At 40.2% G+C, this 461,373-nt stretch carries 396 protein-coding genes, 5 tRNA genes and 3 pseudogenes; 183 read left to right on the forward strand and 221 right to left on the reverse strand.

What is annotated here, in order from left to right; translation table 11 throughout:
• The first annotated feature begins 177 nt into the window (after positions 1-177).
• The 4 genes from AC3KZC_RS08020 (at position 178) to AC3KZC_RS08035 (ending at position 3,947) form a co-directional block, all read left to right on the forward strand.
• The gene (locus AC3KZC_RS08020; RefSeq protein ID WP_490579228.1) at positions 178-1,392 is read left to right on the forward strand and encodes a lipoprotein-releasing ABC transporter permease subunit; all 1,215 of its coding nucleotides are present in this window, start codon (positions 178-180) and stop codon (positions 1,390-1,392) included.
• A complete protein-coding gene (gene lolD, locus AC3KZC_RS08025) occupies positions 1,385-2,083 on the forward strand; it encodes a lipoprotein-releasing ABC transporter ATP-binding protein LolD (RefSeq protein ID WP_490579227.1) in 699 nt (232 codons plus the stop codon). Before AC3KZC_RS08020 ends, lolD begins: the two co-directional genes overlap by 8 nt.
• A complete protein-coding gene (locus AC3KZC_RS08030) occupies positions 2,080-3,312 on the forward strand; it encodes a lipoprotein-releasing ABC transporter permease subunit (RefSeq protein ID WP_490579226.1) in 1,233 nt (410 codons plus the stop codon). Before lolD ends, AC3KZC_RS08030 begins: the two co-directional genes overlap by 4 nt.
• 206 nt (positions 3,313-3,518) lie before the next feature.
• The gene (locus AC3KZC_RS08035; RefSeq protein WP_490579225.1) at positions 3,519-3,947 is read left to right on the forward strand and encodes a DUF4826 family protein; all 429 of its coding nucleotides are present in this window, start codon (positions 3,519-3,521) and stop codon (positions 3,945-3,947) included.
• Here AC3KZC_RS08035 and AC3KZC_RS08040 read toward each other — a convergent pair.
• From AC3KZC_RS08040 to cspD, 9 genes are all read right to left on the reverse strand, one after another.
• A complete protein-coding gene (locus AC3KZC_RS08040) occupies positions 3,931-4,389 on the reverse strand; it encodes a GNAT family N-acetyltransferase (RefSeq protein ID WP_490579224.1) in 459 nt (152 codons plus the stop codon). The two genes, AC3KZC_RS08035 and AC3KZC_RS08040, sit on opposite strands and share 17 nt — an antisense overlap.
• Before the next feature lie 12 nt (positions 4,390-4,401).
• The gene (locus tag AC3KZC_RS08045) at positions 4,402-5,550 is read right to left on the reverse strand and encodes a ribosomal protein uL16 3-hydroxylase (protein ID WP_490579223.1); all 1,149 of its coding nucleotides are present in this window, start codon (positions 5,548-5,550) and stop codon (positions 4,402-4,404) included.
• Positions 5,551-5,619: 69 nt separating this feature from the next.
• Entirely contained in the window at positions 5,620-6,987 is a 1,368-nt protein-coding gene (purB, locus tag AC3KZC_RS08050) for an adenylosuccinate lyase (protein WP_490579222.1), read from the reverse strand.
• Between the two features lie 32 nt (positions 6,988-7,019).
• On the reverse strand, positions 7,020-7,625 hold the full coding sequence (hflD, locus tag AC3KZC_RS08055; RefSeq protein WP_490579221.1) for a high frequency lysogenization protein HflD: 606 nt from the start codon (positions 7,623-7,625) through the stop codon (positions 7,020-7,022).
• Positions 7,622-8,722 (reverse strand): tRNA 2-thiouridine(34) synthase MnmA, encoded by a 1,101-nt coding sequence (mnmA, locus tag AC3KZC_RS08060; RefSeq protein WP_490579220.1) that lies wholly within the window; start codon positions 8,720-8,722, stop codon positions 7,622-7,624. The genes hflD and mnmA overlap by 4 nt, the downstream gene beginning before the upstream one ends.
• A 79-nt stretch (positions 8,723-8,801) precedes the next feature.
• A complete protein-coding gene (locus AC3KZC_RS08065) occupies positions 8,802-9,236 on the reverse strand; it encodes an NUDIX domain-containing protein (RefSeq protein WP_490579219.1) in 435 nt (144 codons plus the stop codon).
• 11 nt (positions 9,237-9,247) lie between these two features.
• Positions 9,248-9,859 (reverse strand): pseudouridine synthase, encoded by a 612-nt coding sequence (locus AC3KZC_RS08070; protein ID WP_490579218.1) that lies wholly within the window; start codon positions 9,857-9,859, stop codon positions 9,248-9,250.
• 94 nt (positions 9,860-9,953) lie between these two features.
• Positions 9,954-12,182: an NADP-dependent isocitrate dehydrogenase gene (locus AC3KZC_RS08075; protein WP_490579217.1), complete on the reverse strand. Its 2,229-nt coding sequence runs from the start codon at positions 12,180-12,182 to the stop codon at positions 9,954-9,956.
• A gap of 352 nt (positions 12,183-12,534) precedes the next feature.
• Complete coding sequence (gene cspD / locus AC3KZC_RS08080; protein ID WP_009839768.1) at positions 12,535-12,753, reverse strand: cold shock domain-containing protein CspD; 219 nt, start codon at positions 12,751-12,753, stop codon at positions 12,535-12,537.
• Positions 12,754-12,968: 215 nt separating this feature from the next.
• Between cspD and clpS the strand changes: the two genes are divergently transcribed.
• Positions 12,969-13,286 carry an ATP-dependent Clp protease adapter ClpS gene (gene clpS / locus AC3KZC_RS08085; protein WP_490579216.1) on the forward strand — a complete coding sequence of 106 codons (318 nt, stop codon included), beginning with the start codon at positions 12,969-12,971 and terminating at the stop codon, positions 13,284-13,286.
• A 33-nt stretch (positions 13,287-13,319) separates the two neighbouring features.
• Positions 13,320-15,584, forward strand: a complete 2,265-nt coding sequence (gene clpA, locus AC3KZC_RS08090; RefSeq protein WP_490579215.1) for an ATP-dependent Clp protease ATP-binding subunit ClpA — start codon at positions 13,320-13,322, stop codon at positions 15,582-15,584.
• Between the two features lie 508 nt (positions 15,585-16,092).
• Here the strand turns inward: clpA and AC3KZC_RS08095 are convergent.
• Positions 16,093-17,397 (reverse strand): NAD(P)/FAD-dependent oxidoreductase, encoded by a 1,305-nt coding sequence (locus AC3KZC_RS08095; protein WP_490579214.1) that lies wholly within the window; start codon positions 17,395-17,397, stop codon positions 16,093-16,095.
• A gap of 1,148 nt (positions 17,398-18,545) precedes the next feature.
• On the opposite strand from AC3KZC_RS08095, the gene AC3KZC_RS08100 reads away from it, so the two are divergent.
• The 3 genes from AC3KZC_RS08100 (at position 18,546) to AC3KZC_RS08110 (ending at position 22,753) form a co-directional block, all read left to right on the forward strand.
• A complete protein-coding gene (locus tag AC3KZC_RS08100) occupies positions 18,546-19,340 on the forward strand; it encodes a hypothetical protein (protein ID WP_490579213.1) in 795 nt (264 codons plus the stop codon).
• A 123-nt stretch (positions 19,341-19,463) separates the two neighbouring features.
• On the forward strand, positions 19,464-20,285 hold the full coding sequence (locus AC3KZC_RS08105) for a fumarylacetoacetate hydrolase family protein (RefSeq protein ID WP_490579212.1): 822 nt from the start codon (positions 19,464-19,466) through the stop codon (positions 20,283-20,285).
• Between the two features lie 356 nt (positions 20,286-20,641).
• The gene (locus AC3KZC_RS08110) at positions 20,642-22,753 is read left to right on the forward strand and encodes a UvrD-helicase domain-containing protein (RefSeq protein ID WP_490579211.1); all 2,112 of its coding nucleotides are present in this window, start codon (positions 20,642-20,644) and stop codon (positions 22,751-22,753) included.
• Between the two features lie 46 nt (positions 22,754-22,799).
• Here the strand turns inward: AC3KZC_RS08110 and AC3KZC_RS08115 are convergent, their stop codons facing one another.
• The gene (locus AC3KZC_RS08115) at positions 22,800-25,499 is read right to left on the reverse strand and encodes a CHASE domain-containing protein (RefSeq protein WP_490579210.1); all 2,700 of its coding nucleotides are present in this window, start codon (positions 25,497-25,499) and stop codon (positions 22,800-22,802) included.
• A 103-nt stretch (positions 25,500-25,602) separates the two neighbouring features.
• On the opposite strand from AC3KZC_RS08115, the gene AC3KZC_RS08120 reads away from it, so the two are divergent.
• The 3 genes from AC3KZC_RS08120 to AC3KZC_RS08130 all read left to right on the forward strand — a co-directional run bounded on the left by AC3KZC_RS08120 (position 25,603) and on the right by AC3KZC_RS08130 (position 27,886).
• Positions 25,603-25,785 carry a hypothetical protein gene (locus AC3KZC_RS08120; RefSeq protein WP_490579209.1) on the forward strand — a complete coding sequence of 61 codons (183 nt, stop codon included), beginning with the start codon at positions 25,603-25,605 and terminating at the stop codon, positions 25,783-25,785.
• A gap of 323 nt (positions 25,786-26,108) precedes the next feature.
• Complete coding sequence (locus tag AC3KZC_RS08125; RefSeq protein WP_490579208.1) at positions 26,109-26,921, forward strand: DUF6671 family protein; 813 nt, start codon at positions 26,109-26,111, stop codon at positions 26,919-26,921.
• Positions 26,918-27,886: an L-threonylcarbamoyladenylate synthase gene (locus AC3KZC_RS08130; protein WP_490579207.1), complete on the forward strand. Its 969-nt coding sequence runs from the start codon at positions 26,918-26,920 to the stop codon at positions 27,884-27,886. Before AC3KZC_RS08125 ends, AC3KZC_RS08130 begins: the two co-directional genes overlap by 4 nt.
• A 193-nt stretch (positions 27,887-28,079) precedes the next feature.
• Here AC3KZC_RS08130 and cobO read toward each other — a convergent pair whose 3' ends face one another.
• The 3 genes from cobO to cobT are packed head-to-tail and all read right to left on the reverse strand — an operon-like array spanning position 28,080 to position 30,443.
• Complete coding sequence (gene cobO, locus AC3KZC_RS08135; protein WP_490579206.1) at positions 28,080-28,676, reverse strand: cob(I)yrinic acid a,c-diamide adenosyltransferase; 597 nt, start codon at positions 28,674-28,676, stop codon at positions 28,080-28,082.
• Positions 28,666-29,451: an adenosylcobinamide-GDP ribazoletransferase gene (locus AC3KZC_RS08140; protein ID WP_490579205.1), complete on the reverse strand. Its 786-nt coding sequence runs from the start codon at positions 29,449-29,451 to the stop codon at positions 28,666-28,668. Before AC3KZC_RS08140 ends, cobO begins: the two co-directional genes overlap by 11 nt.
• The gene (gene cobT, locus AC3KZC_RS08145) at positions 29,448-30,443 is read right to left on the reverse strand and encodes a nicotinate-nucleotide--dimethylbenzimidazole phosphoribosyltransferase (protein ID WP_490579204.1); all 996 of its coding nucleotides are present in this window, start codon (positions 30,441-30,443) and stop codon (positions 29,448-29,450) included. Before cobT ends, AC3KZC_RS08140 begins: the two co-directional genes overlap by 4 nt.
• 147 nt (positions 30,444-30,590) lie before the next feature.
• On the opposite strand from cobT, the gene cobU reads away from it, so the two are divergent.
• The 4 genes from cobU (at position 30,591) to AC3KZC_RS08165 (ending at position 34,513) form a co-directional block, all read left to right on the forward strand.
• On the forward strand, positions 30,591-31,163 hold the full coding sequence (cobU, locus tag AC3KZC_RS08150) for a bifunctional adenosylcobinamide kinase/adenosylcobinamide-phosphate guanylyltransferase (RefSeq protein ID WP_490579203.1): 573 nt from the start codon (positions 30,591-30,593) through the stop codon (positions 31,161-31,163).
• Positions 31,156-31,749 carry a histidine phosphatase family protein gene (locus tag AC3KZC_RS08155; RefSeq protein ID WP_490579202.1) on the forward strand — a complete coding sequence of 198 codons (594 nt, stop codon included), beginning with the start codon at positions 31,156-31,158 and terminating at the stop codon, positions 31,747-31,749. The genes cobU and AC3KZC_RS08155 overlap by 8 nt, the downstream gene beginning before the upstream one ends.
• Positions 31,750-31,867: 118 nt before the next feature.
• A complete protein-coding gene (locus tag AC3KZC_RS08160) occupies positions 31,868-33,250 on the forward strand; it encodes an amidohydrolase (protein ID WP_490579201.1) in 1,383 nt (460 codons plus the stop codon).
• Positions 33,251-33,262: 12 nt separating this feature from the next.
• Entirely contained in the window at positions 33,263-34,513 is a 1,251-nt protein-coding gene (locus AC3KZC_RS08165) for an amidohydrolase family protein (protein ID WP_490579264.1), read from the forward strand.
• A 170-nt stretch (positions 34,514-34,683) separates the two neighbouring features.
• Here AC3KZC_RS08165 and AC3KZC_RS08170 read toward each other — a convergent pair whose 3' ends face one another.
• Both AC3KZC_RS08170 and AC3KZC_RS08175 read right to left on the reverse strand, forming a co-directional pair.
• Complete coding sequence (locus AC3KZC_RS08170) at positions 34,684-35,136, reverse strand: DUF3010 family protein (protein ID WP_490579200.1); 453 nt, start codon at positions 35,134-35,136, stop codon at positions 34,684-34,686.
• Between the two features lie 67 nt (positions 35,137-35,203).
• A complete protein-coding gene (locus AC3KZC_RS08175; RefSeq protein WP_490579199.1) occupies positions 35,204-36,196 on the reverse strand; it encodes an endonuclease/exonuclease/phosphatase family protein in 993 nt (330 codons plus the stop codon).
• A 257-nt stretch (positions 36,197-36,453) separates the two neighbouring features.
• On the opposite strand from AC3KZC_RS08175, the gene thrS reads away from it, so the two are divergent.
• The 4 genes from thrS (at position 36,454) to rplT (ending at position 39,752) form a co-directional block, all read left to right on the forward strand.
• Positions 36,454-38,364 carry a threonine--tRNA ligase gene (thrS, locus tag AC3KZC_RS08180; RefSeq protein ID WP_490579198.1) on the forward strand — a complete coding sequence of 637 codons (1,911 nt, stop codon included), beginning with the start codon at positions 36,454-36,456 and terminating at the stop codon, positions 38,362-38,364.
• A gap of 57 nt (positions 38,365-38,421) precedes the next feature.
• Entirely contained in the window at positions 38,422-38,988 is a 567-nt protein-coding gene (infC, locus tag AC3KZC_RS08185) for a translation initiation factor IF-3 (RefSeq protein WP_490579197.1), read from the forward strand.
• Between the two features lie 188 nt (positions 38,989-39,176).
• On the forward strand, positions 39,177-39,377 hold the full coding sequence (rpmI, locus tag AC3KZC_RS08190; protein ID WP_009839972.1) for a 50S ribosomal protein L35: 201 nt from the start codon (positions 39,177-39,179) through the stop codon (positions 39,375-39,377).
• Between the two features lie 15 nt (positions 39,378-39,392).
• On the forward strand, positions 39,393-39,752 hold the full coding sequence (gene rplT, locus AC3KZC_RS08195) for a 50S ribosomal protein L20 (protein WP_009839971.1): 360 nt from the start codon (positions 39,393-39,395) through the stop codon (positions 39,750-39,752).
• 377 nt (positions 39,753-40,129) lie between these two features.
• Here rplT and AC3KZC_RS08200 read toward each other — a convergent pair whose 3' ends face one another.
• Positions 40,130-40,957 carry an SDR family oxidoreductase gene (locus tag AC3KZC_RS08200; protein WP_490579196.1) on the reverse strand — a complete coding sequence of 276 codons (828 nt, stop codon included), beginning with the start codon at positions 40,955-40,957 and terminating at the stop codon, positions 40,130-40,132.
• A 115-nt stretch (positions 40,958-41,072) separates the two neighbouring features.
• On the opposite strand from AC3KZC_RS08200, the gene AC3KZC_RS08205 reads away from it, so the two are divergent.
• The 7 genes from AC3KZC_RS08205 to AC3KZC_RS08235 all read left to right on the forward strand — a co-directional run bounded on the left by AC3KZC_RS08205 (position 41,073) and on the right by AC3KZC_RS08235 (position 48,491).
• Complete coding sequence (locus AC3KZC_RS08205) at positions 41,073-41,795, forward strand: substrate-binding periplasmic protein (RefSeq protein WP_490579195.1); 723 nt, start codon at positions 41,073-41,075, stop codon at positions 41,793-41,795.
• Positions 41,796-41,813: 18 nt separating this feature from the next.
• Positions 41,814-43,574, forward strand: a complete 1,761-nt coding sequence (locus AC3KZC_RS08210) for a M14 family metallopeptidase (RefSeq protein WP_490579194.1) — start codon at positions 41,814-41,816, stop codon at positions 43,572-43,574.
• Positions 43,575-43,577: 3 nt separating this feature from the next.
• Positions 43,578-44,219, forward strand: a complete 642-nt coding sequence (locus AC3KZC_RS08215) for an MBL fold metallo-hydrolase (protein ID WP_490579193.1) — start codon at positions 43,578-43,580, stop codon at positions 44,217-44,219.
• Between the two features lie 79 nt (positions 44,220-44,298).
• On the forward strand, positions 44,299-44,757 hold the full coding sequence (locus AC3KZC_RS08220) for an Lrp/AsnC family transcriptional regulator (protein ID WP_490579192.1): 459 nt from the start codon (positions 44,299-44,301) through the stop codon (positions 44,755-44,757).
• A 149-nt stretch (positions 44,758-44,906) separates the two neighbouring features.
• Complete coding sequence (locus tag AC3KZC_RS08225) at positions 44,907-46,463, forward strand: SulP family inorganic anion transporter (RefSeq protein WP_490579191.1); 1,557 nt, start codon at positions 44,907-44,909, stop codon at positions 46,461-46,463.
• 134 nt (positions 46,464-46,597) lie between these two features.
• Positions 46,598-47,674 (forward strand): sensor histidine kinase, encoded by a 1,077-nt coding sequence (locus AC3KZC_RS08230; RefSeq protein WP_490579190.1) that lies wholly within the window; start codon positions 46,598-46,600, stop codon positions 47,672-47,674.
• The gene (locus AC3KZC_RS08235) at positions 47,667-48,491 is read left to right on the forward strand and encodes a LytR/AlgR family response regulator transcription factor (protein WP_490579189.1); all 825 of its coding nucleotides are present in this window, start codon (positions 47,667-47,669) and stop codon (positions 48,489-48,491) included. Before AC3KZC_RS08230 ends, AC3KZC_RS08235 begins: the two co-directional genes overlap by 8 nt.
• Here the strand turns inward: AC3KZC_RS08235 and AC3KZC_RS08240 are convergent.
• A complete protein-coding gene (locus tag AC3KZC_RS08240; RefSeq protein WP_490579188.1) occupies positions 48,488-49,495 on the reverse strand; it encodes an ATP-dependent 6-phosphofructokinase in 1,008 nt (335 codons plus the stop codon). The genes AC3KZC_RS08235 and AC3KZC_RS08240 overlap by 4 nt on opposite strands.
• A 118-nt stretch (positions 49,496-49,613) precedes the next feature.
• Entirely contained in the window at positions 49,614-51,047 is a 1,434-nt protein-coding gene (pyk, locus tag AC3KZC_RS08245) for a pyruvate kinase (RefSeq protein ID WP_490579187.1), read from the reverse strand.
• 387 nt (positions 51,048-51,434) lie between these two features.
• Here pyk and gnd point away from each other — a divergent pair, with 387 nt between their 5' ends.
• Entirely contained in the window at positions 51,435-52,808 is a 1,374-nt protein-coding gene (gnd, locus tag AC3KZC_RS08250; protein WP_490579186.1) for an NADP-dependent phosphogluconate dehydrogenase, read from the forward strand.
• Positions 52,809-52,876: 68 nt separating this feature from the next.
• On the opposite strand, the gene ansA is transcribed toward gnd, so the two are convergent.
• Positions 52,877-53,887 carry an asparaginase gene (ansA, locus tag AC3KZC_RS08255; protein ID WP_490579185.1) on the reverse strand — a complete coding sequence of 337 codons (1,011 nt, stop codon included), beginning with the start codon at positions 53,885-53,887 and terminating at the stop codon, positions 52,877-52,879.
• Positions 53,888-53,926: 39 nt separating this feature from the next.
• Complete coding sequence (gene sppA, locus AC3KZC_RS08260; protein ID WP_490579184.1) at positions 53,927-55,795, reverse strand: signal peptide peptidase SppA; 1,869 nt, start codon at positions 55,793-55,795, stop codon at positions 53,927-53,929.
• A 168-nt stretch (positions 55,796-55,963) separates the two neighbouring features.
• Between sppA and AC3KZC_RS08265 the strand changes: the two genes are divergently transcribed.
• The 10 genes from AC3KZC_RS08265 to AC3KZC_RS08310 all read left to right on the forward strand — a co-directional run bounded on the left by AC3KZC_RS08265 (position 55,964) and on the right by AC3KZC_RS08310 (position 64,875).
• Positions 55,964-57,925, forward strand: a complete 1,962-nt coding sequence (locus tag AC3KZC_RS08265) for an FAD-dependent oxidoreductase (RefSeq protein WP_490579183.1) — start codon at positions 55,964-55,966, stop codon at positions 57,923-57,925.
• A 72-nt stretch (positions 57,926-57,997) separates the two neighbouring features.
• Positions 57,998-58,678, forward strand: coding sequence for an HvfX family Cu-binding RiPP maturation protein (locus tag AC3KZC_RS08270; protein WP_490579182.1), 681 nt, complete (start codon positions 57,998-58,000; stop codon positions 58,676-58,678).
• A gap of 63 nt (positions 58,679-58,741) precedes the next feature.
• Positions 58,742-59,290, forward strand: a complete 549-nt coding sequence (locus AC3KZC_RS08275) for an NAD(P)H nitroreductase (protein WP_490579181.1) — start codon at positions 58,742-58,744, stop codon at positions 59,288-59,290.
• 11 nt (positions 59,291-59,301) lie between these two features.
• Positions 59,302-60,318, forward strand: a complete 1,017-nt coding sequence (nagZ, locus tag AC3KZC_RS08280) for a beta-N-acetylhexosaminidase (RefSeq protein ID WP_490579180.1) — start codon at positions 59,302-59,304, stop codon at positions 60,316-60,318.
• Complete coding sequence (locus tag AC3KZC_RS08285; protein ID WP_490579179.1) at positions 60,302-61,678, forward strand: SLC13 family permease; 1,377 nt, start codon at positions 60,302-60,304, stop codon at positions 61,676-61,678. The genes nagZ and AC3KZC_RS08285 overlap by 17 nt, the downstream gene beginning before the upstream one ends.
• 94 nt (positions 61,679-61,772) lie before the next feature.
• Positions 61,773-62,150, forward strand: coding sequence for a hypothetical protein (locus tag AC3KZC_RS08290; protein ID WP_490579178.1), 378 nt, complete (start codon positions 61,773-61,775; stop codon positions 62,148-62,150).
• 59 nt (positions 62,151-62,209) lie between these two features.
• A tRNA-Ser gene (locus AC3KZC_RS08295) sits at positions 62,210-62,300 on the forward strand.
• Between the two features lie 52 nt (positions 62,301-62,352).
• Positions 62,353-62,742, forward strand: coding sequence for a hypothetical protein (locus tag AC3KZC_RS08300; protein WP_490579177.1), 390 nt, complete (start codon positions 62,353-62,355; stop codon positions 62,740-62,742).
• A 58-nt stretch (positions 62,743-62,800) separates the two neighbouring features.
• Complete coding sequence (locus AC3KZC_RS08305) at positions 62,801-63,418, forward strand: FKBP-type peptidyl-prolyl cis-trans isomerase (RefSeq protein WP_490579176.1); 618 nt, start codon at positions 62,801-62,803, stop codon at positions 63,416-63,418.
• A 131-nt stretch (positions 63,419-63,549) separates the two neighbouring features.
• Positions 63,550-64,875 (forward strand): IS4 family transposase, encoded by a 1,326-nt coding sequence (locus AC3KZC_RS08310; protein WP_518525921.1) that lies wholly within the window; start codon positions 63,550-63,552, stop codon positions 64,873-64,875.
• A gap of 89 nt (positions 64,876-64,964) precedes the next feature.
• Here the strand turns inward: AC3KZC_RS08310 and AC3KZC_RS08315 are convergent, their stop codons facing one another.
• Positions 64,965-67,397 (reverse strand): TonB-dependent receptor, encoded by a 2,433-nt coding sequence (locus AC3KZC_RS08315; protein ID WP_490577326.1) that lies wholly within the window; start codon positions 67,395-67,397, stop codon positions 64,965-64,967.
• A gap of 170 nt (positions 67,398-67,567) precedes the next feature.
• Here AC3KZC_RS08315 and AC3KZC_RS08320 point away from each other — a divergent pair, with 170 nt between their 5' ends.
• On the forward strand, positions 67,568-68,122 hold the full coding sequence (locus AC3KZC_RS08320; protein ID WP_490577327.1) for a YaeQ family protein: 555 nt from the start codon (positions 67,568-67,570) through the stop codon (positions 68,120-68,122).
• Positions 68,123-68,206: 84 nt separating this feature from the next.
• On the opposite strand, the gene yfaE is transcribed toward AC3KZC_RS08320, so the two are convergent.
• The 5 genes from yfaE to ubiG form a co-directional block, all read right to left on the reverse strand.
• Positions 68,207-68,470, reverse strand: a complete 264-nt coding sequence (gene yfaE / locus AC3KZC_RS08325) for a class I ribonucleotide reductase maintenance protein YfaE (protein WP_490577328.1) — start codon at positions 68,468-68,470, stop codon at positions 68,207-68,209.
• On the reverse strand, positions 68,470-69,600 hold the full coding sequence (nrdB, locus tag AC3KZC_RS08330; protein ID WP_490577329.1) for a class Ia ribonucleoside-diphosphate reductase subunit beta: 1,131 nt from the start codon (positions 69,598-69,600) through the stop codon (positions 68,470-68,472). Before nrdB ends, yfaE begins: the two co-directional genes overlap by 1 nt.
• 54 nt (positions 69,601-69,654) lie before the next feature.
• Entirely contained in the window at positions 69,655-71,937 is a 2,283-nt protein-coding gene (nrdA, locus tag AC3KZC_RS08335) for a class 1a ribonucleoside-diphosphate reductase subunit alpha (protein WP_490577330.1), read from the reverse strand.
• A gap of 400 nt (positions 71,938-72,337) precedes the next feature.
• On the reverse strand, positions 72,338-72,991 hold the full coding sequence (locus AC3KZC_RS08340; RefSeq protein ID WP_490577331.1) for an HAD family hydrolase: 654 nt from the start codon (positions 72,989-72,991) through the stop codon (positions 72,338-72,340).
• A gap of 6 nt (positions 72,992-72,997) precedes the next feature.
• Positions 72,998-73,705, reverse strand: coding sequence for a bifunctional 2-polyprenyl-6-hydroxyphenol methylase/3-demethylubiquinol 3-O-methyltransferase UbiG (gene ubiG, locus AC3KZC_RS08345; protein WP_490577332.1), 708 nt, complete (start codon positions 73,703-73,705; stop codon positions 72,998-73,000).
• Between the two features lie 154 nt (positions 73,706-73,859).
• Here ubiG and gyrA point away from each other — a divergent pair, with 154 nt between their 5' ends.
• The 10 genes from gyrA (at position 73,860) to AC3KZC_RS08395 (ending at position 84,566) form a co-directional block, all read left to right on the forward strand.
• Positions 73,860-76,559 carry a DNA topoisomerase (ATP-hydrolyzing) subunit A gene (gene gyrA, locus AC3KZC_RS08350; RefSeq protein WP_490577333.1) on the forward strand — a complete coding sequence of 900 codons (2,700 nt, stop codon included), beginning with the start codon at positions 73,860-73,862 and terminating at the stop codon, positions 76,557-76,559.
• A gap of 153 nt (positions 76,560-76,712) precedes the next feature.
• Positions 76,713-77,795, forward strand: a complete 1,083-nt coding sequence (gene serC, locus AC3KZC_RS08355) for a 3-phosphoserine/phosphohydroxythreonine transaminase (protein ID WP_490577334.1) — start codon at positions 76,713-76,715, stop codon at positions 77,793-77,795.
• On the forward strand, positions 77,795-79,072 hold the full coding sequence (gene aroA, locus AC3KZC_RS08360; RefSeq protein ID WP_490577335.1) for a 3-phosphoshikimate 1-carboxyvinyltransferase: 1,278 nt from the start codon (positions 77,795-77,797) through the stop codon (positions 79,070-79,072). Before serC ends, aroA begins: the two co-directional genes overlap by 1 nt.
• Before the next feature lie 94 nt (positions 79,073-79,166).
• The gene (gene cmk, locus AC3KZC_RS08365) at positions 79,167-79,847 is read left to right on the forward strand and encodes a (d)CMP kinase (protein ID WP_490577336.1); all 681 of its coding nucleotides are present in this window, start codon (positions 79,167-79,169) and stop codon (positions 79,845-79,847) included.
• 99 nt (positions 79,848-79,946) lie between these two features.
• Positions 79,947-81,614 (forward strand): 30S ribosomal protein S1, encoded by a 1,668-nt coding sequence (rpsA, locus tag AC3KZC_RS08370; RefSeq protein WP_490577337.1) that lies wholly within the window; start codon positions 79,947-79,949, stop codon positions 81,612-81,614.
• Positions 81,615-81,673: 59 nt separating this feature from the next.
• Entirely contained in the window at positions 81,674-81,964 is a 291-nt protein-coding gene (gene ihfB, locus AC3KZC_RS08375) for an integration host factor subunit beta (RefSeq protein ID WP_009839936.1), read from the forward strand.
• 12 nt (positions 81,965-81,976) lie between these two features.
• Positions 81,977-82,240: a lipopolysaccharide assembly protein LapA domain-containing protein gene (locus AC3KZC_RS08380; RefSeq protein WP_490577338.1), complete on the forward strand. Its 264-nt coding sequence runs from the start codon at positions 81,977-81,979 to the stop codon at positions 82,238-82,240.
• Positions 82,241-82,243: 3 nt separating this feature from the next.
• Positions 82,244-83,380, forward strand: a complete 1,137-nt coding sequence (lapB, locus tag AC3KZC_RS08385) for a lipopolysaccharide assembly protein LapB (protein WP_490577339.1) — start codon at positions 82,244-82,246, stop codon at positions 83,378-83,380.
• Between the two features lie 10 nt (positions 83,381-83,390).
• Entirely contained in the window at positions 83,391-84,092 is a 702-nt protein-coding gene (gene pyrF / locus AC3KZC_RS08390; protein ID WP_490577340.1) for an orotidine-5'-phosphate decarboxylase, read from the forward strand.
• 84 nt (positions 84,093-84,176) lie between these two features.
• Positions 84,177-84,566, forward strand: coding sequence for a hypothetical protein (locus AC3KZC_RS08395; RefSeq protein WP_490577341.1), 390 nt, complete (start codon positions 84,177-84,179; stop codon positions 84,564-84,566).
• 68 nt (positions 84,567-84,634) lie between these two features.
• On the opposite strand, the gene AC3KZC_RS08400 is transcribed toward AC3KZC_RS08395, so the two are convergent.
• Entirely contained in the window at positions 84,635-85,465 is an 831-nt protein-coding gene (locus tag AC3KZC_RS08400; protein ID WP_490577342.1) for a CvfB family protein, read from the reverse strand.
• Positions 85,465-86,787 carry a DEAD/DEAH box helicase gene (locus AC3KZC_RS08405; RefSeq protein ID WP_490577500.1) on the reverse strand — a complete coding sequence of 441 codons (1,323 nt, stop codon included), beginning with the start codon at positions 86,785-86,787 and terminating at the stop codon, positions 85,465-85,467. Before AC3KZC_RS08405 ends, AC3KZC_RS08400 begins: the two co-directional genes overlap by 1 nt.
• 183 nt (positions 86,788-86,970) lie before the next feature.
• Here AC3KZC_RS08405 and trhO point away from each other — a divergent pair, with 183 nt between their 5' ends.
• Positions 86,971-87,957: an oxygen-dependent tRNA uridine(34) hydroxylase TrhO gene (gene trhO / locus AC3KZC_RS08410; protein WP_490577343.1), complete on the forward strand. Its 987-nt coding sequence runs from the start codon at positions 86,971-86,973 to the stop codon at positions 87,955-87,957.
• Between the two features lie 91 nt (positions 87,958-88,048).
• Here trhO and asnB read toward each other — a convergent pair whose 3' ends face one another.
• From asnB to AC3KZC_RS08425, 3 genes are all read right to left on the reverse strand, one after another.
• Positions 88,049-89,728: an asparagine synthase B gene (gene asnB / locus AC3KZC_RS08415; RefSeq protein WP_490577344.1), complete on the reverse strand. Its 1,680-nt coding sequence runs from the start codon at positions 89,726-89,728 to the stop codon at positions 88,049-88,051.
• Between the two features lie 133 nt (positions 89,729-89,861).
• Positions 89,862-92,519 (reverse strand): ATP-binding protein, encoded by a 2,658-nt coding sequence (locus AC3KZC_RS08420; protein ID WP_490577345.1) that lies wholly within the window; start codon positions 92,517-92,519, stop codon positions 89,862-89,864.
• An 8-nt stretch (positions 92,520-92,527) separates the two neighbouring features.
• Positions 92,528-93,790, reverse strand: coding sequence for an ABC transporter substrate-binding protein (locus AC3KZC_RS08425; protein WP_490577346.1), 1,263 nt, complete (start codon positions 93,788-93,790; stop codon positions 92,528-92,530).
• Between the two features lie 135 nt (positions 93,791-93,925).
• Here AC3KZC_RS08425 and AC3KZC_RS08430 point away from each other — a divergent pair, with 135 nt between their 5' ends.
• Positions 93,926-94,663: a dienelactone hydrolase family protein gene (locus AC3KZC_RS08430; RefSeq protein ID WP_490577347.1), complete on the forward strand. Its 738-nt coding sequence runs from the start codon at positions 93,926-93,928 to the stop codon at positions 94,661-94,663.
• Positions 94,664-94,797: 134 nt separating this feature from the next.
• Here the strand turns inward: AC3KZC_RS08430 and AC3KZC_RS08435 are convergent, their stop codons facing one another.
• Genes AC3KZC_RS08435 through AC3KZC_RS08470 form a run of 8 tightly spaced genes read right to left on the reverse strand, consistent with a single transcriptional unit; the run spans position 94,798 to position 103,075 of the window.
• Complete coding sequence (locus AC3KZC_RS08435; protein WP_490577348.1) at positions 94,798-95,460, reverse strand: 3-oxoacid CoA-transferase subunit B; 663 nt, start codon at positions 95,458-95,460, stop codon at positions 94,798-94,800.
• Positions 95,461-95,474: 14 nt separating this feature from the next.
• Positions 95,475-96,173 carry a CoA transferase subunit A gene (locus AC3KZC_RS08440; protein WP_490577349.1) on the reverse strand — a complete coding sequence of 233 codons (699 nt, stop codon included), beginning with the start codon at positions 96,171-96,173 and terminating at the stop codon, positions 95,475-95,477.
• A 21-nt stretch (positions 96,174-96,194) separates the two neighbouring features.
• Entirely contained in the window at positions 96,195-97,103 is a 909-nt protein-coding gene (locus tag AC3KZC_RS08445) for a hydroxymethylglutaryl-CoA lyase (protein ID WP_490577350.1), read from the reverse strand.
• The gene (locus tag AC3KZC_RS08450) at positions 97,096-99,066 is read right to left on the reverse strand and encodes an acetyl/propionyl/methylcrotonyl-CoA carboxylase subunit alpha (protein ID WP_490577351.1); all 1,971 of its coding nucleotides are present in this window, start codon (positions 99,064-99,066) and stop codon (positions 97,096-97,098) included. The genes AC3KZC_RS08445 and AC3KZC_RS08450 overlap by 8 nt, the downstream gene beginning before the upstream one ends.
• Positions 99,067-99,089: 23 nt before the next feature.
• A complete protein-coding gene (locus AC3KZC_RS08455) occupies positions 99,090-99,860 on the reverse strand; it encodes an enoyl-CoA hydratase-related protein (protein WP_490577352.1) in 771 nt (256 codons plus the stop codon).
• A gap of 9 nt (positions 99,861-99,869) precedes the next feature.
• Entirely contained in the window at positions 99,870-101,477 is a 1,608-nt protein-coding gene (locus AC3KZC_RS08460; protein ID WP_490577353.1) for a carboxyl transferase domain-containing protein, read from the reverse strand.
• Between the two features lie 8 nt (positions 101,478-101,485).
• A complete protein-coding gene (locus AC3KZC_RS08465) occupies positions 101,486-102,661 on the reverse strand; it encodes an isovaleryl-CoA dehydrogenase (protein WP_490577354.1) in 1,176 nt (391 codons plus the stop codon).
• An 18-nt stretch (positions 102,662-102,679) separates the two neighbouring features.
• Positions 102,680-103,075 carry a MerR family transcriptional regulator gene (locus AC3KZC_RS08470; RefSeq protein ID WP_490577355.1) on the reverse strand — a complete coding sequence of 132 codons (396 nt, stop codon included), beginning with the start codon at positions 103,073-103,075 and terminating at the stop codon, positions 102,680-102,682.
• Positions 103,076-103,367: 292 nt separating this feature from the next.
• On the opposite strand from AC3KZC_RS08470, the gene AC3KZC_RS08475 reads away from it, so the two are divergent.
• The 9 genes from AC3KZC_RS08475 to rmf all read left to right on the forward strand — a co-directional run bounded on the left by AC3KZC_RS08475 (position 103,368) and on the right by rmf (position 113,341).
• On the forward strand, positions 103,368-104,552 hold the full coding sequence (locus tag AC3KZC_RS08475; RefSeq protein ID WP_490577356.1) for an acetyl-CoA C-acyltransferase: 1,185 nt from the start codon (positions 103,368-103,370) through the stop codon (positions 104,550-104,552).
• A gap of 62 nt (positions 104,553-104,614) precedes the next feature.
• Entirely contained in the window at positions 104,615-106,105 is a 1,491-nt protein-coding gene (locus tag AC3KZC_RS08480) for a CoA-acylating methylmalonate-semialdehyde dehydrogenase (RefSeq protein WP_490577357.1), read from the forward strand.
• A 51-nt stretch (positions 106,106-106,156) separates the two neighbouring features.
• Entirely contained in the window at positions 106,157-107,314 is a 1,158-nt protein-coding gene (locus AC3KZC_RS08485; RefSeq protein ID WP_490577358.1) for an acyl-CoA dehydrogenase family protein, read from the forward strand.
• A gap of 11 nt (positions 107,315-107,325) precedes the next feature.
• A complete protein-coding gene (locus AC3KZC_RS08490; RefSeq protein WP_490577359.1) occupies positions 107,326-108,102 on the forward strand; it encodes an enoyl-CoA hydratase in 777 nt (258 codons plus the stop codon).
• Positions 108,102-109,220, forward strand: coding sequence for an enoyl-CoA hydratase/isomerase family protein (locus AC3KZC_RS08495; protein WP_490577360.1), 1,119 nt, complete (start codon positions 108,102-108,104; stop codon positions 109,218-109,220). Before AC3KZC_RS08490 ends, AC3KZC_RS08495 begins: the two co-directional genes overlap by 1 nt.
• Complete coding sequence (gene mmsB / locus AC3KZC_RS08500) at positions 109,213-110,112, forward strand: 3-hydroxyisobutyrate dehydrogenase (RefSeq protein ID WP_490577361.1); 900 nt, start codon at positions 109,213-109,215, stop codon at positions 110,110-110,112. Before AC3KZC_RS08495 ends, mmsB begins: the two co-directional genes overlap by 8 nt.
• A gap of 6 nt (positions 110,113-110,118) precedes the next feature.
• A complete protein-coding gene (locus AC3KZC_RS08505) occupies positions 110,119-110,880 on the forward strand; it encodes an SDR family oxidoreductase (RefSeq protein ID WP_490577362.1) in 762 nt (253 codons plus the stop codon).
• Between the two features lie 83 nt (positions 110,881-110,963).
• The gene (locus tag AC3KZC_RS08510; RefSeq protein WP_490577363.1) at positions 110,964-112,793 is read left to right on the forward strand and encodes a protein kinase domain-containing protein; all 1,830 of its coding nucleotides are present in this window, start codon (positions 110,964-110,966) and stop codon (positions 112,791-112,793) included.
• A gap of 377 nt (positions 112,794-113,170) precedes the next feature.
• A complete protein-coding gene (gene rmf / locus AC3KZC_RS08515; protein WP_009839908.1) occupies positions 113,171-113,341 on the forward strand; it encodes a ribosome modulation factor in 171 nt (56 codons plus the stop codon).
• Between the two features lie 43 nt (positions 113,342-113,384).
• Here rmf and fabA read toward each other — a convergent pair whose 3' ends face one another.
• Positions 113,385-113,900 (reverse strand): 3-hydroxyacyl-[acyl-carrier-protein] dehydratase FabA, encoded by a 516-nt coding sequence (gene fabA, locus AC3KZC_RS08520; RefSeq protein WP_490577364.1) that lies wholly within the window; start codon positions 113,898-113,900, stop codon positions 113,385-113,387.
• 194 nt (positions 113,901-114,094) lie between these two features.
• On the opposite strand from fabA, the gene AC3KZC_RS08525 reads away from it, so the two are divergent.
• Genes AC3KZC_RS08525 through AC3KZC_RS08535 form a run of 3 tightly spaced genes read left to right on the forward strand, consistent with a single transcriptional unit; the run spans position 114,095 to position 116,198 of the window.
• On the forward strand, positions 114,095-114,949 hold the full coding sequence (locus tag AC3KZC_RS08525; protein WP_490577365.1) for a 6-carboxytetrahydropterin synthase: 855 nt from the start codon (positions 114,095-114,097) through the stop codon (positions 114,947-114,949).
• Entirely contained in the window at positions 114,942-115,751 is an 810-nt protein-coding gene (locus tag AC3KZC_RS08530) for a M23 family metallopeptidase (RefSeq protein ID WP_490577366.1), read from the forward strand. Before AC3KZC_RS08525 ends, AC3KZC_RS08530 begins: the two co-directional genes overlap by 8 nt.
• 15 nt (positions 115,752-115,766) lie before the next feature.
• Positions 115,767-116,198, forward strand: a complete 432-nt coding sequence (locus tag AC3KZC_RS08535) for an acyl-CoA thioesterase (protein WP_490577367.1) — start codon at positions 115,767-115,769, stop codon at positions 116,196-116,198.
• A 76-nt stretch (positions 116,199-116,274) separates the two neighbouring features.
• Here the strand turns inward: AC3KZC_RS08535 and AC3KZC_RS08540 are convergent, their stop codons facing one another.
• From AC3KZC_RS08540 to ggt, 7 genes are all read right to left on the reverse strand, one after another.
• Positions 116,275-117,597 (reverse strand): Na+/H+ antiporter family protein, encoded by a 1,323-nt coding sequence (locus AC3KZC_RS08540; protein ID WP_490577368.1) that lies wholly within the window; start codon positions 117,595-117,597, stop codon positions 116,275-116,277.
• 1 nt (position 117,598) lies between these two features.
• Positions 117,599-119,578: a transglutaminaseTgpA domain-containing protein gene (locus AC3KZC_RS08545; RefSeq protein WP_518525919.1), complete on the reverse strand. Its 1,980-nt coding sequence runs from the start codon at positions 119,576-119,578 to the stop codon at positions 117,599-117,601.
• A 3-nt stretch (positions 119,579-119,581) separates the two neighbouring features.
• Positions 119,582-120,523: a DUF58 domain-containing protein gene (locus AC3KZC_RS08550; RefSeq protein WP_490577370.1), complete on the reverse strand. Its 942-nt coding sequence runs from the start codon at positions 120,521-120,523 to the stop codon at positions 119,582-119,584.
• Between the two features lie 9 nt (positions 120,524-120,532).
• Positions 120,533-121,438: an AAA family ATPase gene (locus tag AC3KZC_RS08555; RefSeq protein ID WP_490577371.1), complete on the reverse strand. Its 906-nt coding sequence runs from the start codon at positions 121,436-121,438 to the stop codon at positions 120,533-120,535.
• Positions 121,439-122,572: 1,134 nt separating this feature from the next.
• Positions 122,573-123,352: a DUF2189 domain-containing protein gene (locus AC3KZC_RS08560; protein ID WP_490577372.1), complete on the reverse strand. Its 780-nt coding sequence runs from the start codon at positions 123,350-123,352 to the stop codon at positions 122,573-122,575.
• Between the two features lie 346 nt (positions 123,353-123,698).
• The gene (locus AC3KZC_RS08565; RefSeq protein ID WP_490577373.1) at positions 123,699-125,393 is read right to left on the reverse strand and encodes an NAD-dependent malic enzyme; all 1,695 of its coding nucleotides are present in this window, start codon (positions 125,391-125,393) and stop codon (positions 123,699-123,701) included.
• A gap of 201 nt (positions 125,394-125,594) precedes the next feature.
• Positions 125,595-127,349 (reverse strand): gamma-glutamyltransferase, encoded by a 1,755-nt coding sequence (gene ggt, locus AC3KZC_RS08570; RefSeq protein ID WP_490577501.1) that lies wholly within the window; start codon positions 127,347-127,349, stop codon positions 125,595-125,597.
• Positions 127,350-127,430: 81 nt separating this feature from the next.
• On the opposite strand from ggt, the gene rrtA reads away from it, so the two are divergent.
• Complete coding sequence (rrtA, locus tag AC3KZC_RS08575) at positions 127,431-128,018, forward strand: rhombosortase (RefSeq protein ID WP_490577374.1); 588 nt, start codon at positions 127,431-127,433, stop codon at positions 128,016-128,018.
• Positions 128,019-128,047: 29 nt separating this feature from the next.
• Here the strand turns inward: rrtA and AC3KZC_RS08580 are convergent, their stop codons facing one another.
• The 6 genes from AC3KZC_RS08580 to AC3KZC_RS08605 form a co-directional block, all read right to left on the reverse strand.
• Positions 128,048-130,519 (reverse strand): S9 family peptidase, encoded by a 2,472-nt coding sequence (locus AC3KZC_RS08580; RefSeq protein WP_490577375.1) that lies wholly within the window; start codon positions 130,517-130,519, stop codon positions 128,048-128,050.
• A gap of 230 nt (positions 130,520-130,749) precedes the next feature.
• A complete protein-coding gene (locus tag AC3KZC_RS08585) occupies positions 130,750-131,253 on the reverse strand; it encodes a hypothetical protein (protein ID WP_490577502.1) in 504 nt (167 codons plus the stop codon).
• An 18-nt stretch (positions 131,254-131,271) separates the two neighbouring features.
• The gene (locus AC3KZC_RS08590; protein ID WP_490577376.1) at positions 131,272-132,207 is read right to left on the reverse strand and encodes a YeiH family protein; all 936 of its coding nucleotides are present in this window, start codon (positions 132,205-132,207) and stop codon (positions 131,272-131,274) included.
• A 42-nt stretch (positions 132,208-132,249) separates the two neighbouring features.
• Entirely contained in the window at positions 132,250-133,398 is a 1,149-nt protein-coding gene (locus tag AC3KZC_RS08595) for a 5-(carboxyamino)imidazole ribonucleotide synthase (protein ID WP_490577377.1), read from the reverse strand.
• Position 133,399: 1 nt separating this feature from the next.
• Entirely contained in the window at positions 133,400-133,882 is a 483-nt protein-coding gene (gene purE, locus AC3KZC_RS08600) for a 5-(carboxyamino)imidazole ribonucleotide mutase (RefSeq protein ID WP_490577378.1), read from the reverse strand.
• 139 nt (positions 133,883-134,021) lie between these two features.
• The gene (locus AC3KZC_RS08605; RefSeq protein WP_490577503.1) at positions 134,022-135,608 is read right to left on the reverse strand and encodes an ABC-F family ATPase; all 1,587 of its coding nucleotides are present in this window, start codon (positions 135,606-135,608) and stop codon (positions 134,022-134,024) included.
• 280 nt (positions 135,609-135,888) lie between these two features.
• Here AC3KZC_RS08605 and AC3KZC_RS08610 point away from each other — a divergent pair, with 280 nt between their 5' ends.
• Entirely contained in the window at positions 135,889-136,980 is a 1,092-nt protein-coding gene (locus tag AC3KZC_RS08610; RefSeq protein ID WP_490577379.1) for a branched-chain amino acid aminotransferase, read from the forward strand.
• A 122-nt stretch (positions 136,981-137,102) separates the two neighbouring features.
• Here the strand turns inward: AC3KZC_RS08610 and AC3KZC_RS08615 are convergent, their stop codons facing one another.
• Positions 137,103-137,642, reverse strand: coding sequence for a GNAT family N-acetyltransferase (locus AC3KZC_RS08615; RefSeq protein ID WP_490577504.1), 540 nt, complete (start codon positions 137,640-137,642; stop codon positions 137,103-137,105).
• Positions 137,643-137,713: 71 nt separating this feature from the next.
• On the opposite strand from AC3KZC_RS08615, the gene AC3KZC_RS08620 reads away from it, so the two are divergent.
• Complete coding sequence (locus tag AC3KZC_RS08620; RefSeq protein WP_490577380.1) at positions 137,714-137,920, forward strand: hypothetical protein; 207 nt, start codon at positions 137,714-137,716, stop codon at positions 137,918-137,920.
• Positions 137,921-138,071: 151 nt separating this feature from the next.
• Here AC3KZC_RS08620 and htpX read toward each other — a convergent pair whose 3' ends face one another.
• From htpX to bioB, 5 genes are all read right to left on the reverse strand, one after another.
• Complete coding sequence (gene htpX / locus AC3KZC_RS08625; protein WP_490577381.1) at positions 138,072-138,938, reverse strand: protease HtpX; 867 nt, start codon at positions 138,936-138,938, stop codon at positions 138,072-138,074.
• Between the two features lie 270 nt (positions 138,939-139,208).
• The gene (gene bioD / locus AC3KZC_RS08630) at positions 139,209-139,895 is read right to left on the reverse strand and encodes a dethiobiotin synthase (protein WP_490577382.1); all 687 of its coding nucleotides are present in this window, start codon (positions 139,893-139,895) and stop codon (positions 139,209-139,211) included.
• Complete coding sequence (locus AC3KZC_RS08635; protein WP_490577383.1) at positions 139,892-140,668, reverse strand: methyltransferase domain-containing protein; 777 nt, start codon at positions 140,666-140,668, stop codon at positions 139,892-139,894. Before AC3KZC_RS08635 ends, bioD begins: the two co-directional genes overlap by 4 nt.
• Positions 140,665-141,801 carry an aminotransferase class I/II-fold pyridoxal phosphate-dependent enzyme gene (locus tag AC3KZC_RS08640; RefSeq protein WP_490577384.1) on the reverse strand — a complete coding sequence of 379 codons (1,137 nt, stop codon included), beginning with the start codon at positions 141,799-141,801 and terminating at the stop codon, positions 140,665-140,667. Before AC3KZC_RS08640 ends, AC3KZC_RS08635 begins: the two co-directional genes overlap by 4 nt.
• Complete coding sequence (bioB, locus tag AC3KZC_RS08645; protein WP_490577385.1) at positions 141,801-142,844, reverse strand: biotin synthase BioB; 1,044 nt, start codon at positions 142,842-142,844, stop codon at positions 141,801-141,803. The genes AC3KZC_RS08640 and bioB overlap by 1 nt, the downstream gene beginning before the upstream one ends.
• Before the next feature lie 95 nt (positions 142,845-142,939).
• Between bioB and bioA the strand changes: the two genes are divergently transcribed.
• Entirely contained in the window at positions 142,940-144,247 is a 1,308-nt protein-coding gene (bioA, locus tag AC3KZC_RS08650) for an adenosylmethionine--8-amino-7-oxononanoate transaminase (protein ID WP_490577386.1), read from the forward strand.
• Between the two features lie 70 nt (positions 144,248-144,317).
• Here bioA and AC3KZC_RS08655 read toward each other — a convergent pair whose 3' ends face one another.
• Positions 144,318-144,749, reverse strand: a complete 432-nt coding sequence (locus AC3KZC_RS08655) for an AAA family ATPase (RefSeq protein WP_490577387.1) — start codon at positions 144,747-144,749, stop codon at positions 144,318-144,320.
• Positions 144,750-145,313: 564 nt separating this feature from the next.
• On the opposite strand from AC3KZC_RS08655, the gene asnS reads away from it, so the two are divergent.
• A complete protein-coding gene (gene asnS, locus AC3KZC_RS08660; RefSeq protein WP_490577389.1) occupies positions 145,314-146,711 on the forward strand; it encodes an asparagine--tRNA ligase in 1,398 nt (465 codons plus the stop codon).
• Positions 146,712-146,851: 140 nt separating this feature from the next.
• The gene (locus AC3KZC_RS08665; RefSeq protein ID WP_490577390.1) at positions 146,852-147,232 is read left to right on the forward strand and encodes a SpoIIAA family protein; all 381 of its coding nucleotides are present in this window, start codon (positions 146,852-146,854) and stop codon (positions 147,230-147,232) included.
• Between the two features lie 37 nt (positions 147,233-147,269).
• Here AC3KZC_RS08665 and AC3KZC_RS08670 read toward each other — a convergent pair whose 3' ends face one another.
• The 4 genes from AC3KZC_RS08670 to AC3KZC_RS08685 all read right to left on the reverse strand — a co-directional run bounded on the left by AC3KZC_RS08670 (position 147,270) and on the right by AC3KZC_RS08685 (position 149,342).
• The gene (locus AC3KZC_RS08670; protein WP_490577391.1) at positions 147,270-147,743 is read right to left on the reverse strand and encodes a GNAT family N-acetyltransferase; all 474 of its coding nucleotides are present in this window, start codon (positions 147,741-147,743) and stop codon (positions 147,270-147,272) included.
• 98 nt (positions 147,744-147,841) lie between these two features.
• Positions 147,842-148,297 (reverse strand): hypothetical protein, encoded by a 456-nt coding sequence (locus AC3KZC_RS08675; RefSeq protein WP_490577392.1) that lies wholly within the window; start codon positions 148,295-148,297, stop codon positions 147,842-147,844.
• Between the two features lie 213 nt (positions 148,298-148,510).
• Complete coding sequence (locus AC3KZC_RS08680) at positions 148,511-148,927, reverse strand: VF530 family protein (protein ID WP_490577393.1); 417 nt, start codon at positions 148,925-148,927, stop codon at positions 148,511-148,513.
• A 118-nt stretch (positions 148,928-149,045) separates the two neighbouring features.
• Positions 149,046-149,342 (reverse strand): DUF6482 family protein, encoded by a 297-nt coding sequence (locus AC3KZC_RS08685; RefSeq protein ID WP_490577394.1) that lies wholly within the window; start codon positions 149,340-149,342, stop codon positions 149,046-149,048.
• A 220-nt stretch (positions 149,343-149,562) separates the two neighbouring features.
• Here AC3KZC_RS08685 and AC3KZC_RS08690 point away from each other — a divergent pair, with 220 nt between their 5' ends.
• Complete coding sequence (locus tag AC3KZC_RS08690; RefSeq protein ID WP_490577395.1) at positions 149,563-151,635, forward strand: M13 family metallopeptidase; 2,073 nt, start codon at positions 149,563-149,565, stop codon at positions 151,633-151,635.
• 198 nt (positions 151,636-151,833) lie between these two features.
• On the forward strand, positions 151,834-151,980 hold the full coding sequence (locus AC3KZC_RS08695) for a hypothetical protein (RefSeq protein ID WP_490577396.1): 147 nt from the start codon (positions 151,834-151,836) through the stop codon (positions 151,978-151,980).
• Between the two features lie 133 nt (positions 151,981-152,113).
• Here the strand turns inward: AC3KZC_RS08695 and AC3KZC_RS08700 are convergent, their stop codons facing one another.
• The 5 genes from AC3KZC_RS08700 to AC3KZC_RS08720 all read right to left on the reverse strand — a co-directional run bounded on the left by AC3KZC_RS08700 (position 152,114) and on the right by AC3KZC_RS08720 (position 158,557).
• On the reverse strand, positions 152,114-152,425 hold the full coding sequence (locus AC3KZC_RS08700) for a hypothetical protein (protein WP_490577397.1): 312 nt from the start codon (positions 152,423-152,425) through the stop codon (positions 152,114-152,116).
• Between the two features lie 389 nt (positions 152,426-152,814).
• Positions 152,815-153,147, reverse strand: coding sequence for a hypothetical protein (locus AC3KZC_RS08705; RefSeq protein ID WP_490577398.1), 333 nt, complete (start codon positions 153,145-153,147; stop codon positions 152,815-152,817).
• Between the two features lie 313 nt (positions 153,148-153,460).
• The gene (locus tag AC3KZC_RS08710) at positions 153,461-156,544 is read right to left on the reverse strand and encodes an efflux RND transporter permease subunit (RefSeq protein ID WP_490577399.1); all 3,084 of its coding nucleotides are present in this window, start codon (positions 156,542-156,544) and stop codon (positions 153,461-153,463) included.
• Between the two features lie 3 nt (positions 156,545-156,547).
• On the reverse strand, positions 156,548-157,564 hold the full coding sequence (locus AC3KZC_RS08715) for an efflux RND transporter periplasmic adaptor subunit (RefSeq protein WP_490577400.1): 1,017 nt from the start codon (positions 157,562-157,564) through the stop codon (positions 156,548-156,550).
• 414 nt (positions 157,565-157,978) lie between these two features.
• A complete protein-coding gene (locus AC3KZC_RS08720) occupies positions 157,979-158,557 on the reverse strand; it encodes a hypothetical protein (protein ID WP_490577401.1) in 579 nt (192 codons plus the stop codon).
• Positions 158,558-158,955: 398 nt separating this feature from the next.
• Between AC3KZC_RS08720 and AC3KZC_RS08725 the strand changes: the two genes are divergently transcribed.
• The 4 genes from AC3KZC_RS08725 (at position 158,956) to secF (ending at position 163,506) form a co-directional block, all read left to right on the forward strand.
• Positions 158,956-159,882 carry a M14 family metallopeptidase gene (locus tag AC3KZC_RS08725; protein ID WP_490577402.1) on the forward strand — a complete coding sequence of 309 codons (927 nt, stop codon included), beginning with the start codon at positions 158,956-158,958 and terminating at the stop codon, positions 159,880-159,882.
• Positions 159,883-160,066: 184 nt separating this feature from the next.
• The gene (locus AC3KZC_RS08730; protein ID WP_490577403.1) at positions 160,067-160,540 is read left to right on the forward strand and encodes a hypothetical protein; all 474 of its coding nucleotides are present in this window, start codon (positions 160,067-160,069) and stop codon (positions 160,538-160,540) included.
• A 222-nt stretch (positions 160,541-160,762) separates the two neighbouring features.
• Entirely contained in the window at positions 160,763-162,550 is a 1,788-nt protein-coding gene (gene secD, locus AC3KZC_RS08735) for a protein translocase subunit SecD (RefSeq protein WP_490577505.1), read from the forward strand.
• A gap of 2 nt (positions 162,551-162,552) precedes the next feature.
• On the forward strand, positions 162,553-163,506 hold the full coding sequence (gene secF / locus AC3KZC_RS08740; protein WP_490577404.1) for a protein translocase subunit SecF: 954 nt from the start codon (positions 162,553-162,555) through the stop codon (positions 163,504-163,506).
• A gap of 68 nt (positions 163,507-163,574) precedes the next feature.
• Here secF and AC3KZC_RS08745 read toward each other — a convergent pair whose 3' ends face one another.
• The 4 genes and pseudogenes from AC3KZC_RS08745 to AC3KZC_RS08760 form a co-directional block, all read right to left on the reverse strand.
• Entirely contained in the window at positions 163,575-164,396 is an 822-nt protein-coding gene (locus AC3KZC_RS08745; RefSeq protein WP_490577405.1) for a class I SAM-dependent methyltransferase, read from the reverse strand.
• A 405-nt stretch (positions 164,397-164,801) separates the two neighbouring features.
• Entirely contained in the window at positions 164,802-165,287 is a 486-nt protein-coding gene (locus AC3KZC_RS08750; RefSeq protein ID WP_490577406.1) for a hypothetical protein, read from the reverse strand.
• Positions 165,288-165,377: 90 nt separating this feature from the next.
• Entirely contained in the window at positions 165,378-166,391 is a 1,014-nt protein-coding gene (locus AC3KZC_RS08755) for a hypothetical protein (RefSeq protein ID WP_490577407.1), read from the reverse strand.
• Positions 166,392-166,491: 100 nt separating this feature from the next.
• Positions 166,492-166,811, reverse strand: a pseudogene (locus AC3KZC_RS08760) (winged helix-turn-helix transcriptional regulator).
• A gap of 179 nt (positions 166,812-166,990) precedes the next feature.
• Here AC3KZC_RS08760 and AC3KZC_RS08765 point away from each other — a divergent pair.
• Positions 166,991-167,179 carry a Rossmann-fold NAD(P)-binding domain-containing protein gene (locus AC3KZC_RS08765; protein WP_490577408.1) on the forward strand — a complete coding sequence of 63 codons (189 nt, stop codon included), beginning with the start codon at positions 166,991-166,993 and terminating at the stop codon, positions 167,177-167,179.
• A gap of 112 nt (positions 167,180-167,291) precedes the next feature.
• The gene (locus AC3KZC_RS08770; RefSeq protein ID WP_490577409.1) at positions 167,292-167,951 is read left to right on the forward strand and encodes a cupin domain-containing protein; all 660 of its coding nucleotides are present in this window, start codon (positions 167,292-167,294) and stop codon (positions 167,949-167,951) included.
• Between the two features lie 673 nt (positions 167,952-168,624).
• On the opposite strand, the gene AC3KZC_RS08775 is transcribed toward AC3KZC_RS08770, so the two are convergent.
• From AC3KZC_RS08775 to AC3KZC_RS08785, 3 genes are all read right to left on the reverse strand, one after another.
• On the reverse strand, positions 168,625-170,025 hold the full coding sequence (locus tag AC3KZC_RS08775; protein ID WP_490577410.1) for a class II fumarate hydratase: 1,401 nt from the start codon (positions 170,023-170,025) through the stop codon (positions 168,625-168,627).
• A gap of 8 nt (positions 170,026-170,033) precedes the next feature.
• Complete coding sequence (locus AC3KZC_RS08780; RefSeq protein ID WP_490577411.1) at positions 170,034-170,399, reverse strand: hypothetical protein; 366 nt, start codon at positions 170,397-170,399, stop codon at positions 170,034-170,036.
• A gap of 205 nt (positions 170,400-170,604) precedes the next feature.
• The gene (locus AC3KZC_RS08785; protein WP_490577412.1) at positions 170,605-171,306 is read right to left on the reverse strand and encodes a DUF445 domain-containing protein; all 702 of its coding nucleotides are present in this window, start codon (positions 171,304-171,306) and stop codon (positions 170,605-170,607) included.
• A gap of 229 nt (positions 171,307-171,535) precedes the next feature.
• On the opposite strand from AC3KZC_RS08785, the gene AC3KZC_RS08790 reads away from it, so the two are divergent.
• Together AC3KZC_RS08790 and AC3KZC_RS08795 are read left to right on the forward strand one after the other, a co-directional pair.
• Complete coding sequence (locus AC3KZC_RS08790; protein WP_490577413.1) at positions 171,536-172,408, forward strand: fructosamine kinase family protein; 873 nt, start codon at positions 171,536-171,538, stop codon at positions 172,406-172,408.
• A gap of 68 nt (positions 172,409-172,476) precedes the next feature.
• Entirely contained in the window at positions 172,477-172,671 is a 195-nt protein-coding gene (locus AC3KZC_RS08795) for a CPXCG motif-containing cysteine-rich protein (RefSeq protein WP_490577414.1), read from the forward strand.
• A gap of 166 nt (positions 172,672-172,837) precedes the next feature.
• Here the strand turns inward: AC3KZC_RS08795 and AC3KZC_RS08800 are convergent, their stop codons facing one another.
• Positions 172,838-173,467 carry a riboflavin synthase subunit alpha gene (locus tag AC3KZC_RS08800; RefSeq protein WP_490577415.1) on the reverse strand — a complete coding sequence of 210 codons (630 nt, stop codon included), beginning with the start codon at positions 173,465-173,467 and terminating at the stop codon, positions 172,838-172,840.
• Positions 173,468-173,537: 70 nt separating this feature from the next.
• Here AC3KZC_RS08800 and AC3KZC_RS08805 point away from each other — a divergent pair, with 70 nt between their 5' ends.
• From AC3KZC_RS08805 to AC3KZC_RS08825, 5 genes are all read left to right on the forward strand, one after another.
• Complete coding sequence (locus AC3KZC_RS08805; protein ID WP_490577416.1) at positions 173,538-174,887, forward strand: MATE family efflux transporter; 1,350 nt, start codon at positions 173,538-173,540, stop codon at positions 174,885-174,887.
• Complete coding sequence (locus AC3KZC_RS08810; RefSeq protein WP_490577417.1) at positions 174,871-175,890, forward strand: DUF3080 family protein; 1,020 nt, start codon at positions 174,871-174,873, stop codon at positions 175,888-175,890. The genes AC3KZC_RS08805 and AC3KZC_RS08810 overlap by 17 nt, the downstream gene beginning before the upstream one ends.
• A gap of 101 nt (positions 175,891-175,991) precedes the next feature.
• Positions 175,992-176,068, forward strand: a tRNA-Val gene (locus AC3KZC_RS08815).
• Positions 176,069-176,094: 26 nt separating this feature from the next.
• Positions 176,095-176,171, forward strand: a tRNA-Val gene (locus AC3KZC_RS08820).
• Between the two features lie 612 nt (positions 176,172-176,783).
• Positions 176,784-177,401, forward strand: coding sequence for a 4'-phosphopantetheinyl transferase family protein (locus AC3KZC_RS08825; protein ID WP_490577418.1), 618 nt, complete (start codon positions 176,784-176,786; stop codon positions 177,399-177,401).
• Between the two features lie 86 nt (positions 177,402-177,487).
• Here the strand turns inward: AC3KZC_RS08825 and AC3KZC_RS08830 are convergent, their stop codons facing one another.
• Positions 177,488-179,197, reverse strand: coding sequence for an ABC transporter ATP-binding protein (locus AC3KZC_RS08830; protein ID WP_490577419.1), 1,710 nt, complete (start codon positions 179,195-179,197; stop codon positions 177,488-177,490).
• A gap of 36 nt (positions 179,198-179,233) precedes the next feature.
• Positions 179,234-180,982, reverse strand: a complete 1,749-nt coding sequence (locus AC3KZC_RS08835; RefSeq protein ID WP_490577420.1) for an ABC transporter ATP-binding protein — start codon at positions 180,980-180,982, stop codon at positions 179,234-179,236.
• Positions 180,983-181,357: 375 nt separating this feature from the next.
• On the opposite strand from AC3KZC_RS08835, the gene AC3KZC_RS08840 reads away from it, so the two are divergent.
• From AC3KZC_RS08840 to AC3KZC_RS08855, 4 genes are all read left to right on the forward strand, one after another.
• Entirely contained in the window at positions 181,358-181,645 is a 288-nt protein-coding gene (locus AC3KZC_RS08840; protein ID WP_490577421.1) for a hypothetical protein, read from the forward strand.
• A gap of 17 nt (positions 181,646-181,662) precedes the next feature.
• Complete coding sequence (locus tag AC3KZC_RS08845) at positions 181,663-182,535, forward strand: ABC transporter ATP-binding protein (RefSeq protein WP_490577422.1); 873 nt, start codon at positions 181,663-181,665, stop codon at positions 182,533-182,535.
• An 11-nt stretch (positions 182,536-182,546) separates the two neighbouring features.
• Positions 182,547-186,110, forward strand: coding sequence for an ABC transporter permease (locus tag AC3KZC_RS08850; protein ID WP_490577423.1), 3,564 nt, complete (start codon positions 182,547-182,549; stop codon positions 186,108-186,110).
• Positions 186,111-186,529: 419 nt separating this feature from the next.
• The gene (locus AC3KZC_RS08855) at positions 186,530-188,686 is read left to right on the forward strand and encodes a TonB-dependent receptor (protein ID WP_490577424.1); all 2,157 of its coding nucleotides are present in this window, start codon (positions 186,530-186,532) and stop codon (positions 188,684-188,686) included.
• A gap of 447 nt (positions 188,687-189,133) precedes the next feature.
• On the opposite strand, the gene AC3KZC_RS08860 is transcribed toward AC3KZC_RS08855, so the two are convergent.
• On the reverse strand, positions 189,134-190,048 hold the full coding sequence (locus AC3KZC_RS08860; RefSeq protein ID WP_490577425.1) for a helix-turn-helix transcriptional regulator: 915 nt from the start codon (positions 190,046-190,048) through the stop codon (positions 189,134-189,136).
• A gap of 591 nt (positions 190,049-190,639) precedes the next feature.
• Between AC3KZC_RS08860 and AC3KZC_RS08865 the strand changes: the two genes are divergently transcribed.
• Positions 190,640-192,232: an L-lactate permease gene (locus AC3KZC_RS08865; RefSeq protein WP_490577426.1), complete on the forward strand. Its 1,593-nt coding sequence runs from the start codon at positions 190,640-190,642 to the stop codon at positions 192,230-192,232.
• A 165-nt stretch (positions 192,233-192,397) separates the two neighbouring features.
• Positions 192,398-192,666 (forward strand): annotated as a pseudogene (locus AC3KZC_RS08870) (transposase); the annotation flags it as partial.
• Between the two features lie 88 nt (positions 192,667-192,754).
• Here the strand turns inward: AC3KZC_RS08870 and AC3KZC_RS08875 are convergent.
• The gene (locus AC3KZC_RS08875; RefSeq protein ID WP_490577427.1) at positions 192,755-194,755 is read right to left on the reverse strand and encodes a Calx-beta domain-containing protein; all 2,001 of its coding nucleotides are present in this window, start codon (positions 194,753-194,755) and stop codon (positions 192,755-192,757) included.
• Between the two features lie 562 nt (positions 194,756-195,317).
• Between AC3KZC_RS08875 and AC3KZC_RS08880 the strand changes: the two genes are divergently transcribed.
• Positions 195,318-196,259, forward strand: a complete 942-nt coding sequence (locus tag AC3KZC_RS08880; RefSeq protein ID WP_490577428.1) for a hypothetical protein — start codon at positions 195,318-195,320, stop codon at positions 196,257-196,259.
• Between the two features lie 311 nt (positions 196,260-196,570).
• On the opposite strand, the pseudogene AC3KZC_RS08885 reads toward AC3KZC_RS08880, so the two are convergent.
• A pseudogene (locus AC3KZC_RS08885) lies at positions 196,571-197,236 on the reverse strand (sigma 54-interacting transcriptional regulator); the annotation flags it as partial.
• 725 nt (positions 197,237-197,961) lie between these two features.
• On the opposite strand from AC3KZC_RS08885, the gene AC3KZC_RS08890 reads away from it, so the two are divergent.
• Positions 197,962-199,410: an SLC13 family permease gene (locus tag AC3KZC_RS08890; protein ID WP_490577429.1), complete on the forward strand. Its 1,449-nt coding sequence runs from the start codon at positions 197,962-197,964 to the stop codon at positions 199,408-199,410.
• A gap of 174 nt (positions 199,411-199,584) precedes the next feature.
• Here the strand turns inward: AC3KZC_RS08890 and AC3KZC_RS08895 are convergent, their stop codons facing one another.
• The 4 genes from AC3KZC_RS08895 to AC3KZC_RS08910 all read right to left on the reverse strand — a co-directional run bounded on the left by AC3KZC_RS08895 (position 199,585) and on the right by AC3KZC_RS08910 (position 207,219).
• Positions 199,585-200,829 carry a DEAD/DEAH box helicase gene (locus tag AC3KZC_RS08895; RefSeq protein WP_490577430.1) on the reverse strand — a complete coding sequence of 415 codons (1,245 nt, stop codon included), beginning with the start codon at positions 200,827-200,829 and terminating at the stop codon, positions 199,585-199,587.
• A 438-nt stretch (positions 200,830-201,267) separates the two neighbouring features.
• A complete protein-coding gene (locus AC3KZC_RS08900) occupies positions 201,268-204,306 on the reverse strand; it encodes a methyl-accepting chemotaxis protein (protein WP_490577431.1) in 3,039 nt (1,012 codons plus the stop codon).
• Positions 204,307-204,622: 316 nt separating this feature from the next.
• A complete protein-coding gene (locus tag AC3KZC_RS08905) occupies positions 204,623-205,822 on the reverse strand; it encodes a hypothetical protein (protein ID WP_490577432.1) in 1,200 nt (399 codons plus the stop codon).
• Positions 205,823-206,001: 179 nt separating this feature from the next.
• Complete coding sequence (locus AC3KZC_RS08910; protein ID WP_490577433.1) at positions 206,002-207,219, reverse strand: erythromycin esterase family protein; 1,218 nt, start codon at positions 207,217-207,219, stop codon at positions 206,002-206,004.
• A 243-nt stretch (positions 207,220-207,462) separates the two neighbouring features.
• On the opposite strand from AC3KZC_RS08910, the gene AC3KZC_RS08915 reads away from it, so the two are divergent.
• Both AC3KZC_RS08915 and AC3KZC_RS08920 read left to right on the forward strand, forming a co-directional pair.
• A complete protein-coding gene (locus AC3KZC_RS08915) occupies positions 207,463-207,618 on the forward strand; it encodes a hypothetical protein (RefSeq protein WP_490577434.1) in 156 nt (51 codons plus the stop codon).
• Positions 207,619-207,629: 11 nt separating this feature from the next.
• Positions 207,630-207,809 carry a hypothetical protein gene (locus AC3KZC_RS08920; RefSeq protein ID WP_490577435.1) on the forward strand — a complete coding sequence of 60 codons (180 nt, stop codon included), beginning with the start codon at positions 207,630-207,632 and terminating at the stop codon, positions 207,807-207,809.
• A gap of 108 nt (positions 207,810-207,917) precedes the next feature.
• Here AC3KZC_RS08920 and AC3KZC_RS08925 read toward each other — a convergent pair whose 3' ends face one another.
• Entirely contained in the window at positions 207,918-208,280 is a 363-nt protein-coding gene (locus AC3KZC_RS08925) for a hypothetical protein (RefSeq protein WP_490577436.1), read from the reverse strand.
• A 107-nt stretch (positions 208,281-208,387) separates the two neighbouring features.
• On the opposite strand from AC3KZC_RS08925, the gene AC3KZC_RS08930 reads away from it, so the two are divergent.
• Entirely contained in the window at positions 208,388-208,600 is a 213-nt protein-coding gene (locus tag AC3KZC_RS08930) for a hypothetical protein (protein WP_490577437.1), read from the forward strand.
• 34 nt (positions 208,601-208,634) lie between these two features.
• Here AC3KZC_RS08930 and AC3KZC_RS08935 read toward each other — a convergent pair whose 3' ends face one another.
• The gene (locus AC3KZC_RS08935; RefSeq protein ID WP_490577438.1) at positions 208,635-209,087 is read right to left on the reverse strand and encodes a hypothetical protein; all 453 of its coding nucleotides are present in this window, start codon (positions 209,085-209,087) and stop codon (positions 208,635-208,637) included.
• 89 nt (positions 209,088-209,176) lie between these two features.
• On the opposite strand from AC3KZC_RS08935, the gene AC3KZC_RS08940 reads away from it, so the two are divergent.
• Positions 209,177-209,353 carry a hypothetical protein gene (locus AC3KZC_RS08940; protein ID WP_490577439.1) on the forward strand — a complete coding sequence of 59 codons (177 nt, stop codon included), beginning with the start codon at positions 209,177-209,179 and terminating at the stop codon, positions 209,351-209,353.
• Between the two features lie 40 nt (positions 209,354-209,393).
• Positions 209,394-211,385: a DNA phosphorothioation-associated putative methyltransferase gene (locus AC3KZC_RS08945; protein WP_490577440.1), complete on the forward strand. Its 1,992-nt coding sequence runs from the start codon at positions 209,394-209,396 to the stop codon at positions 211,383-211,385.
• Here the strand turns inward: AC3KZC_RS08945 and AC3KZC_RS08950 are convergent.
• Positions 211,378-212,166, reverse strand: coding sequence for a restriction endonuclease (locus tag AC3KZC_RS08950; protein ID WP_490577441.1), 789 nt, complete (start codon positions 212,164-212,166; stop codon positions 211,378-211,380). The genes AC3KZC_RS08945 and AC3KZC_RS08950 overlap by 8 nt on opposite strands.
• The gene (dndA, locus tag AC3KZC_RS08955; protein WP_490577442.1) at positions 212,166-213,290 is read right to left on the reverse strand and encodes a cysteine desulfurase DndA; all 1,125 of its coding nucleotides are present in this window, start codon (positions 213,288-213,290) and stop codon (positions 212,166-212,168) included. The genes AC3KZC_RS08950 and dndA overlap by 1 nt, the downstream gene beginning before the upstream one ends.
• A 135-nt stretch (positions 213,291-213,425) precedes the next feature.
• Between dndA and dndB the strand changes: the two genes are divergently transcribed.
• From dndB to dndE, 4 genes are read left to right on the forward strand one after another with little or no spacing between them, the layout of a single operon-like run.
• Positions 213,426-214,517 carry a DNA sulfur modification protein DndB gene (dndB, locus tag AC3KZC_RS08960; protein WP_490577443.1) on the forward strand — a complete coding sequence of 364 codons (1,092 nt, stop codon included), beginning with the start codon at positions 213,426-213,428 and terminating at the stop codon, positions 214,515-214,517.
• A complete protein-coding gene (gene dndC, locus AC3KZC_RS08965; protein ID WP_490577444.1) occupies positions 214,507-216,174 on the forward strand; it encodes a DNA phosphorothioation system sulfurtransferase DndC in 1,668 nt (555 codons plus the stop codon). Before dndB ends, dndC begins: the two co-directional genes overlap by 11 nt.
• A complete protein-coding gene (gene dndD / locus AC3KZC_RS08970) occupies positions 216,164-218,122 on the forward strand; it encodes a DNA sulfur modification protein DndD (RefSeq protein ID WP_490577445.1) in 1,959 nt (652 codons plus the stop codon). The genes dndC and dndD overlap by 11 nt, the downstream gene beginning before the upstream one ends.
• Positions 218,122-218,472, forward strand: coding sequence for a DNA sulfur modification protein DndE (gene dndE / locus AC3KZC_RS08975; protein WP_490577446.1), 351 nt, complete (start codon positions 218,122-218,124; stop codon positions 218,470-218,472). Before dndD ends, dndE begins: the two co-directional genes overlap by 1 nt.
• On the opposite strand, the gene AC3KZC_RS08980 is transcribed toward dndE, so the two are convergent.
• The 7 genes from AC3KZC_RS08980 to AC3KZC_RS09010 all read right to left on the reverse strand — a co-directional run bounded on the left by AC3KZC_RS08980 (position 218,473) and on the right by AC3KZC_RS09010 (position 232,539).
• A complete protein-coding gene (locus AC3KZC_RS08980) occupies positions 218,473-218,952 on the reverse strand; it encodes a hypothetical protein (RefSeq protein WP_490577447.1) in 480 nt (159 codons plus the stop codon).
• Positions 218,953-218,954: 2 nt separating this feature from the next.
• Positions 218,955-220,601: an ATP-binding protein gene (locus tag AC3KZC_RS08985; RefSeq protein WP_490577448.1), complete on the reverse strand. Its 1,647-nt coding sequence runs from the start codon at positions 220,599-220,601 to the stop codon at positions 218,955-218,957.
• 12 nt (positions 220,602-220,613) lie between these two features.
• Complete coding sequence (gene dptH, locus AC3KZC_RS08990; RefSeq protein ID WP_490577449.1) at positions 220,614-225,692, reverse strand: DNA phosphorothioation-dependent restriction protein DptH; 5,079 nt, start codon at positions 225,690-225,692, stop codon at positions 220,614-220,616.
• Positions 225,673-227,007, reverse strand: a complete 1,335-nt coding sequence (dptG, locus tag AC3KZC_RS08995; RefSeq protein WP_490577450.1) for a DNA phosphorothioation-dependent restriction protein DptG — start codon at positions 227,005-227,007, stop codon at positions 225,673-225,675. Before dptG ends, dptH begins: the two co-directional genes overlap by 20 nt.
• 1 nt (position 227,008) lies before the next feature.
• Positions 227,009-228,601, reverse strand: a complete 1,593-nt coding sequence (dptF, locus tag AC3KZC_RS09000; RefSeq protein ID WP_490577451.1) for a DNA phosphorothioation-dependent restriction protein DptF — start codon at positions 228,599-228,601, stop codon at positions 227,009-227,011.
• Between the two features lie 535 nt (positions 228,602-229,136).
• Complete coding sequence (locus AC3KZC_RS09005) at positions 229,137-231,080, reverse strand: M6 family metalloprotease domain-containing protein (protein ID WP_490577452.1); 1,944 nt, start codon at positions 231,078-231,080, stop codon at positions 229,137-229,139.
• 355 nt (positions 231,081-231,435) lie between these two features.
• On the reverse strand, positions 231,436-232,539 hold the full coding sequence (locus AC3KZC_RS09010; protein WP_490577453.1) for a phosphoribosylaminoimidazolesuccinocarboxamide synthase: 1,104 nt from the start codon (positions 232,537-232,539) through the stop codon (positions 231,436-231,438).
• A 278-nt stretch (positions 232,540-232,817) separates the two neighbouring features.
• Here AC3KZC_RS09010 and AC3KZC_RS09015 point away from each other — a divergent pair, with 278 nt between their 5' ends.
• From AC3KZC_RS09015 to AC3KZC_RS09025, 3 genes are read left to right on the forward strand one after another with little or no spacing between them, the layout of a single operon-like run.
• Complete coding sequence (locus tag AC3KZC_RS09015; protein ID WP_490577506.1) at positions 232,818-233,507, forward strand: ABC transporter ATP-binding protein; 690 nt, start codon at positions 232,818-232,820, stop codon at positions 233,505-233,507.
• Positions 233,504-234,877, forward strand: coding sequence for an ABC transporter permease (locus AC3KZC_RS09020; RefSeq protein ID WP_490577454.1), 1,374 nt, complete (start codon positions 233,504-233,506; stop codon positions 234,875-234,877). Before AC3KZC_RS09015 ends, AC3KZC_RS09020 begins: the two co-directional genes overlap by 4 nt.
• A gap of 53 nt (positions 234,878-234,930) precedes the next feature.
• Positions 234,931-235,383: a DUF3299 domain-containing protein gene (locus AC3KZC_RS09025; RefSeq protein ID WP_490577507.1), complete on the forward strand. Its 453-nt coding sequence runs from the start codon at positions 234,931-234,933 to the stop codon at positions 235,381-235,383.
• 281 nt (positions 235,384-235,664) lie between these two features.
• On the opposite strand, the gene AC3KZC_RS09030 is transcribed toward AC3KZC_RS09025, so the two are convergent.
• The 4 genes from AC3KZC_RS09030 to AC3KZC_RS09045 form a co-directional block, all read right to left on the reverse strand.
• On the reverse strand, positions 235,665-236,213 hold the full coding sequence (locus tag AC3KZC_RS09030) for a hypothetical protein (protein ID WP_490577455.1): 549 nt from the start codon (positions 236,211-236,213) through the stop codon (positions 235,665-235,667).
• Positions 236,214-236,481: 268 nt separating this feature from the next.
• On the reverse strand, positions 236,482-236,823 hold the full coding sequence (locus tag AC3KZC_RS09035; protein ID WP_490577456.1) for a hypothetical protein: 342 nt from the start codon (positions 236,821-236,823) through the stop codon (positions 236,482-236,484).
• A 134-nt stretch (positions 236,824-236,957) separates the two neighbouring features.
• Positions 236,958-237,773 (reverse strand): bifunctional DNA-formamidopyrimidine glycosylase/DNA-(apurinic or apyrimidinic site) lyase, encoded by an 816-nt coding sequence (gene mutM / locus AC3KZC_RS09040; protein ID WP_490577457.1) that lies wholly within the window; start codon positions 237,771-237,773, stop codon positions 236,958-236,960.
• 3 nt (positions 237,774-237,776) lie between these two features.
• Positions 237,777-238,283: a hypothetical protein gene (locus tag AC3KZC_RS09045; protein WP_490577458.1), complete on the reverse strand. Its 507-nt coding sequence runs from the start codon at positions 238,281-238,283 to the stop codon at positions 237,777-237,779.
• Between the two features lie 158 nt (positions 238,284-238,441).
• Here AC3KZC_RS09045 and AC3KZC_RS09050 point away from each other — a divergent pair, with 158 nt between their 5' ends.
• Positions 238,442-239,362: a manganese-dependent inorganic pyrophosphatase gene (locus AC3KZC_RS09050; protein WP_490577459.1), complete on the forward strand. Its 921-nt coding sequence runs from the start codon at positions 238,442-238,444 to the stop codon at positions 239,360-239,362.
• A 120-nt stretch (positions 239,363-239,482) separates the two neighbouring features.
• On the opposite strand, the gene AC3KZC_RS09055 is transcribed toward AC3KZC_RS09050, so the two are convergent.
• Positions 239,483-240,364, reverse strand: coding sequence for a GGDEF domain-containing protein (locus AC3KZC_RS09055; protein ID WP_490577460.1), 882 nt, complete (start codon positions 240,362-240,364; stop codon positions 239,483-239,485).
• A 173-nt stretch (positions 240,365-240,537) separates the two neighbouring features.
• On the opposite strand from AC3KZC_RS09055, the gene AC3KZC_RS09060 reads away from it, so the two are divergent.
• On the forward strand, positions 240,538-241,131 hold the full coding sequence (locus tag AC3KZC_RS09060) for a hypothetical protein (protein WP_490577461.1): 594 nt from the start codon (positions 240,538-240,540) through the stop codon (positions 241,129-241,131).
• 52 nt (positions 241,132-241,183) lie between these two features.
• Here AC3KZC_RS09060 and AC3KZC_RS09065 read toward each other — a convergent pair whose 3' ends face one another.
• Together AC3KZC_RS09065 and def are read right to left on the reverse strand one after the other, a co-directional pair.
• On the reverse strand, positions 241,184-242,857 hold the full coding sequence (locus AC3KZC_RS09065; RefSeq protein WP_490577462.1) for an RluA family pseudouridine synthase: 1,674 nt from the start codon (positions 242,855-242,857) through the stop codon (positions 241,184-241,186).
• A 165-nt stretch (positions 242,858-243,022) separates the two neighbouring features.
• Entirely contained in the window at positions 243,023-243,526 is a 504-nt protein-coding gene (gene def, locus AC3KZC_RS09070; protein WP_490577463.1) for a peptide deformylase, read from the reverse strand.
• Positions 243,527-243,765: 239 nt separating this feature from the next.
• On the opposite strand from def, the gene AC3KZC_RS09075 reads away from it, so the two are divergent.
• Positions 243,766-245,247 (forward strand): hypothetical protein, encoded by a 1,482-nt coding sequence (locus AC3KZC_RS09075; RefSeq protein WP_490577464.1) that lies wholly within the window; start codon positions 243,766-243,768, stop codon positions 245,245-245,247.
• Between the two features lie 157 nt (positions 245,248-245,404).
• On the opposite strand, the gene AC3KZC_RS09080 is transcribed toward AC3KZC_RS09075, so the two are convergent.
• The 5 genes from AC3KZC_RS09080 to AC3KZC_RS09100 form a co-directional block, all read right to left on the reverse strand.
• Positions 245,405-246,034: an SGNH/GDSL hydrolase family protein gene (locus tag AC3KZC_RS09080; RefSeq protein WP_490577465.1), complete on the reverse strand. Its 630-nt coding sequence runs from the start codon at positions 246,032-246,034 to the stop codon at positions 245,405-245,407.
• A gap of 46 nt (positions 246,035-246,080) precedes the next feature.
• On the reverse strand, positions 246,081-246,782 hold the full coding sequence (locus tag AC3KZC_RS09085; RefSeq protein ID WP_490577466.1) for an outer membrane beta-barrel protein: 702 nt from the start codon (positions 246,780-246,782) through the stop codon (positions 246,081-246,083).
• Positions 246,783-246,950: 168 nt separating this feature from the next.
• Positions 246,951-247,859 (reverse strand): histone deacetylase family protein, encoded by a 909-nt coding sequence (locus tag AC3KZC_RS09090; RefSeq protein ID WP_490577467.1) that lies wholly within the window; start codon positions 247,857-247,859, stop codon positions 246,951-246,953.
• 122 nt (positions 247,860-247,981) lie between these two features.
• Complete coding sequence (locus tag AC3KZC_RS09095) at positions 247,982-248,908, reverse strand: electron transfer flavoprotein subunit alpha/FixB family protein (RefSeq protein ID WP_490577468.1); 927 nt, start codon at positions 248,906-248,908, stop codon at positions 247,982-247,984.
• On the reverse strand, positions 248,905-249,657 hold the full coding sequence (locus AC3KZC_RS09100) for an electron transfer flavoprotein subunit beta/FixA family protein (RefSeq protein ID WP_490577469.1): 753 nt from the start codon (positions 249,655-249,657) through the stop codon (positions 248,905-248,907). The genes AC3KZC_RS09095 and AC3KZC_RS09100 overlap by 4 nt, the downstream gene beginning before the upstream one ends.
• 189 nt (positions 249,658-249,846) lie before the next feature.
• Here AC3KZC_RS09100 and AC3KZC_RS09105 point away from each other — a divergent pair, with 189 nt between their 5' ends.
• The 4 genes from AC3KZC_RS09105 to AC3KZC_RS09120 all read left to right on the forward strand — a co-directional run bounded on the left by AC3KZC_RS09105 (position 249,847) and on the right by AC3KZC_RS09120 (position 254,705).
• Positions 249,847-251,493, forward strand: coding sequence for an electron transfer flavoprotein-ubiquinone oxidoreductase (locus AC3KZC_RS09105; RefSeq protein WP_490577470.1), 1,647 nt, complete (start codon positions 249,847-249,849; stop codon positions 251,491-251,493).
• A 154-nt stretch (positions 251,494-251,647) separates the two neighbouring features.
• Positions 251,648-252,115 (forward strand): acyl-CoA thioesterase, encoded by a 468-nt coding sequence (locus AC3KZC_RS09110; RefSeq protein ID WP_490577471.1) that lies wholly within the window; start codon positions 251,648-251,650, stop codon positions 252,113-252,115.
• A gap of 69 nt (positions 252,116-252,184) precedes the next feature.
• Positions 252,185-252,898: a tRNA (N6-threonylcarbamoyladenosine(37)-N6)-methyltransferase TrmO gene (gene tsaA / locus AC3KZC_RS09115; protein ID WP_490577472.1), complete on the forward strand. Its 714-nt coding sequence runs from the start codon at positions 252,185-252,187 to the stop codon at positions 252,896-252,898.
• A gap of 85 nt (positions 252,899-252,983) precedes the next feature.
• Complete coding sequence (locus AC3KZC_RS09120; protein ID WP_490577473.1) at positions 252,984-254,705, forward strand: proline--tRNA ligase; 1,722 nt, start codon at positions 252,984-252,986, stop codon at positions 254,703-254,705.
• 102 nt (positions 254,706-254,807) lie between these two features.
• Here AC3KZC_RS09120 and AC3KZC_RS09125 read toward each other — a convergent pair whose 3' ends face one another.
• The 4 genes from AC3KZC_RS09125 to AC3KZC_RS09140 all read right to left on the reverse strand — a co-directional run bounded on the left by AC3KZC_RS09125 (position 254,808) and on the right by AC3KZC_RS09140 (position 258,008).
• Positions 254,808-255,095 (reverse strand): hypothetical protein, encoded by a 288-nt coding sequence (locus AC3KZC_RS09125; protein ID WP_490577474.1) that lies wholly within the window; start codon positions 255,093-255,095, stop codon positions 254,808-254,810.
• A gap of 78 nt (positions 255,096-255,173) precedes the next feature.
• Positions 255,174-256,376 carry an ABC transporter permease gene (locus tag AC3KZC_RS09130; RefSeq protein ID WP_490577475.1) on the reverse strand — a complete coding sequence of 401 codons (1,203 nt, stop codon included), beginning with the start codon at positions 256,374-256,376 and terminating at the stop codon, positions 255,174-255,176.
• Entirely contained in the window at positions 256,369-257,157 is a 789-nt protein-coding gene (locus AC3KZC_RS09135; protein WP_490577476.1) for an ABC transporter ATP-binding protein, read from the reverse strand. The genes AC3KZC_RS09130 and AC3KZC_RS09135 overlap by 8 nt, the downstream gene beginning before the upstream one ends.
• Complete coding sequence (locus AC3KZC_RS09140) at positions 257,157-258,008, reverse strand: DUF3025 domain-containing protein (protein ID WP_490577477.1); 852 nt, start codon at positions 258,006-258,008, stop codon at positions 257,157-257,159. Before AC3KZC_RS09140 ends, AC3KZC_RS09135 begins: the two co-directional genes overlap by 1 nt.
• A gap of 118 nt (positions 258,009-258,126) precedes the next feature.
• Between AC3KZC_RS09140 and AC3KZC_RS09145 the strand changes: the two genes are divergently transcribed.
• The 3 genes from AC3KZC_RS09145 to AC3KZC_RS09155 all read left to right on the forward strand — a co-directional run bounded on the left by AC3KZC_RS09145 (position 258,127) and on the right by AC3KZC_RS09155 (position 261,335).
• The gene (locus AC3KZC_RS09145; protein WP_490577478.1) at positions 258,127-259,755 is read left to right on the forward strand and encodes a M28 family metallopeptidase; all 1,629 of its coding nucleotides are present in this window, start codon (positions 258,127-258,129) and stop codon (positions 259,753-259,755) included.
• A gap of 62 nt (positions 259,756-259,817) precedes the next feature.
• Positions 259,818-260,975 carry a putative manganese transporter gene (locus tag AC3KZC_RS09150; protein ID WP_490577479.1) on the forward strand — a complete coding sequence of 386 codons (1,158 nt, stop codon included), beginning with the start codon at positions 259,818-259,820 and terminating at the stop codon, positions 260,973-260,975.
• Between the two features lie 168 nt (positions 260,976-261,143).
• The gene (locus AC3KZC_RS09155) at positions 261,144-261,335 is read left to right on the forward strand and encodes a hypothetical protein (protein ID WP_490577480.1); all 192 of its coding nucleotides are present in this window, start codon (positions 261,144-261,146) and stop codon (positions 261,333-261,335) included.
• A 58-nt stretch (positions 261,336-261,393) separates the two neighbouring features.
• Here AC3KZC_RS09155 and AC3KZC_RS09160 read toward each other — a convergent pair whose 3' ends face one another.
• The 6 genes from AC3KZC_RS09160 to seqA form a co-directional block, all read right to left on the reverse strand.
• Positions 261,394-262,932, reverse strand: a complete 1,539-nt coding sequence (locus tag AC3KZC_RS09160) for a dihydrolipoyllysine-residue acetyltransferase (RefSeq protein WP_490577481.1) — start codon at positions 262,930-262,932, stop codon at positions 261,394-261,396.
• Between the two features lie 9 nt (positions 262,933-262,941).
• Complete coding sequence (locus AC3KZC_RS09165) at positions 262,942-263,919, reverse strand: alpha-ketoacid dehydrogenase subunit beta (RefSeq protein ID WP_490577482.1); 978 nt, start codon at positions 263,917-263,919, stop codon at positions 262,942-262,944.
• Positions 263,919-265,136 carry a thiamine pyrophosphate-dependent dehydrogenase E1 component subunit alpha gene (locus tag AC3KZC_RS09170; protein WP_490577483.1) on the reverse strand — a complete coding sequence of 406 codons (1,218 nt, stop codon included), beginning with the start codon at positions 265,134-265,136 and terminating at the stop codon, positions 263,919-263,921. Before AC3KZC_RS09170 ends, AC3KZC_RS09165 begins: the two co-directional genes overlap by 1 nt.
• A gap of 249 nt (positions 265,137-265,385) precedes the next feature.
• Positions 265,386-266,417: a succinylglutamate desuccinylase gene (gene astE / locus AC3KZC_RS09175; protein WP_490577484.1), complete on the reverse strand. Its 1,032-nt coding sequence runs from the start codon at positions 266,415-266,417 to the stop codon at positions 265,386-265,388.
• Between the two features lie 70 nt (positions 266,418-266,487).
• The gene (pgm, locus tag AC3KZC_RS09180; RefSeq protein ID WP_490577485.1) at positions 266,488-268,128 is read right to left on the reverse strand and encodes a phosphoglucomutase (alpha-D-glucose-1,6-bisphosphate-dependent); all 1,641 of its coding nucleotides are present in this window, start codon (positions 268,126-268,128) and stop codon (positions 266,488-266,490) included.
• Between the two features lie 9 nt (positions 268,129-268,137).
• Positions 268,138-268,680, reverse strand: a complete 543-nt coding sequence (gene seqA, locus AC3KZC_RS09185; protein ID WP_490577486.1) for a replication initiation negative regulator SeqA — start codon at positions 268,678-268,680, stop codon at positions 268,138-268,140.
• Between the two features lie 137 nt (positions 268,681-268,817).
• Between seqA and AC3KZC_RS09190 the strand changes: the two genes are divergently transcribed.
• The 5 genes from AC3KZC_RS09190 (at position 268,818) to fur (ending at position 271,248) form a co-directional block, all read left to right on the forward strand.
• Positions 268,818-269,591: an alpha/beta fold hydrolase gene (locus AC3KZC_RS09190; RefSeq protein ID WP_490577487.1), complete on the forward strand. Its 774-nt coding sequence runs from the start codon at positions 268,818-268,820 to the stop codon at positions 269,589-269,591.
• Between the two features lie 52 nt (positions 269,592-269,643).
• Positions 269,644-269,865 (forward strand): DUF2788 domain-containing protein, encoded by a 222-nt coding sequence (locus AC3KZC_RS09195; RefSeq protein WP_490577488.1) that lies wholly within the window; start codon positions 269,644-269,646, stop codon positions 269,863-269,865.
• A gap of 2 nt (positions 269,866-269,867) precedes the next feature.
• The gene (gene ybfE, locus AC3KZC_RS09200) at positions 269,868-270,146 is read left to right on the forward strand and encodes a LexA regulated protein (protein ID WP_009839838.1); all 279 of its coding nucleotides are present in this window, start codon (positions 269,868-269,870) and stop codon (positions 270,144-270,146) included.
• A 13-nt stretch (positions 270,147-270,159) separates the two neighbouring features.
• Positions 270,160-270,687 (forward strand): flavodoxin FldA, encoded by a 528-nt coding sequence (gene fldA / locus AC3KZC_RS09205; RefSeq protein ID WP_490577489.1) that lies wholly within the window; start codon positions 270,160-270,162, stop codon positions 270,685-270,687.
• Positions 270,688-270,804: 117 nt separating this feature from the next.
• Positions 270,805-271,248 (forward strand): ferric iron uptake transcriptional regulator, encoded by a 444-nt coding sequence (gene fur / locus AC3KZC_RS09210; RefSeq protein WP_490577490.1) that lies wholly within the window; start codon positions 270,805-270,807, stop codon positions 271,246-271,248.
• Between the two features lie 84 nt (positions 271,249-271,332).
• Here the strand turns inward: fur and glnS are convergent, their stop codons facing one another.
• From glnS to sdhC, 9 genes are all read right to left on the reverse strand, one after another.
• The gene (gene glnS / locus AC3KZC_RS09215; RefSeq protein ID WP_490577491.1) at positions 271,333-272,988 is read right to left on the reverse strand and encodes a glutamine--tRNA ligase; all 1,656 of its coding nucleotides are present in this window, start codon (positions 272,986-272,988) and stop codon (positions 271,333-271,335) included.
• Between the two features lie 165 nt (positions 272,989-273,153).
• Positions 273,154-274,026 (reverse strand): succinate--CoA ligase subunit alpha, encoded by an 873-nt coding sequence (gene sucD, locus AC3KZC_RS09220; protein ID WP_009839834.1) that lies wholly within the window; start codon positions 274,024-274,026, stop codon positions 273,154-273,156.
• Positions 274,026-275,192: an ADP-forming succinate--CoA ligase subunit beta gene (gene sucC / locus AC3KZC_RS09225; RefSeq protein ID WP_490577492.1), complete on the reverse strand. Its 1,167-nt coding sequence runs from the start codon at positions 275,190-275,192 to the stop codon at positions 274,026-274,028. The genes sucD and sucC overlap by 1 nt, the downstream gene beginning before the upstream one ends.
• 175 nt (positions 275,193-275,367) lie before the next feature.
• Positions 275,368-276,858 (reverse strand): 2-oxoglutarate dehydrogenase complex dihydrolipoyllysine-residue succinyltransferase, encoded by a 1,491-nt coding sequence (gene odhB, locus AC3KZC_RS09230; RefSeq protein ID WP_490577493.1) that lies wholly within the window; start codon positions 276,856-276,858, stop codon positions 275,368-275,370.
• A gap of 2 nt (positions 276,859-276,860) precedes the next feature.
• The gene (locus AC3KZC_RS09235; protein WP_490577494.1) at positions 276,861-279,677 is read right to left on the reverse strand and encodes a 2-oxoglutarate dehydrogenase E1 component; all 2,817 of its coding nucleotides are present in this window, start codon (positions 279,675-279,677) and stop codon (positions 276,861-276,863) included.
• A 100-nt stretch (positions 279,678-279,777) separates the two neighbouring features.
• Positions 279,778-280,494, reverse strand: a complete 717-nt coding sequence (locus tag AC3KZC_RS09240) for a succinate dehydrogenase iron-sulfur subunit (protein WP_490577495.1) — start codon at positions 280,492-280,494, stop codon at positions 279,778-279,780.
• Between the two features lie 10 nt (positions 280,495-280,504).
• Positions 280,505-282,277: a succinate dehydrogenase flavoprotein subunit gene (sdhA, locus tag AC3KZC_RS09245; protein WP_490577496.1), complete on the reverse strand. Its 1,773-nt coding sequence runs from the start codon at positions 282,275-282,277 to the stop codon at positions 280,505-280,507.
• Entirely contained in the window at positions 282,278-282,625 is a 348-nt protein-coding gene (gene sdhD / locus AC3KZC_RS09250) for a succinate dehydrogenase, hydrophobic membrane anchor protein (protein ID WP_490577497.1), read from the reverse strand.
• Positions 282,616-282,993, reverse strand: coding sequence for a succinate dehydrogenase, cytochrome b556 subunit (gene sdhC / locus AC3KZC_RS09255; RefSeq protein ID WP_490577498.1), 378 nt, complete (start codon positions 282,991-282,993; stop codon positions 282,616-282,618). Before sdhC ends, sdhD begins: the two co-directional genes overlap by 10 nt.
• 380 nt (positions 282,994-283,373) lie before the next feature.
• Here sdhC and AC3KZC_RS09260 point away from each other — a divergent pair, with 380 nt between their 5' ends.
• Positions 283,374-284,660 (forward strand): citrate synthase, encoded by a 1,287-nt coding sequence (locus AC3KZC_RS09260; RefSeq protein WP_490577499.1) that lies wholly within the window; start codon positions 283,374-283,376, stop codon positions 284,658-284,660.
• Between the two features lie 38 nt (positions 284,661-284,698).
• On the opposite strand, the gene AC3KZC_RS09265 is transcribed toward AC3KZC_RS09260, so the two are convergent.
• Positions 284,699-286,024: an IS4 family transposase gene (locus tag AC3KZC_RS09265; RefSeq protein ID WP_518525886.1), complete on the reverse strand. Its 1,326-nt coding sequence runs from the start codon at positions 286,022-286,024 to the stop codon at positions 284,699-284,701.
• Positions 286,025-286,206: 182 nt separating this feature from the next.
• Between AC3KZC_RS09265 and AC3KZC_RS09270 the strand changes: the two genes are divergently transcribed.
• Positions 286,207-287,421 (forward strand): aminotransferase class V-fold PLP-dependent enzyme, encoded by a 1,215-nt coding sequence (locus AC3KZC_RS09270; protein WP_490580075.1) that lies wholly within the window; start codon positions 286,207-286,209, stop codon positions 287,419-287,421.
• A gap of 2 nt (positions 287,422-287,423) precedes the next feature.
• On the forward strand, positions 287,424-287,834 hold the full coding sequence (locus AC3KZC_RS09275; RefSeq protein ID WP_490580076.1) for a SufE family protein: 411 nt from the start codon (positions 287,424-287,426) through the stop codon (positions 287,832-287,834).
• Positions 287,835-287,867: 33 nt separating this feature from the next.
• Here the strand turns inward: AC3KZC_RS09275 and tcdA are convergent, their stop codons facing one another.
• The 7 genes from tcdA to AC3KZC_RS09310 all read right to left on the reverse strand — a co-directional run bounded on the left by tcdA (position 287,868) and on the right by AC3KZC_RS09310 (position 295,324).
• The gene (gene tcdA / locus AC3KZC_RS09280; RefSeq protein WP_490580077.1) at positions 287,868-288,659 is read right to left on the reverse strand and encodes a tRNA cyclic N6-threonylcarbamoyladenosine(37) synthase TcdA; all 792 of its coding nucleotides are present in this window, start codon (positions 288,657-288,659) and stop codon (positions 287,868-287,870) included.
• Positions 288,660-288,681: 22 nt separating this feature from the next.
• Positions 288,682-289,341: a TIGR01621 family pseudouridine synthase gene (locus AC3KZC_RS09285; protein ID WP_490580078.1), complete on the reverse strand. Its 660-nt coding sequence runs from the start codon at positions 289,339-289,341 to the stop codon at positions 288,682-288,684.
• A complete protein-coding gene (gene kdsB, locus AC3KZC_RS09290; protein WP_490580079.1) occupies positions 289,334-290,095 on the reverse strand; it encodes a 3-deoxy-manno-octulosonate cytidylyltransferase in 762 nt (253 codons plus the stop codon). The genes AC3KZC_RS09285 and kdsB overlap by 8 nt, the downstream gene beginning before the upstream one ends.
• Entirely contained in the window at positions 290,083-290,280 is a 198-nt protein-coding gene (locus AC3KZC_RS09295) for a Trm112 family protein (protein ID WP_490580080.1), read from the reverse strand. The genes kdsB and AC3KZC_RS09295 overlap by 13 nt, the downstream gene beginning before the upstream one ends.
• A complete protein-coding gene (lpxK, locus tag AC3KZC_RS09300) occupies positions 290,270-291,247 on the reverse strand; it encodes a tetraacyldisaccharide 4'-kinase (RefSeq protein ID WP_490580081.1) in 978 nt (325 codons plus the stop codon). Before lpxK ends, AC3KZC_RS09295 begins: the two co-directional genes overlap by 11 nt.
• Positions 291,244-292,989, reverse strand: coding sequence for a lipid A export permease/ATP-binding protein MsbA (gene msbA, locus AC3KZC_RS09305; RefSeq protein ID WP_490580082.1), 1,746 nt, complete (start codon positions 292,987-292,989; stop codon positions 291,244-291,246). Before msbA ends, lpxK begins: the two co-directional genes overlap by 4 nt.
• Before the next feature lie 61 nt (positions 292,990-293,050).
• Positions 293,051-295,324, reverse strand: a complete 2,274-nt coding sequence (locus tag AC3KZC_RS09310) for a DNA internalization-related competence protein ComEC/Rec2 (RefSeq protein ID WP_490580083.1) — start codon at positions 295,322-295,324, stop codon at positions 293,051-293,053.
• Here AC3KZC_RS09310 and AC3KZC_RS09315 point away from each other — a divergent pair.
• On the forward strand, positions 295,304-295,813 hold the full coding sequence (locus AC3KZC_RS09315; protein WP_490580084.1) for a DUF2062 domain-containing protein: 510 nt from the start codon (positions 295,304-295,306) through the stop codon (positions 295,811-295,813). The two genes, AC3KZC_RS09310 and AC3KZC_RS09315, sit on opposite strands and share 21 nt — an antisense overlap.
• Before the next feature lie 133 nt (positions 295,814-295,946).
• Here AC3KZC_RS09315 and AC3KZC_RS09320 read toward each other — a convergent pair whose 3' ends face one another.
• The 21 genes from AC3KZC_RS09320 to AC3KZC_RS09420 form a co-directional block, all read right to left on the reverse strand.
• Positions 295,947-297,665, reverse strand: coding sequence for a DUF3466 family protein (locus AC3KZC_RS09320; protein ID WP_490580085.1), 1,719 nt, complete (start codon positions 297,663-297,665; stop codon positions 295,947-295,949).
• A gap of 12 nt (positions 297,666-297,677) precedes the next feature.
• Positions 297,678-299,588, reverse strand: a complete 1,911-nt coding sequence (uup, locus tag AC3KZC_RS09325) for an ATP-binding cassette ATPase Uup (RefSeq protein WP_490580086.1) — start codon at positions 299,586-299,588, stop codon at positions 297,678-297,680.
• A gap of 1 nt (position 299,589) precedes the next feature.
• Positions 299,590-299,820: a glutaredoxin family protein gene (locus tag AC3KZC_RS09330; RefSeq protein ID WP_490580087.1), complete on the reverse strand. Its 231-nt coding sequence runs from the start codon at positions 299,818-299,820 to the stop codon at positions 299,590-299,592.
• Entirely contained in the window at positions 299,813-301,927 is a 2,115-nt protein-coding gene (gene rlmKL, locus AC3KZC_RS09335) for a bifunctional 23S rRNA (guanine(2069)-N(7))-methyltransferase RlmK/23S rRNA (guanine(2445)-N(2))-methyltransferase RlmL (RefSeq protein WP_490580107.1), read from the reverse strand. Before rlmKL ends, AC3KZC_RS09330 begins: the two co-directional genes overlap by 8 nt.
• Positions 301,928-301,992: 65 nt before the next feature.
• On the reverse strand, positions 301,993-302,523 hold the full coding sequence (locus AC3KZC_RS09340) for a cell division protein ZapC domain-containing protein (protein WP_490580088.1): 531 nt from the start codon (positions 302,521-302,523) through the stop codon (positions 301,993-301,995).
• 110 nt (positions 302,524-302,633) lie between these two features.
• Entirely contained in the window at positions 302,634-303,644 is a 1,011-nt protein-coding gene (gene pyrD / locus AC3KZC_RS09345; RefSeq protein WP_490580089.1) for a quinone-dependent dihydroorotate dehydrogenase, read from the reverse strand.
• 64 nt (positions 303,645-303,708) lie between these two features.
• Positions 303,709-308,544: an NAD-glutamate dehydrogenase gene (locus AC3KZC_RS09350; RefSeq protein WP_490580090.1), complete on the reverse strand. Its 4,836-nt coding sequence runs from the start codon at positions 308,542-308,544 to the stop codon at positions 303,709-303,711.
• 201 nt (positions 308,545-308,745) lie between these two features.
• Positions 308,746-311,064: an efflux RND transporter permease subunit gene (locus tag AC3KZC_RS09355; protein ID WP_490580091.1), complete on the reverse strand. Its 2,319-nt coding sequence runs from the start codon at positions 311,062-311,064 to the stop codon at positions 308,746-308,748.
• Between the two features lie 2 nt (positions 311,065-311,066).
• The gene (locus AC3KZC_RS09360) at positions 311,067-312,062 is read right to left on the reverse strand and encodes a WD40/YVTN/BNR-like repeat-containing protein (protein WP_490580092.1); all 996 of its coding nucleotides are present in this window, start codon (positions 312,060-312,062) and stop codon (positions 311,067-311,069) included.
• Between the two features lie 43 nt (positions 312,063-312,105).
• Positions 312,106-313,473 (reverse strand): DUF1329 domain-containing protein, encoded by a 1,368-nt coding sequence (locus AC3KZC_RS09365; protein ID WP_490580093.1) that lies wholly within the window; start codon positions 313,471-313,473, stop codon positions 312,106-312,108.
• 10 nt (positions 313,474-313,483) lie between these two features.
• The gene (locus tag AC3KZC_RS09370) at positions 313,484-315,562 is read right to left on the reverse strand and encodes a DUF1302 domain-containing protein (protein ID WP_490580094.1); all 2,079 of its coding nucleotides are present in this window, start codon (positions 315,560-315,562) and stop codon (positions 313,484-313,486) included.
• 250 nt (positions 315,563-315,812) lie between these two features.
• The gene (locus AC3KZC_RS09375) at positions 315,813-316,034 is read right to left on the reverse strand and encodes a DUF2835 domain-containing protein (protein ID WP_490580095.1); all 222 of its coding nucleotides are present in this window, start codon (positions 316,032-316,034) and stop codon (positions 315,813-315,815) included.
• A gap of 5 nt (positions 316,035-316,039) precedes the next feature.
• Complete coding sequence (gene pepN / locus AC3KZC_RS09380) at positions 316,040-318,640, reverse strand: aminopeptidase N (protein ID WP_490580096.1); 2,601 nt, start codon at positions 318,638-318,640, stop codon at positions 316,040-316,042.
• A gap of 37 nt (positions 318,641-318,677) precedes the next feature.
• Positions 318,678-320,129, reverse strand: a complete 1,452-nt coding sequence (nhaC, locus tag AC3KZC_RS09385) for a Na+/H+ antiporter NhaC (RefSeq protein ID WP_490580097.1) — start codon at positions 320,127-320,129, stop codon at positions 318,678-318,680.
• Positions 320,130-320,319: 190 nt separating this feature from the next.
• A complete protein-coding gene (gene prc, locus AC3KZC_RS09390) occupies positions 320,320-322,344 on the reverse strand; it encodes a carboxy terminal-processing peptidase (protein ID WP_490580098.1) in 2,025 nt (674 codons plus the stop codon).
• Positions 322,345-322,355: 11 nt separating this feature from the next.
• Entirely contained in the window at positions 322,356-323,009 is a 654-nt protein-coding gene (proQ, locus tag AC3KZC_RS09395) for an RNA chaperone ProQ (RefSeq protein WP_490580108.1), read from the reverse strand.
• 14 nt (positions 323,010-323,023) lie between these two features.
• On the reverse strand, positions 323,024-323,302 hold the full coding sequence (locus AC3KZC_RS09400; RefSeq protein ID WP_490580099.1) for a hypothetical protein: 279 nt from the start codon (positions 323,300-323,302) through the stop codon (positions 323,024-323,026).
• Complete coding sequence (gene msrC / locus AC3KZC_RS09405) at positions 323,302-323,760, reverse strand: free L-methionine (R)-S-oxide reductase MsrC (RefSeq protein ID WP_490580100.1); 459 nt, start codon at positions 323,758-323,760, stop codon at positions 323,302-323,304. Before msrC ends, AC3KZC_RS09400 begins: the two co-directional genes overlap by 1 nt.
• Before the next feature lie 166 nt (positions 323,761-323,926).
• Positions 323,927-324,310, reverse strand: coding sequence for a hypothetical protein (locus AC3KZC_RS09410; RefSeq protein WP_490580101.1), 384 nt, complete (start codon positions 324,308-324,310; stop codon positions 323,927-323,929).
• A gap of 140 nt (positions 324,311-324,450) precedes the next feature.
• A tRNA-Ser gene (locus AC3KZC_RS09415) sits at positions 324,451-324,541 on the reverse strand.
• Positions 324,542-324,605: 64 nt separating this feature from the next.
• Positions 324,606-324,696 (reverse strand) — tRNA-Ser (locus tag AC3KZC_RS09420).
• Between the two features lie 264 nt (positions 324,697-324,960).
• On the opposite strand from AC3KZC_RS09420, the gene AC3KZC_RS09425 reads away from it, so the two are divergent.
• Genes AC3KZC_RS09425 through AC3KZC_RS09445 form a run of 5 tightly spaced genes read left to right on the forward strand, consistent with a single transcriptional unit; the run spans position 324,961 to position 326,990 of the window.
• Positions 324,961-325,629, forward strand: coding sequence for a Bax inhibitor-1/YccA family protein (locus AC3KZC_RS09425; RefSeq protein WP_490580102.1), 669 nt, complete (start codon positions 324,961-324,963; stop codon positions 325,627-325,629).
• Between the two features lie 56 nt (positions 325,630-325,685).
• The gene (gene tusD / locus AC3KZC_RS09430) at positions 325,686-326,039 is read left to right on the forward strand and encodes a sulfurtransferase complex subunit TusD (protein ID WP_490580103.1); all 354 of its coding nucleotides are present in this window, start codon (positions 325,686-325,688) and stop codon (positions 326,037-326,039) included.
• Complete coding sequence (gene tusC, locus AC3KZC_RS09435; protein WP_490580104.1) at positions 326,036-326,392, forward strand: sulfurtransferase complex subunit TusC; 357 nt, start codon at positions 326,036-326,038, stop codon at positions 326,390-326,392. The genes tusD and tusC overlap by 4 nt, the downstream gene beginning before the upstream one ends.
• Complete coding sequence (locus AC3KZC_RS09440; protein WP_490580105.1) at positions 326,389-326,658, forward strand: DsrH/TusB family sulfur metabolism protein; 270 nt, start codon at positions 326,389-326,391, stop codon at positions 326,656-326,658. Before tusC ends, AC3KZC_RS09440 begins: the two co-directional genes overlap by 4 nt.
• A 2-nt stretch (positions 326,659-326,660) precedes the next feature.
• Positions 326,661-326,990, forward strand: a complete 330-nt coding sequence (locus AC3KZC_RS09445) for a TusE/DsrC/DsvC family sulfur relay protein (RefSeq protein ID WP_490580106.1) — start codon at positions 326,661-326,663, stop codon at positions 326,988-326,990.
• Between the two features lie 54 nt (positions 326,991-327,044).
• Here the strand turns inward: AC3KZC_RS09445 and AC3KZC_RS09450 are convergent, their stop codons facing one another.
• The 7 genes from AC3KZC_RS09450 to lrp form a co-directional block, all read right to left on the reverse strand.
• Positions 327,045-328,370: an IS4 family transposase gene (locus AC3KZC_RS09450; protein ID WP_518525921.1), complete on the reverse strand. Its 1,326-nt coding sequence runs from the start codon at positions 328,368-328,370 to the stop codon at positions 327,045-327,047.
• A 130-nt stretch (positions 328,371-328,500) separates the two neighbouring features.
• The gene (gene serS, locus AC3KZC_RS09455; RefSeq protein WP_490580440.1) at positions 328,501-329,805 is read right to left on the reverse strand and encodes a serine--tRNA ligase; all 1,305 of its coding nucleotides are present in this window, start codon (positions 329,803-329,805) and stop codon (positions 328,501-328,503) included.
• Between the two features lie 9 nt (positions 329,806-329,814).
• A complete protein-coding gene (crcB, locus tag AC3KZC_RS09460; protein WP_490580441.1) occupies positions 329,815-330,201 on the reverse strand; it encodes a fluoride efflux transporter CrcB in 387 nt (128 codons plus the stop codon).
• On the reverse strand, positions 330,188-331,528 hold the full coding sequence (locus AC3KZC_RS09465) for a replication-associated recombination protein A (RefSeq protein WP_490580442.1): 1,341 nt from the start codon (positions 331,526-331,528) through the stop codon (positions 330,188-330,190). The genes crcB and AC3KZC_RS09465 overlap by 14 nt, the downstream gene beginning before the upstream one ends.
• Positions 331,521-332,132 carry an outer membrane lipoprotein periplasmic chaperone LolA gene (gene lolA / locus AC3KZC_RS09470; RefSeq protein WP_490580443.1) on the reverse strand — a complete coding sequence of 204 codons (612 nt, stop codon included), beginning with the start codon at positions 332,130-332,132 and terminating at the stop codon, positions 331,521-331,523. The genes AC3KZC_RS09465 and lolA overlap by 8 nt, the downstream gene beginning before the upstream one ends.
• Positions 332,133-332,144: 12 nt before the next feature.
• A complete protein-coding gene (locus AC3KZC_RS09475) occupies positions 332,145-334,646 on the reverse strand; it encodes a DNA translocase FtsK (RefSeq protein WP_490580446.1) in 2,502 nt (833 codons plus the stop codon).
• A 65-nt stretch (positions 334,647-334,711) separates the two neighbouring features.
• On the reverse strand, positions 334,712-335,206 hold the full coding sequence (lrp, locus tag AC3KZC_RS09480) for a leucine-responsive transcriptional regulator Lrp (RefSeq protein WP_490580444.1): 495 nt from the start codon (positions 335,204-335,206) through the stop codon (positions 334,712-334,714).
• A 129-nt stretch (positions 335,207-335,335) separates the two neighbouring features.
• Here lrp and ald point away from each other — a divergent pair, with 129 nt between their 5' ends.
• Positions 335,336-336,454: an alanine dehydrogenase gene (ald, locus tag AC3KZC_RS09485; RefSeq protein WP_490580445.1), complete on the forward strand. Its 1,119-nt coding sequence runs from the start codon at positions 335,336-335,338 to the stop codon at positions 336,452-336,454.
• Positions 336,455-336,497: 43 nt separating this feature from the next.
• Here the strand turns inward: ald and AC3KZC_RS09490 are convergent, their stop codons facing one another.
• Positions 336,498-337,823, reverse strand: a complete 1,326-nt coding sequence (locus tag AC3KZC_RS09490) for an IS4 family transposase (RefSeq protein ID WP_518525921.1) — start codon at positions 337,821-337,823, stop codon at positions 336,498-336,500.
• A 185-nt stretch (positions 337,824-338,008) separates the two neighbouring features.
• Complete coding sequence (gene pssA, locus AC3KZC_RS09495) at positions 338,009-339,340, reverse strand: CDP-diacylglycerol--serine O-phosphatidyltransferase (protein ID WP_490578778.1); 1,332 nt, start codon at positions 339,338-339,340, stop codon at positions 338,009-338,011.
• Between the two features lie 275 nt (positions 339,341-339,615).
• Between pssA and trxB the strand changes: the two genes are divergently transcribed.
• The 4 genes from trxB to infA all read left to right on the forward strand — a co-directional run bounded on the left by trxB (position 339,616) and on the right by infA (position 342,418).
• On the forward strand, positions 339,616-340,572 hold the full coding sequence (gene trxB, locus AC3KZC_RS09500) for a thioredoxin-disulfide reductase (protein ID WP_490578777.1): 957 nt from the start codon (positions 339,616-339,618) through the stop codon (positions 340,570-340,572).
• A gap of 123 nt (positions 340,573-340,695) precedes the next feature.
• Complete coding sequence (gene aat, locus AC3KZC_RS09505) at positions 340,696-341,415, forward strand: leucyl/phenylalanyl-tRNA--protein transferase (RefSeq protein ID WP_490578776.1); 720 nt, start codon at positions 340,696-340,698, stop codon at positions 341,413-341,415.
• Positions 341,405-342,109 (forward strand): arginyltransferase, encoded by a 705-nt coding sequence (locus tag AC3KZC_RS09510; RefSeq protein WP_490578775.1) that lies wholly within the window; start codon positions 341,405-341,407, stop codon positions 342,107-342,109. Before aat ends, AC3KZC_RS09510 begins: the two co-directional genes overlap by 11 nt.
• Positions 342,110-342,199: 90 nt before the next feature.
• Complete coding sequence (infA, locus tag AC3KZC_RS09515; protein WP_009839780.1) at positions 342,200-342,418, forward strand: translation initiation factor IF-1; 219 nt, start codon at positions 342,200-342,202, stop codon at positions 342,416-342,418.
• A 224-nt stretch (positions 342,419-342,642) separates the two neighbouring features.
• On the opposite strand, the gene AC3KZC_RS09520 is transcribed toward infA, so the two are convergent.
• Complete coding sequence (locus AC3KZC_RS09520; protein ID WP_490578774.1) at positions 342,643-343,245, reverse strand: TetR/AcrR family transcriptional regulator; 603 nt, start codon at positions 343,243-343,245, stop codon at positions 342,643-342,645.
• 155 nt (positions 343,246-343,400) lie between these two features.
• Here AC3KZC_RS09520 and AC3KZC_RS09525 point away from each other — a divergent pair, with 155 nt between their 5' ends.
• The 4 genes from AC3KZC_RS09525 (at position 343,401) to fghA (ending at position 349,990) form a co-directional block, all read left to right on the forward strand.
• Positions 343,401-344,591: an efflux RND transporter periplasmic adaptor subunit gene (locus AC3KZC_RS09525; RefSeq protein WP_490578773.1), complete on the forward strand. Its 1,191-nt coding sequence runs from the start codon at positions 343,401-343,403 to the stop codon at positions 344,589-344,591.
• Positions 344,592-344,593: 2 nt separating this feature from the next.
• Positions 344,594-347,755 carry an efflux RND transporter permease subunit gene (locus AC3KZC_RS09530; protein ID WP_490578772.1) on the forward strand — a complete coding sequence of 1,054 codons (3,162 nt, stop codon included), beginning with the start codon at positions 344,594-344,596 and terminating at the stop codon, positions 347,753-347,755.
• Positions 347,756-347,993: 238 nt separating this feature from the next.
• Positions 347,994-349,127, forward strand: a complete 1,134-nt coding sequence (locus AC3KZC_RS09535) for an S-(hydroxymethyl)glutathione dehydrogenase/class III alcohol dehydrogenase (RefSeq protein WP_490578771.1) — start codon at positions 347,994-347,996, stop codon at positions 349,125-349,127.
• A gap of 11 nt (positions 349,128-349,138) precedes the next feature.
• Positions 349,139-349,990, forward strand: a complete 852-nt coding sequence (gene fghA / locus AC3KZC_RS09540) for an S-formylglutathione hydrolase (RefSeq protein ID WP_490578770.1) — start codon at positions 349,139-349,141, stop codon at positions 349,988-349,990.
• 285 nt (positions 349,991-350,275) lie between these two features.
• Here fghA and AC3KZC_RS09545 read toward each other — a convergent pair whose 3' ends face one another.
• From AC3KZC_RS09545 to AC3KZC_RS09565, 5 genes are all read right to left on the reverse strand, one after another.
• Positions 350,276-351,361 carry a methyl-accepting chemotaxis protein gene (locus AC3KZC_RS09545; protein WP_490578769.1) on the reverse strand — a complete coding sequence of 362 codons (1,086 nt, stop codon included), beginning with the start codon at positions 351,359-351,361 and terminating at the stop codon, positions 350,276-350,278.
• Positions 351,362-351,513: 152 nt separating this feature from the next.
• On the reverse strand, positions 351,514-353,190 hold the full coding sequence (locus AC3KZC_RS09550; RefSeq protein ID WP_490578768.1) for a carbon starvation CstA family protein: 1,677 nt from the start codon (positions 353,188-353,190) through the stop codon (positions 351,514-351,516).
• A gap of 159 nt (positions 353,191-353,349) precedes the next feature.
• Positions 353,350-355,311: a methyl-accepting chemotaxis protein gene (locus AC3KZC_RS09555; protein WP_490578767.1), complete on the reverse strand. Its 1,962-nt coding sequence runs from the start codon at positions 355,309-355,311 to the stop codon at positions 353,350-353,352.
• A 90-nt stretch (positions 355,312-355,401) separates the two neighbouring features.
• Positions 355,402-356,625: a peptide-methionine (S)-S-oxide reductase MsrA gene (gene msrA, locus AC3KZC_RS09560; RefSeq protein ID WP_490578782.1), complete on the reverse strand. Its 1,224-nt coding sequence runs from the start codon at positions 356,623-356,625 to the stop codon at positions 355,402-355,404.
• A gap of 243 nt (positions 356,626-356,868) precedes the next feature.
• Positions 356,869-357,303 (reverse strand): GNAT family N-acetyltransferase, encoded by a 435-nt coding sequence (locus AC3KZC_RS09565; protein ID WP_490578766.1) that lies wholly within the window; start codon positions 357,301-357,303, stop codon positions 356,869-356,871.
• Between the two features lie 145 nt (positions 357,304-357,448).
• Here AC3KZC_RS09565 and AC3KZC_RS09570 point away from each other — a divergent pair, with 145 nt between their 5' ends.
• The 8 genes from AC3KZC_RS09570 (at position 357,449) to AC3KZC_RS09605 (ending at position 368,277) form a co-directional block, all read left to right on the forward strand.
• The gene (locus AC3KZC_RS09570) at positions 357,449-358,030 is read left to right on the forward strand and encodes a PilZ domain-containing protein (RefSeq protein WP_490578765.1); all 582 of its coding nucleotides are present in this window, start codon (positions 357,449-357,451) and stop codon (positions 358,028-358,030) included.
• Between the two features lie 99 nt (positions 358,031-358,129).
• Complete coding sequence (locus AC3KZC_RS09575; RefSeq protein WP_490578764.1) at positions 358,130-359,167, forward strand: agmatine deiminase family protein; 1,038 nt, start codon at positions 358,130-358,132, stop codon at positions 359,165-359,167.
• Between the two features lie 4 nt (positions 359,168-359,171).
• Positions 359,172-360,059 carry a carbon-nitrogen hydrolase gene (locus AC3KZC_RS09580; protein ID WP_490578763.1) on the forward strand — a complete coding sequence of 296 codons (888 nt, stop codon included), beginning with the start codon at positions 359,172-359,174 and terminating at the stop codon, positions 360,057-360,059.
• Positions 360,060-360,138: 79 nt separating this feature from the next.
• A complete protein-coding gene (gene mfd / locus AC3KZC_RS09585; RefSeq protein ID WP_490578762.1) occupies positions 360,139-363,612 on the forward strand; it encodes a transcription-repair coupling factor in 3,474 nt (1,157 codons plus the stop codon).
• Positions 363,613-364,509 (forward strand): CsiV family protein, encoded by an 897-nt coding sequence (locus tag AC3KZC_RS09590; RefSeq protein ID WP_490578761.1) that lies wholly within the window; start codon positions 363,613-363,615, stop codon positions 364,507-364,509.
• 19 nt (positions 364,510-364,528) lie between these two features.
• On the forward strand, positions 364,529-364,777 hold the full coding sequence (locus AC3KZC_RS09595) for a DUF3862 domain-containing protein (RefSeq protein ID WP_490578760.1): 249 nt from the start codon (positions 364,529-364,531) through the stop codon (positions 364,775-364,777).
• A 165-nt stretch (positions 364,778-364,942) separates the two neighbouring features.
• A complete protein-coding gene (locus tag AC3KZC_RS09600; protein WP_490578759.1) occupies positions 364,943-366,505 on the forward strand; it encodes an amidase in 1,563 nt (520 codons plus the stop codon).
• Positions 366,506-366,864: 359 nt separating this feature from the next.
• Complete coding sequence (locus tag AC3KZC_RS09605) at positions 366,865-368,277, forward strand: YfcC family protein (RefSeq protein ID WP_490578758.1); 1,413 nt, start codon at positions 366,865-366,867, stop codon at positions 368,275-368,277.
• A 328-nt stretch (positions 368,278-368,605) separates the two neighbouring features.
• Here the strand turns inward: AC3KZC_RS09605 and AC3KZC_RS09610 are convergent, their stop codons facing one another.
• The 7 genes from AC3KZC_RS09610 to AC3KZC_RS09640 all read right to left on the reverse strand — a co-directional run bounded on the left by AC3KZC_RS09610 (position 368,606) and on the right by AC3KZC_RS09640 (position 378,685).
• Complete coding sequence (locus tag AC3KZC_RS09610; protein ID WP_490578757.1) at positions 368,606-369,175, reverse strand: GNAT family N-acetyltransferase; 570 nt, start codon at positions 369,173-369,175, stop codon at positions 368,606-368,608.
• 51 nt (positions 369,176-369,226) lie between these two features.
• Positions 369,227-369,418, reverse strand: a complete 192-nt coding sequence (gene arfA, locus AC3KZC_RS09615) for an alternative ribosome rescue factor ArfA (protein WP_490578756.1) — start codon at positions 369,416-369,418, stop codon at positions 369,227-369,229.
• 415 nt (positions 369,419-369,833) lie between these two features.
• Entirely contained in the window at positions 369,834-371,447 is a 1,614-nt protein-coding gene (locus AC3KZC_RS09620) for an ABC-F family ATPase (RefSeq protein ID WP_490578755.1), read from the reverse strand.
• A gap of 245 nt (positions 371,448-371,692) precedes the next feature.
• Positions 371,693-374,122, reverse strand: a complete 2,430-nt coding sequence (locus AC3KZC_RS09625) for an ABC transporter permease (RefSeq protein ID WP_490578754.1) — start codon at positions 374,120-374,122, stop codon at positions 371,693-371,695.
• Positions 374,122-376,542, reverse strand: a complete 2,421-nt coding sequence (locus tag AC3KZC_RS09630; protein ID WP_490578753.1) for an ABC transporter permease — start codon at positions 376,540-376,542, stop codon at positions 374,122-374,124. The genes AC3KZC_RS09625 and AC3KZC_RS09630 overlap by 1 nt, the downstream gene beginning before the upstream one ends.
• A gap of 38 nt (positions 376,543-376,580) precedes the next feature.
• Positions 376,581-377,342 (reverse strand): ABC transporter ATP-binding protein, encoded by a 762-nt coding sequence (locus tag AC3KZC_RS09635; protein ID WP_490578752.1) that lies wholly within the window; start codon positions 377,340-377,342, stop codon positions 376,581-376,583.
• 92 nt (positions 377,343-377,434) lie between these two features.
• Positions 377,435-378,685, reverse strand: coding sequence for an efflux RND transporter periplasmic adaptor subunit (locus AC3KZC_RS09640; protein ID WP_490578781.1), 1,251 nt, complete (start codon positions 378,683-378,685; stop codon positions 377,435-377,437).
• A 426-nt stretch (positions 378,686-379,111) separates the two neighbouring features.
• On the opposite strand from AC3KZC_RS09640, the gene AC3KZC_RS09645 reads away from it, so the two are divergent.
• The 5 genes from AC3KZC_RS09645 (at position 379,112) to AC3KZC_RS09665 (ending at position 383,452) form a co-directional block, all read left to right on the forward strand.
• Positions 379,112-380,473: a sigma-54-dependent transcriptional regulator gene (locus AC3KZC_RS09645; protein ID WP_490578751.1), complete on the forward strand. Its 1,362-nt coding sequence runs from the start codon at positions 379,112-379,114 to the stop codon at positions 380,471-380,473.
• The gene (locus tag AC3KZC_RS09650) at positions 380,473-381,807 is read left to right on the forward strand and encodes a sensor histidine kinase (RefSeq protein WP_490578750.1); all 1,335 of its coding nucleotides are present in this window, start codon (positions 380,473-380,475) and stop codon (positions 381,805-381,807) included. Before AC3KZC_RS09645 ends, AC3KZC_RS09650 begins: the two co-directional genes overlap by 1 nt.
• 240 nt (positions 381,808-382,047) lie before the next feature.
• Positions 382,048-382,332 carry a DUF3081 domain-containing protein gene (locus AC3KZC_RS09655; protein ID WP_490578749.1) on the forward strand — a complete coding sequence of 95 codons (285 nt, stop codon included), beginning with the start codon at positions 382,048-382,050 and terminating at the stop codon, positions 382,330-382,332.
• Positions 382,329-382,646, forward strand: a complete 318-nt coding sequence (locus AC3KZC_RS09660) for a hypothetical protein (protein WP_490578748.1) — start codon at positions 382,329-382,331, stop codon at positions 382,644-382,646. The genes AC3KZC_RS09655 and AC3KZC_RS09660 overlap by 4 nt, the downstream gene beginning before the upstream one ends.
• A gap of 344 nt (positions 382,647-382,990) precedes the next feature.
• Positions 382,991-383,452 carry an RDD family protein gene (locus AC3KZC_RS09665; protein ID WP_490578747.1) on the forward strand — a complete coding sequence of 154 codons (462 nt, stop codon included), beginning with the start codon at positions 382,991-382,993 and terminating at the stop codon, positions 383,450-383,452.
• A gap of 164 nt (positions 383,453-383,616) precedes the next feature.
• On the opposite strand, the gene AC3KZC_RS09670 is transcribed toward AC3KZC_RS09665, so the two are convergent.
• The gene (locus AC3KZC_RS09670) at positions 383,617-384,057 is read right to left on the reverse strand and encodes a SirB2 family protein (RefSeq protein ID WP_490578746.1); all 441 of its coding nucleotides are present in this window, start codon (positions 384,055-384,057) and stop codon (positions 383,617-383,619) included.
• Positions 384,058-384,718: 661 nt separating this feature from the next.
• Between AC3KZC_RS09670 and AC3KZC_RS09675 the strand changes: the two genes are divergently transcribed.
• The 7 genes from AC3KZC_RS09675 to AC3KZC_RS09705 all read left to right on the forward strand — a co-directional run bounded on the left by AC3KZC_RS09675 (position 384,719) and on the right by AC3KZC_RS09705 (position 392,990).
• Positions 384,719-386,797 carry a S41 family peptidase gene (locus tag AC3KZC_RS09675; protein WP_490578745.1) on the forward strand — a complete coding sequence of 693 codons (2,079 nt, stop codon included), beginning with the start codon at positions 384,719-384,721 and terminating at the stop codon, positions 386,795-386,797.
• 270 nt (positions 386,798-387,067) lie between these two features.
• Positions 387,068-388,147, forward strand: coding sequence for a zinc-binding metallopeptidase family protein (locus tag AC3KZC_RS09680; RefSeq protein ID WP_490578744.1), 1,080 nt, complete (start codon positions 387,068-387,070; stop codon positions 388,145-388,147).
• Between the two features lie 92 nt (positions 388,148-388,239).
• Positions 388,240-389,694 (forward strand): circularly permuted type 2 ATP-grasp protein, encoded by a 1,455-nt coding sequence (locus tag AC3KZC_RS09685; protein WP_490578743.1) that lies wholly within the window; start codon positions 388,240-388,242, stop codon positions 389,692-389,694.
• A complete protein-coding gene (locus AC3KZC_RS09690) occupies positions 389,691-390,617 on the forward strand; it encodes an alpha-E domain-containing protein (protein ID WP_490578742.1) in 927 nt (308 codons plus the stop codon). Before AC3KZC_RS09685 ends, AC3KZC_RS09690 begins: the two co-directional genes overlap by 4 nt.
• Positions 390,618-391,021: 404 nt before the next feature.
• Positions 391,022-391,561, forward strand: coding sequence for a GNAT family N-acetyltransferase (locus tag AC3KZC_RS09695; RefSeq protein ID WP_490578741.1), 540 nt, complete (start codon positions 391,022-391,024; stop codon positions 391,559-391,561).
• A gap of 50 nt (positions 391,562-391,611) precedes the next feature.
• Entirely contained in the window at positions 391,612-391,914 is a 303-nt protein-coding gene (locus AC3KZC_RS09700) for a hypothetical protein (RefSeq protein WP_490578740.1), read from the forward strand.
• Positions 391,915-392,246: 332 nt separating this feature from the next.
• Complete coding sequence (locus tag AC3KZC_RS09705) at positions 392,247-392,990, forward strand: class I SAM-dependent DNA methyltransferase (protein ID WP_490578739.1); 744 nt, start codon at positions 392,247-392,249, stop codon at positions 392,988-392,990.
• 9 nt (positions 392,991-392,999) lie between these two features.
• Here the strand turns inward: AC3KZC_RS09705 and AC3KZC_RS09710 are convergent, their stop codons facing one another.
• Positions 393,000-393,899 carry a LysR family transcriptional regulator gene (locus tag AC3KZC_RS09710; RefSeq protein WP_490578738.1) on the reverse strand — a complete coding sequence of 300 codons (900 nt, stop codon included), beginning with the start codon at positions 393,897-393,899 and terminating at the stop codon, positions 393,000-393,002.
• Between the two features lie 159 nt (positions 393,900-394,058).
• On the opposite strand from AC3KZC_RS09710, the gene AC3KZC_RS09715 reads away from it, so the two are divergent.
• Positions 394,059-394,583 carry an NADPH-dependent FMN reductase gene (locus tag AC3KZC_RS09715; protein ID WP_490578737.1) on the forward strand — a complete coding sequence of 175 codons (525 nt, stop codon included), beginning with the start codon at positions 394,059-394,061 and terminating at the stop codon, positions 394,581-394,583.
• A gap of 145 nt (positions 394,584-394,728) precedes the next feature.
• On the opposite strand, the gene katG is transcribed toward AC3KZC_RS09715, so the two are convergent.
• From katG to AC3KZC_RS09730, 3 genes are all read right to left on the reverse strand, one after another.
• Complete coding sequence (gene katG / locus AC3KZC_RS09720) at positions 394,729-396,912, reverse strand: catalase/peroxidase HPI (RefSeq protein ID WP_490578736.1); 2,184 nt, start codon at positions 396,910-396,912, stop codon at positions 394,729-394,731.
• A 161-nt stretch (positions 396,913-397,073) separates the two neighbouring features.
• A complete protein-coding gene (locus AC3KZC_RS09725) occupies positions 397,074-397,493 on the reverse strand; it encodes a GNAT family N-acetyltransferase (RefSeq protein WP_490578735.1) in 420 nt (139 codons plus the stop codon).
• 55 nt (positions 397,494-397,548) lie between these two features.
• Entirely contained in the window at positions 397,549-398,727 is a 1,179-nt protein-coding gene (locus tag AC3KZC_RS09730) for an esterase (RefSeq protein ID WP_490578734.1), read from the reverse strand.
• A gap of 186 nt (positions 398,728-398,913) precedes the next feature.
• On the opposite strand from AC3KZC_RS09730, the gene AC3KZC_RS09735 reads away from it, so the two are divergent.
• Positions 398,914-400,227, forward strand: a complete 1,314-nt coding sequence (locus AC3KZC_RS09735) for a DASH family cryptochrome (protein WP_490578733.1) — start codon at positions 398,914-398,916, stop codon at positions 400,225-400,227.
• Positions 400,224-401,777 (forward strand): cryptochrome/photolyase family protein, encoded by a 1,554-nt coding sequence (locus AC3KZC_RS09740; RefSeq protein WP_490578732.1) that lies wholly within the window; start codon positions 400,224-400,226, stop codon positions 401,775-401,777. Before AC3KZC_RS09735 ends, AC3KZC_RS09740 begins: the two co-directional genes overlap by 4 nt.
• On the opposite strand, the gene AC3KZC_RS09745 is transcribed toward AC3KZC_RS09740, so the two are convergent.
• The 3 genes from AC3KZC_RS09745 to AC3KZC_RS09755 all read right to left on the reverse strand — a co-directional run bounded on the left by AC3KZC_RS09745 (position 401,774) and on the right by AC3KZC_RS09755 (position 403,640).
• A complete protein-coding gene (locus tag AC3KZC_RS09745) occupies positions 401,774-402,070 on the reverse strand; it encodes a YciI family protein (RefSeq protein WP_490578731.1) in 297 nt (98 codons plus the stop codon). The two genes, AC3KZC_RS09740 and AC3KZC_RS09745, sit on opposite strands and share 4 nt — an antisense overlap.
• 26 nt (positions 402,071-402,096) lie before the next feature.
• Positions 402,097-402,342: a DUF6868 family protein gene (locus tag AC3KZC_RS09750; protein WP_490578730.1), complete on the reverse strand. Its 246-nt coding sequence runs from the start codon at positions 402,340-402,342 to the stop codon at positions 402,097-402,099.
• A gap of 71 nt (positions 402,343-402,413) precedes the next feature.
• Complete coding sequence (locus AC3KZC_RS09755; RefSeq protein ID WP_490578729.1) at positions 402,414-403,640, reverse strand: spore maturation protein; 1,227 nt, start codon at positions 403,638-403,640, stop codon at positions 402,414-402,416.
• Between the two features lie 144 nt (positions 403,641-403,784).
• On the opposite strand from AC3KZC_RS09755, the gene rsmF reads away from it, so the two are divergent.
• Positions 403,785-405,224 (forward strand): 16S rRNA (cytosine(1407)-C(5))-methyltransferase RsmF, encoded by a 1,440-nt coding sequence (gene rsmF / locus AC3KZC_RS09760; protein WP_490578728.1) that lies wholly within the window; start codon positions 403,785-403,787, stop codon positions 405,222-405,224.
• Between the two features lie 653 nt (positions 405,225-405,877).
• Here rsmF and AC3KZC_RS09765 read toward each other — a convergent pair.
• From AC3KZC_RS09765 to yceD, 14 genes are all read right to left on the reverse strand, one after another.
• Positions 405,878-407,731, reverse strand: a complete 1,854-nt coding sequence (locus AC3KZC_RS09765) for an alkaline phosphatase D family protein (RefSeq protein WP_490578727.1) — start codon at positions 407,729-407,731, stop codon at positions 405,878-405,880.
• Between the two features lie 9 nt (positions 407,732-407,740).
• Positions 407,741-408,520, reverse strand: coding sequence for a TatD family hydrolase (locus AC3KZC_RS09770; RefSeq protein ID WP_490578726.1), 780 nt, complete (start codon positions 408,518-408,520; stop codon positions 407,741-407,743).
• Positions 408,521-408,532: 12 nt separating this feature from the next.
• Positions 408,533-408,859, reverse strand: a complete 327-nt coding sequence (locus AC3KZC_RS09775) for a PilZ domain-containing protein (protein WP_490578725.1) — start codon at positions 408,857-408,859, stop codon at positions 408,533-408,535.
• A gap of 8 nt (positions 408,860-408,867) precedes the next feature.
• Positions 408,868-409,776, reverse strand: a complete 909-nt coding sequence (holB, locus tag AC3KZC_RS09780) for a DNA polymerase III subunit delta' (protein ID WP_490578724.1) — start codon at positions 409,774-409,776, stop codon at positions 408,868-408,870.
• Positions 409,773-410,402 carry a dTMP kinase gene (tmk, locus tag AC3KZC_RS09785; RefSeq protein ID WP_490578723.1) on the reverse strand — a complete coding sequence of 210 codons (630 nt, stop codon included), beginning with the start codon at positions 410,400-410,402 and terminating at the stop codon, positions 409,773-409,775. Before tmk ends, holB begins: the two co-directional genes overlap by 4 nt.
• A 1-nt stretch (position 410,403) precedes the next feature.
• Complete coding sequence (gene mltG / locus AC3KZC_RS09790) at positions 410,404-411,441, reverse strand: endolytic transglycosylase MltG (protein ID WP_490578722.1); 1,038 nt, start codon at positions 411,439-411,441, stop codon at positions 410,404-410,406.
• Positions 411,386-412,186: an aminodeoxychorismate lyase gene (pabC, locus tag AC3KZC_RS09795; protein ID WP_490578721.1), complete on the reverse strand. Its 801-nt coding sequence runs from the start codon at positions 412,184-412,186 to the stop codon at positions 411,386-411,388. Before pabC ends, mltG begins: the two co-directional genes overlap by 56 nt.
• Positions 412,187-412,267: 81 nt before the next feature.
• Complete coding sequence (gene fabF / locus AC3KZC_RS09800) at positions 412,268-413,506, reverse strand: beta-ketoacyl-ACP synthase II (protein WP_490578720.1); 1,239 nt, start codon at positions 413,504-413,506, stop codon at positions 412,268-412,270.
• Between the two features lie 93 nt (positions 413,507-413,599).
• The gene (gene acpP, locus AC3KZC_RS09805; protein WP_009840252.1) at positions 413,600-413,836 is read right to left on the reverse strand and encodes an acyl carrier protein; all 237 of its coding nucleotides are present in this window, start codon (positions 413,834-413,836) and stop codon (positions 413,600-413,602) included.
• A 228-nt stretch (positions 413,837-414,064) separates the two neighbouring features.
• A complete protein-coding gene (gene fabG / locus AC3KZC_RS09810; RefSeq protein ID WP_490578719.1) occupies positions 414,065-414,811 on the reverse strand; it encodes a 3-oxoacyl-ACP reductase FabG in 747 nt (248 codons plus the stop codon).
• Positions 414,812-414,825: 14 nt separating this feature from the next.
• Positions 414,826-415,761: an ACP S-malonyltransferase gene (fabD, locus tag AC3KZC_RS09815; RefSeq protein ID WP_490578718.1), complete on the reverse strand. Its 936-nt coding sequence runs from the start codon at positions 415,759-415,761 to the stop codon at positions 414,826-414,828.
• Between the two features lie 168 nt (positions 415,762-415,929).
• Positions 415,930-416,970, reverse strand: a complete 1,041-nt coding sequence (gene plsX / locus AC3KZC_RS09820) for a phosphate acyltransferase PlsX (protein ID WP_490578717.1) — start codon at positions 416,968-416,970, stop codon at positions 415,930-415,932.
• A gap of 22 nt (positions 416,971-416,992) precedes the next feature.
• The gene (rpmF, locus tag AC3KZC_RS09825; RefSeq protein ID WP_490578716.1) at positions 416,993-417,157 is read right to left on the reverse strand and encodes a 50S ribosomal protein L32; all 165 of its coding nucleotides are present in this window, start codon (positions 417,155-417,157) and stop codon (positions 416,993-416,995) included.
• A 10-nt stretch (positions 417,158-417,167) separates the two neighbouring features.
• Positions 417,168-417,692: a 23S rRNA accumulation protein YceD gene (gene yceD / locus AC3KZC_RS09830; protein WP_490578780.1), complete on the reverse strand. Its 525-nt coding sequence runs from the start codon at positions 417,690-417,692 to the stop codon at positions 417,168-417,170.
• Positions 417,693-417,809: 117 nt separating this feature from the next.
• Here yceD and AC3KZC_RS09835 point away from each other — a divergent pair, with 117 nt between their 5' ends.
• Positions 417,810-418,412, forward strand: a complete 603-nt coding sequence (locus tag AC3KZC_RS09835) for a Maf family protein (protein ID WP_490578715.1) — start codon at positions 417,810-417,812, stop codon at positions 418,410-418,412.
• 9 nt (positions 418,413-418,421) lie between these two features.
• Here the strand turns inward: AC3KZC_RS09835 and AC3KZC_RS09840 are convergent, their stop codons facing one another.
• Both AC3KZC_RS09840 and rluC read right to left on the reverse strand, forming a co-directional pair.
• Positions 418,422-419,063, reverse strand: a complete 642-nt coding sequence (locus AC3KZC_RS09840) for an HAD family hydrolase (RefSeq protein WP_490578714.1) — start codon at positions 419,061-419,063, stop codon at positions 418,422-418,424.
• Entirely contained in the window at positions 419,053-420,015 is a 963-nt protein-coding gene (gene rluC / locus AC3KZC_RS09845; protein WP_490578713.1) for a 23S rRNA pseudouridine(955/2504/2580) synthase RluC, read from the reverse strand. Before rluC ends, AC3KZC_RS09840 begins: the two co-directional genes overlap by 11 nt.
• 449 nt (positions 420,016-420,464) lie before the next feature.
• Here rluC and rne point away from each other — a divergent pair, with 449 nt between their 5' ends.
• Positions 420,465-423,584 (forward strand): ribonuclease E, encoded by a 3,120-nt coding sequence (gene rne, locus AC3KZC_RS09850; RefSeq protein ID WP_490578712.1) that lies wholly within the window; start codon positions 420,465-420,467, stop codon positions 423,582-423,584.
• 181 nt (positions 423,585-423,765) lie between these two features.
• Here rne and yejK read toward each other — a convergent pair whose 3' ends face one another.
• Positions 423,766-424,779, reverse strand: coding sequence for a nucleoid-associated protein YejK (yejK, locus tag AC3KZC_RS09855; RefSeq protein ID WP_490578711.1), 1,014 nt, complete (start codon positions 424,777-424,779; stop codon positions 423,766-423,768).
• Positions 424,780-424,842: 63 nt separating this feature from the next.
• Here yejK and AC3KZC_RS09860 point away from each other — a divergent pair, with 63 nt between their 5' ends.
• From AC3KZC_RS09860 to AC3KZC_RS09890, 7 genes are all read left to right on the forward strand, one after another.
• Positions 424,843-425,055, forward strand: a complete 213-nt coding sequence (locus tag AC3KZC_RS09860) for a YejL family protein (protein WP_490578710.1) — start codon at positions 424,843-424,845, stop codon at positions 425,053-425,055.
• A gap of 4 nt (positions 425,056-425,059) precedes the next feature.
• Positions 425,060-426,571 (forward strand): DUF3413 domain-containing protein, encoded by a 1,512-nt coding sequence (locus AC3KZC_RS09865; protein ID WP_490578709.1) that lies wholly within the window; start codon positions 425,060-425,062, stop codon positions 426,569-426,571.
• A gap of 73 nt (positions 426,572-426,644) precedes the next feature.
• The gene (locus AC3KZC_RS09870; protein WP_490578708.1) at positions 426,645-427,151 is read left to right on the forward strand and encodes a hypothetical protein; all 507 of its coding nucleotides are present in this window, start codon (positions 426,645-426,647) and stop codon (positions 427,149-427,151) included.
• 94 nt (positions 427,152-427,245) lie between these two features.
• Positions 427,246-428,352 carry a hypothetical protein gene (locus tag AC3KZC_RS09875; protein WP_490578707.1) on the forward strand — a complete coding sequence of 369 codons (1,107 nt, stop codon included), beginning with the start codon at positions 427,246-427,248 and terminating at the stop codon, positions 428,350-428,352.
• A 1-nt stretch (position 428,353) separates the two neighbouring features.
• Entirely contained in the window at positions 428,354-428,998 is a 645-nt protein-coding gene (locus AC3KZC_RS09880; protein WP_490578706.1) for an LOG family protein, read from the forward strand.
• Between the two features lie 24 nt (positions 428,999-429,022).
• On the forward strand, positions 429,023-430,753 hold the full coding sequence (aceK, locus tag AC3KZC_RS09885; RefSeq protein ID WP_490578705.1) for a bifunctional isocitrate dehydrogenase kinase/phosphatase: 1,731 nt from the start codon (positions 429,023-429,025) through the stop codon (positions 430,751-430,753).
• Positions 430,754-430,823: 70 nt separating this feature from the next.
• The gene (locus AC3KZC_RS09890) at positions 430,824-431,762 is read left to right on the forward strand and encodes a LysR family transcriptional regulator (RefSeq protein WP_490578704.1); all 939 of its coding nucleotides are present in this window, start codon (positions 430,824-430,826) and stop codon (positions 431,760-431,762) included.
• Positions 431,763-431,992: 230 nt separating this feature from the next.
• Here the strand turns inward: AC3KZC_RS09890 and AC3KZC_RS09895 are convergent, their stop codons facing one another.
• The 3 genes from AC3KZC_RS09895 to AC3KZC_RS09905 are packed head-to-tail and all read right to left on the reverse strand — an operon-like array spanning position 431,993 to position 436,696.
• Positions 431,993-434,542, reverse strand: coding sequence for a family 20 glycosylhydrolase (locus tag AC3KZC_RS09895; RefSeq protein ID WP_490578703.1), 2,550 nt, complete (start codon positions 434,540-434,542; stop codon positions 431,993-431,995).
• Positions 434,539-435,402, reverse strand: coding sequence for an ROK family protein (locus AC3KZC_RS09900; RefSeq protein WP_490578702.1), 864 nt, complete (start codon positions 435,400-435,402; stop codon positions 434,539-434,541). Before AC3KZC_RS09900 ends, AC3KZC_RS09895 begins: the two co-directional genes overlap by 4 nt.
• Positions 435,403-435,430: 28 nt before the next feature.
• A complete protein-coding gene (locus tag AC3KZC_RS09905; RefSeq protein WP_490578701.1) occupies positions 435,431-436,696 on the reverse strand; it encodes an MFS transporter in 1,266 nt (421 codons plus the stop codon).
• Between the two features lie 397 nt (positions 436,697-437,093).
• On the opposite strand from AC3KZC_RS09905, the gene AC3KZC_RS09910 reads away from it, so the two are divergent.
• Entirely contained in the window at positions 437,094-437,966 is an 873-nt protein-coding gene (locus tag AC3KZC_RS09910) for an AraC family transcriptional regulator (protein WP_490578700.1), read from the forward strand.
• 26 nt (positions 437,967-437,992) lie between these two features.
• Here the strand turns inward: AC3KZC_RS09910 and AC3KZC_RS09915 are convergent, their stop codons facing one another.
• Positions 437,993-438,124 (reverse strand): hypothetical protein, encoded by a 132-nt coding sequence (locus AC3KZC_RS09915; RefSeq protein WP_490578699.1) that lies wholly within the window; start codon positions 438,122-438,124, stop codon positions 437,993-437,995.
• On the opposite strand from AC3KZC_RS09915, the gene AC3KZC_RS09920 reads away from it, so the two are divergent.
• Positions 438,117-438,776: a substrate-binding periplasmic protein gene (locus AC3KZC_RS09920; protein WP_490578698.1), complete on the forward strand. Its 660-nt coding sequence runs from the start codon at positions 438,117-438,119 to the stop codon at positions 438,774-438,776. The two genes, AC3KZC_RS09915 and AC3KZC_RS09920, sit on opposite strands and share 8 nt — an antisense overlap.
• On the opposite strand, the gene AC3KZC_RS09925 is transcribed toward AC3KZC_RS09920, so the two are convergent.
• The gene (locus tag AC3KZC_RS09925) at positions 438,770-439,675 is read right to left on the reverse strand and encodes an N-acetylmuramoyl-L-alanine amidase (RefSeq protein WP_490578697.1); all 906 of its coding nucleotides are present in this window, start codon (positions 439,673-439,675) and stop codon (positions 438,770-438,772) included. The genes AC3KZC_RS09920 and AC3KZC_RS09925 overlap by 7 nt on opposite strands.
• A gap of 116 nt (positions 439,676-439,791) precedes the next feature.
• Between AC3KZC_RS09925 and AC3KZC_RS09930 the strand changes: the two genes are divergently transcribed.
• Genes AC3KZC_RS09930 through AC3KZC_RS09945 form a run of 4 tightly spaced genes read left to right on the forward strand, consistent with a single transcriptional unit; the run spans position 439,792 to position 443,301 of the window.
• Positions 439,792-440,943 (forward strand): anhydro-N-acetylmuramic acid kinase, encoded by a 1,152-nt coding sequence (locus AC3KZC_RS09930; RefSeq protein ID WP_490578696.1) that lies wholly within the window; start codon positions 439,792-439,794, stop codon positions 440,941-440,943.
• The gene (locus tag AC3KZC_RS09935; RefSeq protein ID WP_490578695.1) at positions 440,940-441,686 is read left to right on the forward strand and encodes a 5-oxoprolinase subunit PxpA; all 747 of its coding nucleotides are present in this window, start codon (positions 440,940-440,942) and stop codon (positions 441,684-441,686) included. Before AC3KZC_RS09930 ends, AC3KZC_RS09935 begins: the two co-directional genes overlap by 4 nt.
• Positions 441,683-442,366: a 5-oxoprolinase subunit PxpB gene (gene pxpB / locus AC3KZC_RS09940; RefSeq protein ID WP_490578694.1), complete on the forward strand. Its 684-nt coding sequence runs from the start codon at positions 441,683-441,685 to the stop codon at positions 442,364-442,366. Before AC3KZC_RS09935 ends, pxpB begins: the two co-directional genes overlap by 4 nt.
• Entirely contained in the window at positions 442,363-443,301 is a 939-nt protein-coding gene (locus AC3KZC_RS09945) for a 5-oxoprolinase subunit C family protein (protein WP_490578693.1), read from the forward strand. Before pxpB ends, AC3KZC_RS09945 begins: the two co-directional genes overlap by 4 nt.
• Positions 443,302-443,577: 276 nt before the next feature.
• Here AC3KZC_RS09945 and AC3KZC_RS09950 read toward each other — a convergent pair whose 3' ends face one another.
• The gene (locus tag AC3KZC_RS09950; RefSeq protein WP_490578692.1) at positions 443,578-444,945 is read right to left on the reverse strand and encodes a DEAD/DEAH box helicase; all 1,368 of its coding nucleotides are present in this window, start codon (positions 444,943-444,945) and stop codon (positions 443,578-443,580) included.
• Between the two features lie 239 nt (positions 444,946-445,184).
• On the opposite strand from AC3KZC_RS09950, the gene AC3KZC_RS09955 reads away from it, so the two are divergent.
• On the forward strand, positions 445,185-445,364 hold the full coding sequence (locus tag AC3KZC_RS09955; RefSeq protein WP_490578691.1) for a DUF2986 domain-containing protein: 180 nt from the start codon (positions 445,185-445,187) through the stop codon (positions 445,362-445,364).
• Here the strand turns inward: AC3KZC_RS09955 and AC3KZC_RS09960 are convergent.
• The 3 genes from AC3KZC_RS09960 to aceK (AC3KZC_RS09970) are packed head-to-tail and all read right to left on the reverse strand — an operon-like array spanning position 445,345 to position 448,628.
• On the reverse strand, positions 445,345-446,274 hold the full coding sequence (locus tag AC3KZC_RS09960; protein ID WP_490578690.1) for a tetratricopeptide repeat protein: 930 nt from the start codon (positions 446,272-446,274) through the stop codon (positions 445,345-445,347). The two genes, AC3KZC_RS09955 and AC3KZC_RS09960, sit on opposite strands and share 20 nt — an antisense overlap.
• Before the next feature lie 4 nt (positions 446,275-446,278).
• The gene (locus AC3KZC_RS09965) at positions 446,279-446,797 is read right to left on the reverse strand and encodes a DUF4240 domain-containing protein (protein ID WP_490578689.1); all 519 of its coding nucleotides are present in this window, start codon (positions 446,795-446,797) and stop codon (positions 446,279-446,281) included.
• 37 nt (positions 446,798-446,834) lie between these two features.
• Positions 446,835-448,628: a bifunctional isocitrate dehydrogenase kinase/phosphatase gene (gene aceK / locus AC3KZC_RS09970; protein ID WP_490578688.1), complete on the reverse strand. Its 1,794-nt coding sequence runs from the start codon at positions 448,626-448,628 to the stop codon at positions 446,835-446,837.
• Positions 448,629-448,741: 113 nt separating this feature from the next.
• On the opposite strand from aceK (AC3KZC_RS09970), the gene AC3KZC_RS09975 reads away from it, so the two are divergent.
• Complete coding sequence (locus AC3KZC_RS09975; RefSeq protein ID WP_490578687.1) at positions 448,742-449,689, forward strand: LysR family transcriptional regulator; 948 nt, start codon at positions 448,742-448,744, stop codon at positions 449,687-449,689.
• 124 nt (positions 449,690-449,813) lie between these two features.
• Positions 449,814-450,329 (forward strand): hypothetical protein, encoded by a 516-nt coding sequence (locus AC3KZC_RS09980; RefSeq protein WP_490578686.1) that lies wholly within the window; start codon positions 449,814-449,816, stop codon positions 450,327-450,329.
• A gap of 3 nt (positions 450,330-450,332) precedes the next feature.
• Here the strand turns inward: AC3KZC_RS09980 and icd are convergent, their stop codons facing one another.
• Together icd and AC3KZC_RS09990 are read right to left on the reverse strand one after the other, a co-directional pair.
• Positions 450,333-451,580: an NADP-dependent isocitrate dehydrogenase gene (gene icd, locus AC3KZC_RS09985; protein ID WP_490578779.1), complete on the reverse strand. Its 1,248-nt coding sequence runs from the start codon at positions 451,578-451,580 to the stop codon at positions 450,333-450,335.
• 10 nt (positions 451,581-451,590) lie between these two features.
• Complete coding sequence (locus tag AC3KZC_RS09990) at positions 451,591-454,788, reverse strand: HD domain-containing phosphohydrolase (protein ID WP_490578685.1); 3,198 nt, start codon at positions 454,786-454,788, stop codon at positions 451,591-451,593.
• Positions 454,789-455,001: 213 nt separating this feature from the next.
• Between AC3KZC_RS09990 and AC3KZC_RS09995 the strand changes: the two genes are divergently transcribed.
• The 4 genes from AC3KZC_RS09995 to AC3KZC_RS10010 all read left to right on the forward strand — a co-directional run bounded on the left by AC3KZC_RS09995 (position 455,002) and on the right by AC3KZC_RS10010 (position 457,043).
• Positions 455,002-455,298 (forward strand): YkgJ family cysteine cluster protein, encoded by a 297-nt coding sequence (locus AC3KZC_RS09995; protein WP_490578684.1) that lies wholly within the window; start codon positions 455,002-455,004, stop codon positions 455,296-455,298.
• 297 nt (positions 455,299-455,595) lie between these two features.
• The gene (locus AC3KZC_RS10000) at positions 455,596-456,315 is read left to right on the forward strand and encodes a YebC/PmpR family DNA-binding transcriptional regulator (protein WP_490578683.1); all 720 of its coding nucleotides are present in this window, start codon (positions 455,596-455,598) and stop codon (positions 456,313-456,315) included.
• Positions 456,316-456,335: 20 nt separating this feature from the next.
• Positions 456,336-456,692 (forward strand): HopJ type III effector protein, encoded by a 357-nt coding sequence (locus tag AC3KZC_RS10005; protein WP_490578682.1) that lies wholly within the window; start codon positions 456,336-456,338, stop codon positions 456,690-456,692.
• Positions 456,693-456,755: 63 nt separating this feature from the next.
• On the forward strand, positions 456,756-457,043 hold the full coding sequence (locus AC3KZC_RS10010) for an Lpp/OprI family alanine-zipper lipoprotein (protein ID WP_490578681.1): 288 nt from the start codon (positions 456,756-456,758) through the stop codon (positions 457,041-457,043).
• Between the two features lie 247 nt (positions 457,044-457,290).
• On the opposite strand, the gene AC3KZC_RS10015 is transcribed toward AC3KZC_RS10010, so the two are convergent.
• From AC3KZC_RS10015 to AC3KZC_RS10035, 5 genes are all read right to left on the reverse strand, one after another.
• On the reverse strand, positions 457,291-458,196 hold the full coding sequence (locus AC3KZC_RS10015) for a L,D-transpeptidase family protein (RefSeq protein WP_490578680.1): 906 nt from the start codon (positions 458,194-458,196) through the stop codon (positions 457,291-457,293).
• 20 nt (positions 458,197-458,216) lie between these two features.
• Positions 458,217-458,750 carry a DsrE family protein gene (locus AC3KZC_RS10020; protein ID WP_490578679.1) on the reverse strand — a complete coding sequence of 178 codons (534 nt, stop codon included), beginning with the start codon at positions 458,748-458,750 and terminating at the stop codon, positions 458,217-458,219.
• A 165-nt stretch (positions 458,751-458,915) separates the two neighbouring features.
• Complete coding sequence (gene ppnP, locus AC3KZC_RS10025; RefSeq protein WP_490578678.1) at positions 458,916-459,230, reverse strand: pyrimidine/purine nucleoside phosphorylase; 315 nt, start codon at positions 459,228-459,230, stop codon at positions 458,916-458,918.
• A gap of 86 nt (positions 459,231-459,316) precedes the next feature.
• On the reverse strand, positions 459,317-460,450 hold the full coding sequence (locus AC3KZC_RS10030; RefSeq protein WP_490578677.1) for a DUF3083 family protein: 1,134 nt from the start codon (positions 460,448-460,450) through the stop codon (positions 459,317-459,319).
• 272 nt (positions 460,451-460,722) lie between these two features.
• A complete protein-coding gene (locus AC3KZC_RS10035; RefSeq protein ID WP_490578676.1) occupies positions 460,723-461,160 on the reverse strand; it encodes a hypothetical protein in 438 nt (145 codons plus the stop codon).
• Between the last annotated feature and the right edge of the window lie 213 nt (positions 461,161-461,373).

Below are 461,373 nucleotides of genomic sequence, written 5' to 3' on the forward strand. Positions count from 1 at the left end.
TGCGACTGTAAAATTTATAATTGAAAGCGCAATACTGACTTTACAGGGTGATATTTCGCCACCCGTGTTACACAATTTTACACGATCGTTTCTTTTATCTAGTGAGCTTAGAATTATTTTAATGGTAGAATCAAGTACTCTTGCCTTGTACTTGTTTATACACAGGATTTTTTACGCATGTTTCAACCTGTCAGTTTTTTTATTGGCCTGCGATATAGCCGCGCAGCCAAAGGCAACGCCTTTATTTCATTTATCTCCTTTTTCTCTATCACTGGGATCAGTTTGGGTTTAATGGCGCTTATCACGGTTGTATCGGTGATGAATGGATTTGAAGATAAACTTAAGCAAACCATGCTTGGTTATATTCCTCATTTAACGTTATCTAAAAATGCTCAAACTTTGGATGAAGTAAATACATTTATTGATAAGTGGCAGACAACATCACCGATAAAATCGGTTGCGCCATATATAAAAGCAGAAGCATTATTACAAAGTACCGCTGATATTCGGCCCATTTTGTTACAAGGTTTATATCAATCGACTCAATTTGAAGCCATAAGTAATACGGTGACACAAGGGCGCTGGCAAGATTTATTTGAGCAGCGCTACAGTATTGTGATGAGCCAATACTTAGCCAGCAAGCTGCAATTACGAGTCGGTGAGCAAATACGCGTGATTGTCCCTAGTGCATCCAATTATACACCTGCTGGGCGTGTGCCTAGCCAACGATTATTTACCTTGGTAGCCACGTTCTCAACAGGTTCAGAAGTCGATACTGCCCTTGCATTTACTGGGGGTGAATACGTCGCTCGTTTGCTTAAAAACGATCCCAACACCATTTCGGATATCGCTATTCAACTCAGTGATGCTTTTTTAGTCGATGAATTGTTAGCACATTACCCGCAACTGACTGATGGGTTTAATGTCACCGATTGGCGCAGCACTCAAGGGGCTTTATTTAGTGCTGTTGCGATGGAAAAACGCATTATGTCTTTGTTACTTGCATTGATTGTTTTAGTTGCCGTATTCAATATTGTATCGGCATTAATTATGATGGTGGGTGAAAAACAATCTGAGGTAGCAATTTTGCAAACCATAGGGTTAACGCCTAGCCAAGTTCAAAAAGTGTTCATCATACAAGGTCTTTACAATGGTGTATTAGGTACCGTCATTGGAGGTATTCTCGGTTTATTGTTAGCCGATAATATCAATCTAATATTGTCAGCAGTTGGGATCCATTTTTTAGGTGGGGTTGCGTTACCGGTGTTATTTGAACCCAGCCAACTTGCAATCATTTTTGTGTCCAGTTTAGCGATGAGTTTTGTGGCCACGTTGTATCCAGCAGCAAAAGCCGCAGGGGTGCGCCCAGCAGAGGTACTAAGATATGAGTAAATGTGTCGTACAATGTGTCAACATTGATAAAATTTATCAAGATGGTAATCAACGCACGCATGTATTGAAAGGCGTCGACCTTACATTACAACAAGGTGAAACGTTGGCGATTGTTGGTAGCTCTGGCTCGGGTAAAAGCACATTGTTGCATATTTTAGGTACGCTCGATAACGCATCCAGTGGCACCATGACGATAATGGGGCAAAACATTAGCCAGCTAAGTCGCACTGAACAAGCTAAATTTCGCAACCAACACTTAGGCTTTATTTACCAATTCCATCATTTGTTAATGGAGTTTACAGCCCTTGAAAATACGGCAATGCCGTTATTAATAGGTGGAATGAAAGCTGACGAGGCTAAAGCAAAAGCGACAGCAATGCTTAAGCGTGTTGGCTTGTCTCATCGTATTAATCACAAACCTTCTGAGCTATCAGGAGGAGAAAGGCAACGGGTGGCGATTGCTCGCGCGTTAGTGAGTGAACCGGATTTAGTCTTGGCGGATGAACCAACAGGTAATTTAGATAAACAAAATGCCCTCAATATTTATAACTTAATTCAAGAGCTTAATGTTTCATTAAAAACCAGCTTTATTGTCGTCACACATGATTTAGAGTTGGCTGCCAAGCTTAACAAGACCGCATTTTTAGACGATGGGGTCCTTAAAATTCAGCATAAAGAGGCATTATCTTGAATTTAAGTCTCTATTTAAGCCGGCGTTTTCGAAAAGCTAAGCGTGATAATGGTTTTATCGGCTTTATTGGTAAAGCATCCAGTGCGGGTATTGGGCTTGGTATTACTGTATTGATTGTGGCACTTTCTGTTTTTAATGGTTTTGAGCAGCAGTTGGTTGAACGTTTGCTTTCAGTTGTGCCTCATGTTGAATATGAAGCCCCTAATCGTCCAATCAATGATTGGCACAGTAAAGTGAAGCAGCTTGAAAATCATACTGACGTTGTTGGTGCATCGCCTTTTATAAAGCTTAACGGCATGGCTCAGTTTAAGAATGAATTAAAAGCTGTGGAAGTCAGCGCAATCGATCCTTCCTATGAAAAAAACGTCTCTGATATTGGCCAATTTATTACACCAAACCCATTGGATAAATTAGAAAAAGGCCAAATTATTTTAGGAAAAAAAATTTTTGAGGCGTTAGGTGTACAAGTGGGTGACAGTATTACCGTATTATTGCCGAATTTGAGTAGCAAAACAGATAATTTGGCTGCGGCTAAAAAATTACGTTTGGTGGTCGTGGGCAAAATTGCGATGGGTGGGCCCGTTGATCAGTCTACTGGCTTAATTCATCTGTCAGAGGCTCAAGCATTACTCGATTTAAGTGCAGATCAAACAATGGGCTTGCGCTTAAAATTATATGATGTATTTAATGCTCATAGCACTGCAATGTCTATAGGCAGCCAATTGAATGATTATGTCTACGTCAATACTTGGTTTCGTAGCCAAGGTAATCTCTATCAAGATATTCAGATGGTGCGAACGATTATTTACTTAGTGGTTTTTTTAATTATAGCCGTGGCAAGTTTTAATATCGTCTCGACATTAGTGATGGAAGTAAAAGAAAAGCAAAGTAATATCGCTATTTTAAAGACTATGGGGGCAACAGATCGAATGATTATTCTCACATTTATGTTCCATGGTATGTCGCAAGCCTTTATCGGAATGTTAGGTGGTACTTTAATCGGCGTTGCTTTATCACTCACATTGCCTGATCTCTTTATTTGGTGGAATCAACTATCCGGAAGTAATGTACTAGCAGGGGTCTATTTTGTAGAGTTCTTGCCCTCAAAACTACTTGTTTCGGATATCGTGCTAACGTTATCGGTCACTTTTATTATGACAAGTGTTGCAACTATTTACCCAGCTTGGCAAGCAAGCCGAATTGATCCTGCTAAGGTGCTGGGGCAATAATTGCCACCATGCTTGTAAGCGATAGGTGTTGTTGCGCCTTTACTTATGCTTGTACTTTATAGTGAATTCTTTCAGTCTGGTTAAAATATTGAGTTATTTGATTAGATACTGAGCAAACACACGCCATTGTTGAGCGCAATGGCCGCAATTACTTGATAACAGCTTGATAACATCTTAGAGTAGTGAAAACTCTAAAGGGGAAAGTCATGAGTGAACATACACAAGAACAACAATTAACTGAACAACAAATTGCCAATTGGCAACGCGACACTTTAGCGAGTTCACAAAAACATTTAGCTGAGCGTGGTATTGTGCCACAGTCTATTTTTGATAAAGAAAGCCGTTACTTAGCCCCATTCTTTGCGGTATGGAAAATCAAAGCACAAAACGGTAGAACCTATTGGGTTATTGCAGGACGTTTACCTACTGATCATGCAGAAATAACTGCAGCAGCAACAGCGCGTGAAGCAATTCGTTATTTCTCTTTGCAGTGGCAGCTTAAAGCTGACGAGATTGTACACGCAGGTGTGCGAGATAAAACCCAACTTGATTTCGCAAACTTACTCATAAACCGCGCTCATGGTTTATATGAGTTTTACGAAAAAGATGAACTTTGGACTAATGAACCAAAGTAAAAGGTTCAGGATTAAAATTTGAAACAGGGCAACTCAAGCGCAATCTTGGGATCCCTGCTTCCATAAAAACATGGCCTTGTGCTGTAAAACCCGCATTTAAAAACCGTTCGGTTTCTTGCAAAATGCAATTGAACGATACTTGTTTTATCCCTTGCTTCTTCGCTATTTCAACTAAATAACTAAACACTAAATGGTAAACTTGCTGATTACGGTGACTGGCAAGGACAGCAACACGGCTCATTAGGCCATCATCACTTAAACGTCCTGTTGCAATCACCGCATCATTTTCATTAGTCAAAATAATGTGTTTTGCTAGGCTGTCAAGCGTATCAAATTCAACATTTTGCGGAATATGGTATTCACAAACAAACACTTTTTCACGTAACGCTCTGAGTACTTTGTTGCTATTATGCCAATTAACTTGATGAACATGATACGACATGAAACCCCCGAATTATTCGATAAACCAGTAACCCTCGTTCATAAGTGTAGTCAATGTATCGATAAAAATTGGGCTTTTTATTGAACCTTTTAACTGGTCAGAGGTGATAGTGGTGTGATCGGTTAACAATTTTGTATCATCTAATTGATCTATTGGGAGAATATAATTTTGGCCATTGATGCTTAAAATTATTTCTTCCTCTTGAATTTGATAAATAGCTCGCAGACCACCGATCCGGTAAAAGGTAGTGTCTTCATCTTTAATTATTCCGACTAATTCGTCAGGAGTGAAAGCATCCTCAGGAGCAATTAAATCCATTTCATGTTTTGCAGTTGACATAAATTGGCCTAACCACAGTTTTAAACTCGTCTCATCATTAATTTGTTTGAGTAACAGTTGCTTAATTTGCTCATATTCATTCGCTCTTAACTCACCAATAGAATCAGGAGTTTGTAACGTTGGATCGCTGTAGCGTTGCTTGCCTAACTCTTGATCAATTAAATAATCAGTGAAAGAAGAAAGCATGTCGATTTGATTTGGCGCACGAAAACCCACAGAGTAATTAAGCGCATTTTCGACTGCGTAACCTTCATGCGGGCATCCTGGTGGAATATATAAAATATCACCGGGCTCGAGTACGGCATCAATCACGGCCTCAAAAGCGGTGATTTGCAGTAAATCTTTACAAGGGATCACTTCTTCAAGAGATTGTTCTGCGAGGCCAACACGCCAATGACGCTTTCCTTCACCTTGAATGATAAATACATCATATTGATCAAGGTGTGGGCCTACACCGCCACCTGGTGTTGAAAATGAAATCATTAAATCATCAATGCGCCAATTGGGAATAAATCTAAATGGTTCAAGTAATTGGGCTGAATCAGGATGCCAATGATCAACGGCTTGTACTAATAATGTTGAATGAGTTTCTGTGAGTAAATCAAACTCTTCAAATGGACCGTGATGGGCTTTCCATTTGTCATTTGCATTGGTGATGATCCGAGACTCAATGCATTCTTCTTGAGCAAGACCAGCTAATTCATCAGGTGAAATAGGATCTTCGAAATTACGAAATCCTTGTTTTATTAATAAAGGTTTTTTTTGCCAATATTGGCTTAAAAATTCGGCTTGGCTTAGGTCATTAATCGACAATTGAAACATGAATATTTCCCGCTTTAGAGCAAAAAAAAGCGAAAGGTAACCTTTCGCTTTTAGAAGGTGAGGTGTTGATTATAATGAATTGGTTAACTCAATCGCACAACCAATATAATTGGCAGGTGTTAGTTTTTTCATTTCAACTTTAACGTCGGCTGGTAAATCAAGACCATCAATAAAATCGGCCATAATTTGTTGATTTACACGTTTACCGCGCGTTAATTCCTTTAACTTTTCATATGGTTTTTCGATACCATATTTACGCATTACTGTTTGAATTGGCTCTGCCAATAATTCCCAGTTTTGGTCTAGTTCTTCAAGTAATTTAGTTTCATTTACTTCAAGTTTACTAATACCTTTAAGTGTTGATTGATACGCGATAATCGCATAACCCATGCCAACCCCTAAGTTACGTAAAACAGTAGAATCTGTTAAATCACGTTGCCAACGAGAAATAGGTAGCTTTTGTGCTAAATGATTAAAAATAGCATTTGCTAGGCCTAAGTTACCTTCTGAGTTTTCGAAATCAATTGGATTAACTTTATGTGGCATTGTTGATGAGCCAATTTCGCCAGCAATGGTTTTTTGCTTAAAGTGACCTAATGCAATATAGCCCCAAACATCACGGTCAAAATCGATTAAGATTGTATTGAAACGTGCAACCGCATCGAATAACTCAGCAATATAATCGTGTGGTTCGATCTGTGTTGTAAATGGGTTAAATGTGATACCTAAACCAGTAATGAAGGTTTCAGCATGTTTATGCCAATCATAATCTGGGTATGCGCTTAGGTGAGCATTGTAGTTACCAACAGCACCATTAGCTTTACCAAGCATCTCGATGTTGGCAATTTGATCACGTTGGCGTTTTAAACGTGCATACACGTTAGCCATTTCTTTACCCATAGTTGAAGGTGAAGCTGGCTGACCGTGCGTACGAGTCATCATAGGAATTGCTTGGTATTCGTTAGCAAGGCCCTTAATTGCATCTAGTAACTGATCACAGTATGGCAGTAAAACCTCAGATCGTGCTTCACTTAACATCAATGCATGAGATAAATTATTAATGTCTTCAGAAGTACATGCAAAATGAATGAATTCATTCACGGCATTAAGTTCTGCGTTGTTAGCTACTTTTTCTTTTAGAAGATATTCAACCGCTTTCACGTCGTGGTTGGTCGTGCGCTCAATTTCCTTAACGCGCGCGGCATCAGCTTCTGAGAAGTTAGTTACAATTGCATCTAAAAGTGCATTTGCTTCATCACTGAACGCAGGAACTTCAGCAATGGCCTCAGCACGAGAAAGTGCTTGTAGCCAACGAACTTCGACCGTTACACGGTATTTGATTAAACCAAATTCGCTGAAAATGCTGCGAAGTTCTGATGTTTTGCTGCCGTAACGACCGTCAACAGGGGAGATAGCGGTTAACGCTGAAAGCTCCATAATAGCTCCTAATAATAATGTAAGATCTTTAGTTAATACATTGATTTTGCAGTTGTAACAATTTTACCTTTTGCCAAAAAGAAGTGGCGACGTTTGCCACCCATTTGACGCCAAAGAACCGCAGCGCGGATCCCAGCAAGTAATAGGGCACGAATTTTATTTTGGATAGGCTTGTTTTCAAGTAAGTTTGGCTTACCAAATACTTGAATACGTTGACCTAAGGGGCTGACAATTTCAGCATAGATATCGGCAAAACTAGCAATGATGGTTTCATCGTTGATTTCAAAATGATTTAAACGGCGCTTAATATCATCTAAACGACTGCCAAGTAATGCTAGTTGTTGTGGTTTTGCGTTGAGTGCGCGCTCAAGTTGAATTAGGCCACCGACGTATTTAACCATTTCAACGTCTTTTTCTTGGCCACTTTCAAGTTGTTGCACAACTAGGCGAAAACCTTCGCGTAAGTTTCCAAATGAGCCATAAATCTCTTCAGGGCTTTGTGGATCGGTTTGAATTAAACTCAGAAGCAATAAATTAAAATCATGATCATTTACTTGCCCATATTGTGCGACCTTTTGCACATTTTTAGCCACTTGGCACATGGCAGCAAGAGCCATTACTTGATATGTCATGCTCATTTGATCACCGAATCAATAATACCACCACCTAAACACACTTCGTTTAGGTAAAAAACAGCCGATTGACCTGGAGTCACTGCTTTTTCTGGTTGGTCAAATAATACTCGGGCATAGCCATCATCACCCACTAACAGGGTGCAAGGTAAATCGGTTTGGCGGTAACGTGTTTTAACTGTACAACGCAGCGTCGTTTTAGGGCCCACTCGGTCAACCCAATGTAGTTGATTTGCCATTAAACCATTCGAATAAAGGCGAGGGTGATTTTTACCTTGCCCTACAACCAAAACGTTACGGGTTAAATCTTTGTCTACAACATACCAAGGCTGACCAGAACCTTCTTTCATACCACCAATTAACAAGCCTTTACGTTGGCCTAGAGTGTGGTACATCAAGCCCTCGTGATCGCCCACAACATTGCCGTCAGTATCTTCAATTTTGCCAGGCTGTGCAGGTAAGAATTTTTGTAGGAAGTCTTTAAACTTACGCTCGCCAATAAAACAAATACCTGTACTGTCTTTTTTATCGTGGGTAATAAGGTTTTGCTCTTCAGCAATACGGCGAACTTCTGGCTTTTCAATTTCGCCCACAGGGAATAGCGTTTGAGCTAAATGCTCATGGCTGAGGGTATAAAGAAAATAACTTTGGTCTTTATTGTCATCATCGCCACGGATCATGACATATTTATCATCGCGCAGTTCACGACGCACGTAATGACCTGTTGCAATAAAATCGGCATTCAGTGCTTCGGCAGCAAACTGCAAAAATGCTTTAAATTTAATCTCTTTATTGCACATGATATCGGGGTTTGGCGTGCGACCCGCTTTGTATTCTTCTAAAAAGTATTGAAAAACATTGTCCCAATACTCTGATGCAAAATTAACAGTATGTAGGGGGATCCCTAATTTTTCACATACAGCTTGCGCATCTTTTAAATCATCGGCAGCGGCACAGTATTCATCAGTGTCATCTTCTTCCCAATTTTTCATGAAAAGACCTTCAACCTGATAACCTTGCTGCATTAATAAATAGGCTGAAACGGAAGAGTCTACACCGCCAGACATGCCGACAATGACTTTGATGTTACTGTTATCACTCATACTGATACTAACTAATGATTTTTAAAGGCGCACATTATAGCACGCAATTGAGGTTGGCTAAATGGTAAGTTATAGCAATTTAGCCACAAATATATTCTAAAGCCATAAGCGGGCGAGATTGAGAATCTAAAATACAACGCAAAACCAAAGGGCTACGAAATACAGAATGCTCGATTTGATCCAAAGTCGCCCAAAAAGCGTAAACAATGTCAGCATCGTTTGGTTTTAATGGAGTACATTCATCGACTTTAAAATAAAAGCAAAATCGAAGGTAATCAACACCATTATCTCCAACATGGCGATATGTACCAATAAACCCAGACGGGTTGAGTTGCAAGCCGGTTTCTTCAAATAATTCACGTTTGCAGGCTTCAATTAATGTTTCGTGCTGTTCTAGATGGCCTGCTGGTTGGTTGATAACTAACTTACCTGAGTATTTATCGTGTTCTTCAACAAATAAAAATTGATTTTGGTACTGAACAACCGCAGCAACAGTCACATTGGGCTTGTGCATCAATACACCTTTTAGATAAGTTTAAATTGGCCGTTTTCAATACCATCAAGTGTCCAGTTACCTATTCGGTAGCGAATTAAACGAAGTGTTGGATGGCCAATATGAGCAGTCATTCTTCTTACTTGACGATTACGACCCTCAGTCAGTGTGATAGATAACCATGAGGTTGGGATATTTTTTCGTTCGCGAATAGGTGGATTACGAGTCCAAATATCAGGAGCATCCATCAATTCAACTTGCGCAGGCAAGGTTAGGCCATCTTTTAATTCAACGCCTTTACAAAGTGATTTAATTGCGTCTGTACTAGGTATGCCCTCAACTTGCACCCAATAGGTTTTGCTGGTTTTATGTTTCGGTGATGCGAGTTTGTTTTGCAGTTGCCCATCGTTTGTTAATACTAAGAGGCCTTCACTGTCTCTATCGAGTCGACCTGCGGCATAAACATCTTTCACGCTGATAAAATTGGCTAAAGTTTGGCGACCTGCCTCATCGGTGAATTGGCATAACACATCAAAAGGTTTGTTAAATAAAACAATTTTTTGTTCATCTTTTGGTAAAGCTACTGGTTTTTTAAATGGCTTGATGCGTTTTTGTGATGAAGATTTATTAACAGGTGAGGGCATAGTTTGCTCAATAGAGTATTCAATAAATAGATTATACCTTGGCAAAATAAGAAAGGGCACCGAAGTGCCCTGAAAAATCGAATAAGTAACTTATTTAGATTTTATTAATTATAGCGTTAAGCGTTGCGCTTGGACGCATCGCTTTGCTTGCAAGATCATCATTTGGAAAGAAATAACCATCTACATCAACGCTTACACCTTGAGCTGAATTTAGCTCAGATACGATTTTCGCTTCGTTTTTAGCAAGCTCTGCCGCAGGAATTGCAAAAATCGCAGCAAGTTGCGTATCAGCAGTTTGCGCTGCTAATTCTTGTGCCCAATACATTGCAAGGTAGAAATGGCTACCACGGTTATCAAGTTCGTTAACACGGCGTGAAGGTGATTTGTTTTCTTGCAAGAACTTAGCAGTTGCTAAATCAAGTGTATCGGCAAGTACTTTCGCTTTAGCATTGCCCGCAGTAACACTTAAATGCTCAAGTGATGCTGCAAGTGCTAAGAATTCACCTAAAGAATCCCAACGTAAATGGTTTTCTTTTTCGAATTGTTGAACGTGCTTAGGTGCTGAACCACCTGCACCCGTTTCAAACAAACCACCACCATTCATTAATGGTACGATTGAAAGCATTTTAGCACTGGTGCCAAGCTCTAGAATTGGGAATAAATCTGTTAAGTAGTCACGTAATACGTTACCTGTCACAGAAATTGTATCTAAGCCTTGTTTGATACGCTCAAGTGAAAACTTAGTTGCTTCAACAGGTGCTAAGATATGAATTTCTAATCCAACAGTATTATGTTGTGGTAAGTAAGCTTGAACTTTTTTAATTAATTCAGCGTCATGGGCGCGGTTCGCATCTAACCAAAATACAGCTGGTGTATTTGATAAACGCGCACGATTAACAGCAAGTTTTACCCAATCTTGAATTGGTGCGTCTTTCACTTGGCACATGCGCCAAATATCGCCAGCTTCTACAGTGTGTTTTAATAGCACAGTGCCAGCTGCATCAACCACACGTACTTCACCTGCTGATGAAATTTCAAAAGTTTTGTCATGCGAACCGTATTCTTCAGCTTTTTGAGCCATTAAGCCTACGTTTGGCACACTGCCCATGGTGGTTGGATCAAATGCACCATGTTCTTTACAAAAATCAATTGTTGCTTGGTAAACACCGGCATAACAACGATCTGGAATAATTGCTTTAGTATCTTTTAGCTGACCATCTGGGCCCCACATTTGACCTGATGAACGAATACATGCAGGCATAGATGCATCGATGATCACATCACTTGGTACGTGTAAGTTCGTGATGCCTTTGTCAGAATCAACCATAGCAAGTGCCGGGCGAGCAGCATAAACAGCAGCGATATCTGCTTCAACTTCAGCGCGTTGCTCCGCAGAAAGAGTTTGAATTTTGCTGTAAACATCACCAAGGCCGTTATTAACATCAACGCCTAATTGTTTAAATAGGTCAGCATGTTTAGCAAATACATCTTTAAAGAAAACAGTAACAGCATGACCGAAGATAATTGGGTCAGACACTTTCATCATCGTCGCTTTTAAATGCACAGATAATAAAACGTCTTCTTTTTTTGCATTGTTGATTTCAGTTTCTAAGAACTCACGTAAAGCATTGGCGCTTAACGTAGAGGCATCAATCACTTCACCAGCAAGTAATGGTGTATTAGCTTTGAGGACAGTTACTTCACCATTTGTCGCAACATGTTCAATGCGTACAGTTGTTGGTGTATTTACAGTAACTGACTTTTCAGAATCAAAGAAATCGCCATGGCTCATGCTTGCAACATGTGATTGCGAAGTCTTAGACCATGCGCCCATAGAATGAGGATTTGTTTTGGCATATTGCTTAACAGAACCTGGCGCACGGCGATCTGAGTTACCTTCACGAAGTACAGGGTTAACAGCACTGCCTTTGATTTTGTCGTAAGTTGCTTTAACTGATTTTTCTTCGTCTGTTTTAGCTTCTTCAGGATAATTAGGTAGTGCATAACCTTTTTGCTGAAGTTCTTTGATTACCGCTTGTAATTGTGGCACTGAAGCACTGATATTAGGAAGTTTGATAATATTTGCTTCAGGCGTGTTTGCTAATTCACCTAACTCTGTAAGTGCGTCGCCGATGCGTTGCTCTTCAGTTAAATATTGAGAAAAATTGGCGATTACACGGCCAGCAAGAGAAATGTCACGGGTTTCAACTTCTACACCAGAAACAGCTGTAAATGCTTGAACGATTGGTAATAGCGAGTACGTTGCTAAAGCTGGTGCTTCATCAGTCTTGGTATATATGATTTTTGATGTTTTTGTAGTCATCATTCTTCCTAAAATTGGGGCGTGTCCGCCTTTATCAACAATGCAATTGGTTTATTGAAACTAAATTTACTCGTTACACAATGGGGGCATTAAGTCATTATTTAAAGTGTTAACACGCTCATAATTAGTTTTTACAGGTAAATAAATCAATAAACGGACTATTTTCTTACTATAAAATTCGCGTAGAAGTATATCAGCGCAATATTAAATAAAACAGGTTTGGCTTATTATCGAATGGTATAACTATAAGGTAAGTGTCATAACAAACGGGAGGGGATAATTAGTTTGAATAACTAGGGGTAAGAAATGCAAAAAGCGGGTTAACCCGCTTTTAAGTGTTCAGAGTCACCTGCTATTGCAGCAGATCTCCATTAGGTTCTATATTGGTTGCGTGCAGTCCTTTTGGACCTGCTTGCAATTCAAATGTCACATCTTGACCCGCTTTGAGTGTTTTGTATCCGTCCATTACAATTGTTGAAAAGTGAGCAAAGATATCTTCTTCACGACCATCAGCAACAATGAACCCAAAACCTTTGGCGTTATTGAACCATTTGACTTTTCCGCAAGCCATACTTCTACATCCTTCTATAAGTTGACTAATTTAGTTATTCTAAACAACTATAAATTGGTAAACTGGTTAGCGAGTAACCATGTTCATTAACGACTGTAGTTTAATTGAACAATCAGTCAAGTGTTTTTTGGTGGTTTTTTTAATCAAAAAAATATTTAATTATTTTTTCTTTCTCGAGTTTGCTTGAGAACCTATGAGATGACTATATTAATATTATGAGTGGTTTAAAAGAGTCTGATGTAATCGATACCGTTCGCGAAAATGAGAAGCAAAAGCTTCGACCTCCGAGACAGTATCATGTAATTTTGAACAATGATGATTACACCCCAATGGATTTTGTCATTGAAGTCATTATGAAGTTTTTTAATAAAACGAGTGAACAAGCAGCAGAAATTATGCTCAAAGTTCATTATGAGGGTAAAGCAGTGTGTGGTGTTTATTCTGCAGAAATTGCTGAAACAAAAGTCGCTCAAGTCAATCAATACGCACGTGATAATGAGCATCCACTGCTTTGTAGTTATGAGCAGGTATAACCAGAGACAAATCTGAGCTGTTAGGAGTTGCCTATGCTAAACAAAGATCTTGAAATTACCCTAAATTCCGCTTTTCGCGAAGCGAGATCACGTCGTCATGAATTTATGACGGTAGAGCATTTATTATTAGCCTTACTCGATAACCCAGCTGCTATTGAAGCCTTAACTGGTTGTGGTACTGACTTGAGTAATTTAAAAGCGTCTTTATCTGATTTTATTAATGAAACTACCCCGTTAATTCCTGAGTTAGAGCAAGAACGAGAAACGCAACCAACCCTTGGCTTTCAACGCGTGCTTCAACGCGCTGTATTTCATGTTCAGTCTTCAGGCAAAAATGAAGTAACAGGTGCCAATGTATTGGTTGCTATTTTTAGTGAACAAGAAAGCCAAGCGGTCTATTTACTAAAGAAAAATGATGTAACACGGTTAGATATTGTTAACTTTATTTCTCACGGGATATCAAAACTTGATTCTCATCATGACGATGAAGATCATGAAGAAATGTCTGATGAAGCTTTAGAGTCACCACAAGATGAAAATAATCAGTTAGCTAACTTTACAACGAACTTAAATAAAGAAGCCAAAGCAGGTCATATTGATCCCTTGATCGGCCGTGACTTAGAAGTTGAGCGCGCAGTGCAAGTCCTTTGTCGTCGTAAAAAGAATAATCCATTGTTAGTCGGTGAGGCTGGAGTTGGTAAAACGGCCATTGCAGAAGGTCTTGCGTATCGCATAATCAATAAAGATGTACCAGAAGTCATTCAAAACGCGGTGGTTTACTCGCTTGATATGGGGGCATTACTTGCTGGCACTAAATACCGTGGTGATTTTGAAAAACGTTTTAAATTGTTATTAAAACAGCTGCAAAAAGAGCCTGATGCGATTTTATTTATTGATGAAATTCATACCATTATTGGCGCTGGAGCTGCGTCTGGTGGTGTAATGGATGCATCAAATTTAATTAAGCCATTATTGTCGAGCGGTAAATTACGCTGTATGGGTTCAACAACTTATGGTGAGTTTAAAAATATCTTTGAAAAGGACAGAGCGCTTGTTCGTCGCTTTCAAAAAATTGATGTTGCTGAGCCTTCAATAGAAGATACAACTAAAATTTTAAACGGCTTAAAAGAACGTTACGAACAACATCATGGTATTCGTTACACTCAAAAAGCCTTACGTGCAGCAGCAGAGCTAAGTGCAAAATACATCAATGAACGTCATTTACCTGATAAAGCAATAGACGTTATTGACGAGGCAGGTGCAAGCCAACGTTTATTAGCGGCTTCAAAACGTAAGAAAACAATTGGTGTGGCTGACATTGAGCAAATTATTGCAAAAATGGCACGTATTCCACAGCAAAGTGTTTCGTCATCTGATAAAGAAACACTTAAAAATATTGACCGAAACTTAAAAATGGTTGTGTTTGGCCAAGACGAATCGATAGATGCATTAACAGCTGCAATTAGATTGTCACGTTCAGGTTTATCGAGTGAAGACAAACCTATAGGTTCATTTTTGTTTGCAGGCCCAACCGGGGTAGGTAAAACGGAGGTGACAAAACAATTGGCAAAATGTATGGGTGTAGAGCTTATTCGTTTTGATATGTCAGAATATTTAGAGCGTCACGCTATTAGCCGTTTAATTGGTGCACCTCCTGGTTATGTTGGGTTTGAACAAGGTGGTTTATTGACTGAAGCTGTTATTAAACAACCTCATGCAGTAGTTTTACTTGATGAGATTGAAAAAGCGCATCCAGATATTTTTAATATCTTATTGCAAGTCATGGATCATGGAACTTTAACTGATAATAATGGCCGGAAGGCTGATTTTAGAAATATTATCTTAGTAATGACCACGAATGCGGGTGTGCAAGAAACAATTCGCAAATCAATTGGTTTTAAACAACAGGATCATTCACATGATGCAATGTCTGAAATCAATAAAACCTTTACACCGGAGTTTAGAAATCGTCTTGATAACATCATTTGGTTTAATCATCTAAACGAAGAGGTGATTTTACAAGTTGTAGATAAGTTTATTGTTGAATTACAAGCTCAGCTGGATAAAAAATCAGTCTGTTTAGAGCTTACCAACGAAGCGCGTCAATGGCTTGCCAATGCAGGCTACGACCAAGCAATGGGTGCACGTCCCATGGCAAGGGTTATTCAAGAGCGCTTGAAAAAACCATTAGCGAATGAAATTTTATTTGGTGAATTGTCTGAAGGTGGTACGGTAAGAATCACCCTTAAAGATGACAAGCTTGAGTTTTCATTTGAAGGTAATCTTGCAACTGTATAATGGTTGTCCCATCCTGAAATAGGTTGACGGTTTTAAAAGCCCAATTTTATTGGGCTTTTTTTACAAATATATGCCATGATTCGAATGCTAACTTACTTATATGAAATTCGTTTTAGTGAAATATCTATATAACCTCCGCTCTGGATAAGAGATTTAGCTATGCATTGAATTAAATCTAAATCTTAAAGTTATCTATCTCTAGCCAAATATTTTAAAGGCTAAGAACGAAGGCTGGCACGTCAATAGCAGGCCTATTGCAAGTTAATCTAAAACATAATTTGCGTTGGAAATTGCTTCCTTAGATTGATTATCCAGCAGTGATGTTATATAAACACAAATGTAACTAACCTGAGCTTTGGTTAACTATTCACCATCTTGTTTTATGCCTTTTTTAAATTCCTCACGCCCTATTTTTAAGCTAAAAGAAACTAAATCATAAAGCAGTTAAACAAATAAAAACAAAAATCCAGCTCATCGGCTGGATTTTTGCGCCTAAACTACAGTTATCTTAATGCAGCTTCATTTTTGGTCGCACTATGCGCAGCATTTTTTCACTTAGCCACAAAGCCATTGTGCGCCATACGCCATGTATTGCACGTTGATGCATGCGATAAAGCGAAATGTACATCATTCGTGCAATTTTACCTTCAATAAAAAAGCTATTTTTTGTTAGATTACCCATTAAACTGCCCACGGTGCTAAAACGAGACAAGTTAACTAAAGATCCATGATCTTGATAGCTAAATTCAGTCAGTGGGCGCTGATCAAACTCGGCAATTAAGTTTCGTTTTACGCATTGCGCCATTTGATGCGCTGATTGTGCTCGTGGTGGCACTTGGCTACCATCTGCTTGAGTAAAGGCGCAGCAGTCACCAATAACATAAATACTCGCGTCGACCGTTGATTGTAAAAATGAATTTACCTTAATTTGATTATTACGAGTCAGTTCAAAAAAGTTTAGCTCTTTAATGAAGTCAGGGGCTTTAACGCCTGCTGCCCAAACCATAATATCAGCTTCGATAGGATCAGGATGTTGGGTTACAAATCCTGTTTCATTCGCTGCTTTTACTTGTGTATTTTCAAGAATATGAACACCAATTTTATTAAGTTCTCGGCGCGCTGAGCTTGCAATTCGCTCTGATAATGCGGGTAAAATCCTTGGTCCAGCTTCAATTAAACTAATATGGAGTTTATTAGCCGTCATGTTGGTTAAACCGTACACTTTGAGTAATTCGGTTACATGATATAGTTCCGCTGAAAGTTCAACGCCTGTGGCGCCAGCACCTACAATTGCAATTTTTAATGCTTTGTTGGTTTCTTCGGTATGATGAATGCGGGTAAAATTATCAAGCAAGGCATGTTGAAAGCGCTCAGCTTGCTGATTTGAATCGAGAAAGTAACAATGCTGTTTGACACCGGGCGTATTAAAGTCGTTACTAACACTGCCAACGGCCAATACTAAATGGTCATAATTGAGCGTACGTTCGGGTAAAATTAGGTGGTTGTCGTCATCATATAAAGCAGCAAGAGAAACCGTTTTGGTGCAATTGTTAATTGAAAATAAAGTACCCAGCACAAAACGGTAATGGTGTTTTGCTGCGTGAGCGCTGTATACAACGCCATCTAAATCAGCGTCAAGGGAGCCTGTAGCAACCTCATGCAGTAGAGGTTTCCAAATATGGCTGCGGTTTTTATCGATTAGTAGTATATCGGCGTGACGTTTTTTCCCTAATTTGTGGCCTAATTGAGTTGCAAGTGCAAGCCCACCGGCTCCACCACCAACAATGATTATTGTAGGGCGTTTGTTTAACATGAGAGTTCCTAAAAAAGTAGTAAAGGGCTAACCTATTACTCACGTTGTCAGGCCTTTAATACCTCAAGTACTCTTCCTTGATTTTGCCAAACTATAAGTCTGATTGATAGCTCAATCTAAAGTTAACTGTAATTATTTTTAATATTAACTTAAATTGCTCAAGTCCAATTTATGGGTTGGGTTTGTTAATAAGACATGTTCTGCTTTCTTTAATTGCTGCTCATATGATTTAAAAGTGATTTTTACTTTAATAGGGATGTTATTACTGTTTTTTGCTGCCATGTTAGAACTGAGCTTAATTGTTAGTAGTATTGTTGAACTATTATAAAAAACGTTTAATTAACGTCATCCAACCTAGGGATGAGGGTATTTAGTTTACATGTTTCTCGCTATTTGACCGAGTGTTGTAAAATACCTGTGAAATTTTGCAGTGGAACGGTGCTGCATGATCCTCAAACAAGATGCCTCACGTTGCTTGAGCCTTTAATAAGAGGCTATCGATTTAATAGGTTTAATTATGCCCCCAAAGTAAGCTTGGATAAACTACGCTAGGTTACGGTGAGTTTATCTAAAACAAAGCGCAGAGTTAACCAATCTGACTGAACGCGAGTGAAAAGGGATCTTAACCTTATTTTTAGCGGTTAGAAATCGAAATGAAAGCGCGCTATCGTCGCTAAACGCATAGTAGTGCGCTTGTTTTCCCTTACTGTTGCATGTTCATTACAACTTAATGCATTTACGCAGTTAGAGATGAGATTTAAACAAAAATTTGAAATGAATAACCCTAAGTAAAAAATACAATGCATCTAAATTACTTACAAAAGTTGAAATACTGTGTTTTGCAGAGTATTTATTATACTTAGGGGTACTAAAATTACCCTTATTTCCTTATGGCAGCCAATGTTATTATCCAATCGTCAAGAATAAGGTACAATGGCGGTTACTTTTTTCACGTATAGCTGGCATGTATCATGCTTATTTCTTTAGGGGCTTCTTTTTTGGTTCGAAAGATTAAAAAGCATTGACAGCTTACACACTAAATTTAAGTAACAAATATGGTATTGATGAAGTGTTATATAAAAATGTACATGATTAAAACATTTTTATTGTTACTATTTTTGAGTATCTTCAACCCTAAAGCATTGGCAATGACGACAATCGAAACTCAAAAAAATCAGCTTGAACAGCTTTATTTTGTTTCTCGCACAGGCACGGATGATGAGTTTAGTTTTTCGGAGATAGAAGGCCAAATATTTATGAAGTTAAATGCTATTTTGGCTCCAAAAATAAATTTTAACAGTTATAAATCTAACTTTTCACGTGCACTTAAACTCATTGCAACCGAAACGGATCATTGTTCTTATAATGTATTAAAAAATGATGAACGAGAACAAAAAATGATTTTTTCGGCTTATCCGTCGAGTATTTACCCTCAACGACAAGCACTGTTTATTGATGAAAAATTCAAAACGTTACCTCAGACAGTAGCAATTAAAGCATTAATTAAAGAGTATAAAGTTGGGCTTATTCCATCGTATTATGGTGAGAGTTTGACCGAGGTTGAAAAGCGAAATCCAAATTTAATCTTTATATCAGGGATTGAAAATCACAATCAACTGGTAAATATGCTCGTTAAAAAGCGCCTTGATTTTATTATTGACTATCATACAACGGCGACGCATGAGTTAAGTGACCCTAACGTATTCTTATATTCACGCAATATCCACGATATGGGTGCCTATCAAGCTGGCTTTTTTGCATGTAGTCGATCTGATTTGGGCCGACGAGTTATTGCACTGATCAATGAGACTTTTGCTACTGAATCATTTAAAGGTCTTATTAGAACAATGCATTTGGAGTTGTTAAATCCACAGCAAATAGAGGAAGTATTCTTTATTTATAAACGGGATTTTAATTTGAACATGACAGCAATAAAACCATAATGATAAAAGATGAAAACGTTAGAAGCGATTTATCTAGTTGCATTTCCATTTAATATTTCGCTGTTTTACCACCGTTGTTACTATGGTTGTATTATAGCTTCCTAGACTAGGCCTTTTTCTCTTATGGAATCAAATGTAATGAATGTTACCGCACCGGTCACAGCTGACTCAATTATTGCAACCTTGGTTGAACGTCGAGCACTTGGGCTCAAGGGGCAAACACTGTCGTTTCCTACGCTATTGTGTGATTTAGACGCTGCATTTACACTGCAACAAGGCATGAGTGCAGCATGGTGCCAACGTCAAAATGATACAGTTACAGGGTGGAAATGTTCATTACCGAGCGCGGATAAACGTGTCGTGGCCCCCATATTTAAAAGTGAGACGCATCATTTTGTCACGGATAATGCAGCCAACTATCCAGTTGCTGTTTGGGCGCCGCAGCAGGTTGCACGCATTGAACCTGAATTAGTCTTTGTTTTTTCATCGTCATTATTGGCAGGCCAAGCGACACTGACTCATGCTGAAATTGACGCTGCCATTGGCTCAGTCCATTTAGGACTAGAGCTGATAGGCGGGCGTTTTGATCAACCCAATGAATGCAGTTTTTATGAGTTATTTGCGGATGGTTTATTTAACCAAGGTTTAGTGATTGGCCCACAAATCGACTTTGCTAGGCTAGGTTTGGCCAGTGAGTTGACCATAGGTTTGAAGTGCGGCACCGAGCCTGAACGAATAATTATGGGCCAACATCAAAATAACGATGCTAAAGCACCACTTTATTGGCTCGTTAATTTTTTACACAGTCAAGGTATCAGCATTCATGCCGGTGATAGCATTATTACTGGTTCTTATGCCGGGGTGTTAGATGTGCCACTGCAAGAGAAAATTACTGTTACTTATCAAGGCTTAACGACGTTATCTCTCACATTTTGTAAAAAATAGCATGAACGATTAAAGCCAATTGAGTTGTTGAGTATAAAAACCCGGTCGTTGGCTTTAATAAATCTGAGTTATGGCTATAAACGAAAATCACTATATTCATACAAGGTCGATCTCTTATGACCACCTCTAACCAAATATTTTAAACGATAATAAGCTTAATTCCTTAATAGTTGGCTATACACGTCAATACAACGCAATTGGCACTTAAAACTGCTACCTGTGAACGATTTAATATTTAGTAATGAGGTTAGTAAGTTCACTAAGCAATATTTTTAACAGTAAAATCAAAAGGGAAGGAGGCGAAAAAAGGTATTTGCTGGGCGACAAACTCGCTCAGTTGGGTATAATCCTCTGTTTTGACGACGCTAGTTATTATGCTTGAAATGAATTCCCGCCCTCATATTCGCAGCCATTGGTTGGCTCGTTTGGTAAACAAACGCGTATTTATTACTTATGATGACAACGGCATCACGATTACGCAGTTTAATAAGCAAAAAACCTTTCCATGGCTGGATATAGCCAAACCTATTTTATTTGATGCTAGTTGGTTTGGTGGCCGTTTGACTCTTTTTACGCAATCAGAAACGTTGACCTTTAAATTACTCTCTTACAATTTAAAACGAACACATCATACTTTTATGTTGGACTACTGGATTAAACATCATGCACCCGAGTTAAACAAAGCGCTTTATTCATTTGAGCAAAGACTGACCCACCAGTATTTTCGTAGTTCTGAACAATACGCTTTGCAAGCTGAGATAAATCTCTTGGCGAAGCGCTGGCAGGCTTTGCCTGATGGATCGACAATCAGTGCTGATTTGTCAAAAAATATTAAAAAACTAGCCTCGCTTAATCCAATCAGTAGCCAACACTTACATCGTTGTCGGTCGTATTTCATCCAGAACGAACTTGCAAATTTAAACTTATTTTTTGAACATTTAAGTACGCGCCCTTTAACGGCAAAGCAAAGACAAGCGTGCGTGATTAATGACGATAATAATTTGGTATTAGCGGGTGCGGGTAGTGGTAAAACTAGTGTGATGGTAGGGCGCGTCGCCTATCTATTACAACGAGGCTTGGCAAACCCCGCTCAAATTCTGTTACTTGCTTATGGTAAAGATGCAGCGCAAGAAATGGATATCCGACTTAAAAATACCCTGAAGCGACAAGACATAAAGTGTGCAACATTTCATAGTCTCGCGCTGGCTATTATTAGCCAAGCACAGGGCTTTGCGCCAAAAATATCTGCATTTGCAACAAACAGTGATCAAAAAAAAATTTGGCTGCTTGAACAGTTTCATGAGCGGATTAAAACACAATTACACTATAAAAATGATGTAGTTAATTTAATTAATGGATTATGTGTCGACGAAAAAAATCGGTTTAATACGCAAAGTAGTTTTGAAATGCTGATTACTTCTACCGAGTTTAAGACACTGCAAAATCAGGTTCTGCGTTTTTTTGATGTTGTTAGGGCTGCCTCGCAATCACCTACCTTAGCACCACACTTTTTTACGGATGCTACAACCGAACGTACTTTTGAATGCTACTTTAATCTTCTAAGCCCTTTATTGGATGCCTATAAAAAACACCTTGCTGCTCATCAAGAGCTTGATTTTGATGATATGATTTTTAATGCCACTAAAATGCTACACACAGGTAAGTTTAAAGCCACATGGCAGCATATTTTGGTTGATGAATTTCAGGATATCTCCGAACCCCGCGCACAATTGCTCAAGGCTTTAACTGACAATGTGGCTGACTCTCGGTTATTTGCAGTAGGGGATGATTGGCAGTCGATTTATCGATTTAGTGGTTCTAATCACTATTTCATTACGCATTTTCATGCATATTTTGGAGCAGGATGCACGGTAAATTTAGATCGCACGTTTCGTTTTAATAATAAAATTGCCGAAGTGGCCAATAACTTTGTGATGCAAAATCCTGCGCAATTAAAAAAAGAGTTAACTTCTCATGTATTGCAAAAACACAACGCAATCACACTGTTATTTGAGGAGCACAAACATGATGTTTTAGCTTCGTTGACTCAAGCTTTAAGATTAATTGATGCAGGCGCTCGTGCTTCAGTTTTCATTTTGGCTCGTTTTGGTTTTCTATTACCTGATTCTGCACAATTAGCGCTGTTAAAAAAGAATTTTTCACACCTGACGCTTGAAACATACACAGTCCACAGCAGCAAAGGTAAAGAAGCCGATTATGTGATTTTAGTGGGTCTTAATGAAGGTCGATATGGTTTTCCAGCTAAACAACCTGACGAGCTTTTTTTTGATGTGTATTTACCCAAGCAAGACGATTTTGCGTATGCAGAAGAGCGTCGTTTATTTTATGTGGCATTAACGCGCGCTAAAAAACACGTTTATCTAATTACGCCAACCAGCGGTGCGAGCGAATTCATTACCGAACTGATAACGCAGCAATACGCTGTAACCATTTATCAGCAAGGATGAGCATACCACAAAGCCTTGCATGGGTTCGGGACAGGACTTATTTAGTCTACTCTTGTAGGTGCAATGCTTTGCTTATCTCGAATAATAAATCATGGTTCGTCAGTGGTTTTGCTAAATAGCCATCAAAACCAACCTTATCGTATAGCGCTTTATCTTCGGCAAATGCGTTCGCTGTCAGTGCCACAATAGGAAGAGAGGGGTGTACAGCTTTTATTTTTTGACATGCTGTAATCCCATCCATTCGAGGCATTTGAATATCCATCAAAATTAGATCTGGCTGATGTTGTTCAGTCATTTCAATTGCTTCAATCCCATTGTGTGCAATCACTAAAGTAGCATGAGTCGATTTTAGCATTGCGGTGACTACGATAATATTAATGGCATTATCTTCAGCGATTACAATGGTTTTATTTGTTAAATTAAGCTGCGTAACAGCCTGAGATTGTTGATGTTCTGGTGCGGTAGATTGGGCAAGCGGTAACGAAATAGAAAAAGTACTGCCGTGATTTTCTTTACTCTTGACTGAGATTGTACCATTCATAAGTTCAACCAAAGAATGGGAGATTGAGAGCCCTAAACCTGTGCCTCCATAGTGTCGAGTGGTTGATTTATCTGCTTGTTCAAAACGGTGAAATAAACGTGTTAAGGCCTCGTTTGAAATACCGATCCCCGTATCAACTACTGAAATAGCTAAGCCTTCTTGTGGGTTTAATGTATTTATGATGACAGTGACGCCACCGGTTTTGGTAAATTTAATCGCATTTGAAATTATATTAAGTAAAATTTGGTGGATTCTGAGCTGATCACCATGCCACATATCATGAGAGACGTTGCGTTCAAATTTTAAATAAATTTGTTTAGTAAAGGCGTTGACCGATAAATCAGAGTTAAGGTGCTCAATCAGCTCAGAAAGTTTGAAATCATGAGGCTCAAGTGTGAGCTTTCCGGCTTCAATTTTTGAGAAGTCTAAAATATCATTAATTATTACGGTTAAACTTTTAGCTGAATAAAGCGCTTTATCGAGTAAATATTGGCCTTGTTCAGACAAGGTGTCTTCTTTTAACAGCTGTAACACCCCAAAAAGCCCATTCATTGGAGTGCGAATTTCATGGCTCATATTAGCTAAAAATTCAGATTTGGATTTCGCTGCTTTTTCAGCTCGTTCCTTGGCCTGAGCAAGAGCTTGTTCATGTTTAAGTTGCGTAGTTAAATCAGCTGCGATCCCTAAAAATCCCAACAATTGATTTTGGTCGTTATGTAAGCAATTAACACTGAGTTTGACCTGTATATGGTGCCCATTTTTATTGATATACGTCCAACGATTGATATCAGGTTCACCAAGTCGTGCTTTGGCAACAAACGTTTCAAATCCGGGCGTTATTGGGTAGCCTAATTCATCGCTCAGGATGGCGGCACGCTCGATTACTTCATCAATTAAATGAAAAATTCCTGGATTTTGTTTGCCAATAAGTTCATCGGCAGAATAACCCAGCATTTGCTCTCCAGCTGGATTAATCAGTGTGATAGTGCCCTCTATATCAGTGGCAATAATGGTATAACTTGATGCAACTAAAATACTTTTTTGGAGTGCATTATTAGTTGCCATTTCAGCTGTGCGTTGTGCTACAAGTCCTTCTAAGCGTAAGTTCGACTCTGTTAAGGCTTTTTCGCGAGTCTGCGCCAGTGCTAATCGATGTGCTTTTAATTGTGTATTGCGCATGAAAATTAACTGCGCGCTAAAAAAGACAAGCATGATAACAAAGGTGATTATCATCACATGAGTGAAGCGTTGGTAAGGGGGCACTAAATTAAGCTCATTTAAAAACTCAGGAGTTGCTGTCAATGCCAATTGCCATGTACGTCCCAATAACTCAATGGTTTGTTCGCTATGGTATTGATTAAGCCTACTGTGCGAGTCGCCAAAGTTAAAAAAGCTCAGTGAAGGGGCTGAGGTAATGTCAGTGATTGAAAGTAGAATATCTTGTTTTAAACTACTGATCCCATGTAATACTTCGTCAATTAAAATGGGGGAGTAGCTCCACGCTCTAATGCTAGCTAAGCGTTGTTCTGTAGATTTAGGGGGAGTAGCAGTGCTAAATATTGGGCTTAAAATTAAAAAGCCTTGCATGGTTTGTTTATTCGCTTGTACTAAAGTGATGGGCGCTGTCAACCAAGGTGAGTTATGTTCAGCAGCCCTGATTGCCGCGTGGCGCCGCATTTTTTCTGATCCAATATCTAATCCTAGAGCTTGTTTGTTTTTTAACTCAGGTTCAATGTATTGAATAACAAATAAGCTGTCTTCGTGGGCTGAAAGTTGTTTTAAGTTAAATTCTTTATCAGGTCGCTCATTTTTGGCAAATTCAAGGAACGCGGCTTTATTTTGTTGCTCTACAACACGAATTAACCCTAAACCACGAGGTTGCGGATAATCATCATTATAGTGATGCGATTGAATATAGCGTTGCATACGTTGGTAATTAAAGTGATCTAAACCAATGGTGGCAATTGCACTTCGTAAACTTTGTAAACCATACCCATACAAGGTGACGCGATCTTTCACATTTTCGGTGATTTGAGATAAACGTTCGTCTAACGCATTTTTGATTTGAGCATCGGTATTTTTTGTTTCTTGCTGGTTAACATCTATCGCAAAAAACACTCCAACCACTAAAATAACTAAAGGTAACCATAATGAATGCACGATTGATTTTTTGAGCTTTAAGCCATCTGTAGCCGTTACTTTCATAACACTCCTAGTAAATTATTGTTTACTATGCGTTGTTTAATCCCTAATCGAGACATAATAGTAGCACACGCTCAGTGATGTAATTATGTTAAAAATGAGTAAGATGAAAATTTGTATTGCTTTACAAACCGTATATTTAATGATGTCGAATCACGTTATCTGGCAAAAGGTAGTCCACATCATAGTGCGTTTGGTGATAGTGCTTGGTAAAGAAAAATGTTTGGCTGATGCGATCAAACAGGGTCATATTGAGGTTGTGCACTACCGGTTTAATGTGGGCAGATAAAACCGAATTGAACTATTCGGTGTTGTTTGGAGTTTTCGCTAAGTTAGTTAATTTTTTTCGTACTAAAAATAATCAAGAGGTTAGCCGTTTGAGCGGATCAGCTGCTCACTTCCCTAGAACGAAAAGTTATTAATAATCTACTTTACTTAGCTATTAGGAGTTTGCACAATAGCGCCCTTATTTTTACTGATCAGCTCAATGTTGCTGATTAAAGATGAATGCAAGCTTCGCGTGTTTAATAGCGCGCGTTTGTTGTGATATGGCGCACTAAGATGTGCTTATTATAATGAGTTTTGTCTGTTAGATGATCAGGTTACCTTAAAATGATAGTTCAACCACAGATTGCCTTACTCACTTTGCATGGAAAAGCGGATCAAATCGCACCTGTTTTTAAAGCGGCTTTTGGCAGTGACATTGTATTAACGACAGACTTTAATACTGATTTGCTTGGCAGCTTTACTGGCGAGCCACCACGGCAAAAAACTGCACAAGAATGTGCGTTTGAAAAAGCAAACCTCGGTATTACCCTAACTGGTCTCAATGCCGGAATAGGCAGTGAGGGCAGTTTTGGGCCCAGCCCGTATGGGTTTGGTACATTTAACCAAGAATTAATTGCTTATATTGATTTGAAACATAATTGGCGCGTGGTGGGTCGTTTTTCAGCCCCTATTGCGGTTAAAAGTATCGATATTGCAGCAATTAATGAGGCCGAGCATTTTTTAGCAACAGTACCAGAAGGGCAAGGCTTAGTAATTAAAATGCGTGATAATGCGCGTCATTTAGTTAAAGGGCTCAGTGCTGCAGATGCAGCAATAACACTGCCAAATTGGCTGGCAAACGGAGCCCTAAATATCAGTTATGATTTACGGGCTCACCAGTGTCCTGCACGGCAAAGTCATATTGTGAAAGCGGCTGAAAATTTAGTCGCGCGCTTACAATGTATCTGCCCATCGTGTAACGCCCCTGATTTTTGGCCCGATCAGTTTGAAACCGGTTTACCGTGTGAGTGGTGTGATACACCAACTGAAAAAATTAAATCGCGTACGGCACATTGCCAATATTGCTTACATAGTGAAACATATTCTGTAGTTGAGTCATTTGCTCAGCCAGATTTTTGCCCAAGGTGTAACCCATGAAAACCTTAGTTTTATCAGCACTTAAACAAGATGATATTGCCCACGCTGCGCAGTTAATTGCACAAGGTGAACTTGTCGCTGTACCGACCGAAACCGTTTATGGTTTAGCCGCCGATGCGCGTAATCCTTGCGCAGTAGCAAAAATTTTTCAGGCAAAAGGGCGCCCAACTAATCATCCACTCATTGTTCACTTAGCTGATGCCTCGCAGATGAAAAACTGGGTTAAAACAATTCCACCAGCGGCGCTAAAACTTGCTGATGCATTTTGGCCAGGCCCTTTAACACTTTTGTTGAATAAAGCCGATGGTGTGAACGATGTGGTGACAGGTGGGTTATCAACAATTGGACTTAGAGTCCCAGCTCACCCAGCTTTGCTTAATTTATTAACCGAGTTTAATCTTGCGGTTGCTGCACCTTCAGCAAACCCTTATAAAAAGCTCAGCCCAACCAGTGCTAAACATGTAATCAATGGGCTTGATGGAAAATTAGCCGCGGTGCTTGATGGCGGTGATTGTGAGCATGGTTTAGAGTCGACAATTGTTGACTTAACCGGTGAGACAGTCCAAATATTACGAGCAGGCCCTATCACGGCTCAAGAACTTAGTGCGGTACTTGAACAAAACGTTGCGCAGCCGCGCCAACATATTATGGCCGTGCCTGGCAATGTAAAAGCGCATTACCAACCAAATACCGTGTTGCGAGTGATGAATGCCGAGCAATTATCACGTGCACTTGAGAGTGTGCAACAACCAATAGCGTTGTTAAGTATGACAATTCACACTGACAATGCTTTTGTTCACACGACTCAGATGCCAAATAATGCAAAAGAGTATGGGCAATTATTATTTAGAATGCTGGCGCAAGTTGACAGTCAAGGTGTAAATGAAATTTGGCTTGAGCAGCCGCCTCAAGGGGCGCAGTGGATGGCAATTCACGATCGTTTAAAGCGCGCTGCAACTTACTAAACAGGTTTGGTTTATCGCAAAGTGTTTTATTAAAGCTAAAGTTAAAGTGTAAGGTGCACCGCTAATTGATACAGTCATGACGTATTGTTTTGGTGGCCGTTAATCTGGCTTATCAGAGATTTAAAATAAAAACCGCCATATTTTTATGGTGGTTTTTATTTTAGGTAATTCATTTCAGCGTTTACTAAGCGATTTACCAGTCTACGCCTTTTAGTGCTTTAACACCGGAGTCAAATGCGTGCTTTACATTTCTAACTTCTGAAACGGTATCTGCCATTTCAGTTAGTTCACGATGTGCCGCGCGCCCGGTGATCACCACACTTTGCATAAATGGACGATTACGCAGCGCAGTTAATACACGCTCAAGTGGCACGTAATCGTAGGTGATCATGTAAGTAAGTTCATCAAGTAATACTAAGTCTAAGCTTTCATCTTGCAGCATATGTTCGCATTTTTCCCAAATGGCCAATGCGGCCTCAGTATCAGCAACCCGATCTTGGGTATTCCAAGTAAAGCCGGTGCCCATAACATGGAACTCAACGCCATTTTTTTCAAGCAGCGCACGTTCGCCACATTCCCAATTGCCTTTGATAAATTGCGCAACAGCACACTTTAAGCCGTGGCCCACACCTCGTGCGACAGTGCCAAACCCCGAGGTTGATTTACCTTTACCATTGCCCGTGATCACAATCATCAAGCCTTTGACTGTTTGTGCATTGGCAATTTTAGTATCAACAGCTTGTTTGAGTTTTTCTTGACGTTCTTTGTGGCGTGTTTCTTTATCTGACATCGGGAGTTCCTAATAAAATGATAAGAGTGAGGTAACCAAGCAATTCGCTTGCCTGCTGAGCAAAACCCAAGCAGTCTCCGGTATAACCGTTTAAATGAAGCTTAAACCATCGAATTAATATGCTGCGCAGTACAAGTAAAACGCAGATTAAGATCACTAAATGATTAATAGTAAAATAAACAAAGGTGCTTAATGCGAGGATCAGTGCAGTACTTATGAGTAAAATAAGTAACGATGTTATGCTCATATTATTAGCTAATGGTTTTGTTTTACTGATTAAATCTGCGCTGGCGTAGTGCGCGCTAAAAATAATGCTACTGGCTAGCGCGCGGCTTAAAGTGTGCATTACGATTAACGCGAGCGCTGGGCTAGCCAATTCGTTGAGTAATAAAAACTTTAAAAATAATGCGCTAAAAAGACCCAAACTGCCATAAGTACCAACCCGAGAGTCTTTCATTATTTCAAGTTTGCGTTTTTGTGTATAGCCTCCACCGAAACCATCACACACATCGGCTAAGCCATCTTCGTGAAAACCACCCGTGAGATAAAAACCAAATATCATACTGATTAAAATTGAAATTTCTTGGCTCAACACTAACTGCGCCAGCCAATAGACCCCGGCACATAACATGCCAATTATTGCACCAACGACGGCAAAGTAGCGGCTGGCTTTATTAAGCTTTTGAGAGCTAAAGTCGACGTTTCCAATAGGTATGCGAGTTAAAAACCCTAGCGCGATTAAAAATACTGTCCACTGGGCGCGAAGGTATATCACAGCTCGATCCCAACGTCAGCAAAACTGGCCATATCATTAAAGAAGCTGGCAGCAGCTTGAACTAAAGGCAATGCAAGTGCTGCACCGGTGCCTTCGCCTAAGCGCAAACCTAAATCTAGCAATGGTTCGGCATTGATAGAGTGCAATATTTTGTGATGAGCTTGTTCCATCGAACAATGAGAAAACACCATGTTTGCTTGGCATTTTGGGTTGACTTTTATCGCTATTAAAGCCGCCGCAGTAACAATAAAACCATCAATCAGTAAAATCATGTTATGTTTAAAACCTGCCAAAATTGCAGCAACTAAATGCGCAATTTCAAAGCCACCAAACTCACGTAATAACGCTTTGGGCGCTAAACTCCCAACTGTGTGGTGGCGAGCAAGGGCAGAGCTTACGAGTTTAATTTTAACAGCAAGCTGTTCTGGGTTAATGCCAGTGCCTGCGCCTACTGTGTCTTTTGCACTTAAGCCCAGTAAGGCTGCGCATAAGGTGGCAGCCGGTGTGGTATTGCCAATACCCATTTCACCAAAGCCAAGTAGATTTGTCCCTTTGCTTGCCAAAGAAGCAATGAACGTGTCGCAAAAAGACTCGGTTTGTAACAGCTGTTGTTCAGTCATTGCAGCTGTTTGGCTGATATCGCCACTGCATTGACCTAAGCGGTTTTTAATTAAAGATGGATGAGCGATGTCGGTTAAAATACCGCAGTCAACCACGTTAAGTTGCCAACCTAAGGTGCGTGCAAAGCAATTAATGGCGGCGCCACCGTTTAAAAAATTATTAACCATTAACGTCGTGACTGCGCTGGGTGCAATACTAATATTATGCGCCGCAACGCCATGATCACCTGCAAAAACAATCATTTGTGGTTGTATGATTTCAATTTTTTCTGATTTTTGGATTGTAGCCAATTGCAATGCGAGCTGCTCTAATTTCCCTAAAGAGCCTAATGGCTTGGTTTTATTATTAATAATGTCTATATAGGTTTGCATGATAACGGCTCAAATTGTAGATGGCATAGTGTAAGTAAAACGTCCCGTAGTTGCTAGTTTTAAGACTAAAATGGTTACAATACACTGAACTAACGCTTTGTTTTATCAATAGCTTTGTTATGCTAGTTAAAATTTTGGGAGGATGGTGTGAAGCATTTAATTATTGGTGGTGTACGCTCAGGTAAAAGTCGTTATGCAGAGTTTTTAGCACGTACGTCGTGTAAACCGGTGTTGTATGTTGCAACGGCGGAACCGATAGATGATGAGATGAAAGCACGTATTTCACATCATCAAACTCATCGTCCTGCTAATTGGCCAACGATAGAAGCCCCGTTGGATATTAACGCTATTTTGCTTAACCAAAATTATAGTCACCACCTGATTTTAATTGATTGTATGACCCTTTGGTTGAATAACTGGTTGTATTATTTATCAGAAGATTACAAACGGTTTGCACGAGTTGAAGGTAACGAGGCAGTGTTTATCAACGATGCGTTTGCCAAAATTAAAAGTGAATTTTTACTCGCTTTAAATCAAACCCAATCAGAGGTGGTATTAGTAAGTAATGAAGTGGGCTTTTCAATCACACCAGATAATGCTTTGGCACGCCAGTTTTGTGATCAGCAAGGTTGGCTCAATCAAGCGATTGCAGAGCAATGCGAGCGAGTGAGTGCCGTGATGGCGGGTTTACCTCTAGTGCTTAAGGCAAACAATGACTGAGATTTATTTATTACGTCATGGTGAAGTGGCTGGGGGTAAAAAACTGCGCGGTAAAACCGACGATCCACTTACAGCTCTAGGTTGGCAGCAAATGCATCAATCTTTAGCGTCACTTAAGTGTGATCATGTGATTAGTTCGCCCTTGCTGCGCTGTGCGCAGTTTGCCACCGAATATGCTCATTTACAGCAATTACCAGTCTCTTTTGAGCCAAAATTAGCCGAAATTGACTTTGGTGATTGGGATGGCACTTTATATGAAGAATTATTTGCCCAACCAAATAGTGCCGCAGAGTGTTATTTTGCCAATCCATATGAACGGAACATCCCAAATGGTGAAGCAATGACTGATTTTGCAACTCGAGTTGAAGGTGCAATCAATAACATTGCGGTCGGATATACAAATCAACGAGTTTTAGTGGTGACTCATGGTGGCGTTATACGGCATTTTCTCACTCATTTATTAGGTTTCGGTAATCAAGTTGCACTTCCCCAATATTTGCCTATAGACATCAGTCATGGCGCGATAATTAAATTAATCTGTTACCAAAACCAACCCGACAAACCGCAATTTTGCTGGCAAATTTGATAAATTAAATAAAAGTTAAAGTTTCAGCTTTATTCTTTGTGATTTTGCCGCCAAAGGATCGCAATCTTAAAAATTGTCCGCTAAAGTGTTGTTAACTATAAAAAGGAGAACAATAACAATGCGACATTTTGCCCCATCGGTAATGATGATTGCACTTAGCGCAGCGCTTGTTGGCTGTAATGAGTCAGGTCCTCAAGATCCAAAAGTTTCAATTGAAAAAAATCCCTATCCAAGCACTTATAAAGCATTAGAATCAAAGACCATCCTCATCCAAAACGCTACTGTACTGACAGGGACCGGAGAGCGTTTAGATGATGCTGACGTGTTAATGGTCAATGGTAAAATTAGTCAAATTGGTAAAGACATTTACACCAATGGCGCAACCGTCATTGATGCACAAGGTAAATGGGTTACTCCTGGTATTATCGACGTTCATTCGCATTTAGGGGCTTACCCAAATCCAGGTGTTGAATCACATCAAGATGGCAATGAAATGACGCATCCAGTGACTGCTGAAGTATGGGTTGAACATTCAGTATGGCCACAAGATCCAGGCTTTAATACTGCCCGTGCCGGTGGGATCACAACGCTTCAAATTTTACCAGGCTCAGCTAATTTAATTGGTGGCCGTGGTGTAACGCTTAAAAACGTGCCTGCGCACACGATGCAAGCAATGAAATTTCCTGATGCACCTTATGGCTTAAAAATGGCCTGTGGTGAAAATCCAAAACGTGTTTATGGCAGCCGTCAAGAAGCACCATCAACACGCATGGGGAACATGGCAGGTTATCGTGACGCGTTTATTGAAGCGACAGAATACAAACGAGCTTGGGAAAAGTACGAGCGTGATTATGCGGCAGGTAAAAACCCGCAAGCTCCAAAACGTGATTTAATGCTCGATACCCTCAAAGGGGTATTAGATGGCGAAGTGATGATCCACAATCATTGTTATAAAGCTGAAGAAATGGCGATGATGATTGATTTATCGAAAGAGTTTGGTTATCACGCGGGGACATTCCACCACGGAATTGAAGCTTATAAAATAGCCGATATGCTTGGCGAAAATCAAAACTGTGCAGCACTTTGGCCAGATTGGTGGGGTTTCAAAATGGAAGCATACGACATGGTTCATGAAAATATTGCCATTGTTGATGCGGCAAAAAATTCATGTGCCATTGTCCATTCAGATTCAGACAATACGATCCAACGCTTAAATCAAGAAGCGGGTAAAGCAATGGCCAGCGGTAATAACAAAGGCTTTGCAATTAAAGAGCAAGATGCCATTAAGTGGATCACAGCTAACCCTGCAAAATCGCTTGGTATTTTAGATAAAACAGGGACTTTAGAAGCGGGTAAACAAGCAGATGTCGTTATCTGGAATCAAAGCCCATTTAGCGTTTATGCTCATGCAGAACAAGTATTTGTTGACGGTGCAAAAGTATACGACCGGTTTGATAGTGCATATCAAGCACAAAGTGATTTCATGTTAGGGCAACGCTAAGGAGATAAAATGATGAAAGTATTTAAAAAATCGATATTAGCAGCTGCTTTATTAACAGGTTTTTCGGCTTATGCTGCACCGATTGCGATTACAAACGCTACGGTGTACACCGCCAATGAGCAAGGTATTTTGAATAATGCGACCGTGGTAATGGATGAAGGTAAAATTATAGCAATTAACCCTCAGTCTCATAACGCAACGCAAGTGATTGATGCGCAGGGTAAAATTTTAAGCCCTGGCATTATCAGTTCATTAAACCAATTAGGTTTAGTCGAAGTGGGTGCTGTAGCTGCATCGCGTGATGCGGGCGATAAAAAAGCAGACATCACATTTGACCCAAGTTTGGCATTTAATCCTCGTTCAAGCTTAGTGCCTTACGCACGCAAAGGTGGGATCACCCGTGATGTGATTGCGCCTTCAGGTGGCGATGATATTTTTGCGGGCTTAATGTCAGTCGTTGACCTTTCGGGCGAGTTTAACAGCGTATTGATCCCTCGCAATGCGGTATTGGTTAAACTTGGTGAACGCAGCAAAGGATCGCGTGCATACAGTTTACAAGAACTCATCGATACCCTTGATGGACAAGCTAAAAAATTAGAGAAAGCGAAAAATAAATCGAAAAAAGATGATAAAGATGACAAAGAACCATCTAAAAAAGAAACAATTTTAACCGCGCTGTTAGCTGGCGAAAAACCGCTGATTATTGAAGTGTCTCGTGCTCAAGATATGCTGGAGCTTATCAAACTTAAAAGTCAGTTTGAAAAACTCAATATGGTGTTTGCGGGTGCGCAAGATGCACAACTCATTACAGATGAACTTGTTACTGCCAAAGTACCTGTTATTTTAAGTGCCGTTGCGAATTTACCTGGAAGTTTTGATTCACTGCATTCATCGCTTACAACAGCAGGAGTGCTCGAGAAAGCAGGTGTGACAGTATTATTAACCGTTGGGGGTGATTCTAGCCATAATATGTATCAGTTACGCTATGATGCAGGTATTGCTGTCGCCAATGGCATGTCTGCCGAGGGGGCATTAAAAGCAATTACAGCCAATGTTGCAGATGTATTTGGTATTGATGCAGGTGAAATTGCAGTCGGTAAAGCAGCTGACTTAGTACTTTGGAGCGCTGATCCGTTTGAATTGAGCTCTAAGGTCGATCAAATGTGGATTGGTGGTAAAGAATACAGCACAGATTCACGCCAAGACAAATTGGCTGAGCGTTATATTAAACAAAGTGCGATGCCACGCGCGTACACTAAATAACGTGTAGTTAAATAAAAAAACCGCTTAAGTACAAAGTATTTAAGCGGTTTTTTTTTATTGATAACTATAAGGGGGTGAGCACTTCTGATTAAAAAATATGAGGGTGGGAAAAAACCTCGCGCAGTTTCAAAACAAACCACAATAAAAAGAAGCGCATGCGCCTTAAGTAATTAAATGTCAGTTTTTAAGCGTGGGTATGTTTGTTCCATAATCTCTACATATGCAGAAATAAAAGCGTGTTCCTGATATTTTTTTAAGCCCGTAGATTCAAAATCAATAGGTAGTGGATTGCGCTTTAATTGCTCTTTAATATCATTCGCAGATAGCAAAACCACGCGAACATTACTGATTAACTGGATAGCAGCTTCCATTTTAAAACCAACAGCACTGCCAGAAAACTTTCCAGTATGTGGACGCTGTTTGATAGCAATAGTATCTATCTTGTAATCTTCGATTAATTTTTTGAAATCAAATTGGAATTTATGTAGCTGCTCAGCATCGTTCGAATTTGATAACGTGAAACGCGATTGACGGATATCTCGAATATCAAAGACATCTTCTTCTTTGCTTAATAAACATAAAAGAATTTCACTTCCTTTAATCTCAACACCACATGTTCTCATTGTCTATTCCGGTAAATTAAAATTTTTTTCATTATATCATCGAAAAGTTTGTGCTGTAGTGAAGTTTTTATTTTTTAGTAATATCGATATAAATTAATGCGTGATCGCTACTGAGTTTTTGTTCAAGCCCAGAAGTGTCGGTTAAATGTTGGTCAATGGTGTTATATTCAACTTTAAAAGGAGACTCTGGCAAAAGTAACGAGGACGACAATAAAATGTAATCAAGCACTTTACCTTGATTTTGAAAATAGTGAGTGCCAATGCGATCCTCTTCATTTCCTTGATAAGAGTCACTTAGTCCAAGCTTATTTTGGTTTTGAGTGCATTCGATGTTGGCTTGGTTAAAAATAAATCCTAATCCATCATTAGAAATCTGATCATTAAAATCACCCATAATTACTGTGTAGTGTTGCCTATGGACTTGGTTTTGAATCACATCTTTATAAATAAGCGCTAATTCTAAACTGCGCTGCATGTCGCTGTGATACCGACCAAGTGTCGTATTGATTAATGCGCTTGCAAGAGTTTGGTCTTTAAATGCAATGTTAGTATAGCTAGTGAGGGAGGTTGGGCGCTTTGATTTTAAATGAATGATATAAAAAGAAACAGTTCCTATGACTGGGAGAGTAATTGTTGCTTTGATCGGCTCGCGGTTAAATTTAAAATTAATTGGTAAGTTAAACGCCGTAAGTAGTTCAGTATCTGGTTCTAACTTTTCAAATTTTTCAATTGGATAAGTGGAGGCTATTGCAACGACCGGTTTAATAAATAAAAACGGGTCATCCTCTGCAACTACGGGGCTATTGATCGTAGAGAAAAAGGGTAAGCCGCAAGAATGACAAATACGTTCTAATTCATCAGGACTAAAAACTTCTTGAAAACCAATAACACTCGGCTGTATTTGAGACAGTTGAAATAATAGCCAATCGCATTTTTCTTGCCATTGTAGGGCTGTGTAATGCTCATCGGGATGATAAAAGCTAAATGGAGGTTTGGCAAAATTATACAAGTTTAAACTTGCAATTTTCAATGGAAAATCTGTTAAAGGGAATTGTGTCATTAGTGTCACTTTTTAAATCGGATACTAAAGTATGGAAATGAAAACTCATCTGTCAAAATTACCCTGATTTTATAAAAGGATTAATCCTTGTAATTACAAAGCAAAAAAGCCAAAATGCGAACTTGTAGTTATTTTTAAACTACCCATGCAGCCAAATACTTACTCGTAAAAGTGTTTTATGCGTTGTATCTCTTTTTGATAAATTATTAGCTACACGTGATGCATTGTAGGGATCACCACTGTAGAAAGGAAAAAACATGCCAGTTATTACTCTTCCGGACGGTAGTCAACGTCAATTCGAACATGCTGTTTCAGTGATGGATGTCGCTTTAGATATCGGCCCTGGTCTTGCAAAAGCAACCATAGCGGGTCGCGTGAATGGTGAGCGTGTTGATGCATGCCAAGTGATTAGCACTGATAGCCGTTTAGAAATTATTACCGCTAAAGACGACGATGGATTAGAAATTATTCGCCACTCGTGTGCGCATTTGTTAGGTCATGCAATTAAACAACTGTATCCAGATGTTAAAATGGCGATTGGACCAACAATTGACAACGGTTTTTATTATGACATCGATATGGAGCATTCTTTAACGCAAGATGATTTACAAGCACTTGAAAAACAAATGCTGAAACTTGCTAAAACCCAATATGATGTTGTTAAAAAAGTAGTGAGCTGGCAAGAAGCCCGTGATGTTTTTGTTGCACGTGGTGAACAGTACAAAATTGAAATTTTAGATGAAAATATCAGCCGTGATGACACGCCTGGTTTATATCATCATGAAGAATATGTAGACATGTGTCGTGGTCCTCATGTGCCAAATATGAAGTTCTGTGAACACTTTAAAATTATGAAAGTGGCAGGCGCATATTGGCGTGGCGATTCAGATAACAAGATGCTGCAGCGTGTTTATGGCACTGCATGGGCAGACAAAAAACAACTAGCTGCATATTTAAAACGTCTTGAAGAAGCTGAAAAGCGTGATCACCGTAAAATTGGTAAAACACTTGATTTATGGCACTGGCAAGAAGAAGCGCCTGGTATGGTATTTTGGCATAACGATGGCTGGAGTATTTACCGCGAGCTTGAAGAATTTGTTCGTGAAAAATTACGCGAATATAAGTATGAAGAAGTAAAAGGTCCTTTAATGATGGACCGTTCATTGTGGGAAAAATCAGGTCACTGGGATAAATATGCAGACGCTATGTTTACGACTGTATCTGAGAAGCGTGAATATGCCATTAAACCAATGAATTGCCCAGGGCATGTTCAAATTTTTAATCAAGGTTTAAAATCATACCGCGATTTGCCATTACGTATGGCTGAATTTGGTTGTTGTCACCGTAATGAGCCATCAGGTGCGTTACACGGCTTAATGCGCGTACGTGGTTTTACACAAGATGATGCTCATATCTTCTGTACAGAAGAGCAAGTAATGGATGAAGTATCAGCATGTATCAAAATGGTTTACGATACATATGAAACATTTGGTTTTGAGAAAATTGTTGTTAAATTATCGACACGCCCAGAAAATCGTATTGGTGATGATGCAACATGGGATCAGTCAGAAAAAGCATTAGCAGAAGCGCTTACACACAATGGCATTGAATTTAGCTATTTACCTGGAGAAGGTGCGTTCTATGGTCCAAAAATCGAATTCACTTTATACGATTGTTTAGACCGTGCATGGCAGTGTGGTACAGTGCAATTAGATTTTGCATTACCAGGTCGTTTAGGTGCAACCTATGTTGCTGAAAACAATGAGCGCCGTACACCTGTAATGATCCACCGTGCAATCTTAGGGTCTATTGAACGTTTTATCGGAATATTAACTGAAGAGTATGCTGGCTTATTCCCAACATGGTTAGCACCAAAACAAGTTGTGGTAATGAACATTACCGATAAACAAGCCGATTATTGCCATAATATAGTTGAAAAGTTAAATAAACTTGGATTTAGAGCCTGTGCTGACTTGAGAAATGAGAAGATTGGCTTTAAAATCAGGGAGCATACTTTAAAGCGTATTCCTTATTTATTAGTTGTTGGTGACAAAGAAGTAGAACAAGAAGAAGTTGCTGTGCGTACTCGTACCGGCGATGACTTAGGAAAATTTAAAGTAGATGATTTTATTAAAAAATTATCTGAAGAAATTAAAAATAGAATTTAATAGTGTAAAGCGCGCTAATTATGTACAATAACGCGCTTTATTTTAATTTAGTATCTTTTGGAGGAACGCATCATTAGAGGCGGAAAAAAGGGTCCACAAACGGCTCAAAAAAATCAGAATCGGATCAATGAAGAGATCACTTGTAAAGAAGTCAGACTGATTGGTATCGAAGGTGAGCAAGCTGGCATTGTATCACTTCGTGAAGCACAAGCTATGGCTGAAGAAGCATCGGTTGATTTAGTTGAAATTAGCCCAAATGCAGAACCACCAGTTTGTAAGTTGATGGACTACGGTAAGTTCCTTTTCGAAAAGAGCAAAGAACAAAAAGAACAAAAGAAGAAACAAAAGCAGATCCAAATTAAGGAAATTAAATTCCGCCCTGGAACTGACGATGGTGATTACAACGTAAAACTACGTAGTTTACGTAAGTTTTTAGAAGCTGGTGACAAAGCCAAAATCACTATCAGATTTCGTGGTCGCGAAATGGCGCATCAAGAAATCGGTATTACTCTTTTGAACCGTATTAAAACTGATTTAGAAGATGTATCGTCTTTAGAATCTTTCCCAAATAGAGTTGAAGGTCGCCAAATGGTGATGATGTTAGCTCCGATTGCGAAAAAATAAATCAGTATCAAATTTAGAGTTAGGTAACCAAGCATTGGCTTTCAAGTCTTTCACCTAATTTTAACCGGCTTTAAGTAGTGATTTCTATCATTCGCCGGACTACGTAGTATGTTAGGCCAATAAAGTGGTAATGAAAATTATCCGCCTGCATACTTAATATTAATGCAATATTCAATGGAGTTATTGCAATGGCCTATAAATTAAAAAGCCACCGTGGCGCTGCAAAGCGTTTCAAAAAGACTGCTTCAGGCGGTTTTAAGCGTAAACAATCGCATCTTCGTCATATTCTGACTAAGAAATCTTCTAAGCGTAAGTTAGCCTTGCGTTCTAAGACTATGGTTCATAAGAACGATATTGGTCTTGTTTCACGTATGTTACCATTCGCATAATAGAGGTTTTTAATCATGGCAAGAGTTAAACGCGGTGTTGTTGCACGTGCACGTCACAAAAAAGTTTTAAAGCAAGCTAAAGGTTACTACGGAGCACGTTCACGTGTTTATCGCGTAGCATTCCAAGCGGTTACAAAAGCAGGTCAATATGCTTACCGTGACCGTCGTGCAAAGAAACGTACTTTCCGTCAATTATGGATCGCTCGTATCAATGCTGCTTCGCGTCAAAATGGTCTTTCTTACAGCCGTTTTATTAATGGTTTGAAGAAGACTTCTGTAGAAATCGATCGTAAGATCCTTGCAGATATCGCAGTATATGACCAAGTAGCTTTCGCAGCATTAGTTGCTAAAGCAAAAGAAGGTATTGCAGCGTAAGCTTTTTGATTAAAAGCAAACGTTAAAAGGGAACTTATGTTCCCTTTTTTGTTTTTTATAATTCGGTAGTTAATTCATTAAAAAGTAGTACTATTACACTGAGGCAATCCTTTTGGATTAAGTTTATCCGAAAAGGACTACCATCAAGGCGTTTAATATAAAGTGAATTTAATGCAAAATAGTATGTAAAACCGATTTAAACTCAATTTGGCATAAGAAGCTCATCAATATAGTTAGCAAAAAATAAATAACTTATTTATCTCTAAATACAAGTGTTTCAGGGCACAAGGTGCGTTAATAACGAACAATTTAACGGTCAGGGCATCCAATATAGCTTCTTAATAGTGGTCTATACACACTTTTTGGCTTGTTCTTCATTATTTTGCGCCATTTAAAATTTTATCTAATAGGCGGGCGGGTAAAATACGTTTTAAAAATCCAAATAAATACGTCGGGAAAGTAACATAATAGCGGATCTTTGGATGTTTACTTTCCATTGCATGCAATAACACCTTTAACACAGCTTCCGGTCCTAGGGTAAAAGATTGTGGTTTTGTGTTGGTATTGAGTCGTTGCTGTTGAGCTAGATAATTACTTTTATGGCTACTTTTTTCGATATCAATATGCGCTAAAAATGCGTTTAATGCGTTTTGTCTGAATTTGGATTCAATAGGTCCAGGTTCAATTAAACAAACTTTAATGTTGGTATTGCTAAGCTCCAGCCGAAGAGTATCTGTTAAACCTTCTAAAGCAAATTTACTTGCGTTATAAGCTCCTCGGTAAGGAAGAGTGACTAATCCGAGTACCGATGAATTTTGAATTATACGACCACTATTTTGTTTACGCATCAACTTGATGACTTGAGCGGTTAATTCATGCCAACCAAAAAAATTAGTTTCGAATTGCTCTCGAAGTGCTTGTGTGGGTAAATCTTCTACTGCACCAGGTTGACCATAAGCACCATTATTAAAAAGATAATCGAGTTTTCCACCTCCAATATCAATAGCTTGTGCAAGACCTTGAGTAATGCTAGCTGTATCGGATAAGTCAAGTTGTACACAATGTAATCCTAATGTTTGTAACCGTGTAACATCCTGCATTGTTCGACAACTTGCGATAACTAAGTAGCCTAGGTTATGCAACTCTTTAGCGCAATAAAGGCCAATACCGCTTGAGCAGCCTGTAATCAAGATTGATTTTTTCATTATTATTTCAACAAATTAATTATTATTTGGCGTGTCATAGATTTGGAGCTTATCATAAATTTTGTTAGGCTTAAGCTTAATATTGTCAAACGCTCGCAGAGTGATTTAGGTATTTATGTTAAGAAAAGGGTTTATTTCACTGGGTATTTTTTTATCTCACATATTTGGTATTGGACTTACTCATGCAGAAGAAAAAACGGTGTTGATAAGTATTGATAATTACCCACCTTATCTTGATGCACGACGAAATGATAAAGGGATCTTGGGTAAAATCGTTAATAATGTATTTGCTGAGCATAATATAAAACCTGAGTTTGAATTTATGAGCTGGCCAGAAACACAATTAAAAATTGGTGAAGGCAACGGGTTTACGTTTATGTGGTATAAATCTGAGCAGATGGAAAATGATTGGATTTACTCTGAACCGCTAAGTTATCTGACAACACAGTTATTATTTTTAAAAAGTTCATCAATTCAATTTAATCGTATCGATCAACTTCGTAAGTTTAAAGTCGGTTTAACACATGGTTATAGTTATGGCAGTATTTTTGATCAATACAAAAACCAGCTAAACCTTGTTGAATCCCAATCAGATTATGAAGGGATTAAGTATTTATTGAGTAAAAAAAGTGATGTGTTGTTAGTGGAACCCGCAGTTGCTGAAAGCTTATTAAAAGACTGGTTTACTGATGAAATGGCGCAATTAGAATTTAAAGAAGTGAATTATCTTTCATCACAACCTGTTTATTTAGTCTGTAGTCAAAAATATGCTGCTTGTGCGCATTCAATGCAACTATTTAATCAATCTTTACGTCGTTTAAAGTCACAAAAACAATAATAAAATAGAGAGTAAATTATGTTGACCCCCATATTATTCGCAGCGGCACTTGCAGGTGATTTTCATCTCCCCGTCCAAGAAGTTTGGCATGGTAAAAGTGAAGTTTTATTGCAAAAAGAGGGGAAACTGCTGACTGAATTTGAACGAAGTGGCGCTTTAGCTACACCTAATTATCAAATGACGATGGAGTATGTGGATAAGCTAGTGTCATCTGCACCAGAGCTTTTTTCACTTGAAACCATTGGCTATAGTGATCAGCAGCGTGCAATTAAGATGCTTAAAATCACAGCGAGTGAAGATAACCATCAGTTAAATATCCAAAAACCTACTTTATTGATTCAAGCAGGGATCCACAGTGGTGAAATCGATGGGAAAGATGCGGGCTTTATGCTACTTCGTGATATTGCTTTAGGAGATAAAAAACACCTGCTTAATAAAGTAAACATCTTATTCATTCCTATTTTAAATGTTGATGGCCACGAACGTAGTTCTGAGTTTAATCGTATTAATCAGCGTGGGCCGGTTGAGATGGGTTTTAGGACAAACGCTCAAAATTTAAATTTAAATCGTGATTACACCAAGCTTGATACTCCCGAGATTAAGGCACTTGTGAAGGTTGTGAATCAATATAACCCACAACTTTATCTTGATATTCATGTAACCGATGGTGCTGATTATCAATACGATGTGACGTATGGCTTTATGCCGATTTTTGCCAGTGAATCACCGCAAATTTCGACGGTGTTAGCCCATGATTTTCGACCTAACATAGACAAAAAATTACGTGAAATGGGTCATTTACCGGGCGACTTTGTTTTTTTAATGGATCCGCGTGATTTAAAACAAGGATTAGCTGGTTGGGTTGCAACCCCAAGATTTTCAAATGGGTGGGGTGATTTAAGAAATTTACCCACTATTTTGGTAGAAAATCACTCACTCAAACCTTACAAACAAAGGGTGCTTGGAACTTATGTATTTTTAGAAGCGGTGATCAATGTATTATCCGATCATAAAGATAAATTAGCGGCAGCTGTAAAGAAAGAACAGCAACATTTACCATCCGAGTTGGTTGTGGAACGCAGTTATAGTAAAGAACCCAATTATATTGATTTTGCAGGCATAAGTTATGAACACTTTGATAGTGAACTGACTGGACATCAGGAAGTTCGTTACACAGGGCAAAAAGAGCAATATAAAAGATTACCTATTTATTGGCAAAAAATACAAAAAGTAGTGGTTGATGTCCCTAAAGCGTTTTATGTTCCGGCACAATATTCTAGTGTACTCGATACGCTCTCTTTACAGGGGATTGAATATCAAAAGGTTTTAGCCAAAGAGTTACCAAATTTAGAGCAATGGGCAATAAATGAATTTAAATTTGCAACGTTACCTTTTGAAGGGCGTATGCGGGTTTCAGCAACGTTTGATGTGCAATCGGCTAGGCCCAATAACGCCATTGCATGGTATAAAGTACCCACGTCACAACCGCTTGGAAAACTGGCGGTACACCTTTTACATCCTCAAGCGCAAGACTCGTTATTTCAATGGGGCTTTTTTAATACTATTTTTCAACGAACGGAATATGTTGAAAACTATGCGTTAGAGCCTTATGCCAAAGCGATGTTAGCGCAAGATAGTCAACTTAAAGCTCAGTTTGATGAGAAACTCGCTGACCCTAAATTTGCAAACAATGCGGATGCAAGAGCAGCATGGCTTTATCAGCAAACACCTTATTATGACCAAGCCTATTTACAATATCCTATTTTGATCGAGCGTTAATCTATGAATGTCTTTATTCGACCTGTCACAGCTTTTGCACAAAATTGTAGTTTATTAGTGTGTGATAAAACGGCTCAAGCTGTGTTTGTTGATCCAGGCGGAGATTATGCGCAATTAATTCAATTAGCAGAAACGCAAAAGTGCAAAGTAGTTAAAATCATTCTAACTCATGGCCATTTAGATCATGTTGGTGCTGCAACTGAGTTGGCTGATTATTTTGATGTTGAAATTATTGGACCGCATAGCGATGATAGCTTTTGGCTTGATGCTTTGAATGGACAAGCAAAAATGTTTGGCTTTAACTCGGCCAGCCCTTTTTTACCTCATCAGTGGTTGGTACATCAACAGCAAATCCGTTTTGGTGAACAAATACTTGAGGTCCGCCATTGCCCTGGTCATACCCCAGGTCATGTGGTTTTGGTGAGTCATGCTAACCAGTTTGTCGTGGTGGGGGATGTTTTATTTAAAGGGTCGATTGGTCGTACTGATTTCCCTAAAGGAGATCAGGGGCAACTTGTAGCGTCAATAAAACAAAGATTGTTTGACTTACCTGATAACTACATCGTCTATCCCGGTCATGGACCAACTACGACCATTGGTTATGAAAAACGACATAATCCATTTTTAAGCGGTCGATTTGGTTAAATATTTTTTTACAATCGCAGACTTCGTAAAAAATAGAATGTATAATTTTGCTCACTATTGATTAAATTAAGAATTAATAATGTCATTGAATCAAGTTGATCGCCAAATACTGGCACTTCTTCAAAAAGATGCCAGTTTATCTACGGCTGAAATAGCCGATAAAGTGGGTCTATCTCAGTCACCTTGTTGGCGTCGTATTGCGCGTCTAGAGCAAGAAGGTTACATAACGAGTAAAGTGGCTATCTTGGATGCTAAGTTATTAGGTTTTGACATGCTGGTATATGCTCATGTGCGTTTATCAAGCCATGGTCGTGATCAGCTCGCACAGTTTGAAAAACTGATCATGAGTTATGACGAAGTGACTGAATGTTATAGCATGGCCGGTACAATGGATTTTATGTTGCGGATCATCTCTAAGGGGATTGAAGGCTACGAATTGTTTGTCCGCGATAAATTGCTGTCTCTTGAGTATGTCCAAGAAGTACATTCTAACGTGACCATGACGTGTGTAAAACGCAGTACTGCATTACCACTTTAGATAATTATTTAAAAAATAAGACACTGATTATTAAGTTAATAATCAGTGTCTTATTTTTTAGAGCCCATAAGTGTAGGATTTGTTGCGATAGTTATTTGTTGCTAAAATTGACTACTATTTTCTTTGTATCAACATAAACGGGATAAAGAATGTTTAATTTGTTGAGTCGTGCCCCTAAGTCGGCAAAAAATGATGTGCTGTCGGGTTTAACCGTCGCCCTGGCACTTGTACCCGAGGCTGTAGCATTTGCGTTTGTTGCACATGTAGACCCGTTAGTTGGATTATATGCTGCATTTATAGTTGGCCTTATCACCGCCATTTTTGGTGGCCGTCCTGGGATGATCTCTGGTGCTACGGGGGCGCTTGCGGTTGTAATGGTGAGCTTGGTATTGGACCACGGTGTTGAATATTTATTTGCAACAGTATTATTGATGGGGTTACTGCAAATTTTAGCTGGTGTCTTTAAACTTGGTAAGTTCATTCGCATGGTACCCTATCCGGTAATGCTGGGTTTTGTTAACGGTTTAGCGATTGTGATTTTTCTCGCACAACTAGGCCAGTTTAAAGTACCTGATGAATCTGGGGTAATGCAATGGATGCAGGGCAGTGCGATGTATGTCATGCTTGGATTAGTCGTTTTAACTATGGCTATCATTCATTTTTTACCAAAATTTACGACGGCAATCCCATCATCACTTGCAGCAATTGTTGTTGTGACAGGTATTGTGATTGGTTTTGACTTAGATACGCGTAATGTGGTTGATTTTTTACGTAGTATGACGGGTGATGCATCTGCAACCCTTGCTGCTGGCTTGCCAAGTTTTCATATTCCAAGTGTGCCGTTTAATTTAGAAACACTGCAAATAATTTTTCCATATGCACTGATTTTAGCCGCCATAGGTTTAATTGAATCACTATTAACCTTAACCCTAATTGATGAAATTACTCAAACCCGTGGTAACGGTAATAAAGAGTGTATCGGACAAGGTGCAGCCAATATGACATGTGGCGTATTTGGTGCCATGGGGGGTTGCGCTATGATTGGTCAATCAATGATCAATATAAACTCAGGCGGTAGAAGCCGTTTATCAGGGATCACTGCAGCGTTGATGTTGCTGGTCTTTATTTTATTTACAGCCAGTCTGATAGAAATGATCCCTTTAGCCGCTTTGGTCGGGGTTATGTTTATGGTTGTACTTGGAACGTTTGAGTGGTCAAGCCTTAGGATAATGAACAAAGTACCAAAAAGTGACGCTTTTGTCATTGTATTGGTATCGGGTGTAACCGTGTTTACAGACCTCGCTATTGCGGTGTGTGTTGGTGTGATTGTTTCGGCGCTAGTATTTGCATGGGAACATGCAAAACATATTTACATCACTGCTTATATTGATTCACAAGGCACAAAAGTGTACGAGTTACATGGCCCATTATTTTTTGGTTCAGTTAAAAATTTCTTAGACCTTTTTGATATTCCAAACGATCCTAAAGATATTATTATTGAATTCAAATACAGCAGAGTGGCTGATCATAGTGCAATTGATGCAATTGATACCTTGGCCGAGCGCTACACGAAAGCCGGTAAAAAGCTTCATTTACGCCATTTAAGTGCGGACTGTACTCAATTGTTAGAAAAAGCATCTGGCTTAGTCGAGTTTAATGTCATTGAAGACCCTACTTATAAAGTAGCGTCCGATAAACTTGGCTAAGGTCTTATGATAAAAGGTGCTACGGCACCTTTTTTATTTGCGTTAAGCCGTAACAAAAGTAGGATAGTTAACAGTGCACTCTTGAGTGAGCATTTTATAATGTTTAAAAATTACAAACAGATATCTAACCTATTTTGAACTGGCAACAATTAGTAGAAAACAGACATAAGTTCTTTTGGATCCTGCAAATAGCTGGTTGGATAGGCTATGCGTTGGTTAATTACATTGGTTCAAAAGTCTTTGAAATGCGTGATATCTATATTTTCGTGATTATTCTAAACGCTTATGCTGGTTGTCTCATGACCATTCCGCTGCGATATTTATACCGTAAAATTTGGAATGCTAAACCCCTTATTTTGGTTGGCGTGGTCTTTGGCGCTTCTTACTTGGTCGGTACTTTATGGTCAGTGGTTCAAAAATTTAACTTATGGGAAATTTACCGACACGGTTATCGCCCAACAGAGTGGTTTTATTATTTTCAGCAAGGCTTAGATGCGGTGTACATCGTATTATGCTGGAGTGGCTTATATTTTGGCGTTAAATACTATCAACTGCTGCAAAGTGAAAAACAAAAAGCATTAAAAGCCAATACCATGGCTCATGAAGCACAACTGAAAATGTTACGCTACCAGCTTAATCCGCACTTTTTATTTAATACGCTTAATGCAATATCTACCTTGGTTTTAGTAGAAGAAAATAAAAATGCGAATACCATGGTCAGTCGGTTAAGTGATTTTTTACGTTATACATTAAATACAGATCCGATCAAAAAAGTACCACTTGAACAAGAAATTCATGCCTTAATGTTATACCTTGAAATTGAAAAAGTACGCTTTGAAGATAGACTTTCTGTGTCTGTTGATATTAGCGCTGAGGCGAATAAAGCCCTTGTACCTAGCTTGATACTGCAACCGTTAATCGAGAATTCAATTAAATATGCGATTGCCACGCTAGAAGAAGGTGGCACCATTGCAGTAAAAGCACAAGTATTTGCTAATGAGTTATTATTAGAAGTAACAGACAATGGCCCAGGCGCTGATTTGCATGACGGTGATTTAATTAAATTATCTGGGGTTGGTTTGGCTAATACCAAAGACAGACTCAAAACTTTATATGATAATAACTATTCGTTTGTATTATCTAAAAATGAACCCACAGGTTTAAAGATAAATATCCGTGTACCTTATGAAAGGGCAAGAAAAGATGTTTAATATCAAAACAATTATTGTTGATGACGAGCCTTTAGCCCGTAAAGGTTTAGCGGTACGTTTAAGCGATTATCCCGAGCTAGATATTGTTGCACTGTGTAAAAATGGCGCAGAAGCATTAGAGGTGTGTCGCAGTCAAAAAGTAGATCTCATTTTTTTAGATATTCAAATGCCAGGAATAAATGGCTTCGAAGTTGTGCAGCAACTATTAACGTATGACATGATCCTCCCTGCAATCGTGTTCGTAACAGCGTTTGATCAGTATGCAGTTAAAGCTTTTGAAGTTCATGCCTTGGATTACATACTTAAACCCGTTGATGAAAATCGATTAAAACAGGCGGTAGAAAAAGTGCACTCTCATATCAAAACACAACAAGATCAAGTCCATAAACGAAAGTTAGCAAGTTTTGTCGCAGGGATCACCGGCAATGATTGTGAAGATATTTTAAAAAAGTTAGCGTCAGGTGTTAAATTAGAAGATAAGCGCTACCCTGAGTCCATTGCGGTTAAAGAGCAGGGCGAAATTATTCGTGTTCAAGCCGCTTCCATTCAATGGGTTGATGCTGCTGGGGATTACATGTGTTTGCATTGCTCCGATGGTAAGACACATATCTTACGTAAAACAATGAAAGAGCTTGAACAAGAACTCGATCCTAATCTTTTTGTTCGAGTACATCGCAGTGCAATCGTCAATACTAAACAAATTACCAAATTGGTAACGCAAGTCAGTGGCGAATATCAATTAGTATTAGCTAATGGTCAGGAGCTTAAAGTGAGCCGAAGTTACCGTGATAAAGTAAAGTCGGCATTGGCTAGTTAATCGGTTAAATCAAAATTAAACTGTTTTAACCGTTTTATCAGGTCTTGATTATGAGTATTTTTAAGGCCTGTTTCACCCAAGGCAACTTCAACTATGTCGTTGTTTTTCATGCCTAACATGATCCCCGTTTTACCTTCAGACACTGCAGCAACAGCGCTAATACCAAGCTGGGTTGCAAGGACTCTGTCCATTGCGACAGGGGCGCCGCCACGCTGTATGTAACCTAACACTGCACTTTTGGTATCAACGCCTGTGAAATCAGCAATTCGTTTGGCGAGTTCAGCACTGCTGATTGATAACGAATGTTCAGCAATCACGATAACGTAACTTTGAGTCTGACGCCACGTTACGGCATGTAAAATAGCGGTGTAGAGCTGCGCTAAATAAGCGGCTTCATCTTCAATTAATTCGTGGCAAATAATTTGTTCTGCGCCACAGGCAATGCCTGATTCCATCGCAATAAAACCGCAATCACGGCCCATAACTTCTACCACAAAAATACGTTCGAATGCATCGGCGGTATCGCGAATTTTATCAATTGAATCAAGGGCAGTATCAATGGCAGTCCAAAAACCTATTGTTTGATCTGTGCCGTTAATATCGTTATCGATAGTACCGGGTATACCAATAATTGGTTTTGACCAAAACTCTGCCAATTTCACGGCTCCACGAAAACTTCCATCACCACCAATAATAATAAGCGCATCGAGCTGAAGTTTAGCAAGGTTTTGTGCTGCTAGGCGAGGGCCATTTTCTTCGCGAAACTGAGCGCAACGCGCCGTTTTTAAGATGGTTCCACCCCGTTGGATGATATTATCAACGGACTGTGCGGTTAAGATTTGTGTATCAAGATTAAAAATACCGTTATAACCTGCATTAATACCGACGATTTCAAATCCTGCAGCAAGCCCTTTTAATGTAATTGCTCGGATCGCAGCATTCATTCCTGGTGCATCGCCACCGGAGGTTAAAACACCTAAACGAAAGAGGGTGCTAGTTGGCATTTTTATCCTTTAAATGATTCATCAATTAAGTGATAACAACATAAAATAATTAAGAAATTAGCGCAATAAAAAAGCGGCTTAACGCCGCTTAATATATAACTTGAATGAAATAAGATTATTATACCGTGACAATTTTCATTGTATTGGTAGCACCTACGGTTTCCATTGAATCACCGTGGGTTAAAATCACTTGGTCGCCTGCAACAAGTACACCTTTGGCAACAAGTGCTTTCACTGCTTCGCTGACCATTTCATCTTTGCTACATGCTGTTGAATCAAAATAAACTGGGTAAACACCACGATAAAGGGCTGTTTGACCAAGCGTTGAAGCATGACGTGATAATGAATAAATAGGTAAACCAGAACTAATACGCGACATTAATTTTGCGGTATTGCCTGATTCAGTTAATGCAACGATGGCTTTAACACTGCTTAAATGGTTTGCTGCATACATAGCAGAAAGTGCCAATGTTTCTGACGTATCAGAAAACATGCTATCTAAGCGATGTTTAGAAATATGTGTTTCTGGTTGTGATTCAGCGCCTACACACACACGTGCCATGGCTTTTACAGTCTCTACTGGATAATCACCGGCCGCTGTTTCAGCAGAAAGCATAACAGCATCAGTTCCATCAATAACCGCATTGGCCACGTCCATTACTTCGGCACGTGTTGGCATTGGGTTATCAATCATAGACTCCATCATTTGGGTTGCGGTAATTACAACACGGTTTAATGAACGAGCACGGCTAATAATCAGTTTTTGTTTACCCACTAATTCAGCATCACCGATTTCAACACCTAAATCACCACGTGCCACCATCACAGCGTCAGATGCTAAAACGATGTCATCAATCGCGGCAACAGAGCATACTGCTTCTGCACGTTCAATTTTTGCTAATAACTGCGCATTGCTGCCTGCTTTAACTGCTAATGAACGGACATGGCGCATATCATCGCCACTGCGAGGGAAAGAAACCGCAATGTAATCGACACCAATTTCTGATGCAGTAATTAAATCACGTTCGTCTTTTTCGGTAAACGCAGGGGCAGTTAAGCCACCACCTAAACGGTTGATGCCTTTGTTATTCGACAAAACACCGCCAATGGCAACAGTACAATACACCAAATGACCATCAACGCTATCAACAGTTAATTGAATTAAGCCATCGTTTAATAATAATAAATCACCTGATGAAACATCTTGTGGTAGCTCTTTATAATCAATACCGACAGCATTGATATCGCCTTCACCTTTAGCCATTTGCGCATCAAGGATAAATTTAGCGCCTTCCACTAAGGTGACTTTGCCTTCTTTGAAAGTAGATACACGAATTTTTGGACCTTGTAAGTCAGCTAAAATAGCAATATGTTTACCTAGTCTAGTTGCTATTTCACGTACTTTTTCTGCGCGATCTTTATGGTCTTGTGCAACACCATGAGAAAAGTTTAAACGAACGACATTGACGCCAGCGGTGATGATTTTTTCTAAATTGTTATCTCTATCAGTAGCCGGTCCAAGTGTAGCGACGATTTTAGTACGTCTAGCCATGAGATTCTCCAGTTATCTTGTTGCAAAATTTCGAATGAGGGATTTTGTTTAATCTGTATGATTAATAAAAATTAGATTAAATTTATAAATCAATTATGACACCGGTGTCAGTGAGGGTCAATCGAAGATTATTAAAGTCACTAAATTGTAATCTAAAATAATTTTTATACGTCACGCTCGGCAATGGGTTTATTTGGTAAGCGCCGCTTACTTTGGCAGCAACGTGTATTTTTGATACAACTACAGGCTAAATTTAGTTTATTTTTAACGAGTGCATTGAAAGCACACTAGAATGACCTATAATGCGCGCCGTTAGAGCTTGCGTATTTAATTTTAATGCAATCAATGATGCTTTGATTGTTACAACTGTGTCGATGAGGAGTTTACATGCAGGTCGCTTTAGTTGGTTTAGGCGTAATGGGGAAGAACCTAGCGCTAAATTTAATCGAAAAAGGGATATCGTTAGTTGCTTATGATAAAAACCCAGATGCGGGTGAAGATTTATTAAGCATTGCTAAATCTGATGGCCATGCTGAACGCTTACACATTGTATCGGACTTAACCGATATGATTAAGCGTCTTGAAACCCCTCGCTCAATTTTACTGTTAGTCCCTGCGGGTGAACTGGTTGACCGTGTGTGTCAGGAGTTGATTGAAGCAGGTGTTGATGCCAATGATTTAATTGTTGATTGCGGAAACAGTAATTACAAAGATGGTATTGCCCGTAAACTGAAATATCAAAATAAATTTGAATTTGCCACGATGGGAATTTCAGGTGGTGCAGAAGGCGCACGTCATGGCCCTGCAATGATGGCTAGCGGTTCTGAAGGTGGTTGGGAACGTGTTGAGCCCGCCCTTGAAAAAGTAGCTGCAAATTATAAAGGCGAGTCTTGTTTTGCTCGTGTAGGCCAATCGGCCAGCGGTCATTTTGTTAAAATGGTCCATAACGGCATAGAGTATTCACTGATGCAATTAATTGCCGAAGTGTATCAGCTACTGCGTTTAGGCTGCGGTAAATCACCACAAGAAATCGCGTCCATTTTTGATGCGTGGTCTGAAACAGATCTCAACAGCTACTTACTCTCTATTTCAAGCCATATTCTAAAACTAGAAGGCCATAATGATGAGCCACTCGTTGATTTAATTGATAATAAAGTTGGCGCTAAGGGCACAGGTCTTTGGACTGCGCAAAACGCTTTAGAATTAGGTATTGCTGTGCCGTCGTTAGTCGCTGCAGTAGAAGCGCGTCATTTAACAAATACTTATTCAACGCATGCAGCAAAAGAAATGACCTACCAAACACGTCCAACTATGCTGGCTGATGTTGATTTAGATGAGTTAAAGCAAGCCTTTCATTTTGCAAGTTTGTTGTGTTATCGCCAAGGTTTAGCGCTTATTAAAGGCGCATCGCGTACGCATCAGTGGAAGGTCGATTTAGCTAAAACACTGCAAACATGGCGTGCTGGCTGTATTATCCGCGCTGATTATTTAGATCAAGTTGCACAAGGAAATGAATTTATTGATGCACTTGATTCTGAAGTAACTGCACTTCGTAAAGTCACAGGGATCGCGATTACAACAGGTCTTGCATTTCCGGTGTTAGCAGCGAGTCAAACTTACTATGCAACACTGAGTACACCAAGCAATGGTCATCTAGTGCAAGCGCAACGTGATTATTTTGGTGAGCATGGTTTATTAACGCATGCCGGCGAGCTATGTCATTTGACTGATCTTGCAGAGATTGATGCGAAAGTACGTTAATTAACGCATTTTAAAATTAAAAAAGGCCATAACAGATTGTTATGGCCTTTTTTATGTTCGTTTTTAGTTTAACGCTCTAATTCACCACGTAAATTATCTTGCATTAAATGGCGAATAGTTTCCACTTCTAGCCCTTTACTTAATAAATAATGTAACTTGGTTAAACACGCTTCTAGCGTCATGTCATAGCCACTGATCACCCCGACATTTAAAAGTGCATTTCCGGTTGCATAGCCGCCCATATTGACACTGCCTTTAATACATTGAGTGAGATTGATGATCACCACACCGCGTTTAGAAGCAGCTTCAAGTTCGGCTAATAACTGTGGGTTTTGCGGCGCGTTACCCACACCAAAACTCATGATTATCAGGGCTTTAACTGGATCATTAAGCATACTTTTAACGATTTCGACACTGATCCCTGGATATAAATACAAGACGCTAATCGGTTGCGGTGTAATGTTGCTGATCTGTAATTCATTTTCAATCGAAGGGCTTAAGCTGCCATTGATTAACTCAATATTGATGCCTGATAAGGCTAGAGGTTCAAAATTTGGAGAAGCAAAGGCGTTGAAACCATCAGAGTGAACTTTAGTGGCACGATTGCCTCTAAATAGTTGGTTATTAAAGAATAAGCTCACTTCTGCAATGGGATAGTTTGCAGCTAAAAACATCGCGTTAAGTAAATTCACTTGCCCATCAGAACGCAATTGCGATAAAGGAATTTGTGAACCCGTTACAATCACTGGTTTGGTTAAATTTTCAAGCATAAAAGATAATGCTGATGCGGTGTAGGCCATCGTATCTGTACCATGCAAGACCACAAAACCATCATAATCGAGGTATTTATCTTTGATATCATTGGCAATGAGTTGCCAATGCGCAGGGGACATGTCTGAAGAGTCAATAAGTGGGGTATATTCATGAATATCAAAATGAGGCATTTCTTCACGGTTGAATTCTGCACTATTTTGAACCGTTTTGGTGAGGTAACCATCAGCAGGAATATAACCTTGCGCTGATTTTTTCATGCCTATGGTGCCGCCAGTGTAGGCGATGTAAATTCGTTTTTTATTCATAAAATTAGCCCGGTTAAGTAACCGGGCTAGTATAGTCGCTTATTGGGCTAAATTACAGACCAAGCAGCGCGCATAAACGCCATTTGGGTCGTTATAATCCTCAAGACTCGTGACTTGCTGTTGTAACTGATTTACAACAGATTTGATATTATTTTGTAAGTTGGTTTTGACCATTGTTTCGGTAGATTCAACGCCAATCAAACTTTGCACATGTGCATTGGATAAAAACTCTTTCATGAATAATTCACGCGGTGACAATGTTTGCTCAACGGTAATAACATCATAGTGCTCAAGGCTTGCCAGTTTTGCAGCTGCTTCAATGGCATCTTGTTTGCTACCTAATTGGTCAATTAAACCAAGCTCTTTTGCTTGTGTGGCAATCCAAACGCGGCCCTGTGCAATTTGGTCGACTTCTTCAATGGTCATGCCACGTGCTTCCGCAACAATGGTCAAGAAGCGGTTATAGCCGCGTTCGATGCTCATTTGGATCATATTGCCCAATTGTGGGTTAAGTTCACGCATGGGTGAAAAACCAGCCATTTCGGTTGTGGACACACCATCTGAATACACACCTAACCGAGCAAGGCTATTTTCAAACGTCATGATAGTTCCAAAAATACCAATCGAACCTGTGATCGTACTTGGTGCAGCCCAAATTTCATTTGCAGCTGAGGCTATCCAGTAACCGCCGGATGCAGCGACGGAGCTCATTGAAGCAATAACCGGTTTACCGGCTGCTTTAAGTGCTAACACTTCAGCGCGAATGAGTTCTGAGGCAAACATACTACCACCGCCTGAGTCAATGCGAAGAACAACCGCTTTCACTTTGTCATCAAGACGGGCTTTGCGTAATAAAGCAGAGGTAGAATCACCACCAATTTCACCTGCTTTACGCTTACCATCCACAATATTTCCTTTAGCAACAACAACCGCAACCTTTTCTGTCAGAGGATTATCATAAGGGAAGGGCATTTTAATGGTTGATAAATAATCACTGAATGAGACTTGATTAAACGATTTACCTTCTTTATCTAGGCCTACTAATTTGATTAAATCTTGGCGAACTTCTTCTTTAGTTTTTAAATAATCGACCCAACCATTTTTAAGGGCATATTCGCCAGAGTCTCCAGATTGGGCGGCAAATTTTTCTAAAAAGGTAGTCATTGACTCATCGAAATTTGTAATGTCGAATTGACGTTGCGTCGCAACATCGGTTTTATACTGCAACCATAAAGCGTCTAACCACTCTTTATTAGCTAATTTAGCGGCATCGGACATATCGTTACGAATAAAAGGCTCAACCGCCGATTTAAACGTGCCAACACGAAAAATATGTTGAGAAATAGATAGTTTTTCAAGCGCATCTTTAAAATAAACCGGATACATCGCATAACCTTCAACACCAACCCAACCGTAAGGATGCATCGAAATTTCATCTGCATAAGACGCTAGATAATATTGGGCTTGGCTGTATGAATCGCCAGTGGCAATAATTTTTTTACCTTGCGCTTTAAATTCAGTGAGTGCTTGGCCAATCTCTTGGAGTTTATTGAGATGGGCATTTTGCATTTGTTGTAAGGCGAGCACTATGACGCTTATTTTTGGGTTGTGTGCTGCGTCATTAATAACATTGAGCACATCATCGAGTAATACTTCTGGTGGTTCATCATTTTGGCCCATTGAATCACCAATCGCCGCCTCAATCGGATCGACATACTTTTCTTGTTCAACAATCTGGCCTGACAAATTAAGTACCAAAGCAGATCCGGGTGTGATGATCACTTTATCGTCATCTGAACCAAGGCCGACCACTAAACTGATGATGATCACCACAAATAAAATGTTAACAATGAGCCTTCTTGAAAAATTGAGGCCATTCCATAACATTTGAAAGAATTTTTTAATCAAAATCATGTCCTTAAAGTAGATTTGATAACAAATACAAAATATTCACTAATAATAACCGATTTTAATCTTAAACTTAAATCTAAATAGTATCTAAGTGTGACACTTGTGTATAAAACGAAAAACCGCTAATGTTGCCAGAGGTATGACCAGTATTATTGAGGCTTATTTGTGTTAGAACAAGAATTAAAACTAAAAAATAACCATTTAAAAAATCGTTTGGTGATGGGCTCGATGCATACTGGCCTTGAAGAGGGGCTTGGTAACCTTAAAAAACTGAACGCTTTTTATCGTGCAAGAGCGCAAGGGGGCGTTGGACTTATTATTACCGGCGGTTATAGCCCAACTTTGCGTGGTAAACTCACCCCATTTTCATCCACTTTTAACGGTTGGTTTGATGTATTAAAGCATCGCTCAGTGACTAAAACCGTGCATCAAGCAGGTGCAAAGATATGCTTGCAGCTACTTCATGCTGGTCGTTATGCTTATCATCCATTTAATCAGGCACCAAGTGCAATCAAAGCACCTATTAATCCCTATAAACCAAAAGAAATGTCTAAAAGAGCGGTACTCAAGACTATCAAAAGTTTTGCCCGTTCTGCGTATTTAGCAGAGCAAGCTGGCTATGATGGCGTTGAAATCATGGGTTCAGAAGGTTATTTAATTAATGAATTTATGGCGGCTCATACTAACAAGCGTACAGATGAGTTTGGTGGGAGTAATGAAAACAGAATGCGGTTTGCAATAGAAATAGTTAAGTCGGTACGTGCTGCTGTATCGTCGAAATTTATTATTGTTTTTCGCTTATCTGTGCATGATTTAGTTGAAAATGGCTCTTCGCAAGCGGAAGTACAAGCACAAGCTAAAGCTCTTGAGTCGGCCGGCGTTGATATTTTTAATACAGGTATTGGCTGGCACGAAGCACGAGTGCCTACCATTGCTAGTATGGTGCCACAAGGTGCATTTCAAGATGCCTCGTTATTATTAAAACAAACGGTATCGGTACCGGTTATTGCTGTTAATCGGATTAATACCCCTGAGCTTGCTAATGAAATACTGCAAGCTGGTAAAGCGGATTTAATTTCAATGGCGCGGCCACTTCTTGCCGATCCGGATTTTTTTAATAAATACAGTCAGAAAAATAGTAAAAACATTAATGTCTGTATCGCGTGTAACCAAGGATGTTTAGATAACGTATTTAAAGGTAAACGTGCTACTTGTTTAGTTAATCCTCGGGCAGGGTTTGAACTTGAATACCCGCTTGATAAAACCGTTAACGCTAAAAAAGTGTTGGTAGTCGGCGCAGGCCCCGCAGGTATGGCCAGTGCCTGTTATTTAGCTGAAAAAGGCCATACGGTTACATTAATTGATCGTAGCGCGCAAATGGGCGGACAGTTTAAACTAGCAATGCAAATCCCGGGCAAAGAAGACTTTAATTACACCCTAACGTATTATCAAAGTGAACTTGAAAAACAAGGCGTTACAGTTAAATTAAATACCGACTACGATGATAAAATGGCAATAGATTTTGATGATGTGGTGTTTGCAACTGGCGTACGCCCCCGTTTAGCGCCCATAAATTGCCAAGATGGTAAACGTATTTATGCCTATGATGAAGTCATACGCGGGGAAGTACCGATTGGTCAGCGAGTGGCTATTTTAGGGGCTGGAGGCATTGGCTTCGATATGGTGGCGTTTTTGACTGAACAAAAAAATAAGTCAATCGCACAGTTTAAATCTCAATGGGGAATTGAACAAACGGCTGAACAACATCAATCGCAGTCGCAAATTTATATGCTTAAACGCAGTGCTGGCAGATTTGGTGCCGACCTTGGAAAAACAACAGGCTGGATCCATCGTGCAGTCGCTAAACAGCAAGCTGTGGTGCAACTTGAGCAGTGTAATTATTTAAGCTACTCAAACCAAGGGCTTGAAATCGAGCACAAAGGGCAGCAACAGTTTTTAGAGGTAGATACTGTAATTGCCTGTATTGGCCAAGAATCTAACAATGAGCATGCTAATCAGCACTTAGGTGAAGCTAAGTTTCATGTCATTGGTGGGGCTAAATTAGCTTCAGCCATTGATGCTAAGCGCGCAATTTTTGAAGCGCTAATGGTCGCGCGTCAGATTTAACCATTTTAAAGTGAAATTATTTTTTCACCGAGTAGGTCTTTGTTACTTCAGCAAGTATTAAAAGGTGAAAAAATGTTTCAAGTGCTTCAATCTCAGTATCAATTAATCGTGTCAAAAGTTGCACATGCAGATGGGGTTGCCCCTTTATTGCTTCGACTCATTTTAGCGCCTGTTATGATTATTGCCGGATACAGTAAACTTGGCTTGAGCACCGAATGGCACAGTATTAGTGATGCTTTGCTTGCTGATCCAAATGTGGTTGCTTGGTTTGGTAATACGCAATGGGGTTTGGGCTTACCTTTCCCTGATCTACTGGCTTTTTTAGCCGCATGGAGTGAGTTTTTAGGTGGATGGCTGTTGTTGTTTGGTTTTTTAACTCGACTTGTAACAATCCCATTGATGATCACTATGCTTGTTGCTGCAACTACGGTTCATTGGTCTCATGGTTGGTTTGCTATTACCCCACTCGATCCTAATACATCCTCAGCAAAAGTGCTGCACTGGGTTGGGTTTAATCAAGCTCAGCAAAGCCTAGACAACAGCATTCAAACCAAAAAGCGCCTTGAGATAATTCACGATATTGTTGATGAGCATGGAAATAGCGATTATTTATATCAGCATGGCCGACCTGTTATCCTTAATAATGGAATTGAGTTTTCGGCAATGTACTTTGTGATGTTATTAAGTTTATTTTTTACCGGTGGTGGGCGATACACCAGCCTTGATTATTGGCTTTTATCCAAAAGAGCCTAACTTTACGCACTGTATTTATAAATAGAAAATGTTATTCTGAAAAAAAATTTAGAATAACATTTTATGAATGCACTTGAATTATTACTAACGCGTCAATCAGATGCTCGTTTAACCACTCCAGCCCCTTCTTTAGAACAACTATCGATTATTAAACAAGCCGCTTTGCTTGCACCTGATCATGGGGCGTTAACGCCTTGGCAATTTATTGTGGTGCAAAATGAAGGGCGTGATCGTCTAGGAGAGATTTTTTATCGTTCAGCTTGTCATCACCAGCTTGATGAACGCAATCTTGAACGTGCAAAAACGCTGGCGTTACGTGCGCCTGTTGTGATTATTTGTGTCGCCAAATGTGTTGATAATGCGAAAGTCCCTCGTATTGAACAAGTTCAGTCTGCAGGATGTGCGGTATTTGCAATGCAACAAGCTGCATTTGCTCAAGGTTTAGGTGGCGTATGGCGCACAGGACACTATGCCCAATGTGATCTGATCAAAACTGAATTAGGCCTGAGTCTCGAAGATGAAATTGTTGGGTATTTGTATCTTGGCACCCCTGAAGTAAAACATGTTAAAGCGCGCAGATTAACCACCGAACAATTTTTTAGTGATTTTTAGGGATGTAAACGATGGGGCCGATATTAACAGGGATTGCAGGTTTAACTTTACAACCTGAAGAAATTGAATACTTACAACACCCTTTAGTGGGTGGCGTAATTTTGTTCAGTCGTAACTATTTTAACAATGAACAATTGTGTGCATTAACAGCGCAGATTAAAAAAATATCACCAACCTTACTTATTTGTGTTGATCACGAAGGTGGACGAGTTCAGCGATTTCGTACTGGTTTTTCGGCTATTCCTGCCATGCAGGATGCCGCTTTGTTTGGCAAGCGCTCTACCCGTCCTATTTTAGCTGATTTAGGTTTTACCTTAGCGGCTGAGTTACGTGCTCACGGCGTAGACTTTAGTTTTGCACCTGTGCTTGATTTAAATGGTATCTCACAAGTGATTACCAATCGGGCTTTTGCAAGTAGCCCAAATGACGTGATTGATGCGGCAAAACAGTTTATTAGCGGTTTACATCGTGCAGGTATGAAAAATGTGGTCAAGCATTTTCCAGGGCACGGTTCAGTGGGTCCTGACTCGCACATAGCGATGCCGGTTGATGAGCGCAGCAAGTCTGAAATCTTTCAATCTGATTTAAGCGTGTTTAAGGCACTGTTTGAGGCTGGTTGTACTGATGGCGTGATGCCGGCCCATGTGATTTATCCAGACTGTGACAGTAGACCCGCATGTTTCTCCGATTATTGGTTAAAAGAGGTGCTCAGGCATCAATTAGGTTTTAAAGGACCTGTTTTTTCGGACGATATGGGCATGCAAGGTGCTGTTCAAATGGGCGATTATGTTACGCGAACCCAATGTGCACTTGACGCAGGGTGTGATATGGCATTGTTGTGCAATGAACCTCATGGTTTATATCAGGTTTTAGATGGACTTGGTATCAACCAGTATCAAAATCATGGCCATCGCGCACTTGCATATTTGCAGTCAAAAAGCGTTAGCATGATCGAATTAAAGTCAGACGCACGCTGGCAAGCGGCTCAGTCTGTTATTGCTCAAATGGAAGATGACGGTGCAAATTAATTGGCATATCGGTTTAGGATTAGGCTTTTCAATCTTGGTATGGGCTATGGCTCAGTTTTTTGCACTATCAGATCCCATCAGTTATACCTTGGCTATTACTGCTCTAACGGGCTATTGGTGGATATCGGAAGCAATTGCAATTCCGCTTACGTCATTATTACCTTTAGTGTTGTTCCCGTTTTTTGGCGTGCTTGATCATAAAACGGCCGCCAGTGCTTTAGGTAACCACGTCATTTTACTGTTAATGGGTGCGTTTATGTTAGCAGTCGCGATTGAGCAATCTCAAGTGCATAAGCGGCTGGCCTTTAAAATTATTGATTTGATAGGTGGGAATAGTGCTCAGCGCATTGTGATGGCCATTATGGTCACTGCTGCGATTTTATCAATGTGGATTTCAAATACGGCAACGGTAGTGGCTTTGCTACCTGTGGTACTTGCGATTTGTAGTACAACAGATAATACCCGTTTTAAAATAGCTCTGTTACTTGGGCTTGCTTACGCTGCTTCGATTGGTGGGGTGGGGACGATTATTGGCACACCACCGAATGTTATATTTGCATCTGTTTATGAAAAGTTTTCAGGAAAAGAATACGGATTTTTAAACTGGATGAAAGTTGCGGTACCCATCGTCGTTATTTCAATTCCGCTGTGTGCTTTATGGTTGACCCGCAATATTAAATTAACCTCGGCGATAACGTTGCCAAAAATGGGGGCATGGCAAAAAGCAGAGTGGCGGGTATTGATTATTTTTACCTTGGTTGCACTATTATGGATTTTTCGAAAAGAGCCCTTTGGTGGTTGGTCTGGAGTATTGGGCTTTGCCGATGTTGGTGATTCGACTATCGCGTTTTTGGGGGTGATGCTAATGGCAATTACCTCAAATGGTAAGGGCGGTCGTCTTCTTGAGTGGTCAGCAGCAAAAGAAATTCCGTGGGGTATGTTGTTACTTTTCGCTGGCGGGATTTGTATTGCAAATGCGTTTGTAGCCAGCGGGCTTAGTCAGTTGATAGGTGACTATTTAACCGCGCTTGGGCAATTACCTGTACTTGCAATGCTGCTGGCGATCACACTATGCGTCTCTTTTTTAACTGAAATCACGTCAAATACAGCCACAGCAACTTTACTGATGCCAATTATCGCATCGGCTGCGATCGCACTTAATTTACCAATTGAATTATTAATGATCCCTGTTGTAATTAGTTGCTCTTGTGCATTTTGTCTACCTGTCGCGACAGCGCCTAACTCAATTGTGTTCGCCAGTGGCGAGCTCACCATTGCTGCGATGGTTAAAGAAGGTGTGTTATTAAATTTGTTATTGGCCGTCATCGTCAGTTTTACGTGTTATGTTTTATTATTTTAAGCAGGTAGACCATTAATTTGATTTTGTCAGTTTTTAATTTGTACATTTTTTGTTATGGTAGAGAAATAATAATACTAAGAACGAGGCTAGTGGGATGAATAATCTTTTTTATCGAGAAAGAGAAAACTGGTTTGTTTGGTTTTTATGGGGGCTTGTTGGCGCCTCGATAGGAATTGTCATTTCAATCTACACAAAAAATAGCTTTTTTAGTCTTTTTGCTGTAACAGGAATTATGGCTTTGTTAACCTGGAGAATGGCCAAAAGTCGACGATTCACCTTTAATCGTGCGTTTAAAGTCACTTTTATGGTTTTTTGCTGTAGCATTTCCCCCCTGATTTTCATTAATGCTTTGAGTAATGGGATTTTTGCAAACGTTGAACTAACTATGCAGATAGTGTTGGCTGCAGTAGTTGGGGTTATAGTGTGTTTAATTAGCGCGATTATTGCGAGAACACCGCCACAATATTATTAAATTAATTGTTATTGTGGCTTTACTTTAATAAAAGAAATCAGTAATATGCGCGCAACAACGGAGAGATGGCAGAGTGGTCGATTGCACCGGTCTTGAAAACCGGCATAGGTTTGTAGCCTATCTAGGGTTCAAATCCCTATCTCTCCGCCACCTCATTCCCAAAACCGCCTTCGAGGCGGTTTTTTTCGTTTAAGGATCCGGTATGAAATTTTGGTTGATTACACTGTCTAAGTGGGCTGTATTTAGCGTGTTTTTTTATCACGCATATCGAATAGTACACACGATGATCTTTGATGCGTATCCTTTAGCGCAAGAGCAGGGCCCTATATTCTGGCAAGCCAGTCTTTCATTTATCTTATTTTCAATTTTGACTGTGCACTTGATTGTAAAATATGAAAAAAATCATCCTCGATTAGGCACTTGGTTTTGTGTGTTAATTGGCTTGGGATTATTTAGCGTATTAGATAAGACAGCGAGTGTTCCAATTTCAGCTGTTCTTACTCAACCCTTTTTATTGTTTAATGCCATCTCGTTACCCATAGTGTATGAAATTATGCGTGTAATTGATTTGAAAAAGTTAACAAAACAATAAATAGCGCGAAAACTATGATAAAATCGCATCTTTAACTCAACTTTTTATAGTGGTATTTATGTCTGATAAATTTACAACTCATGCTGAGCAAGCAAGTTATGGTATTGGTTTACAAATGGGTGATCAATTAAAAGCAAATCCATTTGATGGTTTAAACCTAAACGCTGTGTTTGAAGGTATGAAAGACGCTTATACTGATGCTGATTTCCAAGTTGAAATCCCTGCAATTCAAGCTGCATTTGAACTTATTAACACTGAAATTCAAGCTCGTCTTGAAGAGCAAGCTAAAGTATTAGCTGCAGAAGGTGATGCATTTTTAGCTGATAATGCAAAACGTGCTGAAGTGACTGTTACTGCGTCTGGCTTACAATATGAAGTATTAACCGCTGGTGAAGGTGAAAAACCAACTGCAGCGTCAACGGTACGTACTCATTACCACGGTACTTTAGTAAACGGTACAGTATTTGATAGCTCTTATGAGCGTGGTCAACCTGCTGAGTTCCCAGTTGGTGGCGTGATCAAAGGCTGGACTGAAGCATTACAAATGATGGCTGTTGGTTCAAAATGGCGTTTATATGTGCCACATGATCTTGCTTATGGCGAGCGTGGTGCTGGTGCTTCTATTGCACCTTTCTCAACGTTAATTTTTGATGTTGAATTAATCGCTATCATCTAATAGTGATAAGCATTTAATAAATAAAGCCGCATTAGCGTAATGCCGATCAGTTAAGAAATATTTTACTGATCGGTTGACCGATCTTCTGTAGATGTAACAATCCGATGAGCCCACATGTCATCGGATTTTTTATGGAACTGTCAGAAGCCTTAGCACGCACCTCAATTAACCGCCTTACCGAATTTTCGTCATTAGCGGATGTCCTAGACCCCGAAATTATTCAATCGTGTTTAGCCTCTAATGGTGTGGCCACATTGCGTAAACGCAAGCTGCCTATGGATGCAATGATTTGGGCCGTGATAGGTATGTCACTTTTTCGCACTGAATCAGTCCGCCTGCTCATCAACAAGCTCGATATTGTATTACCGCAGGATGTGGATTACGTCGCACGCAGTGCCGTGACACAAGCGAGAAAGAAGCTAGGCAGTGATGTGGTTCGAGATGTATTTCATCTTTCAGCACAGAAGTGGCATGAGCGAGCTGAGCATCCCCATTGGTGTGGTCTGAACTTATTTGGTGTAGATGGCGTTGTATGGCGCACGCCCGATAGTAAAGAAAACAGCGCAGCCTTTGCCCGTACAGCGAATAAAGCCAGTGAAGCAGGCTATCCTCAGGTACGAATGGTATGTCTGATGGAGCTTAGTAGCCACTTAATTCTTGATAGTGCATTGAGTAGCGTGAGTGAAAATGAGATGACACTGGCAGCACAGCTCATAGCACGTGTACCAGATAACAGCCTAACATTGTTTGATAAAGGCTTTTACTCACTAGGCTTGTTACATGATTGGCAGCATAAAGGCATCAACACACATTGGTTATTACCGCTAAAGAAGAACGTACAGTATGAGGAAATCAAACGTCTTGGCAGGCAAGATAAACTCATCCGCCTAACCACCACACCTCAAGCGAGAAAAAAGCGACCAGAGTTGCCCTTAACAATGGACGTGCGACTTATCACCAAACTAATCAAAGGAAAAGAAGTCAAAATACTCACGTCCATGGTCGACCCTATGGCATATCCATCGGCAGAAATAGTCGACCTTTATAGCCATCGCTGGGAAATAGAGATGGGCTACCGAGAAATGAAGCAACACTTGTTGGCAAGTAGGTTTACGTTAAGAAGCAACTTACCAGAGCTCATTAGACAGGAGTTATGGGGGGTGCTGTTGGCGTACAACTTAATCCGCTATAAGATGGTCCTGATGGCGAAGTCGCTCAAGAGTGTTTTCCCAAACCAACTAAGCTTTAGAGATGCCTCATCACACATCATCCATAAGCTGACTATGATGCCAATTTATGCGCCCGGTAATGTCCCCGGACAGATATTGGAAATAGAAAGAAATGCCAGTCAATTTAAGCTAGAGGGAAAACGAGAACGAAGTTACCCAAGAACACTAAAAGTATCGAAAAACCGCTACCCTGTGGCTAAAAATAAAAAAGCCGCTCACCTTAAGTGAACGGCATTACGCATTAGCGGCTTTTTTATTGGGTGTTTGTTAACTATACAACAGTGCCAAAATGAGTGGCACTGCTGTCAGCGTTTAGCTTAGAAGAACGCTCGGATCCCGACTGCAATATTACGACCTGGTAATGGCGCAATTTCTTTAATAAACGAGCTGTGTACAAAAGCAAGTTCATTGGTCAGATTATTGGCTTTTAAGTAAACCGAGCTATCAACAGAGGCTAAGTTGAACTGATAACTGACAGCGGCATCAAGTAGAGTATATCCCGCTGTACTTGTTTCGTTAAAGGCGATTTTATTCTGCGCAAAATAGCGAGTTGCTGTTGCTGAAACATCAAAATGAGCGATTTCCCAATTGATAGTTGTGCCTAATTTATTAGCAGGTACACGAGGGAGGTAATTTTTATCTTCAAGTGTAATACGACTATTGTCACCAAATAATTTCACAGTCAATTCATCTGTTATAGAATAATGCAAATCAAATTCAACACCGTATAAGGTGGCATCTTGACTTGTGAATTGATAAACCGGTGCGCTCTCTTCATCGGCCATTGCGGCATGAACAAGTTCATGATCGTGTTGATCAAAAACAAAATCAGTAGCTTGTTGGAAATAGAAATTGTTAACTCGGTTATAATACAAGTTAATGGTAAACCCGAGGTCATCCGAATATTTTCTAAAGCTGATGTCTAGGTTATTTGCTGTTTCTTGTTTGATATTTTCAGGCTCAAAATGGACTTCACCTTCTTCAATCACATAACCTAAACCTAAATCGTATGTACCTGTTGAAATATGCAGGCCATTTGATAATAGTTCAGCCGCTGAAGGTGCTCGCTCAGAGTGAGTTACATTTACTGAAGTTGAGTAACCTGAACCAATGTCCCAGACTAGCCCCGTTGAAAGGCTGATGTTATTGAATGATTCAAGATAACTTGAAGTGTCGTGGTGATCGTCTTCATCATGGCTATGGCCAGTATCAATATCTGATGATTCTAACTCATACTTTTCAACTCGAGCACCAAGTTCTAGTGTTACGCCACCAAATTTACGCTCTTCTAATAAAAAGAGGCCATGCTGACGTGCTTCGGTTGAAGGTGTAAATGCTTCGTCGCCTAGAGCTTGATAATCAGAATAATAGTAATGATATCCAACAACACCATGCCATTGACCTAAGGTATGTTCGACTGAGAAACGTGCTTCTTGGCTGTCATTTTTAAAGGTAGTACCAATCTGGCCATCTTCAATTTCAGCATGTTGATATTGAGTGTAACCTAAACGAGCTTCAATTTTTTCGACGATGTTATTATGTGGAGTCCACGCCATCAGAGCTTGCCAGCGATCTTGTTCTAAAAGCGCATAAACATGGTGTTCTTCTTCAGTGGCAGTATCATGCTGGTCATGGTCATGGTCATGGTCATGGTCATGGTCATGGTCATGGTCTTCGTGAGCATGTTCATGCCCCGGGATCCCATATTCTGTATTGATGTTTCCATATGATAAACCAACGGTAAAATGCTCTGACACATAGCTAGCGCCAATGTCGATAACTGTTGAGTCGATAAAAGTATTTTCAATTTTTTTAACTATTTCATGTTCTGCTTCATTAGCATGTTCTTCATGTTCTTCATGTTCTTCATGTTCTTCATGTTCTTCATGTTCTTCATGTTCTTCAACATGCATCGCAGGGATTTTATAATCATCAGATTGTCTTTTTAGACCATTGATGTTGAGGTTAAATCCATTATCACCACCGGCTAAATTAAATGCAGCTGTTTTGCCATTTGATACGCTGTCGTATTTTAGCTCAACCGCGCCTTCTAACTGAGTGAGTTGATCGGTTGGAATACGTTGGTCAACAACGTTTACGACACCACCAATTGCACCAGATCCATACAATAAAGTCGCAGGGCCTCGTAGAACTTCGATTTGTTGAGCTGTTAGTGACTCATTCGTTGTCGCATGATCGGCACCAATACGCGATGCATCGCTACTGTCTAGACCATTTTGTAATACTTTAACACGTGGGCCATCTAGACCTCGGATGATTGGAGACGATGACACTGGACTAAAATAGGTGGCATTAATACCAGGCAGACCTTTTAACGTTTCACCTAATGTTGCCTGAGCACTATTTCTTAAGTCATCACCAGCAAGAACGGTCACAGGGGAGGCCATATCCATATTTGTTTTATGTAAACCAGAGGCAAACACAGTTACTGTCTCGATGGATGACTTCGACAATGTTACGGCCAGTGCCGTTTGTTGTGCGGTAACAGCAATGCGTTGGTCGATATAATTATCTTTAGAGATATGGATTTGGCCATCATTATCAATAACAAGGCTAAAGTCGCCATTTTCGTCACTATAAACAGCTTTATCTTTACCGTGAATATGAATACTGGCCGCGTTTATAGGCTGATTGTTTTTATCAACAATTTTACCTGAGATTGTCGCTGCATGCGCAGAGCTTAGGCTTAAACTGGCAAGAATGGTCGAATATAATACTGAATACTTCATAATATCATCTTAAAGGAACGTAATTGAGATAGTGTAACATTACATTTTAGGGTGGATCAATAACTGTGATGCTATAACATTTTTAATTCATCGAATGAGCTCGATAATGTTACTCATTACATTGAAATTAACAGCTATACTTTAGGGACTTAGTCTACGAGTTTTATTGTATGGCGAATAAACAAATGGTATTTAAAGCTCATTTAGATGTAGCTGATCTTAATCATCATCGATATGAACATAAAGATGTGACAGTGGCTTTGTTACCAAGGGAGGACCTTGAGCATTTTCTATTAAAGCTAATTGGCTTTTGTTTATTACCGCTTCATAGTGCAGCTTGGTCAAAAAATAATGATAATCCAATTCATCCTGACTTATCACTTAAAGATGAGTTTAATCGATATATATTATGGATAGAAGTCGGATCACCAAGCCAAAAAAGACTAGAGCGAGCAATGCAGCAAGCAGAACAAGTTATTGTTATCACGCTTAAAAATTCGACGTGGTTAACCGATAATGAAGCTTATCTTAGTCGAAAACATATTAAGCTATTAGCGATAGATACACAGTTTCTTAATAACTTAAGCCAAGATATGACACAGCGTTTTGATTGGTCTGTCGTTGTTGAGCAAAATACGTTAACGATAACGAATAATCAGGGTTTTTATGAAACGAACTTTACAGAGGAGGTCGCGCTTAATTACCTAAGCTCAGAGCCGCACTAATCTTTAAAATTTTAGAGTAGTATCGCGTGATATTATCGTTCTAAATCAACTTGGTTGACTTCAATTTTATGCTCGCTAAAGAAGTTAAAAATGCGGCAATGTCAGGTCTATATCTTCAAGTGGCTTTGAGCAACATAATAAAATTTCACCTTTTCGAATAAACGCTAAAGGTTCTTGCAAATATTCAACACTGCCTGAATTTAAAGTACAGCGACATGCGCCGCAGTAACCTTCACGACATTGATATTGGACAGGAATATTATTGTGTTCAAGATGTTCTAATAAAGTGAGGCGATCAGAACCATAATCAAGGTTCTGATCAGTATTACGGATAAATACTTGCTTCATTACAAGTCAAAGTCACCAAAGTCTGAGGCTTCAACTTGAGAATCAATCTGACCAACAAGGTAAGAGCTGATCTCGGCTTCTTGTGGTGCAACTTGTACATTATCTGAAACTAACCATGAGTTTATCCATGGAATAGGATTACTTGTAATAGGATATTGTTGCGGTAAACCAATCGCGGACATACGAACATTGGTAATATATTCAACATATTGACACAAAATATCTTTATTCAAACCAATCATTGACCCATCTTTGAATAAATACTGAGCCCATTCTTTTTCTTGCTCTGCAGCCGTTTTAAACATCTCAATTGATTCTTCACGCAGTTGCGCTGCAATAATAGACATTTCAGGATCATCGTTACCTTCTTGCATAATATTGAGCATGTGCTGAGTACCAGAAAGATGGAGCGCTTCATCACGTGCGATTAATTTGATAATTTTGGCATTGCCTTCCATTAATTCGCGTTCAGCAAAAGCAAAAGAGCAGGCGAAACTAACGTAAAAACGGATGGCTTCAAGAATATTAACCGACATGATTGCACGGTATAATTTCTTTTTTAGATCAAATAAATTAATCACAACGGTGCTATCGTTAATTTGATGCTTACCTTCGCCATATAAATTATAGATTGAAGTATATTCAATCAAATCATCATAATAACGAGTTACTTCATCGGCACGTTCAATGATTTTGTCATTGTTAACGATGTCATCAAAAATGAGTTCAGGTTGTTTAGTGACGTTACGAATAATATGCGTATATGAACGGCTATGAATAGTCTCACTGAATGACCACGTTTCTATCCATGTTTCAAGTTCAGGTAGTGATACTATCGGTAACAGCGCAATATTAGGTGAACGCCCTTGGATACTGTCTAATAATGTTTGATATTTAAGGTTACTTAAGAAGATATGTTTTTCATGATCGGGTAGATTTTCGAAATCGACACGGTCTTTACTTACATCAACTTCTTCTGGACGCCAAAAAAATGAAAGTTGCTTTTCAATTAATTTTTCGAAAATAGGGTGCTTTTGTTGATCGTATCGTGACACATTGACAGTTTGGCCAAAAAACATCGGTTCTTTTAATTGGTCGTTATGATTACGGCTAAAAGTTGAATAAGACATAGTAACTCTCAAAGACAAACAGAAAATGGGCAAGAAAAGCTTGCCCAATAGTTTTTATATTTTACACGCGCCACCGGCGCAATCGTCGTCAGAATCAGCAACGATTTCGTTTTGCGCATCAGAAGCACCATCGCGCGTATTATGATAATAAAGGGTTTTAACACCAAATTTGTATGCTGTTAATAAATCTTTCAATAACAACTTCATTGGTACCTTACCACCTTCAAATTTACCTGGATCATAATTGGTATTGGCAGACACCGTTTGATCAATGAATTTCTGCATAATACCGACTAGCTGCAAGTAGCCATCATTTGATGGGATATCCCATAATAATTCATATTGATCTTTGAGTCTTTCATATTCAGGTACTACCTGTTTTAAGATCCCATCTTTACTTGCTTTAACACTCACATGACCACGCGGTGGCTCAATACCGTTGGTTGCATTAGAGATTTGTGACGATGTCTCTGAAGGCATTAATGCAGATAAAGTAGAATTACGCATACCATATTGTTTAATGCTTTCACGAAGACCATCCCAATCTAAACGCAGTGGTTCAGAACAGATTTGATCTAAATCTTTTTTGTAAGTATCAATAGGCATTAAACCTTGAGAATAGGTTGTCTCATGGAATTTAGGGCAAGCACCTTTTTCTTTGGCAAGTTCATTCGACGCTTTCATTAGATAATATTGAATAGCTTCGAATGTTTGATGAGTTAATGCATTAGCACTACCATCAGAATATTTTTTACCATTTTTTGCCAGATAATATGCATAATTGACCACACCGACACCTAGCGTACGACGGTTCATTGTCGCATTTTTGGCCGCTGGAACCGGATAATCTTGGTAGTCTAATAGATTATCTAACGCACGTACTGCAAGCTCTGCTAACTCTTCTAACTCATCAAGTGACTCAATTGCACCTAAGTTAAAGGCTGATAAGGTACATAAGGCAATTTCACCTTCTTCATCCATCACATGTTTAAGTGGTTTTGTTGGAAGGGCGATTTCCAAACAAAGATTTGATTGGCGAATTGGCGCAACTTTTGAATCAAAAGGGCTGTGAGTATTACAGTGGTCAACATTTTGCAGATAAATTCGGCCTGTACTGGCGCGCTCTTGAGCAAACATTGAAAATAATTCAATAGCCTTAATGCGTTTTTTACGAATAGACGGATCTTGCTCATATTGAACATATAAACTTTCAAATAAACTCTGATCTTCAAAAAAAGCATCATATAACCCAGGCACATCGGATGGGCTAAATAAGGTAATGTAATCATCTTTAATTAAACGGCTGTACATTACTTTGTTGAATTGAACACCATAATCAAGATGGCGAACTCGGTTATCTTCAACACCACGGTTGTTTTTAAGCACGAGTAAGTTTTCAACCTCTAAGTGCCACAACGGGTAAAATAGCGTAGCCGCACCGCCGCGAACACCACCTTGTGAACAACTTTTAACAGCTGTTTGAAAGTGCTTATAAAAAGGGATACAGCCAGTATGATACGCTTCGCCATTGCGAATTGGGCTACCAAGCGCACGAATTCGACCCGCATTAATCCCAATACCTGCACGTTGGCTGACATATTTTACAATGGCAGAAGAAGTCGCATTGATTGAATCTAAGCTATCACCACATTCAATCAGTACACATGAACTGAATTGACGAGTAGGCGTACGCACACCCGCCATAATTGGCGTAGGTAATGAGATTTTAAATTGTGATACGGCATCGTAAAAACGCTTGATGTAATCTAAACGAATTGATTTTGGATATTTAGAAAATAAGCTCGCTGCAACTAAAATATATAAAAACTGCGCACTTTCATAAATTTCGCCGGTTACACGGTTTTGAACTAAATATTTACCTTCAAGCTGCTTTACTGCCGCATAACTAAAAGTAAGATCGCGGTTATGATCAAGTACTTCATCAAGTTGCTCTAGTTCAGCTTTGCTATAGTCTGCCAATAAATGTGCGTCATAACGGTTATCTTCAACCATTTTTACAACATGATCATACAAGCGTGGTGGCTCAAATTGGCCGTACGCTTTTTTGCGTAAATGGAAAATGGCTAAACGAGCGGCTAAAAATTGGTAATCAGGCGACTCTTTCGAAATCTGATCCGCAGCTGCTTTGATGATGGTCTCATGGATATCTTCAGTACGGATCCCATCATAAAACTGGATATGAGATTTTAGTTCTACTTGTGAGACTGAAACATTATTAAGTCCCTTTGCTGCCCATTCAATGACACGGTGGATCTTGTCCAAATCGAGCAATTCCTTGCGACCGTCTCTTTTACTCACAGATAGTTTTTTTGTCATATTTATGCCTGTATTTCCTAGGGTGTTAGCGAAATTTATTGTTTTATTTTTAGGCGAGTGGCCTGAATATTAATGTTGTGCCGAAGTGGTTAGCTTTTAAACACTATATATGGGGGCAACTTAATTATGGATCACAAGATAGAGTGGTATGATTTTATTTGCAAGGGACAGAATTGGGAGTATTTGTGGATAAGTTGGCGATAAAGACAAAAGGTTAGTTGCTACTAACCTTTTGTCTTTTGATTCATTAGAAATAATTAAAAATCAACAAATGATCCGAAATTAAAAATTATTTATTATTTTTTGTCTTTTCGCGTATTTTTAGCACAGAAAAAAGAGAGAAACCTTATACTTGAAGAATAAATAAACTATATGTAGTGGTTCCTGGCGTGTAAAAACACTATATGTAGTTGCTTAGTTGTTGAGCATTAGCGCATATAATATCAGCATTCCAGCTTAAAATATCATCTGAGGGTGCGATGTAACCCCACTTAGCGATAGCTGTTTTCATCTTAGCAGCTTGGCCTGCTTCAATATCCCTTTTGGCATCTCCAACATATAAACCTTGCGTTGGCTCAATCCCTAACTGTGATAAACCGTGCAAAATGGGTTCAGGGTGAGGCTTAGCAACACTGAGTGTATCGCCACACACAATCGCTTTGCTTTGCGATAACAAATTAAAGTGCTCAAGTAACGGCAAGGTTAGAAATGTTGGTTTGTTAGTGACAATCCCCCAAGGTATATCCTGGCAATTGAGTCTCGTTAATAGATCTTCTATGCCTGGATAATAACAGGATGTTGCTGCGATATTTGCTAAGTAATGGTCTAAAAACTGTTGTTGCAGTGCTTTGTGATTCAAAAAAGACCAGTCTTTTTCACCAAATCCTGCTTTTAGCATGGCTAAACTGCCATTAGATGCTTCAAGTACATAGTCTACTCGTTTCAACGGTACTCGGTTATGTGTGAATAGAACCGCATTAAGTGCAGCGCCTAAATCATCAGCCGTGTCTAATAATGTGCCATCTAAATCAAACAGTACCGCTTTAAAATTCATAGATTGTTATACCTTTTCAAAATAGAGAATGTAATTGACACTGACATCTGAACCAAGACTGTATTGCCCAGAAAGAGGGTTATAACTTAATCCCTTACTTGCACGCACTTTTAAATCATATTTTTCAGCCCAGCTTATTAATTGAGCAGGTCGGATAAACTTTTGATGATCGTGTGTACCATTTGGTACCATTTTTAAGATTTTTTCAGCGCCTACAATGGCAAATAAGTACGATTTAAACGTTTTATTTAGAGTTGAAAAAAATACTTGTGCACCTGGTTTGGCTAATTGGGCAACTGATTGAATGATGGATTCAGGATCGGGCACATGTTCGAGCATTTCCATACATGTAATGACATCGAAACTTGCTGGATACAGAGTGGCAAAATCTTCTGCAGTCGTTTGCACATAGTCTACTTTAACCCCTGTTTCTAAACTGTGTAGTTTGGCGACATTAAGCGGCTCTTGACCCATGTCGATCCCTGTGACGCTTGCTCCCATTCTAGCCATGCTTTCACTTAAAATCCCACCGCCACAACCAACATCTAAGGTTTTTTTATCAAATAACCCCGCAGTATGACTCATGATAAAATCGAGGCGAAGGGGGTTGATTTCATGCAGAGGTTTAAAATCTCCAGTGAGATCCCACCAGTGTTGTGCCACGGCTTCAAATTTGGCAATTTCTTGTTGATCTACATTTTGATGTACGGTCATAAAAAGCTTCCTAGTTAATCTGAGCGCATTATAAAGGGGTAAATTACAAATTCACAAAGATTTACGCCCTGTAAATTATTTAATTATGTGGTAGCATGTTACCGACAACAATAATGATTAACAATTTTTAGTCGACTGAAGGAAGTGAAATCAAATGACTGATCGCGCCAATGAAATCCTTCCAGTTAATATTGAAGACGAACTAAAGAACTCTTACCTTGATTATGCAATGAGCGTAATCGTAGGACGTGCTTTACCTGATGTTCGTGATGGCTTAAAGCCTGTTCATCGTCGTGTTTTATTTGCGATGAATGAACTCAAGAATGATTGGAACAAACCTTATAAAAAATCTGCACGTGTCGTCGGTGACGTAATCGGTAAATATCACCCACATGGTGATAGCGCAGTGTACGATACCATCGTTCGTATGGCCCAGCCTTTTTCGCTACGTTACATGCTAGTTGATGGCCAAGGAAACTTTGGTTCGGTTGATGGCGATTCTGCAGCGGCAATGCGTTATACCGAAATCCGTATGGCGCGTGTTTCTCATGAGCTATTAGCTGATTTAGAAAAAGAAACGGTCGATTATGTTGATAACTACGATGGTACTGAAAAAATTCCAGCTGTATTACCAACAAAAATACCAAATTTGCTTGTTAATGGTGCTTCGGGCATCGCGGTTGGTATGGCAACGAACATTCCACCGCATAATTTAAATGAAGTCATTAATGGTTGTTTGGCGTTAATCAATAACCCAGATATCACCATTGATGAGCTGATTGATTATATTCCGGGTCCTGATTTCCCAACCGCTGCAATTATTAGTGGTAAAAAAGGCATTGAACAAGCCTACAAAACAGGTCGTGGCAAAGTTTATATCCGTGCAAAAGCAGAAGTAGAAACGGATGAACGTGGTAAAGAAACGATTATTGTTCATGAGTTACCGTATCAAGTTAATAAAGCACGTTTAATCGAAAAAATTGCTGAATTAGTTAAAGACAAAAAAATTGAAGGGATCAGTGCATTACGTGACGAGTCTGATAAAGATGGTATGCGTATTGTGGTTGAAATCAAACGTGGTGAAGTGGGTGAGGTTGTTTTAAACAACTTATATGCACAAACATCAATGCAAACCGTATTTGGTATGAATATGGTTGCACTCGATAATGGTCAACCTAAGTTACTTAACTTAAAAGAAATGCTGCATGCGTTTGTGGTTCATCGTCGCGAAGTTGTAACACGCCGTACCGTATTTGATTTACGTAAAGCGCGCGATCGTGCCCATACGCTTGAAGGGTTAGCGATTGCGCTTGCGAATATCGATCCGATTATTGAATTGATCCGCCGCTCGCCTACACCTGCTGAAGCAAAAGAAGCGCTTATTGCTCGTCCGTGGGATTTAGGTCATGTTAAATCAATGCTTGAACGCACAGGCGAAAACAATGTTGCCCGCCCTGAGTGGTTAGATGCAGAGCTCGGCATTCGTGATGGTCAATATTACTTATCACCGCAACAAGCTCAAGCCATTCTTGAATTACGTTTACACCGCTTAACGGGTTTAGAGCACGAGAAAATTTTAGCTGAGTATCAAGAGCTACTTGATTTAATCGCTGAGCTATTACACATATTGTCATCGCCTGAGCGTTTACTTGAAGTTATTCGCGAAGAACTGGTACTTGCAAAAGAGCAATATGGTGATGAGCGTCGTACAGTCATTACTGCTGCTGCGCATGACATTAGTTTAGAAGACCTCATTAATGAAGAAGATGTGGTTGTGACGCTTTCGCATGAAGGGTATGTGAAATATCAACCGCTAAGTGATTACGAAGCGCAGCGCCGTGGTGGAAAGGGCAAATCAGCAACTAAAATGAAAGATGAAGATTTCATTGAGCGTTTATTGGTTGCTAATACTCACGATACGATTTTATGTTTCTCAACAGCTGGCCGTTTATATTGGTTAAAAGTATATCAATTACCTTTAGCAAGCCGTGCTGCACGTGGTAAGCCGATAATTAACCTATTACCACTTGAAGCAAACGAGCGTATTACGGCTATTTTACCTGTGCGTGAATATGAAGAAAATAAATACATCTTTATGGCCACTGCGTTCGGTACGGTGAAGAAAACACCATTAACTGCTTATAGCCGCCAACGTTCAAGTGGCATTATTGCTGTAAATTTGAATGAAGGTGATAGCTTAATAGGTGTAGACATCACAGATGGCACTAACGAAATTATGTTATTCTCTGATGCTGGTAAAGTGGTACGTTTTAAAGAGTCTGAAGAAAGTGAAGTACTTGATGAAAACGGCAATCCAGTTTTAGATGAAAACGGACAACCTGAAATTAAGTTCAAAGGTGTTCGCCCAATGGGTCGAACAGCAACGGGTGTACGTGGTATCAAAATGGGCGAAGATCAACGCGTAGTCTCACTCATTGTGCCTAAAAATGAAGGTTCTATCTTAACGGTAACTGAAAATGGTTATGGTAAGCGAACTAACTTAGAAGATTACCCATCGAAGAGTCGTGCGACTCAAGGTGTGGTTTCAATCAAAGTAAGTGAACGTAATGGTAAAGTGGTAGGTGCTGTCCAAGTACTCGAAAATGATGAAATTATGTTGATTTCTAATCGAGGTACTTTAGTACGAACCCGAGTACAAGAAGTATCGACTGTAGGGCGAAATACCCAAGGTGTTATTTTAATACGTACTATTGACGAAGAGCTAGTAGTTGGTTTACAACGTATCGATGAGATTGAAGAAACTGAATATTTCGAAGAAGTAGAAACAACTTCTGAAGATTCACCTTCAGTAGAAACTCCCGATAACGCGGCCGAAATACCAACGGCTGAGTAATTAAAAAAAGCGGCGAAAGCCGCTTTTTTTAACAACAAAAAACCAGTTGTTATCACTCAAAAATGTCAGTGTTATGCAAATATATTACGCTTTGCAGACAATGTACTGTTTTGAATCATAACAATTTAAATATAAACAATGAGGGAGAGGGGAATGAGTGTTTATAATTTTTGTGCAGGTCCTGCGACTTTGCCACCAGAGGTGATGAAAAAAGCACAATCTGAGTTCTTAAACTGGCAGGATATGGGCGTTTCTGTGATGGAGATTAGCCATCGCAGCGAACCTTTTTTAGCTGTTGCAGCCCAAAGTGAAGAGCGGTTACGTCGGTTGATGAATATCCCTGAAGACTATGCTGTATTGTTTATGCATGGTGGTGGCCGAGGTCAATTCTCTGCAGTACCATTAAATTTGCACATTGAGGGTAAAGCCGCTGTTTATTGTAATAGTGGCGTGTGGTCTCAAGGTGCGCTCGACGAAGCGAATAAATTTATAGAAACAGTAAATATTAATATTCGTAAAGACAGTGGAACTGGTTTTGATGTTATTCCGGTGAGTGAATGGCATTTACCCGTTGATGCTTCGTATGTGCATTTTTGCCCTAACGAAACGATAGATGGGGTTGAGTTATTTGGTGTGCCTAAGCACCCAAGTGCTCCCATTGTTGCTGATATGTCCTCAAATATATTATCTCGAGAAATCGATGTTACCGAATTTGATTTAATTTATGCAGGTGCGCAAAAAAATATTGGGCCATCGGGTTTAACCATAGTGATCATTAAAAAATCATTGTTAGCACGTAAAGGTTTACCTCGTCCTGGTATCTTAGATTATGCCCTTGAACATAAGCAGGGCAGTATGTTTAACACGCCACCAACTTTTGCTTGGTATCTTGCAAATGAAGTATTTGCATGGATTGAGGCTCAAGGTGGCGTAAAAGCAATAGAAGCAGTGAATAAGCAAAAAGCCGCATTATTGTATGATTATATTGATCAAAGTGATTTTTACTCTAACAAAGTAGCGAAGCATTGTCGCTCTCTAATGAATGTGCCTTTTTGGTTAAACAATGAAAAATTGAATGATTTGTTTTTAAAGCAAGCCACTCAAGCAGGCTTGTTAGCACTAGAAGGGCACCGTTCTGTTGGAGGTATGCGTGCGAGTATCTACAACGCTTTACCACTTGAAGGCGTTCAAGCATTAGTGAGTTTTATGGCTACATTTGCAAAGGAAAATAGCTAATGGAATCACTACTATTAAAAGCGATTAAAAACGTTGGTGGGAGTATTACATTACCGGGCTCTAAGAGTTTATCAAATCGAATTTTACTGCTTGCAGCGTTATGCGACGGAGTAACTCAAGTTGATAATTTACTTGAAAGTGATGATATTCAACGCATGCTTGAGGCACTTCACTTGCTAGGTATCAAAGTTGAGCTCAATGAGACAAAGACGACCGCGTTAGTTCATGGTAATGGTGGCCAATTTACTCAACCGGCTAGCCCATTATTTTTAGGTAATGCTGGCACCGCATTTCGCCCGTTAACAGCTGTACTTGCAGCATCTAAAATTAGAACTGAGCTCACCGGTGAGCCACGAATGAACGAAAGGCCGATTGGCCACTTAGTGGATGCCCTTGATGCGTTAGGCGCAAACATTACCTACCTTGAGAACAAAGATTACCCACCGCTTCAAATACATGGTCAACTTATTCAGGGTGGCGACGTTGAAATTGATGGCAGTATTTCAAGTCAATTCTTAACTGCATTACTGATGGCCGCGCCACTTTTTGCTGGTAATACTAGCATCAAAATTAAAGGGGAGTTGGTATCAAAACCGTATATTGATATTACTTTAAATGTCATGAAGCGTTTTGGTGTAGTTGTTACTAATGATAATTATCAAACGTTTATTATCGAAAAAGGTCAACACTACCAATCACCCGGCCAAATAATGGTTGAGGGTGATGCATCATCTGCCTCTTATTTTATTGCAGCAGCAGCAATTAATGGAGGCTGCGTTGAAATCAATGGCGTTGGTAAAAGTAGTGTGCAAGGTGATATTGCATTTGCTGATGTGATGGAACAAGCCGGTGCAAAAATTACTTGGTATGACAATAAGATTGTGGTTGAAAAGGGTCAATTAAAAGGTATTGATTTTGATGCAAATGCTATCCCTGACGCAGCTATGACAATGGCAACGGTCGCTTTATTTGCAAAAGGTAAAACGGCAATCCGTAATATTTATAATTGGCGCGTAAAAGAAACTGACCGACTGAATGCGATGGCAACAGAGCTACGTAAAGTGGGAGCAACTGTGGTTGAAGGGCACGATTATATCGAAATCACGCCACCCGATACCATCGAGTTTGCAACTATAGATACGTATAATGATCATCGAATAGCGATGTGTTTTTCGATGGTTGCAGTAGGGGGACATGATATTATAATTAACGATCCCAAGTGTACTCATAAAACATTTCCTACTTATTTTGAGACCTTAGCAACAATTAGTAATTAATTTTATTTAGAAAATTGTATGAAAAGAGCGATAAATTTTACTTTATCGCTTATAATGCGCCCGACAATTTTTGTATGCATTGGTGGAGGTTTAAATGCAGGCAATAGAACCGGTGATCACAGTAGATGGTCCAAGCGGCTCTGGTAAAGGGACTGTCTGTCGTTTGTTAGCGAATAAGCTAGGCTGGGACGTGTTAGATAGTGGTGCAATTTATCGAGTGCTGGCTTTAGCCGCAATTCATCATCAAATAGCAGATTCAGATGAAACTGCACTTGTACCATTAGCTGCCAACTTGGATGTACAATTTCTCATTGATGCCGAAAAAGGAATAGGAAGAATTATTCTTGAAGGCGAAGATGTCACGAAACGTATTCGTAATGAACAAGTGGGTGGTGTGGCATCTAAAGTAGCTGCTCTACCGCGTGTACGCGAAGCACTATTAAGACGTCAGCGTGCCTTTCGAAGCAATAAAGGCCTAATTGCTGATGGTCGCGATATGGGAACTGTTGTGTTTCCGGATGCTAAATTAAAGATCTATTTAACCGCTTCAGCTGAAGAAAGGGCTAATCGCCGTTTTAACGAGTTGAAGGATTCGGGTCTTGATGTTAAAATCGAGGACTTGCTGTATGATATTCAGGCTCGTGATGAACGAGATATGAATCGCAGTGTAGCACCATTAGTGCCTGCAGCAGATGCGATTACTGTTGACACTACGTTGCTAAATGCAGAGCAAGTGTTTAACAAAATATATGATTTATATAAAAAATCACTTTAATCTACCTACAGCGGACATAAAGGATTGTGGACGCTAAATAAACAACCCCATGCGGCAGGATGTCCAATTGGTGATTAATATTTTAGAGACGTATCTAGTATGTCAGAAAATTTTGCGCAGTTATTTGAAGAAAGCTTAAAAGGTTTTGAAGCTCAACAAGGTTCGATCGTTAAAGGTACTGTTATTTCAATCGAAAATAACATCGTATTAGTTGACGCTGGACTTAAGTCTGAAAGTGCAATTCCTGCCGAGCAATTCAAAAATGCTGCTGGTGAACTAGAAGTAGCGGTAGGCGATGTTGTTGATGTTGCTTTAGATTCAATGGAAGATGGTTTCGGTGAAACAATTCTTTCTCGTGAGAAAGCAAAACGTCACGAAGCTTGGATCCGTTTAGAAAAAGCATGTGAAGAGCAAGTAACTGTTATCGGTGTTATCAACGGTAAAGTTAAAGGTGGTTTCACTGTTGAAGTAGATACAATCCGTGCATTCTTACCTGGTTCATTAGTAGATGTGCGTCCAGTACGTGATACAACACACCTTGAAGGTAAAGAGCTTGAGTTTAAAGTTATCAAGCTAGACCAAAAGCGTAACAATGTTGTTGTTTCTCGTCGTGCTGTTATTGAGTCTGAAAATTCTCAAGAGCGTGATGAACTTCTAGCTAACTTAATTGAAGGCCAAGAAGTTAAAGGTATCGTTAAGAACCTTACAGATTACGGCGCGTTCGTTGATTTAGGTGGCGTTGATGGTCTTCTACATATCACAGATATGGCTTGGAAGCGTGTTAAGCACCCATCTGAAATCGTTAACGTTGGTGACGAAATCGCTGTTAAAGTATTAAAATTCGACAAAGATAAAACGCGTGTTTCTCTAGGTCTTAAGCAACTTGGCGAAGATCCATGGGCAGCAATCGCTGGTCGTTACCCAGAAGGTTCTAAACTAACTGGACGTATCACGAACTTAACTGATTACGGTTGTTTCGTTGAGATCGAAGAAGGCGTTGAAGGTTTAGTTCACGTTTCTGAAATGGATTGGACTAACAAAAATATCCACCCTTCAAAAGTAGTTAGCTTAGGCGATACAGTTGAAGTTATGGTATTAGAAATTGATGAAGAACGTCGTCGTATTTCTCTAGGTCTTAAGCAATGTATTGCTAACCCATGGCAAGAATTTGCTCGTCTACAAAACAAAGGCGATCAAGTTACAGGTAAGATCAAATCAATCACTGACTTCGGTATCTTTATCGGTTTAGACGGTGGTATTGACGGTCTAGTTCACCTTTCTGATATCTCTTGGAATGCTCCAGGCGAAGAAGCTGTACGTGAGTACAAAAAAGGTGACGAAATCACAGCTATCGTATTACAAGTTGACCCAGAGCGTGAGCGTATCTCTTTAGGCGTTAAGCAAATTGAGAGCGATCCATTCAATAACTACCTAGACGCCAATAAAAAAGGTGCTATTGTTAAAGGTAAAGTTACTGAAGTAGACGCGAAAGGCGCTACAATTGAAATTTCTGAAGGCGTTGAAGGCTATATTCGTGTAGCTGATATTGCTCAAGAGCGCGTAGAAGATGCTACTACAGCTGTTTCAGTTGGTGATGAAGTTGAAGCGAAATATGTTGGTGTTGATCGTAAAAACCGTACATTAAGCTTATCTGTTAAAGCTCTTTTCGAAGCTGAAGAGAAAGAAGTTTTAGAGAAACTTAAGAAAGAAGAGCCAGAGTTCGAAAATGCTATGGCAGCTGCTTTCAAAAATGCACAAAAAGACTAATATAGTCTAAAGCAGTGGAAGGGCGAAAGCCCTTCCTATTATCACGTTAAGGAATTTATATGACAAAGTCAGAACTTATAGAGCAATTAGCTGAACAACATCCTCAACTTTCTGCAAAAGATGTTGAAAATTCAGTTAAAGAGATTCTAGAGCAAATGGCGGATTCATTGTCTGAATCTCAAAGAATCGAAATTCGTGGTTTTGGTAGTTTTTCACTTCATTTTCGTGCACCTCGTGTAGGGCGTAATCCAAAAACAGGTGATACAGTTGAATTGTTAGGTAAATATGTTCCTCATTTCAAACCTGGTAAAGAATTAAGAGACCGAGTTAACGAAAGTTTGAACAACTAAATACGGAGTTTTATGTTGTTTAAAATCATTAAGCAAATATTTATATTGCTTATAATAGTTTTAGCGTTTTTGATTGGGTCGCAAAACCCTCAAATAGTTACCTTAAACTATGTAATTGCAAGTATAACTATGCCTCAAGCTATGGTTATAAGTCTGACATTTACTATTGGTTTGATTGCAGGTTGTATTATAGGGTTTAAAGTTTTTACTTCATTAAAATGGCATAATTATCGTCTTAAGAGACAAACAAAACTAGCTTCTCAAAAAGATACTTAAAGCATGATAGAACTTCTATTTCTGTTATTGCCTATCGCAGCTGGTTACGGTTGGATTATGGGGAAAAATAGTGCCAAATCCCAAGCTCATATAATAAATCGTCAAATTACCTCGCAATATAGTAAAGGTTTAAAATTTCTCCTTGATCGAGAAGAAGATCAAGGTCTAGAACATTTAATAAATCTCCTTGAAGTTTCAGCTGACTCAGTAGAGCATTATTTAACACTTGCGACTATGTTCCGTCGAAGAGGAGAGCTTGATCGCGCGATTAAGATCCATGAATTATTGCTTAAGCAGCCTTCCTTAGACTCAGCGACTTTAGAAAATATAGTGATAGAGCTTGCTGAAGATTATATTATGGCAGGTTTATTTGATAGTGCAGAACACCAGCTTTTATTATTAGTTGATAGCGGAAATTGCCGAGCAATAGAATTATTATTTGGTATTTATCAGCAAACAAGCGATTGGCAAAAAGGCATTAATTTATTTGAGTCTTATCCTAAATTATTTATAAAGTCTCAACAAAAAATTGCTGTTGCAAATTTTTACTGTGAGCTGGCAATAGAAAAACAAAATTCAAAAATAATTAAAAAAAGTCTTAATTTGGATCAATTAGTTGTTAGGCCGCTCTTTGAACTTGGAAAAAATGCTTACAGTCGCAATGATTATGTTAAAGCTATTTCTTATTGGCGTGACCTTTTAATCCAATCTCCTTTTTATGCCCCCATATTTATAAATGAACTTGAGCAATGCTATTTAGAGTTAAATTTATTGTCTGACTTTGAAAAGTTAATTATTTCTGAAGTACACCGTGGTGGGGTGATGATTAAGATTAGGTATTGTAAATTTCTGATTGAGTCAGATCAGACGGAAGAAGCAATTCTATTTTTATCTCAATCGTTACAAAAGCACCCTAATATTCGTGGGTTCAGTTATTTATTAGAATTAGTTGCATCTAAAAACTCAGAAATGAATGACTTAATTCTCAAACTAAATCAATTGGTAGAATCTTATATAGCAACAAAATCTGAATTTCAATGTAAACACTGTGGTTTTACAAGTCACACTCTTTATTGGTCTTGCCCGTCATGCAAACACTGGGAATCTATCGTTCCATCACGCGGTTTAGACGGTTTTTAATAGGTAAGTTATGTCACACTTAAATGATCCAAAAATATTAATAGCACTTGATTTTGATAATGAAGAGGCAGCGTTAAATTTTGTCAATCAATTATCACCTCAAAATTGCCGATTAAAAGTGGGCAAAGAGATGTTCACATATTTTGGTCCTGAATTTGTAAAAAAATTAATAGCTAAGGGCTTTGACGTATTTCTAGATTTAAAATTCCATGATATTCCAAATACAGTTGCAAAAGCTGTCGCTGCAGCTGCCAAAATGGGCGTTTGGATGGTCAATGTTCATGCAAGCGGTGGACCTGAAATGATGGCTAAAGCTAAGGAGGCCTTAATACCTTTCGGAGAAAAAGCGCCTTTGTTAATTGCTGTGACTGTTTTAACTAGTATGGATGCTGCTGAGTTATCTCGTTTAGGTGTAACTAAGACGCCAGAAGAGCAAGTAATTTATTTGGCTGAACTTGCTTTTAATTCGGGATTAGATGGAGTTGTTTGCTCAGCTCAAGAAGCTAACTTATTAAAGCAAAAGTTTGGTGCTGATTTTAAGCTAGTTACACCAGGAATAAGACCCGCAGGCAGTGATATTGGTGATCAAAAGAGAATAATGACACCCCAAATGGCTATCGAAAGTGGAAGTGACTATTTAGTTGTTGGTAGGCCTATTACCCAGTCGCTTGATCCTGTTAGCGCACTTAATGAGATAAACTTATCTCTCTAATCACTTAATTTTTAGTTAAATTTAGTTGTTAAATATGGCACAATAATTATTAATATAAAAACAATAATTATGAAGTGCCATAATATGAAGTATGTTTTAGCAATCGTAGTCTTTTCATTCGCAGCCTATCTTTATCAACAAGAAATGAAAGTAGCGCAAGTAAAAGAGGAATATAATTTTCTAGTTGAGAAGCTAGACACTCAAAGCGTAAATACCTTAGAGCTTAAGGCTGTGTTGTCATCAAGATTTCAATTAAGTTGTGAAGAAGTTAAAGAAGAGCTTATTAACCACGGATCTACAAAGGAAGAATGCCTTTCTTATCACCAAACTTTCAATCAAGAGTGCCTTAATAAAGTATTTAGATTAGCCCCAATAGAATTTTCAAGTAAAAATGAATTTATGGATTATGCTAGACGTTACCAACGCTGTATTTTACCTATTGATTTGGCAAACATTAGCAGTAATTTTTTATAACACAGAGATGAGTTTCTTGTGAGGAAATATAAAAGGAGTTAATAAACTCCTTTTATATTTTTGAAAGTTTATTTTAAAGAAATATGTGTTGCTTCAATTTCAATCAAACCTTGCTTATACAAACCACCAATGGCTTTTTTGTAGTTGCCTTTGCTGGTTGCAAATAACTTTTTGATTTTTTCAGGGTCTGACTTATCACCCAATGCTAAAAAACCATTATGTTTTTTTAACTCATCTAAGATTTTTTGCGATAAAGAATCAATTTTCTCCATGCCTGGTTTTTCAAGAGTGATATCTAATTTATTGTCATCGCGTATTTTGCGTATAAAACCTTTAAATTTTTGACCTGGAAATAATGGGCGGAAAACTTGGTCATGGTAAATAATTCCCCAATGACTTTGATTAACTACCGTTTTATAGCCTAAATCCGTTTTACCTGCGATGATTAAATCAACTTCTTCTAAGAGCTGATAATTGGCAGGCGTTTTATCTAAAAACTTGTTTAACTTTGTTGAGCCGCACATTCTTCCACTGGCTTTATCAAGATAAAAATGAATTAAATACGAACGGCCTTGTTCTAATCTTTGCCCCTGCTCGTTAAATGGCACAAGTAAATCTTTATCAATGCCAATATCTACGAATGCACCTGTGGCGTTTACTTCTTTTACACGTAATAAACAAAAATCACCTAACTGTGCATGAGGTTGTTTTGTCGTCGCTGTTGCTACACCTTTAGAGTCCAAATACACAAACACAGAGATTGATGAGTTAACTATGGAATCTGCAGGTATGTCTGTAGCGGGTAAAAATACTTCGCCTAACTCAAGTCCATCAAGGTAAGCACCTTCAGGTGCTATTTCTGTAATAACAAGAGTATTAAATTTTCCTAACGATGGCATTAAATATTCTCCGATTTTGGTTTACGACGTAATGGTGCATGGCCATCTATATCAAAAGGTTGTAAAACAGGTTTTTTTGGCTCTTTTTTAACAGTGCGTTTAGCTATAGGTTGGTTTTTTGCCACTGATGCTTTTTTAGTAATGCGCTTTTCAGTTACTGTTACCGCTTTAATTCCTTTAAACTTTGCAGCTAATCCATCTACAGTCAAAAAAGTAATCTCGTGCTGTAAAAATGCTTTGATTGAAACAAAGCTTTCCCAGTCTTTTGGGCCAACGAATGAAATAGCATGACCTTTAAAACCAGCTCGACCTGTCCGACCAATCCGGTGCACATACTCTTCAGCTTGCTTTGGTAAGTCAAAGTTAATTACATGAGTGACATTCAATAAGTCTAAACCACGAGATGCAATATCTGTTGTGATAAGCACTTGAGACTGGCCACGGCTGAAGCTGTCCATAATAGATAAACGTTTACTTTGTGGCATATCACCAGCAAGTGGTTGTGAACTCAAACCTTTTGTTGTTATCAAATCACTTAAACGATAGGTATCTTCTCGAGTTGCTGTAAATACAATACATTGGCCAATATTTGGCTTGGATAAAAAGTGGCTAAGGAGCGCTTCTTTATGGCCTAAGTTATCGGCAAAAAACATGTTCTGAGTAATATCAGTATGCTCTTCATTTGATTGGCTCAGTGTTACTTTTTTTGGTGACTTTAATAAGTTACGGCTTAACGCATCAATTTGACTGTGCTCGAGCGTGGCCGAAAACAATAATGTTTGGCGTAATCGATGATTTGCTTCGTCATTAATTAAATCAATTTCAGCTTTAAAACCAAGGTCCATAATGCGATCTGCTTCATCAATGATCAGCAGCTCCAGCCCGGCTAAAAAACATGATTTTTGTTTTATGTGGTCAGCCAAGCGGCCAGGCGTGGCGACAATGATATGAGGATCTTTTTTTAGTGCTTTAATTTGGTCATTAAAATTATCACCGCCTAAAATTTTTGTGGCAACAATGTTTGAACCAGCGACCAATAAACGCAATTGTGCAAATACTTGGTTAGCAAGTTCGCGTGTTGGTGTAATTATCACAACACGGGGGTCACGTTTACTTAATGGTTTTTGTTTAATTATTCGTTGAAGAGCAGGGACTAAAAATGCAAGCGTTTTACCTGAACCTGTTTTTGATTGAACAAATAAATCTTGGCCTGAAAGTGCAACAGGTATTGCCTGCTGCTGTACATCGGTGGGGGAAGTAATTCCTTGATGTGCTAATTGCGTTAACAATCGTTTATCAATGCCAAACTCTTCAAATAACAAAATAGAACTCCAAAATAAATCAAACAAAAAGCGCGATATTGTACATTAACATCATAGCAGCTCACAGCTTAATTAGAATTTTTTGCGTTTTAGCCTGACTTAGGTAAAATATGCGCCCTTAATGCGCCGGATTTACGATTCGGTTTCGGTTAACTCCAAAAAATGCACAGTAAGTAGGTTATTATGTCATCACAATTTGTTGTATGCGCCCTTTACAAATTCACCGCTTTACCTAATTTTGAACAATTACGTCAACCGTTACACGATGTAATGGAAAGTAATGAAGTACGAGGCACGTTATTACTTGCTTCTGAAGGTATAAATGGCACCATTTCAGGTTTACGCGCTGGTATAGATGCCGTTTTGTCTTGGTTGGATAAACAAGATAATTTAAAAAATATTGTCACTAAAGAGTCATTTGATGAAACGTGCCCGTTTTATCGTACCAAGGTGAAACTAAAAAAAGAAATCGTGACTATGGGTGTTGAAGGCATCGATCCACTTAAAGTGGTTGGAAGTTATGTCAAACCTGAGGATTGGAATGCATTAATCTCAGATCCAGAAGTTATTTTAATTGATACTCGAAACGATTATGAAATTGAGATAGGTACGTTTCAAAACGCGGTTGATCCTAAAACTAAAACATTTCGTGAATTCCCAGCATGGGCAAAAGAAAATCTTGACCCACAAAAACATAAAAAAGTGGCCATGTTTTGTACAGGTGGGATCCGCTGCGAAAAATCAACTGCTTATATGAAAGAGCAAGGCTTTGAAGAAGTATATCATCTTGAAGGTGGCATCTTAAAATACCTCGAAGAAGTGCCTAAAGAGCAAACTATGTGGGAGGGGGAGTGTTTTGTTTTTGATAACCGCGTTGCGGTTGATCATGATTTACAAAAAGGAAGTTATGACCAATGTCATGCGTGTCGTATGCCAATCACCGAAGATGAAAAACAATTACCGAGCTACATGGAAGGTGTATCGTGTTTGCATTGTCATGATGCATTATCTGATGAACAAAAAGCGCGTTTTGCTGAGCGTCAAAAACAAGTTGAATTAGCTAAAGACCGTGGCGAAGGGCATATTGGCCATGAAGCGCAAGCAGTTTTAAAACAGCGTAAAGAAGCAAAACAACATAAAAAAGAATTGCAGCGTAAAAAAAGCGCATAAACGCTAAATTGATTGCTCTAAAAGAATACAAAAAAGCCAATTGATTTCTCAATTGGCTTTTCTCATTTTAAGTCTTAAAAACTAAAGCTCATTACTGCGAAGTTTTATTGTACGCATCGTTATGAACACCAGCAGCACGACCTGAAGGATCGGCATTATTAGCAAAAGAGGCATCCCATGCCAGCGCTTGCGGTGTTGAACAGGCAACTGATTTACCATAAGGGACACATTGTGCAGTCGCATCACCAGGGAAGTGCTCGGCAAAAATACACCGATAAAAATAAGCTTCTTTGCTATCAGGAGTATTAATTGGGAATTTAAATGCAGCAGATGCAAGCATCTGATCTGTAACTTGCTCAGCAACATATTCTTTTAAAGAGTCAATCCAGCTATAGCCTACGCCGTCAGAGAACTGCTCTTTTTGACGCCATAATACTTCATGCGGCAAATATCCTTCAAACGCCTCTCGCAAAATGTGTTTCTCAATCTTACCATTTTTTCCACACATCTTAGCGGTAGGGTTAACGCGCATTGCAACATCAACAAACTCTTTATCTAAGAATGGCACTCGAGCTTCAACCCCCCATGCCGCCATAGATTTATTTGCCCGTAAGCAATCAAATAAATGAAGTTTTGAAACTTTGCGGTTAAGTTCTTCATGGAACTCTTGTTCATCTGGGGCTTTGTGAAAATACAAATAACCACCAAACAGTTCATCAGCACCTTCACCCGATAGCACCATTTTTATTCCCATAGCTTTAATTTGACGGGCCATTAAATACATCGGTGTAGACGCACGAATGGTAGTAACATCATAGGTTTCAAGGTGATAAATCACTTCCTTTAACGCATCAATGCCTTGTTGTACCGTGAAAATAATCGGGTGATGTACGGTGCCTATCATATCAGCTACTTTTTGTGCCGCAGCCAAATCTGGAGAGCCAGCTAACCCGACAGAAAAAGAGTGAAGCTGAGGCCACCAAGCATTTGAATTATCATTATCTTCAATACGTTTTGCGGCAAAACGTTGGGTGATAGCTGAAATAACTGAGGAGTCTAATCCTCCAGAGAGTAAAACACCATATGGCACATCACACATTAATTGGCGTTTAACTGCTGCTTCTAAGGCTGCTTTAACGTCGCTCGCATTAGCTGAGTTGTCTTTGACAGCATCAAAACTAGTCCATTCACGTTGATAATATGGGCGTAACTCACCGTCTTGGCTCCAAAGGTAATGCCCTGGTGGGAACTCTTTTATGTGATTGCAAATTGGTGAGAGTGCCTTTAATTCTGATGCAACATAAAAGTTTCCATGCTCGTCGGTACCAGTATAAAGGGGTACAATACCGATGTGATCGCGGCCAATTAAGTAAGCATCTTTTTCTTCGTCATATAAACAAAAGGCAAAAATACCATTTAAATCATCAAGAAACTCAGGGCCTTTTTGTTTATAGAGCGCTAAAATAACTTCACAATCTGACTCGGTTTGAAACTCAAAATCAACAGCAAGATTTTTAGCTAACTCTTTATGATTATAAATTTCACCATTTACAGCCAAAATATGAGTTCGCTCTGGGTTATACAGCGGCTGTGCGCCACTGGTTACACCTACAATAGCTAAACGCTCATGTACTAAAATGGCTTTATCTGATGAATAAACACCTGACCAATCCGGTCCTCGGTGTCTTAATAATTTCGACATCTCGATGGCTTGACTACGTAACTGGCTCGGGTCTGACTTGATGTCTAATACCCCAAAAATTGAACACATATGGATTCCTCATTCCTACGACAACATATTTTTAATTAGTTTTTAACAGATATGCGGAGTTAAGTCACACCTGTTTTACAAAATAATATGAATAAGGTAGAGCGAAAAATAATGTTTGTTATCTTTTGCTTATTTAATGTTCGAGGGTATTACGTTTTACACTAAAATAACGGATTAACAATGCTGCGAGTTTTTCTTTGACGATGGGCTTTGTTAAATAATCGTTCATGCCGCATTCTATCGCTTTATCATGGTCAATTTGCATGGCATTGGCCGATAAGCCACAAATTAAAAGTTCATCATAACCAAGTTGGCGTAACTCTTTTGTGGCGCTGTAGCCGTCTTTGATTGGCATTTGAATATCCATCAATACAAGGCTAATATTTTTATTTTCTTGCACTATATCAATTGCAATTTGACCATTTTCAGCCATTACTACAGTCACGCCTAATTGTTTAAGCATTTCGCTCGCAACGATTAGATTGATGTGATTGTCATCTACTAATAATACCGTTATTTCAGCATCAAATATTTTGGTATTTTTTTGTAGATTATTATGTTTTCCTTCTAGTGCTGTCATGTCTTCGGTGAATATCTTTTTTAGTTGTGAAGGCAGTAAAGGGGTTGTTAAACAAGCAAATCGGTATTCATTTTTCAGCGTTTGTAGCATTGAGACCTGATTGTTATCACACAAGAGGCATGTTGTGAACCCTTGTGGTTTAAGTTGCTGAAGAAGCAGGGCGATATCATCATTTTCATCGGTTTCTTGTATATCAATTAATACAAAGCGTACGGTGTTTAATTTGAAAAAATCGACTGTCTTAAGATCATTTGTTTTAACTAAATAAGGAGCTAAATACTCACAATAACGTTCACTTAATAAGGGAGTGTCTGAGCTGACATATAAAATACTTTTTGGTGATAAGATTGAACTGTCGAATAAAACCGTATTTTGATCAACGGTATCAAGCAGTAATTGCACACTAAAACAGCTACCAATGTTCGGTGTAGAGGTGACCGAAATGTCTCCGTTCATGAGTTTAACAAGTTGTTTTACAATACTTAAACCAAGGCCGGTGCCGCCATATTTACGACTGGTAGAACCATCAGCTTGAGTAAATGCATTAAAGATATTACTAATTTGTTCTTCTGTAAGGCCAACGCCGGTGTCACGAACCTGAAATAAGACAGCAATTTGTTTATCATTATTGGGTATGGTCTCAAACGTAACGGTAATCGTGATTGTCCCTAAAGAGGTGAATTTAACCGCATTAGTGCACAAGTTAAATAATATTTGGTTTATCCTTAGCGGATCACCCATAAATAACTTTGGCAGTTTTGGATCTATCTCACACTCTACATGCAGATTTTTTTCGTAACTTCTTGGCGCGATATTAGATAAAAGATTGTCAATTATGGATTCTAAGGAAAATTGGATATATTCAATTGTTAATTTACCCGCTTCTATTTTAGAAAAATCTAAAATATCGTTTACTAAACTCATCAGTAAATTTGTCGAGTAGGCTGCTTTTTCTAAAAAATCACGTTGTCTATGAGTGAGTTCGGTTGCTAGGCATAAATCAATTAATCCAGAAATCCCGTTAATGGGCGTTCTTATTTCATGGCTCATATTAGCTAGAAAAATACTTTTAAAGGCCGTTGCTTGTTCTGCTTTTTCGGTTGCTTTGACTAAATCTTGGTTTAACTGATTAGCTTGCTCTAATAGCGAAATTGTATTTTTGTTGTTTTTTTGAAAAACATGGGCTGCTCTTGCAAGCTCTCCGATTTCATCCTCTCGCTTGAGATTTGGGATGCGTTTTATGTCCTTAGCATCGGCGAGCATTCGAAATATGTCAGTGAGGGATTTTATAGGGGTAATGATCCGATAGAAAAAGTACAGTGCACAGGTCAGAGCAGCTAAAATACCGATAAAAGCAATGATGTTGTTTCGGATCCTAGCATGGGTTAAGGTTGATTTTACTTTTTCATTCGTTTCTGATAATTGTGACGCAACAAACTTATTCAGTTGCTGACTTAGATATAAAAATTCATTTGCAGAACCCGTCATGACTACATTAGTTAAAAAAACATAACCTCGAGTGACCTGGCTTAATTTAGCGAAGTGGTTTTTTATTAATTGTAATTGTTCAAGTATTGATTGGGCATCGAGTGCATTGACGAGTAATCCAGCGTCGCTAATGTGCTGATTAAATAGAGTTATATTTTCGTAGTCTTGGCTGAGTAAATACAATAGGGCGATATTTTTACTTTGATTCAAATGACTCAGTAGTTGGTTTTTGGTCTGGGTTGAAAGGGATGTATTTAAATTAACTTTTTTTTCTAACTCATCCATTTCAGTTAAGAGTTTTTTGTTGAATAAGGTTTCCCTTTGTCTTCTACCATCGATTACAGCTAAAAAGTTATCATGGTAGTCTTTTAGGTGTTGCTTCATTCTTAAGATATAATCACGATATTTAAGGGCGTCAGTATCATCTGTAGAGAGTGTATCTAATGTATCTAAACCTTGTTTTATTTCTTGTAATATCGTGTTAAATCGGATGATAGTTGATTCATTGGCTGTATCTTTGTAAATAAGTACATTACGCTGTAAATCCAGTACTCCTCGTTCAACTTCACGAACTAAACCTACTTTTGTCACTGCTTGCTCTGTTAAATCAATGCCTGAAATAAACGAATCTTGATTGGTATACGATAAATAAATTTGTACTAATAATGCCGAGGCTAACAAGCCTAGCATAAAATAAATTTGGGTTTTGATAGAACTAAACACGTAAATACCTATGTGCTAATAAATTCATACCATTTTTGTAAACTATATTCGTATGTCGGCATAACAGTATTCCATACTGCCACATGGCCCAGTCTTTTTTCATAACTACCTCCTGTTCGTACATGACCTTTTTCTACAGAGACAAGGCCGTCAGTTCCTTTTAGCACTGAAGTTGCGGCTTTACCTTGATACCAATAATCCCACTCATTTTCTGACAAGAATGGTTTAGACCGTTCAGGGTTTGAAATATAGTAACCTTGTCGCGCAATAAAGGCACCAGGCCATCCTGATAACCACCAATTCATATAGTCGTATGCTGCATCTTTAACAGAGCCTGTTGTCGCAGATGACAAACACATTACCCCATGCCAGCCACGATAGCCTTCTTTAGGGGCGGCAAAAGTAACAGGAATATTTTGTCCATTAAGAGCCGACACAGCTGGTGAGAACATACTTTCAATATGTACACGCTCAGTTTTCATAAACTCTACCGACTCAGGTACAGAAGTCCAGAACCCACTAAAATGATTTTGTTGTTTAAACTCAAATAAAATTTTAAATAGTTGGTTTAGCTCATTTTTTGTCATAGATCCAATATTATTAAATTGCATCAGACCTCGAGCTTGTACAGCAAGAGCTAAATCGAATAATCCGATCGATGGCGCATTAATTATCCCGACTTTACCGCTGTATGCAGGATCTAGGAGCCATCCCCAACTTTCAGTTTCATACGCAATGCCGCGCTTGATTTTATTGGTGTTATAACCAAAAGAATCTACGTTATGAACGTAGGGTAAAAAAGACAAGTATTCTGTAGGTTCTGAACTTAAAGAGTTATCAGGTTGAACATGTAATAACGTATAAGGCGCATCACCTGCACCAATCATGCTTTGTGGTGTTAATCTTCCTGTCTTAGTCAGGGCGTTTATCTCTCCAAAATGTTGGATTCGATTTTTTTCAATTGGTTGGATGGCACCGCTATGCCACAATATATTAATACTATTTGACCATTGTTCATATAAATCAAAAGATTGAGGGGACATAGACGCTTTTTGTAATACTTGAGCACTTCCTTTTGGTTCAAAAACGAGTTCAATGCCGAGGTCTTGCATTGCTTGTTGGCGAATTGCCTCTTGAAGTGTGACATGCGTTCCTAAAATACGTAATACAGTTTTTTGTCGGGCAAAAACATAGGGAACTTTAAACGCTGCCGTTGTAGCAACAGCTGTCAGCGCTATCTTTTTTAAGACATCACGTCGTTGATTATCCAATTGGTTGATCCCCTGAGTATAAATGAGCGTTACCGTTTAAAATTAGTCTACAAAAAACGGGTAATCAATAAGTTAAGAAATTTAAGTTTGATTAATAAATGAAACCTAATTGTTAGGTTAATTTTTGGAGTATTCATGCAAGTAAGAAGTGAAATTTTATCTATTGAGACTAAAACAGGCTCTATGCGCACGGTTCAATTTACACCAGTGGGATTTAAAACAGCACCGACTATTATTTTCTATTCTGAAATATTTCAGTTAACGGCGCCTATCATGCGCTCTGCTCAGATCCTCGCAGGGCATGGCTTTACTGTTTTAGTGCCTGAAATATTTCACGAGCTTAATCCAGTAGGTACCGTACTTGAATATGATGAGGCTGGTAAAAATAAGGGCAATGCAGATAAATGGCAAAAACCATTAACAGCCTATGATAGTGATGTTGACGCTTTGGTTGAGTATTGCCAAAAAAGTACTAAAAGTACTGATAAAATCGGGGTTATGGGGGTGTGCATTGGTGGTCATTTAGCGTGTCGTGCCGCGTTAAACCCTGCGATCAGTGCCGCATTTTGTCTTTATGCGACCGATATTCATAGTGATACGCTGCCAGGAACACCGGTTGAACAAACATTTAATCGGTTGAATGAAATAGCGGGTGAAATTTATTTTATTTGGGGTAAACAAGATCCACATGTGCCAAAAGAAGGACGGTTTAAGCTATATCAAACATTAAATCAGTCCGCTATTAACTACAATTGGCTTGAAGTTAATGCTGAACATGCCTTTATGCGTGATGAAGGCGAGCGTTATGACCCTGCATTAGCGCTTGATATGTATCAGCGTGCCGTGGCATTTTTTCATCGTACGTTGCGATAGGGTATAAAGGGGGGCTAGTACACAGTAAGATTTGTTGTTATAGCCAAGCAGAACTAAAAAAAAATCCCTCTTGCGAGGGATTTTGAGGGTTTCTCAGTATCTTAGACACTGGGAATGAGGTCGGTACAAGTTAATTATTCTGCAAACACCATTTCAGGAATGTCGCCTTCAACAATTAACTTACCAGCTGTTTTGCTGATGATTTCATCAACACTAACACCTGGTGCGCGCTCTAACAAATAAAACGCGCCATTTTTCACTTCGAGTACAGCTAAATCGGTTACGATTTTTTTGACACAGTTTACACCTGTCAGTGGTAACTCGCAGCGTTCTAATAACTTTGACTCGCCAGCTTTATTGGCATGCATCATGGTAACAATGATATTTTGTGCGCCGGCAACTAAATCCATTGCACCGCCCATGCCCTTAATTAATTTTTTCGGGATCATCCAAGAGGCAATCGAACCATTTTGGTCAACTTCAAATGCACCTAATACGGTTAAGTCGACATGGCCACCGCGGATCATAGCAAAGCTTTCAGCACTGTTAAATATGGCAGCACCAATTGCCGCTGTAACGGTTTCTTTACCCGCGTTAATCATATCTGCATCTACGGCATCAGCAGTTGGGTATGGACCCATGCCAAGCAGGCCGTTTTCAGATTGCAGCATCACTTCAATCCCTTTAGGGACGTAGTTTGCCACTAAAGTAGGAATACCAATCCCTAAATTAACATAAAAACCATCTTGTAATTCTTGTGCAACCCGCATTGCAACTTGCTCACGTGATAAAGCCATTGTTGTTCTCCGTGTTAGTTACGTGTTGTCACGCGTTCGATACGTTTTTCAAAGCTGCCTTTGATAACGCGGTTTACATAGATGCCAGGGGTATGAATTTCTGATGGATTTAATTCACCCGGCTCAACGATTTCTTCCACTTCAACCACGGTGATTTTTCCAGCAGTTGCTGCAATTGGATTGAAATTCATTGCAGTGTGGCGAAAGACTAAATTGCCGAAACGATCAGCTTTCCACGCTTTGATAATCGCAAAGTCACCTGTGATTGATTCTTCTAAAATATACGGGCGACCGTTAAACTCTTTGACTTCTTTGCCCTCAGCAACTGGCGTACCATAGCCCGTCGCGGTATAAAAAGCAGGAATACCAGCACCACCGGCACGCATTTTTTCAGCAAGCGTACCTTGTGGAGTGAGTTCGACCTCTAGCTCACCACTTAATAATTGCTGCTCAAAAAGGGCGTTTTCACCAACATAAGACGCAACCATTTTTTTAATTTGTTTGTCTTTTAATAAAATGCCTAAACCAAAGTCATCAACACCACAGTTGTTAGAAACAACAGTTAACTCTTTTGTTTGCTTACGTTTAATTTCAGCAATTAAGCCTTCAGGAATACCACATAAGCCAAAACCTCCGGCAATCACGGTATCGCCATCTTTTAAACCTTGCATCGCCTGCTCGTAGCTTGTGACTACTTTATCAAAACCGGCCATGGCCAACTCCCTTAATAATTGTTAAGCGTTTAATTTACTGCGTAAAGCGTTGGAAACTTTGCTGACGGGTGTTTTATTTAATGCATCCGAAATCAACCAACCCGCTTTAGCAAGCCTTTCTAAATCAATTCCACACTCAATGCCAAGCCCTTGTAGTAAGTAAACTACATCTTCAGTGGCAACATTTCCTGACGCACCTTTGGCATAGGGGCATCCGCCAAGGCCTGCAACTGCGGTATCAACCGTTGCTATTCCTAGGCAGAGTGCCGCGTAAATATTTGCTAACGCTTGCCCATAAGTATCATGAAAATGCACCGCAAGCTTTGCCACAGGAATATGAGCAAGTAGGGTGGTGAGCAATTGCGTTACATTCGCTGGCGTGCCTACACCAATAGTATCGCCAAGGCTAATTTCATAACAGCCTAATTCTAATAACGCTTGGCTGACTTGTAGCACTTGGTGCGGGTCAACCTGACCTTGGTAGGGACAGCCCATAACGCAGCTGACGTAACCACGCACTTTTATACCGTGTTGTTTGGCGTAGGCCATTACAGGTTCAAAGCGCGCAATACTTTGCTCAATGCTGCAATTAATATTTTTCTGGCAAAAGGCTTCACTGGCAGCTGTAAAGATTGCAAACTCTTTAATGCCACAGGCAAACGCAGCTTGGGCACCTTGTAAATTGGGCGTTAACGCTGCCAATTCAACATTCGGTAGTTCAAGTGCGTTGATCACCTGCGCAGAGTCTGCCATTTGTGGCACCCATTTGGGTGATACGAATGCACCGGCCTCAATGTATTTTACTCCAGCACCTGCTAGTGCATTAATTAAATCAATTTTGGTGTCAGTACTAACCTGAATTTCATTTTGCAGGCCATCACGTGCACCGACCTCTACAATTTTTACCGCAGTAGGGAATTGATTAATCATTTTGTGCCTTTGCCTCAACAATTGCGAGCATAGCGCCATGTGTTACCAAATCGCCTTCAGCAAAACAATGGCTCGTAAGTACACCGTCATAAGGCGCAGCAAGGGTATATTCCATTTTCATCGCTTCAATGATCACCACACCCATGCCTTCTTTTACCTCATCTCCAACTTGGCAAAGGTGTTTAACAACCGTGCCATTAAGCGGAGCTGCTAGGGATGCAGCGGCATTTTTAATTTCGCTGATATAATGCTTTTGCTTAAATTTATATTGATGCTGACACGCAAGGTACATAAGATCAATGGCGTGACTTGCATCATCATAATAAAAATCAGCGCCAAACTTTTCACCGTTGATTGTTGCATTTATTGATTGCTGATCAATAAATGCCTTTGCTTTAAAAACCACATCATCAATTGAAATTTCATAACCATCAGTGGTTTGAAGGGCATAAATAGTATGCGGTAAATCAAGTGCGATATGAATTGTACTGTTTTGGTTGAGTCTAAAACCTGCTTGTTTGTCCCACGCATCAGCTGATTGTTTATTTTTGATTAATGACAAATATAACAATGACGCGAGCACTAAACTGATGTTTTCTTGCTCAGGATTTTGCTGTGTTAATTCACTGAGGTGCGTGCCGATAAAGTGGGTATCAGGTTGAGCATTAACAAAGCCATCATGGCTAGCAAGTTTATGTAAGAATTCAACATTACAGCTAAAACCAGCCAAATGAAATTGCTCTAGTGCACCTTGCAGACGCTTTATAGCCAGTGGGCGGGTTTCATCCCATACAATGAGTTTGGCAATCATAGGATCATAAAAGCTACTGATCTCAGCCCCAGCTTGCACGCCTGTATCAACCCGAATGTGTTGGTTTTGTTCAGGCGTTAACATGGCTTTAATCGTGCCAGAGCAGGGAATAAACTCATTGCTTGGGTCTTCAGCATAAATACGCGCTTCAAGTGCATGGCCTTTAAGGAGCACTTGCTCTTGCGTAAGCGCCAATGTTTGCCCAGAAGCGATACGAATTTGCCATTCGACTAAATCTACACTGGTAACCATTTCGGTAACTGGGTGCTCTACTTGCAGGCGAGTATTCATTTCCATAAAGAAAAACTCATCCCCGCAAAGTAAAAACTCGACCGTTCCTGCTCCAACATAGTTAATTGCTTGCGCGCAGCGTACGGCTGCTTCACCCATTTCTTTGCGAAGTGAAGTACTTAGCATTGGGGCTGGCGCTTCTTCAATGACCTTTTGATGACGGCGTTGCAACGAACAATCGCGGTCGCCTAAATAAACACATTGTCCATGAGTATCGGCAAAAACTTGTACTTCAACATGACGAGGTTTTGTGACATAACGCTCAAGCAGCACTAAATCGTTACCAAAACCGGCAATTGCTTCACGTTGCGCACCTTGTAGTGCAAGTTGAAACTCTTCAACTTTTTCAACTACACGCATGCCTTTACCACCACCACCGTAAGCAGCTTTAATTAATACAGGAAAACCAATTTTGACCGCTTCTTGTTGTAAAAATTGTGGGTCTTGGTTTTGACCATAATAACCAGGTACTAAAGGCACATTCGCAGCAGCCATAATTTCTTTTGAACGCGATTTTGAACCCATTGCAGTAATGGCAGAGGCTGGCGGGCCAATAAATACAATATTGTTTTTAGCGCAGGCATCCGCAAATTGGTCGTTTTCTGATAAAAAGCCATAACCTGGATGAATGCAATCAGCACCAGCGCGCAGTGCAACTGCAAGGATTTTATCCGCTACTAAATACGACTCTTTACTTGGAGAAGCACCAATATGATAAGCCTCATCGGCATGCTTAACATGCAGGGCATGGGCATCAGCATCTGAATACACCGCAACGGTTTTTAATCCTAAACGTTTGGCAGTTTTGATGATCCGACACGCAATTTCACCACGATTGGCGATTAGTATTTTTTTTAACATGAAGTTACCTGCATCGTTTTAGATTAATTTTGCCAACTTGGCGCACGCTTTTCAAAAAAGGCAGTTAGCCCTTCTTGGCCTTCGTCTGATACGCGAATACGTGCTATTCGCTCGGATGTCATATCGGTTAATGTGTTTGTAATTGGATGACCACTTACGTCATTAATTAGAGCCTTGGCGGCTTTTACTGCAATAGGGCCGTTATTGATAATGGCTTGTAGCAGCGTATCTGCTCTTTGATTTATATCATCACACAGTTGATGGATAAGACCCATTTTAAGTGCCGCTTCGGCGTTAAACACTTCAGCCGTTAAGAAATAGCGGCGTGCTTGGCGCTCGCCCATTGCTTTGATGACATATGGGCTAATTACAGCTGGGATCAAACCAAGTTTGACTTCACTTAAACAAAACTTTGCATCAGCAGTGGCAAGGGCAATGTCACAACAGGCTATTAAGCCAACAGCGCCACCAAATGCAGCCCCTTGCACTAAACAAAGGGTTGGCACTGAAACACTATTTAATACAGACATTAAGCGGGCAAGTTGTTTTGAATCTGCTAAATTTTCAGCAAAATCATTGTTAGCCATCGACTTCATCCAAGCCAAGTCAGCACCCGCTGAAAAATGTTTGCCCGTACTTTTAAGCACTAAAGCGCGAATGGCTAGGGTATTGGCGTATTCAATCGATTCAATCAATTGAGCAATCGTATGATCATCAAAGGCGTTATGAACCGCAGGGCGATCTAATTCAATGGTGGCAATACTCGATTTTGAGATAGATAAGGTGACAGACATAATGTTTCCTTACATTCTAAAGATGCCAAACTGCGATTCACGTTTAGGCGCATTATTTGCCGCACTCAGGGCAAGTCCTAACACATGGCGCGTTTGAGCTGGATCGATAATGCCATCATCCCATAAACGGGCACTGGCGTAATACGGGTGACCTTGTTGCTCGTACTGGGCAACAATCGGCTGTTTAAACTCCGCGACTTCTTGCAAAGACATGCTCAAGCCTTTGCGAGCTAAACCATCTTGTTTAACTTGAGTTAATACGCCTGCAGCTTGCTCGCCACCCATCACAGAAATACGTGCATTTGGCCACATCCACATCATGGTGGGTTCAAATGCACGGCCACACATACCGTAGTTACCAGCGCCATATGAGCCGCCGATTAAGACAGTGAATTTTGGTACATCGGCACACGAAACTGCAGTTACCATTTTAGCACCGTGTTTAGCAATGCCTTCAGCTTCGTATTTTTGCCCCACCATAAAGCCAGTGATATTTTGTAAAAAAACTAATGGAATATTACGTTGGCAACACAATTGAATAAAATGCGCGCCTTTTTGCGCTGATTCAGAGAATAAAATCCCATTATTGGCGACAATTCCTACAGGATGGCCGTAAATAGAGGCAAAACCGGTTACTAACGTTTCACCAAAATAGCGTTTAAATTCATCAAAAGAAGAGTCATCTACCACACGGGCAATGATCTCACGCACATCAAATGGTTTTTTCAAATCGGTGCCAACAATGCCGTAAATTTCTTCTGCAGCAAAACGAGGCGGCTTGACCTCTTCAAGTAATGACTTTGTTGGCCGTTGATGATTGATACGCGCAATACACTGACGAGCAATCGACAAGGCATGAGCATCGTTTTGGGCATAATGATCGGCAACACCCGAAATTTTACAATGCACATCAGCGCCACCGAGTTCTTCAGCGGTCACTTCTTCGCCTGTCGCTGCTTTTACCAGTGGTGGGCCCGCTAAGAAAATGGTGCCTTGCTCTTTTACGATAATACTTTCATCAGCCATCGCTGGTACATACGCACCGCCAGCAGTACATAAACCCATTACAACAGCAATTTGCGGGATCCCTTTAGCAGACATGCGAGCTTGATTGTAAAAAATACGACCAAAATGCAATTTATCGGGAAACACTTCATCTTGTTCAGGTAAATTAGCGCCACCTGAATCAACTAAATAAATACACGGTAAGTGGCAACGCTCAGCAATATCTTGGGCACGGAGGTGTTTTTTTACGGTGAGAGGGAAATAAGTGCCGCCTTTAACGGTGGCATCGTTGGCGATAATCATGCATTCAACGCCTTTTACGCGACCAATACCTGCAACCACACCCGCACATGGAATGTCTTGTTCGTAAACACCAAATGCCGCAAATTGGGCAATTTCTAAGAAAGGTGAGCCTTCATCTAGCAGGGTATCTATTCGATCACGAACAAATAATTTCCCGCGACTTTGATGGCGTGCAATCAGTTCTTCACCACCGCCTTTAATGATATGGCTAACTTGCTGGTGTAAATCACCAATCAAAGCCTGCATTTTTTGTTTATTTTGTAAAAAGGTCGGATCCAGTGGATTGACCTTTGAAGTAAGTATGGTCATAGCAATCCTTAGCGACTTTCGTTAAATAACTCACGACCGATAAGCATACGGCGAATTTCAGAAGTACCAGCACCGATTTCATACAGTTTGGCATCACGTAATAAACGACCTGTCGCATATTCATTGATGTAGCCATTACCACCAAGAATTTGAATGGCATCAAGGGCCATTTTAGTCGCCAACTCTGCCGCATATAAAATTGCGCCAGCGGCATCTTTACGGGTTGTTTCACCGCGATCACACGATTTTGCTACGGTATATACATACGAGCGCGCAGCATTCATTTGCGTGTACATATCGGCAATTTTGCCTTGAATAAGTTGAAATTGGCCAATTGGACTATCAAATTGTTTACGTTCATGGATATATGGCACAACAATGTCCATACAGGCTTGCATAATGCCAAGCGAGCCGCCGGATAATACAACACGCTCATAATCCAAACCGCTCATTAAAACTTTAACGCCATTATTAAGGCCACCTAAGATATTTTCTTCTGGCACTTCACAATCAATGAAAACCAGTTCACAGGTGTTTGAACCGCGCATGCCTAATTTGTCGAGTTTTTGTGCTTGTGTAAAGCCTGGGAAGTCGCGCTCAACAATAAACGCAGTAATGCCTTTTGCGCCTGCGTTTAAATCGGTTTTGGCATAAATAACATAAGTATGTGCATCGGGGCCGTTTGTGATCCACATTTTGTTGCCATTTAAGACATATTTATCACCACGTTTTTCAGCTTTGAGTTTCATTGATACAACATCAGAACCGGCATTGGGTTCACTCATCGCAAGCGCTCCAATGTGTTCACCTGAAACCAATTTAGGTAGGTATTTTTCTTTTTGTGCTTGTGTGCCGTTACGGAAAATTTGATTAACACATAAGTTTGAGTGTGCACCATAGCTTAAGCCAATTGAAGCGCTTGCGCGGCTGATTTCTTCCATTGCAATTACATGCTCAAGATAACCCATGCCTGCGCCACCAAACTCTTCGCTTACGGTTAAACCTAATAAACCCATCTCACCTAATATTGGCCAAAGTTGATTGGGGAACGCATTGTCATGATCGGTTTTTTCAGCCAGCGGGGCAATTTCTGCAGTTGCAAAGCTATTGACATGATCACGCAGCATATCGGCCGTTTCACCTAAGCCAAAGTTCATTTCTTTATATAGTGAGATAGTGCTCATCAGGGGAACCTCTATTAATTAATCTTGTAAACTTTTAAGGGTATCGTGGCAACGACGCTCAGCGGTAACGAGCTCCATCAGTACCACTTTAATATCATCCATTTGCTGACTCAGATGGGATTTTTTTTCTTCTATTAACGCCAGCATTGTCACTAATTGTTTGGCGCTGGATTTATCTGCATCATATAACTCAAACAAACGGCCGGTTTCAGCTAAAGTAAAACCTAAACGTTTACCACGTAAAATAAGTTTCAATCTCACTTTATCCCGTTTACTATAAATACGAGTTTGACCATTGCGCTGGGGGCTTATCAAGCCTTGATCTTCGTAAAAGCGAATGCTTCGAGTCGTAATATCAAACTCTTTTGCCAAATCGCTGATACTAAATGTTTGTTCTGTATTTTCTTGATTCATACTTTCCACCTTTAATGACCGAACTAATATATGTGAAGTTTACGTAAAGGTAAAGCTTGGTGGGTTTTAAAAGTTCATAACAATTGAAAATCATTTTTTTGCGATGTAATAAAAATTTCTTTTTGCGTGAGAGACCTTAACGTAAAATAAACTGTCTCCTGCCTTTGGCAACATAACTTGGCAGTTTAGTCGAGTTCTGATTACGCCATTTCTTTTGATGTTTTACATTTACGTTGGCGTAAACGTAAATTTTATGTATTCTCTATTCATCTTTGTTTAGGAGAATATAAACATGTCAGTACAAGACCCTATCGTAATCGTTGCAGCCAGCCGCACGCCAATGGGTGGTTTTATGGGCGCGCTCAGTGATGTTCACACCACCGATTTAGGTGCAACCGCTATTGCACATGCTGTCGCACAAAGTGGTGTATCAGTTAATGATATAGATGAAGTGATTATGGGCTGTGTACTTCCAGCTGGCGTTGGCCAAGCACCTGCACGTCAAGCCATGTTAAAGGCTCAGTTACCACTGGGCACTGGTGCAACGACTATCAATAAAGTCTGTGGTTCAGGTTTAAAAGCAGCGATGTTTGCACACGATTTAATTGCTGCAGGTTCAATTAACATTGCTGTTGCCGGTGGCATGGAAAATATGTCAGCTTCACCATACTTTTTACCTAAAGCCCGTGGTGGTTTTAGAATGGGCCATGGTGAAATTAAAGATCACATGATGGCTGATGGTTTAGAAGATGCCTACGATAAAAAAGCCATGGGCTGTTTTGCCCAAGACACTGCCAATGAGTATGGCATTACCCGTGCCGATATGGATGCGTTTGCTATAAATTCACTTCAAAAAGCGCAAGCTGCAATTGCTAGCGGTGCCTTTTTGGGTGAAGTTGCGCCTGTAACCTTCAGCACTCGTGCGGGTGAGGTTGTTGTAAGTATTGATGAACAACCCGGCAATGCAAAAGTAGATAAAATTCCATCACTTCGCCCTGCATTTGCTAAAGACGGCACTATCACAGCAGCAAACTCATCGTCTATTTCAGACGGTGCAGCTGCGTTAATTCTAATGAAAGCCTCAGAAGCACAAGCAAAAGGCTTAACACCGCTGTGTAAAGTTGTCGCGCATGCAACCCATTCACAAAAACCAGCCGAGTTTACTGTTGCCCCCGTAGGTGCAATGAATAAAGTATTGGCTAAAGCGGGTTGGTCTACCGAACAAGTTGATTTATGGGAGATTAATGAAGCTTTTGCCATGGTCACTATGCTTGCAATCAATGAAATGAAACTTGATGGCGCTAAAGTGAATGTGAATGGCGGCGCGTGTGCGTTGGGCCATCCTATTGGTGCAAGTGGCGCTCGTATTTTAGTGACACTTATTCACGCATTAAAAAATAGACATTTAAAAACAGGGGTTGCCTCGTTATGTATCGGTGGCGGTGAAGCCGTTGCCATGGCAATTGAACTAATTTAAACAAAATAATGGCGCGATAATTACAATACCAGCGCCATTTTTATTTGGGGAGACGTTTTAATATGCATAAAGTTCCATTATATATCGCAGGCGAGATGTGCCAATCTGAAACTTCGCAATGGATTGATGTACTTAATCCAGCCACACAAGAAGTGATTGCACAAGTGCCGTGTACTACCGATGAAGAAATGGCACGCGCCATTGCATCGGCTAAAGAAACGTTTAAAACATGGAAAGAAGTCCCTGTGTCAGAACGTGCTCGCATCATGATGCGTTATGCGGCATTACTCAAAGAACATCACGATGAAATCGCGACCATTATTTGCCATGAGCTAGGTAAAACTTTTGAAGATGCCAAAGGTGACTTGTGGCGTGGGATTGAAGTGGTTGAGCAAGCTGCTAACGCGCCATCAATGATGATGGGCGAAACAGTGGAAAATGTCGCTCGTGGTATTGATACCTATTCATACATGCAACCATTGGGTGTGTGTGCAGGTATAACACCGTTTAATTTCCCAGCGATGATCCCACTTTGGATGTTTCCAATGGCGATTGTTTGCGGTAATACTTTTATTTTAAAACCGTCAGAGCAAGATCCACTCACGCCAATGCGTTTAGTTGAGTTATTTGAAGAAGCTGGCGCACCAAAAGGTGTTCTACAAGTGGTTCACGGGACTAAACCTCAAGTTGATATCTTACTTGAAGACCCGGCTATACGTGCGATTTCATTTGTTGGCTCATGTGGTGTTGGTGAATACATTTACAGTAAAGGCACTGCAAATTTAAAACGTGTACAAGCCTGTGTGGGTGCAAAAAATCACATGGTCATTATGCCTGATGCGAAAAAAGAGCGTTTAATTAGTAACCTAGTGGGAGCTTCTGTGGGCGCTGCAGGTCAACGTTGCATGGGTATTTCGGTTGCAGTATTTGTTGGTCAAACCAAAGAGTGGATCAACGATTTAAAAGAAGCCTTTACTCAAGTGCGACCAGGTGTGTGGGATGACCCAAAAGCGGCTTATGGTCCACAAACTACCCCTCAAGCAAAAGCGCGTATTTTATCGTTAATTGCAAATGGCAAAAAACAAGGTGCAACGTGTTTGCTTGATGGCTCAGATTTCACCGTTGAAGGTTTTGAAAAAGGAAACTGGGTTGGCCCAACCTTATTTACTGATGTCACCACTGAAATGGATTTGTATAAAGAAGAGATTTTCGGCCCAGTATTGGCCTGTATTTGTGTTGATACCCTTGATGAAGCCATTGCATTAATCAATAACAGCCCGTATGGCAATGGTACGTCGTTGTTTACCGCATGCGGTGCTGCAGCACGTAAATTCCAACATGAAATTGAAGTAGGGCAAGTCGGTATTAATGTGCCTATCCCTGTGCCGCTGCCATTTTTCTCATTCACGGGTTGGAAAGGCTCGTTTTATGGCGATCAACACACTTATGGCAAACAAGGCATTCGTTTTTATACCGAAACAAAAACGATCACCGCACGTTGGTTCGAGGACGATATAGCCACCGGCCCAAATATGAGCATCAACTTGAAATAATTAATTTAGCAGAAGGGCGCTGCTCTTCTGCTAGCATCAATAGAGGTCGTTATGGACTTTAATCTTACCGAAGATCAACAAGCCTTCGCGCAAACCGCGCGTCAATTTGCACAAACCGAACTTGCTCCTCACGCCGCCCTTTGGGACAGAGAACATATTTTTCCAAAAAGTGTCATCAAAGCTGCAGGTGAACTAGGTTTTTGTGGTTTATACACCCCTGAAGAAGCCGGCGGTTTGGGGCTATCGCGTTTAGACTCAAGTATTATTTTTGAACAACTAGCAATGGGCTGTACCGCGACGACGGCCATGCTCACCATCCACAATATGGCCACATGGATGATCGCAAGTTTTGCAACAGACACCATTAAAAACCAATATGTAGACCAATTGGTTATGGGTGAGTTACTTGCTTCTTATTGTTTAACAGAACCCGGTTCAGGTTCTGATGCCGCATCGCTAAAAACAAAAGCTGAAAAACAAGGCGATAGCTATGTTTTAAACGGCTCAAAAATGTTTATTTCTGGTGCAGGTGAAACAGAAGTATTAGTGGTTATGGCACGTACAGGCGGCGAAGGGGCTGCGGGTATTTCTGCTTTTGTTGTTCCAGCAGATGCCAAAGGCGTTATTTACGGCAAAGCAGAAGAAAAGATGGGCTGGAATGCGCAGCCAACACGTTTAATTACGTTTGAAAATGTCACCATCAGTAAAGATAATTTACTTGGCCAAGAAGGTGAAGGCTTTAAATTTGCAATGCAAGGCCTTGATGGCGGACGTATCAATATTGCTACCTGTTCAATCGGCACTGCGCAACAAGCGCTTAATACCGCTAAAAATTACATGCAAGAGCGTGAGCAATTTGGCAAACCACTTGCTGCTTTTCAAGCACTGCAATTTAAGCTTGCTGATATGAATACTGAATTAGTTGCCGCCCGTCAAATGGTGCGTCTAGCTGCATTTAAACTGGATCAAAACGACCCTGAAAAAACAGCTTATTGTGCTATGGCTAAACGCTTTGCCACCGATGTTGGCTTTAAAGTGTGTGATGACGCGCTGCAAATTCATGGTGGTTATGGCTATATCAAAGAATACCCACTTGAGCGTCACGTGCGCGATGTACGTGTTCATCAGATTTTAGAAGGGACGAACGAAATTATGCGATTAATCGTTGGTCGTCGTTTATTAGCGCAAGGCGCTGGTGATATTTTATAAGGAATACCAAGATGACAGCACAAATTAAAGTCGAAAAACGTGGTTCTATTGCTATTTTAACGATGTCGAATCCGCCAGCTAATACCTGGACTCGCGATACGTTAGCTGGCCTCAAAGAAATTGTGATAGGCCTTAACTTAGACAAAACAATTTACTCGTTAGTGATCACCGGTGAAGGCGAAAAGTTTTTTTCAGCTGGCGCTGATTTAAATGTATTTGCTTCGGGCGATAAAGGCATTGCTGCCGATATGTCACGCGTATTTGGTGAAGCATTTGAAACCTTAAGTGATTTTCGCGGTGTTTCAATTGCTGCCATAAACGGCTTTGCAATGGGCGGTGGATTAGAGGTGGCGCTGGCCTGTGATATCCGCATTGCAGAGTCGCAAGCACAAATGGCTTTACCAGAAGCAAAAGTAGGCTTACTTCCTTGTGCAGGCGGTACACAAAACCTTGCATGGCTTGTAGGTGAAGGCTGGGCAAAACGCATGATTTTATGTGGCGAGCGCTTAAAAGCAGACAAAGCCCTTGAAATCGGATTAGTTGAAGAAGTTGTCGCTACAGGTTCATCCTTAGAAGCGGCGCTCGCTTTAGCTGAAAAAGTGGAGCAACAAAGCCCCGTAGCAGTCACCGCTTGCAAAGCATTAATTCAAAAAGGTCGATTTGGCACGATTAACAGTGCGTTACCGCTTGAACGTGAACTGTTTGTCACGCTGTTTGATAGCAAAGACCAAAAAGAGGGTGTGAATGCCTTTTTAGAAAAACGCGCACCACAATGGGTTAACGGCTAATGAGTGCGGTTACCTTTCGTGAAGTGGAAGCGATTTCAGGACTCAAAATTGGTATTGCTACTTTAAATGCCGAAAAATCGCTCAACGCCCTTAATTTCGAGATGGTGTCGTTATTAACACCTCAACTGCAACAGTGGCAAAGTGATAAAAGCATTGCCATGGTGCTGCTACAAGGTGCGGGTGAAAAAGCATTTTGCGCCGGTGGTGATGTAGTCAGTCTGTATAAAGCGATGAAGGATGAGCTGCAACACGACTATGTTGAGCGCTTTTTTACCGCAGAGTATGAACTGGACTATTTAATTCATTGTTATGAAAAACCCCTCCTTGTTTGGGGCACCGGGATCATTATGGGTGGCGGTTTAGGATTAATGGCAGGGGCAAGTCATCGTGTGGTAACAGAAACCTCACGTATTGCAATGCCTGAAATTACTATAGGGTTATACCCAGATGTAGGCGGTAGCTATTTCTTAACAAAAATGCCCCACGAGTTAGGCTTTTTCTTAGGTTTAACAGGTGCTTCAATCAACAGTGAAGATGCTAAATTTGTTGGCCTAGCGGATTACTTTTTAAAAGCCCAATTTAAAGAAAAACTGTTTGAAGAATTAGTGATCACCAATTGGGGTAATACGGTAGCGTTAAACCATCAAAAACTGGATTCAGTACTATTAAAGCTTCAGCAAGAATCAGGTAAACCGCTGACCTCAAATATCAAAGCCAACCTACTTGTCATCGAAAAAATGAATAGCTTCACCACGCTAAATGACAAAGTTAATTTTTTGGCCGCGGTTGAATCAGATAACGCCTGGTTACAAAAAGCAGTTAAAAGCTTAAAGCATGGTAGTCCACTCAGTATCTGTTTAATTGAAGAGCAGCTTAATCGAGGCAAAACACTGCCATTAGCTGAATGTTTTCAGATGGAATTAGGGTTATCGGTTAAATGTGGTCAGTTTGGTGAGTTTGAAGAAGGGGTGCGCGCACTGTTGATTGATAAAGACGGCCAACCTGTGTGGCGTTATCAATCGATAGACGCTGTGCCGACAGAGGTAATTGATGACTTCTTTAAGTCGCCTTGGTCAGCTGATGTACACCCATTAAAGTGTTTACTGAAGGATGAATAAAATGGCAAAGATTGGTTTTATTGGTTTAGGCAATATGGGTGGCCCTATGGCGGCTAATTTAGTCAAAGCAGGCCATCAGGTTACTGTCTTTGATTTAAGTGATACTGCAATGCACGCATTAGTGACGCTCGGTGCGAAAAAAGCCAAACACGTATCAGAATGTGCTATTGATCAAAATATCACCATCAGTATGTTACCTGCTGGAAAGCATGTTAAAGGTTTGTATTTAGGCGAAAATGGCTTGATCCATCATCTTACTGACGATGCGTTAGTAATTGATTGTAGTACCATTGATGCCGCTTCTGCTAAAGAAGTAGGCCAACAACTTGAGCAAGCGGGTTTTCGCTTTGTTGATGCACCAGTTTCAGGTGGGGTTGCAGGTGCAACTAATGGCACTCTGACTTTTATTGTTGGTGGAACTGAGCCAAGTTTTAATCAAGCAAAAACAGTATTAGCTGATATGGGTAAAAACATTTTTCATGCGGGTGAGTTAGGCGCCGGTCAAGTAGCTAAAATTTGTAATAACATGCTGCTTAGCATTTTAATGGCGGGCACCAGTGAAGCCTTGCAAATGGGCATCGATAATGGCCTTGACCCAAAAGTGTTATCTGAAATTATGTTGCAAAGTTCAGGGCGTAACTGGACGTTAGAGCTTTATAACCCATGCCCAGATGTCATGCCAAATGTGCCTTCATCACGAGGGTATACCGGTGGGTTTATGGTTGATTTAATGGCTAAAGATTTAGGACTTGCGATAGATGCTGCAAATCAAAGTCATTCAGCGACACCGATGGGGTCACTGGCTAAAAATCTTTATAACATGATGCAAACTCAAGGCTTAGGTGGAGAAGATTTCTCAGCCATATTTAAATTATTTTCAAAACAAGGTTAATTCATCATGGATATTAAAAATAAAACCATCGTGATTACAGGCGGTGCACAAGGGCTCGGTTTTGCAATGGCTGAGCGTTTTGCCTCGCAAGGCGCTAACCTCGCCTTAATTGATATGCAACAAGCGGCTTTAGATAGCGCCTGTGATGCTTTAGCACAGCGCGGGATCACAGTGAAAGGCTTTGTGGCAAATGTCAGTAACGAAGCCGAAGTTGAAGCCACGTTTGCTGCAATTAATAAAGCATTTGGTGCGATTGATGGCCTAGTAAATAATGCTGGTATTTTACGTGATGGCATGTTCATCAAAGCTAAAGAAGGCAAAGTGGTTGCAAAAATGTCGTTAGAGCAATTTCAATCTGTGATTGATGTTAATTTAACTGGGGTATTTTTGTGTGGCCGCGAAGCTGCTCATTACATGATTGAAAACGGCACCGGTGGTGTAATCATCAATATGTCGAGTGTGGCAAGAGCGGGCAATATTGGTCAAACCAATTATTCAGCCTCAAAAGCGGGTGTCGTTGCCATGACAACGACCTGGGCACGTGAACTGGGTCGATTTGGTATACGTGTTGGTGCAATTGCTCCTGGTGTTATTCGCACCGCAATGACAGATGCAATGAAACCCGAAGCCAAAGAGCGCATGATTGCCATGAAGCCGGTAGGTCGTTTTGGTGAAGCCGATGAGGTATCACACAGTGCGCAATATATCTTTGAGAACGACTTTTTTACTGGCCGCGTCATTGAAATAGATGGCGGTATACGTTTATAAGATGATTATCTTATTCAAATTGTTATACAATTGGGCAGCCTAGGCTGCCTTTTTTATGTTTATTTGTTACCTAATGGAATGCTATGACGCCCAATAAATCTATTCATAATTTTTACATCAATGAAGAGCAGTCGATTTATTTGTTATCGCATCATGATGCAAAAAAGCATAAACAATGGCTAAAAATTTGTTCTAAACAATTAACCCTTTTGGGTTATAAGCAAGTCGAGCTGATTGGCTCTGGCGCGTTTGGTTTTGTTTTTGCGGGTGTCGATGACGATGGTGATGAATGGGTGTTTAAATTCTCCCGAATTACCCTTGCGCAAGCCGTACGCGACCGACTCGAAGACGAAGCATACATGTTGTCTCAAATTGATAACCCTTACGTACCAAAGTTTTATGCGTTTGAACGTATAAAAAAGCAGGGGATTCTAATGATGGCACGCGCCCCCGGAGAAGACTTAGAGAAGTATTCACTGCGCTTTGGTCGATTATCGCCACAATTTATTATGCAATTGGCACTCAAATTACACAGTATCTTACTCGACCTGCGCAACAATAAAATTGGCATGTCTCCAGCACCCATTGCTCATGGTGATATCAAACCATCGAATTTAGTGTGGGACGATGCGGCAAAAAAATTGTCATTGGTTGATTGGGGTTCATCGGTTTACGCACAAGAAGATGGTTTTGGTAATCCAATTGCCTCAAATATCATGGACTTGATGTCGCACGATTTACAACATTCCAATGCCAGGATGGGGGATGTGTATTTTATTGGTGATGAGCAAATGGCGGGGATGAAATCATCGCCACGATTTGATGAGCAAGGTGTTGCTTCAACATTGTATGCTTTAGCATCTGCGCAATCGTGTCGTTTTGGAAACTCAGTCATTCCCGCAGCAAGTTTAGGCTTGCCCATGGAGCTTGCTCGGGTTATTGATGGCATGTTGTCTAAAAATAAATTTGAGCGCGACCAAGCGGGTGATTATTTTATGCGAAATATGCCCAAAATTGCTAAAACCTATTTACCAGAAATACCCATCCAAGAGCTCAAAAATAAAATTCCATTTTGGTTTGCTGAAGCAAAAACGACTCCTGATACCGTGGTGTATAGTTCAAGAAAATCATTTCTACGTCAAGCAGATGCTCAGCTGGTACTGGCCGATGTGAATGATGCGCAACTGGATCGCTATTACCGTGATTTTTTACTTGATATGGGTGATACCGAAAAAGCGTTTTTGGCCTCTATCAGTCGCTTAGCTAAATTTCCTGTGGTAGGGGGACTGAGCTTTCATTGGAAAGATGATCAGCTTTTTATTGAATCGAGCCTGATTATGCATCAACAGGCACTAAAAAAATCATTTACAGATGCAATTAACAACACCGTCAAGTTGGCACAAGGTATTGTGCAAAAAGGGTTGTTTAAATGCTGTTTATTTGATGCTCGCACGACCATTCAATTGGCGCGAGATAAAAATGGGCTGCTGATTTATGACACCTTACCCACCATTGGCTATCAAGTCATGAATGTTAATGTCAGTGAGATAACCCGTCCACATTCGTATTTTGAAGATGGCAAAGATCCTGATGAGCAGCTGACATTACCCAAAGAAATGCTCAAGGGGGTCTTTGCGCTCAACCAGATACATCATACCGGATGCATCATTGTTGAATCATTACCGGGTAGGTTAAAAGTGCATCATTATTATCGTTTGCTCGACCCAACCCAAGAGCAACAATTTAATAGTTTACTGCAAAGTATTATGCAGAGCATTGTTACTATTACTGATTTTGGTGTGGCCGGCTTCATGAAATTACCTTATAAAAACACACGACAATTTGATTTGTGCGAGGTTCAGGCCGATTCCTTTTATCCGCGAAATCCAAAGCAATTCCTAAGCCAAAGCTAAAGATTAAATATTCATAAAAGTTTATTGTTTAGATTATTTTGCTGTTAAGAATTTGTAATTGACTGATATTAAATAATTCATGCAGATTGGCTGATTTCAAACTGATATTTTGTATTGATCTCTCGTAATGGCTATGGTTATCTTAGTACTAAGTCAGGTGAAGAAAGCGCCATTTAGCCTGAACTTTTTAGCCATTTTGGACTCCAATACATTTGTAGCCTTGCTACAAGCTTACAACGATACAACGTATTACTTGTTTTAGAACATGTTATAAATGTAGTTGCCTTCATTGACATATTTATAACGCTTTAATTAACTATTTGTTAAACGTGGTTTTACCACTGTTCAAGATCAATAATAAGGTGAGGACGTTACCTATGAAGAGACAAAAACGAGATCGTCTTGAAAGAGCACATGCTCAGGGTTTTAAAGCTGGATTAGCTGGACGCTCTAAAGAAATGTGCCCATACGAAAACTTAGATCCACGATCTCATTGGCTCGGGGGGTGGCGAGAAGCCATCGAAAATCGAATTATGTATAAAGTTTAAATAGAAAACGCCCCGATTGGGGCGTTTTTTTATTTTCTGTTTCTTAGAAGCTGCTGGTATCTTGGAATAAGCCTACTTTTAAGTCTTTTGCTTCATAAATAACACGGCCATCAACTTCAACAGTGCCATCAGCTAAACCCATAAATAATTTACGCTTGATAACACGCTTCATTACTAAACGATACGTTACTTTTTTTGCTGTTGGTAAAACTTGACCTGTGAATTTCACTTCACCTACACCCAGAGCACGGCCTAAACCAGGGCCACCAGACCAGCCTAAGAAGAAACCAACCAGTTGCCACATTGCATCAAGTCCTAAACAACCTGGCATCACTGGGTCACCTTTAAAGTGACAATCAAAAAACCATAAATCTGGATTAATATCGAGTTCAGCAACAATTTCACCTTTGCCATGTTCGCCGCCATTATCGTTGATGGTAATGATGCGATCCATCATTAGCATATTGTCACTTGGTAAACGACAATTGCCTTCTCCAAACATCTCACCACGGCCACAAGCCACTAATTCTTCTTTTGTAAAACTATTTTTTTGAGTCATATTCTTCTACTTTGCGTAAAAATTGCCGTTACTTTAGCGAACAGATGTACGCTAAACAACTCCGAACAGTTAATTAGTCGTTATTTTTTGCTAAATACTCGAGATTAGATCGAATTCATGGTGGCATTTTGTGCTTTTTTAACCAGAAATCTTTATAATGCAGCGGTATTTATTTTATAGGGTAACGCATTAATATGATCCTTTTTGTGAATGACCTTACGGTCATTGATTTTTCTTATTTATGTCACAAACGCGGCGCGGTCGGTGAAAGCTGGATAGTTGATTTAACACTTCATGGCAGCCTCAACGAACAATCGATGGTGCTCGATTTTGCTTTGGTAAAAAAGCAAGTTAAACGCATTATCGATGAGCAAATAGATCATAAATTAGCGGTACCAACTCATCCGAATGTGAGTGTCACTCATCAAGATATGCAAACGAATGTTAGCTTTAAGTATGCAGATGACAGATTAGCGCTAAGTTGCCCAGCTCAAGCATATTGTTTTATCGACGCACCTGAAATTAACATTGATTCGGTTACTGATTACTTGATTAACACTATTTTACCTCTGTTACCGGATAACATTGAGAAAATTGAAATCGCACTGCGCCCAGAAAAAATAGATACCTTTTATTATCATTACAGTCATGGTTTAAAAAAGCATGATGGTAATTGCCAACGGATCGTGCATGGCCACCGTTCAAAAATTGAAATTTTTGAAAATGGCATGAAAAGTCCTCGTCTTCAAAAACAGTGGGCTGATCTTTGGCAAGATATTTATCTTGTGAGCAAAGAAGATCTGATTGAAGCCAATCAACTTAAATTTATCAGCTCAGATGCAAACAGCCTGTGTTGTGCCTATGTTGCACCTCAGGGCTATTTTGAATTAGCCATAAATAAGCATCGCACACATTTATTACCTTATGACACTACGGTTGAGTGTATTGCGCAGTATTTAGCTGAGCAGTTAAAACAACAAAATCCTGCTAATGAATATAAAGTCGTCGCCTATGAAGGGGTTGCAAAAGGGTCAATTGCTTATGCTTAAAATAGTTTCAGCGATCGCGCTAAGCTTAAGTTCTTTAGCGCTCCATGCCTTAGAATTGAAAGGTAATCTGACTCAAGGAGGGTTGGTGGTCGGTGAGTTGCCGGGTGCTCGTCATGTCAGCATTAATGACACCCCATTAAAACTGACGACAAAAGGGGAGTTTGTGTTTGGCTTTGGTCGTGATAGTGAGCTTGAACATGTCTTACGCTGGACTGATAAAAACGGTAACAAACAACAAAAGAAGGTCGTAATAACTAAACGTAGCTATAAAATTGATAAGATTACGGGTGTTGCACAAAAATATGTCACGCCACCTGAAAGTGTATCAAAACGTATTGCAACCGAGGCGGCAGCGGTCAAAAAAGCACGCGCTGCAATTTCATCACGCACTGACTTTTTAAACCCAGTATATCGCCCTGCAGAAGGTCGTATATCTGGGGTCTATGGCAGTCAACGTTATTTTAACGGTGTAGCTAAAACGGCTCATTTTGGTTTAGACATAGCGAATAAAACGGGCACACCAGTCGTTGCGCCATTATCTGGTAAAGTCGTATTTGCAAACCCCGATCTTTACTATTCGGGTGGTACGCTTATTTTAGATCATGGCCATGGCATTACTTCAACGTACATTCATTTGCATACCTTAAATGTAAAAGAAGGCCAAGAAGTCACATTAGGCGATAAAATTGCTGAAATTGGCGCAACAGGGCGAGTGACTGGCCCGCATTTAGATTGGCGTTTTAACTGGATACACGAACGCTTAGACCCTGCTTTATTAATGATAGATACCATAGCGAAATAAATTTTAATGAATGTGATGACACAAACGCAAAAAGAAGCCATTTTGGCAACTCGTATTGAGCAATCGTTAACGCGAATTACTAAAACCGTTTTTCCAAGCCGTACTAATCACCATAACACCTTGTTTGGTGGTGATGCGCTTGCATGGATGGACGAAGCGGCATTTATTGCTGCCACCCGTTTTTGCCGTAAGCCATTAGTGACTATTTCATCCGATCGGGTTGATTTTAAAGAAGCGATTCCTGCAGGTACATTTGCTGAGCTTGTTGCAAAAGTAGTGCATGTGGGCAATACCAGTTTACGGGTTGAGGTTGAGATTTATTTAGAAACTATGCATAAAGACGATAAACATTTAGCGATTTCAGGAAGTTTTACGTTTGTAGCGGTTGATGATGACCATAAACCAACACCTGTTGTCTGCGATGGCATGTTTAACGGATTTGTTTAACGGATTTGTTTTAAAGCATAGATAAAATAAAAAAGCAGCGAGAGCTGCTTTTTTTATAGCGATAGCACTGGTGCCATTAAAGCACTAGAGCCGCAATCCATCCAAAAATCAATAACGGGATATTAAAGTGTAAAAAGGTTGGCACCACTGAATCCCAAATATGGTCGTGTTGTCCATCAGCATTAAGCCCAGAAGTAGGTCCTAACGTGGAGTCTGACGCTGGAGAACCTGCATCACCTAAAGCCCCGGCTGTACCAACTAAAGCAGCGGTTGCCATCATTGAAAAATTCAGCTCCAAACAAAGTGGTACAAATAAAGTTGCAATAATTGGCACCGTTGAAAACGAGCTACCAATTCCCATAGTAATAAATAAGCCAACCAATAAAATAAGGGCTGCCGCGATAGGCTTATTGCCATCAATAATATTCACAGCGGTATCAACTAAGCTTGCAACATCTCCTGTTTGTTTTAACACCTCAGCAAAACCTTGTGCTGAAATCATAATAAATCCAATCAATGCCATCATTGACACACCTTTACTAAATAAATCATTACTTTCATGCCACTTTACTGCACCAAAAAGCGTAAAGGTTACAACTCCAGTTAAACCGCCTAAAATCATTGATCCTGACACATATTGGGCTAACAGCGACAAACCGACCGCTGTCGTACCAATAATCAATACTCTCGGTTTATTGGTAATCTTTTTTTCACTCGGTTGATTGAGTGAGTTATCTAAGTAGGAGCGTTTTTTACGGTAAGTGAAAAAGATAGCGATTAATAGACCTAAAAACATACCTAAAGCAGGAATGATCATAGCTTGTGGTACAGCAGTATTTACAATATCTAACCCGTTATCCGTTAGGTTTTTATGCAAAATACTATATAGATATATCCCGCCAAATCCATAAGGTAAAACCATGTATGAGGTAGCTAAACCAAAGGTTAAAACGCATGCGACTAAGCGGCGGTCAAGGGCTAATTTATTTAAGATTATTAAGATAGGAGGGATCAAAATCGGAATAAACGCAATATGAACGGGTATCACATTTTGCGACGCGACAGAGCATAAAAGTATCACTGTTAGAATGAGATAACTTAAACTCATTTTTTCATGGGCATTATCGTGATGATTTACTTTTGCTAATAACTTTTCAGCCAAAATTTGGGTTAAACCGGATTTAGAAATAGCAACCGCAAAAGCACCAAGCATCGCATAACTCAATGCAATTTCAGCACCGCCAGAAAGGCCTGCATTAAACGCATTGAGGGTATCGGTTATGCTCATTCCAGAAATTAACCCAGCAACTAAAGCGCTAATAGTCATTGCGACAATCACATTAACCCTAATTAAACTCAGGCCCAGCATTAAGCTGACGCCTATAATGACTGCATTCATGTTACTTCTCTCTTTTTATTATTTTAGTGACTAACTCTTTTGCTTGTTGTTGTTGTGCTGCCGTACAGTGCTCAGATTGATAACGTACTTGTGACCAAAGCGCTGAAAATTGATTCAGTAGCGGGGCTTTTTGCGGAAATAATTCAGTCAATACTCGTAATTGCGCCAAAGGCGTAGCGCCTGATTGAAACAAATCTTGGCAATCAATTTTGGAACTATTCTTTTTTGCCCAGCTTTGAAGTTGTAAATACTCTTTTGCAAGTGCGCCTTGGTATACCGGCCTATGCTGCCAACGGTAAAGTATGTAATAACACATTAACAACATAAATATACATCCCAAAACCGATAAAGTTAGGGTTAAAGGCGACCAATCACCGAATAGGTCCGCAAGTAGAGATTGTTGCGTATTGTTATCATAACCAAGTACCCAAGCTGTCCAAACAAAATCGAGGTAGTCAACTTGGTTGTAAAGCCAGTTAACCATTGGGTAGCTTGCCAAAGACAGCCAACCAAATTCTAAATTATTTAAAAACTCGGTACGATTAGATTCACTTTGTGATAAAGAACCATTGAGTCTATCAGGTGCAACCACTTTGGTAGCATCAAAAATAGTCCAACCTTGCCCCTCAAGCCATACTTCAGCCCACGCATGGGCATCATATTGGTAAATATTGTAATACTCAGTATCACTGCGCTTTTCGCCACCTAAATAGCCCGATACAACTCGAGCAGGGATCCCTGCAGAACGAAATATAAATGCAGCACTACTAGCGTAATGGCCACAAAAGCCTTTTTTGCTGAGTTGCATAAATTGGTCAATGGTATTGAGGCCTCGTAAAGGCGGTGGTGTGAGGGTATAGGAGAATGATTGTTCTGAAAAAAAATCCATTAACGCCTGAAAGATTGCCTTATCACTTTGATACTGCACCCGCAGTTTTTTAGCCAGTTGTTGGGAATAAGGGTTATCGAGCGGATCTATATCGGTATTTATTAGCCGTGTAGCGTGGTTTAACGACTGATTTTGCCAAAATACAGAGTCGCTTGATGCTTGATATTTAATGCTTTGAGACAGATTTTTTATACGGGCTAAAATACCATCGTAACGATTAACGACTTCGTCAGAATTCGATTGTGCGAAACTTAGCCCATACAACCAAGGAATTGACGATTTTTCGGCAATAATTTCATATTGGATGGCATTTAAAGATGCCGAAAAATTTTTAATTTGTGGAGTTTCACGTTCTGCATGCTCTAAAATTCCCCAACCTTGGTCATCGTATTCTTCGTGGATCATGGCGCGCCAATAAAAAGGCATAGCAGGGGCTTTTGCAGTAAATTTGGCCCGAAAAACGAGTTCAGATGATTGTGACAATTTAGCAATATCAAAAGGATTAACTGTTTCATTTAATCCAGTAGTTGCACCTGAAGGGCCGGGCAAGGCCCAAAAAGAGGGGAGTTTTGGAATAATTAAAAAACAAACTAGTGCAATCGGCAGACTAAACACCATGGTTTTTGCAGCTAAACGAATGCGAAACCACAGTAGCTGTGTGTTATCAGCCAATAAATTTAACGCTAATAAATTAAGGATGAGTAAAGAGACGCTTAATAAGGTAAAAAATAAGTTTTGTTGATATAAAAATAGACTTGCTATCAGAAAAGTTTGAGTTACAGCGATTAACTTAATATGGCGGTCTAACACGGCAATCAGTTGTTTTAACGCAATAGCACTCAGTAACATACTGACAAATAAATTCACTGTATCTGAAAAACCCACATCAATTGCTAACGTGATCATTACGGCCAGTGCTAATCCATTACCAACAAAAGTTGAAGGGCGCGTAAGTTGTTCAAGCGCACACATTAAACTCCATAAAATGATTAACAAGACAATGGCGATAAAACTCAATGAAATAAAATTTGCTAAGCTCAGTGTGATCAGTAATAAAATAAGTGCTTGGCAACTTTGGGGGTTTATTTTCACCATTTAAGCCTCACTTATTTTTTCTAAACAATGGGTTAAATGTGCAGGTCCTTGATTGGGCTCAATCACAACTTTGGGGAGTTTTACACCAAAACGTATCTCTTCTTGGTGTGCTTGGCTAACTAAAAAACTCAAATACTGTAATTTAGTTTCAAAGCTATCGGGCAGTGACTGAAGGTCAAACATAATGTCATGCCTAACAATATCATTAAACTGTTTTGCCATCAGCTCATGTTGTTTTGCATAGTGTTTCCATGAAATTCGAGCAAAATTATCGCCTTTTTGAAATGTTTTAACGCCTTCATACTCATCTTGGCCTTTTGCAGATGATTGGTCTCCTTGATCAGAACTTGACGCTTGATTACCGCGATGAAATGAGATTGCAACAGGATCAGGATAAACAAATGCCTGTTTGTGGTACAACACATAACTCCAAACGGTCACTAAACCAAACGGAAAGCGGGTAAACAGTTTGATCCGTGGCAATGTATGTTTTCCTCGCTTTGTAGGTTTTACCGTTAAGGTTACAACGGTTTTATGTTCATCAATAATTGGGCAAATAACAGGGGAGGAATTTTCACTTTGAACGACTAAATTATATAGTTTTTGTGGATTACTAAACGCTAAATTGATTTGGTAGCCGGTACTTAAATAGTTATTTTGCTTTGAAATAAACTCAACATGTGTTTCGCTTAAATTTAAATATCCTTGTACTACCGAAACCAACACTATCGAAAATAAAATATAACTGGTTAAGATAATGAGATTATTTTGATAATTACTGCCTAATAAAAAAATAAGTACTGAAAATATAATAAATAGCCAGCCTAATTTAGACGGTAAAACGTACAAGTTTTTGTGTTTTAAAATTAATAACAACTTATCGTGTTTACGCTTGATAAGTTGTTGATCAATTCGCTGGTTTATGAAGTTTTTTATTTTCATATCATGAGCTTACAAAGGTACAGTGACAGCTATCAGTAATTGCTTGATTAAATCAGAATCAGCGCTATTGCTGTTCAGATTTAATCTGTGCTCAATAACACTCGGTAAAATTGATTGAACATCATCAGGCGTCACAAAATCGCGATTATCAATAAAAGCCCAAGCTTTGGCAGCATTCATCAGCGCCAAGCTCGCACGGGGTGAAAGTGGCATCATATAGCGGCCAGGTTCTCGGGTATAAGCCACAATTGCTAAAACATAATCAATTACAGGATGCGCCACTTTAACGTGCTGCACCGCAGACTGCATATTAATAAAATCATTTAAACTCAGCACAGGTGATAGGGCATCGACCGATAAATTATTACCAAGTAAAATTTGTCTTTCAGCGGCTTGCGTTGGATAACCTAACGATAACTTCATTAAAAATCTGTCTAATTGCGATTCAGGTAACGCAAATGTACCGGCCTGATAAATTGGGTTTTGTGTTGCGATTACAAAAAATGGTGTAGGTAAATTATAGGTATGGCCATCAATACTAACTTGATGTTCTTCCATAGCTTCTAATAATGCACTTTGAGTTTTTGGACCAGCGCGATTAATCTCATCAGCTAAAATCACTTGATTGAATAAAGGCCCTTGATGAAAGCTAAAACTTTTATCTTGTAAATCGAAGATAGAAGTACCTATGATATCTGCCGGTAGCAGATCACTGGTGAATTGAATGCGTTGATAGCTCAAGCCTAACGACACTGCCAAAGCATGAGATAATGTCGTTTTGCCCATACCGGGTAAATCTTCAATCAACAAATGTCCGCGAGCGAGCAAACAGGCTAATGCTAATTTGATTTGTTTTTCTTTACCTAAAATGACTTGGCTTAAATTATTAATAACGGCTTGAATAGACATGGACAAATATTCCAAATTTTATTTTTATTTCAACTACTGAGAGAATAAAGAGAAATAGCTACAAAGCCAACCCTGAATAAAACTTATAGGCAGTCAGAGCCATTAAATTTAATGTATTTCAATAACCCCCAAAAATGTCCGATACCGTCTAGTATTGGACATTGCGATGGTATGTAGAGTTAAACGTATAAACCCTGCTTTATGATAAATATAATAAACAACCCATAATTAATGTTATGTTAAATTAGCTATTTAAATATATAAAGTAAGCCCTAGTCTTAATTCTTGCTATGTTATCAGCATCCTACTTCATCTTATTTATGGCTGAAACTAATGGCAATAAACTTATGACAAGAACCTCATTATTGGTAACTCTATTAGTACTTAATGAGTGTTTAAATCTAAAAATAATGAATCTTGTTATCAATATGAATTCTCAATGTCCTCTGCTGTTAAATAAATACGCTGTGAGACTTGGCTAGATATTCATACAGCGGCAAAACTTTGTTATTAACCTTTCTTTTTATTAAGCATTATACAGAATGTTTGTTTTATGAAATTGAAATGAGAATTTATTTACAACCTACCTATTTATTAATGATATTCGTCATTATAAATGGCTTATTGCAAATGATTTAAGATTTACCCTTGAATTTAAAATGCTATGCCACTTGAATCATTCATTTCGAATCATATTTAGTTTCACTCAGTTTTACGCTCATCATTTTTAATAGCAAAACGTTTTCAAGCGTAAGCCGTTTCTAACCTTGTATTCGATATAAAAATGAAAGTGTGTTGACCTAATCAATGAATAATTTCGGTATAACATTTGTGAGCCCAACTATGAATTAGTTCAGGGCTTCTATTGGCATTAAAATCACTAACTCACCAGAAGACTTTGGATAATTAGCATGCTGCTTTTTAGGAGACCTATTGAGAAAACATTTAAGTTAACGCTTTTTATAAAATATATGAAGAGCTATTAAGTAAACCTTGAAGTTGTTATTTCAATATCGTTCGCAAGGGTTTCTTATAGTTAATTTCATAAAACACCCTATTTAACATAACTATATTGTTCATTTAAAATAAAGGCCAATACGGTATTGGCCTTTAAGATTTAACTGTAAAAGTTAGCTACTTCTATTCATAACCACGCGGTTTTTTAGTTTTAATAATGGCGATATAGGCATGCCAGCTTGCGTAACTTAAAAGCGGCATAATGACTATAAAACCTGCTGCACCAGTTACAAATCCCAGTGCCACTAAACAAAAAATACAGATAGACCAAACAACCATGGCTGCAAAATTCTCTTTAACAGCATGAATAGATGAAATCACCGCAGTCATAATGTCGACTCTACGTTCCATCATAATTTGTGGCGTAAATGCTGAAATAGCAAATACACTGATTAATAAAATTGCGCCAATAATTGAACCCAAAGTTAAAAATGCAGAAAGCTCTTCTAATGTTGGGTTGGCATAACTTGGGTATAAAGCATGAACCAACGCAGCTAAACGCATCCAAACAATCATTATAACCATCAGTAAAATCGCAAAGCCCCACTCTCCTACCGGGTTTCTAAACATAGACTTTATGCTATGGCTAAGGGTTGGTTTATGGCCTTTTTCAAGTTCCCATGCGACATCGTACAGGCCTACAGCAAATGCAGGTCCTATTAACGCAAAGGCAACTGTAGCGGGTAATATAACTAAGTAAGTGCCTGTAAATAAAACAGAATAAACAATAGCAACGGGAATCAAGGTAAAGATCAACCCGTAGACCAAGCTTAAAATTGGTGCTTGACTCATGTCTTTAAATGCCAGCGCTAACCAATGAAAGGCAGCAAAGGTAGAAACTTTATTGCATTCTAAACAACGGGAGAATTCGTTATTTTTTTCGATTGTATGTGTTGTTGGCATAACTGCCTCCTTGTTTGAGTACTCTTTTAGGTTTAGAACACTTTATGTACTGTTGCAATGGAGACAACGACTTAGCTTAAAATAAAATACTAGAGAGCTGCACATTTACGCTTTAGCAGGATGTGCCTATTTCTTAAAGGATGCTAATTAGTTTATTGAAGATGTTTGATTAAAGAATAAATATTCAATGTTTTGCGTAAATGTACTATGCAGAAAATAAGTAAATCCATTGGGGTATTACTTTTAATTGTGAAACGAGTAAAATTAAGCCCTTATTGTTTATCCCTAAGATATTAAAATTCAGTAGATAGTAATAAAAACGCCGCATAAATGCGGCGTTAAATTGTTAGATACTCACTCGTTTATAATCACGATATTGTGGTAACCAATAATTTTTATCAATTGCCAAGCGCAGTGCTTCATCAGATATTTCTAAAGCAACGCCCTGCTCAATCGCTTTTTTAGCAACTGCAAAGGCAATTTCTTTGCTTAAAGTTTCAATTTGCGTCAGTGCAGGAAGCAAACTGCCTTTACCCGTATTGGCAAGAGGTGATGATGCTGCAAGTGTTTCACTTGAAACCATAAGCATTTCATCGGTAATGGTTTTTGCTTTAGCAGCAATCACGCCTAAACCAATACCTGGGAAAATATAACTATTATTACATTGTGGAATTGGGAATGTTTTGCCTTCATATTCAACTGGGGAAAATGGGCTACCGGTTGCTACAATTGCTTGGCCTTCAGTCCAATGGATCACATCATGTGGCACAGCTTCAACTTGTTTTGACGGATTACTTAAAGGGAAAATAATCGGCTTGTCGCAACCTTGGTACATGGCACGAATGACTTGCTCAGTAAATAACCCAGGTTGCCCTGATACACCAATTAATATCTGAGGTTTAGCGCAGTGCATTACATCAAGTAACGAGGCATATTCACCACTAAAAGACCAATCTGCAAGCGTGGTATCATTTTGTACCAGTGCTTGTTGGAAGTCACGTAAGTCAGCCATGCCATCAGTGAGTAAGCCAAAACGGTCAACCATAAAGATTTGGCTACGTGCTTGTGCATCTGAAATGCCTTCAAATACCATTTGGCTAATAATTTGCTCTGCAATACCACAGCCTGCTGAACCTGCACCGACAAACGCAACCGTTTGATCAGATAGCTTTTCACCTTTAACACGACACGCCGCTAATAAAGAGCCAACAGTAATCGCAGCTGTACCTTGAATATCATCATTAAAACTACAGATTTCATTGCGGTAGCGTTTTAGTAATGGCATTGCATTAGGCTGTGCAAAATCTTCAAATTGAAGCAATACATTTGGCCAGCGACGTTTAACTGCATTGATAAACAGGTCTAAAAACTCATCATACTCAGCTTGGCCAATACGCTTATGGCGCGCCCCCATGTACATTGGATCTTTAAGCAGTTTTTCATTATTCGTGCCGACATCAAGCATTACTGGCAAAGTATAAGCTGGGCTAATACCGCCACATGCGGTATATAACGATAGTTTACCAATTGGGATCCCCATGCCACCAATGCCTTGGTCACCTAAACCTAAAATACGTTCACCATCAGTTACAACGATAACCTTTACTTTGCCTTTGGTGGCATTACGTAAAATATCATCGATTTGGTGACGGTCTTCATAAGAAATAAATAAGCCACGTGCACTGCGGTAAATATCCGAGAACTGCTCACAGGCATCACCCACTGTTGGAGTGTAAATAATAGGCATCATTTCTTCTAAATGATCACGTACCAAACGGTAGTAAAGCGTTTCGTTATTATCTTGGATAGCACGTAAGTAGATGTGTTTGTTTAAGTTATCGGTAAAGCTAGAATATTGCTGGTAACAGCGTTTAACTTGCTCTTCGATCGACTCAAATCGTGGTGGTAATAAACCCATTAAATTAAAGCTTTCACGTTCACGTTTAGTAAACGCACTCCCTTTATTTAATAAAGGTGTTTCAATGAGCTTCGGACCCGAATGCGGGATGTAGAGAAAGTTTTTAGTGTCTTTATTAGTCATTAGATCTCAGGCAGTGTTCAATTTACAAAAAGAATGTATAACCGCCAATTATTGCTTCAAAACATAAAATTACAAGCACTATTCGTCTAAGCTGACCACTAATAAGATGAATTACAAAAGAATTAACATTGTTGCGACATCAATCACAGGATATTTAAAAGACCGTTGAAATAAGCGTACTTACTTCAACGGTCTTTTTTATTAATTAACGGTTAAATCGGATAAAACGATGCCTTCACGACGAGGATCTGCACCGCCATAATATTTACCGTTAATTATCTCGATCCCATGCAGGCCTGAGTTTAAATCGACTACTTGTACTTTATGTCCAAGCTGTTCAAATTGGGTTTTTAAGTCAGCCACTGTGGTGTCTTTTTCTAAAGAAGTAATTTTGTTTCTATTGGTGATTTTGGGTAAATCAATCGCTTGCTGAATGGTTAATTGCCAATCGAGCACCCCTATAATAGTGTGTGCAACGTAGTTAATAATACGGCTGCCACCAGGAGATCCCACAATTAATCGCAATGAACCATCACTATTAAACACCATCATCGGTGACATTGAGCTGCGTGGGCGTTTATTACTTTCAACGCGATTAATTAAAGGTTTGCCGTCGGTCATTGGTGAGAGTGCGAAATCGGTTAATTGATTATTCAATAAATATCCATTAACCATTAGCGCAGAACCAAATGCCATTTCAATGGAGGTGGTCATTGATATCGCATTACCTTGAGCATCAATAATCGACATATGGCTAGTTGATGGCATTTCATAAGCATCATCATTCGCAAAAGCCAGTTTGATATCGGGTTTACCGACTAACGCTTGGCCCATATCTTTATCTGTGATGAGCTGTGAGCGGGCTTTAATATAGTCTTTATCAAGAAGCTTCATCACATCGACTGATACAAAATCTGGATCGCCCAAATATACATCCCTATCAGCAAAAGCAAGACGTGAAGCTTGGGTAAAATAATGCAGCGCTTTGACATCATTAACTGGATAGTCTTTTAAGTTTTTAGATTCAAGTAAACTTAAAATTTCAAGCACTGCAATGCCCCCCGAACTCGGCGGCCCCATCGAGCATACTTTAAACTGATGGTATGGCGCACAAACTGCTTCGCGCAATTTTGCTTGATAATTATTGATGTCTTGCTCGGTTAACAAGCCTGGGGCGACCGCTGAGTTCTGAACAGTTTGAGCAAGTTGTTTGGCATTATCACCTTGGTAAAAAGCACTGACACCTTCTTTTGCTAATGTGCGATAAAAAGTTGCTAACTCTGGGTTTTTCTTTATTGTGCCAGCTTTGATGGCTTCACCATTTGGAAAAAAGTACTCCTTGGTGCCTGCCAGTTGATGTACGCCAGGGTTAAACTGTTTTTTAAGCAACATTTCTAAGCGCGGCGATACTGTAAAGCCCTGCTCTGCCAATTCAATGGCAGGTTGAAATAAAGCCGACCAAGGTAATTTTCCCTCTACGGTGTGCGCTTTTGCTAATGCCGCAAGGACACCAGGTACACCCACAGAGCGCCCACCAACGACTGCTTTAATCCAAGGAATTGCGTTGCCGTCTTTATCTAAAAATAAATCAGGCGTCGCAGCCAAAGGTGCTGTCTCACGGCCATCATAAGTAATAAGGGTCTTGGTCTGTTGGTTATAATTAAGAATAAATGCACCACCGCCTATCCCCGACGATTGTGGTTCAACGAGTGTGAGTACAAGTTGCACTGCAATGGCCGCATCGATGGCACTGCCACCTTGCGCCAACATTAATTGGCCTGCTTTTACAGCATAAGGATTCGCCGCGGCCACCATATATTTTTGGCCCGCAACCGTTTTTTTAATTTCAAAACCTGTTTTTGCTTCCGGTTCGCGGTCTTCTCTTGGCACTGTGTTGGCCAATGCCGTCAACGGAATTAATACACATAAAAAGAAAGAACTTAATTTAAACATAATGGCGATTCTTGTTGATTGTTAATTGGCATATTAATGCGAAGCAGGCACAATAAGCAAAAAAATTATATGTATATAATATAAATGCTTAATTTACCCCTTCAAGCACGCTTTATCGTTGCTCCGCTTATCTTGATAGTGTTTAGCACCGTGATCCAATCCTTCAATTTAATTGGATTATTTGAATACGATCGGACTCTGATTTTACAAGGCGAACTTTGGCGCTTAGTGACCGGCCATTTTGCCCATTCTAATTTTAATCACTTAGCGTTGAACTGCGCGGGTGTTGTGTTGATTTGGGCTTTGCACGGTGAATATCGGCAAACCCTAGGCTATTTCACCCAACTGATTGTTTTATCTGTTTTATGCAGTATTGGTTTATTGTTGTTTTACCCTGATACTCACAGCTATGTTGGGTTAAGTGGCATATTACATGGCGTTATTATTTTAGGGGCAATTAAAGATATGCAATTGGGTATGCGTTCTGGTTTTGTTTTGTTTTTAGGGGGTTGGCTTAAAATTGCATTTGAGCAGTTTCAGGGCCCTGATGCTGATATCGGACATTTAATAAATGCGCGCGTTGCAATCGAGGCACATCTACTTGGCGCTCTTGCGGGCTCATTTTATTTGGCGGTTTGGTTTATTGAATATTTAAAAAAACGCCGCAATTAATGCGGCGTTGTTGTGTTTAGGTTAACTGCTTACAGGGTTTCTTTAAACAGTTTATAAATGCGACGATATTCATCTAACCAGCTTGAAGGTTGGCGAAAGCCATGCGGTTCAACCGGATAAATAGCGGTTTCAAAGTTTTCTTTTTCAAGTTCAATAAAACGCTGCACTAAACGCACCACATCTTGGAAAAACACATTATCGTCAACCATAGGTGCGTTGATGAGTAATCTGTCTTCTAACCCTTGGGCAAAATAAATCGGTGAACTGCGCTCATACGCAATTGGGTCAACATCTGGGTGATTTAGAATGTTTGAGGTGTAAGGGCCATTATAATGAGCCCAATCACTGACAGGGCGAAGTGCCGCACCTGATTGGAATAATTCAGGGCGTGTCATTAAGGCCATAAAAGTCATAAATCCACCGTAAGAACCGCCATAGGTTCCCACCGCATCTTTATTAACGTTTACATTATCGACCATCCAATTAATACCATCAGCTAAATCCTCGATTTCAGGCTTACCCATATGGCGATAAATTGCGGTACGCCAATCTCGGCCATACCCTTTTGATGCACGATAATCCATGTCCATCACTACATACCCTTCACTGGCTAATAATGAATGGAACATAAATTCACGGAAATACCCAGACCAACCTAGATGTGAATTTTGTAGATACCCAGCACCATGATTAAAAATAACCGCTTTACGGTTTTTACCCGTTTCACCTTCTTTATAATCGGCAGGGTAATACACTTTGGCATAAACAGGCTGTGTGCCGTGGCTTGATGGGACAGCTACAATCTGTGGCGCAATTAATTGGGTGTTTTTAAATTGCTCGGTGACCGTATGAGTTAATTGCATCAGAGGAGATGGTTTTGATGCATCACTAATAAATAGCTCTGGTGGATTTAACAATGTTGAATGGGTCAGTAATAACTTGTTGGCATCTGGGCTTAACTGGTAATCCGTCATACCATTTAAGTCAGTTAGCGCACTCGATTGGCCTGTCGCTAAATCTAATTGATACACCTCATAAATACCGGGGTGTTTTTGATTGGCTTTATATAAAATGCGGTTATTTTTAGCATCTACGGTTAAGTTAGAAACGACAAACTGCCCTTTTGTTTGCTGCTGTGCTTTTTTACCGAGTTCTTTAGTGTAGATGTGGCTATAGCCCGACTCTTCCGATAAATAATACAGGCTATTGCTGTTAGCTAACCAACCAAAATCATTATAGGTGTAATTAACCCACGCGGTGTCATGTAAGCGGTGCTGTGAAACGAGTTTATTGCTGTCAAAATCAACCGTGGCAATCCAGCGATCTTTGTTATCCCACGCTTCAAGCATAATGGCAACATTTTCGCCATTTTGTTGCCATTGAATTGCAGTTTGCTCCCAGCCCCAATCACTCATTAAATTAATATCACGCGGTTTTTTCTCGCTGATGTATTTTTTACCTTCACGGGCAAAGTTTTCTGCTTTTACAGAAGCTAGCACATCTTCATCAAAACCCGGCAAGGTGTCATAAGCTAAACTTGTTTGTGTTCCAGTGGCTAAATCAAGTAGCAATACTGTTGAGCTAGCTGGCTTTTCATCAGCAACACGACGACGTGCTGGTACAGAGTCAATACCGCCATCATTGGTAATGTAGTTCGGCATAATATCGCTTTCATCACGCCAAGATTTTTCTGGCGTGATCACTGCAATCATGTGAGTGCCCTTTGGTGATAAAGACACCTCAACCAGTTCCATGCCTTTTCCTAAATAAAAATCGGCATTAAATGTTGCTGCATTATTTTGTTTAATTTGCTCTTGACGTTCAGCTCGTTGTTTTTTATTTTCGTGGGTTAACGCCACATATTCAATTAACTTGTGCTGTTCTTTAGCAATATAACTTGAAGGCTCTTGAATGCCTTTTGGTTTATCAGCAAGAGATAGCTGTGCTAGTTGCTCGGTTAAACCCGTCGTTAAATTGATTTTATAAAAACCATTCCCTTCACGATAAGCAAGCTCACCCGAATTTAAAAATTGTAAGCTAGAGGCATTTGCTTTACTGCGAGTGATTTGTTTAATCGAATTAGTGCTGATGTCTTTAACAAAAATATTGCCTTCAAACACATAAGCATTGAGTTGTTTGTCTTGGCTAAAAACACTGTTTGCTGCACCGATTTGATGAAGTTGCGACAATTCAACAGCTTGATTTTGCGCGGTGCTTGATACTTGACGTGAAAACGTATCACGCAATTCAGAGCCTAATTGTTTTTGTTGAAAATAAATGCTGGCAGAATCAGCGCTCCAAAAGCTTCGCTCAGGTGAACGTGCAAACCAATCTGGATGTGCCATTGCTTGTTCAAGCGTCATGCCTGCACCCGAAGTGGTATTGCTAACAATTACAGGGGCAACAGCTGCTATTTGTTGTTCTTGTTTTGAAATTGTGGTGGTTTGACAGGCGGTCAAAGTAGAAAGGATTGCAAGTGCTATGAGAGACTGTTTTATCATGGGTTTACTTATCGTCTGTTTAAATTGGTTTTATTAAACAAAACATAGCGATAAATAGCAATTGCATTGAGCACAGATATTTGTCTATTGGTCTCTAGAGGATAAAAAAAGGCCAGTTAATACTGGCCCAATACGCTACACTAACAAAAATTGGAGAAATGAACACAATCACATGTTCAGTAGAGTAGACATTTAACGCTATAAATTAGTTCAATTTTCAGACAACAAATTTAAAATAATTGTACTAATCCAGATTCACCATGAAAGTCACCCACTAACCATATTTGTTCAAATGGATGAGAATCCGGAATGTAGAGTGCGTGTTTAATCGATATAATATCTTCTGCTTGCCACAACAAACTGGCGTTGCGGATCACCAGCCAGACATTATCACTTTGATAACGTTTTTGGGCTTTATTATGCAATAAGCGCTGCAAGGCGGTTTGAAGTCTAAGTTCACTAGGTTCTTGCATCATTTGGGCAAGCTCTTGTTGCATTTCAAGCGAGATCTCTCGCCCTAAAATCGCCATTGCTTCTGTTTCTGAACCATATAAATGGGCAATTTCTAAATCGAGTTTTTTATCTTCACGATAGCAACTCACATCGGGTTTGTTTGGTTCGTTATGCCAAATATGGCGCATTCTTATATTAGTATTTCGCTCATAAAGCTTCATAAAAAGCGCTGCAGCTTGGTGCTCTAATTGTATTTTTTCGTGTTGGCTTGTTGCATTCATCATTGTTGTATCATCAAACTAAATTAAACCATCTAAAACCATAAACAAAATCAGACTACTGACAATGCACCATAAAATCAATGCCATTAAAAATGGTTTAGGGCCAACCTGTTTAAGTGTGCTAAGCGTCATACCTGAACCAATCAAAAATAAAGTCATCACCAAAACTTGTTTAGCGCCTGTGCTGAGCATTTGCCACACAGCCTGATGCTCTGGCCATGTGCTATTAATGAGCGCTGCCAGCACAAAACCAACAATAAAAAGTGGAATACTCGCTTTTTCTTCCGATTTCCAAAATACCCCAGCAATGGCTGTGTAGGGGATAATCCACATTGCACGGGTTAATTTTATGGTGGTTGCAAGTGTGACTGCCGCCGCCCCAAAACTGGCTGATGCAGCAACTACTGTGCTGGTATCATGAATGGCAAGCGCGGCCCAATAAGCAAATTGCTGCTCAGTTAAATTTAAATAATGGCCAACCGCCGGAAAAATAAATAAAGCCAAAGCATTGAGTGAAAAAACAATGGCCAAAGCCACGGCTATCTCTTCATCTTTTGCTTTGATGACAGGAGCCATTGCCGCAATGGCTGAACCGCCACAAATAGCGGTGCCAAAAGAAATCAGTAACCCGGTATTACGTGCCACTTTAAACCACTGCGCAAGAATTTCACCCAGGCCAATAATCGCGGTGATGCTCACTAGGGTGAGTACAATTGAACTGCGCCCTACTTCAAGCACTTGATTAATATCAACCGAAAACCCTAGCCCAATTACTGCGCATTTCAACGTCCATTTACTTAACTGGCTGGCTTGTTTTGTAAAAGGGTTACCAATAAATACACTGAATAAAAAGCCAAGAATTAATGCTGTTCCTGAGCCAATAAACGGGATTAAGCAAAACAACATTAAAAAAAGGTAAGCTAACTTTTTACAAAACAGTTGATTGATGTGCATAGTGTATTGACCATAAAAAAGCCGAGCTAAGCTCGGCTTTTATTACTGATTGAGTAAGCGATCGGCCGTGGCTTTGACACCCGGATAATCGTGCTCCGGTAACAGAGTTGCAAGCACATTAAGCTTGTTTGCAAGTTCTGTTGCCGTTGCCGCTGAGACGTTAATATGACCCATTTTACGGCCTGGTTTTTGATTTTTACCATACCAATGACTTTTCACATCAGCAATGCTTAAAACCTCTGAGTTGATTTGAGCCTGACCGAGCACATTGATCATCACACTTGGCTTTTGCAGCTCAGTATTACCTAAAGGTAAACCTGCCACAGCACGAAGATGATTTTCAAATTGGCTACATGCAGTGCCTTGCTGTGTCCAATGGCCTGAGTTATGAACCCGAGGTGCAATTTCATTCACCATTAATTGGCCTGCAACATCAAAAAATTCAATCGCCATCACACCCACATAATCCATTTCAGCGGTGAGTTTTTTAAACGCGTCAATGGCTTGATTTTGCACTGTTGCATCAACAAAACCGGCTAATGAAAGTGTCAGTACCCCGTTGGTATGTTGGTTTTCAGTAACAGGGTAAATCGCAAATTCACCTTGTTTATTGCGCGCTCCAATGACTGACACTTCACGATCAAAGGGGATCATTTTTTCAGCGATAATCGAGTGTGGAAAATCAGCAGTACCACGTGCTAAAAATTCGGCCATTTCAAGCCAAATAGCATCAAGCTTATCAAGTGATTTTAAGCGCCATTGACCTTTGCCATCGTAGCCAGCTTGGCAGGTTTTGATCACCAAAGGTAAACCAAGCGCGTGTGCTGCGGCGACAAAATGCGCTTTTTCAGTAATTAACTGATATGGCGCAGACGGCACATTGGCTTTATCAAGTAAGGCTTTTTCAATGCTGCGATCGCCACCGGCTTTTATCGCTGCTTTACCTGGGTAAAACTTACCGCTCGCACAACAAAGCGCTAACACATCATCAGGAATGTGTTCAAACTCTGCGGTGATCACATCAACAAACGCAATAGCTTGCTCAAGGGTTTGATCAAATTCTGTAAGTGTTAGAGGATGGACAATTTTTTGGCTGCCAACATCAAAAGCCCGCACATTTAAATTTAGCGGCGCGCCTTCTAAACTCATCATGCGTGCTAGTTGGCCCGCACCTAATACTAATATGTTCATATTAAATCGCTGGATCTGGGTTTGCTAATACTGATTCTGTTTGTTCTTTGCGAAATGCTTCGATTTTGGCAAAAATTTCAGGTTGTTGACAGCCCAGAATTTGCGCCGCTAATAAACCTGCATTTGCTGCGCCCGGCTCACCTATTGCAAGAGTCCCTACTGCGACACCTTTTGGCATTTGGCAAATTGATAATAAAGAGTCGATACCATTTAGCGCTTTTGATTTTACTGGTACACCTAGTACAGGCAAGCTAGTAAATGCAGCTGCCATACCCGGTAAATGCGCTGCGCCGCCTGCGCCTGCGATAATCACTTTGATGCCGCGCTCTGCTGCTGTTGATGCATATTCTGCTAATAATTGAGGAGTACGGTGCGCCGAAACAACTTTAGTTTCGTATGCGATGCCAAAACGCTCAAGCATTTGCGCCGCATGTTCCATGGTAGGCCAGTCTGATTTTGATCCCATGATAATGCCAACAGTCATAAATATTCCTCAGATTTTTTTGGGGTTAAGAATTCGATACTTAGGGTTAGGTGCGCATTATACATCGCAATAGGTGTTAGTCTAAGCATTGCAACAAAAAAGCCATGCATGAGCATGGCTTTTTATTGATTTAGAATCGTTAAACGACTTGCGAAGCTAAATATTCTTCGTAAGTACCTTGGAAATCGATGATTTTACCATCTTTGATTTCCCATACACGCGTTGCGATTGATGATACAAATTGACGGTCATGTGATACGAAAAACAACGTGCCTTCAAAATGTTCAAGTGCGGTATTGAGAGATTCAATTGATTCCATGTCCATGTGATTGGTCGGCTCATCCATTAGTAAGATATTATGCTTGTGCATCATTAACTTACCAAATAGCATGCGACCTTGCTCACCACCAGAAATGACCTTAACTGACTTGGTAATGTCGTTTTGTGAAAACAGTAAACGGCCTAAGAAACCACGCACAACTTGCTCGTCATCACCTGGTTGTTGCCATTGCTCCATCCACTGAAATAGCGTCTGGTCTTTTTCAAAGTCATGAGCATGATCTTGGGCATAATAACCAATATTGGCATTTTCAGACCATTTAAATGAGCCTGACTTTGGTGCTAATTTACCCGCTAAGGTATTAAGTAATGTGGTTTTACCCGCACCATTTTCACCGATAATGGCAATACGCTCGCCTACTTCAACTAAACCATTAAGATTTGAAAATAACGTTGTATCAAAACCTTGGCTTAAACTTTCAAGCTCTAAAGCATTACGGAATAATTGTTTTTCTTGCACAAAACGAATAAACGGATTTTGACGGCTAGACGCTTTTACTTCGCTTAATTGAATTTTATCAATTTGTTTTGCACGGGAGGTTGCCTGTTTTGCTTTTGATGCATTAGCAGAGAAACGCGATACGAATTGCTGTAATTCAGTAATTTGTGCTTTTTTCTTCGCATTATCTGAAATTAAACGTTCGCGCGCTTGAGTCGCTGCAGTCATGTATTCATCGTAATTACCGGCATATAAACGCAAGTCGTTATAATCAATATCAGCCATGTGAGTACACACTGAATTTAAGAAATGACGGTCATGGGAAATAATAATCATGGTGCAATTACGTTGGTTAAGTATGTCTTCTAACCATTTAATCGCATAAATGTCCAAGTTATTAGTCGGCTCATCAAGTAGCATGATGTCTGGTTCAGCAAACAATACTTGTGCAAGTAATACGCGAAGTTTCCAGCCCGGTGCAATTTCAGACATTAAGCCATAGTGCTGGGCCACATCAATACCTACGCCTAATAACAGTTCACCTGCTTTAGATTCGGCAGAGTAACCGTCCATTTCAGCAAATTCACTTTCAAGATCAGCAACACGCATGCCATCTTCTTCGCTCATTTCTGGCAATGAATAAATACGGTCACGTTCTTGTTTTACTTTCCACAGTTCTTTATGGCCCATGATCACAGTATCAATAACTGTATATTGCTCATACGCGAACTGATCTTGGTTTAGTTTTGCCACACGCTCGTTAGGATCAGTACTGACATTGCCTTGTGATGGTTCAAGCTCGCCGCTTAAAATCTTCATGAAAGTCGATTTACCACAGCCATTTGCGCCGATTAAACCATAACGGTTACCTTCACCAAATTTAACTGAAATATTTTCAAATAAAGGCTTAGCACCAAATTGCATGGTGATATTAGCTGTACTAATGATAAGAGTATCCTCCGTCCAATTACGAATTGTGACTTAATCTATAAAAATGGGCTCAATTTTACCGTAAGTCTCACCCCATTGCTAATGCTAAAACGGCTTTGCTGTAAATGAAATCGGGCTTGGTCTGAGATATTTTTTATGCCTGATAATTGCAATTAACCCAAAAGGAATTCATTATGCTCGCAATCATTAATAAGTTGCTTACATTCTGTTTTGCCTAACACGATTTATTAGGCATCCCTCATCTAACATTGTGCAACATCATATCGGGCAAGTCGCTGTGGAAATTAAATACCAACTAAAATCGCTGTCACAAAGACGAAGTGAACCTTTTACACCGCAAGATAATATCGGGTTTGGACGTATTCGTACCGACCATATGTTTTTAATGGATTATGATAATGGTCAGTGGATAAACCCACGGATTATTCCTTATGGTCCTATTCCTATTTCACCCGGCGCTATGGCTTTGCATTACGGCCAAGCTATTTTTGAAGGTGCTAAAGCGTTTTTACATAACGATGATGAAATTTATACGTTCCGTTTAGCCAAGAATACTGAGCGCTTAAATGAATCAGCAAAAATTATGTGTATGCCAGAAGTCCCCACTGACATGCAAATGCAAGCCATTGAAGCCTTAATTGATGTAGAGCGTTTGTGGTTTCCACGCCAAGATGGCGCATGTTTGTATATTCGCCCATTTTTATTTGCAACCGAAGATAATATCTCGGTTCGTAGCAGCCAAAATTATACTTTTTGCGTGATGTTAAGTCCAAGTGGTGCGTATTACCCAGAAGGAAATAATAATGCAATTTCATTATTAATTTCTAAAAAATACCACCGTGCGGTATCAGGTGGCACAGGCAGTGCAAAAGCTGCGGGAAATTATGCTGCCTCGTTACGTGCAGGCATAGCTGCAAAAGAAAAAGGCGCGGTACAAGTACTGTATCTTGATTCAACCAATCAACGCATTGAAGAAGCGGGCGCGATGAATCATTTTCATGTGCTAAAAGATGGCACTATCATCATTCCTGAATTTACAGATACCATCTTAAAATCAATCACCTCACAATCGGTGTTAGCGCTTGGTCAATTACTTGGCTGCGAAATTCGTCAAGAAACGGTTTACCTTGAAAAGTTTATTGCTGACATTGAAGCGGGTGAAATTGTTGAAGCCGGTGGTTTTGGAACTGCAGCTGTGGTTTCTGCTGTAGGTCATTATATTTTTGAAGATGGCACTAAAATCAAAGTGGGTAATGGTGAAATTGGCCCAACTACACAAAAATTATATGCCTTGTATTCAGCGATTCAAACAGGCCAACATGCCGATGAGCTAAGTTGGTTAAAGCAAGTCCCCCACCGCCTTATTTAATCTCTCTTAAAAAGGTTGCTCTAGTGAGCAACCTTTCTTTTGTTAACTTCTATTATTTTATTACTCAGTATTTACGAATTACTTCTTTCAACATTTTGGTATGATGTGTTCTTTTAAATTAATTACAATTTTAGCTGATAGGATATAATTTCATTTTCTGATTTAATGAATTTCAGTTTGTTAAGTAGTTTTAAACTGGCGGTATTATCTTTATGACACCTTGCGACGAGAGTCATCAGTCTTGGCATTGAATTAGCTGAGCGGTAATAATCTAGCAAAGCTGCTAATGCTTCAGCCATTAAGCCTAATTGCCAATAATCAGGATGTAATTCAAAGCCTATTTCACCTTGATTAATATCATGTGCGTAGTTGTAAATACCACATGAACCAATCACCTTTTTATTGTATTCAATAGACCAACGGCCTCCTTCTTCTTGATACCAAAGATCTAAATCACTTTGTAGATAAGACTTAAAATCGGCGAAATCAATAAAGGTAGGTATGTCATTGTATTTACCTACTAAGGGGTGTGATAGTATCTCGAGCAATGCAGGAGCGTCTCGGTAGCTTAGTGGTTTGAGTCTTAAACGTTCAGTGATAAAACTTGGCTGTGTTTTAGAATTGATACAAACTCCGAAGCAACAAAATAAGCGGGCTTGTATGGTAACAGGTCAAAGCATTATTGAGTAGCACCCGACACCTTATCGATTGATTTTATAAATTGGAGTAAAACATGACAGAAAGCTTTAAAGTGATCCCCCCTACTACCACTGTTTATTGCCCCACCCGAGGTGAAGGCTGGACATTAACCGGGATCACAAGCCTTAATGAACGTACATCCGTAATGTTTGGTGGTACACGCTACACCATTAATGCACAAGAAGTAGTTGAAGTGTTGTTACCTAATGCACTAGCCCGCGCAGAACAAAACCAATCATAAATAATTTGTAGAATTAACTGGAACAAAACAGAACTTCCACTATAAATAATGGGTAGGTGATCACCTATTCCAAATGGATCTGTTTCTGAAACTAAAAAGCGCTGTGTTAACAGCGCTTTTTCTTTGTGTATTTATTATTAAGCTTAAACAATTAGCGCAATGCGTTAATACGCTCTTCAAGTGGCGGGTGCGATGAGAAGAAATCAGCTAACCCTTTACCTGATGCAATACCAAAGGCCATCATAGAACCTTGTAATTGTGAAGGGTGGTTTGCTTGTAAGCGCTCAAGTGCGGCACGCATTTTATGTGCACCAACGAGATCAGCTGCGCCTTTATCGGCAGCAAATTCACGTTTACGGCTAAAGTACGCCACAACTACCGACGCTAAAATTCCAAATACTATTTGGAAAATCATATCAAAAATGAAATACGTCCACGATGGACCTGTATTTTCTTCTTCAGAGTTACTATTTAAGAAATTATCTACAATTCCAGCAAGCACTTTAGAAATAAAGATAACAAAGGTATTCACCACACCTTGGATAAGCGTGAGGGTCACCATGTCACCATTAGCAATATGAGATACTTCGTGTGCAAGTACCGCTTCAGCTTCATCGGCGCTCATACTGCGCAGCAAACCGGTGCTCACTGCAACTAACGAATTGTTTTTGCTTGGGCCTGTTGCAAATGCGTTCATTTCTGGGCTGTCATAAATTGCCACTTCTGGCATTTTGATATTGGCTTTTTTGGCTTGTGCAGCAACCGTATCAACAAGCCACTTTTCAGTTTCATTACGTGGATGTTCAATTACATGCGCACCCGTTGATTTTTTAGCCATCCATTTAGACATGTAAAGCGAAATAAACGAGCCACCAAAACCAAACACGGTCGATATCATTAAAATACCGCCTAAACTGCGATTATCGATGCCAAACACGCTCATCAATACCGACAACACAATACCAAGCACTAACATTACAGCTAGATTGGTAATTAAAAACAATACAATACGTTTCATATAAACCTCATTAAAGTACATTAACTGTTAGAACCCACAGTCACAGGCTTTTATTAAAAACTACACTTGAACTTAAATATTGGGATTTTCAGTAAACAAACAAGTGCTTTATACACGATTAATTGTTACAAAATGTCATTCGCTACCTCAGCGCTCCAATACAGTTACCATGTGATAAGTGTGCAACAGCACGTTGCACGACTCAAGCGAAATAAGCATCTAGGAATGAAAATAAATTTTATATAAACAATGAGTTAATGCCGTTTAAACCTATCGATTTTTTAACCCTAATTGTGTAATTAAACTGTCATAGATTTGCAATGTTGGCTTTTCGTTATTAAAAGGTGCAATCGCCAACAAAGGCATAGGCAAACGTTGTTTTAAACTATTAATGTTTTCTTGTTGCATTAGCATAGCCGAATCAACATGATTGGCTATCCAACCAATACAATTGACGCCCAACTGCTGCATATGAGCAGCCGTTAACAACGCATGATTTAAACAACCTAGCTTCATCCCCACCACTAAAATCACCGGTAAGCGCTCTTTAACCACAAAATCATACAAATATTCTTCGTTATTGATTGGTAGTGCCCAACCTCCAGCGCCTTCCACGAGCAAATAATCACTGTCGATTGCTTTAATAGCACGATAAGCCGCGCTTAAACCCGTAACATTGATTGTTGTATTGTTTAATTGAGCTGCAATGTGTGGAGCTATCGGCTCTTTGAACACAAAAGGGTTAACCAACGCATAAGGGGCATTCACATTACTACTTTCAAGCAGTGTTAATGCATCTTCGTTTACCAACTGATCAAATGCCATTTCAGCCCCAGCTGCAATGGGTTTAAACCCTAATGCTTTGTGTTGGTATTGCCCAATTAATTTAAGTAATAAACTTGTGATGTATGTTTTGCCGACCTCTGTATCAGTGCCGGTGATAAAAAAAGAATTCATTTTTCAAGTACCATATAACCAACATAATAGCTTACATAAAACGTGCCTTGCTGGTGTGGATAAGCAGATAAGACGGTTTGAAAGGCTTTTTTGCCTAATAAACCCGTCGGTTGTTGCGCCATTTTAGTATTGGCGCCAATGGCTTTGATTGATTTAAATGCCGCAAGCGCACTATCAAACTCCTGTTGATGGCGCTCAAGGTATACGCGATGGCTTTTAAAAGCGCTTAGTTTTGCACTGGCTTCAAACATATCAAAAGATATAAAATTATTGATATGTTTTTGGTTATCGATGGCATGCCAAGCCTGTGCAATTTCAGCTAAAGAGCCATCGAGTACATTAGTTAAATATAGCCGACCGCCTGGCTTCAATATCTGGTTTAATTGCACTAATAATGCAGGAAAATCCGCTGACCATTGGCTCGAAAAGTTACTAAAAATCGCATCAAAGCTATTGGCGGAAAAAGGCAATGCGTCCATATCCGCACAGCATTTAAAATCCACCAGCGAATCTTCGATTTGCGCCAACATATCAGAGCTTAAATCCAATGCCACAACCTGTTTAAAGTGTTGCTTTAAAGCCGAGACATTAACCCCAGGGCCTGCCCCTAGATCTAAGCAGATCCCATCTCCCACAGGCGTTATGTGCGAAATTAATGCTTGCGCACTTTGTTGTTGAACCAAGGCAAACTCTTGATATTGCTTCGCTGCATTAGAAAATTTTTGTGCACTGACTCGTTTAAAATGCGTGGTACTACCTGAAACGACACTCATAACAATTTTTTCAACTCATCAATTAACGCAGTGATCTGATCTTCACTATGCGCAGCTGTTAAAGTGATCCTCAGACGTGCGGTATTAACAGGCACTGTAGGCGGGCGAATAGCCCCCACCCAAAAACCAGCGGTTTTAAGCTGTTGACTCACCTTTAAAGTGGCATCAGCATCACCAATCACCAAAGGTTGAATGGCTGTATTGGAATGCATAACATTTAAACCCGCCTGTTTCGCGCTTGCCTGAAAAAAAGCAATATTGGCTTGTAGTTGCGCTCTTTGGTTATCAGCAGAAAAAAGAGTGTTAAGTGCGTCTAAAGTCGCCTCAGCCACCATAGGTGACATCGAGGTTGAATAAATATAATCACGATTAAATTGCAGCATAAAATCTTTTACGGCAGTGCTGCATAATAATGCCGCTCCTGACGAACCAAGCGCCTTACCAAATGTAATAATTAATAACTGCGGGCGAGTCACAGTGTTATTAACAAAACAGCTACCAAACCCTTTATCGCCAAGCACACCGAATCCGTGGGCATCATCAATCATTAGCCACGCATTATATTCATTAGCAAGATTGGCCAGTGCATCGATTGGTGCTAAATCGCCATCCATCGAAAACACCCCTTCGCTTACAATGAGCTTGTGGGTTGCTGTCGATTTTTTTAATTTAGCCTGCAAATGCGCGATATCATTGTGATGAAACCGAGACATTGTCGCTTTAGCCGCTAAGCCGCCATCAATTAAGCTGGCATGATTGAGCTTATCTTGAAATATTTCACTATCAGGCTCAGACATTAAGGTTTTAAGCACACTGCTATTGGCGCAAAAACCGCTGGTAAAAAGCATGCACGCTTCAAAGCCCAACGCGTGACATAACTCAGATTCAAGCATTGCATGGCTGTGATGATAACCGGTTACCAGAGCGGAACTTTTACTACCAAGTAATCCACAGGCAATTCGTTTTTGTGGTGATGCAGCAAGACCCAAATAGTCATTACTGGCAAAATTAAGATAAGACCGCCCTGCGACTGTAATTGTTGTGGCGGTGGATGATTCGATTAAAATACGCTCCCGAAGGAGCGCATTTTTTTGTCGTTCAGCTAAAGCAGTCGCAATATACTCAAAGGGCATTAGCGTGCTTCGTAAAAAAGCCCTGCCGTTTCTTTATCGGCAATTGCCGAAGATAACGACGCCTCGTAGGCTTCATCAGAATAATCTTGATGCGTTTCTGGCTTCATGCCCAATTTTTTCAACAATTGCATATCAGCATCGGCTTCAGGGTTTTCAGTAGTCAGTAATTTATCACCGTAAAAAATCGAGTTAGCACCGGCAAAGAAACACATCGATTGCATCTGTTCGTTCATTGCTGTGCGACCTGCAGAAAGACGTACATAACTTTTTGGCATCATAATACGCGCAACAGCGATGGTGCGGATAAAATCAAAATGCTCAAGATCTTCAACGTTCTCAAGCGGTGTGCCTTTTACTTTAACCAACATGTTAATTGGCACACTTTCTGGTTGTTGAGGTAAATTAGCCAAGCTCATAAGTAAACCAAAGCGATCTTTTGCTTCTTCGCCCATACCGACGATACCACCTGAGCATACTTTCATTCCGGCATCACGAACATGATCAATGGTATCTAAACGGTCTTGATAAGTACGTGTCGTAATAATTTGCTCATAATATTCGGCTGAGGTATCAAGGTTATGATTGTAATAATCAAGGCCTGCACTTTTTAGCGCATGCGCTTTGTGGTTATCAAGCATGCCAAGGGTCATACAAGTTTCAAGCCCTAATTCTTTAACGCCTTTCACCATTTGTTCGATATAAGGCATATCGCGATCTTTCGGATCAGACCATGCAGCGCCCATACAAAAACGGGTTGCGCCTTTATCTTTAGCTAATTTAGCTTGCTCAATCACCTTTTCTACTTCCATTAAACGCTCACGTTCAAGATCAGTCTTGTAATGGCCTGATTGCGGGCAATATTTACAATCTTCCGGGCAAGCACCGGTTTTAATCGATAACAAGGTCGAAATTTGAACTTCATTCGGTTTGAAGTTTTGACGGTGTACTGACGCAGCTTGAAATAATAAATCGTTAAATGGTTGTTCGAATAATTCTTTAACTTGGCTAATTGTCCAATCATGGCGGACGATGGCGTGTTGCATAGTGTTCTCTTTTAGTTTGTCTCTATCGCACTTATTGGGTAGTCTAAGGCGCAAACGATAATTGTCAACACAGCTAGTGCACCTAAAGTTTACATATGAACAATAAACAACCAATTGATGTTGAATTTGATAAAAATCACATTTGGCATCCTTACACGTCAATGACAAACCCTTTACCTGTCTACCCTGTCAGTCATGCCGAAGGTAACTTTATTTACTTGCAAAGCGGGGAAAAACTCACCGATGGTATGGCTTCATGGTGGAGCGCAGTGCATGGCTATAATCACCCTCGTTTGAATGATGCTGTCACTCAGCAATTGGCAAGCATGAGTCATATCATGTTTGGCGGTTTAACTCATGTGCCTGCGGTTGAGCTGTGCAAAAAATTAGTTGCAATGACACCAGAGCCACTGCAAAAGGTATTTTTAGCTGATAGCGGATCAGTGAGTGTTGAAGTCGCTATTAAAATGGCGTTGCAATATTGGCTCAGCCAAGGCATTAAAGGCAAAAGTAAACTAATGACCCCTAATAAGGGCTATCACGGTGATACCTTTGCGGCCATGAGTGTATGCGACCCGATTAATTCAATGCACAGCATGTATCAAGGTTTTTTACCTCAACATGTGTTTGTGCCAGCACCTAAAAGTGGTTTTTTTGAAGAGTTTGATCAGCAAGAATCGCTCATTTTACGCGATTACTTTGTTCGTCATCACCATGAAGTCGCTGCGTTTATCATTGAGCCTATCGTGCAAAATGCAGGAGGGATGAATTTCTATCACCCTGAGTATTTAAAAGCTGTCCGCTCACTGTGTGATGAGTTTGATTTACTGCTGATTTGTGATGAAATTGCCACTGGCTTTGGTCGCACAGGGTCTTTATTTGCGGTTGAGCATGCCAAAATAAGCCCGGATATTATGTGTATTGGTAAAGCGCTAACGGGCGGCTACATGACACTTTCTGCAACATTGACTACCAATAAGATTGCAATAGGGATCAGCGAAGGCGAAGCGGGTGTATTGATGCATGGTCCTACTTTTATGGGAAACCCCCTAGCCTGCGCAGTTGCTTGCGCCAGTATTGATCTATTACACCAAAACAATTGGCAACACCAAGTCTCCATGTTAAATCAAGCATTAAAAGATGCTTTATTGCCGTGCCAAACACTAAGCAATGTGGTTAATGTCAGAATATTGGGAGCCATTGGAGTGGTTGAAGTCACTTATCCTGTTGATGTAGCTGTCATTCAACAGCGCTTTATTGAATATGGTGTTTGGATCAGACCCTTTGGTCGTTTAATTTACCTTATGCCACCCTATATCAGTACGCCTGACAATATTAAACAATTAGGGCATGCAATTTTTGAAGTATTGACACGGTATCCAGAGGTTTTGACTGATAAATAAGGTAAAGCCTAAGTTGAATTAGTAATGTGGGCTTATTCAACAATAAAAAGAGTGAATACTGTTCACTCTTTTACCATTCAAACATATAAGCCATTTTACTTATGGTTTTAAGCGCCACATTGTGACTATTGCGCTGACTGTATAAATGCTGCATCGACTTATCTTTAATATCGCCTACAATCACTTCCTTTACTTGATAACCTAACGCATGAGCGACCTCAAGATAAGGGAGGAATTCCCACTTTTTGATATTGGTATTATCAACTATCACTAATGGTACTTCTTGACCAAGCGCACGAACAAAACGAGACAAATTTAAACTGTGATACTCAGGTAATTTAAACTTATCAAAATGATAACCGCCTTGTTGATAGAAATAATCATCGGTTGAACAAATCAAAAATTGGTTTTCATCGCCATTAACTAACTCTTGGCATAATTGTTGTGCGTAATGGCTTTTACCACTGCCAGGTAAGCCTCGTAATATAAAAACTTGTTTCATGTTATAAACTGACAACTAAAAGAAAAGAAAGGGAAATAATCAACAAAGTGATTAAATTAACTTTAAGACTATCACTTTGTCGCCTTGCACGAAAGCGATTCAATACAATGGTTAACAATGATAAGCCGACGCATAGATATAATAAAGTCAGTAACACTTCCTTGGGTGTACGCAACCACCCTTCGCGCACTGATAAATCGAAATAACGAATAATACCAAATTCAATTTCTGGCCGCGCGTAATGAAACAAGATTAATGCTGCTAAAAATACTAGCCAAGCCGTAATATTAAATCCCCACACGATTCTGATAAAAACATCAGGACTTTTCCTACGCTCGTGCACGTTATTCACTTCTTATCATCACGGTAACTACACATTATAAAAACGCAGAACTGTCTAAAATACAAGCATTAATGTTTGAAAAGCGTTTAAAGTGTTTTTTTCTGGTAAATTCAAAGGTAAGATAGCTCTCCCATCGCTTAGGCACGCTTAAGTAAAATTATTTAATTTGCACATTCGTATTGTTGTAAATAGTACAGGCAACGTTAATCATTGGAGTGAAAATGAGCCATTCAGCAATAGCACAGCTATTAAAAGGCGCAGTTGCAGTCGATAGTCAGGTCACAGTTAAAGGCTGGATCCGTACTCGTCGCGACTCAAAAGCAGGTATTTCTTTCTTAGCCGTTCATGACGGTTCTTGTTTTGACCCTATTCAAGCTGTAGTGCCTAATTCACTTAATAATTATAATGACGTTACCACTTTAACAGCAGGTTGTTCAGTTGAAGTAACCGGCAAATTAGTTCGTTCAGAAGGTCAAGGTCAATCATTCGAAATCCAAGCTGACGAAGTAAACATCGTTGGTATGGTAGAAAACCCTGATACTTATCCAATGGCGGCAAAACGTCACAGCATTGAATATTTACGTGAGCACGCCCATTTACGCCCACGTACCAACATGATTGGTGCCGTAACACGCGTTCGTAACTGTTTAGCGCAAGCTATTCACCGCTTTTACCATGAGCGTGGCTTTTTCTGGATCAGCACCCCAATCATCACAGCCAGTGACTGTGAAGGCGCAGGTGAAATGTTTCGTGTATCAACCTTAGATATGCAAAACTTACCGCGCGATGACAAAGGCAATATTGATTACAGTGAAGACTTCTTCGGTAAAGAAGCATTCCTAACAGTATCAGGCCAATTAAACGGCGAAACGTATTGCTCTGCGATGTCGAACATTTATACCTTCGGCCCAACATTCCGTGCCGAGAACTCAAATACTTCACGTCACCTTGCTGAGTTTTGGATGGTTGAACCAGAAGTTGCGTTTGCTGATTTAAACGACATCGCAAAATTAGCTGAAGACATGCTGAAATACGTTTTCTCAGCAGTGCTTGCTGAGCGTCGTGATGACATGGAGTTTTTTGCCGAGCGAGTTGAAAAAACAGCTATTTCGCGTCTTGAAAGCTTTGTAGAAAAAGACTTTGCACAAGTTGACTACACAGAGGCAATCGAAATCCTTAAAAACTGCGGTAAGAAATTTGAATTCGCGGTTGAATGGGGTGTCGATTTACAATCTGAGCACGAGCGTTACTTAGCCGAAGTACATTTTGAGTCTCCAGTGGTTATTAAAAACTACCCTAAAGACATTAAAGCATTCTACATGCGCCAAAATGAAGATGGCAAAACAGTGGCTGCAATGGACGTTGTTGCACCAGGCATTGGCGAAATCATCGGTGGTTCACAACGTGAAGAACGTTTAGATATTCTTGATGCACGTTTAGAAGAAATGGGCTTAAACAAAGAAGACTATTCTTGGTACCGTGACTTACGTAAATACGGCACAGTGCCGCATTCAGGTTTCGGCCTAGGATTTGAGCGTTTAGTGGCGTATGTAACGGGTATGGGCAACGTACGAGATGTAATTGCCTTCCCACGCACTAAGGGCAGCGCAACCTACTAAGCGCAGCTTTCAATTAATAAAAATCGGCTTTTTAGCCGATTTTTTGTTTGTAAAACCACATAAAAACCTGCGTCAGATCAAACAACACCCAACTGGCTATGATAGGATCCTATTCTCTTTCAAATCCAAGGTGCTTATCTATGTCTCGAATTACTCACGGATTAAATATTGGCCTAGAACGCCACGGCGATACGCTTTTTCTGTCATTGAAAATTATTGGCACTCTCACTCACGAAGATTACACCCGAATTATTCCCATTATCGAAAGCGCTATTTGCGGCCTAGAACACCCTAAAGTAAATGTGTTGATTGATGCCGATGAACTGACTGGTTGGGAATTACGTGCAGCTTGGGATGATTTAAAGCTTGGCTTAAAACATAATAATGATTTTGGTAAAGTCGCCATTTATGGCCATAAATCTTGGCAAGAAATCATGGCTAAAATAGCCAATTGGTTTATTCGTGGCGAAGCAAAATACTTTGAAGATAAAACAGCAGCGCTAAACTGGCTGTTTGATTAATATAGCCACCCGCAAAAGCAGCTAAACACGCTTAGGTTTAACAGCTTTGCTCTAATTCAGGAGCAAAATTAAACCGCATATGGTACTCATGCTCGTCTTCACCAATTAAGTTAAAGCCCATTCGGCAATATAATTGATACGCAGGATTTGATTTTAAAACGGTTAAATTCACTGTTTTAGATGTGTTTGCTAGCAATACTTGTTTTAAAATAGTGCTGCCAAATCCTTGGCCTTGATGCTCAGGGTGTATTTGTAACTGCATAATCTCAAACACTTTGTCATTGAAACGATATTTAATAGTACCCAAACAAGTGGCATCACAATATATCAGATAAGAACAATGATAATGATCGTGTAAACGCGTTAGATGCTCATCAGGAGATAAAAAAATCCCTGCATTTTCAAGATGCGGCACCATAGTAGCCAAACGTAACGCTAATAAATAATCTTCATCATGAGCTTGGGCTGGAATAAGCGTAAAACGGGGATCATGCAATTGTATTTGGCGCATTAATTACACTCTTTTGTGGGCAGGTAAATCAGCATAGCGTTAAAAAAATCTGGAAGCAACAAGCTGTACTCGCCCCATTACTGACAAGTAATGTTTTATCAGTCTGTTATTGACAGGCTCACCAGCCTTTCTTGACGTTTAAATCGCTGATAATGCAGCACCATCACCACAACCACAGCGCACCATGCTACTAAAAAAACAAAACTAGAAGAAACAGCCCCTGACGCTGAAAACAGCAGCATAACCGGAGGGTAAACGGTAAATAAAAAAACCGAGGTCATTTTCACTTTTTTAACATTAACATAAATAAACGCCATAAAAAGTAATACAGTTACCACCGTAGTCATTTGAATCATAAAACTAAGTAAACCTGCAAACACGACAGCTGAAAATAAGCCTCCGGTTAAATCTTGCATGAAAGGTAAAGTGAGTCCATGGACCAGCAATGTGAAAACAATTGAGAGGCCATGTAATAAAAATCCGTGAGTAATAAACATTTTTACCGGGACAGAAGAGGTAATAAAACGAGTCGTCAGTTCAGTGTCTTGATGCACAGTCAGTCCTTTGTCAGTGTGAGAGTAAATGAATCATTCATTTAGGGTGGCAATAATACTGAGCTTATTATTATTTCACAATGAAAATAAGCTCAGTAAATACAACAAAAAATCCGGTACCGCGTAGCAATGAATGAGAAGTAACCAAGCGAGGTTAAACAATCAGTGATGTAAGCTAAGCTTTACCCGAAAAATGCGTTAATGTGAATGCGGTTAAATGCCCCAAGGATTATCAGAGGTTGAACGCTTTTTACGAATACGCGCCTGATCTTTTAATGCCTTTTTTTCTTTAATGCGCTTAGCTTCTGTAAAACTTAACTCGCACGGTAATCCTGGTTTATGCTCTGGCGGAATAGTACGATCTCGTGGCGGTAATAAATACTGAACATCGTCTGGCTTAGGTAAATTTTTGAACCGATACAGATAAAAATTTTCAAACTTTTCCTTTGCCCAAACCGTTTTTCGTAAAAACTTAACGGTTGACTCAATGCTCGGATTATTTTTTAAACATTGTAGTTCTAAATACGCATGTAAAATTTCAAAGCCATATTGTTCAACTAGCTCAGCAACAACCTGCTCTAATTTAACGCCATGAAGTGGATTATTGCCAAATGGCTCGTTAGTACTCATAGGTATGCATCTTAATTGGGATCTTTGCTGCTAATTATAAGTTTTATCGCAAGCGGTAGATAGTACAATATTCCAAAGCACCAAAGCTAAAGCGGTTCAGGCAAGTAATCGCTATAGGTTAATACAGCTTATTATCACCAAGTGAAACTTCCATTTCATTGTTAATTTTAGTTGGACCACCGACCATTTCATCATAGGCACTTAATTGCCGCACCACTTGCTTTTTTGCTTTAACAAATTGGCATTGTCGTTGTAATAATAAAATATTATGACTGTTTAAACGCTCGTTCCTGTCATCGGTGATCATGTATTCTTTGCCCTCAACGACAGCGCTGACGTTATATAACGCGCATTCAAGGGAATGAAACACCAGCTTTTCTACTTCAAAATACTTTTCAAGTTTACTTAATTTCATAAAAAGCTCCTTTAAACTTATCACTTATACGATGTTGTTACACAATAAGATCGAAAAATCCCCATGCTTGCTGATCATGAGCGCCATTAAATTAATCGACGGTTTAAGCCATTCACCTCAAAACATTTGTCTCGCTGTACGTAATCAATAACAATCGATAGCGCTAATACTTAATATTACAAAAGCCTAACCTTATCAAAGGCTCTTTCAGGGGATCGTAATGAAAAAAAACGTAATCGCTGCAGCGCTTGCTGCAGTATTTATTTCTGGCTGTTCACAACCAGAATCAACAGAACTTAAAAAAACCACACAAGCCGAAGCGGCCGCGCCCGCAAAAGCTGAGCTTGGTACGTTCGGTATTGATTTAACGGCACGTAACGAAGCAATAAAACCAGGCGACGATTTTTTCATGTATGCCAGTGGCACTTGGTATGACAACTATGAAATGCCATCAGATAAAACTCGCTATGGTGCGTTTACCGCGTTGGCAGATAAAAGCGAAGATCGTGTAAAACTCATCATAGAAGAAATAGCCGCACGCACTGACTTAAACGCTGAAGAACAATTGATTGCTGATTTCTACAACGCATACATGGATACAGCCACACTCAATAAACTCGGAGCGACACCATTAACCCCTCTTTTAACCGAAATTAATGCCGCGTCATCAGCTGACGATTTGGCAAAACTGTTCGGTCAGTCATGGTTAACCGGTGTTAAAACCCCATTGGGTGGCGGTATGTGGTTTAACCGCATCGATCCTAATAAATACGAGATGTCGATAGGTGCAGGTGGTTTAGGTTTACCCGATCGCTCGTACTATTTAGAGCAAGAAGCGCGTTTTGTTAAAACACGCGACGCCTATGTCGCCCACATTGCCGACATGCTTAAATTTGCGGGTATCGAAAATGGCACTGAGCGTGCAAAAGCAATTTTAGCCCTTGAAACAAAAATTGCGCAAGGTCATTGGCCACGTGAAAAACGCCGCAATCGCGATTTAACTTTAAATCAAATTGCGCGCACAGAACTAGCTACAGCCTACCCTGGTTTTAACTGGGATGTGTACTTTGCCCAGACAGGTTACCAAGTACCACAACTAAACATGTCGCAGCCTGAACCAATTAAAGCCATGATTGACCTTATCAATCAAGAAGACATTAGTGTTTGGAAAGATTACTTAACCTACCACGCACTAAGCGGTAATGCGGAATTATTATCTGAAGAAATTTTCCAAACTAACTTTGCGTTTTATGGCACAGAGCTAAATGGTCAGCAAGAGCCACGTCCACGCTGGAAACGTGCTATCAGCCAAATGTCAGAGACCGACTCACTTGGTTTTGCAATTGGTAAAGTGTACGTAGCACGTTATTTCCCTGAATCTTCAAAACAGCAAATGTCTGAATTAGTTGAAAACTTACGCACAGCTCTTGGCGAGCGTATTGATAATCTAGATTGGATGGGCGCAGAAACGAAAGTCAATGCGCGTGCAAAACTAGCCGCCTTTGTACCAAAAATTGGTTACCCTGACGTATGGCAATCATTTGATGGTTTAAACATCAGTAAAACTGATTTAATGGGTAATGTGAGAAACATGCGCGAGTTTTTCCAAGCCGAAAGCATTGCCAAAGAGCTGAAAAAAACCGACCGTAACCGTTGGGGTATGACACCGCAACGAGTAAACGCCTATTACAACAGCTCATTTAATGAAATCGTCTTCCCAGCAGCTATTTTACAACCGCCGTTTTTTGATCCAAATGCCGATGCAGCGGTTAACTACGGTGGCATTGGTGCCGTTATCGGTCATGAAATGGGCCACGGTTTTGATGATCAAGGTTCAAAATCAGACGCCGAAGGCGTGCAACGTAACTGGTGGACAGACGCCGACCGTGCCGCATTTGACGCTAAAGCCGACCAATTGGCCGCACAATACAGTAAATACGAACCGATTGCGGGCAACTTCGTTAATGGCCGTAACAGCCTAGGTGAAAACATCGGCGACGTGGGTGGTTTAGCCATGGCTTACCATGCTTACCAACTAAGCTTAAATGGCAAAGAAGCACCAATTATTGATGGCCTAACGGGTGACCAACGCTTTTTCTTAGCTTGGGCACAAGTATGGAAAGAAAAACGCACCGAGCAAAGCATGTTAAACCAATTACGGGCAGGTACCCACGCACCGGGTCAATACCGCGCGCAAGCACCTCGTAACCACGATGCATGGTATAAAGCGTTTAATGTGCAACCGGGTGATGCGTTATACCTACCAGAAGATCAACGCGTTCGCATTTGGTAATCAACTCAGATCGTTTAACTACCGAAGCAATCTAGGTCAGTCAAAATGACAATAAAAACAACCCGCCAGTGCGGGTTGTTTTTTTATCTTATATAAATATGGGTTAAAAAAATGGAAAAATAGCTTGCCTAAAAAAATAAAAAACCTATTATCGAAACAAATGGGGTGCCCATTTTTTATAATTAATAAGGAAATACTATGAGTTTTATAGTTAGTTTAATGACAGTTTTCGTTTTAAATTTTACACCAATTACCTCAGACCCTACACCAAGCAGCAAAGTCTGTGTGAACCAACCAATTGGCGACCCTGAACACTGGGAATGTATTGATCCATACGGACCATAACATTACATATAGGGGCTAAGCTGCAAAGCAAACCTCTATTTCTACCGTTTAAATATGTAGAACATTGACCCTGATATTTCCTGCTTTAAATACCGCACAGGTTTAAAAAGCATTTAAAACGCCACTCTATAACCTAAATAACATCAAGGTTATTTTTTTCAGCAATATATTTAATCGCCTGCGGATCGTTATTGATCTGCCGTTCGATGATATCTAATAATTTAGATTTTGGAATAAACGCAAAAAAAGCCCCGCCATCGGCATTAACTAGACCACCAAAGAACACAGCCAGTGCGGCAGTATCTAAATAAGTATGGTTTATGCCAACAAAACGCAGCGCTATCCAAACAATCAGGCTCACAATGCATAAAATCAGGATATTTCTTCTTATTTTTAACTGACGTTTCGCTTTAAGAAAAAGCTCAATATCGTTTTCATTTATCATATTTTATAAAACTCCATTTATTTGTGAACAATACGAAAAAAATCGCATTATTGCTGGTATCAAAGTTAGCCAGCTCGATTTTACCGGTTAGGCTATTTTTCGCGACATATAGAAAAACGTGTCATCTTCTTTATCTACCGCAAAGCCATTTCTCTTGTATAGAGTATATGAAGGGCTAATTTTGAAGCGCTCATTGATTTTAAATAAATTTTTAGAGCTAACGCCCGACCTAAAGCCACCATAAAACAAAATGTGCAGGGGTAAGCACCGAGCTATCTAAACGAATACTTACCTAAACGCGGCCAAAAATAGAGGCAGAGCTTTGCTCGCCTTCGCAAGCAGGCTTGCACCTACAAGGTAAAAAAGGCAAACAAGTTTTTTATCCGGTTTTAATTAACTTTTGTGTCTGCTGATTTAGTGTAGGTGTACTCACACGAAACTACTGCTGCGCATAGACCGCTTAATGCAAGAAAAAAGATAGCACTAACCATACACCAAATACTGCCAATAATTGCCACGCCACTAAAATCTGGGGTGTTGTAGGACATTGTTCCCCCGCCGAAGTCTCTTGCAATAGCGTCCGAACCTAAGAACGGAATAGCGACTGCTAGTAAGATAGTCACTATAAACAATATGTAACTTAACAGGCCGGTAAATCGTGCTGCAAACAATAGCGGTTTAATATTGTCAGACTTCAAATTGCTATAGGGGTAAAATTTCATATAAATTCCTTTTTTAAGATGTTTAGTTTGTGTTTAGAGACATAACAGCTTTATATACCCATTAAAGGTGTTTAAGCACATTAAAATAGCTCGTTCAACTCCCCCCCCCATAATAGGTACTATTTTTATTCATGTAAACCAACACTTATGATAACGCCATCTAAAATAGGTAAAACACTCCCGATACTTTTATAAAAAATAGAGGGGATTTGTAAAAGTGAGCAAAATCAAAAAGGCGGTATTCATCAAGAGCAAAAAACGGCTACCAAGTGGTAGCCGTTTTAAGGGTCAATACAAGAAGTAATACAAAAAGTTAAGTAACCTGTTCAAGTTCCTCGGCCAATAACTTGGTTTCATCACCCCGTGCTTTAGTGAAACGTGCCAAGCCTAAATAAATCACAGGTGTTAAATATAACGTAAAGAGTACCGCAAGCGATAAACCACCAAAGACTACCCACCCGATAGCATTACGTGCCTCTGCGCCCGCACCGGTCGATAATATCAATGGCAATGCGCCTAAAAGGGTTGAAACCAGCGTCATGGTGATGGGTCTTAAACGTACAATTGCTGCTTGCTCAACCGCTTCACGTACAGCAAGGCCCTTATCGCGCAGTTGATCGGCAAATTCCACCAGCAAAATCGCATTTTTAGCAATCAAACCAATTAGCATCACCAAACCAATTTGAGAGTAAATATTTAACGACGTACCCGTTAAATACAGCGCTAATATGGCTGATGTAATGCCAAATGGCACGGTGATCATCACCACCACCGCACTGTTAACACTTTCAAATTGCGCCGCAAGCACCAACAATACAATTAAAAAGGCCAGCACATAGGTTAGCAGGACTTCATTGGCGGTCTCTTCAAACGTTAGTGCTTCACCTTTAAATACCATGGTGATGCCATCAGGTAAGGCTTGCAAAGACAAGGTTCGTAACTGCTCAACCAATTGGGCAATGCTCATGTCAGGCGGTAGTTCCATATCAAGTTGGATCGCGCGTCTTTGTGCGTGGCGCTCAAGCTCAGCGGCAACGCCTTCTTCACTAATAAACGCAACACTGCTTAGCGGTACTAATTGACCATTGCGAGCAGTAAGGTACAAATTCGCTAAATCACTTGGATCTTGAATGGTTTGATTTTGCGCTTGCAACATAATTGGCACTGATTGGTCACCAATATTAAGATCGGCCACATCATCACCATTAATAGCTGCACGCAAAGTAATAGCAATATCACTGAGCGAAACCCCTAACTCTTCAGCCCGTCGCCTATCAATATTTACACGCAACTGAGGCTGCGATGGCTGATAAGACACCCGTACATTACCAATATCAGGGATCGCTTGCTCGATTTGCTCAGCAAAGGCCTGCGCCGCAACAAAAATCTCTTTATAATCTTGGCCTAGCAAGGCTAATTCAATACCACCGCCTTGACCACGTAAATTCAAACTATTCGACCCCGATGGGAAAGCTGGCGCCCCCGGAATTTGGCCAAGCGGGCCACGGATCTTATTTATAATTTCTTGCTGGCTAAATTGACGGTCATCCCAATGCTTTAAAGGCACAGTAATAAACACAATGTTAGGATCCCACTGGCCAACCACCGTATAAATCGATTCTATTTCACCGCTTTGTACATAAGGTAATAAGCTATCTTCCATTGCAATGGCTTGACGGTCCATAAAGTTAAGGCCAACACCATCCGGACCACGAGCAAAAATACGGATTTTACCTCGGTCTTCTTTCGGTAACAGTTCGTTTTCAAGATTAAGATATAAAGCGCCCGATCCCGCCGCCGCCAATAAACACGCACTAAACGTCAACCAAGCATGGTCGAGCACCCAACGAATTGAACGCTGATAAAACCCAGCTAAATAGTCACCAAATTTAGCAAAAGGATGGCCTTTTCCTCCTTGTTTTAATTTGAGCTTTGAGGTTAGCGCTGGCACTAACGACAGTGCAACAAAACTCGAAATCACCACAGCGCCCGCGAGCACCCCACCAAACTCTCTAAACAATCGACCAGCAGTCGATGGTAAAAATGCAATCGGCACAAATACCGCAGCAAGTACGGCTGTAGTGGCCACCACCGCAAAAAATACTTCACGAGTACCGACCACAGCCGCAGCACGCCGCCCTAATCCAAGAGCTCGCTGGCGTTGAATATTTTCACTCACCACAATGGCATCATCAACAATCAAGCCTGTAGCCAAGACCAAAGCAAGTAACGTCAATATATTAATCGAAAAACCAAGCGCCCATATCAATGCCAAAGAACCAATTAAAGCAACAGGAATAGCAAACGCTGGTACTAAAGTTGCGCGCCACGACCCTATAAACACCCATAAGGTAATTACCACCAGCAAGACTGTTAATATCAATGAATAAATCACTTCATCAACGGAGCTACGAATAAACTGCGCATCGTCTGAGGTCAGGGTAAATTCAAGTTCAGGAAAACGCACCCGCATACTATCGAGTAGTGCCAGCACTTCATCAGAGATTTCTATAGTATTTGACTGCGCTTGGCGGATCACTTCTAAACTGATCACTGGTTGGCCGTTAAGCCGCACCATAGAACGAGGATCAGCAGGACCAAAATACACCGCCGCAATATCGCGGATACGAGTATCATCCCGCACAATAATATCGCCCACTTCGTCAGCAGTGATAGAGGTTGCATCAGCGCGCACAATCACTTGCTGGTCGTCCGATTTTAAACTCCCCGCAGGCACATCAAAGGGGGCTTGCCGTAATACATTAGCCACATCAGGTACAGTGAGGTTAAAGCTCGCCAGTTTAAGCGGATCCATTCTCACTCTTAATACCCGACGACGATCACCGTTTAAGCGTACATCAGCGACACCCGGAATAGTTAAAAACTGGGGTGCTAAGTCAATTTCAACCCGCTCAGTCAGCGCTTCAAGTGGTAAACTACTGCTAGACACCGTAAGCGAGACCACTGATTCCGCATTGTTATCAGCTTTAATAATCGACACTCGTTCGACTTCTTCTGGCAAATCGCGCTGCACACGCGCCACAGACTCGCGAGTTTCGTTAGCAGCATTATCTAAATCAACGCCAGGGCGAAATTCTACTACAATGCGAGCATTGCCTTCTTCACTTTGCGCCTGAATTGACTTAACCCCACTGACTCGCGCCACGGCCCCTTCAAGCTTACTGGTCACTTCGGAATCCACGGTTTCAGGTGAACCACCCGGAAAAGAAGCCGACACAGTAATAAAAGGCCTATCAACATCGGGCAGTTCACGCACTTCAATGCCCGCTATCGCCGCAATACCGGCAATAATGATCAATAAATTAAGGACCACAATTAAAATTGGGCGGCGGATCGCCATCGAAGGTAAATCTTGTAGCATTGGCAGTTGCTTCATGACTTAGTCCTTAGCCGTAATAACAGGCGACGAAAAAGTAAGCTCTTGATTAGGGCGTAAACGTTGCACCCCTTCAACCACTAATAAGTCATTGGCATGTAAATCCCCAGCGACAAGTAAGCGCCCAGCCAAACGTTGTTCTATTTTTACATCAACCCGCGTGGCTTTGTTATCAACACTTTTCCACACGTAGGGGCCAGTTGCCCCCCATAATAAGGCAGCTTCAGGCACTGCAGCATACGCCTCGCCTTGCACTTTAATGTAGACACTAAAGCTCATGCCCGGTGTAAACTCACCTTGGCTATTATCGACACTCGCTTGAGTACGAAGGGTACGGGTTTGAGGGTCAATTCGCGAATCCATATGGGCAATTGATGCCTCAATTACCTGCTCATTTTGCCACGTGCGCACTTCAATCAGAGCATTATTTTTTAACATCGAAATTGCGTTTTCCGGAGCATTAAAATTTATAAATAAATGATTAATATCATCAATAGTAGCAATCACGGTTTGTGTGGTAATACGATCACCCACTTCAACATCAGTTAACCCCATAACACCGGCAAAAGGCGCCAATACATGGCGGTCTTCAAGTTCAGTCTCAGCTTGCATCACCACCACTTTAGCCAATTCGTATACTGTTTTAGCATCATCAAGATCGCTCTGAGGCACAGCGCCTTTCGCGTGACTTTCTTTTAAACGATTATAAGTACGAAGCGCATCAGCCAATCGTATTTGCGACTCAGCCAAAGCGGCTTGTTGACGACGCGAGTCCAGTTCGAGCAATAACTGTCCTTGGACAACCGTTTCACCGGGTTTAAAATGTACCGCGGTTACTTTGTCGCTCACCGCTGGATAAATAACCACCGATTTTGACGCCTGCGCATTACCCACAGCCTGAACCGTTTGTTCACTGCGCTCCATCGAGACCGTGTCTACAATAACATTCGCAGCCTGCGCATTAACACAGACCAAAAGTACAACCACATGCAGATTGAGTAAAAGAGCTCGCAATTTCAAAACATCACCTAAATTTGTTAATGAAGCAAAATATTGGGCAAATCTATTACCCAGTATTTACACTATTTATTCTTATAGATACGCAGTGTAACAATACTCTGATCAAATAAATTAACAAATCGATTAACGCGCCAATTCATGCGTTAAACCGAATACCCTTTATTTTACAAAGGCTTTACTGTGTAAAAAGCAAAAGGTCACGGTGATTATAAAATGTGCTTGAAACTAAAGGTGCAAAAACACCTCTGACTTGAATAGTTTGATAATACCGAGTCATCTTAGTGTTAACCGATAAATGTCTCGGCTTTGGTTTCCTGCATCGCTCTAACTCTTAAACCCATTTAGTTGCAACTTTTAAAGGAATGAAAAACGTTAGGCAGCGATAAGATCGCACTAAGAAAGTCTCTATATGTGTTAAATGCGATTTGCACGAACCCATGTTTTTTTACTTTTTGAGACCCGCTGAATTTTATTTGCTTCGATTAAAGCATTAAGCGCCTTTGTGAAATTTGATTTTGACTGGTTAAGCTTCTTACGAACAGATTCTGTAGTTTGTTCTGTTTTGAACTGCTCATAAATCCTTTGCTCAAGGTTTTCCACAACTTTCTTTGGCTCTAAAGCCTGTGGTTTCGGTTCAGCTTGAACCTGGGCTTTAGGCTCCAGAGCAATGCTATGTTTTATTTTGTGGAGTTTGCATTGAAATGCGAAAGCTGTAACAAGCGAGTTATCTTGTGAATACAGAATAAAATGACAAATCTCTCGCTGCTGCTCTGTAAGAGATGCAATCATTCCTACTAAGTTGCCAATAATGTAAAAATCAGCTTGATTGGAACCCGCTGGATAGCTTGAGATATAAAGAAATAGTTTTCTCTCACAAAGTTCCTTTACCGAATCATTTTTGGAAAAAACAAAAACTTTATCAGAAATAGATGCACTGATAGCTTCCGCTTCCTTTAGACCAATATTTTCAGCATCTACGAATATGAATCTCAAACATTACTCCTTTATGTTTTAAGCGTGTAACGAGCCTGAATATTTACTCGTTTTAAATTTATTTTTATTTATCAACGAACCATAACTTAGTTCCTATTTTGATTCAATCGCTTAGTCTGTTTTAAGTTGAGGTTTTAGATTGGGTTTCCTTGCGGTTTCAATGAAATCAATAAGGTCGCGCCTTGCTTTTTGCCTTTGGTTAAATAATTTGATTTATCTTAAAGAAAACCTGCCGTACTTCTATCGCCTTCGCAAGCAGGCTGCACCTACACGAATCAACCATCGCAGATTTTATACCAAATAACCCACTGGCATTGCCTAATGCTTATTGCACCTTTAAGCTAGACGCTTGAATCTTTTTTCTTTTCCAATTCATCAATTAATTCAAAGGCAAATACATGACTCAAGTTTCGACAATTGGCACTTCTGGTGTGAAATGGGGCGATAGCGAAAAGCAACAATGGTTAGCGTTACAAGCGGTTAAACGTAGTTATTTTGCTGATGTGGTGAGTCAAATAGATGCTTTGCGCAGTGAGTTTTCGGTCGAACAATATGGTCAGTTGCTGTACCCAGAGCTTGCGCCTGCCACCACCGAATATCCGTTATTTGTGCTCAAACCAAAAAGCTGGCAAGCCGATAAACCCACTGTATTAGTCACCGGTGGTGTGCATGGCTACGAGACCAGTGGCGTGCATGGTGCGCTCGCGTTTGCCAAAACCGCTGCGGCGCAGTATAGCCATGCTTTTAATTTAGTGATTGCACCCTGCGTTAGCCCTTGGGGTTATGAAACCATCAATCGTTGGAACCCAACAGCCACGGACCCAAATCGCTCGTTTTATGTCAATAGCCCAGCGCAAGAGTCGGCTGCGCTACTGAAAATGGTGAGCGAATTAGGGGTTGAGGTTGTTGCGCATTTTGATTTACACGAAACAACCGACTCCGATAATACTGAATTTCGCCCTGCCCTTGCTGCGCGTGATGCACAAACCCATGATAACTGGAATATTCCTGATGGTTTTTATTTAGTTGGCGATAGCGAAAATCCACAAGCTGAGTTTCAAGCGGCCATTATTAAAGCCGTTGCGACAGTTACGCACATTGCCCCTGCTGACGAAAACGGTGAAATTATTGGCGCGCCACTTGAACAATTGGGTGTGATTAATTACGCCAAAACTAAGCTGGGCTTATGCGGTGGTTTAAGCAATGCAATGTATAAGACCACCACCGAAGTCTACCCAGATAGCGCAACGGCCACACCAGAAGAATGTATTGCGGCGCAAGTCATGGTGATCACCAGCGGGCTTGACTTTATTTTACAGCAATAAGTAACCTGCTTTTATTCGAGTTCCGTTTACAACAACGAGAACTCGAATAAATACTTGTTCTATGGTCAATAATTTACTTGCTATCGCATTGAATTTTTGTAAACTGCCTCCATCTTTTATGTACATTGTTTATCTACATTACACATGTACAAAAAACACCTCTGTTGTGTTTAATTAGGTTGATATGAAAGCAGTTTGGCAAACAATCGCGATGATGTTGGTAGTAATAGCCTTGTTCTTTAGTGAGCAAGCAAGCGATCGGACGCCCCTTCAACATGCTTTTAGCGCTGATTTTGCCAGCCAATTGCATAGCAACTATAAACACAGCGAAGCATTACCACAGTTGCAACTGAATCAAAAAATCAGCAAACATTTTGCTGTTGATTTTAGTGATGAGCAACATACCTTTACCCTTGCGCCTTTTGTAAACCCTACAAACCCTTCGCTATTTTTGCATGCTAACCAAACAAATCCGGTTTACTGGTTAATAATTGAGTTTTTTATTTGGGTATTTAGCCTTGTTGCTATGCTCAACCTCATTAGCCATAAACCTATTGCACTGTGGTTTATTCATATTTATAGCTCGGCAAAATCACGCATTAGTGGTTGGCAAGAGTCAAATCTTCAATACTGTGGTTGCAATCGCCACTTCGTCTAACATTCTCTTTTTAATTAATTTTTATGCCTACTTATTGTTATTTAGGCCCAATTAATCGTGTTTAGCCTGTCGTATTTACTGTGAGTTTTTAGTGACCGCGCAGCACAGGTTAGCGTTTCAAAGAGATATATTATGAACATAAAAAATACCACTGGGCTTACCCAACAGGCCAATTTGCCGCGCCCACAGCCAGCTAAAAAAGCCCGCTTAGTACCAACATTAATGATGATTTTTACGTTAGTGGTGATGGCGATATGCGCCCTGCCCAATTTATACCCAGAACAAAATACCTTAGTGATAAGCGCGCTTAATAATCAATTAAAGAGTGATAGAATATCCGAAATAACATCCCCAATGGCGATTAAAACCGCACTGGAACAGCAAGGTTATACGGTTAATCGTGCCAAACAAAATACCCAAAGTATTGAATTTCTACTCGCTGAACCAAGCCAAAATGCAGCAGCACTGAACTGGTTGCAGCACACCTACGCAACACAATTTACGAGCAAAATTGTGAGCCAAGCCACGAGTCCACACTGGTTACAAGCGCTGGGCCTTGCCCCTATTAAGTTAGGGCTTGATTTAAATGGGGGCGTATTGTTTGTACTTGAAGTTGATACCACGCAAGCATTGCGAGAACAACTGCAAAGTGTTGAGCAACAAGCTAAATCACTCCTTCGCAATGAAAAAATTCGTGGCTCAATACTCACTCTAAACGATAAAAACCCTCAAGAAGGTAATGTAAGCTTGCGCTTTAATGCGCAAACAAAAGCAATCGATACTGTGATCAACGAGCTTAAACACACCTTTAGCGGGCTTAGTGCAAAACAAACTGAGCAATCGGTGATTTTATTTTTTACACCCGATGCCATTCAAACTTTTCACCAACAAGTTATGTTGCAAGCAATTAGCACACTGCGTGGCCGGATCAGTGAACTGGGTATTACCGAAGCCGTGACACAGCGCCAAGGCAGCAATAAAATTCGCGTTGAACTACCCGGCGTGCAAGACCCAACCGCTGCAAAACGCATTATTGGTGCAACTGCATCCCTTGATTTTCATGCCCTGCAAGAAATCGGTGGTAAACGCTTTACCATGGAAGATGGCAGCAGTATTTCTCTCAATCCTAAGGTTATTTTATCAGGGCAATACATCAAAGGCGCGCAATCGAGTCGCGATGAAATGGGCAAACCTGCGGTGCAATTGCAATTAGATGCTCAAGGCGGAAAGTTAATGGCTGAGTTTTCAAAACACAATATTGGCAATCCTATGGCCACCGTGTTTTCGGAATATTTTAAAGATGCCAATGGCAACAGTGTTAAAAAAAGCAAAGTGATTAATGTTGCCACCATCAACTCGGCGTTAGGTGCACGTTTTAGCATCACCAATATGCAAAGCCCACAAGCAGCGCAAGAACTTGCATTATTGCTGCGCGCGGGTTCGTTAATCGCCCCCGTGACCATAGTACATCAGCAAACCATTGGCCCAAGCCTAGGTAAAGCCAATATTGAAAACGGTTTTGCCGCTTTAGCGCTCGGTATTGCCATTACGTTTGCTTTTATGGCGCTGTGGTATCGCCGTTTGGGCATGGTTGCCAATACCGTATTATTACTCAATTTAATTTGCCTAATTGGTTTGATGTCGTTATTACCCGGCGCAGTACTCACCTTACCCGGCATTGCCGGTTTGGTGCTGACCATAGGAATGGCGGTTGATACCAACGTGATTATTTTTGAACGGATAAAAGAAGAACGCGCCTTAGGTCGCAGCCCCATGATGGCGTTAGAGGCGGGTTACAACAAGGCATTTCATTCAATCGTTGATGCCAACATCACCACCTTATTAACTGCCGTTATCTTATATTCAATTGGTTATGGCCCAATTAAAGGCTTTGCCCTCACCTTAGGATTGGGCATTTTAACCAGTATGTTTACGGGCGTTTTTGTTGCCAAAGCACTAAGTTATTTAGTCTATCGCCCACGTCAACCCCGCATGGCTTCAGGAGTTTAATCATGTTTTTATCCCTTTTATCAACTCGCCCTCTGGTAACCAAATTACGGTTTTATGGATTGTTTTTATCTTTATTTTTAATGGTAGCTTCAACCCTAGGCTTAGTGAAAAACGGCCTTAACTTTAGTATTGAATTTAATGGCGGTTATATTACTGAGTTTCAGTCGCAGCAATCGCTCAGCGTACCCGAAGTCCGCACTGCAATTACTGCGCTCTTAGGTCAAGAACAAGCACAAGGTCTAAAAGTCAGCACTGCTGATCAGCATCATTTTGTGATCAGACAAAACCTAGACGCCGCAGGCGAAGCAAATCAGCAATGGTTTAGCACACTCAACGATACTTACAACGGAAAGCTTACTTTATTAGAAGCCAATTTTATTGGTGCGCAAGTAGGCGCAGAGTTGCTAGACCAAGGTGGAATGGCCATGTTAAGTGCCATTTTAATGGTACTCATTTATTTAGCGCTACGCTTTGAATGGCGCTTAGCGGTGGGTGCGGTAGCCGCATTGTTTCACGATATTTTATTGGTTTTGGGTTTATTTGCGTGGTTACAGATTGAATTTGATTTAACGGTACTGGCCAGTATTTTAGCCATTATCGGTTACTCATTAAATGATTCAATTATTGTAGCCGACCGTTTACGTGAACTGATGCGCGCTAATTTACCTCGTGCCGAAGTTGATCCATTAGGCTGCGCCATCAATGATGCCATTACATCAACACTAAGCCGTACCTTAATTACCTCTGGCACGACGCTTGCGACCATTGCCTCAATTTGGCTATTAGCGGGTCCGCCACTTGCTGGATTTTCACTGGCGTTGTTCACCGGAATTGTGGTCGGCACGTTGTCGTCGATTTGTATTTCTGCGACTTTACCGCAATTATTTGGCCTAGATATTAATCACTACTCGTTAAAAGCTGACATTGACCAAAGCGAACAGATGTTAATGCCGTAACTCGTGTTTAAACAAACCGCAATAAAAAGGGAAATCAGCTGATTTCCCTTTTTTATCAAACCCAATTATTACATTGTTTTTGGTTTTACAAACTTTAATGTCATACGGTCTGATTCACCCAGTGTGGCATATTTAGCACGGTCTTTATCACCTAATGCAAATGTTGGCGCAAGCGTCCACACGCCTTTTTCATGCTGTGCGTTATCAAGTGGGTTTGCATTAACGGCTGATTCGGCAACTAATTCAAAACCCGCGGCTTTGGCCATGCTGATCACTATACTTTGCTTAATATAACCCGATGGACGATATTGCTCTGCATCAAGGTTTTCGGGTAAACGATGATCAACCACCCCAAAAATACCACCAGGTTTAAGCGCAGTAAACGCTGCTGCAAGAGTCGTTTTAAGGGCATCATCACCATTCATATAAAAATTGTGCAAATTACGAAAGGTCAATACCGCATCGGCGCTGCCGGCAGGCGCAAGCTCAGTAGTATATTTTGGATGAAAACCCGTTAATTTGGTTTTTTCCATGCCTTTGGTATTAGCTAATTTGGCCTGATACTTAGGTAAATTTTTATTGAAGTATTCAACATCAGTACCTGATGGAAAATGCGCTGCGTAAAATACGCCTTTATCGGCCAGCATAGGGGCTAAGATTTCGCTATACCACCCACCGCCTGGCCAAATTTCAACAACTGTCATGGTATCTTCAACACCAAAAAAATTCAGTGTTTGTTGTGGGTTACGAAACTCATCACGTGCTTTGTTGCTGGCACTACGAATATCACTTTGCACCACGTCACTTACGGGTGCAGCGCACACTGTGGTAGCTGCAAGTGTGGCACTTGCAAGCAAACTACACAGTGCTAATGAGGTTAATTTTTTCATTTTAGTTCCTTATTGTTATGGTTTTACGCAATGAACAAAGACTCAATACTTTCATAAAGATAGACATTGCTGAAATAGACGCTTGTTAAGATACGCTTTAGTAAAAAACTCGGTTGTATTATTTGCACTAGCGGTAAGCGATGCCTGACTATTTTGGCTTAACATCTTAAATTAACGCCTTAATTAACATCACTCTCTAGCTAGGCTTTTTTTCGAAAGCCAACATTTAATTATCTAACCACAGCAAGTGATATTTTATAATCGCTTTACGATTAAAATGTTAACTAAAGTGCAATAATTTGTTTCAAGCACTCATCTATCCCGCTAAAAACGGGCAAGCAGAGTAAACTTTTCAACGTAACAAACTCATTTATTTAAAAAGAAAATGTAATAGCAGAAATTAGATTAGTACACTTTGTCGATAGACCAGGTTTGTTTTTTACCAGCCACTATAATGGTCACCTCATCATCTAAATATTTGCCAATAAGGGCGGCACCTAAAGGCGCACTTGGGGTGATCACCGTCACTTTTTGCCCAGCTAAAGTAATGATTAAGCCACCGCTACAAGGCCCAAAAAACAGCGTTTGCACCACCCCCTCATCATTACCGAGCTGCACTAAAGCCCCAACTTTAATCGCATGATCTGGGCCAAATTCACGCAGTACTAATTGCTGATAGACATTAATTTCTTGATGATACATCACCACTCTGCGCCCTAAACCTTCAGCCAAATAAGCTGACTCAAGCCCTAGCGTATCGTACTGGGTTTCGGCCACACTTTGCTCGTTAATTGCACCCGCATGGGCGTTTTCAGCCCCTTCTTTAGCGATTGCCAACAACTGGCTTAATGCAGAAATAATGCTGGTGATTAATTGGTTTTTATCTAACATCCATCACTCATAAAATTTGAACTATATTATATAATTTTCTATAAAAATCAGTTGGCCGCAGAAATTAATTTAAAAAGTGTGTTTTGTATATTAACTAGTGATTAACTCTATAATTGCATTAAAAACTGCGGCTCTAAAAGGCTTTTTATAATTGTATTCTCCATTTGGACCCAACCACATTGAACACAAGTCCATGCAGGCGTTCAGCTCGAAAATGACTAACTCTCCATTTTCAGAAAAATAACAATCAATACCATAAATATCTAAACCTATGCGTTCATGGATAACTGATAACTGCTTTTTATAATGAGGTAAAATACTTGTATTGAATGTCTCCAAGTAATGTTGCTCAGCATCTCTAAACTGTTTATTTTCAAGCATTAAGTTATAACGATTACTGCCTTCGACACACCAATTATTTGAAGTTAAAAAATGCTGAGGGTAAAATTTACCGTCTATGACGACTATTCTTGCTTTTTGGTAAAACCCTGTTTTATTAATACAATCTATATACTCTATGGCTATAAAGCCTTTATTTTCATTCAGCCAACCTTCAAGTTTTGCTAATTCATTTTCACTCTCAATCAACATCATATATTTACTATTATGATAACCTTCCAAACGGATAATGAGAGGATAACTCATCCCAGCACTTTTTATATTCTTATTAAGCTCATTAATATCTTTAATATAAAACTTTTCAACTCTAGCTACTTTTACATTTGAAATACCACTTAATAATTTATATATATTAGCTCTAGATGTTTTATAAACATTTCCAGGGTGGTTAATAACCCTATTAATTTGAGGCTGACTCGCGAGTAAACCAATAGCATTCAAGCTAGCTTTACTGCCATCAGCGTCACCAACCAAGTTAACTAAATTAGTGCTTTTTTCCATGTTTTTTAATTGAACACTTTTATTAATACCTAAGATTAAAAGTGAGCTATTAGCTTTGACTTCTTGATTTTCCAATAGGTATGAATAAATTGGCAATATTCCTTCAACCGATATTCTTGAAGCTTCTTTAACAGAACCATTACCACCAGTGAAAGAGCTTCTTCCAAAATCATCTGGCCCCATTATAAACAGTGTACTTTTCAATTTACTACCTTTTAAATTATTCTAACTTTAAATTATTATATAATCGGTAAAATCATTAAACTATCAAACTAATACTTAAAATAATATTATCTTTTTATATTTAGCTTTCGTCTTTCAGAGCCGCTAGAATTACTATACATTGCTCACCAAAGAGCGTCTCTTGATATTCAACCCGAGGTTGCACTTCGGCAAACACCTGTTTATCGAGAATACCAAACTCAACATTACGTTTTGAACATTGGTTAAGCACTTTGGTGGTTAACCCATCAACAGCACGTACCATTTCACCCGGCCGATTAATCTCTTGCGCTAGTAATTGATAAACCGTAAGTGACCATTTGCAGCCAACAATGGTTTCTACCATGCAGGTACTTTCACTTGGCCTTTGAATTCTTGAAATTTTTTATCTTTATTATTCATAAAGATGTACCAATTTGTACCTAGGGCACCTATTTGTGCTTACTTTTTTACTGTGGTTTAACCGCATAAGATTACCACACTTAAACGGCAAACAACGCCACGTTTTAACCCAAACCGCTGAGGTAATATGATGAACTTTCTACATTCAGGTTATGCATTATTATTGTGGTACCAGCGGTATGGGACTTGCGACTGCAGAGCGCCTTGCCAATGAAAAAGTAAAGCTAATTATTGTCGGTAATAATCAAGCAAAATTAAACACCGCTGCCGATAAATTGAGCCTTATGACAGAGGTTGTGGCGCTACAAGACGATTTACAACAAGCCGATTTAACAGGGCTGGTCACAACTAACCTCCCGCAGTGTTAACTTAAGCAAAAACAGGGGTAAACCCGTTACAAAGTTAGACCGTATAAAACATAATAATGGCCGTATAATCCACTGCGGCCATTATTGTTATTCGAATCTAGCAAGGGTAAGTATGCAACACATTAATTTAGACTTTCGTAAAAAAATAGTGATTAACTCACACCTTGAGCCTTGGCAACCAAGCCCACTAGCTGGGGTTACGCGTAAAATTTTATCACGCGAAGCGGCCGAAAGTGGCCATGCCACCAGCATAGTACGTTATGAAGCAGGTTCACATTTTAGCTCCCACAGTCACCCAATGGGCGAAGAGATTTTTGTGCTTGACGGCGTTTTCAGTGACGAAAATGGCGACTACCCTGCAGGCACTTATATTCGCAATCCACCTGGCAGTCACCATCAGCCTTTTAGCATTCAAGGGTGCACCTTGTTTGTAAAACTCAATCAATTTTTAGCTGATGATTTAAGTTCAGTGAGAGTCAATACTCATACCACCCAGTGGCGTGCCGGCCAAGGTGCCTTGCAAGTGATGCCTCTACATCAACATGATGTTGAGCACACCGCATTAGTAAAATGGCCTGCTGGCGAGCAGTTTTTACCGCATCGTCATTATGGTGGTGAAGAAATTTTGGTACTGAGCGGCACCTTTTGTGACGAATACGGCAACTACCCCACCGGCACTTGGCTGCGCAACCCACACATGAGCGAGCACCACCCATTTGTTGAACAAGAAACCATTATTTTAGTTAAAGTGGGTCATTTGGGTATTGGCTAACAGCCCCAAAAGCCCAGCGTTTTAAGTCAATAACGTTGTGATTTATAACGGTCAGGTCAGTTGCTTTTGCGCAAAGCACAATAGAATAATAAACACTTTAAGAATGGGTGGGAAAATAAATTGACCAACAACCTAGCCCCAAAAGCTCGGTGTAGCGAAGCGCCTCGGAGATGAAAAAGAAGGTTAACCACTGAGTTTAGAGAAACACAGAGGAAAGAAAAAGCTATTACTTAGTTGGCTTTACTCACTTCGCTTTTCTCGGTGAGCGAAGCTTCGGTGTACTCTGTGGTAAAAAAGTACCCAGTGGTAAAAAATCACAATGCAACAGACAATAACCACAATATCGCCATGCTCCCAGAACCAAAATGAGCCACTGCTGCGGCCATTGAATTGTTAGCCAAAATAACCCTGCACAGCGCAAAGCGACGACCGAAAGTAGATACACTCGACTAAGTACTTTTGCACATTGATATACTGAGCGCATAAGCGACTATTAAGCTGAAGCGCACCTAACGTTAATGTAATGATCTCACCTATCATGTGGTTGTACAGTACTGGTAAGGTGTGGTTCTTTTTATTAGCGTTTCTTACCCAATTTTTCTCAGTTTAAGTTTGAAAAATTGGGCTTGAAGCTTAGGTTCTTTGGTTACATAACCAACAAAAGCGTTTTTACCTATGAAGATTCGCCTTTTGAAATCCCGCCTTGACTGAGCAAGGTGGGGTTGAGTAATAACGTTAATTCTTCACGGGTTAACTCTGTTTGTTGTTCGGCGACATCTATAATAGCTTGGCCTGTTTTATAGGCATGCTTTGCAATACTGGCGGCTTTTTCGTAACCAATTATTGGGTTTAATGCGGTTACTAAAATAGGATTACGACTTAAAGCTTGATTAATATGCGCCTCGTTGACCACAAAGCCCGCAATAGCTTGATTCGCAATCGAGCTACAACTACCGCTTAATAGTTCGATACTTTGCAAAATGTTATAAGCAATGACTGGCAACATTACATTGAGCTCAAAATTACCCGACTGCCCCGCAATTGTCAGTGTTGTATCATTTCCAATTACTTGGGCGCAGGCCATTGCAACCGCTTCAGGAATAACTGGGTTAACCTTACCGGGCATAATAGATGAACCTGGTTGTAGTGCAGGTAAGCTAATGTCCGATAAACCGGCAAGTGGGCCGCTATTCATCCAACGTAAGTCATTGGCTATTTTGGTTAGTGCCACCGCGAGCACTTTAAGCTGGCCAGACAGTGCTACAAGGGCATCTTGACTGCCGATGTTATAAAAAAAGTTGTCGCTTGGTGTAAAATTCACACTGCTGAGCATGCTGATGTGCTGATTAAAAGTGCTGGCAAATAATGGGTGGGCATTGATCCCTGAACCAACCGCAGTGCCCCCTTGAGCTAACTTGCTTAGTTGAGCTGATGAATGGGCTATACCATACTCTGCTTGCTCGATTTGTGTCAGCCAAGCACCTAAGGTTTGTGCAAAGCTCACCGGCATTGCATCCATTAAATGTGTTCGGCCTGTTTTTATCACTGAACCTATTTCGGTTATCTTTAACTCAAGTTGTTGTTTCAAAATACCGATTGCAGGCATGAGCTGTTGCTTTAGCGACAGCATTGCACTTACTTGAATCGCTGTTGGGATCACATCGTTTGAGCTTTGCCCCATGTTCACATCATCATTAGGGTGAACGGTTTTGCCACGCTGGCGTGAAGCTAAAGTTGCGATGACTTCGTTGACGTTCATGTTACTGCTGGTACCAGATCCGGTTTGAAATACATTAACTGGAAAATGTTGATAATACGCACCACCGAGTATTTGCTGACAAGCAAACTCAATTGCCAATGTTGTCTCTTGAGATAATAACCCTAACTGATGATTACTTTTTGCCGCGGCAAGTTTAATCATCGCAAGCGCATCAATAAATGCATGCGGCATGGTAAGCGAACTAATAGTAAAGTTATTAACTGCACGTTGTGTTTGTGCTTGATACAAGGCGTCGATTGGAACTTGAAGTTCCCCCATACTATCGTGTTCGGTTCGTGTTAATGGCTTATTCATGGGATTCCTTAATAAGGGTTAAATTCGTGACTCAGCACGCGCATTTCTTGGACTAATTTTAAATATTTTTGATTTTCTGCATCGTGGCGCGAATAAAAGCGCTTTAATGCTAAAAGCGGTTTGTAGATTTGATCTAAGCATTGTTTGCGCATGCGCTGTGCTTGTAAGGGATCACAATATTTGTTGAGTAAATCATAGAAGGTTCGGCGTAAAAACAGCTCTTGCAGTAAAAAACACTGCTCTTTTTCATAACACCGCGCCAAAATCAAACTTGCCTCAATAAAATGGGCAACACACAGCTCAGGACAACGCGATTTTAAATTAAAATAACGCACTCGCTGAGTATATAAATAAAACGCCTTTTCACTATTCATAAACAACACGCCACAACTGTAATGATAATCATTATCATTACAGTTGTGGCGTGTAAATGCAATTACCTTTTTTATTAAATTATTACTTTGCGCTAATTAGTTCACCTAAAAAAACGTAACAAACTGAAAAGTATGAAAATAAAACCATTATAAATCAGTGTTCATAACGTCCCATCTAGCTTAACACCGCTTTATAAAGGTAGTGTTAAACTAGGTGGGCTGCTAAACCAAATAAACCACCAAATACCCCACCCCATACCACTAACCACCCTAAATGTGTTTTAATCATCAGTTGCACCATTTCTTTTACCATTTTGGGGGTGAGCTCAAGTAACCGAGCATCAATAATAGTGGCTACTTTATGCTGTAACTCACCAATCACCTGAGGTTTGGCAATTTGCGCTTTGAGTAACTCATTGAAATTATCCGTTTGAGTTATTTCAACCATTGAGGCTTTCATTTTGTCAATAAAGGGCTGTTTCATTGGAGCAAGCGCTTCGGGCCCACCTAACATGGCCAACATGGCACCAAATTGCGAATTTTGAACAACATCAACTAAAGACTCAAAAGCAGGTGTTAAATCAACCTGTTCAATAATGGGGGTTAACTCAAAATGATGAGCCTGCCCATTTTGTTCAGACATAAATTTATTGATGTTTTCTTCGGTAAAAAACTGTTCCATAATCAAACTTTTTATCGCAGCTTTGAATTCTTGAAACTTGGCAGGGATAACACCTGAGCCATATAAAAAAGGCACTTTTTCAAACAGCATATGAATTGCAAGCCAATTGGTAAAGGCCCCCGATAAAGCAAATAACCCCACCGATAATAGCAATGCATGATTGAATACATAGCCAAGTAAAACCAATATTAATGTGACCAAATTTGTTACTAAACTTTTATTCACACACACTCCAAATAACTCTTAAATTGATAGATACCAAATAGCAAAACCTGCCTATTGTATGCCCATCAAGGCTGGGATGACAAGCCATCCGTCTGTTTCGCAGCAATACTTCAGCATCCCCATGAATCATGCAAATAACTAAATAATTGAGCGTTTTTGTAAATTTTAACCATACTTTAAACCGTCAACTTAAATCCTGAATTTTACTTCGACTTAGGGTGAACTTTCTATGTGGCATACCATTGCAAAACAGATAAGTGATACGCTCAATATTGATTTTGTTATCACCTATAAAGAGCAGCTTAATCAGGGTGAAAATACGTTAGCGTTTAAGGTCTCGGATGGGCAGCATCAGTTTTTTGTCAAACTGAATGAGCTTAGCTATTTTGACCAATTTGAAGCACAAAGCATTAATTTGGCACAACTTACGTTGCATAGCACCTTGTTTGTTCCTGATTGTATTTGTACCGGTGTCACATTAGATCACAGTTTTATTGTGCTTGAATGGCTTAACTTAACCAATCTTAATACCGATAACTGGGCACAATTAGGCACCCGCCTTGCGCAAATGCACAAAAAGCATGAGCAAGCCATGTTTGGGTGGCCGCACGATAATTATTTAGGCAAACATATTCAAACCAATCGTTGGCATAAACGCTGGGATATTTTTTTTGCAGAACAACGTATTGGCTGGCAGCTACAGCTGTTACATGAAAAGGGGCTGAACTTTTGTGAAATTGAACCATTTGTAGAATTAACCAAACATGCATTGCATCATCATGTGATTCAACCGTCGTTATTGCATGGCCATTTATGGCGCGCAAATGTGGGCTTTGTCGGTGATCAAGCCGCTGTTTTTGACGCGGCCTGTTATTATGGTGATCGTGAAGTCGATTTAGCGATGACTGAAGTTTTTGGTGCTTTCCCTGCTACTTTTTATCAGGCTTACCAGAACGAATATCCGGTTTTAGCGCAAGCCAACAACAGAAAACCGTTTTATCAGCTTTACTACTTACTTAACCAAGCCAATGTTTATCAAGGAATGTATTTAACCCAAGCTAAAACACTTATTACAGAGCTTATTGATCATAATAATTGGTAAATTAGCGGTAAAAATAGCCGTTTGGACTACACTTTAATTATTGCAAATAACACAATTGAGCCGTTTTTATGAAAAACCATAAAATGCAATCAATTAGCTGTCCTCACTGTGGTCATCACGTATTTGTTGAAGTTGACACCACCTGCGGTGACCAAGATTACTATGAAGATTGTTCAGCCTGTTGCAACCCTATTCACCTTAATATGCACATCGATGATTTACACCATACCATTGAGCTTCATGTTAACAACGATGATGAGTAAACATTAACCTCTCATCTATAATGGTTTTCAAGAGACACGTAGGCGGCAAGTGCTTGGCCTCTGATGACTATAGGTTCACTACTTGACGAAGATGAAGGCGCAGCGACAGGTATATAGACTCTAAAACACTCTATTTAACGATTAATAGAGTGTTTTTTATGAGTGATTAACCGTGATGACGTTTCATATAACGTTCAATGGTTTCAACAATCGTATAAGTTTGTTGATCAACTTCGATATTAACCAAACTTCCTTCTCTCAATAAACCTAAGTTTGTCACACCGAGCGTTTCAGGGATTAAATGTAAGAAAAAACCGTCATCGGTCACTTCACCTACGGTTAAACTGGCACCATTCACACACACAAATCCTTTGTGCAAAATATAATTGAGCCATTTTGGGTCTAATGTCAGGTAAAAATAACAGTTATCACCTGTCTGCTCGATCGTTGCGACAGTGGCGGTAGCATGAATGTGACCTGAAACAATATGACCACCTAACTCAGTACCAAACGTCACAGAGCGTTCTAAGTTGACCTGATGCCCTTGTTGAAGCTGTCCTAAATTTGTTAACCGCAAGGTTTCGTCAATAACGTCAAAATGCACTTGCCCAACCACATCTTTCATACCAAGTTCATAGTGAACAACCGTTAGACAACAACCATTCACGGCGATACTTGCGCCAATATCAAGCTGCCTTAAATATTGACCTGGTACAGAAAGCACCAAACGAATAACCCCTTCGCTTTGGGTAATCGCCACAACTGAAGCTTTAGTTTGTACAATACCAGTAAACATTTTATTTTCCTTATCTAAGGTAATTTAGATTACAATCACGGCTCTTTTTATTTCAATATCTAAGATACACATGCGATTTAGCCCCTGGGAAGCAAAATACCTATTGCGTTTAGCAATTCCTGTTTTTATTGCACAAGTTATTCAAGTGCTCATGGGCGTGGTTGATACTATCATGGCCGGCCAAGTCAGTCCCACAGATTTAGCGGCTTTATCGATTGCGACGGGGCTTTGGGTGCCAATCATGCTCACTTTACAAGGCATTTTACTGGCGCTCACTGGGATTGTGGCGCAGCATCATGGTGCAAATGATGAAGCCAGTATCCGTGAACAACTGCATCAAGCGCTATATCTTACTTTTGCGCTCACCGTTATAGGTCTGTGCGTTATTCATTGGGTAAGTATTCCAATCAGTTATATTAAAATGGAACCCGCTGTGGCAGCCATGAGTTTGGACTACATTGATTATGTAAAATATGGTTTACCTGCTTACTTGTTATTTTGTACTTTTCGTAACGTAGCCGAAGGTAAAACACTCACAAAACCCGCTTTGGTGATAAGTATCATCGGTCTTGCGGTCAATATTCCGGCAAATTATATATTTATTCATGGCAAATTTGGTATGCCTGCACTCGGGGGCGCTGGCTGTGGTGTTGCGACTGCAATTGTATTTTGGGCGATGGCGATTGGCATGGTTATTTATACTTTTTGCAGTAAAAAAATCGATGGTAAGTTCTTATTAAAAGACCCAATGAAACCCGACCTATCGGCCATTTATACCATGTTTAAATTAGGGCTACCTATTTCATTAGCAACCTTGTTTGAAGTAACTTTATTTGCCTGTATTCCACTGTTTATTGCCAGCATGGGGGCGGTTGTCGTGTCTGGTCATCAAGTAGCAGCAAGTGTCTCAACTGTATTATTTATGATGCCACTTAGCCTTGCGATGGCCATTACAATTCGAGTGGGTAACCTAGCTGGGCAAAAAAACTTTGTCCAAATGAAAACCGCTATTTTTACCAGCTTTATGCTCGCCATTGGTATCTCTGGTATTGTCGCAAGTATCACGTTTATGGGCCGAGAATACATCAGTGAAATCTTCTCTGAAGATCCTCACGTTATTTTACTGGCCTCATCGATTCTGATATTGGCCTGTTTTTACCAGCTTCCCGATGCGCTTCAAGTTGCAGCCAATGGCGTATTACGAGGGTTAAAACATACCAAACCCATTTCATACATTACCTTTTTCTCTTATTGGGTGATCGGGTTTAGTTTAGGTTATGTACTGGCTATTACAGATTTAATTGTTGAACCAATGGGCCCTCACGGGTTTTGGTTAGGCATTATTGTAGGATTAACAGTAGCGGCGATACTTTTAATCGCCGCAGTTGTGAAGCGACTCAAACATGAAATCTATAATTAGCTCACTCTTATTTATAATAATACTCACTGGGTGCACACCGTCACCCAGCGAGCACTACGAAACTTATATTCAAAGGCTACACAATACGCTTGAGTTCACAGATGGACCAACGCAAGCCACAGCCCCTATTAGTATTAAACTGCCGCCATTTACATCAAATACAGCCAGCCAGTTTAATCTTTTGGAGCTGGCCAATATCAACCAATGTTATTTAAGCCAACTTATTGCCAAGCATAACAATCAATTAGGGAAAACAGCACTCCCAAGTATGCAGCTTATTTATCAAATTGAGTTTTTGCAGCACACCCAAGATTGCCAAAATCAACTCAAAGACAACGATAAAATAATCAATACGCTTGCTAAAGTCAGTGAGGAAAAGCGCCAAACAATTTACGCCCAATTTAAACATTTTCTACTAACCGAACCCGAAGCAAAACGACTGTTCAACCTAAGTAGCCAAGAGATCAACATCGATGAACACGCAGGCCTAAGCGATACCTTAAGCGCCCTCACCCTATTGAAAGAGTTCGATTTTGCTTTAAAAAATAGCGATGTTAGCTCATTACAATCAAACGACCTATTACATGCCTTACAACTACTCAACCAAACACAATTTAGTAGCAAATTAATTACCAGCATGCAAAAGCAGATATCACTCAATGAGCAATTAACAGAGCAGTTAAGTACTATTGATCTGCCCCAGTTTTGCCCAGAAGGAAAGCACAACCCAAACGTCGCCATTTTCAGTAATATTTTTACACGTTTTTATTTAGAAAATTTACAAGGGTATCAAGCGCAGCTAATTGGGCAGTTTCAACAACTCAAACCATATTTAATCATTCTGTGGCAAGATAAAAATGGCCAGCTCATCCACCCAGAGCTGCGCCACATTGTTGGGGATACTGACCATTCCGACTTACAAAGCAAGCTCAGCTCAAGTGCCAAAAAACACGTACAATGGTGGCAAAAATTTTATCATATTTGCAAAATCGCACCAAAATGAGTAAAAAAACGGCAAACAAATCAAAATATTAAATTCAAGCTTGATCCACATACCAAGTCGCTATATATTAGCGACCAGTTAAGGCAGTCCTTGACAATAGTACGACCGTAGCTCAGTTGGTTAGAGCACTACCTTGACATGGTAGGGGTCGGTGGTTCGAATCCACTCGGTCGTACCAACTCTTTACGAGTTAAAACCTGCAATACAACCGTAGCTCAGTTGGTTAGAGCACTACCTTGACATGGTAGGGGTCGGTGGTTCGAATCCACTCGGTTGTACCAAAACTTCAATAAATTCCTACTCTTACATAGTATTTACTTTTTTGTTTTGCGCCTAAACTAAAAAATATTCCTTAAAATTTATTCAACTACTAGCTCAAATTACATCAAAAAACCGGACTCTTCCTTTGTGTTAAAAATAATTAAATTTTAATCATCTTTTGAATGTGCCCAAATTTGTGCCTTCGTGCCAAACACTCTTATACCAATCCGCATAAAGATTAAGTCTATTTAATCCAATCTCTAAAACACATTTTTTTGATCCTATCTGATATAGAAATGAATGTGTTCCATGCTTTTGACACCTGCTCTACATATTCATCTGAAGATGCTGAAACTAAAATGATTGAAAGCCATTAACGTATACGGCTAGTGATTTAACAGTTTAAATATCGACATAAAGGCAGGTACAATGGCTGAGTTTACAAGCAGTAGTAGTCTGCTTTGGTCGATTTTGAAGACCGTTTAATATATCCCGTTTTAACGAAGTCTTACTCATCAAATAAGTAACAAACCAGAGTTTAAAAAGGTGATATTAAATCACCTTTTTAAAAATATAATACTAAATAAAAACATAATTTCCTTTGGCTAACTAATAAAACAAAAGGAAATAATGTGGCCTTTATTGAGAAAGTACAACAGCTAAAAAAGAGCTCATTCAAAGGGGTTATTTTTACAGGCCAATTTAACTTGCAACATTACAACGATAATCTTGTATTTTCATTACTAGGACATAAACTTGACCCAAAATTACAAAATGCGGTTAACAAAAGAAAAGCAGAGTTTGTTGCTGGAAGATACATAGCGAAATGCTGTTTACAACAACATGGCGTATCTACTACACAAGTCCCTATCGGTACTCACCGAGCCCCAATATGGCCAGAAAATATCATAGGCTCGATTGCTCATACCAATAATAATGCTATTTGCGTAACTACAGAAAAATCAGTTTATCGCTATCTAGGAATCGATATAGAACCAATTTTATCTGAAAAAATTGCACAGCAAATAACAAAAACAGTGTTGCTCAGTACTGAGTATCACCTAGTTTCAGTCCTAGAAAGGCCAGCACATTTGATAGTGACATTGATATTTTCTATTAAAGAAAGTCTCTTTAAAGCACTTTACCCCGAAGTCCAACAATATTTCGACTTTGACACCGCCCAAGTGCTCGAAATTGACTTTTTTTTAAAAAAAAATACAACTAAAGTTAGTCAAATCACTTACAGCTGAACTGCAAGCAGGTAAGCAGTTCACTGCCTTTTTTGATATAAATGAGCAATACGTAACCACTTTACTATACGCAGCTTAAATAACTATTATTGTTGGGACTGCCATAACGAATGGTATATACCTTGTTTTTCTAATAGCGCATCATGCTTGCCAGTTTCTTTAAGCTCTCCTTTTTCCATAACGAGTATTAAGTCAGCATCAATGACGCTATTTAAACGGTGTGATACGGTAATTAACGTCTTGTTAGCAAACTGTTTTTTACAAATATCACTTAATAGTTCTTGGCACTCAGCATCCAGCGCAGAATTAAATTCATCTAATAACAAAATAGGAGAATCCTTCAATAAAGCCCTCGCAAGCGCTATTCGCTGCCTTTGCCCACCTGATAGCAGCGTACCTCTTGCACCCACTCTCGTATCAAAACCTTTGGGCAACTTTTCAATGAACTCCAAACAATGGGTAAGTCTACACACTTTATGGACTTGATCTATCGATGCATTGGGATTTCCCAACAAAATATTGTCTAAAATACTAGCATCAATTAATTGAAAGTCTTGAAACACCATAGTAACTAAATCATGAACATTAGCCGTACCCGTCTCAGGTAAGGACAAACCACCAACTTTCACTGTTCCACAACTCGGATCTGCAAAACGCGCGATCAGATTTAATAAAGTCGTTTTACCACTCCCAGATGCCCCCACTACCACTATGTGTGTACCTTGCTCTAACCTAACACTCACCTCTTTTACTAATATTTTACCATCAAGGTTTAGTGTGACTTTATCAAATTCAATATCAAAACTCGATGGCATTTGAGGTGCTAGCGGTTCAATTAATTGCTCCATAGTCATTGCCTCATCAAGTTTTTTTTCCGACTCAACAGCCAAACGCAATAAGGTTAAATGCTCACCTGCATCTTGTAATGGACCTAAAAGTTTATTCAAAAGAAAAAGAGACAAAACGCTGGCAACTAAGCCTTGCTGGCTGTCAAATTGAATAGCAATCCCTAGGATAAAAACCACTAAAGTGAGTTCAAGCAACAACTTATAAATAACTACCGGCCCCGCCCCCCACACTTCTAGCCGCATAGACTGTTGTTTGGTCATTTCGAGATGAGTATAAATTTTATGTAACCACTGAGTTGTTCTAGCAAATAATCGCAGCGTCTTTAGTGCTTCTAAATAATCTGACAGTAGATTAGCGCTTTTTTGGTAAGCAAGTTGCTTATCTTTAATAATCTGTTGAAACTTTCTTCGTGTCCAATACATAGCTAGCATGGCTAATGGTATGGCTAGCAATACCGTTATCCCATACCAAGGAGCAAAAAAGACGAGAGTTAATAAAACCAATATGGGAGCAACAAGCGCAGAGACTAAATCAGACGCAACATGAGAAAAGATACCTTCGACCCTTTTCATATCTTCTTGAAATAATGTTAAAAAATTTCCAGAGTGGGTTTTTGTTAAGCAATAAAGAGGTAATAGCCTTAAGTTATTAAGTAGCTTGATCCTATATGATTGCATAATGCGATAACTACCAGTAAAACTAAATAACTGCCCAAAATAGCTAAAAATTAGTTGTACTGCGAAGATAGCGAATAGAAGTAAAAAATAATCTTGTGCTGAATTTAACAATCCATCTGTTGACGAAACTGGGGTAAATACAGCTTGATTAACCCAATAAAAGCAAACCACAATAGGTAAGATCTCAAGCACTCGCTCAACGACCCTGCATATCATACCAACCAAAAACGTCTTTTTACCTAACTCAGCATGGTTGATCACTCGGAGCATACTTAACACAGCTTCATTATTTATCATCTTTTAAACTCAACTCTCAAACTTTAAAGCCTGCTTATTATTTTGTAAGTACCAATTACTTTTGTAGTATTGATTAGTTTCCAGCAATTCCAGATGGCTGCCAGATGCAATTAAAGCCCCTTCTTTCACCACCAAAATTTGGTCAGCATTTTCAAGACCAGCGTATTTATGGCTTATCATTAAAAATGTTCGTTGCGGATAGTAAGTCTTTAGAGCAGTGATAATTTTCGCATGATTTAGATTATCTAGTGCCGATGTCGCCTCGTCTAATACTATCAATGGGCTTTTTGTTAACAGTGCCCTCGCTAAGGCAATACGTTGCTTCTCTCCGCCAGAGAGTCCTTTTCCACCTTCATAAATAGGCTGTTGTAATCCTAAATCTTGTTTATCAACCCATTGCGATAGCTGGGAAACTTTAAGTGCCTGAGTTAAAGCTCCTTCTTCTAACTGCGTACAGCCTAGACACAAGTTTTCTTTTAAGCTGCCTTCAAAAAGGTAGATATCCTGTGAAACTAAAGCCAGTAACTGTGCTCTTTGCTGATCTGATAGCGTTTGAGCAGACATCCCGCCTAACACGACTTCCCCATTTGTTGGAGATAACAAGCCTGTTGCTAACATGGCAATAGTTGACTTACCTTGCCCCGATGGACCTATTATCAAGTTAAAGCTATTTGGCTCTATTGAAAATGTAACATTGTGCAACGTGTTTGTTTCACCGTCGTAGCTATAATCAACACCAATAAAATGCAGCAGCTCATTGCTCTTATTTACTGGGGTTTCGCCAAAATAACTTTGTTGATTGTTTGACTTATGCAAATGTGAGATACGCTTAACACCTGAAAGTAACTCATTAGCATCCATAAAAAAGCGGCTCATTTTTATAATAGGCTTTAACATACTTGTCGATAACAGCAAACAAACGACCACTTCCAAAGCCGCTATTTCACCTAACTGATATAACCATACTCCAGCGGGCAATACCCATAACAAGGTCGCACTGAGTAATCCCATGTATAACACCCAACCCGGCACGGTTTGAGTCGTAAGCTCATCAACAATTGTGTAGTAACGATCTAATTTTTGATTCAGGATCTCAAATCGCTGTGCATCGAGTTTAAACACTTTCATTACTGCGATATTGTTGATGTAATCGCTTACCGTCGTAGCAAGGTCTTTCTCAGCGAGGCTAAATCGGTTGTAGCCTTGCTCTGTATGACGCATAAAAATATAGCTAGCAATAAATGCGAGAGGCACAACAAAAACGGTGATCAGTGCTAATCTCCAATCTAAAAGCACCAGTACAATAAAAGTGAAAATTGGCATTGCAAATGCGCTACATAACTCCACTAAATGATGGGCAATAAAATTCTCTAACTGATCCACATCTTGTAATACATTCTTTTTTAACGCTGCGGGATGTTGTTGCATCAACCAAGTAAGTGGCATAGCGGTGATCGTTGCTAACAATGCCATTCTTACCGCAGTCATGGCCTTAAATGCAGCTTGATGGCTTTGGTAGTAAGCACACATAGTTAACATAACTTTACATACCATAACTCCAAGCAACGCGAATGCTAGTAACCAGATTGGGTAACCAAGCTCAGCGCCTGAGAGAATGAGAAATACTTGGTATAAAAAGAATACTGGAAGTAGTTCGAATGTTGTTGCGCATAGCATAAAGCATACAGCTTTAATTAAATCTGAACGGTGCGGTCGGCAAATATCAGCGACAACTATCCAAGGGTTAAATTGTTCCATTTCAATTACTTCTTAGATTGGCATTTATCAAACGGGTGTAAAATCAAAAAAGCCGCACTATTGGAACTCATTGCCTGTCATTTAAATTATGGCAATAAATTTCATCATGAGACAAAGTATATTTAAAGATAAATATACAAGCACATACATCCCAAAAACCCCCCTTATCAGGATAACGATCCCCCTGAACAGTATTTATTACAGCCATAGAAATTGTGAACCATATAAAGCAGATCGTATCTAGGGTGATAAATAGGTTTACACTAGATAATATTCCCTTTCTGGGGGGGGAAATCACCGATATGGGTAGAGACGAAAACATAGGCACTGATAAATTAATAGGCTACTGAATAATTAATTATCAGAGACATAGTCATGAAACTGTCAGGATCAGGACCATTCCTAACGACTGTTATTAATGAGAGAAACAAACAAGTTACAAAAACGAAACAACCTAAAAAAGTGGCTGCTATTCCAGCATTTTGGGTTGATTCACTTGCTGTATTAAGTATGCAAGCTGCGGCGATTTCTGCACTCAACCATCACGTCTCACTTTATTTAGGTGAAATACATGAAACCAACTTAGAAGTACTAATACAGTTAAAATCCAACCTTAGTATTGGTTTGCGCAATTATACCGAACCATTTGCTGCCACCGTATAAATAGAGATGATTTAGACATGGAACTAGAAATTAAAAATATATCTAAAACCTACAATAATGGTGTACATGCACTAAAAGATGTAAACCTCACTCTCACTCCCGGCATGTTCGGTTTACTAGGACCTAATGGCGCAGGTAAAAGCAGCATTATGCGTACTATCGCCACCTTACAGCAACCAGATAGCGGCGACATTTTATTTGATGGTCAAAGTATTTTAAGAAATCCAAATACATTTAGACAGAAACTAGGTTATCTGCCTCAAGAGTTTGGCGTTTATAGTAATGAATCAGCGTTAACACTATTAGATTATTTTGCACGCTTAAAAGGCATCAAAGATACTAAGCAGCGTAAGCAGCGAATTGATGAATTATTACATTTAGTTAATTTAACTGAGCATTGTCACAAAGCAGTAGACACATACTCAGGAGGAATGAGACAACGCTTTGGTATCGCGCAAGTGCTATTGGCCGCCCCGCAAGTGATCATAGTGGATGAACCCACCGCAGGCTTAGATCCGGCGGAAAGAAATCGCTTCTACGCTATTTTGCACCACCTCACATCTCAAGCCATCGTGATTCTTTCAACCCATATAGTGGCTGATGTAACTGACCTATGTAAAGACATGGCAATCCTAAATAAAGGCGAAATTTTAGCGCGCGGTGCACCTGACGAGTTAATACATTCAATACAAGGTAGTATTTGGCAAAAATCAGTTACTAGAGATGAACTAGCGCAGTTGAGAGCACAGCATAAAGTACTCTCGACACGCATAGTTAAAGGTGAAATCAAAGCCACTATCCAAACAGCTCAATCCGCACCTGGATTCTCACCAGCAACTGCAGACTTAGAAGATTTTTACTTCAGTTATGTCCCTGAATTAGCGGTGTAGGACTCAATAACATGAATGCAATTTTTAATTATGAACTGAACTACCGTTTACGCTCAACCGCCACTTGGGCTTGCCTGATTTTACTTATATTGATGGGCTATAGAGAAATGCTTGGAGGTGAGTGGGATAGTCTGATGCAAAGTGGTCGCGTTGCACGAAATTCTCCCTATGCTATTTATTATATCTTCATGTATTACACTTTTTGGGCTGCAACCGTGGGCAGCGCCTTGGTTATCCCAACCCTTTTAAGGGATCTTTCCTCTGGCAGTGCTAGCTTCTTATATAGCTTTAATTTAAATAGTAAATCTTATTTTATCGGTAAGTACTTAGCCTGCTTTAGTATTGTATTTATGGTGATGTTATCTGTTGTGATAGCCATGCTTACTCTACCTTACCTCTCAGGTTTATTTTCTATTTACCCTGACTCAGATTTTATAACAACTCCCTGGCCTCACCTACTCCATGGTATTATGCTTTGGATCTTACCTATGAGTATCGTCTATACAGCGATCCCTTTTTCGTTAACTGCGCTGACAGGGAAAGCAACTCCTGCCTATGCCATGATGATGATTTGCATAGGATTATTTGTGTTAATCACCGCTTTATACGGCGATGGTGCTCCACAAGCTTTTTGGCTGCAAGTCGTTGATCCTCTTGGTAAAGTAACAATTGAAAGCCAAATTTTTTACTGGACCGCAGAGCAAAGAACGCATAGTTTTTTAGCACTCGAAGGCGCTTTTCTATATAACCGCTTACTGTATCTCTCGCTAGCACTGGGACTACTCATATTTGCTTACCTAAAGTTCGATTTAGTTCACTTTCAAAATAAAGCAAAAGTTAAAAAAGCAGCAAATAAAACACAGGGCAATATCACGACTTCCCCCTCCCAACACGCAGTGCTAGAAAAAATCCAAATAGCAGATATCGATAATCTCGCATATTGGTTGAGATTATGCTTTCGGTTGGCCACAGAAAAAGCCACAAAAGTAATACTGAACAAGGCTTTTTGTTTTTCAATGCTAACGCTGGTATTAATGCTCGTTATCGCCGGACTTAGCTATAGGCTACCAGCACTTGCAGGCACAGCAACACCACTTCCTAGTAGTGAGCTTTTGTTGCCAGTACTTACCTACCCAAGCTTAATCTTCACCATGCTCGCTGCAGCATTTTTTGTTGTTGATATGTGCCATAAAGATCACCAAGTCAACACCGCCCAGCTAGTAGCAGCATGCCCGATCCCGACATGGGTAAACTCCACTAGCTATATCATTGCGGCAGCCATTATCGCTATTACACTGACCCTAACACCTGTGCTTTCAGCACTTTGCGTACAATTATTGAAAGGCTATTTAGATATTAATTGGGCCAATTTATTGCACGTTACCCTATTGGTAATAGCACCGCTCATGCTAGCTTATAGCTTTATAGCTGTTATTAGCTATGGGCTCATGCAGCACAAAATCATAGCGCAAATTTTAGCGGTTTTACTGTGTATATCTCCAGCCATATTGCACGAAACAGGCACGGTAGAAAATTATTTATATTTATGGGCATGGCCGTCAATACCTCAGCTATCAACAATCGCATCGACTGAGCAATTTATTTCGCGAGATCTCCACTTCACAGTTTACTGGTTAAGCTTATATGTGGCTTTACTGATATTTGTCAATTGGTTATGGCCAAGAGGCGTTATTTCGCCTTGGTTAACCAGAATAAAAAATTTAAGCGCTAAAGTAACACTCACATCATTTACTCTATTCGTCGGGTTCTTCGGTTTATTTTTATGGCAAGGTCAATTTATTTATCACCAAGTGGTGATAAACGGAGAGCATCGCTCCGTGCCTGCACAGTTTGAACAACGATTCAATTACGAGCAAAAATATAAAGTACATAAAACAACTGCTCAGCCACATATTACGCATGCCGAGTTAGATATCACCCTATTACCAGCTCAACGCAGCGCACTGGTAACAGGGAAACTATTAATAGATAATATCAAAACCCGCACGCTGCTTATCAATAAGCCACATGCCAGCAGCATACAAGATATCCAGCTAGATAAGATCACGGCAAATGAAGTCGTTGCTGATGATATCAATGACGTTATTGTGGCAAGCTTTAACAGTCAACCGCAAAGTAGCCCTGCAAAGTTGTCTTACACACTCAATACGCAATACGTAGGATTTCATAATGAGTCTGGCCATTACTTAGGTAAAATCACTGCAAACAGTAGTTACTTAGACAAAGCGTTCTGGCCAAGTATCGGGTTTGATAACAACCGAACAATTCAAGATAAGGTGATGAGACAAAGGGTGAAGCTACCGCCTGCAACAGTTTTAACTCCGCATACCTCTCATTATGCTGTACACGACGCTCAGTTGACCACCTACCTGCTCAATATCAAGGTGCCAGACAGCCACTATGCAGTTGCCCCTGGTGAGCGAAAAGCAATTAAACAACAAAATGGGCAAAGTCTATTTTCCTATACGATGAATACACCAAGTACTTGGAACCCTGCTGTCGTGACGGGTTACCTTGCTATGCTGCAAACAAAAGCAAATGTTCCCCCCCCTTTAGCCACTAATATCGAAGTGTTTTATCACTCACAGCATAAAGAAATGGCTCAATTTATCGCTGAAACAACCAATATAGCACTTAACAAAGCGATATCTATTTGGGGTGAATTCCCCTACCCCACAGCACGTATTGCACCAATCCCTGAAAATTCGGTAGCAGCTAAAGTATCGGGTAATCTTATTTTGCTATCAGAACAACAAATTTGGCAGCTCGATTTAAGCCAACCTAACAGCAAAGACTGGATAAGGTTTGTCATTGGTGAAGCCGTAGCCAAATCTTATTTCGAGTCCATCCTTATTACTGACAATCCCGGCTATCCTTTAATCACAGAAGGAATACCTACCTGGTTTGCTTTTACACAAATGCCTATTAGTACGCTATTTCAGGTAGATATACTTTCTCGTATAACAGACCAATACTTACTGCTACGCACTTCAGAGTCGGGTGAAGAAAAATCAATAGGCGAACTGACTGATGAACTATATGCAGCAAGTAAAGCTAAGCTAAATATCTTATCTGCACAGCACCTGTTCGGTGATCCTGATTTTGTCAAATTAATCAGTAATAATTATCAATTGTGGAAAGAAGAGGCTATTGCTTCTGTTAATAATGAGTGGTTAATTAACGATTTACAGACGCAAACTGACACTTTAAAAGCTAAGAAAAACTCACTATTTAGAACCACAAACACCTATGATTTTTCCATTCATAATTTGCAATTCACTGAACAAACCAAAGGAAACTATCAATTAACAGCAAGTTTGAATGCACTGCACATTGCAAATAATAATCAAGAGAAAAATCGAGGTTACTCGGGCAGTGCAACCTTTACCATGTTATTCAAAGATGATGAGAAACGTACTATTGCAGTTAATTTTCACAATGGTAAAGCTCAGTTAAAAACCACTGTAAACACTAAACCCATCGCGGTCTTCTTAAATGCTGATGGGCAATATATTGAAGTCAGCTACAGTGATAACCAACGTTTTTTAAAATGAAACTTAGCCACTTTTAAAGGAAATAAAATGATGAAATTAGACGAAATAGAGATCAAAAAACAAATATCTGATCTCATGCCATACCACCAAGGTGAGATGGTTTCGATAGCTATCTGTTTTAATCCCAACCAACACCATGAGTTGTTTATTGGCATGTTCAACTCATTCACAAAGGAGACTTTAAAGAAATTATTTTTTTGATTGTGTGGTAAGCCAATTATCTTTGATTGAAGCGCGAATTTCAGGCTATGGTTACCCCGTAGCCATAGCTAGTTAAACAACTTGAATAAACAAGCTTATAAAAAATACAACCTTTTTGAGGGGTTATTATCTTTTACGGGTAGTGACTCCACATATTTTAAATGAGAATAACTCCTATTAACGAGCTTTCATTATAAGTCTTTTAGGAGTTTACCTCGATGCCCTTCTCACTTTCGCCAGAGTCATCTTCCCACAATCGTGTTATATCTAAAACCAAAATTGCCAAAAGTATCTTGACCATACTTGCCGCTTCTGCATTGCTGAGTGCGCCACATTTAGCGACGGCAGATGAAGTGGAGGTTGAAAAAGTCGATTTAGAAAGAATACTTGTTACCTCAGAAAAGCGCACAGCTAACATCATGGAAATCGCGTCCAGTGTATCTGCATTATTTGGTCAAGAACTTATCGATTCTGAAGTAAATTCAATGACAGATCTAAGCCACCTTATACCAAGTTTACATGTATTTAGCTGGGGAGGTCGAAGAGACAGTAATGTATTTATCCGCGGAATAGGGCCTGGTCTGTTTACCGAACCCACAGTTGGTTTTTATGTCGATGGCGTAAATTACGGCAACAACAGTATTTTCGATTTGGAATTGGTTGATATAGTTCGTGCCGAAGTGCTACGAGGCCCACAAGGAACACTCTACGGTGGTAACTCATTATCAGGTGTTATCAATATTGTCACCAAGCAACCAGATGAGATGCCTGAGTTTAAAGCTTCTTTATCTTATGATGAATTCAATTCGAAAAGATTAAGACTCGGCATGAATACGCCTGTCAATCAAGACAATTTATTTTTTGGCTTCTCTTTATCTGCTCACCACAGTGATGGACACATTAAAAACGTATATTTAAATAAAGATTTCGGTGCACGTAATGATGTTAGCGCACGGGCAAAACTACGCTGGTTAGCCAGTGATAATATTGAGGCCAACTTGGTTGTTGATTTTGAGAAATTTAGAGGTGACTCATACGCTATGGGTCCACTTGAACAAATTAAGGAAAACCCTGATCAAGTTCAACACGATTTTGAAGGGATAGATAATCGAGATTCGTTAGGGGTTTCAGCAACCATCGATTTCACTGGAAGTTACATAGACTTTATTTCTATAACTAGTTGGCGAGATTGGAAAAATGACAACTCAGCTGATCAAGATACCGGAAATATGACTGGCTACGAATTTACCAGCTCTACAAAAGAAGATTTTGATCAATTATCACAAGAGTTTAGATGGTCATCAAAAGGAAACTCAGCACTTTACTGGTTAGCCGGTCTATACGCTTATCAAAGTGAAACGACTTCACATACACATAACTTCCAAGATTTTTCTGCTTTTGGAATGGGAGGCCCGGTCTCAGATTACTCGGTGACCACCAAAGATGATAACGCCCTTGCAGCCTTTGGCCAAATAGACTACAGCTTAACCGAACAATTAACTCTGACTTCTGGTGTGCGCTTTCATAAAGAGAAAAGAAAAGCTTACTTAGACTTAGATTTCTATTCACAAGGGACCATTGTCGAATACAGTGGCGAAAAAAGCTTTAACGAAGTTCTACCGAAGCTAGCCTTATCGTATCAAACTAAAAATGACGACCTCATTTATAGCTCCTATAGCAAAGGTTATCGCGCTGGAGGCTTCGATACTTTATACCCAAATCAGAGTAAACCCACTTTTGAACCTGAATATAGCCACAACTATGAGTTAGGTTATAAAACTTTATTCTTAGATAATAAATTGAGTTTATCTCTAGCTACTTTTTACATTCAACTAAAAGAGCAACAAGTACAACAGTTACTTCAAAATGCCACTATTATCACTGATAACGCAGGTAAAAGTGAAAGTCAGGGTGTTGAATTAGACTCTCGCTTCAATATCAACACAGATTGGAGCTTGTCATTCTCGACCAGCTATATTGCAGCCAAATATAAAGAGTATAACAGTATTAATTTTGCCACTTTCATGGCCGAAGATTATAGTGATAATTACTTACCTAACACACCTAAATTGAGCGCAAACCTTTCAATTAACCACCGTAGTGAGCTTGGGAGTAACTTAACCCTGTTAGCACAATTGGATAACATCTACATGGGTGAGCATTACTTTGATGCTGCAAACACTATGAAGCAATCCGCTTATTACTTACTCAATGCAAAGGTGGGAATAGAATCACAAGAATGGTATACACACCTATGGGTTAAAAACGCGCTTGATGAATATTACTCCAAAGTCGAGTTTAACTTTGGCTTTGGTATTACCGCAGAAGCCGGAAACCCAAGAACCATAGGCATCACTGTTGGTACATCATTCTAATTAACCTGAGCTTTGGTTAAGAGATTTACTAACGTATTGATATTGAATTGGTAAATTTTTTTTCAAGTCTGTAGCCGGAAACTTTTAAGGATAACAAGGCGAATTTACGCGTCAATAGCTGGCCTATTGTAAGTAAATTCAACGCCGTTAGCGTTGAAAGTAGCCTCTGGGGATAAATTTATTATCCAGAGCTCAGGTTAATTACTAAAGCCGGTTTTTACTTAAAGTAAAACCGGTTTTTAATATTACTATGTTCTAGTCAAATCCAAGCGGACGCTTTGTCTAAAAGATATTTCAAAATCCACCGGTGACTGATGATTGGGAAGCTTGTTAAATGTACCGCCTCAAAAAGTAAACCCAGAGCAGCTAAATTACTGGAAATCGGAGTGCGGCAAACTGAGTTTCAAAATGCCTACCAAACAACTGATTATATCTAGGAATTAATCATTAGCGCCTAGCAAAAGTCGGTGACAAACTCATTCTCGCCTCTTTAGGGAGTAGCCCAAACTGCTTTCTAAACGCCACACTAAAATGGCTAACGTTACTATATCCTAGCGATATTGCAGTTTCAGTAACATTATTGTCCCGCAATAATCTCATCGCTTGTTGCATACGTTCTTCTTGAAAACAGCCGTACACTGTATTATTGAAAAGTGTCTTGAAACCTTTTTTTAATTTGCATTGATTAATACCTACCGTTCTTGCAACTGCAGAGATAGTGGGTGGCGAACTAAGATCTGATAGTAAAAAATCCTTCGCAGCTATTAACTGCTTTCTTTCTCTGAGAGAGATTCCCTGGCTAACATCGTGAGATTTTATCGTTGTTAAGTGCCAATATAAATAATCAATTACAGCTGAATACAACAATAAGTCTTTCTGTCCTTTTTCATAAATCAAATTCTTGACTCTTTCCGCGCATGCAACCACTTTACTATTCAAGCCTGCCTGCTTTACAAAAAAAGACATCTCTCTATTGGGGTCAATACCTGATAGTTCCTCGCCAGCTAACTCATTGAGAATTTCCGGGGTGATCATCACCGCTAAGTTACAAAAATCATCACTGTGATAGGCTTCAAAACTCTCTCCGCACACATAACCAATATTGTAATCACCACAGCGACATTGAATACTCGCATTACCAACCTTAGCGTCAAATTTGCCAGCTATAATACTATTGAGGTGAACAAACTCATCACCCCCTGGGAAAATTTGTTTAGTATTTGCAGGCCCCATATCTTTTGCTGACAATAAGCTGACAGAAAATCCAGGTCTAAGTTCTATTGTATTCGAAGGAGCATCCACTCTTTGTATAAGTTCAGACTGTTGAGAACTCAGTATTTCCATATTACTGCATGATGTCATGAAGGAACCTTAATTTACGGTAAAATATCCTTAAGCTGAAAGCGCTACTCTCAGGTTTTATTATTTCGCAAAAAATATATCAGAAATTAGCACAACCCACCAATGATAATGATAATTATTTTTATTTGTTAATTGCTCAGCAGGAAAGTCAAGTTGAACACACCTATTTTGAGATTTTGCAGTTATAGTAAATAATCATATTTCTAACTAGGATATAACTGCTAATACTTACCGCATACCAATTCACAACATAATTTAGCTTGTGCGATTGTTTAATCATTAAAATTTCAGGCCGTTCAAACAAAAAAACCTCTAAAAATAGTGGTCTTTTTGGCCATTTCAACTTGTGCCTATCTAGTGCCTTGTAATAGGTGGTATTTGTCTAAATCGTTCCAAAAACAGCCTAAACACATCAGCGCAACTCTTTGTTTTTATTAAACTATCAATCTAAATCAGTTAGTTGAAACTTGATGTTATACGTCTTGACATGGTAGGGGTCGGTGGTTCGAATCATGCAATGTTAATCCTGCCATTTCATTATGTTCCCAACATGATAAGATTAATTATCAATAACACAGGATGTTAAGCGCAATGACTCTGATCCAACTTATCACTACATTAATCCCTGTCTTAAGTGTGTTTATTTTGTTGGTTCTCCTTCGACTTCCGGCAAAGCATGCAATGCCGCTTAGTTTAGCGGCAACCGCGCTTGGTGCCTTTTTTGTGTGGCAAGTGCCCGCTCTGCACATGCTCGCTGCGGCATTAGAAGGGGTGATTTTAGCCCTAACCATTTTATGGATTGTATTTGGTGCGGTGTTACTTCTAAAAGTCTTGCAGCAAACAGGCGCAACCACCACCATTAAACAGGGTTTTAGCCAGATTAGCCCTGATAAACGGGTACAGCTGATTATTGTAGCCTGGCTATTTGGCAGTTTTTTGGAGGGCGCAGCTGGTTTTGGTACGCCTGCAGCCATCGCGGCACCGCTGATGGTTGCGCTTGGCTTTTCGCCCATTGGCGCTGTTGTGCTGGCTCTGATCGCTGACTCAAGTGCTGTTTCCTTTGGTGCAGTGGGTACCCCTGCTATTGTCGGGATCGGACAAGGCATTGTGGGTATCTCGAGCGCGCAAGTGGCGCACATTGCCCTTACCGCAATTAGCATCGACATTTTCGTTGCTGCGCTGTTGCCTTTGATGATGGTTCTGATTTATTGCCGCTTTTTTAGTGAGTCTTGTCAATGGCGTGATGGCTTTGCGTTGGCTCCCTTTGCGATTGCTGGCGCCTTCGCATTTACCTTACCGGCTTATTGCGTGGCCTGGCTTTTTGGCCCTGAGTTTCCCTCTATTTTAGGCGGGCTAATTGGCTTGAGTATTATCTGCCCTCTTGCAAAAAAAGGCGTGTTACTCCCCGCCTCTATCCGTCGTAATTTAGAACCAAGCTATTTACAGGTTGATGAAGACAAACCTGCTTCATTGAGTTTGCTAAAAGCTTGGACACCTTATTTGGTTGTCGCGTTATTATTAGTGCTCACTCGACTGCCAGAATTGCCATTTAAAGCATGGTTGCAAAGCATCGAATTTGAGTGGCAAGCGATGTTGGGCACCACTATTTCGGTTCGTGTTATGCCCTTATACCTACCTGGTAGTTTGTTTATTATTACCGCAGCGATTGCTATCTGGTTACAAAGAGGCACGCCTAGCCAATTTACTTCGGCTCTCAAAAACAGTGCAACCATGTTACTTCCTTCATTGGTTTCGCTATGTGCTGCGGTGCCTATGGTGCGTTTGTTTTTGCAATCAGATAATAACAGCGCAGGCCTACCTGCTATGCCAATCGCTTTGGCAAATTGGGTTGGAACTCATTTAAGCGATGTTTGGATAATCATCGCACCGCTTGTGGGTGCCTTAGGGTCGTTTATTGCAGGCTCCGCGACATTTTCGAATTTGATGTTTGCCCGCTTTCAACATTCAGTAGCGACTGATGCCCATCTCGAACCCAGTCTAGTCTTAGCACTACAAATGTTAGGCGCAAACGCCGGTAATATGATTGCGGTAGTCAATGTCGTCGCCGCTGCGAGTGTGGTGGGCTTGCATGGCAGAGAAGGCGAAATCATCCGCTACACGTTATTGCCAATGCTATATTATTGCTTGTGTGCCAGTGCGGTGGCTTGGTTGATGTTTGTTTAAGGATAATAATGTAACCTGAACTTCGGATAAGACATTTAAAAAACGAAGGAACTAAAAGCTCGTTCCCTGATCCGATCATTCGACCAAGAGTGATTAAACCAAAAGGAACGAGCATGAATAAGTTAGTTGGTTGGTCATTTGGATTTAAACTGCATTTGATCATCAATCACAACGGTTCGAAAGAACATGAAGAAAAAATTCATATCGCTGTGGGACAGGGCCATGTTAAAAAAGCGATTTATTATTGAGACAGTGAACGACCAATTGAAGAATATTTCCTATATTGAACATTCTCGGCATCGCAGTATGCATGGTTTTATGCTGAATTTTCTTGGTGGACTTATTGCTATTGTTTAAAAGAAGAAAAGCCATCATTGGATTTAACGTCTCAGGAGCTAGCGCTTTTAGAGAGCAACAATCTAATGCTGGCTTAACCAGATCTGAGGTTACTTAATAAGTAACTTAAGCCTTTTAGCAAAAAAAAGCGCAATATAAATTGCGCTTTTTTTCAAAAGAAGAGTGTCACTTTCGCTTTATAAGCACTAAGGCAAAAGAAAGTAGTAACCAATACAATGAACCACCTGATTTTTTTTCTGGGGCCTTTGGTTCGATCACTTTTGGGTCGTCATTATCAATGAGCGTTATGGTAACGCTGCTTGTTAAGATTTCAACACCCGCTCCTTCAAGTACAACATCAAACGTACTGTCGCCAACTTCATCGTTAGTGTCATCCAACAAGCCAGAAGACACTTTTAGTTCGGTTTGACCATCGATGAACGTCACTTCTTTATCAAGAGGTACAAAGTCAATACCTGACAATGCAGTTCCCTCTATCGTTTTAAGCCTAAGATTTGCTCGTCCCTCAAAACCTTCAGTTCGAGTGATGGTGAGCAAGTATGTCGCTAACGATTCGGTGTACGTTGCTCCTGAAACGCTCAATGAAAACTTACCTACATTCGCTTGTACTTTATCGCTGTCATTTTCGGGGATGCTGACAGTGACACTCTTTTGGTCAAACTCTGCACCTGTGTTTGGGCTGCTAATCTCAATCGTGAAATGCTCTTTTGTTTCTGGTGAAATATCATCAATTACTTTTAATGTAACGACTTTTTGCACTTCACCTTGAGCGAATACCAGTTTAGAGTTTAGTTCTACAAAATCTGTGCCCGTAAATGCGCTGCCCGTTACGGCTTTGACATCAATAATTACATCTCCTTCACCACCAGTGCGCGTAATAACATACTCTGCCGATTCTCCTTCATTTAATTGTGACGGACCAGAAATCGAGAATAAGCCAGGGAGACCGACTTTTTTGTTATCGGTTAAGCTGACGGTTACTGTTGAATCATCGCTAACGGCAAGACGATACGGGTATTTCATATACACCGTAAATGTTTCTGTCTCCTCCTTTTCACTATCTTTTATTACCGGGAAAATGATTTCAGTTGTCGCTGCACCAGCAGGGAATTGCGCTAAAACAAACGCATCAACAAAATCAGTACCCCACGTAGCGGTGCCATTTTCTGCGAACACTTTTACCGATGCCTCCAGCGTTAAGTCACCATCGCGTTGCAGGGTAATTTTCACACCGTCATCTTCATTTCCAGTAAAGGTGCTTTGAGAAAACTTAACGGTGCCGTTTACCTCTACGCCAGCCCTGCGCTGCGACGTTGCGACAAAGTTGTCTTCAAGAATACGTGCATTATTAGCCGCTTTTTCATCTCCACATTTTTCCCCGTTATTAAAAAGGTACGGAGATGAATAGTGGCTAGGTTCATCTATGATTGGACTGGATGAATACATAATAGTCCGTTTACCGCCACACATCCACGCCCTTGCGTATTCAGGCCCAGTAATTGCCTTACCTTCCTCGTGGTTCATGCCTAAATTGTGGCCAATCTCATGAGCAAAAGTCGTTTGATTTTCAGGTTTATGGTTTTCATCTAGAAAACTTGAGTATTCACCGCCCATCGATGCTAATCCAAGGATAGTGTCATTATCGCGGTGCTCGCGAATAAAAGTAACGAGGTCACCTTTCCATTTCTCTTTATAAGCTTCGTATTCAGGGTTGCCAGGGTTCAAGGCTGACACTGAATAAAAATAATTTGCGCCGTAAATAAGAGGTCTGCCATTTTCATCAACAACGGTTAGATACGGCAAGTCATCAGCTACAGATACAACTGGGAGAATATCCGATATAGACAGTTGGTAGTCGTAGCCATGCTTGGCATAGCTTTCATTTGTGGTTTTTACAAATGTTTCTATGCGTTTATGTCCTTCATAAGCGCCGTGCTTTGCAAAATAAGATGGTTGGTAAAAAAACACAATATCTACTTTGATAGGCGTTGCCGCCTCTAAATTAGATTCTGTTAAAGAATATCTTGCATCGTGTGTGCTGACTGTCTTTGGAAGGTTGTGCACATGGATTTCGTTATTGCTCAACTCTGATACTTGGCAAAATGTACCTGCGTGAGTCACGCTCGCTACTAGCGCTAAAAAAACCGTACTATAGATTGCTTTCATGATTAGTCCCTTAATTTAAGCCAGGCAAATTACACCGCAACAACACACTAAGTCAAGCCAGCAATAAGTTTTATAGTCTTAGTGTTTGATATCTGGTAGGAATATGCTCTTTGTTAGGCGCAAAGCATTAGTGTGATATGTGTTGTAGGGCATTTGCTCACATACCAAATTGCTTTAACAACTTGCGATATCGCTTACTAGTGCACAGATGCTCTGTCAAAATGGTACTCCAATCCCTTTGCTGGTTTCCTCATGCTATAGGCCTTGCTCGCGCTAGATAAATTCAATATTTACGGTTAATTTCATGCGTTGTTAAATCACTTATCCAGAACTGAGGTTAAGTCAGCTTTTTTGTAGCTTCGAACAAATCGTTCAGGCCCTTTTTCTTTTGCTGTCTGATTGAATTTTTTAACCTTCCTTGGCAGCCAAATAGCCTGGACTATTGTTACCTAAAATACACTTAATAGTGCGATTCAAAAGGTAAATCATGTCTTTGACTTAACATTGTGAAAAAGTTACCTTATCTCATAATAGGGACATTTAAATAATAACTAGGAAAAATATGGCTGGTTTATTTGATAAATTAAAAAATAGAGTCAACGAGTCTTCACCAGAGCTACTTTCAAAAGCCGCTTCGATGCTGGATAAAGCAAAAAAAGCAGCTGATGAACTTAATGTAAAAGCCCAACCGCATCTTGATAAAGCCAAACAAGAAACAGATGAATTTATTATAAAAGCAGTGCCTATTTTAAAAGAAGCGACTGAAAATGCGAAAAAAAATACCGCTATTTTAAAAGAACAAACCCTTAAAAAACTCGATGAAGAAAAACAGCGCAGACAACAGCTTAAGTTACAAGCTGAGCAAGACGCTCAAGCTCGCCTTCAACGTCTTGATTCAATGTATGACACACTTTTAACATCAGAATCAGAAGATTATATCTCTGAACGATTTATTCATTATGATCGTTTTTTAAACTTCATGGCTATTACTGGTCAAGTGCTAAAAACAGAAAAGCGCTCTGAATTTAATATAGATGCACGATTTTCATCTTATGTTGGCTATAGTAGCTTTTCATACAGAGGCACTGGTTATAGTGCAATGAGAATCTCTAATAGTTTTCATCTGAGCGCTAAAACCACTACTGCTCATGAATTTTGGTTAAAACTCGCGGATGGTACAGAAGCGCCTTTTTATATTGGTGATAGTGCGGTGCCATTAAGGGAAGGCCAAACAATTACGCTTATATTCGCATCTGATAATGATGATGTTGGCTCTTTGATCTTAGTTCATAACCATAATGCTGACGCTGTTTGGCAAGTAATGACACCCATACAACTGGCGCACTGGTCATCGCTTTACAAAATAGAGCCTGGATTTTTTGTTGCAGATAAAAAAGCAGATCAAAACGAGCGAGTTTTGAAAGCGTTAGTGAACAAGTTCGAAGAACTAAAAAAATGGACGGTGACATTTAACACTGCTGGTAACGAAAAACTGATTACTTAATCTGAGCTCTGGTTAAGAGATTGTCTAACGTATTGATTCTATTTATATAAAAATCCAGAAGTTCTCCAGACGGAGATTTACAGGGATAACAAGGCGAGTTTACGCGTCAATAGCGGGCCTATTGCAAGTAAACTCAACGTAGTTATCGTTGAAAATAGCCACTGGAGATAGATTTATTATCCAGAGTTCAGGTTACTTAATAAGTAACTTAAGCCTTTATGCAAAAAAAGCACAATACCTCGGCGCAAGAGTCTTAATAAATAAGCCCCTTACTTTATGACTGTGAGACTTAAAAAACTGCAAACTTATTTTTATTGGTAGCTTTTACGCTCTAAATCATATTTTTTCATTTTGTCATAAAGCGTTTTTCTGGCAAGTTTAAGCTCTTCCATGGTCTCTTTGATACAGCCTTCATTATTGGCGAGTGCCTCTTCTATGAGAAACTTTTCAAAAAAATCGACTCGCTGTGTCAGTCCCATACTACTTTGAATCGCATGTTCACTATTTTGTCCTGTCTGACTAAACGCAGCCGCTTCGCCCAATAATACATAACGCTCTGCTAAATTACGTAGCTCTCGAACATTGCCGGGCCAATCATAACTTAGTAATTTAGCTTTATGTTCTCTGGATAATGGAATGAGTTCTTTTTTATATCGTGCAGAGGCGATACGTGCAAAATGCAAAAAAAGCAGTGGTACATCTTCCATTCTTTTTCGTAAGGGGGGTATATCGACCTTAACGAGGTTTAATCGATAATAGAGATCATGTCTAAATAACCCTTGGTCGCATAAAGCTAATAAGTCGACTTTTGTTGCTGCAATCACTCTTACGTCTAGGTTTATGTTTTCGTTGGCGCCCAAACGTACAATTTTTCGCTCCTCCAGCACTCGAAGAAGTTTAACTTGTAAAACCATAGGGGTACTTTCAATTTCATCCAGAAATAATGTACCGCCATTGGCATATTCAATTTTCGCAATACCGCTTAGTGTGTCAGTTACTTTAACACTTGCATTTAATCCAAAGCGGCTTAAATAGTCTCGTCCATTAGCTGCATCATCGGGCGATCCGCTATTTACAAAGTCAGCCCCCAAACGCAGTGAACCATAGAATTTACTTTCAACTTGGCTTGCATTGGCACTCGAGCTTAAGCACAAGGCAATGGTTAAGGTTAACGGGCTAATTACTTTAGTTAAAATGTCATGTTGAAGATGCTTCATATTTGCCTCTATTAATTGAAGTCGTTTTTATTATTGTATGTTTCAAGCCAATTCGTCCTGAATTGGTGTACTGACATCGCAAGCTTTAAGCCAATTTTATAAAGTACTGATGAATAAAATAAACATATTAATAACAACAACTTAAACTAACTCATTATAATTACAGCCATTTAATAAGGCGGAAAACCACCCTAAACCACTTCAATCACGTATAGAAATCCCCCCACAATACAAACTCTAAACAAGCCTTTTTTTGTGCTTACTGTAAAAATTTACCAGATAAACAGGCCAATATTTACACTCGACAAGATGGGGGGATTTACACTCACACAGAGTAGTTTTCTGGGTCAATATCGACACGTTTATAACTAAAAATAATGAATTAAAATAAATAAACTCTTTAATTACAATAAGATAAAAACATGGCAATATCTTTGCTATAGGAGTTACCGATCGATTATAAAAAATAAAAAGCGAGTAATTTTATGAGTAAGATTCAAAACAAGACAACACCGGTGGGGATGTTGTTACTAGGGCCAATTCTGATGTTGATGACATTAGTCGTGCCAGTCCCGTTTGATGGTATGTCGCCTGCAGCTTGGCATACCTTAGGTTTAGCGCTATGGATGGCAGTATGGTGGATTTCTGAAGCTGCACCTGTTTCTGTAACGGCATTTTTACCATTAATTTTAGTGCCCATTATTGGTCTTGGGCCGCTCAAAACAGTCACTGCATCGTATGCCCACCCTCTTATCTTTTTATTCTTAGGTGGCTTCTTTATTTCTATCGCCATGGAACGGTGGGATCTTCATAAACGCATCGCTTTAAAGGCGATGTTAATGGTGAGCCCTAAACCTAGCCATCAAATTGGTGGCATTATGTTGGTGACTGCGTTTTTATCAATGTGGATGTCAAATACAGCAACAGCCGTAATGATGCTACCGATTGCGCTATCTATCATACAAATCGTTAACCGCAAGCAAACCAATATCAATGACCACTATTCCAAAGCCATGTTATTGTCGATTGCTTTTTCAGCCAGTATTGGCGGTTTAGCCACACTGATTGGTACGCCTCCTAATGCGCTAATGGCTGCCTATTTATCCGATAGTTATGGTATTGAAATTGGCTTCGCTCAATGGATGATGGTTGGCATCCCTTTATCAATTGTGATGCTGTTTATTAGCTGGATTACTTTGACCAAGCTTTGCTACAACGTAAACCAAGGTGAAAGCGTCAATACCAACCAATTATTTAAAGATAAACTCGCTGAGCTAGGACTAATGAGTAAAGGCGAGAAGTTAGTGTTATTTTTCTTTGCCTTAGCAGCATTTGGCTGGATTTTTAGACCATTAATTGTCGACACCACTGGCTTACCAATTTCAGACACCGGTATTGCGATGTTTGTTGCATTACTGCTTTTTGTTGTCCCTGTTGATTACAAAAAAGATATTCGTATTTTATCGTGGGATGATACAAAAAAATTACCGTGGGGCGTTCTCTTACTATTTGGGGGAGGTCTTGCTTTAGCTGGGTTGATTAATAGCTCTGGTTTAGCTGGCTTTATTGCCACACAACTTGAAACAACATCATCATTCTCGGTGTTTGCTGCTGTATTAATTGTAACGGTAACGATTGTATTTTTAACTGAAATTACTAGTAATACAGCAACAGCTGCGAGTTTCTTGCCTTTATTGGGACCCATTTCAGTAACCCTAGTTGATGACCCTATGATGCTGGTGATCCCTGCGGCTTTAGCGGCTAGTTGTGCATTTATGATGCCGGTAGCAACCCCACCTAACGCCATTGTATTTAGCTCGGGCGAACTACGAATTAGTGATATGGTCAGAGCAGGTTTGTGGTTAAATTTAGCCGCAATCGCCGTAATTGTGCTGCTTATGTTTACCACAGTACCTATGGTATTGAGTGCATAAGATTTTATAAACGAGTACTTGTGATTTACTGTATCAATAACGCCAGCAAATCAGCTGGCGTTATCTTAAGCATTCCCTGCACTTCGCTGGATCTTTACATCGATACCATTTCAAAAAAATTTGATGGTCAGAGTAAGTCTGATTATTGGCTACGATACCCTTTAGCCTTTACCCTTAGCGCTTACCCTTTCGCTTTTGAGATTTACCTTTTCCACCTCGGGGCTCTGGATCGGGTTCGAAATTGCCATATTCGTCGTCATCGTACTTACTGACTTTTTTAGCGGTCACAGTGGGGGCAAATTGAGGTAAAACTTCACAAGCTAAGGTACGGCCAAGTAGGCGCTCGATTGCGTGTAATTGATTAGTTTCATCTTTACTGAACAACGAAATTGCTAAGCCATCTGTACCAGCGCGGCCGGTGCGGCCAATGCGATGGACGTAATCTTCAGCTACATAAGGCAAATCAAGGTTTATCACGCACGGTAATTGGTTGACATCAATGCCGCGCGAGGCGATATCGGTGGCGACTAATACGTTAATTTCGCCCGATTTAAAGCCAGTTAATGCATGGGTGCGGGCGTGTTGTGTGCGATTAGCATGAATTGATGCGCTGTTAATGCCAGCTTTGTTCAATTGAGTGACTAAAGTATCGGCACCCTCTTTAGTGCGGCTAAACACTAATACTTGGCGCCATTGATGCTTTTTAAGTAAATAAAGTAACACTTCGCTCTTACGGGCTTTGTCTACTGCGTATATTTTTTGCTTAACCGTATCAACCGTACTATTCACTAGGCTGACTTCTATCGACAGCGGATCATTGAGCATACCTTTGGCGAGCGCTGTTATTTCGTCTGAAAACGTGGCCGAAAACATCAAAGTTTGGCGCTTAGGCGGTAACAAGCTTTGAATTTGGCTTATTTCATCAATAAAGCCTAAATCCAACATTCGGTCGGCTTCATCTAAAACCAACAACTCAAGTTGATTAAAGTTAATCGCTTGCTGATTATAAAGATCGATCAGACGCCCAGGCGTCGCAACCAATATATCAGCACCTTCGGCTAATTGGGCTATTTGAGGTTCAATTCTTACCCCGCCAAATACTACTGCGGTGCTGATATTCATATGGCGGCTATAATTTTGCACACTGTGTGCGACTTGCGCAGCGAGTTCTCGGGTGGGTGTGATAACAAGGGCGCGCACCGATTTTGGCTGCGGCGCAGAGCCTGCGGATAACAGTTGAATTAATGGCAAAGTAAAACCTGCGGTTTTACCCGTACCCGTATTAGCAACTGCCATCACATCGCGCAAGCTTAACACTGCAGCAATAGCTTCAACCTGTATGGGGGTGGGCTCGGTATAACCCTGCTCTGTTACTGCTTTTACTAGCTCATCGCATAAGCCTAAGGCCTCAAATGACATACATTCACTTTTCTAAAATTAACCAATATGCGCCATATTATGCCTGTTAGCAGCCGATATGGCCTAATTTTTTATGGATATTGTCGGCGGATGGCACAAAGCGCAATAATTGCGTTTCAGTTGCGTTTTGGTTTGTTCAACGTTCAGAGCGATTGATGTTATTTAATTGAGAAAAACTAAGGCCATGAGGTAATGGCCTTAGTTTAACTGTCTGGCGGGTTAGGCTAATCGTTACTCAATCATTAACTTATACCAATCGAAATAAATAACTGATCACCCTAGCTTGTTAAAACACTCGATAACTTCGTTAGATTTTTTGATTGTAGAATAACTACTTATCGAAAAAACCGGCCTTGTTCTCAAGCGTTTTTCCTACGCTATTTTTGATCACTTACTTATCGTGATTGGTATTAATGAGAAAAACTAAAAGACACATCGTTACACCGCAAACTCACTCATGAGTTGTTTCATTTTGGATGCTTGTTGCTCTAACTCTGAGCTCGACGACCCGGCATTTTCAACCAACTCATTATTTTGATAAGTCATTTTCTCTATTTGTTTAATTGCATCATTAATTTGGCCAATCCCAGTTGATTGCTCTTTACTGGCTGAGGCAATGTTATTCATTAAGCCACTGAGCTCTTTCACCGCCCTCAAAATACCTTGCAGTGTAGTGCCTGAATCTTCAACTAAATCCATACCATGTTTCACTTTTGCCACACTATCGTTAATGAGTTGCCCAATACTTTTAGAGGCCTCAGCACTGCGTTGCGCCAGTTGGCGTACTTCGCCTGCTACCACTGCAAAACCTCGGCCTTTATCACCCGCGCGGGCTGCTTCAACAGCCGCATTAAGCGCCAATAAATTGGTTTGAAACGCAATTTCATTAATTACCTGAATAATTTTTGAAATCTCATTCGAGCTTCGGCTAATTGCTTGCATTGCAGCAACGGTTTTATTCAATAAGTCTTCGCCATGTTGCGTTCGTGTATCGGCTTCGTTGGCCAATTGGCTGGCATTAATTGCATTGGTGGCATTGAGGTTAACGGTTGAGGTTAGCTCATTAACCGACGCTGTAGTTTGCTCTATCGCGCTTGCTTGCGCTTCGGTACGTTGGCTAAGCTCAGTCACACCGTGGTAAATTTCATTCGATGACGCAGTAATTTGAACTGCGGTTTGGTCAATTTGCCCTACTAACGCAGCAAGGTTAGTCACGCTAGCATTCACATTTTGCTGTAACTCTTTAAATTGCCCTTGGTATTGCCCTTCAACACGCATCGTCAAATCGCCGCGCGATAATGCACCGATCACTTTTTGGCATTCGTTAAACGGGGCTGAAATGGCATCAAGGGTGGCATTAAAGCCGGTAATAATATTCGCAAATTCACCTAAATGTTGTTGATTATCGGCCCGCACGGTTAAATTACCGGCCACAGCAGCATCTGCTAATAAAGAGGAATCGGCTAATAATTGCTGCACCGCTGATGTACATCGCACAAGGCTTGAGCGCACCAAAGCAAACTCACCTTCAAATTGCTCACTAATTTGATCAGGGATAATGCCTTGTGAAATCTCATTGAGATAATTTGCCGTTAAGTTAATCGGCTGCACAATGGCATCTAAGGTATGATTAATACCTTGCACAATGCTGGCAAAATCGCCTTGGTGTTTTGTGCTGTCCGCCCGTTCATTTAATTGCCCCTTAATGGCCGAGTTTGCTAAATATTGGGTGTCGGTAATAAGCGCATTAATTGCGCGCGAACATTCACTTAAGCTTTCTTTTACGTGTATAAAGTCACCTTGATAATCATCACTGATTTGTGAGGGGATCTGCCCAAGTGCCATTTGATTCAAATAGTAACTCGTTTTTTCAATCGGCTTTACAATCGCATCTAACGTCTGGTTAAAGCCATCAATAATGGTTTTATAATCGCCTTGGTGCAGCTCAGCTTTGGCTCGCTGCCCTAATAATCCTTTACTGGTTGCCTCCACCAGCATATTTGTGTCACTTATCAATAATCCAATGGCATCGGTACAGGTTAAAAAGCTATTGCGAATTTGATTAAAGTCACCTTGATAATCAGTCGAAATTTCTTTAGGAATATCGCCTTGCGCAATCTGATCTATGTACTTTGCAGTGAGTTGAATGGGGGTAACAATCGCATCAAGCATTTCATTAATACCCTTGGCTAATAGCACCATAAATCCTTCGAATCGGCTGGTATCGAGTCGGGTAGACAACTCCCCTTTTTTGGCCGCATTTATAATATTAGATACTTGCAGCTCAGCGTCACGCTGTTCGGTTAAATCATGCCACTCCCACACCACACCCATCACATTATTAGCATTATCTTTTACTGGGCTTGCGACAATATTAAAAATCCGACCAGCAAAGGCTATTTCAGCTGTTATTTGCTGTTCAACCGCTAATAATAATTGCTGCTGTTTAGGATGCTGCGCAAATAACGTGTTTAACGAGACATTAAGCAATTGCTGGCTATTAAATTGGCCAAGTAATTTAATCAGCGGTGCTTCCATTTGGCAAAACAATTCTGAAATCGAATCATTAACATAAATAATTTTAAAGTTAGGGTCAGTCACCATGACATTGGCAGCGACATTATCAAGTGCTTGCTTTATTCGCCCTGAGTCTATCGCTTTTTGCTTTTGTTGCTCCATTTGCACGGTTAAATCAGCTTGAATATCACGAATATTTGTTTGCATACAGCCAAGTGCAGTCAGTAAGCTACCTACCTCATCGTTTGAATGCACTTGAATATCATTTTTTAAATTGCCTTTAGCGATTTGGTTAGCAATATCAGACGCTCTTTTGACTGGAGAAGTGATATACCGATGAATATAAAAAACAACCACAGATGTCATCAGCAGTAACAAAATAAACACCGCAATAACCGTGTAATATACCAACTGCTCTGCATTTTCTTCTATTTGTAATACGCGCTCATCGGCTTTGTGCTCTATGTCCTTACTCAGCTGATTAAGTAACGTAACCGACTCCCGATCAATACCTTGCACAGCGTCATCGCCAGCTTGAGTATTAAACTGCGCCACTTTAAAGGCCTCTAACCCTTTACGATACAAAACGCCAAGCTTTAAATGTTCTTGTTTAAATTCTTTTAAAATGGCCAAACTTGAGGACGACAAATAAGGCCGTGCTATTAATGCATCAACTTGTTGCTGAATGAGTTGTTCATTGCTGATAAAACGTTTGAGATACTTATCATATTGGTCAGGTTCAGCCCCTCTGATCAGTATGTTTTTCCATTCTTGCACTTGAGTTTTAAATTCACTTAACATTTTATTGGTATGATATCGCGCATCGAGTTGCTGCTTAATCACAGAATCAAAATCAACAATTAATACATGAAAACTGTAAACAGCCACTGCGCCTGCTGCCACAATGGTGAAAATCCCCCCTAACACGACACTCAGAAGTTTTGCTTTAATTGATTTCATTGTCACATCCTCATTGTGCTAAACCGAGTTATATTACACTTTTTTGACTTACCGGTTTTAAGACTAGTCGCTTTTATAAAAATCGCGCACTAAACAGAGCTAAGTGATTAACAAATACAGATAAAATACAAACAAAAGGGTAAAAAGCAACCCGTTTTATACCCCACCATTGAGGGTAAATAATGTAATGGGATGACGCCCAACCAATCTGGCCAAAAAGCCATAAAAATATCCCTTAAACAACCAGTGATATGTGAGTGAGTAATGATTGCTAATAAGGTGGTAATGATTACTGTAAACAAGCGATAAAAAGTCATTAGTTACGTTGATTGCGCCACAGCCAATGCTTAAACTCGGCTTCAAATCGCGGCTTATGCTCATCTAAAAGTAAGATAATGTCATCGCTTGGCAAGCTGTTACAAGGATCTATACGCTCGTTACTGAACATCTCTGACAAAAATGAAATGCCATCCTCTGAACCCAAGAAAAATGCCATCCAGATTTTTCCACTTAAATACAACTTGCTCATTGCTTCGGTTTGCCATTGGTATTCGGAACTTAATAAGGCGTATAAATCAAAAAACTCTTTCTGCAATTCACCATGTTTAAAATCCAATTTGTAATCTTTACCATCACCGATGATACCTTCAAAATTTTCTGCCAATCCTTCATTAATTGCCCGAGGCATTTGACCGATTAAATGTGCATTTAAGCCATGAACCGCTTCATGCAATGTAATCTCTAAGGTTTGTTCATCGCCTTTGTATTCAATAAAAGCCGAATCTGTACCATGAAAATAAACGCCTTGTGAAAATGCAGGGTCGTGACCCTCAATAGACGTGTACAACTCATAATTATAACGATCGGGTAATATCACCATTCGCAGGTTAATTTTTTGAGCGGCTTTTTGCTTTAAAAACCAAAAATAGAGTAAATGGATTTGATGTAAGCGCTTTGAAAAGTGCTGTCTAAAATACTGGCTCATGTTTTTGGCATAAAGAGTGACATGCAAATACTGATTAATGGGTATTTCAAAGCGTTTAAATTCGCTATCAAGGGCAGATAATTGTTTTTGCCACCCCACTTGCTGAAAGCCTTTTAACAAGGCTAGGTCGCATTGCGCTAAGTCATCAATAATGTACTTCTGCTCAGGCAGGGCTGCTTGTTCACTAAATGCATAAGAGCGCTCAGGCGCTAACTCTTGCTCACGCGGCTCATCTGGGACATGTGGTTCACCATCGGTTAACTGATTTTTACGCGCCCTATTTGCTGAAGATTGCAAGGTGTTGAACTGCTCAGTTTCCCGGGTTGAACCTATTGATTGTTCACCATCAATATTGCCACCATCAGCCTGAATATTTTGTGATTCATAGTTCCACACAGTATAAACATGGTGTATTGCATCGGTAGTATGCACCGCCGCTCGCGACAGCGCATCGGTACGTGAATCTATCAGCACAGCAAATACAATAGTGGCAATAAACCAGAGTAAGTAACGCGTCTGTTTTTGATTCATTGTGTTCCCTCACGCTTCAAATTTATGGCCACATAACAACAATACACGGATTTAAAGCAGCAATAGAAGTTGTTACATCGCTGCTATTTTTGGCTCAAGCTTTTTGAAAAAAGACCCCTAGCATTCTTGTAAATAGACCATCACGGCTACAAATACAAAGCCCCAACATGCTAATTGGTTTACTGCGTTAACTGCACCGAAGGTGTGACCGCTTTAAAATAAATCACCGAATTCCATTTATGCGCAAAGTCATTCAGCGGCACTGCTATTTGGTAATTCGACAACAAAATTTGTTTGCCTGCATGCGCCACCGATAGCGCTTTTGCATCAACTATACAGATCTCACACTCAGCTTTGTTTAACACATACTCTATCGATTGCTCGCTAAACTCAGGCACAGCTTTAGTCTTCATATCAGTAAAATCAACATACTCACCGCTACCAGCAGTAAAATGCGTGACATGATATTGCTGCTGATATTTTGCAAACATCACCTGCCCAGCGCTCGCTATTTCGCTTGGGCCGTCTTTTTCAAGATGATAGGTATGCGCCCAAATCATCATTTTAGCCTTAGGATGTTGCTCGCTTAACCATACCAAATTATTACCCATTTCATGACTACGCGGATCGCCCATTTGCCATTGGCGCTGCGCTTGTGATTTTAATCCAGCAACAATGCGCTGCCAAAAATCGGACCGCTGTTTTATGTGTTTTACATGATTAATAAGGGCATCAAACTGCTTAAAGAATGCGTCAGGATCGGCTGGTGCTGTACTGCTCAGCTCAATCACACGTTGAATAACCACCGCCAACTGCTGCCATTGCGCCTGAGTAAACTCACTATTAAAAGGCGCTAACGCTTTACCAAGTTCACTAACTAAATAAGCAACCGACACCCCACCGCTATGCTGCGAATCAAAACCAACCAGTTTTAACGGCCGCTTGGTTTTGTGAGAGGCTTCAATGTATTCAAACAAAGGTTTCATTTCAGCGCTATTGGCATACATATAAAAAATATTACGTGGTGCATTTTCTTTAATTGATTCACCGTGCGTTAAAAACTGACGGTACAACCAATCTACATCAAACAAACCGCTTTCAAGCGCCAAGACATCAAAACCATACTGCTGGTGCAACTGCTTAACAACATCGCGTTTAAAACTAAATACCGTTGCAGCACCATGGCTTTGTTCACCTAAAGCCACATAATTAAAACCCGACACCTGCTTTGCCAACAGCTCAACCGCTTGATCATAACGAGTGTTTACCATTAAAGGCGCAGTGCTAAGAACATTAACCGCTTGATTTGTGTCTGCATTCAGATGCCCGCCATAAAAAGCAAAACCGACTAAAAACAACGATGAAGACAAAACCGAACGTTTAAATAAATGAGCCATAACAAGTTCCTATAACGATAATTGCCGTTACTTTAGCGCCCTCAGCCAAATGACACTGTGCGACTTTAGTCTACCCATTAACACACCAAACGTTACATGCTTTATCCCCATATTTCGCCCCCAATCACCGATATTACCCATTGGTCACTTAAGTAAAAACAACGCGCAAGTGTTCGCCTATTGTTACCTCAACGACACGGCAAACGCCGCAGTATTTACAACATCACAATAGGACACCACATCATGAACGTATCAAAAGTAGACATCACCCTAGCAACAGCACTAACAGGTTTAGTTATTGGCGGGTTATTAATGGCAGGCATGGCCAGTGCAATCGTGTTAGGAACAGCCATTGCAGCAGTCATCATCATCGACAACAAAACACAATTCACCGCTTAAGGACACAGCACATGAAAGTTAAAACCCTAATGATAATCACGTTTTCTTTTATCACACTGGGCACCATAGCCGAAGGCTACAACCTTGCGTATCATCAACACATGGCGCAAACAGCCTGCGAAAATAAACACAATATTGAAAACGTTAACAACAAAGGATTTGAATGCAAAAAAGACCAGCAATCAATATAAGGAACCGCCGATGCAGTTATTAAACCGGCATAAACGCAAATAAAAAAGCACTTAACCCATTCAAGTTAAGTGCTTTTTTGTATTTGTTTAACCTGAGCTAAATTGCATTTATAAAAAATCTTTTGGCTCAGCTCTATTTTCAATTAACCATTTTTTCGAGTCTAAAGTAAGAAAACTTCTCACTTCATCATTAATAAAACCCAAACTCAGTTTATTAGGCACAACCAAATCAGCTTTTTTAAACTCGGTAAAAGAACCAATAATACCAAGGTAACTTTCTAATATTTCGGGTTTAGTCGTATCTCTGTTTAAATGTTTTTTAAAAGTAGCAGTGAATTTTTCAATCTCGTTTTCATCATCACTATGCTCATTTAATTCCATAAAAATACGATGGCTTACCACTATTTGTGAGAGTCCCAGTTGCTTAATAATTTTTTTAATATTTTTTTGTAAATCTTTAATATTTTCCATGGATTGTCCCTATTTGTCCCTAAGGCTGTTTTATTCTTAACTCGCTCCCAATAACGGCGAGCTTAAAATAACAACCTATGCGTAGGTTATTAAATGGAATATAAAAAATGAAAAAAATGACACAAACTGCCGCAGCACGTATTCAATCTGCAGAAGCACTTAAAAATCATGGTGTAGTTGATAAAAATAGTTTTGCTGCTCGTGCACAACGTGTAGCAGCACAAAGTAATAGCCCTCGCCCAGCACCACATAATGCACCAAGTAAAACAGGCAACCCATCTGGACCAGGTCGTGGTAACAACACACCACGTACAAAATAAAATTATCAAGGCGGTGTTTTAAACACCGCCTTTTTTATCTGCAATTTTTAAGGTTCGAATTAAATTTAGTTTTGAATAACTTTGCGTTAGAACTCAATTCACTTTCAGGTACTTCAATCATGGTTTGCTCTAATGCACAGATGCAGTCTTTAGCTAATTTTTGTTGCTCTCTATGACTAAAGTATGTGGTCGGATTTGCACATGAATTTACTATTTCAAAAATTACACCCGTTGAATAACGATGTGGCTCTAGTAATTCTTTATCAATTTTATAAGCACCAAAAGCACCAATAAATAATGCTACTTTGGCTGTTACAAAGGGTTTCTTATATTTTTTGTAAGTGTGGCCAGCAAACGTTTTTTCGCAACCATTACAATTTATATGATGCCCATACTCCAAGTTATTTTCAGTAGAGCACGCTGGACAAACAAGGTTCAAAAGGTGATCGGATGATTGATCAATAGGGTTATTATTCTGCACTTCCATTGCAACTTCTTATTATTTATTTTAATGAATCATTTGATATTTTGGTTTAAAGTAATAAACCAAGCAAGATACTACCATACTGATTTTAAATGCAAAACAATAAAAATGGCCTGTGGCTTACGAGCAAACAAACCCAAGCACATTTAAAAGTTACAGGTTGTGAACTCATGCATTTACGTGAAGCGGGAAAGCTACAATTCGAAAAACGAGGTCGCGCTTTTTATTATTACTTCGACAATATCACTATAAAAAATGAACTTCCTTGAATATAAGTTAATTATAAAAAATTTAAGTGCTGGTAAAAAATTGCCCACTGCGGTATATCTGCATCAAAGTGCGATTAACGAAGCCCTGCCTGACCAGCTCACTCAATTTATTAAAAACGTAATCAAGTCTCTTGAAATTAACAGCCCGTGGAATCTAATTAAATTTTATAAACGCGACTTTAAAATAACCCTCCTTAACTACCCTGATTTTGACCATTACGCCTACCCCGAGCTTAAGCACAGTACCACCATTGACCTTATTGAAATGCGGTATAAAAACACCGACTACTCAGAATCAAGTAACCCGCCAATTTTGCATCGCAAAGAAACCTTTGTCTTAAGCAATTATTCACTCATTGGACAATTCAAAGCGATTACGCTTGAAGGCGAAACCATTGGTTTATACCAAAACACCAAAACAATCGGTTTTAAACAAGCTTGGTTAAAGTTAATTAAACAAAAAGGCCATTCACTCGACGAATTTGGAAGGTTAATTGAAAACGAAAAACCAACTATTCAAGCATTAACGGAGAATATTGCCCTAACGACAAAAATCCAGCGACACTTAACGGCGATTAATCGCGACCGTTTATCTGCGCCTTTTCAACGCTTAGCCAAGCATGGCTATCTCAATGGTGACTACACCATTCTTGATTATGGTTGTGGTTTACAAGATGACTTAAGAGAACTCGAAGCTCATGGACTCGATATAAACGGCTGGGATCCCGTGCATTTCCCAGACGGTCAAAAAATACCGAGTGATATTGTCAATTTAGGGTTTGTGCTCAATGTGATAGAAAACCAAGATGAGCGCAAAGAAGCACTGCTTAAAGCATATCAATTGGCCGATAAACTATTAGTTGTGTCAGTAATGCTAACCAACGAAGCAAGGCTTGAGCAATTTAAACCGTTTAAAGATGGTGTGATAACAAAGTGGAAAACATTTCAAAAATACTACAGCCAAAGCCAAATTAAAGAGTACATCGAAACAATCCTAAACCAAAACAGCGTCACTTTAGGGCAAGGGATTATTGCCATTTTTAAAGACAAACAATTAGAAGAACACCACCATTTAGAAAAACAATATAACAGCTTAGATTGGCAACATATTACCGTTAGACCAAAAATCAGTGCCAAACCACAACAAACCGCACCCAGCTTATTAGAGAAACACCACTCTTTACTCGAATCCTTTTGGCAGCACTGTTTACATTACGGGCGCATACCCAGTAATGACGAGTTTGAGCTAAGTGAGCAAATCCGCAAGCACTTTAATAGTCATAATAAAGCATTTTCAATTACTTATGATTTATTCGATATTGGGCAATTTAAACAAGCACAGCAAAAACGAAAAGATGATTTATTGGTTTACTTCGCATTGAGTTTATTTGGTAAACGCCAAGCCAAAAGTCACTTGCCAGCACGATTAATCCGCGACATCAAAAACCAATTTAATAGCTTTAACGATGCACTTACTCAAGCACAAACGCTACTATTTAGCGTTAACCAAACACAACTCATTGGCCAAGCCTGTTACGATGCTTTTGAACAATTTAAAATCGGCGAATTAAACGACAATCATTCTTACCTTTTTCCAGCAACGCTCCTAAACAAAATGCCAAGTATTATTCGTTTATACCTAGGTTGCGCAACTTGGCTTTATGGCGATTTAGATGCGATAGATTTAATCAAAGTGCACATGCGATCAGGAAAGGTAACTTTATTAAAATACGATGATTTTAATAAACCACTGCCATTACTAACTGAACGAATTAAAATTCGCCTAATCGATCTTGATATCGACTTTTTCTTTTATGGTGACCAATTCCCCTACCTACCACTGTATAACCGCATAAACTTTATTGCACACGATGATAACAGCTATAAAAAACAAAAAACCTTTGATAATAAATTAGCAAGTATGCTCAAAAGCGTGCCAAAAACAGAATGGCCCAATTGGCCCATCCTATTAAAGGTGTTTGATTATTGGAAAGTAGAACTTAAAGGTTGGCGGTTTACTGATATTAAATAAGATCAAATTCAAAATCATAAATAGGTATATGACTGGTAGAAACACCAATACCACGATCAATCATTATTTCGGCTAGTGTTTCCCCATCAATCAAAACAATTGGGACACAACCACGTTTAAATGCAATATCTTGTGCTTCTTGAGTAAATGAACTGGTTGTGATGAAAATTCCTTGTTGATATTCACCTTGAATATCACCCCGAAATTGTGAGATATCTGGCCTTGAAACCTTATTTGTTTTTTTGTAACGCTTACATTGGGCTGCAACATGTAATTGTGAAATACCCACTTCTAGATATCCAACAACATCAATACCACCATCCCGACCACGCTGAGTAACAACCATATCTTCAAAGCCATAACGTTCTAAAAATCGTCGACAAAAAGATTCAAACTCTTCTGGTTCCAGGGCATACAAGTGGTCAATTATCCGCTCAATGGTACTTTGCTTTAACTTTTTAGCTAACTGATTGACCAAATAAAGATTATCAGTACTACTTTCAGAAATACAATTAATAGGTAAATGGCCTGATTTATCTATCAAAAGATAAAACAACCCCATCTCATTTTTGTTAAATAACTTATCTTTTGCTTCGCTCGACCAAGAAGTAGATTCGCAATGTCGTTCGATTTGAACTCGCAAAACGGCAATCGGATCTTTAGCCCCAAATTTATAGAGCTTACGCTCCATTATTTTGGCATAAATTTGTTTGATAGAACTTGCAGTGTTTAAGAGAGTAAGGGCTTCAACTGCGGCCTCAACGATTGTTAATTTCTTCATTACATTAATTGTTTTATTTTTTCAATGAGTTGCTCTAATGGTAACGACTGAGTTCTATGACTCCAAGACATTCTTATCGCACCTTCTATTCTTTTCGTATTTAAACCCATAGCGACCAAAACGTGTGATGGTGTATAGCTTGAAGAAGTGCATGCAGAACCATTAGATACCGCAACTATTCCTTTAAGTAAAACCATCGCAGCTTCAGAGTTAACATCGGGTACAGAAAAATTGAGTACAAATGGTGATGTATTCACACCATTGTATTGCGCTCCTAATTTATCCAATTCAGTAACTAACTCATGTTTTAAAGCACTTGCATGTTTTTGCCATGAGCTAGCGTATTTTTGTGCGATTTCACACGCGAGACCAAAACCTGCAATAAGTGGAACAGCTAAAGTCCCAGGTCGCAACCCTTTTTCTTGCCCACCGCCAAACATAATTGGTTTTAATGGCGGCTTTAAAAAGCCACGCTTTCTCATAATCAATGCTCCAATTCCTTTAGGTGCATATACTTTATGACCACTAGCGCTTATTAAGTCGATACGATTATTTTTTAAATCGTCGCTCATTTTACCAAAGCTTTGTGCTGCATCTATGTGCAAATAAGCTTCACTAAATTCAAGCGCATCACAAATCTCATTAATAGGTTGAATAGAACCCGTTTCATTGTTTACGTGCATTATTGATACAAGCAAAGTATCTGCTTGCAGTAATTTTTTTAGTATCTCGGGATTTACAATGCCGCTCTCATCAACATCTAAATAACTTACAGTAAAACCGGTTTTCTCTAAGTACTCAATTGGCTCTAAAACAGCTTTATGTTCTATACGAGTCGTAATGATATGCTTCTTATTATTAGCCTCACCAAACTCTTTTAAGCCCAAAATAGCAATGTTATTACTTTCTGTTGCTCCACTGGTAAAAATCACTTCAGATTTATCTACATTAACTACATCAGCAACTTGCTTACGTGCTTTTTCAACAGCCTTTTTAGCATTAGCACCAAATTCATGTGTACGACTACCTGCATTACCATACTCATCTAACAACATTTTCATTACCAACTCAGCCACCTCTTCAAGGACTGGCGTTGTGGCATTCATATCTAAATAAGTCGTCATATTTTCCTCAAAATAAACTCTCAGTCAAAACAAGACATACACAATGATTTATTGTAGAATCCCCGCCGCTGAGTTCGTACGAACAAAAATAAAAAATCACGAACAAATTTAACTATAACTTATTAATAAAAGACAATGAATCAAATCGTATCCGGAACTTCATTCCCTGCAATTAAAGGAATGCAAGCAAAAACAGAATATTACATTGTAATGTGTCCACTAAAAAGACTAAGTAAAATATTTACGTTAGATGAAGGGCAATTACCTGTAGATCAAAGAGCGCAACGTTTAATAAATGAAGAGCGTATTCCTGACATAACAAATTATATTTTAGATAGCAGAGATAATTATGTTTTCTCTGCACTTACAGCGTGCATTGATGGAGTGATTGAATTTATTAGCGTTGGTGAATCCAAGCATGAGCAAAAAATAGGCACCCTTGTTATTGATGAAGATGCTGAGATTTATATTACCGATGGGCAACATCGTAATGCGGCTATTTTAGAGGCTTTAAAAGCAGACCCAACACTTGCAGATGAAACAATTTCTGTTGTATTTTTCACAAATAAATCATTAGAAGAACGCCAAAGAATTTTTAAGGATTTAAATCTTTACCCAGTAAAAACAGATACTTCACTTAGCATTACGTATGACGACAAACCAGATGCAATACTTTCTAAAACGATTATTTTTAGAAGTGAGCAATTTACAAAACTAGTTCATATGGAAAAAAGCAATTTAGGGCCTCGTTCTAAAAAACTGATTAGCCACAGTGCTGTAAATAAAGCTAGTAAGTATTTGTTGGGCACCATAACTAAAAGCAATTACGAATCGCTGATACCTGTAGCGTACGAGTTTTGGCACGAAGTGCTAAAAAATATGCCAGCTTGGCAACTCGTCTGTGACGATAAAGCATCGGGTGGTGAGCTACGAGATGAATCCATTCACGCCCATGCCGTAACATTTCATGCCTTTGGTTTATTAGGTTTTTATTTACTCAATAATGAAACTAAGTGGCAAAACAAACTCAAGGGTTTGCAAAACATAAATTGGAGTCGAAACAACTCAGATTGGACAGGGCGCTGTGTCATCAATAATTCTATGACTAATAATAGAAAAGCCGCCGAACTAACTTGTATTCAAATCAAAACAAAACTAAATATCCCACTTACCGAAAAAGAAGTATCGGTAGAAAAAACTTTTACAGAGGAACGAAATGGCTACTGAGAATGAAGTACAGTTCCATTCGGCCTTTGGTGACAATGGCTTTAAAAGTTCAGTTCGCCAAAGCATCGATCATATAAAAATGCTCTACCAAAGCGACTCAATCCCATGGGTGATTGGTTACAGTGGTGGTAAAGATTCAACGGCAATACTGCAATTAACTTGGTATGCCCTGCAAGAGCTAGCGCAAGAAGATAAATGTCAAAAAAAAGTCCATGTTATCAGCACTGACACCCTTGTAGAAAATCCAATTGTAGCAATGTGGGTCGGTAAATCTTTAGAAAGAATGAAAGAGCAAGCTGACGAGCAAGGATTACCTATCGTTCCCCACCGCTTAACTCCTGCAGTCAAAGATCGCTTTTGGGTTAACCTAATCGGTAAAGGCTACCCTGCGCCGCGTTATAAATTCCGCTGGTGTACAGATCGTTTAAAGATATCGCCATCAAATACATTTATCCAAAACATGGCTGATAAAAACGGCGAAGCTATTTTAGTACTCGGAACACGTAAAGCCGAAAGTACAGCCCGTGCTGCAAGTATGGAGCGCTTTGAAAGCTCAACGACCAACACACGTAAAGCGCTTGGTTTAACCGAAAACGGATCGCTTGAACGCGTATGGGTTTATACCCCAATTGCAAGCTGGAGTAATGACGATGTATGGGTTTATCTCAATAGCGTTGAAAACCCATGGAACTTCCCTAATCACGACTTAATGGGTATGTACCAAGGCGCAACAGAAGGTGGCGAGTGCCCACTTGTTGTTGATAAATCAACTCAAAGCTGTGGCGATAGCCGTTTTGGTTGTTACGTGTGTACGATGGTATCTGAAGATAAATCAATGAATGCCATGATTGCTAATGACGAAGAAAAAGAGTGGATGTATCCACTAGTTGCACTTCGCAATGAGATTGAAGTCAACGATACCAACCGCGTTAAAAAAATTGAAAAGTTAACGCGCGATAAAGCAAATCGCGATTTCAGACGTATGAACGGTAACCTTACTGTACATATATCAAAGCACGGTGCTGATTTAGTACCTGGCCCTTATATTCAATCTTTTAGAGAACATTTACTCGCTAAAGTCCTTGAAGCACAAGTAGCGGTACAGCAACTTGGGCCTGTAGAAGTGAAAGACTTAGAATTACTACCAATTGAAGACCTTGAAGAAATCCGCAGACTCTGGCTTGAAGAAAAACACGAAGTTGAAGATAGCGTTCCACGTATTTATGAAAAAGTACTTAAACGACCGTATCCCGGTAAAAAACGCGCCCACCACCCTATTTTAAATATCGATGTTTTAAATAAGTTAAAGAATCATTGCCAACAGCAAGGCGATGAAGATGGCCTGCTTTATCAGCAGATGCGCGCTGTTATGAGCATCGCTAACAAACATAAAAATCAATTACGCCGCGCTAAATTATCAGATGAACTTGCACAAAGTCTCGACAAAGGGGCATTTAATAGCCTGTTTGAAGCCAAACAATTTGCATTAGAACGCGAACGTCATCGCTTACAAATTCAATTAAACAATTCACCAAACTTAAGTTCTGAAGATAAATCGGCTATCGAAGAAAAAATAATCATGGTCACTAAATCAATCAAAGAGCAAGGCTACAGTTCTTTACTAATCGATTTCGAAGAGGTACTAGATGATAATTAAACAACTGACCATTGAAAACTTCGGAATCTACCAAGGACGCCATGTTGTTGATTTAACGGTTTCTGAAAAACAACCTATCATCTTATTTGGTGGATTAAATGGTGGCGGTAAAACTACTTTTTTAGATGCCTTACAATTAGTGCTTTATGGTAAACATGCAAAATGTTCAAATAGAGGCCATCAAGCCTACGGTACATATTTAGCTACCACTAAAAATCGTTATGCCAGCGACCATGATGTCGTTGAAATAACCATCACCTTTAGCCATACAACCGAAACAACCACAAATGAATTTACAGTCGTGCGTAAATGGCATACCCAAACTAAAGACATAAAAGATAAAGTAGTGGTGTTTTGTAATCATCAAGAAGACACGCATTTAAGTCAGTATTGGGACGAATTTGTAAATGAGTTTATTCCTCTAAGTTTGTCTGATTTATTCTTCTTTGATGGTGAAAAAATTGAAAACTTAGCACATCCTGATCGCAGTGCCGATTTAATCAAAACTGGTATCGAGAATTTACTTGGGCTCGATTTATTGTCACAGCTTCACGTTGACCTCAACAATGTTGAACGAAAACGTAAAGGCGAAAACCTTGATAACTCAATAATCGAAAAAGTAACTGCACTTGAAAATGAAATTTCAGAGCAAACAACGCTTTTTACTTCATTTAAAAAAGAAATAGCTGACCTCGAAAAGCGTGCCAGTGATACAAATCTCAATATAAATAAAGCCCGCCAGAAAGTTCGCAATGCAGGCGCACATTTAATTGAGCAGCGTGACTCAATTAAATTCGAACTCGGTGCAATTGAAGAAAAACTCAAAGCTAATTTGGCTGAGCGTGTAAAACTTGATGCTGGCTGCGGTCCGCTAGGCTTAATTAGTAATTTAATCACTGCAACTAAAAAACAAATCACACTAGAGGAAAAGGCGATACAAGCCAAAGTCATTGAAACAGCAATTATTGATTACGAACAAAATATTAAACAAACGTTGGTAGAAGAAAAAGTTGATGAATCGGCTTTAATCGCTCTATCAGCAACAATGAATAAACTAGCCAGCGAACGTCAAATACTTGCGAGTACGCCTTGTTATATTCAAAGCAATTTGACCACCTTTAATGGATTAGACGATAAAATTGCGCAAGATAAATCAGAACGTGCAAACTTACTAAAAGCCCGCGAAGCGCTTTTAGAACAAAACGCCTTATTTGAGAAAAAACTCGAATCAATCCCTGATTACGAAACTGTGCAACACTTGCTCAGTGAGCTTGCTGGTTTTGAGGCTGAACTTAAAAATGATTTTGTTTTAATAAAACAAAAACAGCAGTTATTACAGCAAGCCAAAGCACGTAACGAGGTACTCAATACACGTTATGCCAACCTGCTCACGCAACAAAACAAAGATACCTTTGAGCAAAAACGCGCAGTACAAGTCGCCAATCATATCGCTAAGCTCAAATCAACCATGCAGTCATTTGCCGCAGAGCTGATTAAAGAAAATGTCACGGGACTTGAAAACCATATCACCGATAAATTCTTTGCCTTATCGCGTAAAAGTAACTTAATTACCGGTGTTAAAATTTGCCCAGAGAGTTTTCAACTCGCTTTACTTGATACAAACAACAACCCAATGTCATCAAACCGCTTATCAGCGGGTGAAAGGCAGTTACTCGCTATCGCTATTTTATGGGGATTAGCAGAAGCATCAGGCAAAGAAATTCCAACCGTTATCGATACACCACTTGGTCGCTTAGATGGTAAACACCGTACTAAGCTTATTAATAACTACTTCCCTAAAGCCTCTAGCCAAGTGATTTTACTATCGACCGACGAAGAAATAACAGGGCAATATTACACACAATTAAAGCCTACTATTTGCCGTGAATATCACATTAGTTACAACGAGCAAGAACAAACCTCAACCTTTACTGAGGGGTACTTTTAATGAATACCGCACTCCATACAATTGACTCTATTAAGCTTTCTGAAAAGCAAAAGCAGCAACTCGTTCGCCTAAAAAGTAAAACAGGCATCGAAAATTGGAACGTACTATGCCGCTGGGCGCTGTGCATGTCGCTCGCTGAAGATTCAACCCCCCCTGTTGAAGATATTCCATCAGACAGCAACGTGGAAATGAGCTGGAAAGTGTTTTCCGGTGAATATGCCGATGTGTATTTAGCCGTGCTGCGTGAAGCGTATCAAAAACAAACTGCACACCTAGAAGGTGTGCAGTTTGGCGATTTTGTTAAGTTGCATTTAAATCGTGGGATTAGTTATTTCATTTCTAATATATAATCATAACTGATAAACAAAGGGGCTATCATCCTTTCGAAGATATAGCATACGAGTGATACATGATTCTGCTATATCTTCGATTTCATTCCAATGAAAAAAATTTCTCGGTGCCGTTTTTTTAGTTTCGGATATTACTTTTATATTGCTACCAAACACACCTCTTGATTGCACAATCTCATGCATCTTATGCTCCAAGGCTTGTGTTGGTATCCTATAGCCACAATATTCAGATTGCATATCTCTTAATAACTCAAAACAAGAAATACTAAAAAATGATAGTGTATTTAAATATGGTTGCATACTTTCGCCGTCAAGATAATTTATTAACTTTTTAGTAAAGCTACCTGATTTATCTAAATGACTGCTCCAGCGCCTAACAGGAATATGCTGGGTTTCTCCAATATAAATTACATCATGGGCAAAAATAAAATATACGTGTGGTGTAAAGTAACCACTTTTAATGATCCCTGAGCCACTCATAATTAATCAAACAAGTCTTGATTATGTGCGGTCCAGTTTTGTAGATTCCAAGAAACTACTTGATTAAACCTCTCCATAACTTGTTTAGTGTCGTTATAATCAACAACCTTTAAGTTTTCTTTAGTTTTAACTTCACCAACTGCTAGGCAATAAATAAAACACTCGATTGCTTGCCGCTTGGGATCTATTGAATTCAAACTTTTTAACACAAGTTGGTAAAATGGATGAGATTTATTTATATGAACAATAGTTCCATAATCAGGATCTAACCTAAACTCCCATAAATTAGACCCAGATAAATAATCTTTATAAACTATCTTTTTAATTTTTATATCGCTTGTATTATCAACTTTTTCGCTTTCATCTTCAGGTCCATTCGTTTTTATTATTTCTTCTCGACGCCTTTGAGTCTCGGTAGGATCGTCTATTTCTGTATAGGTATTAGGATCTTCTTCTTCAATATCAATAACGCTTTCACTTGCTGACGCGCCTTCATTATTTTCAGCTCCTTCAAACCGAGCAGAACAAAGTTTAAATGCCTTATTAGCATCCTCTTTTGGAATTCGACACTTAAGACTTAAAGCATCTAAAAACTCATCAGGTAACTCTAAATTTTGTTTTGACACATCGACATTTAGAAGATCATCATGCTCTGTGCCGATATCTATCCTTCCACGTAACGTTCTAAGATCCCTGTCTACAATACCTAAATTATCCCCCCAACGAATTAGACGATTATTCCTATAAATGAAAAAACCTGAATTAGGAAGTGAAACATTATATTCTTTAATTAACTCTTTCTCTTCTTTTGTAAAACCTGCATATGTATGCATTTTTTGTTGAGGGAATACTGTCAAATTTAACTTAATCGGAGAAACACCACTAGGTGCATTTGGTAGAGACAGCGCTTCATCGCTTAATAGTTTACATGGTGTTTTACAATCATAATCTGACTCTATAAATCTATCCGTACTTTGTTCTTTATACATTATATCTTTAGGTGCAACAGCAAACTGTTTATCTTTAATTTCTAAGGAAATAGATAAGTGATTCTGTGTACTTCCATTTAAGTATTCAAAATAAATCACACCCAAACGTTCGAGTAATCTCTTCTTAAGGGTATTAACAGTGTCGTAGTTATTTATCTCTGAAATATCAATAACCGTGCCACAATCCCTATCAATAAATAACTGCTTTTGACCATCATTTACAGGGCTTACAAGTACACCGTATGCTTTCTTATCTCGAACTGTTTCCATGTCCAACGTCAGACAATCAGAATATACGCCTTTCTGCACACTGAATACTTGTATTCTATCACCTAAAGAAAGCCCTGCACTTTTTAAACCCATACCATATTTAGATAAACTATTTACTTCATAATCGACTTCTGAACCAATATCTAAGGCTTTACGAATTAAGGCATTATCCATGCCTCTCCCATTATCAATAATTCTTACTCTTGAAATACTCCCCTTTTCAGTTAGAGTTTTATTTTCATGTACATCAATAATTATCCTAATTTGCCCAGCCCCTGCAGCAACTGAATTATCTATTATATCTTCTATAGCAGCATATGACTTGTAGCCGATATTGGCCAAACCTACACATAACCGCGCAGCATTAATTTCTCTTGGTTCAAAGCTCATTGTTATTCCTTATTATTTTAATACAACCCTAGCACACTGAATTCTAACCAACTTACCTTCTGATTTAAGAAAAGCATCCCCTTTACCATTGAGTACTTCCGCGCCTTGTTCATCTAAGATAACCCGACTTTCAGTACCATTTTTTACTCGCAGTGCGAGCTGTGCAGGCAGGTTAGAACGTAAGTTTGTGCTTATTACATCGCCACTTGGTTTTTGTGTGGCAATAATTAAATGAATACCGGCAGCACGGGCTTTTTGCGCTAAGCGCTTAAGCTCAGATTCAATATCCTTTTTCATGTCTTTATCTGATGTTAAATCGGCGTATTCATCAAGCACCAATACCCACCAAGGAATGCGCTCTTCTGGTGTTACCTTGGCGTTGTAGTCTGGCAGTGAGCGTACACCTTTTGCCTTAAACTGTGCATAACGCGATTGCATTTCAGCTACGGCTTGGGTTAACAGCTCTAGGGCGTCTTCATCATCAAACCCAATACGCCCGATTAAGTGTGGATAGCGTTCAAAATCGTTAAGTTCTGTACCTTTAGGGTCAATCAACATCAGTTTTAATTCACTTGGCGTGTAATGTTCAACCATGCCATATAAAATGGTGTTTAGCGCTTCTGACTTACCACTACCGGTTGTACCCCCAATTAATAAATGCGGGCAGTTTGAGGATGAAAAGTTAAGTTTAATTACATAGCCAAAGCGGTCTTCACCCAGTGGTACTTCAAGAGCATTCTCTGGGCGCTGCCAAGCCGGCCAAATATCATTTTGATCTACATAGTAACGTTGACTGTCGTTTTTAGGCACATCAAAAGTCACGCACCCTTTATCAATCGCAAAACCTACTTCTTGTTCTTGCTCTAGCTTTAAATCTAATTTTAACGCTTGCGCCTTTTCAAAAAGCTTACGCGGATCGGTGCCTGGGTTTAACTCAACTCTAAACAATATTGACGCAGGCCCTTCAACATAAGGCGCTTCGGCAACTGGCTTAGACACTGGAATATTGTAACTGTAGTAGCAGTCAATAACCCGTTGGTATAGCGCCTCTAGCTCTGCTTCGCTCATTGTTTTGCGTTTAAAAAGCGGTTTGTTTGCCTCTGCCACTTGGCTCAGAGTCGGCTGCTCGCCTTTTACTCCAGTCAATGAACCAATATCTGCAAGTTCGATAACACGACTACCTGAAGTTGAGGTTTTCTGACCACTTTCTTCTACATCGCGCTCTTCACTTGTTGTTTTATCGTCAAACATTACAAGTTGAGTTGTTGCCTCAGCTTCTAATATATAACGCTCATTGATATGGTGTAATTTAGCTGGTGTGAGCTCTTTAAACAGCGTTTGCATAGGGGTTTTAACCCAATAGCTTAAGCACGCTGCTGGTAACTCGACCTTAAGTATATTTTGAATTGGCGTAAATACAGCATGGGTAAAGTCAGTGTCTTCTACATTTACAAATAATAACCCACCTGGATAATCGGTTAACTCAGCAAGTTGATAATCACCTTGTAGCCAATACGCACAGTTGTCTTCAATCACATCAAAGTAATCTTTTTTATACACGTTATACAGTTTGTATTTATCAATTTGCATCAGCACTTGGCGCATAAATAAACCACGATATAAGTGCCCTGCTAATGTTTGTTGGCCTAGTAATGATTCAAAGTAGCTTTTTAATTCTTGTGCTTGTTTAACGCCTTTACTGTGTGTTTGGCGTTTACCTGTTTTTACTTCTACGGGTAATAGAATGATTTGTTGCTCTTTAAATCCAACAAACAAGATGTCGTCAGAGATCACGCCCTTTTTAAAGCCCTGAGATAAGCGGGACAAGTCACTATCAGCCATATTTAAGCCAAGATTACCTGCCACACGGATTACTTCTGCAATTGAAAGTGGTACCCAAGTAATATCGCTATTGGCAAGTAAACAGTTTACATATTTGTACGCACAAATAATGCCGCGCTTTTCCTTACGCTCATTGTCATTGGCAGTAATTAGGTTAAGCAACCATTCGCCGTTAAAGGCATTGAACTCTTCTAAAATACCGCCGTCTTCACTTTCAAGCACCTTGTTGTACAAACCGGTTTGCTCAGTAGTTACGGTGATGGAATCGTAATTCACTGAGTTTGTATAATTGTCTGAATAATGAATTAGCACCATGTTCTTTTGGTTTTCAAAAAACTCTAGGGTGACTTTTGGATCAATAATGGTTGTCCAAATTGAGTTTTTGTAGGAGCGCTCTAGCAGTGTTTTGAATTCATCTGTAACCACCAACGCCTGTGAGCGTGATGCGTTGTATTCTTCGTGCAGACTGCGTGCTGGTTTAACTAACCCACTGTACTTGGCAATAAGTTCAAGTTGAGGCGCTTGGCTAGTATCGATTCCATTTAGACCAAATGCAGTGTAAAAACGGCCATTTTTGTTGGTTGCCGCTTCGCCTGGCATCAAGCCATGACACGCTACGCCCGTTTTTTGCTGAAGTACATCAACATCGGTTGCTTGTACACGTTCATTATTTTTGAAAAAGCTCATATGAGCATAAGCTTGATCTTTTTCACCTTTGTCATGAGTGAACTTACTGTAGGTTAAACGTGTGCGTAACAAATCAATAATGCTATCTGCTTGTGTTTTAGCTGCTCCTTTATTAAGTTCACACAGTTCCTTTAGCTCATCATAGCTGGCGGTGTCTGCAAACTTATCAAACCAACAATAGCTTTCGGCATCATCGTACAAATTCACATGTATCTTTGTGACTTTTTCCTTTTTCAGTTTGATGTAGTCAATGAGCCCTAAAAAGACTTCTTTATTTTGTTGATTGTTAACTGAGTTAATAATCAAGGTAGTTTTATTACCTGCTACAAAAAGGTGCTTAAACGCTGCGGTGAACTTGTTTACTTTGTCTTTGACTAAACTACGTACAAAGTCATAACTGCTTTCTTGCTGCGGAATAAGCTTTGACCAAAAAACATTTTCTTTCTCTGAATGGTTGTAGGAGAAATCATGTTTTGCATCGTACACAAAAGGCATTAAACCTTGCGCAGTTAAACGGTTAATTGTGACTGGCGGTAGTTTTTTAAAGCTGCCACCATTCTGCTTATCTGCTACTAACACGCTTGCTAGATTGGCATTGTAAGCTAAAACGAGTGGATGCAAAGGTGTGATATATTCCTGCTCAGCAAATTCAGCAAAACCAATATTCACCAAGGACTTTTGAGCTTCGTTTAATGGCGCATTAAATGGAATTTGGTTAATCTCATGCTGGTAGGCCGCCACAACTTTGCTAATGATTTGTTGAAACTCATTACCCCAACCAGCAAGGCTGGCAAGCGTTTTGTTTTTTTGTAAATAATCAAACAAATCACGGTACGCTAAAAATAGCTCGTTATATACACCTTCAATATCATGCAGTCGTGTTTGCTCAGTACCCTTTTGACATAAAATAGTACTATCAACCAGCTCGGCTTCATATTGTAGTAAAGTTAGTCGCTTTGCTTTTGGTGCAATTTCTTTACCATCAATTTGGATTTTATGAACTTTACCCTCAGTGTTGCGCCTAATTTTTCCAAAATAATCATCAACAAATAAATGATTAAAGCGCCCTTGGTCCAGCAACAGCGGTAATGATAAAGAGTCTGTTGCAACCTCGCCTTCGACGTTAAAGGTCAGTTTGGTTTCTTTACCCTGCACTGTAAAACATACTTCGTCAGACTCACTGGCAAGCTTTTTAAAATCAACCGTGGCGATTTCTTGGTTGCTAAAGCACTGCTCGTTCTCTTGTACGGTAACAGCATTCCCCTCTTCTGCTATTTGCAGTGAGTTATCGTCTGTTTGTAATGTGATGTACTGCTTTTTCTTATCAGACTCAATCAAAAAGTTGTGTTTGAAACCTTCTTCAAAAAAATCTCCTTTGCGCAATACTAAAATTTTAAACTTATGTGTTTCTTTAGGTTTGTCAGTTTTAACTTGTACTGCAATATATCTTGCTTGTCCGTTAAAGCTACCAGTTACAATCGCACGGCTACGCACACCACCTAAATTTTTAATGATGATTATGGCTTTTTGCTCGTAGTTATCATGCTGTACCGAACAATAACTATCTTTTAGCTTTTGTTTGATGAAGCTTAAATCTAACTCAAAGGCGTGTTGCTCAGCTTCTAAAAATAACAGTATATGGTTTTCTCTAAGCCCTGCGCAGCTTTCAGTTTTTGTTTTTGCAATGTACTCAACATGTGGAGCTTTAATACTCTCAAGCTCTAAAAGCTCGGTGCGGTTTTTTCTTTGTTCAGCAAAACATTCTTCTAGGTCTAGGCTTGTTTTATATCGTTCAACATCGTCTTTTGGGAAGTGTTCTCTTACAAACTTTTCGCTAAAATCAAGTGCAGCTAATTTGTCCTCAAGCTCATTAGGATAATGGTGCGTAATGAAATCTAGCTGCTCACTTAACTTCCTGTTATCTTCCAAACGCTCCCTAATTGCTTCTTTATTGTCCCAAGTGCCCTTGTTAAGCTGTTCATCTGGCAATCTGCCAGTTTCTTCGACACGTAAATCACCATCGGCAATTGCATAATACAGCTTTTCAAAGCCAAACATGGTAGCACCGTCTTCAAGTATTTCTTCAAAGCTAACATCAAGTAAACATTCAGAAATTTGTGCAAGATCGCATTTTTGGTCAATTAACCCATTTAAAAGTTGCTTGATTTGTTGTGGGTGCCAAACAGCACCTTGTTGCGCAACGTCTTCAGTTGAGTTTTTAAGCGTATCAAGCAATGAATTATGTATAACAAGTAAAGCTGTGCCTTTGGTTCCTCCTTCAAGCGCTGATACTTCATCTCGTAAATGTGCAATGTAGTTTTCGGTAAAGTTTTCACCTTCATAAACCGGAATTAGCTCAACACCACCATACTTTATTGTAGGTAAGTCGATACCTTTTACATTAATGTGTGATTGTGATTCTTTGATAAACGCTTGATAAAGTTTAAACCCTTTCTCTGTATCAGGGCATGTAAACTGGTATCTGAAACCAACTTTGATTTCATTATTCGCCCACTGGTTAAAATGTGCGACTAAAAAATTCTCAAACTGTTTTTCTAACATGCACTGCATCCCCGCTGTCACTCATTCTTTCAACATTGCCTATGCGCTCATAAAAATCGATTAAGGTTTGTTGGCTTTGTTTATCAAAAAATACACCTCTTGCTTCAAACTCTTTTATAAGCTCGTGAAAACGTAGTTTGTCTTGTGTTCCTATAGCTAGGTTTGTCAGTAACACAATTAAATCTTGATTAAAGGTAAGTACTTGCCCAGCTTTACCTCTTTTTTGAATGAAAGGGTTTAGTATATGGTTAACCATGCCCTTTACAGGTGTTTCGTTATATTGCGCTAGTCGCCCTGTTTTTCTATCAAACTGTGCATAAGTCACTTTTAATAACGCGCTAATAGCCTCTTCAATGCTTTCTTGATTTTGCCAAGTTTGCTCATTGTTAAAACGTTTAGCAGCGACACGCTGTTCAACAAACTCTCTCCCGAATTGGTTAAGCTTTGACAACGTGCTTTGTTGCTCATCGCTGCTTTGCACATGTAACTCTGTATAAAGCTGCCATAGCGGGCGAATATTATCATCTGGTTGTAGGGCTTCATTCATAAATAAATACGGGAATAAAAAGTGTATATATTCATGAAGTTGTTTATAACCAAAAGCTTTTACTTGTGTTCGCTCTTCACTTGCCCTTTCGTTATCTACTATAAAAAAACAAGGCTTACTTTTAGGCTCCCCGTTTGACCAATCTTTTATATTCAACGCAGTTTGTGCAATATAAAGAAAGCCATATAACCTGATCATCGCATTAAAGTTATTTAGCAAATAATGTGGGTGCTCATTTAAAAAGGCTAAGTCTTTTTGAAAGTAAGCGGTTAAAAACGGCAAATAGGTAGGTAGCTGCTTATACTTTGCGTCAGCTTTTTTACCTGTAACATAAAAATTATCAAATTCATCTTTTATTTCTTTTTCAAGAAAATTTAATTCACTTTCAGGTGACTTTGTTAGGCTAAACCCATTTAACAAGCCCGCAAACATAGCCCCCATTTTTTTGTCATTAGGGTCTATTTCATTATTAACCGCTTTAAAAATAAGAAGTTCTGGTGAAACTTTATAAAGTTGATCGTTCTCAAAGTACATTTTCTCAAGAACCGACCATAGCTCAACTTCATCTACTTTTTCTGTAATGCGTTTTTCACAAAGCTCTTTAAAGCTTTCTGCACTTTCAGTTACAAGCGCTTTGTCGTAAAGCAGATGCACAAAAAAACCAAGTATGGTGTCCCAACAAAACTTGTAGTGTTTGTCTTTTGTTCTTAGTGGTAAAAATGAACCAAATCCATTTTTATCTGGTGGTGTTAGTGTTTCTTTTAACATATTAAATACCACTCACTTCAAATTCATCTTCATCAACTTTCTTGATCCCAATACTGGTATTATCCTTCACTATTTTGAGTGTATTAACTTTATTTGCGACTTTAGAGATGTCTTCAATTAATTCATCTAACAACACGACTGTGTTTTTATCGTGTTTATTTGGGCGATAACCGTCTTCTATTCGCTGTATAAGCTCGAGTAAGTTTAGACTCACAGGAATTGTGAGGGACTCACCTTCAACATTTAGGCAAGCTATAAAGCTGGCCGAGCTTTTAGGCGGGTGGTTGGTGATGTTTTTATGGTCTGCTTTAACTTCTAGCTCAGCAACTAGCTGATAACCATTAAGTTCTTTAATTAAGTATTGGCTTTTGTCTAGTTGCGGCGCGTTACGGTTGTTGTACTTTCTAATTGCTGAGCGAAGTAACTCATTATAGAAAGGTTTTAACAGTTTTCGTTGGTCTGCTCTGTTATCAAAATCTCTATGAAGCTGATAAATTTGTACATATTGCTCAATCAGGCTTTCACTAAAGTCTTGAGCAAATTTCGCGTGGTAATTATTGCTGAACTCAGCACCTTTCAGCACATAGAAAAGCCTTAAATATGAAAGCGCACTTGATAATGGTTCAATACCAAATTGCGCAAGTGCATCGCGATATTCATCAAAAGCTTGGTCTGTGACCCCTAAGTCTTTTTCTATAACAAATGAGTCGATACTTTTAGTGCGATTATGCGCAGGATCGAAATCAACAAGTTTATTTGCTAACTCGTTATCCCCACCAGCAAATAGGTTATCGAATAAATAGTTTGGACCTGCAATTAACGAGAAAGTGAAATCTAGTAATGCGCGAGCAGTTAAAAACTGTTCGCGCATTAAACGAGCTCTAAAAAGGAGTTCGATAATATTTTGTTGGACTTCAGGTATGCTTAGTAATTCAAAGTTTGCTTGAATGCGGTGACTTTCTTTATCTTTGTTCTCTGCTATGTCTTTATCTACAAGTTGGCGTATTAAGTTATTTTTTGAAGTTAAACGCTGTAAAAACTTTTGCGCGAACTCAGCCGTGTAACCAGATTCGTCAATGTAAAACTTTGGGTAATCTTCGAAACTAATAAAGTTTATATTGCCTGCCGTTTTAACACCTTCATAAAGATAAGCTTTTATTGCCTGTTTGAAAGCTTCGTTTTCGCCCCCTTGAGCATAATTTAAAAGCATGCCCGTGTTAATCCCTACAACAAGTGGGTAGATGCCTTCATCAAAGTCACTAAATACCTTATCTAATGTTTGAATGGCATTTTTGTTTGGCTCAAAACTGTGTGTCGCATCCAAATGGAATTTTATACGTGCATCGGACTCTTTTTTGAATTTAGTAAGTAATTCAGATTTACCATCACCACTACTACCACATAAAAAGAAGACGTCTTTGGGACCAGAAGCCATACTTGAAAGCTGCTTTTTAACATCAACTTCAATTGGCATTTCTATATATAGGTAATCTTTTATTTGTTGATGAATACTCTTCTTAACTTCACTTCTCTCTGTAGACACGGCATAGGGCGATGCCATAGACATTACGCTGAGGGCTTCTTTTAATCGCATTTTGAAAACCTATAGATAGGCGGTCTTATTGCAACCGCTCCTTGGTTAATTAACGTTTGAACTTTAGCAATGAAGGCTATGAGTAAAAATAAGTGATTAGTCGCACATTTTGCTTTCTGATGAAGGTTATAAAAAACACACTTTGGCAATCGAAAGATGGGAATAAGTATCTGTAAATTGAAATACTTCGTTGAATTACTAACTTTATTATCCGTTTTAACTGTCATCCGCGAGTCCTGTGCGTATTTATTTTTAGTTTTTTTACGTTGTTTGGCGGTTGCAGTGTAAGCGTGTTGCCATGAGTGTGTATGCAAAAGCAGAACAATCACTCTATTTTTTGAAATGTAACACAATTTTTTATTATAAAACAACTGTTTGAGTTCAATAGATTATCGTACTTTAGGCTTAGCTTGCTGTGGTTTGATGTTGGCTGGTGCTTTTAAATGGGGTAATGGCACCACCCACAGCGATGGGTTTTCACTTGGTTTTAGTGATTTTTTTATTTGCTGTGGGTGATGTGCCTTTATTTTTTGCTTTATTTAGTGACCGTTAGGCTGTAATTGCCTGCGCCTGAGTACGATAGCACTACAAAGCGGTAATAACCTGAACTGGCGTTATAGCTTATTTGCTCGGTTGAGGTGGGGGTTTCGGAAATGGCGACTTGTTGCCACGCACCGCCCTGCCAGCGTTCTATTTTTAAATCGAAATCGGCATTGCTTGGGCCTGTAAGAGCTAAGGCCATTGTGCCACCTGCGTATTGAAACCATGTGCCGTTTGGTTCAATCGCTTGCTGTTTATTAGTTAAGCTGCCGGTATAGGTATCGCCTGTAGGTGGGTTGATGATATCGCCGCCTATCTCAAAGCTAATGGTTTTAGCGGGCGAGCTAATGTTGCTAATGCTTAAGCCTGAATCTTGGCCGTTCCACCACAATGCGTTGGTGCCGCGCGATGTGTGTGCGTTGGGTAATATGCTCGAAAACTCGCCTGCATAGCCGAATAAGTCGGTGGCATCGCCTCGGTTGCGTTTGTATTCGGGGTCTCGATTGCCGTCGGCGTGTTCCATTTGAATATAAGGTTTCCACTCGTTTGAGTTAGTGCCTTGGCTGTCGACATGCCAAATAGCTAGGCCTTGGCTAGGTTGCTCTGAACTTTGGCCTGACTGGTGAATGGCTTCGATGTAAAAGGCTTCGTTTGCATTGGCGGGGTTGGTCCATTTATAGGCGGTGTTGCTGTCGGATGTGTGGCGAAGTGTGCCTGTTGGGGCGTTGTTATTTATGGCGGGGTTTAGCTCGGTTACGGTGTCCCACCCTGCTAGTGCTCTAAAATGGGCGACCGGTGGGGTTGGTTTAAAGCGGTTTGTGGGGCCAATTGCGCCATAGCCCATCACGCCAAAACTTGCGACTGAACCTTCAGAGCTGCCATCGTAGTCGTATAAGTCGGGCCAATTGGTAATGAGGTGGCCTGATTCGTGTACAAACGTGCCAATGGCGAGGCTGCTGCGCATGTCGGTGACTTGGTAACGGTCGGTACATACGCCATCAGCACAAAAACGTGGGCTTAACCTTGCCATGTGGGGCCATAAGCCTTTTGACCACGCGCTGTCGGAGTTACCTGCATATAAAATATTCAGGCCACGAATACCGCCAGCACTATTGGTAGTAAGGGTAGCAAAGTTAAAGCCTTCTTGAAATTCAAGCCAGTTGAGTGCTTCGCTTATCAGTTCTTGCGTGCGCACGGTTGAGCTTAGGGTTGAATCAGCGTAATAAGCTTTGTTCTTTTTGGCGGTGTAATAGCGGGTTACGGTGTTGGTGTAGTCGAGCTTATTGCCCGATACACTTTTAAAGTAGCCGCGCACCGATTGGGCATTGCCAAAGTCGGTATAGGTGGTGTCGTTTAAAAAGCGTTGTACTTGTTGTTGCGTTATGGTGCCGCGCTCATCGGGAAAATCAATAATAATGGTGAGACCTTTTACATTGCCGCTAATTTGCGACAAGGTGTTGTCTGTTTGCTCAAATGCGTGACTATGTTGCAGCTCGTCGGTTTGCTCTACAAAGGTGTCATCGCCTTGATCTGCTTGGTGCTGTGCATCATAGCCGAGCATTTGTTGCATGGTGGCACTGACAAGCTTGGCTTTTACTGCAGCACTTAAACCTGCTTGTTGCACGCTGGTGGCTTGTTCAAGTGGGTTGGTGGTTTGCAAAGTAACCGCTGTATTACTGACTAATACCCCTGTTGATTCTAGTTCTGTGCCTGCTTGGTTGAGCACGGCATAAGCCATGCCTTTGAGTGTGTTATCAAATATCACTAAGCGGCCATCTTGGCTGCGTTGCTCAGCGTAATAGTTGTTACCATTGAGTGTTAAGGTAATACGTTCGCCATTGGGTTGGGTAAATGTGTATTGGCTATCGTGATACGGTATGGCCGCAAATGCATTAGCGCAAACAAGTGCCACGCCACAGAGTGTAAATTTAACTTTCATTGTTGTTCCCCTAATTGCTAATTACCCTTTTTGGGTATTTGATATTTACATAAAATTCACAATTAAGCCAAGGTTAATTTATCGTTAATACCAATCACGATAAGTAAGTGATCAAAAATAGCGTAGGAAAAACGCTTGAGAACAAGGCAGATTTTTTCGATAAGTAGTTATTCTACAATCAAAAAATCTAACGAAGTTATCGAGTGTTTTAACAAGCTAGGGTGATCAGTTATTTATTTCGATTGGTATAACTCATTTTTACCTGCTGGTGGCCCAACTCGTTTATGGGCTGGCAACAAAAAAGCGCCCTTAGGCGCTTTTAGTTTAGTTATTCTATGTTGGTTATAACTATTTGTTATTTATTAATTAAACCATATTCTTTATCGAGTAATTCGATGATTTCGGCACGCGGATCGTGTGGGATTTCAATTTGTTTACCAATAATTTTGCTGGCAATACCAACATAGGTATCTGACACTTGCATCATTACGTCTACGGGTAATTTATAGCCTTCGGCTAGGGCTTCGCGCTCTGGCATGCGGTCTTTGTTCAGTAATACGTCGCTATCTGGCACGTTATTGATTAATAACTGACGGAAACCTTCTTTTGAGTTTTCGATGATTTGGCCATTTTTATACGCGGCTTCATCCCAAATGCGCGATGAATCAGGTGTGCCTACTTCATCGATATAAATTAGTTTTTGTGTGCCATCAATTTCGTCTACATAGCCAAATTCAAATTTGGTATCAACAAAAATTTGGCCAATTTCAGCCAGTTGTGCGCTGATTAACTTAAAGCCTTCGGTTAATAATTGCTCGTATTTATCTACGTCAGCAAGCGATTTAAAGTTAAACGCGGCTAAGTTGTTTTCGATATTGGCACGGGTAATATTCACATCATCAACTGGCGGCACTTCTGGCACATTGGTAATAATGCCTTTGGTTGATGGGGTAATAAGTACGTTTTCAAGCTTTTGGTTTGCCTTTAGGCCTTCTGGTAAATCAATACCACAGAAGTTACGCACGCCTTTGGCGTAATCGCGCCACATGCTGCCGGTAATGTATTGGCGGGCAATAGCTTCTACTCGCACAGTTTGTGCTTTGCGTACAATCCAAATATATGGGTGTGGAATATCTACAATGTGGTTGCCTGCAAGGCCTGATTGGTCAAATAATTTAAACCAGTGTGCCGCAACTGAATTAAGTGCTATGCCTTTACCTGGCACACCATTTAAGCCATTTTCGCCTTGCCAAATGCAGTCAAATGCAGAAATTCGATCAGAGATGATCATGATTGCAAGCGGTGTATCTTTTGGAATTTGATAGCCTTTTTCTTCAATTAAGCGTTCGCTGTCGGCTGAAGTTAACCAATAAACACTGCGAACTTTTCCGCTGTGGACATTACCTTGGGTGCGAATAGGTAAGTCATCGTTGACTTCCAATACTTTATAGGTGCTCATTGGCTCTCCAAAAGATTTATCTCGATACTAAATGAAACAAGAAAATGGGGTTGATTTTCTGCTGTATTTTTTAAGGCGCTATAATAGTGCAGCACGCTAAAAATCACAATCTATGCCTGTAATTCAAAGCAAAAATTCACTCAGGTTTGCATCTCGGGCGTACGATATTTAATCACCTAACCAAGTGGGCTGAAATAAACTGGTTTTTATCGTGTTCTGCTTGGCGTGATTTGGCTTTTGTTATAATGTCTCATTACAATTGTCTGATTACTGTTGTTATGATCACCCTACGCGACTTAACCTTTTGCTGGCCTGGTTCGGCAAAAAAAATTATTGATATTAAAACCTTACACATAAACCAAGGCGAACACGTATTTATTTGTGGCCCAAGTGGCAGCGGTAAATCGACCTTGTTATCACTATTAGCAGGGATCACTCGCCCCACAACAGGCGACATTACACTGCTTGAACAGTCACAAATTAGCTTGTCGGCTCGCAAGCGCGATCAGTTTCGGGCTGATCATATTGGCTATATTTTTCAGAGTTTTAATTTAATTCCGTATCTTAATGCCATTGATAATGTGACGCTTGCAACAGCGTTTTCAGCAAAACGAAAACGTGAGGCGCTAAAAGGTCATCGTAGTTTAAACGACGCCGCGTTAGCATTGTTAGCTGCCTTAGAATTACCCCAAGATGTGCTCACTCAACCTGTGGTGAGTTTAAGTATTGGGCAACAACAGCGCGTTGCCGCTGCGCGTGCTTTTATTGGCCAACCCGAAATTATTATTGCCGATGAGCCCACGTCGGCGCTTGATACCGACAGCCGTAATGGGTTTATTGAATTACTGTTTAAACAAGCCAAACACAATAATGCCACAATTTTATTTGTCAGCCATGATGCGACGCTCGCCCCATTGTTTGAGCATAAGTTAACCATTGGCACACCAAATATGGGATTATTATCATGATTTTAATCACCTTAGCTAAAAAAAGTTTACTTAATCGTAAAGCAAGCGTGCTGCTAACCGTGCTGACCATTGCCATTAGTGTGATGTTGTTATTGTGTATTGAGCGAGTGCGCGTGGATGCTAAAACCAGTTTTAGTAATACCATTTCGGGCACCGACTTGATTGTGGGCGCGCGCACTGGCGCAACTGAATTATTGCTGGCATCGGTATTTCGCATTGGCCACAGTACTAATATGGTCAGTTGGCAAAGCTATCAAGAAATCATACAGCAACGTGGCATTAAGTGGGCGATCCCTCTTTCACTTGGCGATTCACATCGTGGTTATGCGGTGCTTGGCACTACGTTGGGGTATTTTGAGCATTATCGTTATGCTAAAAAACAGCCGTTAGTATTGGCACAGGGTCGCCAATTTGCCAGCCCAACTGAAGTGGTGTTGGGCGCGTTGGTTGCACACGAGCTTGATTATCAGTTGGGTGATAACATTGTTGTATCGCATGGAACGGGAAATACCAGTTTTCATCATCATGACGATCACCCTTTTAAAGTGGTGGGTATTTTAGCGCCAACGGGTACACCGGTTGATAAAACCGTGCATGTGCCACTTATTGCCATTAGTAGTATTCATCAAGAGTCGCAAGTACCATCGCACTCGCCGCAAGTAAAGCCAGCTGATCATACTGAACATGATCATCACAATGAACATAACTATCAGGCTGAGCATGCCAATCACGATGAACATAATCATCATACTGAGCATGAGCATGAGCATGAGCATGAGCATGAGCATGAGCAAAATAGTGATTTAATTGGTGAACCAAAACAAATTAGTGCGATATTACTTGGCTTAAATTCTCCGGTCATGGCCCTGCAAGCACAGCGCAGTATCAATCAATTTAAAGGCGAGCCGTTATTAGCTATTTTACCCAGTTTTACCTTGCGCCAGCTGTGGGAAATTCTTTCACTGGTTGAAAAAGCCTTGTGGTTAATTTCGATTGCTGTGGTGATCATTAGCTTGCTTGGCATGGTGACAATTTTACTCAGTACGCTTAATCAGCGACGCCGCGAACTGGCGATTTTACGCTCGGTTGGCGCAAGGCCGGTGCACATTTTTATCTTAATGTCACTTGAAAGTATATTACTAACATGTAGTGCAGTGCTGTTAGGCATTATTGGTTTTTATACGGTGATAGCGACAGCCACCCCATTTATTCAAGCAAGCATGGGCATTAGCCTCTCGTTAAGTGCGTTTAGCAGCTATGAATCGGGTTTAATTGCCAGTATCATTGCAGCCGGATCAGTGATTGGATTGATCCCCGCATTTTTGGCTTATCGCTATTCTCTTGCCGATGGAATGAGTATCAAACTATGACTTTATTAACACACCCAGCTAATGGACTAAAACTGTTATTGGCCGCTGCACTAATGGTGAGCCAAAGCGTTGCTGCCAGTACCAAGCCCCTTGAGATTTTTTGGGAAGACTTAATTCCCAAAGGCCATGTTCAAGTTGAAACAAATACCCAAGCTAACCACGATGGTGCTGAACAAAACTGGATCCAGCCAGATATCGACGCACCAGTGGTAAAAGAACTTGATGGTAAATTAGTGAGTTTGCCAGGCTTTGTGGTGCCCCTTGAAGGCGATGATGAAAACATTACTGAATTTTTATTAGTGCCGTTTTTTGGTGCTTGTATTCATGTGCCACCGCCGCCGCCAAACCAAATTGTGCATGTGATCATTAAAGACGGCGTACCGATTGAAAGCCTATACGACGCAGTGGTCGTGACTGGCGTTATTACAACTAAAGGTTGGAGCGGCGAAATAGCGCAAGTTGGCTACAGCTTAACGGGGATTGGTGTTGCACCGTTTGAGCTATAATACCAATCGTAATAAATAACTGATCACCCTAGCTTGTTAAAACACTCGATAACTTCGTTAGATTTTTTGATTGTAAAATAAACTTATCGAAAAAAATCTGCCTTGTTCTCAAGCGTTTTTCCTACGCTATTTTTGATCACTTACTTATCGTGATTGGTATAACTGCTTGATATTCTTTAATTCAAAGCTAGATTTACTTCTGTGATTTAAACTAAAAAACCACTTCAGCAATGAAGTGGTTTTTTATTATTACAGTGTTTAACTAACGCGTGTGGTTAAGGTTAAAAACGTTGTTCGGTACTCATACCACATTCGCCATCGTTATAGCTTGGGTAATGCTGTGGCAACACATCGCACGTTGATACCATTTTGTTTTCTAACTGATATTGTTTTTCGTATTGCGTGTATTCTTGTACTAATTCTTGCAGTAAGCCCTCTTCAACTTGCTCAGTTGAATAGGCTAAAAAGCCCGCTGCGCCACCACATGATTTATAACCATAAGCCATTACTTTACACGCATTCACTGACGATGCTTGTTTGTTTTCAGTTAATGTTGCTAACGCTTTTTTAAGGTTTGACAGTTCGTCGGCAGTGACATTTTCAGGAATTTTTGCTTTAAGCGCTTCTTGTTCAGCAACTAGCTTGTCTTGTTTTAGCATTTGTTTTGCTAAAAGAGCGCTTTGCTCTTCGCTTAGTTTTGATACTGGCTCTTCATTCACTTGTGTGGCTTCATGACCATCAATCACTTCTTTTTCAATTGTCGGCTGGCAGCCAATGAGTGCTGTGGCAAACACAGCGGGAATTAAATGAAATAGAACCTTTTGCATCATACACCCTTCTTATTTTAAATTGAGCAGGAAAATAGGATATTGATTAAAAAGGATTGTTTAGTTTATGGCGTCGAATAGTCACGCAAAAGGCGTAACCAACTAAGTAAATAAATCAGCATAATAATCAATAAGTGAGCATCTTATCACTATTAGTATGAATAAATAATAAATAATTTTAGCGCACTAACAGCCACTCTATTACGCTTCAGATCTGCAAGCAAATTAGCAATAACTACACTGGTAGTTAGGCTTTTTATGACTTTAAATATTAACTGACAGGTACTAAACAATTCATCATACGTAACGAAAACCGCTTGGCTTCATCGTGATTTGTGACCATGTTTGGCATGTCTTTACTTATTTTACTTTTACACATTTTGCTAAAGTCGCGCGCTCGGCGAACGCAACTAGTGTAAATAAAATTATCATCACTCATTCCTGCTTTTTCAAAGCAAAGTGAGTCGGTTTTGGCAATGACCGAATCGAGCAATTGCTCTTTACTCGCAGGCTTGGTTGAAATATGACTAAAATTAATAGCTGATGAGTTACTGGTGTAACCCAAATAGTAAGCAGCTAAAAGTAAACCTATAAACGCAAACGTATTTTTCATTTTAAATCCATTTAAATACCAATTAATGATAACTCGCAGCGATAAACGCTGCGGTGCATATATTGACTGTTAATTACACAACTTGCAATAAAATCGGGGACAAAAACAATAAAAAAGCATTAGATACGGTTGGTTTAACTGACTACCTGACAGTCTGGACAAAATACCGTGCTGCGCTGACCAAGGCGAATTTCGTGCAAAATGCTGCCACATTCAACACAGGGTTTCCCTTTTCGACCATATACTTGCAGCTCTTGAGCAAAGTAACCGGGTTTGCCATCAGTTTGGGCAAAATCTTTTAATGTGGTGCCGCCCTGACGAATCGCTTGCGCTAAGGTTTGTTTAATAATTGGTACTAAGGCGTCAAAATCTGAGTGTTTTAATTGCCCCGCGGGTGTTTGCGGATGAATTTTAGCTTTAAATAAAGCTTCATTGGCGTAAATATTGCCCACTCCCACTACAAACTTGTTATCCATAATAAACTGTTTTATGGCTGTTTTTTTATTCTTGGCTTGTTCAAACAGTTGGTCGCTGTTAAATGCTTCGGTTAATGGTTCTGGCCCTAACTTCGCAAATACAGAATGCGTTTCGCCCGGCGCTTGCCATAAAATAGCACCAAAACGTCTTGGATCATTGAGTCGCAGCACAGCGCCCGTATCGAGTTCTATTTCGAGGTGATCGTGTTTTTTAAGCGCAACACTGTTATCAACAATACGTAAATTACCCGACATGCCTAAATGTAAAATCACCGTGCCTACGGGTGTTACTAGTTGCAAATATTTTGCCCTGCGCTCAATGGCGCTAATCGTTTGACCTACCAACTGCTCAACTTGTTTTGGCACTGGCCAACGCAATTGCCAATGATGCACACGCACCGCACTAATTTTTTTATGATGCATGTGCGGTGTAATGCCCATGCGGCTTACTTCAACTTCTGGTAATTCAGGCATTATTTATTCACTTATTGCTAAAAAAAGGACGGTATATTGGGTGGGTGTGATGATAAGCCACCGCTGCTCGGTACGATCAAACAAGTAAAATTGTTTATTTAATTCAATAAGTTCAAATACTGCTGCGCTCGGTTGCCCAGCAAACCAAACTGTTACGGTGCTTAGCGCCCCATTTTGCTGTAATTGCGCGTTAAGCGGTGCGATGTCGTTTTCAAGCTCACTTTGGCTGGTTTGCCAATGCGTAATTACTTGTTCAATTTTATCAATGGCAATTGGGTATTCGTACGCTGGTTCAGTAAACGTTGCACGCCAAGTTGTGCCAATACGTTCAAACGTCACGTTTGGGTAACTCAAGGTTAAAATAAATGCTTGCTCAGGAAAAAGGGGTTGGATCGCTTGCGAGTCGTCTGATGATATCAATTTATGATGCAGGCCATTGAACAAAAAAATCATAATTAACATGGAATAAATAATGACATTATTCCATCCTGCACGGCTGAGTTGGATCATGGTTTACCCTTAATTTTATTTTCGTTAGTTTAACTAAATCGCAGCAAAAAAGGCAGTATTTCACTTAAGTGCGCGTGCGTCATAAAATCTTATTTTTCGTTATATGATAATTTGTAATTATTTTGCTAAAATGGCGCAAATTTTTATGGAGTGTTAGCATGTCAATGTATGTAGTGGGTCATAAAATCCCAGATTCAGATTCAATTTGTGGTGCCATCGCACTAGCCTATTTAAAAAATCAGATTGGTGAAGCTGCAATCGCTTCTCGTTTAGGTGAGCTATCACCAGAAACAGCGTTTATTCTTGAGAAATTTGGTTTTGACGCACCCGAGCTTAAATTAAGTTATGCCGGTGAAGAAGTGTATATTGTTGATCACTCAGAAGTGACACAAGCGCCCGATGATATCGCCCAAGCAACCATTGTTGGTATTGTTGACCACCATAAACTAGGTGACTTAACGACCTCAACACCGCTTGAGTGTTGGATCCGCCCGGTAGGTTGTAGCAATACTATTATTAAAATGATGTATGACTTTTACAATGTTGAAATCCCAAAAAACATTGCAGGCATCATGATGTGCGCCATTTTAAGTGACACAGTTATTTTTAAATCGCCAACATGTACCACGGCTGATATTAAGTGTGTTGAAGCTCTGGCTGAAATTGCAGGCATTGCAGACTTTAAAGCATTAGGCATGGAAATGTTTAAAGTTAAATCGGCCGTATTAGGCACGCCAGCGCGTGATTTAGTAATGCGTGATTTTAAAGATTTTAATATGAATGGCAATTTAGTGGGTATTGGTCAATTAGAAGTAATCGACTTATCAATTTTTGATTCTATTAGAGCTGAATTAGAAGCCGATATTATCAAATTAAAAGCGGAAGGAAACCGTCACTCAGTATTTTTATTGCTTACTGATATTATGAAAGAAGGCTCACAAATTTTAATCGCAAGCGATGATGAAAGCCTAATTGAACGTGCTTATGGCGTTACTCCAGTTGACGGTAAAGCATGGTTAGATGGCGTACTAAGCCGTAAAAAACAAGTTGTACCACCATTACAAGATGCGTTTGCATAAAACGTACTGCTGGTAAAAAATAAAAAAACCGAATCTTTGATTCGGTTTTTTTATTGCACCAAGGTATTGAAAATAACTGCCTAACAATTATTTATTATCACGTATTGAGCTTAAGTTAAGTTAGTTTTCAAGTGAAAACTCTGAGCGGTCACGGCCATTTCTTTTTGCTTGATAGAGCAATTCATCGGCTTGATCTATCATCTCTTCTAGCGATAGGAATTCAGCATTCATTTCAATTACGCCAATACTGACGGTAATTGCAATAGTATTAGTGTCGCATGTCATCGTTTTTTCGCGCGTTTTTGCATTTATTAACTTAGCAACATCGAGTGCTTCTTTAAGGTGAGTATTGGGCAATAAAACGATAAACTCTTCACCACCCCAGCGAGCAACAATATCGGTTTTACGTACACTGCTCTGCATTAATTGAGCAAAGCAAATCAGAACTTGGTCGCCACACGCATGGCCAAATTGATCGTTCACGCGTTTAAAAAAATCTAAATCTAGCATTAAAATCGAAAACGGTTGTTTTTTGCGTGAAAACAAATCGAATTCCTGTTGAGCCAATTCAAGAAAATGACGCCGAATAAATAAACCAGTTAAGCCATCTATCCGTGATAATTCGGTTAACTGCGATGTTTTTACCCGATTAAACTTTATCCATTTTTTGATAGCAATAAATACACATAGAAAGCCAAAAGCTTGCGGGATATCTTCAAAAAAAGCCGTAATGATAACTGGTTGTACGAAAAGCTCGTCAATCGCATCCATGAGCATGGAAATCAAAATAAAACTAAAACCAACGTGCAGCAGACTATTGATGGTATTACTACTTTTTAATACCCACAAATTTAAATAGATTAATAAAAAAGTGAGTAAAATGAAGGTTTCAGAAACCAAACTCCATAATTCAACCTCAGCTTTAAGCGGAAAATAAATGACATTGATTAAAACCGTTATTACCGTAATTAATCCAATATAAATTAGGTCAAAGAGTTTCATAGCAACCTTATAAGGTTAAGACACATTAATAGTGTAGAGACTTTAAAAGCATTTTTTATTAATGCGGATCAATAAACGTAAGAATGTGCACTACATTTTATTACATAATATTCACATTAACTTACATGATATCGTCTTATTATAAACCACTTTTTTTATTACGATGGCAAATAATGGCCCACCCACACACTACAAAAAAAACCTCTTTCACGGTATTAGGTATATTTTGTGCCATGATCAGTTTCTTTAGCTCCTTAACCTTTGCAAATAACAATGCAGATCGGTTGTTTTTTATTAAATCAGAATTTCATAACCAAAGTGCCATTTATTCTATCGGCACACAATACCTTCTAAAATGGCCCCATTCAAATGTGGGTGTTGCCATCAATTCAAGCCTTAATGCGGCAAGTGTGGTTGATAAAAACAATGTTACGCAAGATTTTATAACCGTTGAGATGGGTGGTCGATTTGGCTATTTCGCTGATTTATCAGCTTTTGTTGAAGCTGGTGTAGACTTAGGTGAAGTACTTGGCAATTTGCTACACAGCAATGCGTTTGAGCGTGATAACGACCGCTACGATGCTTATCAGCATAACCATTATGAATACCCGTTTAATGTCGATGCTTATATCGGCTTGGGTGTCGGTGTTAATTTCAATAAAAAAATTCGCTTAGAAGGCTTTAGCCGCCTTAGGGAAATTAACGCAACAGATTGGGAAGCAAAAAGCCAAGTCTATTCAGGTGTCAGCTTGGCTTTTATATTTTAAGTGATTGGGATTGGGATTGGGATTGGCGTAAACGTTAAAGCACCTAACTCTCTTAAAAGGGTGCAGGTGCGGTAAACGTCATTGCTTCGCCTGTTATTGGGTGATTAAGCGCTAAAAATTCAGCATGCAAATGCAAACGCTGTTCTTTTTTACCATACAAGTCATCACCGACAATCGGCATATTAAGTCCTAATGTATGGGCACAGTGCACTCTTAACTGATGAGTACGCCCTGTTTTTGGGTATAAATGCACCTTAGTACGACCGCCCTGCTGGGCTATCACATCAAAATCGGTATGCGCTGTTTTTCCATGTTCATAACACACCATTTGCCTTGGGCGGTCGGTTAAATCAACGCGCAGGGGTAACTTAATGTTTCCCGATTGCTGTGTTAATTCGCCATCAAGTAGCGCGGTATAACGTTTAGTTACGGTGCGTAAAATAAACTGTTTTTGCAGTGCTTGATGACTGCGCTTATTTAATGCAATGACCATTAACCCCGATGTCGACATATCAAGTCGGTGTACAATAATTGGGCCTGTTGCGGTAGGAAACTGTGCTTTTATTCGCGTATAAACACTGTCGGTAATACTTTTTCCTGGCACTGACAAAAACTCTGCAGGTTTGTTCACCACCAGCATGGCATCATCTTGGTAGATCAACTCAAGGGCGACACCCTGTGCTGGATTAACCAACAAAGGATTATCGTCCACGTCTAGCCCTTGTAGCATGTGGGATAAAATAGGCTGGCATTTGCTTAAACACGCAGGGTAAAAATTTTGATGTTGCCGCACTTGTGATTTTGGTGAGGCTCCCCACCAGAACTCGGCCATTGCCAGCGGTTTGTAGCCTTGGCTAAATGCATACTGTAATAATTTTGGCGCGGCGCATTCGCCCGCCCCAGCTGGTTTTTCAGACTCAGAAAAAATATCGTTGAGGTTTTTAACCGCACCTTGGGCATTTAAAAACTGATACCTTGCAAAAATTGCTTGTTGTAAGGCACTTGATTGGCTTTTTCGTTGCAACGTCAAGAAAGCAATTTTATTGTCTAATTCATCTAGTTGGTTTTGCAAATGAGTTAAACGGGTTTGACTTGCGAGTTTTAAATCGCGCAGTTGTAATTTTTGACCAATGCTTTTTTGATCAAGCCCACGGCTAAACTCCACAAAGGCGTCGTTTGAGAGGTTTTTTTCGGCTTCGGTGCGCTGCTCTTTGCGCATTTTTTTATCCGCTGCCATCTCTTTTTTCAACGCATCAAGGGCGATATTTGTTTGTTGTTGTTCAGCCTGTAATGCTTCGATTAATTCATGGCGCTTAGGATCAGACTCTAACGATTCAAGGATCTGATTAATGTCATTGATCTTGGCTTGCTCTGCTAAAAAAAAGCTATCTTGGCTCAATAAATCAAATACTGGAGGTACAAACCCCGGCAGATGGTTCGACTCAGCTAACTTACCTGAGAACCCCGCTAAGTATCCCACTTCACCTTGTTGATTTTCAACCAACAGCACACCAAACATTTTTCCTATTGCGCCGTGTAATTGTCCAGTTAAACCAAAATTATGTTGCCAAGTTTGCGGCCCTGATAACTGTTGTTGCAATTGCTGTGCAGCCAAAATACAAAGCGGATGTGGGTCGTAATAAAAAGGGAAAGTGAATCGAGTCGGTAAGGCATACCCTGTAATATTTTGGATAAATGCAGTAAAGCAGCGGTCAGATTGAGACATAAAAAACCATGTAAACAATGAAGCGGCAAAGAGCCGCTAAGATGGCGCTATTTTACCTTGAGAAGTCTTGTCGGTCACCTACTGCAATGGCAGTTATCCATCATTCAAGAGTATAAAACAACAAAGAGCTGCCAAACGTCGGTGTTGGCAGCCCATTAGCGAGGTTTAGAAACCCTCTTTAATGTGTTTTTTTACTTTTTTAAGTGCCACCGAGCGTTTTAACGGCGATAAGTAGTCAATAAACAATTTACCCTTTAAGTGGTCAATTTCATGCTGCATCACAATGGCTAAAAAGTCATCGCTTTGAATACGAATAGCTTGACCGCTTGGGTCTAATGCTTCAACCACAACTTCGGTATAACGCACCACATCAGCACGGTAACCTGGCACAGATAAACACCCTTCTTCACCCTTTTCTTCGGCTGTGCCACTAATAACAACTGGGTTAATCAGGATCAATGGCTTGTCACGCGTATCAGATAAATCAATTACAATAACCGCTTCTTTGCGGCCAATTTGGGTCGCAGCTAAACCAATGCCGTTATCGGTGGCATATAAAGTATCAAGTAAGTCGGTAATTAATGATTCAACTGATTTTACATCTGTGACCGTAGTTGCAGGTACAGCTAAAAATGGGTCGCCAGCAGTGAGAATAGGTACAATTGCCATACAAAAAGTTTCCGTTTTTTCAATGCCATAATACTAACAAACTCAGTGCACTGTGCCCAGCTGCAAGCCGAAATAACGCCACTAAAGGAACAAGATGCTCAAAAATAAAGCAAATGACCCATCACTTAAATATTTTTACTTTTATTTAACATTAAAGGTTGTTCTTATTATTGAACATACCGATACTTGTGCCCCTTGAGCATAATTGTCGTTATGCAGCTTATATTTGGAATACCCTAATGTTGAAAACTCCCATTGCGCTTGCTTGTAGTTTTTTGCTTTTATCTGCCCCTTTAGAGGTACTGGCGAGCGAAACGCTCTCTGTCGAGCAAAAAATCGCCGTATTAGAAGCTCAAAATAAATTACTACTTGAACGCTTATCTGCGCTTGAAACAAAATTAAACAATCAGAGACAGGCCGAGCCTGCAATTGTGGCAAAAAAAGCCCCCATAGCCCCCATTGCTGCAAGGATCAGTGAGCCTGTTGAACAAAAAAACTTAGTGCAGGCAAACCATGATTATGCCTACACCATGCTTAATCCTTTGCAAAACATTAATCGTAAAGAGCTCACGCTACTTACCCACAAACAACAGGGCTTATTAGATTCTGATACTGTGTATTTAAGTGGTGCAGTGACGGGCATTGTCAATTATCAACACAGTAATACCGAAAGTAAATTTGGCTATTTGATGCGCCATCCCACATCGTCAAATCAACGTACTAAAGAAGTCTCTGAGGCGCTGATCCATTCGGCTCAATTTGGTTTTACGGCGAATTTAGATACGTGGATTTCTGCTTATGCTGAGTTGTTATATAGCCCAGAATTGAGTTTTGGCGCTGGCACCATTACCGCCCTTGGCCGTAACCAAGTGCAATTGCACCAAGGGTACGTACTGCTAGGTGATTTAAACGAATCGCCATTTTATGCGTCGCTTGGCAAAATGGCTGTGCCTTTTGGCTTAACTGATACTGTTAGTCCATTTACTCAATCGACCGTATATCATGCCTTTGGTGGCTTAGCATATGGTTTAAAAGGCGGCTACAGCCAAGGAAACCTTAATGTTACGGCAATGGCGGTACAAGGTGGGGCTGAGTTTCGCGCGGCAAACGTGCCGGTTGATGGCACTAACATTCCAAGTAAACTGAATAATTTTGCCCTCGACCTTAATTACACGTTTGAATTAGATGCAAAAGCACAATTACAACTTGGTGGCTCATTGATCAAAGGCAGTGCTTATTGCCAAAATTTCCCAGTAACCCACTTTAGTGCGTGCGAAAAAGAAAATGGCGCCTATGCCCTGTATTCAACCCTCGATTTAGGCCTTTGGCATTTAAAAACTGAATTTGCAAAAACACAAGATGTTTGGCAAGGCACGTTTAACCCGACCATGCCGCAATTTGCAGCGGCTAAAGTAACAAGCTTAGATTTAGGGGTGAGTTACGCAGCAACGTTTGCAGGGCGACCACTGAATTATTCATTTGAGTTTAGCCAATTTGATGCCGGCCCAAGTGATGCACCGTGGGAGCGCCAAGATCAATGGGTTTTAGGTGCTGCTTATTATCCTGTTGACAGTGCCAAACTCTTTACTGAAGTGATCCGCACGCGTGGTTATGCTCCCTTGAATTTTATCAGTGGGGGGAATTTAGGCGATGGCGTATCGTGGAGTGTCAATGATGCCTCATCAACAATTTTGATGCTCGGGACCAATATCGCATTTTAAATAACCTGCTGTGATAGATGCTAAATTGTTTCCAGCTGCATCACTAAAAAGCCTAATTTAAATGTGAATTGTGAACTCAAAATAAGAATTATGAATACATCTCTTATTCAGCATTCAAGTTAAAAACCCTTCGCTAGGTTTACGCTCCCCTTTCGCTTTATGGGGTAGCGTGAACCCTGCTTAAAATGTCCGTGCTTAGTGCGTTAGCTAAATGGTGATGCGCGTGTGATGACCAATGAATGCCATCAACATCGCTGCTTTTTACAACGCTCCCTGCGGCGAAAAAAGCACAATTGAGTTCTCGTGCAATGGCTTGATATTCGCCTTCTAACGCCATTGATTTTACTGCCCCACCTTGGTAAATATCCGCATAATGTGCAACTTCTAAAATCGGCGGCGGACAAATAACCATAATGTTTAAAGCAGGTTGCCAAAGTAGGCTCTGTTCAATTAATGTTTTTAGCCCTACTGCAATCTCTGGCGCACTCAGGTTATATTTTCGCTTTAAATCATTCGTGCCAAGCATAAGCAATGCTAAATCAGGTTGGGACTGAGCTAGGCTGTCTTTAAAATATCGCAAGCCTGTTTTTTCACCACTAAAGGGAGGATTGTGCACTAATGTCCGATTTGGTTGGCCATCTTCAATAACAGAAAATAGCTCATTGCCTGCTTTTTGGTTAAGCAATGTTACGAGTAAGCTAGGCCAGCGCTGATTGGCTTGATATCGTGTACCATCGGGTGCAATGCCATACGTATTAGAATCACCAAAGCAGATAATTTTTGTCATTGAGGGTAATGTTAACAATGATAAAAGTGGGCGGTAAATGCACTCATTAAAAACGATAGCCAACCATCAATGCAAGATCCCGATAATAGTCATCAGGGTTGTTATTACCGCTCACACTTAACGCATTACGCGAAAAACCCGCGCTGCTGACATTGCGAAAATAGGCGCCTACATGCCAAGAGTTGGCAAAATTATATTGGGTACCTACCCGATAGACTAAGGAATTATCGGCAAAGTCATTACTAAAGTGCTCATAACTGAGGCCAATGTTTAGTTCTAATTGCTCGGTAATAAAATGACGTAACAGCAAATTTAAATTTACGATATTGGTTTGACTGCGCCCAGCAATGTCTTGCTCTGATAATTTCAACACCAGATGGCCAAACATGGCACTGAGCTCAATGCCTGTTTCATCGCTAAGCAAAAAAGTGCGACCCGCACCAAGCCCATATCGATTTAAATCGACGTCAAAAAGATACAAGTCCTGCTCTGTGGGGGATGATTCTGCCATGTGTTCATAAAACGTAACCTCACTAAACGTATCTTGCTGGTGACTTAATTGCACAAATCCAAACCATTGGCCAACGTGTTTACGGCCAATTACTTGCACCCCTTTTGGTTCTAACCCTTTTATCCCAGCGACCCGTGTTTCAATAGCGCCCACTTCAATCAAGTCATCGTTAAATGATGCATCGACCTGCCCAGATACACACAATAAAGCAATTAAACCTGTCAGTAGTAATTTCATTTTTATCCTTATTTAACTGCGATCTGTGGTATGGATTTAACCACTGTATTGAATTAAAAATAAATAGCTAAGCGAGTCTTCGTTAATTAAACGTCAGGTTAATTTATTATGCAATCAGTGCATTAGACTATACCGAGCATAAGAGCCATACATTACATGGCATCGGTTTTAAAACATCGCTGCTTGCTTAACCACCATGCTATGGCGTTCTGCTAAGCGCTGTGGGTTGGTATCATAACCACCGCCAATCACGGTTGCAACTGGCACCCCCATTTGAAGGCACGTTTTAAGTACCGCATGGTCACGTTTTTCAATCCCTTGCCATGAAATATCGAGTTTGCCTAAGCCATCATGCTGCCAAATATCAACTCCCGCATCATACAAAATAAGGCTTGGGTTTAAATCGGCAATTAAGCTGCGAAGTGTTGATCCTATGAGTGCTAAATAGGCATCATCTTGCATGCCGATTGCCAAGCCAATGTCTAAATCGCTTTGGCTTTTACGAAAGGGAAAGTTTTTTTCACAGTGTATAGAACAGGTAAATACATAAGGATTATGCTGCAAAATAGCCGCGGTGCCATCGCCTTGATGCACATCTAAATCAAAAATAAGCACATTAGTAACATCGCCTGAATCAATCAAGCTAGTTGCGGTATACGCTAAGTCATTCACCATGCAATAGCCTGAACCAAAATCATAATGAGCATGATGAGTGCCCCCCGCTAAATGACACGCGACACCATTTTTTAATGCTAATTGGGCTGTGAGTAAGGTGCCCTGCGCCTCGGTAAAAGTGCGCGCCATTAATTGCTCTGACCAAGGTAAACCAATTCGCCGAGCTGCTTTTTCATCTAAAGTATTGTGATTTAATTGCTTGAGGTAACGTAAACAATGCACCTCTTCAAGTTGTTGTATGCTGGCGCGCTGTGGTTCAAAAACGTTATTTTGTATGTATCCGCTACAGGCTAAATGTTGGTATAAATCGGCAAACTTACTCATTACAAAGCGGTGCTTTGGGTCAAATTCATAAGAATAATTTGGATGGTACACTAAAGGTAAATTTGGATTAATTAGCATTCTCAACCACTAAACAAAAGCGCAATGTCGCTTAGTTTAATCAACTTCGTGACAAGCAGATATAAAAAAAGCCACGAACATTGCTGAAACGCGGCTTTACAACCAGAAATTGTTACTGTTATTTATAAGGCTTTTTCAAGCGCTGGCAATACTTCAAATAAGTCTGCTACTAGGCCGTAATCGGCTACTTGAAAAATAGGTGCGTCAGGGTCTTTATTAATCGCCACAATCACCTTTGAATCTTTCATACCAGCAAGATGCTGAATCGCACCGCTAATGCCTACGGCAATATACAGGTTAGGCGCAACAATTTTGCCTGTTTGGCCTACTTGCATGTCATTTGGTACAAAGCCTGCGTCAACTGCAGCGCGTGAAGCACCAATCGCTGCACCTAGTTTGTCGGCAATGCCTTCAAGTAAACTAAAGTTTTCGCCGTTTTGCATACCACGACCACCCGAGATAATGACCTCTGCAGCCGTCAGTTCTGGGCGTACGGATTCCGTTTGACTCACAGATACAAATGCACTTGAATTAGACGCCGCACCTTGTGATAACGCCGTAATAACACATGGCGCTTGTTGCGCTGGTAAATCAAACGCACTTGAACGGACCGTGATCACTTTTTGTGTTTCAAGTGATTTTACCGTTGCGATGCCATTGCCCGCATAAATTGGGCGCTTAAACGTATCAGCATCAACAACAGCAATAATTTCAGAAATTTGGCTTTTATCAAGTAATGCCGCAATACGTGGCAATACATTTTTACCCGACGTAGTCGCGGGTGCAAAAATATGGCTGTAATCATTAGCCAATCCGCAAACTAAATCAGCAATATTTTCTGCAAGTTGATGTTCAAATACCGCATTATCAGCAACGAATACCGTTGTCACACCTGCAATAGCGGCAATGCTTGCAGCGGCGTCAGCAACATTGTGACCCACCACTAAAACGTCAATTTCTGCGCCTACTTGACTTGCTGCATTTACGACTTTTGCAGTATCTGCTTTTAATACGCCGTATTCATGTTCGGCAATAACTAAACTTCTCATGCGATCACCTTGGCTTCATTTTTTAATTTTTCAACAAGCTCTGCAACATCACTCACAATCACACCACTGGCACGTTGTGCAGGCTCTTCAACTAACACCACTTCAACACGCGGTGACAAATCAACACCAAAACTCGCGGCATCAACGACATCAAGCGGTTTACGCTTGGCTTTCATAATGTTTGGCAATGACGCATAGCGCGGTTCATTTAAGCGTAAATCTGTGGTGACAATCGCTGGTAATGAAAGCTCAACCGTTTGTAAGCCGCCATCGACTTCACGAGTAACCTGTAATTTACCTGCATCAACAGCAACAACTGAAGCAAATGTGCCTTGTGGGCGATGTGTTAACGCTGCAAGCATTTGACCGGTTTGGTTATTGTCTGAATCAATAGATTGTTTACCTAAAATAACCAGCTCTGGGGTTTCTTGTTCAACTAGTTTTGCAAGTAGTTTGGCAATGTGAAGTGATTCAAGATTAAGTGCGGTATCAATATGAATAGCGCGATCTGCACCAAGGGCTAGTGCGGTGCGCAGTTGCTCGTGGCAGGCTTTATCGCCAATTGAAACCACTACAACTTCGGTTGCTTTTCCTGCTTCTTTTATACGGATAGCTTCTTCGACTGCGATTTCACAAAAAGGATTCATTGCCATTTTTACGTTGGCTAAATCAATGCCTGTTTTATCCGCTTTTACTCTGGCTTTGACGTTGTAATCAATAACGCGCTTAATTGGCACGAGGATTTTCATAGACGCTCCGTTGTCTGTAACGCTGCTATAACAGCCTTACAGTTATAAAGTTGTTAACATTTTTTATGTGATTAGCGTACTTCCTGTTGACGTAAACGTCAACCTAAAATAGTCTTACAGCATAATTTACTATTTAACTATTTTGTTGCTAGTTATTTACGTCACCGTCACTGTAATTTAGAGGTATGTATGGTTGAGCGCGAAACCATGGAGTTTGATGTTGTTATTGTTGGTGCAGGCCCTGCGGGCTTAAGTGCTGCAATCCGTTTAGCACAGCAAGCACAAAAAAATGAACAAGAATTAATGATTTGTGTTGTTGAGAAAGGCTCAGAAGTTGGCGCACATATTTTATCTGGTGCTGTATTTGAAACGCGCGCCCTCGATGAGTTATTACCCGATTGGCAAGCGATGGGGGCCCCCATTAGTACCGCTGTGAGTCATGATGATATCTATTGGTTTAATAATGAACACAAAGCCACGGCTATCCCTCATTTTGCGGTGCCAAAAACCTTTCACAATACGGGCAATTATATTGTTTCAATGGGCAATGTTTGCCGCTGGCTTGCAACTCAGGCCGAACAACTTGGTGTAGAGATTTTCCCGGGGTTTTCAGCGCATTCGCTTATCATCGAAGATGGAGCCGTTAAAGGCATTATCACAGGTGATATGGGCCTTGATAAAGATGGCCAACAAAAAGATAGCTTTATGCCGGGCATGGAGCTTCGCGCTAAATACACCCTGTTTGCCGAAGGGTGCCGTGGCCATTTAGGCAAAGAGTTAATCAACACATTTGCCCTAGATAAAGATACATCACCGCAGCACTTCGGTTTGGGTTTTAAAGAAATTTGGCAAGTAGAGAGCGATGTCCACCAGCAAGGTAAAGTGGTTCATGGCACTGGCTGGCCGTTAGATGCCACGACACAAGGCGGTGCATTTATGTACCACAGTGAAGATAACCAAGTGGTAGTTGGTTTAATTGTCGATTTAAATTACTCAAACCCACATTTAAGCCCGTTTGATGAATTTCAGCGCATGAAGCATCATCCAGTTTTTGCCAAGGTGCTCAGTAAAGGTAAACGCATTGCATACGGCGCGCGCGCTATTGCCAAAGGCGGCTTAAATTCTCTGCCGACCATGCACTTCCCGGGTGGGTTATTAATTGGTTGTGATGCAGGCACCCTAAATTTCGCCAAAATCAAAGGCAACCATACAGCAATGAAGTCAGGCATGATTGCCGCCGATGTGGTGTGTCAGGCACTCAAGTCCGGCGCTGCCAATACTGATTTGTTTGAATTTGCAACCGCATTTAAAACGTCTTGGTTATTCGAAGAACTTCACAGCTCACGCAATTTTGGCCCAGCAATGCATAAGTTTGGCAAGGTGTTTGGTGGGGCATATAACATGGTTGATCAAAACCTATTTGGCGGCAAACTCCCCTTTAACTTACGCGATGATATTGCCGATCACACCACCTTAGTGCACAAAGATAAGGCGGCTAAAAAAGACTATGCCAAACCTGATGGTAAATTGAGTTTTGATAAGCTCTCGTCGGTGTTTTTATCAAATACCAATCACGAAGAGTCACAACCGTGCCATTTAACACTCAAAGATGCGCTCATTCCAATTAGCGTTAATTTAGCGCTCTATGATGAACCAGCCCAGCGCTACTGCCCTGCTGGCGTCTATGAAATACAGACCATTGAGCAGCAAGACACCTTAGTAATAAATGCTCAAAACTGTATTCACTGTAAAACCTGTGATATCAAAGATCCAAAACAAAACATTACGTGGGTCACCCCTGAGGGTGCTGGTGGTCCAAATTATCCGAACATGTAATGATGTTCGGTAAGACTTAATCCTAAATTGCAGGGGGCGAAAGCCCCTTTTTAATTGCACATTTAATCGATTGATCAATACTCTAGTGATATTTCACTGTTTGTTTTTATAAAAATCGTTACACTGACCACCTATCAAAAATGGGGCTCTCACAATGAAACAATCTTCTATGGTATTTCGCTTTTTAGCAGAACCAACCGATGTAAACTTTGGCGGAAAAGTACACGGTGGTGTGGTCATGAAATGGATTGACCAAGCCGGTTACGCTTGTGCTGCTGGTTGGAGTGGTCACTATTGCGTGACAATCTCAACCGGTACAATTCGTTTTCACCGCCCAATTTTAGTGGGCCAAATTGTTGAGGTATCAGCAAAAATAGCTCATACAGGCACAACAAGTATGCAGATTTTTATTAGTGTTAAATGCGGTGACCCAAAAACACAAGCGATGAAAGAAACCAATCACTGTATCATTAATTTTGTCGCAACCGACCAAGCGGGCTACCCCGTTGAAGTGCCAACCTTTGTTGCGACAACAGAAGAAGAAAAGCGCCTTGAAAGCTATGCAATCAAAATGAAAGAAATTTCGATTCAGGCCGAGTCATTATTGCAACATCCCGAATAACAGTTAGTTGTAGCCTTTAACGGCTTGAATGATTAAAATGCTCGACCTCTTTGGTTACAAGGTCGAGCAATGTCGCATTATCAAATCGAACCGATTGGCTATATCCAATCTCCCTACAAACAAAAATTTGCGATTCCTCGTCAACCGAGACTGATCCCCGAAGCAAAAGCCAAACTGATTTTTAATCCTAATTTCAATCGTGAAGAGTTTGTCCGTGGCTTAGATGAATTTAGCCATGTGTGGCTGTTATTTCGATTTCATGAAACCGCGGATAAAGGCTGGTCAGCCTTGGTGCGCCCGCCCCGTTTAGGTGGCAACGAAAAAAAAGGCGTATTCGCTACGCGCGCAACGTTTCGCCCCAATGCAATAGGTATGAGCGCGGTTAAACTTGAAGGCATTAGTTATAAAAATGGTCAGTTAGCCCTTGAGTTATCGGGTATTGATTTACTTGATGGCACGCCGATTATCGATATTAAACCTTATTTGCCTTATTCAGACAGCTTACCCGATGCACTTGGTGGCTTTGCTGATGACCGACCCGAAACAGAACTTACAGTTGAATTTACACCACAAGCGATTGCTTTTTGCCAAGCACAAAGCAAATTTCCTGAGTTACAAGGTTTTATTACCAGTGTGTTAAAACAAGATCCGCGCCCTGCGTACAAAAAAACCAAAGAAGGCATTCAACAATATGGTATGACCCTGCATTGCTTCAACATAAAATGGCAAATTGAAGGCAATTGCAATATCGTATTAGAAATTACCAAGCAAAGCGCTGGTTAAGCTTTTTTGCAAACAAAAGCACTGCTACACTAGCGACTTAAACATTTAATAGATTGTTAATCTGCAATAAGAATACGGAACAATAATGCGTACTAGCCAATATATTCTCGCAACACTTAAAGAAGTCCCTTCAGATGCTGAAATTATCAGCCATCAACTTATGCTACGCGCTGGGATGATCCGCCGTTTAGCATCAGGATTATATACCTGGTTACCCTCTGGTTTACGTGTATTACGTAAAGTTGAAGCGATTGTTCGTGACGAAATGGAAAAAGCCGGTGCCATCGAAATGCTGATGCCAGTGATCCAACCTGCTGATCTGTGGGTTGAGTCTGGTCGTTGGGAGCAATTTGGCCCAGAATTATTACGCATTAAAGACCGTCATAACCGTGAATTTGCCCTTGGCCCAACACACGAAGAAGTGATCACTGAGTTTGTTCGTAAAGAAGTATCAAGTTACAAGCAATTACCTTTGAACTTATTTCAAATTCAAACCAAAGTCCGTGACGAAGTTCGCCCTCGTTTTGGTGTGATGCGTGCCCGTGAATTCACCATGAAAGATGCCTATTCTTTCCATTTAAGTGATGAGTGTTTGGCCAATACTTATGCCATTATGCACCAAGCATATTGCAATGTGTTTGAGCGCATTGGTTTAGAATACCGCCCTGTCATTGCCGATACTGGTTCAATTGGTGGCAGTGTTTCACACGAGTTCCATGTACTTGCTGAATCGGGCGAAGATGCCATCGCGTTTAGCTCTGGCAGTGATTACGCAGCTAATATCGAAAAAGCAGAAGCTGTGATGCCATCTGAGCCTCGCCCTGCTGCTGCAAAAGAATTAAATACCTTTGCGACTCCTGATGCTAAAACCATTGAAGATTTAAAAACATTACACGGTGTTAAACCACATCGCTGTGTGAAAACCTTAATTGTTTATGGTGCAGCCGATGACGATGGCAAACGTGGCTTGGTGGCATTAGTGGTTCGTGGCGATCACGAACTTAACGAATTAAAAGCTGAAAAACACCCACTGTGTGACAGCCCTCTTGAGTTTGCAAAAGATCACGACATCATTGCCGCCATCGGCGCAGCGCCAGGTTCTTTAGGCCCAGTGGGCTTAACTATTCCTGTGATTGTTGACCGCGCCGCAAGTGTGCTTGCAGATTTTGTTGCCGGTGCAAATAAAGACGGTGAACATTACTCAGGCATTAACTTTGACCGTGATGTGACCAATTATGAAATTGCTGATTTACGTAATGTGGTTGAAGGTGATGCAAGCCCATGTGGTAACGGCACGCTTTCAATTAAACGTGGTATTGAAGTCGGTCATATTTTCCAACTCGGAACTAAGTATTCTGATGCGATGAAAGCCGGTGTACTTAACGAAACTGGTAAAAACCAGATCATGACCATGGGTTGTTATGGTATTGGTGTATCACGTATTGTTGCCGCTGCGATTGAGCAAAACTTTGATGCAAAAGGTATTGTTTGGCCAGCAGCGATTGCACCATTTCAAATTGCCATCGTACCAATGAATATGCACAAGTCGCACCGTATTCCAGCGGTGGCTGAGCGTATTTATCAAGAGCTTAAAGCAGCTGGCATTGAAGTCTTATTTGATGACCGTAAAGAGCGCCCAGGTGTGATGTTTAACGATATGGAACTTGTGGGTATTCCACACACTCTTGTGATTGGTGAGCGTAACCTAGATGACAATTGTGTTGAATATAAGAGCCGTACTGGCGAAAATGCTATATACAACTTAGATACGGTTGTTGCTGAATTAATCGCAAAAATCCGCGCTTAATTTCAACCCATAAAAATAAAAAACCGAAGTGATACTTCGGTTTTTTTGTGTCATTTTTTCGTGCTCAATTCTGGCGTTTGATTAGCGTAAATCTTTAATCGGTTATTTCACACACCAGCACACTTGCTTGTTAGGCTGGTTAAACGATAAGCCAAGGGGTTTTAAAGTGTTCTCAACTAAGCTTATCACTTGCGCTTGATGATTAAGCTGTGCAGCCTCTTTCGTCATTTCATCTTCAAAGTATAAGCTGATCACGATGACAGGTTTTGCTGTAGTACTCAACTCATGTGTTAAATGACAAAAGCCACTCTGCGTAAATTTTAACTCATCGCACAGCCAATTCAGTTGCTTAATGATGGCAGCATTGATTTTTTTATCTGTTTTTTTCATAACAATAGAAAGGTCTATTTAAAAATAAAAAAGCTCGTAATCATTACGAGCTTAAAAGATAACTAAGGTTAACTGGTTTTAACGAAAAAGTACCGACTCTTTCTTAAACCAATGGACACAAAACGCCATTAATACGCCAGCAAGTACCACTGTAGCGCAAAAAATCATGCCAACTAACGAGTAATCAACCGTGCCTTTTAATAAATCTTTTATCGCAAGTGCAACATTGGTCACTGGGATCATCGCTGTTTTATAGGTTAACTCCATGTTTGGCATCATCGCTACCACTAAAGGCATAAACGCTAACATTGAAAGTGGCCCCATGTAATTTTGTGCTTCTTTAAAGGTGCGCGCATAGATAGAAATAGCCAATACAATAGATGAAAACACAGCCGCCAAAGGAATAAGCATCAGTAAAATCAAGCTTAAATCTAGCACGCCAATATTACCAACCGCTTCTTTGAGTGCTTTGAGTTCAACAAAATGGCTGACTAAGCTCATCCAGACACCCATACTGACCACGGTTATCAGTGCCGTAGCAAGCGAGCTGGCAAGTACAGTGAAAAACTTACCCAGCACCAATTCAGTACGAGTAACCGGTGTGAGTAACAGGGTTTCTAACGTGCCGCGCTCTTTTTCACCCGCACCTAAATCGATTGCAGGGTAACTTGCACCAGCAAGCACTAAAGGAATGAGTAAATACGGAATAAATGCACCGAGTTTTTCACCTAAGTTTTCACGTTTATTTGCGGTATCAACTTTTTCAATTTCAATTGGCTTTAATAAAGCCGCTTGCGCTGATTGCTCGACGCCAAGTAACGAAAAACGCTCCGCTTGTAAAACCCCGGAAAAGTTTTCAATCGCTTCTTTTACACGGCTGAAGATAAAATTAATTGACGATGAATCGTTATACACCACTTGCCATTTACTTTGCTCACCAGCTGCTAGTTTGTCACGAGGTTCGGTTGGAATAATAATACCGACATCAATTTTACCATCACGCACTGCTTGTTTCATTTCCTCAACGGTGGTGTAAACCGCTTCAGTCTGTTTAAAACTTTTATGATAAAACATCTCTTTAGCAAAAGAAGGGGCAAATGCTTCGTTAGCGATGGCATAAGTATGCACTTTTTGCTCTGCTTCTAACGTTGCTTGGCTCATTAAAAAGCCGATTAAACCAAAAATAATCGGAAAGACTAAAATAGGCATCGCCACAACAAACAATAAGGTTTTTTTATCGCGTAATAGTTCGCGCAGCTCCTTCATAAAAACTTCAAACATGGCTTGGCTCCTGCAAAAGATTTAAAAATGCGTGATTTAACGTGTCGCTTTGACCTTGCTGTTTGAATTCACTCAACGTGCCATTAAAACAGCTGATCCCTTGATTAATAACCGTGACGCGTTCACATAATAAAGCGATTTCATCAAGATGGTGAGTCGAAAAAATCACGGGCGTGCCCTGCTCTTTGAGGCCTTGAATAAATTTAATCACGGTTTGAGTGGTCATAATATCAAGCCCAGTTGTCGGTTCATCAAGCACCACAACTTCTGGAAAATGCACTACCGCACGGGCGATATTGGTTTTTTGTTTCATACCCGTTGATAAATGCTCAGCGCGTTTATCAACAAAACTGTGCATATCCAACATGTCGAATAATTCTTCACAGCGATTTTTAACTGCAAGTTTGCTCATGCCATGTAAACGAGCAAAATATTCAATGTTTTCTTTGGCCGTTAAACGGCCATATAACCCTGTTGAACCCGATAAAAAACCAATTTTTTTACGTGCTTCAAGGGGCGATTTAATCACATCGACACCGTTAATGACTATGTTGCCAGCATCTGGTTGTAACGCCGTTGATAACATACGTAATGTCGTGGTTTTACCCGCACCATTTGGGCCTAATAGCCCAAGTACTTCGCCTTTGCCACATGAAAAGCTCACATCGCGCACTGAGTGGAAAAACTCTGCATCTTCGCGGGGATCTACAAATTCTTGCTTATTTTTTTTATGATCTTTGGTGAGCTTAAATTTCTTTTTTAGCCCGAGTACTTCAATCATTATGTATTCCTTCGTTTAGGCCTAAAGTAATCCGTATTGTGATAAAACTGCGGATCTTGATTGTCATCATACCATTTAGGAATGCCTAAAAAAGGCATGGGTGATAACTGTTTATTATTTTTAAGTATTTGATTATCCCTAATATGATTACAAAGCGCATCATCTAAATCTTGGTACTGCTTTTTTAATGATAAACGGCTAAATTCACTGATAAGCGGTAAAAACAATACTTTACCCGTGAGACCTAAATAGGGTTTTGTTGCCATTTCATAATTTGCATGGCCAAACATAAAGGCGTTAATTTGCTTGCCCCATAAATCTCGATGGGTAACAAATGCATCTGACCATTGATGTGCTTGCAGCATAGCGGGTATTTGCGTAGCCAAAACATGTGCGGGGTCGTACGTGATTATCACACCACATTCATCAAATAAAGTTATGGCGTTGCGTGCAGCTGAACGCTTAATAAGGCCAAATTGATTGATTTCATGAATATGCAGCTGATTTAACAAGCTTTTAGTTTTAGGAAACAGTAACCAAATAAATGCGCCAAATAAATCGTGCCAATTTTCTAACCGAGTTGGAATTTGCCCTGTTTCATAAATAATTTGCTCGTAATAACGGGTTTCGTCGGCTAAATCGTCATTGCCAACAAATTTTAATTTTTCTCCACTGGCAAGCACGATACCTTGGCATTGCGTATTAAACCAATCTACCGAGGGCCAGTTGCTCAGTGATGAAAGTGAAAATAAGGCATTAAGATGAGAAAAAAGAGGCACATCAAGAAACGCTAAACTCCAATGGGGGTCGGCAACAAAACGTTTGTTTGCGCTGTGTGTTTTATCAGTCATTGTCAAACCTTGGCTTTTGCGCCATTAATCTAAAAACCGCGCTACTTTAACGCAAAAACTGGTTTGATTTAACTGAAGTTCATATACTAATGACAACTTTTTAAGGAAAGTAATCATAATGAAAAAAATATTTGCCTTATCTTTAGTCTCCATGGCGGTTTTAACGGGCTGCCAGAGTACTGGGATTTCAACAGAACAACAAAATATCGCCTATCAAAGTATTGATAGCGCACAACTGGCCAGCCATATTAAAGTGCTTGCCTCCGATGAATTTGGTGGTCGCGCGCCTTCAAGTGAAGGTGAAACGTTAACGCTTAATTATTTAACTGAGCAATTCAAAGCCCTTGGTTTTCAACCTGGCAATGGCGACAGCTTTTTACAAGAGGTGCCTTTAGTATCACTTGAAGCTGACCCAAATATGACCCTCACTTTAGGTAGCAAGGCTTACCAATACAAACAAGATATGGTGATGGGCTCTAGCCGTATTAGCCCAAGTGAAGCAATTGAAAACTCACAGCTGGTATTTGTCGGTTATGGAATAAATGCACCTGAGTATAATTGGAACGATTATCAAGGTGTTGATGTTAAGGGTAAAACCGTAGTGATGCTGGTTAACGATCCGGGTTTTATTAATAAAGATCCTGCCCAATTTACGGGTGAAGCCATGACGTACTATGGCCGTTGGACTTACAAATTTGAAGAAGCAAGCCGCCAAGGCGCAGCGGGCGCGATTATTATTCATGAAACTGCGCCAGCTTCTTACCCGTGGTCGGTGGTTGAAAACTCATGGAGTGGCCCACAATTTGGTTTTCAAAAAGAAAACAACAATATGGACCGCGTTGCCGTTGAGGGTTGGATCACTGTAGAAACTGCGCAAGCGGTTTTTGCCGAAGCCAATATTGACTTTGAACAAGCAAAGACAAACGCAGCAAAAGGCAGCTATCATGTTGCTCTTGCTGATTTAACTGCGTCTGTCAGTGTTAAAAATACCATTAAAAAGTCTGTATCAAATAATTTTATAGCGACCTTACCTGGGCGCTCTAAAAGTGATGAGCACATTATTTATTCGGCGCACTGGGATCATTTAGGCACCGATAAAAACCGCAAAGGTGACCAAATTTATAATGGCGCCCACGATAATGCGACCGGCACAGCGGGCTTAATTGAAGTTGCACAAGCATTTACTACACTTGGCCAAAAACCTGAACGCTCAGTCACTTTTTTAGCGGTAACCGCTGAAGAACAAGGGTTATTAGGATCTAAGTATTACGCAGCAAACCCTATTATTAACCCAAATAAAACTGTCGCTAATATCAACATGGATAGCCTCAATTTACTTGGCCGTGTAAAAGACATTAGTGTGGTAGGTTTAGGTAAATCTGAATTAGATGAACGTTTGGCGGTTGCTGCAAAAGCACAAAACCGGACTATTTCGGGCGATCCTAAACCGGCTTCGGGTGGTTATTACCGCTCAGATCATTTTGCTTTTGCCAATATGGGCGTGCCTGCCATGTACGCAGGTGGTGGTACACAAGCATTCGATGACAGTACCGAAAACTACCGTAAACGGATGAGCTTGGTGCTTAAAGGCTGTTACCATCAGCCGTGCGATCGCTTTCGCGATGAGTGGGATTTAAGCGGTGCAGTTGAAGATTTACAGTTGTTTTATCAAGTCGGTTTTAGCTTATCGCAAGATGGCAGTTGGCCTGCTTGGAATTCAACCTCGGAATTTCAACGGATCAAATGATATTGATTATCATTTAGATTGATACTATAGTGCACTGAATATTTAAATTTGGTGCATTTTTTATGGGTCGTCCGCTCGCTTATCCTCTGTGTTCAAATAAAGTTACTAAACCTGTACCAGTAAAACGTTTTACTCTTGTTATTATAATTGCAGCCCTATTTGCTCTTCCCGCAACGCACCTGATTATTAAACAGTCATTGATTGATGCTTTTTATCAAGTTGCTGTTTTTGTTGCCGCTACTTTATATTTGTTTCATCACATTGGCAGTTTTGTTCCTTCAAAAATAAAGCAACACTATGTTGAACATAAGTATTTAAGTATTCCATTTGCTGCTTTAATGGGAGCATTACCCGGTTGTGGTGGTGCAATTATTATTGTGACTCAGTACACACAACAAAAAACCAGTTTTGCTGCGCTTGTCACTGTGCTAATTGCGACCATGGGCGATGCGGCCTTTTTACTGATTGCAACAGAGCCAAGTACCGCGTTTGTTGTATTATCAGTCTCAACGCTTACTGCCATTGTGTTTGGCTTAATTATCCGCTTAATTCACCCAGATGACTTTTTATTGCCACAGACGGCTCTTGTTGCCTCTTTAACAAATCGAATAACTGAAGGGATGGGCAATCAATTTGAGCATACAGCTTGGCAATGGGCCATTATTCCAAGTTTTATGATTGGCTTACTGATGGCCTTTCAAGTCGATTTATCTGCCTATAGTCCAATTGCAGCTTTGATCACACAGTGGTTTGCCATTGTTGCGTGTTTTTTTATTTTAATTTCTTGGTCACTCAAAGGCGCCTCACAGCCGCAATTTAATAGTACCCCGCTTGAGAAAATTGATAGCACATGGCAAAGGGTGGTATCTGATACGCATTTTGTCACAACTTGGGTGATCGTTGCGTTTATGAGTTATGAGTTAGTTGTGAATTTCATCGGTTTAGATCTAAAAACCATGCTACAACAGGCTGCAATATTGACCCCGCTTATTGCTGCCGCAATTGGATTATTACCAGGCTGCGGTCCACAAATATTGGTAACAAGTCTTTATTTACAGGGCGTTATGCCTATAAGTGGTTTGATTGCCAATGCTATTTCAAATGATGGCGATGCGCTATTTCCCGCTATCGCTCTGGCGCCAAAAGCGGCTTGTATTGCCACGCTTTATTCAACAATACCTGCGTTAATCGTGGGCTATGGCTTTTATTTCTATTATTAATTCAACCTTAGTTCACAGTTAAATTTTGATACATAAATTTTTATCTTTCTCAGTAATACAGGTGCTCTCAACTGGAAAGTTTCTAAAAAATGTCCATAGTTTAACGTGGTGCCAGGTTGTTTTTTGAACAGCACTTATCTTATCGTTAGGAATAGACAGGACGTATATATGGAATATATTAATTTTGAAAACATCAATGACATTACCTTCAAGGTGATTAATCATCAAGCATCCCATGAACAGCTTGAAGAATATGCCAATTTGTGTAGGAGTATGTTACAACAAGCTAGGGTTGAAACTGACAATGCTGTTGAAAGCATTGCACGGTGGAATAAAACTCGGCTAACACAATATGATTAGTTTTTAACTTGTTTGATATAAAAAACCCAGCTTTGCTGGGTTTTTATTACACAAACAATTAATGCATTGCCATTAACATTTTAGCTGGGTTTTCTAAGTAGTCTTTCCACAAATTATTAAAACGTGCAATAGTGCCGCCATCAATCACTCGGTGATCGCCCGACCAACTCACTTGCATGATTGCGCGAGATACCACATTACCCTTGTCATCAAAACGGGGTAAATGCTGTACTTTCCCCAATGCAACAATGGCCACTTCAGGTTTATTAATAATAGGTGTTGCCGTTGTACCACCAATAGCACCAATGTTTGAAATTGAAATCGTGCCCCCTTTCAAATCATCTGGCGCAACACGCCCTTCTCGGGCTGAATCGGTCAAACGACTTATTTCTTGTGCGATATCAACAATACTTTTAGCTTGGCATTGCTTTATGTTTGGCACTAACAAGCCTATTTTAGAATCAACCGCCATGCCGATATTATGATCGGTAAAATAGGTTAATTCAGTACACTCGTCATTCACTTGGCTGTTAAGCACAGGAAATTGCGTGATAGCCAGTGATAATGCTTTTACAAAAAAAGGCATCATAGTTAGCTTAACGCCCTGATCTTGATACTGTTGCTTTAATTGCAAGCGTAAGGCAATAATTTGCGTTAAATCGATTTCATCACTAAAGGTAAAATGCGGAATTGTCGTGACCGATGCCACCATTTGTTTCGCCATAGCCGCTTTAATACCACGAATTGGCTCTACTCTTGAAGCATTACCTGAAACAACCGTTGGCACTTTAGTTTCAGCCGGTTGCATTGACTGAGCTTGTTTTGGTAAAGATAAGTAGCGTTCGATGTCTTCTTTAAAGACTCGACCATTTTTACCTGTGCCCGGCACTTCAGATAAATCAACATCTAACTCCCGTGCACGTCGTCTAACTGCAGGTGATGCTAATGCTTTACCTTGAGCAGCCTTTGTGACTTGCGCCATTGTATTAGGATTACCAGCAACCACCACAGGTGTAATTTGCGAAGTCACTTCCATTGGTTTAGTTTGCGCTAAACGCATTTGGAAAATTGGGCTATGTACTTTAGCAATATCCCCTTTGGCATAATAAAGCTTTTCAACAATACCACTGTACTTTGCAGGAATTTGCACCAGTGCTTTATCAGTCATCACATCACAGACTGCTTGGTCTTCTTCGATATGCTGCCCTTCTGTTACTAACCAATCAACAATTTCACACTCAACAATGCCTTCACCAATATCGGGTAAGATAAAGTCTTCAAGCAAATCAGCGTGCGCTACTGTTGTTGCTGTTGCAGTATTGGATTGTTCTGATGGCGCGCTTTGTTTTGGCACATCACCTGCCACTGACATCGCAAAAAGAGGAGAATGCACTTTGGCAATTTCCCCTTTTTGGTAATACAGTTTAGAAATTACACCCGAATGTACAGCTGGGATCTGCACAAGTGCTTTATCCGTCATCACATCACAAATGGGCTGATCTTCACTAACGGTATCACCTTCTGCAACGAGCCATTCTACGACTTCACATTCAACAATGCCTTCACCAATATCTGGTAATATAAAATCTTGCGTCATGAGTAATCCTTAAAATGAGACTGAGTGTTTAATCGCACTGAGCACTTTAAGTGCATCGGGTACATATTCTTTTTCGAGCGCTAACGGGTATGGGGTATCAAGACCACAAACACGTAAAATAGGCGATTCAAGATGTAAGAAGCAGTGCTGTTGGATCGTTGCGGCAATTTCAGCACCAAAACCATTGGTGATTGGCGCTTCATGGCTCACCACTAAACGACCCGTTTTAATGACCGATTGTGCAACTGTCTCTCTGTCCCAAGGCAAAATACTACGCAAATCAATAATTTCGCAACTTATGCCATCTTGCTCAGCCAATTTAGCTGCTTGCTCAATGATTTCCATCTGAGCACCCCAAGCAAGTAAAGTCACATCTTTACCCTCTTTAACTACTTCGGCTTTACCTAATTCAATGGTGTAATCTTCAGTTGGCACTTCACCGATAGAGGCACGATACAAGCGTTTTGGTTCAAAAAATAATACTGGGTTATCGTCTAAAATAGCGGCACGTAGCAACCCTTTGGCTTGATGTGGATTACGTGGCACCACAATTTTAATACCCGGAGTATGGGCAAAATACGCTTCTGGTGATTGCGAATGGTATAAACCACCTGCAATACCACCGCCGTAAGGGGTACGAATTGTTAATTTACCAACATTAAATTCATTACCACTGCGATAACGAAACTTGGCGGTTTCATTTACGATTTGGTCAAAAGCCGGGAAAATATAATCAGCAAACTGGATCTCTGCGATTGTAGGCGCACCAAATGCAGCTAAGCCATTGGCAAACCCTAAAATACCTTGTTCTGTTAAAGGAGTATTAAATACGCGATGACGGCCGTAACGCTCTTGTAAGCCTGAGGTTGCACGAAATACGCCACCAAAATGACCCACATCCTCACCAAAAATACAGGTGTTTGGATGCTCGGCCATCGAAATATCTAGCGCAGAGTTAATTGCCTGCAGCATGTTCATCTGAGCCATTATTTAATTCTCCCTGAAGTTGTAGGGTAAGCCTGAGGATGTGCCAAAATATGCTGTTTTAACTCGTCATATTGTTCAACTAGTAACGGGATTGGCTCGTCATACACATCTGAAATTAAGCTTTCTAATGCAGGTTTAGCAATTTTTTCTGCCACTTTTACAGCTTCAAGAATGCTTTCGCGGATTTTTTCTTTTTCGCTTTCGTCGGCAGCTTCATCAAGCCATTCTTTGGCAATTAACCACTTTTTAAAACGTGCAATTGGACAATTGAGCTGCTGTGACGCTTCTTCTTCTTTTGAACGATAACCAGATGGATCGTCAGACGTTGAATGCGCCCCTAAGCGATATGCAATTGATTCAATTAATACCGGCTCACCGGTTTTAGCACAAATTTTACGCGCGGCCTGTGTTGCAGCAAACACAGCTAATGCATCAGCGCCATCAACACGAATGGTTTTAATCCCATATCCCACACCACGCGACGCAATACCATCACCTGCGAATTGTTCATCGGCAGGTGTTGAAATGGCATAACCATTATTGCGGGCAAAAAAGATAACCGGCGCTTTTAAAACCGCTGCCATATTTAAACCAGCGTGAAAATCGCCTTCAGATGCGGCACCTTCACCAAAATAACAGATGGTAATATTGTCAATTTCAGAAGCAAGCTCACCGGTTGCAGCATCAATATGCTTTAATTTTTGTCCATAAGCATGACCACTGGCTTGAGGGATTTGAGTGCCTAAAGGCGATGAAATGGTCATGTAATTTAATGCACTTGAGCCATAGTGAATTGGCATTTGTCTGCCTTTTCCTAAATCGCGCTCATTTGAGAACATTTGGTTCATAAACTGTTCGAGGCTAAAACCACGGTAATGTAACGCCGCTTGTTCGCGGTACTGCGCCATGATCATATCGTCTTGATCAAGTGCAGCAGCACTGGCTGTCACAGCAGCTTCTTCGCCAAGGCACTGCATGTAAAAACTGATCCGACCTTGGCGCTGCGCAGCTTGCATTCTCTCATCGAGCATGCGAATAAAACGCATGGTGTGATAGAGGCGCAGTGCAGTTTCTTGATTAATGTCTGGCACAGTTGCGCCAGGATAAACGTCACCATTTTCACTTAATATTTTAAGTGTTGGAATATTGAGCGCATGACCATCAATAAATGACAGTTCATGGTGAATATTCAAGGACACGTTATTGGGATTCGTCATAACCTTCCTACTCTGTTGTTGTGCAGTCGCTACATTATTATTAATTTATTGTGTTGCCATTTTGGTAGAACTGAAAAATTAATTCATTAAACCAAGAAAGAATGAATAATTCAGTTAATTTAAAAAATCAAAATTATTTATTCGTTCAGTTAGCGTACTAAATATCATTAAAACTGCACTGACTTTACGTTAACGTAAACGGATATTCAACTAATTTTAGTTGAACATCCGCAGAGTATGGAAAGAATTTTATACGAGGTTTTGAAATTGAGTTAAAGGAATAACGGTGAGTACTGCACGCTGGCCTAATGCAACGTTAGCATTAGGAAATATAACTGCTTCACCTTCAACTTCAGCAAAATATTGAGTTTCGCCATCATGGGCCAACAAAGCACCTTTTGAAAAACCGGTAAAGTTTTCAACATCTTCACCAAAGCTAAAACTAAACGCCTCTTGTGTACGATTAATTGCACGATGTACTTCAAACAACTCGAAATCCGATAGATTAAATTCTGGATATTCAACTTCTTTTTGGCTAATTAATGCAGCCAAACTCCGCTTACACTGCATAAAACGGCTCATGTCATTGTGGCCAAACGGTTTTACTTGTCCAAGCTCAACAGTAAACGCATCAGCACCAAACTGATGCGATGAGTAATAACTAAAGGTTGTTGCCGCAGATTTCATCATTAATACAGTATTAACCCCACACGCTAATAAAAAGCTCAACTGTTCTTTTTTCCAAGGCTTACCATGTAAAAAAGGATACACAGCAAACTTTTCATTTTTAGAACCTCGAATTGCCGTATGTAAATCATAATGATAACGGCGACGTCCAGCTTCAGTGGCATTAAAAAAATCAGCAACATAGCGCTCTAATTTTGCAGCACGGACACGTTCATTATTCGCAGGAGCTTGAGTATGCGCACCACTGAATAAACGATTTAAGTTTTCTTCAACAAATCGGTCGCCAATATTAATCGATGCAGGATTGCCAAATATAAACATCACGCGCTGTGAAAGCACAAGCTTGCCTTCAATGATTGCTTTGATCAGTTGATCACAAATCTCAATCGGTGCGGTTTCATTACCATGAATTGCGCTTGAAATAATCACGTCTTTATTGGTGTGCTGTGATGGCTCAAACTGGATCACACCAGTGTCAATAATGGACACTTGCGTACCATTTTTTAATGTAAATTGGCCTGGAGCTAAATGCCATTCATGCTGGCGTGATAGCGATAAAAAATCGCCATCGGTCTGTAATTGTGTGAGATACATGAGACGTCCTTTGAACAAATTTTAGATAACAAAAAGGCGGTCTAAGCCGCCTTTATCATTTTAGTGATGATTAACTAATCACTGAATCAACCAACGCACGCGCTTCTTTTTCAAGTAACGCTAAGTGCTCTTCGCCTTTGAATGATTCTAAATAGATTTTATAAATATCTTCTGTGCCTGAAGGCCTCGCAGCAAACCAACCGTTTTCGGTCACTACTTTTAAGCCACCAATGGCCGCACCATTACCCGGTGCATGGGTTAATTTGGCTAAGATCGGATCGCCCGCAAGTGTTGTAGCGGTTAAATCACTGGCTTTTAATTTACCTAATTTCGCTTTTTGCTCACGATTGGCTGCAGCATCAAGACGACGGTAAATCGGAGCACCAAATTCTTGCTCAAGCTTACGATACAATTGGCTAGGTGTTTTTCCTGTTACAGCTAATATCTCCGCAGCAAGTAAGCCTAAAATAAAGCCATCTTTATCAGTATTCCATACTGTGCCATCTAATCGTAAAAACGAAGCACCTGCGCTTTCTTCACCACCAAATGCAATGCTCGCGTTTGCAAGTCCTTCAACAAACCACTTAAAACCAACCGGGACTTCTTGCACTTGACGGTTATTACGCACAACCACTTTATCAATCATGGCACTTGAAACCAGTGTTTTACCAATTTTGGCTGATGTAGGCCATTGTTTACGGTGCGATAATAAGTAATCGATTGCGACCGCTAAAAAGTGATTAGGATTCATTAAGCCGTCGGCTGTTACTATGCCGTGGCGGTCATAATCAGGATCATTACCAATACCGATATCAAATTTGTCTTTAATCGCAATTAAATTAGCCATCGCATAGGGTGAGGAACAATCCATGCGAATTTTGCCATCTTTATCAAGGCTCATAAAACCAAATGCTGGATCAACAATGTTATTCACTACGGTTAAATTAAGATTGTATTTTTTGGCAATAACAGGCCAAAAATTAATCCCAGAGCCCCCTAATGGATCAACACCAATTGTGACCCCTGATTCTGCAATTGCTTTTAAGTTAATTACGTTTTCAAGATCATCAACATAAGGCGTAATAAGGTCTTGATATTTTACAAACCCTGAACGCGCAGCTTTGGCAAAAGGAAAAATCTCAACTTCAACCAAGTCTTCTAATAATAGGTGATTGGCTCTATCTTCAACCCATTTAGTAATATCAGTATCTGCAGGGCCGCCGTTTGGTGGATTGTATTTAAACCCACCATCTTGCGGTGGGTTATGCGATGGTGTAACCACTATACCATCTGCTAATTCATGGGGGTTCTTTTGATTATGTGTCACGATTGCATGACTGATGACCGGTGTTGGCGTAAAATCATCATTTTCTTGCACAATAACTTGCACTTCGTTGGCAACCAGCACTTCAATTGCCGAGTTAAATGCAGCTTCTGATAAGGCGTGCGTATCTTTACCCAAGAACAATGGTCCAAAAATTCCATTTTGACGACGGTAATCACAAATAGCTTGAGTTACGGCCAAAATATGCGACTCATTAAACTGGGTATTAAACGAACACCCACGGTGACCTGAAGTACCAAAAGCAACTTTTTGCTCCGGAAACTCTTCAACATCAGGTTCGTTTAAATAGTAAGCCGATATTAATTTTGGAACATTAACTAAATCTTGCTGCTGCGCTAACTGTCCCGCTCTTGGGTGAATTGCCATTTTCTTTCCTTATAAATAATCGCGAATAATTTCAGCTTGCTCATTAGTGTAACCTAATGATATTGCAACTTCGTGTAACATCATTTTTTTACGTGTGGTATTGGAGTTTGTCATCACCCAGTAAGTACTATCGGGAATATTTTTAGGGTTCATGCTGTTACCCCCTTCAATTAATTCCTCTTTGCTACTGGCGAAATAAATTCGATCGCGCCCTTTTATATCAAGTACCACTTTAAAATCTTTTTTATGAGTGCGATAAAAAGCAGCTAAAATAAACAAAAATCGACCAACAGCGCCCTTTTGCATCGCAAGCTCTTCTTTATTAAGGATATTAAATACATTTCCTTTATAAGGCACGACTGGCTGAGGCGGTTGTGGCAATGAAACGGGTTGTTCTGTTATACCTTCTTCAGTTGTAGTCGGTATTAACACAGGATCTGACTGGGACAAATTTAATAAACGACGCAATATTTGAGAAGCACTTTCACCAATACTTTGAGTATTGCTTGCAATGTACTGATATAGCTCGTCATCTATTTCTATTTTTTTCATGTTTTTCCTATCTGAGATGCTATTTCAATTAGCTCAATCGCCGATAATTATATCCTGATTTTTAATATTACTCTATGGTTTGCTTTTTCTAATTTGGATGGGCAAAATGTCGGCCAAATTATTGGTTTAGGATAGAGATGACATTACATTATCAACAATTTGGCCTAGGAGCTGATGTTATCGTCATTCATGGCTTATTTGGCTCATTAGAGAATTTAAATGTCATCAGTAAAGCGCTTAGTACAGATTATAAAGTAACGGCTGTTGATCTTAGAAATCATGGTCAATCGCCTCACCACACTAAGATGAATTACTCGGCAATGGCTGAAGATATCTTTCAATTAATGGACAACCTCAACATTGAACATGCTCATTTTGTTGGGCACTCTATGGGTGGAAAAGTAGCAATGCAATGTGCCCTTACCCATTCACAACGTGTTGATAAATTAGTTGTACTTGATATCGCTCCTGTCACATACACAACGCGCCGCCATGATAGTGTCTTTGATGGTTTGTTTGCGGTAAGTGGGCAACATATCAGCAATAGAAAACAAGCTGATGCTATTTTAAGCCAATCAATTCCAGAAGCCGGTGTACGCCAATTTTTACTCAAAAGTTTAATCAAGTGTGAAAATGGGCACCAATGGAAGTTTAATCATACAGTTTTAAAACAAGAATATGATAACATCCTCGCCGCACCTGCAGGGGGAACATTTGACAAACCGACCTTATTTTTAAAAGGCAGTGAGTCTGATTATATTAATGCATCACAAAAGCCAACATTTTTAGAGTTATTCCCTAAATGTCAGGCTAAAATTATTCATGGCACTGGCCATTGGCTACATGCAGAAAAACCGACAGCAGTAAATAATGCAATTACTGCTTTTTTATTGAGTGAGTACACTAAATAAATCAAAGTTTTTATGCTATAGTGCCCGCCGTTTATTTGATAGGTCGAAAATTGTGCTCAGTAAACTAATCAATGAATTCGAAACTTTAGGGTTATACTTTGCCTTAGCTGGTATTTTCTTTTTTATCGGTATGGCAATCCAAGATGTTTTGAAAAAAGGTGACGTACCTAAGTTTGGTCGCGCTATTGTATGGCTGGTATTATTCCTTGGCTGTTCAGGCTTCATTGCTAAGGGTCTGATCCAAGTGTTTTGGCAAGGTGCTGGAGTTGGTTAACCATGGCCAAAGCTGAAACTGATAGAATTACTATTGACTTATTTGAAGATGATAAACGCCCAGGCAGACCAAAAACAAACCCTCTGCCAAGAGATTTACAACTTAAAGTCAATAAGCGTAACCAATTAAAACGTGACAAAGCACGTGGTTTAAAGCGAGTCGAATTTAAAATTTCTTCTGAGCTTTACCAAGCCTTAAATGATATGGCTGATGCGCAACAAATCAGCCGCAGTGCTTTGATTGAAACCATTTTGCAAGAGAAACTAGCTTTAGATAGATAAAAGGTTATTAGATATGGCAAGCGTAGGCATATTTTTTGGAAGTGATACCGGTAATACCGAGCATGTAGCTAAACAAATCCAAAAAGAATTGGGTAAAAAATTAGTCGATGTGTTTGATATCGCTAAAAGTAGTAAAGAACAGATCGCGGAATTTGATTTGTTGTTATTTGGTATCCCAACTTGGTACTACGGTGAAGCTCAATGTGATTGGGATGATTTTTTTCCTGAACTAGAAGAGATCGATTTTGATGGTAAATTAGCAGCTATTTTTGGCTGTGGCGATCAAGAAGATTATTCAGAGTATTTCCTTGATGCAATGGGCATGGTACGTGACATTGTAGAAAAAAAAGGTGGTGTGATTATTGGCCATTGGCCTACAAAAGACTACCAGTTTGAAGCATCTAAAGCCCTTGTTGATAACGATCACTTTGTTGGGCTAGGTATTGACGAAGATCGTCAGCCTGAGCTTACTGAGCAACGTATTAAACAATGGTGTAAGCAAGTTTACGAAGAAATGTGTCTTGCAGAGTTAGAAGATTAACAGTAGATTAAAGCAAACTAACACGTTAGTTTGCTTCCATTTTATTTAGCAGTAATAGTTTGTCGTCGTGTAACAACTAGTTTTTTGCTGCCAGAACCTGAATCGAGAACGGAATTAATGCCAGATCATAACTTAGAGTTAAAAAAAGCCGGTCTAAAAGTAACGTTACCGCGTATTAAGATTTTAGAAATTCTGCAATTACCAGAAAATCAACACATTAGTGCGGAAGATGTTTATAAAGTTCTATTAGAGAAAGGCGAAGAAATTGGTCTTGCAACTGTCTACCGAGTGTTAAACCAATTTGATGATGCAGGTATTGTATCGCGTCATCATTTTGAAGGCGGTAAATCTGTTTTTGAACTATCTGGGATCACTCACCACGATCATTTAGTTTGTTTAAAATGTGGTAAGGTTGTCGAGTTCGAAGACGATTTAATTGAAAATCGACAGATTGAAATTGCCTCTAGCAATGGGATCAAGCTTACAAATCATTCTCTGTATTTATATGGTGAATGTGAAGATGCCGCGGCATGTAAAGCATTTTCAGAGAGTAATAGTTAATTTTTTACTACCTATAAAAAAAGCTCCTTTTAGGAGCTTTTTTTATAGGTCAATTTTTAAAGTTGAATACAGTGATGAACCGTATTAATTATTTTCCCATGTATCTCGTAATCCAACTGTTTGATTAAAAACCAAACCATCCGATTTATTATCACGACAGAAATACCCTGTACGCTCAAATTGATACGATTGCTCTTTTTGCGCTAACGCTAAAGAAGGTTCTAATACTGCATTTTTCACAATCACTAAAGAACTTGGATTGATCACTGTTGCATAATCTTCTGCCGTAGCTGGGTTTGGTACGTTAAATAACCGGTCATATAAACGCACTTCGGCTGCAATACCATGACTTGCAGAAACCCAATGGATCACGCCTTTCACCTTACGGCCATCAGCTGGATTCTTACCTAATGTCTCAGGATCATAACTACAAATAATTGTAGTTATATTGCCCTGCTCGTCTTGCTCAATCCGTTCTGCTTTTATTACATAAGCGTTACGTAAACGAACTTCTTTACCGAGCACTAAACGTTTAAATTGTTTATTAGCTTCAACTTTAAAATCATCCGCTTCGATGAAAAGCGTGTGTGTAAACGGAAGTTCACGATGACCCATTTCTTCTTTATTTGGATGATTAGCGGCTGTCAACATTTCAACTTGATCAACTGGGTAATTCTCAATTACAACTTTAACCGGGTTAAGAACGGCCATAGCGCGCCCTGCTGACTCGTTTAAATCTTCACGAACACAAGCCTCCAACATGCCCATTTCAACCATGTTTTCTTGCTTGGTGATCCCGATACGTTTGCTAAATTCGCGTAATGATGACGCAGGGTAACCACGACGACGAAGACCCGCTATGGTTGGCATACGTGGGTCGTCCCAACCATCCACATGCTTGTCTTCAACTAAACTTTGTAGTTTACGCTTAGACATCAAGGTATATTCAAGATTTAAGCGTGAAAACTCAATTTGTTGCGGATGGCAATCGATAGAAATATTATCAAGTACCCAATCATATAAACGACGGTTATCTTGGAACTCTAACGTACATAGCGAATGGGTAATGCCTTCCAGTGCGTCCGAAATGCAATGCGTGAAGTCATACATAGGGTAAATACACCATTTATCGCCAGTTTGGTGATGATGTGCAAATCGAATACGATAGATAATAGGATCGCGTAAAACCATAAATGAGCTAGCCATATCAATTTTGGCACGTAAAACACACTCACCTTCTTTAAAACCACCCGCTTTCATTTTTGCAAATAAGGCTAAGTTATCTTCAACAGGAGAATCACGATAGGGGCTATTTTTACCTGCTTCGGTCAACGTACCGCGATATTCACGTGCTTGCTCAGGTGTAAGAAAACAAACATATGCTAACCCTTTGGTGATCAGCTCAACTGCATAGGCATATAACTGGTCAAAGTAGTTTGATGAATATTGAATGTCACCATCCCACTGGAAACCTAACCACTTCACATCTTCTTGAATTGAATTTACAAAGTCGATATCTTCTTTTTCTGGATTAGTATCATCGAAGCGTAAATTACATTTACCTTGGTAATCTTGAGCAATACCAAAGTTTAAACAAATCGATTTTGCATGACCAATGTGAAGGTAGCCATTTGGTTCAGGTGGAAAACGAGTATAAGTACTAGTGTGTTTTCCTGATGCGAGATCTTTATCAATAAGCGTACGGATAAAGTTGCTTGGGCGATGTTCAATTTCCGCCATGGAATAAGTTTCCTCTGAGTGTTTTGCAAAAAAAATACTGCGCCATTATTGCAAATCTAAAAGGTTTCGAACAGGTTTAATCACATAATTACTGAGATATTTGTACTTCTTTAGCCAATAAAAAAGGCTACAAACGTAGCCTTTTTTTAGATAAAACCAAACTGATTACCAGCCTGTTTTCTCTTTAAGTGCTTTACCGATGTCAGCAAGTGAACGAACAGTTTTAACACCTGCAGCTTCTAACGCTGCAAATTTCTCAACTGCTGTGCCTTTACCGCCAGCGATGATTGCACCAGCATGACCCATACGCTTGCCTTCTGGTGCAGTAACACCAGCAATGTAAGACACAACTGGCTTAGTAACGTGTGCTTTGATGTATTCAGCAGCTTCTTCTTCTGCTGTACCACCGATTTCACCGATCATTACGATAGCTTCAGTTTGTGGATCTTCTTGGAATAATTTAAGTACGTCAATGAAGTTTGTACCTGGGATTGGATCCCCACCGATACCAACACATGTTGACTGACCAAAACCGTAATCTGTAGTTTGTTTAACAGCTTCGTACGTTAAAGTACCTGAGCGAGAAACGATACCTACTTTACCCGGTAAATGGATGTGGCCTGGCATGATACCAATTTTAGTTTCGCCTGGCGTGATAACACCTGGGCAGTTAGGGCCGATCATACGAACGCCTGTTTGCTCAAGTTTAACTTTCACGTCAACCATATCTAAAGTAGGAATACCTTCAGTGATACAAACGATTAACTCAATACCTGCATCGATTGCTTCTAAGATAGCATCTTTACAAAATGGTGCTGGTACATAAATTACAGATGCAGTTGCACCCGTTGCATCTACAGCATCACGTACTGTGTTAAATACAGGTAGACCTAAATGCGTTTGACCGCCTTTACCTGGGCTTACGCCACCTACCATTTGTGTACCATAAGCAATTGCTTGCTCAGAGTGGAAAGTACCTTGACCGCCAGTGAAACCTTGGCAGATTACTTTAGTATCTTTATTAATTAATACAGACATTATTTGCTCTCCGCAGCAGCAACTACTTTTTCAGCAGCATCAGTTAATGATTCAGCAGCAATGATAGCTAAACCAGAGTTTGCTAATACTTGACGGCCTAATTCTGCGTTAGTACCTTCTAAACGAACAACTACTGGAATTGTTACGCCTACTTCTTTCACTGCACCAATGATACCTTCGGCGATCATGTCACAACGAACGATACCACCAAAAATGTTAACTAAAACAGCTTTAACATTTGAGTCAGAAAGAATGATTTTGAATGCTTCAGCAACACGTTCTTTTGTTGCGCCGCCGCCTACGTCTAGGAAGTTGGCTGGTTTTCCACCGTGAAGGTTAACAATGTCCATCGTACCCATTGCTAAACCAGCACCGTTAACCATACAACCAACGTTACCATCTAATGCAACGTAGTTAAGTTCCCATTGTGCCGCTTGTGCTTCGCGCTCATCTTCTTGAGATGGATCGCGCATTGCACGGATTTTTGGTTGACGATATAACGCATTGCCATCCACACCAATTTTACCATCTAAACAATGTAAATTACCTTGCTCAGTGATTACTAACGGGTTGATTTCTAATAATGCGAAGTCAAAATCGTTGAACATTTTAGCAAGACCCATAAAGATCTTAGTAAATTGTTTCATTTGCTCTGGATTTAAACCAAGTTTAAAACCTAATTCACGTGCTTGGTAAGCTTGTGGGCCTACTAATGGATCAATGATAGCTTTATGAATTAACTCTGGAGTTTCTTCAGCAACTTTCTCAATCTCAACACCACCTTCAGTAGAGGCCATGAACACAACTTTACGTGAACCACGGTCTACAACAGCGCCAAGATATAATTCATTTGCGATATCAGTACAGCTTTCTACTAAGATTTTGGAAACTGGTTGGCCATTTGCATCAGTTTGGTAAGTAACTAAATTTTTACCTAACCAGTGCTGTGCGAATTCTTTGATTTCTTCTTTAGTTTTAACTAGCTTTACACCGCCAGCTTTACCGCGTCCGCCTGCGTGAACTTGAGTTTTAACAACCCACATATTTCCGCCGATTTTATCAGCAGCTTCAGCAGCTTCTTGAGGAGTGTCACAAGCGAAACCCTCAGATACAGGTAAACCATATTCGGCAAACAGTTGTTTTGCCTGATACTCATGCAAATTCATGATGTTTTATCCAATGTTTTTTACTAAAAGGGCTAATTATTAAACTAATAATTAACCATCCCAAATTGCGCAGGTAGTATAGATCTGCAAGTGTTACAATGAAACACCTTACCTGCAAAGACTCATAAAAAAAGCCGTGAATTAGGTTCACAGCTTGTTTTATAATCAAATTCTATTACACATCAAGTAATAGACGTGTTGGATCTTCTAACAACTCTTTAATTGTCACTAAGAAACCAACTGATTCTTTACCATCGATTTGACGATGATCATAAGAAAGCGCTAAATACATCATAGGAAGTATTTCAACTTTACCATTTACAGCCATTGGGCGATCTTGGATTTTATGCATACCTAAGATAGATGACTGTGGTAAGTTAATAATTGGTGTTGATAATAACGAACCAAAAACACCACCATTAGTAATAGTGAAGTTACCGCCTGTCATATCGTCCATCGTAAGTTTACCATCACGACCTTTGATAGCTAAATCACGAATACCTTGCTCAATTTCAGCAACAGATAATTTATCACAATCACGTAATACTGGTGTCACTAAACCACGTGGTGTTGATACTGCAATACTGATATCGAAATAGTTATGATAAACAATGTCATCGCCATCAATTGATGCATTCACTTCTGGGAAGCGTTTTAATGCTTCAGTAACCGCTTTGACATAAAAAGACATAAAGCCTAAACGAATACCGTGACGCTTTTCGAATACATCCTGATATTGTTTACGAAGATCCATAATAGGTTTCATGTTTACTTCGTTGAATGTCGTTAGCATTGCGGTCGAATTTTTCGCTTCTAATAAACGATTTGCAATCGTTTTACGTAAACGAGTCATAGGTACACGTTTTTGGGTACGACCAGCAAGTGCCGCTGGTGTAGCAACAGGTGCAGAAGTTGCAGCCGGTGCTTTTAAGAAAGCATCAACGTCTTCTTTAGTTACACGTCCGCCTTTGCCTGAACCTTTGATTTTACTTGCATCTAAGCCTTTTTCCGCGATTAAACGACGTACTGAAGGTGTTAATACATCAGCTGCGCTGTCATCAGTAGCAACTGGTGCAGACGCTGCGCTTGCAGCTGGTGTTGATGCCGCAGGAGCTGCTGCAGTTGCACCAGCTAGTAATTTACCAATTAACTGCTGACCCAATACCGTTTCACCTTCGCCATGAAGTTGTTCACCCATAACGCCATCGGCAGGTGCTACGACTTCAAGTACAACTTTGTCGGTTTCGATATCAACTAAGTTTTGATCACGGCTAACTGCTTCACCTGGCTTTACATGCCAAGTTGCGATGGTAGCGTCTGCTACTGATTCTGGAAGAACTGGAACTAGAATATCCACTGCATTACCTTCTGATACTGGCGCCTGAGCCACAGGCGCGGCTGTTTGTTCTTGTACAACAGCGGTCGCGTCACCAGCGCCAATTAGCGCTATAACTTGCTGACCTAACACTGTCGCACCTTCTTGTTGAGAAATTGAAGTAACCACACCATCTTGTGGTGCAACAACTTCTAATACTACTTTGTCTGTTTCAATATCAACCAAGTTTTGATCTCGGCTAACGTTATCACCAACACTGACATGCCACGTGGCAATCGTTGCATCTGCAACTGATTCTGGAAGAACAGGTACTTTGATTTCGATAGTCATCTTTATCCCTTAGTGTTGATATTGAGCGCTGCTGCGATCAATTCATTTTGTTCTGCGGTATGAACAGACATATAACCACATGCTGGTGAAGCGGATGCTTTACGACCTGCATATGATAATTTTGCACCTGCTGGAATCGCATCAACAAAATGATGTTGAGAACAGTACCAAGCACCTTGATTTTGAGGTTCTTCTTGACACCAAACAAAGTCTTTTACATGTTGGTAATTAGCCATTAAATCCGCCATCTCTTTATGAGGGAACGGATAAAGCTGCTCAACACGTACGATTGCAACATTGTTCAACTCTTTTGCACGACGTTCTTGTAATAATTCGTAGTACACTTTACCACTACAGAAAACCACACGATCAACACTTTCCGATTTAATATCATCAATTTCACCAATGATATTTTGGAATGTACCGTCTGCTAGCTCTTCTAAAGTCGACACAGCAAGCGGATGACGTAATAGTGATTTTGGTGTCATTACAATTAATGGACGACGCAGAGGACGAACCTGTTGGCGACGAAGCATTGCATATACTTGAGCGGGAGTAGAAGGAACACATACTTGCATATTGTGGTCAGCACAAAGTTGCAAGAAACGCTCAAGACGCGCTGAACTGTGCTCAGGACCCTGACCTTCGTAGCCATGGGGTAACATCACTGTTAAACCACATAAACGGCCCCATTTTTGTTCACCCGAGCTTAAGAATTGATCAAAAACAACTTGTGCACCATTAGCGAAGTCACCAAATTGTGCTTCCCAAAGGACTAAAGTCGTTGGCTCTGCAGTGGCATAACCATATTCAAATGCAAGTACTGCCTCTTCAGATAACACAGAATCGTACACTTCAAACATACCTTGGTTTTCACTGATATTTTGCAGTGGAAGGTAAGTTGATGCATCTTTTTGATTATGAACAACAGCATGACGATGGAAGAATGTACCACGGCCCGAATCTTGACCTGTCATACGAATTTCTGTGCCATTATCAACTAAAGTTGCATAGGCTAATGTTTCAGCCATACCCCAATCGAGAAGTTTTTCACCTGTTGCCATTAACTTACGATCATCGTAAATTTTTTGAACACGTGAATGCGCTTTATGACCTTGAGGGATAGTTGCAATCTTATTAGCTAGCTCTTTAAGCTTATCGATATTAACTTTTGCATCATACGGTGTATCCCAATCGTGACCAACAAATTTAGCCCAATCAGAAGAATGCTTTGTTTCAGGCGCTATCTCAGAAACAACACACTTACCACCATCTAAGCTATTACGGTACATATCAGCTAAATATGAACTTTCTTCTAAAGGTATCACACCTTCAGCAGCAAGCTGTTTAGCATAAATTTCACGAGGAACCGGATGTTTTTTGATTTTTTGATACATTAAAGGCTGAGTTGCGTTTGGCTCATCAGCTTCATTGTGACCATGGCGACGGTAACAAACTAAATCAATAACCACATCACGTTTGAATTGATTTCTAAAATCAAGTGCTATTTGTGTTACCAATGCAACGGCTTCTGGATCATCAGAATTAACATGAAAAATCGGTGCCTGAACCATTTTAGCAATATCAGTACAGTATTCTGTTGAACGTACGTCTTCTTTTTTAGACGTGGTGAAACCAACTTGGTTATTCACTACGATACGTACTGTACCACCAACACTAAATGCTCGCGTTTGTGACAGGTTAAATGTTTCTTGAACAACACCTTGACCAGCAATCGCAGAATCTCCGTGTATTGTGATCGGTAATGCTTTTGAGCCCGTATTACGACCTAAGCGATCTAAACGTGCGCGCACTGATCCCATAACAACTGGGTTTACAATTTCTAAATGCGATGGGTTGAATGAAAGTACCATATGAACATTACCACCTTTAGTAGTAAAGTCAGATGAATAACCCATGTGGTATTTTACATCGCCAGAGCTTGTCGATTTAATTTTGCCAGCAAATTCGTCAAATAATTCAGAAGGGTTTTTCCCCATGACATTGATAAGGACATTTAAACGACCGCGATGGGCCATGCCGATAACAACTTCTTCTTGACCGCTTTCACCAGCGCGGTGGATCAGTTCCTTCAACATAGGAACAAGAGAATCACCACCTTCTAACGAGAAGCGTTTTGCACCAGGAAACTTTGCTCCAAGAAACTTTTCGAGGCCATCTGCAGCCGTTAAACCATGAAGAATACGTAATTTAGTTTCTTTATCAAACTGTGGTTTAGAATGAATGGCTTCTAAGCGTTGTTGTAACCAACGTTTCTCTTCTGTAGAGGTGATGTGCATATATTCTGCACCAATCGAACCACAGTAAGTTTTTTGCAACGCGGTATAAAGTTCACCCAAAGGCATAGTATCTGTTGCAGATGCAAATGAGCCGACATTAAACTCACGGTCAAAATCTGATTCAGAAAGGTCATGGTAAGAAAGTTCTAAGTCACGGACTCGCTCTCTTTTCCATAAATTAAGTGGATCTAAGTTAGCGTTTTGATGACCTCTAAACCTAAATGCATTGATAAGTTGCAATACCTTAACTTGTTTTGCATCATCGGCATTACCACCAACTACCGTCACTTCTCTGTGCTTGTTTTTTGCAAGCTGAACAAATTGTGCTCGGATTTCAGAATGTTTACTTTCGACATCGACCCCATCTACCTTAGGTAATTGGTCGAATAATTGACGCCACTCTTCTGATACAGAAGTGGCATCGTCTAAGTACGATTCGTACAGATCTTCTACATAAGCAACGTTACCGCCGTTTAAGTGAGAAGACTCTAGCCATGCCTTCATTACACCTTCGTGCATTTATATGCCCTTTTCTCTAGCGCAGAAATCAAAATAAAATTAAAGCGCAAAAGCTAAATAAATCAATATTTAGCTTTTGCGAAACCCAAATAACTAGCGATTAAACCGCACGGTTTAAAAGCATAGATTTAATATGTCCAATGGCTTTTGTCGGATTCAAACCTTTTGGACAAACGCTGACACAGTTCATGATACCGTGACAACGGAAAACACTGAAAGCATCGTCTAAATCAGCTAATCGCTCTTCGGTAGCCGTATCACGGCTATCAATTAAAAAGCGATACGCGTTTAATAAACCTGCTGGACCGATAAACTTATCAGGATTCCACCAAAATGATGGGCATGATGTTGAACAACATGCACATAATATACATTCATATAGCCCATCTAATTTATCACGATCTTCAACAGATTGGTAACGCTCACCCGCTGCTGGTGTGTCATTTATCAAATATGGCTTTACTTTTTCATACTGAGTGAAAAATTGTGTCATATCGATAATTAAATCACGGATCACAGGTAAACCTGGTAACGGACGAATAACAATCGCTTTATTACTTCCCTTTGTCAATTCAGACAATGGTGTAATACAAGCAAGACCATTCTTACCATTCATGTTCAAACCATCAGAGCCGCACACACCTTCACGACAAGAACGACGGAATGACAATGTTGGATCTTGTTCTTTTAACTGTAAAAGAGCGTCCAATACCATCATATCACGGCCTTCTTCAGCCTCGAGTGTATAGTCTTGCATTCTAGGCGCATTATCGATATCAGGATTATAACGATAAACAGAAAATTTTAACGTAGCCATTGTTTATCTCCTAGTAAGTACGCGCTTTAGGTGGGAATGCTTCACGTAAAGTTGGTGCAAAGTTTACCTCACGTTTACTCATAGATTCAGAAACTGGATTATAAATTGAGTGACATAACCAGTTTTCATCATCACGTTCTGTAAAATCTTGACGAGCATGAGCACCGCGAGATTCAGTACGGAAGTTTGCCGCTAAAGCCGTTGAGAAAGCTGTTTCCATTAAATTATCTAACTCTAAGCACTCAATACGGGCAGTGTTAAAATCAGATGACTTATCATCTAAACGAGCATGTTTTAAACGCTCACGGATTTCTTTAAGTTCCGCAAGACCTTGAGCCATTGCATCACCCTCACGAAATACAGAGAAATTTAATTGCATACACATTTGCAGATCTTTTTTGATCTGAACAGGATCTTCGCCTTGTCCAGGCTTTGAAGTTTCCCAACGATTTAAACGAGATAAAGATTGTTCTAGATCAGAATCTGACGCTTCACGACCAAATTCTTTATTCGCTAAGTATTTACCAAGGTATAAACCTGCAGCACGACCAAATACAACCAAATCAAGTAACGAGTTACCACCTAAACGGTTTGCACCATGTACTGATACACATGCAATTTCACCAACAGCAAATAAACCTTCAACAACGGTTGAGTTACCATTTGCGTCAATGTTTAAAGCTTGACCATTAACATTGGTAGGCACGCCACCCATTTGATAATGGCAAGTAGGAATAACAGGAATAGGCTCTTTTGTAGGATCAACATGGGCAAATGTTTTCGATAAATCACACACGCCTGGTAAACGTAAATTAAGCGTTTCTTCGCCTAAGTGATCAAGTTTTAACTTGATGTGTGGACCCCATGGACCGTCACAACCACGACCTTCACGGATTTCAGTCATCATAGAACGTGCAACAACATCACGGCCGGCTAAATCTTTTGCATTTGGCGCATAACGTTCCATAAAACGTTCGCCATCTTTATTTAAAAGATAACCACCCTCACCACGACAACCTTCAGTTACAAGTACACCAGCACCTGCAATACCTGTCGGATGGAACTGCCACATTTCCATATCTTGTAGTGTTACACCAGCACGAGTTGCCATACCCACACCGTCACCAGTATTGATATGCGCGTTTGTTGTTGATGCAAAAATTCGTCCTGCACCACCCGTTGCTAATACAACCGCTTTAGATTTGAAATAAACAACTTCACCAGTTTCGATTTCAATTGCCGTACAACCAACAACTGCACCGTCTTGGTTTTTAACTAAATCAAGTGCATACCACTCAGAATAAACGTTTGTTTTATTCTTAACATTCTGTTGGTATAAACAATGTAGTAACGCATGGCCGGTACGGTCAGCGGCTGCTGCTGTACGCGCAGCTTGCTCACCACCGAAATTCTTTGATTGACCACCAAAAGGACGTTGATAAACACGACCATTTTCAAAACGTGAAAACGGTAGACCCATATTTTCTAATTCAGTAATCGCTTCTGGGCCTGTCTTACACATATATTCAATAGCGTCTTGGTCGCCGATAAAATCAGAACCTTTAACAGTATCGTACATATGCCATTCCCAATTATCTGGGTGTGAATTACCCAAAGCAACTGTGATACCACCTTGGGCAGAAACAGTGTGTGAACGGGTTGGAAATACTTTAGAAATTAAGGCACAAGTTTTTCCAGACTCAGAAATTGATAGCGCCGCGCGCATACCTGCACCACCGGCACCGATTACAACAGCATCGAATTCACGGACAGTATAATTCACTTAAACACCCCACAATACAAATAAGCCAACAGCAACATATGCGAAAGCCATCAAATTCAATACAAAGCTTACAATTGCACGAAGTTTTGCACACTTAATGTAATCAGTCAGCACTTGCCATAAACCGATACGAGTATGAATCATCATGCAAACAAGCGCAGCCAAAGTGAACACTTTCATTGCCAGATTTGAAAACAAACCTTGCCAAGCTTCATAAGTGACTTCTGGGGTAGCTATAAAATAGCCAAGAATAAATAATGCATATGCCGCTAATACTAGCGCCGTTGCACGTAATGAGACAAAGTCTTGTACACCATCACGCTTTAAAGAAGCTTGATTTAAAACCATATCCATACTCCTGCTGCTGCTGCTAATACAACCCAAAGTGCAATTGCAGCTTTGGCACTAGCGTTGCCTGATTCAAGCTCTTCCCAATATCCCATCTCCATGATTAAGTGACGGAAACCGCCAATTAAGTGGTAAATAAGAACAGTAAGTGTGCCCCAAGCGATGAATTTTGCGATAAAGCCGGTAAATAGGCCTTTAACAAACTCAAAACCTTGAGCTGAAGAGAGTGATTCTGACCAAGCCCAAATTACGAATGTTAAAGCAAAAAACAAAGCTACACCGGTAATACGGTGAAGAATTGACGCTTTAGCTGTCGCTGGCATTGATATAGTCGATAAATCTAGATTTACAGGTCGTTGCTTTTTCACAGTTACTTGCCCATCTGACTCTTTAAAGAGTCCAACTATTGTGTTGTTGTCAACCCACTCTTTTTAGAGTGGAACCATCAAAGTTATTTGCTATTCCTAGGTGACGAACCTAAGATAAATCAGTCAAATTCACTTAAGACGTAGCGGTGTTAAACCTACCACAGTATATATAGCCACTGACCATATTACAATTCTTGTTTAATTAGAGCGGCTTGCGAATTAGCCTTTGGTATAATATTTAATCTCTACAGAATATTTATTATGCATACGTGCATTAAAATTGACTTTCATAGTGGTTTTTACGTTAAAATGAACTTAACGTGCTTATAATCAGTATAATAACTAACAATCAGAAATTGTTATCATAGGAGAGTATTTAGATGGCCGACAATAAAGCCACAGTCCATATCGATGGTCTAGACCCAATTGAGTTACCAATTTATTCTGGAACAGCAGGTCAAGATGTTATCGATGTCCGCACATTAGGTGCACATGGCTATTTCACATATGACCCTGGTTTTATGTCTACAGGCTCTTGTGAGTCTGCTATTACCTACATCGATGGCGCCAAAGGTATTTTATTACACCGTGGCTACCCAATTGATGAGCTCGCTCAACATTCACATTATTTAGAACTATGTTATTTGTTATTGGAAGGTGAATTGCCGACTGAAGAACAAATGACTTTGTTTGCGCGTGAAATTACTACCAATACAATGATGCACGAAAAAATTGCATCATTCTTCCAAGGGTTTCGCGTTGATGCACACCCAATGGCAATGCTTTGTGGTGTTGTGGGTGCGCTATCATCTTTTTATCATGATGATATCGATATCACCGATCCAGAACAGCGTAAAACAAGTGCGATTAAATTAGTTGCAAAATTACCAACAATTGCTGCTATGGCTTACAAATATACAATCGGTCAACCATTCGTTTATCCACGCAATGATTTAACTTATGCAGAAAACTTCTTACACATGATGTTCTCTGTACCAGCAGAAGAATACAAAGTAAGTCCTGTTCTTGCAAAAGCAATGGATCGTATATTTATGCTTCATGCTGACCATGAACAGAATGCGTCAACTTCAACTGTTCGTCTTGCTGGTTCTTCAGGTGCAAATCCTTATGCATGTATCGCGGCAGGTATTGCCTCATTATGGGGTCCTGCTCATGGTGGTGCCAATGAAGCGTGTTTAAACATGCTTGAAGAAATTGGTTCTGTCGAGCGCATCGATGAATACGTCGCAAAAGCAAAAGACAAAAACGATCCATTCCGTTTAATGGGTTTTGGTCACCGTGTTTACAAAAACTTTGACCCTCGTGCGACAGTAATGCGTAAAACATGTCACGAAGTACTTGCTGAGTTAAATATTCAAGATCCATTGTTAGACGTTGCAATGCGTCTTGAGCAAATCGCACTTGAAGATCCGTATTTTGTTGAGAAAAAACTATATCCAAATGTTGATTTCTATTCAGGTATCATTTTAAAAGCAATTGGTATCCCAACTAATATGTTCACTGTTATTTTTGCAATGGCACGCACCGTTGGCTGGATCTCACATTGGGACGAAATGCTATCACAACCAGGTCATAAGATTGGTCGTCCACGTCAATTATATACTGGTTACACTAAGCGTAATTTTGTTAAAACAGAACAACGTTAAGTTTTTAATGAAAAAAGGCCGCTTCAGCGTAATGCCGTTCACTTAAGGTGAGCGGCTTTTTTATTTTTAGCCACAGGGTAGCGGTTTTTCGATACTTTTAGTGTTCTTGGGTAACTTCGTTCTCGTTTTCCCTCTAGCTTAAATTGATTGGCATTTCTTTCTATTTCTAATATCAGTCCGGGGACATTACCGGGCGCATAAATTGGCATCATAGTCAGCTTATGGATGATGTGTGATGAGGCATCTCTAAAGCTTAGTTGGTTTGGGAAAACACTCTTGAGCGACTTCGCCATCAGGACCATCTTATAGCGGATTAAGTTGTACGCCAACAGCACCCCCCATAACTCCTGTCTAATGAGCTCTGGTAAGTTGCTTCTTAACGTAAACCTACTTGCCAACAAGTGTTGCTTCATTTCTCGGTAGCCCATCTCTATTTCCCAGCGATGGCTATAAAGGTCGACTATTTCTGCCGATGGATATGCCATAGGGTCGACCATGGACGTGAGTATTTTGACTTCTTTTCCTTTGATTAGTTTGGTGATAAGTCGCACGTCCATTGTTAAGGGCAACTCTGGTCGCTTTTTTCTCGCTTGAGGTGTGGTGGTTAGGCGGATGAGTTTATCTTGCCTGCCAAGACGTTTGATTTCCTCATACTGTACGTTCTTCTTTAGCGGTAATAACCAATGTGTGTTGATGCCTTTATGCTGCCAATCATGTAACAAGCCTAGTGAGTAAAAGCCTTTATCAAACAATGTTAGGCTGTTATCTGGTACACGTGCTATGAGCTGTGCTGCCAGTGTCATCTCATTTTCACTCACGCTACTCAATGCACTATCAAGAATTAAGTGGCTACTAAGCTCCATCAGACATACCATTCGTACCTGAGGATAGCCTGCTTCACTGGCTTTATTCGCTGTACGGGCAAAGGCTGCGCTGTTTTCTTTACTATCGGGCGTGCGCCATACAACGCCATCAACACCAAATAAGTTCAGACCACACCAATGGGGATGCTCAGCTCGCTCATGCCACTTCTGTGCTGAGAGATGAAATACATCTCGAACCACATCACTGCCTAGCTTCTTTCTCGCTTGTGTCACGGCACTGCGTGCGACGTAATCAACATCCTGCGGTAATACAATATCGAGCTTGTTGATGAGCAGGCGGACTGATTCAGTGCGAAAAAGTGACATACCTATCACGGCCCAAATCATTGCATCCATAGGCAGCTTGCGTTTACGCAATGTGGCCACACCATTAGAGGCTAAACACGATTGAATAATTTCGGGGTCTAGGACATCCGCTAATGACGAAAATTCGGTAAGGCGGTTAATTGAGGTGCGTGCTAAGGCTTCTGACAGTTCCATAAAAAAATCCGATGACATGTGGGTTCATCGGATTGTTACATCTACAGAAGATCGGTCAACCGATCAGTAAAATATTTCTTAACTGATCGGCATTACGCTTCAGCGGCCTTTTTTATTTCCCTTGCCATCCAGACTAAAAACCTTAAAATGACCGTTTTTATTGGCTAGAAGAACTTTTTTCGATGCAACCTCCTGAAAAACTTCGTGATGACTTCCCTATTTTTTCATCAACAGCAAACGACAAACCGCTTGTTTATCTTGATTCAGGTGCGACATCACAAAAGCCACAACAAGTCATCGATCGTTTAAATCAGTTTTATTGCAACGAAAATGCTAATGTACATCGCGGTATTCATTTTCTAAGTGAGAATGCAACACGGCATTATGAAGACGCGAGAGTTAAACTTGCCGACTACTTACAAGTCAATAGCAACGAAGTAGTATGGACAAAAGGTGCAACCGAAAGCATTAACCTAATAGCACATGGACTTACCCACTTAGTGAAAGATTCCGATACTATCGCTATTTCAGCCCTTGAACATCATGCCAATATTGTTCCTTGGCAACAAGTATGCGAAACAACAGGGGCTCACCTGCTCATTTTACCTATTAATGAAGTGGGTATATTAGACCTACCGCAAGCAAAAATATTACTTGAAAAATATCGGCCAAAAATTCTAGCACTTAGTCATGCCTCAAACGCCTTAGGCAACATTCAGCCCATTGAAGAGTTAATCCAATTAACTAAAACATTTAATACCATTAGCGTTATAGATGGAGCACAAGGCTTTTTACATCTCAGACCAAACCTAACACAAATTAACTGCGATTTTTATGTATTATCAGCTCATAAAGCACTAGGACCAACGGGCTTAGGCGCATTTTATGGCCGTTATGACTTGCTTTGTCGCATGCCCGTTTATCAAACTGGCGGTGAAATGATCCAGCAAGTGACGTTTGAAAAATCCACCTTTGCACTACCACCAGGTAAATTTGAAGCTGGTACACCTAACATCAGTGCGGTAATTGGTTTTTCAGCCGCTCTTGATTATTTAAATCAACTAGATCATCACACGCTCTATCAATACGAACAAACTTTATTGCAATACCTTATTTGTCAGTTACAAATCATTGAGGGCATCACGCTTTTTGGTGACTTACAGAACAATATAGGCACGATCAGTTTTAATTATAAAGATGAACATCCTTTTGATATTGCAACCTTACTAGATCAATTTGGTGTTGCGGTACGCTCTGGGCATCACTGCACTCAACCATTAATGAATTGCCTAAAAGTAACTGGTACAATCAGAGTAAGCCTTGCGTTTTATAATAATAAACACGATGTAGATAATTTTATAAATGCATTAAATTCAACCATTTCAATGTTAGAGTAATTATGCCGACTCAGTATCCCACGCTCAAATCAACGCTTATTTCTTTACCAACGTGGCAAGATAAATACCGCGAAATTATGCTCCTTGGTAAAACGTTACCACCACTGCCTAACGAGTTGAAAGTTGACAGTGCGAAGGTCTCTGGCTGTGAAAGTAATGTTTGGCTTTATTTATCCTTGGATGAAACAGAAACCAGCCTATTGGTTGTTGCAGATTCGGATACACGAATTGTTAAAGGGCTTATTGCTTTAATTGTGAATTGTTTTAATGGTTTGACTCCAGCGCAAGCACTTGAAGTAAATATAAGTGATGAATTTGATCAAATGGGTTTACTAAAGCATTTAAGCCCATCTAGAGGAAACGGGATCAAAGCGATTGTCGCAATGATCCAGCAATACAGTCAACATTATTGATTCAAGTTAGCTCTATAATGTAAATCTATTACTTCATTTATTTCGTTGCTGTTTTTCTAAGTATTTTTTTATTGCTTTTGAGGCCGCAAAAAAACCAAACGTTCCAGTGACCATAGTTAACGAACCAAAACCATTTGCACAATCCATGCTTAATGAGCCATCAGCTTGTTGTTTGGCTTGGCAAACACTGCCATCAGCCATTGGGTAAGTGAGCTGTTCAGTTGAAAATACACAGTCAACACCAAATTTACGTTTAGGGTTATCGCTAAAATTATACTTTTTTCGCAATAAATAACGCACTTTGGCTAACAATGGATCTTGCGTGGTTTTTGCCACATCACCATATTGTATTTGACTCGGATCGCTTTGCCCACCTGCACCGCCAGTGGTAAAAACGGGTATTTTTTGACGTTTACAGTGTGCTATAAGTGCTGCTTTTACAGGTACTTGATCGATACAATCAACAACATAATCAAACTTAACTAAATGAGTTCGAATATTATCAAGTGTTAAAAAGTCATCAATTAGGTGCACTTGGCAATCTGGATTAATCGCCAAGATCCGCTCTTTCATAGCAACAATTTTCTCAGCTCCAATGGTTGAGGTTAATGCATGAATTTGGCGATTAATATTAGTGGTGCAAATATCATCTAGGTCTATCAAGGTGATCTGGCCGACACCACTTCGCGCAAAAGCTTCAGCAACCCAACTACCGACACCGCCTATGCCTATGACACAAAAATGTGCTTGAGATAACCAAGTTAATTGCTCAGTACCATATACGCGGCGAACACCGCCAAAACGGTTATCATATTCAGGGGTCATGTTATTCATCTTTAAAATAATATTACCAGTCAAGTGCCCAGGGGCATGACCAATCATTGAGGATAGCGAGACACGCAGGCGTTGTATATTGTGCGCCCACTGTGGGTGCACACAATAGGTGAATTGCTTCTTCTTGCCAATCAAACCAAAGTGCCATTGCATGTAGATATGTGCGATCAGCTGGAGTGCCGCCGTATAATTCATCACCTAAAATCGGTGCCGAAATGCTCTTTAATGCCACCCGTAATTGATGTGTTTTACCGCTCAAAGGCTTGAGTAAATACCCTCTTAAACCCGGCCCAAGCGACGTCGAATAAAAACGTGTGATCGCAGGATTTTCAATTGATGTCATCAGTTTATATGCACCACGACGAGCTTTAGCCATATCCCCTTTTATCCAACCTTGTTTCTTTTTCGGTTTCTGATCAGACAGCGCGAAATACGCTTTATGAATTAATCTTTGACTAAACATTTGGGTAAAGTGGGCAGCCGCCTGGCTACTTCGGGCTAAAATTAACAACCCTGAAGTCAGTTTATCTAGGCGGTGCACCGCATAGAGTTTTTCTTGGCATTGTTGCTCTGCAAGCACAACAAAACCGGCTTCAGTTTCACTATGAAAACTCATACCGGCAGGTTTGTTAAAAATATAAAAATCAGCGTGACGATAAACTATCTCAAGCATGCTGATTAAATACCGCTCTAACGCGCTCTAAATCTTCTAATGTGTCGACACCGGCTTCAGGCATCACTTTGGCTTGCTCAACCTTGATGCTTCTTCCATGATATAGCACACGTAATTGCTCAAGCGCTTCAATTTTTTCAAGTGGCGAAGGCGTAAACTGAATATATTCTTTAATAAAACCAGCACGATACGCATAAATGCCAACATGGCGCTGATAAAAGTCACCAATGTCGTTCACTACCGCTTTATTTAAAAAGCGCTCTCTATCATACGGAATGGTTGCACGTGAAAAATATAGGGCGTTGGCAAACTTATCACTGACTACTTTGACTGCATTTGGGTTAAATGCTTCTTCAACAGATTCAATAGCAACACTTAATGTCGCCATCGGTGCTGTTGATTGTGCTAATAATTGTGCGACTTGGCTCACATTTTCAGGAGCAAGTAACGGCTCATCACCTTGCACGTTTACCACAATGGTATCATCGGATAAGTTCAGCAACTCAACCACCTCAGCTAAACGCTCTGTGCCTGACTCATGACTATCCTTTGTCATTAAGACATCTGTTGTAAATTTTTGACAAGCTTCAAAAACCGCTGGATGATCAGTCGCAATTACCACATGCTTGGCGCCCGAAAGCATTGCTTTTTCATACACATGTTGGATCATTGGCTTGCCAGCAATATCCGCTAATGGCTTTGCAGGCAAACGTGTAGAAGCATAACGCGCCGGTATAATCACTACGAATTCCACTGTTCCACCTCGTCATGGCTCAACTCTCTGGCTTCATTTTCGAGTAAAACCGGAATATCTTCGCGGATAGGATAAGCAAGCTTTGCTTGCGTACTAATAAGTTCTGCATTTGCTTTGTCGTAACGCAACTTGCCTTTTGTGACTGGGCACGCAATTATTTCAAGAAGTTTTATATCAAAGGCCATGAATGATCCCTTTTTTAATTAAGAGTGAGGTTAATGCATTTTTGGCAGTCTCATTGAGCTGCGCATCAACTTTTAAATAATACCAATTCGGTTGTGCAAAAGAGGTGCATTTTACCGCGTCTTTTTCTGTCATATATACAGTGTCTGATGATACGTTTGCAAAATCTGTAGGGCTAAAATGATGATGATCCCGAAAGTGGACACAGCTTTTAATTTGTACACCAAAATCCGCTAAACTTTTTTCAAAGCGCTCTGGATTGCCAATGGCAGAAATTGCAATCCCTGATGTAAATGGTGCTGAGTATTGCTGCTGTTTAGCCACACTATACAAACCCGAAGCCACTAATTGATAATGCATGGGTGCGCCGCCCCCATTTTCAATCACTAAATCAACTGTGTTTAAACGACAGGGTAATTCACGCAAAGGGCCCATTGGCATCAAAAAACCATTACCAAACTGGCGTTTGGCATCCACGATACAAATCTCAATATCGCGTTTCATTTTATAATGTTGCATTCCGTCGTCAGAAATAATGACATCAGGTTGAAAGTGCTCAATGGCAAGAGCAATATTATCGACACGATTAGGACCAACAACAACGGGTACACGAGTTCGTTTATGAATTAAAACAGGCTCATCCCCCGCCTCTGTCGCGTCTGTTTGATGGGTTACAATCAGCGGGTAATCGGCGTTCATACCGCCATATCCTCGGCTTATCACAACGACTTTTTTTTGCTGTTGTAAAAGGTATTCACACAGCCAAATAACCATTGGGGTTTTACCATTGCCACCGACTGAGATATTACCAACCACAATAATAGGCACATCAAATTGAGGCGTTTTTAGCCAATTAAACTGGTATAAAGCTTTACGTACGCTGCTAATGCACCAAAATAGCAGTGCTAACGGAAACAACAGCCACGTCCAACCAAAGGGTTTATACCAACTGCGTTCGATACTGCTCACATTGATTCGCCCAGTTGCATTTTCACCAAAGCGGCATAAGTGCCCTCTTTAGCTAATAAAGCTTGGTGATTACCGTGCTCAAGCACTCGACCATTATCAATGACATAAATGCAATCCACCGCTTCAATCGTTGATAAGCGATGCGCTATCACTATCGATGTTTTATTTTTCATCAAATCTTCAAGCGCAAGTTGGATAAGCTTTTCTGATTCGGTATCGAGTGCAGATGTGGCTTCATCTAAAATTAAAATCGGCGCATCTTTAACTATTGCACGCGCAATGGCGATACGTTGGCGTTGGCCACCTGACATCATCACACCATTTTCGCCCACCATGGTATCTAAACCATCCGGTAAGTCTTTAACAAACTCCCAAACATGTGCTTTTTTGGCAATTTCAATTAATGCCTCATCGTCTATCGCTTGGGTTTGGCCATAACAAATATTGTTACGAATGGTATCGTTGAATAACACCACTTGTTGAGATACCAAAGCAAATTGCTTACGTAAATCTTTCAATTTGTAGTGCGGCAATGGTAAGCCGTCTAAAGTAATCCCTTCAGGATCTGCTAAGTCGTAATAACGGGGCAACAAATTAGATAACGTCGATTTTCCTGAGCCAGAGCGCCCAACAAAGGCCACACTTTGCCCTGCAGGAATAGACAAAGATACATTATGCAGTACAGCTTCTTCTTTTAACGGATAGGCAAAGGTTAAGTTTTTAACTTCGATATGTCCTTGCGCGCGCACAAGAGAAATAGTGCCTTCATCTTTTTCAAGTTCAGTGTCTAAAATTTCAAATACGCTTTGTGCCGCAGCCACACCACGTTGTAAATCACTGTTAACATTGGCAATTTGTTTTAATGGGCGCAACATTAGCATCATTGATGAAATTAAAGCGACAAATGTTCCGGAGCTGATTGAATTAATCATAGAAGGCAAAGCAATTACCGCCAGAATAGCAGCCATGGACGACGCCGCTAAAATTTGAATCACCGAGACACTCAAAGCCTTAGTTGAATCCATTTTCACTCGTTGGCGACGATTGTGATTGTTAATTACCGCAAAACGGCTCACCTCTTGCTGTTGGCCACCAAATCCATGGATCACCTTGTGACCCTTCAGCATTTGTTCTGAGCTGCGGGTGACATCCCCCATTGCTGATTGAATTGTTTTAGATATTTTACGAAAACGTTTAGAAACAACACTGACTACAATGGCAACAAATGGGGTCACTAATAAAAAGATTAACGATAGTTTCCAGCTTGCCTCAAACATCACAAACAGTAAAAAGACCACATAGGCTCCCTCTCTGATCAGAACTAACAAGGCCTTAGTGATCGCCTGCTCAACTTGCTCTGTATCGTACGTGATTTTTGAAATCAGATTACCACTAGAATGGTTATCATGAAATGCAACTGGTAGATTGAGAATATGTTCAAATAAACTTTGGCGTAATCGCGAAACAACTTGTGAACCAACATAGCTTAAGCAATAACTCGACATAAAATTAAATATGCCACGAGCAATAACCAACGCAATAACCACATAAGGTGCTGCGTTCAATATCTCTGCATTTTGTTGATTCAAACCTTCGTCAATAAAAGGTTTCATTAAACGCACAAACAGTGCATCCATCGCTGAATAGCCCAGCATGCCAATAACGGCAAATGCGGCTACAAATTTAAATTCCTTAGTGTAGCTAAATAAGCGTTTATATATTTGAGAAGAGTCGGCAGTCATTTATCAGCTCTTTGGCGAAAATCAGCGGCTATTGTAGCCTCGTGCAAGGTAAAACCCAAACTCAATTCGTTAAAAACCAATATCTTTGTTCAGCACGAGCGGAACTGATTTTTATCTCTTGATCAAAGACCTCAAAGGTAATTCCCCCCAATTGAGCCGTTTGCATTTGTTTTACCCCTGCTTGATGATAACGTAACTGCACTTGTGCATGAGGCATATTCCATCGGCTCCAGCGCGCATTAGCATGGATCACATACTCAGGTTGTACATGTTTAATAAACAACTCGCTCGATGAGCTTTTGCTGCCATGATGAGGGCTTATCAGTAAATTTGATCGTAAATTGGGATAGTACTTTATTAATGCTCGCTCCGCATCTTGATGAATATCACCAACGAGTAATACCGAAAAAGACCCATCGGTGATTTGAACAATACAAGAGTTATTATTTCTAATGGCTTTAATACTAATAGGCCCAAGAATATGAACGCTTAACCCTTCAAACGTATGCGTTTGAGGCAAGCACATGTTTGGATTACCTTTCGGATCGGTGCCAAATAAAACAGTGTGGCCTAGCCCCTTTTTATACCAATACTCCAAGCCGCCTGCATGATCATTATCAGCATGACTAATAATTGTTTGCTGCACAGTGAGGTGATGCGCGATGATAAAAGGTAATATTTGAGACTCAGCAACACTGTAGCCATTAGTAAATTTCGCCCCTAAATCATATACGAGTGCTTGATTATTTCGGCTGATCACCACACTCAGCCCATGCCCTACATCAAGCATTGTTATTTTCCAACTTGCGCCTGTTGAAAAATTCAAACTAGACAGTAACGCCGCTATTGGTAGCCACAATATCCTTCTTAATACCGTAAACACAATAAATATTAGTACAAGGTATATAAGCACTAATTGCTGCCATGTTAATAGACCTAAATCTAGCCAAAAACTATCTAGAGGTAAGGTTAAAAAACCATTAATGATATTCGATATTATCTGGTCAAATAGCAGTAAAGGTTCGTTAAAGTTGAATAAATAAGCAATCATAATAGCGATTAGCATCATAGGCAAAAACACGCTAAAGAGCGGCAACACCATGATGTTGATCGCACTACTGGCCAAAGACACACCAGAAAAATAAAACCAACTTAATGGCATTAACCCGATAAAAAGCCCCAGCTGAAGCACAATGAGCATCACTAATGTTTGCTTTAGAGTGACCATCGTTACGTTCTTAATAACACGCTGATAAACAAGTAAAATAATTGCAACTGCGACAAATGAAAAATACAAACCAGGGTTGAGTAACTCAAACGGATTAAATAATACAACCACCACCAATGCTGATAGTAATGCCTGCGCACTGATATAACGCTTTTTAGTCCAGTATAAACATACCAAAACTGTCAGCATTAAAAAGGCACGTAATGCTGACACCATAAAATCGCTTAACCAAACATAAATAAAGGCACTGAATAACCCCAAATAACTGTAAAACCGATTAAGGTTGATTGTTTGCGAACATTGAATGGGGACAATGATTACTAACCATTTGATGATAAAAAATGCGGCTGAGTAAACAATGCCAATATGCAATCCTGAAATAGCTAAAATGTGGCTTAGTCCAGCTAACTTAAACTGCTCTTTTAACGAAGGGCTCAAAAAAGATTTATCACCAAAAAGTAACGCAACAAATAAACCATGTTGTGCAGTCGGTTTGATGACCTCGTGTAAGGCATTCTTAAAAGTAGACTCGAGTCTAGTGACTACGTGATCCGTAATCTCATTTCCTATGAAATACCCTTTTGCTTTAATTCCTTTATAAAAAGCATGTAATTCATAGTTAGGAAGGCCATGATTTCGATAGGTATTATGCGGCTTGAGTTTTGCGTTTACGCTAAACCGATCTCCAACGGTTAAATTATGCTGGTATTGGTAAATCGTTAAATTGGCATACACTTTTTGTATTGGATTGATCGCAACGTGGTTTACTTGATGTAATTTCACTTTACAAAATGCTTTGTCGCCTTCTTCTTTAAGTTCAATAACTGTCGCTTGAATAGCATATTCAGCCCCTCGGTAATAAGTCGGCAAATGCCAGCTATAAACTAGATGGTAATATGTTAGTACGTAACAAACGGCAAAGCCTATTGCAAAACAAACTCCTCTAAATTGCGCATAAAATAGACTTATAAAGACTGATAAGAGGATAATGGCAAAAAATACTGGCGTATTAAGAAAAAACAGCGACAATACACAACCAAAGACAAATCCAAAACTGATTTGACTAAAAGGGAATGATTTACCGCCATGCCAAAAAAAACAATCCAACGCTTTTTACCTGATCATAAAAAAATAAAAGAGAATAAAACGTTAAGTATTTTTGGTGATGTTTTACATGATGCCAATCTATGGCATTTAAATCGTCGCTCAGCACGAGGGGCTTTTGCGGTAGGTTTATTTTTTGCTTTCATCCCTGTTCCTTTTCAAATGCTGCTTGCAGCTGCAGTCGCAATTCCATTACGAGTTAATTTACCGCTATCTGTTGCATTAGTATGGTTAACTAACCCATTAACTATGCCTCCTATTTTCTATGGCTCTTACCTTGTAGGTGTCGCTGTTTTAGGGCATGAAAAGCAAGAGTTTGCCTTTGAACCTACATTGCAGTGGTTAGAAGCGAGCATCTCAAGTATAGGCCCTGCTTTTATTGTTGGCTCTTTAATATGCGCCACAATTGCTTCCATAGTAAGCTTTTTAGTAGTCGATTTATTATGGCGTCGCTCAGTGCGCAAAGCATGGTTAACTCGTCATAATAAATAAAACCCTATTAAGTAAAAAAACCATTTTAAGCAGACCTTAAAATGGTTTTTTATATGAGATAATTGCGAACAACGCTAAAAACAAAAAAAGGCTAATATAATATTAGCCTTTTTCTTTGATGCCTAACCCAGTATTAACGGCGACGACGCAACGCAACCAAAGGCAACATTAAAAAACTTAGCCACGCTAAACTTCCACCTTGTCTTTCATAAGGTTCTTGCACAGTAGGTGGACAAGTCTCCAAAGAGCCTGCAATTGGTGTTAACTTAACTGGGACGATAATACTTTCGTATTCTTCTTTACCGCTTGAATCAACTACAACTTGGCCAAGTGAATTACGTTTCTTAACCGTTTTAGTTGCAGAGCCGATAATTTCATTGTTTTCATTAATGGCAATCGCTTCTCTGACTCTATACGGATAAGCAGTTTTACCATCTGTATCGTAACAAGGTAAGAAACTGTTTACGCTTGAGAATGTATTGGTATTTAAATCATACAAAAAACCTTCTCTTCGACGATTTGATGAAGTACTTGTTTCAACCTCACCTTCACCGACTATAAAGCCAGCGTTATTAATGTCATGTGCTACGGAGCTTGAACTTGAGAAAAAGTCCGTTGGAAAGACGGTTTCACCGGTTGCAATATTATGATAAAAGAACTTAGTGCGAACTACACCACTAATAGATTTAGCGTGGTATCCGGTAATAATATTGCTGTCATTAATATCGACTGCTTTACCTGAAATACCGCGGAAATAGTTATCCTGAATCACGATAGGCGTTACAACACCGTTATTGAAATACACAGGCTGTGAAACCCAACCATTGTCATCTTTCCATCGTAAATCAGAATACCCAACCGCAATCCCTAACGTATTAACACCAAGTGCCGAACTTCGAAACGCATTTCCTTCATCTTCTTTAGGCGTTAGCCCAAGGCCAAGATTTTCAACACTAGTAACATTTAAATTACTGTCTAAACGCCATAACGAGGCACGTCTGTCAAACAATGACACATCTGCTGTTTTAAAACTCCAAATACAAACCTCTGTTGGTTCATCTTTGTTGTCACAGTTGTCATCAAGATTTTTTTGACGATCTTCAGGAATGCCAATCGAAGTGTCACCTACAACAAGATAGCCACCATCGGCTAACTGTTTGATGTCAGTTGCGATTGATACGCCACCATGCGTACTATAAATAGGCTCAAGCAACGTTTGCTCACCCGTAGCAGAAATAACGACTCCCCGCGCTTCAAAATCACGCACAAAGTATGTAGCTTCGTCTTTGCCATCAGGTGTAAATTGCACTTTACTATAAGGTGATGTACCCCAACCCGCTTTTACACCATCTTGTGCTATCGCAGTATAATAATTGGTTGTTGAACGCGTTAGGCCATCAAAATCAACTGACGGGACATCAAATAAAGTCACTTCATTAACTGAACTTGAAAAATCCACCGCAATTTGGTCAGAGATTTTTTGCCACTTTGGATCTCGAGTACGTGACTGAATCACACCGACAATAAAGGTCAAAGCATCAGCGTTAATCACCCCATTTTTGATATCATCAAGGGTAAAAGTGATTGTTTTATCTATCGACTCTTCATATTTTTTTTGATTGTTATAAGCCGTTTTAAGAGTGTTATCGTCATAATCAATAATTTCATTATCAATTTTTATACCAAACTCACCTCGCGTAATTCCAATGGCTTGGCCATTATCATTAAAGGCTGTTACATAGGCATGTTTTGCTGTTTCTTTTGAGCCTAGCTCTTCTAATTTATATGTCGCAGCCCAAACACTTGGTGCGAACAAAGCCGCTAACGACGCAGCTAATACTGTATATTTCATTCTACATCCCTACTACTGATTCTGTAGTTGTTCTAATTCTTCCCAGCGTTCAAACGCAGCTTCGAGCTTCGACTCAGCTTGAGAGAGTTGATTTAACGTCTTTTGTGTAAACTCACTGTCTTGTTTGAAAAAGTCAGATGAGTTTACGACTTCTTGAACCTTGCTGATATCTTCTTCTAATTGTTCCATTAAAGCAGGCAATTGCTCTAGCTCTAATTTTAATTTATAAGATAACTTATTGGTTTTTTTTTCAGCTGGCGGTGTAACCTGTTCCGGTTTGTCAGCCATTTTTACCACGTCTTTATACTTTGCTTCTTGCCCTGCAAGTTGTTGTTGATACTCTTCATAATCAGAATACCCGCCAACAATTTCAGTTATTTGGCCATTGCCTGAAAAGCCCCAAACACTGGTACAGGTATTATCAATAAACTCACGGTCATGACTGACCACTAATACGGTACCTTGGTACTGGCCTAAAATATCCTCTAATAATTCGAGTGTTTCGACATCTAAATCATTGGTAGGTTCATCCAAAACCAAAATATTTGATGGTTTTAAGAATAGCTTGGCCAGTAACAAACGATTTTTTTCACCACCAGAGAGTGCTTTAACAGGGGAGCGTGCTCGTGCAGGCGGGAATAAAAAGTCTTGTAAGTAGCCAAGTACATGGCGATGACGTCCACCGATAAGAACTTCTTGTTTACCCTCTGCCACATTATCTTGCACTGTTGCCTCCTCATCAAGCAATGCACGATACTGATCAAAATAGGCAACCTCTAAGTTAGTACCTTGTTTAACCGAGCCCGAAACCGGATCAATTTGACCAAATAGCAGTTTTAATAACGTTGTTTTACCAATTCCATTAGGGCCAACTAAACCGATACGATCGCCACGAATGGCGAGCGTGGTAAAATTTTGTACGGTGACTTTATCGCCATAGTTATGGCTTAAATTAATCGCTTCAAAAACTAACTTACCAGAGCGCTGTGCTACTTCAATATTAAAATCAGCTTTACCAAGTTTATCAACACGTTGCTTACGCTCTTTGCGTAAATCTTTTAATGCACGCACACGACCTTCGTTACGCGTACGGCGTGCTTTAATCCCTTGGCGGATCCATGTCTCTTCTTCAGCTAAACGCTTATCAAAAAGAGCATTTTGAGTTTCTTCAACTTTCAAAGCATGGGCTTTTTGTTCAAGATATAACTCATAGTTGCCAGGATACGAGACTAGCTTACCACGGTCTAAATCAATAATGCGTGTCGCCATTGAGCGAATAAACGCACGGTCATGAGAAATAAAAATGATCGAGCCTCGATATTCTTTTAAAAACTGCTCTAACCATAAAATACTTGCCATATCCAAGTGGTTAGTCGGTTCATCTAAAAGCAATAGATCTGGCTCGCTCACTAACGCACGGGCCAGTGCTACTTTTCTAAGCCAACCACCTGATAGTGATTCTAACTTTGTATCCGGGTTTAACTGTAACTTAGTTAAAATCAGCTTAATCTGCGTTTCAAAACGCCATGCATCGTTGCTTTCAAGCTCATTTGACAAACGCTCTAAACGATTGAGTAACTTATCAGTGCACTCAGTTTGTAATTGAATACTTAAATGATGAAAATCAATCAGTAATTGCGCAACACCAGGTAAACCCGCAGCAACATAATCAAATACTGTACCGGTTGCCCCCTTTGGTGGGTCTTGCTCTAAACGCGCAATTTTCAACCCATTAACTTGGTTGATGTCACCTTCATCAAGCTTTACTTGGCCATCAAGCACTTTAAGTAAAGTTGATTTACCAGCGCCATTTCGACCGACGATACACACTCGCTCATTTGTTTCTATTAATACATCCGCACTATCAAGTAACGGATGAGTGCCATACGCAAGTTTGGCTGAGGTAATTCGAATTAAATCCATATTATTTTAGTACTTCTTGAATTTGCTGAGCATTAAACGGCCACTTTAGCAGTGCTTGTGTTAAGCAATTTTGAGCCACCGGAATGTCACATTGGTATAGGTTCATCATCGCCTCATTATCAACAATATCGATACTGTTTATTTCTGAGGCGCTAAAAAAATGAAGCAATAGCTCATACGCTTGCTCGCAAAGATGGCAGCCTTGCGTATGATATAAAACAACCTTATGCATAGGTGATTAACCATGAGTTGTGGATGTTTTTATTACGATTAAAATCAGGAGATAACGTTTGATCAGTAATATTTTTTGCTTTTAAACCAAGCGCTTCAAGAGCTTCTTGATCAATTTTAAAGCCACGCTTGTTGTTTGAAAAAAGTAACGTGCCTGTTGGGCTTAAAATATTCTTAACCCAAGTAAAAAGCTTAATATGATCACGTTGCACATCAAAGGCATCTTCCATTCGTTTTGAATTCGAAAACGTCGGTGGATCAAGAAAAATTAAGTCGTATTGACCGGTTGCGTGTTCAAGCCACTTTAAACAATCTGCTTTTTCAAAATGATAACGTGCATTTTTAAGATTGTTCAGAGCAAAATTCTCTTGCGCCCAGTCTAAATAGGTTTTTGACATATCGACTGTAGTCACTGACTTGGCACCGCCTAACGCAGCATGAACTGAAGCCGAGCCCGTGTAAGCAAATAAGTTTAAAAAGCGTTTATCTTGGCTATTTTGCTGAATATAGCGGCGTGCTAAACGGTGATCTAAAAATAAACCTGTGTCTAAATAATCATGCAAATTCACTTTAAATTTTGCACCGTATTCAGTCACAGTAAAAGACTCATTGCGTTTAGCAAAAGATTGATATTGCGCATCGCCTTTTTGACGTTTACGCTGCTTTACAACCACTTTGTCAGGATTGATTTCTAACTGCTGACCCGTTAAAAAAATCACATCTTGTAAGCGCTTATGTGCAACTTCTTCATCAATTTGTTTTGGTGGGGCGTATTCGTAAACAATCACGTGGTCAAGGTATACATCAACAGCCACGTTATATTCTGGGATATCGGCATCGTATAAACGATATGCAACCACTTCATCTTTTTTAAGCCATTTTTTTAGTGCTTGGTTATTTTTCTTTAAACGGTTACCAAACGCTTCTGAAGCTGGATAATTTAATCCTGTTTGTGCCTCGGATTGCTGAACTTGTTTTTCATCTAATAAATAATTATTTAATAAACAATCAATTGGACCATTTTTAAATTTGTACTGCTTATGCTTAACCAATTTAAGAAGTTTAAGTAACGACTCATCTGAACCAAACATCGACACATGCCAATTAGCAAAGTGTTGTTTCAAACCTTGTCCTAATAAACGATATAAACTGATTAACTCAGCCGTACCACCTAAACGCTCGCCATAAGGTAAGTTAGAAATCACAACTCCTGGGCGTTTTGCAACCGCCTTTAATTTAGTTGCATCACCTTGCTCTAAGGTAATGATCTGACCAAATCCAGCTTTACGGCAGTTATCTTTTGCTTTACCTAATACATGGCGGTCCACATCATGACCAATCACATATAAGTTTGGTGACGTTGCTTGAGCTGCTAGTTGCTCTTTTAATTCTAGAAATGGTGTTTCTTTAAAAGTTGGTAACCGTTCAAAAGCAAATTGTTCGCGCTCAAGGCCAGGCGCTTCATTTCGCGCCATTGAAACAGCTTCGATTAATAAGGTGCCAGCACCACAACACGGATCATAAAGTGGTTGAGTGATGTCGTTGAGCCAGCCGCTACGTTTTATTAAGGCAGCTGCAAGGTGTTCTTTGATTGGGGCCTTACCTTGAGCAGTTCGATAGCCACGCTGTGACAATGACGGTCCTGAATAATCAATGTAAATATTGACTGTTTCACGATTTAAACGCGCCACAACCCGAACATTGGGCTCTTGTTTATCAACATTGGGGCGAACTTCGTATAAATCTTGGAAATAATCAACGATTGCGTCTTTGACCACTAGACCAGCAAATTGAGTGTTTTTTAGTTCTGTATTAGTACCTGAAAAATCGACTAAAAATGTTTGCTTTGGCCCAAAATACTCTTGCCAAGGTTGGAAACGAGCAAAGTTATAAAGCGCTTCTTTATCTTTAATGGCATCTTTGCTGGCAATCAGCATCATAATTCGAGTCGCAAAACGCGATGATAAACAAATTTTTTGTGCAGTCAGCGTATCTGACTCAAATGTGACAGAACCAACCGTTAATTTAAGCACCGAAGCACCTAGTTGTGTCAGTTCATCTTGAAGAAGTTGTTCGATACCAATCGAAGTAAGTGCGATAAAGTGCAAAGTCATAACCCTGTATACATAATTACGCAGAGTATAACATAGACAACAATAATATTAGTGCATCTCTAAGCGCGTTTTTTTACAGAATTTCTAACATCTAGCGGATAAATACGATCATTTAAAACACGAATAACTTCAAATTGTTGCAGTGATAAATTCTCGTCTAATTGAAAATTATCTTCAAGGTTCAAGCATAATGATGCTTGTTCATTATGATCAACAATTAAAAACTGACCTGTTGCGGCTTTAGAATGTAATAAAATAATGGCTTCAGTACTTGGTACACTGCCACTGTAACTTTTAAAAAACCAACTTTTTGTTAAAACAGGTTTGAGATAAAACTTAGCAGCCGTTGCATTGATAGCAATTTGGCAAATTTGGGCACCATTCCAAAGTTCAAATGAGGTAAGGTACGTAGAAACTTGCTGATAAAACTCAGCGTCTCTGAGGTTGAAATGGGGGTTAAGTAGTACATCATCTGTTAATAAGCGAAGTTTAAACGCAGTGCAAAACTCCATTTCATCGCCTAAATCAAGCATTAAGCACTTATTAGTGTGACAAGCATACCAATTCCATTTTGCTGACGCCTGTAACATTTTATAACCCTAAGATAAACGAGACTTAGGGATTATAAGGGCTTAACGCAAGATATAAAATATTTTTTTAGAATAATTTAAGAAGGATCGAGATTTTAAATTACTGATCCTTATAACGAATTAATGATCGATTTGATCATCGGTGGTCCTTGATAAATAAAACCAGTATAAACTTGAATTAAAGAAGCGCCCGCATCGAGCTTTTCTTTTGCCGATTCTGCACTATCAATGCCGCCAACTCCAATAATAGGCAATTTATCACCCGTTAAACGCTTAAGTTCAGATACTACATGAGTCGATTTTTCACGAACAGGACGACCAGATAATCCGCCCATTTCATCAGCATAACGTTGTCCAATCACGGCGCCGCGCTCAAGAGTTGTATTGGTTGCTATAACGCCATCAATATGGTTTTTTACTAGTGAATCAGCAACTTGACCAATTTGAATCGCATCAAGATCCGGTGCTATTTTAACTAGCATAGGCACATGTTTATTATGATGAGCAGATAAATTAAGCTGTTCATTTTTCAAACTTGATAGTAAATCATCAAGTGCTTCACCGTACTGCAAGTCTCTTAAACCAGGCGTATTTGGCGAAGAAATATTAACAGTGATGTAAGATGCATGGGCAAATACTTTTCGCATACAATGGATATAGTCATCTTTACCCTTCTCATTTGGCGTATCTTTATTTTTGCCAATATTGATCCCTAAGATCCCTTTATAACGTGCAGCTTTTACATTCTCGATTAAGTAATCAACACCGCGGTTGTTAAAACCCATGCGATTAATAATTGCTTCAGATTCAGGCAAACGAAAAATACGTGGTTTATCATTTCCTAACTGTGGCTTTGGTGTCACAGTGCCGACTTCAATAAAACCAAATCCCATTTGAGAAAATGCATCAATGCATTCAGCATTTTTATCTAAACCTGCAGCAAGACCGACTGGATTTTTGAATTCCAGACCAAGAAACTGAACTGGCTTTGGCGCTAATTCTTGCGTCCAAAGATGATTAAGAGGTGTATGAGCAAAACGTTTTAAATTATTAAGCGCAAAATTATGAGACCACTCGGCATCACAAGAAAACATAAAACGGCGTGCTAAATCATAAAACATGTAAACCCCTTCTTTTGAATAAAAAAAACCCCAGTCAGACTGGGGTATTTTATAGGGTTTTTAATTATTTGGAAGTGTCACAGTTGTGACTCAACAACATTAATTCACGTAATGCGACTGAGAACTTCGCAAAATCATGTACTTTAGTTGTTTTAAACTCAGCCAGCATCTGTTGCCATCTGCTTAATAAGCTTTCGTGTCCAGCCATCCAGCTATCGATTAGACTGTCAACATCACATACATCTTTACTACAGCTATTTAATACAACTGCAGCTAACGAACGTTGTTGCCAATCAAGCTCTTCACGGTAAGAAGCACGTGCTAACGCCTGCCAATGATTTGCCACTGGTTGAATCGTGATTTGATCTAAGAACCAATGTAATCCCATGCGCGCACCTAATTTGAAGTAGGTATCGGCAACAACAGCTATTGAGCGCTCAGAACTTTTTGCTACTTGTGCTAAATCCATCACTGAGAATAAGCTTGATAACTGTGCAATACGTTTCGCCAATGCTGCAGGTACACCTTCGATTTCAAGTGCTTTTGCTTCATCTTGTAGTTTTACAGACTCTTCAGCTGACATGTAATTCATTAAGTTTTCACTTAAATCCTTAAATGCTGGGCCATAAAACTCAAGTTTATGCTCAATCGTCAGTGCTTTATTACGATGACGTAAGAACCAACGCGTTGCACGACGAACCGTACGGCGTAGTTGATACAGCATTTCGGTTTGTACAATAGCAGGAATGACATTATCAAGCGCTTCAATTTCCTGCCATGTTTTTGACATTTCAAATACACCGCTTGCCATTGAATAACATGTCACGACTTCTGCAGCTGAACTACCCGTTTCTTCCATCATACGAATGACAAAGTTAAGACCCATATCGTTGATGATATTGTTGGCAAGTTTTGTCGCAATGATTTCAGAGCGCAATGGATGATTATCCATTGCCGCATTGAATTTTTCACGCAATGGTACTGGGAATGCATTAACCAATAATTGACGATAATATGGATTATCGGTAATTTCTGGTGTTACTAACCATTCTTTTAATACCATTTTAGCGTAAGAAACTAGCACAGAGAGCTCTGGACGTGTTAATCCTTTGCCTGCTGCTAAACGATCTGCTAATTCTTCATCAGATGGTAAAAACTCAATAACACGATCAAGCTTGCCTTCTTTTTCAAGAGCATGAATGAAACGGATTTGCTCTTTTAAGGTTGAAGTGCCTTTTAATTGTGTTACCGAAATAGTATGAGTTTGACGATAACAATCACGAAGTACTAAACGCGATACTTCATCTGTCATTGAATAAAGCAATTCATCACGTTGTTTACGCGTCATGTCGCCTTGAGCAACTAAACTATTTAACAATATTTTGATATTTACTTCATTATCTGAACACGCAACGCCACCTACGTTATCAATGAAGTCTGTATTAATACGACCGCCTTTGGCAGCAAATTCAATACGACCTAATTGTGTACAACCTAGATTACCACCTTCACCAAAAATTTTAGCGTTGATATCAGAACCGTTAACACGTAAAGCATCATTAGCGCGATCACCGACGTCGTTTTCATGCTTCGCTTTAACATAAGTTCCGATACCACCATTCCAAATTAAATCAACTGGCATCATTAATACCGTTTTGATTAATTCGCTTGGTGACATGGCTACTTTTTTAGTGCCAAGCATTTTTTTCATTTCAGGTGTTAACGTAATTGATTTCGCTGAGCGTAAGAAAATACCGCCACCTTCTGAAATCAAGTCTTTGTTATAATCATCCCAAGTAGAACGTGGTAATTTAAACAAACGCTCACGCTCAACCCAAGACGTTGCTGAATTTGGATTTGGATCAATAAAGATATGCATGTGGTTAAATGCAACTTGCAAACGAATGTGTTTCGATAACAACATACCATTACCAAATACATCACCCGCCATGTCGCCTATACCCACACAGGTAAAGTCAGTTGTTTGACAATCAATACCCACTTCTCTGAAATGACGTTTAACCGATTCCCAACCACCTTTAGCAGTAATAGCCATTTTCTTATGGTCGTAACCTACAGAACCACCTGATGCGAATGCATCGCCTAGCCAGAAACGATACTCATCAGAAATACTATTGGCAATATCAGAAAACGTTGCAGTACCTTTATCGGCAGCAACAACTAAATAAGGATCATCTTCATCGTGACGAACAACATTTAATGGAGGCACAATTTCACCGCCTAAAATGTTATCGGTGATATCTAATAAACCACGGATAAAGATACGGTAACATTCCTGACCTTCTTTTAAGAATGCATCACGATCGCTTGGGCTTGGTGCTTGTTTACAAACAAAACCGCCTTTTGAGCCTACAGGAACAATAACCGTATTTTTAACTTGCTGTGCTTTAACTAAGCCAAGTACTTCAGTACGGAAGTCTTCACGACGGTCAGACCAACGTAAACCACCACGAGCAACTTTACCACCACGTAAATGCACACCTTCAACACGTGGAGAATAAACAAAAATCTCAAACGCTGGTAATGGAAGTGGCATATCAGGAATTAAATTAGGCTTAACTTTAAACGAGATATATGATTTTGGGTTGCCTTCAGCATCAACTTGATAGTAGTTGGTACGAATTGTTGCTGTGATTAAATCAACATATGAACGAATAATACGGTCATCATCAAGGTTAGCTACTTTGTCTAATGCTAAATAAATTTCTGAAGTCAGCTTTTCACAGGCTTTTTCAGAGAATTTAGTTTTTGGTGAGAATTTTTTGTTAAACAGCTTCACTAGTTGAATAGCAATATCTGGATAATGCTCAAAAGTGCTCTCAATGTAGTTTTGCGAGAAAGTCACACCAATTTGACGCATGTATTTAGCGTACGCACGCATAATAGATGCTTCACGACCTGTTAAACCACCGGCTAAAACCAAGCGATTGAAACCGTCATTCTCTAAACGATTATGCCAAACATTTGTTAATGCTTTTTGAAAACGCACTGAGCTTTTATCAAAGTCAGAGACATTTTTAGTTAACAACATGCTGAAATCCATGACCCAATTGACTTGGCCATCACTGGTTTTAACCGCATAAGGTGTTTCACCAATTACACGTAAACCGAAGTTTTCGAGCATTGGCATTACATCAGATAAATGAATTGGCACATCTTTATGGAAAAGACTTAAACGTACCATATTCGCATCTGATTCTTCCTGTGGACGATAAAAAAGCATTTCTAATTTATTATCATCGTTAAGCGACTCTAACTTCTCGATATCAACCACTGCTGCGCTTGGTAATACTTGCTCTTTATAAGAACTTGAGAATGCATTGGCATATTTACGGATTAAATCATTACCGCGCGCTTCGCCTGCTACTTCAATTAGTGCAGAACCAAGTTTATCTTCCCACGTACGGGCAGCTTCAATTAAATTACGTTCGATGTCTTTCACATTATATTCGATATTGTTGTCGTCCAGTCTCACTGTGTAATGAGTACGGGCTAAAATAGATTCAGAGAAAAAAGTAGTAAACTCAACTTTTTGTGATGTTTGGAATGCACGGCCCAAAATCTCTTGAGTATCACGACGCAGTGCCGTGTTATAACGTTCACGCGGTACGTAAACCATACAAGATAAGAAACGGCCATATACGTCTTTACGAACAAATAAACGACACATATCGCGCTCTTGTACTTGTAACACCCCTGTCGCAACATCAAGCAGCTCACTTTCTTTCGCTTGTAATAACTCGTCACGTGGGTATGTTTCTAAAATATTAAGTACAGCTTTGTAAGCATGGGTTCCTTTAGCAAAATCAGATAACTCTAAAATGCGATTGATTTTACTTTTTAATACAGGAACATCTGAAGCGCTATTGTTATAAAAGTTTGATGAAAATAAACCTATAAAGCGATCTTCACCAACAACATTCCCTTGTTTATCAAAGCGCTTAACACCGATATAGTCAATGTATGCAGGACGATGAACGCGAGAAATTGAATTTGTTTTGGTGAGGATAAGTAAATTATCACTGTGAGCTTCTTTACGCGCAACTTCTGGTAAATCAGATAACAAGCGGATTCTTTCTTCCACCGAGTTTTTCATCATACCTAAACTTGAACCGGTAACACCTTTTAATTGATAGTCACCTTGAACAGGTAATAAGTCATACTGGCGGTAACCCATTAAAGTAAAGTTATCTCGGGCTAACCAATCTAAAAACTCAACAGTTTCTTGAATTTCAACTTCGCTGTTTTTGCCTTTGCGATTAGGGATATCGTTTGTTACTTCAATTAGCTTCGCTTTAATTGCTTGCCAATCTTCAACTGCAACTGATACATCAAGTAAAACAGACTCAAGCTCTGCAGAGATAGCAGCTATCGCTTTTTTATCTGTTTGACGGTCAATCTCAATAAAGAAAACCGTTTTAGTTGAACTTGAATCTTGTTCACTTTTTAAAGACGTAATACTAGAAATGGTGTTATCTGTGTTGCGTTTAATTTTAAGTGGACAATGTAGTAGAAGATGAGAAGCAATGTTTGCGCGGATCAGTGCCATTCTGACTGAATCAACTAAGAAAGGCATGTCTTTTGCGATTATTTCAACGATTGTGTGAGAAGATTGCCAACCGTTTTGTGCAAGTTCTGGGTTAAAAACGCGGATCAGTACGTCATCTGATGTATGTCTCTCTAGAGAGTTCCATAAACTCAATGCTGCACCATATAAATCACTGTCGTTACGTCTTGCCAAATCCTCTTTCGACATGTTGCTGTACAAGGTTTTGGCGAAATTTTCAACGAGCGACACATTTGGAGCATGCACTTTTTTTTGGATTAATTTACATACATTATCCAACAGTACTGAGGTGTGACCTTCGTTTCGTGTCATTATGTGTTCCTTATCTATACCACCTGTGAACGGTAGCTATTGTACAGCCATAAAATTAGCGTGGAGTCACCGCGAATTCTAACTCTTTTGCGACTGATATAAATAGTTTTTTTCGGCCAATGACTTAAAATTTCAAATCGTTGGCCAACTATTCACAAAATATAGATATAAATGGCCTATTATGGCCATTTATTAACACAATTATTCACTATTTTTTTTATTTTCAGGCCATAACAACGTTCCAATCGCAGGTAAAATTAGAATTGCCGCTAACATGTTCACTAAGAACATAAACGTCAATAAAATTCCCATATCTACTTGGAACTTAAGATCTGAAAAAACCCACGTACTGACACCTACCGCAAGCGTAATTCCTGTAAATAACACGGCACTGCCACGCTCAACCAAGGCATTACGATACGCTTCAGTTAAAGACATTCCACTACGAAGTTGTTGGCTCATTGATGATAAAATATAAATACCATAATCTACACCAATACCGACACCTAAGGCGATTACAGGGAGTGTAGAAACCGTTAAGCCGATCTCTAAATGCACCATTAACGCTTGCGCTAGTGTAGACACAACATACAAAGGCAATACCACAGCAATTGTTGCCTTTACAGAGCGAAAGCTGATTAAACACAGGACAATAACAGCACCGTAGACATATAACATCATAGGTAGTTGTGCTGCAGCTACAGATTCATTGGTTGCAGCCATCACGCCAACGGGGCCTGATGCAAGTTTAAACTGCAACTCATCAGTTTGTTCTTCTAATGAGTAACGTTTAACGGCATCAATAACACGCTCAATTGTTTCAGCTTTATGATCTTCCATAAAGATTATCAATGGCATCACACTGCAGTTACCGTCGAGTAACCCTGAACTTGTTTCAACGCGTGACGTTGCTTGGACCAGTGAAGATGTATTTCGAGGCAATGTTTGCCACTTTAAATTACCTTCGTTATAACCTGCATTGACGGCCTGTGCTACAGAACTGAGCGATACAATAGACTGCACACCGGCTACATTTTCCATACGCCACTGAAAACGATCGATGCGATCCATCGTATCATAATAAGTACACGCTTCAGGAGAGGTTTCTACTAACACTTTTAATATATCAACTGTGATTGTGTAACGGTCTGTAATTAAAAATGTATCTTGGTTATAACGGGCATCTTGATGCAATGATGGTGCGCCTGCATGCAAATCACCGATCTGCATTTTTTGTGCTTGCCACATGCCAAGACCAAATAAAATCACAGTAAAAGCTAAAATATAGCGTGCAACTTTTTTGTCTGTTGCTTTGACTAGAATTTCGCGAAAAACATCAAATTGAGTTGAAGAACTTTGTTGCGACGCTATTTTTTTCTCAGAAATATAAGAAGCCAATACCGGTAACAAGACAAGGTTAGTAAAAATAATTACGCCGACCCCCAAACTTGCCGTAATAGCAAGCTCGCGAATAATTCCTATATCGATAGATAATAAGGTCAAAAAACCAACGGTATCGGATAATAAAGCGATCCCACCAGGGATTAGTAAAGTACGAAAACTAGCCTCTGCAGCTAATTTACTACTATAACCTTCAGATACTTTTTTCCCAATTGCATTGATCATCTGTACACCATGGCTCACACCAATAGCAAACACCAAGAAAGGCACCAATATTGACATTGGATCTAAACCAAATCCAAGTTGAGACAATAAACCTAACTGCCAAAAAACTGCGATGAGGGAACAAACAACAGGTAAAATAGTAAGTGTTAGGCTTTTACAAAATAACCACACCATCACGAATGTAAATGCGATAGCTATCAAAAAAAACAATACTACACCTTTGGCGCCATCGGCGATGTCACCTGCCATTTTAGCAAATCCGATGATATGGATAGAAACGTTGTCAGTTGTAAAACTATCTCGAATCTCGGTCTCTAATTTTTTTGCAAGTGCAAGTGTATCTAGAGGCTCTTGAGTACTCGGATCAACCTCCATCAATTGAGTTGTCACCATGGCACACGAATAATCACTTGCGATCATTCGCCCGACAATATTTGCTTTTTCAATATTTTCTTTGACTTTAGCAAGACCGGTTTCATCAGGGACAAAGTTTGCAGGAATGATAGGCCCACCGGCAAAACCGTCTTCGACGACTTCAACAAATCGAGCACTTGGCGAAAAAATAGATTGCACGAGAGGTCTATTTACACCTGGGATAAAATAAAGCTGATCATGAACAGATTTTAGTTGCGCAAAAAATTCTGGATTAAAAATATCCCCACGCGCATCACACACTGAAATAAGCACGCTATTTGCACCACCAAATTGCTTTTCATGCTTTAAGTACACTTTCATATAGTCATGATTTAGTGGGATATTTTTATTAAATGATGCATCTAACTTTATTTGGCTTGCTTGAAAAATCAAATAACAACTTGCAATAATAAACAATAAAATCACAGCCAAACGATGGCGAAACACCAAAGACTCGATACGAGTTAACAACCTTTCCATTTCTACTTCAACTCCTCGACTTTAATACCGACTTCGCTTGCTAAAACCAATTTATTGCTAAACAAAGCACCCGAAACTAATGCTTTTGCATCGTGTAATTGCTTTACTATTAAATCTTGGTTGTTATAAGTAGCAATCACACCACTATTGGCCAGTAAAATAGCGCCCTCTGGTGTTACTACTATTTTATTTATTGTGGCATGACTGGAATTTTCAACTTCTTCCCATGTCTCACCTTGGTCTTTAGAGACAAAGATATTTCCACGTAAGCCTGCGACTAACCAATCACCCTGAGAAAGCACTTGAATATCAAAAAATGAGCCTGGATATATTTCATCTAAACGATCCCAATGAGCACCAAAATCATCACTGATAGCTAATAAACCTTGCTCACCAACCATAATCAGACGCCCTTGTGAATAGATGGCTTGGTTAAGGTGCGGCAAAATAGCCTGAGTTTCGTTAAAGTAACCATCTGGATCTGTCTCTTTTAACTCAGCTAAAAACGCTTTATCTTCATCGAACAACAGTGTTGTTTGAAATTCTGACTGCCAGTTTGAACCACCATCGACAGTACGATAAAACAAACCATAAGCACCAATGGCAACACCATTATTTTTGTCTTTAAATAATATGTCTAATAGAGGTTTATCAAGCTCTGGTTGACGATGCTGTATTTTCCAAGTCACACCAGCGTCTTGTGTCGCAAGGATCGTTGCATCGTGCCCTGTCACCCATCCATTGTTTTCATCAATAAAAAAAACCGATGTTAATAAAGTTTGCACTGGAACTTGGGCTTGCAGCCAATTGACTCCATCTGAGCTTGTTAAAATAACACCATGCTTACCTACGGCAACTAAGCCAGCACTGGTTTTAACTACATCAGTCAGTAAGGTTTTATCCGCTCTTAATGACATTACAGCGGCTTTTGGAGAAAGATCATTGGCAAAGACGCTAATTGAGCAACACAATAAAACAATCTTAAGTAAAAGCTTCATATATATTTGACCAAAAAAAACGGCCCGTAATGGGCCGTAGAGTTTATCTAAGACCTTCTCTACGAAGGGCGTTGGATGTAAATTCATTATCGTTGAATGATTGAGAAAAATCGTACATTTTTTCCTCATTATCCAAGCCAATGGCTAAATAACGACGTGAATTCAAGTCATAGTAAACATCTAAAGTACTCCAGTGTGTCGGTACTTCATAATAGTTAACACCATGCGCCATTGCTACACGATAAAGTTGATCTCGGTTATCGTACAAGTCAGCGACGTGGATTTGCCAACTATCTTCATCAATAAAGAACACACGTTTTTTATAGATATGACGGGTACTATCTTTTAGGTTTGCTTCAACAACCCAAACACGATGTTTTTCGTAACGGACAAACTCAGGGTTAATATGACCTGGTTTCAAGATATCTGCATATTTGAGTTCATTACTGTGCAGCTTATAGCTGTTGTAAGGAATATACATTTCTTGTTTGCCTTTTAACTCCCACGTGTAACGGTTTGGTGAACCATTAAACATGTCAAAGTCATCTGTTGTGCGCAAGCTATCTGATGCTGTACCTGGTGCGTCATAGGCAACGTTAGGCGCACGACGAACACGACGCTGCCCCGTGTTGTACGTCCAAGCTTGACGAGGTGTCAAAATTTGATCCATTGTTTCATGGACTAACAAAGCAGTACCCGCTAAACGTGCTGGCTCTGTAACTGCTTGTTTGAACTTAAACAATATATTAGAAGCTTGCAGTGATTCTGGCGTTGCTGTTGGTTCAGAGTATTTCACTAACAATTGCTCATCAAACCCAACCATATTGTAATCGCCAGATGCTGTTGGTGCAGCCTGACCACCATAGCGTTGGATCGACAAACCACGGTAACGCAAGATATGGTTCCAAATCACTTCAAGGCCAGTTTTAGGAATTGGGAAAGGAATACCGATCGCTGTATTTTTAATTCCATTACCTTCCTCTATCAACTCAGCATTAGCAGAATACTGCTTTGTTGCATCGTAAATAAATTGCGGATATGAGGCGCTACGGCGAGTTTGATAGACGTTCATTTTAAATGTTTCAGGATATGCCTCAAACATTGCTATTTGGCCTGGAGACAAAAATGATTTGTACTTATCCAAATTACCTTTGTCAATTGTAAACTGCACAGCATCATCTTTAAACGGGTCTGGATGATGCATACCGACAGTATAATTCTCAGGCGTTTTTGTAATGCCACCCTCCCAAGAAGGAATTGAACCGTCGGCATTGCCCGCTTTTTCTGCACCAAGAGGCGTTAAATCAGCACCCAAACGCGCAACTTCTTCTGCCGTAAGTTTTGCCATTGATGCATTAGACACAAATAAGCCACACAAAGCCATGGCGATTAGGGTAGGTTTTTTAATCATATATATACCCTTAGATAGAATATTTGATATTAAAAGAAACATAATCACGATCAGCAAAATTATTTGTTTGACCACCACCCCAGAAACTGTTGTAGCTAAAGTCAACTGACCATGCATTTTGATAGTTGAAGTTCATATTAATACCTAATGACTTACGATCTTCAACAAATAAGTACATAGGGTCTGGTGTAATACCATTGACATCATGTGAAAAAACTAAGCGTGGTGAAAAGTTAACGCCAGAAAACACATTGTTATAATCGCCTTTTGCAACTAAACGATAGCCCCAAGCAGATGCAGATGGGAACGGATTCGTTTCAACACCATTAGAAACCGCTTGGTGTAACAACGTATAATCTTGACCAGGAATACCCATCATAGTGCCTGAACGACCAGTGCCCGCGACATTTAAACGCATTTCATCATACGCAGGCATATCATTGATAGTCACACCACCAATTTCACCTAATAATGCCCAGCTATCAGCACCTAATGAAGGGCCAAATAAATGCGTTGCCGTAAATTGAAGCTGCATAGTATCTGACGTGACAAAGCCTTTAGCTATTGAACCTGGCGCAACAGTTTCAATTTGAGAAATCTGTGCAAACTCAGGACGAAGACCAGCAACTGCAAGCTGCTCTGCCATACCTGCGTATAATAATTCAACGTCATCTATTTGCAGTGGTTCGTCTTGACGATAAGCAAACTCACCAGCAAAAGCCGTATTGCCAACATTGGTATTAAAACTTAAACCAAATAACTTGATATCTTCAGGGTATTCTAAAATTGCTTTAGTAAACGCACCAAGTTGAGTGACGTTATCTTCAGTAATGGTCGTTGTTGCAATCATTGCTAAATCTTTACCCAAAGATGCTTGAGTAAAATCTGACGCTTGACCTGAAATAACCGGACGACTGCTGTGGTAATTAATATAATAAAGTGCAAATTCAGTATCATTTAATTCAGGTGAGAACCAACCTAACTTAACACCAAATTGACCAGAGTCACTTGGTTCTTTAATACCGGCATCACCCTTACCTTTTAAAGCAACCTTAGTTGGGTATGCAAGATACATATTGGCAAGTAGCTTTTGTGCTGCAGCACTTTGCGGTTCAATACCCTGAGCTTGAAGCGCTGCACCCCATTGGGCGTATAAGGTATTCAAATTACCTGTCAGGTGCTCTAGATCAATGTCAGGGTTCGAAGTAAAGCCCAATTGAACATTACTTTGATACCCATTTACAGATGCAAAATCATTGGTCGAAAAGTAGGTACCTGTTACTGGTAATCGTGTTTCATTCCACTCATATTGATAATACGCCTCTAAAGTAAGGTTTTGCGTTAAACCCAAAGACGCCCAAACAACACCAACAGGTATAAACGCTTCTTTTAATTCAGCACCAGGTGCTTTTAAACGGTCAATATCAACGGGGTTAACATTGATACCATGAGAAATTAGCGAACTTTCCCCCCAGTTAACAACTTGCTGACCGATACGAATAGATAATGGATTTTGGCCATCATTTAAATCAAAGTCTGCATAGGCGAATGCATCAAGCAAACGTAAATCAGAACATACTTGTTCTTTAGCTTGTTTATCAGCACAAGGATCAACTTGGTTACCCGAGGTAGGATTAGAATAAGCGCGATTGCCATCCATCAGCTCTAAATCATAAAAATACATAAAGCGAGTAAAAAAGCCGTAGTTATCTTTTCTGATATTAAGCTCGTGAGTGCCCTTTAACAATTGTGAAAAAGTATCACCTTTATTAAAGTTTAGATTACCCGCATCACCATTATTGGAATAACTGCCAGGCTGCGCCCACACATCCGATGAAGAGTAAATAGTGTTATATGCTGCGTTATAACCAGTCCAGTCAAAACGAGGATGGTTACTTTTACCAATTTGCGCAAAATCCCTTTCTTCTACTCGCATGCTTGCGCCATACGAAAATGTAGAATCAAAAGTTACGTCAAATTCACCGAGTTGAAAACTAGCGGCTGAAAGGTGTTGGCTAGAAAAAGCCAGACAGGCAGCGGTAATTCCCAATGCTAGCTTATTTTTGACAAAAAGAGGTCTTTTTATCATTTTATCTCCCCCTTGTAACGGGTCACTTAGTGATCAAGTTATTGTTTTTAATGTGCTTGTAACAAAAGAAATCATTACAGTTAATTTCCAAGGTTTCAAGATACAAATTATTTTTTTATCGTTCTTCAAGATGCATTATTAACATTGGTCTGACATCCTACCAGCTAATTTATACACTTGAAAAGCGCATAACACAAAACTCTTTTAACAAAAACATAACTTTTTGTCGCTTTTTCTGATTTTTGTGTCTTCAACCTATCTTTTCTAAGCTAATAAATTGATAGGTTTCGGTTAACCTTAGTCTATATCTGCCTCGGATCCCAATTGAAGTGATAAAAGGGCGAAATCTCTCTGCAGGTAACCTTATTTTCTTTCCCTCATCGGAGGTCACTTGAATTTGTTTTATTGTGCCATGGTAGTAACCTAGGCACTTTTCATAACTTAAATTAATTGTAAAAAAAAATTCAAACATGATAGCTATTTCAATGCGTTAGTGACTTTTTCAAACAGATCAGGGCTTAAATTTTCAAGCTGCTGCAAACTCTCTAACTGTTTTTTTATCAAATTTTGTCTGGTTAAATCTAATTTTCTCCATCCCATAAATGGGGTGATCATCCGAGATGCATTTTGAGGATTAATACCATTGAGTTTAATCAATAAATCGGCTAAAAGTTGGTAACCCGAGCCATCAATCGCATGAAAATACTGGCTATTAAATTGTGCAAAGCTACTAACTAACGCGCGCACACGATTCGGATTTGCAATATCAAAATGAGGGTGCTGATAAAGATGTTTAATATTTTCAGCAACAGTTGGAGAATTTAGCATCGCATTTAATGCAAGCCATTTATCCATAACCAACCCATCGTGTTGCCATTTTGCTTCAAATTGAGCAAGCAAAGGTGCCGCAAGTGTATGATTTGCTAAAACAGCGGCAGTTAATGCAGCTAAGACATCAGTCATATTAGAAGAATTACATTGTGCGGTTAAAAATTTATCAACCTCGTTTGATGGTACTTTGGCTAGATAATAAATACACATTGCCTTAAACGCACGTTGTCCAACTGCAGCAGCACTTAGTTGTCCACCATCATTCTGTTGTTGGTATAACGTAGTAAAATAAGGGCTTAAATTTGATGCGATTTGGTGCTCAAATACACTTTGTACAGCAATTATCTGATCAACGGGAATAACGTTAAATTGAGACGCTATAGTATCAAAGCTAGGTAACTTCATCAGTTCCGATATTAATTGTTTATCTAATGTCGGGTGTTCAAGTACCCACTGCAATAAATCTAATATTTCTTCAGGCAAACTTGCATCGCTGGCATCATCCAACCCAATAGCACGTTTAATATGCTTAATGAATAAACTTTGCAATGCATCCCAGCGAGAGAAATCACTACTGGCATGGCGTACAATATTGATAAGTTGTAGATCAGTATATTCAAACTCAAGTGTACAAGGCGCTGAAAAGTCGACAAGTAATACAGGAGTTGGCGCACTTGTAATTGCATCAAATGTAAATGTTTGACTTGAATCAGTGACACTTAACACGCTAGGTAAAGATTTCCCTTTGAGCTGTAAATCAAATAACTTGCCTTCGTCATTTAATAACTCGATTGCAAATGGAATATGAAGGTTTTGTTTTTCTTGCCCATCAGCGGTAAGAGGATGATTTTGTTTTACAGTAAGGCTATAAGTCTGTTTCGCACAATCGAAATGCTCTTGCACCTGAAGATTGGGTGTACCCGATTGACTATACCAGCGCTTAAACTGTTCAAGATTGACTTGACTTGCATCACTCATTGCACTGACAAAATCATCACACGTTACGGCTTGACCATCATGGCGAGCAAAATAAAGGTCCATGCCTTTTCTAAAGTTATCTTTGCCGATTAAAGTGTGGATCATTCGGATCACTTCTGCGCCTTTATCGTACACAGTCACAGTATAGAAATTATTCATTTCTATCACTTTTTCTGGACGTATTGGGTGAGACATTGGGCCACTGTCTTCTGCAAATTGATGAGTGCGCATCACTTTGACCGCTGCAATGCGGTTTATTCCGCGAGAGCCTAGGTCGGAGCTAAACTCTTGATCTCTAAATACTGTTAAGCCTTCCTTAAGCGATAATTGAAACCAATCGCGGCAAGTTACACGATTACCCGTCCAATTATGGAAGTATTCATGACCAATAATCGACTCAATCATATGATAATCTTTATCAGTTGCTGTTTCTTGGTTTGCCAATACGCATTTGCTGTTGAAAATATTAAGTCCTTTATTTTCCATCGCACCCATATTGAAAAAATCGACAGCAACAATCATATAAATATCAAGATCATACTCTAAACCGTAAACCTCCTCATCCCACTTCATCGCTTTAATTAATGATGCCATTGCATGTGACGACTTATTTAAATTGCCGACATCAACAAACAATTCTAATTTAACTTCGCGACCACTTGAGGTGACATATGAATCAGTTAATACGTCAAATTGGCCAGCTACAAGGGCAAAGAGATAACATGGTTTTTTATAAGGATCTTGCCAAACCACAAAGTGCTTGCCATTTTCGAGTTTTCCATACGCCACTTTATTACCATTTGAGAGTAAATATGGCACTGCCGTATCGGCAATAATTTTGACTTCATAGGTTGCAAGGACATCGGGTCGATCAGGAAAAAAGGTGATCTTTCTAAACCCTTCAGCTTCACATTGTGTGCAATATGCCCCGCCCGATAAATATAATCCTTCTAAAGAGGTGTTTTTCAGTGGGTTTATTTGAGTTACTACTTTAAGTTCGTATTCATCAGCATCATGATGAATAATTAGTAGCTCTTTTTGCTGAGTAAAGCGCGTAAATGGTTGATTATCAACTTCAATACTAATGAGATTTAGCTCAACACCATCAAGAATAAAATCATGAGCGGCACAATTTAGCCGTTTCACTTTCGATATTGCCGTCACTCTTGTATGGGTAGGTTCTAGCTCAAAGGTTAAATTAATATCCTCAATGGTAAAATCTACGGCTTGATAATCTTTAAGATACTTTGCTTGGGGTGATACAGACATAAAATCCTACTTAGGAGCCTGTTGGCTCCCCAAAATACTAGTTAGAAAGGTGCTTAGGTGTGATTTTTAAAATCTTGATCCCTAAATAAGCATAAATAATTGCAAGTACAGGATTAATCAGATTGAAAAAAGCATAAAACGCGTAATCGAGTGGACTAATTGCAAGCACGCCTTGCATGTATGCACCACACGTATTCCATGGGATTAAGGGGCTAGTGATTGTACCTCCATCTTCCAACGTGCGAGATAAATTCACGTTATCAAGTCCACGTTTTTCATATTCTTTTTTAAACATACGCCCAGGCATAACAATTGCCATATATTGATCTGCTGCAATCATATTCGTACCAATACAGGTGGCGATTGTCGCTGTAATTAATGAACCTGTACTTTTAGCCACTTTTAGAATACTTCTTACAAATACTTCAAGTAAGCCCACTTTTTCCATGACTGATCCAAACAAAAGCGCAATCATAATAAGCCAAGTGGTATTTAACATACCGGCCATACCGCCACCACTTAACAGGCTATCCATACTATCGTCGCCCGTTTTAATAGAAAAACCATCAAAAAAAGCAGTCCAAACCAGCTTAGTTGCTCCCACTAAATAGCTATCCGTTGATGCAATTTGCGTTGCAATTAAATCGTGCTGAAAAATAAGCGCCCAAACAGCGCCAAGCACAGCCCCAATTGCAACAGCAGGAAAAGCTGGCATTTTCTTAAGCGCTAGTACTAATAACGTTAAAAGAGGCACTAACATAACTAAACCAATATTAAAGTGACGCTCTAATATTTCATTTATTTCAGTGATACGAGAGGCTTCAGCAACATCAGCAGCATTAAACCCCATCACAACAAAAATGATAACAGCAATGAAAAAACTCGGTACTGTGGTCCAAAGCATATGATGAATATGATCAAATAAGTTTGAACCTGCAACAGCAGGTGCTAAATTTGTTGTTTCAGACAATGGGCTCAGCTTATCGCCAAAATACGCGCCTGATATTACCGCCCCCGCAGTCACCACTTGGTCAAGACCTAGCCCGGTAGCAACACCAAGTAAAGCAACACCGATTGTTGCGGCAGTGGTCCAAGAACTCCCAATGCTCATTGCAACAATGGCGCATAAAATACAACTAGCTGCATAAAACCAACTTGGATTAATTACCTGCAAACCATAATAAATTAACGTAGGTACAGTTCCTGATAACAACCATGTGCCAATTAGCGATCCCACCATAAATAAAATTAAAATTGCACCAAGTGATAAAGTGATCCCCTTAATCATGGCTTCTTCTAAAATCGCCCAGCTAAAACCGTTTTTTAACCCAATCAACAGAGCTATGGCTGTAGAAAAAAGTAATGCTATTTGGTTTGGTCCGCTTGATGAACTATCGCCAAATAAATAGACAGAACCGCCCAAAGAACAGATTAAAAACAGCACTGGTAACAGTGCATCAAATAGTGTTGCTTGTTTAATTTCTTGCACCTAAGGCCTCTCTCTGATTTAAACGGGTAATAACGATTATTGTGTTTATAGTTTGGTGATCGCCATTGCCGACATAGGTTATTTAGCTAAAGTAAAGCGCTCAGTATAACAAAGTATTTATAGGATAACTGTCTAATACTTAAGCGTTTAAAGAATAAAGGGGAATAAAAAAAGCGCCGAAGCGCTTTTTTTATTTTTTTGCATACCGACCATATTTTATATAATCGGAAGTAATTTGAGCGGTTTCCTCGAGGTATGGATCGAGTTCGCTGATAATTTCGGGTATATCGTCAAGTTTAGCAATCTCTGGTTGCCCTAATCGTTTTAAGCGCTCATTCGTACGTTGTAATGCAATTTTGTCATTATCATCACGTTCTGTAATGCGCTGTTTTTCGATTAAAGAAATACTCTTACGATTTTTTTCTTTTTTATACCGTTCTATATCATCAAAAACATAATTGAATTCAGGTTCAATTTTTATCCTGTCATCATGTTTCTTTTGTAAAAACGCGACCGCAGGTGCTAAGTCAGCAAGCGAGCTGTACTTCGCATTGGCGATATGATCCCAAGGTAAAGCGTTATCCTCTTGGCTTTCACCCCACTCAGCTGGATCAATGGGTGATGGTAATGAAATATCAGGAATAACACCTTGATGCTGGGTACTACCACCATTTATGCGGTAAAACTTAGCGATTGTGTATTGCACACTACCCAACTCATTATCATACAGATCGTAGTTTCGACCTAAACCGCGATGTTGTTGCACAGTTCCTTTACCAAAAGTTTGTTCGCCTACGATAATTGCACGACCGTAGTCTTGCATCGCAGCTGCAAAAATTTCAGAGGCTGAAGCACTGTAGCGATCAACTAATACAGTTAATGGCCCATCATAAAATGTTACTCCATCAACATCTTTTTGCTCTTCAACTCGCCCATTAAGAGTATGGATCTGAACCACTGGGCCTTGATCTATAAATAAACCTGATAGCTGCGTTGCTTCATACAAAGAGCCACCGCCGTTTTGGCGTAAATCGATAATAATACCATCGACCTTTTCTTCTTTAAGTTTAGCAATTTCTTTTTTCACATCGGCAGAAAGATTGTTATAAAAGCCAGGAATATCAATCACACCAATTTTTGTATCTAATTCTGTATATTTAGGCGTAAAAACAGAGGCTTTAACCGCTTTATCTTCTAACCTAATTTTGTCCCGCACAATTTCAACAACGGCAGGCGTACCATGAGCATCAGCACCTTTTAAGTACTGTAGCTTCACCGTTGTACCTTTGGGACCTTTAATTAATTCAACCACATCGTCTAAGCGCCAACCAATGACATCTACAAATTTATCATCGCCTTGTGCCACACCGATGATACGATCATTCGCTTTTATTTTTTCAGACTTATCAGCAGGGCCTCCCGGAACTAAACTACGAATAACTGTATAGTCTTCATCATAGCCAAGTACTGCACCAATGCCTTCTAATTCAAGATCCATATCCATTTTGAACTGTTCAGCTCTTCGTGGAGATAAATAAGAGGTATGAGCTTCAATACTGCGTGCAAAAGAATTCATCGCTATCTGAAATGCATCTTCATTATTGGTTTGGATTAACCTTTTGAGAGTATAGCTATAACGCTTTTCTAAAATTGTTTTTATTTCAGACCAATCTTTGCCCGTTAACTTTAAACGTAAGGCATCATATTTAACTTTTTGACGCCAAATTTCGTTTAATTCCTCAGTTGTTTTAGGCCAAGGTAAATCTTCACGATCAAACAGATAATCATCGGCTTGTTCAAAAGTCATTTCTGTTTCAAGTAATGCTAACGAATACTGATAACGTTCAAATCGACGTTTTAAACTCAGATTAAAAATATCAAAAGTAAAATCTAATTTACCTGTACTCAATGCATTATCAACACTGTTTCGATACTTTTCGAAGCTGTCGATATCCGATTGCAAAAATACACGACGGTTATAATCTATAGATTCAATATAACGGTCTAGAATTTGCGAGGAAAGCTCATCATTTAATTGAATGAGCTTATAATGCGCACGAGTAAAAAAGTTTGTCACCCTTTTGCTAGCGGTACTGTGTTGACTTTCTTGTTTTAAAACAGGTAAATCAGCGAGCGTAAATGTATCTACTTTGGCATGTATATTAAATGCCAAAAAAGCGGCTGCAATAGGAATGAGTTTAAACTTTTTACTCATACATCATCTCCTTAGATTGAATACAGACTATCTGCCTTTATTTTAACCTGCATACCAGTGGCTAAAACCACGTGAATCTCTTCCTTATTAATCTGTGTAATCGTACCGTTAACTAGGGCTTGACCTAACTTAACTTTTACTAAGGCATTCACTTTGATGTTTTCAGCTGGTAGTGCTTCAATTTTTGTATTACGTTTTGCTGGTTTGTCTTCTTTAGTCTTACTAGGAGCTACTTTAGTTCCTTTTGCTACAGATGTATCTGCGTTAAAAGGTTTCTTTTTGTAAGATTTTTTGTCAGCGTCTGTTTTTGGACGTTGTTGTTTTTTACGCTGTGCAAATTTAGCACGACTTTCTTCTAACGCTTTAACTGCATGATCAATATGCTCTTGCTCAACTTTTTCACAGTCATTACCGTCTAAATCAATACGGGCTGCATGCTTTGTCACAGCTTCAAGGTAACGCCAGTTTGAAGTATATTTACGAAGTGCCTGACGAACTTGAGTTTTACTCACTCGTTCATCGCCTTCAATACGCTCAGCAACGTCTTTGAAAATACCGACTTTTAACGGTTTAATTCCATCTTTTTCAAAAAAACAGTTAGGAAACTGCTCATATAAGTAATTTAATACTTCGGTAACATCTTTTAGCTTGTTAGTGGTGTCCATCATAAAACCTTTAATCACATTTTCTCATCAAGTGATGTGAAAACATATTGTTTAACCCAATCGATCAATTCTTCAAAGTCCGCTTCAATAATAGCAGTATCACCTCGAAGAAAATCCCAAATACCAGAAATTATCTCTTCAATTAATTCACACGGGGTGTCTTCAGGGATTTCTTGCCAAGCAACATGAATCAATTCATTCAAGTTCTCAGCAACCTGTTCTTCTTCCCCCTCCCAATCACCAACATCGTGACTCGAATGTAAAAAGTCTTGTACGTTTAATAAGTCTTTCATTAAAGTTGTTGCTCAAACAATTTAATCAACGCTTCAAGCCCCTGTTTGTCTTCTAGATCAAAGCGGGAAAATTGTGGGCTATCGATATCTAATACCGCCACAACTTTACCTGATTTATGTACAGGGATCACTATTTCAGAATTAGAAGCGGCATCACATGCAATATGCCCATCAAATTGATGAACATCCGCAACAAGTTGCGTCACATCTAAGGCTGCAGCTGTACCACAAACACCTTTCCCTAGAGGGATACGAATACACGCAGGTTTGCCTTGGAATGGACCTAAAACTAATTCAGAATCGGAGTCCATTAAATAAAAACCGACCCAGTTAATCTGCTCTAAGCTCATATATAAAAGCGCACTGATGTTTGCCATATTGGCAATGACATTAGTTTCGCCTGAGATCAAACCTTGCGCTTGTTGATTCAGCGACTGATAGAACGTATTTTTATCCATACGATACAACTTTTAAAAAATCATACAGCTGCTTAAGGTACTCTTTCAGGCTAATAAATGAAACCTTTTAACGTTAAAAAATAGTAATTTTAATCGCTCTTTTAAGCGCATTGACTATTTCTCAATCAAGTTAAAGGTCGTTGACTAGAATTTTGAATTTAAATCATTATTTTTGGCCGGCCGTTCGCCTAAGAGTATATAAAAATAAACCCGCAGCGAATAAAGACATCACAGTATTGACGAAGAATATCTCCCCCATATTTGCGCTTAAAACAGCCGAAAAAAGCGCTCCACCGAGCATTCCAACGGTTAAAATACTTGAATAAGTCACTTTTTGACGCTTAGCAAGATATAAATACAGCGGAACAACGCACACCGCCATTGTTAACCCAACGATATGAGCATTTGATAACGCGGTCATTAGAATAGTGAAAAATAATTTACTATCTGCATTCTCAATACTTAAGCAATAATAAATACCGATTATACAGCCAATAATTAAAGGAGATAATAAGGAAAACAAGATACTTTTTAACACTGAAGATTTCATAACAAACTCATTTTATTTTTATAATAATGAGCATGACTGAGCATGATTAATTTGAATACTCGACCAAAGTTGTAATTTATAAATTAATAGAAAACAAAAAAGCCGCATTTCACAATGCGGCTTTTTTGTTTTCTATTAAGTGGCGGAGAGATAGGGATTTGAACCCTAGATAGGCTACAAACCTATGCCGGTTTTCAAGACCGGTGCAATCGACCACTCTGCCATCTCTCCGTCCTTTGCTTTACAGCAAATTTTTTATTTAAGTCGTTATTTTCAACCACTTAAATCTAATAAGTGGCGGAGAGATAGGGATTTGAACCCTAGATAGGCTACAAACCTATGCCGGTTTTCAAGACCGGTGCAATCGACCACTCTGCCATCTCTCCGCTGCGGGGTGCATATTAGTGAAGTGATGGGCTTTTGTGAAGCATTTTTTTATAATTTTTGTTTAAGTGGTTAAAATTCGTGTCATTAGATTAATTACCCAACAATAAAAGCACTAAAATTGAACTCTCTTTAAATATTTACATCAAATAGATGACGAACAATCGGCTTTTATTGCTCGCGCTTAAAAGTATTGTTAGTCTAAGCACTGTTCACTAACACTATGAAACTGCCACGGGAACGAGTTTCAAACAAGGAGTCCTTTTATGGGGTTTAATCATACTTATTCTAATGAACGTTCGGTTCATTCTGTTGTAGAAACAAATAAAGTTTTACGTAACACTTATTTACTGTTAGGCATGACATTAGCATGTAGCGCCGTAACAGCAGGCATCTCTATGGCTTTACAGCTTCCTTATCTAATGGGGTTGGTGTTTAGCATTATTGGCTTTGGTTTATTGTTTGTTGTCAATAAAAAAGCAGATAGTGCATCAGGCATAGGTTGGATTTTTGCTTTTACAGCCTGTATGGGCGCAGGCCTTGGCCCGCTTTTAAACCATTATGCAGCAATGCCAAGTGGTCCGATGCTAATTATGCAAGCACTAGGCTCAACAGCACTCGTCTTTTTTGGCCTATCTGCCTACGCTATGACTACTAAGAAAGATTTCTCTTACCTTGGCGGTTTTTTAACGGTTGGTTTATTAGTGGTTATTGTGGCTAGCCTAGTGAATATCTTTTTAGGTAGTAGCACCGTGTTTTTAGCCGTCAATGCTGCGGTTATTTTCATTATGTCTGGCTTTATCTTGTTTGATACCAGCCGTATTATCAACGGTGGTGAAACAAATTATATTCGCGCTACGTTGTCGCTTTATTTGAATATCTATAATTTGTTTGTATCAATCTTACAGTTATTAGGTTTTGCTAATAATGATTAATTGCTAATTTCTGTTAAACTAGCCTCGTTTATTCGGGGCTTTTTTATAGGTGAATTTTGGCCAATTTTGTACTTTCGCTACACAGTAGCCCATCTCACAGTAATTCTGTTATTAACTTGGTGCAGTTTGCTAATGCCTGTTTAATGCAGGGTCACGAGATTAAAGCAATATTCCTTTATCAAGATGCCGTTTGGCATGCCAGTCCACATTTTATGACCCCAACTGATGAGTACCAATTTGCTGCACAATGGCAAACACTCGCAAAGTCATCCATACCGTTACTTTTATGTGTCACAGCGGCAGAAAAAAGAGGCATTAATCTAACTACTTGTTTGCCCTTTGAGGTTGCAGGACTTGCCGAATTTGCGATGACTGCTGCCACAGCTGATAAGTGGGTGCAATTTAAATGAAAAATGTATTAGTAATTAACTCAAGTAGCCCGTTTACTCATTTGAATTGCCGCGAAGCGCTTGATATGGCACTTATATTCGCTGCAATCGATCAGAATGTTGCGCTGCTTTTTCGCGATGCTGCAGTATTGTGCCTCAAAACCACGCAACACCCTGAACAAGCGCATTTAAAAAATTATTTTAAAACCCTAAAAACACTTGAGTTATATGATGTTGACCAACTTTATGTGTGTGAGCAGTCATTGAAAGAGTTTGGCCTAAACCAAGATGAGTTATTACTTGATGTGGAAATACTTGACTCTGTTTCACTTCATCAATTATTTAAACAATACGAACACATAGTAACATTATGACGCTACATATTTTTAACCAAGCAATAACCGCGATTGAATTAGATAAAATAAGATCTTTAGTCAACAAAGAAGATACTTTGTTACTCACGCAAGACGCGTGTTACAGCTCAAAGTATTTTAATTCGCTTGAATGCAAGCAGATGCTCGTATTAGCAAGCGATGCGCAAGCTCGATTAAACCAAGATGAACTTGTTCCACTGCGATTAATCGAATTTTCTGGCTGGGTTGAACTCACCCTTAACCATCAATCTATTATTACGTGGTAAACATGTTAGTTTTCGAAGAAAAAAATATCGCAACAGATAAAGAAGGCTATTTACTTAATTCTGATGACTGGTCTAAAGCATTAGCGCCTCAGATTGCCAAACTTGAACAAATTGAATTGACAGAACCTCACTGGGAAGTGGTGATGTTTGTCAGAGATTTTTATTTAGAATTTAATACCAGCCCAGCGATCCGAATGCTCGTCAAGGCGATGGCAAAAAAGCTTGGTGAAGACAAAGGCAACAGTATTTATCTTTATAAATTGTTCCCTAAAGGCCCTGCAAAACAAGCAACAAAAATAGCCGGTTTACCAAAACCCGCTCGCTGTATTTAGCTTTTATCTCAAAGTACACTGCATAGCAAAAAAGCGCCATTAGGCTAATGCCGTTCACTTAAGGTGAGCGGCTTTTTTATTTTTAGCCACAGGGTAGCGGTTTTTCGATACTTTTAGTGTTCTTGGGTAACTTCGTTCTCGTTTTCCCTCTAGCTTAAATTGACTGGCATTTCTTTCTATTTCCAATATCTGTCCGGGGACATTACCGGGCGCATAAATTGGCATCATAGTCAGCTTATGGATGATGTGTGATGAGGCATCTCTAAAGCTTAGTTGGTTTGGGAAAACACTCTTGAGCGACTTCGCCATCAGGACCATCTTATAGCGGATTAAGTTGTACGCCAACAGCACCCCCCATAACTCCTGTCTAATGAGCTCTGGTAAGTTGCTTCTTAACGTAAACCTACTTGCCAACAAGTGTTGCTTCATTTCTCGGTAGCCCATCTCTATTTCCCAGCGATGGCTATAAAGGTCGACTATTTCTGCCGATGGATATGCCATAGGGTCGACCATGGACGTGAGTATTTTGACTTCTTTTCCTTTGATTAGTTTGGTGATAAGTCGCACGTCCATTGTTAAGGGCAACTCTGGTCGCTTTTTTCTCGCTTGAGGTGTGGTGGTTAGGCGGATGAGTTTATCTTGCCTGCCAAGACGTTTGATTTCCTCATACTGTACGTTCTTCTTTAGCGGTAATAACCAATGTGTGTTGATGCCTTTATGCTGCCAATCATGTAACAAGCCTAGTGAGTAAAAGCCTTTATCAAACAATGTTAGGCTGTTATCTGGTACACGTGCTATGAGCTGTGCTGCCAGTGTCATCTCATTTTCACTCACGCTACTCAATGCACTATCAAGAATTAAGTGGCTACTAAGCTCCATCAGACATACCATTCGTACCTGAGGATAGCCTGCTTCACTGGCTTTATTCGCTGTACGGGCAAAGGCTGCGCTGTTTTCTTTACTATCGGGCGTGCGCCATACAACGCCATCAACACCAAATAAGTTCAGACCACACCAATGGGGATGCTCAGCTCGCTCATGCCACTTCTGTGCTGAAAGATGAAATACATCTCGAACCACATCACTGCCTAGCTTCTTTCTCGCTTGTGTCACGGCACTGCGTGCGACGTAATCCACATCCTGCGGTAATACAATATCGAGCTTGTTGATGAGCAGGCGGACTGATTCAGTGCGAAAAAGTGACATACCTATCACGGCCCAAATCATTGCATCCATAGGCAGCTTGCGTTTACGCAATGTGGCCACACCATTAGAGGCTAAACACGATTGAATAATTTCGGGGTCTAGGACATCCGCTAATGACGAAAATTCGGTAAGGCGGTTAATTGAGGTGCGTGCTAAGGCTTCTGACAGTTCCATAAAAAATCCGATGACATGTGGGCTCATCGGATTGTTACATCTACAGAAGATCGGTCAACCGATCAGTAAAATATTTCTTAACTGATCGGCATTAGCCATTAGGCGCTTTTTTATTGATGCTAAACCGTAATTATTTACTGATTACGGTTACGCCACCCATATAGCCTTGTAGCACTGTTGGCACCACAATTGAGCCATCAGCTTGTTGATAGTTCTCTAAAATCGCGACTAAGGTGCGGCCAACAGCTAAACCTGAACCATTTAATGTATGTAGTAACTCTGGCTTTTTCTCACCTTGGCGACGAAAACGCGCTTGCATACGACGCGCTTGGAAATCCACCATGTTTGAGCAAGATGAAATTTCGCGGTAGGTATTTTGTGCCGGTAACCATACTTCAAGATCATAGGTTTTGGCTGAACCAAACCCCATATCCCCAGTACATAAGATCACTTTACGATACGGTAATTCAAGTGCTTGTAGAATTTGCTCAGCGTGGCCTGTTAATTCTTCAAGTGCTGCCATTGAATCTTCTGGTTTTACCAATTGTACTAATTCAACTTTATCAAATTGGTGCTGACGGATTAAACCACGAGTGTCGCGGCCATAGCTGCCCGCTTCGCTTCGAAAGCAGGGTGTATGCGCAGTTAATTTAATTGGTAACAAAGCTTCATCATAAATTTCATCACGAGCACAGTTTGTTAATGGCACTTCTGCTGTAGGAATAAGGCTAAAGCCATCTTGCTCAACACCATCATCATTGATTAGCCCTTTGGTGTGAAATAAATCTTCAGCAAATTTTGGTAATTGGCCTGTGCCAAATAAGCTGTCTTTATTGACTAAATACGGTACGTACATTTCGGTATAACCGTTTTTATCACAGTGAGTATCTAGCATAAACTGCACTAAAGCACGGTGCATACGAGCAATTTGGCCACGCATAACCGTAAAGCGCGCACCACTTAATTTAACGCCTGCTTCAAAATCTAATCCTTTATTTAAGCTCTCGCCTAAATCAACATGATCTTTTACTTCAAAATCATATTCCTTTGGTGTGCCCCACTTGAATACTTCAACGTTTTCAGACTCATCTTTACCGCTTGGTACTGAGCTATCAGGAAGGTTTGGCAGTGAAGCTGAAATTGCATGCAGCGTTGCTAGAATCTCATCTTGAGCTATTTTTGCAGCGTCAAGCTCATCACCTAAATGGCCCACTTGCGCACGTAACGGCTCAATATCTTCACCACGCGCTTTCGCTTGGCCAATAGCTTTAGAGCGAGTATTACGCTCATTTTGTAAATCTTGAGTTTTAATTTGTAGCGCTTTACGTTGTTCTTCTAACGCATTTAATTGTGCAACATCAAGCGTGTAACCACGGCTCGCTAAACGTGCTGCGGCCTCATCAATATCTTGACGTAAGTATTTTGAATCCAACATGTTTTATTATTAACCTTTTTGCAAAACTAACTGTATGCCCAACCAAGCAACAAAAATACAGCAAACTAAATTCAATGTGACATTTAAACCCATTTTAAACCATTGCCCTTGCTGCATCAGCAGTAAAGTATCGAGAGAAAAGGTTGAAAATGTAGTTAATGCACCTAAAAAACCAATTCCAATTAAGCTTTTGGCAGGGCTAATGGCGATAATTTCTTTTTCAATTAAGCCATACAAAATGCCCATCAATAATGAACCCAGAATATTAACTGTCAAGGTGCCAAAAGGGAATCCCTTACCAAGAAGTTTTATCATGGAATCACTAATAAAATACCGTAGGCACGCTCCCGTTGCACCGCCTAATGCAATAAAAAAATACAGTTTAATTGCTGTCATAGCGTTTAGTTACACTCTGATTATTTTGGCTCGTCAAGTAGTCTAATTTGTCTTTAATTTGCTTTTCAAGGCCACGATCTGTGGGGTGGTAATATTGTTTGGTTTTAATGACTTCAGGAAAATAATTTTCACCTGCGGCAAAAGCTCCTACTTCATCATGCGCATAGCGATACTGCGCACCAAAACCGAGCTCTTTCATTATTTGCGTCGGTGCATTACGTAAATGTTCAGGCACGGGATAACTTGGCAAATGTGCTGCATCGTGTTTTGCCTGATTAAAAGCGGTATAAACTGCGTTACTTTTAGGCGCAGAGGCTAAATATAACGTTGCTTGTGCGATGGCTCGTTCCCCTTCAGAGGGTCCAACTCGTTGGAAGATATCCCATGCATTAAGTGCCACTTGCATCGCGCGAGGATCAGCATTTCCAATATCCTCAGTGGCAATAGCAAGTAACCTTCTTGCAACATACAAAGGATCTCCACCACCCGCTAAAATGCGGCAATACCAATAAAGGGCAGCATCGGGGGCTGAACCCCTTACAGACTTATGAAAGGCAGAAATTAAGTCGTAAAATTCATCGCCCCCTTTATCATATTTAGCAAAATGACTAGGTAATACATGCTCAAGCACTTGGCTATTAATGACTTTTTTTCCTGCAATGGATTGTGCTAAATCAACGGATTGCTCGAGTAAATTGAGAGCTTTGCGTGCATCTCCTTGCGCGGCTGCACACAACGCTGCTTTGGCTTTTTCATCCATGTTTACGTGTAATGTTGCCAGTAAACTATCGTGTGTTAAAGCGCGATTAATCACCTGCAACAAATCATCATCGGTAAGCGATTTTAAGACATACACTCGGGTGCGCGACAAAATAGCGTTATTAAGTGCAAAAGATGGGTTTTCGGTTGTCGCCCCAACAAACAAGAAGGTACCATCTTCTATATGAGGTAAAAAAGCATCTTGTTGTGATTTGTTAAAGCGGTGAACTTCATCAACAAATAGTAGAGTTCTTTGGCCCTGTTGGAGCAAGTTTTTTGCCTGCAGCACAGACTCTCTAATTTCTTTCACCCCCGCAGTGACCGCAGAAAGCTGAATAAATTGTGCGGTTGCATGGTGTGCAATTAATTGCGCTAATGTGGTTTTTCCGGTGCCAGGAGGGCCCCATAGAATCATTGAATGGCAATGGCCACTTATAATTGCCTGATATAACGGTTTATCTTGTGATAATAAGTGCTGTTGCCCGCAATATTCGGCCAACACATTGGGTCTCATTCGTGCCGCAAGTGGCCTAACATCAGGCGCGAAATTAAAATCGAAATTACTCACCTTGGCTTTGGTCGTCTACCGCAACCCCTTCAGGGATTGTGAATTGAAACAGCTTAGCATCTAAAGGCATATTGACCTTACTTTGCTCAAACTCAAACTGGGTTTGTTGGCCAGTAGAATCTAAGATTAGAATTTTTTTAAAGCCTAAACCATTGCTGTCAAATACGAGCGTTAATTTTTCAACTTGGCTTTGCTGGCCCAGTGCAGGAGTCAGCTCATAACTACCATTAACCGCCGTTACATTATAATTATTCCAAAGGCTCATATCTTGGTGATGAGTTAATAAAACAAATGGCGTGCTGTCGATTAAACTTTCAGTACTCATGATGGTAACTTGTTCGGCAAACGCATCAAAAAAATAGGTTTTTGCGCCTTGTGACACCAATAAGGTGTCTTCTTGCTGCCAACGCATTTGATTGGGTTGTTGCAGCTGTAATAGCCCTTTGGCTTGTTGCAAAGGCTGCTTTTGCTCATCGAACACGGTTTGATTAAAATGTGCATCAAAACTGGTTAGTTTGTTTAATTCTTTTTGCAGGTCAGTTTTAGCATCAGCGAATAAAAACGGACTAAAAAACAACATAGAAGACAATAATAACTTTTTCATTTTATACCTTAACTAATGCGAGCCATGATTTGGCGACAATACTTCGCGAGTTCCGTTATGTCCTGGGGCACTGACAATACCGGAAGCTTCCATTTGCTCAACTAATCGTGCAGCGCGGTTATAACCGACTCTTAACCGACGTTGAACACTTGACACGGATGCTCTACGGCTCTCAATAACAAATGCCACCGCTTCGTCATACAGCGGGTCACTTTCGCTATCATCCCCTTCTGCCACTTCTCCTGGTAACAACACCTCATCACTTGCATCACCATTTAATATTTCATCAACATAATTTGGTTTACCGCGTGCTTTCCAATCATTAACCACCGCATGTACTTCGTGGTCGTCAACAAACGCACCATGAACACGAACCGGCACGCTTGTGCCAGGCGGTAAATACAACATGTCACCCATACCTAATAAGTTTTCAGCGCCTTGTTGATCTAAAATGGTACGCGAATCAATTTTAGACGATACCTGAAACGCCATTCGAGTTGGAATATTCGCTTTAATCAAGCCAGTAATAACATCAACCGATGGGCGCTGCGTGGCAAGTACTAAGTGAATACCTGCAGCTCGGGCTTTTTGTGCAATACGCGCAATTAACTCTTCAACTTTTTTACCCACTATCATCATCATGTCGGCAAATTCGTCTATCACAACGACGATTGCAGGTAATTTACCAAGTTCCGATGGAAACTCAGCCATACCATCAGATTGTTTAAATAAAGGATCTAATATCGGTGTACCTGCCGCAATCGCGTCTGCTACTTTTTGGTTGTAGCCTTTTAGATTTCGTACCCCGAGTGCCGACATTAACTTATACCGGCGTTCCATCTCACCCACACACCAACGTAATGCATTGGCAGCTTCTTTCATGTCTGTGACGACTTCGCACAGCAAATGCGGGATCCCTTCATAAACAGAAAGTTCAAGCATTTTAGGATCAATCATGATCAAACGAACATCTTCTGGCGGTGATTTGTATAGCAAGCTAACAATCATCACATTAACGCCAACTGACTTTCCTGAACCCGTTGTACCTGCCACTAATAAATGGGGCATTTTCGCCAAATCAACTACCACGGGCACACCAGCAATATCTTTACCGAGCACCATGGCAAGGGCAGAATCATTTTCTTCAAACTTAGGTGCACAAATAACTTCAGAAAGACGAACGACTTCGCGGTATTTGTTCGGTAATTCTATGCCAACATAGGTTTTACCGGGAATAACTTCCACTACCCTTACGCTAATTGCAGATAACGAACGTGCTAAATCTTTTGCCAATCCAGATATTTTTGACACTTTAATACCAGGAGCAAGATCGAGTTCAAATCGTGTAACGACTGGACCTGGGTACACCCCCACTACCTTGGCTTGTACTCCAAAATCAAGTAACTTTTCTTCAACCAATTGAGACACAGCATCTAATTCTTCTTGCGAAATCGGATTCATCTTTTTGTCTGGACGGTCGAGTAAATCAAGCGTTGGTAAACGGCTCATAGGCGGTTTTTCTTCAAGTAACGCTTCAAACTTTTCTTTTGCTGTTTGCGGCACATGAGATGAGGTTTTTACTGAAGGCATTGGTGCAGGTTTAGTGTGCTGCATTTGAACTTCAGGCTCTTGAAAATGTGATGACGATGCTGTTTGTTCTGGTGATTGTAAGACGTCCAACGCACTTAAAGCTGAGCGCGTATCAATTGGCTCATCATCAACAGCACTAAATGAAAAGTCGTTCTCTAAAAAGTCATCAAACTCTTGAAATTTTGAATGTTGAACTGCGGGTTTATCGTGTTTGGCTACCGTAGGTGACTTATGCGTTGTCGGTTGAATTTTCTCTGGGGCTGAAGTGCCTTTTTCTACCGCAGTCGCAAGCTGCGCATTTTCAACTCTAAGCTGGGCTTTAGCCAACTGTTTTTCTTGCCACTGTCTAGGTAATCCGAGTAACCATAAAACAGCTCGAACAACTAAGCCTCCTAAGTAATCAACAAACTCAACCCATGAGACACCTGTCAATAACGTTAAGCCTGCAAAAAAGAAACACAACAGTAAAATAGTCGTACCTGTAAAATTAAATGCTGGCATCATAGCATTAGCGATAACGTCGCCTACAACGCCTCCAGATGAAAAATAAAAGATATCATCAAAATTAATACTGCTAATTGCTGACGCGGCACTGACAAAAAACACCATGCCCAACAGTCGCAGGCCTAACGTCATATAATCTAGTTGAAGGAGTTTGTGTGGTTTTTTAAAAAAGAGGTAACCAAAAAGTTGGATGGCAACCGGCACAAAAAAAGCAAGCCAACCAAACGTGAATAATAGAACATCCGCAAGCCAAGCTCCGGCTGTACCGGTAATGTTTTTGACTTTGATAAATTCACCGGTTTGAGACCAAGACGGATCAGCGGGATCGAAACTAATTAAGGCGCATAAGATAAAAGCCGCTACTGCGGTGCTAATAATCAAACCCGTTTCTAATAATCGTTGCACACCATTTAGGCGCATAGTTTGTCTATCCCCATGCATTTATTAACTTTTATTTTTATCATGATACCTTATCAGGAAATGGCTTACCTTGCACCGGCTTTTAACGGTGACATATCTTCGTTTTTGACTTCTTCCATCACAACATAGGTACGGCTTTCACTCACAGCTGGTAATGTGAGCAAAGTATCGCCTAATAATTGACGATAGGCCGCCATATCAGCCACACGCGTTTTTAATAAGAAATCAAAGTTACCCGAAACCAAATGACATTCTAAAATCTCATCATGGAGCTTGACGGCTTCACTAAAGTCTTTAAATACATCTGGCGAGGTTTTTGTCAGTGTTATCTCAACATAAACTAATAATGACGCACCTATTTTAACTGGATCTATAATGGCTTTGTAACCACGAATAAATTTTTCGCGTTCTAGCTTTTTTACTCGCTCTAAGCAAGGGGTAGCACTTAGCCCTATTCGCCTTGCAAGTTCAACGTTTGAAATACGCGCGTCTTTTTGTAATTCCGATAAAATTTTTTTATCGATACGGTCTAATAGATGAACACTTGAATCCTTAACCATATAAATCACTACCAAAAAAGTTTAAACAGGATTATTCACTACATTTTAACTCAAAATTAGTGAACAAATAAAGCATTTAACTAATATACTAGTCGAATACAAAACCATGTTCAAAGAGGCATTTTTATTATGATTATCGGTGTACCTAAAGAAATTAAAAACCATGAATACCGCGTAGGTATGGTACCTGGCAGCGTGCGAGAGCTAATCAACCACGGCCATAAAGTATTTATTGAACACAACGCAGGTATCGGCATTGGTTTTACCGATGATGATTATCAAGCTGCTGGTGCTGAAATTTTAGCTACGGCTGCAGAAGTGTTTGCAACAGCTGAAATGATCGTAAAAGTTAAAGAGCCTCAAGCTGTTGAGCGCGCAATGCTTCGTGAAGACCAAATCCTTTTCACATACCTTCACCTTGCTCCAGATTTACCACAAACTGAAGACTTAGTGAAAAGCAAAGCAATTTGTATCGCGTATGAAACTGTCACTGATGCACGTGGTGGTTTACCATTACTAGCACCTATGTCTGAAGTTGCTGGTCGTATGGCGATTCAAGCCGGTGCTCAAGCGCTTGAAAAATCAAATAACGGCCGTGGCATGTTATTAGGTGGCGTACCAGGTGTTGAGCCAGCTAAAGTTGTGGTTATCGGCGGTGGTATGGTAGGTGCGAATGCAGCACAAATCGCTGTAGGTATGGGTGCTGACGTTGTAATTTTAGATCGTAACGTTGATGTTCTTCGTCGTTTAGATGCACAGTATGGTAATAGAATCAAAGTTGTTTATTCAACAGCTGACGCGTTAGAAAAGCATGTACTTGAAGCTGATCTAGTGATTGGTGGAGTATTAATTCCAGGTGCAGCAGCGCCTAAATTAGTGACAGCAGATCACATCAAGCGTATGAAACCAGGTTCGGCGATTGTTGACGTAGCTATTGACCAAGGTGGTTGTATTGCAACGTCTAAAGCAACTACTCATGCAGAACCAACATTCATCGTTGATGACGTTGTTCATTACTGTGTTGCCAATATGCCAGGTGCTGTACCACTAACATCGACATTTGCGTTAAACAATGCAACATTGCCGTTTATCATCAATTTAGCAAACAAAGGCTACAAAAAAGCCTTACTTGATGACGCACATTTCCGTAATGGATTAAACGTGTATAAAGGTCATGTGACATTTAAAGAAGTAGCTGAAGGCTTCAACATGCCTTACGTGACTGCATTAGATGCATTAAACGCATAATTTTACAGTACACATTAAAAAAGCAGCCTAGGCTTAATGCCGTTCACTTAAGGTGAGCGGCTTTTTTATTTTTAGCCACAGGGTAGCGGTTTTTCGATACTTTTAGTGTTCTTGGGTAACTTCGTTCTCGTTTTCCCTCTAGCTTAAATTGACTGGCATTTCTTTCTATTTCCAATATCTGTCCGGGGACATTACCGGGCGCATAAATTGGCATCATAGTCAGCTTATGGATGATGTGTGATGAGGCATCTCTAAAGCTTAGTTGGTTTGGGAAAACACTCTTGAGCGACTTCGCCATCAGGACCATCTTATAGCGGATTAAGTTGTACGCCAACAGCACCCCCCATAACTCCTGTCTAATGAGCTCTGGTAAGTTGCTTCTTAACGTAAACCTACTTGCCAACAAGTGTTGCTTCATTTCTCGGTAGCCCATCTCTATTTCCCAGCGATGGCTATAAAGGTCGACTATTTCTGCCGATGGATATGCCATAGGGTCGACCATGGACGTGAGTATTTTGACTTCTTTTCCTTTGATTAGTTTGGTGATAAGTCGCACGTCCATTGTTAAGGGCAACTCTGGTCGCTTTTTTCTCGCTTGAGGTGTGGTGGTTAGGCGGATGAGTTTATCTTGCCTGCCAAGACGTTTGATTTCCTCATACTGTACGTTCTTCTTTAGCGGTAATAACCAATGTGTGTTGATGCCTTTATGCTGCCAATCATGTAACAAGCCTAGTGAGTAAAAGCCTTTATCAAACAATGTTAGGCTGTTATCTGGTACACGTGCTATGAGCTGTGCTGCCAGTGTCATCTCATTTTCACTCACGCTACTCAATGCACTATCAAGAATTAAGTGGCTACTAAGCTCCATCAGACATACCATTCGTACCTGAGGATAGCCTGCTTCACTGGCTTTATTCGCTGTACGGGCAAAGGCTGCGCTGTTTTCTTTACTATCGGGCGTGCGCCATACAACGCCATCTACACCAAATAAGTTCAGACCACACCAATGGGGATGCTCAGCTCGCTCATGCCACTTCTGTGCTGAAAGATGAAATACATCTCGAACCACATCACTGCCTAGCTTCTTTCTCGCTTGTGTCACGGCACTGCGTGCGACGTAATCCACATCCTGCGGTAATACAATATCGAGCTTGTTGATGAGCAGGCGGACTGATTCAGTGCGAAAAAGTGACATACCTATCACGGCCCAAATCATTGCATCCATAGGCAGCTTGCGTTTACGCAATGTGGCCACACCATTAGAGGCTAAACACGATTGAATAATTTCGGGGTCTAGGACATCCGCTAATGACGAAAATTCGGTAAGGCGGTTAATTGAGGTGCGTGCTAAGGCTTCTGACAGTTCCATAAAAAATCCGATGACATGTGGGCTCATCGGATTGTTACATCTACAGAAGATCGGTCAACCGATCAGTAAAATATTTCTTAACTGATCGGCATTAAGCCTAGGCTGCTTTTTTTGTTTCTTTAAAATCTAAGTTTTTGATCTAAGTTAGCTTTATTTCAGGGTTAACTTTATTACTGGGAAATAAATTAAATAAAACGCTTAATAATAAAGTCAACCTTAACTCGTTTAGCCTGTCCAAGAATCTTCTTAACTGCATCTGGATAGTTATCGATAGTTTCAACATCAGCATAGCTCGTCAATTGAGTACAATGAGATAATATCTGCTGTTTTTCTTTTTCTAAATCAGGCTGTAATAACTCTTCTTTATCTTCTAATAAAATACCATTTTCTAAATCTAAACCCCAAGCTCGAGGGTTTAAATTATGACCGGTGAGTAAATGTAGCTGCTTGTCAACACTCACCCCTTTTAGATGAAACGAATTGTTATCATCTTTCCAAAGATAAACATTAAGCTGTTTAGATTCTATATATTGGTGTTTTCGCTCCAAAAAGCGGTGCAAAATGGTTTCATACAAATAAGGCAAAGCCCCAATTTTACTAAATGGCTCTTCAGGAGGAAGATAAAAATCGTTTGCGGTTTTATCACCAACAACAATCGTTACTTTAACGCCCTGCTTTAATTTTTTTGCCAAGGTACGCAATAAAGGTGCTGGAAAATTAAAATAAGGTGTGTATAAAACCAGTTCAGTCTGAGCAGATTCAAACAACTGCTTAATCGTCCGATTTAACTGATTTCCCCTACGAGCAAGGCCACACACTAAGCGCATTTTTATTTTTGCTGCTGTGTCTGAGTTTACATTCTCATACTCAAATGTTTTTAAATGCTTAACAAGTTGTTTGTGTGCCGCTTTCATTTCAACCAAACGCGGGATTGGGCGAAGATCGAGCCTAGGCACCGCATCGCTTTGCACAAAGCTTTGCTCTAAAAACCCCACCATTGCATCTGCAAGAGACGCTTGTTTTAAAACAAAGTAACGGTCAAGACGATAGCGTTGTTCTTGTTGTAAATAAACATTATTCAAACTCGCACCGCTGTATAAAACGGTATCATCAAATATAAACCCTTTGGCATGTAGTACACCAAACAGTTCTTTTGCTTTTACTGGTACGCCAAATATTTGCACATTTGAATCAAACTCTTTACCAAAATCAAAATATAATTTGGCATTACCTTCTTGCGAGGCAGCACCAATTAATCCACGTTGCGCACGATGATAATCAACAAATATTTTGACTTCTAGTTTTGGGTTCGCTAATGAAGCCTCATGTAATGCGGTTAAAATCTCACGGCCTGCTTCGTCATCTTGTAAGTACAGTGCCGTTAAATAAATTCGGGTGGTTGCTTGCGCAATTAAAGAAAGCAAGCGTTGTTTGTACTCCTTCGCACTGAAAAGTACTTCAATATCAGTTGAATTTATACCAAAAGCGGGCATTTTCTGCCATAAAACATTTTGCACTGAATGATACCTTTACTTACATAACTGTTTATATTCACACTAATGCTCAACAACATATCAAAAAAAATGCGGCGGGTCATGAAATAAAGTAAAAACGCTATACAGCTGTTCAAATATAATACAATGATAAAGGTGAAGTTCAGTATTTAAGTACACTAATTTGCACACCCAGCTATTTTTGCAAAAAAACAATTTCGGAAAAAATTTTACATTCGCCTTGTTTTTCATAAAATCGGGCGCATTAAATCAGCCATAGGCAATTAGGAAACAATTCAATGAGCACTGCAAAACACTGTAAATTACTTATCTTAGGTTCAGGCCCTGCTGGATATACCGCCGCTGTTTACGCAGCACGCGCAAATTTAAATCCTGTGCTAATTACGGGCATGCAACAAGGTGGTCAATTAACGACTACAACTGAAGTTGAAAACTGGCCAGGTGATGCACATGGTTTAACAGGTCCAGCTTTGATGGATCGCATGAAAGAGCATGCTGAACGTTTTGAAACAGAAATTTTATTTGACCACATCCATACTGTTGATGTTAAAAACCGCCCATTTACTTTAACCGGTGATAACGGTGTTTATACCTGTGATGCGCTTATTATCGCAACGGGTGCTTCGGCCACCTATTTAGGTTTAGAGTCAGAAGAAAACTTTAAAGGTCGTGGTGTATCAGCTTGTGCAACATGTGACGGCTTTTTCTATCGCAATCAAAAAGTAGCAGTTGTAGGCGGTGGTAACACCGCTGTTGAAGAAGCGCTTTATTTATCTAATATTGCCTCAGAAGTTCATGTTATTCACCGTCGTGATTCATTCCGTAGTGAAAAGATTTTAGCTGAACGCTTAAAAGACAAAGCGGCCAATGGCAATGTTGTCCTTCATTACAACCGTACCCTTGACGAAGTATTAGGCGATCAAATGGGCGTTACGGGTGTGCGTATTAAAGCAACTGATTCAGATGCTACTGAAGAACTTGATTTAGCAGGCGTCTTTATTGCCATCGGTCATAAACCGAATACTGAAATGTTTGTTAATCAACTTGAAATGAAAGATGGTTACCTAGTTGTACAATCTGGTTTACACGGTAATGCAACTCAAACTAGCGTTGAGGGTGTGTTTGCTGCAGGTGATGTGTGCGATCATATTTACCGTCAAGCAATTACCTCTGCAGGCACAGGCTGTATGGCAGCCTTAGATGCTGAGCGTTATTTAGATAACTTAAAAGCGTAATACACTGTCTTTAAGCACTTAGTTTTCAATTTATGTGAACTAAGTGCTTTTCTAACCTATAAAATCTATCCAAGCGTTAGGATTTTGTTATTATCACTATTAAAGTAGCCGACAAAATCAATTATGAACCGCACTTTATATCAGCTTTCTGCACACTCAGTTGCATTTCCAAACCCCACACTTGCTTTAGATGATCCTGATGGTTTACTTGCTATTGGTGGCGACTTAACACCAAAGAGGCTCATCAACGCCTACAAAAATGGAATTTTTCCTTGGTTTAATAATGATGACCCGATTATGTGGTGGAGCCCATCGCAACGCGCCATTATCGAACTTGACGCTTTTCATGTCAGCCGTAGCCTTAAAAAATGCTTAAATAAACACCCTTTTAAAGTATTCATCAACCGAGATTTTGCACAGGTTATGTATCAATGCCAGCGCCAGCGAATTGATAAAGAAGGCACATGGATAAGTGATGACATGTTAGCCGCCTATACCCAACTAAATAAAATGGGTTATGCACATAGTATTGAAATCTGGGTAGATAATCAGTTAGTCGGTGGATTATATGGCATTATGTTAGGCGCGGTGTTTTGCGGCGAGTCAATGTTTCATACCCAGCCAAATACCTCAAAACTTGCAAGCTGGGCTTTAGTCAATTGGCTTAAACTAAATCAAGGTGCCTTTATCGATTGCCAAGTGCTTAACCCCCATACTTCATCGTTAGGTGCAACGACCATCTCAAGAGATGAATATTTAGCACGGTTATCAAACCAAACAACTGGCATAGACCTTCAACGTATGTGGCAAAGCCAAGAGCTTATCAATATTTATGACTATTAAAATTCCGATTCAACTGGGTTTAAGCCAACCACTACCTTGTAGTTATTTACCAGATCAAAATGAGCAACTCCTCGTTGCGCTCGATGAGATTTGTTTTAACCCCACTTATTTTGAGCAACTACTTGCGATGGGGTTTCGCCGCAGTGGCGATCAAGTGTATCGTCCTCACTGCCCAAGTTGCCAAAAATGCAAACCTGTTAGAGTGTTATGCGCGCATTTTAGCCCGTCTAAATCACAAAAAAGAAAATTAAATTACGCTAAAAAAAATTTTACGGTGCAATATAGCTATACAACAAAAGACGAATACTTCGATTTATACCAACGATATATCACAGCACGCCATGCCGATGGCTCTATGTATCCACCTGACAAAAAACAATATGAAAGTTTTCTACTCTGTAGCTGGCTACTCATCATTTATATCGAGCTTTGGCAAGAAGAAACCCTAATTGCGGTTGCAGTGACGGATCAATTACCAAACGCCATGTCAGCAATTTACACCTTCTTCGATCCTCAATTGCATCATGCCGGACTGGGTGCCATTATGATTATGGAACAAATTAAGCTTTGCCATCAAATGGCTAAAGAACACCTCTATTTAGGTTTTCAAATTGATGAATGTGCCAAAATGAATTACAAAAATCAGTATAAGCCGCATCAAATCTTCACTTTTGACCACTGGCAAGACAATTAATTTACAAATATCCACTCTGTCACTTTACTTATGGCATGGTTTTGGGCAAAATCTGCACCTTCAAACAGACTAAGAGGTGTTACGCTAAACATGGCGAAAGAAGACGTAATTGAAATGCAAGGTACTATCCTTGACACTTTACCAAATACTATGTTCCGAGTTGAGCTTGAAAACGGTCACGTGGTTACTGCTCATATTTCTGGAAAGATGCGTAAAAACTACATCCGCATCCTAACAGGTGATAAAGTGACTGTTGAAATGACACCTTATGACCTTAGTAAAGGTCGCATCGTTTTCCGCGCTCGTTAAGCACCTAGCAATTGATCCTTTTTAGCTTCGGCTGAATGATTAATAAAAGGTTCAAATTAGACTGACGGTTTATAGTGAGCCAGTTGTTATGCAACTGGCTTTTTTTATGCCTTAAATTCATTAATAATCAATTTCTTATTATTACAACTCATAATCTACCCGCCAGACTGAATGGCTTGTTACTGAACAAGTTTATACAATAGTGTGGAATTTAATGCGCGTTTTTATTGTGGATCGTTTAGCGCTTTTTCGAAAAACAGACACGTTTGGCTTATCAAATGCGTGAGTTGTATGTCATCGACTTGATGTTGCCAACGGATAGCTTGATCCCAGAATGTCATTTTTTTTATTCCGCCAAAAAAAAGCGACCCTATCAAATTCCCATCAAACTGCCCCAATACTCCTGCTTGTTCGGCCTGAATAAACCAACTATGAAGTCCCTGTTCGCATCCTTTAAATTGCTCATCAAGTCGTTTGGCTCGACTCTCAGAACGCATTGATTCAATAATGACAATTTTAGAAAGCCGCATATAGTCAGGATCCGCACTTAAACTAATAGACAGTGCCGCCAACTTTTTAAGCTGCTCTCTGATCGGAACATCGGGTTGAAATGGAACTTCAGGCAAATTTGCTATCCGTTGTAATAATAAAGCTACAACAGCATCAAACAGTGCATCTTTTGATGAATAGTGTTTATATAATGTACGTTTAGAAACATTTGCTCGTGCAGCAATCGCTTCCATTGTCGTGGCGACCATGCCTTTTTTTGCAAATTCCGTTATTGCAGCGCATAACACATCGTTATGTTTATCGACGCTTCTAACCATGACAGCCCCTTTTTAAAAGTATGGCGATTATAACAAATACAAAAAAGAAATCTTGTAAATTTGTATACGGCAGCGTTTACCTTACAACTATAAGCGTATACACTACCGTTTACTTTGTCGACTTAACGTTCAAATTTATCCGGAGCTTTTATTATATGAATTTAGTTACACAAGTTCGTTCTCGTACGTTACTCGCTTTGGCCATGATAAGCCTCTTAAGTGCGTGCTCTGAACAAGCATCAGCGCCGGCTCATTCTATGCCTGCGGCTCACGTCACAGTTTTAGAAGTCAAACCTACCACAGCTTCATTTACCATTGAATTACCTGCCACGCTAACCGGTTCTAAAGAAGTAGAGATCCGTTCTCGTGTTGCGGGTATTTTAGAGTCTCGCAACTTCGCTGAAGGCGAGCGTGTCAGCGAAGGCCAATCTCTGTTTACGATTGATTTACAGCCATTTAAATTAGCACTTTCGGCCAGTGAAGCCGATTTACAAGGAGCTAAAGCAAGATTGGCTCAAACAGTGCGTGAAGTCGAGCGCCTTAAAAAACTACGTGCCGATAAGTCGGTATCGCAGCGCGATTACGATACTGCAGTGTCTGATTTTGAAATCGCACAAGCGCAAGTGAAATCAAGCGAAACGCGCCTACAAGAAGCGCAGCTTAATTTGCAATATGCCCAAGTTCAATCACCGATCAAAGGTGTATTAGGTCGTGAATTTGTTTCCGAAGGGACATATGTACCGGGCCCTGAGTTATTACTGACACAAATTACTCAATTAGATCCTGTGTTATTACGATTTGGTTTTTCAGAGCGCGAGCAGCTCCAAATGCGTGATGATGTCGCCGCCGGACAACTTACTCTTCCGATAGATGGTCACTGGAAAACCGATATTCAACTGCAAAATGGTCGCTCATACCCCCATTCTGGTACGGTTAATTTCAGCGATGTTCGCATTAATCCATCAACCGGCACCAGTGAGTTTCAGGCCATTGTGCCTAACCCTGATTACCAATTACGCTCAGGCCAGTTTGTGAAAGTGATTTTAAGCGGTGCAGCACGTAACAATGTATTTGTTATCCCACAACGTGCGGTGCTTGATAATGGCATGGGTAAGTTTGTTTATCGCTTTATAAATAATGAACAGGGCCAAACCATAGCCAGCCCAACGCCTGTTGAAGTCGGTGAATGGACCAATTTTAATCAAGACAATCAGCCAGAAAAAAGCTGGATCATCCGCAAAGGTTTAAGTACCGGCGATAAAGTCATTATTAATGGTGTGGCTCGAATTTTCTTCCCAGGTATGCCGGTGCAATTAGCAGCCGCTGATAGCGCTCACAAGGAATAAATATGTTTTCTCGTTATTTTATAGATAGGCCTATTTTTGCCTTTGTAATATCGATAGTGCTGGTGCTAGCAGGTCTTGCCGCAATGCGCGCACTTCCCATTGCACAATATCCTGAAATTGCGCCTCCTGTGGTACAAGTAATGGCTGTGTATCCTGGTGCATCAGCGCAAGTGCTTGAACAAACTGTTGCCGCACCCATCGAAAATGCTATTACTGGTGTGGAAGGCATGATGTATATGTCATCAAACTCAACCAGTTCGGGCGTTACCACGATTGAAGTAACTTTCGAAATTGGCACTGACGTTGACCAAGCTGCGGTCAACGTCAACAACCGAGTTAAACAAGTTGAAGCCCGTTTACCCGAAGAAACTCGCCGCCAAGGTGTGATTGTCCAAAAAGGGTCTTCGAGCTTTTTACAAGTGCATGCGTTTTATTCACCTGATGGTAGCCGTGAGTCGCTCTGGACCTCCAATTATGTCACGATGAATATTCTTGATCGCATCAAGCGCATTCCAGGCACAACCAACGTACAAATTTTTGGTGCCAAAGATTATGCGATGCGCATTTGGTTGCGCCCAGATCTGATGAGCCAGCTCAAAATCACCGTTGATGATATCACTCACGCGGTACGCCAACAAAACTCACAATATGCGGCGGGTAAAATTGGTTCCACACCCACCTCATCCAGCCCTCAAGAAATTGTCTACAGTGTCACGGCACAAGGCCGTTTATCTACTCCTGAAGAGTTTGCCAACATTATTGTGCGTGCCAACCCTGATGGCAGTACTTTACGTTTAAAAGACATTGCACGGGTTGAGCTAGGGTCAAAAGACTATGACTTTGAAGGCACTATTAACGGTAAACAAGCCGTCTTGTTGGGGATATTTTTACAGCCAGGTGCCAATGCATTAGATGTTGCTGCTGAAGTGAATAAAACGGTTGCTGAAATCAAAGAGCAATTCCCGACTGGGCTTGCACACCTGACACCGTACGATACTACCCGATTTGTTGAAGTATCAATTCGCGAAGTAATGATAACCCTAGTAGAAGCCATGGTATTGGTATTCTTAGTTGTGTATTTGTTCTTACAAAATTGGCGCGCCACCTTAATTCCGACACTTGCAGTGCCAGTGTCTTTACTAGGTACGTTTGCAGGTCTTTACATGCTGGGTTACTCCATCAATACCCTCACCTTATTTGGTATGGTGCTTTCAATTGGTATTGTGGTAGACGATGCCATTGTGGTGCTTGAAAACGTAGAGCGTTTGATGCATGAAGAAAAGCTCAGCCCGCGTGATGCAGCCATTAAAGCCATGCAGGAAGTCAGTGGTCCTGTCGTTGCGATTGTATTGGTATTGTGTTCGGTATTTGTGCCGATTGCCTTTTTAGGTGGCTTAACGGGTGAGTTATTCCGCCAATTTGCGATTACGATTTCAATTGCGGTGAGTTTATCGGGTGTAGTGGCACTGACCATGACACCAGCGCTCTGTGTGCTAATTTTAAAACCTGAACATAAACAAACTGCTGGATTTTTTGTTTGGTTTAATAAACAGTTTCATGCCATGACAGGTGGCTATGTTAATGCTGTGAGCTTTTTTGTACGTCGCGGTATTTTAGGTTTTGTGCTTGTTGCTGGCATGGTGCTGATCACCATAGGTTTATGGCAAAAAACACCCGGTTCGTTAGTGCCTGATGAAGATCAAGGTTTTTATATTTCAGCTGTCTTTTTACCCGATGGCGCATCGCTTGAACGCACTGAAAAAGTGGTCGCTGAAGTAATTGCTGCAGCTAAATCAAATCCTGCTAATGAAAATGTCATTGCCTTTACTGGTTTTGACTTTATCGGGGGTGGTTATAAGAGCTCTGCAGCTACCTTATTTGTGACGCAAAAACATTGGGATGAGCGTCAAGTTACGTCGCAGCAACTGGTTGGCGAATTGTTTATGAAAACGGCGTCAATTAAAGAAGCATTAGTACTTGCATTTAATCCACCGCCCATTTTTGGTTTAGGCAGCACAGGTGGTTTTGAGTTTTACATTCAAAACAAAGGCGCTGGCGGCCCAGAAAAACTTCAGCAAGCGATGGGCTCGATGATGGGAGCAGCGCAGCAAAGTGAAATTGTGGCTGGTATTCAAACGTTATGGCGTCCAAATACGCCTCAGCTCAACGTCAATGTAGATCGCGAGCAAGCCCATGCGATGGGAATTGAACTTAACGATGCATTTAGCGCCCTCGCAGGTACATTAGGCACTGCTTATATTAACGACTTCAATAAATTTGGTCGTGCTTGGCAAGTACTCATGTCGGCAGAAGCAGAGTTTAGAATGTCGCCTGAAGATATTGGCCGTATTTATGTTAAAAATAAACAAGGCGAAATGGTGCCAATTTCAGCTTTTACTAGCATCGACCACAGCCGAGGCCCTGATAGCTTAAATCGTTATAACAATTTACCTGCGGTAAAATTATTTGGTAATGCGGCACCAGGATACAGCTCAGGTCAAGCAATTGCTGAAATTGAGCGGCTAGCGAAAGAAGTGCTTCCTGCTGATATGACCTATGATTGGACAGGTACCGCTTTTCAAGAAAAACGAAGCTCTGGCACAACAGGCCTTGCCCTAACTTTGGCGGTCATTATGGTATTTTTAATTTTAGCCGCCTTGTATGAACGCTGGTCTTTACCGTTATCTGTATTGCTGGCTCTTCCTTTTGGCACTTTTGGGGCGTTAGTTGCAATTTGGATTGCAGGCATGACCAATGATGTGTATTTCCAAATAGGCCTAGTGACACTACTCGGCCTTGCCAGTAAAAACGCTATATTAATTGTTGAATATGCATTGATGAAACATCAACAAGGTTGGAGTACAAGTGCAGCAGCACTTGAAGCTGCCCGCTTACGATTTAGACCTATCATCATGACCTCGCTTGCGTTTATTTTAGGCGTTGTTCCTTTGGTATTAAGCTCAGGTGCTGGCGCAGGTGCTCGCCATAGTGTTGGAACAGGCGTAATGGGTGGCATGATAGCGGCGACCTTTTTAGCCATCTTTTTTGTCCCGTTGTTCTTTTACTGGTTAACGCAGCGTCGTTTATTTGAACATCGCTCGAAAAGTGAACTCCAAGCTGAGATAGCTGAGCATCATAAAAAAGAGCATATTGAAATTGATTAAGCTTAAATTTCAAGCATAGTAATACTGAATCTTAAAGAGCAGGCAATATGCCTGCTCTTTTTTTAAATTTTTACCGTATTAGGATGCTTAACCTACTGTGTTTGTATAAGGTAACGCCACTTATACAACTATGCTCACTCTCATAGGTCGATAAAATCAGTTTTAATCAATTGGCCAAATACTTTAGACTAAGATTTCGCGCTACGTGTTTATCTTTTACCTTATTAAGGACTTAATAATGGAAAATCAATTCATAAAATCAAAGGCAGCTATTGCATGGGGGCCCAATCAACCTTTATCTATTGAAGAAGTTGATGTGATGTATCCAAAAGCTGGCGAAGTATTAGTTAAAATTATCGCCACAGGTGTATGCCATACCGATGCATTTACTTTATCAGGTCAAGATCCTGAAGGTGTTTTTCCTGCGATTATGGGCCATGAAGGCGCGGGAATTGTTCATGCAATTGGTGAAGGTGTCACAAGCGTTGCAATTGGCGATCATGTGATCCCACTTTACACGCCTGAATGTGGAGAGTGTAAATTTTGTACTTCTGGTAAAACAAATTTATGCCAAAAAATACGAGCAACTCAAGGTAAAGGCTTAATGCCTGACGGCACCACCCGCTTTTATAAAGATGGTCAGCCAATTTTCCACTACATGGGCACCTCTACGTTTTCTGAATACACAGTATTACCTGAAATTTCATTGGCAAAGGTCAATAAAACAGCTCCGCTTGAAGAAATTTGTTTATTAGGCTGTGGTGTCACAACTGGCATGGGCGCGGTAATGAATACCGCAAAAGTAAAAGCGGGCGATACAGTCGCTATTTTTGGCTTAGGTGGCATTGGTCTATCAGCCATTATTGGCGCACAAATGGCTGGTGCAAGCCAAATCATTGGGATTGATATTAATCCTTCTAAATTTGAACTAGCCAAAAAACTCGGTGCGACTTTATGTATTAATCCAAAAGACTACGATAAACCGATCCAAGAAGTGATTGTTGAATTAACCGACGGTGGCGTCGATTTTTCATTTGAATGTATTGGTAATGTCGATGTGATGCGCTCAGCGCTTGAGTGTTGTCACAAAGGCTGGGGTGAATCTGTGATTATTGGTGTTGCAGGTGCAGGCCAAGAAATCTCAACCCGCCCTTTCCAGCTTGTGACTGGCCGTGTATGGCGTGGCAGTGCCTTTGGTGGCGTAAAAGGTCGATCTGAATTACCACAGATTGTTGAGCGCTATCTGGCTGGTGAATTTAAACTAGACGATTTCATTACCCACACCATGGCACTTGAGCAAATCAATGAAGCGTTTGATTTAATGCACCGAGGTGAAAGTATTCGTTCTGTGATCCATTTTGACCATCAATAAGCGACCATATTATGAGTGAATTAACCTTATTAACAGAAAATAAAGTCGCAGGTGGTTGGCATCGCCAATTTAAACACTATTCAAGTACGCTTAATTGTGACATGCGCTTTGCCATTTATTTGCCACCAAAAATTGAGCTAGGCCATCGTGCCCCCGTTCTTTATTGGTTGTCGGGCTTAACGTGTACTGATGAAAATTTTATGCAAAAAGCAGGTGCCTTTAAACGTGCTGCAGAACTTGGCATTATCATCGTTGCACCTGATACCAGCCCGCGGGGAGATAGCGTACCGGATGATGAAAACCAAGCTTATGATTTTGGCTTAGGTGCTGGGTTTTATGTCAATGCAACACAGACACCTTGGAAACAGCATTATCAAATGTACGATTACATCGTCAAAGAACTCCCTGATTTAATTGAAGCGGAGTTTTCGGTGACACCACAGCGTGCGATCAGCGGCCACTCAATGGGTGGGCATGGTGCGCTAATGATTGCACTGCGTAATCCAAGGCGTTACAGCTCAATGAGCGCGTTTAGCCCAATTTGTAACCCAAGTGTTTGCCCTTGGGGAGTGAAAGCTTTCTCTGGATATTTGGGTGATGATAAAACTAATTGGCTAAATTACGACAGTACACATTTAATTAAAAAAATTTCGCACCATGATTTTATACCTGCGTTAATTGACCAAGGTGAACAAGATCAATTTTTAACGGCGCAATTAAAACCTGAGGCATTGGTTGAAGTAGCTGAGCAAGTCGGCTATCCGCTGCTGTACCGCAGCCATGCTGGGTATGATCATAGCTATTATTTTATAAGTAGTTTTATTGATGATCATTTAGCATTTCATGCAGAGCATTTTAATTAATGCCGCTTTGCTAAAATAAAACACTAAAAAGGCCAATTAATTGGCCTTTTTAGTGTTTTATTCTTGGTGAGTCTGGCTAACTAACCTGAACTCTGGATAATAAATCTATCTCCAGTGGCTATTTTCAACAATAACTACGTTGAGTTTACTTGCAATAAACCAACTATTGACGCGTAAACTCGCCTTGTTATCCCTGTAAATCTGCGACTGGAGAGTTTCTGGATTTTTATATAAATTAAATCTATACGTTACTAAATCTCTTAACCAGAGTTCAGGTTAACTAAACTAACGAGAATAAGACATACCTTCTACTGCTCGCATAAATTTATTGCTCGCCTCTTCCATTGCAGTCAATAATTTAGCGCTAAGGGCTTCATCACCTTTACGATACGCAGCAACTAAATCGGTAGCGGTTTTTTGCATTAACTTTTGCGGCTCATTTAACTTTTGTAACGCATTGCCATGATTGTTATGGCCAGATTTATTTTGGCTGGCTTCTTTTAACCAATCTGAACCATGACTCAATAGCGAATCATCCGCTTTTTGATTAAGACCTGCTAACACACCATAAACTTGTGCTTTGAATACAAAATGATCAAGAGTAATCGCCTGACTTAAATTGGCAAGTGAGGCATCAACAATGGTGGTTTTCATTTTATTGCAGCTTTTGATAATAGCAGAATAGTCAGTATTGAGTTTTTCAATACCGTTTGTTAACTGTGTATTACTATGCTGAATGTCATTAACCGAGCTCACGGTCTCAGTTGTATTATTAATAATTTTATTCACTAATTCAGCCACTTCATTGGCCGAAGTATTGGTATTATTTGCAAGCGCTCGTACTTCATCAGCAACCACACTAAACCCGCGACCCGCTTCCCCTGCTCGCGCCGCCTCGATGGCAGCATTAAGTGCCAATAAATTAGTTTGATCTGAAATTTTAGAGATAGTCGAAACAAAGGTATTAATACTGTCAGCCATAACAGATAAGCCTGAAATATTCTCGTTCATGCCACCCATCTTGGCTGTTAAGCCTTGGATCCCAGAGACTAAATGGCTTAACGATTGACCGGACTCATCAAATAATGAATCCATTTTGCTGCCAGCTTGGCTTTCTTGTTGAATTGTTTGGTAAGAATTTGTCACTGCCTCTCGCAAAATTTCAATATATTTAAAGGACTCTATCATGGCTTTTAATAAAGGCTTAGTGATTGCCGCGACCTTTTTTTTGTTCAGTGCATCTATTTCATCTTGCAGGGCATCGATCTGCTGTTGCATTTCTTTTGCGAGTTTTGATTGTTGCTTGACTTGTTGCTCGAGTGTTTTATTTACACTTTGTAACGCCTGAAACTTTGATTGGAGAACAAACATGGTGGTCCTTATGGCAAGAGAGGAAAAGCCCTTGATAGGTTATAGCATGAAGTGTAAAAAAAACCTCTCAGATCTTAACTTTATTTAAAATTAACATTTTGATGTATCAATAAAAAAGGGCTTTCGGCCCTTTTCTAATTATCAAAACATACTTATTGTGATTGATTCTGACTTTGCTTATGTTTAGCTATCACTGCCCACGCTTCAAGCATCACCAAAATACAGACAATTAAAACAATTGCGTCAATAATCACTAATAGCCAATTACCCTGTTGGTAATATTCTGCAAGCTTTAATAAACCGGCAAAAAATGCCATGGTTAATACAAACACCATAGGGATCAAAGTGTATTTTGCTGGTTTACCCATTTTGATTAACATTACAGACAATACTAATAACGTTAAACTAGCTAAAATTTGATTCGTCGAACCAAATAGTGGCCAAATGATCATGCCACCCGAACCTGAAGAGCCACCAGCACCAAATGCTAATAATAAACAACATGTTACAGCTAATAACGTAGCGACCACACCATTTTTAATCCATTTAATGTCGTAAATATCACCCCATTCTTGAATGATATAACGCTGTAGTCGCACACCAGAATCCATCGTCGTACCAGCAAACAATACCACCATGACAGCTAACAAGGTTGATGCTAGTTCTTTTGGAATACCCCAACCAGCTTGAATTAAATTAGAACCACCTGTAATAAATGCGCCAACACTGCCCGCACCTAAATGACTGTAAACTTCATGCCATTCAGCTGGAGATAATGCCAAAGTAACTCCACTGACCGCCACAATAGTAATAAGCGCTAAACAGCCTTCACCCACAGCACCTAAATAACCAACAAAACGTGCGTCTGTATCTTTGTTTAATTGTTTAGAACTAGTCCCTGAGGACACAATGCCATGAAATCCTGAGACCGCACCACAGGCGATCGTGACAAATAGCAGTGGAATAATACTCGGTGTATCGAGTGCGACTTGAGTATTAAATGCAGGCGCTGTGATGTCTGGCATAAACATAAATACCGCACCATAAAGCAGTAATAAACCCACCAGTAATTGCACACCATTAATAAAATCGCGAGGTTGCAATAAAACCCACACAGGTAATAAAGACGCAATAGCAGCGTAAATAAAGAGAATAATAATCCAATTCGCTTTGTCACTTAGACCAAACATTTCAGTTGGCAAAGCAAGGGGCATTGCAGTCCCTGCATAAACACTTAAATACAGTGCCACCACACCAAATAAGCAAAGCATGATTATATTAAAATTACGATGCAATAGCTGGCCAATGATCAATGCAAATACAATTGCCGCCCAAGCAGGTAATACGGCCGTTGGCTGACTGACAAACGAATTGGCGATCACCACGCCAAAAACCGCATTAACCATCAATAGCACTAAAAACACCACTATCATAAATAAAGCGCGTGTACGTTTGCCTATTACAGATTCAGACAACGCCCCCATCGATTTACCTTTATGACGGCTACTGGCCCAAAGCGCGCCCATATCATGAATACCTGCAAAAAATATCGTACCAAAAACAACCCAAAGTACGGCAGGAACCCAGCCCCAATACACAGCAATCGCAGGGCCAACAATAGGAGCAGCGCCCGCCACCGAGGTAAAGTGATGCCCCCAAAGAACCAACTTGTTCGTTGGTACAAAATCAACACCATCTTTTAATTGATGGGCAGGTGTAATAATACTGTCATCCATTTGGAAGATTTTGCTGGCTATAAATTTAGAATATATAAACCAACCAAATAACATTCCAATAATGCCAAATAATACAATAGCAATAGATTGCACGTTAAAGTTCCTTTCTTATTAGGTCGAGTTGATGCTGAAAAACAACTTTAACAGTATTTTTTATCGAACTCTCTCCATCAATAGTCTAATCATAAAAAAAGGAATGAAAACATGACGTTTCATTCCTTTCTCTTATTAGGTTTAAACGAACCGGTTTGATTAGTTTACTTTGAACTCCTTTGCAATCAATCCAAGCTCTTGTGCTAACTCAGCCATTTTTTCACTCGATTTCTCTGCAAGTTGTGCACTTTGCGCTGAAGTTTCCGACGATTGTGCGATACCAGTGATGTTTTGATTAATATCTTCACAGACACTTGACTGCTCTTCAACCGCAACCGCCACTTGATTGTTCATATCGTTAATCGTACTGATCATCGCAAGGATCTGAGTGAGACTTTCACGGGTATTTTCTGATAAATCCACCGAACTCATCGCTTCTTGGCTACTACTAGCCATACTTGTCACCGCAGCTTGCGTTCCCGATTGTAATGTTTCAATCATGGTTTGGATTTCATTGGTCGATTCTTGAGTACGCTTTGCCAAACTTCTTACCTCATCCGCCACTACAGAAAAACCTCGTCCTTGTTCACCTGCTCGTGCAGCTTCAATGGCAGCATTCAGTGCAAGTAAATTCGTTTGTTCCGAAATTTTTCTGATTACTTCAACAACTGCGCCAATCGCATCACTGCTTTGGGCTAAATCATTAATGGCCTTCATTGCATGTTCTATCGTATGCGATAAATGATTGATAGCATTTACGGTTTGGTCAATTAACACAAGCCCACCTTCGGCTGAATGTTTTGCTTCGTTGGCAGATTCTGCAGAGCTAGATGACAACTTCACAACCTCTTGAATACTATATGACATTTCATTAATCGCAGTGGCAATTTGTGCTGTGCGTTCACGTTGTTCATTAACAACATTATTTGTTGTTCTTGCGATATTACTTGATTCAATTGCCGCATCATTAATTGCATTTCCATTGGTAATAATACGTAGCACAACCGATTTTAAACTGGCTGACATATAGCTAATTGACTTCAAAATTCCTGTCATACTTGCTTGCTGACTCAAATCTTGCGATAAATCTCCTTTAGCTATTTTTGCGGTTATCGCCGCAATATCATTGGGTTCACCACCAATTGGTTTTCTAATTACGTTAGGTAAAAAATAAGCGGCTATAAAACCAAACACCAAAGCAGCTAACGAGATAACACTCACAAGTTTCAACGTGCTTTCGGTATCAGCAACAACTTTAGGCCCCAGATCATCTTGCTCATCTTTGATACTGAGTTTGATTTTTTCGAGGTTATCGGCGACTTTCGGACCAATCTGGTTGAGTTTATCTATCAGTAAATTACGATCAATAATGGTCTTTTCGATTGCATACAAAGCTTCGATGTACTCATTTTTTAATGATGAGTACTTTTCAAATTGCGCTAAACTCGCAGCTTCTTGCGTCACTTTTTGCGCGTTATTAAGTACCGCTGTATTATTTTTCATTAATTCATCGTGAGCGCGGTTGGCATCTTTCATGTCATTTGTCACTAAAAACTTAACAACATACAAACGACCTAATAATAAAGATTCTTGAAGTTTGGCAAGCAAATACATTTTTTCGACCGATGAATTGCGGTTGGCCTCGATGAGATCTGTTAATACCACCCTCATCGCAAGTCCTGTGGGGTCTAGCGTTGTTGAGACTATTTTGTGTCGTTGCTCAATCAGCTTCACTACAGCAGAAAAGTTTTGTTCGTAGTTGGCAATATCCGTTTTACTTTCTCTAATTAATGCAGCGCGCTCAGGGTCGGTAATTTTCTGCTCTGCCTCACCAATAAACCTTTTCACATTATCAATTCTCTCTTGATAATCTGTTAAAACGTCAACATCATTTTCTTTTAAATATTTAAGTACGCTTAAACGCGTATAAAGAAGATTAGCCTGTAGCCGCCCTGCGAGATTCGTATTAACAGCTAATCCGCGATATTGATTAAAACTTTTATCTGCATTTTTTAAACCCAAAAAACTTGCAGCACTGACTATGAGCAACAAAATCACTAACATTAAAAACGACCAACGTAACTGGTTGCTCAGCTTCATGTTCGCAATAAAATGAGTCATATATACCCTTTAAATAACAATTAACCTGTATTTTAAGCGTAGACAATGACATAAAATTAATCTAAAAAATTAATATAGTTAGCTGTTTCTTCATCGTTGTTTAAACTCAAGAACAGTGGCATTAATACAAAAACGCCTCGCACCTTTTGGACCATCCTCAAACACATGACCTAAATGAATGCCTGAGGTTTTTGATATTAATTCAACACGCTGCATTCCAAACCGATTATCAGGGCGCTCAATCACACTGCCCGCAACTGCCTGCGTAAACGATAACCAGCCAGTGCCAGAATTAAATCTATCTTGGGTATCAAATAAAGGCGCACCACTTAATTTATCAACAAAGACACCTTCTGGCGTATTTTTAAAAATTTCATACTCTTTACAAAATCGACCATCCGTTCCTTCATTAAAAGCTACATTATATGCCTCACTTTTACCGAGCTTAAATAACCCTAATAAACGGTAAAATTGCTCTGGCGCTAAATAGCCTTGGCGTCCCATTACTTCTTGGCCATTTTCAATAAATAAAATTGTTGGCGTAGCCCAAGTAGGGGTGTCAATTTTTAAACCTGCTAATTCACTGGCGAGTCTAAAATGTAATTCAATGCTGCCTTGGTAATCATTTAGCACCTCTTTTTTTAACTTTTCGCAATAAGGGCAATAGCCTGAAGATTCAACAATTACGATATGTTTACCCTGCATGAGTATTTGGTTATCCGGTACTGGCTTCAACTTTGCTGATTTATCGAATGTCACCCCAGTACTATGATCTGGGCAATAACCATTTGGGTTTTTTACTAGGTAGTCTTGATGGTAGTTTTCTGCCGGATAAAACACATCAAGCGGTTTGATCTTCGTTGTTATTTCGCCGTACCCAGCTTTACTTAATAAAGTTTGAAAACGATTTTTAACTGTTATTGCAATGCTTTGCTGCTCGGAAGTGGTGGTTAAAATAGTAGAGCGGTACTGAGTACCAATATCATTTCCTTGGCGATTTAACTGCGTCGGATCATGGCCTTCAAAATAGTGTTCAAGGATTGTTGTCAGTGACACTAGGTTACGATTAAAACTTACCTCAACCACTTCTGCATGGTTATTTGGGTCAAATTTATATTTTGCTTGAGTGATAGTGCGATAATTAGCCGCCACCTGACCATCGGCATAACCCGATACCGCATCAATCACGCCCTCAATAGCTTGATAGCGTTTTTCAGCGCCCCAAAAGCATCCGGCGCCAAGTACTATTTTTTCAATATGGGGTGTAGCAGCTATTGGCTCTGAACCTTTAGCAATGAGCTGACCACTCACCATCACACCAATTAAATAACCCGTTATTAAGCAATACTTTTTAAACTTTCCCATCATGATACCCTTTTGTAATCGACCTAGTGCCAAGCTCAAACAATAAGACCGCTTTAAAAAGGTTATACTTTCATACCAACATGACCCGATCATATTGCGCTGATAAGTCAGTAAAAAATGTCGCCAAGGCATCTTTATTTTAATCAATACCGATTGAGCTAAGTGCCCTTATGCTATTACATAACACAATGATTAATAACTCGGATTTGTAGAGAGCGCTTTTTGCATATAGTACTTTACCCCAACTTTAGGGTACTGATTTAATTGATGTACGACACGATAGCCACACTTTTCGTAAAAGGGTTTTGCCTGAAAATCTAACGTATCGAGTAAGATGTAACAACAACCCAATTTAGCCGCTTGTTGCTCGATTTCGGTTAATAATTGCTGGCCGATTTTTTGCCCTCGTAACCGTTCATCAACCCAAAGCCAATTGAGCATAAACCAATTCCCAAACGCAACGCCACTTGCACCTCCTTGCATCTCATTTGTTTCAGACGCATAGGTCACTGCTAAGGGAGTGCGCTTTTTTACCTCAAAAAAAGGCTGGTTAAATGCCACAATTTGGGCACGTAGTTGTTCAGCAACGTGTTCAGCAGCTGACTGCGTATAAAGTTGAATTGTCATTTATTGGCTCGTTAGTCAATCACTCGGTTGCATGCTAAAGGGCCATCAAATCAAAGTAAAGCCTCTGTTTAAGCTAGCTATTTTAATGTCCGCTCGCTACCATAAAGGCATTATGATGATTTCCTTGCTACCGAGAAGTAACACTATGTCTAATGCTAAAGTTGATTTGTTTAATCAATATTTTCAAATTGATGAGTCTGTTGATGTTAATTTAAAAGCCGTTGCAGATAACTTAGTGCCCATAGACAATGATGCGCTGGAACTTCGGATCCCGCCTTTATTCAAATTAGCAAACGAAGTAAACGCCCTTGAACAAAGTGCCTTGCGCCCTTTACGCCAATTAGGCGATCTTGCTGAAGAACTCGCTCAATTTTTAAAAGCGCAATCACGTAAAATTGATTTAATCATGGCTCACATTTTGGCGACTGAGCATGAAGATGAACAAAAAACCCAAGCACATTCTTTTGGTGGTGGCGGCTTATTACTCAATGACCCACACGAGCATGCGATGGGTCAGCAATTTTGCACAAAAATCTTTCTGCACCATGAAGCTGCTGCGGTATTTTGCTATACCGAAATCATAGCCAAACAACACACCACACACGGCTGGCAATATACTCTTGCCTTTAGCCGTATTCGCGCGCAAGACCAAGAGCTCATGGTGCGAGCAAGTTTACACAGCCAATCGCGACAATTACGCAAACGGCGCAAAAACGAGCAAATTTAAGCCTGAAGTTGAGAAGACTTGCGCTAAGTGCGACAAAAAGGCTGACAGTGCCTGATGAAGTGCTAAAATATCGCCCTATTTGAATTTGTATGACATCCCATGACTTATACACTTCCTGCAGAATGGGCATCACAAGATGCCATCATGTTTACTTGGCCTCATTCAGACACCGACTGGGCTCCTATTTTGGCCGATGTAGAGCCCGTTTATTTAAATTTGTGCCGTCATATTTTGCGCTACCAATCGTTAGTTCTGGTGGTGCATAACACCGATGAACAACAACGTGTCAGTGCACTACTCAAAGCTCAAGAGCTTGATTTAACAAACGTTCACTTTGTGGTTACTCCATTTGAAGACACTTGGGCACGGGATCATGGTCCAATTACCGTCATCAGTCATGATGGCAAAGTCACGTCGCTCGATTTTACGTTTAATGGCTGGGGCAATAAATTTGATGCCAGCCTCGATAACCAAATTAATCAAGCTGTATTTTCACAAGTACTTAATCTAGACGCTGATTCTGAAAAAGTTAATTTTGTACTTGAAGGTGGGGCTATTGAGTCTGATGGTCAAGGGACCTTATTAACGACTGCAAGTTGCTTACTCAATACCAATCGCAACCCGCATTTAACGCAAACGCAAATTGAACAACTACTGAGCGAAAAGCTCGGTATTAGCCATTTTTTATGGGTCAACCATGGCCATTTAGAAGGTGATGATACCGACAGCCATATTGATACCCTAGTGCGTTTTGCACCCAACGATACGCTGGTTTATGTTTACTGCGATGACCCAACAGATAGTCATTATCAAGAACTTGAAAAGATGGCACAGGATGTTAAAGCCCTGCGAAAACCTAATGGTTCAGCCTACAACTTAATTAGCTTACCTTGGCCAAGTGCAAAATGCGCAGCCGACGGCAGCCGTTTACCTGCAACGTATGCCAATTATTTGATCATCAATGGCGCTGTATTAGTGCCCACCTATCAAGATAACAATGATGCCCTTGCTCTGTCACAAATTGCTAAAGCATACCCTGAACATGAGATTATTGGCGTCAATTGTTTACCCCTAATTCATCAATTTGGTAGCCTACATTGTATTTCAATGCAATTACCTAAAGGCTTTTTGAGGTAATCTAATGAGTAAATTATTACCCGTTGCCTTAGTGCAACACAGCAACAGCGCAGATTTAGCGCATAACTTTGCTAAAACCCAAGATGGCATTCGTAAAGCAGCCGCCCAAGGAGCAAAGTTGGTGGTTTTACAAGAACTTCACCGCAGCCTGTATTTTTGTCAAACCGAAGATACCGAGCGCTTTGATTTAGCCGAAACCATTCCAGGCCCAACAACTGATTCATTGGGCTTATTGGCAAAAGAGCTCAATGTGGTGATCGTATCATCACTATTTGAAAAACGTGCCACAGGGCTTTATCACAATACTGCCGTTGTACTTGACTCTGATGGCACAATAGCGGGCAAATACCGTAAAATGCACATCCCAGATGACCCTGGTTTTTATGAAAAATTCTATTTCACCCCCGGAGATTTAGGCTTTACACCCATTCAAACCTCCATTGGTAAACTCGGTGTGTTAGTGTGTTGGGATCAGTGGTTTCCTGAAGCTGCGCGCCTCATGGCGATGGCCGGGGCTGAAATATTAATTTACCCAACAGCAATTGGCTGGGATCCTACTGATGACGCCGATGAACAAACCCGTCAATGTGATGCATGGGTTATCTCACAGCGCGCGCATGCGGTTGCCAATGGCGTGCCTGTCATTAGCTGTAACCGTGTGGGCCATGAAAGTGATCCAAGTGGTCACAGTAACGGTATTTTGTTCTGGGGAAATTCATTCATTGCCGGCCCCCAAGGCGAAATGTTAGCCCATGCGAGTGAAACAAAAGATGAAATTTTAACTGCCGTCCTCGATTTAAAACGCAGTGAGGATACCCGTCGCATTTGGCCATATTTACGTGATCGTCGTATCGACCATTATCAGGATTTATTGCGAATTTACCGCGACTAAACAGTACAACCATAACAATTACGTGATGGTGATATAAATAATAATGGATGCCAGTGCATCCAACACAATGGAGTTTTAAATGGCTTTAGCACAATGGGCACAATTACCTTGGATCAAATCTGTAAAAGACAAGATACATTGGGGTCAATTACCAGGTAGCGCCCTGAGCATTGCGATTGCCCAAGGTGTCAAAAGTCATAACTCGTTAGTGGTGCTTGTTACCCAAGATACGCCTTCGGCCTTAAAGCTTGAGGCTGAACTTGAATATTTATTGCCAGAGCAGAGTGTGATGGTTTTTCCTGATTGGGAAACCTTGCCTTATGATCACTTTTCACCACATCAAGATATTATCTCTCAGCGCCTTGCCACCTTAAATCGTTTAAAGCAAAGTAAAACCGGGATTTTAATCCTCCCAGTAACGAATTTAATGCTGCGCACTTCGCCACCCGCTTTTATTTATGGCAGCACATTATTATTTAAAAAAGGCGATAAACTCGACGCCCACCAACTGCGCACAAACTTAGATGCCGCCGGTTATTTAAATGTGCAGCAAGTGATGGAACACGGTGAATTCGCTATTCGTGGTTCGTTGGTTGATATTTACCCAATGGGCAGTAAAGATCCTATCCGTCTTGATTTATTCGATGATGAAATTGACAGCATTCGGCTGTTTGATGTCGAAACCCAGCGCTCAAATAAAGAAATCAGCCACATCGATTTAATGCCTGCACATGAATTCCCTACTCGTGAAAAAGACATTGAAACCTTTCGCATTGCTTATCGAGAAAAGTTTGGTGCTAACAGCGCCCAAGACTCAATTTACATGCAAGTTTCAAAAGGCGCATGGCCTGCGGGTATCGAATACTATTTACCGCTGTTTTTTGATCAATTAGCCTCAATTTTTGACTATTTACCCGCCGATGCAGTCGTCATGACACTCGGTGATATTGAACACAGCGCAAAACAATTTTGGCAAGACGTCAATAAACGTTACGAAAACCGCCGCGTTGACCCGCTTCGCCCGCTACTTGAGCCTAAAGCCCTGTATCAACCCATTGAAGAGCTGTTTTCAAATATTGGCAGCTTTGCGCGTATTCAACTCTCTTTAGCAAAATTAGGCACCAAAGCAGGCCACTGTAATTTAGGGGCCGAACTGATTAGCGATATTCGAGTTGATCATCAAGCCAAAGAGCCCTTTGCTGCAATTAGCCAATATTTAGTGCAGCAAAAAAAGCTCAAAAATCGGGTGTTATTTTGCGTTGAAAGCGACGGTCGTCGTGAATCACTGCTGACGTTATTCAAACCTGTTGGCATTAAAGTGACTACCGTCAGTCATTTTGAAGAATTTAGCCAAAACAGTTGTGACGTAGGCCTACTTGTATGTCCACTTGAACAAAGTGTGTTTCTACCCGGTAAACCGGCACTGAGCCTAATTACCGAACAAGAATTACTGGGCGTTAAAGTTTCCCAGCGCAGAAGACGCAAACATAAATACGAAGCCAGCCAAGATGCCATTATCCGTAATTTGGCGGAGCTTAAAGTCGGCCAACCCATAGTACATCTTGATCATGGTGTTGGCCGTTATCAAGGCCTTCAAACCCTTGATGCGGCCGGTGTACAAACTGAATTTGTGACTATCAGCTATAACGGCGAAGCCAAACTCTACGTGCCAGTATCTGCATTACACATGCTCACCCGTTATTCAGGGGGCGAAGAAGCAAGCGCCCCGCTTCATAAACTCGGCTCTGATGTATGGGAAAAAGCCAAACGCAAAGCCGCTGAAAAAGTACGGGATGTTGCCGCAGAGCTGCTCGATATTTACGCCAAACGCAAAATTAAACTCGGTAATGCCTTTCGCCATGATAAAAAAGCCTATCGTCAATTTGTCGATACGTTTCCATTTGAAGAAACAGAAGATCAAAAAAATGCTATTTCTGCGGTACTCACTGATATGCAAAGTCCGCAAGCGATGGACCGATTAGTCTGTGGTGATGTGGGTTTTGGTAAAACAGAAGTTGCAATGCGTGCCGCCTTTGTGGCGGTTAATGAAGGCAAACAAGTGGCTATTTTAGTGCCAACCACCTTATTGGCCCAGCAACACTATGAAAACTTTAAAGACCGTTTTGCTAATATCGCCGTTGAAGTGGAGGTGTTATCACGTTTTAAAACCACCAAAGAGCAAAATGTGGTACTGGAAAAGCTTGCCAACGGCCAAGTAGATATTGTGATTGGTACCCATAAACTCATTCAGCCTAGTATCAAATTTAAAGATTTAGGCTTATTGATTGTTGATGAAGAGCACCGTTTTGGTGTGCGCCAAAAAGAAAAAATTAAATCACTGCGTGCAGATGTTGATATTTTAACCCTCACCGCCACCCCGATTCCGCGTACACTCAACATGGCAATGAGTGGCATGCGTGATTTATCCATTATTGCTACGCCACCAGCCAAACGTTTAGCCGTAAAAACCTTTGTGCGTAAAGGCGAAGATGAACTCAAACGCGAAGCGATTTTGCGAGAAATTAAACGCGGTGGCCAAGTCTATTATTTACATAATAACGTTGAAACCATTGAAAAAGTGGCAGCCGATTTAGCGGTTTTAGTCCCAGAAGCAAGTATTACCACAGCGCATGGCCAAATGCGTGAAAGTGAGCTTGAACACCTGATGGCCGAGTTTTACCATAAAAAATACAATGTATTAGTCTGTACCACCATCATCGAAACCGGTATCGATGTACCAACCGCTAATACCATCATTATTGACCGGGCCGATAAACTTGGCCTTGCGCAATTGCACCAATTGCGTGGTCGTGTTGGGCGAAGCCACCACCAAGCTTATGCGTATTTACTTATTCCTGATCCAAAAGGCATTTCAAAAGATGCAACAAAACGACTTGAAGCCATTGAATCACTTGAAGATCTCGGCGCTGGTTTTGCATTAGCAACCCACGATTTAGAAATTCGCGGCGCAGGTGAGTTATTAGGCGATGATCAAAGTGGGCAAATTCAATCGATTGGTTTTACCCTTTACATGGAAATGTTAGAGCAAGCCGTTGAAGCACTCAAACAAGGCAAAGAGCCAACGCTTGAAAATTTATTACAGCAGCAAACTGAAGTTGATTTAAAAATCTCTGCACTGTTGCCAGATGATTATATTTTTGATGTTAATACGCGGCTAAGTTTGTACAAACGGGTCGCGAGTTGCAACGATGCAGAGCAAATCGATGAACTACAAGTTGAACTCATTGACCGTTTTGGTTTATTACCCCAACCAGCTAAAAACTTGTTTGCAGTCCAAGGCTTAAAACTTGAGGCACAAGCACTGGGGATCAGTAAAATAGAAGCCAATGCCAAAGGCGGTTTTATTGAATTTACCGCTAAAACCAAAGTAGACCCGCGTTTTATCATTGGTCTTTTACAAAGTAATCCAAAGGTTTATAGAATGGAAGGCGCAAATAAGTTACGATTTAGCATCGAAGAAGCCGACTCGCTCGCAAGACTAAAATTAGTCAGCGCGATGTTGCAACAATTTGCGCAAAAGGTTAGCCATTAAATGAAATTACATTTTTTACCTCTTTGTTTTATCACTTGTTTATTACACAGTGCGCCTCTTTTGGCGCAAAGGTGGTTTGAAGCTGAAATCATTTTATTTGAGCAAAAAAACGACCCTCAATTAAAAGAAGACTTTTCATTTACCATCAATACAATTGATATCAGTCAGGCTCAATCTTTATTGATAGACCAACTGCAACGCAGCGGCCTAGAAAACTGCTTATCTCAGCAAAGCAAAGTATTAAGAAATAATGAGTTGCTATCTCAAAAGCACGTAGTGCAATCAGTTGACTGCAGCCCTAGTGCCGATTATTTAAACTTACTTGATCGCGTACCGCTTAAAATCGCAGCACCGGAGCAAGATCATCAAGAATTTAATTATTTACTGGCCCCCTCACAATTGCAGTTTAATGATGTTGTGTCACGGTTGCGCAGCCAAGGTTTAAAACCGCTATTACATACTGGGTGGCGTTTTGCTGAAGCACCTGAAAAACGCGCCCCTACATACCGATTGATTGCAGGCAAGAACTTTTCAGATAAATATGACTATTTAGGGTTTTTGCGCACTGGTGCTATCTCTCGCGTCAGTGGAAAAAATCAGCCTGTGACAAGTAGCCAAAATGATTTTTCGAGTTTGCTTAATAATTCTGCTTTAACACAAAGCCAAGATGAAGAGCCGATTGAACATACTTGGCAACTTGATGGCACTATTAAACTTTACGTACAGCATTATTTATTTATCGATGCAGAATTTAACTACCGAGATGAAGATGGCCAATTATTACAACTTAACAATGCCCATTTTCAACAATTTAGACGTGTTTACAGTGGCGATGTCCACTATCTTGACCATCCTAAATTTGGCATGATCATTCAAATCCGTCGCTTTAAACAATAAACATTATTAAGGAACAACAATGAAAAAAGTATTCACCATCGCCGCTATCGCCCTATTATTAACCGCATGTAGCAAAGTAGACTTAGAGCATTACGAAAAAATTACAGTTGGCATGGATAAAACAGAAATCGAAACATTATTAGGCAGTGCCGATAAGTGTGAAGAAAAAACCTTACATACCAATTGTATTTGGGGTAACGACAGCAAAAATATCGCTGTAACGTTAGTCTCAAACAAAGTGACTATTTATAGTAAAAAAGGGTTTTAAAGCATTTTTAGCCAAACGTTTTACTTTTAAAAAAGAGCATCTTGCTCTTTTTTTATGCTTGCCTTTTACGTCAAAAATCACTGATGGTTATTTTCTAAAATTTACTTGTCTATTGGCGTACGGTTAGTAAAGTAACTCAAAACGAATAACAACGGGTCTATGACTATGCGCAAACCTTTCTGCTCTTTATATAAAACACCGCTGGCATTGAGTGCACTTTTTTCATCCTTTTATCTTCAATCGGCTGATTTAAACGAAATGAGTATCAAGCAACTGCAAGAGTTGGTTCAAACCAATCAAACAAGTTATCAAGCAGTCAGTCAGTTTTATCTTGATGCTATCAGTAAAAATAATAAGCAAGGTTATCAGCTGCACGCAGTCATCAGTACCAACCCTCAAGCAATTGAACTGGCTAAACAAAAAGATTTATTACGCCAACAAGGCCACTCATCTGGCCTGTTATTAGGGATGCCGATTATTGTTAAAGATAACATTGATACCAACGATGGCATGGCGACCACTGCGGGGGCGTTAGCTTTAGCAAATAATTACACGCCAAACGATGCCTTTTTAATCGAAAAGCTCAAACAAGCGGGTGCGATTATTATTGGTAAAGCTAATTTAAGCGAATGGGCTAATTTTCGCTCGAGTGTCAGTTCCAGTGGTTGGAGCGATGTTGGTGGCCAAACAAAAAACCCATATGTATTAAATCGAACGCCTTGTGGTTCGAGTTCCGGTTCGGCAGTGGCTGTCGCGGCCAACTTTGCGGTTGCGGCCATAGGCACCGAAACGAATGGTTCAATTACCTGCCCTGCTTCGCATACCTCTTTAGTGGGTTTAAAACCAAGTGTGGGGTTAATTTCTCGCAGTGGCGTTGTGCCACTATCGGCCTCGCAAGACTCTCCAGGCCCTATGACGCGTACCGTTGCAGACACGGCGCTGCTTCTTACTGTCCTTGCTCAGCCCGATCCAAAAGAAGCCTCTTTTGCAACTCATCCGGGTTACATCGACTATCGCCAATTTCTCAAAAAAGATGGCCTAAAAGGGAAACGCATTGGCATTGCCCGCAACGTGAGCGATTTTAATGCCGTCAGTACAGCGGCATTTAATCAAGCCCTGAGCGTACTCAAAGCACAAGGGGCGATTATTATTGATAACTTGGAGTTGCCAAGCCAAGAAGCGTTATCTCAAGCCGAGTTTGATGTGCTTCTATATGATTTTAAACATGATTTAAATCAGTATTTAGCACAGACTTCAAAAGACGTTCCTGTCAAATCGCTTGAGCAACTGATCCAATTTAATGAAAAAAACACCAATTTAACCCGTTTTAACCAAATGCTGTTAACTATGGCTAACGATAAAACCGATTTAACATCGCCTAATTATCAACAAGCTCAGACACTGATAGCATCAAAAGCGCGTAAAAACGGCATTGATGCTTTAATGCAAATGCATCAGCTAGATGCAATTGCAGCCCCAACAAATAGCCCAGCATGGGTGATTGATACTATTAACGGTGACCATTTTGCAGGAGCGAGCTCCTCACCGTCTGCTATTGCTGGTTACCCTTTGATCACTGTGCCGATGAGCTATCATCATGAGCTACCCTTGGGCATTTCATTTTTTGGTGCGCGTTTGAGTGAAGGAACCTTAATTGAAATTGCCTATGGGTTTGAGCAAGCCAACCCTATTCGCCGCGCCGCTCAATTTATACCGAGTATTGATTAAACAGTAACAATTCAAACGCAGAGATAGCATTGTCACAAAGAGTTAAGGCTTAACAACCGAGCAAAACCCCCGAGTGTAGCAAAATACTTACACTCGGGGATGCGCTTCTTTATCTGAACGTTTAAAAAATAGCAACAAGCCATGTTACAATTTCACCGAGCTTGCCATCCCCCTGAAAGCTTAAGAGAACTGCAGTTTGATCACGTTTTCACACTCATAAGAGTATTAAAACGTGATTTATTCCCTTCTCTGACAGCTTGGCTGTTTATCGATTACTACAACGGTGTTGTATTATCACCCATGTCACTTTGTGAACCTTCAAACTGCATTACATAATCTAAAACAATGGAGATACTTTTATGAGCAATATCCTCAAAGTGCCTCATACCCTTATTTTGTTATTAGGGATGATGGTCGCTGCGCTCATTGCTACTTGGCTTGTGCCACAAGGTTTTTTTGATACGACACTTTCAGAATCAGGTCGCCAAATGGTGGTTGCAGGTACCTACCAAACGGTGGCTGAACGCCAATACCTGACCCCGTGGGATTTACTAACGGCTATACCGCGCGCTTTTGCAGCAGCGCAAGATGTCATTTTCTTTGTCTTAATTGTGGGTGGTGTATTAGCAATTGCCCGTGCAACTGGCACCGTTGATGCGTTAATTGGCCGCTTACTTGAACGCCACGGCAGCGCACCACAACGCCTCATTTTTATGGTGGTTTTTTGTTTTGCCCTTGCATCGAGCACCATCGGTACTGCGGGCGAATACATTCCCTTTGTGATTATTTTAGTGGCGCTGTGTAAAGCAATGCGCCTTGATGCGATGACTGCCGTGGGTATGATTGTTGCAGGTTATGGCATTGGGTATGGTGTGTCGGCGTTTAATCCGTTTACCGTGCTCATTGCACAACAAATAGCCGAAGTACCTGTTTATTCTGGGATTTGGTTACGTTTAGCGATATTTGTGCCCTTTGTACTTATTGGTTTTCATCACGTTTGGCGCTATGCCCAAGATGTTGCTAAAGACCCAAGCCGTTCAATGATGATAGGGGTACCGTGTATTTTAGCCAATCAATCAAAGCCTGATTATCCAGCGCTTAATTCACGCCACAAAATGATTTTAGGAAGCTTTATCATTGTATTGTGTATCGCCGTATGGGGCATTGCCACACAAGGCTGGTATTTGTATGAGTTAGGCGGTGTGTTTATCGCTTGGGGTGCATTAATAGCCGTACTTGGACAACTGACAGCAGATGAAACCGCTGAGCGTTTTATTGAAGGCGTATCAGACTTAGTCACTACTGCAATTTTAATTGGTGTTGCCCGTGGTATTGCTTTGATTTTAGAAGATGGCCAAATTTTACATAGTTTAGTACACGGAATGTCTTTACCACTTTCTTATGTCAGCGCTGAAATTTCAGCTGTGGGCATGCTAGTAATTCAAACCGTGCTCAACACCTTTATTCCTTCAGGTTCTGGGCAAGCCTATGTCACGATGCCATTAATGGCACCGCTGGGTGATTTAGTGGGTGTACCACGCCAAGTTGCTGTTCTTGCTTACCAATTTGGTGATGGGTTTTCAAATATGATCATTCCTACTAATGCCGTATTAATGGGAATTTTAGGCATGGCCGGTGTGCCTTACGGTCACTGGTTCCGCTTTTGTTTGCCATTGTTGCTCAAACTAATGTTAGCGGCAGCCGTTGTATTAGTCTTGGCTGTTATGTTTGGTTATGGTCTTGATGTGCAGCCTGTGGCAAAAATGCCATAACTCACAATTTACCTGCTATTGACCTACGATTGATAAACATCAAGGCGTTATCGATGTTTATCAATCGACTCCCATCGTTATTCCCACACCTTAGTTAATTGATTCGTATTAAAAACGGCCTGAAAGTGATTTATTAACCTGAGCTCTGGTTAATAGATTGTCTAACGTATTAATTTATATAAAAATCCAGAAATTCTCCAGACGGAGATTTACAGGGATAACAAGGCGAAATAACGGGTCTATTGCAAGTAAACTCAACGTAGTTATCGTTGAAAATAGCCACTGGAGATAGATTTATTATCCAGAGTTCAGGTTTATTAGTCAGCCGTTAGGTTAAGCTTACCGAGTAATAAACTGCGTGGTGTTTCCCCAAAGAGTCGTGATGTAAATACGTTTTCATATATTCCATACCTAGCTTTTTCATTACCGAAATAGAGCCCACATTATCAGCCAATGCCGTGGCCGAAAATTGGCTGTAGCCTCGTTGCAAAGCCAAGGCATTTAATACTGTTTTTGCGGCTTCTGAGGCATACCCTTTTCCCCAAAACGCTTGTTTAAACCGCCAACCTAATTCAAGGTTGTGGTACTGAGGGCTGTCACTAAAAAAATCCATTGGCCGTACTAATACCCAACCTATAAACTCATCGGTGTCGATTAAACGCACTTTCCATAAACCAAATCCTTGCTCTGGGTTGGCATATTGGGCCAAGCGCGGTAAAAAAACGTTGTGGATAGCCTCAAATGACGTTGCGATACCGCCTGTAAGATAGTGCATTACTGCAGGGTCTTGATCGAGTTCGTACAATAAATTGGCATCAGCCGATGTAATAAATGAAAATTTTAAACGACTAGTTGGCAAGATGGTGAGGTTTTTTGACTGCGTTGAAGGTAAAGGCATAACCACCCCTTGTTACTCATACTATTAAAAACCTTATTTGATGAATGCTTTTTAAGCAACCATTAAATAAGGCTCTTGGCCTTTGTGTTTTGCGTTACGTTCAAACGAACCTTTGCCTTTTTTAGCTTTTACAACTTGCACTTGAAACAGTTTAGATGTGACTAAAGCAGCTAACGCATTATGATTAATCTGCCCTCTTCCTAATTCAACTTTTTGCTCATCAGAGCGTTTACTCTTTTTCATACTCTTTCATTACCTTTTTAATGCTTGGCAGCTTGCCAATGGCGCCACTATAAAAATATTTTTATCAAATAACCACTTTTGATTAAAAAGACTGATCTTTATTTTTTATTTTCTCGTAATTGTGTGTGAGGGGCATAAAACACCGACTATCTGTTTTAATTTAACCCCCTCGCCAAGCCAAAATCAGCGACTTAATTTAATCCGATTAAGTCGCTGAGTTTTTTGTGTAATATGTTTATGTTTTAAGCCTAGGCTACGGTGAGTTATGTAAGAGCTTGCGCAAAGAAGGTTTTAAAATAACGCTGTATAAAACCAGAAAGTTAAAGGCGAAGCTCAATTAAGTTGTTAAACAACGTATGACTTATAAAGTGACAACTAAGCGTAAGCACTTTGATGCAGTTATAAGCAAACTGACTTAACGTACACCTAATAATGCAGCTTGCTCTGCTTGGCTGGCTAGGTATTCATCAAAGGTGCCGTGGAAGTTGACTACTTTTTTATCTTTAATATCAATAATTCGAGTTGCCAATGACGATACAAACTCACGGTCATGGCTGACAAAAATCAAGGTGCCTTGGTAATCTTTCAGTGCATTGTTCAGCGCTTCAATGGCTTCCATGTCCATGTGGTTGGTTGGTTCATCCATGATTAATACGTTGAAATCTTGCATCATTAATTTGCCAAATAACAGGCGGTTTTTTTCACCACCCGAGCAATTTTTGGCTTTTTTATTGGCATCATCAGCGGTAAACAATAAACGCCCTAACATGGCGCGAACCATTAAGTCGTTGTGTTTTGCGGTGCGCCATTGCGACATCCAATCAAATAAGCTTAAGTCGTTATCAAAATCTTTAGTGCTGTCTTGCGGGCAATAACCCACTAAGGCATTTTCAGACCATTTCACGACCCCGTTATTTGCAGCAAGTTCATTCATTAAACAACGAATAAATGTGGTTTTACCCACACCGTTTTCGCCAATAATCGCCAGTTTTGCACCTGCTTCTAAAATTAACTCACCTTTTTCAAACAAGATTTCGCCATCAAAACCATGACCAAAGTTTTCTAAAATCAGCGCTTGGCGATGCATTTTTTTGCCTTCAGCAAAACGAATGCTAGGGGCGATACGGCTACTTGATTTAACTTCGTCAAGGGTAATTTTATCCATGCGTTTAGCGCGTGAACTGGCTTGTTTTGCTTTTGATGCATTAGCACCAAAGCGGTTTACGAAGTCTTGTAACTCTTCGATTTCAGATTGCTTTTTCGCATTACCCGCTAACAGTTGCTCACGGATAAGGGTTGAGGCTTCAATAAATTTTTCGTAGTTACCTGGGTAAATACGCAGCTCACCGTAGTCAATGTCGGCCATGTGAGTACACACGGCGTTTAAAAAGTGACGGTCATGAGAAATAATGATCATGGTGCATTTACGTTGGTTTAGCTCGTTTTCAAGCCAACCAATGGTATGAATATCTAAGTTATTGGTCGGTTCATCGAGCAATAAAATATCAGGATTGGCAAACAAGGCTTGCGCTAAAAGTACACGCAGTTTCCAACCGGGTGCCACTTGTGACATTAAACCAAAGTGGAATTCTTCTTCAATACCTGCTTTTAACAAAATATCGCCGGCGCGGCTTTCGGCGCTGTAACCGTCCATTTCACCGTATTGGCTTTCAAGGTCACCCACGCGCATGCCGTCTTCTTCGCTCATTTCTGGCAAAGCATAAATACGGTCACGTTCTTGTTTTACTTTCCAAAGTTCGGTATCGCCCATAATTACGGCATCAATTACCGTATATTGTTCAAAGGCAAATTGGTCTTGGCTTAGAGTGCCTACTTTTAAACCAGGAGTGATTGAGACATTACCCGATGTCGGCGTTAGTACACCGCTTAAGATTTTCATGAATGTTGATTTACCACAACCATTGGCGCCAATAAGGCCGTAACGGTTACCGTTACCAAATTTAGCGGAAATATTCTCGAACAAAGGTTCGGCACCAAACTGCATGGTGATATTAGCGGTTGAGATCAAAATTAATTCCTAAGCAATGCCTGCAAATCGTTTTATAGTACAAAAAACCAGCTAAACGCTTGCGTAAATGTCGGTCTAAATGAGGGCGCAAATTATACAGAGCCTTACCCTATGCTGTCGAGTAATGCTTTGGATTATTCACCTTAGATACAGCATAAACCTACCTCGTGGTGCATCCGTTTCCTGATGCACCACATAAAATACCGTTTTGTCATCCACCTTAGTTCAGGTAATTTTTTGCAACCTTAACTGCGTAAATTGTGCATCGGCCAACTCGTCAGTAAAGCGCGGCTGGTATGCCATGCACTGCTAAAAAGCACTGCGGTAACTAACAATAAACTCACAATTATTCCTTTAATAATAAGTGGGCTACTCGTTAACCATGAGGCGAAGTCATTTGGTTCACTGAGCAGCAGTACCACACCAAAACACACTGCAAGTAACAAACACGCTTTTAATAATAAGGTCAACATGACTATTGCTTGCTGCCATATAAAACGAGACGTTGTTGCGCCTAGCAATAAATGCATGCCCATTTGCGCACGGCTTAAGGTGTGTTGGTAATTGAGTAAACTATAAATACCACTGGCTGCGATTAAAAGTGCAAAGCTACCAAGTAAAAAACTACTCCATAATGCGAGGCGCTGATATTTAAATGCGGCCGATTTAAAGTCTGCAATTGAGATAAAGGCCAATACTCGCGCTTGTGGGTTGACTTGTTGGATCAGCTTATTAAGTGCATTGATACTTGGCTTGATGCCATGTTGCGTACGAATAAGGATATGAGTGTGATAAAAATTAACCGGTAAATAAACCCGCTCAATTGGCCCAAGATTAGGTTGGTGAATATCCTTAACAATCCCAATTAAGGTATAAGGCTGGTCGGGTTGGCGTGAAAAAAGTGTACGGCCAATATCTTGATAGGTCAGGCCAAGCTTATTGGCCACCGTTTGATTAATTAACATCACGCGGGCGTTATTATTCACTTCATGCTCGGTAAAAGTTCGCCCCGCTAAAATAGTTTGCTCTGTGGTATTAAAAAATCCCGCGCTGATGCCATGACCATAGGGATTGATTTGCGTTGCCTTATTAAACTCGGTATTAACTGCGCTAAACCAAGCATATTCTAAGGGATGATCCATCGCCAATGCCGCACTGCTTACCTCAGGTAGCTGTTGTATGGCTGTAAGCAGTGTGAGCGCTTGGTGCTTTTTAGCTGCATAAACCTCGCCGTTATAGTCAAAATCGGGTTGATCTAACTGAAGTAAATACAGGTTTTGCTCATTAAAACCAAGTGGCGTATTCAGCGCCTGCCAACTCCACAGCATAATGCTACTCATAGCCGCCACCAGCAATAAAGCCAGTGTCAACTGTGCCACCAGCAACCCTTGTTTAATTGCGGTTGATAACTGCTGCGCAGCGCCCTTGCCCGATTGGCGCAGCGACAAAACGAGCTGTTTAGCGTTTAGCTTCAAGAGTGCTAATAAAGCAAATACTATTGCAAGCCCAAAACATAAACCCAATATTGTCAACTGAACCGGCCATGCCAGCGCTAAACGACTCAATAAACTAAATTCGTGACTGCCCCAAAACTGTACTTGTTGTAGTAGTACATAAGCGATGGCATTAGCCAATAGATAACTAATAAAAAAGAGCAACCCAGTTTGTAGTAATAACTGAGTAAATACATGGCGTGGTGTCGCCCCCAGCGCCATTTCAATCGCCAGTTTTTTTTGCTGCTCGGTCACGCGCATAATAAATAACGCCAATACATTCACTAACGCAATCAGCAATAACCCAACAGCTGCCAGTAACAAGGTATGGCTTGTGGTTTCACTCTTGCCATGTAACTGCTCTCGCAGTGATATCAGTTCAAAGCGCACTTCATGATCTTTAAACGGAGTATTGAGGTGATCTTGCTTAAACTTTTGTTGTTGCTGCGGCGTTATAATCTGCGCGGCCTGATTGGCTAAAAACTGACTATTTAGCCGCCCCAGTACTTTTATTTTCGGACGAATAGCCCCGCTGCTTCCTGGTGAGATATTCGCCCAGTTGCTAGCTAAAAATGGTAAAAACACCGCGCTAAAGCGCCCTTGTTGATAAAGTTCAACTTCTTGGCTTTGCTGTGTTAATACCCCTGTAATACGATAACTTTGCTCACGTAAACGAATGGTTGTGCCAATTACATCACCTGCACCTGCTAATTGATTTTGCCAAAAAGCATAGCTAACCACGACTTCATGATTAAACGCGTGGCGGCTGCTTGGCTCACTAAACGGCCCACCTAGTTCAAACTCCATGCCCATCAGTTCAAATAAATGAGCAAAACCAAAGGTGGCATTTAGCCTTGGGCTTGCCTGCTCGGCGACCATTAAAATATCGTGATAAAGCAATGGGCTCGCTAAATCAAACACAGAATCTTGTGCAATATCAAAGGCGGCCACGGCCGACAGTGCGTTGCTGTAAAAGGGCTTATCTTGATGATAAATATGACCTTTAACGCTAAATAAACGCTCACTGTGTGGATACGGTAAAGGTTTCACCATCACTTGCAAATATAAGGTCAGCGCAGCCATTAACGCGCCCATACTGACCGCTAAAATAAACAGTACATTAACGCTAAATACGTTGTGATGGCGTAACGAGCGCCACGCTTGCAGTAACAAATAACTCATTATTTTAGCCCCCTTAAACTTTCAATGGCAGGACGAGAACAAAATTGCTGGAGCGGTAACAAACTCGCCACAAAAGCCAAGCTTAAGGTGATGATAAAACTCGTGGTGATAATAAACACCGAGGCTGTATCAACCACCCACTGATAGCCAAAAGGCTGCCAATAATACGCCATGACTAAACCAAGGGCGCTTAATGCGCACCCCATACTCAGTGCAATACTATTATCTTTAAATACAAGTATGAACAATCGGTTAAGCGGTGCCCCCACCGCCATATGGATCCCAATTTCTGTTCGCCTTAATGTGACTGCGTAGCGCAATACACTAAACAAACCTAAACCTGTCAGTAATAAGGTCACCACAATAAGCCCAGCACTGATCACTAATGTGCTATAGGGGCGAAAGAGTGCTTTTTGACGTTGTGCTGCAAGTGGGGTGTAACTAAATACCGCAAGCCCTGCATCAAGTTGCTGTAATTGTTGATTAAGCAGTGCTTTGCTGACCGACTGCCCCGCTTTAAATTGGATTAGTAAATCTGATGAGCCTCGTCTGGCACGAAATACTTTGGCTGGCGTTGCACCTTTACCAGGGATGTCGAGCGTGCGCACCACACCAATAATAGTAAATGCATTTTCAGGCCCCGCAGTGACATCAAAACTGAGTTTTTTGCCAATCGCATTACCGCCAAGTTGCTGTGCTAAGACTTGGTTTATCACCAAATAATTGTCATTTTCACCGTAGTGATCTGGCGTAAAAGACTCACCTGCCACGAGTGTTTGAGCCATTAAATTAAAATAATGGGCATCAATCACTTTACCTTCAGGGAGCACTTGTTGCTGTTCACTGAGTTCAATCAACGACCATGTAATAAGGTTATCTTCAAAAGGAGATCGCGACCTGCTAACTTGTTCAACTTCTGGCAACGCTGAGATTTTTTGCACCGCTTGTTCAAGCAAATTGCGCCGATTATCGCCGCTCAAATGCGTGACGGTACTGATCCTTAAACTGGCTAAATTCGCCAAAGGCATCTGTTCAGCGATTAAAATTTCTTGCCAATTTTGCTTAAGCGTAACACTACTCATCGCCACTAAAAAACTGGCCACAGCCACCTGAAAAATTATCATCAATTGCCGAGCAGTTGGGCTTACTTGAATACCCGTGCTTTTACCTGATGATTTTAAATGGCTCGATAATGAGCGATAGTGGATCATCTGCGTACTTATAGCTGCAAACAACCACGCGAGCACCCCTCCAATCACCATGATAGCTGCAACCGAAATACTATTAAGCTGTATTTCTTGCGCTCTTGGTAATAATACTTTGAAAAAATCGGCCAATAGCCGCAGCATGCCATAGGCAAAACCCAGCGCAAGCACCGCTGAAATACCCAATAACAGCCCCGCTTCAGACAAAAACAGGCGAAATAACGCGCTTTTTTTCGCACCAATTGCACACATAATAGCGATGACTTGACCACGCTTAACAGTTCGGGCAATAAATAAATTACTCATATTCGCAGTGGCAATGATCAACAACCCCAAGACCGCCACCAGCAGCCACATCACGCTCTGCCCTTTGTCACCTAAAATAACGCCATCAAGGGCGTTGAGCTCAAGGGCAACCTGCCAACCTTTAAAAAACTCAGAATCTGAAACATGTTGTTGCCACACATCATTCACATTAATTGATAAACGTGCAGCCAGTTCATCTTTATCGGTACCTGCTGGCAATTTGGCAATAAAGTGACTGTCAGAATAACGGTTCCACCAAAAGCTACGGGCTCGCTCTGAGGTTAAATTAAAATCCCAAGGTAACCAAATTGCGGTTTTGCGCCCAGTTTTTAAAATCTCAGGTTCAATAAACTGCTCTGCAGCCACCCCAATAATTTCAAAACTCACCTGATTAATCACGACAGTTTTGCCAATAATGGCGTTATCGCTGGCAAAGTCTTGCTGCCAACTGTCATAACTTAATACCGCAACTGGATGCTGTTGATTGAGGCCATCACGGGCATCAAAAGCACGCCCCAAATGCATTGTCACTGCAAATACATCAAACCATTCAGGGGTAACAAACGCAGTATTTTTAACCGGTAATTGCACTAAAGAATCAACAATTTGTTCGCCATAATAGACCAATGCGACTTGTTCAAATACGCCATGATTTTGGTACAAATGAAGCAGTGCTTGGTAATTAAATGCACGGGTATTAATTTCTCCTGTTTGATCAATTTGCACATATTCAGCTTTCACTAACCGCGCCTGATCTGGGTAAGGCAATGGTTTATAAAGCAGTAAATACGCCATTGTTAGTACCGTGATCAATGCTCCAAGCGTTAAACTTAAAGTACCAATAACCGCACCACTAAATAAGGGAGCCTGTTTTAAACTCTGCCAAGCAGCCTGAAGTTGATATGTCATTGCAACATTCCTTTTATTCGACCTTGCAAAGCGCTCAATTAAATAGCCGTTTGAATAGCGTCATGATGTGGTTGGTGTTGTTGCACCTCGCCTAAAATTTCACCATCGAGCAATTTAAGTTGCCGAGTGGCCATATCGGCATAACGTGGGTCGTGTGTCACCATACAAATGGTGGTGCCTGCTAGGTTGAGCTCGTGCAGCACTTGCATCACTTGGTCGCCCGATTTTGAATCAAGGTTACCGGTTGGCTCATCAACCAATAACACAGCTGGTTCTGCGACAAGGGCGCGAGCAATGGCAACCCGTTGTTGTTGCCCACCTGAGAGCTGATTCGGTTTATGGCTCATCCGATGGCCTAAACCTACTTTTTCAAGACAAGCTTTAACTTTTTGTTGAATGGTTTCTTTATTCGGTTTACTGGCATGGTAACGCAGCGGCAAGGCCACATTGTCAAATACACTAAGTTCATCTATTAAATTAAATGACTGAAAAATAAAACCTATTTTTTCATTTCGGATTTCAGCCGCTTGATTCAACGTCAGCGACGATACGTCTTTATCTTCAATAAAGTATTCACCACTAGTGGGTAAATCAAGTAAACCGAGCAATGACAACAAGGTCGATTTACCACAGCCTGATGGCCCAGAAATGGATAAATACTCACCCCGATAAATGGTTAGATTAACATTGCGCAGGGCGTACGTTTGTAACTCTTCGGTTTCGAACACCTTACTGATATTACTCATTGTTATCACAACATCATGGTGTTGATTATGGATACGATTGGGTGTGGTCGTCATTGTGTTTTCCTTGTTGAATTCGTTATTAAATTAGTTATTAAATTAGAAATAAAATTCTTATTAAAAGATGTCAGCGCATCGCGAGGACGTGATTAGTCAATAGCCAGCTCGGGGTGGGTCTGCGCCAAATTGGTTAAATCTGAAATAATGAGTTGGCTGTTTAATTCAAGCCCTTGTTTTATTTCTATAAAACGCCCCGCTTGACGACCAAATTCAATCTGGGTTAACAGTGCTTTATGTTGCTCTGCATCAATACGATATAACTGCGCTTGGCTATTTGACTTAATATTGGCTGGGCGCTCTATGTAACGGACATTCGTTAAACGTGCGACTAAAATATTGGCGTCGATATTAAGCTGAGGCCGCGCGTTTTCGGGCAATGAAACTGGTAAACTCACCTCGACTTCAACCGTGTTATTAATCACAACAGGGTTAATGCGCGTCACCTGCCCCATCACTTTTGCCAAACGCGTATCGACTTCAACCGCTTGACCAACGGCTACTTGGTCAATTTGATTTTGTGACACATTAATTAAGGCAATTAGCTCCTTGGTTGAACCAATCAGCGCAATTTCTTGCCCCGGAGCCAAACTTTGACCAAGCTCCACTGCTAAATTTTGCAGCACACCCGCAAAGCCAGCTCTTACAATAAGGCTGTCGAGTTTTCGTTGTGCCGTATTCACTAATCCTTGCTGTTGGTTAATCCATTCTAATTGAATATTTTCTGCTTCTTGATGCACCGCTTTGAGTTGCACCGCACGTTGCTTGGCAATCTCTAAACGTTGTTTTAGCTGCGCTTCATTTAAAATACTGCGCTGATAATTAAGCGATGATACAACGCCTTGTGTCATTAAGGTGGTTTCAGCCGCAAGATTCAATTTTGCGTTTTCGTATTCGGCGTTAATTTGGGCAAAGGTTGCGGTTTCATTGAGTACTTCGCGAGTATTGTTGAGCGTTAACTGACGTAAATTAGCACGTAGTTTGGCCAGCTCCTGCTTGGCATTTTCTAACTGTTGTTGAAGCTCTGGGTTATCAAGACGCACAATCACACTGTCGGCTGCCACAATTGCGCCAGGTTTGAGTACAATTTCTTGCACCGTAGCGGCCGTTTTAGCGCTTAGCAATTGTTGGCGATGAGACTTTAAAATGCCATAACCTGATACCTCCACATCGAGATCACCTTGCTGTACTTGCGCCACAATAATTTGCGAACGCGCAACACTGACTTTGTTGCTTTTAAGCTTTTGATATAAAAACGTTAATACCATTATTGCAGCCACTGCCAGCAATGCTTGCTGCCACAGCGCTAAACGATTCACTACTTTTGTTTTTACGACATCCATCACAGTTTCAACTTATTTTCATCACTGAAGATATTGATATCAGAACACTAAGCGATACTCGTGCCAAAATTAAAACCATTAAAAATCATAACTTTAAATAATTCGTAATAGTACAAACCTTTTTTTTATTTCATTTTCGGACTAATTAGTTCAGTTTTGAACTGCGTGATACTTTTTTATACCTATTTGTGCCTAGCCTATTTGTGCCTAATAGTGCGCTTCAATACCTTGCACAACCAAAGCTCGAGCTAAAATAAAAAGACCTCACATCGTCCCAAAATCGGACTGTTGTAGTTCGATTTCGGACAAAGTGACTCAATTTAGTGCTACCCTAGCACTAACACACTGAAAAATTAGCGTTAAAATGCTGGCATACTTATCGCTTTGTCATAACAGTCAGCAGCACAGCATTAACTTGGAAGAACCATGTCCGCCACAATTTTAATTATTGAAGACAGCCCCGAAATTCGCTTAAGCGCCCGCTTTATTTTAGAAGATCACCATTTTAAGGTGCTTGAAGCCGAAAACCCGTTTTATGCCAAAGAGCTACTTGAGCAAGGCATTGAGGTTGATTTAGTGCTACTGGATATGAATTTTAGCCGCGATACCACCTCGGGCGACGAAGGGCTGAGTTTTTTAAAGTACCTGCAAAAGCAGCAACTGACCTTACCTGTAATAGCCATGACGGCGTGGTCAAGTGTTGATTTAGCAGTCACCGCCATGCAACACGGTGCCGTTGACTTTATCGAAAAGCCGTGGCAAAACCAGCGCCTGATCAGCCTAATCAAACAGCAACTTAAATTAGCCGATTTGGCAAAACAAAACCAAAAACTCAATCAACAATTACAACACAATACATTACCCACCTTTGTTTACCACAGTGATGTGATGACACGTTTATTTAATGCACTTGGCAGTGTGGCGTCAACCGATGCAAATATTTTACTGACTGGCGAAAACGGCACTGGCAAAACTCAAATTGCCCAGTGGATCCACCAGCAATCTCAACGCCAGAGCCAACCTTTTGTCGCTGTTAATATGGGTGCTATTGCTGAAAACTTATTTGAAAGTGAAATGTTTGGTCATAAAAAAGGCGCGTTCACCGATGCTAAAGAGCAACGAATTGGCCGTTTTGAGCTGGCTGATGGCGGTAGTTTATTTTTAGATGAAATTGCCAATATTCCACTTTCACAACAAGCAAAATTGTTACGAGTGCTAGAAAAAAATGAATTTGAAATGGTCGGCTCAAGCCATACCCAACAGGTGGATATTCGCTTGATTTGTGCCTCAAATGGCGATTTTAATAAGCTAATTGACCGCGAACTCTTTCGCCAAGATCTTTATTACCGCGTTAATACCCTTGAATTTAGAGTGCCGGCACTGCGTGAGCGCACCGATGACATAGTGCCCTTAGCCGAACACTTTATTTCCCAGCATTGTGCTAAATATCAACGCCCTGCATTAACACTGACTGACGATGCAAAACACGCTTTGCGCCAATACCGCTGGCCGGGGAATGTGCGCGAGCTCGGCCATGTGATGGAACGTGCGGTATTGTTAGCAAGTAAAAACCATATTGCAGAGGCTGATTTAAACTTACAACCGACCAAGCCAACGGCGAGTTTACCCTTAATGACCTTGGCCCAAGCGGAGCGCACATTAATCGATTTGGCTCTTGAGCGCAGCCAAGGTAATATTCCTGCGGCGGCAAAATTACTGGGTTTAACCAAGTCATCGATGTATCGTCGCCTCGAAAAGTACGCCATTGCGCACCATAAAGAATCATAATGCAGACAAAAAAAACACCTCAACCTCGCACGTTACTGTTTGAAGCGTCACTTGAAAAAACACTCATTTGTTTTGCGCTGCTATCATGCCTACTTAGTAGCGTGGCATGCTATATCTTACTCAGTCATGTTGCAGCCAATCAGAGTTTACCCATCTTTGGCACGCTTTGTTTTAGTGCTTTGTTTGGCTGGTTGTTTAAGCGCTTTTATCGCACTGTGGTGAATAGTTTTGAGCGTAATCAGGCGCATTTGGATGCCATTTTAAATGAAGACTATAACCAAATTGTTAAACCCAGTTACCCTTACGGCTGTGTAAACGCACTGCAACAGCAACTGATTGCGCTGAGTGAATCGCTGTACCACAAAAAATCACGTTATGACCAACATGTTTTTTTAGTCTACCAGCTCATTGCTCATTTTAATGTGCCGATTGTGGTGCTGGACCAAAAAAACAAACTCGATTACGCCAATCAAGCCTATGGTGATTTAAAGGGCATGCCTTGGCAAAGCCTGCGCTATATGGGCGTAAGCAGTTTAGGATTAGTGTTTAATAACGGGCAGTGGCAATTTAGCGATGTGATCATCCAGCAACATTGGCAAATTCGCCACAGTGAATTTGTTGAACAAGGCCAAACCCATCAATTACTGGTGATGATCAACATCAGTAGCGCGCTGCGTGAAAGCCAACTGAACGCTTGGCAGCAAATTATTCGGGTTTTAGGCCATGAAATTCGCAATTCACTTACCCCAGTGGCCAGCATGGCCGAAAATTTAACGAGTCAATTGACGACTGAACGCCAACAACAAGCCTTAGCGATGATTTCAGAGCGCTGCAATCACCTCAATGAATTTGTGGGTCGCTACGCGTCTATCAATCAAAGACTCACGTTAACGCCAAGCTTTATTGACTGCGAACCGCTGATTGAACAAATTAAGTTGCTGTACCCTAAAGCTCAGATCACTGCTGAGATAAGCTGCTCGACTCTTTATGCTGATCGGACATTCTTATTCCAAGTACTGATTAATTTAATTAAAAATGCGGTGGAAGCCAGTGCTGAACCGGTGCAAATTAGTGTAAATGTTAGTGCGACATTTGCGCCAAGCAGCGCAAAAAAAGAACCTAGCGTGTATCACATTAGTATTAAAGATTGCGGCCAAGGGCTTGCCAATCCAGATAATATTTTTGTGCCTTTTTATACCACTAAACAAGGTGGCCAAGGCATTGGTTTAAGTTTTTGCCGCAATATCATTGAACAACATGGTGGCAGCTTAACCCTGACCAACAATACCGACCAACCTGGCGCTTGCGCCACTATTTTATTGCCGTGCCCGTAAAAGATTTTTAACAGTAAAAGATATAAACCCAAGCGAAATAAGCCGCCTCATCAGCGACATAATACAGAACCTCAATCAATGTTAGAAAACCCCAATACTGGATAATAAATCTACTTTTGTCCGCTATTTTTTACCCACGCAGCGCCCGATTAACATGCTATAGGCCTCATTTTTTCAAGCATGAGGTAATCTGATACAACTCCTAAGTCGTATGTAACAATAAGCAACTGGAGCCCAACAATGAAAAATGATTTATCGAGTAAAACAATATTATCGGTTTTTGATTATATTCAGCGCAATGGTGAGCCATACGACCAAGGTTATATGTATGAAGGGTCTTTATATCAAGGGATAACCGCATTTAAAGACTTTGATGGTTACACTATTTATTTACAAGGCTGCGGTGTGGTATTGCGTTTCGGTTTTCACAATACCTATCATCTTGACTACCAACAAGAAAAACAAAAAGATGACTTTATCAAAAAAATTGAGTCCATCAAGCATCAAATAGAGCACGCACCATGAGTTCTTATATCGGTCGCACTTACCGACAAAAACCAAAACGTACAACATCATTACACCAACTTGAGTTCATTCGCCAAGTGGTTGATGAGCTACAACGCGCTCCAGAAAAAATCAGTATTATTAAGCAAAATTGTGATTATTACCGACAACAAACCTTCCTGAAAAAAGGTTTTTTACTGGCAATTGAGCGGTTTGATTGGGTGTTTGAAGTGGACGATGACATTGAACGTATTTGCCAACAAATACAAGCCGATGATTTTATTGGTAATCGGTTAAGACGTTACCCGTTGTTATTTAAAGGTATCATTTCTTAACTCAATTTTAATTGGCTATTTTTACTTCACCTCAGTCTTGGATAAGAAATTTAACAACGCATTGAATTAACTGTAGATCTTGAAGTTATCTATCTCTAGTCAGATAGTTTAATTATTAACAAGACCAATGGGTGCGTTAATATAAATAATACCGCATCACACATTTCATATTTCGCACTCTAGCGTGCTTATTTAACTAATCGCCGACATCATTCGTGGGTTCATCTAATATTCAGCAGTTAATACTGCAGCTTATCACCGCCATTGACCTTTCATCATTAACTTTAAATATCGCTCTTTTATCAAGCGATACTCAAGTCATCTAATTAAAACGAGAAATGATTATGAACACGACATCAACTCAATCTGGCTATTATTATGCCGTGTCGGATGCACGCAATGCCGGTTTTATGCGCAGATCCTTAGCCCACCTTATTGATGGGATTTTATTAAGTACATGTTTGGCGGCCTGTTTTATGGTGTTTTATGGCGACAGCCAATGGCTCGCGTTACAAGATTCTTGGAGCTTAAATTATGCGTTTTATGAAGAGTTACTGCCGATGATCCTTGCTGTGGCGTTTTGGGTTAAAAAGGCTGCAACACCCGGTAAAATGGTGATGAATACCAAGGTAGTGGACGCTAAAACAGGCTTAAATATTTCCACCCGCCAAGGGGTTATTCGTTATTTAAGTTACTTTGTTTCTGCATTACCGCTTGGATTGGGTTTTATTTGGATTTTAATTGATGAGCAAAACCGTGGCTGGCATGATCTGATTGCGGGTACTGTTGTACTAAAACATCGCTAAAGCTCATCACGATGGTTGCACAGCAAAATATATTCCACCTATTAAAAAGGCTCACGCTGCAACAAGACAGTGTGAGCCTAAATAACCTCACTACAAAACCACCTATCTCAAATAACAGTTGTAACTGTTAATGGGATTAGATTGATGTTTCGTGAAGCGGCTTTTTAACAGATAGCGCTTAACATTGACTGAGACAAATCAATATAGGCCTGCGGATCAGTACTGGCCCCTTTAACTTTAATATGATGTGCAAAAGCCAAACGCCCTGTCATTGCAAGCCAGAAAACGGCACTAATAAACCCTACAATACGCCAAACTGTTTTTGTCGCTTTCAACGCTAACGTAATTGAAAGCACATAAAAAACAAAACCGGCAAGTTTTGAAGACGCCCAACCATTAGCGAAGGGATAAAGATTAAGTGGATTCACTGAGACTAAATATATAAACGTAACAACAAACAAGGTATATAAAATATGCGGCCCAATTTTAAGTAATTTATTATTTACTTTATCTGAACCTTTAATGTTCAGTGCAAAATTAATAATAAAGAAGATGAACGTCAGTGCAATGATTGTAATGTGCGCGTTTTTAACTATGAGATACATACGTTTTTTCCGTTAAATAAAGGTACTTGCTAAAGGTCAATGTATTTATATTATTGCGTGGATGAGTATATAGCGTGTTTCATGCATAAAAAATGTTAATTATCATATTATTTTGCCACTCCACCTCAAAATAAAGATAAATAAATCGTATGTAAAATAACACGTTAATTTAAATAAAATGCCGCTTTCTCACCCTATAGTGTCGATTAAAACAACAGCACCATACGCTGCTATAGACTAAAAATAGCTGTATTTGATAGCCAAACCTTGCCGCCAATAGATTGAAAAACCAACATCAAATGCGGCCACTACACGATATTTAAGTGAGTTTAACCATGCCAGCGCCTAACTCCCCCCACGAAATGTAATTTAAATCACCTAAAAGTAAATTTTTTATTGCTAAATAAATCGTAATATTCACATCCATTTACATTATGTAAACTCGCTGCCAATCCTTATTGTGCATAACTTTTGTGCCGCTATCAAAACCAAAAAATAATTTAACCGATTGGTTTTCATCCTATTTTTATACTTCTTTTTTATCAGTTATAACCTTTAGTTCCTCTTTTAGTGCTTTAACTTTAGTAGACTCGAATGGTGACCAGTTGCGCAGTAAGCGCGAAACACGTTGCTAAAAAATAAATACGTCAGGGGGATATAAATGAAATTAACCGCATTATCTTTAGCATTAGTATTTGCTGTGCCTTCTTTAGCAAACGCTTTTGAATTGAAGCCACTTAAAGACGTACGTGAACAAGTACGTTTTATTGAATTAACCGATGCACAAAAAGTGACCTTGGTTGAACAAGCCAAATTAGTGCTTGAGCAAATCTATGTAAACCAACATCAAAAAAATGAATATTATGGTATTTCTCCGACCGCAAACGGCCATTTAGATCCGATCAAGACCATAAATGACATCGCTGTCAATGTTGATAGTTTATCCACAGCGCAACTTCATACTCAATTGAGCCAATTATTTATTTCTCAGCGCGACTTACACTTAAACTACACTTTGCCGACTCCGTTTGCTGAGCATCAAAGTTATTTACCTTTTAGTTTTGATCGCGTCACTCATAATGGTGATGAGTTTTCTGTCGCAATTAGCTCTGTATGGGCATCATTTGCCAATCGTTACCCTGGGCAAACGGTACCTCAGGCTGGTGATTTAGTGGTTGCTTACCAAGGTCAACCTATTGCCCAAGCAGTTAAAAGCCGCATGCCTAAAAGTGCAGGTGCTAACTCTTATGCCGGTTTTGTAAGAACACTCAATGACATGCGCTTTCAAAGTCATCATGCAACAACTTTACCTACAGACAATACTGTAACGCTAACCTTGGTTTCGGCAGCTACAGATGAACAATACGATATTACGGTTGATTGGTTACTGTATCACCCAGTGAAAATTGGCGGAGCTCCTATCGCCCCTGCCAGTGACGAATTCGCCACTCATGAAGCTACCAGTGCTTTAGTTACAACAAACCCGCAAGCTCTAGAGTTTATTGAGCAGTTACCACCAAGCGCTTCAACTCAAAGCCACTACGAGGGTTTTGAACTAGCACGTAAAGTTGAAGTACAAATGGGTGAAATTGAAGCGTCACCAGTCAGTGCTTGGCCTCAAAATAATCGTGCGCCGGGCGGTGCTTATTATTTCGATACCCTTGCTTATAAAGGGCAAACTGTTGGGTATCTTCGTATTAGTACATTCGCACCTCAGTTGAGTTGGGTGAATGAGCTATTCGGTATTCGTGATACCGTTGCAGCTGCACAAAATACCACCGATGCAATGGTCATCGATGTGCGTGGTAATGGCGGTGGCTATGTATTTTTGTCAGAAATGTTGCCTCAATTATTTATTGCACAAGAAACCAAAGCACACGACTACCGTTTGCTGAACTCACCTCTTAACCAATACATTTATACCCAAACAGCGTATGGCCAAACTAACCCGGACTTTGCGGCCGCATTAGCAGAAGTAGCTGGCAGCAATGCTAAGTATTCACGTAATGCTCCAATCACCCCATCCTTTTATGCCAACTCATTTAAGCAGGTTTATACCAAACCGGTTGCGGTGTTAAGTGATGCAAAAAGCTACTCAGCAACCGATTTATTTGTTTGTGGAATGCAAGATAATGATGCAGCTGTTATTTATGGTGAAGATCCGCAAACAGGTGCCGGTGGTGCGTCAGTGCGTGACCACAATAGTTTCATTAATGACTTTGGTGCACCTTTTGAGGCCTTACCACAAGATATTTCAATTCGTTCGTCTTACATGCAAACCGTTCGTTTTGGTCACCATGCTGGTCAATTAATTGAAGACTACGGCTGTATCGCTGATGTGCGTGTTGATCGTACTCAAGCCGATATCGTGAGCCAAAATCAAACTCAACAACAAAAAGTACTTGATGGTCTATTAGCCCAACCCAAAGCCCGTGCAAGTGGTACGCCTATCGCCACCGGTGCTGCTGGTCTTGAAGTAACAGCTGAACAGTTAACATTACCTATTCGAATGAAAAATACTGGTTTGGTGCGTATTTCTGTTGCATCGAGCTTATTTGTTGAACCAATTACACTTGTAACAAAATACGTGGGTGCTTATGGCAAAGAACGTATTTATAACGTCAAACTTCCAGCTGAACTTGCGGGTTTAAAAGGTAAAGCAACTTATTTATTCCTAGAAGGTTTAGATGAAGGCAAACAGCCACTTTGGAATACAAAACAACTGTTACACGTAAAATAACTGTTTTTAAAATAGTAAAATCCTACGAGCAAAGCGCCTAATTGGCGCTTTTTTCGTTTTTATTCGCTCAGCCTAACTAAACTCATTTAGTTTTTAGCGTTTTCGGTTCTACTGTATTATCAAATACCACCATCTTGTGATTATGCAAATTGCATTACTTTTCTAGATGACAAAATCAATGAGCTATAATCAACTGCGGTTTGCTGTTACTCTCAACTGCAATGCCACTGCGGATCATCTCAAAAATCCCTGATAATTTTGGAACATCATTTGAAAACGTTTACCTGTCAATGTGGTAACACACTGCATTTCATCAATAATAAATGTGTTAACTGTAACGCCATGCTTGGTTTTGTTCCTGAAGACTTGCAACTCACCGCGTTAACAATAACGCCAGAAGGTTTCTATAAGGTTGCAACCAACGATCGCCTTTATCGCCAATGCAAAAATTATTGGCATCATGATGTCTGCAATTGGATGGTGCCTGCCGATGATCCACATGACCTGTGCCAGTCTTGTCGCTTAAATGTTGTTATTCCTAACCTTGAAAAGCCTGAAAACATCAAACTGTGGTACAACATGGAAGTGTCAAAAAGACGTCTACTTTTTACACTGTTAAAACTTAAGTTGCCGATTGTAGATCGCCAAGTTGATCCTAGCACTGGACTAGGTTTCTCTTTTTTAGAAGACCAAATTGAAGACGAGTACGGTAATGAATTAACCGTCAAAGATTATGTGATCACTGGGCACAGTGCAGGTTTAATTACCCTTAATTTGAACGAAGCCCAAAGCAGTGCGCGTATCGAAATGCGTGAAAAAATGAACGAACAATATCGCACACTCATTGGCCACTTTCGCCACGAGTCAGGCCACTATTATTGGGATCGTTTGATTCAAAACACCCCTTTCATCGACTCATTTAGAGCTCTTTTTGGTGACGAGCGTCTGTGCTATACACAAGCGTTAGAGCAATATTACCAAAATGGCCCAGCTACAAATTGGCAAAATGTGTGGATCAGTGCCTATGCCAGTATGCATCCTTGGGAAGATTGGGCCGAAACATGGGCGCATTACCTCCACATGGTAGACACCTTAGAAACAGCAAACGACTATGAGTTAAGCATTTCAGGCAATCAAGTTAAAAATCCGCTCGTTAAATGCGACAAAATAGACGATGCCTACACCGCAATCAGCTTCACCCAACTGTTTAATGATTGGTGTAGGCTCACCAAAGCATTCAATGCTATAAACCGCAGTATGGGCCATGATGATGCCTATCCTTTTGTGATTTCGATAACTGCTTTAAACAAATTACGATTTGTGCATGAAGTTATAAAGCATTCAAAATAACAAATGAAATCATAGACTTTTAGAGGCTAGGGTATCAATAGCCTCTTTTTTAGCCTACACTGAATGAACCCACTATGCTTAAGGAGAAACTAATGGCCATTCGATGGGATAGCTACGACATTGCAAATTTTCATGATGAATTACTGCAATCAGCGAATACCCCGAGGCATTTTGCAACTGAAATTTGTCACTACCTTTCTAACCTATCTGATGATGATATAACCGAATTCAAAGCCGCATCAGATCTCGCCATTCAAACGATGGGCATCACTTTTCGAGTTTATAACGATGAAGAGGGATCAATCGACCGAGCTTGGCCTTTTGATATTATTCCTCGCTTAATTGATAAAACGGAATGGCACACCATTGAAATTGGACTCAAACAACGGGTCAAAGCGTTAAACCTATTTATTAATGACTTATATAACGAACAAAACATCATTAAAGACGGTATTTTCCCTGCCCACTTACTTGATAAATCGAAAAATTTCTTACCTCAATGTAAGGGGTTTACCCCACCTTTGGGTGTTTGGGCACATATTTGTGGCTCAGACTTAGTGCGCGATAATGATGGCACTGTCTATGTACTTGAAGATAACCTAAGAGTGCCTTCTGGCGTTTCTTATATGCTTGAAAATCGTCAAGTCATGAAACGTGTATTCCCACAAATGTTTGAGAAATATAATATCTTACCAGTCGATGATTACCCGTCACAACTCTATGATATGTTGGCAGCACTGTCCCCTCGTGCAATCAAAGAGCCTGAAATTGTAGTACTGACTCCTGGAATCTATAATTCTGCCTATTTTGAGCATGCATATTTAGCCCAACAAATGGGGGCTGAGTTAGTGATCGGTGATGATTTAGTCGTTGATGAAAACGATTGTGTATATATGCGTACTATTGAAGGCTTATCACGAGTTGATGTGATTTACCGCCGAATAGACGACCTATTTTTAGACCCTGAAGTCTTTAATCCTGATTCAACCCTTGGTGTACCTGGTTTAATGCGTGCTTGGCAAGCGGGTAATGTGGCCCTAGCGAATGCACCTGGCTCTGGCGTCGCTGACGATAAAGTCGTTTATGCTTTTGTACCAGAAATAATCGAATATTACCTTGGTGAAAAAGCCATTTTACCTAACGTACCAACTTATAAATGTATCAACCCTGAAGAATGTGATTACGTCATACAAAATATTGAAAAACTAGTGGTAAAACCAGCTAATGAATCAGGTGGTTATGGCATGCTCATCGGCCCACACGCCACTAAAGAAGAACATGAAGAATTCAAAAAGCTAATCAAAGCCGATCCTCGTAATTATATCGCTCAACCAATGCTCATTTTATCGACCGCACCAACTATGGTTAAAGAAACCGTTGAACCTAGGCACCTCGATTTGCGCCCATTTATTTTAACCGCAAAAGAAGTGACAGTCACAACCGGTGGCCTTACACGCGTCGCACTGCGAAAAGGTTCAACCGTGGTCAACTCCTCACAAGGTGGTGGCAGTAAAGATACTTGGATTGTTGATATGGAGTCATTATGAGCATGCTTTCACGCGTTGCCAATAATATTTATTGGCTAGGTCGCTACTTAGAAAGAGCTGAAAACACAGCTCGTATTGTTAACGTAAACGCGAACTTATTACTCGATTTACCTAAACACATTCGTCTAGGTTGGGCACCTATCCTTGATATTATGTCATCAAGAGAAATATTTGATACGTATTACGACCATACCGATGAAGTGAGTGTCGCTTCTTTTTTAATCGCGGATACACGTAACCCCAGTTCAATTATGAGTTCTTTAGTGGCGGCACGTGAAAATGCCCGCACTATTCGCGAAATAATTCCCCGCGAAGCATGGGAGCAAATTAATTCAGTCTATTTATTTGCCAAAGAGAACGAACATAAAATCAAAAGTGGTCGATACAGACATCAATTTCTCAATAGCATTATTCAAGCAAATCAGGCTATAACGGGTAATTTAGCCGGCACCATGACTCATGATGAAGGCTATGATTTTTTACGTCTTGGTCGTAATATTGAGCGTTCAGATATGACCACGCGCATTATTGATGTCCGCTCAGCCAATTTATTACCTGATTTAGAAAATGAAATCACGCCATTTGAAAACATCCAATGGATGAGTGTTTTAAAATCACTCACCGGTTATCAAATGTATCGCCGTCAAATGCGCCTACGAGTCAATCGTCGTGATGTTTTACGATTTTTATTACTCGACGATAAATTTCCTCGGGCGCTAAATCACACATTGCAACAAGTTCAATTTTGTTTAGTGGACTTACCCAATAGCCAAACGGTTATTGAACAAGTAAACGTTGTACAGCGCCAATTAAGCAATGTCCAACCTGAAACCTTAAAACAAGAAATGCTGCATGAATTTATTGACGAAATACAACAAGGCCTCAATCAGTTGCACACTAAAATGGCCCAAACTTACTTTTAAACACCATGATTTTAACTTGATATTAAGTTAAACCAGTCACAGTGGTTTAGGACGCTAACCCACTGTGACTATTACTCATATTTGTGTTTGAGGTTATGGAACATTTACAACTTATCATATAGTGCTTAAGTTACAGCCCCTATTCCCGTCATTTTCACATCTCTACAAGCGGTTGATTTATTGTAGATATAAGCAGAGCCATGATAAAACTGATGCCAGTTTAAAGACTACTGATAGATTAAAGTCGACACTTTCGTATTCTATTAATAGCTAAGTAGCCTTATATAACGCAGTTGAGTTAATTTAATCTGCCTTAAATACCTAAACATTTTCTTCAAACAAACAGTTATTTATAATCATATAGTGAGATTTGTAGGAAAAACGATAGTAAATAAGGTGTCAAAGTGCTCAATACTGAAAGAACCACACTAACAATAATGACGACTGAACATGTTGAATCAGTATTAGACTATCATATTAAAAATAAACAACATTTAGCGCCTTGGGAGCCGACTCGTTCTGACGATTATTTTACCAAACAATATTGGGTGAACATGGCAAAAAGCAGTGAAGCAGCGTTTAAACAGGGCACTGAATATAAATTTATTGCTTTTAGCAACGAACCTAGGCCAAAAATGATTGGCATCTGTACTTTCTCTGAGGTTGTTAGAGGGCCTTTTCAGGCGTGCTTTCTTGGTTATTCAATTGCAAAAGACTATGAAAATCAAGGTTACATGACTGAGATTTTACAGACCACAATTTCATACATTTTCAATGTTGTTGGCTTAAATCGAGTAATGGCAAACTATATGCCAAACAATGAACGCAGCGCACGTGTTTTAAATAAGTTAGGTTTTGAACAAGAAGGGTATGCCAAGCGCTATTTAAAAATTGCAGGTATGTGGCAAGATCATGTCCTTTGCGCAAAAATAGCACCTTTATAAACTTGGTGCAGGTTAATTTATTAACTCTAATTTTTCAAAGGATTGTGTCCATGAAAGTAAGATTACTCACCCTCGCCTTAACAACCTTCATTTCGGGATGTATTGTATTACCAGTCACTGATCCCACTCATTACACTAAATGTGAGATTTCAAGCGATAAAAAAACACTTAAGGTATTTAATCTTCATGAAGACAACAATAACTATTATTCCATTGGTGGCATTCTTTTATTACCGCTGACTGGAGTGGTGTCTGGTACCTATGTCGCAGTGCATAATGTGTATCATTTAGGAGAAGAAATAATTGTCTGCGGTTTACAAGAGTCAGACAACACAGAGCCTAATCTACATTAAATTACCCTGTTCAGTTGAAAATAAAAATAACTACAATATAAATATATCTTGATGATTATTGAACAAAACCCTCGTCAAAGTATTATTTTTCGAATGACAAATATGAAAGGCAATCAAAGTGATACTCATATTGACGCGCCGAGGTTTGATAAATAAATCACGAACAACGTGTTTAATTACAACCATAACAAACGCGCATTTTAATTAAAAACACATACCCAAATTCCCTCAGTTACAGTAATATGCGCGTTTTTCGCCTTGAGCTGCCATTTTCGTTTACCTTTTGGTGTATGAACAGCCGCTTTTTGTTCTATCCACTCAAGTAGGTAACAATGACCTCCAACTCCCTTTATACCGATTTATCAGGTTATTATGACTTAATGTGTGCTGACATTGATTATCTGCAGCAAAGTCATACTATACACCGTTTACAGCAGCTCTTTGGTAACAATGGTCGCCAACATTTAGATTTAGCCTGTGGTACTGGCCCACATGTGGCGCATTTTATTGATTTTGGTTACCAAAGTGGCGGTCTTGATATTAATCAACCAATGCTTGATTTAGCCCAAACTCGCTGCCCCGATGCAGACTTCAGCCTGCAAGATATGTGTAACTTTAGCACCGAAACGCCGCCCGATCTCATCACCTGTTTTTTGTATTCGATTCATTACAGCGCGCAACTTGAGCGATTAAGCCAATGTATCGCTAGTGCACATGCTGCACTTAATGCACAAGGCTTATTTTGTTTTAATGCCGTTGATAAACATAAAATTGATAACAACTCGTTTGTTAGCCACAGCGCACAGCATGGCAGCAGCCTATTTAAATTTGCATCTAATTGGCATTACCAGGGCAGCGGCAATGCACAAGCATTAATGTTAAGCATAGATAAAACCGATAACGGTATTACACAGTCGTGGCAAGACAGCCATTCAATGGTTGCAGTGAGTTTTAGCCAGCTACAACAACTACTAGAGCCTTATTTTGACGTGCATGTATTTGAGCACGATTACGATAAACTCGTGCCTTGGCAAGGCACAGCGGGCAACGCATTATTTGCCTGCGTTAAAAAATAACAGGCCGACTTACTGAGCAAAACTACTGCTCAGTAAGTCAATAAAACAACGTACTTTTGGCGACAAATGCTTGCGACTTGGATAAATGGCATACACATTCACCTCTGGCTCTTTATAATCACAAAACAATACTTCCAGCTCCCCATTTTGCAGCGCATCATTTAGATAAAAAGCCGGTAATCGGGTGATCCCCTGATGAGCTTGCACTAACGCCAATTGCATTTGTCCATTATTGCAGCGTACTTTTTGTCGCACATCGACCTGAAACGGTGTGCCATCTCGCTCAATAAAATCCCAGCGCCCAGGCATTTTAAGATTGGAATAACAAATACAATGATGGGCAGCCAATTCTCGAGGGTGATGTGGGCGACCATACTTTTCAATATAGCCTTTTGAGACCACCACATGGGCTTTACAGTGAAATACCCGCTTGCAAATTAAACTCGATTCAACTAACTGCTCACTGGCTCGAATAGCTAAGTCGTAGCCATCAGCAATTAAGTCTATTCGCTTATCACTCAAATCCCATTCAAGGGTGACATTGGGATACATCTCTAAATACTGAGCAATTACCGATTGCAGATATTGCTGACTAAATCCGATGGGGCAACTGATTTTCAACGTGCCTTTTGGCTGCACATCATCGGCGGTAATAAGGCTCACTGCTTGCTCGGCGTCGCTAATTAATTGTACACATTGTTGAAAATACGCCTCACCTTCGGGCGTGAGCGACAACGAACGTGTGGTGCGGTTCATTAACCGCACACCAATTCGACTTTCAAGTTTGCTTATTTCTTTGCTGATGTGCGAACTTGAATGGCCAAGCACACTCGCTGCAGCATTAAAACTACCACATTTGACCACTTGAACAAAAATTTCGATGCCATCAAACAGCTGATTACTAATCATATGGAAACAGTGACTCCACTTTTACACTATTAATAAACATATAAACTTAATATACACTGTTTCTATCGGTTAAGGCACGCGCTTACTTGCATTTGAGAAAACGTTATCCGCATCTTGCTAGTGCAACAACCATCACTTACCACTTTAAGGATATTTATTATGAATGTACTCGCTTTTGCTGCCAGCAACTCTCGCCAATCTATTAATAAACAATTAGCACATTACGCTGCGAGCATTGTGAGCGATACGGTTGAATTAATTGATTTAAATGATTACGAAATGCCAATTTACAGCGGTGATCGTGAAGCGCAAGATGGCATTCCTGAACTTGCTCAGCGCTTATTCACTAAAATTGGCCAAGCCGATGCAGTGGTTATTTCATTTGCAGAACACAATGGTTCTTATACCGCAGCATACAAAAATATTTTTGATTGGATGTCGCGTATCAACCAAAAAGTATTTCAAAACAAAGCCATGGTTTTATTAGCCACGTCACCAGGCCCAGGCGGTGCAAAGTCAGTACTAGCCGCAGCAACGGGATCGGCGCCATTTTTTGCCGCTGACGTTAAAGCTTCATTTTCTGTTGCCAGTTTTTACGATAATTTTGATGTTGAAAAGCAACAAATGAAAAATCAAGCAATTGATGCAGCGCTGCGTGACGCTATGGCGCTGTTAAGCGCTTAAATTTTAATCGCTAAATCTGTACAAACAGCATGGGCTATAAACTAAAAACCCCTGAGCCGTTAATACGATCAGGGGTTTTGTTTTTTAGCCTACAAAGCTGAGCCATACAAAAGTTAATGCCGCGCAACTTGGCAGGGTTTTTATATTACGCTAAATCGAATCTATCAAGCTCCATCACTTTGACCCAAACAGCAATAAAGTCATGAATAAAGCGTTCTTTGGCATCTGTACTGGCATACACTTCAGCAATGGCTCTCAGTTGTGAGTTTGAGCCAAACACCAAATCAACCCGCGTGGCTAACCATTTGAGTTCACCCGATTGACGACAACGTCCTTCAAACTGAGTTTCATGTTTATCGGTTGATTGCCACTTGGTACGCATATCAAGTAAATAAACAAAAAAATCATTACTTAACGTATCACGCTGTGTGGTAAAAACCCCATGCTGCGCTTGACCAACATTGCTATTTAAAACCCGTAAACCGCCTACTAATACGGTCATTTCTGGGGCACTTAAGGTTAATAGTTGCGCTTTATCAACTAACAGCTTTTCGGCTGGCACACTCAATTGCATTTTTTGATAGTTTCTAAATCCATCAGCAATGGGTTCAAGCACCGCAAACGAGTGCTCATCGGTGTGCTCACTGTTTGCATCAGTTCGACCAGCGCTAAATGGCACCTCCACTTTCACACCCGCATTTGCCGCGGCTTGTTCAATGGCAACACTGCCCGCAAGCACAATTAGATCTGCCAGTGATACTTGTTTACCCTTTGCTTTATGGTTGTGATTAAAACTGTGCTGAATTGTTTCAAGCGCACCGAGTACAACCGCAAGTTGTGCAGGTTCATTTGCCTGCCAATCTTTTTGCGGCGCTAAACGAATACGAGCGCCATTGGCGCCGCCACGCTTGTCTGAGCCTCGAAAGGTTGAAGCCGAAGCCCAGGCCGTTGACACCATTTGCGCCACCGTTAAGCCAGATGCCAAAATTTTACTTTTTAATTCCACAATATCCGCAGCATCAATCAGCTGATAATCTCGTTTTGGAATAGGGTCTTGCCAAATCATCTCTTCTTTTGGCACTAAATGGCCTAAACAGCGGGTTTTTGGCCCCATGTCACGGTGAGTTAATTTATACCAAGCTCGGGCAAAAGCATCGGCAAGCTGCTCAGGATGCTGATGAAAACGCTTAGAAATTTTGGCATATATTGGATCTTCTCGCAGCGCAATATCGGAGGTGGCCATCATAGGTGCATGGCGTTTGCTCGCATCATGTGCATCTGGCACTGTGCCAGCTCCTGCACCATTTTTAGGTGCCCATTGTGTCGCTCCTGCAGGGCTTTTTACAATTTCCCACTCGTAACCAAACAAGGTATCAAAATAGCCGTTATCCCATTTGATTGGATCTGGCGTCCACGCCCCTTCAAGCCCACTGGTAATGGTATCAACGCCCTTACCACTGCCCATGCTGTTTATCCAACCAAAACCTTGCTCACTGATCCCAGCAGCTTCAGGCTCTGGCCCTACATGCGCGGGGTCGCCTGCCCCGTGGGTTTTACCAAATGTATGGCCACCTGCAATCAGTGCTACTGTTTCTTCGTCATCCATTGCCATACGGGCAAAGGTTTCGCGAATATCAATGGCTGAAGCTAGCGGATCTGGTTTGCCATTGGGGCCTTCGGGGTTGACATAAATTAACCCCATTTGCACTGCGGCTAAAGGATTGTCAAGTTCACGATCGCCTTGGTAGCGTTTATCACCAAGCCAAGTATCTTCATTGCCCCAATAAATATCGGTTTCAGGCTGCCAAATATCAACGCGTCCACCAGCAAAACCAAAGGTTTTAAAGCCCATGGTTTCAAGGGCGCAGTTACCAGCCAAAATCATCAGATCAGCCCACGATATTTTAGCGCCATATTTTTGTTTAATTGGCCAAAGTAAACGCCTTGCTTTATCAAGGTTTCCGTTGTCAGGCCAACTATTTAGCGGCGCAAAGCGTTGTGAACCCGACCCTGCACCACCACGGCCATCGGCGGTACGATATGTGCCCGCACTGTGCCATGCCATACGAATAAAAAAAGGACCATAATGGCCATAATCCGCAGGCCACCAATCTTGAGAGTCTGTCATTAAGTGGTTTAAATCTTGAATTAGCGCATCAAGGTCTAGGCTTTTAAATGCCTCGGCATAATTAAAATCCGCTTTCATCGGTGAGGAAAATGAAGAGTGCTGGTGCAAAATATTTAAATTTAATTGATTTGGCCACCAATCTTGGTTAGATGTCCCCATGCCTGCAGTATGATTAAACGGACATTTTGCTGTATCTGCCATAACACGCTCCTATTGATTTTACTTTCAGACTAAATTGCCTTTATAGGTATAGTGCTAAACGCTTGTTATGGCGAACGATTTAAAGCTAATAACGCCATCGGTTTTATCGATGGTATGAGTTTAAAGTGAAAGATGCTGAAAGAGTTGTTAGGGGGAGTGGGCTAAATAAACGCACACATCCCCGCGCCTAACTGCTCATTTGGCCGCACCAAATAACCATAGCGCTGATAAAAGGCTTCTTTGCCTTTGGCAGATAAAAGCCCCACGGTCGCCCCTTTGTTTGCGGCCGTGGCCAAATACCGTTGTATTTGCTCCATTAATACAGCACCCAGCCCTTGCTTTTGATAACTTGGCGCAACAATCACATCTTGAATATAAAAAAATAATGCGCCATCACCAATCACCCTAGCCATTGCAACTAACTCGCCTTGCATACGGATCGCCACATGGAACAGTGATTGTTCCAGCGCTGCTTGGGCTAAATCAAGCGGCAATTGACCCCAACCGACCTCTTGGCGCAAATGCACAAACTCAGCGGCCTTGGGCTGAGTTAATTCAACTGTATAACTGTATGTGCGCATTCGATAACCTCGTCATTTTTATTTGCCTGCAATAACATGCCCAGAGTTATTTTGCCTATTGTTTAGCTTTTTGTTGCATCAGTTGCAATTGATATTGTTCAAGTTGACCTTGCTGTTTTAACTGATGCCACTCAACCAATTTTTTAGCTTTTTCGACCGCTTTTTGCTGCGCGGCAATCGCTTGTTCAAGATTGCCTTGGCTTGCATAAAAAGCCGCTAGAGACGATTGTGCATAAGACGACTCAGGATAAAGCACAATAATACGACTGAATAAGGCTTGTGCTTTATTTGGTTCGGTAGTAATCCAAGACTCAGCCAAATGTTTTAACGAACTTTCGGCTGAGACTTCAAACCCATATTTTTTAGCTGATAGCTGTTGGTAATAAGCAATAATAGCATCGGCGCCTTGCTGAGAAATCGCCGAATCTGCTGCTAACGGGGTAAACTTATCGGCAAAAAGGCCTTCTATACCATTGATAAGCGCAATAATAGGTTGCGACATGTAATTGTTAGTACGGTTATACACCACTTGCCACTCTAATGTGCTGGGCGCAGTTTGACTCAAGGCATATTCAAACTTTTTTACCGCATCAATACTATTTTGCTCATATTGATGCTCTCCAATCGAGATGTAGAGGTAACGTAGTTTGTCGTCTTTGACTTTTAATTTTTCAACCGCACTTTGGCTGATATTAAACATATTATTGTCAAGGCTTGGGCTGGCCAAAATATAGCCGGTAAATAACTGCGGCCGATTAAGCAATATATGTAAACCTAGTGCTGCATTGCCCATAAAGCCGCTGTAGCTGCGAAAACCATTGGTACGGTATTGTTTATCGATACTGGCCAATAAGTCGTGCTCAAAATAATTAAGTAAAAGCGGATCATCGGGCTGCTTGATCAGCTGTTCAAACTGTTTGGCAAACTCACTGTGGTAATTTTTTGGCGTGATTACAATAGCTTGTGGCCATGGCCATTCACCATTATGGCTGAGCCAATCATTAAGTTGACTAATATAACCGTGGCTACGCGGATGGATATCAAGATGCAAATAGTAACGTTTATCTTGCTTATTTTCGTTATGGTAATCATTTGGTAGCGTGACTGTGTATTCAATCGGCGTTTTAAATTGTGCTGAGGTAATGGTTAGTGTTTCGCTTTGCCCTGCGTGTACGTATGTGGTGGCAACTAAGAGCACAATAACAAACATAGCCAAAACTCGCGACTTAAACATAAATTATTCCCTATTATTAAGTTAAAAACATCTGTTTTTATTCATTTTTTACTTTGCCAACCTTTGTAGGTGTTGTCAAACTCACATCTGTGTAAGGCATTGCGTTGAACACGGGTTTATTGGTCTTTTTGGCCTGATGATGCGTATTGGCAGGTTATCTCAATGACAAGACTGTGATATGTCCTTATGAAAAAAATTGGCTTATTTATTTTTGATCACGATTTGCGGGTACTCGATAATCCAGCGCTCAAAGCGCTAGCCGATAGCGTTGATACCCTAATTTGCTTATATGTTCATGCACCACAAGATGCGTTTAGTCAGCAATTTAGCCAAACCCAACCAAGTTCAGCCAAACTTGGTTTTTTACAACAACATCTGGTTGAGCTTGATGAAAACTTACGTTTATTGAATCAGTTTTTAGTGATTGAACACGGCTCTGTGCCTAGAGTTATCGGCCATTACATCAAACATTATGGCGTTACTGATATTGGCCGCACAATTCATGCGGGCTTTAACGAACAACACCATTGGCAATATTTGCAAGCAACCTTTCGAGCGGTCAATTTTTGCGCGCATTCAGGCAGCAGTTTATTTCGTCTTGCTGATTTACCATTTGAACTTGCAGATTTACCAAAAAGCTTTACTCCGTGTCGCAAACTGTTTGAGCAACTTACCGTGCCTACGCCTTTAGAGGCGCTCACTTATTTACCACCTCCACTGCTATCAACTGAGCATAAAAAACACGATTTAAAGCCCTCGGCGTTTAATAGTTATTATGCTGGGGGCGAAATCACGGCCCATGCTTATCTTCATCACTACTTTTCAAGCAAAGCCCCAAGTATTTATAAAGAAACACGCAATGCGCTAATGGGCGATGATTTTTCAACTAAACTTTCGGGGTTTTTAGCTCACGGTGCTTTAAGCCCTCGTCAAGTGATGGCAGCTCTTAAACAATACGAAGCAGTTCATGGTGCCAATGAATCAACCTATTGGATTTATTTTGAATTACTGTGGCGAGAGTATTTTTTTTGGTATGCGCGTAAACACCAACAGCGATTATTTAGCGCAGGTGGTGTGAGGCAAAAATCGCTTGCCACCAGCTTTTATCCGAGTCGTTTTAAACAATGGTGTGAAGGCTCAACACCTTATCCGCTGGTTAACGCCTTAATGCATGAACTGAATGAAACCGGTTGGATGTCAAACCGAGGGCGACAAATTGTGGCCAGTTGCTTTGTCAACGAACTTGAACTTGATTGGCGCTATGGCGCAGCGTATTTTGAACAACGCTTAATTGATTATGATGTTGGCAGCAACTGGGGCAACTGGCAATATTTAGCAGGCGTTGGCCCAGATCCCCGTGGAGGTCGTCATTTTCATATTAAAAAACAAGCAGCGTTGTACGATCCAAACAACGCCTTTGTTACTTTTTGGCAAGGCGACAAACATTGCCAAGCAATCAATCACACCGACATGGTCGATTGGCCGATAGGAGTATTATGAACACATCGTTTTCGACCTTACGGTTAATTTTAGGTGATCAACTCAACGCTAATCACTCTTGGTTTAAACAAGACAAAGACAATTTCTTATATGTGATTGCAGAGCTGCGCCAAGAAACGGATTATGCGCCACATCATATTCAAAAAGTGTGTGGTTTTTTTGCCGCTATGGGCCAATTTGCCAACGCCTTAAGACAAGCGGGTTTTAACGTTTTACACTTAACCCTTGATGATACCGAGCACGATGCCAATTTACCCCATTTAATTGCCCGTTTATGCCAACAATATCAGTGCCGCACCTTTGAATACCAACAACCAGACGAGTACCGACTCGCAGAGCAGTTAGCAGAATTAGACCTTACTCCCATTACCAAAGTTTGCGTCGATAGCGAGCATTTTATGCTGCCTTTTACTGAAATAAATCAGTATTTTAAAAAAGATAAACATGTCACCATGGAGCATTTTTATCGCAAAATGCGCAAGCGTTTTAATCTGCTAATGAACAATGGCGAGCCGCTAGGTGGGCAATGGAATTTTGATGCCGATAACCGCGTAAAACTCAAAAAAACCGATTTAGCCACTATTCCTGCACCATTATTATTTGAAACTGATGTCAGTGACATTAAAGCGCGCTTAGTTCGCCATCACGTCAAAACCATAGGTCAACTGACTGAGCCCTTCATTTGGCCGGTCAACCGCACTCAAGCGAAACAATTGCTCGCGTTTTTTTGCCAATATTTACTCCCCAACTTTGGTCGTTTTCAAGATGCAATGACAGCGCAAAGCCCACACAGTTGGAGCTTGTACCACAGCCGATTATCGTTTGCGATTAATTGCAAAATGCTGCCCCCGCTTCAGGTTATTCAAGCAGCAATCACTGCGTATGAACAATCTAACGGGGCTATCAATTTGGCTCAAGTCGAAGGCTTTGTAAGGCAGATTTTAGGCTGGCGCGAATACGTGCGCGGTGTGTATTGGGCGAATATGCCCGATTACAAAACGTATAATACGTTAGAGGCACAGCGAAACTTACCCACCTATTTTTGGCATGGCAAAACTAAAATGCGGTGCTTGCACCACGCCATCAGCCAAAGTTTAAACACGGCTTACGCCCACCATATTCAGCGCTTGATGGTCACGGGAAATTTTTGTTTATTAACCGGCATTCACCCCGACCAAGTAGATGACTGGTACTTAGGTATTTATATCGATGCGATTGAATGGGTTGAGTTACCCAATACCCGCGGTATGACGCAATTTGCCGACAATGGCATTGTTGCTACCAAACCGTATGCCGCAAGTGGCAATTACATAAATAAAATGAGTGATTACTGCAACGACTGCCACTACCAAGTAAAAGAAAAAGTGGGCGAAAAATCGTGTCCTCTTAATAGTTTATATTGGCAGTTTATGGTTCAGCATCGCGAGCGACTTGAGCATAACCCACGCATAGGCATGATATATCGCAATTGGGATAAACAAAGCTTACAAAGCCAAACCGAGACCCTCAATCGTGCAAAATGGTGTTTAGACAATATCGAGCAGCTTTAGCTGCTTTTTGCCACTAACTCACTTAAGTTTGCTGTCGCTTTAGTGACGCTAAATTCAGTAATTTCATATACTGCAATACCATCACGATAAAACGGGTCATTTTCAAGTAACGTATGTAGCGCTGCGCGACTTTGCATATTAACCAAAATAATGCCGCCTGTGTGCGGCACTTTTGGCCCCGATGCTAAAAAATGTCCCGCTTGGTAATTCGAATCTAAAAAATCTAAGTGCTCGTTCAATAACAATTCAACTTGGCTTAAATCAGTACGATACGTGATTGATACAATAAACATCTTTTACCCTTCTTTTGTTAGAACTTTTACCATGCCATCACTTTTAAGGCCAAATACGGTACGATAAAAAAGATAAACATTAATATTTTATACTGGGCTAAATACTTGAGATAAATCAGATTTAACTCATCCTCAGTGACATTAAAAAGCTGACTGTGCAAGGTTAAAATGCTTTTGTTAAACATTAACAATAAAATAAAAATAATACTGAGCATGGCCATACTAATGCAGCTGGCCCAGCCAAAAAAGAGTGTGAGTTGAGTTAAAGTCATCGATTTATCGCTGGTATTTTTTAGTTAACCCACTTTAACAAATGGCTGTAATAAAGATAGAGACTATTTCATTAACCAAAAAACCAATAACACACCACGATCGCAGTCATAATTCCAGCAAAATCAGCAGCTAGGCCACAGCCAATTGCATGGCGAGTATGCTTTATTCCAACCGCGCCAAAGTACACGGCTAACACATAAAAAGTAGTTTCAGTAGAGCCTTGAATGGTTGAAGCAAGCCGCCCAGCAAAAGAATCTGGCCCGTGAGTGGTCATGGTTTCAAGCATCATTGCACGTGCCCCTGAGCCACTGAGAGGTTTCATAAACGCCGTAGGCATCGCATCAACAAAGCGGGCATCGCCATTGGCCAGTGCGACTAAGTAGCGCAATCCATCTAATGCCACATCCAGCGCACCACTGGCACGCAGCACACCGATGGCACACAGCATCGCCAATAAATAAGGAATTAATGACATTGAAAATTCAAAGCCTTGTTTGGCGCCGTCAATAAATTGCTCATAGACATTTTGTTTTTTATAAAACGCCCAGCAGAAACACAGCAATACAAAGGTAAAAATTAAAAAATTACTCAGCACAGCCGATTGATAACTCAACTGCTGCGCCGCCAAAGTTGAAAAATACAACACTAAGGCCAAAATGGCCGCGATAATGGTGCCTAAATAAGCCAAAGTGACAGCATGATACAACTTTAACTTTTGTATCCATGCCACCACTAATAACCCAACTAGGGTTGAGCTAAATGTCGCCAATAAAATAGGAATAAACACATCGGTAGGGGATGCCGCGCCTTGCTGGGCACGATAAACAAAAACAGCAATTGGGAATAAGGTTACTGAGCTGGTATTGAGTACTAAAAACAGAATTTGTGCGTTGGTGGCGGTGTCTTTCTGTGGATTAATGCTTTGTAAATCATGCATCGCTTTAATGCCAAGTGGTGTCGCAGCGTTATCTAAGCCCAACAAATTAGCACTTAAATTCATAGTGATAGAACCAAATGCAGGGTGGTTTTTTGGCACTTCTGGCATTAACTTTTCAAATAAAGGCGACAGCGCCCGCGATAAAACACTCACCATGCCGGCATGCTCGGCCACCTTCATTACCCCCAGCCAAAAGCACAATGCCCCAACCAAACCAATGGCAATTTCAACGGAGACTTTTGCCATATTAAATAACGCTTGCACCATGCGTTCAAATACCAAGCCATCGCCGCCAATCCAAGTAGCCAGGGCCGAAAAAAAAGCAATGATGAAAAAGGATAACCAAATTTTATTAAGCATAACGAGTTTTTATTATTTTTTATCGCGCAATTGTTTCATTTTAGCGCTAAAAAGTCACAATAAATGCCAATTTATAGGCTTTTATTTAATCCCGCCCTGCTTTGCTGATATCATTACGTATCGCAAAAATCCAAGGCAACCACATTGGACAAACATACTTTTATCCCCGCAGAATTCATTGAAGATGTGCAGACTTATTTACCGAGTCATTTATCTTTAGACGATTACCTAACCAGCTGCAAAAGCCCTCTTCGCCCTGCGCTCAGAGTAAACACGTTAAAAATGTCGGTGGCCGACTTTAAGGCCTATGCCGCAGCGCATGATTGGCAAATTAGCCCTGTGCCTTGGTGCGAAGAAGGATTTTGGTATCAACGCCCACACGCGCAACAAAATTTATCCATAGGCAATACTGATATCCATTTAAGCGGTGCCATTTATATTCAAGAAGCAAGTTCGATGTTGCCTGTCTTTGCGCTACAACAGCAAAGTGATTTAACCGATTGCATTGTGCTGGATATGGCGGCAGCACCGGGTTCTAAAACCTCTCAAATCGCTGCTCAAATGAATAATACCGGCGTATTAGTGGCGAATGAATTTTCATCATCACGACTCAAATCCCTAAGCGCCAATATGCAACGTTTAGGCATTGCTAATGTCGCATTATCACATTTTGATGCGGCCGTATTTGGCCCTTACATGGAGCAAAGCTTCAGTCATATTTTACTCGATGCCCCTTGCTCGGGCGAAGGCACAGTCCGCAAAGATCCAGACGCATTAAAAAATTGGTCAATTGAGTCCAATCAAAGCATCGCACAAGTGCAAAAACAGCTCATTGAAAGTGCCTTTTATGCATTAAAAACAGGCGGTACCTTAGTGTATTCAACCTGTACCCTAACCCCTCTTGAAAACCAAGAAGTGTGTCAGTATTTACTCGATACCTTTGCCGGACAAATTGAAGTCGTTAAACTCGATGATTTATTTTTTGATGCCAAGCGCGCCGCAACGTCCGAGGGATATCTGCATATTTGGCCTCAGCTTTATGATACTGAAGGCTTTTTTGTTGCAAAATTCAAAAAAATTAGCCATACGCCTCACCCAAAACCACAGAGTAAAAAAGGCCAGTTTCCGTTTGCGCTTTACGGTAAAAAAGAAACGCAGGCTCTATTAAACGAATTAAAAAAACAATTTGGCATCGAGACACTACCAGGACAGCTGCATCTACGTGATAAAGAAGTGTGGTTATTCCCGACAGAATTTACTGCGATTAACGAAAAAATTAAATACAGCCGCATGGGGATTTTAGTGGGCCAAACTCACCGCACGGGTGTGAGGCTATGCCATGAGTTTGCAACCTGCTTTGGCCATTTAGCACGCAAAAATAGCTATGAACTGTCATCTCTACAAGCAAATGATTATTTTCAGGGAAAAGACATTAATCTACCTACCTCAACGAGCGACAGTGGTGAAGTATTACTGCGATTATGCGGTTCAGTGATTGGCCTAGGAAAATGGCAAAAATCGAAAATTAAGAATAGCTTACCGCGCGATCTTGTTCGCAATAACCAGTTGATAACTTGGGAATAAACGGGGTAAAAAATGTGAGTAACATGTATCTCAACAGGTCATGATTATAATAAGTATTTGTTTTGAAACAGTTTAAATATTTGTGTTTTTTTTATACTTTTTTAACTTTGTTAACTACACTTAACGTTACTTTCACTTCTCCCTAAAGTATGTGGAATTTTTTAAGTTAGCGCACGGCTCATCTGAGCCATTCCCCTATGCCTAGGACAATTCGGATTGGTCCTAGGCGTTTTTTCTTCCTCTTCGTGACATTTTTTCAATACTGTAACTCTGCTATTTGCAATTAGTTTTATCCAAAAACACTGGTTTTTTGTTTTTAATGAACTTGAGCTCTGGTTAAGAGATTATCTAACGTATTGATTTAATTTATATCAAAATAAAAAATTCTCCAGACGGAGATTTACAGTGATAACAAGGCGAGTTTACGCGTCAATAGCGGGTCTATTGCAAGTAAACTCAACGTAGTTATCGTTGAAAATAGCCACTGGAGATAGATTTATTATCCAGAGTTCAGGTTAATGAGGTTGCTAGAGGTAAAGAAGCTTATTAATCACTCTTTTTAGTCTCTATCTTGGCTATAAACTCACTCATTTTGGTCAGCGCTGAAAAAACTGTTGATGCAATATGAATGAATTATCCTACATTGAGGTTAATTATGATTTGTTCAAATCAAATTCGCTGCACTCACCCTCACCATGCAATATTTGATAGCTGACTAATTTATGATCAACCAAACTAATCAAGCTGATCCCACTTTTACTGAGCAAATGCTGCTTCTCATTTTGGATTAATGTATGTTTGGCAACTTTCATTTGCCAACGCTTGGTGAAGAAATTGAGTGGACTAAATTTTCCATATAAAACACTATCGAGTTTATTTAAGCACTTGAGAAGTGTATGAGGAAATTCATTTTTTATGCCGCTGGCGGTCAGTTGCCAAATACGGTTATCGCGCTGACTAAAACGTGCTTGCACCGAGAAACAAAACGAATAATGCACATCACCCGATAAAATTAACGTTTCACACGGAGTATCTTCTCGGCGAAAAATTTGCATTAGTTTTCGTGCCGCTCCTTCATGAGCCATCCAGTTTTCAACATCAACTAATAAAGGTTGACCGCAAAAGTTAAAAACGGCCTGAATAGCTTCTATTGATTTAACCCCAAACACTGGCGCAGGTGACACTAAAATAACTTCTTCTTTACCCACCAAGGCATCTTCTAGTTGTGTTAATTGCTGCCAATCAAGTAAGCCTGAGGGTTCATGAAAATTTTGCTCATTGCGCCAACGCTTTGTTCGTGAATCAATCACAACGACGGTCGGATTGCAATTCAATTGATACGACCATTGATCAAACTTAAAAATAAGCATATCAAACTTTTTAAATTGCCACGTTTTTGCAACGAGAGATTGTTTGAATGCTGGAATTAACGCAGCTGTTTTTTCGCCATTATCATTGCCAATCCCTTGAAATAACCAATAGCTGATGAGGCCGTTGGCTATAATACGTCGGCTGTTTTTATTATGATAAACCGCTCGCTCCCACGCCGCTGTTAAATTCCAATCATCCGTTACATCATGATCATCAAACATCATTAAGGTACTGATATTGGCATATAACCGACTGCAGGCCGGCAAAGCTTGAGCGAAGGCTTGAACCGTTTGCTGCTCATGTTGAAACAATTGCTGTTGTTTTGGCGTAAATAACGACAAATCTCCTAAGGTATTGTCAAGACAAGGCCAAATTCGACAGCTAAACGTTAACACATACAGCGCAATAAATTCTTCAAAAAAAATAAGGTGGTTGGCTGCTTTTAAACTGGTAAAGTGCACCCAATCTTTGCGTAACCAATAACCCAGCTCTGTTTTATCACGCTCACGCCAAGGTGTGATGGGTAAATATTCAGCACGCTTATACAATTGTTGCTCAAGTGTCGCGGGCAATGCCAAATCAATGCCTTTATCGGGATAAATACCCAAAAGTTTAATTACTTGATGAATACTATGCAGCATGGGCGCAGCAACATCATCACAATAAACCTGATCACCCGATAAGATGAGTAACTGCGCGCCTATTTCACCCGCTTGGCGGCTTTTGGCTTGATAATGATCGGCCGCTACAAGTCCGTCTTGACTATCATGGTGTGGATTTCGGCATGAGCCATGGAGTACTTGGGTCAGATCTGTCGGAATGATAAATTGAGGCGTATCAGCACCGTCATAACAAAAATCATCTAAATCAATAAGTTCATCGCTGTTTAAGCGATAACCAATTAAGGTATTTGTAGGAAATCCTAAGTCAGAACGCACACTAAAAAAGCGCAAAAAAAGCGCGTCACCGAGGGTAATAAGCGTTTCTTCTACTTGATACTGCTCAACATCAATTAATTCAATGGTCAGTGCTGCGGTAGTAGTCGTTGCAACACTGATGCAGATGGCGTTAGGTTCTGCTCGGCGAATTTGTGGACCGAGCAATAAAAAAGGTAAAGCTAGTGGAGGGTTAGTCATTCACAATTATTAATTTTTTGCGGCTAATTGAAATAAGTTATAAAAATTGGCGGTGGTTGCGCTGGCCAATTGTTGATAACTCAACCCTTTTAAATCAGCAATGAAATAAGCGACATCTTGTACGTAAGCTGGTTGATTCGTTTTACCACGATGAGGGACTGGGCTCAAATAAGGAGAGTCAGTTTCAATGAGTAAACGATCTAATGGAATTTGTTTTACTACGTCGCGCAGCTCAACCGCATTTTTAAACGTAGCAATACCTGAGATTGAAATATAAAAACCCAAATCGATGGCTGCTTTTGCCATTTCCCAATCTTCAGTAAAGCAATGCAACACACCGCCTACTTCATCTGCTTTGTGACTTTTTAATAACGACAGGGTGTCTTGGCGCGCATCACGAGTATGTATAATTAATGGTTTTTTCAGTTCTCGGGCGACTTCAATATGGCCAACAAACGAGTCAAGTTGCACTTGCTTGGTGTCTGCACTGTAGAAATAATCAAGCCCTGTTTCACCAATCGCAACTACTTTCGGGTCAACGGCGAGTTTTAATAATAAGTCTTTATCTAGAGCATCTTTTTGATCGAGTGGATGAACCCCACAAGAAGCTGAAACGTCAGGATACTGAGCAATTTTGGCCAACATCCCCGGAAATTGCTGTAAAGTGACCGAGACACATAAAAAATGTTCTACTTGTTTTTGCCTTGCTTGATCAAGAACTTGATCAAGATTTAAATCGAGTTTGTCAAAATCGAGTCTATCGAGATGACAATGAGAGTCTACTATCACAATATTTACTTACTACATAGTGTAGGTCACATCACCCGAATTGAGCATGCTACCTAAAATTCGTTCTATTTTATCACGCAATAGATGTTTATCGTCGATAAAACCAATACCAATACCCGGCGGATTCGCATTTTGACTGCCTTGTGGAGTGAGCCAGACCACTGAGCCTGTCACGACATCTTCTTCAAGTGCATCAGGTAATGTTACGCGAAGTGCCATGGGTTGGCCCATTTCGTAATGCATATTAGTACGCACAAATAAACCACCGTTTTTTAAATACGGCATATATGATTTATACAATTCACGTAAATCTTCAAAATCTATTAACAATTCTTGCAAAATACACCCTAACGTTTCAATTGCTGCTGTAAAGCAAACACTAAATCACTGACTGCCAGTGGCAAATTTAATCCTAATACTTGTTTTAGCGCTTGTTGGAAGTTCAATAAGTGCTGTAAACAAAATTGGTAAGCCTTAAAATCGAGTTGTTGTTTTAGTAAGGCTTGTTTTACATAATCGCAAGCAAAGATGTAAAACACGCTGCTATATTCTGATTTTTGTTGCAAAATATCAACAAGTAACTGTGGTTGAATGCCATTTTTTAACTGTTGAACTAACTCATAGAGATCATTTAAAGCGGCATTTTCATTATTTTGCTGCCATTTTAACAATAATAATGGTTGATGTAAGAATAAATGATGCCAAGTTTGCAGAGCTATTTGATTATCCGTTGATGCCAACCATTGTGTTACATGCTGTGGCTCATCAACATTTAAGGTAACTTGGTTACAACGACTTAGTACTGTGGCTGGCAAACGCTCAGCTTGTGCTGATACCAAAATTAAAAAACGATTCTTTGCTGGTTCTTCTAAAGTTTTTAGTAACGCATTGGCAGCTGCGGTGGTCATTAAATCAGCATCATTCACAACCACAACTTTCGAACCACCTTGCCCTGCGGATGTTTGGCAAAAATCAGCAATTTTGCGTACTTCATCAACACCAATCGTCTTTTGATCATAGCCTAACACCAAATAATCGGGATGACTTTGCGCGTTCAGTAAATGACACGATTTACAGTGTCCACAGGCCGTTAAATGCTGTTGATTTGGGCACAATAACGCACTAGCAAGGTGCACGGCCATGGTTTGCTTGCCAATTCCTTGTACACCTTGGAGTAGCAATGCATGGTGCAACTTTTGATTCTGATATGCATGAGCCAACATATGATGACGCGTAGCAAGCCAAGGATAAATCATTTTTCCTGCTCAGCTAAAAAGGCAGTTAAAACAGCGCGTATATCCTTATGAACAGCGGTTACTTCTTGACCTGCTTGCACCACTTTGATGGTGGGATCACTGGCGGCTATCGCTAAATATTTCGCCCGTGTACGTTCAAAAAAGCTCAATTGCTCTTGTTCAATGCGATCAAGCTCACCCCGACCCGCTGCGCGCGATAAGCCAACAGCGGGTTCAATATCAAGGTAAATGGTTAAATCTGGTTTTAAACCTTTAAGTACAATCTCACTGAGGGCATTTAAGGTGCTGCTATCGAGTTCACGACCACCGCCTTGATACGCAAGCGATGATAAATTATGACGATCACCTAGCACCCATTGCCCATTTGCAAGCGCAGGACGGATCACATTTGTCAGTAACTGTGCACGTGCTGCATACATAATCAAAAGCTCGGCTTCTGCACTCATAATTTCTTGGTGGTTTGCTTTAACCAGACTACGTAAAGATTCCGCAAGCGGTGTGCCACCAGGCTCTCGCGTATTTACAAAGCAAACCTGATGGGCTGTTAATACTTCTTGGCATAAGGCTATTGCAGTTGATTTACCCGCGCCTTCTAAACCTTCAATTACAATAAATTTTGCGGTCATATTACTTCTTTAATTGGTATTTTCGCACAGCAGCATTATGCTCACTCAGCGTTTTGGAAAATTGATGACTACCATCCCCTTTAGCGACAAAATAATAAAAATCAGACGCTGCAGGATGCAGTGCCGCATCAATCGCGGCGGCCGAGGGGCTCGCAATGGGTGTCGGTGGTAGGCCGTTAATCATATAAGTGTTATATGGGGTTAATTGCTTTAAATGGCTGCGTTTAATATCCCCATCAAATGCATCTCCTAAACCATAAATAACAGTTGGATCGGTTTGCAAACGCATTTTTTTGTTGAGTCGATTAATAAAAACGGATGCTATTAAAGGCCGCTCACTAGCAAGACCGGTTTCTTTTTCAATAATCGAAGCCATGATCAGTGCTTCATAAGCTGTTGTATAGGGTAAATTTTCTGCACGGCGCTCCCAAGCTTGTTCCAAATACGCTTTCATTTTAGTGGTCGCGCGTTTTAATAATGAAACAGCTGTTTCATTTGCCCGATAATAATAGGTTTCAGGATACAGCCACCCCTCGAGGTGCTCGCCAGTAAAATTAAGTGCAGCTTCAAGCTCATCAAGTTCAAATATAAAGTTTGGTACGTTCAAATACGGAGCTGCTGCAATTTTATCGATGATTTGGTATAAGGTTTGACCTTCAATAATGGTAAAACTAAATAAGTACGCATCACCTTGGTTAATTCGTCTGACATTATCAAGCACTGTTCCTGGGCGTAATTGATACATGCCCGCTTTCAGATCTGTTAAACTAGGATCGAGCTTCGCTAGCACTTCTAAGCCAAAGCATGAGTCGACTAAAGAGGTAGCAAGCCATTGTTGGCATAGTTTTTTTAATCCAACACCAGATTGCACTAAAAATAACCGAGGTTTATCTAATATTAAAGCTTGCTTGGGAAGTTGTTGAAATTGCCACACCGCTCCACTTAAAAGGGCCAGAATGAACACTGTTACTATTAATAATAATTTAATTCGCACTAGGATTAAGCTCTGTTCGCCATTTGGTTGCAATGCTTTGATCATAACATTGATTGCCAATTGATTTAATAGGCACAAGCCCCATTAAACTGTTACAACAAAAAACAGCATCCATCAAAGCAATGTCTTGCGCCGTCATACATCGAGTCTGTATTGGGTGGTACTGCGCGACATGTTGTAAATAAACGCCGAAAATCCCTGATTGGCTCAGATCTGGGGTATAAAACTGCCCTTCCTTGACTGCAATAATATTACCGACCGATGTTTCTATTACATTATCGTTTAAATCATATACTAAAACATCATCTGCTCCACTTTGGCCTATTTCAGCTTTTATCATCACTTGTTCAAGTCTGTTTAAGGTTTTTAATCCGGCGAAAAGCGGTTGTAAACCCAAGCGGGTCTGAGCATGGGCCAAGCTAATACCATTGTGTTGCCAAGCGACATAATGCTCTGGATAAGGGCTAATACTGATAAAAGCGTGTGGCTGTGGGTTTTCTGGTGCGCTGTAGCCTCGGCCACCTACTCCTCGGGTGATCACCACTTTGAGTACACCTAGCTGACATCCATCTATAAGTGATAGCAATTGATGGTGCAAATGCGCTAAATCAAGTTCAGGAAACAACAGGCGCTCTTGGCATTGACGCAATCGCTCACAATGAAGTGACCAAAATTCAATGGTACCATCAACTATTTTGGCGGTAGTAAAAAAGCCATCGCCATAATTTAAACCTCGATCAGAGGTAGAAACGGTGGTGGTATCAAGCGTGGTGAACTGTATTTTATTCATAAAAAAGCCCGATATTAACCAGGCTCTCGGTCTATTTGGTTAATCTTGCCAGTATAACAAGGTTAACCAATTGCTAATAGATTAGATTTTCTTAAACAATAACGAACCATTTGTGCCACCAAAACCAAATGAGTTACATAATGCAAACTCAAGTTTCGCGTCACGAGCGGTATGCGGTACGTAATCAAGATCGCACCCTTCGTCTGGGTTATCTAAATTGATGGTTGGTGTTACTTTTTGCTCTTGTAACGACAAAATACTGATAATTGATTCAACAGAACCTGCCGCTCCGAGTAAATGACCCATCATTGATTTTGATGAGCTCACCATTACGTTATGAGCATCGTGACCAAACACTGACTTAACGGCTGCAGTTTCGGCTTTATCACCTGCATTTGTTGATGTCCCATGCGCATTGATATAACCGACTTGCTCAGCGTTAACTTGTGCATCATTAAGCGCATTAACCATGGCTAATGCTGCGCCTGAGCCATCTTCTGGTGGCGATGTCATGTGGTATGCATCACCACTCATACCAAAACCAACGAGCTCAGCATAAATTTTTGCGCCTCGAGCTTTAGCGTGTTCATATTCTTCAAGCACAATCACACCCGCACCATCAGCTAAAACAAAACCATCACGGTCTTTGTCCCATGGACGTGACGCTGCTTTTGGATCATCATTACGAGTAGAAAGCGCACGTGCAGCACAAAAGCCACCCATGCCAATTGGCGTTGATGCTTTTTCAGCACCACCTGCAACCATCGCATCGGCATCGCCGTAAGCAATCATGCGTGCAGCATGACCGATATTATGAAGGCCTGTCGTACATGCCGTCACAATTGAAATATTTGGGCCGCGTAAACCGTGCATAATCGATAAGTGACCAGAAATCATATTTATGATGGTCGAAGGCACATAAAAGGGAGAAAGTTTACGAGGACCGCTATTGAGTAATTTAATGTGGTTTTCTTCTATTAAAGTTAAACCACCAATGCCTGAACCAACAGCAACACCAATGCGCGTGGCATTTTGCTCTGTCACTTCAAGACCAGAATCTTTAAACGCTTGAACCCCTGCAGCGATACCGTATTGGATAAATAAATCCATTTTTTTAGTTTCTTTTGGTGCCATGTATAACGAAGCATCAAAGTTTTTTAATGTGCCAGCAAATTTAGTTCCAAAGTTCGACGTATCAAAGTGTGTGATTAAATCAATACCACTTTCGCCATTTAGCAACCCTTGCCAAGTAGACATAACGTCATTACCTAACGGGGTTAACATACCTAAGCCAGTAACTACAACTCGACGTTTAGCCACAGTGTCCTCCAATGGGAAAAAATGTTGGTTTTAAAAATTAGGGGATTATAGATAGATTAAGGGCAGCGAATGCTGCCCTTAATTTGCTATGTATTACTCTGCGTGTGCAGTTACGTAATCGATAGCAGCTTGAACTGTAGTAATTTTCTCAGCTTCTTCGTCTGGGATCTCAGTATCAAATTCTTCTTCTAAAGCCATTACAAGTTCAACAGTGTCTAGAGAATCTGCACCTAAGTCATCAACGAAAGAAGATTCATTTTTAACTTCTTCTTCTTTAACACCGAGTTGCTCAATGATGATTTTCTTAACGCGTTCTTGGATGTTGCTCATTCTTCTTTCCTTTATTAAAACGCTAAAGCGTTACTTTTCAGATTGCAGCGTAGTTTACGGTGCAAAATAATGTGATTCAAGAATTAAACCAAAAATTTTGATCTGGTCAAACCTCATGAACCTAAAAACACTCTTTTATCGCTCATTTTAACAGCGATATCAATCTAAAATTCAGTAAGATCGTCGAAGTTCTCTATTTTTTACGACGGCGATACTTTAGCACTGACTTTAGATCATGTACATCCCACCATTTACATGGAGAGTTTCACCGGTAACGTAAGCCGCCATATCAGAAGCTAAATATGCCACTGCTGCTGCAATTTCGTTTGGTGCACCTAAACGCCCTGCAGGAACATTCGCAAGCGTTGCAGCTTTTTGCTCAGCAGTTAATTCATCGGTCATATCCGTTTGAATAAAACCAGGCGCAACAACGTTAACTGTAATACCACGTGATGCCACTTCACGAGCAAGTGCTTTAGAGAAGCCAATCACACCCGCTTTTGCTGCTGCGTAATTTGCTTGGCCGGCATTCCCCATAGTACCCACAACAGAACCAATATTGATAATACGACCAGCACGTTTTTTCATCATCGGACGTAATACAGCTTTTGATAAGCGGAAAATTGACGTTAAGTTGGTATCAATGATGTCATCCCACTCTTGGTCTTTCATACGCATTAACAAATTATCACGTGTAATACCGGCGTTATTAACCAGCACATCAATATCACCAAAATCAGCTTGAATGGCAGCTAATACCGCTTCAACCGATGCAATATCGGTCACATTTAACGCATAACCTTTACCAGCCTGACCTAAATATTCTGAAATTGCAGCCGCACCAGACTCGCTTGTTGCTGTCCCGACAACCGTAGCACCTTGTGCAACTAAGGTTTCTGCGATTGATTTACCAATACCGCGGCTTGCACCTGTGACGAGTACAACTTTACCCGTTAAAGAAAATAAATTATTCATTTGCTGTTCCGTTATTATTCTTGCGCTAATGCAGCAGTGATCGATGCAACATCGTTTACTGATACACAAGACACTGATTTATCAATTCGTTTTGCAAGGCCTGATAATACTTTACCAGGGCCAAATTCATAGGTGGTGGTAATTCCCTGTGCAGCAATGTGTTGCACGGTTTCTGTCCAGCGAACCGGGCTATAAAGCTGGCGAATTAACGCATCTTTAACCTGAGCTTGTTCAGTCACTATCGCAACATCGACATTATTAATCACATTGATGTCAGCAATATTAAAATCAATCGCATTTAAATCATTTGCTAATTTATCTGCCGCAGGTTTCATTAATGCACAATGCGAAGGTACTGATACAGCAAGTGGCATAACCATTCTTGCACCCGCTTCTTTACATGCTGCTGATGCACGCTCAACTGCAGCTTTTTCACCCGCGATCACCACTTGGCCTGGTGAATTAAAGTTAACAGGTGCGACAACGTCACCTTGCGCTGCAATTTGGCAAGCTTGTGCTACAAGGTCATCGGCTAAACCAATCACTGCAGCCATCGAGCCCGTGCCTGCTGGCACAGCAAGTTGCATATACTGACCACGCTTTTCAACCAATATAACCGCATCAGCCAGTGACAACACACCAGCACACACCAAAGCAGAATATTCACCTAAACTATGACCGGCTAAAACGGTAGGTTTAGCACCACCTTGCGCCAACCAATGACGATAGATAGCCACACTTGAAGTTAATAATGCAGGTTGTGTTTTATCGGTTTGATTCAGATTTTCTTCTGGTCCATTTAGTACTAAAGCGGCCAAATCATACCCAAGCGCAGCTGATGCTTCTGCGAAAGTATTTTGAACCACAATTGAAGAGGCGAGTAAATCAGCAAGCATGCCAACTGACTGAGAGCCTTGACCAGGAAATAAAATTGCAAATTTTTCTGACATATAATTTTCTTCTTTTACAAAAAAAATGACTCATTCATCACAACTCAATAGCCGAGTTACGATGAGATAAGTATGACGATAAGCAGCAGGAATTTATTATTGTGACTATTTCCAAAGCGACTTAACAATTAATCACACCGCTTTAGTATTTAATAGCCATTAACTATTTCAATCTTTTTTAGCAGTGTCTTGAGCTAAAACTTGTTCGAACTTGCGCTGAATTTTCTCTGGCAATTGACGTTCAACTTCGCGTACAGCTTCTTTTATTGCGGCTAAAAATGCTTTATCTGAGGCATTTCCATGACTTTTCACCACAATTCCGCGCAATCCTATCAGACTTGCACCGTTATACTGGTCGGGGTTCACCCTTTTATAGAGCTTTTTTAATACTGGAGTAAGTAAAAAGGCTAAAATTTTATAAAAAAAACTTTTATTCAATGCTTTATTCAATTTATAAAAGATAAGTTTGGCGATACCTTCGCAGGTTTTAAGGGCGACATTACCAACAAACCCATCGCACACAATCACATCCGCTTTACCAGTAAAAATATCACTACCCTCACTGTAACCAATATAGTTAAGGTGCTTACTGGCTTGCATTAATTTTGCAGCTTCTTTTATACAATCATGCCCTTTGATTTCTTCAGCGCCAATATTGAGCAAACTAACACGAGCTTTCGTTAAATTTTGAGCTTGCTCCGCAACAACCGAACCCATTATTGCAAACTGAAATAACGTTTCAGCATCACAAATCACATTCGCCCCTAAATCGAGCAAATAAACAGGTTTTGGAGTTTGCGTCGGGACTGAGGTAATTAAGGCTGGACGCGAAATGCCTGGAAGCATTTTTAAAACATAATGAGCAGTCGCTAATAAAGCACCGGTATTACCTGAACTGACACACGCTTGTGCTCGGCCAGATTTTACTAGCTCTAATGCAACACGCATAGAGGAGTCTTTTTTATTACGTAATGCTAAAGAAGGCTTGTCATCATTGTTAACCATTTCGGAACAATGCTGAATATGAATTCGTGGGTGCGTCAAAGCGCCGCGCTTAGTTAGTTCAGTACGGATCAGACGCTCATTACCGCATAGGATAAGCGTTAAATTTTCAATAGAGTTTGCAGCTTCAACTGCAGCTGGAAGAGATGAACGGGGGCCGTAATCGCCCCCCATTATATCTAACGCTATGGTTAGATTATTTGGCATAATATAATCTCTTAAAAAGAAATTAAATTACTTTAACGCCTTTGTAGTAACCGTCAGCAGTTACGTGGTGACGACGATGAGTCTCACCTGAAACTTGATCAACAGTTAAAGTTGGTGCGCTTAACGCATCGTGAGCGCGACGAGTACCGCGACGTGCACGAGACTTTTTGCTTTTTTGTACAGCCATTAGCCTTCTCCTAAGAATCTTTCTTAAGTTGTTTTAAAATTTCAAATGGATTTGGTTTTTCATCTACTTCGTCAATTTCGCCAAAGCTGATAGGCTCTGGTGAATAACGGCATAGTGATTCTTCATGCATTGGTACTATTGGTATAGCCAATATCAACTCATCTTCGATAAGCTGATGAAGATTGACTTCACCTTCCTCATTTAACTCAACAACTTCATAGTAGTCAGGCAAATGATCAGACGATTTGCCCGCAGCAATTGCTGCATAAGCTAAGTCTAGTTCCAAATCCAACCCAATATCGCCATTACAACGCTGACACGTTAAAGTGACTGGTGCTTTTACATGACTGTAAATCACCAAACGCTTCTGCGCATCATAATCACAATGAACTTTTACCTGTACCTCGCCTATTTTCTCTTGTACAACTTGCCCAAGACGAGCGAAATTGTCAAACGTCACAATACCATCATAAGTCAGGCGTTGTTTCGCAATTTTGACAGGATCAATATTTGTAGGAATCTTTACCTTTTGCATAGGGGCTGCATCATATAGATAGTTACCAACATAGTCAAAATAAAAATAAACTTTCCTTTGCATTTCGTACCTTAGCGGCCTACTCTGCTCAGGCATCTATTATCACATAGGATTACTATGACCGCACGCATCATTTTAGCGTCAACCTCTGTGTTTCGTCAGTCTTTGTTAAAAAAATTTAATCTACCTTTTGAGACTGCTTCACCTGATGTTGATGAATCACCCTTAACAAACGAATCAGCTTTAGCATTAGTCAAGCGCTTGTCTTTAAACAAAGCCCAAGACATAGCAAAAAACAGCCCAAATGCAATTATCATCGGCTCAGATCAAGTTGCTCTTTTTAATCAAAGTATTCTTGGTAAACCTCACAATAAAGAAAACGCAATTGCACAATTGAGCGCATTTAGTGGCCAAAAAGTTACTTTTTTAACAGGCCTTGCCCTAATCAATAGTGAAACCAATAAACAACAGGTCACTGTTGAATCCTTTGATGTGTATTTTCGCACACTGACTTTGGCTCAAATCGAGCATTATGTTGACGCAGAGCAACCATTTCAATGTGCAGGAAGCTTTAAAAGTGAAGGGTTAGGAATTTGCTTATTTGAACGTTTTGAAGGACGAGATCCTAATTCATTAATAGGACTGCCTTTAATGGCTTTAAATGACATGTTGCTTAACTGGGAAATCGATATTTTAGCCCTACAAGCATCGCAAGACTAAAATAAGCGCTTAGGTGAGTACCGACAATAGCTCTGTAAATGAGTCAACGACCGCTACGGGATTAAAGGGTTTTAATTCTGCTGCGGTGCACACTCCAAACGTCACGCCAATAGCAGGCATGTTTATCCCCTGAGCCATTTGTAAATCAATGGTCGTATCACCAATCATCACCGCATTATCTGCTTTGACCTGTGTCGCCGCTAAAATTTGCGCCAACATGTCAGGAGAAGGTTTTGATAACGCATCATCTGAGCTTTTTGTCACAGTGAAAAATGAACTTAATCCTGTTTCGGCTAATAAACGGTCTAAACCAGGCCTTCCTTTACCTGTCGCGACTGCTAAAACATAGCCGCGCGCCTTAAGGGTTTCCAATACTTCACTCACACCTTCAAACAACGGCGTGCTTGGCTGATGCTCTAATTTATATTGACGTTTATACGCATCAACTAAGGCATGATGAAGCTCAGGATGCTGAGGAAATAATCGTTCAACCGCAAGCGGTAAACTAAGCCCAATAATACTTTTTATTACTTGAGTTTCAGGAGATGGCAACGAAAACTCTTGTGCGGCACATTGCATTGCAGCAACAATTCGCGCAATCGAATCCATAATGGTGCCATCCCAATCAAAAATAGCTAATTTATAGCGCATGATCAGCACGTAAACGAGCAATGGTGCGCTTTAATATGTCATCTAATGGCGCTTCAACTGTCATGTTTTGTTCAAGTTTAGGGTGGTAAAATGTTAAATCATGAGCATGTAAAAACAAACGATTCAAACCAAACCCTTTCATCTTTTGCTCAAATTCGTTATCACCGTATTTATCATCACATGCTATCGGATGGCCTTTACACTGGGTATGAACACGGATTTGATGGGTACGACCTGTTACCGGTGAAGCCTGCACCAATGTACCATCACGAAAACGTTCTAACACTTTAAAACGTGTATGTGAAGGTTTTCCTTCTTCGTGATCCACTCGCACCACTCGCTCACCAGATTGCAACGTATTCTTACGCAGCGGTTCCGTAACATTTTTATCTTTTGATAACCATTCGCCTGATACTAGTGCCCAATAATTTTTTTGCATGGTTTTTTCACGCAATTGCTCATGTAAACTTTTTAATACCGACCGCTTTTTTGAAATCAGTAAACAACCAGAAGTGTCTCTATCTAAACGGTGAACCAACTCAAGGGCCGTTTCTTGTGGCCTTAAAGTTCTCATTGCTTCAATTAACCCATAACTTAAGCCACTACCACCGTGCACAGCCATACCTGCAGGCTTATTAATCACAATAAGATATTTATCTTCAAATAAAATAGCCTCTTCTAAACGACTAATCACATCTAGATTTTTAGGCACGAATTCTTCTTGTTCTGCCATTTTAATGGGCGGAATTCGTACCTCATCACCGAGGTTTAATTTATAAATCGGTTTAATACGCTTTTTATTAACTCGAACTTCACCTTTTCGCAAAATACGGTAGATGGCACTTTTTGGCACACCCTTTAATTTCGTTATCAGAAAGTTATCGATCCTCTGACCATCATGATCTTCTGTAACTGTATGAAAAATAACTTGCGTTCCGAGTTTCTCTGACATTGTCTCATCACTGATTTGAGTAATAATTTTAGTTGCTAACCTGTAATGAATAGTGGGATAATCCCACAGTAAATTACCTGTAAAGCAGGAATTTTGGTGCTTTTTTGCACAAATAGGAAGTGGTGTCGCACACTTCGGATTCAAGATCATACAGATTCAAGCTAAGATTTCCAAAGCTTTTAGTAGATATCCGAATAACTCGTGTCTTCAGCCTGCGACGATGAGCGTAATGTATCGTTAGACAGAGCTGAACGCCTGCCTAAAAAAAGCGAATAATATAACGGTTTTGTCCAAACCTAAGTGGTCGACAGTTCGTTTAGTTTAATTTTTAAATACATATCCCCGACAGACATCCAGTCGTGAGACTGCACAAAAATAAAGGGGTGTCTGAACTAATTGAAACAATTTCCACCATTTAGGCCAATTAGACACATTAATAGAGTAACAATATGAAACGTATGCTAATCAATGCTACGCAGCAAGAAGAAATGCGCGTCGCACTGGTTGACGGCCAACGCTTATACGATCTAGATATCGAAAGCCCAGGTCACGAACAGAAAAAAGCCAATATATACAAAGGTAAAATTACCCGCGTAGAACCAAGTCTAGAAGCTGCATTTGTTGATTATGGTGCACAGCGCCATGGTTTCCTTCCTTTAAAAGAAATTGCCCGTACTTACTTTCCTAAAGACTATAACTTCAGTGGTCGTCCAAATATCAAAGACGTGATCAAAGAAGGTCAAGAAGTTATTGTTCAAGTAGATAAAGAAGAACGTGGTCAAAAAGGTGCTGCACTAACTACATTTATCAGCGTGGCTGGTAGTTATCTAGTATTAATGCCAAATAACCCTCGTGCCGGTGGAATTTCACGCCGCATTGAAGGCGACGAACGTACAGACCTTAAAGATGCATTAAGCCGCTTAGAATTACCAAAGGGCATGGGACTTATCGTCCGTACGGCTGGTGTTGGTAAATCATTTGAAGAACTCGATTACGATTTAAAAGCCTTACTGATTCACTGGGATGCAATTATTACTGCCTCTGAAAAAGGCCCTGCTCCGTTTTTAATCCACCAAGAAAGCAACGTCATTTTCCGTGCTATTCGTGATTATTTACGTCGTGACATCGGTGAAATCTTAATTGATAAAACCCGCGTATTTGAAGAAGCCAAAGCACATATCGAGCGTTTTCGTCCTGATTTTATGAGCCGTGTTAAGCTTTACAAAGGCGAAGTGCCGCTGTTTACACATTATCAAATCGAAAGCCAAATCGAGTCTGCATTTCAACGCGAAGTCCGTCTCCCTTCAGGTGGCTCAATTGTTATTGACCCAACAGAAGCCCTGACATCTATTGATATCAACTCATCAAAAGCTACTAAAGGTGGTGATATTGAAGAGACAGCCTTTAATACCAATTTAGAAGCAGCTGATGAAATAGCCCGTCAATTACGTTTACGCGATTTGGGTGGCTTAATTGTTATCGATTTTATCGATATGACACCACCACGCCATCAGCGTGAAGTTGAAAACCGCTTAAAAGAAGCCGTTCGTCCAGACCGTGCACGCGTACAAATTGGTAAAATTTCACGTTTTGGTTTGCTTGAAATGTCACGTCAACGTCTTCGTCCATCACTTGGCGAAGCAAGTCAAGGCACCTGCCCACGTTGTAATGGTCAAGGCACAATTCGTTCAACTGAATCAATCGCGTTATCTATTTTACGTTTAATTGAAGAAGAAGCGATAAAAGACAACACTGCACAAGTAAATGCTCAAGTGCCTGTCAATGTCGCAGCCTATTTACTTAATGAAAAGCGTCGTAGCGTTAGTGCAATTGAAAGACACCATGAATGTGATGTCGTGATTGTACCTAACCAGCACATGGAAACGCCACATTATGAAGTCCACCGTTTAAAACATGACGAAACCGTAGAATCGGTCAGCTACAGTCAAATTAAAAAACCTGAAGCGCTGTCTTTTGATGCTAGCAAAATTCAAAAAGTCGAAAAAGAACAACCTGCATTACAAGGTGTTATTTCTCCGGCAGAATCAGCTCCTATTGCTAAAAAACCAGAGCCTGCGCCTATTGCGGTTGTTGCAACCGAAGGACTACTGAGCAAACTGACTCGTTGGGTAAAAAGTTTATTCGCAAGCGAAGAAAAACCTGAAGTAAAAGAAACTCCTGAGCGTACCAACACTCCACGCAATCAAGATTCTCGTCGTCGCAATAACAATCGCACACGTCCGCCGCGCAAATCTGCCGATGTCAGCGAATCGACAGCAAAACCTGCGGAAAAGCCGGTACGTGATAATACTGATACCCGCGTTGAGCGTGAAGGTCGTGAGAACAAAAATAAACGTCGCCGTTCGCCTAACCGCAAGCCAGTCAGCGAAGCTGTTGAAACAGCTCCTGCGGTTGCTGAAACTGCTATTGAACAACCTGAGCCCCGTTTTAAAGAACGTCGTCAACGTCGTAATTTACGCAAAAAAGTTCGTGTAACCGAAGACGTAGTTGATTCATTATCTGCAGAACAAGTTGATGCTGTTGAGTCATCACCACGTGTTGATGTGAAACCTACTACGGATGTAAAAACATACGATAAACCGAGCACAAAACCTGAAAAAATTATCAATGAAGATGAAGACGCTGGTTTTGATAATGTTGATACTTTAAACAACGAAGACGACGCTGATTCAAAAGAACCACGTAGTCGCTCTCGTCGTTCACCGCGTCACCTACGTGCAGCCGGTCAAAAACGCCGTAAACCAAATGAGGGTGAAAATACAGCTCAGATTGAAACTGTTGAGTCACCAGGTTTTGTGCCAGTAGCCGATCAAGAGATGGCCGCTCAGCAATCACGCAAACAACGTACTGAAGAACCAACTGAAGACGTCGCTCAACCTACTGTAGATGTCACAACGCCTGAAGTAGCAACACCAAGCACTGAAGTGAATGCGACAAATTCAACAACTGACGTTGCACCATCTGAATCATCAACATCAAACGAGTTAAACACGTCTGCTGAAGTTGCTGATACAGTAGCACCTGTTGTATCTGAGAACGTGATTGCACCAGAAACACTTTCTCCGAGTGTAACGCAAGAAAGTGCAGCAGTTGCATCAGTTGAGGCACACGCAGGATCAGTGATTGAATTAGCTCCTCACGCTGTCGAAGTTACGGCTGCATCGGAAGAATCAAGCGAAGTTCCCCTTGTTGAACCATCGCAAGAAGTAACAGAAACAGCGCCTAAGGCTGAGCTTGAACCAGCACCTCTTGCACAAGAAGAAGTGAGCCCTGTGGTTGAGCAAGTTGTTGAAGTTGCCTCTGCTGTCGAAACAGCCGTGGTTACAGTAAAAGAGTCGACAGTAACAACTGTTGAAGCTCGAGTATCTGCATCAGCTAGTGCGCCAACAACTAAACCAACAGCGGTCGCATTCGCTACTGATGTCACGTTACCTGCCGCAATGCCTGCTGAGCAACGTGTACCAGTGCAATACAGCCTACAACAGTCAGGTTCTATTGCTCCAACAAGCCGAGCAAGTGCACCAATGACTAAAGCACAAGCCGTTTAATTAATAATTAAACACATAAAAAAGCAGCTCAATGAGCTGCTTTTTTTATATGCTGTTTTTAATCAAACCATCACGTTAAATACCATATTCATTTTTTAACGTTATCTCTACGGTATCGAGTACCAAAGGCGAGATCTAATCAACAAGCGCACTTTTGCCACGCTTGACGAATTGAATTTCCTTATGATTCTTCAGCAAAAAACTTTTGTAATTGATCTTTAAGATTTGGCGGAATACCTTTAATCGTCAGCGTATCTGAACGCTCATCATAATGAATTCGCTCGCCTAAATGCTTACGTTCAAAACTAATGCTTACTCCAGCACCTGCACCAGCAAACTTCACCATGCTGGTCACCGTCTTCTTATCTACTGGGAAACTTTCGGATAAATCGTAATTTTGTTCACGGTAAAAGGTATCGAAGCTTGGCCCATCCCCTTTGCTAATGGTATCTGATAAAGCCACAACTTCAGCATCGTTCCCCGTTGTCACACAATCAGTGCAATAATCAAATACTTGACGACGAAGTTCATTCTTTTCTTCGCGATCAAATTCTTGCTCAGAAAAATAATCTTCTACCGCTTCTAGCATCACTTGGCTTTGTTGACGGGCATCAATGCCCTCTTCACAACCTAAAAAATCCAAAAAGAAGTCTGCTACTTTTCGACCTGCACGACCTTTAATAAAAGAGACATAACGATTCTCATCCGCTTGAGCAGCCCATTGCGACAAATTAATTCTAGCAGCAAGCTGCATGCGAGTAATATCTAAATGGCGCGACATCGCTAAATCAAGATCTGAGGTGATGGAATAATGATCCTTGATGTTAATCAGCGCTATCATCATAAAATCATCAGCCACATATTTATAATGGCAGAAAACTAAATAACCGGTTTCGTTGAAGGCGTATTTGTTGAGCTCTTCTTTTAACACTTGCGTAGCTTGCTCAGTCATATTCCAGAAGTGACATTCTCCTTGGCGATAAGACTGTAAAGCAGACGCAACCACACTATTTTTTTGACCACTAAAACCACAAAATCCTTTACCCGGTTTGCCATTATAAGCATGATGGAGCTGTTCGATGAAAACCTCAACACGGTCATTCACAGGCATCTCATCACTTCTGAGATGGATCTCAATTTTTTCGTCTTTTTTGTCGACATAATGAACGACTAATCTTTCAACTTGTGTTGTCATCTTTGTTTTTTGCGCCTCCAATGTTAATATGGTAGTAATTTTTGTTGTGTGAAGAACTCTAGAATGCCAATTGTATCAAAATACTCGAATGAACAAGTAGAAAAAATCGTTGATGAAGTCATTACTGTACTGCAAACCCATAAAGCACCGGTTGATTTGAGCTTAATGACGTTAGGTAATGCTATTACACATATTATTAAAGAACATGTCCCTGCAGCTAAACAAGCTGAAGTTGCCAATAATTTCGCTCAGGCGTTAAAGCAATCGGTTAAATAACTGAATGAATCTTGCAGAACAGAGCCAATTTACATCTAAAGCGAGTCAATTATTAAGCTGGGGCCATTGGTTCACTTTCGCCAACATTGGCTTGGCTTTATTAATTAGTTTTGTTTACCTTGCGGCAGATAGCACTCCCGACACATTTTTAGGAAGTGTCTATTTAATAATAAATTGGCTAGGCCACATTGGCTTTTTAACGTTTATTTGCTTTGTTCTGACCATTTTTCCACTCAGTCTTATTTTCCCCTACCCAAGACACATCCGAGGGATGGCTGCTATTTTGGCCACTTTTGGTGCATCGCTTTTAGCGCTTGATGCATTTGTTTATTTTAATTTAGGTTATCACCTCAGTTCATCAGCATTACCTCAAATCATGTCCTTAACGTGGCAAACGCTTGTTCAAGGCTCATGGTTTGCGACTTTTATTGCTGGGGCAATTGTTTTCCTGATTTTAGGTTTTGAGTTGGTAGTCAGTAATTTTTGTTGGCGCCATCTTGATCGCTTAAAGCAGATTAGTTGTGGTAAAAAAATTACCGCTGTATTTGTCTGTTGCTTTGCGTCAAGTCATTTACTGCATATTTGGGCAGATGCTAACCTCAATTTTGATATTACAAAACAAGATAACGTACTGCCTCTGTCTTACCCAACAACGGCTCGCAGTTTACTTGCTAAAAATAACTTATTAGATATCGATCTTTACCAAAAGCAGCGTGATATTAAAGTCACCAATTTTGATAATCATTACCAATTGCCTACCCATATTCCGATGTGTCGTTTAACCAGTCAGGTTAAAAACAGTAGCAATATTGATTTCCTTATTTTTGATTCGGAACAAGCACTACAACATTACATCACTAATCAGCAGCAAACGTTTTACCCGCTCGAGCGCTTTTTGCAGCCTACCCTCAGTGAAGATACCCTGTTTAACTTAGTGTATGGTTTACCTGCATACTATAAACCTTCATTACTGAACCAAGAGATAAAACCGGCTTGGTTAAATGAACACATCCAATTTACAAGCCATGGTTTTTCGCAATTTGACTTTTTAAACAGCACACCGACTTCGGCCCATAACGCAAAAATTAATTTAGTGCATGCCAATGAGCACACAACCAGCTCTGCCGACCGCATTTTTGCCTTTAGTTTGTCGAATAATCACGTTCGTGTCGTTGATTCATCGACTTTATACGTCAACGATAAAGCGCTCCGCCAAGATAACAGCATTATTCAACCGATGGACTTAATCACCACCAGTTTAGAATATTACTGGGGATGTGCCGAAGTCGCGGCCGCCACATTAATGGGAAATAACTTAAATAAAGAGCAAGCAGAAAACGGCATTAACTATTCTCAAGGTGTTTTTATTGCCTATAAAAAAGATCGGATCACGTTAATCGAGCCAGATGGCAGCTTTAAAAATATTTCTGCTGCTCAAGGATTTGCGCTTGAACATAAGCTCGACGTACCTTTCTTAGTTGAAAGCATCAAAGAGCTCAAACGGTTCAGCCCATAAAAAACTATACTAAAGTATTACTTGTCGCTACAGTGATCCCTAGTTATGTTTAATGTGTAACTAGGGAGATGTTATGTCAGTATTAAAAAATGGTTCTGTATTAGTCTCAATCCTTTTCTTATCACACTCACCTTTTAGCGTGGCGAATACCGATAATACGCGTTTTTATCAATGCCAAGGCGATAAAGGAGTTATCATCAGCCAATTTCCTTGCTCTGCCAATGCGGAAATGAAAACGGTCTCTACTTTTGTGCCCAACACAACCCGTGATACCCAGCAAGATATTGTGCAACTTAATCGAGCTCAATTTGAACAACAAATCGAAATCCTCGAATCGAAAATAAAAACCTCTCAACATAAAATTCGCACTTATCAACGTACTAAAATGACCGAACGGCGTGACGAACTTGATAAACTAGAAAAATTAATGGATAAAAAAACCAAAAAAGCGTTAGCAAAAACAGTGAAGCAAGAAGTGGCAATCATAGAAGACAAATACGACGCACAAGTCAAAGAAGAACGCTTGGTTTTGAAAGAGCTAAAAAATGAATTAGCTGAACTGAAAAAGCGTTTTAAATAACCAACCTACTGAAATATTAGAATAAAAAATAAATGTCTTGCGTATTAAAAGCATTTTATTAGACTAAACTAATCGATACTTTTAAGGCCGTTTTATGCGTAAGCTTTTTATTTTTTTACCTTTACTTGTTTTTTCATCATCCAATTTTGCTACTTTATTTGAATCTCAAACGCCGACTCAATCACTTAAGATCAATACGAATCCAGAGCAACTTTGCCAAGTAGCGGCATCAACGTCTGCTTATCTCGATCGGGGTGTTGAATACGACCCAAAAGTAAATCATGCCAATGCCCTAAAACACTTAGGTGTTGATAATGCTCGCATAAAAGCAACCTTAAAATATATTTGCAAGATAGCGCAAGAAGATAAGGCGCGTAACCAAGCATCGCGACTCAACTCATTTTCGTTTATCGAGCAACATTTTGAGTTTATTCGCTGGTATCCTGACAGCGCCAACGCCAAACAATTTGCCAGTAAAAAGCCTCTCTTAACCAATTTACCTAATGATCGTTTATTAATGACCAAGTATTACGTTCATCTGGCGCAAGGGCAATCAACCCCTTCGGCTGATTTTCCACATGCTTTGTATGCAATTCCATATGATGAAAGTCACTTATCAATTGAAGAAGCAAACCAACAACCCGATTTAACACGCTTTCAATTTGGTAAGCAGGCTATTTTACAGCAACCGCTTACGCCCGATGTTGCCAAGCCACTTGTCTACCTATCACGCAGTGATTTAGAGTCAGCCTTATTGCAAGGCACTGTAGTGGTTGATTCTGATCAAACAACTAAGGTTTATAACGTGCATCGTAATAACGCTATTGCGTATGATCGCAACCTAAAACCCGAGCAACAACAACGTTATTGGTACTTTAAACACGTTGAGGGGATTTTAGGTTATGGTAAAGATGCTGAGTTTAAAATAACAGTACAACCAGAAGTCACTTTTGCAGGTGATTTAACACAATTAGGGTTAGGGCATTTGTTACTCAGTCAATTTAACTTTAAGCAACATCAAGAGTATCGATTAGCTATTTTAGCAGATACTGGCGGCGCATTTGATGACAATCTGTACCAATTAGATTATTTAGCAGGCAGCTACCATGGCTTTGCCGAGTATGCAGCAGCAAATCGTCATTTACCCGACTACATTAATGTATGGTTTATGGTCCTTAAACAACCTCAAGAAAGGAAATAGCATGATCGATAACCTTAAAGGCGATGAATCTTGGCGAATGTTTCGCATCATCAGTGAATTTGCCGATGGCTTTGATAAGCTATCCGATTTAGGCCCTGCCGTTTCTATTTTTGGTTCGGCACGCTTAACTGAACAGTCACCTTATTATCAAGACACGGTGTCACTTGCCCATAAATTAGCCGAGAATGAATTTGCGGTTATTTCAGGGGGTGGTCCCGGCATTATGGAGGCTGCAAATCGAGGAGCACAACAAGCTGGCGGTGTCAGTGTGGGCCTTAATATTGAACTACCTAAAGAGCAAATGGCCAACCCATATCAAACATTACCCATAGAGTTTCGCTATTTTTTTACCCGTAAGGTTATGTTTGTTAAACACTCGATGGGCTATGTCTGTATGCCTGGTGGTTTTGGTACTTTAGATGAAACCTTTGAAGCACTGACTTTATTGCAAACAGGTAGGATCAGCAAAATCCCGGTTATTTTGTTTGGTAAGTCGTTTTGGCAAGGGCTTGTAAACTGGTTAAGCGAGCAGTTAATTGATAATGATTTAATCGAACCATTAGATTTAACCTTATTTACCATAACTGATGATATTGACGAAGTAGTTGAAATACTCAAGCAACATAGGCTAAAGTCACACAAATAGAGCAAAAACTCTAAAGGAGTGTCAATGGATAGCTCACAGCAAATAGCTCATGTCATTTTAAAAGGATTTAAAAAGCATTATCAGCTTTTTCAAGAGATCACGGCCATTGCACCCAAAGCATTTAATCAAGCTAATTGGTTGGCGATACAAAAAGCCAGTGCTGACCGAATTAGCTATTATGATGATCGCGTTAACGAAACACTCAGTGATCTTAAAACTCGATTGGCCCTTAAGAATAACGAACAACCAGATGTTGCACTGTGGCGTGAAACAAGGGCTATTTACCAGCAACTTTTATTGTTTCATCCACAGCCAGAACTTGCCGAATCCTTCTATAATTCTGTATTTTGTCGCTTATTTCATTATGGTTATTTCAACAATGACTTCATTTTTGTTAAAAGCACATTATCAGAACAACCGACCATCCCCTCTGCGGCCGAATATCGCAGTTATTTTCCAGTCGTCGATGGCTTAAAACAAACCATTCGCGATATTATCAAGCAATTTAACTTCGATGTGCCATTTGTTAATTTAGAACGCGATATTCGTTTATTAGTAAAAGCGTTTATAAAACAGTCACCGAATAGCCATCATCAAGCTCATCAGATGCGATTTGATATTTTAAAGAGTCCATTTTATCGCAATAAAGCTGCTTACATTGTCGGGCGTGTAGTCTCACAAAGTGGTATTCAACCGTTTATCGTTCCTATTTTACACCACTTTAATCACGGCCTTTATCTTGATGCCCTGATCACTCAGTCATCTCATATGCGGGTTATTTTTGGTTTTGCTCGTGCCTATTTTATGGTGAAAACTGACGCTCCTTCAGCCATAGTTCATTTTTTAAATCAATTGATGCCCAATAAAACACCCGCAGAGCTTTACAGTGCTCTGGGCTTTCATAAACAGGCTAAAACTCAGTTTTACCGTGAGTTACAGCATCAGCTAAGCCAAACTAAAGAGCAATTTGAAAGCGCTGCTGGCACCAAGGGCATGGTCATGACCGTATTTACACTCCCCTCATTTCCTTATGTGTTTAAAGTGATTAAAGATAAGTTTGGTGAAGGTAAACCGTTTGGTCGCGATACGGTTTTAGCACGTTACCAACTCGTTAAACGCCACGACAGAGTCGGTCGAATGGCCGATACCATTGAATATTCTAATGTCGCTTTTCCGCTTTGTACCATCAGTGAGCCCCTCTTAGCCGAACTCAAAGCCACCGTCGCCTCATCCTTAGAGTTTCGAGATAACTTACTTATTATTAAGCATTTATACATTGAAAGACGCATGACGCCGCTAAATTTATATTTGCAGACAGCCACGCTAGAACAAACTCGCACTGTGATTGATGAATATGGCCAAGCACTTAAAGAAATGATTTCGGTGAATATTTTTCCAGGCGACATGCTACTAAAAAACTTTGGTGTCACCAGCCACCAGCGGGTTATTTTTTATGATTATGATGAAGTGCAATACCTCACCGATATGAACTTCAGAGCACTGCCCAAAGCAAAAAATTACGATGATTACCTGATGGCGCACAGTAGTTATTCTGTGGCACCCCAAGATGTGTTTCCTGAGCAACTCACCACCTTTGTTACCACCAATGCCACGGTGCGTAATTTATTAGAGCAACTACATCCACAATTACTTGATGTCGGCTATTGGCAGCAAGCACAGCGAAATATTAAAGCGAATAAATTTGCAAATATCTGCCCTTATCCTAAAACATTACGCTTTAAAAACGACTGGTAGTTGCATGGAGTCCCTCTTGTGATTAACATCATTCACTATAATTATAATAAATAAAGAAAGTATCTAGTTTATGAATATAAGTAAAATTGACCTTAATTTATTGGTTTATCTCGACACGTTATTACGCGAGTGTAATGTCACCCGTGCAGCAAATCAGTTAAGCATCACACAACCTGCTATGAGTAATGGTTTAAAGCGTCTTCGCACTTTGCTCAATGACCCCATTTTAGTGCGCACATCTGATGGTATGGTACCTACTGAGCGTGCCCGTGAACTCCAGCCCGTGATCCGAGGCATTTTGCTGACACTAGAAGAAACGCTGCAACCAAACAGAGATTTTGAGCCAAGTTTAAGTAAACGTTGTTTTCGCATTATGGCGAGTGATTATGCGGCCAGCACCTTAGCCCCTAAATTACTTTCTAAATTACAATTACATGCCCCAGATACCACACTGGACATTATGACCCCAAGCGACGTGACTTTTCATGATGTCGAAAACGGTAAAGTCGATATGGCGATTAACCGCTTTGAAAACCTCCCACAATCGTTTCACCAAAAACGGATTTGGAAAGACAGTTTTTCGTGCTTAGTGAATGCCAACAACCCGATCATTGCCAATTTTAGCCTCGATAGTTACCTCAAAGCACGCCATATTTGGGTCAGCAAAACTGGTTTTGGAGTCGGTGTTGGGATGGATCCGGCAGATGTACAAAAACTCGGTTGGGTAGATGAAGCATTGGCGCACTTTGGTAAACACCGTAATATCGCATCATTCACGCGAAATTATCATGTAGCGATTCATTTGGCCAAAGAGAAAAATTTAATCGCGACATTACCAACCAAAGCGGCCAATATTTATAAAAATGACCCTGAGCTGACGATTGTCGACCCGCCATTTCCCATTCCACCGTTTGAGCTAGACATGATCTGGAGCCCACTATTACACCGTGATGCCAGTCATATTTGGCTTAGACAACAAATTGCTGAAGTTGCACAAGAATTACAGTAACAGCCAAATAATATAAAAAAGCCCTATTTAATCTTCAAAACAGGGCTTTAAAACTACGTTATACCAATCATGATAAGTAAGTGATCAAAAATAGCGTAGGAAAAACGTTTGAGAACAAGGCAGATTTTTTCGATAAGTAGTTATTCTACAATCAAAAAATCTAACGAAGTTATCGAGTGTTTTAACAAGCTAGGGTGATCAGTTATTTATTACGATTGGTATTACTCAGGTTAGTCTGCATTATGCAGCGTTAACATACGGCCCTTTCGCCCACTGAGCATATCTTTGGCTCGTACATTTACACTACCTTGAACACGAATACCTTCTTGGTATAACAACCAAGGACCATTATTGTGTTGATACTCAATTGCAAAACCGCCAATTTCAGTAAACGCATGTAATTGACCTTTTAAATCAATATGTGCAGCCACCGTTGGAATACGATAAAACACGCCCGCATGGGTTAATTTGGGCAGCTCTTTGTAAGCGAGTAAGTGTTGAAAGCGTTGCCAATCGCGCTCTCGCTTGCTTTTCATCTCTGGTTTAAAATGAGCACTGCCTGAATCGTATTGTTTACCTTGGTGATCATAAGCTAATTCCCACGGTGCATGGTGCCACGCACGTTCAGCTAACGCGAGCAACCTCGGAAACAGCATGTATTGTGCTTGTTGGTCGCTCCTGATCATTTCGCTCCATAAATGCCCTTGCACGCCATAAAATTGTAAACCTTCTTTTAGGCTTGACTGAGTATCATCAGCAGCATAATCCTGCCCAAGCACACTTGGCCAAATTTCAGCATGCGCTGGTAAATTATCGGGCATAAACTCGAATACTTTACGTGTATCAATCGCTCGTGCGGCCCAATGATTTCCGGGTTCTTTTGGATGAGCCTGATAAGGAAAATCAAAATAAGTGGCCTCAGGTGCTGAAATGACCACTTGCCAACCAAGATTTGCATGTTGATGGGCCACCTTATGGCCATTATCGCTTAACATTGCCCATGCATTGGCTTGTACTTTTTTTGGCATTTTAGATACGTTAGTGCTGTTTAAACCATCACTCCACGCCGCCACTTCGATGCCTTTTTGCGCTAGGTACGCACTGATCTTTTCAATAAAATAACCATTAAAATCGCGAATTTCTGGCTCAGCTTGTTTTAATGAGTGACAGGCTGGCGATTGTAACCATGCGCCAGCGGTTTCATCAGCACCAATATGGTAAACATTAAGGGGGACACCCACTTGCTGATGCATAGTATTCGTTTCATCTAATACTTTTTGCACAAATGCAAAACTCGAGTCTTGGCATACATTAATTGTATTATCGTCATAATGTTGAATAGATGAATACACGGTTGCATCTAATGGGTCAATTAAACGATATTGCTTGGCTAACTGCGGCTGATTAAGCGCATTGTAATGCTTAAATCGCTGCTCCATTGCCACAATGGCCGCACGTGAGTGTCCTGGCATATCAAATGACGGGATCACCTCGATAAAATGAGCTTTTGCCGCTAACAAAATCTCTTGATAATCCTTAATGGTGTAAAACCCATTCACCTTCGCATCACGTAAAGCGCCCGCTCCCAACTGCGGTAACAAACAATGCTGTTCAGTCAAGTCAAAACAACGTGCCGAGCTAATATCGGTCAGTTCTGGTAAGCCTGCAATTTCTAAGCGCCAACCTTCATCATCAGCAAGGTGCAGGTGCAATTTATTAAGTTTATAAGCCGCCATTTGCTCAATAGTTTGTAAAATAAATGCTTTAGAGCGAAAGTTACGCGCCACATCAATATGCAAACCACGAAACGGGTATCGTGGCGTATCACGAATTGTCAAAGCAGGCACAACGGCACTTTCAAGCGACACCAACCCTGCTAAGGTTTGCAATGCATAAAAGGCACCCGTAGCCGTGTTACTTTTAATGGTAATGCCACTTTGAGTAATGCGTAACTCGTATCCTTCTTCATCCATTGCGTCATCTTTGATGATATCCACCTTTAAACCAGTAGATCTAAATACAATGCCAAAGCCTGTCAAACGTGCCTTTGCAGCGCTTAATTGATCTATAAAATCGGCTTTATCTGAAATACGTAAGCCCTGTTTTAAATCAATCAGTACGTGCTCATCATCAACAATTAAATGCTGAACTTGCGGGATCACGCCTAGCGTGGTGCTTTTTAGCGGTTTGCTTTGAGTCTTAAATAAATACGCTGTATCCATTAAAGGTGTTTTATCGTACTGACTCACTTGGAGATTATTTAACCCTTCAAAATCAATTAAATAAGGTTGCACTTCTAAGCCTGTTTGGGGATCAAGCTCAATAGCGGTTGAACTGATATTTCTTGCCATAAGCCCTTTTGCGGTTGCAATGTAGTTGGGCATATACTCTGATTCTGTAATTTGAGATTCTTGGGTATAAAATGCAATCTCATACACCTTATTTTTAGCAAATCCATCAAATACTAAGTTCGGTTCTAAGCGGTGCAAATCACCATTCACATGAGAAATTAAAAATGAATCACTGTGCAGTGAATAAATAGGCATTAATTGACTAAAATAAATCTGCCAATCTGCCCCTGGTAAATCATAAGGAAGCGAAAGACTCAGCCTTGAATAATAACATTGTGTTTGCTCATTAGGGCATTTGATTGGTTTGCTATCAATTAATTGATAGGTCACTTGTAATTTTGCTGCAAACTCATCTAATTGCTGTTGTTCAAAGCAATAAGCCTGATGCGATAAACCGAGGAATAACGCTAATATTGTCCATTTTTTCATCGTGATACTTCTGCACTTTGCCATTGTAAATCAAATAAATACGCAGCACCTTTTAATGCTGCATCCGAGACATTACTCGAGACTATCTTTAAGTTGTTGAAGAGTGTTGGATGACTGATTTTGCAAAGCGTGGCTTGAAGCGAATCAACAAAAAAAGGAAACGATGCAGCAACCGAGCCTCCAAGCACCACGACATTAGGGTTAAACGCTAAAATCACCAATGAGATGGCATGCGCCATATGCTGACCAAATTCATCGAATAAATCTAAGGCTAAGCTATCGCCTTTTAACGCCGCTTCGTAAACCGCTTTACCATTAAGCCCTCGGTGTTTAAAAAAAGCCCCTGAACAATAATGCTCTACAATCGAATCCTTATAAGGAAAGCTACCAAACTCTCCTGCCGCTGCGTAACAGCCAGTATAAAGGCGCCCTTCAAGCATCAAACCGGCACCAAGCCCAGTGCCTAAACAAACACCAATTAAATTCGTGTCTTTACAATAATCACCAAAAACATATTCACCTGCCGCAAAACAATTGGCATCATTGTGGACTACCACTGGACAGCCGAAGCGCTCAGTAAGGAGTTGCGCTAATGGCACATCTTGCCAGTCAATAATATTAGTTGTTTCAATCACTCGGCCTTCGCTCATTTCAACTAGGCTTGGTACGCCAATGGCAATGCCTTTACAGTTAGGCGTAAAGAGCGCTGCAATAGCCTCAAACAAAAAATCATTAAATGCGTGTTTTTCAAAATGTGCGGGCACATTGAATTGTCTTTTTTGATGTACTTTCCCTGCCTGCACATACCCTAAAGACAACTTTGTGCCGCCTAAATCGACACTTAATACGGCATCTTGCATGACATACCTTTTCATTGTTTGATATTGACTAAGACTTAGCCACTTTTGATGAGAACACTGCATTATAAAAGCTCACTTTATGGTTACGCACCAATGGCTTAGCCCACACACCAACACTAAAAATATACCCAAGCGGCAAAAGCAACAGCAGCATTGCCAACTGTAAACTTCCAACAACGCTAGCTATTAATCCAATTAAAGGCGAGACAATGGCACCACCCACAATGCCGGTGCATAAAATACCTGAAATAGCGCCATGGCTATGTGACATTGAATTGAGTCCTAAAGAAAACAATATTGACCACATCACCGACAAACTAAAGCCACAGCCGGCAAAAGCCCACATTGACCATGCAGCATCAGTGGTACAAATGGCCGTAAGCAAACACATCAGTGCACCCGCACTAAATAACATCAGTACATGTTGGGCATCACTTACTTTGAGCAGTAATAACCCAAGCAAGCACCCAATTGTCAGCAATAACCAAAACTGGCTCACCACTTCGCTGGCCAGCGTATCTGAGACCTGATGATACTGTGTTAAAAACACGCCAATTGAATTGGCAATCCCTTGCTCTAACGCCACATAGGCAACAATGGCAAAAAAGAATCGTAAAACAGTCGAGTCTTTAAACAAGATCATGCTTTGCTTTAAACCTGCCACGGTTTCGTTACTTTGGCGCTCTACGGTGCTTATTTTGATATTGAATACAACCACCAACATCACAATACACAACAGCGCAAACAGCCAATACATACTCAACCACGCCATATTAGTGGGTACCAGCGCACTCAACTGCTGCCCAAGCGCACTTTGCTCAGCAATATTAGAGACAAAATACTGATAAACCCAAGGCGACAGCGCCCCAGCAGTACCAAAAAGTAACTGCGCCGCCACCGAATACATAGCAAAATGCTCCTTACCACCACTACTGCGCAATAACGGATTAATCGCGACTTGCAACATAGCCATTGCTGTGCCAATTAAAAATAAAGCCACCATTGCAGATAAAAAAAATGGAACCAAAGCAAACAACAACGAGCCACACGCCGCTAAAGTAAACGCCAGTACCATGACAAATTTCTCACCTTTGCGCTGCACCAATAAACCCGCAGGGATAGACATCACGCCATAAGCAACAAAAAAAGCAAACGGGAAAAAACCGGCAAGCATTAAGCCAATTGAAAAGCTCTCAATCAAAGCGGGAAAAATAGGCCCAAGCACATTGGTGATAAACGAGATAACAAAAAAGGTGGCCAACACTAAGCCAACAACAATTAAATTTAGTTTCATTTGATATCCTCAATCAAAAAATAGGGTGATGGATCAAGTCTGTTTGTGGGCAGACAAACGAATCACTTCAGGGGAACCTGTAACCATCACCCCACGGTATAGTGCCTTGTATCTAAAGGGTATTGATGCACTTTTCACCGTAGTTTTGATACTTTTCAATCCATACTGACACTTTGCCACTGAGCAAGCATTACGTTTAGAAACACAAGTTGAATAAAAAATAAATTCAAACGGTGATAATGACACATACGCTGTCGTGCTTAGCTATGACGTTATAGCGACCTCATTTTCTACAAGTGCTTTGTTTTACTCAAAGATGCCACTAAAGTGGAATAACGCAGATATAAACTTTAGGTATGATAACGTGTTAACCGTTACAAAAAACAAGGCTGTTGTCATGAAACCAATGTGCGAAAAAGTCATCCCTTGTCCGAATTCTTCTTGGCGTTATTGCGAATATCAACTCAATGCCATTCCATTTAATTGGCATTATCATCCTGAATATGAGATTTGTTTAACGCTTAACGCGACTGGCGTATGCCATATCGGTGATTACCTCGCCCCATTTTCTGATTTAGACTTGGTTATTCTAGGTCCAGAGTTACCTCACACTTGGCAATCAAATCCTAATCCAGATGGCAGTTGTCAAATTGTGCATGTTGCACAAATTCCCGCACAATGGTTGCACCAACTGGTAAACGGACATCCTGAATTTTCACAGTTATTGACATTCTTAAGCAGCGCAAAACAAGGCATTAAGTTCTCAAAAGACACCGCTGTCACCGCTAAGGGGTTGCTTGAAAAAATCAAGCTGAGTGATCCACTCTCACGCTACTTATTATTATTTGAACTGCTGCAAGCTATGTCACACGATGCCGATGCCCACGTGTTGTCCACGTCAATCTTTATTTCAGGACAACAACGGGATCCGGGAAAGAACAAATTCGATAAAGTCATTGATTTTATTTACGACAATTATACTAAAAACCTTTGCGCTGATGAGCTGGCTAATTTAGCACACATGAGTACCAATCATTTTCATCGCTTTTTTAAAAAAAGAACTGAACGCACCTTAACAGAGTTTATTAATCAATTACGCATCGCCAAAGCCTGTAAGTTATTGATTAACAGTTCATCGCCAATTACAGTGATTAGCGATCAATGTGGTTTTCGTAATATCTCAAATTTTAATCGCCGATTTTTACAAATAAAAGGCTGCACCCCCAGCCGCTTTCGCCAACAAATCCATAAAAAATCGTTAATTGTTTAATTCATACCGTAGAGAGATGACCAATTTTAGACTAGGGTTAAAAAGCAACTCGCTGTTACTTTAAACCAAGGCCACGTAATGCCATTGAGTAAAATAACCTGTTTTTGTTTTTTATTGCTATTGAGCATACAAGCTAATGGGGCTTTAACTGTGCTCACCGAATTATCTCCCCCCTTTCAAACAATTGAAAATGATGTAATTAAAGGGAGCACTACAGAAATAGTCCGAGCAATCTTCAAGCAAGCCCAATTGGATCCTCAGTTTAAATTATACCCTTGGGCCAGAACCTATAAATTAGCTGAAAACAACCCCAACACTTTTATTTACAGTATCGGCCGCTCGCCAGAACGAGAAGATAAATTTATTTGGCTTATACCCGTCGTTAAATTCAAATTGGGTTTTGTTAAATTAAGTTCACGCACCGATATTGAAATAAAACACCTTGATGATGCTAAAAAGTGGATCATTGCAGCTCAACGCCAAGACATGGCAACACAGTATTTAGAGCGACATGGCTTTGATAAATCAAATCATTTGATTTTGACTACTGATATCCAGAGTTCTTGGCAACTCTTGTTAAGCGGTAAAGTTGATTTAGTGATTGATGTAAAACATGCCGTTCCTATGACCTCTAAATCAATTAATCTTCCACCTAATTACCTTACCTATGAATATGCGATTGCAGATCTCGAGATAGAAGGTTACTTAGCCGCCAATAAAAACTTAAATCCCGATATTATCAATAAAATAAAAACGGCGGCTGCCATTGTCAGCCAGACGGCACTTTATCAAAAAGCATACAATCAATAACGGATTAATGAGGGATTGTGGCAATGTTTCTCTCTGACCCCAGAGCGATACTTATCCATCAGGGCAAAGAGCACTGCCACTGTTTTAATGGTGATTTCGCCATTACTTTGCCAAGGCATAAAGTGCAGTTGAAACGCTTTAACTGCATTAAACGTCTGCCGATCATATTGTCCTGTAATATCAATGCCATAACCATATTTTTGTAAATTACATTGCACCTGTGCAACAGAGGGTAGGCCCTGCGTCAATAACTGTTGCCAATGAGCCTGTGCTGTTTTTACGTCATACCATGCCCCAATCCCATGTTGATATAAGGTGTACCATGGAAAATGCGGCCCGGGATCTTGTTTATTGCCTAATTGAATATCCGAATGCCCCACTACTGAGGTGGGGTCAATATCTGGGTTACGTGCCAAAATGTCTTTACTTAACTCGATCAATAATTGGATTTGCTGTTGATCAAAATGAGGGTATTGGCAAAAAGTTTGGTTATCAAAAAAAGCGGCTGTTGGCGTTACTTCTGTTAAAACTTGTGGCTGATATTGGCACGCTGCACGGTTAATTAATTCAATACCAATCGACTGATCATTAATGTTATTTCGCCCTTGCCAATGGCTAACACCCGCATGCCATGCACGATGTTGCTCATCAACTAAACGATAAACCGCTAGATCTGATTTTGGGTAACTGCTGTCACCTTTCTCAGGAATAAGATAATGTGAACTCACTTCACCTTTCGTTAATGCATGTAACGAGTCATGCCAATCGCCTGTGGTGTAATGCATCACTAAAAAACGAATACGGCTATTATAATTTTGTGACTTAAACTCGGTCGAAACCGTTTGGCTGCAACCCATTAATGCAGTCATTAGTAGCACTAACATGGCACTTTTAAACATAAAGATTCCTTTTTTGGTTGACTAAAAACGCCATAGTTCTGGCTAATAAAGCTAGCACTTCAACGCCTAAGCCCCTAAAATCTAACCGTAAAGATTTCATAACCGGAAACGAATTCGTGGATAAGCATTATTACATTGGCATTATGTCTGGAACAAGTCTTGATGGTATCGACGTGGCATTAGTTGCGATGCAAGAACATCAGATCACGTTAATTTCAGCCTTAGAAGTGCCTTTTGACACACAACTTCGTCTGGATATTTTAACCTTATGCCGCACTCAAGCAATTGATTTAGCTTCTTTTGGTCAATTAGGCGTGCGATTGAGCCTTGCTTATGCTGATGCGGTAAACCAATTATTAATTCAAGCTGCTGTTTCACCCAATCAAATTTGTGCGATTGGTTGCCACGGTCAAACCGTTTTTCACCAACCCAGTGGCCCTTATCCTTTTTCAATGCAGCTCATCAACGCCAGTGTGTTAGCCGCCCAAACTAGCATTACAACAATCAGTGACTTTAGAAGCATGGATTTAGCACTCGGTGGACAAGGTGCGCCATTAGTTCCACCTTTTCACGAACAACTTTTTGCATATTTAAAACAAGCGCACCCAGCCTTGGTATTGCTCAATATTGGCGGAATAGCCAATGTATCAGTTTTATCTGACCAACCACTCGTCGGTTTTGATACCGGCCCAGGTAATGTATTAATGGATGTATGGTTGCAGCAACATCACCCTGAGTTACTTTTTGACCAAGGCGGAGCACTTGCTGCCAGTGGCCGTGTCAATAACGCGTTGCTTACCCAAATGTTAAATGACCCTTATTTTACAAAGCCAGCGCCGAAAAGCACTGGCCGCGAGTTATTTAATTTAGCATGGTTAAACAGGCATTTAAGCCATTTTACTGAGTTATCCTTTGTCGATGTGCTCGCAACTTTAAGCCAACTCACCGCCGAGTCGATTGCCAAAAGCCTTGCTCATTTACCCAACGGCTTACTGTTGGTATGCGGTGGAGGTGCAAAAAACACACTGTTACTGAGTCATCTCCAAAATCACTTACCACAATGGCACATCAAATTAACGAGCCATGTTGGGATTGATGCGGACTTTATGGAAGCGATGGCATTCGCATGGCTTGCCAAACAATGTCTTGAACGACAAAGTGGTAACGATCCGAAAGTCACAGGCGCATCAAGGCACGAAATTTTAGGGCAAATCTGTCAAATTAAGCACCATGATTGGCAATACACCCACGACGAGGAAAAGCGATGAAACTCAATTGTGATTTAGGTGAAAGTTACGGCTCTTGGCAAATGGGATTAGACAGCCAAATGATGCCGCACATTGATATGGCCAATATTGCATGTGGCTTTCATGGTGGTGATCCCTTGGTTATGATGCAAACCCTTGCTTTAGCCAAACAACATAATGTGATTATTGGTGCTCACCCTAGCTATCCAGATTTAGTCGGTTTTGGCCGTCGCAGTATGCAGTGTAGTCAAAGCGAGATTATTAGCATGCTACATTATCAAATTGCGGCGCTAGATGGCATGGCTAAAAACATAGGTTTAACATTAAGTTACGTTAAACCACATGGAGCCTTGTATAACGATATGATGGCCAAACCCGAAGTGCAAGAAGCTATTTTGATTGCAATGAATCAATACCATCGTCCTTTAAACCTGATGATGCTCGCAGGCAATCAAAACCAAACTCTTCAACAGTTAGCGGATAAACATCAAGTAAACCTATTGTTTGAAGCATTTGCTGATAGACGCTATACCATTGAGGGCAAGCTAACCCCTCGCACTCAACAAGGCGCGGTGCTCAGCGAGCATGAGATACTGGTGCAAGTTCAGCAATTACTTCGCAAAGGGACTGTCACAACTGACAATAACACTGAGATCCCCCTGCAAGCAGATACACTGTGTGTACACGGTGATAACGAAGCAGCAATTAGGCTGATTGCACAAATTAAGCAACTTTGCCAACTGAGTGAACTTGGCACACCATGAGTTATCGCATCGAAGTTGCCAGTGAAAACGCGTTGATAATCTATTTAGCAGCGCAACCATCCAAGCAGTGTAGTCAAAAAATTCAAACGCTCGTTGCGCAATTACGCCACCAATTACCAAACCAATTAATCGATTTAATTGCCTCATATACATCGCTATTAGTTATTTATGACCCCTTTTTGACTGACCATTTTGCAGTTAAAAAATTACTTGTTACTTTGTTAAGTCACCCCCAGTTATTCGATGAACAGACAGGCAAACTTATTCGCTTGCCAGTGTGGTATGACGCCCCCTCAACCCCAGATTTAGCACTTATTGCACAGCAGCATCACCTGAGTAAAAAAGAAATTATCGAGTTACATCAAGCCCAACAATATCAGGTATTTGCCATTGGCTTTGCGCCTGGCTTTGCCTTCTTAGGTGAAGTGAACCCACGCATTGCGATGGCGCGCCATGCGACCCCAAGGGCTAAAGTCCCCAAAGGTGCGGTTGCCATCGCTGACAGACAAACCGCTGTTTATCCGAGTCAATCACCAGGTGGTTGGAATTTAATTGGCTTATGCCCGTTAAAATTATTTACGCCAAATCAGCACCCGGTCATGCCTTTTGAAGTCGGTGACCGTGTAGCGTTTTATCAAATTGACGAAGCTGAATATCGTCGTCTCGGTGAACAAGCATGAAACAAGCACTAACGGTAATTAGTACTGGATTATTAAGCCAAATTCAGGATCTAGGTCGTTTTGGCCAAGCGCATTTAGGGATGACGACCTCAGGCTCTGCTGATTCGTTTGCTCACTACGTGGCCAATCGATTACTTAACAATGATAAAAATGCCGCGGTACTTGAAATCTGCTTAGGTGGAGCTGAGTTTGTGGCACACAATTCAGTTACCATTGCGCTTTGTGGTGCCAATTGCCCGCTTTTTATCAATCAGCAGCCGATTGCTAATTGGCAAAGTCATCAATTAAAATCAGGTGATAGGCTGACTATCGGCATGGCAACCCAAGGCATGCGCATTTACCTTGCCATTAGCCAAGGATTTAAAGTTAATCCACAATTTGGTTCTGCGTCCACCACAGTGCGAGAATCCATTGGTGGTCTGAATGGCCAAGCGCTCTACCCTAATCAAATTTTAACTGTGCCAGCACTCTCTACTCGCCCGCTTCAACAATTGGCAGAGTCAGAGCAACCCACTTACCCTAATTCATTAGCGCTCAAGGTGGTGTTAGGATATCAAGTAAAGCAATTCCCAACGCATCAAATTGCGCGTTTTTTGCATCATGACTACCGCATTACCAATCAAAGTGATCGTATGGGCTATCGACTCCGTGGCGCTGCAATTGAAAGCAATCAGAGTCACCTGTATTCAGAAGGTATTTGTTATGGCGCGGTTCAGATCCCGCCCGATGGTCAACCCATCATATTGCTTAATGACAGGCAAACCATTGGTGGCTATCCAAAAATTGGCTCAGTGCTCTCTCTCGATTGCGCTAAATTAGCACAAAGCCGCTCAGGTGATCAGGTGTCATTCAGTGCAATCAGCCAAGAAGATGCCCATAACGCTATCATTTTGCATCGCCAAAAGTGTCGGAGCTTATCGTTTCGATTGTTGTAACGGTTATCAGGGGAAGAGATTTAATCTTACTTTTAGGTAAACTATTGACTGTTCAATTGATTGAACAGTCAATAGATAATCTCAACTTTGGACAAAATATTTAACAAGACATTGAATTAATGAAATATTTTTAGATTATCTATCCCTAGCGAAATCGTTTTAAGAATTACCTAGGTGGATTAACGCGTTACATCAATAGCGGGCTATTGCAAACTAATCCAACGCGATTAGCGTTGAAATAGCTGCTTAAGATAGCGTAGTTAGCCTTCACGGTGGTTAATTAGTCACTTGTTTTGGCTTATTGCGCCACACTCTGCGTTTAGCTGGTTTAGCTGCCCCTTGCTCACCTGCTGATTTTTGCCCTGTTGCCGGTTTTTTAACCCCAGACTGACCATTACTACGACGCGGTTGAGCTGGTTTTGCAGTACCTTCAGCTTGGCTAAACTCTCTTGGTTTTTTCGCTTTTTTCGGTTTTTTTGCTTTAGTGTTTAAATCGGTTTCTTTCACTTGATTGCTTGGCTCAAAACCTGACACGACTTCTCTTGGAATAGTAGCATTTATTAAACGTTCAATATCTGCAAGCTCTTTTGTTTCTTCAACAGTGACAAACGACACCGCATGACCACTGGCACCAGCACGGCCAGTACGCCCAATTCGATGAACATAATCCTCAGCAATATTCGGTAAATCAAAGTTCACCACTTGAGGTAGTTGATCGATATCCAAACCACGAGCAACAATATCAGTCGCCACTAATACACGTACTTGGCCATCTTTAAAACCAGCTAATGCCTTCATGCGTGCGCTTTGGCTTTTATTTCCATGAATGGCTGCCGCATTTATTTTATCGCCTTCAAGCTGCTTCACTAATCGATTGGCACCATGTTTAGTGCGTGTAAAAACCAGCACTTGTTTCCAATCATTTTGTAAAATGAGGTGCGACAGTAACGCTGGCTTTTTAGCTTTATCAACGGGATGTAAACGCTGCTCTACCGTTGCTGCGGTAGTATTGGCTGGCGCAACAGACACTTCAACCGGATCGTTAATTAACCCTTTGGCTAAATTACGAATATCATCCGAAAACGTAGCCGAAAACATTAAGTTTTGACGCTTTGCAGGCAATACTTTAAGAATTTTTTTAATGTCATGAATAAACCCCATGTCAAGCATGCGGTCGGCTTCATCGAGAATAAGTACTTCAAGTTGATCAAATTTAACCGCTCGTTGATTAAATAAATCAATCAGTCGACCTGGCGTTGCAACTAAAATATCCACACCACGACGTAAGCGCATCATTTGTGGGTTTACTTTAACACCACCATAAACCACAAACGAACTGAGTTTTAAATTTTTACCATATAACTCAACACTTTCAGCAACTTGAGCTGCAAGTTCACGAGTTGGAGTTAAAACTAGCGCACGAACTTGATTATTACCCGCGCTTTTACCTTTGGATAAACGCTCTAATAAAGGCAGCGTAAAACCCGCTGTTTTGCCTGTGCCCGTTTGCGCCGCGGCCATCATATCTCGCCCTTCGATGATCGCCGGAATCGCGGCAAGCTGAATAGGGGTTGGCGTATCGTAACCTTGCTCGGCTACTGCGTCTAAGATTGGTGCGGATAAACCCAAGCGGGCAAAACTCATATTAACTCTCTTTGTTACAAAACCTGACCGCCAATTGCGGCGCTGCAGAGTACAGGATTTACCCCATAAGCGCAATAAAAGGCCAGATTTACGTCATTTCAGTGACAAATAACCCCTTTATCACAACTAAGTGGTTTAAATGAGAATACAAGCAGGAAAAAGACTAAAAAAGCCTTGCCTTCATGGCGCTAAAACGTACAATCGCGACCCTAATTACCTAAAGCTTTAGGCGAGAGCACATGAACAGACAAAAAAAACTGAACGAAATTTTTCAAAAACGGTTAAAACGCGCTAAAGCGAAACTTCATACCGGCAACAAACCTGCGTATGTTTCTAAAGCTGAGCGTGAGCGTTTAGCCCTTGCACAAGAGCAAGCAACAGAGCATCAAGCCACTGAGATTAATGAGCCGCAAGCTTAGCTTGCAATTCGAAAAAAAGTGGATGCCGTGGTTTTGGTAGGTTTTCAATTGAAAGGCCGCCAAACCACCTTTTTGCTTCTGCGATTTGACCTTGTACTAAGGCAACATTCGCTAAATACAAATGGGCAAGGTTGACCCCAATCTCATCATGCGCACGCTGTGCAAATTCAATTGACGCCAGAAAATGCTGATGTGCCGATACATAATCGCCACTTTTATCCAATGAACTGCCTAAATTAAACAACGCTTCACCAATTTTATAATCACTTTTTAGCGCATATGCAAAACGAAGTGCTTGCTCACGATAAATCACACTTTTTTGCGTTTCATTACAACGATCGGCAAAATGTCCTAGATTGGTATATAACTCAAATTTAAATTTGGGCGCATCGCGACGTAAAAACTTTTTATCAAGTTGCTGCAGCATTCGTAAACCAAGGGCTGGATCAAAATCGCTGTACAACTGTAAATTGAGTAATTCCACCAGCAATTCGGGATTCGCAAAGTTTTTATTCACTTGATTGAGTAATTGCTCTGCCTGTGAACGAAACAGAATTGACTCTTCGGCTCGATTGAGGTTTTTTAAGCTTTTTGCATGATAAATATACAGCTTAATTTTAAAATATTCAGGCAAATCCTCTTTTAAAATATAGTGATTGGTTTGCTTAAACAACTCTTCGGCTTCAGTTAAAGCAAATAAGCTTTCAAACTCAAGCAACTTGAGTTCATAGTATTGCAAACTATCTACCGTCACTGTTGGCAATATTTCAGCCAGTTGATTTAAGCAATGGCGAGGGTAATTATCACATTCTTGACGTAGCTCAGCTTTACTTATTGCAACCGCATTGACTGCAAATGAACTAAAAAAAACACTCAATAATATAAAATAATAACGCGCGCACTTTAACATGTCTTTATTGCCCTTGAGTCCAATAACGCTGATACAGTTTTGGATATACTTTTTTTAGCTCTTTGTTTTTATCTTTAAAACGTTTGCCTCGAGGTTGCGATAATCCCGACGGTACAAAGGGTAGTTCATCATCACTGCGGCTCTCGTAAATCATACCGGCAATTAAATCGTATTCGTCTAAAAATGGATACGGTAAATCGTCTTTAAGTGGCACCACATCAAAATCAGCTAAATTATCCGCTTGAACTAAACAGGCTTCAAATACGGTTTGGCCCCGAGAGATGAGCCAACAACGAAACTCTGAAAAACCGTATTCTGAATTACATCCAGCAATCACATACGCAGCTCCCCATAACGACCATTCATAACTTAAACGCATTTTTTGACTAAATAATTTATCAAATGTGGCAAGTTGGTCGTTATCTAAGGTAGTGAGTTTGCTTTTAAGTTCATCGGCGATGATTTCTGGATCAGCGAAAAAATCGGTTGCGGTGACTAATTGCCAAAATTGTTGTTCTGTCATAAAAATACATGTTTATCCATTTTTACTGCAGTATACGTTAATTATCTATCTTTTTACGAGTATTTCGTTGAAAACGTGAGTATTGTTTATAAGGAAAAACATCCGCAATAACGCCTTGTTGAATCTCTTTTTGGATTGCTTGCCAATATGCGGGGGTATATAAATCTTGATGATAACGGTCAAAATAATACTTTGCTTGATTGTTTCCTTTAAAAAATATTGGGAATTGCTCAGGAAAAATATCATTACTGTCAATCATAAACCACGGCTCTGCCGTCATTGCTTGTTGTGCCGTTGTCGCTTGTGGTAACGTTCGAAATTGACACTGTGTAATGGGGCAAATTTCATCGTAATCATAAAAAACCACGCGTCCCCAACGAGTTACACCAAAGTTTTTCATAAGCATATCACCTGGAAAAATATTTGCCGCCGCCAATTGTTTAATGGCCAACCCATAATCTTGCATCACCGCTTCTAGCTGATTGAGACTGGCCGTTTTGATGTATAAATTGAGCGGGATCATTTTTCGCTCCACATAGACATGTTTTAAAATAAGCGCTTTACCCGAAATAACAACACTGCTTGGGGTATCTTGCTGCAATTGGGCCAGTAATTGAGGCGAAAAACGGGATAAGTCGAATGCAAGATAACGAAACTCATGAGTATCAACCAACCGCCCTACTCTATCTGCATTCTTTACAAAATCATATTTATCCATCACCTCTTGACGTGTGAGCTGCTTAGGGGGGACAAAACAATCTCGGATCACTTTATAAACATATTCAGAATGATCAGTGGTAAAAACCAGCATTACCATACCTTTAATGCCATCCGCGATTTTATATTGCTCTGAGGCTGGCATTTTACGCGTTGAGTCAACTTTAAACCGGTAAAACTCCGTTTTAGCATGTTTAATAAACCCAATCGCATTAAATAATTCAAACCGTTCTTTATTGGGTAATAATGTGGCGAGGTAATCCACATAAGCCACAGGCTCATCGGTATCAACCATAAAATAAGCCCGAGCAAAACCAAACAACATACTAAGCTGTGATTCGCCAAGCATGATGGCATCGATAAATAGGCCTCCTTGCTCATCATTTAAAATTGGAATGGCAAATGGGATCCGTTGTAATTGGTCATTATTCTTTAACATCACACAACCAATTAAATAAGTGGCTTTATTGCGAAAAAATAATGAGCGCCCATATTCAATTTGCCACTCACGATTTGCAATATTCAGGTTTGGCTGTAGCTGCACATAATTATAAATCGCTTGTTGAACTGCGTTTAAATCCCACGTTAAATCAACAAAAGGTAGACGAAAATAAAACTGACTCAATAATTGTTTAAGCACTGTCTCTAACGATAAAGATGTTTGGGTATGGCAAATAATACTGGCGGTTTTGGGGTTAATTTGGCGATATTGACGTTTTAAAATAAACAGATGCACATCTCTTATTTTATTATGCCCACGAATAGAACCAAAGACCGAATTAAAAAAAGTATGCGCAATGGGTTCGTTACTGTGATTAACCAATAATTGGGCATAATATTTTTTGGCTTGATGCCACATTTTTGTTTCATCAAGATAGTCATCTGCAATGGTGGCCACAGCAGCGGTCGCCACACTGACCTTTGCTTCATATACTTTAAGCCTTAATCGCATTGCATCTTGTACTGCAAGCCACTTTGCTTGTTCAAATCGCGACTGAGCACCCAATGTAATATTGAGAAACTCAGCAAACATCGCCTCAAAACTGGCTAAAATCGAACGGGCTACTTTTGTCGCTATGAGCTGCTCAACAGATTGGATCTCAAGTTGTGCCATAAATTTATCATCACCGCAGAATATAGTGGTTATAGCCACTGGGTTATTTACACACCTTAGCAGCCCAGCTTAAATAGAATTAATTTATAAATAAAATATGCAGCATTGATGATATGAATATTAGAAACGTCGATTTAAATCTCTTAGTTTATTTAAATGTGTTACTCGAAGAACGCAGCGTTTCCAAAGCGGCGAGCAAATTAGCACTTACCCAACCTGCCATGAGCAATGCCCTTAATCGATTACGTGACTTATTTAATGACCCTTTATTAGTTCGAACAGCACAAGGTATGGTGCCCACGCAAAAAGCATCGGGACTCAAAGCGGATATCACTGCATTACTGGCTCTGGCCGAACAAATTACTCAAAAAGATGAGGAATTTGATCCAACCCATCACCAGCAAACCTTTCGTATCGTGACGAATGATTACATTGAAGCCTGTTTGTTAACCCCTTTTTTATTATCAATTATGTCGGATTTTTCAGGGATTAATTTTGATATTTTAACTCCTGGCGATATTAATTTAACTGATATGGAACAAGGTAATATTGATTTAGCTATCAACCGTTTTAGTGTTTTACCTAAATCTTTTCACCAAGCGTCGGTGTGGCGCGATAATTTTTGCTGCGTTAGCCATGTTGATCATCCCTATGCCCATCAACCTGATTTAGCACACTATTTAGCGGCTGAACATATTTGGGTTAATCGACCTGGTTGGCAAACCGAAAATACAGCAACCAATAAATCAGGTAATCAGCATTTAGGCTGGGTGGATGAAGCACTGTGGCAGTTAGAACAAACACGTAACATTCGGGTATATTCGCGTCATTATGCCGTAGTTGATTATTTGCTGCGTGAACCACAACTGCTCGCAACCTTACCTCGTAGGCAAGCAATGCTCTTAAAACACCAAGCTAATATTTCTATCAGCGCAGTGCCATTTCAAATTGTCCCCATCGAAATAAAAATGATTTGGAGCCCACTCCTTCAACACAATCAAGCACATCAGTGGTTACGCCGCCAACTGATCGAATTTGCTAAAACCATTGTCGATCGTTGAGTTATTGATTTTATCAATATCAGTTATTGAAATGTTAAATTTTATAAATACATCAGGAGGGATTAAGGTTAAATCGTAGCCAACGCAATGATGCTGCTAACATTTAACACAACTGAGGTGACCTATGAGTACGTGTAATCGCGGATTTAAACATATAAATAATTTTTATTTTCAACCCGAGTTAATAGCATTAATTGAGCAGAAATTAGCTGGTGGCCATCACCTAAGTTGCGAGACATTTTATATTTTGCTTGACGAAATCAATCAAAAATTTGCACCGAAAATTCGCTTTTTTGCCCGTGAACAACACCAGATAACACAGCCTGAACCGCAATACAGCCATTGGCTGTCGTCGCATCAACGAATTAATATGGAAAACTTAACGCACTTTTGTCCTCAAGCGTTAGATCAGCATGGCTGTGCATTACCTTTACTGATTATGCAGTTAACGTTAGCCTGTTTGAATGCACAACTAAAGCAACAACCTTTGCGATTAACCTTAACGATGGACAAAGAATATGCTGATTTTTGTCAGCACATGGTTGAGCATATCAACAAGGTTTTATACAAAGAATTGCAATTAGGCCAAGTGGTTAATTTAACACCCACTGCAACACATCGTTTGCGCAAAAGCGCATAATAGCTAAATAAGATGGTTAATGATGGATTGCGAAAAGGCTTGAGTTCCCATCAGCGTTGGGTGCGGTAAAAGTGGCTGCATATCTTGGGTCACTTTATTACTGTGTAAGGTTTTATGTAATGCTTGTTCAATATTATCAGCCGCTTGGTGCCAATTCATAAAACGTAACATCATGACTCCGGCCAGTAGGCTCGACACCGGATTCATCATATCTTGACCAACCAAACTTTCAACTGTGCCATGAGTTGGTTCAAATAACGCCAGTGTTTCACTTAAATTAGCTCCTGCCGCCATACCAATCATGCCAACTTGTGCCGTAAGGCTGTCTACGAGTAAATCGCCATTGAGGTTCGTGGTTGCAATAACATCATATTGCTCTGGTGCCAATAAACAGTTTTGCAGCATGACATCGCACAACTCGTCTTTAATTATGAGCTGATGTTCATTTTGTAAGATTTGCCACCAGCGACCATTTTCATGGCGTACGGCAGAAAACTCCTCTATGGCGACTTCAAACGCCCACTTTAGAAAAGCACCATCAGTAAACTTCATCACATCGCCTTTGTGAACAAAAGTGACGCTTGCTTTTTGCTCTTTAAGTGCAAACGCAATGGCTGCCCGCACTAATCGCTTACTGCCCTGCTCTGAAATATGTTTAATGCCAAGCCCACACTGCTCTGTAAAGCGAAAACGATTCACCCCAAGTTGCAATTGTAAAAACTCAAATAAGCAATCAGCTTGTGCCGAGCCAGCTTTAAACTCAATACCAGAATATAAATCTTCGCTATTATCACGAAAAATAACCATGTCGATTTTTTCTGGATGCTTCACTGGGGTATTGAGATTCGGTAGGCATTTAATGGGACGCAAATTAATGAATAAATCCATTTCATGACGAAGCGCTACATTCAATGAGCGAAATCCCGCCCCCATTGCTGTGGTGAGCGGCCCTTTATAAACCAAATGATAGTCACGAATGGCATTGAGGGTTTCTTCAGGAAACCAGTCTCCATCATAGAGTTCAGCCGCTTTTTCACCGTTATAGACCTCAAGCCAATTAATTTTTCGCTGGATGCCATAACTTTTAAACACTGCGGCATCAAGGATTGTTCGCATCAATGGCGTCAATTGCGCCCCAACCCCATCGCCCTCAATAAAAGCAATAATCGGGTCATTAGGGATGAGCCACTGCCCATTTGACTGCACTGTAATTTTAGTGCCTTGGCTTGGTGGCGCAATTTGATGGTACATATAACCTCGTTTAAGCTCTGCGTTTATGCGCTTGAGTGTGCCCATCGTTGAGGTAGTAATCAACATCAATTTCATCGAGTTGATCAGGATGCAAGTATTTATGGGCGTATTGCAAATAAATACCCGATGACAAAAAGAGTTTAAAAATATCTAAATCTACATGCTGATCAAGTGCCATTTTATGCAAAATGTTAATTGCAACACTGAGCGGTTTGGCTTTTTTGTACGGACGGTCAGCGGCAGTTAGCGCTTCAAAAATGTCAGCAAGCACCAATACTCGTTCAGGGATTGATAATTGATCTTTGGTTAATTTTCGCGGGTAACCCGTGCCAATCAATGTTTCATGATGGGTTGATGCATAACGTGGTACTTTGGCAAGTTCGGCCGGAAATGGTAGGCGGTCGAGCATTTTAATCGTACTTATAATGTGCTCATTTATTTTAAAGCGATCTTCTGCTGTCAAGGTCCCTCTTGAAATCACTAAATTATAAATTTCACCTAAATTAGCGCGATGTTCGGTAGGCTGTATTTTAATTCCTAAGCTTTCATCGTAATGAATGGGCTTATCATGAGCAATGATATGACTGGGTTTATCACTGAGTAAGTGTTCTGTCACTGGCAGTGTGAGTGGTGTTTTTGAATAGCGTAATTCTTCTATCGGAGAAAGACCTAACCTATCATCAAAATGACGCTGCCATGTGATTTTTCCGAGTTGATGAATGCGAGCGACATCCTCAGTATTCATGAACTCCCCCCCCACATTGGCATCCGCTATGAAACGAAAATCATCGCGTAACTGCTGTTGCTTCGCTTCTTTTTCAATTGTATGTTGCCCAGCTTGTTCGGGGGTTTTAATCAGCGCCTGTAAATAACTAACTTCAGCATCACGCCATAACACTTCAAAACGCATACGAATTTCATGGATCCGATTATAGATAGTTTCAAGTTTGGTGCCCTTATCAACAATATGCTCAGGTGTAGTAATTTTGCCGCAATCATGTAACCAAGCGGCAATTTTAAACTCTCGAATTTCTTCTTTGGTTTCAAATCTAAATTCTGAAAAAGCGGCACCATTGTTCATTGAGGCAGCTTGAGCGAGCATCATACCCAATTCCGGAACTCGCTCACAATGCCCTGCGGTATAAGGCGATTTATCATCAATAGCTTGAGCGATTAATTCAATAAATGAATCCATTAAATCCCTTTGATTTTGCTCGTGCTTTTTAATTGATAAAACCATATCAGCCATTGAATCAGCTAACTCTTCTATTTCGATAATATTTGTATCAACCTGTTTTACATCGTCATATTGGCGATTTTTTATTTTAATGCTTTCTAGCGCTAAATTTTTAATAGGGTCAACGATTGGACTTGCAAACAGCCAGCATAAAGGCAATAAAATGAGCAGTAAAACGACAGTAACAATAATTGAAATGCGCAGTTTGCCATTAATTTGCGCAAACAAGGCATCTTCTGAAATCAGCAACGCAAAATACTCCCCTTTTGCACTTATTTTGCTGACATAAATATACATATCCGCTTGATTGATTTTAATTGTGTGTAACTGACCAAACAAATAAGGTTTTTTAGTAAATTGTATTAACTCTTGATATGGCACGGTGCCGACAGTTTGAGCTTTCTTAATTTCTTTTTCACTCAGCAACCATTTTTGCTTCAATGCTTCGCGCTGCGCTGGTGTAATGTTTTTTATTGCCAAATTAAAAATTTCGACTAAGTCTGGTTGGCTTTTCGGTAATAAAAAATGCAATTTCGCTACAAGTGGCGGTGTATTTTGTGCAAGTTGTAAATGATATTGAATATCATCAATAAAAAACTGCTTGGCGATATACTGCAACACAAATTGGTTGTCTATGCCTGCATAATATTCACCGGCTGTAATGGCCTTTAATACCGCATGCGTGTTTGGAAGCTCAACAATATTTATTTGCGGGTGGTAAGTACGAAGATCATGAGTAATTGACCAATCGGCAGAAATGGCAAGTGTTTTACCATGCAATTGATTGAGCGAAAAAATTTCGGGTTCGTTTGGCTGAGTCACAATCGCAAATGGCGACTGTAAAAAAGAATCGGTTAATACACCCAAGTTTCGATTAATCTCATTATCATACGCCGCATTAAGAATAGTGAGTTTTTCTTGCTCAAATAGCTCAATCATTTCATGCCAAGTATAACCATTGATGAAGTTAAAATTTAACCCGGTTAATTGGCTGATAATCTTTAATGTCTCAATGCTGTAGCCATCTGGTTTGCCTGAAATAGCAAAATCAATGGGCGCCCAATCTGATTCATTTGATACCGAAATATTTTGATATCGATTCACAATTTCTTGCTGTTGTTCGGTCAAACTTAAACGTTTTGAATCAGGGATAACTTGATTATCAAGCTTGTTGTTATTAGCAGCAATCACTTGACCATCATCTTGAAAAAGATACATTTCAACTTGTTTGGCATCGATATCCTGATCTTGCTTGGCAATGAGGTATTGGGAAATCGATGACAGCGCAATATCTATCGCAATAACACCCGGTTGATTATCAAGCCTAATTGAATAAGTTTGCCCGGGCGCTTGTAAATGCTGAAATAAGTAAGGCTTGGTGGTAAATACATTTTTACTGCCAGCGTTTTTGAACCACATTCTATCGCGCGGATCATACTCAGTTTGCTCCCTGATTGTTGTTCTTTTATTAAAGTGTTGATCGTAATAATGCGTCAGCTTTTGTGTATTTTGAGCCTGATGAATAATCTCGATTGCAACCCAATGATCACTTTGTTCTGCATTCAGCTGACTTCGAACTGATGAACTAGATTGTAAATTAATTAATTCGAAAAAATCACCATTATCTAAACCTAAGTAAATTGCATAAAAGTGGGGATTAAATTGCATCACTTCACTAATATCAACTTTAAGCTGGTTTTCAGTAAATTGAGATTTAACATTCGGATGTTGAGAGAGAATATGGAGCGTATTTTCTGCTGACTTACTAATACTTGCTAATTTTTCTGCCGTACCTTGCGTGGTGATATTAAATAACTTAGTCGCTGAATCAACAGCCATTTGATGACTAAAAAAATACTGCAGTCCTATTGCTGCTGCTGCAGTAAAAGCAACCGCTAAAATAAAAATACTCACAACTGTAGATTTAATAGAAAACAATACTTTATTTCTAACTTTTTTAATTACTTCCATGTGCCCACTACTCTTGGTTAACTTAAAATAATCAAAGTCGAATCGCTTTAATAGCCGCTCGTTACGATGCAAAATACCACTACAGGAACAAGCTTAGTCATTCTTATACTTTTATCAATTAATTCAAGTACTTTAATTTAAAAAAAGAATCAATAGTCGGAACGAAGCCACAAGAGTATACTTCCCGATTTTTACATTAAAGGTTTTCTTTTATTGATACCCATAACATACATCGAAATAGCCCCAAAGATTGTTACCTGTTCAAATTGCCAAGCCTGTTGCTGTCAATTAGAGGTGCTTTTAATCACCGAAACGGGCGTACCTGATCATTTTATTGAACACCAAGAAGATTCAATTAGCACCATGCGACGTTTAGAGGATGGCTGGTGCGCAGCACTTGACCGGTCATCAATGCAATGCACTATTTATGAACTGAGGCCATTAATTTGCCGCGAATTTGAAATGAGTTCTGACGAATGTGTCGAAGAACGCGATGCCTATGGGTTATAACTACCCTCAATACGGCATAAAGCATCTCTCTAAGACAGTATTTTCAACCTAAACTGCGTTGTATTGACGAACACTTAGTCTGTTATTGACTCGTTGATTGGCTTGTTTTCCTTAAAAATAATTGGCTACGAGCGTAACAAAGAAATCAAACTTGAATTAAATATCTTGCTCAATCTCTTATCCAGCACTTGGGATTAATATACTCGGACCCGGTGGCTTTCAGTTAACGCACTATAAATACACGTAAATTATCTGTACCATCACGAGCACTCACTAATTTAAATCATAGGCTGACAGATGGGCAGAGCGTATCAAAATAAGAAAGACTCAATGGCAAAAACCGCCGGAGCTAAAACCAAAGTATATTCAAAATATGGCAAAGAAATTTATGTCTGTGCCAAAAATGGTGGCATTGATCCAGACGGCAACCTCTCATTGCGTCGCTTAATTGAGCGCGCGAAAAAAGACCAAGTCCCTGCGCATGTGATTGACCGCGCAATTGAAAAAGCAAAAGGCGGCGCGGGCGAAGAATATAGCACTGCTCGCTATGAAGGTTATGGCCCGGGTGGTTGCATGATGATTGTTGATTGCTTGACTGATAATAACAATCGTACTTTTTCGGATGTAAGAGTCTGCTTTACCAAAGCAAACTCAAAAATTGGTGCGCAAGGCTCCGTAGCTCATCTATTTGATCATCTAGCTATTTTTTCTTTTTCTGGCGACGATGAAGACCCAATCCTCGAGGCATTATTAATGGATGACGTAGATGTACTTGATGTTGAAAATGAAGACGGAAAAATCACCGTCTTTACACCTCATACCGAGTTTTATAAAGCAAAGACGGTACTTGAAGGATTAGAAAACGTCTCTTTGGATGTAGAAGAAATTGCCTTTGTACCACAAGCTACCACAGAGATAACAGGTGATGATGTCGCTGTTTTTGAACGTTTTGTTAGCATGCTTGAAGATTGTGACGATGTGCAAGAGGTATATCACAATGCAGTTGTTGCAGATTAATTGAAATGGAGCCCTATACAATGTCCACTTTACCATTAAGCGATTTTATTGCCAGCTTATCTGAAAACCCCTGCCAAGTGACTTTTGAACACAGCATCAAGATCATTGAGCAGCATTATATTTTTACCCCAACCGAGTTCAACAACGGGCAAGTAATAAACCTTGCCGGGCAAAATAATGGCTCATGTAAAATATTTGCCTTTGCTCAACGACACCAATTAAACCTAAGCCAAACATTAAACTTATTTGGGGAGTTTTATCATCAGGATGTGCTGTTAAAACCCGAAGGTGATGACCATCAAAATATTCGTAACTTTATAAAATTTGGGTGGCAAGGAATTGCATTTAAATCTAATGCTTTAGTGTCAAACCCCTAGCGAAATTAAAAATTACATATATACTACGCAAAGCTGTTTAATTATTGCTTAAGGATTTTTTAAATGTTACAAAAAATTGTTCCAAGTATCGCAGCCATTAGCGTACTTTTTTTAGCTGGATGTTCTAATACTTCAAATTTAGAGCAACAAATTCAATCTCTAAATAACAAAGTTGACACATTAACAACGAAAGTTGACTCATTATCTACCGATGTTTCAAGCACTAAAAGCATGACATCGAGTAATAACGAAGAAATAAAAATGTTAAAGTCATCGGTTGAAAGTGCTAAACAAAGTGCTGATAAAGCGAATATGCGACTTGACAATCTTGTTTCATCGTATAAAAAATAATACGAAAAACGAATTTTAAAAAGCTAACCAAAAGGTTAGCTTTTTTTGTTTATACAACTTCAATTTTGCCCACATAAATACCAACACATCGCATCAAAAGTAAATATACTATTTATTCATTTATCCCAGTGATTACGTGAATGATGATGCTGATTAACCTAGCAGTTACGAGCTTATTGGCATTAAACCTAACGCTTCTGACCTACAAAATAGCAAGCATCAATAACGGCACTTTCTTACATAGCGGTTATTTATCTTGCAGTTTAAGTAAAACGGGGATCCCTGACGATGCTTCGAAAATACGCTGAATTTGTGACTCATCCACATTTAATGGCGCAACAAATTGACGCAAATTAATCAATGTTTGTCTGATATTGAGTTGTTGCTTTGATCCCTCAAGCGCACTGTGTACTTCAAGGTAAACGTTATTATCTGGTGTTCGTGTGTATTTAACCGGCAAGTCAATAATTCTAACCGGAGTATTGATCGCAACCCGGTTAAATAATTCTTCGATATCTTGTTCAAACATTCTAATACACCCAGAGCTGACACTTAAACCAATACCAAATCGTTGATTGGTGCCATGGATCAAATACTCACTGTGTCCTAAACGCAGTGCAAAATTTCCCAATGGGTTGTTCGGCCCTGCTGGCACAACGGCGGGTAATTGAATGTTTTTTTCAATAAGGTAACGCTTCCTTATTGATTTAGGTACCACCCAATCAGGCTGTTCGCGTTTTTGCGAAATAAAAGAGCGTATAACTGGCGTTCTGTTACCCATTTGTCCAATACCTATCGGATAAACGTGTACGATAGGTAACTTAGGATCAAAATAATACAAACGTAATTCAGGAAGGTTAACTACAATACCAACGGGTTCAGCATGAGGTAAAATCATTTGTGTTGGTAATATTAACAGTGTATTTGGGTCAGGTAGCAGAGGATCAACACCCGGATTGGCGGTGATTAATGACAAAAAACCGACATTATAAGTTTCGCCGATCAGCTGAAAATAATCCCCAGATTGCACTATGTGCTCACTAGGCTCACCAATTAAAGAACCTTTTACAGGCAAATCATAAGGCTTGGCAAAAACTTGCGGCCCACACAACGCTATAAAAAATGCGAACGCTGTTATAAAACAATGGATCATGAACCGCAATTTAACCACCACTAAAATGGATTAACTGAATAACCCTGTTGCGCTAACAGTGCATGGGCTGTCATTGCAGACAGCGCCAGTTGCACACCTGGGTAAACATCTGCTTTTTGGATGCCTAAAAATGCAGCTGACTGGCCACACAAATAAAATTTCACATTATGCTTTAGCAGTTCGGCTAACAAGGCTGAGTTTGGATTATCGCGTTGGTTTTCTTGGCGAAAAGCCGCATCACTTAGTACGTCGTAACCTGCTTTACCATGAACCACGACAGCCAATTCAATGTTTTCGATTTTTACGCCACTAGCAACATGCATATTTAAAAAACGCGCTAAATTATTAAAGCCACGATTTTCTTTTTTTGACGCGGTTTGTTCACTCACATCAAATACAACTTTCAATTTTACATCTTCGGGTATAGTAAGATCAGATTGAACGCTATAATGCTTACCAAATGCTTGGATAACGGGTCCTGATGTCATTTTTGCTGGTGTCGCATCGACAGCTTGTGCAAAAAGGAAAAGGACACTGAGATAGATACGTTTCATAACACCAAAAACTCCATAATTATCGCTTTAATAAACTGAGCATAATCAAGTTTTTATATTAAAGCTAATGAATTTAATTTAGGGTTAAGAAAGAGAGTATTTATTGTTGAGTTTAAAGCGCGGCAGAGAAAAGCACGACTGGCTTTTCTCATTGATGTAAATTAATTATTCAAAATATGAACAGCAGTAATCTGTTAAGCGATGAACTTTGACTTTAAATACCTGTTTTGCTGCAATTTCAAACACGCCACCAGCAACAATCGGCTGCCACTGAGTTTGCTCTGGTAGTAAGACTTCAAGTTCACCGTCTAATATTTCCATCACTTCAGCAAGCTCAGTGCCAAATTCATATTCACCAGGCTGCATGATACCTAATGTTTTCTTACTGCCATCTTTAAAAAGTACTGTGCGACTCGTTACTTTACCATCAAAATAACTACTCGCCTTTTTAATAAGTGAAACGTTATCAAATTGTGTCATCGATTTTACCTCATTCTCAATGTTTAAAAGATGAGTCTACCACGCTCTTGAACGAGATAGTTATTACGACTTAAGTCTTACTTTTATCATTTTGAGGCCTGATAAGAAAGGTGCTGGAAAAACCGCAACATAACAACGTCTTTTTGGGGCTCATAACCCAATGTTAAACACAGCTCTTTTACAGCTAATGTAAGCTGATTAACAAATTTCGCATAACTATTTCGATGCAGATCACATTCGTCTGCACAAAAAACTAAATAGAGCGTATCTGTTAGCTCATCATTTTCTAATGCTGTAAGCATTGAGGTCCCCCCTTCCTCTTTTAGTGTTCCAAAATAGACATAGTTAAATGTATGGTCCGATTGAATGTTATTTTCTGGGGCTAAACGAACAATTGGCACTTTACCATTAGCTAAAAAAGCAACTTTTTTTAGCCCATACTTATTTACTATTGCATCAAAGTCGTCCGCTATTCGTTGATATAAAGGACGATAGCAAGGTTCCGTATCCGTTTCATACTCCACGGTCTTACTTAATTTTAATGTCATAGGCAAATTGGCGATCGCATAAGTTTGGCGACTTAAAACATTTGGCAACTCTAAAGACTGTTGTTGATAACGTAATGATAAGTCTCGTAAGCCATGTGTTTTTGTTTGACGATCACCTCGCTCAGGCGCATAGATATCATAGGTTAAATGCTGATGGTCTTTAATTTTAAACTCAGCCACAGGTAGACCAAAACGCGCAGCCAAATCATGTAAAAGCTCGATGGTTTGCTGATGGAAATAATGTGCATTTTCTCTGACATGATCACCGGTCGCTAAAACTAAAAAATCTATTTTTTCTGCTAACTGACTTTTTTCATAAAAACTATGATGGCCAGTATGATAACCGGGGTTATAAAAAAATAAGATTTGCTCCTCGGTTTCAATGATTTGTTGCTCTTCATTAAAACGTACTCGCGCTAATTTTTGATTCGCAATGACATGCGTATTGTGCAAACCATGCGCTTCGCATAATTCAAAAAATTGCTGACTTAAAAGCTTATAAAATAATCCATAATCGTGCGTTAGGCGCTGTGAAATACGAGTGACCAACTCAAAATTTGGTCGAAAAGACAAGAGTAAATATTGGTTTTCACGTGCGTTAGCGGGTACATAGACCTTTTGAGCGTTGCTGCGTTTGGCAACTAAAGAATGACGTTTTTGATAATGTAGCATCTGTGACTCCTTTTAATTGCGGCAAAGGTAATCTCAGAACATCTCGTTTATATGACAAAACAGTGGTTTTTTTATGACAACCCCACCTGACTGAACATTCAATTCAAATTTATACCAATCACGATAAGTAAGTGATCAAAAATAGCGTAGGAAAAACGCTTGAGAACAAGGCTGATTTTTTCGATAAGTAGTTATTCTACAATCAAAAAATATAACGAAGTTATCGAGTGTTTTAACAAGCTAGGGTGATCAGTTATTTATTACGATTAGTATTAAATATTACGAGACACATAAATTGAATAATAAATAGCGAAATTTTCATTCTTGTCGCTTGTATTTGCTGATTCTGCAGGTTGTAACTCCACCATAAGACGCCATTGCATTAACGATAATGAGCACGCTCCAACCATTACCTGGGCCTGCCAAATTCCTTTAGGTTGCTCTGTAAAAAAAACTGGGATTGTTCCCATATACATATCTACACCTTCTAATTTAGCTTTAATAATTTTTTGATTTTGCGGGGCTTTTAATGTGATTGTAAATGGCGTTTCAGGTTCAACCGTTTCTGAGCCTAGCGAGATGGAAATTCCATCACTATAGTTACAGGGTTTATTTATTTGACAGTTCGTCTGCTCAAGCGGCTGACTCAGTTCAGGAGTGCATGCAGCGCACAACAATAAGATTAAAAGGCAAACAAAAAATAAACGCAACTCAAAAGCTCCTAAGAAAAAACGTCACGATTATAAAGCGAGATATTTAAAACAACTAATATTGATGAAAAATAAACCTACATATAGGGAATAATTTGATTGAAGTCATAATTTTAGCCAATTGCGCTATCTTTTTTTGACTAAAAATTTTATTATTTCCGCGCAAAAATAAGGGTTTCTCGAGTTTCTTTTCTGGAATGTTCAAAGGACTTT

The organism is Pseudoalteromonas sp. J2K-J031 (genome assembly GCF_058197095.2).

Bases quoted from the DNA above. Each gene is read 5' to 3' on its own strand.
- AC3KZC_RS08020 (WP_490579228.1), top strand. From the start codon at position 178: ATGTTTCAACCTGTCAGTTTTTTTATTGGCCTGCGATATAGCCGCGCA.
- lolD (WP_490579227.1), top strand. From the start codon at position 1,385: ATGAGTAAATGTGTCGTACAATGTGTCAACATTGATAAAATTTATCAA.
- AC3KZC_RS08035 (WP_490579225.1), top strand. From the start codon at position 3,519: ATGAGTGAACATACACAAGAACAACAATTAACTGAACAACAAATTGCC.
- AC3KZC_RS08040 (WP_490579224.1), bottom strand. From the start codon at position 4,389: ATGTCGTATCATGTTCATCAAGTTAATTGGCATAATAGCAACAAAGTA.
- AC3KZC_RS08045 (WP_490579223.1), bottom strand. From the start codon at position 5,550: ATGTTTCAATTGTCGATTAATGACCTAAGCCAAGCCGAATTTTTAAGC.
- purB (WP_490579222.1), bottom strand. From the start codon at position 6,987: ATGGAGCTTTCAGCGTTAACCGCTATCTCCCCTGTTGACGGTCGTTAC.
- hflD (WP_490579221.1), bottom strand. From the start codon at position 7,625: ATGAGCATGACATATCAAGTAATGGCTCTTGCTGCCATGTGCCAAGTG.
- mnmA (WP_490579220.1), bottom strand. From the start codon at position 8,722: ATGAGTGATAACAGTAACATCAAAGTCATTGTCGGCATGTCTGGCGGT.
- AC3KZC_RS08065 (WP_490579219.1), bottom strand. From the start codon at position 9,236: ATGCACAAGCCCAATGTGACTGTTGCTGCGGTTGTTCAGTACCAAAAT.
- AC3KZC_RS08070 (WP_490579218.1), bottom strand. From the start codon at position 9,859: ATGCCCTCACCTGTTAATAAATCTTCATCACAAAAACGCATCAAGCCA.
- AC3KZC_RS08075 (WP_490579217.1), bottom strand. From the start codon at position 12,182: ATGACTACAAAAACATCAAAAATCATATATACCAAGACTGATGAAGCA.
- cspD (WP_009839768.1), bottom strand. From the start codon at position 12,753: ATGGCTTGCGGAAAAGTCAAATGGTTCAATAACGCCAAAGGTTTTGGG.
- clpS (WP_490579216.1), top strand. From the start codon at position 12,969: ATGAGTGGTTTAAAAGAGTCTGATGTAATCGATACCGTTCGCGAAAAT.
- clpA (WP_490579215.1), top strand. From the start codon at position 13,320: ATGCTAAACAAAGATCTTGAAATTACCCTAAATTCCGCTTTTCGCGAA.
- AC3KZC_RS08095 (WP_490579214.1), bottom strand. From the start codon at position 17,397: ATGTTAAACAAACGCCCTACAATAATCATTGTTGGTGGTGGAGCCGGT.
- AC3KZC_RS08100 (WP_490579213.1), top strand. From the start codon at position 18,546: ATGACGACAATCGAAACTCAAAAAAATCAGCTTGAACAGCTTTATTTT.
- AC3KZC_RS08105 (WP_490579212.1), top strand. From the start codon at position 19,464: ATGGAATCAAATGTAATGAATGTTACCGCACCGGTCACAGCTGACTCA.
- AC3KZC_RS08115 (WP_490579210.1), bottom strand. From the start codon at position 25,499: ATGAAAGTAACGGCTACAGATGGCTTAAAGCTCAAAAAATCAATCGTG.
- AC3KZC_RS08120 (WP_490579209.1), top strand. From the start codon at position 25,603: ATGAAAATTTGTATTGCTTTACAAACCGTATATTTAATGATGTCGAAT.
- AC3KZC_RS08125 (WP_490579208.1), top strand. From the start codon at position 26,109: ATGATAGTTCAACCACAGATTGCCTTACTCACTTTGCATGGAAAAGCG.
- AC3KZC_RS08130 (WP_490579207.1), top strand. From the start codon at position 26,918: ATGAAAACCTTAGTTTTATCAGCACTTAAACAAGATGATATTGCCCAC.
- cobO (WP_490579206.1), bottom strand. From the start codon at position 28,676: ATGTCAGATAAAGAAACACGCCACAAAGAACGTCAAGAAAAACTCAAA.
- cobT (WP_490579204.1), bottom strand. From the start codon at position 30,443: ATGCAAACCTATATAGACATTATTAATAATAAAACCAAGCCATTAGGC.
- AC3KZC_RS08155 (WP_490579202.1), top strand. From the start codon at position 31,156: ATGACTGAGATTTATTTATTACGTCATGGTGAAGTGGCTGGGGGTAAA.
- AC3KZC_RS08160 (WP_490579201.1), top strand. From the start codon at position 31,868: ATGCGACATTTTGCCCCATCGGTAATGATGATTGCACTTAGCGCAGCG.
- AC3KZC_RS08165 (WP_490579264.1), top strand. From the start codon at position 33,263: ATGAAAGTATTTAAAAAATCGATATTAGCAGCTGCTTTATTAACAGGT.
- AC3KZC_RS08170 (WP_490579200.1), bottom strand. From the start codon at position 35,136: ATGAGAACATGTGGTGTTGAGATTAAAGGAAGTGAAATTCTTTTATGT.
- AC3KZC_RS08175 (WP_490579199.1), bottom strand. From the start codon at position 36,196: ATGACACAATTCCCTTTAACAGATTTTCCATTGAAAATTGCAAGTTTA.
- thrS (WP_490579198.1), top strand. From the start codon at position 36,454: ATGCCAGTTATTACTCTTCCGGACGGTAGTCAACGTCAATTCGAACAT.
- rpmI (WP_009839972.1), top strand. From the start codon at position 39,177: ATGGCCTATAAATTAAAAAGCCACCGTGGCGCTGCAAAGCGTTTCAAA.
- rplT (WP_009839971.1), top strand. From the start codon at position 39,393: ATGGCAAGAGTTAAACGCGGTGTTGTTGCACGTGCACGTCACAAAAAA.
- AC3KZC_RS08200 (WP_490579196.1), bottom strand. From the start codon at position 40,957: ATGAAAAAATCAATCTTGATTACAGGCTGCTCAAGCGGTATTGGCCTT.
- AC3KZC_RS08205 (WP_490579195.1), top strand. From the start codon at position 41,073: ATGTTAAGAAAAGGGTTTATTTCACTGGGTATTTTTTTATCTCACATA.
- AC3KZC_RS08210 (WP_490579194.1), top strand. From the start codon at position 41,814: ATGTTGACCCCCATATTATTCGCAGCGGCACTTGCAGGTGATTTTCAT.
- AC3KZC_RS08215 (WP_490579193.1), top strand. From the start codon at position 43,578: ATGAATGTCTTTATTCGACCTGTCACAGCTTTTGCACAAAATTGTAGT.
- AC3KZC_RS08220 (WP_490579192.1), top strand. From the start codon at position 44,299: ATGTCATTGAATCAAGTTGATCGCCAAATACTGGCACTTCTTCAAAAA.
- AC3KZC_RS08225 (WP_490579191.1), top strand. From the start codon at position 44,907: ATGTTTAATTTGTTGAGTCGTGCCCCTAAGTCGGCAAAAAATGATGTG.
- AC3KZC_RS08235 (WP_490579189.1), top strand. From the start codon at position 47,667: ATGTTTAATATCAAAACAATTATTGTTGATGACGAGCCTTTAGCCCGT.
- AC3KZC_RS08240 (WP_490579188.1), bottom strand. From the start codon at position 49,495: ATGCCAACTAGCACCCTCTTTCGTTTAGGTGTTTTAACCTCCGGTGGC.
- pyk (WP_490579187.1), bottom strand. From the start codon at position 51,047: ATGGCTAGACGTACTAAAATCGTCGCTACACTTGGACCGGCTACTGAT.
- gnd (WP_490579186.1), top strand. From the start codon at position 51,435: ATGCAGGTCGCTTTAGTTGGTTTAGGCGTAATGGGGAAGAACCTAGCG.
- ansA (WP_490579185.1), bottom strand. From the start codon at position 53,887: ATGAATAAAAAACGAATTTACATCGCCTACACTGGCGGCACCATAGGC.
- AC3KZC_RS08270 (WP_490579182.1), top strand. From the start codon at position 57,998: ATGTTTCAAGTGCTTCAATCTCAGTATCAATTAATCGTGTCAAAAGTT.
- AC3KZC_RS08275 (WP_490579181.1), top strand. From the start codon at position 58,742: ATGAATGCACTTGAATTATTACTAACGCGTCAATCAGATGCTCGTTTA.
- nagZ (WP_490579180.1), top strand. From the start codon at position 59,302: ATGGGGCCGATATTAACAGGGATTGCAGGTTTAACTTTACAACCTGAA.
- AC3KZC_RS08285 (WP_490579179.1), top strand. From the start codon at position 60,302: ATGACGGTGCAAATTAATTGGCATATCGGTTTAGGATTAGGCTTTTCA.
- AC3KZC_RS08290 (WP_490579178.1), top strand. From the start codon at position 61,773: ATGAATAATCTTTTTTATCGAGAAAGAGAAAACTGGTTTGTTTGGTTT.
- AC3KZC_RS08300 (WP_490579177.1), top strand. From the start codon at position 62,353: ATGAAATTTTGGTTGATTACACTGTCTAAGTGGGCTGTATTTAGCGTG.
- AC3KZC_RS08305 (WP_490579176.1), top strand. From the start codon at position 62,801: ATGTCTGATAAATTTACAACTCATGCTGAGCAAGCAAGTTATGGTATT.
- AC3KZC_RS08310 (WP_518525921.1), top strand. From the start codon at position 63,550: ATGGAACTGTCAGAAGCCTTAGCACGCACCTCAATTAACCGCCTTACC.
- AC3KZC_RS08315 (WP_490577326.1), bottom strand. From the start codon at position 67,397: ATGAAGTATTCAGTATTATATTCGACCATTCTTGCCAGTTTAAGCCTA.
- AC3KZC_RS08320 (WP_490577327.1), top strand. From the start codon at position 67,568: ATGGCGAATAAACAAATGGTATTTAAAGCTCATTTAGATGTAGCTGAT.
- yfaE (WP_490577328.1), bottom strand. From the start codon at position 68,470: ATGAAGCAAGTATTTATCCGTAATACTGATCAGAACCTTGATTATGGT.
- nrdB (WP_490577329.1), bottom strand. From the start codon at position 69,600: ATGTCTTATTCAACTTTTAGCCGTAATCATAACGACCAATTAAAAGAA.
- nrdA (WP_490577330.1), bottom strand. From the start codon at position 71,937: ATGACAAAAAAACTATCTGTGAGTAAAAGAGACGGTCGCAAGGAATTG.
- AC3KZC_RS08340 (WP_490577331.1), bottom strand. From the start codon at position 72,991: ATGAATTTTAAAGCGGTACTGTTTGATTTAGATGGCACATTATTAGAC.
- ubiG (WP_490577332.1), bottom strand. From the start codon at position 73,705: ATGACCGTACATCAAAATGTAGATCAACAAGAAATTGCCAAATTTGAA.
- gyrA (WP_490577333.1), top strand. From the start codon at position 73,860: ATGACTGATCGCGCCAATGAAATCCTTCCAGTTAATATTGAAGACGAA.
- serC (WP_490577334.1), top strand. From the start codon at position 76,713: ATGAGTGTTTATAATTTTTGTGCAGGTCCTGCGACTTTGCCACCAGAG.
- aroA (WP_490577335.1), top strand. From the start codon at position 77,795: ATGGAATCACTACTATTAAAAGCGATTAAAAACGTTGGTGGGAGTATT.
- cmk (WP_490577336.1), top strand. From the start codon at position 79,167: ATGCAGGCAATAGAACCGGTGATCACAGTAGATGGTCCAAGCGGCTCT.
- rpsA (WP_490577337.1), top strand. From the start codon at position 79,947: ATGTCAGAAAATTTTGCGCAGTTATTTGAAGAAAGCTTAAAAGGTTTT.
- ihfB (WP_009839936.1), top strand. From the start codon at position 81,674: ATGACAAAGTCAGAACTTATAGAGCAATTAGCTGAACAACATCCTCAA.
- AC3KZC_RS08380 (WP_490577338.1), top strand. From the start codon at position 81,977: ATGTTGTTTAAAATCATTAAGCAAATATTTATATTGCTTATAATAGTT.
- lapB (WP_490577339.1), top strand. From the start codon at position 82,244: ATGATAGAACTTCTATTTCTGTTATTGCCTATCGCAGCTGGTTACGGT.
- pyrF (WP_490577340.1), top strand. From the start codon at position 83,391: ATGTCACACTTAAATGATCCAAAAATATTAATAGCACTTGATTTTGAT.
- AC3KZC_RS08395 (WP_490577341.1), top strand. From the start codon at position 84,177: ATGAAGTATGTTTTAGCAATCGTAGTCTTTTCATTCGCAGCCTATCTT.
- AC3KZC_RS08400 (WP_490577342.1), bottom strand. From the start codon at position 85,465: ATGCCATCGTTAGGAAAATTTAATACTCTTGTTATTACAGAAATAGCA.
- trhO (WP_490577343.1), top strand. From the start codon at position 86,971: ATGTCATCACAATTTGTTGTATGCGCCCTTTACAAATTCACCGCTTTA.
- asnB (WP_490577344.1), bottom strand. From the start codon at position 89,728: ATGTGTTCAATTTTTGGGGTATTAGACATCAAGTCAGACCCGAGCCAG.
- AC3KZC_RS08430 (WP_490577347.1), top strand. From the start codon at position 93,926: ATGCAAGTAAGAAGTGAAATTTTATCTATTGAGACTAAAACAGGCTCT.
- AC3KZC_RS08435 (WP_490577348.1), bottom strand. From the start codon at position 95,460: ATGGCTTTATCACGTGAGCAAGTTGCAATGCGGGTTGCACAAGAATTA.
- AC3KZC_RS08440 (WP_490577349.1), bottom strand. From the start codon at position 96,173: ATGGCCGGTTTTGATAAAGTAGTCACAAGCTACGAGCAGGCGATGCAA.
- AC3KZC_RS08445 (WP_490577350.1), bottom strand. From the start codon at position 97,103: ATGATTAATCAATTCCCTACTGCGGTAAAAATTGTAGAGGTCGGTGCA.
- AC3KZC_RS08450 (WP_490577351.1), bottom strand. From the start codon at position 99,066: ATGTTAAAAAAAATACTAATCGCCAATCGTGGTGAAATTGCGTGTCGG.
- AC3KZC_RS08455 (WP_490577352.1), bottom strand. From the start codon at position 99,860: ATGTCTGTCACCTTATCTATCTCAAAATCGAGTATTGCCACCATTGAA.
- AC3KZC_RS08460 (WP_490577353.1), bottom strand. From the start codon at position 101,477: ATGACCATACTTACTTCAAAGGTCAATCCACTGGATCCGACCTTTTTA.
- AC3KZC_RS08465 (WP_490577354.1), bottom strand. From the start codon at position 102,661: ATGAGCACTATCTCACTATATAAAGAAATGAACTTTGGCTTAGGTGAA.
- AC3KZC_RS08470 (WP_490577355.1), bottom strand. From the start codon at position 103,075: ATGAATCAAGAAAATACAGAACAAACATTTAGTATCAGCGATTTGGCA.
- AC3KZC_RS08475 (WP_490577356.1), top strand. From the start codon at position 103,368: ATGTCAGTACAAGACCCTATCGTAATCGTTGCAGCCAGCCGCACGCCA.
- AC3KZC_RS08480 (WP_490577357.1), top strand. From the start codon at position 104,615: ATGCATAAAGTTCCATTATATATCGCAGGCGAGATGTGCCAATCTGAA.
- AC3KZC_RS08485 (WP_490577358.1), top strand. From the start codon at position 106,157: ATGGACTTTAATCTTACCGAAGATCAACAAGCCTTCGCGCAAACCGCG.
- AC3KZC_RS08490 (WP_490577359.1), top strand. From the start codon at position 107,326: ATGACAGCACAAATTAAAGTCGAAAAACGTGGTTCTATTGCTATTTTA.
- AC3KZC_RS08495 (WP_490577360.1), top strand. From the start codon at position 108,102: ATGAGTGCGGTTACCTTTCGTGAAGTGGAAGCGATTTCAGGACTCAAA.
- mmsB (WP_490577361.1), top strand. From the start codon at position 109,213: ATGAATAAAATGGCAAAGATTGGTTTTATTGGTTTAGGCAATATGGGT.
- AC3KZC_RS08505 (WP_490577362.1), top strand. From the start codon at position 110,119: ATGGATATTAAAAATAAAACCATCGTGATTACAGGCGGTGCACAAGGG.
- AC3KZC_RS08510 (WP_490577363.1), top strand. From the start codon at position 110,964: ATGACGCCCAATAAATCTATTCATAATTTTTACATCAATGAAGAGCAG.
- rmf (WP_009839908.1), top strand. From the start codon at position 113,171: ATGAAGAGACAAAAACGAGATCGTCTTGAAAGAGCACATGCTCAGGGT.
- fabA (WP_490577364.1), bottom strand. From the start codon at position 113,900: ATGACTCAAAAAAATAGTTTTACAAAAGAAGAATTAGTGGCTTGTGGC.
- AC3KZC_RS08525 (WP_490577365.1), top strand. From the start codon at position 114,095: ATGATCCTTTTTGTGAATGACCTTACGGTCATTGATTTTTCTTATTTA.
- AC3KZC_RS08530 (WP_490577366.1), top strand. From the start codon at position 114,942: ATGCTTAAAATAGTTTCAGCGATCGCGCTAAGCTTAAGTTCTTTAGCG.
- AC3KZC_RS08535 (WP_490577367.1), top strand. From the start codon at position 115,767: ATGACACAAACGCAAAAAGAAGCCATTTTGGCAACTCGTATTGAGCAA.
- AC3KZC_RS08540 (WP_490577368.1), bottom strand. From the start codon at position 117,597: ATGAATGCAGTCATTATAGGCGTCAGCTTAATGCTGGGCCTGAGTTTA.
- AC3KZC_RS08550 (WP_490577370.1), bottom strand. From the start codon at position 120,523: ATGAAAATAAAAAACTTCATAAACCAGCGAATTGATCAACAACTTATC.
- AC3KZC_RS08560 (WP_490577372.1), bottom strand. From the start codon at position 123,352: ATGCCAACAACACATACAATCGAAAAAAATAACGAATTCTCCCGTTGT.
- AC3KZC_RS08565 (WP_490577373.1), bottom strand. From the start codon at position 125,393: ATGACTAATAAAGACACTAAAAACTTTCTCTACATCCCGCATTCGGGT.
- rrtA (WP_490577374.1), top strand. From the start codon at position 127,431: ATGCTTAATTTACCCCTTCAAGCACGCTTTATCGTTGCTCCGCTTATC.
- AC3KZC_RS08580 (WP_490577375.1), bottom strand. From the start codon at position 130,519: ATGATAAAACAGTCTCTCATAGCACTTGCAATCCTTTCTACTTTGACC.
- AC3KZC_RS08585 (WP_490577502.1), bottom strand. From the start codon at position 131,253: ATGAATGCAACAAGCCAACACGAAAAAATACAATTAGAGCACCAAGCT.
- AC3KZC_RS08590 (WP_490577376.1), bottom strand. From the start codon at position 132,207: ATGCACATCAATCAACTGTTTTGTAAAAAGTTAGCTTACCTTTTTTTA.
- AC3KZC_RS08595 (WP_490577377.1), bottom strand. From the start codon at position 133,398: ATGAACATATTAGTATTAGGTGCGGGCCAACTAGCACGCATGATGAGT.
- purE (WP_490577378.1), bottom strand. From the start codon at position 133,882: ATGACTGTTGGCATTATCATGGGATCAAAATCAGACTGGCCTACCATG.
- AC3KZC_RS08620 (WP_490577380.1), top strand. From the start codon at position 137,714: ATGACAGAAAGCTTTAAAGTGATCCCCCCTACTACCACTGTTTATTGC.
- htpX (WP_490577381.1), bottom strand. From the start codon at position 138,938: ATGAAACGTATTGTATTGTTTTTAATTACCAATCTAGCTGTAATGTTA.
- bioD (WP_490577382.1), bottom strand. From the start codon at position 139,895: ATGAATTCTTTTTTTATCACCGGCACTGATACAGAGGTCGGCAAAACA.
- AC3KZC_RS08635 (WP_490577383.1), bottom strand. From the start codon at position 140,668: ATGAGTGTCGTTTCAGGTAGTACCACGCATTTTAAACGAGTCAGTGCA.
- AC3KZC_RS08640 (WP_490577384.1), bottom strand. From the start codon at position 141,801: ATGCCCTTTGAGTATATTGCGACTGCTTTAGCTGAACGACAAAAAAAT.
- bioB (WP_490577385.1), bottom strand. From the start codon at position 142,844: ATGCAACACGCCATCGTCCGCCATGATTGGACAATTAGCCAAGTTAAA.
- bioA (WP_490577386.1), top strand. From the start codon at position 142,940: ATGAACAATAAACAACCAATTGATGTTGAATTTGATAAAAATCACATT.
- AC3KZC_RS08655 (WP_490577387.1), bottom strand. From the start codon at position 144,749: ATGAAACAAGTTTTTATATTACGAGGCTTACCTGGCAGTGGTAAAAGC.
- asnS (WP_490577389.1), top strand. From the start codon at position 145,314: ATGAGCCATTCAGCAATAGCACAGCTATTAAAAGGCGCAGTTGCAGTC.
- AC3KZC_RS08665 (WP_490577390.1), top strand. From the start codon at position 146,852: ATGTCTCGAATTACTCACGGATTAAATATTGGCCTAGAACGCCACGGC.
- AC3KZC_RS08670 (WP_490577391.1), bottom strand. From the start codon at position 147,743: ATGCGCCAAATACAATTGCATGATCCCCGTTTTACGCTTATTCCAGCC.
- AC3KZC_RS08680 (WP_490577393.1), bottom strand. From the start codon at position 148,927: ATGAGTACTAACGAGCCATTTGGCAATAATCCACTTCATGGCGTTAAA.
- AC3KZC_RS08685 (WP_490577394.1), bottom strand. From the start codon at position 149,342: ATGAAATTAAGTAAACTTGAAAAGTATTTTGAAGTAGAAAAGCTGGTG.
- AC3KZC_RS08690 (WP_490577395.1), top strand. From the start codon at position 149,563: ATGAAAAAAAACGTAATCGCTGCAGCGCTTGCTGCAGTATTTATTTCT.
- AC3KZC_RS08695 (WP_490577396.1), top strand. From the start codon at position 151,834: ATGAGTTTTATAGTTAGTTTAATGACAGTTTTCGTTTTAAATTTTACA.
- AC3KZC_RS08700 (WP_490577397.1), bottom strand. From the start codon at position 152,425: ATGATAAATGAAAACGATATTGAGCTTTTTCTTAAAGCGAAACGTCAG.
- AC3KZC_RS08705 (WP_490577398.1), bottom strand. From the start codon at position 153,147: ATGAAATTTTACCCCTATAGCAATTTGAAGTCTGACAATATTAAACCG.
- AC3KZC_RS08710 (WP_490577399.1), bottom strand. From the start codon at position 156,544: ATGAAGCAACTGCCAATGCTACAAGATTTACCTTCGATGGCGATCCGC.
- AC3KZC_RS08725 (WP_490577402.1), top strand. From the start codon at position 158,956: ATGACTCAAGTTTCGACAATTGGCACTTCTGGTGTGAAATGGGGCGAT.
- AC3KZC_RS08730 (WP_490577403.1), top strand. From the start codon at position 160,067: ATGAAAGCAGTTTGGCAAACAATCGCGATGATGTTGGTAGTAATAGCC.
- secD (WP_490577505.1), top strand. From the start codon at position 160,763: ATGATGATTTTTACGTTAGTGGTGATGGCGATATGCGCCCTGCCCAAT.
- secF (WP_490577404.1), top strand. From the start codon at position 162,553: ATGTTTTTATCCCTTTTATCAACTCGCCCTCTGGTAACCAAATTACGG.
- AC3KZC_RS08745 (WP_490577405.1), bottom strand. From the start codon at position 164,396: ATGAAAAAATTAACCTCATTAGCACTGTGTAGTTTGCTTGCAAGTGCC.
- AC3KZC_RS08750 (WP_490577406.1), bottom strand. From the start codon at position 165,287: ATGTTAGATAAAAACCAATTAATCACCAGCATTATTTCTGCATTAAGC.
- AC3KZC_RS08765 (WP_490577408.1), top strand. From the start codon at position 166,991: ATGGGACTTGCGACTGCAGAGCGCCTTGCCAATGAAAAAGTAAAGCTA.
- AC3KZC_RS08770 (WP_490577409.1), top strand. From the start codon at position 167,292: ATGCAACACATTAATTTAGACTTTCGTAAAAAAATAGTGATTAACTCA.
- AC3KZC_RS08775 (WP_490577410.1), bottom strand. From the start codon at position 170,025: ATGAATAAGCCATTAACACGAACCGAACACGATAGTATGGGGGAACTT.
- AC3KZC_RS08780 (WP_490577411.1), bottom strand. From the start codon at position 170,399: ATGAATAGTGAAAAGGCGTTTTATTTATATACTCAGCGAGTGCGTTAT.
- AC3KZC_RS08790 (WP_490577413.1), top strand. From the start codon at position 171,536: ATGTGGCATACCATTGCAAAACAGATAAGTGATACGCTCAATATTGAT.
- AC3KZC_RS08795 (WP_490577414.1), top strand. From the start codon at position 172,477: ATGAAAAACCATAAAATGCAATCAATTAGCTGTCCTCACTGTGGTCAT.
- AC3KZC_RS08800 (WP_490577415.1), bottom strand. From the start codon at position 173,467: ATGTTTACTGGTATTGTACAAACTAAAGCTTCAGTTGTGGCGATTACC.
- AC3KZC_RS08805 (WP_490577416.1), top strand. From the start codon at position 173,538: ATGCGATTTAGCCCCTGGGAAGCAAAATACCTATTGCGTTTAGCAATT.
- AC3KZC_RS08810 (WP_490577417.1), top strand. From the start codon at position 174,871: ATGAAATCTATAATTAGCTCACTCTTATTTATAATAATACTCACTGGG.
- AC3KZC_RS08830 (WP_490577419.1), bottom strand. From the start codon at position 179,197: ATGCTCCGAGTGATCAACCATGCTGAGTTAGGTAAAAAGACGTTTTTG.
- AC3KZC_RS08835 (WP_490577420.1), bottom strand. From the start codon at position 180,982: ATGGAACAATTTAACCCTTGGATAGTTGTCGCTGATATTTGCCGACCG.
- AC3KZC_RS08840 (WP_490577421.1), top strand. From the start codon at position 181,358: ATGAAACTGTCAGGATCAGGACCATTCCTAACGACTGTTATTAATGAG.
- AC3KZC_RS08845 (WP_490577422.1), top strand. From the start codon at position 181,663: ATGGAACTAGAAATTAAAAATATATCTAAAACCTACAATAATGGTGTA.
- AC3KZC_RS08850 (WP_490577423.1), top strand. From the start codon at position 182,547: ATGAATGCAATTTTTAATTATGAACTGAACTACCGTTTACGCTCAACC.
- AC3KZC_RS08855 (WP_490577424.1), top strand. From the start codon at position 186,530: ATGCCCTTCTCACTTTCGCCAGAGTCATCTTCCCACAATCGTGTTATA.
- AC3KZC_RS08860 (WP_490577425.1), bottom strand. From the start codon at position 190,048: ATGACATCATGCAGTAATATGGAAATACTGAGTTCTCAACAGTCTGAA.
- AC3KZC_RS08865 (WP_490577426.1), top strand. From the start codon at position 190,640: ATGACTCTGATCCAACTTATCACTACATTAATCCCTGTCTTAAGTGTG.
- AC3KZC_RS08875 (WP_490577427.1), bottom strand. From the start codon at position 194,755: ATGAAAGCAATCTATAGTACGGTTTTTTTAGCGCTAGTAGCGAGCGTG.
- AC3KZC_RS08880 (WP_490577428.1), top strand. From the start codon at position 195,318: ATGGCTGGTTTATTTGATAAATTAAAAAATAGAGTCAACGAGTCTTCA.
- AC3KZC_RS08890 (WP_490577429.1), top strand. From the start codon at position 197,962: ATGAGTAAGATTCAAAACAAGACAACACCGGTGGGGATGTTGTTACTA.
- AC3KZC_RS08895 (WP_490577430.1), bottom strand. From the start codon at position 200,829: ATGTCATTTGAGGCCTTAGGCTTATGCGATGAGCTAGTAAAAGCAGTA.
- AC3KZC_RS08900 (WP_490577431.1), bottom strand. From the start codon at position 204,306: ATGAAATCAATTAAAGCAAAACTTCTGAGTGTCGTGTTAGGGGGGATT.
- AC3KZC_RS08905 (WP_490577432.1), bottom strand. From the start codon at position 205,822: ATGAATCAAAAACAGACGCGTTACTTACTCTGGTTTATTGCCACTATT.
- AC3KZC_RS08910 (WP_490577433.1), bottom strand. From the start codon at position 207,219: ATGGCTCATTTATTTAAACGTTCGGTTTTGTCTTCATCGTTGTTTTTA.
- AC3KZC_RS08915 (WP_490577434.1), top strand. From the start codon at position 207,463: ATGAACGTATCAAAAGTAGACATCACCCTAGCAACAGCACTAACAGGT.
- AC3KZC_RS08920 (WP_490577435.1), top strand. From the start codon at position 207,630: ATGAAAGTTAAAACCCTAATGATAATCACGTTTTCTTTTATCACACTG.
- AC3KZC_RS08925 (WP_490577436.1), bottom strand. From the start codon at position 208,280: ATGGAAAATATTAAAGATTTACAAAAAAATATTAAAAAAATTATTAAG.
- AC3KZC_RS08930 (WP_490577437.1), top strand. From the start codon at position 208,388: ATGAAAAAAATGACACAAACTGCCGCAGCACGTATTCAATCTGCAGAA.
- AC3KZC_RS08935 (WP_490577438.1), bottom strand. From the start codon at position 209,087: ATGGAAGTGCAGAATAATAACCCTATTGATCAATCATCCGATCACCTT.
- AC3KZC_RS08940 (WP_490577439.1), top strand. From the start codon at position 209,177: ATGCAAAACAATAAAAATGGCCTGTGGCTTACGAGCAAACAAACCCAA.
- AC3KZC_RS08950 (WP_490577441.1), bottom strand. From the start codon at position 212,166: ATGAAGAAATTAACAATCGTTGAGGCCGCAGTTGAAGCCCTTACTCTC.
- dndA (WP_490577442.1), bottom strand. From the start codon at position 213,290: ATGACGACTTATTTAGATATGAATGCCACAACGCCAGTCCTTGAAGAG.
- dndB (WP_490577443.1), top strand. From the start codon at position 213,426: ATGAATCAAATCGTATCCGGAACTTCATTCCCTGCAATTAAAGGAATG.
- dndC (WP_490577444.1), top strand. From the start codon at position 214,507: ATGGCTACTGAGAATGAAGTACAGTTCCATTCGGCCTTTGGTGACAAT.
- dndD (WP_490577445.1), top strand. From the start codon at position 216,164: ATGATAATTAAACAACTGACCATTGAAAACTTCGGAATCTACCAAGGA.
- dndE (WP_490577446.1), top strand. From the start codon at position 218,122: ATGAATACCGCACTCCATACAATTGACTCTATTAAGCTTTCTGAAAAG.
- AC3KZC_RS08980 (WP_490577447.1), bottom strand. From the start codon at position 218,952: ATGAGTGGCTCAGGGATCATTAAAAGTGGTTACTTTACACCACACGTA.
- AC3KZC_RS08985 (WP_490577448.1), bottom strand. From the start codon at position 220,601: ATGAGCTTTGAACCAAGAGAAATTAATGCTGCGCGGTTATGTGTAGGT.
- dptH (WP_490577449.1), bottom strand. From the start codon at position 225,692: ATGTTAGAAAAACAGTTTGAGAATTTTTTAGTCGCACATTTTAACCAG.
- dptG (WP_490577450.1), bottom strand. From the start codon at position 227,007: ATGTTAAAAGAAACACTAACACCACCAGATAAAAATGGATTTGGTTCA.
- dptF (WP_490577451.1), bottom strand. From the start codon at position 228,601: ATGCGATTAAAAGAAGCCCTCAGCGTAATGTCTATGGCATCGCCCTAT.
- AC3KZC_RS09005 (WP_490577452.1), bottom strand. From the start codon at position 231,080: ATGAAAGTTAAATTTACACTCTGTGGCGTGGCACTTGTTTGCGCTAAT.
- AC3KZC_RS09010 (WP_490577453.1), bottom strand. From the start codon at position 232,539: ATGAGCACCTATAAAGTATTGGAAGTCAACGATGACTTACCTATTCGC.
- AC3KZC_RS09015 (WP_490577506.1), top strand. From the start codon at position 232,818: ATGATCACCCTACGCGACTTAACCTTTTGCTGGCCTGGTTCGGCAAAA.
- AC3KZC_RS09020 (WP_490577454.1), top strand. From the start codon at position 233,504: ATGATTTTAATCACCTTAGCTAAAAAAAGTTTACTTAATCGTAAAGCA.
- AC3KZC_RS09025 (WP_490577507.1), top strand. From the start codon at position 234,931: ATGGTGAGCCAAAGCGTTGCTGCCAGTACCAAGCCCCTTGAGATTTTT.
- AC3KZC_RS09030 (WP_490577455.1), bottom strand. From the start codon at position 236,213: ATGATGCAAAAGGTTCTATTTCATTTAATTCCCGCTGTGTTTGCCACA.
- AC3KZC_RS09035 (WP_490577456.1), bottom strand. From the start codon at position 236,823: ATGAAAAATACGTTTGCGTTTATAGGTTTACTTTTAGCTGCTTACTAT.
- mutM (WP_490577457.1), bottom strand. From the start codon at position 237,773: ATGCCTGAATTACCAGAAGTTGAAGTAAGCCGCATGGGCATTACACCG.
- AC3KZC_RS09045 (WP_490577458.1), bottom strand. From the start codon at position 238,283: ATGATCCAACTCAGCCGTGCAGGATGGAATAATGTCATTATTTATTCC.
- AC3KZC_RS09050 (WP_490577459.1), top strand. From the start codon at position 238,442: ATGTCAATGTATGTAGTGGGTCATAAAATCCCAGATTCAGATTCAATT.
- AC3KZC_RS09055 (WP_490577460.1), bottom strand. From the start codon at position 240,364: ATGAAACTCTTTGACCTAATTTATATTGGATTAATTACGGTAATAACG.
- AC3KZC_RS09060 (WP_490577461.1), top strand. From the start codon at position 240,538: ATGGCCCACCCACACACTACAAAAAAAACCTCTTTCACGGTATTAGGT.
- AC3KZC_RS09065 (WP_490577462.1), bottom strand. From the start codon at position 242,857: ATGTCTCAATCTGACCGCTGCTTTACTGCATTTATCCAAAATATTACA.
- def (WP_490577463.1), bottom strand. From the start codon at position 243,526: ATGGCAATTGTACCTATTCTCACTGCTGGCGACCCATTTTTAGCTGTA.
- AC3KZC_RS09075 (WP_490577464.1), top strand. From the start codon at position 243,766: ATGTTGAAAACTCCCATTGCGCTTGCTTGTAGTTTTTTGCTTTTATCT.
- AC3KZC_RS09080 (WP_490577465.1), bottom strand. From the start codon at position 246,034: ATGACAAAAATTATCTGCTTTGGTGATTCTAATACGTATGGCATTGCA.
- AC3KZC_RS09085 (WP_490577466.1), bottom strand. From the start codon at position 246,782: ATGAAATTACTACTGACAGGTTTAATTGCTTTATTGTGTGTATCTGGG.
- AC3KZC_RS09090 (WP_490577467.1), bottom strand. From the start codon at position 247,859: ATGCTAATTAATCCAAATTTACCTTTAGTGTACCATCCAAATTATTCT.
- AC3KZC_RS09095 (WP_490577468.1), bottom strand. From the start codon at position 248,908: ATGAGAAGTTTAGTTATTGCCGAACATGAATACGGCGTATTAAAAGCA.
- AC3KZC_RS09100 (WP_490577469.1), bottom strand. From the start codon at position 249,657: ATGAAAATCCTCGTGCCAATTAAGCGCGTTATTGATTACAACGTCAAA.
- AC3KZC_RS09105 (WP_490577470.1), top strand. From the start codon at position 249,847: ATGGTTGAGCGCGAAACCATGGAGTTTGATGTTGTTATTGTTGGTGCA.
- AC3KZC_RS09110 (WP_490577471.1), top strand. From the start codon at position 251,648: ATGAAACAATCTTCTATGGTATTTCGCTTTTTAGCAGAACCAACCGAT.
- tsaA (WP_490577472.1), top strand. From the start codon at position 252,185: ATGTCGCATTATCAAATCGAACCGATTGGCTATATCCAATCTCCCTAC.
- AC3KZC_RS09120 (WP_490577473.1), top strand. From the start codon at position 252,984: ATGCGTACTAGCCAATATATTCTCGCAACACTTAAAGAAGTCCCTTCA.
- AC3KZC_RS09125 (WP_490577474.1), bottom strand. From the start codon at position 255,095: ATGAAAAAAACAGATAAAAAAATCAATGCTGCCATCATTAAGCAACTG.
- AC3KZC_RS09130 (WP_490577475.1), bottom strand. From the start codon at position 256,376: ATGTTTGAAGTTTTTATGAAGGAGCTGCGCGAACTATTACGCGATAAA.
- AC3KZC_RS09135 (WP_490577476.1), bottom strand. From the start codon at position 257,157: ATGATTGAAGTACTCGGGCTAAAAAAGAAATTTAAGCTCACCAAAGAT.
- AC3KZC_RS09140 (WP_490577477.1), bottom strand. From the start codon at position 258,008: ATGACTGATAAAACACACAGCGCAAACAAACGTTTTGTTGCCGACCCC.
- AC3KZC_RS09145 (WP_490577478.1), top strand. From the start codon at position 258,127: ATGAAAAAAATATTTGCCTTATCTTTAGTCTCCATGGCGGTTTTAACG.
- AC3KZC_RS09150 (WP_490577479.1), top strand. From the start codon at position 259,818: ATGGGTCGTCCGCTCGCTTATCCTCTGTGTTCAAATAAAGTTACTAAA.
- AC3KZC_RS09155 (WP_490577480.1), top strand. From the start codon at position 261,144: ATGGAATATATTAATTTTGAAAACATCAATGACATTACCTTCAAGGTG.
- AC3KZC_RS09160 (WP_490577481.1), bottom strand. From the start codon at position 262,932: ATGACGCAAGATTTTATATTACCAGATATTGGTGAAGGCATTGTTGAA.
- AC3KZC_RS09165 (WP_490577482.1), bottom strand. From the start codon at position 263,919: ATGGCTCAGATGAACATGCTGCAGGCAATTAACTCTGCGCTAGATATT.
- AC3KZC_RS09170 (WP_490577483.1), bottom strand. From the start codon at position 265,136: ATGACGAATCCCAATAACGTGTCCTTGAATATTCACCATGAACTGTCA.
- astE (WP_490577484.1), bottom strand. From the start codon at position 266,417: ATGTATCTCACACAATTACAGACCGATGGCGATTTTTTATCGCTATCA.
- pgm (WP_490577485.1), bottom strand. From the start codon at position 268,128: ATGGCAATTCACCCAAGAGCGGGACAGTTAGCGCAGCAGCAAGATTTA.
- seqA (WP_490577486.1), bottom strand. From the start codon at position 268,680: ATGAAAAAAATAGAAATAGATGACGAGCTATATCAGTACATTGCAAGC.
- AC3KZC_RS09190 (WP_490577487.1), top strand. From the start codon at position 268,818: ATGACATTACATTATCAACAATTTGGCCTAGGAGCTGATGTTATCGTC.
- ybfE (WP_009839838.1), top strand. From the start codon at position 269,868: ATGGCCAAAGCTGAAACTGATAGAATTACTATTGACTTATTTGAAGAT.
- fldA (WP_490577489.1), top strand. From the start codon at position 270,160: ATGGCAAGCGTAGGCATATTTTTTGGAAGTGATACCGGTAATACCGAG.
- fur (WP_490577490.1), top strand. From the start codon at position 270,805: ATGCCAGATCATAACTTAGAGTTAAAAAAAGCCGGTCTAAAAGTAACG.
- glnS (WP_490577491.1), bottom strand. From the start codon at position 272,988: ATGGCGGAAATTGAACATCGCCCAAGCAACTTTATCCGTACGCTTATT.
- sucD (WP_009839834.1), bottom strand. From the start codon at position 274,026: ATGTCTGTATTAATTAATAAAGATACTAAAGTAATCTGCCAAGGTTTC.
- sucC (WP_490577492.1), bottom strand. From the start codon at position 275,192: ATGAATTTGCATGAGTATCAGGCAAAACAACTGTTTGCCGAATATGGT.
- odhB (WP_490577493.1), bottom strand. From the start codon at position 276,858: ATGACTATCGAAATCAAAGTACCTGTTCTTCCAGAATCAGTTGCAGAT.
- AC3KZC_RS09235 (WP_490577494.1), bottom strand. From the start codon at position 279,677: ATGCACGAAGGTGTAATGAAGGCATGGCTAGAGTCTTCTCACTTAAAC.
- AC3KZC_RS09240 (WP_490577495.1), bottom strand. From the start codon at position 280,494: ATGGCTACGTTAAAATTTTCTGTTTATCGTTATAATCCTGATATCGAT.
- sdhD (WP_490577497.1), bottom strand. From the start codon at position 282,625: ATGGTTTTAAATCAAGCTTCTTTAAAGCGTGATGGTGTACAAGACTTT.
- AC3KZC_RS09260 (WP_490577499.1), top strand. From the start codon at position 283,374: ATGGCCGACAATAAAGCCACAGTCCATATCGATGGTCTAGACCCAATT.
- AC3KZC_RS09265 (WP_518525886.1), bottom strand. From the start codon at position 286,024: ATGGAACTGTCAGAAGCCTTAGCACGCACCTCAATTAACCGCCTTACC.
- AC3KZC_RS09270 (WP_490580075.1), top strand. From the start codon at position 286,207: ATGCAACCTCCTGAAAAACTTCGTGATGACTTCCCTATTTTTTCATCA.
- AC3KZC_RS09275 (WP_490580076.1), top strand. From the start codon at position 287,424: ATGCCGACTCAGTATCCCACGCTCAAATCAACGCTTATTTCTTTACCA.
- tcdA (WP_490580077.1), bottom strand. From the start codon at position 288,659: ATGACCCCTGAATATGATAACCGTTTTGGCGGTGTTCGCCGCGTATAT.
- AC3KZC_RS09285 (WP_490580078.1), bottom strand. From the start codon at position 289,341: ATGCTTGAGATAGTTTATCGTCACGCTGATTTTTATATTTTTAACAAA.
- AC3KZC_RS09295 (WP_490580080.1), bottom strand. From the start codon at position 290,280: ATGGCCTTTGATATAAAACTTCTTGAAATAATTGCGTGCCCAGTCACA.
- msbA (WP_490580082.1), bottom strand. From the start codon at position 292,989: ATGACTGCCGACTCTTCTCAAATATATAAACGCTTATTTAGCTACACT.
- AC3KZC_RS09315 (WP_490580084.1), top strand. From the start codon at position 295,304: ATGCCAAAAAAAACAATCCAACGCTTTTTACCTGATCATAAAAAAATA.
- AC3KZC_RS09320 (WP_490580085.1), bottom strand. From the start codon at position 297,665: ATGAAATATACAGTATTAGCTGCGTCGTTAGCGGCTTTGTTCGCACCA.
- uup (WP_490580086.1), bottom strand. From the start codon at position 299,588: ATGGATTTAATTCGAATTACCTCAGCCAAACTTGCGTATGGCACTCAT.
- AC3KZC_RS09330 (WP_490580087.1), bottom strand. From the start codon at position 299,820: ATGCATAAGGTTGTTTTATATCATACGCAAGGCTGCCATCTTTGCGAG.
- AC3KZC_RS09340 (WP_490580088.1), bottom strand. From the start codon at position 302,523: ATGTTACAGGCGTCAGCAAAATGGAATTGGTATGCTTGTCACACTAAT.
- pyrD (WP_490580089.1), bottom strand. From the start codon at position 303,644: ATGTTTTATGATTTAGCACGCCGTTTTATGTTTTCTTGTGATGCCGAG.
- AC3KZC_RS09350 (WP_490580090.1), bottom strand. From the start codon at position 308,544: ATGACACGAAACGAAGGTCACACCTCAGTACTGTTGGATAATGTATGT.
- AC3KZC_RS09355 (WP_490580091.1), bottom strand. From the start codon at position 311,064: ATGGAAAGGTTGTTAACTCGTATCGAGTCTTTGGTGTTTCGCCATCGT.
- AC3KZC_RS09360 (WP_490580092.1), bottom strand. From the start codon at position 312,062: ATGAAGCTTTTACTTAAGATTGTTTTATTGTGTTGCTCAATTAGCGTC.
- AC3KZC_RS09365 (WP_490580093.1), bottom strand. From the start codon at position 313,473: ATGATTAAAAAACCTACCCTAATCGCCATGGCTTTGTGTGGCTTATTT.
- AC3KZC_RS09370 (WP_490580094.1), bottom strand. From the start codon at position 315,562: ATGATAAAAAGACCTCTTTTTGTCAAAAATAAGCTAGCATTGGGAATT.
- AC3KZC_RS09375 (WP_490580095.1), bottom strand. From the start codon at position 316,034: ATGTTTGAATTTTTTTTTACAATTAATTTAAGTTATGAAAAGTGCCTA.
- pepN (WP_490580096.1), bottom strand. From the start codon at position 318,640: ATGTCTGTATCACCCCAAGCAAAGTATCTTAAAGATTATCAAGCCGTA.
- prc (WP_490580098.1), bottom strand. From the start codon at position 322,344: ATGAGTAAAAAGTTTAAACTCATTCCTATTGCAGCCGCTTTTTTGGCA.
- proQ (WP_490580108.1), bottom strand. From the start codon at position 323,009: ATGGACACCACTAACAAGCTAAAAGATGTTACCGAAGTATTAAATTAC.
- AC3KZC_RS09400 (WP_490580099.1), bottom strand. From the start codon at position 323,302: ATGAAAGACTTATTAAACGTACAAGACTTTTTACATTCGAGTCACGAT.
- msrC (WP_490580100.1), bottom strand. From the start codon at position 323,760: ATGGATAAAAATACGTTCTATCAGTCGCTGAATCAACAAGCGCAAGGT.
- AC3KZC_RS09410 (WP_490580101.1), bottom strand. From the start codon at position 324,310: ATGAAATCTTCAGTGTTAAAAAGTATCTTGTTTTCCTTATTATCTCCT.
- AC3KZC_RS09425 (WP_490580102.1), top strand. From the start codon at position 324,961: ATGGGGTTTAATCATACTTATTCTAATGAACGTTCGGTTCATTCTGTT.
- tusC (WP_490580104.1), top strand. From the start codon at position 326,036: ATGAAAAATGTATTAGTAATTAACTCAAGTAGCCCGTTTACTCATTTG.
- AC3KZC_RS09440 (WP_490580105.1), top strand. From the start codon at position 326,389: ATGACGCTACATATTTTTAACCAAGCAATAACCGCGATTGAATTAGAT.
- AC3KZC_RS09445 (WP_490580106.1), top strand. From the start codon at position 326,661: ATGTTAGTTTTCGAAGAAAAAAATATCGCAACAGATAAAGAAGGCTAT.
- AC3KZC_RS09450 (WP_518525921.1), bottom strand. From the start codon at position 328,370: ATGGAACTGTCAGAAGCCTTAGCACGCACCTCAATTAACCGCCTTACC.
- serS (WP_490580440.1), bottom strand. From the start codon at position 329,805: ATGTTGGATTCAAAATACTTACGTCAAGATATTGATGAGGCCGCAGCA.
- crcB (WP_490580441.1), bottom strand. From the start codon at position 330,201: ATGACAGCAATTAAACTGTATTTTTTTATTGCATTAGGCGGTGCAACG.
- lolA (WP_490580443.1), bottom strand. From the start codon at position 332,132: ATGAAAAAGTTATTATTGTCTTCTATGTTGTTTTTTAGTCCGTTTTTA.
- AC3KZC_RS09475 (WP_490580446.1), bottom strand. From the start codon at position 334,646: ATGCGCCTAAATGGTGTGCAACGATTATTAGAAACGGGTTTGATTATT.
- lrp (WP_490580444.1), bottom strand. From the start codon at position 335,206: ATGGTTAAGGATTCAAGTGTTCATCTATTAGACCGTATCGATAAAAAA.
- ald (WP_490580445.1), top strand. From the start codon at position 335,336: ATGATTATCGGTGTACCTAAAGAAATTAAAAACCATGAATACCGCGTA.
- AC3KZC_RS09490 (WP_518525921.1), bottom strand. From the start codon at position 337,823: ATGGAACTGTCAGAAGCCTTAGCACGCACCTCAATTAACCGCCTTACC.
- trxB (WP_490578777.1), top strand. From the start codon at position 339,616: ATGAGCACTGCAAAACACTGTAAATTACTTATCTTAGGTTCAGGCCCT.
- aat (WP_490578776.1), top strand. From the start codon at position 340,696: ATGAACCGCACTTTATATCAGCTTTCTGCACACTCAGTTGCATTTCCA.
- AC3KZC_RS09510 (WP_490578775.1), top strand. From the start codon at position 341,405: ATGACTATTAAAATTCCGATTCAACTGGGTTTAAGCCAACCACTACCT.
- infA (WP_009839780.1), top strand. From the start codon at position 342,200: ATGGCGAAAGAAGACGTAATTGAAATGCAAGGTACTATCCTTGACACT.
- AC3KZC_RS09520 (WP_490578774.1), bottom strand. From the start codon at position 343,245: ATGGTTAGAAGCGTCGATAAACATAACGATGTGTTATGCGCTGCAATA.
- AC3KZC_RS09525 (WP_490578773.1), top strand. From the start codon at position 343,401: ATGAATTTAGTTACACAAGTTCGTTCTCGTACGTTACTCGCTTTGGCC.
- AC3KZC_RS09530 (WP_490578772.1), top strand. From the start codon at position 344,594: ATGTTTTCTCGTTATTTTATAGATAGGCCTATTTTTGCCTTTGTAATA.
- AC3KZC_RS09535 (WP_490578771.1), top strand. From the start codon at position 347,994: ATGGAAAATCAATTCATAAAATCAAAGGCAGCTATTGCATGGGGGCCC.
- fghA (WP_490578770.1), top strand. From the start codon at position 349,139: ATGAGTGAATTAACCTTATTAACAGAAAATAAAGTCGCAGGTGGTTGG.
- AC3KZC_RS09545 (WP_490578769.1), bottom strand. From the start codon at position 351,361: ATGTTTGTTCTCCAATCAAAGTTTCAGGCGTTACAAAGTGTAAATAAA.
- AC3KZC_RS09555 (WP_490578767.1), bottom strand. From the start codon at position 355,311: ATGACTCATTTTATTGCGAACATGAAGCTGAGCAACCAGTTACGTTGG.
- msrA (WP_490578782.1), bottom strand. From the start codon at position 356,625: ATGGTGAGTGGTCAGCTCATTGCTAAAGGTTCAGAGCCAATAGCTGCT.
- AC3KZC_RS09565 (WP_490578766.1), bottom strand. From the start codon at position 357,303: ATGACAATTCAACTTTATACGCAGTCAGCTGCTGAACACGTTGCTGAA.
- AC3KZC_RS09570 (WP_490578765.1), top strand. From the start codon at position 357,449: ATGTCTAATGCTAAAGTTGATTTGTTTAATCAATATTTTCAAATTGAT.
- AC3KZC_RS09575 (WP_490578764.1), top strand. From the start codon at position 358,130: ATGACTTATACACTTCCTGCAGAATGGGCATCACAAGATGCCATCATG.
- AC3KZC_RS09580 (WP_490578763.1), top strand. From the start codon at position 359,172: ATGAGTAAATTATTACCCGTTGCCTTAGTGCAACACAGCAACAGCGCA.
- mfd (WP_490578762.1), top strand. From the start codon at position 360,139: ATGGCTTTAGCACAATGGGCACAATTACCTTGGATCAAATCTGTAAAA.
- AC3KZC_RS09590 (WP_490578761.1), top strand. From the start codon at position 363,613: ATGAAATTACATTTTTTACCTCTTTGTTTTATCACTTGTTTATTACAC.
- AC3KZC_RS09595 (WP_490578760.1), top strand. From the start codon at position 364,529: ATGAAAAAAGTATTCACCATCGCCGCTATCGCCCTATTATTAACCGCA.
- AC3KZC_RS09600 (WP_490578759.1), top strand. From the start codon at position 364,943: ATGCGCAAACCTTTCTGCTCTTTATATAAAACACCGCTGGCATTGAGT.
- AC3KZC_RS09605 (WP_490578758.1), top strand. From the start codon at position 366,865: ATGAGCAATATCCTCAAAGTGCCTCATACCCTTATTTTGTTATTAGGG.
- AC3KZC_RS09610 (WP_490578757.1), bottom strand. From the start codon at position 369,175: ATGCCTTTACCTTCAACGCAGTCAAAAAACCTCACCATCTTGCCAACT.
- arfA (WP_490578756.1), bottom strand. From the start codon at position 369,418: ATGAAAAAGAGTAAACGCTCTGATGAGCAAAAAGTTGAATTAGGAAGA.
- AC3KZC_RS09625 (WP_490578754.1), bottom strand. From the start codon at position 374,122: ATGAGTTATTTGTTACTGCAAGCGTGGCGCTCGTTACGCCATCACAAC.
- AC3KZC_RS09630 (WP_490578753.1), bottom strand. From the start codon at position 376,542: ATGACATATCAACTTCAGGCTGCTTGGCAGAGTTTAAAACAGGCTCCC.
- AC3KZC_RS09635 (WP_490578752.1), bottom strand. From the start codon at position 377,342: ATGACGACCACACCCAATCGTATCCATAATCAACACCATGATGTTGTG.
- AC3KZC_RS09640 (WP_490578781.1), bottom strand. From the start codon at position 378,685: ATGGATGTCGTAAAAACAAAAGTAGTGAATCGTTTAGCGCTGTGGCAG.
- AC3KZC_RS09645 (WP_490578751.1), top strand. From the start codon at position 379,112: ATGTCCGCCACAATTTTAATTATTGAAGACAGCCCCGAAATTCGCTTA.
- AC3KZC_RS09650 (WP_490578750.1), top strand. From the start codon at position 380,473: ATGCAGACAAAAAAAACACCTCAACCTCGCACGTTACTGTTTGAAGCG.
- AC3KZC_RS09655 (WP_490578749.1), top strand. From the start codon at position 382,048: ATGAAAAATGATTTATCGAGTAAAACAATATTATCGGTTTTTGATTAT.
- AC3KZC_RS09660 (WP_490578748.1), top strand. From the start codon at position 382,329: ATGAGTTCTTATATCGGTCGCACTTACCGACAAAAACCAAAACGTACA.
- AC3KZC_RS09665 (WP_490578747.1), top strand. From the start codon at position 382,991: ATGAACACGACATCAACTCAATCTGGCTATTATTATGCCGTGTCGGAT.
- AC3KZC_RS09670 (WP_490578746.1), bottom strand. From the start codon at position 384,057: ATGTATCTCATAGTTAAAAACGCGCACATTACAATCATTGCACTGACG.
- AC3KZC_RS09675 (WP_490578745.1), top strand. From the start codon at position 384,719: ATGAAATTAACCGCATTATCTTTAGCATTAGTATTTGCTGTGCCTTCT.
- AC3KZC_RS09685 (WP_490578743.1), top strand. From the start codon at position 388,240: ATGGCCATTCGATGGGATAGCTACGACATTGCAAATTTTCATGATGAA.
- AC3KZC_RS09690 (WP_490578742.1), top strand. From the start codon at position 389,691: ATGAGCATGCTTTCACGCGTTGCCAATAATATTTATTGGCTAGGTCGC.
- AC3KZC_RS09700 (WP_490578740.1), top strand. From the start codon at position 391,612: ATGAAAGTAAGATTACTCACCCTCGCCTTAACAACCTTCATTTCGGGA.
- AC3KZC_RS09705 (WP_490578739.1), top strand. From the start codon at position 392,247: ATGACCTCCAACTCCCTTTATACCGATTTATCAGGTTATTATGACTTA.
- AC3KZC_RS09710 (WP_490578738.1), bottom strand. From the start codon at position 393,899: ATGATTAGTAATCAGCTGTTTGATGGCATCGAAATTTTTGTTCAAGTG.
- AC3KZC_RS09715 (WP_490578737.1), top strand. From the start codon at position 394,059: ATGAATGTACTCGCTTTTGCTGCCAGCAACTCTCGCCAATCTATTAAT.
- katG (WP_490578736.1), bottom strand. From the start codon at position 396,912: ATGGCAGATACAGCAAAATGTCCGTTTAATCATACTGCAGGCATGGGG.
- AC3KZC_RS09725 (WP_490578735.1), bottom strand. From the start codon at position 397,493: ATGCGCACATACAGTTATACAGTTGAATTAACTCAGCCCAAGGCCGCT.
- AC3KZC_RS09730 (WP_490578734.1), bottom strand. From the start codon at position 398,727: ATGTTTAAGTCGCGAGTTTTGGCTATGTTTGTTATTGTGCTCTTAGTT.
- AC3KZC_RS09735 (WP_490578733.1), top strand. From the start codon at position 398,914: ATGAAAAAAATTGGCTTATTTATTTTTGATCACGATTTGCGGGTACTC.
- AC3KZC_RS09740 (WP_490578732.1), top strand. From the start codon at position 400,224: ATGAACACATCGTTTTCGACCTTACGGTTAATTTTAGGTGATCAACTC.
- AC3KZC_RS09745 (WP_490578731.1), bottom strand. From the start codon at position 402,070: ATGTTTATTGTATCAATCACGTATCGTACTGATTTAAGCCAAGTTGAA.
- AC3KZC_RS09750 (WP_490578730.1), bottom strand. From the start codon at position 402,342: ATGACTTTAACTCAACTCACACTCTTTTTTGGCTGGGCCAGCTGCATT.
- AC3KZC_RS09755 (WP_490578729.1), bottom strand. From the start codon at position 403,640: ATGCTTAATAAAATTTGGTTATCCTTTTTCATCATTGCTTTTTTTTCG.
- AC3KZC_RS09765 (WP_490578727.1), bottom strand. From the start codon at position 407,731: ATGACTAACCCTCCACTAGCTTTACCTTTTTTATTGCTCGGTCCACAA.
- holB (WP_490578724.1), bottom strand. From the start codon at position 409,776: ATGATTTATCCTTGGCTTGCTACGCGTCATCATATGTTGGCTCATGCA.
- tmk (WP_490578723.1), bottom strand. From the start codon at position 410,402: ATGACCGCAAAATTTATTGTAATTGAAGGTTTAGAAGGCGCGGGTAAA.
- mltG (WP_490578722.1), bottom strand. From the start codon at position 411,441: ATGATCAAAGCATTGCAACCAAATGGCGAACAGAGCTTAATCCTAGTG.
- pabC (WP_490578721.1), bottom strand. From the start codon at position 412,186: ATGAATAAAATACAGTTCACCACGCTTGATACCACCACCGTTTCTACC.
- acpP (WP_009840252.1), bottom strand. From the start codon at position 413,836: ATGAGCAACATCCAAGAACGCGTTAAGAAAATCATCATTGAGCAACTC.
- fabG (WP_490578719.1), bottom strand. From the start codon at position 414,811: ATGAATAATTTATTTTCTTTAACGGGTAAAGTTGTACTCGTCACAGGT.
- fabD (WP_490578718.1), bottom strand. From the start codon at position 415,761: ATGTCAGAAAAATTTGCAATTTTATTTCCTGGTCAAGGCTCTCAGTCA.
- plsX (WP_490578717.1), bottom strand. From the start codon at position 416,970: ATGCCAAATAATCTAACCATAGCGTTAGATATAATGGGGGGCGATTAC.
- rpmF (WP_490578716.1), bottom strand. From the start codon at position 417,157: ATGGCTGTACAAAAAAGCAAAAAGTCTCGTGCACGTCGCGGTACTCGT.
- yceD (WP_490578780.1), bottom strand. From the start codon at position 417,692: ATGCAAAAGGTAAAGATTCCTACAAATATTGATCCTGTCAAAATTGCG.
- AC3KZC_RS09835 (WP_490578715.1), top strand. From the start codon at position 417,810: ATGACCGCACGCATCATTTTAGCGTCAACCTCTGTGTTTCGTCAGTCT.
- AC3KZC_RS09840 (WP_490578714.1), bottom strand. From the start codon at position 419,063: ATGCGCTATAAATTAGCTATTTTTGATTGGGATGGCACCATTATGGAT.
- rluC (WP_490578713.1), bottom strand. From the start codon at position 420,015: ATGTCAGAGAAACTCGGAACGCAAGTTATTTTTCATACAGTTACAGAA.
- rne (WP_490578712.1), top strand. From the start codon at position 420,465: ATGAAACGTATGCTAATCAATGCTACGCAGCAAGAAGAAATGCGCGTC.
- yejK (WP_490578711.1), bottom strand. From the start codon at position 424,779: ATGACAACACAAGTTGAAAGATTAGTCGTTCATTATGTCGACAAAAAA.
- AC3KZC_RS09860 (WP_490578710.1), top strand. From the start codon at position 424,843: ATGCCAATTGTATCAAAATACTCGAATGAACAAGTAGAAAAAATCGTT.
- AC3KZC_RS09865 (WP_490578709.1), top strand. From the start codon at position 425,060: ATGAATCTTGCAGAACAGAGCCAATTTACATCTAAAGCGAGTCAATTA.
- AC3KZC_RS09870 (WP_490578708.1), top strand. From the start codon at position 426,645: ATGTCAGTATTAAAAAATGGTTCTGTATTAGTCTCAATCCTTTTCTTA.
- AC3KZC_RS09875 (WP_490578707.1), top strand. From the start codon at position 427,246: ATGCGTAAGCTTTTTATTTTTTTACCTTTACTTGTTTTTTCATCATCC.
- AC3KZC_RS09880 (WP_490578706.1), top strand. From the start codon at position 428,354: ATGATCGATAACCTTAAAGGCGATGAATCTTGGCGAATGTTTCGCATC.
- aceK (WP_490578705.1), top strand. From the start codon at position 429,023: ATGGATAGCTCACAGCAAATAGCTCATGTCATTTTAAAAGGATTTAAA.
- AC3KZC_RS09890 (WP_490578704.1), top strand. From the start codon at position 430,824: ATGAATATAAGTAAAATTGACCTTAATTTATTGGTTTATCTCGACACG.
- AC3KZC_RS09895 (WP_490578703.1), bottom strand. From the start codon at position 434,542: ATGAAAAAATGGACAATATTAGCGTTATTCCTCGGTTTATCGCATCAG.
- AC3KZC_RS09900 (WP_490578702.1), bottom strand. From the start codon at position 435,402: ATGCAAGATGCCGTATTAAGTGTCGATTTAGGCGGCACAAAGTTGTCT.
- AC3KZC_RS09905 (WP_490578701.1), bottom strand. From the start codon at position 436,696: ATGAAACTAAATTTAATTGTTGTTGGCTTAGTGTTGGCCACCTTTTTT.
- AC3KZC_RS09910 (WP_490578700.1), top strand. From the start codon at position 437,094: ATGAAACCAATGTGCGAAAAAGTCATCCCTTGTCCGAATTCTTCTTGG.
- AC3KZC_RS09925 (WP_490578697.1), bottom strand. From the start codon at position 439,675: ATGTTTAAAAGTGCCATGTTAGTGCTACTAATGACTGCATTAATGGGT.
- AC3KZC_RS09935 (WP_490578695.1), top strand. From the start codon at position 440,940: ATGAAACTCAATTGTGATTTAGGTGAAAGTTACGGCTCTTGGCAAATG.
- pxpB (WP_490578694.1), top strand. From the start codon at position 441,683: ATGAGTTATCGCATCGAAGTTGCCAGTGAAAACGCGTTGATAATCTAT.
- AC3KZC_RS09945 (WP_490578693.1), top strand. From the start codon at position 442,363: ATGAAACAAGCACTAACGGTAATTAGTACTGGATTATTAAGCCAAATT.
- AC3KZC_RS09950 (WP_490578692.1), bottom strand. From the start codon at position 444,945: ATGAGTTTTGCCCGCTTGGGTTTATCCGCACCAATCTTAGACGCAGTA.
- AC3KZC_RS09955 (WP_490578691.1), top strand. From the start codon at position 445,185: ATGAACAGACAAAAAAAACTGAACGAAATTTTTCAAAAACGGTTAAAA.
- AC3KZC_RS09960 (WP_490578690.1), bottom strand. From the start codon at position 446,274: ATGTTAAAGTGCGCGCGTTATTATTTTATATTATTGAGTGTTTTTTTT.
- AC3KZC_RS09965 (WP_490578689.1), bottom strand. From the start codon at position 446,797: ATGACAGAACAACAATTTTGGCAATTAGTCACCGCAACCGATTTTTTC.
- aceK (WP_490578688.1), bottom strand. From the start codon at position 448,628: ATGGCACAACTTGAGATCCAATCTGTTGAGCAGCTCATAGCGACAAAA.
- AC3KZC_RS09975 (WP_490578687.1), top strand. From the start codon at position 448,742: ATGAATATTAGAAACGTCGATTTAAATCTCTTAGTTTATTTAAATGTG.
- AC3KZC_RS09980 (WP_490578686.1), top strand. From the start codon at position 449,814: ATGAGTACGTGTAATCGCGGATTTAAACATATAAATAATTTTTATTTT.
- icd (WP_490578779.1), bottom strand. From the start codon at position 451,580: ATGTACCATCAAATTGCGCCACCAAGCCAAGGCACTAAAATTACAGTG.
- AC3KZC_RS09990 (WP_490578685.1), bottom strand. From the start codon at position 454,788: ATGGAAGTAATTAAAAAAGTTAGAAATAAAGTATTGTTTTCTATTAAA.
- AC3KZC_RS10000 (WP_490578683.1), top strand. From the start codon at position 455,596: ATGGGCAGAGCGTATCAAAATAAGAAAGACTCAATGGCAAAAACCGCC.
- AC3KZC_RS10005 (WP_490578682.1), top strand. From the start codon at position 456,336: ATGTCCACTTTACCATTAAGCGATTTTATTGCCAGCTTATCTGAAAAC.
- AC3KZC_RS10010 (WP_490578681.1), top strand. From the start codon at position 456,756: ATGTTACAAAAAATTGTTCCAAGTATCGCAGCCATTAGCGTACTTTTT.
- AC3KZC_RS10015 (WP_490578680.1), bottom strand. From the start codon at position 458,196: ATGATCCATTGTTTTATAACAGCGTTCGCATTTTTTATAGCGTTGTGT.
- AC3KZC_RS10020 (WP_490578679.1), bottom strand. From the start codon at position 458,750: ATGAAACGTATCTATCTCAGTGTCCTTTTCCTTTTTGCACAAGCTGTC.
- ppnP (WP_490578678.1), bottom strand. From the start codon at position 459,230: ATGACACAATTTGATAACGTTTCACTTATTAAAAAGGCGAGTAGTTAT.
- AC3KZC_RS10030 (WP_490578677.1), bottom strand. From the start codon at position 460,450: ATGCTACATTATCAAAAACGTCATTCTTTAGTTGCCAAACGCAGCAAC.